Below are 452842 nucleotides of genomic sequence, written 5' to 3'. Positions count from 1 at the left end.
GCGATTCCCTGCCCGAACGGGAGGGCGTAGGTCTCGAACCCGTCGGCGTGTGAAACATGGTCAAAATACGCGGCCACCGCGCGGGTGCGCTCGTTCGGCGCTGGTTCCCCCGAGAGCTTCGCCTCCAAGCCTGCGGGGGTGAGCGGCTGTTCGGTGTCGGTGCTGAGCACGTTGTCTGCGATAATCACCCCGCCCGGTGCGACGGCGTCTCGAATCGCCTCGAATCCCTCGACGTAGTCTGCGGTGTCGTGGTCGAGGACGACGAGGTCGAACGGGCCGCGCGCTTCGCGAGCGAGGGAGATAGCATCGCCCTGTGCGAACGTCGCCTTCTGTGCGAGGCTGCCGCGCTCGAAGTACGCCTCCGCATCCGCGAGCAATCCCGCATCTCGGTCGGTCAGGTTGATCGTTCCGTCTTCGGGGAGTACGCGCGCAATCCAGTACGCAGAATACCCAAACCCAGAGCCGAGTTCGAACACGGTTTTCGCCCCACGCAGGCGAGCACACAGCGCGAGCGTCCGGCCAACTTCTGCGCCGACGATAGGAAACCCCTCGCGGGTCGCTCGCTGTTCCATCTCTGTGAGAATCTCATCCGCGTTCGGCCCGGCCAGTTCGAGGAGTACAGCCACTGCGTCCGAATGGAGTCGAGCCATAGGTGGACTACGCCGATTTCGCTCCTAAGCGTTCCTCCACCTGCACACTCGTGTCATCCAATCACCACAAAACCTACCACGTCGCCACGAGCAGGCGTCGTATGGTCAACTTCGGGCTCATCCTCGGAGGCCTCGTGTTCGCCGGACTGGGCGTCCTCGCCATCCGCGATCCGGAGTTTTTCGCCACCGTCGCCATCTCGCTTCGCTCGGGGCCGATGCAGGAGCCTGGAAGCATCGAACCGTCGGCGGGACAGACCAACTTCGCGCCGTTTGCCGGCGGTTTATTCCTTTTCATCGGCCTCGTGCTGGTCGTCATGGCGGTCTGACTCGTTCCACAACCGTTTTCACCGCCGCAGAGTCGTGTGTCAGGTATGCAAAGCCTCGAGGAAAAACGGGTGTTTGGGGAAAAGACGGGTAAGACCGTCGTCCTCGCGGCCACCGACGTTGGCGTTGCTGCCGTCTCTCTTGCGGGCGAACAGGTCGGACAAATAGAACTCTTAGCGCAGTGTACCGCCCGGGACGTAGCGACGAGCGACGACCAAGTGGCCATCGCCACGGACGAAGACGTACTGCTCCACGACGGCGACGACTTCACCGAAACCTACTTCGGCCCCGCGACCGCCGTCCGATTCAGCGACGGCGTCCTGCTCGCGGGAGCCGAAGACGGGACGCTCGCGCGCTTCGACGCAGGATGGACGACAATCGCGGAACTCGACGCCCGAATCAACGCGATTTCGAGCAACCTCGTCGCCACCGACGCGGGCGTCTGTCAGGTCACCACCGCAGACTGCATCGAAGCCGGACTCTCCTCGGTGCGCGACGTGTCCACCGACGGAACGCCACACGCCGCCACCGCAGACGGCCTCTACTACCTCGGGAACGGCTGGATGGACGCCCTCGACGGCGATTTTTACATGGTCGCCACCGCCGAAGACGGCCGAGCGCACGCCGCCACCGCAGACACATTTTACGCCCACGACGACGAGTGGGACGCCATCTCGCTCCCGGTCCCGGGGCAGGTCGCAGACGTGGCCTACGCCGACGCCACCTACGCCGCGACGGTGGACGGCACGTTCCTCCTCGACGCAGGGGAGGGCTGGCGCACCTACCCGCTTGGCCTGCGTGACGTGCACGCACTCTGCGTGCTGTAGTGGACCGAAAATGGGTTGATGCCGTGGGTGTACCGTTCGACTATGATTGTCAGTGGGTCGGCGTCGCAGGCGCTCGCAGCGGCACTCGCAGCCGAGCTGGGCGAACCACTTGCGATGACCGAAACCGAACACTTTCCGGACGGTGAACTGCTCGCGTCTGTCGGCGCGTTCGACGCTGAGCGCGCCATCATCGTCTCCTCGACCGTTTCGAGCGACGCGCACGTCGAACTGCTCCAACTCCAAGACGCCGCCCGCGAGGCCGGGGCGGAAGAAATCATCACCGTCATCCCGTACATGGGCTACGGCCGACAGGACAAGTCGTTCAAAACGGGCGAACCCGTCTCCGCCCGCGCGATGGCCCGCGCCATCTCCACCGGAACCGACCGGGTCATCACCGTCAATCCGCATGAAGAACTCCTCTGTGACTTTTTCTCCGTTCCCTGCGAGTCGGTTGACGCCGCGCCACACCTCGCAAACGCCCTCCCTGCAGACCTCGACCAACCGGTCTTCCTCGCACCCGACGAGGGGGCCATCGATCTCGCCGCGTCCGTGCGCGACGCCCACGGCGCAGGCGACACCGACTACTTCGTGAAAAAGCGCCTCTCGGGGAGCGACGTGGACATCACCCCAAGCGACACCGACGTGTCCGGGCGCGACGTGGTGCTCGTAGACGACATCATCGCCACCGGGTCGACCATGAGCGAATCCATCGAAATCCTTCAAGGGCGCTCTCCGAATCGCGTCTTTGTCACCTGCGTCCACCCGATGCTCGCCAGCAACGCCCAGACGAAACTCGCGCGCGCGGGCGTCGAAGCGATTTACGGTACGGACACAATCGAGCGCGCCGTGAGCAGCGTGACGGTGGCCCCGGCGATTGCCGAGGCGCTCGAAAACTGACGTTTCGGCGCTGTTGAACTCCTATGCGTTTGACAGTCTTGGCGTGCTGAATAGAGAGAATCTATGAAGTACCAGTTGCTGGTTGGTTTCACGCTATGAGGACTGATTCAGGCGTTCTTCCTCTTCTCGGACCTCGTCAATCCCACAGGAGAAACTCCTTCTGTCGCCGTCTTCTTCTCCGTCTACCACGTCAGGAAACGACGTTTTCTGACGAACGGTCTGCTCGCCTTCATCGTCGTCAACACCCTCTTTTTTACAGCCGTCATCATCAGTGACCGTACTGCACTAGACTACCCTGATAACGCGACCCTCGTCCGAAGATTGCTGGATTGCGTCAAGAAGTTTGTGTGCCTCCAACGCATCCTCAAAGCTGGGAGCAAACGGTTTCCCTTCTTGAATCGCCTCAGCCATGCGTACATACGCCTGTCCCACGTTCTGTGGTGGACCAAACGGTACCGATGCTGGCACTACTCGCAGTCGTTCAGGAACTGGCAGTTCAACAAGCGGTTCGTCGCCTTGCGCACCAACAAGTTTGATCGGCGTGATCTGGGGTAGCCCCTGGGCCGTTGCGATGATTGTTCCCTTACTCCCATACACAGCCATCCGCCACCCGTCTCCATGGAATGGAACAGCTGATAACTGGTACGAGAGGAGTGCGCCATTGGTGAGTACGCCGTTAATAAGAACGTTATCGGCTGCTTCTGCATCGACCATCTCACCAGTATCAGCCATCCGCAACTTCTTCACTCGTGTTGCTACTCTGGCTGAAACCTCAGCTAGTGACCCGAAACAATACGTAATGTAATCAAGCGTGTGTCCACCAATGATTGTCAGTAAATGGGCTCCTCGATGGATCTCACGCTCGTATTCCATCCGAGAGGAGCGGTCAGGGATACTCGTTCCAAGGAATGTCAGCTGAACGGAATGGATGTCGCCTAACCAACCTTCGTCACATAACTCCTTGATGTGAGTAAGGGAAGGATCGTGACGCCCTTGAAGCCCAATTGCTGTGACAACACCTTTAGCGTGTGCGAGTGCCGCCATCTCCTCTGTTTCTGTGAGACTTGCACCGAGCGGCCACTCACAGTAAACGTGCTTTCCAGCGTTTAGTGCTGGCATCACAATTTCGTAATGGCTTGGGATGTTTACAACAGCCGCAATGATGTCGATGTCTGGTTGCGATACCAGTTCATTGATATTATGATATGCACGATCTATACCAAATGCGTCTGCGGCAGCGGCAGCCGATTCGGGACGACTTGTGCAGAGTGCCGCCAACTCGATCCGTTCTATTTCACGCAATGCTGGGATATGCGCAGCTGGTCCCCAGCCTCTGCCAGCGGCATCTGCTCCCACCAATCCTAACTTTAGTTTGTTTGCCATACAGTCCCCTTCCTGAGCTACTGTTCACTCTCCTACGAGAAGAAGATATGTCGCGAACAATATTCTACGTAAAAGTGTAGTTTTCTACTATTCGCTCAGGAGGGATTGCTGGCGGTTCCGAAACAGTCGTTCGGGCGTTGTGCAATACAGAGAGCCGACAACTCACCGATTGACCGGGTTGGAACGCAAAGAGGTCCCTGTCGTATTCTCGCTCTTTATCGGTCGACGCAACCCCTCGATTTCGACCACTCGCTCGTGACCGACTTGCGCCCTCTATTCAGCACGGTCTCAGAAAAAATCAAATAATAGACTATTAAAAAGAATTTATATTTATGTTTTAGGCGTCTGCCTTTTCGATTGCGAGCGTCATCGTGACGCCTTCGACGTCCCATTCTTTGCGGTGGCCGTCTTCGACTGCGCCCACGTCGGTGGCGCGAACCTCGTTTGCGATGAGGTCTTTGTGCGCCGAGACGAGGTCTGCGACGCGCTCGTCTGCGATGTCGTAGTCGAGGCGGATGGCGGCATCTAAGTCTAAGTCGAGGTCTTTGCGCATCTCTTGGACGCGGCGGATGACCTCACGGGCGTAGCCCTCACTCTCGATGTCCTCGGTGAGCGTGGTGTCCACGTACACCGTACCCTGTGCGCCGCCTTCGAGCGAGAAGGGCGCGGCGCTCGTGCCTTCTGGCGTCTTCGTGACGAAGGTGACCATGTCGTCTTCGAGTTCGATGTCCTCGCCGAGTTGCTCGCTCACGGCGTCTTCGAGCACCGACAGCGACGACACCTCGATGCGCGCCTCGTTGAGCGCGTTCATGACCTTCCCGGCGTCGCCGCCGAAGGCGGGTCCGAGGAGGCTCATGTCGGCTTCGGCGCTGTAGTGGAGTTCGCCCCACGACTCTTCGGGGTCGATGACCTCGATGGTGCGGGCGTTGAGGCGGTCTGCGACGAGCGTCGCCTGCGAGCGAACGGCCTCCGCTACCGAATCGTCACCGGCGTCGACGACGATGCGCGTGACTGGCCAGCGGAGTTTGCGCTCTGCTTGCTGGCGGGCGTTCGACCCGGCTTCCTCGACGGCGCGGACGACCTTCATCTCCCACTCCAACGTCTCGTTGTGGAGGGCTGGGTCGTACTCCGGCCAGTCGCACATGTGGACGGTGTCGTAGCCTTCGTCGCCAGTGAGATTCTGGTAGATTTCTTCGGTGATGAACGGCGCGAACGGCGAGAGCAGCGAGACGACTTCTGAGAGGACGTGGTAGAACGTCGTGTACGCCGCCGTCTTCGAGTCTGATTCGGCTTCTTCCCACATGCGCTCGCGGACGACCTGGATGTAGAACCGGGAGACGTCTTCGACGACGAAATCGATGAGCGTCCCGACCGCGCGGTCGTAGCGGAAGTCCTCCATCGACTCGGACATAGCCTGCTTGACCGTCTGCAGGCGCGACAGCAGCCAGCGGTCTTCCTGTTCGAGGGTGAGTTCGGAGACGGTCTGGGCTTCGGGGTCGAACCCGTCCATCCGCATGTACGGCAGCGGGAAGCGGAAGACGTTCCAGAGGATGTTGAGGTGGCGCTGCATGGTCGCCATCTCATCCCACGAAAAGCGCATGTCCTCGCCCTGCGGGTTCACCGAGAGGAGGAACAGGCGCATGGCGTCAGAGCCGTGGCGGTCGATGGCCTCGTGGGGTTCGACGACGTTGCCGACGGATTTCGACATCTTGCGGCCGTCCTTGTCGTTTGCGAAGCCGTGCATGAGCACTTCTTTGTACGGAATCTCGCCGAGTGCGGCGGTGCCCATGCCGAGTTGCGACCAGAACCAGCCGCGCGTCTGGTCGTGGGCCTCGATGATGAGGTCTGCAGGCCAGAGCTCTTCGAACTGCTCGGTCTCGCCGGGATAGTCGAGCGTGCCCCACGAGGCGACCGAGGAGTCGAGCCACACGTCGAACACGTCGGGAACGCGGTGGGCGTCAGAGCCACATTCCGCACACGACATGGTGAGTGGGTCAACCGCCGGGCGGTGGAGGTCAACTTCGCTCGGGTCTACGTCCTGGTGGACGCGTTCTGCGAGTTCTTCGCGCGTGCCGACGACGTTCAGGTGGCCACAGGAAGCGTCGTCACACATCCAGATTGGGATGGGGATGCCCCAGTAGCGCTGGCGCGAAACGTTCCAGTCGCGGGCGTTTTCGACCCAGTCACGGAAGCGGTTGTCGCGCGCCCAGTCGGGGTGCCACTCCGAGTCTTCGATGTTGGCTAAGAGTTCGTCTTTGATGTCGCTGACGGTGATGAACCACTGGTCGGTGGCGAGGAAGACGATGTCCGTGTCACAGCGCCAACAATGGCCGTAGCGGTGGCGGTGCGTGCCTGAAGCAAGAAGCAAGTTTTTGGCTTCCAAGTCGGCGATGACGTCGTCGTTCGCGTCGCGGACGAACTCGCCTTCGTACTTGCCGCCGAGTTCGGTGAACGTCCCGTCACCGCCAACGGGACAGAAGATGTCGAGGCCTAGTTCTTTGCCGCGCTCGAAGTCCTCTTGCCCGTGGCCGGGTGCGGAGTGGACGAGCCCCGTGCGGTCTGCTTCGACGTAGTCTGCGGTGTACACCTGCCCCGCGCCCTCGAAGGCGGCGTGGTCTGGCACTTCCTCTGCGAGCGGGTGGTCGTACTCCCAGCCGACCATCTCCGCGCCCGTGACTTCGTCTACGACTTCAAAGTCGTCGTAGCGCCCCTCTTTGAGCGCGCCTTCGACGCACGGCTCTGCGAGGTAGAGCACCTCGCTTTCACCGTCCTTGGTCGCTTTCACCGCCTGATAGGTCATGTCTTCGCCAACCGCGACGAACGTGTTCGCCGGGATGGTCCACGGGGTGGTCGTCCAGATGACGAGGGAGCCTTCGCGGTCGCGGAGGGGGAACTTGACGTAGATGGAGGGCGATTCGATTTCGTCGTACTCCACCTCTGCGTCCGCGATGGCGGTCTCACAGCGTGGACACTGGTTGATGGAGCGTTTGCCGAGTTCGACCAGCCCGCGCTCTGCGGCCTGCTTGAAGCCCCACCACGCGGCTTCCATGTACTCGGGGGAGACGGTGCGGTACGGGTTGTCCCAGTCCATCCAGACGCCGAAGGACTTGAAATCGTTCTGGAGGCCTTCCAGATTATCGTCGGCGAACTGCTTGCACTCGTCGATGAAGTTCTCGATGCCGAACGCCTCGATGTCTTTCTTGTTCTCGAAGCCGAGTTTCTCCTCGACTTTCGTCTCGATGGGGAGCCCGTGCATGTCGTAGCCGGGGCGGTCGGTGACGTTGTAGCCGCACATCCGCTTGTAGCGAATGGTGGCGTCTTTCAGCGTCTTGTTCCACGTCGTCCCCATATGGGCCGCCCCGGAGGTGTAGGGTGGGCCATCGACGAAGAAGAACGTCTCAGCCTCCTCTCGGTGCTGTTTCGTCTGCTCGTAGGCGGAAACGTCGTCCCAGTAGGAGAACACCCGTTCCTCTACGGCGTCGGGGTCGTACTGGTCGTCGACGTCAGCAAACCTGCTCATACACTGGTGAACCCTCTCAGGCATTAAAGGAGAATCGGTTAGACTGTTCGGCCTGTGGCTGTCCGGCGCAGGGGTATCACTCGGGCAGGTGTCTGCAAAATCGACTCACAACAGGCTCAGGTATCGCTCGTTCCGAGCGCGAACAGCGCCGGAAGCAGCTTTTCGCGGCCGACTAAGGCGACGCCGAGGTAGCCAAGCACGAGGCCCATATACGCGAACCACAGCCCCATCGTGAGGTTGCCCGCCGTGATGTTTTCGATGCCCGTGAACTCTGCGGCGAGACTGAGCGTGGTGATTGCTCCTGCGCTCACAGCATAGAGCATCACCGCAAACAGCTCTGCGGCCATATCGACGATGAGTTCTTTCATATCCACACAAATTGGGCGGGGTATTATCTACTTTGCGTGCTGGTATGTCACACTCAATCGCAGAACATTTTAGCCTGAGACTGCCGAGTAGCGGATATGGGACGCTACGGGAAGATTGACTATTCCACTGTGACGAAATTCGGATTTTTGGCAAGCCTCGGCCTCTTTGCGCTCGGTGCGGGCGGCGAACTCATCGGCCACGCGCTGTACGCCTCGCTGCCCGCGTGGGAAGAAACGCTGTTTTTCGACCTCGAAGTGATTGGCGTGCTCGGCGCACTCCTCGTGCCACTGTTTTTCGGCATCATCCTGCCGCTGACCGAGTGAGCTACACAGACTGTCAGAAAGTTCATACGTTCCAGCTACTTTGATAGTCTTTCCAGTCGTCATAGTACTGGGGAAATGAACACAGAGATGGGGACTGGGGGACGTAGCGAGCGCATCGCTTCTGAATTGAATTACGCACACCACGTGAGCGTGGAGCCACTCGAACTGGTTGAATTTTTACGCCAGCGAGCGGGCAGTTCGCTGTCGTGGGTCGCCGCCTACGAGGACGGCCATGAGACGCTGTATCTGCATTCGACCGCCGAAACGGGCGAGACCGCTGTGCTGGACATTGTGTCCCAGCTTCGCGGCGACGTCCCACGGACGACGGCGTTCTCGTCGCCGTACGACGCGCTCAAAGCGACCGTCCGCGTGTTCGAAGACGCCGTCGTTGTCCACCTCCCACAGGGTGAATCCTGTGGGGTTGCCGCGGGCTTTGACCCGGACGCGGCGCGCATCCTCCGGGGCTTCATCGACGACTGTGAACGCTACCTGTAGGAGTTAACGTCCATCTGACCGTAGCACCACGCATGGTGGCGTTTCCAGACCCGGCAACGCGCAACGAACTCGCAGCGACGTGTCTGCGCTGTCCCGCGCTCGTCGAAGCGCGCGAGTGCATCTCGTGGGGCAACGGGCCGCTCGACGCCGACCTCGTTGTTGTGGGAGAAGCGCCCGCTGCGGGCGACCCTGACACACCACCGTGGAAAGGCGGCAACTGGACGGGGATGGCTTACACCTCGAAACACTCGGGCCAGAAGGTGCGCCGCCTCGTCGCAGACCTCGGCTACGCCGAGTCGTGTTACTACACAAACGCGGTGAAGTGCTACCCGAAAGACGGTGAGTCGAATCGCGCACCCACCAACACGGAACTCGAAAACTGCCGGACACACCTCGAAACCGAACTGTCACAGATTCAGCCGACCGCCGTACTCACGACTGGAAAACACGCGACAAAAACCGTCCTCGCCATGGAATCGCGCCGCCTCGACGGGTTTCTCGATGCGGTGCTCGCGCCCATCGACTGCCCGGGTCTCGGCGTTACGGTACTTCCACTCCTCCATCCGTCCTACCAAGAGGTCTGGCTCTCGCGGCTCGGCTACACCTACGAGGCGTATCTCAAGGCCATCCGCGAGCAACTCGCCGCGCGCTAAGTGCCCGCGCATTTTTCTCACCCGCGGGCGTCTCTCCGCACAATGTCCGTCGATTACGACGCGCTGGCTCGCCTCCGCGAACAGGACATCACCCACACCCGCGAGTTCACGGTCGAACCCCACCACACGACCACCGTCTTCGGCGAGCAGACAGACCCCGCCGGGAAACCCGCCGCCGCAGACGCCACGCCCGAGGAAGCCGTCCGCGTGCTCGGGTCGCCCTTTGTCGTCTCGTTTGCCGAGTTCACCGGCCGCGAATCGCTCCACGGCTTGCTTCCGAAGGGAACTGGAACCGTTGGCGAGTACGTCGGTCTCAATCATCGAAGCGCCGCGCCCGTCGGCGCGACTGTCACCGTCGAAACCCGGCTCACGGAGGTAGACGGGCCGAAGCTCTTTCTCGACGCGACGGTTTCGAGTGGGGGGCGCGTGCTCGGAGCAGTGGACCTCGTCTTTCGCGTCGTCGACCGCGAGCGATTTCGCGCCTCCCTCTGACTTTATGCGGGATGCCACCGCATCTCTCACCATGTACGACGACGAGACGCTTGCGGCGGTTCGTGCACAACTCTCTCGCGTGGCGGCGTACGAGTTCTACGCAGATACCTACGCGGAGGCGGGCATCGACCCGGAAGCCGTGTCCTCGTGGGAGGAGTTCCGAAATCTTCCCTTTACCTCGGGCGAGGACCTCGAAGCCGATTTCGAGGCACATCCACCCGAAGGCTCGTGTTACCCCGGCGACTCGATGATTTGCTTTACGCCGATGGGCGACGACCTCAAACCCGTTTTCGACACGCCCGAAGACCTGAACCACATGGCGGCGGTCAACGCCACCCTCTTCGAGCAGGCGGGTATCTCGCGGGGCGACCGCGTCCTCAACACCTTTGGCTACCACCTGTTCGGGACGGGGCTGCTCATCCATCGCGGCTTAGAACAACTCGGCGCAGAGGTCATCCCCCTTGGCCCGGGCGACTCAGAACAGGCCGCGAGCGTCATCGACGAATACGGGGTAGACGCGCTCATCGGCAATCCGAGCTACGCGCTCAAAATCGGCGCGGCAGGCGGGCAGGTCGACCACTTTATCGGCGCAGGCGAGCCGTTCACGTCGATTCCGGGCATGCGCGAGCAGGTCAAAGACGCCCTCGGCTGTGAGACGGCGTGTGACTACTTCGGGTCGCGCCAGATTCTCCCCGTCGCCGCAGAAACCGCCGCAGAAGACGGGCTGTACGTCGCTTCAGACTACGCGCTGGTCGAACTCATCGACCCGGACACGGGCGAGGTGCTCGAACCGGGCAACCGCGGCGAACTCGTCGTCACGCACGTGAAAAAGGAGGGCGCACCGCTCGTCCGGTATCGCACCGGCGACCTCGCTGACCTTGACGTGCGCGACGGGAAAGTCGTCCTCCCGAACGGCGTCATCGGGCGTACAGACGGCCGCCTGAAGGTCAAAGGCGTGAAGCTCTACCCCGAAGCCATCGGCCTCGTCCTCGCCGGTTTCGACGGCCTCACCGGGACCTACCGGCTCACCGTCTCGCGTCCCGAATCGACCGACCACCTTGCCATCGTCTGTGAGGGCGAGGCGGACACGGAGGAACTCCGCGCCGCACTCGCAGACCGCCTGCTCATCAAGCCAAACGAAGTCGAGTGTGTCGAGGAACTCGAAGACGGCCCGTCGGTGGTCGACGAACGCTACTAGTTATCCAGCCATCGTCAGGCCGCCCGATACCGAGAGCACCTGTCCGGTGACGAAACTCGCGTCGTCTGCGGCGAAGAAGGCGACCGCCGCCGCCACGTCTTCCGGCTCGGTCATCCGGCCGAGCGGAATCTGCTTTGCCATGCTTCCGAGAATCTTCTCTGCGAGGTCGGACTCCTCGCGCATGGTGCGCGTGAGCGGCGTGTCTGCGGGGCCGGGCGCGACGACGTTGCACGTGATCTGGTTGCGCGCAAGTTCGCGGGCGAGCGTTTTCGTGAACGCAATCACGCCGCCTTTCGCCCCGGCGTAGACGGCCTCACCGGAGCTTCCGACCCGCCCCGCGTCGGAGGCGATGTTGATGATTCGCCCGCCGTCGTCGCGGTCGGTCATGAGTTCGGCCGCCGCCCGCGAGCAGTAGATTTGCCCCTTCAGGTTGATGTCGATGATGCGGTCCCAGACGGCCGGGTCTTGAGTCATGAACCACTCGATGCGGTCCCAGCCAGCGTTGTTCACGAGTACGTCGAGACTGCCCGTCTGCTCGACAGTCGCTTGCATGGCCGCGCGCACGTCGTCGAGGTCGGTCACGTCCGCGACGGCGGCGAACGCCTCTCCGCCCGCGTCGGTGATTTGTTCGACCGTTTCTGTGGCCCGCTCTTCGTCAATGTCGTTGACCGCCACCGTCACCCCTTCCTCGGCCAGTCGCGTTGCAATCGCCCGTCCGATACCACCGCCGCTCCCCGTCACAAACGCCGTTTTTCCAGTGAGTCCGCGCATGCTGAAATCGACTCCCGCAGAGGAGTTATACTATTGGGGTGTGTTTGCATTTCCCATGTCTTACGAGCGAATCGTGTACGAGCTGCACGCCGACGATGACCGCCTCGCCGTCATCCGTCTCGACAACCCGGAGCGCCACAATGTCCTAGACGAGCGGATGGTCCTCGAACTGTACGACGCGTTCGACCGCGCAGATCAGGATTCGTCCGTCCAAGGGATTCTCCTCACCTCCTCAAGCGATACCTTCTGTGCCGGGGCTGACTTGGGCGAACTGAACGGCCTCACCTTCGAAGAGGGCGCGCGCTGGCTCACCACCTACTTCGAGGCCATCGACATGCTCAGAGACACGGGCAAGCCCGCCGTCGCCGCCATCGAAGGCACCTGCGTCGCGGGCGGCAACGAACTCGTGATGGGCTGTGACCTCATCGTCGCCGGGCGCTCTGCGCGCTTTGGCCAGCCGGAAGTTGGCGTCGGCTCGACTGCTGCAGGCGGCGGCGTCCAACTCTTGCCGCTCATCGTTGGCGAGAAACGCGCCCGCGAGATGCTTCTCACCGGGTCGCTCCTCTCCGCGCCGGAAGCAGAGCGAATCGGCCTCATCAACCGCGTGGTCGAAGACGGCGACGCAGAAGCGCACGCCGTGGAACTGCTCCAAACGATTGTGGATACAAAAAGCCCGCAAGCCTACCGCACCATCAAAACCATCCTCAAACCGTGGACGAACTTCGGCCTGCTCGCAGAGGAGATGGCCCGCGATATGACCGCGAACGTCTGGGCCTCAGACGAGTTCACCGAACGCGCAAACGCCTTCCTCAAACGCGAAGAACTGAAACCGCGCGAGTTCACCGGCACCCAGCCCCGGACGCGAGATTAATTTTCCCCCAAAAACCGTTCTGCCGCCCCGCGGAACAACTGCTCGAACGCTTCTGCTGAAAGGTCACGCGAGAGCAGGTGCGTCCGCTCGTCTTCGTAGGAATACGGAATGTTCGGGTAGTCAGAGCCGTACATGATCGAGCCAGCAAGGTCTTCGAACACGTCGTCGTCAATCACCGCCGGGTCGAAGTCCATGTACTCGGGTGCGGAGGCGGACATGGCGACGGTCGTGTCCAAGAACACCTGTTCGTTCTCGCGGGCGCACTCGATGAACGCCTCGTGGTCGTAGGTGCCCATGTGCGCACAGCACGCGCGTACCTCGGGGTAGGTCTCGACGAACTGGACGAACTGGTCGAAGCCAACGGCGGGGTTGTCGCGGAACATCGGTGCGGTGCCGGCGTGGAACATGATGGGCCGGTCGTATTCGGCAGCCAGTTCAAACGCCGGGTCGAGCCGGGGGTCTGCGGGGCCACAACCCTGCACCGGACACTGGAACTTGAGGCCGCGTGCGCCCTTCTCGAACGCTCTTTTGACGACTTCGCCAACCTCGTCGTCGCCGTGGACGGTGGCGAACGGCACAGCCATTTCAGAGTTCGCACACTGGGCGAGCACCCAGTCGTTTAACTCGGCCGCAATCTCAGGTTTGTGGGCGTAAGGAAGCGCGATGTATTTTGCGACGCCTTCTGCGGTGAGTTCTGCCTCCATCGTCTCGCGGTCGGTCGGGTGGTCGATTTCCCACTCGGCGGCGTCGTACAGCGCCCCGCGGATGGCGGTCATCAGGCTGTCTGGCATCAGGTGGACGTGGGCGTCGGTTGCGGGGGCGAACGTCATGTCGAGAGCTTGTACGTGCCCATCCCGGCGGCACACACCGTGTCTCCGGCGCGAATCTCGATGTCCGCGACGCCAATCGACTCGCCTTCGCGGACGCGGGTGGCGGTGCCGACGAGCGTCTCCGCTCCGGCGTGAGTGAGATAGTCGATGCGCATGTCGATGGTCGGGGTGTAGCGCCCGAGGTTTCCGACGAACAGCGCCGCGCCGGTCAGGTCGACGAGCGCGGCGAGGACGCCGCCGTGGATGGCGGGCACGTCCGGGTTGCCAACGAGGTCGTCAGAAAAGGGGATGCGCGTCGTCGCGGTGTCTTCGGTCACCTCGACGATTTCGATGCCGTGGGCTTCGTGAAACGGCAAACTATCGAGAAGAGAGCGGGCGGTTTGCGTCCGATTCATGCGCTCAGATTGTGGCCATCCGCTAATAGGCGTATGGCCACTTGCGCAGGTATTCTTTGAGTTGGCCGAGCGCAGCCAACACCCCCTTTGGCTCGACGGCGAGCACGACGATGATGATGGCTCCGAAGATGACCGGAATCAGCGACGTCGCGTCGGGTGCGTAGGTGTTGAAGAACTCCTGGAGGTTGTCGAGGAGAATCGCCACCATCGCCACGCCGAGCAGCGCGCCCCAGACGCGGCCAAGCCCCCCGAACAGGAGCATGACGTAGTGTTGGAGCGTCAGTTCGATGGTGAAGAAACTCGGGTCTAAGAAGCCAATCAAGACGGCGTAGAGGCCGCCCGAAAAGCCAATCATGAACCCGCCGATGGCGAACGCGAGCAGCTTGTTGCGGAACACGTTGATGCCGAGGACGGCCGCAGCGAGGTCGTTTTCGTGGACCGCACGGAACGACCGCCCGATACCCGTTCGACTGAAGTTGAGTGACAGCAACGCGAACACCAGCATCGAGATGAGCGCGAGGAAGTAGATGTCCGTCCGCGAGCTAATCCGAATGAAACTCCCGAGGAGGCCCACGTCTACGGGAACAGTCTGCTGGACGCCCCCGTGGATGAACGCCGCCTTGTCGTTCAGGAAGAACCACTCGGCGATGAACTGCAGGGCGAGCGTCGAGATGGCGATGTAGAAGCCTTTGACGCGAACTGCGGGGAGGCCAAAGGCCACCGACACGCCCGCGGCGATGATGCCACCGACGATCATGGCGGGCAGTAAGCCAGCGCCCGTCCCGAGCATCCGCGAGGTGCTGTACGCCCCGATTGCCATGAACGCCCCCTGTGCGAGCACGATTTCCCCGGCGTAGCCGAGAATGACGTTCAAGCCGAGGACGGCAATCGCAAAGATGTAAATCTGGGCGAACAGATTGAGCGTCCCCCCACCTATCACGAACGGGAGGAGGAACGGAATCGGCAGGCCGAACACGAGGGCGATTCGCTGGGTGCGCCAGCGAAACAGTCCCATCCGCGACCCGTAGTCCGTGAAGTACTCACCGCAGGGCATTCGACACCTCCGCGGTGGAAACGAGCGACCGATGTGTGTTGAGTTCGTACATGGGTTAGATTCTCTCGATGCGTTCGGTGCCGAACAGGCCGTACGGTTTCACGACGATGATGAACAGCAGGAAGATGAGCGGCAGGATTTCTGCGAACCCTGCGCCGACGAAATCCTCGACGTAAAAGCGCCCGAGTTCCCGCAGCAGGCCAACGACAATCGCCCCGAGGAACGCCCCCGGAACGCTGTCAAGCCCGCCAAACACCACCGCCACGAGGATGATGATGCCCGTGGTTTCGATGGCGAAGCCAGCCCCGCCGTTCGCCATGGCGAGCAGGATGCCTCCGATTGCGGTAATCGTAATCGAGAGCGTCCACGCGATGATAATCGTCCGCTCGATGGAGACGCCGAGCGCCATCGCCGCTTGCTGGTCTGAGGACGCCGCCCGGAGAATCGACCCCGTGACGGTGTACCGGAAGAACACCATGAGCGCGATGACAACGACCAGCGAGAGCACGACGCCGATGGCGAACGGCCCGCCAATCTCCGTCCCGAACGGGAGCGGCACGCTCCAGTTTGGTAATATCGCCTCCGGGTAGGCGCGGAAGTTCGGGCCGACGAGGAACTGGATGAAGCCGCTGAAGATGCCACCCAACGCGAGGGTGACGATAATCACCGACAGCACGGGTTCTCCGATGAAGAATCGGAAGATGGCCCGCTCTAACAGCACGCCAAGCAGCACGCCGACGAGGATGGTCGCGACGAGCGCGACGACGCCACCGAGCGTCGGGAGTACCCCTGCGGGGACGAACCAGATGATGCTCGGAGCGGCGAAAATCGCGACGAAGTACGCCCCGACGAGCGCGAGTTGGCCTTGGGCGAAGTTGAGCACGCCCGTCACTTTGTAGATGAGCGAAAAGCCCATCGCGACGAGCGCGTAGATTGCGCCGATGCCGACGCCCGCGACGAGCGTCGCGAACAGGGCAGGAACGTCAACCATTATTCCGTCCCTCCGTCTGCTGCAACCTCTTCCTCGTCAACTGTGTCGAGGTCGATAATCGCCATTTCGCCGTGTTCGCGCGTCTCGCGGCCGTCCTGATACGTGATGGTGATGTCGATTTCACAGTCTTCTTTGTCGCTGTAGATGTCCTCCACGAGCGAGGCGTAGCGTTCGCCAACGACCTGGCGGCGAATCTTCCCCGTCCGGGTGAGTTCGCCGTCGTCGGGGTCGAACTCCTTGAACAGGACGATGAACTTTCGAATCTCGTTGCCTTCCAAGCGGGCGTTGGTCTCCTCGACCACGCCCGTGATGAGGTCCAGTACCTCGGGTTTCTGGGTGAGGTCGCGGTAGCCAGCGTACTGGATGTCACGCTGGTCTGCCCACTCTGCGACGTTGTCAAAGCGGATGTTGAGCACCGCCGCGAGGTAGTCGCGGCCGTCACCGACGACCATCGCCTCTTTGATGTACGGGTTGAACTTGAGCTTCGTCTCGACGCTGATGGGAGCGATTGCCGTCCCGTCTGCGAGTTCGAGCACGTCGTCCATCCGGTCGAACACCTTGACGTGGCCGTCTTCGGTGATGTCGCCGAAATCGTCGGTGTGGAGCCAGCCGTCTTCGATGGCCGAGGCCGTCTTCTCTGGCTGGTTGTAGTACCCCGAGGTAACCACAGGGCCGCGAACGACGAGTTCGCCACCGGGGGTGAGTCCGACTTCGACGTTCGGGAACACTTGGCCAACGGTGTCGGCCTGAATGTCGCCGTCGCGGTGCATCGTCACGAATCCACACACCTCCGACTGGCCCCAAATCTGTTTGAGGCGTACGCCGAGGGCGTGGTAGTATTCGAAGTGCTCTTCACCGAGCGGACCGCCACCGGTGTAGACGTTTTTCGCGCGTTTCAGCCCGATTTTGTCGAGAATCGGGCGGTAGGCCAGCCAGTAGGCGAGCCAGTTTTTCGCCCGCAGCGTCGCAGGCGGTGTCTCGCCTGCCTTCTCGCCGGTGATGTATTCTGTATATTCCTGGCCAATGGCCATCGCCTTCTCGTAGGTCCAGCGCTTCAGTCGCGTGGTGTTCTCGATTTTCGCCTTGATGTCTGCGACCCACGCCTCGTAGGTGCGCGGCGACGAGAAGATGATTTCCGGGCCAATCTCGCGGAGGTCTTCGCGTTCGGTCTCCTTCTGTTCGGGGAAGTTGGCCGTCCACCCGCCGACGAACGCGGCGGCGATGAGAATCATCTGTTCGCCAACCCACGCCATCGGCAGGTACGAGAAGTAGTCCGACTCTTTGGGGAGTGGGTCGATTTCGATGGCCGCGTTCGCGAGATTCACGAAGTTGAAGTGCGACAGTTGCACCCGCTTTGGCGTGCCCGTCGTCCCACTCGTCGGCGAGAGCATTGCGGGCGTGTTTGGGTCGATAGCGCGGATGCGCTCTGCGACGTAATCGCTATCGACCTCGCCGTTTTCTAAGCGCTCGCGTCCGCGGGCTTCTACCTCCGCGTAGCTGACGATGTTCGGGTCGTCCTGCTCGTAGCGGAACATCCCGCGTTCGTCGCGGTAGATGATGGTCTCTAAGCCGGGTGCGTCGTCTGCGACCGAGAGCACCTTATCGACCATCTCCTGGTCTTCTGCGAACACGATGCGCGGGCGAAGCAGGTCAAGTTGCTTCCCGATTTCCTCGGGGAGCATGTCCTGATAGTTCGGCGCGGCCATCCCGCCGAGCGACTGTGCGCCAAGCCACGCCCACAGCTGGTGGGGGCGGTTGTAGCCAATCGTGAACAGCACGTCGCCTTCACCGAAGCCGTACTCCTCTAAGCCGAGGGCAAACCACCGGACGCGGTCGTAGTAGGCCGTCCAGTTGAACTCTTGCCAGATGCCGAACTGCTTCCAGCGAAGCGCGATATCGTCGCCGTGTTTTGCGACGTGGTCTAACAGAATTTCGGGCAGCGAGCGGTCTGAGACGATGTCGATGTCGCCTTCGGGCGCGCTCGCCACGCGGTCTACGCTCACGCCGGTCGAGAGTTCGTCTTGGGCCATCACTCAACCCCCGTGTACACTTCTGCGACGAGCGAGTCTGCGGTGACCGCCTCTGGCGGCCCACGGGCGATGACCGCACCCTCTTGGAGCACGATCATCCGGTCTGAAACGTCAGTGACGACTTCGAGGTCGTGTTCGATCATCACGACGGTCAGGCCGCGCTCTTCGTAGAGGTCGGTCAGAAAGCGCACCATGTCGTACTTCTCCTCGAAGGTGAGGCCGCTCATGGCCTCGTCTAAGAGGATCACGTCCGGGTCGAGCGCGAGCGCCCGGGCCAAATCTACCCGCCGACGAATGCCAAGCGGGAGGCTCGAAATCGGGCTGTGGCGATACTCCCAGAGTTCGAGATAGTCGATAATCTCCTCGACCTCGCGCATATTTTTCTCCTCGATGTCCCGGCCGCGCCAGTAGAACAACATCGCCTCAAGTAGGTTGGGGCGACGGCTGATTGACTTGACCGTGATGACGTTCTCGATGACGTCTTCGCTCTCGAACAGTTCGAGGCCTTGGAACGTCCGCCCGAGGCCGTGGCGCGCCCGCTGGTAGGACTTCATGTCCGTCACGTCCTGCCCATCGAGGAACACCTGTCCGCCGGGGTCTGGCTCGTAAAACCCGTTGATGACGTTGAGCAGGCTTGTCTTGCCCGCGCCGTTCGGGCCGACAATCGACACCCACTCGCCTTTCTGGATGGAGATGGTGACGTCGTCTACGGCCGTGACCGCGCCGAAGGTTTTGGTGATGCCCTTACAGCCGAGGGCGGCTTCCTCCGGGGGAACTGGTGGGCCGCCTCGCACGTCGAACGTTGAGTTGCTCACGAGTCACCTCCCATCAGGTCCACCGCTTGCGAATCTTGTAGTGGCGGATGTCCGTATACCGCCCTTCCTCACGACTCGTGCCGAGGTAGAACTCCTTGATTTCCTCGCGGTTCTTGAGGCTGTCTGCTGGGTCGTGAAGCTCGATTTGCCCGTTTTCCATAACATAGCCATAGTCTGCGATATCGAGGGTGCGTTTGGCGTTCTGGTCTGCGATGACCATCGTGATGTTCTCCTTTTCGTTGATTTCTTTGAGCGTCTCGAAGATGTCGCGCACCAGTTTCGGCGCGAGGCCGAGCGATGGCTCATCGAGCAAGAGGAGTCGCGGCCGGTGGAGCAACGCGCGTGCAATCACGAGCATCTGCTGTTCGCCACCGCTTGCGTACCCCGCTTTCAGGTTCATTATCTCCTGTAACTGCGGGAAATACGAGAACGCGAGTTCGTAGTCGTCCTCGCTGAAACGCAACCGGCGGCCCTGTCGGTAGAGGCCACAACGGAGGTTCTCTTCGACCGTCAGGTCGCGAAACGACCGTCGTCCTTCGAGGATGTGGGTCACGCCGCGGGAGACCATCTCGTTCGTCCCGAAGTTGGTCACGTCCTCGCCGTCGAAGTAGATGCCTCCGCGAGACACCTCGCCACGCTCGGAGCGGCCGATGCCGGAAATCATCTTTAAGATGGTACTCTTGCCCGCGCCGTTCGGGCCAAGGAGTGCGATGATGTCGCCTTCGTTCGCTTCCATCGAGACGCCTTGGACGGCGAGGAAGTGGCGGTCGTAGACGATTTCTGCGTTGTCGAGTTCGACGACTGGCGGTGGCCCCGTTTCTGTGGCCCGGTCTGTCGTCTCTGCCTCGCTTGCCGTCATCGTCAGAGGCCAATCCAGTCGTCGCGGCGGGGCAGTTCGGCCTTCGAGTCGAACTTCATCTCGCCGTCTTCGACTTGGTAGATGCGACCGGTCATGGTCGGGCGGCGGTCGCCCTCTTCGTAGGTGAACGGCTCTGCGAGGCCGAACACGTCCCAGTCGCTGATCTCGAACATCGCAGAGCGGATGTTCTCACCCATCGAGGGGTCTAAGTCCAGGTTGGTGGCTTCCTGAATGCCTTTGAGGGCGACCATCGCGTGGATGACGCCGCGGACGTAGTTGAGGTTCGCTACGCCCGGGTCTTCCATGTCGCGGCCTTCGCGCTCGAAGGAGGCTTCGATGGCGTCTTTACCCTGTCCGCTGCCTTCCATGACCTCGGCGAACGTCTTGAACCCACTCGCGTAGCGCACGCCTTCGAACGTCTCCGGTGACTCTTGGACGCGGAGTTCGTCTACGGTGTAGGTCAGCCCCATGACGTTGACCTCTGGGTAGACGTCCTGGCGGTCTTTGAGCAACACCTGCATCGGTGCGGCCGTGTTCTGGTGGATGAGGTAGTCGATCTGGTCGTCCTTCGCCTTACGAAGCTGCGTCGTCGCAGAGTTCGCCGTGAGCGGCAGGTCGATGTCGTCGCCGACCTCCAAGCCCAACTCTTCTGCGTATGCCTTCCCGCCTTCGACGGGTGCCTTCCCGAACGAGGTGTTAGAGAAGATGAACGCGACTTTGCCGTCGGGGTCGTTGTCCGCAATCCACTTCAGGTGGGCACGCGCCTGACTCGTGTAGTCTAAGTTGCCGAAGAAGTTGTACGGCGCTTCCTCCGTGAGCAGTTTCGCGGAGTAGGACGCCGAAATGTACACAATCTTATCGCGGGCGACTTTCGGCGCGAGCGCTTCGGTGTCTGCGGTACCCCAACCAATGATGATTGGGGGCGTCCCGTCTGAGGTAAACTCGTCGTACTGCTGATTTGCCTGCGCGACGTCGTAGGCGTAGTCGACCCCGTTGTGGTTGATCTCTTGGTCGATGATGCCCTCTTCGTTAATCCATTTGAACGCATCTCGTGAGCCGAGTGCGGTCGGGCGACCGACGTCTGAGGTCGGCCCACTCTGGTCGTAGAGGCCGGGAATCGAAAGCGTGCCTTCGCCACCACTACCACCGCCACCGCCGAGGCAGCCAGCGACCGAGAGGAGGCCTGCAGCACCCGCAGCCTGCATGAATCGTCGTCGAGACTGCGTGCTAGCAGGCTGGTCTTGTGATTTGGTACTCTGTTTCATGTGACCATTCATCATTATTACTCCTGAACAATGTTGTAATGTGCGGTGTTATATATTTCGGTCAGTTATATGCCGCTACCCTCCATGGATTTTAAATTCTGGAATCCACTCTCTCGAATTTACAAATTCACTAACTTCTTCGATAAAACGACGCGTTTCGCGATTATTTCTCAGACGGGAAACCTTCTTCAAATCCGCGCGCGACACACAACGCATGGCCGACGATTGTATTTTCTGTAAGATTATCGCTGGAGAGATTCCGAGTAGAACGGTGTACGAAGACGACAACGTGTTGGCGTTTCTCGACGTGAATCCACTCACGAAAGGCCACACGCTCGTCATCCCGAAAGCCCACCACCGGACCGTGGCAGACCTGCCCGACGCCCTCGGTGAAGCCGTCTTCGAGGCGCTGTATCACCTCACGCCCGCGGTCGAAGAAGCCGTCTCCGCGGACGGGTCGAACATCGGCGTCAACAACGGCACGGCCGCAGGTCAAGAGGTACAACACGTCCACGCTCACATCGTCCCGCGCTTCGAGGGCGACGGCGGCGGGGCCGTCCACTCCATCATCAGAACCATGCCGGAACTGACAGACGAGGAGTTTGACGCCATCGCAGACGGGATTCGCGCCGCTTCCGAGTAACGCTCCGTATCTTTTTGTACGATTAGTTGAGTAGTTCAAAATATGGATAAGAAGACGCAGTCGCTCGCCCTCTGTGGTGTCGTCGGTGGTGCGGGAACGACCCGTCTCACGCTCGAACAGCGCGGCTCGCCCGAACCGACGAATCACGACGGCATCGTGCGCACGACAGATGTTTCGGAGCGTCTGGCGGGCCGCAGTAGAGTAGGTGACGACGAGGAGCACACTACTCGGTTCAGAAATATTGATTGTTAAAATTATCGACTAGTCAGCGAGTGAGTACGATGCGATCGTCGTCTTCTGTAATCGAAACTTCGGCGTCGAACAGCGAGCGAAGCATCGCAACGGTTTGGTCGTCGTGAGCGTCCGGGCTGATGTGGAAGTGGGCAATGGCGTCTGCGGCGAACAGCTGTCCCGTGAGCACGTGTAAAAACTCGTAGGCCTTCTCGGGCTCGACGTACTGGAGCAACGCCGTGAGCGAATCGAAACAGACGACGGTTTGGGCGTCGGTTTCTGCCCACTGAGAGAGCACGTTGCTGATTGCAATCCCGAGTCCAGTCAGGTCGCCCGCGCTCGCCACCGTCTGGATTGGGCCTGGGCCGCCGCCACCAGTGGCCGCGCTGGCCGACCGCACGCTATCACCAACGTTAATAATCGAAATGTCTGCTGGTTGCGTGTTACCGTGTTGGTGCCAGTGCGTGAGGCAGTTGTCAGGTGTTCGAGAGTAGGCAACCCACAGGACGTTCACGTCCGTCTCCGTCGGTGGCGTCAGCAACTCCATGCACGAATCGTCCGCCGCTGGACTCATCGGTGGCGTACACAGGAGTATATTGGCGGTATCTGCTAGCGTACTGTGGAGTGATTGCTCCTGTGATTCCTGTTGGCTCAAACTCGTTCCTCAGTAACATGTACTGGCAAGACTAAAATCGTTGCGCCTTTTCAGAACGTCTCAAAATTCGACATTACGGCGAGTCGACGCGCTCTACGGTGAAGGTGGATGGTTGTTCACTCAACTCCAAGATGCGCTCGCGCGCCTGTGCTCTCGACGCCGCGACCACGACCAATCCATCCACGGACGTATCTCCAGATGCTCGGTAGGCGGCCCGCGCATTCTCTGTAAACTCGGTCGCATACGTGCGCAACACGCCACGGACGCGCTGTTCCATGCTGGCTAAATCCGTCTCACCCTGTTCGAAGGCGGCGAGCGCGTTCTCGATGGTTCGCAGGGCAGAAATCCGGTCTATGTCGTCCGGAGGTGGTCGGTGCGCGGTTCGTACACCTCGCCTTTCTGTTTGAGCTTCTCGATTTCGTGTTCGGCCTTCGAGTGGTCCATGCCAATCTCCTCTGCGCGGTCTAACACCACGTCGATTGGCGCGCCGTCTTCGTACTCGTTTTCGATTTCCGCGATGAGGTTCTTGATGTTCTTCACGCGGTCGCGCTGGGTCTTAGAGCGCCCCGTCTCGACTACGTCCGCGTCGAACTGGCCGGTTTCTGGGTCAACCCCAATGTCCTGTAGACACGACCGGACGAGTTCGATGACGCGCTCTGCGTCCTCTTCGTGCACCGTATCAGAGAGACGCAACCGCGCACTCGCCTCTGCGAGCCGCACTAGCCCTTCGAGTTTCCGGGCGGTCACGGGCACCGGCGCGTCTTCGTCTGCGCCTTTCGAGCGCAGGTCGACGTAGAAGTCGCGGATGGCCTCCTTCGCCTCGTCGCTCATCGTCGGGTAGCAGGTGCGCTTTGCGAACGCGATGTATTTGCGGAGCAACTCGGCGTCGATGACCGGCGCGACCTCCTCGGTCACGTCGTTCACCTGCTGTTCGGTGAAGTTAGAGGAGTTCGTGTGCGTGCGGTGGGTGTGGAGTTCGCCGGCGTAGTTGGTTCTGATGATGTGCTCTGCGAGTTCGGTGTCCTTCTCTGCATCCGGTTTGTCCGTCACCGTGAAGATGAGGTCGAACCGCGAGATGAGCGCCGGTTCGAGGTCGATTTGCTCGCCAATCGGCTCGTACGGGTCGAACCGACCGTACTTGGGGTTCGCCGCGCCGAGCAGCGAACACCGCGACTTGAGCGTCGCGTTGATGCCCGCTTTTGAGACTGAAATGCTCTGTTGTTCGAGCGCTTCGTGCATCGCAGAGCGGTCTTCCGGGCGCATCTTGTCGAGTTCGTCCACCGCCGCAATCCCCTTGTCTGCGAGGACGAGCGCTCCGGCTTCGAGCGTCCACTGCTGGCCGTCACCGAAGTCGTCGCGCACCGCCGCGGCCGTGAGACCCGCAGAGGACGACCCCTTCCCGGAGGTGTACACCGACCGCGGCGCGATGTTTCGGATGTACTGGAGCATCGCGGACTTCCCCGTCCCGGGGTCACCAATGAGGAGCATGTGCAGGTCACCGCGGATGCGAGACCCGTCTGGCAGGTGCTTGGTCACGCCCGAGAACAACTGGAGAATCATCGCTAACTTCTCCTGGTCGTAGCCGAAAATCGAGGGGGCAATCGAACCGACCATCTTCTCGTAAATCTCCGCATCTTGTGAGAGTTCGATGATGGCTTTCTTGTCCTCCTCGGTGATGTCCATGTCTTCGAACTGCTCGTCTTCGATGACGATGGAACTGCCCTCCATGTACACGTCGAACATCGGGGACTTCTCTTGATTGTTCCCCTGCTGTTCTAAGTGCAAAATCCCGGTCACGCGGACGTGGTCGCCCGCCGTAACCTTCCCCGTGATGTCGTCTTCGATGTGGATGTCGATGCTCTGGGGCGTCTCACCGCCGCGCAGTCCCTCGGGGCTTTCCTGTACCCGGAGTTTCTGGGCGTCGATGAACTCAGACTGGTCGAAGTTGATCGAAAACGGCCCTTGTCGCTCACAGCCCTGACACTCGTGGGGCTCTTGGAAATCGCCACCCGCCTGCTGGATGAACGACAACGTCCCACAGCGCAGACACTCGAAGGCGGCCTCCTGAATCTTTGGCCGCACGTCGGTTGCCTTGCGGACGATGCCCTGCACCGCGATGAGCCGGCCACGATGCCGGGCGCGAATCTTCCGGATGTCCGTCGCCTCCGGCAGATTGCGGATGCGGATGTGCGCCCGGCCGAGACCCACGTCCACCGGCAAGTCGTACATCCGAAGCGCCTCCTCTGCGTACTGCTGGAGCTGGCCCGGCTGTGACTGATAGTCGTCTGCGAGGTCGGGGTCGAAGCGGTAGAGGTCTTGATAATCCAGATACAGCGACCGCTGCTCGTTGGGGTACTTCTGTGCGAGTTCCCCGATTGCGTCGCGGTAGTAGTTCCGGTAGAACTCTTCGAATCGGTCTATGAGCTCTGCGTTTTCCGCGTGCGCCATTCAACTGAAATGTACCCCACCATCGGCTAAGTAGTTTGGCAAAGGGCGGACTGAAAGTGAATCTCACTCGGGCGAATCACTATATACGAAGCCGACCTCGCCACATGCAGTGATTCGTTGATGCCCGGCCCCGTCTTTCTCTCCGGTGACACCGTCTCGTTGCACACCGTGTCGCGCGCCGACCTCTATTTCATCCAGCAACACGCAAACGACCCGGCAGTCTGGCATTCGCTCGCCAAAGCCGCACCCGTAAACGAGTTACAGGAAGAACAGTGGTACGAATCGTGGAGCGACGGCGACGACGTGCGCCTCCTGATTTGTGCCGACGGCGAGTCCGTTGGTTTCATCAGCCTGAGCGACTTCGACACCGTCCACGGCTCTGGCACCCTCGGCTACTGGATTGCTCCCGACCACTGGGGCAACGGTTACGCCACCGAAGCCGTCTCGCTCGTCTGCGACTACGGCTTTGGCCACCGTCGTCTGCACAAACTCATCGCCTACGTTTACGACTTTAACACCGGGTCACAGCGCGTGCTTGAAAAACTCGGCTTCACCAAAGAAGGCCACCTCCGCGACGGCGGGTTCATCGACCACGAGTACGTGGACTTGTTGCTGTATGGAATTCTCGAAGACGAGTGGCGGGCGGCTCAGAGCTGACTGGACTGTTTCCCTTCTTCGATTCCGCCCCTGTATCCGGTGTACGTATAGTATCCGAAGCCGCCGACGAACAGTACCGTCAGCACCCAGACGTAGAAGTTCACCACGAACAGCATCGTGACGGTGAACAACACCACGAGAGTAGCGACCAGCGAGATGAGCACATCGAGTCGAATGAGCAGGTCTGGGTCTGTCATGCTCTATGATTGGTCTCCCACGTAGTAGTCTCTCTGCTCAGACGTTCCCAGACGTGAACCCGGACACAAACACGGTGCTCTCTACCGCAGACGTCTCTATCCCATTCTCTCTCACTCACAATGGTGGTAGCAACATTTACCCAGTAGAATGTTCTACTACTACTATGGCAACCTCGGTAAAGATGGACGACGACACCAAATCCCAGCTTGAACGGCTTCAGGCTGAGATTCGGCTGAAAACTGGGAACCGAGTCACCCAACAGGAGATTCTGGCACGGCTTGTCGAACGCGCCATCGAGTCCAAAGCAGACCTCATCGACTCATTCCGCGAGCAACGCGTTCCCCTTACCGACTCCGAACGCGAGCAGTTCCACGCGGGAATGGTCTCCTCTGGGGTCACAACGACCGAAGACGACATCGACGACGTGCTCTACGGATGAGCGTCTTTGTCGATACCGGCGTGTTCTTCGCACACCACGATACGGACGCAGACCGCCACGACAGCGCAGTCTCAGCGTTTGACGAACTGCTCGACGGAGCCTACGGACAACCGTATACGAATGACTACGTGCTCGACGAAACCGTGACACTCACGCGTGTTCGGACCGGGTCGTTTGACGCTGCAGACACCGTCGCCCGTCGTATCCTCGGCGAAGACCCGTTTCCATCCGTCTTCGACATGCTTCACGTCGAACCGGACGACGTTCAAGCGTCGCTCGAAACCTTCCGACGCTACGACGACCACGACCTGAGTTTCACCGACGCGACGATACTCGCACAGTGTGAGTCACGCGGCATTGACGCCGTGTTGAGTTTCGATACCGATTTCGACGGACTCGTAGAGCGCATCGAACCGGGTTTCTGAGTGGATTGCTCAAATCGTCGCTCTCACGCGTGTTCCCACCCGGATTTGAACACCAGTCGCTGACGCTCCTTCGTTCAAATCGGCTGTTCATCACAACAGCAGCCGCTCACGAGTTTGTTCGCGACAGAAGTTCAGTGAGACCACCCGGATTTGAACCACGGTCGCTCGCTATCACTCGCTCTCTGCTTCAAATCCGCGGCTCATCAGAAAGCTCTCGCTCGCCAATTTGCTCGCGAGAGAATTATGGGACCACCCGGATTTGAACCAGGGTCACAGCGTCCCAAACGCTGAAGGATACCAAGCTACCCCATGGTCCCGCAATACTGGCTTATCGGCAGCAGTTGTAAAGGGTTTCGTTCCGCGTCTGCCGGTTTGCTACCGACTTACACGCCCCAGATCATGTAGATGCCCACCGTCGTCACGACGGCGAACACGAGTTGGAGCGGCGTCCCGACTTTCACGTAGTCCATGAACTTGTAGCCGCCCGGGCCGTAGACGAACAGGTTGGTCTGGTAGCCAACGGGCGTCATGAACGCCGTCGAGGCGGCGAACGTCACCGCGAGGACGAACGAGAAGGCGTTCGCGCCGATGTCGCCCGCCGCCTGAATCGCCACCGGAATCATGAGCACCACGCTCGCGTTGTTGCTGATGATGTTCGTGAGCAACGCCGTCCCGATGTAGAACACCCCGAGCACGCCAATCGCGGGCAACACGTCTGCTGACATCACGATGAGGTTGGCGAGCAACTCAGCCGCACCGGTGCGCTCCATCGCAATGCCGAGCGGAATCACGCCCGCGAGCAGGAAGATGACGTCCCACTGCACCGCTTCGTACACCTCAGGCGGGCGGAGACAGCCGGTTGCGACCATCGCCACCGCCCCGCCGAGCGCCGCGACGACGATGGGAACCACGCCGAGGGCGGCGAGAGCGACGACGCCGGTCACGATGCCGACGGCAATCGGAATCTTCGACTCCCGGTAGTCAGGACGCTCGACTTCTTGGGCGATAATGAAGTTGCGATTCCGGCTGAGGCGGTTGATGCTGTCGCCCGTCGCTTGGACGAGCAGCGTGTCACCCACACGAAGCGGCGAGTTGTCCATCCGCTGGCGGATGAGCTCGCCACCCCGGCGCAGTGCGAGCACGGTCGCGTCATACCGCTGGCGGAAGTTCGCCGTCGAGAGCGACTGGCCGACGAGCGCAGACGAGGGTGCGATGACGACTTCGATGAGGTTGCGCCCCTCACCGATTTGCTCCAGCTCCTCGTCGGTGACTTTTACCTCGGGAAGGAGGTCTAACCCTTCTGCGTCAATCAGTTGGACGAGCGTCCGTCGGTCGGTACGCACCGCGAAAATATCGCCCGCCTGAATCATCTTCGGGCCGAGCGGTTCTAAGAAGACGGCGTCGTTGCGAATCAACTGAATCAAGTCAACGTCGAAATCGGTCTCTTTGAGCGCTTCTTGCACTGTCTGGCCGATGATGGGTGAGTCCTCTCGGACGACCACTTCGGTCAGGTACTCGGCCATCTCGTACTCTTCGGTGAGGTCTTCTTCCGGTTTGATGCGCTCTGGGAGCAAGAATCGCCCGATGGTGAGCAAGTAGAGCACGCCAACGACGGTCACAATCGCGCCGAGTTGCGTGAACTCGAACATCGTAAACGGGCGGTCGAGCAGTCGCGCCGACAGGTCGGAAGCGAGGATGCTTGTCGAGGTTCCAATCAGGGTTAACATCCCACCGAACATCGAGGCATACGAGAGCGGAATCAGGAGCTTTGAGGGCGAGGTGCGCCCTTTGTGGGCCAAATCCGTCACCATCGGCAGGAGAATCGCCACCGCCGCGGTGTTGTTGATGAACCCCGAGATTGGGCCGACGATGCCGACGGTCGCAAACAGTTGTCGCCCTTCGCTCTCACGGGTGAACTTCGCCACCCACGCCCCGAGCATCTGGATGACGCCAGTTCGCTGGATGCCGTAACTCAGGACGAACATCGCGAGCACGGTGACGGTTGCCGGACTCGCAAAGCCGGAAATCCCGTCTTCGGGCGTGATGCCGGTCAGCGGCCCAAGTACCATCAGCGCGACCATGATGCCGATTGCGGTGATGTCGACGGGAACCGGCTCGGTCGCAAACAGAACGAGTGCGATGAGGATGATGGTAAAAACCACCATGGCTCCCGGTGTCAACGCTGAAAGTACCACACACCTATGTCAGGTGCAACTGGGAAAAAGAGTGCGGTCGTCAGGATTCCGGGTCGCGCAACTCGATGTTCGCCACGATTTCGTACGGACTGAGCCCCTTCCGAATGCCGTCTAACATGGTGAACGCCTCGCCCGGTGAGAGGAAGTGACGCGCCACCGCACGCCCGAGGGGTGTCGGTTCGAACCCGTCGATGAAGTTGTACTGCAACAGCTTTCCAATCGCGTGTTTCGTCGGAATGTCGCCGAGCATGCGGTCGTTCAGCCGCTTTGCCCCTTTTCCGGCGACGACGAGGTTCGCCAGCGTTTCTTCGACGGCGGCGTCCTCGTCGTAGGGGGTTTCGACGGGTTCCATCTCGTCTTTCAGCAGCGTGAACGCGACTTCGTCTTCAGAGCGCTCCATGCTGCCGTGGTAGGAGCCGTCAGGTTCGACGAGGAGGTAGACGACGCCCTTGTCGTGGTAATCGGGCCGCCCGGCGCGTCCGAGCATCTGGTGGAACTCTTGGACGGAAAGCCACTCGATTCCCATGGCGAGCGAGTCGAAGATGACCTGCGAGGCAGGGAAGTCAACCCCCGCCGCGAGCGCCGCGGTCGTGACCACGGCGGCCAGTTCCTGTTCTGCGAACATTTTCTCGACTTTCTTGCGACGCTTGTAGTCTAGGCCCGCGTGGTACGGTGCGGCGTTGTAATCCAGTTTCCGCGTAATCTCGTGACAGCGTCGCCGCGAGTTGGTGAAGATAATCGTCTGCCCGCGATAGCCCTTCGAGGATTTCGTGTCGAACGCGCGGCGCACGAGTTTGTTCTCGATGCGCGGCTTTTCAGCGCCTGAGGCGAACGTGACGTGGCGCTCGATGGGAACCGGACGCTCTTCGAACTCGATGAGCGTCGCCCGAAGCTGTTTGGCGAGCCACTTCGGGTTGCCGACGGTCGCAGACAGGTAAATCCACTGTGCGCCTGAGTACGATTTCTTGCGTTTGGCGCGCTCGTCGCAGTAGTACTTGAGCCGCGAGATGAGGCCGTCGAGGCGGTGGCCCCGGCCCTCGTCTTCTAACATGTGGACTTCGTCGATGACGACCGTTCCAATGTCGCCCAAGTCCTTGCCCGTCCGCAGTGCGTGGTCGATGCCTTCGTAGGTGCCCACAATCACGTCCGCGTTCGGGTCGAAGCGATTGCCGTTGTCCTGTACCCGACTCGCACCGACGCGAATCGTGACCTTGCCGAGGTGGCCGTAGCGCTTCTTGAAGTCCTCGTGTTTCTGGTTTGCGAGCGCGACGAGGGGGACGAGAAACAGCATCTTCCCCTTGTTGTTGAGGTGGTTGTTGAGGCCCGCCATCTCCCCGATGAGCGTTTTCCCGGTTGCGGTTGCACTCACGACGAGCTGGTCGTTGCCGTCGAGGAGACCGTTTCTCACCGACAGACTCTGGACTGGCAGGAGGGTATCGAAGCGGTCGGTGAGCAGGTTCTTGATGCCCGGATGCATCTTAAGTGACTTTGTCGTCACGGGGTCTACGTCCTCGACGGTGGCCGAAATCTCGTCGAACTTCGTCAGGTCGGGGTCTAAGTTCCCCTTCAGGAGGTTCGTAATCCGCTCTAAGTTCTGTACCGACAGGAGGAGGTCTTCGAGGCGTTCGACGGCGGTCGCGGTCAATTCGCCTTGGAAGGAGAGTTCGCGCTCTAGCTCGCGTTTTGCACAGTCGGGACAGATGTGCTCGCGGTCGGTTTCGATGGCCGTCTCGCTCGTGAGCGGCGAATAGCGCCCCTCTCCGGCGCAAATGCGGCAGGTACGCACGCGTTTTGCTTCGAGTTGGTAGCCGTCAAGCATCTCGAGGAGTTCTGCTTCGGCGTGCGATGAGGTCTGCTCTGAGATGCGAATGCGGCTGGCTCGCCGGGCGATTTCGACGAACTGGTCGGGGCTGCGTGGCTCTTCGTTGGAGCCGCGAATCACCCGAAAGCGGGCGGGTCGAGGACCTGCGTTCGTCTCCTTGAGTTCGAGTCGGGCGCGAAACACCCGCTCGCCGTCGCGCATGACGGAGACGAGATAGTAGTCGCCAATCTCGTGGAGGAACAGCGTGTCGACCCGGGCGAGCTGCTGTGACACGGTCGAATGTACGCAGGCCCGGGTACTTCAGTCACTCGCTACTCGGTGAGGGAGATGGTGTCGTCGCCGTTTGGCACCGCACAGAGGAACGCACCCGGCTCGTCGCTCTCGTTTCGATACCAGTGGACCGTTCCAGCCGGAATCAACAGCGAATCGCCCGCAGTGACGGTGTACTCCTCGTCACCAATCCCGACGACGTACTCGCCCTCTAAGACGTACTGTTCGTGTTCGACCTCGTTCGTGTGCTTCGGAACGCTCGCGCCGGGGTCAAGGGTGAACCGGCGAATGGCGAAATGTGGTGCGCCCTCTTGGTCGCTGATGAGGACGCCTTTTGCCATTCCCTCCGCCGCCCCGACAGGTTCGTAGGTGATATCTTCGGCGCGGCGAACGAGTGGGGTTGGCTGGTCTGTCATACCCCATTTAGCCCCGCTGTCGGGATAAGAATTGGTCACACCGCACGCGCTCTTAAGGGGCTTGCGCGCTTACCCCCAGTCATGCGAAGCTTCCAGATCGGGCGGCTGTTTGGCATCCCGATCAAACTCGACCTGACATTCCTGCTGGTACTTCCCGTGTTCGCGTGGCTCATCGGGACGCAGGTCGGACTGTGGGCAGGGACGCTGAACAGTCTCTGGGGGACGGCCATCGACCCCGCAAACCTCGATGGGACCCAGATGCCGTGGATTCTCGGCGCGGTCAGCGCAGTTGGCCTGTTCATCGGCGTCGTCCTCCACGAACTCGGCCACTCGCTGGTCTCCATGCGATTTGGCTTCCCCATCGCCTCCATCAAACTCTGGTTGCTCGGCGGGGTTGCCCAACTCACCGAGATGCCCGAAAACTGGAAACAGGAACTCCTCATCGCCATCGCTGGCCCCATCGTCAGCATCGCACAGGGCATCATATTCTACCTCATCCTCGTCGCGGTTCCCGGCTTCAGCGACCCGGTCAAATTCGTCATTGGCTATCTCGCACTCACCAACTTCGCGCTCGCGGCGTTCAACCTCTTGCCGGGCTTTCCGATGGACGGCGGGCGCGTCCTCCGTGCTCTGCTCGCGCGCAATCGGCCGTACGCCCAAGCCACCCGCATCGCCGCCGAGGTGGGCAAGGCGTTCGCCATCTTCCTCGCCCTGATCGGCTTGTTCGGTGGCGGTGGCATCTTCATGGTCGCCATCGCGTTTTTCATCTACATCGGCGCCTCCTCAGAGAGCCAGCAGATGACGATGAAAGCCGCCTTCGAGGGCGTCCGCGTCAGCGACATCATGACGCCAAAAGACCAGGTCGATTCGGTGAGTCCCGACAACTCCGTGACCGAACTGCTCCGCCGGATGTTCGAAGAACGCCACACGGGCTACCCCGTCATGCGAAACACCGACCTCGTCGGCATGGTCACGCTCTCTGACGCCCGCGAAGTGAAGGAAGTCGAACGCGACGCCTACACGGTGTCCGATGTGATGAGCGACGAACTCCACACGATTCCGCCTGAGAGCAACGCCCTTGACGCGCTCCAGCAGATGCAACAACACGGCATCGGCCGCCTGCTCGTCGTGGACGAAATGGGCACGTTCCACGGCCTCATCTCGCGGACCGACCTCATGACCGCCTTCGACATCATCCAGTCGAGCGGACCAACGCAGGTGCGACCCGGCAAAACCGCCGTCGAGCCGCCGTCACAGATGTTCGACGACCCATCCCAGTAATCAGACCGTCTCGATTTCCTCGTGTAACCACGCCGCCGCGGCGTCGAGCGCTTTCTCATCTGTTCCCCGCAACTTCAGTCGGTTTCGCCCCTCCTCGCGATTCGGATAACACCCGACGGCGACGCCAAACTCGTCTCTGACCGTCCTGAGCACCGAGAGCAACTGCCCTTCCGGCGTCGGCGTGTAGAGCGTCCGCGTCTGCATGTCACCCGAGAACTCGGTTGCGACCTGTTCGAACATGGCCTGCATCTCCGAGGGGATGCCGGGAACGGCGTAGACATTTTTCAACACGCACCCGGGTGAGAGTCCAGCGTCGTTAATTAGCACCCGCGAACCAGCCGGAATCGACGCCTCTGCGGTCGCGTCGATGTCCAAATCCGGATATTTGTCGGCTATTGCGGCGAGACGCGCTTCGACCGCTTCAAGCGCCTCGTCGTTCACTTCGAGGTCGCGGTCGAACGCACGGGCGAGGCTCGCCATCGTCACGTCGTCTGGCGTCCCGCCGAGGCCGCCGGTCACGATGACGGCGTCGAAGGCGTCGCTGTACGCTCGAATCTGGTTTGCGATGACTTCCTCGTCGTCGGGAACCACGAGAACCCGCACGACTGAGACGCCTCGCTCGCCCAACTGCCGGGCCAGCCACGAGGCGTTCGTGTTGTCGATATCGCCGGCGAGGAGTTCGTCGCCGACGGTCAACAGTGCGACTTGCATACCCACATCTGGTCTGGCGAGCGGGTTAAGCGGTCGGGCGAACCTGCCAGTGAACCCCTTCGGTTCCAGTGGAGAATGCGGCCGAAAAAGAGCGCGTGTGGTGGTTACTGGCCTTGTTTTGCGACCGAGAGCGAGGCGAAAAAGCCGAAGTAGGCAATCACGCCGGAGAGCAGGCACAGTTGGTAGGCCCACTCTGGCCCCTGCAACACGTCGAACAGGATGGTCACGACCGTGACCCAACAGAGCGCGAACGCGAGGTCGACGACCATCCCGTCACGGTGCTCGTGGACATGATTTCGGACGGTCGCAACCAGCCCACCGCTCGCCGAAACCTCCTCGCCCATCAGTCGTCACCTCGTTCGTCAATGACGAGCACTGGGCGGTGGGTCGTTCGGAGGACGCGCTCGGTGACGCTCCCGAGGAGCGCCCGCTTGACGCCCGACCGGCCGTGGCTGCCCATCACGACGAGGTCGATGTCCTTCGAATCGGCATACTCCGCGATGACGTCGTGTGGCGCGCCGACGCGTACCTCCTCGTGAACCTCTACGTCGTGGTCAGCGGCCGCTGCGGCGACGGCTCCCGTCGCCTTGTCTGCCTTCTCTTGCAGTTCGGTCATCTCACCGAAGTTGCCCTGTGTGATGCGGTCTACCTGTTCGGTGCCGAGCCCGAAGTTCACCGCGTCGATGTCGACGACGTACAGGGCGTGCAGTCGGGCACCGTAGGTTGCAGCGAGGTCGACGGCGTGGGCAACCGCGACGTTCGCCGTGTCGCTTCCGTCAGTCGGAATGAGGATGTTCTCGTACATGGTTAGTCGTCAGCGGGCGTTTTACCGCCGCTGCTTGAGACGATGTCTTCTGCGCTCTGTTGCTGGCCCATCGGTTCTGGGCTGTGACACTGGCGAACCATCCGTTTCGTCTCAAGCGATGGTTCCGGCGTCACCAGTGAGACGGCGATGGTGACGAGGAAGACGAGCGGCGTGCCGACCAGTGCGGCCCCAATCGGGGGCACGTACTGGGCGTAAATCGGGATGAGCGCGTTTCCGGACCCACCGGCGATATCTGCAAGGAACGGAACGTAGGCCGGGAGCACGCTGTTGATAACCGACGTTATCCAGAGGAGCAGCCCGACGGTCATCCCGGCGAGTGCGCCCTCTCGGTTGGTGTTCTCCCACCAGAGACCGAGGAAGAACATCGGGAACAGCACGGTTCCGGCGAGCGAGAACGCGTAGGCGACGAGTTCACCGATGAGCGCCGGTGGGTTGAACGCGGTCACGGTCACGAGTGCGCCAATCCCGATGATGGTCGCCCGACCGATGAGCACCTGCTGGCGCTGGGTTGCGTCCTGGTTGATGAGTTCGGAATAGATGTCGTGTGCAACCGCCGACGACGCCGTGATGAACAGGCCTGCCGTGGTCGCAATCGCCGCGGCCATCGCACCGGCAGCCACGAGGCCGACGAACCAGCGCGGCAGGTTGGCGAACTGCGCGGCGAGGACGACGATGACGTCGCCTTCCGCGCCGGACATCGCCTGTGCACCACTGAAGACGGCATCAGGCGAGATGTTGTTGACTTTTGCGAAGAGGTCGACGCCGAACGCCGCCATCGCTGGCGCGGCCCAGTACAGCAGGAGGATGAAAAACAGCCCCCAGACGGTCGACCAGCGGGCGGTCCGCTCGCTTTTGACCGTGTAGAAGCGCACGAGGACGTGCGGGAGGCCACAAGTCCCGAAGATGAGCGAGAACGCCGTCGCAACCCAGATGTAGTACGAGGCGTTCTGGAACGGCGCTGAGAACTGGCGACCCAGTTCGTTGATGAGCAGGCCGTACTCGATTTGCGGGAGAATCGTCGAGTAGCCCTGCGTGAAGCCAACGACGTACACGCCCGCGAGGAACGCGACGATGAGGATGACGTACTGGACGGCCATGTTCTTCGTCGCGCCGAGCATCCCCGAGAGCGCGAGATAGCCAACCGTGATGGTCATCATCACGATAATCATCGGAATGATGTCAAGGCCGAAAACGTACTGGCCGACGAGTCCCATCCCGCGGGCCTGTCCGACCGAGTAGACGTACGCGATGAGGAGCGTCGTAAACGCCGCAAGCGCACGCGCGGTCGGTGAGTTGAATCGGTCTGCGACGAAGTCGGGTGCCGTGTATTTCCCGAACCGACGCATCTGCGCGGCGAGGAAGATGAGCAGGACGAAGTAGCCGGTCGTCCAGCCGACGATGAACGCGAGCCCGTAGAAGCCAGCCAACGCCACGAGTCCGGCGAGGCCGAGATAGGACGCAGCCGACATCCAGTTCGCGCCGATTGCCATGCCGTTCTCGATGTTGCCGATGCCACGTCCAGCGACCCACATCCCCTCAGTGTCTGCCACTTTGAAGATGTAGCCGATGACGAGGAACGACGCCATCATCAGGAAGACGATGATGGCCGGGATGAGCTTGAACGAGATGTCGAGGGCCTCTGCTTGCAGTGGCAGTATCATTTCTCGACACCGCCGTCAGTGGCCTCTACATCGCGCTGTTTGCTGCTTTTTGTCTGCTTGGTCCCGGTGGTGCCGTGCTCGATTCCGTATTTTTGGTCGAGTTTATCGCGTTGGCGGGCGTAGATGGCCGCGAGGATGAGCGCGCCCGTCGGTGCACCGAAGGCGATGAGGAAGTAGTGCAGCGGGAAGCCGATGACCGGCATCGTCACCGTCATCGCTTCAGGGGCGAGTGCCGTCGCCGTCACCGGGCCGAAGACGATGAGCGCCCAGATGGCGAAACTGGCCCAGACCACTCTGAGGTGGTCTCGCATGAAGGGCGTGCTCGGTTTGAGGAGGTTCACCTCCTCGTCTAGGTAGTCTGTGTTCCGGTGTTTCTTTGCAGCCTGCGTGAGCGTGCCGCCGTCGGGTTCGACCCGCGGTGCATCCGCCGTATCATGTGTGTGTTTTTCTTCCATAGGTCGTAGTGTGCAGTGGTCGTGTGAGCCGATTGTGTGAAAAAAGCGCGACTGGTGAGTCAGTCGTTCTTTACCTTTGCCGCGATTTCAGAGACAATTTCGGGGTTTCTGAGCGTCGAGGTGTTTCCGAGTTCGTCGCCGTTTGCGATGTCTTCGAGCAGGCGGCGCATGATTTTCCCAGAGCGCGTTTTGGGCAACTCGGGGGTGAAGACGACCTGCTCTGGGCGGGCGATTGGGCCGATGGCCGAGTTGACACCTTCGATGATGCGTTCTGCCATCGCGTCGTCGCCCTCGTAGCCGTCTTCGGTGATGACGTAGGCGTAGACGGCCTCGCCTTTCACGTCGTGGTGACCGCCGACGACTGCCGCCTCTGCGACGCCTTCAACGCCGACGATGGCCGATTCGATTTCCATCGTCCCGAGGCGGTGGCCAGAGACGTTGATGACGTCGTCGACGCGGCCGAGGACGGTGATGTAGCCGTCTTCAGAAATCTTCGCGCCGTCTTCGGGGAAGTACACCCAGTCGTCCGGGTCGTCGCTGTCTACGTCAGAATAGGTGCGCCAGTACTCGTCGATGTAGCGCTCGTCGTTGCGATACAGCGTCCGGAGCATGCCGGGCCACGGCTTGTTGACCGTGAGATAGCCCGCGCGGCCGGGTTTGACCTGTTCGCCATCGTTGTCCACGATGCGCACGTCGAGTCCGGGCAGCGGCGGTCCGGCAGACCCGGGCGACATCTCGGAGACGCCGGGCAGCGTCGTAATCATCATGCCGCCGGTCTCGGTCTGCCACCACGTATCGACGATGGGGCACTCCTCGCCGCCGATGTACTTGTAGTACCACTTCCACGCGCGTGGGTTGATGGGTTCACCGACGGTGCCGAGCAGGCGCAGCGAGGAGAGGTCGTGGCTTTCTGGGTACTGGGACCCCCACTTCATGAACGCCCGAATCGCCGTCGGCGCGGTGTAGAGTTGGTTCGCTTCGTACTCCTCTACGATCTCCCAGAGACGGTCTTTCTCGGGGTAGTCTGGCGTCCCCTCGTACATCATCGTGGTCGTCCCGAGCGCGAGTGGGCCGTAGACGATGTAGGAGTGGCCGGTAATCCAGCCGATGTCTGCGGCACAGAAGTAGGTGTCTTCGGGCTTGATGTCGAGGACGGCTTGGCCGGTCCAGGACGCCCACGAGAGGTAGCCACCCGTGGTGTGTTTGACGCCCTTTGGCTGGCCCGTCGTCCCCGAAGTGTACATGAGGAACAACATGTCCTCTGCGTCCCTGGAAACGGGGTCGACCGTCATCCCTGCTTGTGCCTCCACGAGGTCGTCGTAGTCGTGGTGATTCGCCTCCATCGGGTGGTCGTAGTCGTCATCGAGTCGGTCGACAACGACGGTTTCGACGTCGTGTTCGACGCCCGAAAGCCCCTCGTCGGCTTTCTCCTTGTGTTCGAGGGGGTCGCCCCGGCGGTAGTAGCCGTCACAGGTGACGAGGAACTCCGAGTCTGCGGCGTTCATCCTCGTGGCGAGGGCGTCCGCGGAGAAGCCGGCGAAGACGACCGAATGGGGCGCGCCGATTCTGGCACACGCGAGCATCGCAATCGGCAACTCGGGAATCATCGGCATGTAGAGGGTGACAACGTCATCCTCTGCGACACCGAGGTCTTTGAGTGCGGCGGCGAACTCGTTTACTTCGCGGTGTAACTCCCGATAGGTATAGGTGCGATTTTCCTCCTCGGTCGGTTCGCCAATCCACTCGATTGCGGCTTCATCGCCGCGTTCATCGAGGTGTCGGTCAAGGCAGTTCGCAGATGCGTTGAGCGAGCCGCCCGTGAACCACTCGAAAAACGGCGGGTTCGAATCGTCGAGCACGGTGTCGTAGGGTTCGTCCCAGTCCAGGAGCGCCGCCGCCTGCTCCCAGCACTCGGGCCAGTTCTCCTCGAACTCCTCGTAGATGCCCTCATCCGTGACGTTCGCCTGTGCGACGAACGATTCAGGCGGGCTGAATCGCTCTTGTTCTGCCAACCGAGCCTCCAGTTCGGCGTCTGTGTCGTGCGACATGGTGAGCCGAGTTAACAACCATTATGTTCCCTAATAAGTGGTGTAACTAACTATCCCAATTGTTCACACACAACCGCAAGCGGCGCTTTCGCGGTCGTTTTTGGCGTTCTGGCGCGTCACAGCCACGGACGCGCTGTCGTGCCCGCCGTCGCGTCTCTAAGTAGTTAGTGTCCGTTTCCTGTCTGCGAAAGAAAGTCTGGTTTGCGTATGTGTTCAGGCGTCGCGGACGGTGCTGTCTGTGTCCTCGATGACCGCGGTGAGCACCTTCTGTTGGGCTTTCCGCAGGTGGTTATGCAATGTCGGTGAGGAGACGCCCATCGACGCCGCGAGTTCTTCTGCGGTCGAACCACGCGGCCACTCGAAGTAGCCAGCGAAGTACGCCGCCCGGAGCACCGAGCGCTGTTTCTCGGTGAGGCTGTCTTCCATCACCTGTCGAACGCCCGCCGTGGTCTGGGTCGGCTGTTCTATCTCGCGTTTTGCGACCAGTTCTGACTCGGGGAACTCCTGTGTGAGGGTTTCGACCACCGAGCGAATATCGACGCGCCGAGAGAACACGCCCGCAATCTCCGCAACGCCGTCTTCGACGGTGAGTTTCTGAGCCGTGCCGCCTCGGTCTACGAGCGCAGAGATGAACGTCTGGTCGCGCACGACGAGTTCGAGCACCGCGCCCGTGCTGTGGTCGCCAATCAACCGGCCTTCGGTGACCCCCGACGCACTCGAAATACGGTCGAGCACCGCGCGCACGTCCGCGTTGCGGACGGTGACGAAATACAGCAGGGCGTCTGCTTCGACGGGCACTGCGCCTTCGAGCTCGAACCGACAGCCGAGGTCGTGGGAGGTCGCCACCAGAAAGTCCTCGGTATCGGTACTGCGAAACGTCAACTCGACGCCCGTATCCGCGAGCAACAGCCGTTTGCGTTCGAGCGACGTGATGGCTTCACCAACTCGTCTGCCGACGTCTGCGACGAACTCGCGGTCTCCGGATTCGACCGTCTGGTGGGCCACACAGAGCAGGCCGTGGACGCGGTCGCTCGATTTGAGTGGCGCGACGACGAGTGCACACCCGGTCAACCGCCCGCTGACGTGGGTCATGACGTTTCGCAGGACGACGGTTTCTGCCTCCTGTTCGAAGCTGTCGAACCCGCCCGCCTCGTCTACCACCTCGCGTAAGTCGACGTCGCCTTCGTCGCGGTGGTTCGCGTAGGTTCGTGGAACGCCCTGTTCGTCACACACCCACGCCGTGTGGTAGACGCCCGCGAGCGCTTCACAGGTGGCTCGTTCGACCTCCGTGCGCGTCGTCGCCTCCGTCAGAGACGCGCCAAGCGTCGCCATGCAGTCGACCAACTCTGTATCGCCCCCGGCCTGCGGTGTGGCGGGTGGGCGGTCGGGCTGGTCCCTCGATTCCGCGGTGAAGGCGTCGATAATCGCCGCCTCGCTCGGTGGTTCGAAGTAGTGATCTAAGCTTTCGAGGCTCTTCCACCCGCCGACCGCCCGCACGATTTGGGGGTGGATGCGCTCTCTTTTTAGCAAGCGATGGGCGAAGTACTGGCGTAAATCACGCGAGGAAACCGACTGCAAGCGCGCGTCGTCCGTCCGAGTGGCCACGTCCGAGACGAGCATCTGGATGCGTCGTGCGCTCACGTCGAACACCGGCTCGTCTCGGCCGATGTCGTTCACCGAGATGAACTTCCGGAGGTCGTGAGCCACGGCCGGCCGAAGGTACATCACCCGGCTCTCTTGGTCGGTTCCGACGGTCAAAAGGGCGTGTGACCCGCCGCCGCGCTCGCGCGTGGACAGGTCTCTCGGGCGAACGCAGACCACCTCGCTCGGCCTGAGTCCGGCGTCCCCCATCAGCGTGACGACGAGGTCTTCGCGGTAGGTTTCGGTCGCTCGCTTCAGCCGCTCGAACGCCTCGGGCGTGAGCACCGTCGAACGCGCTGTGCGGGACATGCTATCATTCGTCTTTTTCAAAAGAGCTGCAGTTAATTCTTTCCCTGCTTCTGTTGGAGCACAGTCGGGTATTGCGACTATTCGCGTAGCTTCTCCCGAACTCTCTCGGAAAATTCCTTCACGTTTCTCTATTTCTCCGAAACGCTCACTCGTCGACGATGGATTCGAGTTCACCGACGACTTCGGGGTTGCGAAGCGCGCTCGTGTCACCGAGTTGCTCGCCGTTGGCGATGGCTTCTAAGTGCCGACGCATGATTTTCCCCGAGCGCGTTTTCGGAAGTGCGGGCGCAAACGTAATCCGTTCTGGGATGGCAATCTCACCGATTGCGTCCGCAACGGCATCCCGCACCGCCTGCTCTAACTGTTCGTCGCCGACGACGTTCCGCTCTGGCGTGACGTAGACGTGGATGGTTCGCCCTTGTACGTCGCGTCGCCCGGCAACGGCGGCGGCCTCCGCGACACCCTCGACATCGACGATGGCCGACTCGATTTCTTTCGTCCCGATTCGATGCCCCGAGACGTTCACCACGTCGTCTTCGCGGCCGAGCAACTGGATGTAGTCGGTCTCGACGGCGCGGTCGCCGGTGATGTAGTGCCACGCGCCCGCCTCGTAGGCGTCGTGGTCGGTGACTGCCCACTCGTCATCGCAAAACCCCTGTGGCATCGCCGGCCATGGCTTCGTGATGAGCAGGCGTCCGGGTTCGCCGGGTGCGACCGTCTCGCCGCGTTCGGAAACGATGTCGGCGTCGATACCCGGCAGTGGTCGGCCCACTGCACCGGGTTTCATCCGGTCTACACCCGGCAGCGTGGTGACCATCATCCCGCCGGTTTCGGTCTGCCACCACGTATCAACGATGGGGCACGCACCACCACCGACGTGTTCGTGATACCAGTGCCACGCGTTGGCGTCGATGCGCTCACCAACGGTGCCGAGCAGGCGCAGCGAGGAGAGGTCGTGGCTTTCTGGGTACTCAGCACCCCACTTTACGAACGTCCGGATGGAGGTCGATGCGGTGTAGAAGATGTCCACCGCGTTGCGCTCGATAATCTCCCAGAGCCGGTCTTTCTCCGCTTGATTCGGCGTGCCCTCGTAGAGGACGGTCGTCGCGCCTAGGGCGAGCGGGCCGTAGACGATGTAGGAGTGGCCGGTAATCCAGCCGATGTCCGCAGAGCAAAAGTGGGTGTCTTCGGGTTTGATGTCGAGCACCGAGCGCGCGGTCCACGCGACGTGAGAGAGGTAGCCGCCGGTGGTGTGGCGCACCTCTTTTGGCTCGCCGGTCGTCCCCGAGGTGTAGATGTAAAAGAGGAGGTCGTCTGCGTCGCGGGCGACGGGTTCGACGCGCTCGCCTTCGTGGGCGTCGACGAGCGCGGAGTAGTCGTGGTGGCGGTCGAGGGTATCGTCGTTGCCGAGGCGAGTGACCACGACCTGTTCGACTGTCTGTGGGACGGCGAGGCAGGCGTTGTCCGTGGTGTTTTTCATCGTGATGGCGTTGCCTCGGCGGTAGTAGCCGTCACAGGTGACGATGAGTTCCGAGCCGGATTCTTCCATCCTCGTGGCGAGGGCGTCCGCGGAGAAGCCGGCGAAGACGACCGAATGGGGCGCGCCGATTCTGGCACACGCGAGCATCGCAATCGGTAACTCGGGAATCATCGGCATGTAGAGGGTGACAACGTCGTCCTCTTCGACACCCAACTCTCGTAGCGCCGCCGCAAAGGCGTTCACCTCGCGCGAAAGCGCTTGATAGGTGTAGGTTCGTGTCTCCCCGAGTTCGCCCTCCCAGGTGAGCGCCGCTTGATTCTTCCGACCGGCTTCGATGTGGCGGTCTACGCAGTTGTACGAGGCGTTCAGTTTTCCGCCGGGAAACCAGCGAAACCCGTCGCTGTCGTCGAGGACGCGCTCGTAGGGACGGTTCCAGTCGAGGAGTGTCGCGGCGTGCTCCCAGCACTCGGGCCAGTTCTCCTCGAACTCTTCGTAGATGCCCTCGTCTGTGACGTTCGCCTGTGCGACGAACGCGCTCGGTGGAGCGACCCACTCGCTGGGCGGTGACAAGGCTTTCTCCGACCGACTCCTGCCGTTGTCCATGTGCCTTACATCAGTGTGGAGGGTCACAAAAACTGTACTGCTAATTTATGATTAATTGATACAATCCTATCCGACCACCCTCTTCACAGTGAGGGCACAGCCTGCACTCACGCCCGACCGTGCAAGAGACTGTCACGCTTTTTCCAATTCTCAGGCACTGAGATTCAGTTTCCCCGATTAAGACCCTCTTCTTCGTAGAATAACCTGTATGAGTGACAGAATTGGAGCACCTGGAACTGGCATCTCCCGTCGAAAATTCCTCGCCGCGACCGGCAGCGCCGGACTGTTTGCGACAGCGGGCTGTACGGCGGTTTCACAGCCCACCGCGCGGACGGTTCCGCTCACGAGTTCACAAAATAGCGCGTACCCCGACCTGCCGGAGACGGGAAAGCCCGAAGTCGTGAACTTAGATGAGCGCGGCCACGAGGTCACCATCAAGTCCGTGATGGCGCGCCACCACATCCACCCCGGCGAGACGATGAACGGCCCCATCACGCTCCCTGTCACGTGGGCGTTTCAGGCAGACGACGGCGTCCCGAGCGTCCCCGGCCCGATTCTTCGGTGCACCGAGGGTGCAGAGCTGAAAATTACGCTCGACAACTCGGAGATGCAGGTTCCCCACACGCTCCACTTCCACGGCGTGCGCAAATCGTGGGAGAACGACGGCGTCCCGACGACTACGGGCGTGACGGTCATGCCCGGCGAATCGCACACCTACACCATCCCGGCGAACGTTCCGGGAACCCACCTCTATCACTGCCACTACCAGACGCCGATGCACATGGAGATGGGGATGTACGGTATCCTCCGCGTTGACCCGAAGGGGTACGAGGAGGCCGACAAGGAGTACTTCATGACGGTCAAGGAGTGGGACACCCGCCTCTCGCGCCAGCACGGCGGCGAGAACGTCCAGTACTCGCTCTCTTCGCGCCACGCGGATGCCTTCACCATCAACGGCAAGTCCGCGCCCGCGACGCTCCACCCTGAGACGGGGTCGCCGCTCATCGTCGAACCCGGTGACACCGTGCGCATCCACTGGGTGAACGCGGGCTTCATGAGCCACCCGCTGCACATCCACAACCACCGATTCAAAATCGTCGAGAAGGACGGCAGCCCGATGCCAGAGGCGCTTCAGTTCCTCCAAGACGTGGTGAACGTCGCTCCCGCAGAGCGCTACACCATCGAGTTCGAGGCCGACGCAGACCCCGGCATCTACCTCGTCCACTGCCACAAAGTCGACCACATCCGCAACGGTGACAGCTACCCCGGCGGCATGCTCACGGGCATCGTCTACACAGACGCGATGGACACGGACATCTTCCGCAGCCTGATGGAGTACGCGGGGTACGAGGGGTGAGGAAGATGGCGTCCGACAACACGCAACTGCCCGTCGCCCGACGCCGCTTTCTCGCCGCAACCGCGGGCGTCGCGGCCGGGAGCGCGCTCGGCGTGAATCTGCTCAGCCAGCCGGTCGCCGCGCAGGCTGATTCGAGCCTCGAAGCGTGGTTTGCGAACACCGACAACGTGACCGAACTCGTCGATTTGCGCGGGCAGGGAACGGTCGACATCGAGGTCGGTTCGGCCGGAAACGGCGGGTCGTTCGGCTTCGAACCGGCGGCCGTCCGCATAGACCCCGGAACCACCGTTCGCTGGACGTGGACCGGCGAGGGTGGAATGCACAACGTAGTCGCCAAAGACGGCTCGTTCGAATCTGAGTTCTACTCGACCGCGGGCGAGACGTTCGAGTTCGTCCCCGACGCCGCGGGCGTGACTCGCTACGCCTGTGCGCCCCACGAGATGATGGGGATGAAAGGCGCGCTCGTCGTTGGCGACGCAGACGCCGCACTCGGCGCGGCCGCGGGCGAGGCGGGAGGCGACGCCGCCCCGAAAGAGACCTTCGACGGGTGGCTCTCGGGGACGGACAACTACGACGAAGTGGTCGATATGCGCGGCAAAGAGCAGGTGACCGTCGAAGTTGGTGCGGACGGAAATGGCGGCGCGTTCGCCTTTGAACCCGCAGCCATCCACGTCGATCCTGGAACCACTGTCGTCTGGGAGTGGGTGGGCGACAAAGCATACGACGTGGCCGACCCCGACCTCGGGTATCACAGCGACCTCCTCACGGGCACGGGCAATCGCTTCGCCGTTGAGTTCGGCGGCCACGGCCTCAGCACCTACGAGTGTACGGCCTACGGCGAACAGGGTATGCGGGGGGTCGTCCTCGTCGGAAACGGGCCAGACCCCGTGCTCTCGCCGCTTGGGAAAGTCGTCACGGGCGGAGTCGCAACCGTCCTCGGCGCGCCGTTCCTCTACGGCCTGCGCCAGCACGTAAAAGACACCACCCGAACCGACGCCTAAGCGCGCGTCATTCCTCTGCTTTTGCTGTTTCGAAGCGTTGTGAGGGCAGTTTGAGTTCGTCGAGCCCGGGCAGGTGTTTGACGTTGAACACGACTTTAAGTTCGTCAGTACACGGCCGCCCCACACACGAGAGGCGAATGCCGTTTTCCATCATCGACGGCGAGAGGACGTGGTTTGGCGGCATCTCCATGTCGCCTTCGATGACCGCGACCGCACAGTTCGCACAGGCACCGCCCCGACACGCAAACGGCCACGAGAAGCCGACTTCTTCTGCGCTCTCTAAGAGCGAATCGCGCGGGTGAGCGAGCAGCTCGCCGTAATCCGCTGGCATGAGCGTTTCACTCGCGGCTTTCGAGAACAGTTCCGCGTCGGTAATCTCCCAGCCGAAGTCGTCGAACACCTCGTAGTTGAGAAACTCGACTTTCGTCTCTTCGCGCTCGTCTTCTGCTGGCTCTGGAGCCTGCTCGTTGTCTGGTTCGGCTGCGGGGTCGTAGCCCGCCTCAATCTGTGCGTACGCTGTCTGGACGGCTTTGAACTCGCGGACAGAGCCACCACGGTCTGGGTGGACTTCTTTGACTCGCGCTCTGTATGCTTCGACAATCTCCGCCTCGTCTGCATCCGACTCAATCCCGAGAATATCGAACGGGGACGCCACACTCGAAGTAAGCAATTCGTCGCTTAAAACCTCTCTGGCAACTGCCCGGCGCTCCCGTGTGCTGTCGCCGTCGCGCTTGGCGACTGCCGTGCTCGTTTAGAGGCCGTTCATTCAAGTTATTTTGAATTTCATATTAGTGGAAAAGTACATGTGTCAGACCGGTAACTATGAGATACGATGTCTCGCACTCCTCTCTCGGAACTTCCACACGTTACGAAAGTCCCGTATCTCATTATGGGACTTAGTGGAGGGCTTCTTCTCTCGTTTCCTGCCGAGTGGATGATTGTAAACGCGATGGGGGAAACGGAGCCGGTCTATCAACTGCTCACGAATACGGCGATTACGATGCCAATAATTCTGGGCCTGTTTTTCGGTGGCTACTGGCTCAAACGGAGTTGGTTAGACCCACAACGCTACTGGCGAATCGCGCTGTGGTGTTTTTCGGGCTTGGTTGTTATCCTCGGGATTAATATCATCGTCATGTTCGTCACCCCGCCACTTGACGAGGTCAGTGGGTACATCCAATGGGGCCGATTTATGGCGTGTCTCGGCGCTGGGGGCGGTCTCCTCATCGGCGTCATCGAGGCACGCGCCATCGAACGTGAACGCCTCGCAGAGCGGGCCGTCATTCGCGCAGAGCAACTTGAGTATCAAAACGACCAACTCGAGTTCTTCAACAGCATCCTTCGCCACGATGTGTTAAACGGCATGACCGTCGTCGGCGGGCGGGCAGAAATCCTCTATGAGGAACTGGACGACGGTGACCACCGCAAACAGGCGGAAACGATTCTCAAGTGGAGCGACGATGTCGTGACAATCGTCCAGCGCGTCCGGTCGATTCTCAACGCGCTAACCTCGGACAGCGAACCCCAACTTACCAAAATCGAGATCTCAGAGACGATTCACACAGAAGTCGACCGACTCAAATCGACGTATCCGGCCACGACCTTCGAGGTTCACGTCGAAGACGAGGTGTTCGTCAGGGCAGACGAACTGTTGAGCGAAGTGATTGGCAACCTGCTCACGAACGCCGTCGAACACAACGACCCCGACGGCCTGCACGTCACCGTCAGCGTGGAGGCTGACGACGACACGGTCACGACCCGCATCGTTGACACCGGCACGGGGGTTCCAGACGAGCGAAAGCAAGCCATCTTCCGCAGAGGCGAAACTGGCCACGTCAAATCGACAGGCAGTGGCTTTGGCCTCTTTTTCGCTGACTCGATGATGACCGTCTACAACGGCTCCATCGAAATCGAAGATACAGAGCCACACGGGGCAACGTTCATCATCGAGCTTCAGCGGGCGGCGGAGACCCGCCACGAACCACCTGCTGAACTGGTTTCTCCCGTATAGCCACGTCGACTGAATCGATTTATTCCTCTTCCTAACGAGAAATCGGTGGGATATCCGCCATTTGGATGGCTCACCCAGGTTCTGTACCCTGTCACCTTCACGCGCTATGTTCACACGTATCGTGAAATGGGCGTTAGGTGTTAGATAATCTATATCTTGTTCTGAGGCGTCACGGTCGATGTGACGCCAACTCTCACTCGACGGACGTTCCTCGCGTTCTCAGGGACCGCGTTCGCTGCAACATTCGCTGGCTGTACTGGCTTCCTCGATGACGAACCTGCAACTGTGACCGTGCAAAACGGCTTCGACCGAGAGATCGTGGTCACCGTCGAAGTGCACCACCGTACGGACGAGTCGCTCGCCTACGAGGAGACGATCAGGCTCGCCACTGGTGAGTCACAACAGATTCTAAATCCGATGGATACCGCTGGTTCCTACGAGATACACGTGATTGTCGAAGACACGTTCGACGAGACCTACTCGTGGACCGTCTCCGAAAACGGTGCCCCGAGCCTCTATCTGGACATTCGCCCACACGGGATGGAACTCTCCGACGCAGGGCGCTAGAACGCCAATCTCATTCCGTGACGCGGGTCGATTCGTTTCGGTTCCGGGGCGACGCCACGCCAGCACTCGACACCGCTCATTTCGCCCAAACTCATTTTTATCCAAGGCCTATTGATTAGAGATATAACATGAATGGTGCATCACGGCGAACGGTTCTCAAGCTCCTCGGTGCGAGCGGTGTACTCGGATTCGGCATCGGGAGCGCCAGCGCAGCGAAGCCAAAAGGCAACATCAAGAAGTTAGGCCACTCGTTGCTCTCTGACCCACCCGGAAGCTACGCCGAAGTAGACGTCCGAGGCGACGGCCACTTCGCCGTCCTCGGGAGCTTTCTTGGCGAAGGTGGTAGCTTCCTTGTCGATATTACGAATCCGACACAGCCAACCGAGGTTCATCGCGTTCCATCTTCCGAGCACACGCGAAATGCGGACGTCAAATTCGACACGCGAGACGGGCTCTACTATCGCAGTCAAGAGCCTAACGACGACGAAGGCGTTGGTGGCGTCGAAATCATTGACTACGGCTACGGAGACGCCACTCCCGAGAACCCTGCGGTAATCGGTCGGTTGGATGCAGAAGATACGCACAATATCTTCTGTCATCCGAACGCGGACATCGTTTACACGACCAACGCCCACGGCGGACACGACGACGAAGAGAACACGGGGTTCGATATCTTCGACGTGAGCGACCCGTGGAACCCAACGAAACTCGGTGAAGGAGGCCCGGCTGGTGCCCTCCACGATTTGGTCATCGACCCGGGCACGGAGTTCATGCACTGTGCGTATATCGGCGGTGGCCTCGATGGTTACGTCATCGTCGATGTGAGCACGCCGACAGAACCCACCGAAGTCGGTCGCTTCGATTACGAAGGCTTGCCAGATTACAGCGAAGAACGCCTCGAACAGGGCAAACCTGGCTTCGAGAGCTGTCACTACGCGAACTACGACCCCGAACGCGGACTCGCCGTCGTCGGCGACGAAATCGGCCACGGCTGGCCCGGTGGCAAGCACATCTTCGACATCGGGTGGGGCGACGGCTCGCGGGCGAATCCGAAACACATCGGGTTCACCTACTCACCGAACGCCGAATATCAAGGCGACGACGACCGCGAAACCTACGACTGGACGACCCACAACCACGACGTTATCTCGAAAGACGACACGACGCTCCTCGTTGACGGCGGCTACCACGAAGGCGTGGTCGTCTACGACATGAGCGACCCGACCGACCCGGTTCCGGTCGATATCTACGAAACCGACGACGAGGCAGCCGACGCAAACGGTGCAGCGTGGCTCGGCTCGGCCCCGAACGCGTGGGGTGCAAACTACAACGAAGCGCGTGACCTCGTGGTTGCAAGCGACATGACGACCGGCATCTACACGTTCAAAGTGACGCCTTCGCGCAACAACGGCAAGTAACCGGTCACGCCTCGCGGGCCGCTCATTTTTCAAACGGTTAGTTTGTCCCTTCAGGCTCACTGCTATCGAAAAAGACCGCGGACGCGCTTCATTCACTCGGCTGACTTACATACCACGCTCAAGCCCTTCGAGAAGTTCGACAAACTTCGGGTCTAAGTCTGCGTGGTGGTGGACGATTTTCCACTCGCCGTCTTCGAGGGAGTAGATGTTGGTCGCCCGGTATTCTGCGTCGAGCGACTGGCCGCCGAGCGTCATCGACGCCTGCTCGGTCGTGAGTTCGTAGGCCACGTCACCCATGACGCGGATGAACTGGTCTTTGCGCGTAACCGTCCCCTTCTCAGCAAGGCCCGCGACTGCGTTCCACGGCTCTTTGACGGCTTCCCAGCCGACTTCACGGCCGCCAATCGGATGCATGGTCGTAACATCATCTCGATGTGACCAGACCTCTGCCATCGAGTCTGCGTTACCGGCTGCCATTTGTCCTAACGCCTTGTAGAATTTGTCCGACGCCGCCCGAACCCCTGTGTCTGCTTGTTTGATTGCCATGTGTGGCACCAGTACTCCTAGATGCGTGCTGAGGGCTTAACTGTCATACTTCTTATCTGTATGGTTTTCCATCGGCCAAAAGAATGTCTTGGCAGTATCGTCCTCCGTTTTTTCTGCGTTAATTCCAGCGCTGGCGGTGATTGTTCCACATGGATATCCACTTAAACCATCTTGTAATTTGACTAACCGTTCCACGAATGGAACGAATTGGAACACACCCACGGCTCTCGAAACCCCCTCCTAACAAAGCATCGTCATAACCAACGGTAGTGTACCATGGTGCAAATGCACAATCTCACGGGCTTTCAACGCGACCTCCTGACCGTCATCGCAGGGCACACGAAGCCCTCGGGCCAAGACATCAAAACAGAACTCGAAACCCACCTCGGCGACATCAACCACGGCAGGCTCTACCCCAACCTCGATACGTTGGTCGAGATGCAGCTCGTAGAAAAGGGTGCAATCGATCGCCGCACGAACTACTACACGATTACCGACGCCGGGAAAAAAGCGCTGGTCGAATACGCAAACTGGCGTGAGAGCTACCACGCAGAAGTCACTTCACCGATGCTCTGAGCGCTCAACCGGTTGCGTCGGTTTCCGGCTGCAAAGAGGACTCCCCCTGCGTCAGCGTCTCGTTGCGACTGCGTGCTGGCACGCTGTCTGCGCCGCTTTTTACTTACTTCGGTCATCTGCAAATTCAGGCTCTCCACCCGCTAGTTACTCGCTACAACGAGCGTCAACGTCGTAGTCGTGCTGGCTCCGTGACTCTCAGAACACCGTCGAATAGAGGCGCCACACGTTCAACACGACGATAGTTCCGATGCCGGTGACTTCCATCTCTACTTTTTCGCCACCCCGTCACAGTGCTCAAGTGCTCGTCTCTGCTGGTGGAGTTCACAACGCTCGGTAGCACTATCGTCGCCAGCAGCGTAGTATCGCTATGGCTCATCCAGCACGCGCCACTGAGGGCGACCGTCTTACCCCCGCAGAGGCGTTCAGTATCATCGGCAACGAGACACGCCTCGAGATACTCCAGGTGCTTTACGAACAGCAGGCCGAGCCGCCAATGACCTTCTCTGAGCTTCGCAAGCGCATCGGCATGCGTGATGGTTCACAGTTCAACTATCATCTCAAGAAACTTGAGGGCCCATTCATCCGCAAGACCGACGACGGTTACGCGATTCGAATCGCGGGTTGTCATGTCATCTTAACCATCCTCGAAGGAACCTTCACCGCCAATCCGAAAATTGCCCCGTTTGAGACGGGAGGGACGTGCGTCGCATGTGCGGGGGCGCTCTACGCGGAGTACACCGACGAGATGGTGTACGTCTCGTGCTCGTCTTGCGAGTTGGTGCATGCCATGGGTATGTTCCCTCCCGGAGCGGTCGTCACTCGAACCGACCACGAGGTGGTCAGCGCATTTAATCACCGAAACCGACACAGTTTCGAACTGTCGGTAAAGGGGATGTGTTCGACGTGTGGAGGGACAGTGCTGAAAACTCTCATTCGAACGTTCGAGGAGATGGAGGTCTATAATCAAGAACTGGCGCCGACTGACTTCCCGGGGTTCGATTTCGGCATGAGATATCAATGTGCGCAGTGTAACGTCTGGAATTACGGCACGCCGGGAAAACACCTCCTCACCCACCCGGCTGTCGTCGCGTTCTACCACGAACACGATATTGACCTTTCTACGGTCCCGTTTTGGGAACTCGATTGGGTCATCAGCAACCAGCGGACCTCCATCCTTACCGAAGCTCCCCTCCGCGTCAGAGTAACGATTCCCCTCGCCAACGAAGCACTTCAGGTGACACTCGACGAACGGTTCGAAGTTTGCGCCATCGAGCGCACCGCAACTCTCTGATTTTGAGGATGGTCGTGCCCCTCCGAAAAGTAGACACAGTCTCCGTCGCACTCGACGCACGTCAGGGGGAGGACCTGTCCCTCAGTTTTCTACACCCGGCGTGAAACCCTGAGATGGCAAAATAACCTCTCTGCTGAATACCGGATCTCGATCCATCGTTAGGAGGTGAACACGTAAGCAATCACTCGTCGAATGGATAGGGGTCAGATGATGAGCGATTGGAGATTGGCACTTCGAAGCGGAAGGGATGGCGCGGTCCAAGACGATCGCGTGTTCCCCAGTACTCGCTGGATTGCACGCGTTATCATCCCGTTTCTGGCTGCGGCGTTTCTGGTCTTATTTGGACTCCCAGCTCGAACCGCCGAGTTTTTCGCGTGGACGATCCGGCCCGAGATGACGCCCATCATCATGGGTGCTGGCTACGGAGCAGGCGTGTACTTTTTCTATCGCGTTTCGACCGTCGATACGTGGCACGCTGTCGCTCCAGTCTTCCTCGGTATCGCTGTCTTCACGTGGCTCATGGCAATCGCCACTGTGCTCCACTGGGGAAATTTCAATCACAATCACTTCACATTCGTCCTCTGGGTAGTTCTCTACGCAGTAACACCGATACTCATTCCCGCTGTTTGGGCGCACAACCGACGGACCGATACTGGCGAACTGACGGCCGGTGAGCCCACGCTTCCTCAAGCCGTCCGCGTTCTCGGTGGTGGCCTCGGACTCGTCGTCACAGCCAGTGCCGTCGCCCTGTTCTTCGTCCCCGAACTGATGATCGATGTCTGGCCGTGGGCCGTCTCCCCGTTTACGGCTCGAATCTTGGCAGGGTGGTTCGCGCTCTTCGGTGTCGTGAACGTCGCTGTCGTCTTCGATGCGCGCTGGAGCGCTGCCCGAATCTTGCTCCAGAGCCAGGTGCTGGGATTCACGCTGGTCCTGATTGGTGTCCTCAGAGCCTGGGATAACTTCGACACGTCGAACATACTGACCTGGGGTGTCGTCGGCGGGATGGTACTGTATCTGGGTGCCACACTGGTGTTGTATCTCGGAATGGAACGTCGGTGAACGACTCTCGAAGGGTTCGGTCCCGTTGCTGACGACGCACCCTGTATGCAACACGGTCACTGAAACCTGCCCAGCACCTGTGAGCAAGTGGATGCTGCAGACGGTGGCGTTGTTGCACTTCGCAGAGCGGGACCGGTGCACGCAGTAGGCTGACCGCATAGACGCCCTCCCAGCGTCGCAGTTACCGCGATGAAGGTGATAGACTCGGGTGCTTTCTTCAGTTTTGGCGTGCTACACACGTCGTCATGACCGCGAACGCGAGGCGTGTCTCGTATGCGATGGAACCGAGACCTGTCTTTTTCAGCGCACGCGTCGAGTACCTAGCATGCACGCCCACTCCGTCATCGAAGCCGTTGGAAACACGCCGCTCATCGAACTCCCTGGACTCCGTCCCGAAGGTGGCGCACGCATTTTCGTGAAGTGGGAAGGGGGGAATCCAACGGGCAGCATGAAAGACCGGTTCGCGCTGGCGATGATTCGGGGCGCACGTCGTGACGGTCTGCTCGAACCCGGTCAGCGTGTTGTCGAGTATACTGGCGGGTCAACGGGCTCCAGTCTCGCCTTCGTCTGCGCCGTCATGGACCATCCGACGACGATGGTGACCGCAGACTGCTTCGCCCAGGAAAAGATCCGGACGATGCGAGCGTTCGGCGCAGCAGTCATCGTCCACGAAACGCCCGACGGAAGCGTTTATCCAGGTATCGTAGACGACATGATGGAATACGTTGAAGACGTGAAAACAGAAACCGGCGCGTACCACACCCATCAGTTCGAGAACCCGTATCTCCTCGAGGGCTACACCAAGATGGGCACGGAAATTCTCGAAGATTGTCCCGACGTGACCGATTTCGTGATGTCCTACGGGACGGGTGGCTGCTTGACCGGGAACGCACAGGTGCTCAAACCAGCGGGTGCTCGAATAACTGCCGTCGAACCGGCTGAATCCCCACTTCTGAGTGCGGGCCACTCTGGACCACACCACATCGAGGGAATCGCCGTTGGCGTCCATCCACCCATCTTCGAAACGGAGCCCTACGACGACGTTCGTGCGCCATCCGAGGCAGCGGCCCGTGCGATGATACAGCGAGTCGCCAAGACGGACGGACTCTTCGCGGGGCTGTCCACGGGGTTGAACCTCGCCGCGACGGTGGAAATCGCACGCGAGCGCGACCCAGACGACGTCGTCGTCACCGTTGCTTGTGATACTGGCTTGAAGTACCTACAGGGCGACCTCTTCGCGAAAACACAGTGATTCGCCTCGACTTCGAAGCGTCATGAGCGACGTTTGGTGGTGCGTGTGGAAGGCTGAATCCGAGGGTGAGTGAACCTGTGTGAAACTCGAATATTGTCGATAACGGGCGTCTGGAAGGATATTTCTCTGGACAAAATATGAGCCGACAGGTGTGCTGAGCCACACAATGTCGGCTTTCACTCGTACGTATTTTCCAAAACCGCACGACAGTCTAGCTGTGGTAGTTGTATTAGCTATCTGACGCTGGGTCGTACTCCTCGTCGGTGACGTGTTCTAGCCAGGTGACGACCTCCCCATCAAGTTCCTCGTGGATGGCGATGTGTGTCATTGCGTTTTCCGGTTTCGCGCCATGCCAGTGCTTTTCACCTGGCGGGAACCAGACGACGTCGCCTGCACGGACTTGCCTGATTTCGCCGCCTTCGCGCTGGACGAGCCCGCACCCATTCGTGATGACGAGTCGCTGTCCCAGCGGATGGGTGTGCCACGCAGTGCGAGCACCCGGCTCAAAGGTGACGCTCGCTGCGGCCGCGCGGGCTTCGTCCTGTGGGTCAAATAGCGGGTCAAACCGAACGTCGCCAGTGAAGTAGTCGTCCGGCGCAACTTTCGAATGCTGTGAACAGCTGTCAGTGATCTCCATAGATTGAACCTGTTCTGAATTTGCACGCTGTTTGTCTTAGTTTCGATGCTGTCTCAAAAGGACGTGTATGTGCTCGGCGAGTCGGACACGAGGACGCTTGAATCGATATCGTACAGGAGACGCTCCAGTATGTGTTTTGGACACCACTGGATTCAGCTGGCAGGTCGGAGCGAAGTGATTTCACTCATACTCAGTTATTGGTCCTATGGCCAGCGAGATGAGTACACTCTACCTTTTTCTCTCCGGTGTCACTCTCCTGCTCGTAACTGCACACGCGCTTGGAATCGCAGCCGACCGGCTCGGGTTCGCACCAGTCGTGGGGGAACTCCTCACGGGGTTGGTGTTGGGTCCCTCTGTCCTCGGACTCCTCTTCCCCTCGGTAACCTCCATTGTGGTGCCGATTTCAGAAGGCCTGTCTGCACTTGCCTCCATTGGCCTCATCCTCCTTCTCGTATTGGCCGGGACAGAAATCGACGTGTCAGTGATACGCCGGTACGTGCGACCGACAATCGCTCTTGCCGCGGGAGCCTCTCTTGTCCCCTTTCTTCTGGGATTCGCTCTCGGTTGGTTTCTGCCCGAAACCTATCTCGTTGCTGCAGAGCACCGTTTCTCACTCGCGTTATTTCTTGCAACAGCGCTCAGCATCTCGGCTGTTCCCGTCGCGACACGTGTACTCATCGACCTTGATGCGATGGACCGAACGGTCGGGCAGCTTACTGTGACTGCCGCAGTCATTATCGATGCCGCCGGCTGGATCGCGCTCACGGTCGTCTCAGACATCGCTCGAGTAGGACATTTCGACACCGCCCAACTTTCTCGAACAGTTGTTGTCCTCGTCGCATTCGTCGTGGCTGCCGCTGTCCTCGGCCCTCGCATCGTCAACAGGCTCTTCGTGGTGTCCGCTCATGCACGCTCACCCGTATTGACGGGATTCTCTATGGTCCTCGTCTTCGGATTCGCGTTGTCCTGGGCGGCTCTCAGAGTTGGCATGGAACCCGTTCTTGGCGCATTCCTCGCCGGACTCCTCGTCAAAGACCGGTTGGACGCAGAGACTTCGAGAGTTTTTCAGATCGCGACGCTCGGATTGTTCGCACCCATCTTCTTTGCGACAGCAGGGTTACAGGCGACGCTACGTGAATTATTCGTGCCGGAGACGCTGCTCCTCGCAGCGCTCACACTTGTCGTCGCCGTTTTCGGGAAATTTCTGGGTGTCGCGCTTGGAGCGATGGTTACAGATCTTACTCGGGCGGAAACACTCTGTATCGCAATTGGGCTCAATGCTCGCGGAGCAATGGAGATCGTCGTTGCTGCCGTCGGATTAGCCATCGGAGTCCTTACGCCAACACTCTATACTGTTATTGTTCTCGTTGCTATTGTCACTTCGATCATGACGCCTCCGCTTCTCCGGCGTGCATTATCACGTCTTTCTGATGATTCGCGTCCCCTGAAGACGTAACGGATTACTTTCAATTACCGCAACTTGCACTTCTCTCCTGCGTACCGAGCGGTCAATTACCTGAATTGAGGCGCTAAGGCCCCTTCCTCAACGAGCGAGCGGAAAAACACAGGGCTTCTCAGTTACGGGTTGCTGGATATCCGAATAGACAAGACACTGGTTCACACACTATGACAAATGACCGATCGTGGCGTGTCGAATCGAGTCGCACGAATTGAGCCCCAACAGATCCGTCGGCTGTTCGATTTAGCAGGTGAACACGACGCTGACGATCTAGTCCACCTCGAAGTCGGAGAACCGGATTTTCACACGCCGGAGCACGTCGTCGACGCAGCAGTGACGGCGGCACGCGAGGGTCGGACGAACTACACGCCCAACGCCGGTATCGGGGCGCTCAGACAGGCAATCGCCGATCGACTCCGCGGTCGCGACATCGACGCAGAGCCCGACCGCGTGGTCGTGACCACCGGCGGCGTGGAGGCGCTCTACCTGACGTTGTTGACAGTCACCGACCCTGGTGACGAAGTTGTCGTGCCCACGCCAGCGTGGCCGAACCCCCTCTCACAGGCGCGGTTGGCGAACGCCGTCCCAGTCGAGGTCCCATTGTCTTCCAGCGACGGCTTCGCGTTCGACGCTGATCGAGTCATCGACGCCATCACCGACCGAACCGGCGCCGTCGTCCTGACTTCGCCGTCGAACCCGACCGGTCGGGTATTCGATGTCTCGGCGATGGAGCGTGTCGTCGAGGCGGCCGTCAGCCACGATTCCTACGTCATCGCCGACGAGGTGTATCATGAACTCACCTACGAACGTTCCCAGCCGAGTCTTGCGGCCGTCACGAAGTATCCGGAACGGGTTGTGACCATCGACTCCTGCTCGAAGACGTACGCGATGACGGGGTGGCGTGTCGGGTGGTTGAGCGGTTCCGAATCCGTGACTGCGGCCGCAACGAAAATCCACGAGAGTACTACCTCGTGTGTGAATACACCTGCCCAGTACGCTGCGCTCGCCGCGCTCACCGGTTCTGATGGGCCGGTTCGTGAGATGAAGGCTGCCTTCGAACGGCGGCGCGACGTGGTCGTCGAGCGGATTCACGAACTTCCCACCGTCTCGATGACGCCACCCGAAGGCGCTTTCTACGCGTTCGTCGACGTGAGCGCGCTTCCGGGGTCAAGCCTCGAAGTCGCAGAGCGACTGCTCTTCGAGTACGACGTGGTCGCTGCGCCTGGAAGCGCATTCGGCGACGCCGGAGAAGGGTACCTCCGGTTCAGTTTCGCGAACGACCTCGAACGCATCGAACTCGGACTCGACCGCTTCGAGCAGATGGTTGAGACGGAGACTTAATTCGAGCTTCCAGTAAGCCTGTGACTGTGTTAGTTGAACTCCTCTTGGTTCGATACCTTCCCTACTGAAACAGCCGTTCGGTCTGTGTCAATCGCAACGTGGAAACACGCGGGTAGCCGGCCCGAAGCGCTTTGCGAACAGGGTTCGGGCTGGCGGATTGTCTGACATTAATACCGATGCTTACGCCGTATCGTGGCTTGTACGTTTGCGGGAGGGTGTCTGCAACAGCGCGATATCTCCGTCCCCTCCCTCGACTCACGGTCCCACTGTCCGTCATCCCGAAAGCGGCCATTCGGCCGTCTCGCTCGTACCAACGGTGAATCTCTTGGCGTTTTATTCCCGAACGTGCTTGCGGACTCTGACTGCTTACGGCCTCCATTCTCGTCCCCTGCAATTCATCTCTCGTATTCGCCGGCCAGGAGACTTCCCGCCGCTGTCCGAGACAAGTCCTTCGTCATCGGTGCGCTATTCTAGCGTAATGAACGACGACAGCTCACTTCGACAATCAGCGCACGGGTTTGCGTTCGTGGCCGAGGTCCTCGAATCTCGACCATTGACACCGACGAGCCACCACATCCGCACTAGCCGCCACCCCCAATTCGTGTACGAACCGGTTCAGTTCACGAGACTCTCGCTCAACACGTCTAACGGCTCAGGGCGATTCGATGACTCTCGACCCATGTCGCTGGCCAGTTCGCCAACCCGAGACTACCTCGAATACGGCGTCCGTGTTTCAGCGAGTGATTTCAAGCAAGCGTTCGTGAACCTCGAACCCGGAGACAAGGTTCTTGTCGAAGGTCCTCGTGGTCACTTCATTTTGAACCCGGAGCGAGACACCGTCCTCATCGCCGGTGGCATCGGCATCACGCCACTCAAAGGCATGGCCGAGTACGCGAGCGACACACAACTCGACATTCCCATCCGGCTCATCTACAGCAATCGGACCGCGGATGAAATCGCCTACCAAGACGAACTGGATACACTGGTCGAGTCAAACCCACAGTTCGAAGTGATGCACACACTCACCCGCGAACCCGAAGCAAGCGAGTGGATGGGTCGCAGGGGGCGTGTCGATAGGTCTCTCGTCGAAGCGGTCGCGAACGAGTTAGAGGCGCCTGTCTTCTATCTTTGTGGCACTCCTGAGATGGTTCGCGGACTGTGGGATATCCTTCAATTGATGGGCGTCCCTCCCGAGCGAATCATGTACGAGCAGTTCTGGGGCTATACCGGCTGAGTGCCTTTGCCTTGACCTATGGCGAGCTCGAAAACCCACTCAACGACCGTTTCGGGAGCGATACACAGACCGGTTCTCTGTCGGAGAACGAGTACCGATTCTCACACTCGGTTTCAAGCCCGTAACACGGCCCAACGCGCCAGTGCGGACCGCTCGACCAGCGAGGCGAGTTCCACAATCGGCCTGAAACCCCGCAAGAAGGTGTGTGGTTGGCGTTTTGGTCTGACTGTGGAACCTATTGTTGCGAGAGAAGTGGAGATCTCGATATTTCGAATTTTGACGATAGAGGTGTTCAGGTGGTGTATTTCAGGGTTTGAGAGATGATACAACTCTCCACGTCACAGACACTCTCCCCCCTCACTCGACACTATTTCCCAAAACCGCACGACTGAAACCGATTGTGTAACTTCAAACGTACGATTGACGGCTACAATTGAGTGGTCACACCTCATTTCCACACTCGGATAATCACTCGAATTTTCGTGTTTCGACGGATCTATAGCTGATTTAGGTTTCTAACTTCCTCCTCAGCAATTCCACGCTCTTTCCTCCACACTCGGCTCACTCTGTGGCTTCTTCCCTTCCGGATTTTTCGCCGATTGTGTGGCTGAAAACTCCCGAAAGCGACTGACTCAACACCCGTGACACGTCTTTACGGGATGGTGGTTTTTGCGGACTCTCCACGTTCGGTGATTCCGCTCGAAGTTGGGAAACCACCAGAGGGAAACCGATTGTGAAAATTTGAGGAGTAGGTTTGTCTCAACAGCGTTGGCTGCCCCGTTTCTGGCGTACTTTGGACGGATGGACGATTCGATTTCATAATCAGCGATACCCGTCATAATCGGGTTGTGGGTTCGCTAGTCGTTGCTCAGGGTTTCATTGCGTGTTCAAAATCGGTCGTTTTCCCCGGTAGAGGGCAGTGTGGTTTGTCGTAAAGGGAGCTAGTAAGATTTACCGTGATAATGGATGTGGCTTTTATACTCGAAATCAGTAGATGTGGGGTCTATCACGGCGGTTTTGCTGTGATTAGGTCTGTACTCATCCGTTAGGTTTCCAGCTCAATTTTTCATAATCGGTTTACGTCTGGTGGTTTTCCTGTCCAAAAGTGAGTTGCGGATCAGGCTGAATGCTCCTTAGACGGCGTGTCGCGGCGGTTTTCAAGTGTGAATTTCGTCGATTTCCGATTTGGGAATCTCTTCGCAGTGCATCTTGGTTTCGTCTGAGTACTACCATATCCATACTCAGGCGTTTCGTGTCCTGTACCACCTCAATTTAAGGTTTCTTCAGTTTCTCACACTCCGTTCCTAGTTACGTCTCGATTCTCTGCTCTCCCGTCTCTTGCGGGGAACACTCCGATTTTGAACGCTCAATGCGTGATTCAAACTCGACTAGAACGCCTCTCGAAGCGGCTCTAGCGGCGAATGCGATTATGATACATTCGTCTTACTCACACGCGGCTTTGTGGGATGGGTGACGACTCTATGGTCGTCCTCTCAAGAATTCAGTTTTTTCGTTCCTTTGAGACGAGGGAACCAGTCTTAGAACAGTTGGTCGAGCCCAACCCAGAGTATCTCTGTTGGTCGCGACAGAGCACTCCATCTGATAAGTGATGTCGCGGGTCCACACGAGACGCCGTGGGCCGAGGTCAGCTCGGCTGCACCGGGAACGTCACTCGCGAATCGGCGTCGCTCCCGTGGTAGATTCGTGCCCCGGCGGCCGTCCGCGAGGAGTAGAACCCAGCATCGGTCGCAGCAACCGTCACCCTGAGCGTGTCACCGACGGCGAGGCGGCGCTGGAGAGCCGTCATCTCCACCTCGACTGTTCGCCGTTCATCACCGGTCTGGTGAACCGGAGTGACCTGGTCGTGGACAAGTGTCTCGCCGTCAGCTGTGCGGTGGTACACCTTCACGAACAGCCGCGGATCGGTCCCGAGCGGCTCGAGGTCGAGTTCGAGGCTGGGTGCGCCAAGGAGTTCACGGGCCTCTGTGACGAGATAGTCGAAGTGGACAGCCGTCACACCGTCGAGGAGATCTTCCTCCTCGCTCGTCAATTGACTCGTCGAGCTGGGGGCGATACTGTTGTACACCACCGTCTCGTCGTCGAGTTTTGCGTCCGAGAACGTCACGGTCCACTCCTTGGTGTTCCGTGGGTCGATGTCGTTCGTCGTCGACCACGTGTCACGCTGTGTCTCGTAGTACTCCACCTGCGGGAAGCCAGACTCCTCGTCGCGCCGGAGATGCGCATCGATGAACTCGAGTGCCCGGGAGTCGAGCCGTGCGTTCATCTCCGCATCGGCGGTCTCCTCGAACGTGTGTCCACCGCGGAACAGCACCAACTTCGACTCTACGCCGTTGTCGCGGATCGCGTGGTAGTTCCAGATCGCCTCGTTCGTGATGAACAACGTATCGGTCCACGACGAGATGAGTAGCGTCGGTGTCTCGAGCAGGGCCGTCTTCGATACCGGCGAGCGGGACGCATAGAACGCCGCTGACTCACTGTCGAATTCGTTCTGTGCAGTCGATGTGACGAACGCGTCTGGCACCTCCTCGGTGACGCCGTACTCCAGGTCGTATATCGACGGTTGGCCGTCGCCGGAGGTGAGCCCCCGAGCGCCGGCAATACCCGTCGCCAGTAACAGCGAGTCCCAACCGACTTTCACGACACCACGCGGTGCGAGCGAGAACCGGAGATCGTGCCACGCCCAACGCGGGACTGCGGCGTCGAGCGGACTCCCTTCGGTGAAGTCGATGGTGTCGAACGTAGCCGAATCAGGGAGTAACGCGTCGGCTGCGTCGGGAGACGAGACAGCCATCGTGTTGAGCTGGATGCCACCGGCATATGAGAGCCCGTCCATCGCACAGACCGGGCCGTTCGTGGAGCGTTCGACGTCGACCGAGACACCGCCCACGTCACCTTCTGCGAGCTGGTCGAGCAAGGTAAGCGCGTCGGCGACTTCGTTCGGGCCGTCTACGCCGACCTCGCCACCCGATTCGCCGAATCCGCGTGAGTCGTACGCACAGAAGACGTAGCCGTTCCTCGCGAACACATCAGCCCGTCGTGCGACGGCAGGACTCCCGTGGTCGCCGCCCCACCCGTGCGTCCCGAGGACGACAGGGTGGGGACCGTCCGAATCGGGGACGTAGAGCGATCCGACGAGGTCGGTACCGTCCCAGGACGTGGTTGTGAAGTCGGTTCGCGTGTACGATGCGTCTGCGGCGACCGTACCCGCGTCGGTGACGCTCACGCCAGCCGCCACCAGACCCATCGTGGCCAGCCTGGAGAGGGCGCGTCGTCGTGTGAGGTTCTGTGTCACAGTCACACTCCCACAGTGCGACGCATAAGGTTTCTGTCCAAATGTATCTGGAATCAAAGGAACGGTTTTGAGTAGCAGGATGTGATGGTGCGTCTCTCGACGAGACGCCGTGTGAAGCGCCGTGTTTCGAGAGCCTTCCGTCCGAGGGGACGAACTGAACGACTCCCGCTTGCTCCGCTGTTCGACCTTGTTCACCTCGACCTCGAGATACTCACGGTCTGCGTCCGACAGGTCGATGTCCAGCGCCTCGACGCCTTCTGCTTCTATATGCTCGATTAGGCCCGAGAGCAACCGTATTCCCCACCTAGAGTTAGCCTTTCCACCGCTCCCAGAAGGTGGTGGACTTGCTCCTGTCCCACAACCGGCTATTGGGATAATTCTGAATTACTCTTGAGAGGCTGTCATTTTATGGTGTTCGTGGGTGTACGTGTACGGTATGTATCCAATGCGTGGTACATCGTTCGAGAAACTGAAGCCAGGCGCGATTGTCCAGACGAAAACCGCGACGGGGGAGACCGAACTCCGCGGCGAAGTGTTGGCCCCGTTCTCAGGGAACTCGGAGTTCGACCAAATGTTCACGATGACAGAGGAAGGCGACCCCGAAATCCGCATCAAACTACTGTCGGTGACACCCGAGAACTCTGCGTACAAGGGGAAAACCGAGGCGAACGTTGCGCTCAAGCATATCGCAAAAATCGAGTGAAGGATTGCCTCTAGCTTGTTCCGCTGCTTGTATTCGGACGTACAGCGGGATGTGTGCCTGGTTGGAAGTCATCTCCTTACCGACTGTCCTCAAACCGCCGCATCATCTCCTGTAGTTCACGGGCTTTCTCTGGATTTCCACGCGATTTTCGCTTGCGGGGTGATTCCAACGGAACGCCAAACCGAGTGTGTACCTCGGATGCGCCATCAAGTAACACCGTTGAGCCAGTGGAAAACGGGGTATACTTGCTGATTACTTCGTCCAAGAACCGTTCATCAACGAACCAGATCACGAGTTCCCACGAGAACGGGTTTTCAGAAAACACATCCATGACAAATGGCTTTTCTTCCGGTATCTCTATATCTGCGATGCTGAACTCATCTCGGGTGGTTAGATTCACCGCATCGTCACGCAGCCACCGTTTTCGTTCGTCGGGATGGATTAGCCAATTCACTATGTACCCCAACTCAGTGTCTCGTACGACGTTCACCTCAAACACACGGGGACGACTTGGCGGGTCATACGTGGTGAGGAGGAACTCTTCTGTTTCCTCGTCGACCAATACGTTTGGCCATTCTTCTTCATCAGTGACTGCCACCGCCTCCCAATTCCCATCGATGTAAAGGGGTGACCATCCTCTCTGAAGATAGAACTTGATTGGGAAGTGTACTCTCTCAACATCGTCTTCGATCGTAATGTAGTCTCTATTCATGGTGTATTCTCTCCTAATGTACTCTGCAGAATTCTCCTAGTTTCCTAGGAACTCCAATTCGCTCACCGTCTAGCCTGCTAGGCGGAACTGAGACACCCTACGCTTGTACTAAAAAGCTTGAGCAGCAAGGGTACAGCCGAGCATCCCATATCTCCCCAAAGTCACCCCGATACCTTAATTCCCTATTCAACCGGAGCGATAGGACATCTATCCTGAAATTCGGGCTGAAGAATATCATTCCACCGAGAGGTGAGTATGGAATACTGAGGGCGGTTGACCCTGGGTTTCGGAAGATTACTCTCGCACGGTACAATCAGCACTGCCCTATTTCAGGTGTTGACCATCCCGGACTGCTCGATGTCGCTCACGCACTCTCATGGCGTGACTACCCCGAGTATCGTGCAGACCTCTCGAACGTCATCACACTCAGCAAGACACACCATGCCGCGTTCGACCGCGAACTCTACACGATTGACGCCGACTATCGGCTGCTCGTGAACCCCACGTTTGAGACGCAGAGCGACCTACTCAAACGGACAATTCTCGATAACGCAGGTGAAAGGCTTCCACTATTGGTGGCGGGGTTCAGTTCAGATTACTTGGCTCAGCATAATGCGGGGCTTGAATGGGTGTAGCGTCTGTGTTACGGACCTATGTGAGTAGTTTGAGTGGTATCTTTCTATCCACAACATCGAATTGTAGACTCTACAACAGTAATATCACAATCCACTGAGTCTCTCATTGCATGCATCGGCCACCAGCGAACCTCGAACTCGGTGACCACCTCAATCAAGCAGAGATCGAATCACTCTTTGACACTGGATTTGGCTACCAAATCTCTGGGATAAACGTCCGAAAGGACGACCATGAGAATCGCTACATCTTGCTGTTCGCAAACGAAGATGGCCCCTATAGTGACCGCGTTCAAAGTGGAGAATTCGAATATATCGGAGAAGGTCTTTCAGGTGACCAAAAAGAGAGCTCCACAGGGAATGCCGCATTGATTAAGGCGATCTCGACGTCGACACCAATCTATTTCTTCTATAAGGGTACTGGCGCTGCCAAGTGGGAGTACCAAGGAGAAGTGGACGTACTTGACTATGACTACGAGCCACGTGACGGTCGGAATGTGTTCGTTTTTCAGATGGCACATCTCGATGAGCCTGGACCAGCGAACGATGTTGGCTTGTTCTTTGTAGCAGTCAATGATGAGTGGCTTACCAGATTCAAGACCTCCGTTGTCAACCCATTCAAACTCGCTGGTCGTGCGAACGTCCCCTCGCAGTTGGAAGGGACTGATTCTGTGCGTGTTTGGGGGACAACGGCAACAGACAGCGGGAAGAAACAGGCAGCAATTGACCGACTCAAACAGGACGACGTTGTCCTCTTCTACCATGATGGAGCGTTCATCGGAGCCGGAACTGTCGGTCGAGTGTTCGAGAGTCAGAAAGTGGGCGATTGGCTCTGGAATAGCCCTGAGAGCCGTCACATCTACACGCTCAACGACTACAGAGAGGATGTTCCAACCGTTGAAGAAGTGCGGTCGATGTTGGGGTACAAAAATGACCGATTTGTGAATAGCAGTCTCGATCCTGTCGCTGAGGAAAAGGTTGGAGAGTTAGTTCGACAGTTCGGTTCGCTTGAAGCAGCACTGTTCGGTTCTACTGTTCACGAGATTCCAGAACCTACCGAGGAAGAAATTCAAACGGAAAAATCTCGCTTGGCGAATGCGCTTGATTCGGAAGCCACAATTGTCGAAGACAAGACCCGATACACGATACAGAAGCGGAAAGCTCGTGACGCCGCATTTCGGCGGTTGGTTACGGAAGCCTACGATAATACCTGTGCCGTCTGCGGGAGCAGGCGAGAAAGCCCGGAGGGAGGGTTTGAAGTTGAAGCTGCGCACATCTACCCAAAGAGCGAGGGTGGTTCTGAGGACCCACGGAATGGAATTGCGCTTTGTCGATTACACCACTGGGCATTCGATTCTGGGTGGCTCTCTATCTCGGATGACTACGAGGTCCTCGTCCGAGACGAACCCGGGTGCGAGGGGTATCACGAGTTCAAACAGTACGAAGGAGAGACGGTGGGACTTCCTACGGACACGCGGGCAACACCCAGTGTTGAGGCGTTACAGAAGCATCGAGAAATCCATGAGCTCGTGTGATACTCATCCAGTTGGTTCTCCAGAAAACTGGCTTTTGAAGTTCGACTTAGAGGACTGAATTCCCAGTCGAGAGATGCGCAAACTCCGCGATATCAGCAACCACATCCTTCTGCGACCGCTGCATTTCAGCTGCAATCCGCTCTGGCTCTTCATCGTGTACGGCGAAGCGATACGCCGCGATATATTGTTCACCCGCTGAAGCGACTGCAGTGGGGATACTCCCTTGAGGAACGACTGGAACTCCATCCTCGTACGCTTGATCCAATTCGGCGTACGTGAGCGCCTGCTGTCGTTTGGTGGAGGTATCCTCGAATGCATCGAACGAGACTGAGTCACGGTCATCGCCGGGGACGTACCTCACGGAGCCGCTCTGCTCTACAACCGCACTTCCGTTGAGGAACTCGCGGTGCAAGATTCGCTCCGGGAAGATGGCTTCGAACACGCGGTCTGGATAGAGGAAGATTGCACCCGATGCGAGAACGAACAGCGTCCCAAGAACCTCGATTGGAATGCCAGTATTCCACGGATTTACAATGAGAACGAGGCCAGCGATAAGCCCACCTGCCGCAACCTTTCGTTGTTGGTCCTGTGTTGCGAGGAAATCCGGTAATGGAGTTTCGCGCTGTTTCTCCGATGAGCCCTGTCCGTTCAGGCTGCCTGAAATCTCGCTCAGCGTTGGAGCATACTCATCGAGCAGATCGTAACGTCGCTGGTCGAGAACCAGATTCACTAAATCGTCTCCGTCGATGAGTTTGACATTGTGTTCATTTGCCCAGTCTTTCGCTGAGCTTGTGTACGACGACGTCGTGACGACCACAGCCGCATCGACCTCCGAATCTTGCTGCTTCAACGAATGATACTGTTGGATAGCTGGCCGACCAATCTTGTTGTCCTCAGCGTACCGTTTCGCTTGAATCACGATTTTCTGGTCAACGAGGCCGTCAAATTTCCAGGCGGTGATATCAACGCCCATATCGTTCGATGCCTGTGAAACCTCTGTATCCCATCCCTGTGCTTTCCAGAGTTCAGCAACGAAGTGCTCGAACTCGTACGGATCAATATTTTGCATGCGGGTTCTGAGATTTCCCGCGCTGACCTCTACTGCCATATTCCCAAACATGGTAGCAAATTGATTTGTAACTTTCGTTGAATGAACGGAATACTTGAATGATACTGATTCACACAGAGCGACTCAACAAGCTAACTCAGTCTATAGACTGTGTAGATGACAATACTATTACTATGCCTTTCCAACTTGTTGTCGGTGACAACATCTTATCGAAACCAAATTGGCGTCAAAGATACCGTAGAGATACTGGCTCTGCTCTCAATACCTGCCTTATTGGCCGCCGTCTACTTTCTCACCCCAACCTCCTTCCAGCTATCTCTTGCCCTCGACCATACGAACCCAGTTCTCCACACGTTCTGGACGAACTCATTCGTCCACGAACATCAGCCCGATGACGCCCATCTCTTCGGCAATCTCGTAGGCTATACAATCCTTGTATTCCCCTGCTGGCTCCTGTACAAGTTCCGAGACCAAAATCGACGATTCTGGATTGGCTTTCTGCTCATTCTACTGGTTGGCCCCGTGGTCGTGAGCAGTACCAGCTACCTCGTATTCAACGAAAGTACGCATCTTCAGATTCAGTACGATCGAGGGTTCTCTGGCGTCGTCGGCGCACTTGATGGGTTCCTCATTCTGTCCATACTCCGAACATTCGAAAGCGAACAGGAAGAACCAGTCGGGTTACTCTCGATAGGAGTCTATTGCTCGTGCTTGTTTCTCGGACTCGGTGTAGTGACTGCCCGCGTATCCGTCGTCAGTATGGGTGGACTCCTCTTGGCCGGAGTGTTCGCTGCTACCAGAACGGACTACGTCGCTTCGCCTTCGAAACTCTCCAGTTGGGGAGTATCCAATCGACGGTTGAGTGGAGTTATTTTGTTTGCGGCAGTTGCGAGCGTACTTGTATTCGCTTCAGCACTCCCCGCGAACATCGTCAACGAGACGGGTGGTTGGACGAATATCGTCGCCCATGGGGCAGGTATCGTGTTTGGGATGTGTGTTGAGGTCGCCAGCCAAATACGCGATTCCTTTTTCTGAAATCTGGTAGAGTACACGTTTTTCATCTAGTTATTCAGTCAATCCTGCCTCTCAGAGGGTCATAACACCCTCCCTGATTGTATTTGGACTGCTCGTCCCTCCTTGACTTTGAGCCAGTTTTTCACGCGCCTGCAAGGGGTGCAGGCGCGTTGACTCGAGCCTGCTGATTCCTGATGGAAGTAACAAACGACAAACGAACTAGAGTACCAACTACGAACAACCACCAAACCTGGAGACGCTCGCAATGACGGACACACCGTGTCCCACTTGCGGTCGCATGTTCTCTACCTCCCGTGGTATGAAAGCACATCATGCACTAAGCCATGGAGAAAAACTGCCGAACAACACCTGCAAGCACTGCGGAACCGATTTTCATTCTCCCTACGAGAAAGCATACTGCTCGAAAGCGTGCCACGACGAGGGCGTTTCCTTCGCAGGTGAAAACAATCCGAATTACAAAGGCGGGAAATCGGAGGCCACCTGCCGACTCTGCGATGCAGCATTCACCTACTACCCCTCGATGAAGAAGGGCCTGTACTGTCCCGACTGTGTTCAAAACGGTTCGTGGCAGACGACACCCTCTCTGAGCGGTTCTGAAAATCCTCGCTGGACCGGTGGGAAGCGCACGGTCCCCTGTGACGTCTGTACTGAGACAGTCGAACGATACCCAAGCAACATCGGCGAAGTCGTCGTTTGCAGTGAGGAGTGCAGACGCCAGTGGCTTTCTCAATCCTTTCGCGGTGAGGGACACCCAAACTGGAACGGTGGTTCACTCGGGAACTACGGAACAGGGTGGAATCGTGTTCGGAAGCAGGCACTCGAACGAGATGAGTACGCCTGCAAACACTGCGGGACCGGGAAAGGGGAACTCGGGAGAAACCCCGACGTGCATCACATTGTCCCCGTTCGGTGGTTCGTAGAATCTGAAGACCACTCCAGAGCTGACGCTCACACCCTCGATAACGTGATTTCACTGTGTCCGTCATGCCATCGCAAAGCCGATTTCGGGCATATCTCGCGGGAAAAGCTCCGCTCACTCCAAGGAAGTGTGTGAATAAATAACTAACATATGTCAGCGTATCTTTTCAGGCTAATCGGAGTGTGATTGAGTGAAAATCGCATGACGTGGCGCTCTTCTCTTCTTCTTAGTTTGTATCAAAAAGCTGACAGGTCCAGGTGCGAGAATCGAACCCGCGTCTCAGCCTCCACAAGGCTGAAGGATAGTCCACTACCCCAACCCGGACACGCATCTCTTTCTAATTCTGGTTTGCTAAAATACGTTACGACTCCGGGCGGACTCCGTGTGGCTTTTTGCCTCGAACCGCCTACGGCCGACTACGCGTGGCCATCACGGACAAAATCTATCTGAAGAACCACCGCCAGATTGCCTCCCAACTGGGAACGAACATCCCAAAGAGCGCGTTTAGCGGGGCGACCCTCGACATTCTCTTCCAGGGCGAGGGGCTGATGAAACTCGATGATGCGACCCAGGAGCGCGTCCTCGACTTCGCCGAAGACTTCCTGGATTGTGGCTGTGAGACGAATCCGTACTGTGGCCATCCCGAACGCAAGTTCATCTCGTATTTACTCGAACTGCGGGCGCAGGGGCTTGGCCCGGATTCGATTGTGGACGTGATGGGAGACGATTACATGCTCTACGCCTATGCGGGTGACATTCTCTCGTTTCTGGATGACTCAGTTCGCACCCTCGAAGCGGCCGAAGAACTCGCAGGGGTTGAGAACAATCGAGAGATGGAAACAAAACTCAGTCAGGCAAAGCGTGACTTGTCGCGTTAGCTGAGGCGGAACGTTTCGCCGTGGTCGTGGTCTAAGTCGTCGTCTAAGTCGTCGAGGAGGATGACTTCCTCATCGTCTTCTTGGTTGAGTTCGTCGATTTTCTGGTGGAGCTGCGTGATGTACTGCTTGTAGTCGTCGAGCTGGTCGCGCAGGTGTTTGTTCTCGAGTTCGAGGCGTTCGTGGTCGTGGATGAGGCTCTTTGGCACTTCGACGCGTGGCGGGAACGTCGTTTTGTCTGAGGTCTTGTCTACGAGTTCGTGTTCGGGGACGACGCGCACTTGCCCATCGTGGGCGACGAGCGTCTGGACGTAGTCGCGAAACACCGCAGACAACGAGATATCGCGCTCTTCGGCTATCTCCCGAAGCGTCTCGAAGGCGTCTTCGTTGACGCGAAACGAGATGGTTTTGTTCTTGTTGCCCATTGCCCGAAGGTCAACGTCCAGACTATTTAACTATTTGTCAGACGAGGGTGCACGCGGAGCGAGAGCCGTGGTGTAAACTCCATTTCGGTCGAATTGTGGCTCGTGGTAAACCAGACTGGCTATCGCTTCTGAGCGGTCGATTCAGGTTGATTCGTGGGGCGTATCCGGTTTTTGCGCTGTAGTATCGGTTGCGTCTGTCGTCATGTAGAGCGAATACAGAATGAGTGCCATTCCGAGTGCGACGAACAGCGTTTGAATCATCCCAGCGAGAAACACCGAGAAGTGGAGCACATCGTAGAAGATGCCTTCGAGCACCGACCCGACGCTCAAGAGGAGGAAGCCAACGGCAACAAAGAGCATCCGTGCGTTAGTTTCTCGGAGATACGCACGATATCCCTGGAGCGCAATGAGGACGCCGATGAGCACAACAAGGAGTTTGGCGACGACGAGGCCAATGTGCATCAGTCTCGCCCTCCTTGCATGGCGTCCCAAATGCCACGAAATCTGTCGGGCCCATCGTCTCGGTGTTTGACTTCTACATCCAGTTTTCCATCGGTGAGGTGGACACCAAGATGCTCGAGGTTTGCTTCGTACGTTTTGTAGTGATTCCCGTTTGGGTGGACGTTCACCCGTTCGCGAACCAGTTCGAACTCTCGAAGCTCTTCGATGCGCCGGTAAATCGTCGTGAGCGACGCATCGCAGGATTGTTCGAGCATACTCGCTGACATCGGGTGTTTGTCTGTCGCGGTGAGAATTCGCTGAACAGCACGATCCCCGAGTAAGGCGAGTAATTGTTGGTCGGACGTGCCTGTTCGACTCATTGGGTTCACTGTTGTGCCATGCACGCCATTACTATTATGGGAGCGTCACGGCTAGGACCTCGGCTTTCAGTGTGGAGCGGATGGCAAAAGTCGCGTACCTCGAGATGCGACCTGTGGGTTGTACTGTCCAGTGATTGCACCTCGTCAAATCGACCCGTGAACTGCCCATCTAGCATGACTGAGCAACGGTCTTAGCAACCTCGCGGCTGCGGTCCGGGTTGATTATTGACTGGGTTTTTGCATCCGCTGAAAATCCCCTCTTTGAACTAATAGATAGCCCCGTTTGGGGTGGGATATGGCACTGAATTGGAGCCGAATCGGACGAATCCTCCTCGTCCTGTGTATCGCACTCTTGGTTGTTCCATCGGGAGTCGCCCTTGCAGACGGTGATGGACATGGCGACGACCACACTGAAACGGCGAGTCACGCTGGCGAGGACGGTCACGACTCGAGCGGGATAATGGGTAGCTGGTATGCACTGGTCGGGGGGTTGTTCCTCCTTGGCTCTGTGGTCACCGTCCCTGCATACCGACGGATGGACGCGCATGCTGCAACTAACATCTCTCGAGCACATCACGCTGGGGCGCTTCTCGCAGTCTTCAGTGCGGCCGTCCACCTGTACTTATTCCTCGAACACGGGACCCTAGTGATGCTCCTCGCGGGAGTGGGCTTTCTCGGGGGGATTGGCCTGTTCTTTGCAGGAGTCAATCGCCGCGCTCTCTATCTCGCAGGAATCGTATTTACCGCACTTCAGATCCCACTCTGGATTCTCGAAGGGATGCCACACCTCCAGAACTTTGGCCTCCTCGACAAAGTGGCGCAAGTCACACTCATCGCAGTGTTGGGCTATCTGACCATCACAGAGACTCGGTGAGCGTGTCTCGCGCACCCTGAATCCACATTTCGGCGGTGCGTTTCGTACGGACTTCAGCAGCAATTGTAGTCGCACGGTGGTGGTCGAACGGGTACGTTGTCCCATCGGATTCAACACCGTAGTTGGGACGCTATTTGTGGCCGTATTCTGCGTACCATCGAGGTTCAGGCCACTGGAAGCCGCCTTCTCGGTAGATGTCGAACACGCCTCGTTCGATATCGTCGCGGATGATGTCGGCGGTTTTCTCGTCGACGCTCACGAAGTGACACAGCGGGTGGCCCGGGTACGCGACCGCATTTTCGAGGACGCCAACGACGAGCCCGGTCGATGGCGCACGAATCGTCTCGACGCTCTGCTTGAAGTGATCAGAGATTGAAAATAGTGGCGCACCCTTCTCGACGAGTGGGTGTGGCCCCCACTCCATCTCGACGAGGCCGCCGGTTTCGGCGCGGAGCCACGTTTTCTCACTATTTCGGGCGACCACGCGGGTCCAACCGGGCCAGGAGACAGGTCTGTCCGGTAAGACCTCGTATTCGGCGAGGACGCTCGCGATGCAGTGGAGTGCCCGGTCGAGATGCGCCGTTTGGAAACGGTGTGAGCGCCCCATCTCGACGGTGACCGTCGGGATTCCGGCATTGCAGGCCACGCGTCGGAGCGTCCCACGAGACCCTTTGCCGTCGAGAATTATACTCGTGCCGAACGCCCGGGCAAGACGTTCGACGGCCGGGTCATGCATGTCTGCACGGACGTGGTACATCGTCGTGCGGTTGCGCGTCGAGGTGTGGAAGTCAAGCCCGAGATCGCACGTCGAGATGAACTCCTCGTAAATCGTATTTGCGAGCCGCTTTGCCATCGTCCCTCGGGCGTTACCGGGGAACGAGCGATTGAGGTCTTCGTCGTAGATGGGGATGTAGCGCTGCTGGGCGAGAAAGCCGGGGACGTTCAGTACGTGGAGACAGACAAGCGCCCCGTGAATGTCTGCCGGCTCGTACCGGTCTGCGACTTCTTGGATGATTTTCACACCGTTGAGTTCGTCGCCGTGGACGGCTGCGGTCAGGAAGACGCGTGGGCCCTCGGACTCGCCATTGATCACCGTCACCGGAAGTTCGAGCGTGTCGCCGTGATACGTCTCACTACACGCAAAGCGAAATGTTCGCTTTTCCCCTGCATCGATTGTGTGTCCACCGACTGAAACTGCACTGAGTGTCATGCCGTGAGGTCGACCCCCTTGAGTCGCCGGGCGTTGATGGCGACGATGATGGTCGAGAGCGACATGAACACCGCGCCGATGGCTGGCGACAGTAAAATCCCAATGGGGGCAAGAATCCCGGCAGCGAGCGGGAGCGCGAACACGTTGTAGCCGGTTGCCCACACGAGATTCTCTTGCATCTTCCGGTAGCTCGCCTTCGACAGTCGAATGAGGCGCACTACGTCCATCGGATTGTTGTCGACGAGGATGATATCGCCCGATTCGATGGCGACGTCGGTTCCCGACCCGATGGCGATGCCAACGTCGGCTCGCGTAAGCGCGGGCGCGTCGTTGACGCCGTCGCCGACCATCGCAACCAGCTTCCCCTCGGCTTGGAGTTGGGCTACTTTCGTGTCTTTCTCCTCGGGCAGCACTTCCGCGAAGTACTGGTCGATGCCGAGTTCCTCGGCAACCGCTTTCGCGACGGCTTCGGAGTCACCGGTCAGCATCGCCACCTCGATGCCCATTCCGTGCAGCGCCTCGATGGCCTGCCGACTCTCTTCGCGAATTACGTCTGCGAGGGCGAACGCTGCTACGATCTCGGACTCCTCGCGGATGAGATAGATGACCGTGTGGGCGTTCGCGCCAGCGTCGTTGGCAAATGAACTGATTTCGGCGGACCGCTTGATGCCGAGTTTTTCGATTAGATTTGGGCCGCCGAGATGGACCGTTTCACCGTCGACGGTCGCTCTGACACCGAGGCCACGGAGGTTCTCGAAGTTCGAGACGCTGGCTCGTTGGACCTCACGTTCGGCGGCGGCGTTTCGGATGGCGCGGGCAATCATGTGTTCGGAGTCACCTTCGACGCCAGCGGCCACCGCCAACGCTCGTTGTTCATCCCAGTCGCCTGCCGTCTCAACGGCGACGACGCCCTGCTCGCCTTTCGTGAGCGTGCCCGTTTTGTCGAACATGACCGTATCCAGATTCCGGGCTTCTTCCATGGCGATGCGGTCGCGGATGAGCATTCCATTCTGGGCGGCGGTGGAGGTATTAATCGCAACGACGAGCGGGACAGCGAGTCCAAGGGCGTGGGGACAGGCGATGACGAGGACGGTCACGACGCGTTCGAGAACGGTGAGGTTGAACCCAGTGGCGAGTACCCAGGCGACAGCCGTAATGGCCGCGACAGCGAGTGCGATGTAGAACAGCCAGCCTGCTGCGCGGTCGGCAAGCAACTGGGTTCGGGATTTTGATCGCTGCGCTTCGTCGACCAGCCGCATAATGCCCGCGAGGGCGGTCTCGTCACCGGTCTTCGTCACGCGAACTCGAAGACTCCCGTCCTGGTTGACTGTGCCAGCGACGACCTCTGATCCGAGTTCCTTGTCAACCGGCCGAGATTCGCCGGTGATCATCGATTCGTCTACCGATGACTCGCCCTCCACGACCTCGCCGTCCGCAGGAACGGAGGCACCGGGACGGACGAGGACGACATCGCCCGCGGACAGTTCGGAAACGGGAACGTCCTCTGTCTCACCACTCTCGGTGAGGCGTTCTGCGGTATCGGGCATGAGTTTGGCCAGTTCGTCAAGCGCACCGGAGGCTTGGCGAACCGAGCGCATTTCCATCCAGTGGCCAAGCAGCATGATGTCGATGAGGGTGACGAGTTCCCAGAAAAAGGGCGTCGTCCCCGGGAGGACGAGGCTGGCGAGCGAGTAGCCGAACGCGACGGTGATGGCCAGCGAGATCAGCAGCATCATTCCCGGCTCACGATTCTCGAATTCCGTCCGGGCCATCGAGAGGAACGGCACGCCACCGTAGGCGAAGATAATCACAGAGAGGACGGGCGTGATCCAGATACTGCCCGGGAATATCGGTGCCGTGTAGCCAAAGACATCCTGAATGAATTCGCTGAAGAAGATGACTGGAATCGAGAGAACGAGCGACACCCAGAATCGGCGGCGGAACATCCGTTCGTGGCCGGTGTGATCTGTGTGCGCCATGTGGCTCCCCTCGTCAATGTGCCCACCATGGCGTGCGTCGTGGGGGTGCTCGACTTCGTCGGTGTTCCCGTGTTCAATCTCGGTGTGGCTGTGCCCTGACTGCGCTTCGTGCGCGTGGTGCGTATTGTCGTCCGTTCGTTCCGGTTTGGTGCTGGTCTCGCCTGGCGGGTCGTGAGTCGCATGCTCGTGTGATGCGTGTCCGGAGTGCTCGTCATCTGGATGATTGCTCATAGCTTGTGTATTGGTGCCGCCCCACATCATTCTGTCCGAACCCTGACACTGAGCGGTTGAGGTAATTCGAAAGAGAACGACCGGGGTGATTGTCCGCGAACGTTCTGTGCGGTCTCAGGCGTGGGCAGTGTAGCCAGCGTCCTCGACGGCCTGTACGAGGGCTGAGACGTCGGCATCGCCATCGACGCTTGCCTGCCCAGTCTCACGGTCGGCAGTGGCATCGGTCACGCCAGAGACGCTTCGAAGCGCGTCTGTTACGGTCTGTTCACAGTGGCCACAGGACATCCCCTCTACGGTGATGGTCGTCGTCATACAGGAATACGTACGCGCCCCACTTTTATCGGCGTTTTCCCTTTGAATACGTGGTTGTAGGGTACACTAGCTTTGAAATCGAAGCCATTCCAGCCGTGATGCGTTTGCCAGCCTGCGTGTGAACGGTGGGCCGCTTTAGCCCGTGTTGAATGGGGCGATGGCACTCCCCGACTTTCCCTTGAAGGGAGTGTAGACTGCGTTCGCCATCTCCCTGAGTATTGCCCCTCCCAATCACAACTGCTACACCGCTGTCTCGCCAACGTGTAGATATGAACGAGTACCCCGGCAGATCGAGGTGGGATGGATGAACCGACGCCGTGCCGACACAGTCGTTGGACTTCTCATCGCTGCCGTTCTCCTCGTCGGTGGTGCGCTTAGCTGGCAGGCGTATCAGCAGCAACGAGCGTTCGAAGAGATGGGGTCGATGATGGGCACGTCGATGGGATTGGTTCACGGAACGAACCCGCTCTGGTACGTCCTTGGGACATTGCTCGTCACCGCTGTCATCGGTGGCCTCTATCTCACCGTCCGTGACGACCGCTCCGGAGCTGAGGCAAGTGCCCAACCGCTGAACGAGTCCCCGAACACGGCCAGCGAGGAGGGCGATGGCGCACCGCAGAGTGAGGTTCACTCGACTGGCGCGAAAAATCCAGAAGAACAACCTCGCGCTCGTGTCCTCGACCTCCTGCCGGATGACGAACGCCGGATTCTCGAACCGGTGCTCTCCTCGCCCGGTATCACACAGATTGAACTACGGGATCGTTCAGACTTCTCCAAGAGCAAGGTGAGTCAAACGGTCAGTGCCCTCGAGAAACGCGGCCTATTGTACCGTGAACGGCAGGGGCGGACGTATCGGATTTATCCGAGTGATGACCTGCAGCAATCTCAGCACACAGTCGGTGAATGACTGCATCCATCTCTGCAAAACAACTGCCACGTTGACTGTACTAACGGGTATCATTACCTGGCGTTAGTTGTATGACCACATATCTTTCCACTCGAGCAGCTTCGTCCAGCATGAAGAGCCTCCTCACTTGGCGGACGTTTCTCGCCTTCTCGGGTGCCACTCTCATCTCGGCACCCGCTGACTGTGCGGGAGTGAACGGTGACGAGCCCCGACGAGACGTTTTTGCACTGAGACGACGTGTACGAACCCCATGAACCGTATTCGTTCTCATGGAGACGTCCCCCCGGAGGTTGAGGGTCTCCTCACGGACGAACTGGTCGTCGCACACCTGGCGACGTGTGCCGACGGTCGGCCCCACTCGGCACCGCTCTGGTATCGGTACGAAAGCGGCGTCATCGAGATACTCACAACGGGGGTCAAACTCGCCAACATCCGGAAGAACCCCTACGTGTCTCTCTCCTTCGAGCAGGACCACGAGGGCATCCCCGAGTGGATGGTGACCGTGCGAGGGACGGCGACGGTCGTCGAAGATGAAGACGAAATCCGAGCGGCCAATACGCGAATCAACCAGAAGTACGGGGTCGAAGACGACGCGTGGTCGGAGAACGTCCTCGTCCGCATTGAGGTTGGCTCGGTCTCCCATCGGACGTACTGAGTCACTAGCTGCTGCATACCCAATCGGCGAAGCTGGATGACGGTGCGGGACAACGCGTCATCACGACTCACTCGCACCCTCGATCGGTGGTGTAGCGTGGAGGCGGGAGACGACTGTCGTCAGTGATAGATTCTGACGAGAGGTTCAGGTGACAGGATTGCACCGCCGCAGGCTGAAAGTAGAGGTAACCGTACGAGAGTGGGAGACATAACGTGGCGGTCACTCGGCCGACCGGCGAGGTATCGTGTGCAGGCTTTCTACCATCCCGTTGAGGGTGGCAAGTTCACCGTACTTTCTCACGACTGACGTGGTCAGTCTTCGAATGTGAGTCGCCGGTGTCGACCCCTCTTCGAAGCGGTAGAATTCGAACGTCGGCCCTGCCCGCTCCTCGCCACCATTGGATGCGGGACAGGTCGTGAGAAAGCGAGCCAGTTGCGAGAGGACGCCCGACATGACCGTATACAGGTCGTTGACCAGTTTGTCTTTCCGGTCCCGATCGGTCGTGGCGTAGATTTCGTCCATGAGGACGTACGTGTAGCTGTACGCTGCGTTGAACAGATCCAAGACGGGATGCAACGCTGGCGAGAAGTCGTCAGCTGTGGGGTTTTCAAGTACGGGACGGACGTCTCCTAACGAGAATGTACCGTCGGCGATCTTCTTGAACTTGTAGTAGTGGGTCATCTCGTGGTGGTGGGGATCCGCCCAGTGTTCGTCTCTCACCCCTTCACCTTGGTGGATGACCGTCTCGATCGCTCGACAGGCGCTGTCGAGGTCGTCGATAGGGTGGAGCCCCCCGCTCTCCACGTCGTCGAATTCGATCGGAGCGTAGTACTCTGGGTCCATCATCTGTCGCTCCACCCGCGGGTTCGCGAACAGCGACTCCCGCTCGTCGAGGTACTCGATGGCCTGCTCGACGGCGAGATAGAACTGCCCGATGGTGTCGTAGTTGTCGTCTTCTGGGAGGCTGCCGACCTCGCGAGGGTGCTCGATTGGCAAGCAAACCCGCTCAATAAAGTCTGTGGTGCACCGTTCGAGATTCATCCGTATCGGTGGGTCGTGGTGTGGGAGGTCCATCGGGTACGACGGCATCACATCCTCGTCGTAGAATCGAGGAGTCCCCCCGACTGCAACCAGGAGGTTGGCGGCGAGCGCCGCGTGGAGCATTTCCTCGACGACGACACTCCTGATGAGGATATACGGATCTGAGCCCCTGTCGTCGATGGAGTACATCGCGTAGAGGTACGTCGGGATGGTCGACAGTTCAACTTGGATGGCCCACTGGAGGTGTTCTTGCAGGCTCTGTCTCGTGTCAATCACCATGGTCAGTCAATCGATACCAACTACCATCAAGCTAGATGCAACGGGGGTCAAGAGGCTCCCCGCTGTACTCAGCGACACCGTTCTGGCTTAACCTGACATGGTGCCTCCACACCTCCGAGGGTGCGTGTCCACTATCGCTCGAAGCGGCTGAAACAGCCGATAATAGAAATAGATACCGTGTGCACCCATCCGTAGCGCATAGCGCAGCTCGCCTGGTCTTCTCAGTCAATTTCTTTGAGTGCCGTAGCCGGTGAACCATGCTTCGTAGCGTGTCGAAGATAGGGATATTTCCCGACCCGTCGTATACGCTCTATGAAATCTAACGCGTCGAATCACCCACGTGGTTCCATGGTCGACGCGTCGCTATCGATGGGTCGACACCTGAAAGAATGGATCAGCGAGAAGCATCGTACATCGGTTCCGTGGCAATCTCCGACCGTGCGTGTAGTCTTCGCAAGTACACTCCTTGCGCCACTCGGTGTCGCGCTCATCACTCCCGGGCTTCCCGTCATCCAAGAGCGATTCGCACTCACTGACGCGGAGACGAGCCTCGTCATCTCGTCTTACTTCGTGACGGGCATCCTCTTCTCGCCCCTCATCGGCCTCCTTGAGGACAGAATCGGTCGGCGGCGGGTGTTGATACCGTCACTCGTAGGTTTCAGTCTGGCTGGGGCGGCCATCGCGTTCACCCCAAGCTACTCGATCGCGCTGGTGCTTCGGGTCATCCAGGGGACGGCCGCGGCCGGTATTTTCATCACGACCGTCACGCTGATCGGTGACACCTTCGCGGGAGTTCAGCGGAGCGCGGTGCTTGGGGCGAACACGGCGGTCCTCTCCGCGGGGGCTGCCGTCTTCCCGCTTGTCGGTGGGGCACTCGCGACCAGTTCTTGGAACGCCCCTTTTTTGCTGTACCTCCTCGGACTTCCTGTGGCCCTTTTTGCGGCTCTCGCGCTGACGGAGCCGTCGGTCGAACACGTGACCCACGGCTTCGGATCCTTCCGTGAGGTTATTAGGGCGCTCTCAGCCCGGGAGGCTACCCTCCTGTATGGGTCTGCCTTCATGATTGAGCTGTTGCTCTTCGGGGCAGTGGTCACTGCGATTCCATTCCTCCTGGACAGCGCGTTTGCCGTCGGGCCCGTCGGTATTGGCGTCGTCGTCACGGCCGCGCTCGTCGCGTCGACTGTGGCCGCCTCACAGTCCGGTCGACTCGTCAAACACCTGTCGGACGACGCAATCATCGTCCTCGGATTTGCTTTCGCGAGCGTGGGGCTCGTCGCCGCGTGGCTCGCCAACTCGCCGACGAGCGTCGGTCTCGCCAGCTTCGTCTTCGGCGCCGGGTGGGGTCTCGTCCTTCCGGCGATCGACGACGACGTCAGCGAGTTCGTTCCGGTCGAGTTTCGAGCCGAGGCATTGAGCCTCCGCAACAGTACTACCTTCCTCGGACGCACGCTCGCACCGGTGCTATTCGCCAGCCTCGCACCTTTCTGGGGGTACCAGTCACTCTTGCTCGCCGCGGGCGTCCTCGGGTTTGCCAGTGGCCTGGGTGGTTGGTTACTCTCTCGGAGGACAGGTGGTATCACTGACGCTGAGGGTCTTGACTCCCTCGAAGCGTCAAGAAGAGGGTGACATGCAGTCGTGTTCCAGTCAGATGTCCTCGGTCGTGAAACCGATTTTTTCGTGGGTGTTGTCACAGAACGGTTTGTTCGCCGACCCGCCGCAGCGACACAGCCACGCGTCATCATCCGTGTAGGTTGAGCCGTCGTCCGGACCGTCAATCTTGAACCCTCCTTTTACGTGCAGTGGGCCGTTCTGCGTCAAGGTGACGTACAGTTCACCCGCAGGAGATGCCTCGGAGTCCGAGGTTCCGCTGACCGTACCCGGTGCCTCGAAGTTGATATTCAGGTGGGTGTTGTCACAGAGTGGTTTGTTCTCCGACGCACCACATCGACAGAACGCGACGCGTGTGTCCGAGAGCAACACCGTTCCGGCTTCGTCGGTCACCTTGACGTCTCCATGGAAATAGATCGGACCGTTGGTCGAGACGGTGACGGTGTTCTCCGCTGGCGTCTTCTCCTTCCAACCGCCGTCCTTCCGATCGAAGTGAAGTGCACCGGTTGGACACCGGGTAATGACCTCGGCGATTTCGTCGGCAGCAGCGTTTTCCGGCATGATCCACGGACGTCGGTCGGGATCGAACACCTCTGAAAGACCTTTGACACACTCGCGTGCGTGGATACACCGCTTCAGGTCGTAACTGACAGTGATGTCTCGGTCATCGTATTCGTAGACGTCCTCTTCCATATCCTCTTATCACGGGGATACGCGATAACTTGTGCTTCTCAGATTCGGATTACGAATCTCGATTTCTGAACGCTCTTCGCACGTCACTTGCTCCATGGTACCTTCGGTACGTTCCGGGCAGGCAACGTTCGCCCCTCCCTCTCTCGAACGGAAACCGCAGGAACGACCGGCAGAGAAATGAAAGTGGTCCGTCGCCTGTACGTACCACCATGTCCAACGAAGTTGTGTGACCGATATGCACGCTGTATGCAGCACAATCGCTAACGTATCTCACCTGCTGAGAGTTCCAACAAGGCAAGTCGACCAGTTTTGTAGGTGGGCGTCGTATCTACTCCTATGTGTAATCGCCACGTCGCCCACATGATTGCGGACTACGAAGCGGCGCGGCTCGACGCCGACGAGTCGGGAACCGAGAAATCCCACCGCAGCGACTCAGTGCAGAGGTCGAGGACGCAGCCCGGATTACTGGCGACTCTCAAGCGCCGAATCGCTCGGTAACGCCTGATTCAGGCCAACCCCGATGATTTCAGTGGGCATGAACGATTCTATTCCTAAAAAACGATTAGAACGGTCTATACACGCTCTCGGACGATTTCCTCGGTGGGTTCACACCCATCGTGATAACCCCTGAGTCGCCCTACGAGTACTCGAGGAGAAACACAATGACCAACTTCAAACTCGGCCGCTGGCTGCTCGTGGCGCTCGCACTCGTCGCACTCGCGTTCGCCGCTCCCGTGGTCAGCGCACACGGCAACGACACGACTGCAGACGACGCACCCCACTCCGACGCAACCGCTGACGGCTGGGTGGCCTGGATGGAAGCGCAGATGACCGACCACATGGGCCCTGGTGCCGTCCAGTGGATGGAATCGCACATGGGTGTGTCCGTTGACGAGATGGCACAGGGCATGACTGAAAACGGCCACGACGGCCGCATGTACGGACAGGGTCACTGCTAACCGTTCAATTCGATTCGCTCGTTTCAATCCAACACTGCAACTCACACACACAACCTAATGACGCAACTCACTGCTCACATCGGACGCACGGCTCGTCGACTGGGGATGCTCGCCGTCCCACTGCTGGTCGCGACGACTGGCACGGCGGCTGCCATGGGCGGGAGCCCCGGGGGCGGAATGATGGGTGGTGGTTGGGGAGTTTTTGGCGGGGCGATGGGTCTCTGGGGACTCCTCTGGATTGGGCTGTTGCTCGCAATTCCACTCTCCCTCGTCGTCATGCTCGGGAAGCGTCGAGAAGCTGGACGCAGCGAAGATCCGCTGTCGATTCTTCGAGAACGCTACGCCCGCGGTGACCTCTCAGACGATGAATTCGAACGGCGGCGTGAACAGCTGGAACGTGCCGGATAGTTCCGCAGGTGTCGTCTCGAATTCCATTCGGGCTAACCTCGTCGAAACCCCACAGTTAAGTCCCGCAACCGTGTTGAGTATTGTGTGGAATACACAATACAGGCATCCGTGGCCGGTGCGTTCGACCAGGTAGTCGAGACGACGATTGACGCGCTCAAAGACGAAGGATTCGGCGTCCTCTGCGATATCGACGTGCAGGCAACGTTCGAAGCAAAACTCGGCGAAGAATTTCGACAGTACCGCATCCTCGGGGCGTGCAATCCGGGGCTCGCGCTTGAGGGGCTAACCGAAGATATCGAACTCGGTGCACTTCTCCCCTGCAACGTTATCGTCTACGAAACCGACGATGGCGAGGTTGTGGTTAGCGCGGTCGATCCGCAACAGCTTGTCGGCATTGCTGACAACGAGGCGCTCGACTCGATTGCGACCGAGGTTCACGACCGGTTCAAGCGCGTCCTAGACAGTATTGCTGACGAACTCGAATCCGCGTCGGCGGTGTAAATAGCGATGTCGTCATCTAATCGACTCGACACCACGACTATCGTCCTCCTCATCCTCGGGGCAATCATTGTCCTGCCCTTGCTCATGATGGGGCTGGCATTCGGCGGGATGATGGGCTACGGCGGAATGATGGGCGGATACGGGACGACCAGCGGCTGGTGGCCACTCGTTGGAATGTTCGTCCCACTGGTCTTTCTCCTCGTTCTGCTCGGTGGGGGCTACCTCGTCTTCCGCCGCGTAACTGAATCGCAGGCGTCTCGAAATCCCGCAATGGAGGAGTTGCGCGCGGCGTACGCACGCGGTGAGCTCTCCGACGAGGAGTTCGAGGAGCGCCGCGTGAAACTCAGCCGCGAAGAGTTGTAAAAACCAGATAAATTCGGCTAGACGAGTGTCAGCGCATTCGTCTCGCACGGTCTTCGCATCGCGTGTGTCATCGTACCACGGAGTTATCCTGTCTGGTGACCATTACTACAGTCATTAATCGCCAGAGATGAGTCCCCAGATGCCCCCGGAGGAGACAGTAGGCAAGCCGCGTACCGAGTCAATGGCGCTGCGACAGGCAGCTCGCCAGCTCGGGACGTCAGTTGTCCGGTTGTGGCGAAGAATCAGCGTGCCTCCACGCGTTCACACCACCGCCACTACCCGACATGCGACGTGGCTCGAACTCTTCTTCGATCTCGTCTACGTTGCGGCCATTGCCGAACTCGGTGGACTCCTCCATGATGACCCGAGCGTCGGTGGGTTCCTCGGGTTTGCCGGCTTGTTCTTCATCGTTCTCTACACCTGGTTGGGCTTCACGCTCTACGCCGATCAGTTCGATACCGACGACCTGCTCCACCGGCTCGGGATGGCCGCGACCATGTTGGGTGTTATCATTCTCACGGCAACCATTCACGACGCCCTCCGCGGTGGCTCGGATGCCTTTGTGCTGGCGTACCTCCTGCTCAGAGTTCTCATGATCGGTATGTACCTCAGGGCATGGGTTAGTCTCCCAGATTTACGGCCGTTCACGAGAGCGGTCGTGCTCTCGACATCGGCGAGTGCCATGGTCTGGGCATCATCGCTGCTCGTTGCCGAGCCCTGGCGGTTCGTCATCTGGGGGCTCTCCTTCGTGGTCGGTCTGGCGACGACCACCGTCGTTTACGTCGGGAGTGAGGCCATACCGAAACCCACCTCTCACTACTCCGAACGGCTCGGCCTGTTCACCATCCTCGTCTTGGGGGAGACCGTCATCGCGATCGCCGTGGGAACCTCGGGTACTGACTGGGGATTCAGATCCGGGCTCGTCGCTGGATTTGGGTTCATCGTGGTCTTGACCTTGTGGTGGACCTATTTCCGTCACGTCGATGAATGGTTCCTCCACCGGGCGTTCATCGAGGACAAAGGGGCGTGGTCACGTGTCCGCGAGTACTCGCTACTACACGTCCTGAGCCACTACTTGGTCTATGTTGGAATCGTCGCTGCCGGTATCGGCATCGCGTTCACCGTCGAAGCCGCGGCGGCAGGACATGCGCTTGACTGGAACCGCGCGGCGGTGCTCGTGGCCGGCGTTGTCACCTACCTCCTCGGGACCATCGCTGTCCACCGGACGACGTTCGACCCGGTGAGAGACCGGTCGGTGGTTCTCCGGCTGGGGGTCGCGGCGCTCGTCACCCTGTCCATCGTGAATCAACCCATAGAGCCTGTCGTGTTCCTCGGGCTTGTGGCCAGCTTGCTGGTGACGCTCAACATCGTGGAAGGTGGCTGGTCACTCATCACCGGCTCAACGAGCGAGAAGTAAACAGCGCTCACGAATTCAGCGCTACCGTTGGACGGCGGCTAGGTTGCCCACCTGCAGAGTGGAGTTGAGAGCGAATAGGGCACTTCGGACACGTTTCCCAAGAGCGACTCATGGGCATACGTCCTGTATGCACGTGGAACTAATTCGAGGACAAGTCTGAGAAAATTGAAACGAATTTCGACACAGCCTCAGTGTCAGCCAAGGTGTGTCGAGAGCTTACGCGGCGTCGGCTTCGAGCGCTTCGCTCTCGTCTAAGCTCTCGAGGGCGGTGAGCACTTCTTGTTTGTAGCGGGAGACCGGCAGGTCGTACTGCTCTTTTGCCATGCGTGCGTACTCGTTGGTCTCGTCGTCGAACGCTTCGATGCGGTCCATCGTGCGTTCTGCAGTTTCGACGACCCAGCGGTCGCGCGTTTCGGCGGAGACGACGGAGATGGACTCCGGTCGGATGGAGACGTTAATCGAGCCATCGTCCGTCTCGTAGGTGCGTGGCTTGCCCGCAATCGCAACGTAGGCGGGTGCTTCCACGTCGCGGAGGACGCTCGCGGCTTCTGGCTGGTACTGCCCAGCGTAGACGAAGAACGTCCCGGTTGGGTCAACGACGCGGCCGCGCCAGTACTCGCTGTCCTCACCGACGTCTTCTTTCTCGGTGAGCGTGCCGACGATGAACACGCGGTTTGCGCGTTCGCCCGTCGGGAGCAGCAGGTAGACTGGGGCGCGTTCGTCGTCCGATTCTTTGAATGTGTAGCCAGCGTCGTTGAACTCGCGGGCGAAAACCCGTCGAGCGACTTCTCGGGTTGGTGCGGAACTCATGGTTACATCGACCTCGCTTTGATGAGGACTGCTTCGGCATCGACTGGGCCGGTCAATTCTTCGAAGTCGTTCGCTAGGACGTAGCGGCCGAGCGTCGGGCCGCTGATGCGGTAGTAGCGTCCGAGGACTTTCTCGCGCATCTCGTCTGCGACAATCGTCGTGTCGAGTGCGTCCATCGCCATCTCCTTTGCCTTCTCTAAGGTGATGCCGGTCAGTTCCTCGGTGGCTTCTTTGTTGAAGATGGTCTCGTGGACGGTCATACCGTCGTCCACGACGCCTTTGATGCGGAGGTCGAACTCGCCTTCGACCTCGCCGTGTTCTGAACAGCGTCCGTTCTGGAGGACGCGCGTGCAATCCTCCTCGGGGCATCGCTTGATGAGTCCGCTGCCGCTCTGGATGTCCACCATCGCGCCTTCGATTTCGGATTCGTTGTCGCCGACTTCGAGGTCCTCGTCGAGTTCCTCGATGCCGGTCGTCCGGTTGAGCTTGACCGAGAATCGGCCCTGGTACTCGTCGGACACCACGTTCGAAAAGCGGTAGACCTTCCCTTCTTCGAGAGCGGGGAGGTCGGATTTCGCCCACTTCGTGAACTTGATGGTGCCGGTCGGGTCACCGAGCAAGCCAACTTGCCCGATGGACTCGTGGCCCGGGTCCCAGAGGTCGACGACCTTCGCGGTCAGGTCGAGCCACTGTTCGGGTTCGTCCACCTCCGAAATCTGCATTTCTTGGTTGCCACCGGAGCCACGGAGGTCTTCGCGCTCCATGCCCGCTTCGTCAAGGTAGTGACTCGTGACGCTGCGGCGTGCCTCGTCGATGGGAACCTTGTACTCGCCGACGAGTTTTTCGAGACGTTCCTCTACGTCTTCGACCGTCAGCTCTAGTTTGTCTGAAAACTGCTCGTGTATCTCTACTGCGTGCTGGTGCACATCTGTCATGGGGTTTCACTGTCTCCGCCTGTTTTCAATGGGAGACATACGACGGTTGGTTCCCGATGGTATAAAAGGTTAGGTGAGTGGGCTGAAAGTGATTCCCTCGTGCGATTCCGTTTTGGGACTTAAGCCTCCGGTTCCCACTCAGAGGCGAGTAGGCCGTAGATGACTTGGTCGACCCACTCGCCGCCGGTGAATTCGGACTTTCGCTTGGTGCCTTCGTGAGTGAAGCCGAGCTTTTCGACGACGCGCCGAGAGCCTTCGTTCGGGGCTTCTATCCAGGCGTCGATGCGGTGGAGGCCGAGTTCGTCGAAGCCGAACTGGATGATTGCCTCGGTAGCTTCGGTGGCGTAGCCCTTCCCCCAGTACTCGGGTGCAATCCAGTAGCCGAGGTTGCCGAGTTTGTTCCGGTCGATGAAGGGCATGAGGCCAGCGTGGCCAACGCGCTCGTCGCCGTCCCAGAGGACGAGCGAGACGACGTTGTCGCCGGTGTGGAACTCCTCGTAGGAGTCTGCCTGTTCCATCTCGCTGTACGGCGTGTGGAAGATGCTGATGTGCTGGCGGATTTTCGGGTGGTTCAGGTGGGAATTGAGGAACGCCTCGTCGTCGCGGGTGACGGGTCGAAGCTCGAGGCGTTCGGTCTGCAGATACGGTGTTCGTGACATAGTGGTGGTTGTGACTCGGTCTGAAAACGGTACGTGCGCAGACGGGATGCAGCCAACTCGGCAGACCGAGCGTGAATCCAGTCAGAAACAGGTAGAAACGAGCATCGGGTACCTGTTTGACACCTCATGGAGCAGACCCAAAAGCGTTGTCCCGTGCAGCTCGAATGCTGAACGGGCACATGAAAACCTATTATCATCGAAACAGGATGTGGGAGCACTGGCCATGTTCCCCGTGATTGACATCATTCCCGCTTCCCTCGTCAAATTCCTGATAATCATCGGGTTCGCCATCATCGCGCTCCTCCTCGCGTACATCGTCGGCGGCGGGTCGATGAATCTGGACAGTTGGTCCTTCTCCGATGGGCCATGGCGATGAGCCGAAGTGCATCGCTCGAAACCGAGAGGAAGTGCACTGCACAAGTTCTCCGCCCCGTGACGCTTTGTAGCTCCGTGCCCAATCACCGACCATGAGCAATCGGCGGCGCATCGAACGACTCATCCGCCAGCAGTTTCGCAAGGCGGGCCGCCAGATGGGGCGGGCACGCCACGAGTACCGCGAAGGGCGGGGCAACCGCGGTCGATACACCGACTCATCAGAGACGGACGGTGGCCGCGAGATGAACCTCGTCTGCCGACGCTACGCCGAACGCCGCACCGTCACCCTCGACGCCGACCAGCGCCCACACTGTTTCGACGCAGAGAGCGTGGACTGTCAGGGCTGTCTTGAAGACATCCGCGAAGGCATCATCGAAACGTGGTGAGACGACACTGGTGACACCAACTACGTTTGCTACTTTTCACCGGATTGCACCCTCACGGTGAGGTACTTGTATCCCCATGCGGTGAGCGCGCCAAGCGAGACTCCCCAGACGAGATGTGCCACGAACGACCAGAACGTGAGGTTTGGAATCGGTGCCGCGATTCCGAGGAGTCGCAACCAAATCGGCGCGATAATCCCGGCGGCGACGACCCAGAGGACGAGCCCCCACACAGCTCCGATGGCAACGTAGGCAGGAACGCTGGTTCGATAGCGTTCTGGGGCCATCGAGACGAGATTGACGAAGACGAACCCGAAGACGATGCTGTGGAACTCGTGGGTGAGCCAGCCGATGACACCGTTTACGCTCCCGTAAAAGACGCCGATGCCTGCGACCGACCGGCCGAGTAGTAGCGCCGCGATGCCGAACACCACGCCCGCAGCCACCGACGCCACGAGCGTCACGAGCAGGTGCTGGATGGTCGGGCGTACGATGTCGCCGCCCGTTTTGCTTGGTTCCAGCCCCGCAGCCGCTTCGTTGGCACGGGGGAGGGCGATGGTTACCTTCGTCCCACGCGCTCCACTCTCAGTCTCTATCGTTCCTCGGTAGTTCTCGACGAGGAGGCGAACGATTTTCAGCCCGAAGCCGGTCGTCGGGTCGTCGAACTCCTCGATAGCGGCGGTCTCAAGCAATGCCTGTTGGCTTTCTGGAAGCCCAGGGCCATCGTCTCTCACGGACACCCGAACGCTGTTTCTCGTCACCGCCACCTCGACGGTGGGAGTCTCATCGTGGCCGTGGACGACTGCATTTTCGAGAAGGTGCGTGAACACCTGCGCGAGCTGTTCGTCTGCCACCACCTTCGCGTGTTCTGGAATCGACTCGATGGTAATCCTCGCCTCGGGATGACGGCTGGTTACAGCCTTGACGCTCTGCTGCAAGGATTGTTCTATGTCGATGCGTTCCATCGACCCATCGGTCTGCCCCGCTCGTCGGGTGAGATATTTCACCTCGTCTATCGTCCGCTCGATGGCAGTCAGCCGCTTTTCGATTACGTTCTGAACCCCCGAATGCTCGTCCCTGCTCATCTTCGCGTACCCGCGAATCACCGTCACCGAGTTGAGTACCTCGTGGCGAAGCAGCCGGTTGAGTATCACGAGGCGGTTGGTCTGTTGTTCTAGTTCCCCGCGCTGTCGGTGGGTTCGTGCCGCGTACAAACCGGTGAGGGTTCCCCCGACGCTCCCGCCGATGAGGAAGTTCGACAGATATGCCTGCGACCGAATCACCGTCACGCTAGGGATACCATCGGGGGACCTGCCTAACAGCGTCAGGATGACGAGAATCAACATCGTTCCCGCACCGATGACACACCAGCGCGCCGTCGTCCGAGCCAGCGCTGGTTCGATGTCGGAAACGGCCAGTGCGACGCCGAAGGCGGCCAACCCGAGGCCGAGCGTCAGTGGCAACACACCTGCGAGATAGAATTGGACGGGGTTCTCGAACAGTGCGAGCGTGACGGTGAATCGGGTGAGAAAGAAGCCAATACCGGCGACGACGAGTCCACTCGCATTCAGCTTCTGCCCCATTGTGTTGAATGCTATCACTAACCAATTAGTAAAGACTATCCATTAAAACACAATTTTTGACAAATTCCGGGGTTGGACGATTTGACACTTCTGTCATCCTCCTCCCTCAGCAAATGGCTGGAGCAGCAATCACCCCGTCTCAAGGCCGTGACACCGAATTTGATACCATGGACGTGGCGACGGTCTCGGTACGTCAAGCGAGTCTTCTTGCGGCCGTCGCGTCAGTTTGACTGAAAACGTCGCTGTTGGCGCGGACTGACGCTGTTGGCACGTTTGCGCCGCTCTGTCCGGGAAGTGTGGAGCACGAGGCTGTCTCGAAGCTACCTTCGAAACCATAAGCAAATCGTGATAAATCGCGTGCGCTGAATCTATTTGCGTATGGTATTCGATAGCAGTCTTCTGGTTTGGGTGTGTCTCTATGGCACAATTCTTGATACATCTAAACTGATAACTTCTCCTTGTGAATCGTGCTCCTTTTAAATAGGGGTGCGTGACGTTTCAGTACACCTTTTGAAACCAATGAGAGAACGTATTCACAGCATCGACACACTGCGAGCACTCGCTATTTTCTTCATTACTATCGCGCACGTGCAGCCATTTCGCGGCTTTGGAACGCACGGAAATCTCGTCTTTTTCGTGTTGGATACTATCGGCCAATTCGACGTGCCGTTCTTTTTCGTCACGTCCGGCTTCTTTCTGGGGGCGAAGTTGCACACCACCAGTGTCAACTCCATCGTCAGGGGAACCGGTCGGAAACTCGGTTCAATCTTTGTGTTTGGGAAACTCGTCTCTGTCACAGCCGCAGTTGCAGTCGCGGCCATCGTCGGTTCCTCTGTGATGAGTGAACTCAGCGATGCCCTTTTCAACTTCTCTCCAGCCTCCCTCCTGTACTACGGTGACGCACAGGCCGTCCCGCTGTGGTTCCTCTCGGCATTGTTTTTCTCCATCGTACTCGTCTCGGGATTCGTCAAATTCAACAAGATTCGCTATCTGTTGCCGGTCGCCGCACTCTTTCACGTCGTCGGCATCCTCAGCATGAACTATCCGATGGTTCTGGACGTTCCGTTCCGCATCCGAGACGCTCTCTTCTTTGGCTTCTTCTACGTCGCACTCGGATACACAATCAGAACAACGGAGTGGACACCAAAGGAGAACCACAGCCATCTGTATCTCGGCGCAGTCGGCTTCTTCCTTGGCGCCCAACTCATAGAGCAGTACGCCATTGGTTACATCATCGGTGAGAACGTGCTCACGCAGACGGTCTATCTGACGGAGTACACCATCTCCACCGTACTCCTCGTTCTCGCAATCTTCGCGTACGCGCTCTCGAACCCACAGCTGGGGAAGAATACGATTCTACCCACGGTGGGCCGACATGCGCTCGGAATTTACCTCCTTCACCTGCCGGTATTTCACTTGCTCCACGCGACGAAGCAGTTCTGGATTCCGGTGATTGGGTTTCCCCTTCCCTCGACCCTGCTCTGGCAACTGACCATCACGCCACTCGTCTACGTGCTTGCGCTTGGAACCTATCTCGCCATGGCGAGGCTGGGTGTCATAGACCCTGAGGGCGGTCACATTCCATGGCTTAGTCGCCTCCGGTCACGCGGCGGGCTTTCGGTTCGAAGCCGACTCTCGAACGAGTGAGGTCGGCAGGTGATTGAAGGTGAGCCGGTAGGACTTTTCGCCCTCCGCGTTGACGTTCTCGCATGACTCGGCCTCTCGTCGCGCTCGTCCTCGCAGGCGGCACGGGCACACGACTCTACCCCGCGAGTCGGAGCCACCGCCCCAAACAGTTTCTCGACTTCGGTGACGGTTCGCTGCTCGCCCAAACCGTCGACCGACTCTCCTTTGCCGACGAACTCTACGTCCTCACGCGCGAGGCGTTCGCAGACGAGATTCACGAGCACGCGCCCGAAGCCGCCGTGCTCACCGAACCAGAACCCAAAGACACCGGCCCCGCGCTCGTCTACGCGGCCGCACGCATCCGCGAGCAGGTCGGTGACTGCGTGCTCTTTTGCGTCCCGAGCGACCACCACATCACTGGCGACTTTGCAGAAACCGCGACCACAGCCGCCCGCGTCGCCGCCGAAACCGGGTCGCTCGTCACTATCGGCATCGAGCCAACGCGCCCGGCCACCGGCTACGGCTACATCGAACCGGGAGCGGACCACGGCGACTACTTCGACGTGGCCTCGTTTCACGAAAAACCGGATGCCGAAACCGCCACGAACTACGTCGCAGACGGCTTTCTCTGGAACGCCGGGATGTTCGCGTGGACGCCCGATGCCCTGCTCCGCGAAGCCAGAGACACGCCGCTCGCTCCGCTGGTCGAAAATCCACACGAGTTCGACGCCGTCGAACCGGTGAGCATCGACTACGCCGTACTCGAACGAACCGCTCGCGCGACGGTCGTGCCCGCAACCTTCGAGTGGGACGACTTGGGTGCGTGGGACGCGCTCGGGCGGATTCTCGACGCCGATGCGGCGGGCAACGCTGTGCTCGGGGACGTGTCGCTGGTCGATACGACGGACTCGGTCGTCGTCACGGACGACGCACACGTGAGCGTGGTCGGCGTTTCAGACCTTGTGGTCGTCGCCTTCGACAATCGCGTGCTCGTCGTGCCAAAAGCAAAGGCGCAGGCGGTGCGAGAACTCGTCTCACAGCTCAAAGCAGCCGGGCGCTTCTAACTCCGAAGTTTGCCGCCGTCGATTGGCAGCGAGACGCCGGTCACGTAGCTCGACCGCTCACTGGAGAGGAACGCCACCACGTCGCCCAATTCTCGGGGGTCACCGATGCGGTTGAGCGGGATGTCTTCGGCCCAGTTTTCGAGGCCTTCTTCGTAATCTGCAAGGTCGCCGCGTTCGACACCCTGCTCGATGAGTTCGGTAAACCGTGCCGTCTCGTGTGCGCCGGGGAGCACGGCGTTCACTCGAATCTCGGGGGCAAACTCCCGCGAGAGCGTCTTGACGAGGCCGATGACCGCCTTTCGCACCGAGTTCGAGAGCACGAGCCCTTCGACCGGCTCGCGGACGCTGAGCGAGGTGATGGCGACGAACGTGCCCGCCCCACTCTGTTCGAGGTGTGGCTGGACGGCTTTCGCCGTCCAGACGGCACTCATCACGAGCATGTCGTAGGCAACGTACCAGTCGCGTTCGAGCGTGTCGAGGAAGGGGCCAGAGGGCGGGCCGCCCGCCGATGTGACGACGTGGTCGAGGCCGCCGAACTCGGCAACGGTCTGCTCGACGAACGCCTTGACGTGGTCGGGGTCGGTGATGTCGGCTTCGACCGCAAGGACGTCTCCGCGTCCGGCTTGGTCGACTCGTTTTTCTGCCGCGGCAAGTCGAGCGTCGTCCCGACTACAGATGGCGACGTTCGCACCCTCCTCTGCGAGGGCGATGGCGCTCGCCAGTCCGAGGCCACTCGAACTCGCCGTTACAAGCGCGCTGTCTCCAGCAATTCCAAAGTCCATACTCGGCCACACGGCGGCCAGTGCCAACGCGTTTTCCCTCTATGACTGCTCGGCGCGGCGGACGCGGACGACACCCTCGTGAGTCACGCCAATCAGGAGTGGTTTGACCACCTGTCGGCCGGTCACGGCGTCGCCCGCCTCGTCTCCGACGACTTTCATGAGTTCGGGGGCGGTGTGGCCGACCTTCACGCCCGCATCGTCGCACGCACCGTACACCTGCGCGGGCACGTCGTAGAGGTCAGTTCCCGCTTCGACCGTAATCTGCACCGGCGCACGGAGCGTTTCGGCGAACGCGACAGTCTCGCGGGCTTTCTCGATGTTCGACCGCGCGCTCGATTCGATGCTTGAGACGTTCGCCCGCGACGTCCCGAGAAGATTTGCGATGGTGGCCTGGGCTTCGCCCTGTTCGCGCAGCGCGAGCACCTCCGCTTGTCGGCGGGTGAGAATGCTCTTTTCGGGGTCGAATCCAATGCGGTCGAGCAGCGCGGCAACGTTGAGTGTTGGGTCGTCGCTCATCGCTTTCAGAACTTAGCTGCCCCAGAAATTGTCGCGGCTGCCAAGACGCTCGGGACGTTTTGGCTTGCTGTATCCGCCGTCGTCGTCATCTTCTACCTCTGCTTCGTCTGCTTCTTCTTCCGGCTCCATCGGCAATCGTTCGAGTGGGTCTGCGCGAGCGTGGTTCGACCGTACCTTCGTAATCTTCACCCGAGCGCGGGCGTCGGGAAGGACGCCGTCTACGAAAATGATAAAGCCGTCTTCCGTCCGGCCCACACCGGCCCCACTCTCGTGGATGTCGGTGACGTCGACGATGACTTCCTCGCCGATTTTCACCGGCTGTGACTTCAGGTCGCGGATTGGCTGATTGTAGTGGCTACACCACTCAGCCCCGCCTTTGTCCCCGTAATGCTGGCACCCCATCCCCTGGATGTGTTCACTGAACTTGGGGCATTCATCCGCGAGTGGACAGTCGGGCATATGGCCTACGTTTAGAGTCCGCAGTCTAAACGCTTGCGTCTGTATAACTCCGGGAAGACAAGAGAGTCAGGAGAACGAGACTAGCCAGACTCCGTCAGTAGCAGCGGCTCGACAATCGCCCTCTCCCAGCTTTTTACGGCGCTCGCTTCGCTCACTTGCAAAAAGCTGGACCAAAAATCCGGTCGTTTAGGCGAGGGGGGTACGTTCGACAACCGTTCCGTCAACTGTCGGATACTGCTCGATAATCTCGCCTTTCTCCACGTCGCCTTCCTGAACCATCTCCTCTAAAAGCCACCACGCGAGTTCGACGTGACTCTCTTTTACGGTGTAGAACTCCTCGGGGACGCCGAGGGCTTCGAGTTCGGCGGGCGTAATCCACGTCTTGCCGTAGACGAGCGTGCCGTCGTCGGTCACGTCGTCGAACTCTCGGCGGAGGTTCTTGGCCATGCGCTTCAGGCGGTTGCGGTGTTGGGCGGCGTCTTTGAACACCGAGGTACAGAAGTACACCTTCGGGTGGGAGGCCATCTCTTCTAAGATGTCGTGGGAGCCTTCGACGGCGCTCATGTGGCCTTCGCGCAGTTCGTAGCCTTCCTGCTGCATGCGCTCGTAGTTACCCTCGCTCATCTCGAACTCGTTGATGTTACAGAAGTCGGCCGCGCCCTCATCTAAGAAGTCGATGAACTCGCGTTCGGCGCGGATGCCCGGAATCTCGAAGGCGGGGGTGAGGCCTTCTTCGCGGGCGATGTAGAGAATCTCCTCCCATTCGGTGCCGTGCATGTCGCCCCAGAGTTCGTACGGTGGGTGAAAGCGAATCTCGTCTAAGCCTGCTTCGGCGAGTCGGCGCATGTTCTCGCGCCCGCCAGTGATGCCGGTGTAGAGGTGGGTGTGGTGGTCCTCGCCGAACTCGTCTTTGAGCAGGCGCAGGTAGCGACACGTCTTGTCCATCGCCTCCTGTGGTTCGCCACCAGTAATCGAAGTGCCGAGGGCGTCCATCCGCTTTGCTTCGGTGATGATGTCTTCGTCGGACTCGACCTGCCGCTCGTTTGCGTACACCTGGGTCACGTTCTTGCGATTCTCCCCAAGCGGACAGTAGAAGCAGTCTCGCTGGTCACAGTATCCATAGACGAACAGCACCATTTTGCCCCCCTTGGCGCACTGTTCGCAGCCCTTCGAAATCATCCGTTATCGGCTCTCTTGCCTGTCGAGCCCTAAAAACTGTGCGACTTGCGCGGACGATTTATCAGGCTTGTTGACGTGCATCAATGTAATGGCTGCTCGCTCTCGGCGCACTATCAGTATCGTCTTCGCGGTGGTCTTTCTCGACCTGCTTGGCTTTGGCATCATCATCCCTATCCTGCCGTTTTACGTCCGCGCGTTCGGCGCAGACGAGCTCGTCATTGGCCTGCTCGCGGCCTCCTATTCGGCGATGCAGTTCATCTTCGCACCCATCCTCGGCCAGCTCTCAGATCGCCGGGGGCGTCGCCCCGTCATCCTCCTTTCGGTGCTCGGGAGCGCCATCGCATGGACGCTGTTCGGCCTCGCAGAAGGCCTCCTTCTACTGTTTGTCTCGCGCATGCTCGCGGGCGCAATGGGCGGAAACATCGCCGCTGCCCAAGCCTATGTCGCGGACGTGACCCCGCCCGAAGAGCGCGCGAAGAGCCTTGGCCTCCTCGGCGCGGCCTTCGGCCTTGGGTTCATCTTCGGCCCGGGCATCGGTGCAGTGTTCACGTTTCAGGTCGTCGTGGACTTCTTCCAGAACCTCATCCCGTGGCTCGACATCAACCAGTTCTCGCTGCCGAGTTTTGTCGCGGCGTTCCTCGCGCTCCTCAACTTCCTCGTCGCCTACCGATTCCTCCCCGAATCGCGCGCCCTCACGGACACGCCCAGTGCCTACGAATCGCAGTTCACACAGCTCAAAAGCGCCATGACCAACGAGAACGTCCGCGGGCTGCTCATCGCGTTTTTCCTCATCTCGTTTGCCTTCTCGGGTGTGCAAATCATGTTCATCCCCTTCGTCGCGGACATCTACGGCTACTCAGAGTCACAGAGCGCCCTCCTGCTCACCTACATTGGCGTCCTCGGCGTCCTCGTCCAAGGCGTGCTCATTGGTCGGCTGACCAAACGCTACACCGAGAGCCGGCTCGCGGTTGCTGGAACCGCCCTGCTCACGATTGCGCTGTTCGGGATTCCGGCGGCGCCGCTCGTCGGGGAAGCGCTGTTTCCGAGTCTCACCAGCGTCGAGCCATTCTTGACCAAGCAACTGCTCGGCCTGCTTGCCGTTCTCGCGGTGCTCTCGCTCGGTAACGGCGTCGTCAACGTCTCGCTTACGACGCTCGTCTCCCAGAACGCGAGCGCAGACCGGCAGGGGAGCGCCCTCGGACTGACCCAAGGATCGGGGAGTCTCGCGCGCACGTTCGGCCCCGTCCTGATGGGCGGTATCTACGCCGCGATTGGCTACTGGTCGCCGTTTGCCCTCGGTGGCCTCCTCTTGCTCCCGGTGCTCGTTATCGCGCTCCACCTCGCGCGAACAGACGAGAAAAACACCTCGCCGGTGACCGAACCGGACGTGACCAAATAGCGCCAGAAAACAGTTATACGGCAGTCTCTCCTAGCCTTCGATAATGCTGCTCGTCTTGTGCATCGACTTGGACGACGACCTCGGCCGAAAGACGGGGCTCCAGACCCCGGTTATCGGCAGAGACGCCGTCGAAGCCGCCGCGGTTGCACTCGCCACGGCAGACCCCGAGGACTCGGACGTGAACGTCCTGTTCGAAGGCATTCACATCCTCGACAACATCGAAGACGAGACCGTCGAAGTCGCCGCCGTCACCGGCCTCGAAGGCAGCGACATCGCCGCAAACCGGAAAGTCGGTGAGGAAGTCGATACCGTCCTCGCAAGCCTCTCGACGGGCGAGGACATCCGCGCGCTCGTCGTCACCGACGGCGCACAGGACGAGTCGGTGATTCCCGTCATCCGCTCGCGGGTGCGCATCGACGGCGTCCGCCGGGTCATCGTCCGTCAAGCCCAGGACTTAGAGTCGATGTACTACACCATCAAGCAGGTGCTGAACGACCCCGAAACCCGAGGGACGATTCTCGTCCCGCTCGGGATTCTCCTGCTCATCTATCCGCTCGCCATCCTCGCCGACTCGCTCAACCTGCCGGGGTCGGTGTTCGGCGTCACCTCCGGCCTGCTCGGCCTGTACGTCCTCTTTCGCGGCCTCGGTTTGGAGGAGGCCATCGACCGCTGGGCAGACCGCTTGCGTCGCGGCCTCTACGCCGGGCGGGTCACGCTCATCGCCTACGTCGTCGCGGGCACCCTCCTCCTCATCGGCGGCGTGAGCGGCATGGAGATGTTGAATCGCATCGAGACGGCGACGCCCGGTGGCCAGCCAAACGCCCTCTACGTCATCGCGGCGCTTCTTTACGGCGCAGTCCGGTGGTTCGCCGCCGCGGGCATCACGACGAGTCTCGGGCGCGTGACCGACGAGTACCTCGATTCGACGTTCAAGTGGCGCTATCTGAACGCGCCGTTTTACGTCCTCGCCATCGCCATCGTCCTCCACGCCGTGAGCGCCTACTTCCTCGGGCTCGTCTCACTCTCGTTTCTCGCGGCGGCGCTCACCGGCGGCACACTCCTCGCGCTCGCCTCTACGCTCGCGTTTGCGGTGGCAGAAACTCACCTCACTCGCCCCGTCGAAGCCTGAAACCCTAAGAGACTATTTACTGGTTGGCCGCCTAACACTCTCCCATGAGCATGAGACCCACTGTCTACGAAGTCGATGAGTACGAGCCACAGGAGTTCGACTGCGTTCTCGTCCAAGAGAGCGTGGTGGTGTGCCTGCGAAAAGAGCCACGCCTCGCCCGCGTCATCCCGCTTGACAAGGTGAACCACGTCGATGGCGACCCACGAATGTTGCTCTCCGGCCCGGAAATCCCCGATTCGTTCTACGGCGGCGGCATCTGTGGCTACATCGACACCTCAGAGTACCCAGAAATCGAGGCCCATCTGGCGGAAATCGAGCGCGAAGAGTACTAGACGACCTTTTACTGCCGGTCGGCTTCGCCTCCCGGGTAAAAGCTCGACCAAAACGCTGCGTGCTCCAGTCACGATGCTCCGCATCGTGGTAGTCGCACTCGCTCCTGCTCGCTCACGTCGTTCGCTCACAGTCCTTCGAGGTTACTTACGATTCGAGTACCGACTGGATGAACTCGGCCTTCCTCTCTGTGTACGTCTCTCGGTCGTCTGTGTATTGTTCTGCGAGGTCTCGTTTCAATTCCGCATACTCCTTGACCAATTCAGGGTCTGCGAGTAATGCAGCTCGAAAGTTCACGTATTCGCCGAGCGACTCGCTCCCGGCTTCGACCACGGCGAGGTGGTGGGTGCGACTCTCCTCAGGACCGCGGACGAAAAACAGGCGGCCATCGAGTGGGTCGTCGGGCTTGAACTCGTAGCCGAGGCTCTGGATTTTGGGCACTAACTTCTTGGCTCGTTCCAACTCGGTGACGACCACGACCACGTCGAGAATGGGTTTCGCGGGCAAGCCGGGAATCGCCGTGCTCCCGACGTGTTCGATGCGTTCGATTTCATCGCCAATGAGCGAGCGTAGCTCGCGGGCGGCTATCGAAAACGCCTCCAGCCACGCCGGGTCGTGGGGGTGCAATTCGACCGTTCCCCGTCGTAAACCGAGGGTCATCGCTCGCGGACGACGACGAACTCGGCTAAGTCCCGCAGATAGTCGAGGGCTTGCGAATCAGCGGCGTTCACGCGGTCGAGTGCGTCGAGGGCGGCGTCAGAGTGGGCGCGCGCCCGTTCGTTCGCTTCCTCGGGGGTGAGTTCCGTAATCTGGACGAGTGAGGGGCGGTCCATCTCGGCGTCGATGCCCGTTGGCTTGCCGAGTTCCTCTGCGTCTGCCACCGCGTCGAGCACGTCGTCGCGGATTTGGAAGGCAATCCCCACCTTCTCTGCGTACTCGCCAAACGCGGTGACCGTTTCCTCGTCGGCTTTCGCGGCGATTGCGCCCAACTCGGCGGCGGCCCGGAACAGCGACCCGGTTTTCCGACGCGCGAGTACCATGTACTCGGCTTCGTTCTCGGGTTTGGCGACGAGTTCCGTCGCCTCGCCCTCACCGAGTTCGACCATCGACTCGGAGACGGCTTCCATGGCGCGGCCATTGCTCGAAAACAGCGAAAACGCCTCGCCGAGCAAGCCGTCGGAGGCGATAATCGACGGGCCGTAGCCGAACTCAGCCCACGCGCTCGTGACCCCCCGGCGGATGTCGGAATCGTCGATGATGTCGTCGACCACGAGCGAGGCGTTGTGGACGAGTTCGATGCCGACACCGAAGTCTACGGCGTCCTCTGCCCGGCCGCCAACGGCCTCACACGACAGCACCGTCACCATCGGGCGGACGCGCTTGCCTCCAGAGAGCGTGACGTGTTGCATCTGCGCGGCGAGCGCCGGTGGCTCGATATCGTCGAGCACCTCCTCCAACCGTGACTCGACCATCTCGCGTCGGCGCTCCAGATACTCCATTACTGGGAACTGAGGGTGGACGAAAAAAGTACGTGACGGTTCTTCGGACAGCCTGGACGAACGGCTGTGCCGAACATTCGTCTCGAACACACCGTTTCTCTCCGGTGAACGAACGACTATGCTCCTCGCTCAGAAACGTTCACCTTGAAACACTATGTCCTCCGATTTCGATGTCGTTGAAACAACGATTGACGACATCCACGCCGCCTACAATGCAGACGCCCTCACCTGCCGGGAACTCGTAGAGCGCTACCTCGCTCGAATCGACGCCTACGACGCCAAGGGCCCCGCACTCAACTCGATTATCACCGTCAACCCGCACGCCACCGAACGCGCCGACGAACTCGACGCGGCGTTCGCGGAGGATGGACTCGTTGGGCCACTCCACGGCATCCCGTTCGTCGTCAAAGACCAAGTCGAGACAGCAGACATCACGACGACGTTCGGCTCGGAGGCGTTCGCAGACTACCAGCCCGCAACCAATGCCACGCTCATCACGAAACTGGAGGATGCCGGAGCCGTCATCCTCGCCAAAACCAATCTTCCTGATTGGGCAACCTCGTGGTTCGGCTACTCCTCGGTCAACGGCCGGACGAAGAACCCCTACGACGTAGCCCGCGACCCCGGCGGTTCCTCCAGTGGCACCGGCGCGGCGGTCGCCGCCAACCTCGGCGCGGTCGGTATCGGCGAGGACACGGGCGGGTCGATTCGCCTTCCATCCGCCTACAACAACCTGTTTGGCATCCGCGTGACGCCGGGCCTGCTGAGTCGCAATGGAATGTCGCCGCTCGTCGTCTCACAGGACACGCCCGGCCCGATGGCGCGAGGCGCAAAAGAACTCGCCGTCGTCTTAGACGTCGCCGTTGGCTACGACGAAACCGACGAGTACACCGCCGTCACCGAACTCACTGACGACGCTGGCTCGTACACCGACCAACTGGACACGGATGCACTGTCTGGCGCTCGAATCGGCGTCCTGCGCGATGCGTTCGGCGCGGCGGACGACCCGGACAGCGGCCCGGTCACCGCGCTCGTCGATGCAGCAATCGAAACGATGCGCGAGGCGGGCGCGACCATCGTGGACTCGGTGGCAATTCCGAACTTAGACGAGCACTTAGACGCCACGTCGCTCTACATCCTCCAGTCGAAGCGCGACCTCAACGCCTTCTTCGCCGCCCGCGACGACGCGCCCGTCGATTCGGTCGCCGAACTCTACGACTCCGGCCAGTACCACGACATCCTTGACCTGTTCATCGGTATCGCAGAAGACGGCCCCGACGACCCGGAAGCCGAACCGGGCTACTGGAAAAGCGTCGCCGCCCAACTCAAGTTCCAGCGCGACGTGCTGAACGTCTACGCCGAAAACGACCTCGACGTGCTGCTGTGCCCGGACGCACAGGTCATCCCACCGACGGCCGACGCCATCGAAGCTGGCGAACTCGACACACTGACTTTCCCGACGAACACCGTCCTCGCCTCTCAGTCTGGCCTCTGTGCGGTGTCCGTCCCCGCTGGACTGTCACCCGACGGCCACCCGGCAGGCGTGGAACTCATCGGCAAACCGTACGACGAAGCAACGCTCCTCTCGCTCGCCTACGCGTTTGAGCAGGTCGCAGACACGAGAGAACCACCGGCAACCGCGCCGCCGCTCGACGACTGAGAGCACACCTGGCGCTGTTCGCTCTTTTTGCGACGAGAAAAAACGGAAAATCGAGGGCGCTTACTCGAACTGCTCGGTCAGCGCCGGCACCACGTCGAACAGGTCGTCGACGATACCGTAGTCGGCGATGTCGAAGATTGGTGCGTTCGGGTCGGTGTTGATGGCGATGATGGTGTCAGACCCTTTCATCCCAGCAACGTGCTGGACTGCCCCGGAGATGCCGATGGCGATGTAGACGTCGGGCGTGACGACTTTGCCGGACTGGCCGACCTGCCGGTTCTTTGGCAGCCAGCCGTTGTCCACAATCGGGCGCGAGGAGGAGAGCGTCGCACCGAGGGCGTCTGCGAGCGCTTGGACGAGTTCGATGTTCTCCTCTTCTTTGATACCACGGCCAACGGAGACGAGGATGTCCGCTTCCGTGATGTCGACGTCGCCGCCGCCGACTTCTTCGAAGCCAGTGACGGTCGATTTGACGGCGGACTCGTCGATGGTCGCGTCGAAGGCGGCGATCTCTGCCTCGCCCGTGCCTTCTGCGGCTGGCCACTCGCCGGGCCGGATGGTGAGTGCGACGTGGTCTGCGTCGACTTCCACGGTCGTCTCGACCTTCGAGCCGTACTGTTCGCGGGTGACCGAAAGGGTTCCGTCCGCCGAGAAATCGATGGCGTCGGTGACCAGCGGCAGGTCTAAGCGGTTTGCGACGGCCGGGGCGTAGTCGAGGCCGTTTACGGAGTTCGGCATCACGACCGCACCGGGCTGGAGCTCGTCGTAGAGCTGCGTGATGACCTGCGTGTACACGTCGTGGTTGAACTCTTCGCCTTCGTCTACGGTGTGGATGGCGTCCACGCCGTCGCGGTTGAGCTGGTCTGCGAAGTCGGAGACCTCACCCGAGATGACGGCGAGGTGGAGGTCGCCGCCGAGGGCGTCTGCGAGCTGGCGGCCAGCCGCGATGAGTTCGTAGCTCACATCGCGGAGGTCGCCGCGGCGGTGTTCGGTGATGGCGAGTACGTCACCGCTCATGCCTGACCAACTCCTTTGTCGCGGAGGAACTCAGCAAGTTTCCCAGCGGTCTCGTCTGCGCTGCCTTCCCAGATGGTGGCGTCGCTCTCGGACTCTGGTTCGTACATGGAGGTGAGGGTAATCTCGCTCTCCGTGACCGAGGCGTCGAGGCCGAGGTCACCGAGACTTTTTGGCGCAATCTCCTTGCTCTGGGCCTGGCGGATGCCACGGAGCGAGGCGTAGCGCGGTTCGTTGATACCCGTCTGGATGGTGAGGACGGCTGGAATCTCGACGTCTGCGAGTTCCTCGATGCCGCCTTCGAGTTCGCGGCGGAGGTGGGCCACGCCGCTTTCGACGTCGAGGTCGAGGGCGTTCACGACGGCCGCCCACTCGAACCCGATGGCGTCTGCGAGCGAGACGCCGGTCGCGCCGAAGGCGTCGTCGCCAGCCTGCACACCGGACAGGATGAGGTCTGGTTGTTCTTCCTCGACCACGGCGGCGAGGATGTCGGTCTTGGTGGCGACGTCAATGAAGTCAGCCGCTTCGAGGGAGTCGTCCCAGACACGGATGGCGCGGTCTGCGCCTTTGGCGAGGGCCATTCGGATGGTCTCCTCTGCGCGTTCTGGGCCAATCGTGACGGTAACGACTTCGACATCGTCGTTTTCCTCCGCGATTTGGACACCCTCTTCGACCGCGTAGTCGTCCCACTCGTTCAAGTCGTAGTCAAGGTAGCGCTCGTCGATTTTGAGTCCGTCAATTTCGAACTCGTCTTCGACTTCTGCCACCTCCTTTACGGTGACAAGGACTTTCATGCTCACTCTAAATGGCTTCCTGCGCTGGTTAAACGTTTTCAAAACGGCATGCACATGACGTGGAATTTAATCTTCTGCGTCTGTATCCTGTTCGGGCAGGCTGATGAGGTTCTCCCGGCCAATCCGCAGCTTTTCGATTTGGCCGTCCTCATCCATCGCAGAGAGCAGTTGGGAGACCTTCGCGTTCGACCACCCGGTTTCCTTGACGATGGTCGCCTGCTTCATGCGCCCGCCTTCTGCTCGCAAGAGCCGTTCGACGCGCTCTTCGTCGCTCAGCAAGTCGAGGTCTACGTCTTCGTCCGGCTCTACAGGCTCGGTGGCTGGCTCATCGTCCGGGGTTGTCTCCACCGTCTCTAGGTCGCTATCACCGCCGTTCGCGCTCGCCGTGGGCGCTGGTGGGTCGTCTTCTCGCCGGACGTACCACATGTACACGGCAAGCGCGAGCACCGCGAGCGCGAGGACGCCGAGACCAACGAGCGCGAAATCGTTCCGCTCCGGCCCTGGCGTTTGGGTGTCTACGTCTGCGGGGCGGTAGGTCACTTCGAGGTCCTCTGCGGTGAACGTGACCGGCCCTTCCCAGCGCAGCGTCTCGTTTCGAAAGCCAATCGGCGCACTGCTCACCGCAAAGGCCTCTGGTGGCAACATCACGAGCTGTTGGTCGGCTCGAAGCTCGGGGAGCCACGTCCCGCTCGACGTGTTGAACGCATCGCCCACGCGGTAGTTATCGTCGCTGACGGTTGCGAAGTTCGTCCACGTGAAAATGAGCGTCAGCCGCCCCGTCTGATTTTCGACGCTGTGGCTGCGAGCGACGCCCTCGATGGCCATCTCACGGCCAGTGTGCTCGCTCGCTGCCTTACTCGCTCGCTTGAAGATATCGACCGAGAAACCAACGTCTGAGTTCCCGTCTTCGAACTCGGCGGCAAGCGTCTCGAACGCTTTCGTCTCGTTTTCTGAGTCGAGACTGAACTCAGTCGAGACCTCCCAGCGTGCGTCGCCGTTTGGCTGGAGGTCAATCGTCATCGTCACGCCTTCGTTCGCCGGTTCCGCTTGGAGGGCGGTGGCTCCCAGCCCAGAACTAGTGGCAACCGCTCCGGACACCGCAACACTGAGCATGACCAGGAGGGCACAGATCGCGGCGACGCGTGACCGCATACCCATTTCTGCTCAGCACGGGGGCAAAACGCTTTCTATCCAATATAAAACGTCTCAGGCCGCTTTAAACGGTCTCGGCCCTGCTCAGACGCTCGCTCTCGCCGTGACGAAGCTTCAACTGACTTTTTGTACTGCCAGCGGATAGATAGATACAGATGCGTCGCACTCTCGCGTTCACTCTCGCGCTGGTCGTTGTCGTCTCAGCCAGCGCCGTTGCCGTGCCCGCCGGCGGGCAGCATAACACTCAAATTGCGCCAATCGTTCCCGCCAACAACACCACTGCCTATCTCACGATTGCCGCAGAAGACCTCGAACGCACCGGCTACGGCACCGCCTCGCTCGACGTGGGCGCGGCGCTCGACGCGCAAAACGAGGGCCTCCACGCGCGATGGGGTGCGCTGTCGCTCGAAGAACGCCTCGCCGTCGCGAGCGGGACTGCAGAACAACGCTCGATTCTCCAGAGCGAACTCGACCAGCTCACCGCAGCCGTGTCGGCACTCGAACAGCGAAAGCATGACGCGCTCGCTGCGTACAACAGCGGCACGCTCACGACCGACGAACTCGTGCGCGAACTCGCCGCCATCGCGCTCGTTGCGGATTCGCTCGAAGACCGTCTCGATTCGCTCGAAGCCGCCGCGAACGATATCCAAGACACGCGTATTGAGAAGGGCCTTCGTGGATTACAGGTTTCACTGCTCGAACTGCGTGGCCCCGTCCGCGAGCACTCCTCGCTCGTCGTCGAGGGACGCGCCACGCCGCGGACGGTGTACGTAGAGACCTCCGATACGGGCGTCGTCTTCGCGACGATTGCGGGCGACGAGTACGTCCGCGAGGTTTCGATTCCGACCGCGAGAGACCCCGACGCCTCAGACCAGTACAGCGGTAATTTAGACCGCGTCGAAGAGCGCGCAGAAGAACTGCACCCGTGGGCGGTCAACCACAGCCGTGGCCGGAACTACGGCTCACTCGAATTCGGCTTCGTTGGCGTCTACCCCATCGAACTGCCCCACATCCACGGCACGCTCCGGAGCTATCTCGACGGCGGCACGGGCGACGTGTTCTACGAAACACAGACGAAAGACCTCGATGAGATTCCGACGAACGCGCCGATGATCAGCGGCGATGACGGGCTCACGCTCACCGTCGAAACGACCCATCCAAGCGGGCCAATGAACGTCACGCTCGTCGATGCGAGCACGGGCGATCCGGTCGACGCCACCCTCACCATCGATGGCCAGCAGATCGGAACGACCGGCGAAGACGGGACGACGTGGCTCATCCAACCGCGTAGTGGTGGCACGCTCGTCGCCTCCGTAGGCGGGAACTCTGTCCAACTCCAACTCGCGTAGGTTTATCACCGAATACGCACCCAGCGACGGTGTGTCTCGTCGTGGAACCTCACCCGTCCTCGGTGTTGTGTTGCTCTGCTTGCTCACGGTCGTGAGCGCCGGGTTCGTCGGGGCGAGTTTGCTTCACGTCCCACCCGACCCGACGCCCCAGGCGGTGCTCGACGTGCAGGTGAACACCGCTGGTGAGTTCACGCTCGTCCATCGCGGTGGCGATACGCTGTCGGTGCGGGCGCTTTCGATTCAGATTCTGGTCAACGGCACGCCACTCACACACCAGCCACCGGTTCCGTTTTTCGCGGCTCCGGGCTTCGAGAGCGGGCCGACCGGCCCGTTCAACGTCGCTTCGAACACTGCGTGGTCTGCGGGGGAGCAGGCGACGCTCACTCTCGCGGCGACGAATCGCCCAGCCATCGCTCCGGGTGATGTGGTGACGGTGCGAGTGACAAGCGAAAACGCGACGGTTGCGGTTGCGGAGGTGGTGGTCTAAGGGCTACTTCTCGGGTGCGCGCGCGACGGTGACGATGGCGATTTCGGGGCTGTACTGTGGCCCCATTAGCGTGTGCTCGATGTCGACGAAGCCGGCTTCGCTGAACATGCGGTCTGCCTCTGCCTCGTCGTAAAAGAGCATCATCGCGTCTGCGAGCTTGCCCATGACGAAGTTCTGTGGGTGGTTCGGGCCGACGATGAGCACCTTGTTACCGGGCTTGACGACGCGGCGAATTTCGCGGAGGGCTTTGACCGGCTCTGGCCAGTATTCGATAGAGCCGGACGACCACACCTTGTCGAACTGGCCGTCGCGGAACGGCAGCCGTTCTGCGTCGCCGCGATAGAACTTGACGGTCTCGTGTTTGCCGAGTTTCGCCCACGCCTTTTCGAGTTGGTGGATGCTCTGGTCTAAGCCGTGGACGTCGTCCGTGTACTGGAGGAGACCTTCGGTGGCGAAGCCGGTGCCACAGCCAACGTCGAGCACGCGGTCGCCGTCTTGGATGTCAATCAGTTCGAGGGCCTCGGCGCGCATGTCCTCGTTCCAGATGTACGGGTTCACCTGGTCGTACACCTTCGAGAGATACTTGTAAAACAGGCGGGCACGGGCCTTGTGCTCGAGGACTCCCATTGCGCGAGGCTAGGGAAGGGTGGGGCATAACTCTGCGGATTGTCTACTGACACGACACGCGTGTGGGGACGTTTCCCACGCCCCCGTGCGTACGCGAATCGTATTCGCAACTACCATATAGGCGCTTGTGCAACGTTCGGCTGATATAAGAATGGCTAGGCCAGAGGTTCTCGACCGAATCAAAGAGGCCGAGCGGGAGGCCGATGAAATTGTCGAACAGGCCGAGACCGCGCGCAAAGAGCGTATTGCAGAGGCACGCGAGCGTGCAGAAGCAATTCGCGAAGAGGCCCACGAGGAGGCCCGCGAGCTTGAAGAGCAACGACTTGCAACGGCGGAATCGGAACTCGAAGCCGAACGCAAGGAGATTCTCGCAGCAGGTGAAGCGGAACGTGAGGCCCTCGAAGAACGCGCGCAGTCGCGGGTAGACGACGTCGTTTCCTTCGTCGTCGAATCCTTCGAGGAGGCGGTTCATGCTCAGACCTAAACAGATGAGCCGTGTCTCGGTGACCGGCTCAAAGTCCGTAATGGGCGAGGTCATCGAGACAGTCCACGACCTGAACATGGTGCACCTCTCTGAGTACGATGGTGCATGGGACGGCTTTGCTCCCGGCGACCCGGTTTCGGGGGCAGACGACGCGTCGGAAAAGCTCGTCACTGTTCGGTCGATTCAGAGCATCTTAGACGTAGACGAGGCGGATGCCGGTCCGACTCGCATCGTCACCGACGATGCCCTCGAGGACGAACTCGAAGAGATTCGAACCGAAGTGAACACGCTCGACGACCGACGCGACGAACTCCGCGATGAGTTACGCGCGGTCGAAGACCGAATCAGCACGATGGCGCCCTTCGCCGCCCTCGGCATCGACTTGGACCTGCTCTCAGGCTACGACTCGGTGTCCGTTGTCGTCGGTGAAGGCAAGCGCGACGCCGTCGAACGCGCCCTCGTCGAGTCAGACGAGATTACCGCGTTCGAGCTGTACTCGAACGAGAAAGCAATCGCCGTCGTCGCGCGCCTCGAAGACGAGGCGTCGCTCGACGACATTCTCGTTGGCAACGCGTTCACGCCGCTCGACGTCCCTGACGCAGAAGGCAGTCCAGAGGAGTACGTCGAAGAACTCCGTCACCGTGCCCAACAGCTTCGCTCGAAGCTGAACGGTGTCGAGAGCGACATTGAGAGTCTGAAGCTCGAAGCGGCAGGCTTCCTGCTCGCCGCAGAAGAGCGCCTCTCGATTGACGTGCAAAAACGCGAGGCACCCCTGACGTTCGCGACCACCGAAAACGCGTTCGTCGCGGAAGGCTGGGTGCCAACCGAGCACTACTCGTCGTTCGCAAGCGCGCTCAAGAACGCCGTCGACGATCACGTCGAAATCGACGAACTCGAACGCGCAGACTACGACGAAGACGGCCACGCACACGCCTCGGAACCGGCAACGTCCGGCGCTGGTGCGGCGGCCACCGACGGTGGCACGACCATGAGCCACGGCAACCCGCCTGTCATTCAGGACAACCCTGCTGGCACGGTGAAGCCGTTCGAAGCGCTCACGGGTGTCATCAACCGGCCGAAGTACACGGAACTCGACCCAACGGTCATCCTGTTCCTGACCTTCCCGGCCTTCTTCGGCTTCATGATTGGGGACCTTGGCTACGGGCTGATCTACATGGGCCTTGGCTACCTCATTTACAGCCGCTTCGAAAACGAGGTCGTCAAAAGCCTCGGCGGCATCGCGATGTGGGCCGGTGGCTTCACGGCGCTGTTCGGTATCCTGTACGGCGAAATCTTCGGGTTACACCAACTCGGCGAGATCGTCTGGGCCGGACACCCGCCAATCCACAAGGGGCTCCAGCCACACTACGCTGAGTACGCCTCGACGTGGCTCGTCCTGAGCCTGCTGCTCGGACTTGCCCACATGACCATCGGGTACATTTTCGGCTTCATCGACTACCTCTCACACGGCGTCAAACACGCCGTCTTAGAGAAGGGGTCGTGGATTGTCCTGATGGCTGGCGTCTGGGGCTGGATTTTCAGCCACCACGCCGCCGATTCGAAACCACCGTTCATGTTCACCGTGTTCAACGGCGAACCGTTCGCGCTCGGCTTTGGCGGTTTCTCTGAGACCGTCGGCCTCGCAATGCTCGGCATCGCAGGCATCGGCCTCGTGATGCTGCTGGCTGGTGAGGGTGCCATTGGCCTCCTCGAAAGCCTGAACGTCGTCGTGAACGTCCTGTCGTACACGCGTATCGCCGCAGTGCTGCTCGCAAAGGCGGGCATGGCATTCGTGGTGAACCTGCTCGTGTTCGGCGCGTACGTCCACGAGGGCGAATTCCACCTCATCTTCTTCAGCGAACACGCGCTGTCGGAGATCCCTGCAGAAGAAGTAATGTTCGCCGGGATGCTCAACGGTTCCTCGCCAACTGAGCTATTACTCGGCGCCATCGCCGGACTTCTCATCCTCGTCATCGGGCACCTGCTCGTGCTCGTGCTTGGCATCACCAGCGCCGGTCTACAGGCCGTGCGTCTGGAGTATGTCGAGTTCTTTGGGAAGTTTTATGAAGGCGGTGGGGAGAAGTACCAACCGTTCGGCTACGAGAGAACGTACACCACTGAGGACTAAGTAAACCACAAATGTTCGAAACTATCATGACACTGATGAGCGTCGTACTGCAAGAAGGAAGCACTGAGGCTGTCGCAGCCATCCCCCCAACCGCGGCTGCTGCCCTCGCTGTCGGTCTCGCCGCATTCGGTGCAGGCTACGCAGAGCGCGGTATTGGCGCGGCTGCAGTCGGCGCCATCGCAGAAGACGACGAGATGTTCGGTCGCGGGCTGATTCTCACGGTTCTCCCTGAGACGCTCGTGATTCTCGCACTCGTTGTCGTGTTCGTGGTCTAAACACCCCTTCTCTTTCACCCATGAGTCTCGAGACAGTTGTTGAGGATATCCGGGAAGAAGCCCGCGCGCGTGCGGAAAACATACGCGCAGAGGGCGAGGAGCGTGCCGAAGAGCTTGTCTCTGAGGCCGAATCCGATGCCGCGGAGATTCTCGACGAACAAGAACGGGAAGTAGAGCGCGAAATCAAGCAGATGCGAGAGCAGAAGCTGTCGAGTGCGAAGCTTGAGGCCAAACAAAAGCGCCTCGAAGCACGCCGCAACGTCCTTGCGCAGGTTCGCACGGATGTCGAGGACGCCGTTGCCGACCTCGAAGGCGACACGCGTGAGGAGCTCACCCGCGAGCTGCTCGAAGACGCGAGCACCGAGTTCGACGACAGCGACACCGTCACGGTCTACGGCCGTGCCGACGACGCTGCCCTGCTCGAAACCCTCGCAGACGACTACGGCTACACCTACGAAGGCGAGTACGACTGCCTCGGTGGCGTCGTCCTCGAAAGCGAGGCGTCGCGCATTCGGGTCAACAACACGTTTGACTCGGTGCTCGACCGCGTCTGGGAGAACAACCTGAAAGAAACAAGCGAACGGTTATTCGACCAATGAAGGCACGGGTGACCGACACCAGTTCAAACTACGAGTACGTCACTGCACGTGTTCGGTCGCGCCGGGCATCGCTGTTCAGCGAAGAGGACTACCGCAAACTCGTCCGGATGGGACCGGGAGAGATTGCGCGCTTTATGGAGGAAACCGAGTACGAAGACGAGATGAACGCGCTCGGCTCCCGATTCAGCGGGGTCGACCTCATCGAATTCGCGCTCAACCGCAACTTAGCGAAGCACTTCAACGACCTGCTTCGCTGGGCGGACGGCAAACTCTACGACTACATCGCACGTTACCTCCGCAAGTTCGACGCCTGGAACGTCAAGACGATCATCCGCGGCATCTACTCGGACGCAGGCCGCGAAGACGTTGAGGCTGACCTTGTCCGTGCAGGAGAGTTCAGCGAGGAGTTCCTCTCGCGTCTCACCGACGCAGGCGAAATCGAGGACGTCGTTGAACTGCTTTCGGGGACGATTTTCGGCAAGCCACTCGCTGCCGCGTACGCTGAGTACGAAGAGAAAGGCGTGCTTGTCCCCCTCGAAAACGCCATCGACCGTGCGTTCTACGGGACGTTGGTGAACGCGCTGCCACCAGAACCAGACCGCGCAACGGGACTCTACGTCGAGTTCCTCCGCGCAGAGATCGACTTCCGCAACGTCCGCAACGCGCTTCGGCTCGCCCGAAGTGGTGCGGACGTAGACCCCTCTGAATACTTCATCGAGGGCGGCCGGTTGTTCTCTGGGTCGGAACTGCGCCAACTCGTCAGTAACACCGACGAACTGGTCGCGCGCATCCGCGATAGTCCGTACGGCGACGACCTTTCTGCGGCGCTCGACGACCTCGAAACCGCAGACAGCCTCATCGCGTTCGAGCACGCGCTCGACGGCGCACTTCTCGAATACTCAGACCACCTGAGCCACGCCTTCCCGCTGTCGGTGTGTCCGGTGCTCGCGTACATCCTCGCCAAAGAGCGCGAGGTCGAGAACATCCGCGCCATCTCGCGCGGCCTTGAGGCAGGACTCGAAGCAGACGAAATTGAAGACGAACTGGTGATACAATGAGCCAGGAAATTGCCGTCATTGGAAGCCCCGAGTTCACGACGGGCTTTCGGCTTGCGGGTGTCCGCAAGTTCGAGAACGTCGCAGAAGAGGACAAAGAGGCGAACCTCGACGACGCCGTCGAGCGCATCCTCGCAGACGAGGACGTCGGCATCATCGTGATGCACGACCCAGACCTTGAGCACCTCTCGCGCAACGTTCGCAACGACGTCGAAACAAGCGTTGAACCGACGCTCGTGACCCTCGGAGGTGGCGCCGGCAGTGGCGGCCTCCGCGATAAGATCAAGCGGGCTATCGGTATCGACCTGATGGAGCAAGACTAAACCATGAGCCAAGCAACCGAATCCGACACCGTCCGCGAAGATGGTGTCATCGAGAGCGTGAGTGGTCCTGTTGTGACCGCCACGGACCTCGAAGCCCGAATGAACGACGTCGTGTACGTCGGCCAGGAAGGGCTGATGGGCGAGGTCATCGAAATCGAAGGTAACCTGACAACGATTCAGGTCTACGAGGAAACGTCCAACGTCGCACCCGGCGAACCGGTCGAGAGTACCGGCGAGCCGCTCACCGTCGACCTCGGACCGGGGATGCTGTACTCCATCTACGATGGTGTCCAGCGCCCACTCGACGTCTTAGAAGAGAAGATGGGTGCGTTCCTCGACCGCGGTGTCGACGCCCCCGGTGTCGACTTAGAAAAGACGTGGGAGTTCACCCCGACCGTCGAGAAAGGCGACGAAGTCACCCCCGGTGACATCGTCGGGACGGTTCCGGAAACCGAGAGTATCGAGCACAAAGTGATGGTTCCGCCGGACTTCGAAGGCGGCGTCGTTGCCGCGGTCGAATCGGGCAACTTCAACGTCGAAGAGGCGGTCGTCGAACTCGAAAACGGCGAGGAAATCACGATGCTCCAAGAGTGGCCCGTGCGTAAGGCACGCCCGTCGGTCACCAAGAAGACCCCGCGCGAACCGCTCGTCACGGGGCAGCGCATCCAGGACGGCCTGTTCCCAATCGCGAAGGGTGGGACGGCCGCCATCCCCGGCCCGTTCGGGTCCGGGAAGACGGTTACCCAGCAGCAACTCGCCAAGTGGTCTGACGCAGACATCGTTGTCTACATCGGCTGTGGCGAGCGCGGCAACGAGATGACCGAGGTCATCGACGACTTCCCGAACCTGGAAGACCCAAAGACCGGGAAGCCGCTCATGAGTCGTACCTGCCTCATCGCAAACACGTCGAACATGCCTGTCGCCGCGCGTGAATCCTGTGTGTACACGGGAATCACTATCGCAGAGTTCTACCGCGACATGGGCTACGACGTGGCACTGATGGCAGACTCCACGTCTCGCTGGGCAGAGGCAATGCGTGAAATCTCCTCGCGTCTCGAAGAGATGCCCGGTGAGGAAGGCTACCCAGCATACCTCTCGGCGCGGCTCTCTCAGTTCTACGAGCGCGCCGGGATGTTCGAGAACCTGAACGGCACCGACGGCTCGATTTCCGTCGTGGGCGCAGTCAGCCCGCCGGGCGGTGACTTCTCAGAGCCAGTCACGCAGAACACCCTGCGTATCGTGAAAACGTTCTGGGCACTCGACGCTGACCTCGCAGAGCGTCGTCACTTCCCCTCCATCAACTGGAACGAGTCCTACTCGCTCTATCGTGAGCAGTTAGACCCATGGTTCGTCGAGAACGTCACCGAAGACTGGCCGGAGACGCGCCAGTGGGCGGTTGACGTGCTCGACGAGGAGACGGAGCTGCGCGAGATTGTCCAGCTCGTCGGGAAGGACGCCCTCCCCGCAGACCAGCAGCTGACCCTCGAAGTCGCTCGCTACCTGCGTGAGGCGTTCCTCCAGCAGAACGCGTTCCACGACGTGGACACGTTCTGCCCACCGGAGAAGACCTACCGCATCATTCAGGCAATCAAGACGTTCAACGACGAGGCGTTCAAGGCACTCGAAGCGGGGCTTCCGGTCGAGGAAATCACCGCCATCAATGCCGCGCCGCGTCTGAACCGCATCGGGACGGCCGAGGACTACAACGAGTTCGTAGACGACCTCGAGGCCGAAATCACCGAACAACTCCGGGAGCTCTACTAATGAAAGAGTACCAGACAATCACCGAAATCAGTGGCCCGCTGGTGTTCGTCGAAGTCGACGAACCGATTGGGTACGACGAAATCGTCGAAATCGAGACACCTGACGGCGAGATAAAGCGTGGGCAGGTGCTCGAATCGAGCACGGGTATCGTGGCCATCCAGGTCTTCGAGGGCACCACCGGCCTGAACCGTCAGGCCTCCGTCCGCTTCCTTGGCGAGACGATGAAGATGCCGGTCACCGAAGACCTCCTCGGGCGCGTCATGGACGGGTCGGGGAAGCCAATCGACGGCGGCCCGGACATCGTCCCCGAAGAGCGCCGCGACATCGTGGGTGAGGCAATCAACCCGTACTCGCGTGAGTACCCAGAGGAGTTCATCCAGACGGGTGTCTCCTCGGTTGACGGCATGAACACCCTCGTGCGTGGCCAGAAACTGCCGATTTTCTCGGCATCCGGGCTGCCACACAACGACCTCGCACTCCAGATTGCTCGTCAGGCAACCGTGCCTGAGGAAGCAGGCGACGAAGGCGAAGGCACCGAGTTCGCCGTCATCTTCGGTGCGATGGGTATCACCGCAGAAGAGGCAAACGAGTTCATGGAAGACTTCGAGCGCACGGGTGCACTCGAACGCTCTGTGGTCTTCATGAACCTGGCAGACGACCCCGCAGTCGAGCGGACGGTCACGCCACGCCTCGCACTCACCACCGCAGAGTACCTCGCGTTCGACAAGGGCTACCACGTCCTCGTTATCCTCACGGACATGACCAACTACTGTGAGGCACTGCGCGAAATCGGTGCGGCACGCGAAGAGGTGCCGGGCCGTCGTGGCTACCCAGGGTACATGTACACAGACCTTGCCACGCTCTATGAGCGTGCAGGCCGCATCAAGGGTCGTGAAGGCTCCGTGACGCAGATTCCGATTCTCACGATGCCGGGTGACGACGACACGCACCCAATTCCCGACCTAACTGGCTACATCACCGAAGGCCAGATTATGATGGACCGTGACCTGAACAGTCAGGGTATCGAGCCACCGGTGAACGTGCTCCCATCGCTCTCGCGGCTGATGGACGACGGGATTGGCGAGGGGCTCACCCGCGACGACCACGCCGACGTTTCAGACCAGATGTACGCGGCGTACGCAGAGGGTGAAGACCTTCGTGACCTCGTGAACATTGTGGGCCGCGAGGCACTCAGTGAGCGCGACAACAAGTACCTCGACTTCGCAGAGCGCTTCGAAAACGAGTTCATCCAGCAGGGCTACCACACCAACCGCTCGATTGAGGAAACCCTCAACGTTGGCTGGAACCTGCTGTCGATGCTGCCAAAAGACGAACTCAACCGTATCGACGAAGAGCTCATCGAAAAGTACTACGAGGAAGCAGACGCCATCGAGGCGGAGGCATAAGGGTCACACCCGGAGGAGTCTACAATGGCCACTGACGTCAAACCAACTCGGAAAAACCTGATGGCGATCGAAGATCGCATCGACCTCTCCGAGCGAGGCCACGGCACGCTCGAAAAGAAGCGTGACGGCCTCATCATGGAGTTCATGGACATCCTCGACCAGGCGCGTGACGTGCGCGCGGGCGTCGAGGACAACTACCAGCACGCACAGCGAACCATCAACATGGCCCGCGCAATGGAGGGCGACGTTGCGGTTCGTGGGGCTGCTGCTGCACTCAAAGAGCACCCGGAAATCACGACCCAATCGAAGAACATCATGGGCGTCGTGGTGCCACAAATCGAGTCGTCGCGCGTCAGAAAGACGCTCGACCAGCGTGGCTACGGTGTACTCGGAACCAGCGCTCGCATCGACGAAGCCGCAGAGGCGTACGAGGAACTGCTCGAAAGCATCATCCTCGCCGCCGAAGTGGAGACGGCGATGAAGAAGATGCTCGACGAGATCGAGACGACCAAGCGCCGTGTCAACGCCCTCGAATTCAAGCTCCTCCCGGAGCTCTACGAGGCCCAAGACTACATCGAGCAGAAACTCGAAGAACAAGAGCGCGAAGAGATCTTCCGGCTGAAGAAGATCAAAGCGAAGAAAGAAGAAGAAGAGAAGGCAGAACGCGCCGAAGCCGAAGCAGCGGCGTTGCCCGCAGACGACTAACGGCGTATCCCATTCTCTTTTATCCCACCGCGACAAGCCGTGGCTATGGATTGCCCACGCTGTGGCGCGCCGGTCGTTGCCTTCGACGTGCCCGCAGACCTCAGAGACTGCGTTGCGGGCGAAGAGCCGGTCGTCGCGCTCTGTACGTCGTGTCTCACCCTCTCTCCGGCAGACGAACCCGACGACGACCCCGATTTTTCGGCCATCAGCCGGGAGTTTCCGACGCTTCGCGGCGCGGCGATTCCGATGGCGTTGCTTCTCGGGTTGCTCTCGTCGCTCGCGGTGAATCGCGCGGAAATCGAACGGCTCGTAGAACGCGTCGAACGAACCGGCACCGACCCGCTGTTGGTGTTAGATAGGCTCGCCCGCGACCCGGATATTTCCGCAGAAACAGACCTTCGGGGCAGGCAGACGCAACTCGAACAGTTCCTCGATTAACGAAACTGGTCGGTGATGTCGATGGCCTCGTCGCGCAGTGATTCGTAGTAGCGCATGGCCCACTCGTAGGCCTCGCGGGTATCGTTCGCGATGACGCCCTCCATGCTACCGCTTTTGTTGTAGATGACGACGCTCACCTGGGTGCCGTCGTCGTGGGTCGTGATGGCGAGGCCAAAGGGGACGGTATCGACTTGGAGCACGCGGAAGTTGCCGGTTGCGACCATCCGCTCCATGTGTTCGCGGTTGTCGTTTTGGAAATAGTCGAGCAGTTCGGCCCGGTGAATCTTCTCTGCGTCCAACCCGTTTTCGATGCATTCGAGAAACCAGTTCAGCGTACTCGATTGGGAGACGGTGTGGGTCACGCCGCGATGCGTGTTCGCCTCACGGAGTTGAGCTTCGAGGTAGTTTATGGGTTTGTGGGCTGCGGGTGGGGTTGCTTCGTACACCGTACACGAAGAGAGCAGGTCGGTCGTGATAGGCACGTCTGCGGGGAGGTGTGCTAGGAGGCGTTTCACCTCGTTTATGGTCGCAGAGTCGTCGATGAACTCGGCGTAGACATCGATGGCGAGACGGCCTGCGAGCGTGGCGGTAAAGCCGTCGTCGACGCGTTCGACGAAGCCGTGGGTCATGAGTTCGCGCAGCCCGCGGTCGACCGTAGAGCGCGAGACATTGAGCGCGTCTACGAGGCCGGGTTTCTCCAATGGCTCGCCGAGTGTAACCTCCAGTAGCTCGCTCCGACGGGTCAGGACTGACACTACGGCTTCCGGGGGTTCACTTGACGCCATCTGTTCGTGGCCGATGTTACCCGTGTACGCATAACTAAGTTCTGGAACCCACCGTAGTCGGCCGAAAATCGTGAGAAAACAGGCAGGAGACGGCGCTTAGACGCCGGTCGCGTAGCGGAGAATGCCCGCGATGCCACCGAAGGCGTGGAGCAGTTGGTCGCCTTCTTCGAAGTCCGTCGAGATGAACTTGGTTTCCGTCCCGCGCTCTTCTGCGATGGACATGAGGTGTTCGATGGCGTCTTCGCGGGTTGTGGCCTCAGCTTCGCTGCCGTCGTCGCATTTGTGGGTCGGCGTGTTCTTTCGCCGGTCTAAGAGCTCGTACTCTTCTGTCCCATCACTGCACTCGTAGGTCACGACGTCTTTGCGAAGGTCTTCGCTGATGAGGAGTCGGTCGACCGACCCCATGATGAGGTTGCGCCGGGTGGCGTCGAACCCGTAGGTTGCGAGGTCGCCCTCGTGGAGTTCCTTGAAGAACTCGTCCATCTGGGACTTGTCCTTCATCACTTCGTGGTCTGCGAGCGAGTCTTGGGCGGCGTCTACGAGTTCGCGCAGGCCACTCTCGTCGGTGTACGACACGTCGAACTTGTCGATGACGATCTGTTGAATCTCGTGGTGGAGGTAGTCGCCGTCTAAGAACTCGTCTTTCGTGGGCGAGGGACCGCCGACGAGGACGCCGTCCATGTCGTGGCGGTAGGGGACGAACAGGTCGTCTGCCATGCCTGCGACTTCCTGATAGAAGTTGTCGATAGCTTCGAGGCGCAGCCGGGCGAAACGTTGGGCGGACTGGCCACCTTTGCGCTGTTTGCCGGGGACGAGCGATGAGGCTGATTTGACCGCCTCGATGCGCTTGCCCTTGAGCCAGCCAACGGTCGCTTCGCGGCGGTCTAAGACGATGAGGCCGATGAGGCCCTTGTCCACGAGCATATCACTGAGCGGCTCGGTCAAGAACGCCGAGTCACAGTGATACCGGAACGATTCGACGGGTTCTGGGGGACTTTCTAGCACTTTCGTGACCATGTCGGTCTGGCCACCACCGGCGTCGATGGCCCCTGAGAACAGCACGATGCCGTTGTCCGGCGGGTAGACATCGTAGTAGCGAAGCCGGTCTTTGATGCTGGTGAGGGCGTCTTGGACCGCAGTCCGCGTCTGCTTTGACTTGATGTTTGCCGCCTCGCTGTGCTCCTGGGTGACGTGGGCGACGACGTCACTAATCTGCTTGTCTTCTGGAACGTAGATGGTGACGAGTTGTGTCCCGGAACCAGAGTACTCGTCTAGCTCCTCGATGACCTTCTGGAACTCGTATTTTCGGCGGTCATCCATCTCTTCTCCCTGCCTGCTCATTATCTATGATAACCCTGCGGCCGCGTAAGTAACCTTTGACCCGTCACGCGGCCGCGTCGCTGCCGGTCGTGCGCCGTCTCTGTGGCAACGTGCCGAGAAAAATCGTGGGTGGTGTTCGTCGCTTTAGCGCCCCGTCACTGCTCGTCGTCTCGCCGCCGCCAGTAGACGCTGACCAGTCCGGCCACCAACAGGAGGGCAATGAGACCGATAAACAGCGGGTTTATTCCGCCGTCTTCGGCGGCTGGCGTCACGGTCGTCAACGCCTTGGCTGACTAGGTCGGTTCTGCCGTCTGCGTCTCTTGGGCTTTGACGACGACGGTTCCGACTTCCTCGTCATTGGTTGCAAAACCCGTAGTATCAACAACTGTTATATTCACCTTCGCCGTGGGTAGGTATGACACGCGACATGACAGGGGAAATATACGCAGTGGCAGGCGGCAAAGGCGGCGTTGGTAAAACAACGACGGCCGTTTTCTGTGGCCTCTTGGCCCACGACGCTGGCCACGACGTGGTCGTCGTCGACGCCGACCTCGAAATGGCAAATCTCGGACAACTCTGTGGCATCGACGTGACCGGCCCGACGCTCCACGACGTACTCGCGGGCGAGGCATCGCTTGCTGACACGATTACCGAAGGTCCGACCGGCCTTCCCATCGTCCCCGGCGACGCCGCCCTCGATGGCTATGCAGCAGCCGTCCCGAGTCGCCTCGGGGCGGTGCTCATCGACCTCGCCACGGAGTTCGACTACGTGGTCGTCGATACGGGCGCGGGACTTACCCATGAAGGGGCAATCCCCCTTCGCCTTGCGACGAAAACCGTCCTCGTCACTACGCCGCTTCCGGTCGCAGTCGGTGACACGGCGAAAACCGCAGCACTCACCGAACGCCTCGACGGCACCGTCAGTGGCGTGGTCGTCACGATGGCGGGTGACCACGGGCTTTCGACCGACGAAATCGAGGCACAACTCGGCTATCCTGTGTGTGCAGCCATCCCGAACGACCCCGCGGTCACCGCCGCACTCGGCGCGGACGAACCGCTGTCCTCGGTGTCCGGTCCGGCGAAAGACGCCTACGAGGCGTTGCTTGCCCACCTCTTCGAGACCGAGACGCAGCCTGCAGACGAGGCCAAGGAGGCAGTCGAGGCAGACGGCGGCGACGAAGCGAGCGAGGAAACGGCCGACCCACCGATTGCCGAACTGACCGCGCCTGCTGAAACCGTCATCCCCGACGCCGAGGAGGCGACTGACGATTCGTTGGACACAGACCCACTCGACGCCGAAGCGACCCCGGAACGTGACACCCCAGCCGAGTCAGACACCGACCCACTTGACGGGGAAAACCCACAGACGGCGACCGAGACTGACGCGGAGAATGACAGGTCATCCGGCCTGTTTTCGCGGCTCGCCCGGCTGTTCGGCTGAAAGAAAACATCTAAGCAACCCCTGTCCCCACAGACGCATATGGCAAAAAATGAGTCCGTCCGACTGAGTTGGATACTGCTGTTCCTGGTCATGGCCCTCGGCTTTGGGGCCCTCGTACTCCTTGGCGCGGGTGGCAGTTTCCTCGGCTGAACCGCGCTTACATCGAGGTCGGCGCGGCGATGCCGAGCACCGACAGCGCGTTTGCGATGGTCGTCCGTGACGCCGCGACCAGCGCGAGGCGCGCTGTGCGTACCGATTCGTCTTCTTCTTTGAGCACCGGGCACTCGCGGTAGAAGCGGTTGAACGCCTCTGCGAACTCGCGGGTGTAGGTGGCGACGATGTGCGGGCGGAGTTCGTCTGCCGCCTCTTCGATGACGGCCGGGAAGCGCGCAATCTGGCGGAGCAAGGCGCGTTCTGCCTCGGCGGTCAGCACGCTCGCGTCGATGGCTGTTTGCACGTCGGCTTCATCGAGGATGCCACACGTGCGCGCGTGGACGTACTGGACGTAGGGTGCGCTCTGGGCTTCGAAGTCGAGCGCCTGTTCCCACTCGAAGGTGATTCCCTTGGTTGGCTGTTTCGAGACGATGTCGTAGCGAACCGCGCCGATGCCGACCTGTTCTGCGATGCGCTGGATGTCCTCCTCGGTGAGTTCGTTGTCGCGCAGGCGGGTGTCGATGCGGGCTTCGACCTCGTCGCGGGCGCGGCTGATTGCCTCGTCGAGAAGGTCGTCTAAGTCGATGCCCGTGCCTTTGCGGGTGCTCATGCCGCCTTCGGGGAGGTTGACCCACGAGTAGTGAATCGACTGGAGTTGGCTCGTGTCGTTGCCGAGAATTTCGAGGGCACAGGCGAGCTGGTCTGCCTGCAGTTTGTGATCTTCGCCGAGCAGCGTCACCGCGCGGTCGAAGTTCTGGAACTTCCACTCGTGGTGGGCGAGGTCGCGCGTCGTGTAGAGTGAGGTGCCATCAGAGCGCAGGAAGACGAGGTTCTTCTCGATGCCAAAGTCGTCGAGTTCGAGTTGCCACGCGTCGTCTTCGAACACGGCGTATTCAGATTCTTTGAGCCGGGAGACCACGTCGTCACACGAGCCGTCGCGCATGAACTCGGTTTCCTTGACGAACCGGTCGAACTCGGCGGGGAGGCGATTGAGGGTGTTTTGCATCCCACCGAGGACGGTGTCCACGACGTACTGGACGCGCTCGTAGGTGTCTTCGTCACCCTCTTCGATGCCTTGGAGGATGGTTGCGATTTCGGCTTCCGCCTCCTCGACTTCGTCCGGGGCGGCGTCTTCTAAGAACGCATTGCCCTTGCGGTAGTAGCGAACGAGGTCGTATTCGGGGCTGTCGCGGGCCGGTTGCTCCGGTAAATCGTCTTCGTCAAACGTCTCGTAGGCCCACGTGAACACGGCCATCTGGCGGCCAGCGTCGTTCACGTAGTAGTGGGTCTCGACGTCGTTGCCGGCGAAATCGAGGATGCGCCGCAGCGAGTCACCGATGATGGGGTTGCGCGCCCGGCCGACGTGAATCGGCCCAGACGGATTGGCGCTCGTGTGCTCGACGACGACCGTGTCGCCGGTCGGTGCTAAGCGTCCGTACTCGTCGCTCTGGGCGGCATCGATGGTTCCCGCGTAGTACGCCTCGGTCGGGAGAAAGTTCACATAGGGGCCGAGGGTTTGTACCGAATCGAGATATTCGTAGGGGTCGGTGTCGATGGCGTCTGCGATGTCTTGGGCGATTTTCGGCGGCGGTGCACCCACTTCGCTTGCGAGGCGAAACGACACGCTCGATGCGAGGACGGCGTCTACGTCTTCCGGTGGCTCTTCGATGCCGAGATCGTCTGTCGGCAGGTCAAGACTGGCGAGCGCGTCGGACAGGGCCGCTTGCACGTCTGTCCGAAATGAGAGGAACATACCCAGAGTTTAGAAGCGGTCGGTATAAGAAAACGGGTTTTACGCGAGATTCGAAAGCGCTTGCTCGTTCGCAAGCTTGTCGAGAAGGTCGGGCACGCTCTCGGTGCCGCCTGGCTTCGAGCAGGGGTAGACGCCGCAAATATCGTCTCCGTCGCGCACCAACACGCACATGATGGGCAGGGTGAGTTTCTCCTGTTCGTGTTTGCGCCCCGGGCGCGTCTTGAAGAACGGTTCCATCGAGTAGTCCGTCCCTTCGAGTGTCGCCTCGATTTCTGCGACCGTTTCGAGTGTCTCTTCTGCTGAGTCGTCACCGACGCCGACGCGACTGCTCCACAGGTTCACCGACACCTCGCTGAGTGCGTCGCTTTCTGCGTGGTCGCGCAGTGTTTCGACCATCTTCCGCTGGCGCTGTTGTGCTTCCCACGGCACGAACGCCCGCATGTACACCTCCACCGTCAGTTCCCTCGTGAGCGCGAGACTCATGGTAGGCCTTACTATGTGAACCCCACATATAATGTTTTCTCGCAAATACTTTGGATAAAATTATATCCTGCTAGGAGATATTAACATCGGTGCAGTCCGGTGGTTTTCTGAGCTCCGTCAGACACACATCAAAAATATTGGTTGTTTTTGTGGCCCCTCTGTCGCTCGAATCGCACCAATTTGTTGTTTAATTGATGGGTTCTCTGGCGTCACTTCGTGGTTCTGTCGCCTCCGGCTTCTCGCATTTCCCACGTTCGCCCCTCGAGTCATGTAGTTAAATTATTGATATTACTTTGTTGTTACCACAAAGTTATTTATTGCACATTACGTGCGTTGGACAACGATATCCGTGCACCCGTCCGTCGCTCCCTCCCGAACAACCGTGCTCTGTAGAGCACAGCCACCGATGAGCCAGTGCTCGCGTGGCGCCTCCCACCCTGGACCCGCCTCGCCGGTGTTCGATGGAGTCTGTTCCTCGTGAAACTACCCCGACCCACTTCGCAGTCGCACCCACAGGAGCGTGCATGACTACTGACGCCCTCGACGACTCGAAGCTCGCTGGTGCGTCGAACGTGCTCGTGCTCTCGCCGCTCACGCCTGCTGGTAACGATGCCTTCCTCGAACTGTTGACCGCGATGAGTGCGCCCGCTGAGACGAACATCGTGGCCATCACGTACACCCAACCGCCCGAAACGTGGATTGCCGACTGGCAACGAACCGTTGGCGACCTTCCGTCGGCGCTCACGTTCATTCACGCAAACGGGGCCAACGTTGCAAACGACCCACGCGGCGACTCAGCGGCGCTTGCGGCGACATCGGTGTTGAAGGTAGACCCGTGTGACCCGATGGATATCATCGCACCGGTGACCGAACACCTCTCGCGATGGCAACACACCGACCGACAGTCGATCGTTTCCGTCCAGACGCTCAGCATCTTACTCGAGTACGTCGATTTCGACACCGCGTTTCGCTATCTCCACCTTCTCACCCACCGGGTGCAGCCTTCGGCACTCGGCTTCTACCAGATGGACCCCGAGATTCACGACGCACAGACCGTCAATACCCTGAAGTCGCTCTTTGACGCTGTTGTCGAACTCCACGACGGTCGCTGGCGCGTCGTCGAGACGTACGCGGGGGCTGGCGACGCTGCTGTCACCGACGACGATGAAGGGTTGTTCGGTGCGCTCAACCGTGTCATAACCCGGCTTTCGAGCCTTGGAGCCAGTCACGCTGCCACCGACGACACAGCAGACGCGGCCGGAGAGTCCGCGTCGACGGACGCCGCCTCGGGCGAACGGCCAATCGACGTTGACCTGATGAGCGCTTCGAGTCGTATCTGTCAGTTGCTCACCGAATCCGGTGGGCGAATGAAACAGACCGACATCGCCAACGCCACAGCGTGGTCTAAGTCCACGGTGAGCCGCAAACTCTCGAAACTGGAGGGTGAAGGAACCATCACACGCGTTCGAATCGGCCGTGAAAACGTTGTTTTCCTTGCGGGGTATGAACCCGCGAACATGCAAAACGCTCCGTGATGGCCGTTGGTAGTCCACGCTCGAGACCGCGGTTCGTCGAGAACCGTCTCACTGCATCGCACACGAACACCGTAGCTACATCCGCAGAATAATGTCCACCCAAGAGACTGTACTTATTGTTGACGACGAACGTTCCATCGTTGATGCGTTTGCCCAGTGGTTATCGGAAACGTACACGGTGCGACCCACGTACAGCGGCAAAGAAGCACTCGAACAACTCGACGAGAGCGTCGACATCGTGCTTCTCGACCGCCGAATGCCGAATATGGACGGTGAAGCCGTACTCGAAACCATCACCGACCGCGACCTCGACTGTCGCGTCGTGATGATTACCGGGGTCGAACCCGACTTCGACATCCTCGACCTCGGCTTCGATGCCTATCTCAGAAAGCCCGTGTCGTCGCCTGAGACACTCCTCGACACCGTACAAGCACTCTCACGGCGCGCTACGTACGACCAGCAGATGCAGGAGTTCCTCGCACTCGCCTCGAAAAAAGCGACGCTGGAGGCGACCAAACCTCCCGAGGAACTCGAAGCGAGCGAGGAGTACGCAGGACTCGAAGCGGAGCTGTTACAGCTTCGAAACGAGCTTTCGGACACGGCCACCACCCTCGACGACCAAGACCTTCGGGCCACGTTCAAACCCCGTCGCTGACGTTCCACTCCATTGCACCCGCCTTCGTGGAAGCGAGCACGTCAGTTCGTGTACTGGTTGGCTTGCGGTGACCTGCAAGACGTACGCGCAGCCATATACCGTGCCTGGTGGATTTATCCACCACCAAACTGAACCGTTTGCAGACGTGTTAACCAAACATACTTACAGTACTGTCTAGTATTTCCCAAAAATTTTGCTTTAAATATATACTTACCCGAACTTTGGCCAAAACGTATAACGTGGTTACTACACCATTTTACGGCAATTTGCAAATGCCTCCTCGTACCACACTCAAACACACACTCTTGTTGGCAGTCGTTCTCGTAGCCCTCGCCGCGCTACCATCGACAGCGGTTGCTAACGAACAGATTCCAACCCCTGCAGACCTCTCAGATACCTCGGACGCACTGCAGACCACCGAAACATCGCTCGTATCTCTCGACCCAACTTCGGGAACAACCGACATTGACGGGGATGGATTAAGTGGTATCGCTGAGGTACGCCTTGGCACAAACCCAAGCGAGAGCGATACCGATGGAGACGGAGTGAGTGACGGTGTCGAACGGAATCGAGGCACTGACCCGCTGAGTGCGGATTCTGATGGTGATGGACTCGGAGATGCGACTGAACTGGCGGGGTCGACCGATCCAACCGCCGCAGATAGCGATGGTGACGGACTCAGCGATGGCGAAGAAAACGAACAAGGGACGGTTCCGACGCTCCCTGACACGGACGGCGATGGGCTGACCGACAGTGCCGAAGTCAACCGAATCAACTCCAACCCGCTAGTGACCGATTCGGATGGCGATTTCTTGAGCGACCAGAGTGAATTGAGTCTCGGTGGCAATCCGAACGATTGGCTCTCCCCAATTACTGTTCCCGGAACACTTGCAGGCTTCCTCTTTGGAGTCGTCCTCTCGGTGAGTATTTCGAACCGTCGGATTGGGTTTGTTCGCATTATCGACGAGTTGGTGGCGGTTCGCTCGCTGCTTGGAGGTGTTTGGGAAAACCGCGCGAATCGTTCGGGACCAGCCACAGAAGATGTCTCAGAGGTAGCGGACAACAACTTGTCAGACCCGAAACCAGAGACAATCTACTCGGATGAGGCACGCGTTGAACAGCTCCTCGAACGCAATGAAGGGCGGATGAATCAGTCATCCATCGTCTCGAAGACTGATTGGTCTAAGTCGAAAGTGAGCCGCCTTCTTTCAACCATGGCAGACAACGGATCGGTCATCAAAATCACCATTGGACGTGAAAATCTCATCTGTCTGCCGGGCGAGGAACCATCAATCGTCCGTACCGCACCAAACAGCGGTGAACATGAACAGGAGCCGATTCCGAAACACCCGCCATCGGAACCAACTCCATTCGGTTCCTCGACAAACACTGAGTAGGCTTGAGATCACCCCCGACGCTGCGTCCGTCGAGCGAGTAACAACTCCTGTTCGCCCCTGTCGGTCACACACACGACTCGATTTCACCTGCGCGACGACGGTTGTTTTCGGTCAGCAGGCGGCACTGTTTCCGTCCACAACCGATGCAACAATTGTTCAGTTATATACGGGCGCTTATCTTCGGTTCCAATACCTCCCTCCATGCGTTCAAAACGACCACTCCGAATCTTCTTCACCGTCCTGCTCGCAGTGTCGGTTCTCACTGTTGGCTACGGAGCAGCAACGTCGTCGAACAGCGGTTCGTTCGAAAACCATCTCGATGAGTCGGGGGCACCGGATATGTCGGCACAGATTGCCCCAGAGTCCGATGGTATCACCGTTATCGCCGCCGACTCGAATCAGTGGGAAGGGAATCCAACCGAGGGCCACCGGGCAACCTCGGAACTGGTCGCGTTCAATCCAGACGGGACGACGTTGTACTACAACGGGACCCATGACAGATACTGGGACGTAGACCCAGTTCCGGAGACCGACACAACGGTCGAGTACTCCTTTTCCCACCACTTCGAAGACGGTGACTGTCCGACCGAATGGGATGCGGATAGCTATGGCGTAGACCAAGAGACGTGGGACCACTACGAGCGCGTCCACGGAACGGAGGCGTGCACCTTGAACGGTGTCGAACGAGTCAACCTTACAACCGGCGAGGTGACAACAGTTTGGACGCAGTTCACGCCTGGGAAAGAGGCGACACGCTATCACGACGTCGATCGTCTCGACGAGAACCGCCTTGTCGTCGCCGACATCTACCTCGACCGTGTGTTCGTCGTGAACACAGAGACGGACGATATTGAGTGGACGTGGAACGCGACCGAGGTTCACGAAACCAGCTCTGGTGGACCGTATCCGAAAGACTGGACCCACATCAACGACGTGGAGATTCTAGACGATGGTCGCATCATGGTCGATATGCGCAACCACGACGAGGTAATCTTCCTGAACAAAGAGGGTGCAATTGAGAATTTGACTCTTGGGTCAGACGATAACCACGACATTCTCTACGAGCAGCACAATCCGGACTACATTCCAGAAACCCGGGGTGGCCCAGCAGTAGTAGTCGCAGACTCTGAGAACAACCGTATCGTCGAGTACCAGCGCGAAAACGGCGAGTGGACGCAAACGTGGTTGTGGCAGGACGCGAGGATGCAGTGGCCACGAGACGCAGACCGCCTCCCGAACGGTAACACCCTCATTACCGACTCGAACGCAGACCGCGTCTTCGAGGTTGATGAGAACGGCAAAATCGTTTGGAGTGTGAACATCGCCTTCCCGTACGAGGCAGAACGGCTGGGAACCGGTGACGAAAGCGCCGGCGGGCAAAGCGCCTCCAAACTCGGTCTCAAATCGCACTCCTCGTCTGTGACCGGAAAGGCGCTCATTGGTCTCAAGGGATTAATTCCTGGGAAGTATCTCAACGGACTCATGTACATCACGCCAGTGTGGATGGGATTCGTCGAAATCCTCGGACTCCTCCTCGGCGTACTCGCCTGTCTCGCCTGGGTGGGTACAGAAGTCTTCTGGGTAGTTCGTGACCGTCGTGCAGAGCGCGATCACGATTCTATAACGTAACCGCTTCCGTTTTTCCTGTCAATTGGAACGATTATACCCCACAGCACTCGCTCGGCCACCTCCGTTGCTGACGCAGTCTGTGTCCCGGAACTTCCCACCAATCGTTGAGTTGGTTGACAGCCAGCGTTTCGACGGTGAAAATTGGGGGTTAGCATACATTAGAATCGGGATAATGTTCTATTTCACACACTGAATTCCTGCTCACCGCCGAATACGGCTAATTGTGGGGTTCTCAGTAGTCATTATATTCTGCGTGAGAGTTCGGGATTCTGGGTTATTTCCGCAAAGGAATCGGTTGCAACTCATGCAACAATCGTACCATGCCATTTGTATCCCATCGATACCCCATTGTACGGTTCCCGTTTCGGTAGCGAGCCAAGCACCACTGACCCCTCCACATGGCCATCCCGAATCGAAAGATCACGAACGCCTTCACCGACTCCACTGCCGAGAGTGGATACGTCTGGCTCCTGCCCGCGCTTGTGGCGGGAATCACCGTCTACCTCGTATATCTGAAAACCCACCCATACCCGGCGTTCGGAGCCGGACTGTTCTTGCTCATGGCAGAGCAAGTGAGCCAGCACGGCTACGCGCTCCCGGCAACGATTCCCCATTATGCGAGTCCGATTCCGTTCGCCTATCCGCCGTTGATGTTCTACGTTGTCGCGGCGATACGAGACCTGTTTGGAGTGAACCCGCTTCTCATTAGCCGCGTTCTCCCCGGACTCGTCACAACCCTCGCGCTCGTGCCCTGTTTCCTGTTCGTCCGCGAGCTGCTCGGCTCTGCCCGCCAGGCTGGCCTTGCGACGTTCGTCGTCGCGGTCTCGCCGCCGATTTTACAGTGGCATTTGTCGGCCGGCGGTATCGTCAGAGCACCCGCTTTCCTGTTTCTCGTCACTGGGTTGTACACTGGCCTCATGCTCTTCAAGACCCGCCGTGTCAAGTGGCTGGTCGTCTCGCTTGCATTGTTCTCGCTCACCATACTGACTCATCCCACCTACACGGTCTTTTTCGTCCTGAGCTATCTCTGTCTGTTCGCTGGATTCTCTCGCACCATCGAGGGTCTCAAAGACGGCGCAATCGTCGGCTGTGGTGGCATCGCCCTCACCTTTGTTTGGTGGGGGCAGATACTTGCCACGCACGGAACTGCAGTGTTCTCCGGTGCCGCGGGGACCCATGGCGGCCTGGCCCAGAAAGTTCCGAACGTCTTCGGCTGGGTTCGCCCTCTGTTGCTTCCGGGTGGACTCGAAGTGGCTAGTGGAACGCACTCAGGAGATCTTATCAGCCTTGGACCGTGGATAGTTGGCCTCGGCACGGTGGGACTTCTCCAGCTCATCTGTGGTGTTATGCTCGCAATTGGAGCGGTTGCCTCTTTCATCGTCGATGAGGAGTCACAATCGAAATTCGCGGCAATCGTTTCAGACCATATCGAGGAAATTCGCAAAGAGCATGCCACTCTCCCGGTGTTCAGTTCGCTCCCGTATCCTCGAGTGCTTGGCTTCCTCCTTGGTTGGCTCCTGTTGAGCGTCACCGTCATCTCACAACATCGGTTTGCCTACCTGATTCACTCGATTTTCGTCGCGGTACTCGTCTACGAATTCCTCCTTCCGACGCTTTCGGACATCACTCCTCCTCGAATCAAGCGAGGCCATCTCGAATTCGTCGTCTTGCTTGTCCTTGGAGTAGCGTGTCTGAGCGGTGGCGTCCTCTACGCTGCAAGTGAGCTCGATACCCACGGGGGGAGTTCGTCTCTCCCAGCTTTCATCGACGACAATGACGCCGCAGCGATGACGTGGGCAGCGGAGAACACGGAGCCAACGTCTCAGTTCCTCGTGATGGGGGACGCGGCCGAGTGGTTCCCGCAGTCAACCGACCGTGCAATCACCACTGGACCGTGGGGTGTCGAATGGAAGGGGCCTGAGGCGTACGACGCCCAACTGAGCCAGTTCATCGACGCTTCGACGTGTACCGACGCGGCGTGTGTGAGCCACTCCATCGAACAGGCGAACGTGCAACCGAACTACGTCTACGTACCGACCGACGACTACACCGTCCGCGGTATGGAAACCGCGCCATCGAACAGTCTTCGCGCCTCGCTCAATGAGGCGGATGGCTACACGCTGGCCTACGAGAACGAGGGTGTGGTGATTTTCCGGGTGACAGACGACGCCACCACTTCGACGACTCACCAGCAGGTTGAGTCACCCGCCTTCGCCCCTCGTATCCCGTCCGACCACCCTGCCGGAATCAAAGAACACTAACAACGTTGCCAGAGAGTAATCATGTCAGAAAAAACTAACAAAAACGTACTCATCGTCGTAATGGACACCGTTCGGAAGGACGCACTGTCCGTGTACAACGCCAACTGTTCGACGTCACCGAACCTCGAACAGTTTGCATCGAACGCAGTCGTCTTCGACCAGGCCGTTTCGCCTGCGCCGTGGACGCTTCCGGTTCACGCCTCGCTGTTCACGGGCAAGTACCCGAGTCAGCATGGCGCCAGCCAAGAGACGCCCTATCTCACGGACTCGATAACCCTCGCCGAAACGCTCTCGAACGAGGGATATTCGACCGCATGTTTCACCTCGAACGCGTGGATTACGCCCTACACGGGTCTCACTAGTGGGTTCGACGTCCAGGACAACTTCTTCGAGGTACTCCCGGGAAATCTCATGTCGGGGCCGCTCGCGAAGTGCTGGAAGGTGTTCAACGACAACTCGACGCTCCGGTCGGTTACGAACCGTCTCGTCGAACTCGGAAACGACGTCCACGAATACCTCGCAGAGGGTGAGGGCGCAGATTCGAAGACACCGGCCGTCATCGACCAGGCTATCGAGTTCATCGAGCGAACCGACGACCCCTCGTTCACCTTCGTAAACTTGATGGACGCCCACCTGCCGTATTATCCTCCAGAAAAGTACCGGAAGCAGTACGCGCCGGACGTCGACCCGACCGAGGTGTGTCAGAACTCGAAGGAGTACAACTCCGGTGCCCGCGACATTGACGACGAGGAATGGGAGGCGATACGCAGCCTCTACGCCGCAGAAATCCGCCACCTTGACGCCGAACTCGGCCGCCTGCTCGACTGGCTCCAAGAAAATGACGAAGACGATACGCTGGTTGCCATCTGCGCCGACCACGGTGAACTCCACGGCGAGCACGGACTCTACGGTCACGAGTTCGGGATTTACGACCCCCTCGTAAACGTCCCACTCATGATCTCACATCCTGACCTCGACCCGGGAACGTACGACGAACAGGTCGAACTGCTCGACCTCTACCACACCGTCCTCGATCACGCTGGTATCTCGCCCCGGGAACCGGCGATTCCACTTGATCACACACGGTCGCTTCTCTCTACTGACTACCGAACCTTCTCCCAAAGCGAGTATGCCTTTATCGAGTACGACCAGCCGGTCATCGAACTGTCACAGCTCGAAACCAAGGCCGCAAATGCGGGAGTCGAGTTAGACGAGAACTCTCGATTCTACTCGCGCATGCGCGGCGTTCGGCGCGCGGATGTGAAGTTAGTGCAGAACGAGGGACTCCCTGACGAGTTGTACAACCTCGCTGAAGACCCCGATGAGCTGCGAGACCGTGCCGGTCGTGACGTCGAACTGGAGGACGAACTCGTGAAGGCGCTCGAAGAGTTCGAAGCAACGACCGGATCGAATTGGACGGATTCAACGGCAAGCGACGGGTCGCTCGACGAGATGAGCACCGAAGCGAAATCCCGTCTCCGCGAACTTGGTTACCTCGAATAACCGTGACCAACCAAGCCGACACCACCGCAGCCGATGACGACCAACCAGAGCGGCCGCTTTCGATGCTCAGTATAGACCGGAAAACCAGCATCAAAATCGGCCTCAGTTTTTTGGTTGCCATCGCGATGCTCTATCTCGTCGGCAAAGCCGCTGGCCTCCACGCGGTTCGAGAGTCGCTCGTCTACGGAAACCACGAGTGGCTCGCCGTGGCGTGTCTCTCGACGTTCCTCGGCCTCGTCGCGTGGAGCAAGGTCTGGCAAATTGTCCTCTCTATCGTCGGCATTGACGCGAGCCTTCCCCACGTCACGAAAACATTCTTCGCAGGAACGTTTGCGAACTACATTACCCCGCTTGGGCAGGTTGGCGGCGAACCCTTCATCGCCTACATCATCTCTAAAGACCTCGATACGAACTACGAGAACAGCCTCACCAGCGTCGTCACTGCTGACCTACTGAATCTCGTTCCCTTTTTCACCTTCTCTGCGGTCGGACTGGGTATCCTTCTTACGCGAGCGGAATTCCCGCCAATCGTCCAAACCTCTGCCTACGGCCTAGCTGCTCTTGTCGTGGTGGTACCGATGACCGGTTACATCGGATGGAACCACCGGGTTGGCGTCAAACGGGCGGTTACAGCCGTCGCCAACCCCGTCGCTCGGTTGACCAGTCGGGTGGAGGTGGCGAGCATCCTCGCGCGAATCGACCGCTTTTACGAAACGCTCGATACCATTGCGACTGCGCCGCGGCGACTCGCCTACGCGCTCGTCTACTCACTCGTCGGCTGGGTGTTTTTCGTCCTGCCACTCTACTTTGCGGGCCTCGTTCTCGGAATCTCACTCGACCTTTGGCTCGTCCTCTTTATCGTCCCTGCGAGTACGCTTGCGGGGTTCGTCCCGACGCCCGGTGGTCTCGGCGGCGTGGAAGTCGCACTCGTCGCGCTCCTCGTCGGAATCGTTGGCGTTCCTGCGAGTCAGGCGTTCGCGCTCGCAGTGCTATATCGCGTCGCAAGCTACTGGTTCACCCTCGCCATCTCCGCTGTCCCGACTGTCTACGTAATCGCGAAAGCTTAAGCCATGACACTTCCCACCGCTTCAAACCGAATCGTCTTCCATGACCACAGCGCATCCGGCAATCATCGAGGTGACTGTGCATGATTGAGCTATCACTCATTCCACCAGAACTCGGGACACTCGGCCTCGAAATCATCCAGCGGTACGGGATGGTAGCACTGTTCATCCTGTTTATTCTCGAAGGGGCGATGCTCCTGTTTATCGCGCCAAGTGAGAGTCTCGTTCCGGTTGCCATCGCTTCGATGTCCACAACCCAAGAGTACGCACTCGTCATTGCCCTGTCTGTGACCGGGGCGACGATTGGACAGTACGCCCTGTTCACCCTCGCGAAGCGAGGTGGCAAAGAGTACCTCGTTGAGAACCGATGGTTCAGAATCAACGACGAACGAATCGACAAGTACGAACGCTGGTTCAGCAGGTGGGGACCAGGAATCGTCCTGCTTAGCAACACTCTCCCCTTCGTTCGTGGGCTGTTCACTGTCCCTGCAGGGGTCGCCGAACTGAGCGACCGACAGTTCGTTGTCTATTCTGCGCTCGGAACGCTGTGTTTCGAGACGCTCCTCGCGTTTGCCACGCTGGGTGTGTTGACCCACTTTGGCTAGCCACACCGGGTTCCAGGCATGCTCGACCACGCGCTCTACCTCATTTTCGCTATTGCAACGCACGGACTCGTCGGGTACGTGCTGGTTCGCACCCTCACCACAGCTCCACCAGCGGTCGGAATCCAGTTTGCAATCGTCCCGGACATCGACCTGTTCTTTTATCATGTGTGGTCATTCCCGCTCGTCCACCGCGGACTCCTCCACACTCCCGTGTTTCTCGGGCTTTTAAGTGGTGTCCTTCTCCTCGTCGGCACGCCAAGACGGATTGTTCTTGCGCTCGGTATCGCGTTCGGGTCTCACCTAGTCATCGACTCATTCACCAACGCGGGAATTCTGTGGCTCTATCCGCTAACGACAGAACACTACGCCTACGACATCAACATCCACAGTTTCGCCGGAAATCTCTCCTTTTGGACGCTCTCGTTCGTCGTTCTCGCCTGGGTGAATCGCTGAACGGGAGCTAGCCGTTTCCTTGCGCTCGGTTTGAAGCCAGAAGCGCCTGCTTTCGGGTTCAGCCAGAGTCCAGGGGAGCACGTATGAGGAAAGAGTGTTGTATGCCCGGAGTCCACACTGTTAGCAATGAGTGATTCGGACGGGCCAGGTCAGGTGGGGACGCCGAACTACCACCACGAGAACCACACGGCCGCCCAAACCTGTGGCTGGACGGCGAACGCGCTGCGCGGGGAGGGTCGGTGCTACAAAAACATCTTCTACGGCATCGAATCGCACCGCTGCATCCAGATGACGCCAGTCGTAAAGTGCAACGAGCGCTGTGTCTTTTGCTGGCGTGACCACCGCGGGCACGCCTACGAACTGGACGACGTGCAGTGGGACGACCCCGCAGCCGTCGTGGAAGCGAGTATCAAACTCCAGCGAAAACTCCTCTCCGGGTTTGGCGGCAACGACAACGTTCCCCACGAGCTGTTCGACCAAGCGATGGAGCCGCGTCACGTCGCCATCTCCTTAGACGGCGAACCGTCGCTGTATCCCTACCTCCCCGAACTCATCGACGAGTTTCACTCCCGCGACATCACGACGTTCCTCGTCTCCAACGGGACGCGCCCGGAGGTTATCGAGCGGTGTGACCCGACCCAACTCTACATTAGCGTGGACGCCGCAGACCGCAAAACGTTCGACAACACGGTTCGCTCGGTCGAGGACGATTCGTGGGAGCGACTCATCGACACGATGGACGTGCTCGCTGGGAAAACGGACACGCGTACCGTGCTCCGCACGACGCTCGTCAAGGGCGTGAACATGCAGAACCCCGATTGGTACGCCGCCTTTTACGACCGCGCCGACCCTGACTTCGTGGAACTCAAGGCGTACATGCACGTCGGCCACTCGCGGGGCCGACTTGACCGCGACTCGATGCCGAGCCACGAGGAGGTCATCGCCTTCACGGAGGACGTACAGGCGTACATGCCTGACCACACCGAGTTGAAGGACGTGCCCGCCTCGCGGGTGACCCTGCTCGCAAAAGACACGGATACGTGGGTGCCGAAACTCAAGAAAGGAAGCGAGTTTTGGGCGCGCGACCCGATTACGGGACAGTCGTAGGCACTCGATTTTCTCCACCGCCGACGAAATCCGCCGTGACCGGAGCCTTTAGGCGTCTCCTCGCCATCCGGACGGACACGACACGGCGCTCGGTGCGCCACCCATCTCATTTCTGAGATGCTTTCCACTTCCGTTATACTTATCTCTGGCGAGAGAGAATTCTCAGGTATGTCTGGAATCGCACGGCTCGAAATCGGGCACGACGCCCTCGCAACACTCAAACTCCTCGCCCTTGATGGTGCGCTTTCCGGCGAGGTGAAGGCCTCTTGTGCCAATCTCGCCGCCCGCCTCGACGCCTCGAATCAAACCGCCTCTCGTCGCCTCCAGCGTCTTGAGGAAGCGGATTTCATCGACCGCGAAATCGTGAGCGACGGCCAGTGGATTTCGATTACCGACGCCGGCGAGCGCGCGCTTCGCCGCGAATTCGCCGACTATCGACGCATCTTCGAACAGGACACCCAAATCGACCTCGCCGGTACCGTCACCGGTGGCATGGGTGAAGGTCGCCACTACATCTCCCTGCCCGGCTACCACGAGCAGTTCGTCTCTCGGCTCGGCTACGAACCGTTCCCCGGCACGCTGAACGTGAGTCTCACCGACGAGAGCGTCCGCGCGCGCTCTGGCCTCCACGCGCTCGACCCCATCGCCATCGACGGCTGGGAGGACGACGAGCGAACGTACGGCCCCGCAGTCTGCTACTCTGCGAGCATCGAAACGGCGGACGGTGAATCATACACGCCCGTCCACGTGGTCGCCCCAGAGCGCACCCACCACGACGAAGACCAACTCGAACTGATTGCGGCCACAAAGCTCCGTGACGAATTACGTCTCGAAGATGGCGATCTCGTCACCGTTCACGTCGTGGAGGACAACTGATGGCCCAAACTGCGAGCGATTTAGACCGCGTGATTGCGGCGTTCAAAGCTGGTGGCCCCGTGCTCATCCACGACGCCGCAGACCGCGAAGGCGAAACGGACCTCGTCTACCCCGCCGCGAGCGTGGCTGCGAGCGACGTGGCTCGGATGCGAAATGACGCGGGCGGCCTCGTCTGCGTGGCATTTTCCGACGCGGTGGCAGACGACTTTGCGCTGCCATTCCTCCAAGACGTGCTCGACCACCCAATCGCAGCCGCCCACGACCTCGGGTACGACGAGCGCTCGTCGTTCTCGCTCACGGTGAACCACCGCGACACGTTCACTGGGATCACCGACGAAGACCGCGCGCTCACGATTTCGGAACTCGGTCGGGCCGCCGCGGACACGGCAGCCGTCGATTTCGCCGCGGAGTTCCGCGCACCCGGTCACGTCCACCTGCTTCGCGCCGCGCCGGGCCTGCTCGCAGAGCGCAAGGGCCACACCGAACTCGGGATTGCGCTCGCGGACGCCGCGGGCGTCGCCCCCGCCGTCGTGGTCTGTGAGATGCTCGACGACGAGACGGGCAAGGCACTTTCGCCTGCGGATGCACGCGCCTACGCAGAGCGCCACGGCTTCCCGTACATCGAAGGCGCACGCCTCGTCTCAGAGCTCTAAGCGGCTCCTTTTCGCGGTTCTCAACCACGAGAAATGATGGTGAGGGTTTCTGAGTCTTTATACCGGTGGCGTCCATTTCTCGGTGTATGAGTGGCTTTGCAGACATGGACATCGATACGATTTGGATGAACGGCGAGTTCGTCGACTGGGACGACGCGAAGATTCACGTCATGTCCCACGGCCTCCACTATGGGACGGGCGTCTTCGAGGGTGTGCGCTCGTACGACACCGAGCGTGGCCCCGCGATTTTCCGCTGGGAGGAGCACTTAGACCGTCTCTACAACTCCACGAAGCCGTACAACATGGAGATCGAACACTCCCGCGAGGAACTCACGAACGCGACCATCGAACTCCTCAAACGCCAGGACCTCAAATCGTGTTACATCCGTCCGATTGCCTTCTTCGGCTACGACTCCCTCGGCGTGAGTCCGCGCAACTGCCCAACTGACGTGGCTATCGGCGCGTGGCCGTGGGGCACCTATCTCGGTGACGACGCCTTAGAAAACGGCGTCGAAGTGATGGTCTCCTCGTGGCGCAAGCACTCTTCGAGCCAGATTCCGACCAACGCGAAAACGACGGGCCTCTACGTCAACAGCCTGCTCGCGGGCGAAGAAGCCCGCCGCAACGGCTACGCCGAAGCCGTCGTTCTCAACAAAGAAGGCAACGTCGCAGAAGGGCCCGGCGAGAACATCTTCCTCGTCCGCGACGGCGAAATCTTCACGCCCGGCCTCGCAGAGAGCATCTTAGACGGAATCACGCGCAACACGCTCATCACCCTCGCGCGTGAGCAGGGCTACACCGTCCACGACAACGCGACCATCTCCCGGGGCGAACTCAACACCGCAGACGAGCTGTTCTTCACCGGCAGTGCGGCGGAAGTCACGCCTATCCGCAAGGTCGATAACGTCGTCATCGGCAACGGGTCGCGCGGCCCTGTGACCGAGGAACTCCAGAGTGCCTTCTTTGACCTCGTCGAACGCCGCACCGACTCCCACGACGACTGGTTCCTCTACGTCGACGAGCAGTAACCTCGCCCGGTACGTTCGGTTATACCCGTTGTGTCCCTTCGCCTCTTTTGCGGGCGAGAGTGTTCACAGGCTTACAGCCAAACGTACACCTTCTTTGGTTCCGCACCCCGAGTGACGACCATGCACGAGGACGCTGCCCGCGCCTTTTACGCCGCCGTAGACGAGGGAGCCTACGACCAGCTTGAAGAACTCCTTACCCCCGAGTTCGTTCACGACCGGCCAGACCAGACGCTTCGCGGCCGCGAGGCGTTCATTTCGTTCATGCGTGACGAGCGCCCGCTCACCGAAACGCGCCACGACATTGAGGCGGTGTATGTGGGGGAGTCGGAACTCGCCGTCCGAGGGACGCTCAGAGATGCAGACGACGAGAGGCTCCTCAAATTCGTAGACATCCATGAGGGCGGAGAGCGCATCAGCGCCATCACCACCTACACCACGCAGGTGGCATCTCGCCTGACTGAACAATAGGACTATTGAGCCCTCAGCTAATTATTTCCACTATTGTCTAAACTATATATTTAATAGCAACGATTATTGTATCAAACTCCGCAGTGTTCCGTGGATGCCTTCCAACTTCTCTAGACGGAACCTCATGCTCGCAAGCGCGCTTGCGGCCATGGGCAGTTACGCACAGAGTGCACAGGCTGCTCGCGGCGAGCACCACGACCACGACGATGGGCCGACGCTCAACCGGTTTGCGACCACGGTGAAAGGCGCGGAAATCACCGGCCTGTTTCTCACCGCGGGCGGACAGTTGTTCTTCAACGTCCAGCACCCATCCGAGGAAAACGACGTCCACGAAGGATACCAGCAGGGAGCCGTTGGCCACCTGCGCGGATTCAACATGCACAACCTCCCCGGGGATTTCGAGAGCGTTCAACTCCCGAAAAACGAATCGCAGCGCGAGCAGGTCAGAACCGCTCGCGGCAGCTACGAGTTCCTCGCCCACGGCGGTGAGAAGCTCTCGAACGGCGAGCTGCTCGGGATTCCAACGTCGCCCGAGGGCGAACCACTCACCGAAGGGATGAACCCCGACTTCAACGGCTTCGTCCCGGTGGCGGAACGCTCGGGCCGGGGACAGACACCGGAACGCGAGGGCTACCTGTTCACCAACTGGGAGGCCCGTCCCGGTGCGATGACCCGACTCCACCTCAAACAGCGCGGCAACCACTACGAGGTCGTCGGCCGGATGAACGTCGATTTCTCCGGCGTCGAGGGGACGTGGGTCAACTGCTTTGGCTCTGTCTCACCGTGGAACACGCCGCTCACTTCAGAGGAACTCTACTTCGACAACACCGCAGACTGGAACAACCCGGACTACGGCTATATCGCCGGCGTCGAGAACCTCGCAGTCCACCTCGGCTACTACCCGAATCCGTACCGCTACGGCTACATCACCGAGATTACGGAGCCAGAGAGCGATGACCCAACCCCCCAAAAACTGACGCCGATGGGCCGATTCTCTCACGAGAACTCCATCGTCATGCCCGACGAGCGGACGGTGTACCTGAGCGACGACGGCACAGGCACGGTGTTCTTCAAGTTCGTCGCAGACGAGCCGGGCGATCTCACCGCAGGCACCCTGTACGCAGCGAAAGCCAGTCAGGACCGTGGAAGCGACTACAACACAGTCGGCTTCGACCTCGACTGGCTCGAACTCGCCCACGCTAGCACCGAAGAAATCGAGACGTGGATTGCCGAGTACGACGGCATCACCCAAGACGACTACGTCGCCAGTGAGAACTCCTACATCACCGACGCGGAAATCGAGGCGTGGGCGCGCGGCGAGGCAGCAGACGACCGTGTTGCCTTCCTCGAATCGCGCAAGGCCGCAGAGGCCATCGGCGCAACCGCCGAGTTCCGCAAGATGGAGGGCGTGAACATCAAACGCGACGCCAAGCCCGGCGACTACCTCTACATGGCCATGTCCGCCGTCACGAAGACGATGGCAGACGACGAGGGCGAGATCCAACTCGCGGACAACGAATACGGCGCGGTCTACCGGATGCGACTCGGAGCTGACTACGACGTCTCGCGCATGGAACCCGTCGTCACCGGCGGCCCGAACGCGAACGTCTGTGGCGGCTGTCCGTACGACGCCAGCCCTGACTCTGCGAATAACGCCTGTCAAGACTGCGTGCACAACCCGAAAAACGAGGAGAACGACGGCTTCGCCACCTTCGCCGGCGAGCAAGACCCTGACAACACCATCGCCAACCCGGACAACTTGGTCGTGATGGACGACGGCCGCGTCATCATCGGCGAAGACTCCGGCCTTCACGACAACAACATGATTTGGGTCTACAACCCCGGCGAGTAGGCGCGATTCACTCTTTTTTCAAAGTGCGTCACGCGCGTAGTGAGCGAATGCGCCAGCAACCACGAAGGCGAGCGCGAAGAACAGCGCGAGGCGCGCCAGCAGTTCAGAATCGCTCGTGGCGTATTCGACGGCCACAAAGAGTACTGTGAGACCGAGGAGGAGGAATTTTAGTTCGAATACGTCACGAACGCCAGCCATCGTCGTGACGCACGTCCCGAGAAACGAAAAGCAGTGGGGTCGTCAGTCGCGCTTGCCCGCGCCGAGGGCTGCCTCGCCGACCGGTTCGTGGCCCTCGATGACTTCTTGGCCGCCCATGTACGGGCGGAGTGCTTCGGGGACGGTGACCGTGCCGTCCGGGTTCTGGTAGTATTCGAGCACCGCGACCAGCACGCGCGGGAGCGCGAGGCCGGAGGCGTTCAGCGTGTGGAGGTACTCAGCAGAGCCGTGGCGTTCTGGCCGGTAGCGCAGTCCGGCGCGGCGGGCTTGGAACTCCTCGAAGTTAGAGGCTGAAGAGACTTCGAGCCAGCGGCCGCCTTCTTCGGGACCGTCTTCCATGTCGTCGCCGGGAGCCCACACTTCGATGTCGTAGGTCTTCGCCGAGGCGAAGGTGAGGTCGCCGGTACACAGCGAGAGGATGCGGTAGGGCAGGCCGAGTTGTTTGAGGACTTCTTCTGCCTCGCCGAGCAGGCCTTCTAGGCGGTCGTAGCTCTCTTCTGGGCGGACGAAGTTCACCAACTCGACTTTGTTGAACTGGTGGACGCGGACGATGCCGCGGGTTTCCGTCCCGTGTTCACCGGCTTCCCGCCGGAAATTCGGCGTGAAGGCCTGATGTTTGAGCGGGAGGTCCTCGTCAAGGAGAATCTCGTCTCGGTACATGTTGGTGACGGGCACCTCCGCCGTCGGGCAGAGCCAGAGGTCTTCGCCTTCGAGTTTGTAGGCGTCGTCTGCGAACTTCGGGAGTTGGCCCGTACCGGTCATCGACTCACTGGAGACGGGAATCGGCGGCATCACGTCCACGTAGCCCTGCTCGCGGTGGACGTCCAGCATGAACTGGATGAGCGCGTGTTCTAAGCGCGCGCCGTCGCCTTTGAGGAAGTAGAAGCCGGAGCCAGCGACCTTCGCGCCGCGGGCTTCGTCGATAATCTCTAACTCCTCGCCGAGTTCGTAGTGCGGTTTGATGGAGGCGGGGAGGATGCGACGGTCGTCGAAGCCCCATCGGCGCTCTTCGACGTTATCTCGCTCAGTGGCCCCGACCGGGACGCTCTCGTGGGGGACGTTCGGGAACTCTAAGAGTTCTTGTTCGAGTCTCCCTTCGAGGTCATCCGCGGCAGACTCGATGCTCTCTAACTCTTCTTTGAGTTCGCTGGAGCGGTCGATGCACTCTTGGGCGGCCTTCTCTTGTCCCTCGCGCTTGAGCTGGCCAATCTGACTGGACACCTCGTTGCGCTCGTGTCGCAGGTCGTCCCCGCGGCTTTTCAGGTCGCGCCACTGCTCGTCTAAATCAAGCACGTAGTCGAGGTCCACGTCGTTCGCCATCCCGCGTGCGGCAAGGGCGTCGCTGACCTCTTTTGCGTGCTCACGAAGGTATCGCCTCCCAAGCATTCGTGGCCGAGGGTTCACGACGCCGGGGCAAAACCGTGTCGCTCTCACCCCCGAGAGCTTTTTCTTTTCCGGCCCGTGGGTCGCGTATGGGAATTGGTGACGTTTACGAAGTGACGACCGGCAACTGTTCTGACCTCTACTATATCGACACGGGGATGTACGACACACCCCAGTACGGCGCGGTCTACATCCTCGACGCCGACAATCCCGCCATCATCGACACCGGCATCGGCACGCGCTATGAGAACATCTTAGACGCCCTCGCAGAACTCGACATCGCCCGCGAGGATGTCGAATATATCCTGCCGACCCACGTCCACTTAGACCACGCGGGCGGCGCGGGCTACCTCGCAGACGCCCTCCCGAACGCGACGGTCGGCATCCACAAAATTGGCGCGCGCCACCTCGTTGACCCCTCTCGACTCGTCGAAGGCACCAAAATGGCCGTCGGTGACGCGTGGGAGTTCTACGCAGAACCGAAACCGGTTCCCGAAAACCGCATCCTCGAACTCACCGACGGCGACGTTATCGACCTCGGGAACCACACTCTCGGCGTCCATCACGCCCCCGGCCACGCCCCCCACCAGGTCGTCTTTCACGACCCACGAAACGACGCCGTGTTCACGGCCGACGCCGCAGGCATCTACCATCAGGACGCAGACTGCGTGCTCGTCACCTCGCCGCCGCCGAACTTCGACTTAGCGCAGTGTCTCGCGGACGTGAAGCTCATCGACGCCCTCCAGCCATCGACGCTGCTCTACGCCCACTTCGGTCCGGCGCCGACCGACGACCGGCTCCAGACCTACGCGAACGTCCTCACCGAGTGGGTCGATGACGTGTCCGCCGCGAAAGCCGACCTTGGCGATGATGAGGCGGTCATCGACCACTTCCTCGAAACCACCGACCTCGATGAACTCTGGGGCGAACGCAAGGCCCGCGACGAGATTTCGATGAACGTCACCGGCGTGTTGGTGGCGCTTTCGCGCGACGCGTAGGCCCGGATAACAGATGGTTCGGAAACATATCATCTGATTTTGGCGCGTGCTGAGACCAATGTAGCGGCGATGTCTGCCGATTAGTGGCCACGCGAAGAGGTGCCCTTATCACTCGTCCGTCCGTTACCGCGACTAATGGAGGAAACACTGTGGCAGAAGGCGGCTCGTTGATTCCGCTCGTCGCCGCAATCATCGGCATCGGCGTCGGCGCGCAGGTGCTCGCAGATCGATTCCGGGTGCCGAGTATCATCTTCCTCATCGCCTCGGGAATCCTCCTCGGGCCGGAGGGACTCGGCTTCGTCACCCGCGAATCGTTCGGCAGTGGCCTCTCGACGATTGTCGGCCTCTCCGTGGCCATCATCGTCTTCGAGGGGGCGTTTCACCTACGGATTAACAACCTCCGGGAGGCTCCGGCCGCGACCATTCGCCTCGTCACCGTCGGGGCGGCCATCGCCCTCGCCGGAACCGCGGCCATCGTCCACGTCGCCCTCGGCGTGTCGTGGACGGTCGCCGCACTCGTCGGCGCGCTGTTGGTCGCAACCGGGCCGACGGTCATCGCCCCAATTCTCGTCGTCGTCCCCGTCCGCGACCGCGTGGCGACGGCGCTCGAAACCGAAGGCATTGTAAACGACGTGACGGCGGCCATCATCGCGGTCGTCGTCTTCGAGATTCTCCTCGTCGGCGATGCAACGCCGTTCGAATTCGTGCAACTGTTCATCGAACGCCTCGGTGTCGGGATGATCGTCGGTGCGGTGGTCGCCGCGGTGCTCTGGTACCTGCTCCGGTACGTCGACCTCTCTCCCGCGAACGCCCCACAAAACGCCCGGCTGCTCACGCTCGCGGGGGCACTCGTGGCCTTCGCCGCCGCGGACGCCGTCCGCACAGAGGCGGGCATCGCGGCGGTCGCGACCGCGGGCATCCTCCTCGGCAACACGGACGTGCCCTACGAGGAGCAAATCTCCGAGTTCAAAGGCGACATCACGCTGCTCGTGTTGTCGTTCGTGTTCATCGCCCTCGCGGCGCTGCTCGACTTCGAGACGCTGCTCGGACTCGGGGTGCGCGGCCTCGTCGTCGTGTTCGCCGTCGCGCTCATCATCCGCCCGATACTCGTGTTCGTCTCGACGCGAGGTGACCGCTTTACGCAGGGCGAAAAGTTGTTCATGAGCTTCGTCGGCCCGCGCGGGATTATCCCCGCCTCCGTGGCGACGCTGTTCGCCGTTGAACTGCAGGCACAGGGCTTAGACGAGGCGGCGACCGTGCTTGTCGGCACGGTGTTTCTGGTCATCCTCATGACCGTTGTGTTCGAGGGTGGCTTCGCTCGGTACATCGCAGAATATCTGGACGTGATTCCAATGCGCGTAATTATCGTCGGCGGCGGAAAGGTGGGCCGCGCGCTCGCCGAACGCCTTGTCGACCGTGGCGAGAATGTAGTGATTATCGAACAAGACAGCTCGGTGCTCCAAATAGCCCGCGACGCGGGCTATACCGTCCACAACGGCGACGGCACCGACACGGACGTGTTGCGCTCTGCGGGGGCGGACAACGCCAAAACCATCGTCGCCGCCACCGGCGACGACGACGTGAACCTGCTCGTCTCGCAACTGGCGAGTTCGAAGTTCGGCATCGACCGCATCATGGCGCGGGCAAACAACCCCGACAACGTCGATGCGTTCGAGGAACTCGGCGTGCGCACCATCTCTTCGGCGCTCGCAACCGCCTACGCCCTCGACAACCTCATCGAGCGGCCCGCGCTCTCGAACTGGATGACCGAAATCGGGCGCTCTGGCGACGTCCAAGAGACCGAAGTCACGGCAGAGGACCTCGTGGGCAAGACCATCGGCGAAATCGACGTCGAACTCCCCGACGGCGTCCTCATCGCACTCGTGAGCCGTGACGGGAAAAACCAGATGCCAGATGAGGACTTCACCCTCCAAAACGGCGACCACGTCACGCTGCTCGGGCGCAAAGAGTCCGTTCGCCAGGCGCTCAAGACGTTCCACCCGCACGACTGAATCGGCGGTTTTTCTCTGCCTTTCCTCACTCCGAGAGTGCGTCGGAGAGGGCTGCGATGAGCGCGTCTTCTTTCGCGGCGAGGTCGGCAACGTCGTCGCTAATCTCACCAAACTGCTCGCGCAACTCAGCCTCGTTCTCTGCCCTGCTCGCGGTTTTGAACTTAGCGCCAACCGCCGTCCAGTCGTCGGCAATCTCGTGCATTCGCTCGCCGTGACTGGTGGAGATTTCAGGGAGTACGTCGGCCACCGAGTCGAGAAATCCGGCGTAGAGCCGTCTGAACGACCCGCCACCGGTTCCCCGGCGCTCAACCATCTGGTAGGCAAAGCGCGCCGTCCACGTGACTTCGGCCAACTCCCCGAGGGCTGTGAATTCGGGGAGTTCTGCGGCGAACTCGTGAATCCCGGCGAGTCCGTGGGTCGCGGAAACGTCACCGAGGGGCCACGGCGAGGTGTCTGGGTTTTGCATGTACGCAACCGTGGTCTGGATTGCGTGCCGCCCTGCGTCTTCCAGTGAGGCGCGTGGTTCGGGGTCGGTGACGACGATGTACCGCCGGGAGAGGGGCACCATCGCCTGCGAGGTCCACGCCTGCTCGAAATCCTCGCGGGAGACGGTTTGCACCTCGCTGAACTCACTATCGGAAATCGTCACCGACTCCTCGTCGTATCCCACGAGGAGGACGATGTGGGGCGCAAAGTGGGTGTCCGTGCCGTAATACTCGAGATAGAACAAATCGACAAACGCCATGACCGGCTTGTCGGCGTCGATGGCGGTTTCGACGGCGTCCCACGCGTCGGCTTTTTCTTGTCCCTCGCGTTCGATGTGCGGGATGTCGCAATTGGCGAAAAACGCCGACTCCATCCAGAGGGGGCGGCCGAGAAAGATGCGGTAGGGTGAGTCAGAGATGTGGAGGTAGGTAAAGCCGAGTCCCGAAGCGAGACCGAAGCTTTCGGCTTCAGAAAGGCCCCAGTCGTAGTAGGACGAGAGATTGCGAAGCGAGGTCGACCCACAGTGGCGTCCGGGTTCGTGGGCGTAGCCCGAAAGGTGCATAGCGGCGCTTCGAGAGCGCGGGCGATAACGATTGTGACGCCGGCGGTCAGACCCGCTCGCTCGCCCCCAGTAAGTCCGCCCGTGTGTCGATGTTCCAGAAGGCATCCGGTCCGGCGTGAGCGGTGGCGGTTTGCTCTGAGACCACCTCCGGGTCGAGCAGGACGATGAGGTCGTCCAGTCGCCCGTCGCGTTCGGTGAGCGCCTGTGTGCAGGCGGCTTGTGCCGCCCGGACGTGGACGACCGCAGGGAGGGGGGTGATGCGTCCGCGTACTCTGGCCACCGCCCCCGTCCGGTGGTTCGCCCGCGCGAACAGGAAGTTCAAGAATCCGGCGGCGACAAAGGGCATATCACAGGCAACGACCGCCGCGTACTTCGCCGTCGTCGCGTGCAGCCCGGTCTGCAGTCCCGCGACGGGGCCGCGGTCTGGAATCCGGTCTTCTGCAAACTGGACGGGCTGGTCGCCTATCGCCGCCGCGATCGCATCGCGTTGTGGTCGTCTGCAGTTGATGATAACCTCGTCAACTACGGGGGCAAGCGCCTCTACGACGTAGCAGACGAGCGGCGTGCCGTCGAGGGTTGCCGTCGCTTTGTCTCGCTGGTCGAACCGTTTCGATCGACCTCCTGCAAGGATGATTCCGGCACGCCCCGTGTCCGGTTTCATCACACCTGCCTCTCAGTCATCGGTCACCGTGACACCGTCACATTCACCCGGCTGGACATCGCCCCCACCCCACCCAACAGCAGGGCCGTTCACTGACCCTCACCCGCACCTTTAAGAAACATACATTTGTCAAACAAATAGGCGAATAGGTTGACGCAACGATAGTATTGCACGAAAGAGTGTGACTGACGCCAGCAGTGAACTACCCCGCCCTACGCACTACGTGCGTTGAGGACGGGGCTTCCTGCTTCTACGACACCCTTTGCAGACACCGAAGTGGTATCCACAGGGAGGGCAGTCTCCACAGGCGTTGATTCGGAGTATCCCACTCCTACTTGAGAAAGAGCCTTGTTCAGAATATTCACCGATGCATTCCAATCACGGTCAGCCGTGAACCCACAGGACGGGCATGAGTGTTCTCGAACCCAGAGCGGCTTCTTGGTTTTCACGCCACAAGCAGAACAGGCTTTGGTCGTATCTTTCGGGTCTACTTGCACGACGTGAACACCCGCTCGCTTAGCTTTGTACGCAAGCATATCGAGGAACGTCCTCCACGACGCATGGGCCGTGTTACGACTGTTGCGGTCTTGGGTCATCAACCCGGCAACGTTCAAGTCTTCGACGGCAATGAACGAATAGTTCTCCACGTAGTATCGAGACAGTTTGTGCAAGAAGTCGTGGCGTTGGCGCTTCAACCGAGAATGCATCTTCGCCACTTTCACTCGTTGTTTCTCGTAATTGTTCGAGCCGTGTTGTTTCCGAGACAACGAGCGTTGTTCTCGCTCCAATCGCTCTTGCGTCTCCGACACATCGAGACTGCTGACTGAAAGACCAGTTGTGTCGTGTGTGTACGAGAGGATGCCTACGTCGATACCTACCATTTCCTCTGCTGGAATCTCATCGACAGCAGGTTTCTCTGGTGGTTCAGCGGCTTCGTCTATCATCACGCACGCATACCACTCGTCGGCGGGCGTGTGCTTGACGGTGATTCGTTTGATTTCTCCGCTTGGAATTGGTCGGTGATACGTGATTGGGACATGCCCAATCTTCGACAACCACAGCGTCGATGGTTCGTCGTGGCCACTCGTGTGATTGAGTTCGAAGCCTGATTGGACGAAGGTCATCGAGCGATACTCTCGTGGTCGTTGCCACTTTAACCACCCAACACGGTTTCCGCTTTGCTTTGTCTTGCTGAGGTTTGAGAGGTTGCGGTAGAACCGTTCAACTGTCTCTTGCAAAACTTTCGAGTGGACGGTTTTGAGGTCAGTCCACTGTTTCTTCAAGGCGGGAAGTTGGTTTTTCTGGTCAACATCAGAGGGTTTGTCGTCATCTGGTGCGACCGTGTAGGAGTATCGGGTATGGTTGTAGAGTTGCCTACAAGTATCAAGTTGCGAGAGCAACGAGTCGGCCATCTCATCGGTGGGATGGAGCCGATACTTGTAGGTTATCACACTGTTTTCTAAGATGTAATTCTATATGAGGGTGACTATCTTTCGCATGGTAGTTGTGGAAATTGTGTACGGCTGTATCCCCACCCTACTCGCTCCCTGCGGTCGCTCCTTGAGGATGGGGTCTTAGCCTGTTACAGAATAAAACGATAATCATTTCCTATCTAAAATTATACCTTGGGTTTGCCGACGCACGTTCGGTTTACAATGGCGATGATACTGTTTTATCACATATTCTGTTCAGTTTCACCGCGCTTTTCTGGCCGAACGTGGGGATTTCGTTCGGTGGCGCGACGTGCGTGGTGGCCCGCGATACGTGAACACGCGCATGCTCGGCACACAGGTTGGCGGTGTCGAGCGCAGAAAAATATTCGAGCGCGGCGGTCGGTGTGGCTCTACCGGCTGAACTCGATGGCCGCACCCTGACCGAAGCCGACACAGAGGGTGGCGAGGCCGAGGTCTACGTCCTGTTTTATCATCTCGTGGATGAGGGTGACCGGGAGCCGTGCGCCACTCGCCCCAAGCGGGTGCCCGATGGCGATTGCGCCGCCGTTCACGTTGAGGATGTCCTGGTCGATGCCGAGTTCGTTTGCGGAGTAGACACACTGGCTTGCGAACGCTTCGTTGATTTCGACGAGGTCGTACTCGTCGATGTCGCGTCCGGAGCGTTCGAGCAGGCCGCGCGTTGCGGGGACGGGACCGATGCCCATCACGGTCGGGTCAACGCCCGCGACGTTGTTGTTGCCGACCTCCGCGAGGATGTCTAAGTCGTGTTCGTCTGCGAACGCCTTCGAAGTGATGAGCAAGGCGGACGCACCGTCTGAAATCTGGGAGGCGTTCCCCGGCGTGACCGTACCGTCTGCCTTGAACACGGTGGGGAGTCCGGCGAGCTTTTCGGCGGTCGTCCCCGGGCGGAGGCCTTCGTCTTTCGTGATCTTCTCCTCGCCGTTGTCGATGGGGACGATTTCGTCTTCGAAGCGGCCGGATTCGGTGGCTTCGACGGCCCGTTGCTGGCTGCGGGCGGCGAACTCGTCTTGCATCTCGCGGGTGATGTCGTACTCCTCTGCGACCTTCTCTGCGGTCATACCCATGTCGAGTTCTGCGACGTTGTACAGGTCGTTCATCCGCGGATGGGTGTTGTGCGTGTTGCCGCCCATCGGGACGCGGGACATGTTCTCGACGCCGCCTGCGATGATGGCATCGCGTTGGCCGGCGCGGATGGCGTCGGAGGCGGAGATGACCGCCTGCATCGAGGACGCACACCAGCGGTTGATGGTCGTCGCCGGGACGGATTCGCCGAGCTCCGAGAGCAGGGCGATGACGCGCGCCATGTTGTTGCCCTGCTCGCCGCGCTGTTGGGCACAGCCCCACATGAGGTCGTCAATCTCGTCGCCACCGAGATTCGTTCGCGCGAGAATCTCGTTTATGAGTGGAATCGAGAGGTCTTCTGCGCGGACGTCTGCGAACACGCCACCGTCTTTCCCTTGCGGGGTTCTCAGCGCCTGTACGATGACGGGAGTGGTGTCTGCCATGTGAGTACGTAGGGGCTTGGTGTTTGTTAAAGGCACGCGAACCCACAGTGCGAGTGTGCTGAGTTTATTGAGGCCGTTCGACGGTCTTATGCCACTCGCCCCCTTAATCCCCCGAGAATGAGCAGCCCGGAGCTTTCCGTCGTTGAGTTCTTGTTGACGACACATCTCTACAACCAAGACCGCGACCGCGACGAGAACGACCTGCCACCCCGCTATCGCCGGGTTTTCTGGGGTGAGGAGGGTATCGAGCGCCCGCTTCCGTCGACCCTGAAAAAGGCCGCCGCGGCCACCGGCGTCGAACACCCGTGGGAGGCGGTCTCGGGTCTGATGTTCACTGACTTTGATGACTTCAATCAGGTCATCAAGCTCACCGAAATCGACCTCGCAAAGCAGTGGTATCTCGACCGCGCCGGGCCAGAGCGCATCATGGAAGTCCCCACCCTCGCCGCCACGTTCGAAGACGAGGTCGAGGACCTCGATTACGAACACTCCCGGGCACAGAACCGTCCCCTGCGCGCAGACCGCGTCTGGATTGACAGCCTCTTAGAGGAGTACTTTGAGAGCGAGGAAGAAGAGGAGATGCTCGACCTCGTGGACATCCTCGCGCCCGAGGAAATCGACATGAGTCTCGATGACCTCGTCCTCACCGCAGACCAGGAAGGCGAGATTCTGAAGATTATGAAGGCCATCGAGCACCGCGATTACCTCGCCCAAATCGGCCTCCGCGAAATCGGAAAGCTCCTCTACGTCGGGCCACCGGGAACCGGGAAGACGACGACGGCGCGCGCGCTCGCCCACGAACTCGACCTGCCCTTTGTCGAGGTCAAACTCTCGATGATTACGAGCCAGTACCTCGGTGAGACGGCCAAAAACGTCGAGAAAACGTTCGAGGTGGCAAAGCGCCTCTCGCCGTGTGTCTTGTTCATGGACGAGTTCGACTTCGTCGCGAAAACGCGGGCGTCGGACGAGCACGCCGCCATCAAGCGTGCGGTGAACACCCTGCTCAAGTCCATCGACAACATCAGCCTGATTCAAGACGACGTGCTCCTCATTGGCGCGACGAACCACCCAGACCAACTCGACGCGGCGGCGTGGCGGCGCTTCGACGAGATTGTGAACTTCCCGAAACCAGACCGGCAGATGCGTTCTGACATCCTCTGGCTCATCACTCGCAACATGGAGATTGTGGACTTCGACCCGGACGAGGTCGCAGAACTCACCGAGGGTCTCACCGGGAGCGACCTCCGGCTCGTGATGCGCGAAGCCGTGCTCGAAGCGCTGACCGAAGAGCGAATGGTGCTTACCCAACAAGACCTCTTAGACGCCATCACCGACTTCGAGGAGCGCGACACGCTGAAAGACTTAGACATGATGAACGGCGACCACGACGCGCTCATCGCGGGCGGCAGCGACATGCCCGGCGGGTCCGATTCAGGCCACGACCACGACCACGATCACGACCACGATCACGACCACAGTCACGACTGATGCAGGTCACGCTCCTTGGCACCGGCGACACGACGGGGACGCCCACCCCGAACTGTGGCTGTGATACCTGCGAGGAGGCCCGGGAGCGCGGCGTCCACCGCAGTCGCTTTTCCGTGCACGTTTACAACGAACGCACCGACGAAACCCTGCTCGTAGACGTGAGTCCGGACTTTCGCCACCAGTTTCTCACGAACGACCTCCCGCTCCCGGACGTGGCGCTTATCACCCACATCCACTTCGACCACGTCGACGGGCTCGGGAACGCCTATCGCCTCCTCTCTGACCTGCCGGTGTACGCGGGTGCGGAGATAGACCCCGTCACCGGCGAGAGCGTCGCCGAGACGATTCGACAGAAGTTCGACTACCTGCGCGCCGTCACCGTTCACGACGTTCTGCCCTTCGAGACCCAGCGTCTCTGTGGGTTCGACGTGACGTTCGTCCCGGTTGACCACCCGCCGCTGCTCTGTTATGGTGTCGTCGTCGAAGACCCGAAGACCGGCGCGAAACTCTCGATTTCCGGTGATACGAGCTTTGATATGCCCACACAGTCCCGTGAGTTGCTCGCCGACCCCGACCTCTTACTTGCAGACGGCATCGTCCCCGGCCACCTCTCAGAACACCACCCGGCTGGCGGCGACCACCACGACGACGACGGGAATCCGCGCACCTTCGGGTCGAAACACATGACCCGCGAAGGGGCGATTGCTCTCGGCAACGAGTTGAACGCAGAACTCACCCGCCTCGTCCACATCGCCCACTACTACCCCGTCGAAGAGGCATTCGAAGACCCGCTCGCTATCGACGGCGAGCGCTATCAGCTATAGAAACCGGTCAAGGCCGCTCTGGGTGCGCGGGCCTTTTGGATTTGCGACCCACGGTGTCCGCCTGTCGCGGACGGCTTCGATGTCGATCTCCGGCGGGTCTGCGGGTTCGTAGCCCGGACACGCCGGGCCGCATTCTTCTGCCGGATTCACCACTGCCTCTTTCCACTCGCAGTAGGGGATGCCATCGGCCCCGGCGACCGTTTTTGCTACCCCATGGACGCACGGTGGCAAGTCGAAACTTCGCCAGCCCTTGCCATACGCGCGCTCGGCCATTCGGCGACGGAGTCGCGCCTTTTCACCCGCCGTCGCAACCCGCATGTCGGTTCGCCCAGCATACGCATCCACGATATCGACACCCGGTGCGGCGGGGTCGAGTGCCGTTGGCTCCTGGACGACTTCGAGGCCCCCTGTTTCGGGTCGAAACCGCCACACACCCACTTCGTCAGGGATGCGGTTCAGATGCGCGCCGGTGACGTAGGATTCGGTGGCGAGAATCACCTCGTCGAACACGCCGAGGGACACGTCTTTGCGCAACTGGAGTTCTAAGTCACCCGGCACGGCGAGGTCGGGTTTGTTCTCGATGCCGACGAGCTTGTCGAACCAGTTCTCGGGATACCGCGCCGTCTGCCGGACGTAGAGGCGCGACCCCTGGCGGACGCGCTCGAAAAACCCAATCTCGATGGCGCGTTCGGTGACGCTTCGCGCCCGGTCTGGGTGCATGTCGAAGCAGTTTCGGTAATAGCGGGCTTGCCCGACTCCCGCGCGACTCTCGATGGCCGCGTCGGGAATCTCGTGGGGCGTGATGGCCGCCCGTTTTGCGAACTCGGGGCCGGGTTCGACACAGACGATGTCCATGATGCGCCGCCCGTGGACGCTTGCGCCGAGCTGGCGGGCGATAATCTCGTCTCGCTCGCGCTCAAGGAGGGCACAGAGGGCCACCTCGAACGCGAATTCGGACATGGATGGAGAGAGGAGGTGAGTCGGGAAAAATCTCGTGCTAGAGGTGGGTTCTGAAACCGCAGACAACATTGCTTCTACAACCTTGAAAGCCCCCAGCGGTTCGGCTCCCGCGGTACGCGCTGCGCTCCTCGGCCTCCGGCCTGCGGTGCTTGCGGCACCGGGGTTCCCCGAACCGCTGGCCCCTTTCAGTCCCACCCCGTGGCGGTTGGTTGGTCGTCTAGACCCCCAGCTCCTCGGCCAGTTCGTAGAAGGTCTCAATCGTCAGGTCGGGGTCGCCGCCGAAGGTTTCGTAGGGCGTGCCCTTCCGGTCAACCCAGACGCCCTGCATCCCGGCGTGTTGTGCGCCCATCACGTCGAACCACCCAGCAGAAACGTGGGCGATTTCCTTGATTGGGGTTCCCGTCCGCCCGGCGGCGTGGCGGTAGATTTCGGCGTCGGGTTTGAACGTCTTGACTTCGTGGGCGGAAATCGTATCAGAAAGCAGGTCACCGATATCGGCGTGGGAGACCATCGAGGCGAGCATCTCGGGGTTTCCATTCGAGACGACGTAGCAGTCGTATCCGCCGTCGCGCAGGCGCTGGATGCCGTCGCGCACGTCGTCGAACACGTCGAGTTCGTGGTAGACGGCGAGAATCTCATCGCGCTCGTCGGTAGACATATCGACGCCGTGGGCGTCCAGCGCGTACTGGAGGGCGTCGCGGTTCATCTCATAGAAGGGCTGGTAGGCGTCAACGAAGTTCGCCACCATGGTGTACTCAATCGAGCGCGCTCGCCAGAGCTTCGAGACGGGTTCGGGGTCAGACACGCGGTCTGCGAGCGCCTGCTCTGCGGCGTCTACGTCGACGATGGTGCTGTACGAATCGAAGGTAACGGTCGTGACTCGGGCTGCGTCGAATGCCATGTCAGTGCATTGCAGGCCGGGCCACAGAACTGTTTTCCCTTATTGAGCGAGGAACGAGCCCACGGCCAACGGGAGTGCAAAGAGGCCAGCGACGCCGCCAACCCACAGCAACACGAACAGTGCCGGTGCAGGCAGGAGGGCTGTGGCGACCACAGCGACCGCGACGAGTGCCGCGAACGCGAGGGCCACAAGGAACAGCATGACCGCCGCGTCCACAGCAGCGTCTGCGGGCGTTCTCGGTGCAAGTCGGGTCGCGGATGACAGCTGTGGGTTGGATGCGGCCATGGGTCTTTTTCCTCAGGTGAGTAGAGGCACTCTGCGACCATATATGATTCCTGAATTACACTTCTGTAAGCGGTCGTACTGAACCCCATTTCTGTAAAAAATTTGTCTGTTCAGGCGGTAGTCCGCGAGTCTGCGGGCGTGCTCGTCGGGAACGTTTCGACGTCGGTTACCGTCAGGTTACCGTCCATGGTGACGCGCAACTCCTCGTCGTCGAGCGGAATCGTGACACGAATCGACCACGGGTCCGCAGAGAGAATGGTCGTATGCACGTCTGAAACGCACCACGCGAACTCCCAGTAGGGCGTCGCACAGAGGTCGATGCCGTGGGTGCGGTGGAAGGTGACCACGTCTGAGTGATCGAGCAGTTTGAGCCCCGCCGTCGAGTGAATCCGACCGCAGGCAGTGCAGTCGATGGTAATCTGTTCGTCGGCGTAGGCGGCTTGCAGGCCCGCGCCACACTCGGTGCAGGCACCGGAAATCCCAAACGAGGGGAGTTCCGGGTCTTCGTTGAACGAGCCTTCGAGGACGGCGCGAACCACTTTCTGTCCGGCGTGGCGGAAGTCGTAGCCGCCCTCAGCTTTCGTGATGAAGTGGCCGGTGAGCTTGCCGAGGTGGTAGTTGAACTGTGTGGAGTCGCGCATGCCTACCGACCGCCGAAGCTCAGAGAACGTGACGGGCCGTTCGGGGGCCGTCCAGAGCGCTTCTTAGATGGCGAGGCGCGTCTCGTTTGCGATGGTAGAAAACGCCTCCGCGGGCGCGAGACACTCCTCACACTCCTGAATAGGGGTTTCCTTCATTGTGTTAACAATTGTACCCCACCGCGAAAAAGGTTCAGTGAACGAATTTTTTGTAAGTTTTGTGACTATGCGTCGACCGCGCCGACGACGATCTTGACGGCGGCGAACGGCACGAGGACGAGGCCGCTTACGAGTGCGAGCATCCCGAGCACGAACACGGCGGGGGCGGGCAGCAGCGAGATGACCCCGAGGGCGAGCACGGCGAGGAGCGCGGCGAGTGCGAGGACAATCGTGCCAGTGCGGAGGAACGCGACCACCCGCTCAGTTGGCGTCCGAGTGGGTCTGCGGTAGGCGTACTGGGTGGCAGACAGGGTGCGAGTGTTGGTCTTCATGGACAGGTGAGTAAAGGACAGGGAGGGTAAAAAGAGTAATCTGAATTACATTTCTGTAAGCGATGATACTGAAGTCTACTTCTGTCGAAAAACTGGGTTATTTGCGGGTGTACTGCTTCGTCCGCTCGACGGCAACCACGCTGATGTCGTCATCGACGGTCACGCGGAGTTCTTCGTCGCCGAGGGTGATGGCGACGCGAGCGCGCCACGGGTCGTCTGCGATGACCGTCGTGTGCTCGTCACCGACGCACCACGGCAACTCCCAGTAGGGGACGTTTTCGAGGTCGATGTCGTGGTCGCGGTAGAAGCTCACCACGTCGGGTTGGTAGAGGAGATTCATCCCGATGGCGGCGGTTACGTGTGACTGACACTGTACGCATTCGTGGCCCACGGCAATCTGGAGTTCAGGGAGACACTGTTGGCCGTCTACGAGCTTCGACTTCATCTGGCTGCCACACTCGGGGCAGACACCGTCTGCGGCGAGGCTGTAGAGGTGGCGCACCCAGCGGTTGTAGCTGTCCAGCATCTCCTCGTGGGTGCGCCCTTGGACGGCCGCGGGCGGGAACGGATAGCCGCTGTGGAGGCGTTCGCAGGCGGAACACCGCACGGCCAATACCTCGTCTGCGTAGCTCGCGACGAGCGGTTCGCCACACCCGACACAGGCTCCGGGGATCGAGAAGGGGTCGATGTTGATTTGGTCGGTAAACCGCCCCGAGATGAGCGTCCGGAGGACGTGTTTCCCGGCGTAGGTCAGCTTGTAGCCGTCGTCGCTCTTGTGGACGAATCGACCGAGGAGCTGGCGCAGGTGGTAGTTGAACTGCGCAGAGTCTTTCATCCCAACCGCCCGATTGAGTTCGGTGAAGCTCACGTGGCGCGTTTCAGCCTCCCAGAGCGCTTCTAAGATGGCGAGGCGCGTCTCGTTCGAGATGGTGGCGAACACCTCTGCCGGTTCGGTTATCGGTGGGTCTGCCTGCTCGGCGGGCGCATCCTCTCGCGTGGGCTGAGATGACATACCAACGCTACGCGACGAGATAGCTAAGGTCTTGCCTGAAAATTTTTTCAGTAGATTTCGGACAAACCCACAGCAGGCGGCCGGACGACCGGAAACTCGCGAGCGCGCGTTGTAGCCCGAGAACAGTAGGTTTATGCGTCGCTCGGGGTGATTACTCTGTAAGATTACTCTCGAAATGACAGGGAAACATCAACAACCGGAGGTGAACATCGGACTCGTCGGCCACGTCGACCACGGAAAGACGACACTGGTCAGAGCGCTCTCAGGGGAGTGGACGGACCAGCACTCAGAGGAGATGAAGCGCGGAATCTCCATCCGACTCGGGTACGCGGACGCGACGTTCCGAAAGTGCCCCGGCGTCGAGGAACCGGAGTGTTACACCGTCAAGGAAGAGTGTGAAGACGGCACCGAAAGCGAACCGCTTCGCACGGTGTCGTTCGTGGACGCCCCCGGCCACGAGACACTCATGGCGACGATGCTCTCCGGTGCCGCCATCATGGACGGCGCGGTGTTGCTCGTGAGCGCCACCTCGCCCGTTCCACAGGCACAGACCGAAGAACACCTGATGGCGCTCGACATCATCGGCATCGACAACATCGTCATCGCCCAGAACAAGGTCGACCTCGTCGACGCAGACCAGGCCCGCGAGAACTACGAGCAGATAAAGGAGTTCACGAAGGGCACGGTCGCAGAAGACGCCCCGGTCGTCCCCATCAGCGCCCAACAGGAGGTCAACTTAGACCTGCTCATCCAGGCCATCGAAGAGGAAATCCCAACGCCAGAACGCGACCCGAGCGACGATGCCCGACTGCACATCGCGCGCAGTTTCGACATCAACCGCCCGGGGACGACGTGGGACAGCCTCACCGGTGGCGTCATCGGCGGCTCGCTCGTCGCGGGCGCGCTTGAGAACGGCCAAGACATCGAAATCCGCCCCGGCCGCGAGGTCGAAGAGGGCGGCCAGACCGAATGGCGGCCAATCACGACGAACGTCCGCTCGATTCAAGCGGGCGGCCAGTCGGTTGATTCGGCCACGCCCGGCGGCCTGCTCGGTGTCGGGACGGGACTCGACCCAAGCCTCACGAAAGGTGACGGTCTTGCTGGCCAAATCGCTGGCCCGCCGGGGTCACTCCCACCAACGCGTGAGGCCTTCGAGATGGACGTCGACCTCTTAGACCGCGTCGTCGGAGACGACGAGGACACGGTCGACGAAATTTCGACGGGCGAACCGCTCATGATGACGGTCGGCACGGCCACCACGGTCGGTGCCGTGACGAGCGCTCGCGCGGGCGAGTGTGAAGTTCGCCTGAAACGGCCGGTCTGTGCGGCCGCCGGTGCGAAAGTTGCCATCAACCGCCGTGTCGGCGCGCGCTGGCGACTCATCGGCGTCGGGACAATCACGGAATAGGATGACGACGGTGCTCATGGACGCAAACGCACTGATGATGCCGGTCGAACTCGACGTGCGCGTGTTCGACGAACTCGACCGGTTGCTCGGTGACGTGCGCCTCGTGACGCCCGAAGCGGTCGTCGACGAGCTAGAAAAGCTCTCGGCGGGTGCGGGCCACGAGGCGGTTGCGGCGAGCGTGGGGACAGACCTCGCGCGTGAGCGCTGTCGGCTCCTCTCACACGATGAATCGTATGCAGACGACGCCATTGTCGAACTCGCAACAGCCGGCGAGTGCGACTACGTCGTCACGAACGACGGACCTCTGAAACGGCGGTTGCTGGCCGCCTGCGTACCAGTAATTGGTATAAGGGGCCGGAACAAACTGGCAATCACTCGACCATAAGTATGTACAAACGGGTCAGACTCAAGGACACGGTTGAGGTTCCACCGCGGCATCTCGCAGACGTGTCTCCACAACTGGTAAAGCAGCTTCTGCAGGACAAGCTCGAAGGACGAATGGACGAAGACGTGGGCAGCGTCGTCAGCGTGACGAAAGTCCACGAAATCGGCGACGGGGCGGTCATTCCGAACAAGCCCGGCGTCTACTACGAGGCGGATTTCGACGCCGTCACGTACGACCCACAGATGCAGGAAGTCGTCGATGGGGAAGTCGTGGAAGTCGTCAACTTCGGGGCGTTCATCGGCATCGGCCCCGTCGATGGCCTGCTCCACGTTTCCCAGATTTCAGACGAGTACCTCGCCTTCGACGACGAGAACCAACAGCTCGCCTCGCGCGAATCGAACCGCACCCTCGGTGTTGGCGACTCCGTTCGCGCGCGCATCGTCACGAAGAGCATCGACGAACGCAACCCACGCGACAGCAAGATTGGCCTCACAGCCAAGCAGGTCGGCCTTGGCAAACACGGCTGGCTGAAAGAGGAACGCGAGAGCCGGCAGGCCGCCGCAGGTGAATAACCATGGCGAAAAAGCGGAAAGTGTGCCGTGACTGCCACCGCGTCCTCGAAGTCGCCGATGGCGACGTCTGCCCGGACTGTGGCTCTACGAGCCTCACCGAAGACTGGGCGGGCTACGTCGTCATCTCCCACCCGGAGCAAAGCGACATCGCAAAAGAGATGGGCGTCACCTCCCCCGGCGCCTACGCACTGAAGGTTCGATAGTGCCAGCAGACGCCGTCCTCACGCTCCCTGAGGAACTGCGGTCGGCGTTCAAAGACCCGCTTGGCCCGCTGTTTACTGACGCAGATGCGCTGCTCGCGGCGGCAGGAGAGCCGCTCATCGCGGTTGGCGACATCGTCACCTACCACCTCACCCAGGCCGGCGTCATCCCCGACGTGGCGGTCATCGACGGGAAGACGAAACGCGAAGCGGTGGATGCAGCCATCTCCGAGGCCATCGGTGGCTACGACTGCCGCTACGAAGTCGAGAATCCCGCAGCGACGCTCTCGCTCGACTTGCTGTCGGTGCTGCATGCGGCCATCGACGCCCCCGAGACGACGGTCATCGTGGTCGAGGGAGAAGAGGACTTAGCGACGCTCCCGGCGCTCGTCGCCGCCCCGGAGGGTGCGAGCGTGGTGTACGGCCAGCCAGACGAGGGGATGGTGCTCGTCACGGTCACGCCCGAGGTTCGCCATCGCATGCGGGGGCTGCTTTCGCAAATGACCGGTGACCACGCCGCGGCGTGGGCAGCGCTCGGCGTTGACGCCGAATAAGCCGCCAGTCCCTTCGAAATCCTTTTAGCCGGTTCGCCGCCAAATCCCTGTAACTGAGTTACCATGGATATCACAATCCTCGAAGAATCGGAAAACCCGATGCTTCACCGAACAGACGTTCGCTTCGAAATTCTCCACGATGAGGCCACGCCGTCGCGCCTCTCCGTCCGCGACAGTCTCGCGGCCAAACTGAACAAAGACGCCTCCGAAGTCGTCGTCCGCAAGATGGACACGAAGTTCGGCATGCGCAAGACGCGCGGCCTCGCAAAGGTGTACGACAGCCCCGAGTTCGCCCGCGAAGTCGAACACGAGCACATGCTCGAACGCAACAAAATCCTCGCAGGCGAGGACGACGCGGACGCCGAGGCGGAGGAAGCATAGATGTCTCGCTACGAGATTTACAACGACGACGGCACGACCGACCACGAGATGTGCCCAAGCTGTGGCGACGCATTCCTTGCAGAACACAGTGACCGCACCCACTGTGGCCGCTGTGGCTTCACCGAGTGGAAATAGGGAATGCGCGTCCTCGGTATCGAAGGCACCGCGTGGGCGGCGAGCGCGGCGGTTCACGACACCGAGACGGATTCGACGACGATTGTCTCAGACCCGTATCAACCGGCGTCGGGTGGCATTCACCCGCGCGAAGCCGCAGAACACATGGCGAGTGCCATCCCTCGCGTCGTCCGCGAGGTGCTTGCAGACGCAGGCGGGCCTGTAGACTACGTCGCCTTCTCGCGGGGCCCCGGCCTCGGCCCGTGTCTCAGAATCGTCGGCACGGCCGCTCGCTCGCTGTCACAGGCCCTTTCCGTCCCGCTCGTCGGCGTCAACCACATGGTGGCGCACTTAGAAATCGGCCGCCATCAGTCGGGCTTTGACTCGCCGGTCTGTCTCAACGCGAGCGGCGCGAACGCCCATCTACTTGGCTTCCACAACGGCCGCTATCAGGTGCTCGGGGAGACGATGGACACCGGCGTCGGCAACGCCATCGACAAGTTCTCGCGCCACGTCGGCTGGTCGCACCCCGGCGGCCCGAAGGTCGAAAAATACGCAGACGGCGGCGAGCTCATCGACCTGCCCTACGTCGTGAAGGGGATGGACTTCTCGTTTTCCGGCATCATGAGCGCCGCGAAACAGGCCTACGACGACGGTGCGCAGATAGAAGACGTGTGTTTCTCGCTGCAGGAGAACATCTTCGGGATGCTCACCGAAGTCGCAGAACGCGCGCTCTCGCTGACGGGGAGCAACGAACTCGTCCTCGGCGGTGGCGTCGCCCAGAACGCCCGCTTACAGGAGATGCTCCGGACGATGTGTGAAGCGCGCGGTGCGGATTTCTATGCGCCCGACCCACGATTCCTCCGCGACAACGCGGGCATGATTGCGGTGCTCGGCGCGACGATGGCCGCCGCGGGTGACACCATCGCAATCGAGGAGTCGGCGGTGAACTCCGACTTTCGCCCCGACCAAGTCGAGGTGACGTGGCGCGAAAACGAGAGCGTCGCCGTGGTGGGAGAAACGGGCCGCGAACTCGTCGGGGCGGAGGCGACCGTCACCGTCTCTGGCGACCGCGTCGTGAAACGCCGCCTGCCCAAATCGTATCGCCACCCCGACCTCGATGCCCACCTCCGCAAGACGCGGACGGTACAGGAAGCGCGTCTGTTCAGCGAAGCGCGCAGACACGGCGTGCCGACGCCGGTCGTTTACGACGTGGACGTGCGGGAAGGTGCGCTCACCCTCGAACACGTCGGCGAGGGTGACTTGAGCGACGACCTAACTCCCGCACGGGTCCGCGACGTTGGTGAACACCTCGCCGCGCTCCATCGGGTGGGCTTCGTCCACGGCGACCCGACGACGCGAAACGTGCGCGTTGGCGCGTACACCTACCTCATCGACTTCGGCCTCGGCTTCTACACCGACCACGTCGAGGACTACGCGATGGACCTCCACGTCTTCCACCAGAGTCTGACGGGCACGGCACGCGACCCCGCGCCGCTCCGGGAGGCCTTCGAGGCGGGCTATCGCGCGGCGGGTGACGAGCGTGTCCTCACGCAGTTGCGCGAAATCGAAGGGCGGGGACGCTATCAGCAGAGCCACTAGTTCCTTAACCCTCCCCTGCGTAGTAGACGTATGGCTGACAAACCATCGTCCGGTGAGATACTGGGGATTCCGTATAACTTCGAACGCCCGAGCGTAAAGCGCATGCTCCAGTCGTACTGGCAACCCGGCGAGGAGATGCTCGTAGAGAAGCCATTCGGCATCGGCTACACGCTGAACCTCGCGAACTGGCGCTCGTGGATTGTCCTCGCCGTCGTCGGTGGCATGCTCTATCTCGAACGCGGAAAGGGCAGCGAGAAAGACGCGAAAAAAGCAGACGACGGCCCCGTCGAAGTCATCGTCGATTAAGCGGTTTTTGCCATCATTTCCTTGCCAGCACGCGCCACCAGTCGATAGGCTATTTTCACCCCGCCGCTAGCCTTCGCGCATGCTCAGATTCGTCACCGGGAACGCGGGGAAACTCAAAGAGGCCCAACACTATCTCACCGACCCAATCGAGCAGGTCGAGTACGACTACACCGAAATCCAGAGCAACAGCCTCGCGGACATCGCCGTCCACGGCGCGAAAGAAGCGTTCGACCACCTCGACGATGATGACCCGCTCATCGTCGACGACACGGGCTTGTTCATCGACGCGCTTGGCGGCTTTCCCGGCCCGTATTCGGCCTACGTCGAGGACACGGTCGGCGTCGAACGCGTCTGGAACCTCACCGAGTTGGAGGAGAATCGCCGCGCCCGCTTTCGCACCATCGTCGCCTACTACGACGGCGAGCGCGCAGAGACCTTCGAGGGGAGCATCCGCGGGCGTATCGTCGCGCCCCGAGGCGACGACGGCTTCGGCTACGACCCTATCTTCGAACACAACGGCGTGACGCTCGCGGAGATGGACATAGACCAGAAAAACTCGATTAGCCACCGCGGGCGTGCGCTCGCCAAATTCGCAGAGTGGTTCAGCGCAGACGGCGAGTGGAATCCGGGCGTGCCTGACTAGGCGCGCGGGTCGCGGTCGGGGCCGGGATACTCCCCGCCGACCACCACCTCGTAGAGCGACTGTGGGTCGAACAGTTTGGCGAAGGCGTCGGGGTGTTTGACGCTCGTTTTCACGCGCTTTTGCATGGCCGCACCCGCCTTCGCGCTTCGCAAGCCCTCGTCGAACGAGAGGATGTGGGCGGCCTGCCCGTGGTAGGCGGAGGCGAGCGCGGGGTGGTCGTGGCCGGGTTGTTCGACCCGCACGCGAAGCGTTTCGATTTTCTCGCGCCAGTCTGTGGCCAACGCTTCGTCTGCGAGGCGGGCGATGGTGGCTTCTGCGTCGTCCAGTAGCTCGTCGGTCGCCACCAACTCGACCCACGAGTGGCGTCGAATGTGATCAAGAGCGTCGCGTGCGGAACCACCGACGAGCAGGTCGGCGGCGAGTACGTCCGCGTCTGCGACGACGCGGGCGGGATTCGGCTTACTCATCGCGTACCTCCGTGAGGGTGTCGCGCACGTCGCTTTCTGCAATGTCGTAGGATTCTGCGCGCTCGAAGAGGGACGCCCAGCTCATACCCGCTCTTACTCCCGGCGGGCGAAAACCGTTACGCGACCCTGTCGAGCAGCCACCAGCCCACGACGCCGGCGACGAAGGCGACGCCGACGCCGAAGACGAGGCCGACTACGCCCACCGCCACTGTCACGGGCAGGTGGTCTGAGTCGAGCGACACCGCGCCTAACCGGACGGCGACGACGATGAGCAACACGCCCAACAGCGCCATCGGGAAGCCAACGAGGACGCCCGCGACGAGCGCGGTGAGTCCGTAGAGAACGCCGAGTATCACGTTCGCGCCGCCGGTTCGCGCCCCGAAGGCGTACTTTCCGGCGAGGCCGCCGGAGCCGTGACACATCGGGAGGCCGCCGAGCGGGACGGCGAGCAGGTTCATAGAGCCCATGCTCGTGGCGAGGTCGTCTGCGGACACGTCGCGGTCGAACAGGTCTGAGAGCAACAGCGAGGTGGCGACGGCGGCGTTGCCAACCGTCATCGCCAGTTGGCCGGCCATCCCTTCTGTGGCCGCAAGGGAGAACGTGGGCGGGGCGACGGGAAAGAGCGAGAGCGAGGGAATCGTTACGGAAATTGGGGTTTGTGAAACCGCGAGAATGCCGCCAACGGCGAGGACGACGAGCGCGCTCGCCCGTGCGTAGCCGCCGAGGGCAACGACGCCGACGATGGCGAGTCCGACGAACGCCATGGGGAGGTCACCCCCGCCGAGGGCGAGTCCGGCTTCTGCGAGCAGGAAGGCGACGGCGAGTTGGATACCGCGGATGACGGGCAGGCCAACCACGGTTGAGAGCCGCGAGAGCAAGCCTGCCTGCCCTGCGACGAGCAAGATACCGCCTGCGAGCAGGCCCGCGGCGAGGAGTTCGCCGTGGGTGATGGCTCCGGCGATGGCGAGTCCGGCGAGTGCCTTCATCGGTTCGACCGAGAGCGGAACGCCGTAGTAGACGCCCCAGACGACCTGAAACAGGCCGAAGAACAGCAACATGTGGGCGAGTGAGGCGTCGGTGAGCATCCCGAGCGCGACGATGAGCGGGAGGGCCGTAATCGAATCTCCTAACGCGCCGGTCAGCTCACCGGTCGTGAATTTCACCGAAGACTCGGTGGTCGTTGCGTACCTAATCGCCATCCACCTAGATGATTTACTCGAACTGGCTTCATTCTTCCCAGTAAACGAAAGTCAGAACGCTCGATTGGAAAAATAACCATTTTACGTTACGTTAGCACGCCAAGGTTTAATGCGCGAGTTGCCTTCGGTACAGCCAGACACATGCAACGACGACGGTTCCTCCAAGCCGCCGGCGCGGGTGCAGTGCTCGCATTCAGTGGCTGTCTCAGCAACGACGACTCGAACGGCGGAGCGCAAACGACCACGTCCGGCGAGGGGTCGATGGGTGGTGCCACAGGCGACACCGAGTTGGTGCTCGCGACGACCACCTCGACGTACGACTCGGGCCTCTTAGACGAACTCAACCCCGCGTTCGAAGACCGCTTTGGCGTCACCATCAAGACGCTCCCGAAAGGGACGGGTGCGAGCCTGCGAACCGCCGAAGACGGCGACGCAGACCTCGTACTCGTCCACGCTCGCGGCGCGGAAGACGAGTTCTTAGAACAGGGCTATGGCGTGAACCGCCGCGACGTGATGTACAACGACTTCGTTATCGTCGGTCCGAGCGACGACCCCGCCGGTATCTCGGGAATGGGACGCGCGACCGACGCCCTCGCCACGATTGCGAGCGAGCAGGCGACGTTCGTTTCCCGGGGCGACGACTCGGGGACGCACAAGAAAGAACAGGCCCTGTGGGAACAGTCTGCGGGCGAACCCGGCGGGACGTGGTACCAGTCCATCGGGAAAGGAATGGGCGACACGCTGGTGCAGGCAGACCAGAGCGGGGCGTACACGCTCGCAGACCGCGGCACGTTCCTCTCGATGCAGGCCGATATTGGCATCGAAATCATGGTACAAGGCCCACTCAAGGGCGGCCCGGAGATTCTGAAAAATCCGTACGGCGTCATCGCGGTGAACCCGGCGAAGTACCCCGACGTGAACTACGCGATGGCGATGGCGTACATCGGGTTCATCACCGGTCCCGAAGGCCAGTCACTCATCGAGAACTACACCGCGAACGGCGAACAGTTGTTCTACCCGAACGCGCTCTCAGAAGACCCGAACTTCGGCGAGTACGTTCCCGAAAACTACGAGGGATAAATCGGGCCACTCGTGGCCTTTTAGTCGCCTCCCACCCGAGGACAGCACGTGTTAGAGAGTTTCGCTGACCTGAACTGGCGCTATCTGGTCAGCATTATCGTCGTCTCGCTGCAAGTGAGTACGACCGCCGTCGTGGTGAGCACCCTGCTCAGCCTCCCGATCGCCTTCGGCGTGAGCTTCAATCGCTTCCCCGGGCGGGGAGTGGTCACGTCGATTATCAACACCGGCATGGGTTTTCCGAGCGTCGTCGTCGGGTTGCTCGTGTTGCTCTTGCTCTCTAACTCCGGCCCGCTTGGCAGTCTCGATCTCCTGTTCACCATCGAGGCGATGGTCATCTCGCAGGTCATCCTCGCCACACCGGTCATCACGAGCGTCACGCTCTCTGCGCTCTCGGGCGTCGAGCAATCGGTCAAAGACGCCGCCTACGCGAGCGGCGGCACCCGGTTCGATGTCGCCCTCGTCGTCATCAAAGAAGCCCGCTACGGCATCGTGACGGCCATCCTCGCGGGCTACGGACGGGCCATCAGCGAAGTCGGGTCGGTGCTCATCGTCGGGGGGAACATCGTCCTTTCCGATGGAACGTCGCTCACGAGTACGCTGACGACGGCCATCACCGTCGAAGCCCGCAGGGGACGCTACGAGACCGGCATCGCACTCGGCGTCGTATTGCTCGTCCTCGTGCTCGGCGTGAACGCACTCGGCGCGTGGGTGCGCGACCGTGGACGGTGGGACGCATGATTCACGCCCGCTCGCTCTCACACGGATTCGACGGGAGCGACGTGCTCACAGAAATCTCACTCGACGTGCATCCCGGCGAGGTGCTCGCCATCGTCGGCCCCTCAGGAACGGGAAAAACCACGCTGTTGCGTCTGCTCGGACTGTTCCATCCACCACAGGCGGGCGCGGTGCTCGTCGATGACGAAAACGTCTGGTCGCTCACCCGCGAGGAGCGCCTCGCCGTCAGACGGCGCATCGGGATGGTGTTCCAAGACCGGAGCCTGTTCAGCACGACCGTTGCCAAGAACGCGGCCTACGGCCTCGAGGTGCGCCAGTCGTGGTCGACGCGGCTCAAACACGCGCTGGCTCGCGAGCGTGCGCCGCCTGCGGTGCTTGACGCGCTCGACACCGTTGGCATGCGCGACAAGGTGAGCCAGCACGCTCGCGGGCTGTCTGCGGGCGAAGCCCAGCGCGTCGCCTTCGCGCGGGCGCTCGCGGTCGAACCCGACGTGCTGTTGCTCGACGAACCAACCTCGAACCTTGACCCGCGAAACACCGCCCTGCTCGAAGAAGCGGTCACCCGGGCGCGTGACCGCGGCATCGGCGTCGTCATCGCGACCCACGACATGCAGCAAGCGCGGCGCGTCTCGGACCGAGCTGCGGTGCTGCTGGGTGGTGCGTGTATCGAGTACGGAGACACCGAAAGGGTGTTCGAGCGCCCACACGACGAGCGGGCGCGAAAATTCATCACCGGCGAACTCGTGTACTAGCTCGCAGGCGCTTTTCGGTCGGGGCCGAGCAGGACACTTTTTACGGCTTCCATGTCACCGACTTCCGCGATGATGGAGACGCGATCACCCGGCTGGATGACGGTCTGTGGCAACGGAATCGTCTGTGACTTGTGTGCCCGTCCGTGGGCGTAGAGCACGGCTCCCTCTGGCAGGTCGATTTCGCTCACGTGGAGGTCGATGATGGGCGAGTCCTCCGGCAGCGAGAAGCTGGCGAGCGAGAGGTCTGCGGTGAGGTCTGCGATGATGTTGAAATCCCCGCCAAGCAAGGCATTTTTCGCCCCGATTGCACCGAGGCGTTCGGGGTAGATGATTTCGTCTACGTCCGCGGCGTACTTCTCGTAAATCTCCTCGCGGTAGTCCTCGTCGATGCGCATGACCGTCCTACAGCCGTGGTTCGCGGCGACGATGCACGCGGCGTAGTTCACGTTCAAGTCGCCAGAGAGGCCGCCAAAGGCGTCTGCGGAGCCGAGGTCGGCTTGGTCGAGGACGGCTTCGTCCATCGCGTCACCCTCGATGACGGTAAAGCCCTCCTCGCGCGCCCGGTCACACTTTTTCGCGTCGATTTCGACAATGGTGACGTCGTGGCCCTCCTCTTTCAAGATGCGCGCCGTTCGGTGCCCCACACGCCCAAATCCTACAATCACATACCTCATCGGGGCTTCATACGTCGGCTGGCGTAAAAACGTTAGTCACTGTCTATCATGCTGCGACTGCCCGTTCGTTCGCACCTGCAGTGTGCGTCGCAGCCATTCGGCGCAAAACCGGCCGAATTCAGGTAGTTGATTAGTTAATTTCACAAAACACGACACTAGATATAAGGTCATACATCGACTATAACCTGCAGGGGGTGGGACGCGGTGACTGCGCGACGAACCTCGGTAGCCCGGTTCGTTGCACGCTGCCCTGCACTGCCGCCAGGCTCTGGGGTTCTGGCGGCGGTTCCCGCTCTTCCGTTCACGGCGACACGGCGTCCACGTCCGTCATCACAAAGGTTCGTGGGTTGCGTGTCCATTCCGGTTCCACCCCTCCGTACCACCCGACTGCGTAGCTAATGGCTCGGCCGTTAGAACGACTGGTCTTCTTCGTCCGTTGGTTCCCCAGCAGCCTCAGGGTCGCTCGTCCTACCAACGTACTCCAATGGCAGATTCGTTCGCAATGAGTTCCGGTGTTGGGCAGGCTGCGTCTGGCTTTGGTAGAAACCGAATCCAGCCACTTCGAAGATTCAACACAACAGCGTTTGGAAGGGGTCTACTGACTCGTCACTGGTCAAGTGAGAGTTTGTGAAAAAGCCTAGGCCGGGATTTGAACCCGGGCTCTCGTCCTTACCAAGGACGCGCTTTACCGCTAAGCTACCCAGGCAGGCAATACCAACTTACGCCGACCCGTCTTTAGACGTTTCGATTCGCATCAGGGGTCGGTTGCCGAGGTACGAACCCCATCATCGACTGCCGTCCCTGCGTCGTGGGCGGCGAGATGGCTCGCGAGCGACTCTGTGACGGCGTCTGAGAACAGCGTTTCCGGGTCGGGAAACACCACGGCGTCGTAGGTGGTGGTCAGGTCGCGGACGAACGCCCGGAGGGTGGGTGAGGTGGTCGCGCCGACGGCGGTGGTTCCCGCGACGAGCGCGAGGTCGAACACATCGCGCTCTAAGTTGCGGTCGAGGCTGTCGGTGTCGGCGTCGGCTTCTGCGCGCCGGGTCTGGTCGCGGCCGAACGCTTGGACGGTGGCGACGGCATTGTCCGCGGCCTCGGTTCGCGCGAGGAGATGAAAGCCCCGGGAAACGAGTACGTCCGCGGCGAGCACGTCTAAGTTCGCTTGTTCGACGTCGGTTTCCCACGAGGGGTTCTGCGTGAGCGTCCGGGTGAGCCGGAGGCCTTCGTAGATGAGTTGGACACCCGCAGCGCGGGTGCGAATCGCGTTTGGTTCGACGTTTTCTATCGCCTGCGCACAGAGAAGTGTCAGAACGCCCGGGGCCATCGACCCGGCAGAGAGTATTGCCTCAATATCGCCACGCAACCGCGCTGGCTCGATATCGCGTATCGCGTCCAGTGCGGCGTGGCGAACCGCATCGGCTTCCTCCATTGGCCCAATTTAGCGGCGGGAAGGGCAAAGACCTTTGGAAACGGACGGTCACTTCCTGCCATGATTTCGACCACGGACACCGACGGTCTGCGGGTGGTCACCCTCGACCGTCCTGACCAGCGAAATGCACTCTCTACGGACGGACTTCGCGCGCTCGAACGCGCCGTCACCGAGACGGACGCCGCCGTCATCTACATCCACGGCGCGGGCAGCGCGTTCTCTGCGGGCGCTGATTTGGCCGAAGTCCAGCAACTCGACGGGCCGGCGGCCAAGGAATTTGCCGAACTCGGACAGCGCGTGGCGACCGCTATTGAAGACGCAGCGGCCGTCACCGTCGCGGGCATCACCGGCCCGGCGCGCGGCGGCGGCGTCGAAATGGCACTCGCCTGTGATCTGCGGGTTGCCACACCCCGCGCAACCTTTGCAGAACCGGGCGTCGTGTTCGGCCTCTTTGGTGCGTGGGGCGGCACGGTTCGCCTGCCGAAAATTGTTGGCCAGGGCGAGGCGCTCGACATCGCGCTCACCGGCCGCGTCGTCGATGCCGAGGAAGCTCTTCGGATGGGTCTCATCTCCCAAATCACCGAGAACCCGCAGGCGGTCGCAGAGCGCATCGCGACGAACAATTCCGAGGCGCTCCGCGTCGTGAAACAGCGCGTCCGCGACGAGGCCCCACGCGAAGCCCAAGAGCAGGCCGAAGCCGACGCCTTCGCCCACCTCGTCGAGAACGCGGTCGATTTTGATGCGCACCGAAAAGGTTGAGTTTACGCCATGTGTGGCTAACCCATGCCCGAGTGCTCGTACTGCGGCGAGGCGTTTTCTTCTGCGGAAGCGTACCACGACCACCTCCGGAGTGCCCACGCCACAGAACTCGGGCCAATCGACCGCCGTCGCGTCGGACTGACTGGGAACGAGTCCACCGCGACCGACGTGGCTCCCTACGCCCTCGTCATCGTCATCATCGCCGTCGCGGGCGTCGTCGGCTACGTCATGTTTTTCGCGGGGGGTGGCGACATCCAGCCGACCAACCTCGGCGGGGCGCACTACCACGGCCCCATCACCGCAGAAATCGGCGGCGAGCAACTCGACTTCAGCCAGCCGCGCTTCCAGAATCAGGATTCGGCGTTCCACTTCGAAGGCGGCGACGGCTCTCAGTGGCACGGCCACGCGAATCAAATCACCCTCAAATACGCGATGGGCACGCTCAACATCTCGGTGACGGAAGCGTCTGTAACCTACGACGGAACCACCTACGCGCAGGCAAACGGCGACACGGTTCGCGTCCAGGTGAACGGTGAGTCGGTGAATCCGGCCGAATATCTGCTGAAAGAGGGAGACCGAATTACGATTGTCGCACGAAGCGGTTAGAGCGAGGAAAGCGGCGCAGGTCCCGGCGGGATGTTGCGCTTGTGTTCGCTGTTCGTGTACAGTTCGTCGATGCGATCTACGACCGACTCAGAAACGCCGAGTGCCGTCATCGTCTGGGCCTTGGTAAGCGGGCCATCGATGTAGAGCGCGAGCACCTGGTCTAAGGTGTCATACGGGACGCCCATCTCTTCTTCGTCGGTCTGGCCGACCCACATTCCCGCGGTCGCGGTTTTCGCGGCGAGGTCTTCTGGCACCCCAATGTGGCGGGCGAGTTGGCGTACCTGTCCCTTGTACAGATTCGCAATCGGGTGGCAGTCGACCGCGCCGTCGCCGTACTTCGTGAAGTAGCCAACGAGCGCCTCAGAGCGGTTGCCCGTACCGAGGACGAGCCGCGATTCGTGATTCGCCACGAGGTAGTTGAGCACCGCTCGCGTGCGCACCCTGACGTTGCCTGCGGCGAGTTGGTCGTCTTTTGCCTCGGGAACCGCAGCCAAGAACGCATCCACAATCGGGTTGATTTCGATGACGTCGTACTCGATTTCGAGCAGTTGGGCGACGCGCTCTGCGTCGCTCATGTTGTCCGCGGCATTCACCTCGCTCGGGAGCACGAGGCCGTGGACATTCTCCTTCCCGAGTGCCTCGACGGCGAGGTGGGCGGTGAGCGTCGAGTCGATGCCGCCAGAAAGGCCGAGCACGGCTCCTTCGACGCCCGCGGCGCGTACCTGGTCGCGGATGAACTGGGTGATGTGTTCGCGGTGTGCGTCAAGCTCGTTCTCGGTGAACGAGAGGTCGATACGCTTTGTGGCGTCAACCGTTTGCGTGTCGGTCATTGGCGAGAATATGGGCGGGAGTGCCAAATAGCCTTGTCACCGCGGCGATTTTGTGGACGATTGTGGAGCCGTCACCGAATCCACTCACTGATTCGATTGTTGGGAGAAGATGGCGGTTACCCTGTCACTTTGTTCGAGACAGTAATGCGTCGGCCGGGAGTTCACCGAGCGAAGCGATGTGAACGTCGGCCGACAAACGACCGCAGGGAGTGCGTCGGCCGGGAGTCGAACCCGGATTAGAGCCTTGGGAAGGCACTGTCATGCCATTAGACCACCGACGCTCGTTTCACTCGCGTCGAGTCGTACCTCACTTCGTTCGGTACGACACCGACGCCCACATTATCCACGCCGAGCCTCGCGTCACTTCGTTCCGCGAGCCACCGACACGCTCACATCGTCGTGAGCCACTGGCGTTCAGTGTGCGTCTTTCACTTCTCCGTCTTCGCACTTGAACGTAGCGTTTCTCTGAACCTCTCAGCGCGTCCCGTAGGTTCCCGGCGCGGGCAACATGGCGTAGGCAACGGCGGCGAGCACCGTCACCACCCCAAGGACAAGAAACGTCGTCTCGAAGCCGGTGTAATCGCTGAGGACGCCAACGAGCGCCGGGCCGGAGGCGCTCATCAGGAAGAACACGGTGCGCACGAGGCCCCATGCCGCGCCCTGCACCTCGTCGGGCAGCAGGCGAATGATGTAGGCGTTGGTCACGGGGTAGCCGCCGAGGCGCACACCCATCACCACCGCGAGAATGGCCAGTGGGATGAGGCCGGAGACGAACGGCAGGACAAACAGCGGGAGCGCGGCGATGGCCGCCGAGGCGACGAGGACGATGCGGTCGTTGTACGCATCGGCAACCCCGCCCGCGAGCGGCTGGGCAACCGCCGCGGCGAGGAAGATAAGACCGTAGAGGCCGGCGGCGGTGCCTTGGTCCAATCCCTTTGCCTCCGTCAAGTAGGTCGGAAAGAAGGCGGCGAACCCCTGAAAACTCGTAATCAACAGCGTGACGGCAATCACGGTGATAATGACCGGGCGGGTCAGCACGCCGCTGATGATGCCGTCCATGTCGCCTGCGACGCTCCGGCCGTCGCTGCCGACCGCCGCCGACCGGGCGTGCGGGACGACGCGCCACACGTAGAGGCCGGTGAGGAGAAACAGCGGGACGGTGAGGCCAAGCGTCGCACGCCACCCGATGGTCACGACGAGGAGACCCGCAAGAAACGGGAGGACTGCGCCGCCGATACTGCCCGCAGAGAGGGTCACGCCAATCGCCGTCCCGTCGCTTTTGTCGTACACCGCAGAGAGGAGCGTCCCGCGCGGTGGGCCATAGAGGCCCATTGCGAGGCCGAGTATTCCACTCGTGGCGACGAGTACCCCGAACACCGGCGCGCCAGCAAGCCCGACGATGGCGAGCGCGGTGAGGCCCATACTCGCGCCGAGCAGGGTTCGCTCACCGAGGCGGTCTACGAGCAATCCAGCGGGAAACTGCGACACGGCGTAGCCAACCCACAGCGCGGAGTAGGCGAGTCCTGCCGCCGCGTTGTCGAGGGCGAACGTCGTCTTTATCTGCGGGAGTAAGGCGGGAATCGCGGCACGTAGGCCGTAGACGAGAAACCAACCAAACGAAATGGAGAGTAGGATAGGCCCCCGCCCATTGCTCCAAAGGCTTCGAATGCTCGCTGCAAGCGAGCCCTGGTCTGCGAGGTCGGAGGCCATTCACCGAGTCTTTTTCGCGCTCGGTGAAAACCGTATGTGCGCCGTCAGGTGCTGCCGATTTTTAGAGACCACCTTGATTCGTGTGCGTGTTCCAGCCGTCTTGGATGCCAGACAGGCTCGTACCGTCCATGAACCGGTTGCCGCTCACGATTGCGTCTTTGACCGACGCGCGGCTGTACTGGTAGAGGGTTCCGGATTTGAACTCGTTGTTCTGGAGTCTGACGTAGTCTGCGCCGTCGTCCAGAATGAGCGAGATGCCGTCTCCGCCCTTGTTGTGATAGAACGTACATCCGGAGATGTCCACCCACGGCGCGTCGATGACGAGGCCGTGGCGCTTTTCGCCGGACGCCGGATTCAATCGAACCTCCCAGTTGCGAATCTTCACGTTCGCGCGGCTGATTCTGCCGAGCTGTGCGCGGCTTCCCTCGCCGCCGGTGTCGTTTATCGTCCAGTTCGAGCAAATAATCATCCCTTCGTCGTCGCCGTCACCCGTGAACTCACAGATGTACTGCGAGCGGTCTGAATTGACGTGGATGTTGGTGAGGTGGCAGTGTTTGGCGTCGCCATTGACGCGGATGAGTTCAGAGGGTGTACCCTGCTTTGCGTCGATGTAGATGCTGTTTGCGACGGCGTGACGGGCTTTGGCCACCCAGAGGGCGGCGTACGAATAGCCGCGGTCTTCTGCGTTGTCGTTGATGAGGTGGCACTTGTACGCGAAGTCGCCGTCACCGAGCCGGAGCATCCCCGCCCCACAGTTTTTGATTTGGGTGTTCCGGATGCTCACCTGGCCCTGGTGGCCCGCGCTGTAGATGCCGTTGTTGATGAACCCCTCGATGAACGAGTTCTCGATGACGATGTGGCCGAGATGGTCGCGTTCGAGCGAAATCCCCATCGGGTGCTCTTGTTCGTTCTGGGCGGGGTCGTAGTATCCGCCGTCTGGCATCGTGACGCTCATGTAGCCCCGTCCGGTGTCCTTGAGCAACGTCGGGTGGATGGAGTACACCTGACCGTACTCGCGGTCCATCTCACCGACGATTTTGCAGTTGTTGATGTAGAGGTATTCGTCAACTGCTGCAATAATCGACGACGCAGCCACGTTCTCCGTGGTGATGTCGAACGTGATGTTTTCGGTGAGGAACATGTCCGCGTGGTTCTGTTCCCCACTCCCGAGCTTCAGGAAGTGCGTCATCTGCGGATTGGTACACTTCACTTTCGCTTGTGGCTTGCCGATGATGCCGAACGCGTCGAATTTCTCCACAGTGACGGCTGTGTTCCACGTGTACTCGCCTTCCGGAAGCACGTAGAGCGTCGTGCTGTTCACGCCGCCATCGAAGTCGTTTTTAATGAACGCACCGAGGTCGTCGTCGGTGCCGGGTTCGACGCCGCGTTCGGTCACGTCCACAACGTTCCAACTCTCTACCGACATCGATTCGAGGACGGCACCGCCCGAGATTTTGAGGCTCCCGGGGTTCGTCACGCCTGCGTCGTCTTCCTGTGCGCCCGTGATGGGCGACTGGAACTTCACCGGGCCGGGCCCGTTTTCGTCGCCCTCGTAGGCGCGCATCGACCACGTCTGGGCTACCGAGTCGCGCAACTGAACGCTTCCCTCACCCGTGCCCGAGGTACTCCACGAAGAGAAGTCGTCTTTGGCCTCGATATCGTCGATATTGAGGATGTTGTTCCCTTCGAGGTCTAAGTTGCCATCGACAGAGAGCGCGCTCCCTTCTGGGGTCAGACTATTGAACGTCGGTTCTGGGGCAAACCTGCCGTTCGACGTGAACCCAAGACCTGCGGCACCCGCAAGCGCGAGTAGCCCGCGCCGCGTTGTGTTCATTGACTCATCCGACTCGTCAGGCTCGTTTGATTTGTTACTCATTCTAACTCTCACTCTAGAAAGACTGTAGTTCTGTACTGATTGTTATTATAGCCTGATTAAATCATGTTGTAACAAAATGGTGATTCTGGGTTTACATCTGCTGAAACCTCGAATTTTGGGGTTTTAAACCATTTCATGCATATTTCGTCTAGCTGATTTGGCACCTTAGAATTTGACACATACACTAGATAACGTGTGTCACAATTTCCTCGTTGTTTCACCGATTTTCAGGCCGCTCGATTCTCGGCAGTCACCTCCTAACGCCCGTTAAAAGCTGTGTAACAATACCCGATTGCCGTCGTAGTGGTGCTGGGGGAGAAAAGTGTACGAAACTGTGTTCGGTTATGTCTATTGTGGGGCCTGGCTGTGAAGACCGTTCCAACGGGTATCGAGATTCTCGACCGAAAGCTCGGGGGCGGAATCCCGGCTGGAAGTCTTGTTGCGCTCGTTGCGCCGCCTGCGAGTCAGTCAGAGTTAATTCTCTTTGAGCTGACCGCGACGCGCGAGACGCTGTATCTCACGACTGCACGGTCTACGGCGGCCGTCCGCGATGCCCTTACGCGTACGAACACCCGGGTTGGGTCGCCAACCATCAAGGAAGTCGAGGCAGACGCACCGATCGACCACGCCTTGCGACTGATTCGTCAGTTGCCAGAGGGCGCGAATCTCATCATCGACCCCATCGACGTGTTGGAAGAAGATGGTGGGATTCGGTATCGAAACTTCCTGAACGACGTGCAGACGCACATGATGAACATCGGCGGCATTGCCTACCTTCACTGCCTCAACGGGCGTGCCGTTCCACCGATGCGCGACACCACCGAATACATGGCTGATCTCGTGTTCACGCTCGCAATGGACGTGAAAAGCGACAGTATTGAAACCCGCCTGACGATTCCGAAATATCGTGGCGGCGTGGCGACCGGCGACGTCATCAAGCTCCAGTTGGCAAACCGGGTCGCTATCGATACGAGCCGCGACATCGCCTAACCTGCACTTTTCACCCTGTCACTACGTCCAAAAGCCGTTCTGTTGCTCGTTCTGAAAAGCGAAGCGGTCGCCGCCACCACGGGCCGTTTCCTGAGTCACTCGACCACTCGGTGACGATATGGTTTGCCGTTGCGCCCGCCTCGGGCGAACTCAGCGGCACTGCTCGCTCGTACAACTGCGAGCCTTCGGGGTCGCCACGCACCAGCACCCGAGCGTCGAACGGGTCGCGCTTCAAGTGCGCGTTCGACGAAAAGGCGGCTTGCTGTTCGGCTGGGAGGTGTGCGAACGCTTCGCCTGTCACCGGGGCTGTGGCGAGTTCGAACTGACCGATGAGATAACAGCCCCAGCGCGGCGAAATCCACGACGCGGGCTGGTCACCAACCGTCGAGAGCGTCGCGTAGAAAAACAGGTAATCGCCCGCCGAAAGCTCGGAGAGCGGTTTTGCCTTCACGCCAAACGGGTCGCCGTAGGTGTAGGCCTCACACGGGCCATAACCCGCGAACTCGGGGTCTAGGTGGACGGGCGTGTCTCGTATCTCGGCTGGAATGTCCATCGACAGCCCGAGGTCGGCGTACGTCGCAACCGGTTCGATGGTGGCTTTTTCTTCGGGAATCGGGACGTATTCGAAGCGTCCGTCGTCGTAAATCGGGCCACGAAAGCCGGGAGCGTTAGTGTTCGCACCGACGTTGATGGCGACGCTTCTCGGCATGGTCGTCACTCAGCGGGCCACGAATTTATTCTACGCGGAGAGCGGCTGGATACACTGTTTGCAGAAAATGAAGATGGGGTCTGGCTCGTTTTGGGTGCCACAGTGGGGGCAGCTTCTGAACTCGCCTGCGACCGTCCCGCTGTGGCTCCGGAAGTCCGCGCTCGCGCTCGCGGCGTCGAAGCCGGAGGCGTCGCTTGGCGAGAACTGTTCGAAGCGAGATTCGTCGCTCGTTTTGAGGTACTGATAGACCAGCAGGTGGATGATGGTAAAACCGATGATGTAGGCAACGACCCATCCCCACGCGTCGAGCATATCCTGAGATACGTTGTCAAGGTACTTTGTCTCTTCGGCGTTACACGGGGTTAGGCAGGCCGAAGTCGGATAATTCGGTCGTCGCCGGATTTCGCCGCCCCGCGGCCGTCCCGGTTGCTGGTTGTGACGTACAGGTGGCCGTCTGGTCCCGAAAATGGCGTTCGCAGGCGGCCATAGTCATCGACTAACAGCTCCTCTTGTTCGACGACATCTCGCCCATCGAAGCGGATTCGACGCAGGTGTGTCGCTTTGAGCGTCCCGAAGAAGAAGTCGCCTTGCCACTGGGTGATGGGGCCGTCGTAAAACATCGCCCCGCCCGGCGCGATAGTCGGCGTGTAGGAGGCAAGCGGGTCGGTGAACTCGCCGTCTGAGTCACCCATGACTTCGGGCCACCCATAGTTGTTCCCAGCTTCGAGGACGTTGATTTCGTCAGAGTGGTCGGGGCCGTGTTCGACCGAGAAGAGCTCGCCGTCGCGGAAGGCAAGCCCCTGTGGGTTGCGGTGGCCGTAGGTGAACACCTCGTTGTCGAACGGGTTGTCGGGGTGGGGGTCGCCCTCGAAGGTCAGGCGAAGCACCTTTCCGTTCAGCGTCTCGGTATTTTGGGGGCCTTCCTGACGGGCGTCGCCTGCGGTCGCGTAGAGTGCGCCCTCAGGCCCAATCGCAAGCCGCCCGCCGTCGTGGGTTCTCGCGCCGGGAATCCCGTCGAGAATTGGCTCGAAGGCCCAGTCGTTCGTCAGGTCGTGGCGGAGGATGCGGTTTGCGAGGCCTGCGTCTGAATTGTACGTCTGGTAGGTGTAGGCCACGTCGTCCTCGGGATGGAACACGAGACCGAGTAAGCCACCTTCGCCCTGTGCAGCAGTGGAATCGCTCATGTCGAGGACGACCTCGTGGTCGCCGTCTCGCGCCCGGACGATGCGTCCGGGGCGTTCGGTGATGAAAAGGTCGCCGTCGCGGAACGCCGCCTCCCACGGTACATGGAGGTCAGAGACGACCGACTCAACGACGATTTCTTGCTCGCCAACGGTCGTCGTCGTGTTCTCGGGGGCGGGGCCGCCAACACCGGGGAGCGTACAGCCCGCCAGTCCTGCACTCGCGGCGGCGAGGCCCGCGAGGTAGGTTCGTCTGTCCATAGACTGGGTAGCAACCACGGCGGGAAAAGCCCTCCTTTGGGAGGGTTTTCGAGGAGTTGGCGTCGTGTTTTGCGAGCGCACTGTAGTGGGCTGCACCAGCAGAAACGTCGGTACAAGCGGTTCTGTGCGGTTCCGGCTCCTCGAATGACCGACGCATGGCTCACCAACGAGGGGGGCACGAGTAGGTTACTGTCGCAGAAGTCAGTTCGGCGGCGTTCGGTCGCGCCCGAACTCGTCGAACACGTCCAGATTCTCGGGGAGGTCGTACGGAATCTTGCGGTCGTCGCGGTGGCTTTCGTATTTCTCGTCTACCGGGTGGGCAACGGACTCCCAGCCGGGTTTCACGCGGACGCTCTTTGCGGGTTGGCCGACGACGACGTGGTGGGCGGGCACGTCGTGTTGGACGACCGAGCGTGCGCCGACGACGGAATTCTCACCGACTTTGACGCCAGCACGTACCATCGCGTCGAAGGTGAGGCGCACGTCGTCTTCGACGATGGTGTGGAAGTTTTCGACCGCGGTTTGGTCGTTGATGTCGTGGTCGTGGCTGTAGACGTGGACGCCATCAGAAATCGAACAGCGGCTTCCAATCGAAAGCTTGCCGCGGTCGTCTAAGTGGACGTCGTCGTGGATGACGGTGTTGTCGCCCACAGAAATGTTGTGGCCGTAGGTCATCGTGACGCCCTTGAAGATGCGGAGGTTGTCGCCTGCGTCCTCGAACAGATGGTTTGCGAGCATCTGGCGGAAACGGAGGGCGAACTCGATGTTGTCTGCCATCGGCGTGGCGTCGAACTGCCGCCAGAGCCACTGGAGGTGTTTCGAGCGCTTGAACTGCTCTTCGTCTTTTTCGGCGTAGTATTCGCTTTCGAGCGAGGAGTTACACGGGTCGTACCCCTGCAGGCGGACGCGCTCTGCGGTCGAGATGTCCTCGCCGTTTTGCCATCGCTCGTACGCTTCTCGGTCGCCATAGAGGTCAATGAGGACGTCTTCGACGACCTCACAGGTGCTTTCATCGTCAGAAGAGAGGCGGTCGTCGACCTCGTCGATGAAAGCGCGGATACCTGCCTCGGCGCCAGCGGGCAGGTGAACGTGTCGCTTCGTCATGTCCACCGGTTCACGCTGGTGACTGATAGGGGTTTCCGTTACGGCACTCCCGGTAGCGCCCGGCACAATAACTGTACCGGCCGTTCGGCGGAAAATCCACACGGATAAGTGCCTCTCTCACCTACCCGCGCACATGCACTCTCGAACACTCGGCGACTCTGGCGTCGAGGTAAGCGAAGTCGGGTTCGGCGCGTGGGTCGTCGGCACCGACTGGTGGGGCGACAAAACCGAAGACGAGTCCGTAGAGATGGTTCAACACGCCCTCTCTGAGGGAATTACGTTCTTCGACACGGGCGACGTGTACGGCCACGGGCGCTCTGAGGAACTCATCGGGAAAGCCCTCGCAGAACACCGCGACGAGGTCACCATCGGGACGAAAATCGGCTACGACTTCTACAACCACGCACAGGCGGGTCACGGCGAGATTCCGAAGAACTTAGACCCAGCCTGGATGCGCCAGTGCGTCGAGAAAAGCATCGACCGCCTCGGCGTCGAACACATTGACTTCCTCCAACTGCACAACGCGAACGTCGCGGAAGTCACCCCCGAGGTCATGGACGTGCTCTTCGACCTGCGCGACGAAGGCCGCGTGGACGCCCTCGGCTGGGCCCTTGGCCCCTCGATTGGCTGGCTCGCAGAGGGCGACCGCGCCGTCGAACTCGACTTCGACGCCGTCCAGACCGTGTTCAACATGTTCGAGCAGGTTCCTGGCCAGCACTTCATCGACACCATCCGCCGGGAGAACGCGGACACCTCCGTCATCGCGCGGGTGCCCCACTCCTCTGGTCTCTTGAACGAGCAGGTTCGCCCCGAAACGGAACTCGAAGCCGGCGACCACCGCGGCTTCCGCCCCGACGAATGGTACGAGACGGGCTGGGAGAAACTCGAAACGGTGCGATTCCTCGAACATGACGGCGCACGAACCATGGCACAGGCGGCCATCCAGTGGCTCCTCAGCCACGACGAGGTCGCCTCCGTCACGCCGACGTTCCACTCGACCGACGACATCACCGAGTGGGCCGCCGCCTCGGAGACGCCACCGCTCACAGTCGAGGAACAAGCCCGCGTCGCAGAGCTGTACGAAACAAACTTCAAAATCGACAGAAACGACGGCATGGACAGCCTTCGCTCCTCGGTTGACGGCGAAGACATCGACGCCGCAGGCCTGAAACTTAAGAACGCTGGCGCATAATCCGAACCCCTTCGCTGCAACTCGAAAATAGCAAGGAGAAAGACGTCTGACGCAGATTTTTGTTCACTTTCACCACGGTCTACCTGTTGGGTTGCATATCACGACTCGGTGAACCGATCGAACCCCTTGATTGCGAGTCGAAACTCACAGATAGTGACTTGTCTGACGTTCGAGATGAAGCGCGAGACAGGCACGCAAACCTGTTGGCTACCCAAGATTTATCGCACGCTCCTGAGTCGATTCACATATGGGAGATGCCCTGCTCGTAAACCAGCGCATTGCACCCGGACAAACCGAGCGCGCGAAGGCGTTGCTCTCGCAGTTCGATAACCCTGAGTACGCAGAGCCGTGCTCGCCATTCTGGACGCGGAGGGGGTCCACACCGAATCCGCCTTCCTCAGAACCGACGCAGACGGCGATTTCGTTACCTACTACATCGAAGCCGAAGAGGGCGCGACGGTGTACGACGTGTTCAAGCAAGTCACCGAGAACCCCGACGAACTTTCAGATGAATTGGCCGCGTTCGTCGCCGAGTTCAACGACGTGATGGACGGCGACCCCTATCTCGTCGAGTCTGAAGTCCTCTATCACCTCGTGAATCCCGAATGCCCGACTTGAATCCTGCCCGCAGCCACACCTTCTTTGTCCCCCGCCGTGTAGCCGTGGCAATCAATGACACGAGATGACTCTGCGTGGGACTCCTCGCTGTACGACGCCCATCACTCGTTCGTCCACGAGTACGGCGCGTCGCTCGTCGACCTGCTCGCCCCCGAACCCGGCGAGCGCATCTTAGACGTGGGCTGTGGGACGGGCCACCTGACGGCGCAATTGGCGGACAGCGGCGCTGAAGTCGTCGGTCTTGACCAGTCTGCAGAGATGCTCGCAGAGGCCAGAGCGCAATACCCTGACCTCACGTTTATTGAAGGCGACGCTCGCGACATCGCGTTCGAGCGCCCGTTCGACGCCGTGTTCTCGAACGCCGCGCTTCACTGGATTCCAGAGGCAGCTGCGGTCGCAGACTCACTCGCGGCCGCCCTCAAATCCGGCGGGCGATTGGTGGTTGAACTCGGCGGAACCGGCAACATCGAAACCATCGAGACGGGCCTCATCGACGCCGCCGCGGACGCCGGGTACGATATTGCGCCCGCAAACCCGTGGTACTTCCCGTCCATTGGCGAGTACGCGACCGTGCTCGAAGGCGCGGGCTTCGAGGTGCGAGATGCGACCCTCTTCGACCGACCGACGACGCTCGACGACGGTGAGGCGGGCCTCGAAAACTGGCTGCGGATGTTCGCGGGCGCAATGCTTGACGAGATTCCCGCAGACGACCAGCAAACGGTTCTCAACGATGTCACTGCGCAACTACGACCAGTGTTGTTCGAAGAGGGAGACTGGGTGGCCGACTACCGGCGGTTGCGGGTCAGAGCGATCAAGTCGTGAAAAGGGCCGTCGGAGGAGCCACCCGTCAACGAAGAACGAACCTTAGTCAGCGGGCTGTAGCGTCGTCCCCTCAGGTGCGCTAAAGGTGTCACCTTTCCACTCGATATCGAGGCGGTGGCGCGAGACGTACGGCGCAATGTCCTCGACACTGAGCAGGCCGCGGTAGACACCATCTCCGACCACTGGCAGGTGTTTCACGCCGGTCTTTTGCATCGTATCGGCTGCGACGTGGACGCTCGTCTCCGGCGTCACGGTCACGACGGGACTCGACATGAAGCTGGAAACGGGCAAGTGCGTGCTCTCCTCTGCGACGAGTGCGACGATGTCCGCCTCCGTCACCATCCCCACCACCGTTTCCGTGTCGTCAATGACGACGAGCGCGGGCACGTCTGGTTCTCTGAGCAGGTACGCCGCTTCCATAGCGGTCGCAGTTGGTGGAACAGTCGGGAGCGCAGTTGCCGCGAGTGAGGCAACGTAAATCTGTATCATCTTATCTGTGACAACCAGCTACCACTGTTTAATAGTTCTGGACATACACCTTAATATTCTTTAGATAACTAGGTGAATGCCATCTAATCTGCACCACTCTCTGTTGTTTGTCCTCCAAACATGTTCGAAACTGTGCGTTTGCCTTCTGCAGTACTTAATCCCGTCAAAAAATGTCGCCCGTTTCAGAAAAATCGAGAAATCGCCGGTCGTCGCTTACGCGAGGAAGACGTGGCGTGGGCGGTCTGCGAGGATGTCGCGACCCCACTGGACGGTGTCGCGGAACGCCTCGCTCCGGAAGAAGGCCATCGCGGCGTCGCGGTCGCGCCACTGGCTGGCGATGAACATGTCGTTTTCGTCGTCGAGATTGGCGAGCAGCGCCGTCTCCAAGTGGCCGTCCATGTCTGCGAGAAGGCCGCCAACCGTCTCGAACTTCTCGACGAAATCGTCGCGGTACTCTGGTTTCACGGTGTAAAACATACCCATCGTCCCGAAACCGGACTCCTCGCCTGCGCGGGCAACGATGCCCGGCAGGTCTGCGAGGAACCCACCCGCAGTGTTCGCCGCACTCTGGGTTTTCCAGATGCTGACGATTGCCGTCTTGTCCGCCACCTCGGCGGTGTACACGGCGGTTTTGACGTGCGTGTCGTAGTGGTCGAACCGCTCGCGCATGCTGTCCACTTCGTCGTACACGTCCTGTGGGTCTGCCTCGGAGTAGAGCACCATTGACCACACGTCTTCGCCGTGTGGCTGTCCGGAGTAGATGTTGAGGTCTTCCAATTCGGCGCGCAAGTCTGTATCTTCGTCCGTGCCGTGGGAGGTGGACTCGTCGGTGTCCGCGTCTTCGTCAGCTGTTTCGTCACCGAGCAGTGCGCCCATCCCCGATTCGACGCCATCTAAGTCAGAGAGGAAGCCGGCGGCCGTCTCCGCGGCACGCTGGTTCTTCCAGAGGCTGATGACGCCCGCGTGCCCGGCGTCGGCGCGAACCGTGGTCATCACGTGCGTGTCGTAGTGGTCGAAGTTTTTGCGCAGCCCGCTTACCTCGGCGGCGAGGTCTTCTGCGTCGGCGGTCGACCGGAAGATGAGGCCATAACCCGCTTCGTCGTAGTCGGCAAGCGAGATACCGTGCGTTCTGAGTGTTTGTTCGAACTGTTCGCCGTCCACTTCCTCGTGGGTTGGCTCGTCGTCGTCGTCCGCGACGGGCGGGCCGCGGTGGGTGCTGTCTGCAGATTCGTGTTCGACCTCGGGGGCTGTGCCTGTCGGGACGTGTTCGCCTGCGAGGTAGGCTGCTAAGTCCGCAGGCGGGAAGCGCCGCCCGACGAAGAACGGACCGAACTCCGCGAATTTGGAGGTAGAGGGGTCAAAGCGCATCTCGTTGAGCAGTTGCTTGATGTCGGTCATGTCGTCTGCAAACAGCGTGACACCCCACTCCCAGTCGTCCATGCCAATCGAACCAGTGATGACCTGTTTTACCTTTCCGGCGTACTGTTTCCCGATTTCGCCGTGGCTCGAAAGGTGGTCTGCACGTTCGTCGAACGGCAAGTCGTACCAGTTGTTCTCGGGGCCGCGACGCTTACTCATCGGGTAGAAGGAGACGAACTCGGCGTCGGGCAGGTCGGGTTTGATGCGCGACTGGATGTACCGCGCGATGCCCGTATCAACCTCACCGTCGTCCTCGAAATACTCCTGAGACATGTAGCCCGAAACCTCCGTGACCGAGACGTACGAGGAGGTTTGTTCGGTAAATTCAGCAAATGCGGTCTGTTCGAACTGGCGTTCTGCTACGTCTAGTTGGGCCATCGTCGGGCGCAGGTGTAAGATGAGTAAATCGGCTTTGTGCCCGAGAACTGAGAACACCGCCGACGCTCCCTCAGACGTGTCTGCTAACGCCTCGTGGGCGGTGAGAAACTCAATGCCCTCCTCAGTGGCTCGCTCGCGGACGCGGCCGGACGCTTCGCGCCAAGCGTCCCAGTCTATCGTCCGAAAGTCGTGCAGTGCGTACCAACCCTCGTCGGTCTGTGGCGGTTCGCGTCGCTCCATGACAGGGTGTTAGTGGGCACCAATAAGGGCGTTGTGAGTTTCAGGCCAGCAGTTGCGGCCCGAAAATCATGAGCACGAGGCCCGCGAGCATCGTGAGCGTAATCGAAGTCGTAATCGCCCGCGTCACTTCGCGGCCGTCACGAATCGGCAACCGCGAGACGATGGCCTCCGTGCTGGTCCGCAAGATGTGGCCGCCGTCGAGCGGGAAGGCGGGGATGCAGTTGAAAAAGCCCAACTGCAAGTTCACCCAGCCACCCCAGAACAGGACGTTTGCCACGGTGAACAGGCTCCCGCCCATGAACGCGAGTGGGCCGCGGATTTCGTAGAAGTTCGTGACCATGTCAACGAATCCAGCGAAGTTGTAGTTCAGCCCCGGCGAGAGGACGCTCGCAAACGGCAGGAACAGGATGACGCCGATGCGCTGGATGAACGACACTGCGCCGAAGCCATCCTCGCCGTCACCGCCAAGCGCCGCGAGGTACTGCTCTGCGGGGTACGGGTCGACGCCGAAGTCATCGACGGTCACGCCCGAGATGCCGGGTTGGGTGAACACGCCGAGTAAGCCGCCGCCGGTTCGCGGATTTTCGTCGAGCGTCACGTCGTAGCTCACGGTCTCGCCGTCAAGCACGCCCTCTATGGTGACGCGCTGGTCGGCTTCCGTGTTCGCAAGCGCGACTTGGAGGGCCTCTTGGTCGACCGTCCGCGTGCCGTTCACGGCGGTGATGACCATCGTCTCCTCTGCGGGCGCACCCGCCGCGGCGAGCGGGCCGTCAGCGCTCACTTGCACGAGCGCCCCGGCGGCGAAGGTGGCGCTCCCTTTGTCGGTCTGGAGGGTCGCGACCGTCCGATTCTGGAGGGCGTCGCGCAATTCGCTTCGCGTGTGGACTTCTGTCCCGTTTACCGATTGTATCGTCGGCGGTGCGTCCCCGGAGAGGTCGATGCCGTCGACGACTCGCGGGACCGCGCCGGTGATAATCAGCGATCGCTCGACGGTTTTCTGCTCGCCGTCCTTGAGGGTGACCTCGACGGTTCGACTCTCGTTTGCGAGCACCGCAGGGAGGTCGCCCGCGCGCGTCACATCAACGCCGTTGATTTGGGTAATCACGTCGCCAGACTGGATGCCGGCGTTCGCGGCCGCAGAGCCGTCAGCGACGTTGCCCACGGGCGCACCCGACACGACGGCGATCGAGCCAACGACAGGGCCAAAGAGGAGCGCGAAGGCGATGAGCGCGACGGCGAAGTTGTTCGTCACACCGGCGGCGAACATGCGCGTCTGGCCGCCGCGGTCTGCTTTCTGCCTACTCTCTTCGTCGGGTTCGACAAACGCGCCGACCGGGAGGAGCGTAATCAGCGCAAGCCCCATCGAGTCGATGTCGATGTCTTCGACCCGACAGAGCAGGCCGTGGCCACCCTCGTGGACGACGAGGCCAATCAAGAGTCCGAGGACGATTTCGGGGGCCGCAGAGAGCGGGAGGAAGTCGTTGACGCCCGGGATGACGAGCACGTTTCGCGGCTCGGTGATGGCGCTTGCCGTTGGCTGGGTGAGCGTGGTGTACGCAGAAAAGAGCACGGCGAGGAACGACCCGACCATGATGACGAGCGCGATGCCGATGCCGAGATTGCCCCACGCGCGCCAGAACCGCTTTGGCCCCGCGAGCCAGTCGAGAAATGCCTTGCCGCGTTGTGTGTGAATTGTCGTGATGGGACCTTGCACCCGAACCGAGTCGGGCAGCAGTCCACGTGCTCGCAAGCCCATCGCAACCAGCGAATAGAGGGCGAGACCGGCGAGCACCCACACGAGGGTGTTTACCATTACGCTGAATCAGGTGCCTTACCGCAAAGAGGGTTTTGGGGCAGTCGTTTGAGCTTACCCTTCTCGACGGAGGCGCGTGACGACGAACTCGCGGTCGAGTTCCCCGAGGAACGTGCCGAGACGCGGCCCCTGTTCTGCGTCGAAGAACAGCCGGTAGCCAGCACTGAAGAAGTCCCCAACGCCAACGTCGTGGCGCTTTGCCGTCTCGTAGATTTCGCCCTGAATCTCCTCACCGTCGTGTCCGGCTTCGACGAAATCTGCGAGGTCCGAGAGCGCGGCTTTGGTTGCCGCATCGAAGTCCGTTTCTGGCAATTCGACCTGCAGGCGGTAGTTGTACTCGTTGTCCAGTCGCTCAGCCCAGTTGCGCGCTTTCTCAACGCGCTGGAGGGCGTCTTCGACCGCCCACGCGGGCGTCTCGTCGGTGAAATGCTCCTCGTTTCGCGCCATCTCTTCGCGCAGCTCCACGTCGTCGGTCATCCCGAGGACGGCCGCGAAGGTGTAGGGCAGGCGCACACGGTCTGCTTTCACTTCGTCTACGAGGAACGGATAGACGCGGTCTGCGAGCGGTTTCAGGTCCTCGTCTTCGATGCGGCCGAAGTAGATGCCCTCGAAGCGGTCGAAGTCATCGACCAACTGATTCAACCGCGAGACGTCGAAGTCACGCGCCTTCTTCGGCGTGAGCGAGAAGAAGTACTTGAACACTTCCGGTTCTAGCAGTTCGAGGATTTCGTGGGCGGTGACGACGTTCCCCGCGGACGACGAGAGCGCCTCGCCGTTGTAGGTGAACCACTCGTACACCATCGGGACGGGTGCGTCGATGCCGAGGACGTTCTCTGCGATGTCCTTGCCCGAGGGCCACGAGCCTGCGGCGTGGTCTTTGCCGAACGGTTCGTGGTCGACGTTGAGTACCTGCCACTGGGCGGGCCACTCGAAGCGCCACGGTAGCTTGCCTTCGCGGAACGTCGCCGTGCCCGTGTGGCCACAGCCGTCGATGACGTTGCCACCGGCTTTCAGGTCGGTGCACTCGTACTCGACGGTTCTCGCGTCTAAATCGAACGAGAGCACCGTCTCGGTGAGTTTGCCACAGTTCTCACAGACCGGGTTGAACGGGATGTAGTCCGCGTCAACCTTATCCTGATACTCGGAGAGCACGTCCGCGGCCTTCTGCTGATTTTCGAGCAGGAAGGCAACCACGTCGTCGAACTTGCCGTCTGCGTACAGTTCAGTGTTCGAGACGACTTCGATGGGCACGCCAACGGCTTTGGCGTTCTTTTCTAAGAGTTTCGTCTGGTGTTCACCGAACGACCCACAGCAGCCAAACGGGTCAGGAACCGCAGTCAGGGGCTTGCCGAGGTTGCGCCCGAGCGCGCCGGGATTTTCGAGGTCGCCGAGGTTTTTGATGGTGAAATCAAGGTCCGCGAGCCGACGGGGAATCTTGCGGAGCGGGTCTTTGTCGTCGGAGGTGAAGATTTGGCGCACCTCGTGGCCGCGTTCTCTGAGTACTTGCGCGACGAAGTAGCCGCGCAGAATCTCGTTCAGGTGGCCGATGTGCGGGATGCCGGAGGGCGAGACGCCGCCCTTGATGATGATGGGGTCTTCGGGGTCGCGTGCTTCGATTTGGTCTGCTACCTCGTCGGCCCAGAAGACGCGGTGGTCGTCTGCGTCGCTCATGGAACCCAGAACGTCGGTTCGTCCTTCGCACCTTCGGGGATGATATCCGTGCCGTCGTGTTCGCCCGTTCGCACGGCCGTCCCGATGCGCTCTGGATCGGTTCCATCGAGGACGATGGCGCGCATCGAGGAACGCTCGATGAGTTTCGCCGCGAGCAGGTCGACCGGCGCGCTCGAACCCGCGTTCATCTCGATGTTGGCAATCACGTCCACGAGTTCGTCCGCTTTCATCTCGTCAAAGCGCGTCGCATCCTCGTCCGTGCGTGGATCTGCCGAGTAGACGCCATTGACGCTCGTCGCGTAAACGAGCAGGTCTGCGTTCACGTACTCTGCGAGCGCGGCGCTCACGGCGTCGGTCGTCTGGCCGGGCGTGACCCCGCCCATCACGGCGATATCGCCGCGGCGCAGGGCTTCACCGGCGGCTTCGTAGGTGAGCGCCGGGCTTGGGGCAGCCTTCTCCCCGAGCGCGGTGAGTAACAGTCGCGCGTTGAGGCGTGTCACGTCGATGCCCAACTGGTCGAGTTGAATCTCGTTTGCGCCGTGGTTCCGCGCGGCCTTGATGTACTCTCTGGCAACGCCGCCGCCACCGACGACGATGCCGAGGTCTATACCCTCCGATGCGAGCGATTCGACGACGGTGGCGTGTGCCTTCACTCGCTCTGACCCAAGCGATGGTGCGAGCACACTCCCACCGATAGAAACGACGACCTTCATGTCTGTTCGTGGTTTCCCAGAGTTAGCCTTAAGAGTTGCCAACTGGACGGCGAAGCGTACAAGCGACTCGCGTGCGTTTGCGCGGGTATGTACGTCTTCTCAGTCTGCGGCGACGACGCAGCGGCGCTGGCCGAGCAACTGGCTGCCCGCCTCGGCTCGGACGCTCGCGTGGCCACGATTTCCCGCGTCGATGCGCTCCCTGTGGACGACCGACCGACCGGCGTGACGACCGCGTACACCCTCGCTGAGTCGGGGTGGACGGGTGCCGGCGACGACTCACTCGACCACCTCATCGACCGCCTTGCGGCGACCCACGACTACGCCATCGTCCACGGCGACCCCGGCGTTCGCCTGCCACAGGTCGTTTGTGGCGACGTGTCCCACGCGGGCGACGTACTCTATCGCGTCGCAGACGCAGCCTCGGCCGACATTGCGGCCATCGTCGACGCCATCGGAGAACTCGAGCCCTACGAGACGCTCGAATCGCTGGTCGCACAGGTCAAAGCCTCAGACAAGGCGGAGTTGTCGGGCGCGATTGCCACCTTCACCGGGCGGGTCCGCGCGAAGGAGTCGGCTGACGACGCACCCACCGAATATCTCCAGTTCGAGAAGTACGAAGGCGTCGCAGAGGAGCGTATGGCAACGATTTCGCGCGAACTCGAAGCGCGAGAGGGCGTCCTCTCCGTCGTGATGCACCACCGAACCGGCGTCATCGAGTATGGCGAGGACATCGTGTTCGTCGTGGTGCTCGCCGCCCACCGCGGGGAGGCGTTCGAGACGGTCGAAGACGGCATCAACCGGCTCAAAGACGAAGTGCCGCTGTTTAAAAAGGAAGTGACGGTCGATGAGGAGTTTTGGGTCCACGAACGACAGTAAGCTGAGCGCGCGCAGTCGGCCAAACTAGCATTTCAAGGAATATTTTGCCGGATGTTCGACCGTCTGACGCCCAACTCCGGGCGTGATTCGTGAAAGGTTTTGAATAGGGAGTTACGCATTCTCCTGCTGTTTTAAAATATTAAACGCCTTTTCAGGGCTTTGTAAAAGGTTGTCTGACCCCCTCTATTTCGCTAAAACGACTCAAATCAATCCTAAGGTTCTGCCGCTTATATGCTCTGGAAGTGGCTACGAGTAGTCGAGGTGTTAGAGATGAGCGCTACAACGGAGCAACCCTCCACTGTCAGCAAAGAAGATCGGCTCAAGAGCTACCTAAAGCAACGCGCGATGGAGAAGGGCGAATTCTTCTTCAAAGGGAAGTTCATCGCCGACGACGTTGGCCTCTCGCCAAAAGAAATCGGCGCGCTGATGGTCAAGCTCTGTGACTCCGCCACTGATCTCACCATCGAGAAGTGGTCGTACACGAGCGCCACCACCTGGCGTGTCCAACAGGCTACTGTATAACGCGTCACACTGCACCTTACACAGACAGTCACCGCGTGCCACCACACGCTGACGTTCCAAATCGGTCACTGCGTGCCACAACCGTGACCGGCACCGCGTGCCACCACACGCAACGGAAACCACTAGGTCGTTCCAGACCTTCCCGTGGTCCCCGTCACGGGATTTATCACTACTCCACTCTTACTGAGTGCCAATGGACACCCCCAGTCCACCGGCCGATGGCCCTCCGGTGGATGCGTTTTCGAACGCGTTTCATGTGTATGAAACGCGAACCGACGGCACTCGCCTTTTCTACTACGGCGTCCCCCTCGACACTGCAGACTCCGTCGAACGACAGCTCTGGCCGCTGTTCAGAGACCACGGCTACGAAGTAACGCTTACCCAACAGACGGGCGAACACGTCCTCGTCGCAGAGCCACACACGAGCGGTTCTCGGGGATTCCCGTGGACGAACGTGCTCATGGCGCTGCTCACGATTCTCTCGACGCTCTACGCCGGGACGGCGTGGTACTACATCGACATCACGCAGAACCCGCTCGACCTCGTGCAGGCGCTCCCGTTCGCGCTCGCCATTCTTGGCGTGCTCGGCGTCCACGAGTTCGGCCACTACGCCATGAGCCGGTATCACGGCGTGGACGCGAGTCTGCCCTACTTCATCCCGTTCCCGACGCTCATCGGGACGATGGGCGCGGTCATTCGCATGCGCGGGCGGATGCCAGACCGCAAGGCACTGTTCGATATCGGCGTTGCGGGCCCGCTCGCCGGACTCGTCGCCGCCGCCGTCGTGACCATTATCGGCCTGTACATGGACCCAGTCACCGCACCCGCCGCCGTCCTCAATGACCCTGGCTCCGTCCAGATTCGCTTCAACAATCCCCTCATCCTCGAACTGATTGCGACGGCGGTTGGGCGGCCACTCGAATACGCAGACCCCGCGATGTCTGTGAACCCCGTCGTGATGGGCGGGTGGGTTGGCTTCTTCGTCACGTTCCTCAACCTGCTCCCAGTTGGACAGCTTGATGGGGGCCACCTCGTCCGCTCGATGCTTGGCGAACGCCAAGAGACGCTCGCTGCGCTCGTTCCCGCCGTGCTGTTCGGGCTTGCGGGCTACCTCTACTACTTCCACGCCTCCTCGAACGCCGCGGGCATCTGGTTCTTCTGGGGGCTGTTCTCGATGGGGATTGCGTACGCAGGCCCCGCCCACCCGGTTCACGACGACCCGCTCGACACCAAACGCATCGCTATTGGCGTGTTGACGTTCGTGTTGGGACTGCTCTGTTTCACGCCCGTCCCAATCGAGTTTCTCTAACTGCCGTGGGTGTAGCCTCGGTCTGGGAGCGGGGTTCCGTCTAACTCAACCCCCTCACCAGTGACCACACCGACTTTGGTGAGCGCGTCTGGACACGCGGTGACCGCCGCGTCCCATTCGGTTTCGGGAATCGTCACGAGCAACTCGAAGTCCTCGCCGAAAAAGAGGCTCAATTCGCGGCGGTCTGTCGCGTCGGTTGCCAACTCTTCTACTGCATCAACCACCGGAATCGAGGCTTCTTCGACCGCAAAGCCACAGTCGCTGGCTTCTGCAAGCTGGTGGAGCGAGCGGGCGACGCCGTCGCTGATATCCATCATGGCGCTCGCGTGCGGGGCGAGTGCGACGCCTGCGGCCACACGTGGGGTGAACTGAAAGAGGTCGTTCGCGCGGTCGAATTCGCCCTGTTCGAACAGGCGAAGCGCCGCCGCAGACCGGCCAAGGCCGCCAGTCACTGCAACGATGTCGCCCGGATTCGCTCCCGAGCGCAGCACCGGGGTGTCGGTCTCGCCAAGCGCGGTCGTCGCTACGGTGAACTCCGCGTGCGTATCTAAGTCGCCGCCGACGTACTCTGCGCCCACGGCGTCGCACACGTCGCGTGCGCCTTCGAGATAGGCTTCGAGTTCCGCCTCGTCGAACGACGGGGCGGCGTAGGCAGACACCGCGACCGTCGCCTGTGCGCCCATCCCGGCCACATCAGAAAGCGATGCGCCGACGGCGCGCCATCCGGCGGTGTAGCGGGTGGTCCCCTCGGGAAAATCCGTCCGCTCGTGGAGCATGTCGGTGGTGATGACCTGCCCGTCTACGACAGCGGCGTCGTCACCCGCGGCTGGCAGGGTTGCTGCGATGCGTCTGAGGGCGGCCCGCTCATCCATGGCTGGTGGTTTCAGTGCCGAGGCAAAAATGCGTCCGGTTTGCCTGAACTCCCGTAGTCGGAGGGTTGAAGCGCCCCACACTCGTTCGTCTGACCAAATGGGCCTCGACGCTGACGTTCGCACCATCATCCTCGGATTTCTGAGCGCGCTCGTCGTTCTCGCCGTGGTGTTCTGGCTCGTCGGTATCGACGCCATCGTCGCTGCGCTCTCGACGTCCAATCCGGTGATTTTCCTCGGCGTGCTCGTCTCCGGGGCGGTCTGGATTGTGGCGTGGGGGCTTGCGCTCTGGACGGTCGTGAACGTGCTCAACGGCCCGATGAGTGCGGTTCGCGCCATCTTGCTCTATTCTGCGGCCATCTTCGCGAACAACATCACGCCGTTTGGGCAGGCCGGTGGCGAACCGTTCAGCGCCCTCCTCATCTCGCGGACGACGAAGACGGAGTACGAAACTGGCCTCGCCGCCATCGCCAGCGTCGATACGCTCAATTTTGTGCCCTCGATTGGCCTTGGCCTCTTTGCCGTTGGCTATTTTCTGACAACGGCAACCGTCGGCGGCCGCCTCGAAGTCGCTATCATCGCCGTTGGCGTGCTCGCGGTTGCCGTCCCCGTCGCGGGCTTTCTCCTCTGGCAGAACCGTGAGACGGTGAAAAGCTGGATTGTGAATGCACTCACTCCGACCGCGCGCCTCGTCGCGCGCGTGCTCCCGCGCGTCGAACCGCCAGAGCGAGAAGGCGTTATCCGGCGCATCGACAGTTTCTTTGGCTCCATCGAGCGCGTCGCGTCGAGTCGGTGGTCGCTCGCGCGTGCGCTTGGCTTCTCTGCGCTCGGGTGGGTCGCGCTCTCGACCTCGCTCTGGTTCGCACTGTTCTCGCTCGGTCACGCCGTCCCCTTCCCGGTGGTGTTGCTCGTCATCCCGCTCGGGAGCGTTGCGAGCATCACGCCGCTGCCCGGTGGCCTCGGCGGCGTCGAAGCAGTCTTGGTTGGGTTGCTCGTTCCGGTGACGAGCATCGACCCGGCGACGGCAGGGGCGGCGGTGGTGCTCCACCGGCTTGGCACCTACTGGTTACCAACCGCGCTTGGCGGCGGGGTAACCGCAGTCATCGCCAACCGGACGTGAAACAGTGAATTTAAACCTCGTGCGAAGGAAGGCGTAGCCATGCCAACGCTCTATGACGTGCCGGCAGATGCGCTTATCGAGGCGCTCGCCGAACGTCTTGCAGACGAAGTCGAGGAGCCCGAATGGGCCGCCGTCGCAAAGACCGGCTCGGACCGAGAACTGCCGCCAGAACAGGACAACTTCTGGCACATTCGCGCCGCGAGTCTGCTCCGCAAAGTCGCCACCGACGGCCCCGTCGGCGTCGACCGTCTCTCGACGGCCTACGGGAAGACCAAGAAGGGGTCGAACCGCTACCAAGTCGCTCCCGCCCACAAAGGCTCGGGCAGCAAGAAAATCATCCGCACCATCCTCCAGCAGCTAGAGGACGCGGGCTACGTCGGCACCGAAGGCAGCGCCGGGCGCATCGTCACCGCCGAAGGCCGCAGCCTGCTCGACTCCGTCGCGGGCGACGTTCTTTCGGACTTAGACCGTCCCGACCTCGAACGCTACGCCTAAGTCCGTCTGCCGGCGGTCTTGAGGCTTTCTGCGTTCTGAGCGCTCCGTAATTGTTTTGGCGACCAATCTATAAGTGACAGCCATGAGTGGCGCACCGAACGAAGACGACCTTGAGGAGCTTCGACGCAAGAAAATGCAGCAACTACAGGACCAACAGGGCCAGGGCGGAGCCAACGAGGCCGCCCAGGAAGCCCAGCGACAGCAGGCAGAAGCCCAGAAGACCGCCCTGCTTCGCCAGTACCTGACCGACGGCGCGCGCAAGCGGCTCAACTCTGTGCGCATGTCGAAACCAGACTTCGCAGACCAAGTCGAACAACAGATTCTCGCCCTCGCCCAGAGCGGCCGTCTCGACGGACGCATCGACGAAGACCAGATGAAAAACCTCCTGCGTGAACTGAAACCCGACGACAAGAGCTTCAACATCCGTCGTCGCTGATGGAGGTCGGCTTACTGTTCAGCGGTGGGAAAGACTCCTCGCTCACCGCGTTGCTTTTAGACGAATTTTACGACGTGACGCTCGTGAGCGCGCACTTCGAGGTGACCGGCGCGTGGAAACACGCCAGAAAGACCGCCACCGCCCTCGGCTACGACTTCGAGGAGGTGCTGCTCGATCGCGACGTTGCGAAGCGCGCGGTCGAACAGATGGTCGAAGACGGCTTTCCACGAAACGGCATCCAGCAGGTTCACCGCCACACCTTAGAGACTGTCGCAGCGATGGAGTTCGACGCCATCGCGGACGGGACGCGCCGCGACGACCGCGTCCCGAGCGTCTCGCGCGCCCAAGCCCAGAGCTTAGAGGATCGCCACGGCATCGACTACCTCGCCCCGCTGACCGGCATCGGGCGCAACGCGGTCGATAAAATGGTCGAAAAGACGCTCGAAATCGAGAGCGGGCCGAGCGAGGAGATCCCGAAAGGCGACTACGAAGTCGATTTGCGCGCGCTGATTGCCGAGCTGTACGACGACGAGACCGTCTCGCAGGTGTTCCCCGCCCACACCCAGACGCGCGTTGTCGCGCGGCGCTAGAACAAAAGGCTTCAAGCGACCCCTGCCCCAACGGGCGGGCATGTACGACCGCATCAAGGGCTTTCGGGATTTCTACCCCGACGAGATGCAGGCCTACCGCGCCACCTTCGACACGCTCGAAGCCACGGCCAAAGGCTACGGCTTCCGTGAAATCGGAACGCCCGCGCTCGAACGCACGCAGATGTACGTGGACAAATCCGGCGAGGAAATCGTCGAGGAACTGTACAGCTTCGAGGACAAGGGCGGGCGCGACATTGCGCTCACGCCCGAACTGACGCCGACCGTCGCGCGGATGGTCGTCGCCAAACAACAAGAACTCTCGAAGCCAATCAAGTGGTTCTCGACGCGCCCCTTCTGGCGCTACGAGCAGGTTCAACAGGGTCGCTTTCGCGAATTCTACCAAACCAACATCGACATCTTCGGCTCCGCAGAGCCGGAGGCGGACGCTGAGATTATCGCCACCGCCGCAGACGCGCTCACCAATCTCGGCCTCGAAAACGATGACTTCGAGTTCCGCGTATCCCACCGCGACATTTTGGGAGGACTCCTCGAATCGTTCGACGCAGACGTTGACACCGAGGAAGCCATCCGCACGGTGGACAAGAGCGACAAAATCAGCCACGCCGAGTACATGGACCTGCTCGTCGCTGCAGGCCTCTCCGCTGAGCAGGCCGAGCAGTTCGATGACCTGCTTGAGTGCGACCCCGACGAGTTAGACGACCTCATCGAGTTCGCGGGAACCGAGCGCGTCGAGAACGCGGTCACCAACCTTCAAGAAGTCCTCGCCGCCGCAGACGACTTCGGCGCGCGCGAGTACTGCACCCTCTCGCTCGAAACCGCCCGCGGGCTCGACTACTACACGGGCGTCGTCTTCGAGTGCTTCGACTCGACTGGGGAAGTCAGCCGCGCCGTGTTCGGCGGCGGGCGCTACGACGACCTCATCGAAGGCTTCGGCGGCCAGCCAACCCCCGCCGTCGGGTTCGCCGTCGGTGACGCAACGCTCTCGCTACTCCTCCAGCGCGCGGGTGTCTGGCCCGAAGAAGAACTCTCGACGGACTACTACATCCTGCAAGTCGGTGACACGCGCAAAGAGGCCGCGAACATCGCCCGCGCGCTCCGCGAGCAGGGCCACGTCGTGGAATCTGACGTGTCGAGCCGGAGCTTCGGCGCGCAGATGGGGTACGCAGACTCCATCAACGCAACAACCGTCGTCATCGTCGGCGAGCAAGACCTCGCAAACGACGAAGTCACGCTGAAGGACATGAAATCGGGCGACCAAGTGCAGGTTCCGGTCGCAGGCTTCCCCGAGGAGTACGACGAACCGCGCGTCGCTGACTTCGACTAGCCGATACAATCTAGTACGCTTTTAGTTCGCTCTCCCAACGCTGAGCCATGCGTGCGTTTCGGGTTTCCTACGACGGAAAGCAGTACCGCGGCTTCCAGCGCCAGCCACACGGACAGACCGTCGAAGATACCATTTTTCGGAATCTCAAAAAACTCGGTGCGATGCCGGAAGACGCCCGCGTTCCGCCGTACTACGCCGGCTCCGGTCGGACGGACGCAGGCGTCTCTGCGCTCGGGCAAACCGTTTCCTTCGAGTGTCCAGACTGGCTCACACCACGGGCGTTCAACGGCGAGTTGCCCGCGTCGATTCGTGCGTGGGCGATGGCGGAGGTTCCGGAGAACTTTCACGCGACCCACGACGCGACGCGGCGTCACTACACCTACCACCTCTACGCGCCCGACCGGTCTCGTGACCACGTTTCCGCGCTTCTCGCCGCACTCACGGGCGCACACGACTACCACAACTTCACGCCCGACTCGCGCAACACTGAGCGCGTCGTCGAGGCAACCGTCGAACGCGCCGGTGACTTTCTCGTGCTCGAAATATCGTCGGATGGTTTTCCACGCCAGTTCGTCCGGCGGTTCGTGACCGTGGTCGAAGAGGTTTCGACGGGCCAGCGCCCTCGCTCTTTCATCGACCGGGCGCTTTCCGCTGAGGTGCTGTCGGGTGGGGACGGCATCGGCCCGGCGGCTCCAGAACCGCTCGTGTTGCGCCATGTCGAGTACCCGATGCTCGACTTCGTGGTGGACGAGCAAGCGGCGAAAAGCGCCCGTCGCGTGTTCACCGCAGACGCCGAGTATCACCGGGCGGCAACCCGCGTCGCAGACCAGCTTCGGGCGGGCGTGTCGGGCGAAAACTGACCGAAGGCTTACTTCCCTCTCTGTATAAGAGTGAGCCATGAGTTCGGTTCCCGAACGAAGTGAAATCTCTGCTGAGCACAAGTGGGACCTCGACAGCCTCTTTGCCTCCGTCGAAACGTGGGAGGAGCGCTACGAATCGGTCGCCGCCCAAATCTCTGACTTAGAGGAGTACGAAGGGCACGTCACCGACGATGCGGAGACGCTGCTTGCGATTCTTCGACTCCGCGAAGACGTGATGCGGACGGTGTCGAACGTGGCGTCATTCGCCCGTATGCGCCGCGACGAAGACACCCGCGACCAAGACGCCCAAGCCCTCCTTGGCAAGGCACAGACGCTCATCTCACAAGCCTCCAGTGCAGCGAGCTACATCGAGCCAGAACTTCAGCAGTCCTCCATTGAGCAACTAGAGGCGTTCATGGAAGAGGAGCCGGCGCTCGCAGAGTACGACCACTACTTCGACGAAGTGCTCCGGATGAAGCCCCACACCCGCTCTGCGGAGGTCGAAAACCTGCTCGCAGAACTCGGTGAGGTGACCGGTGCGTCCGGTGAGATTTACAACATGCTCACGAACGCAGACCTCACCTTCCCCGCTGTCCAACACGACGGCGACGAGATTGCGATTACCCAGAGCAACTTCACCAAGCTCCAGCAGGAACAAGACCGCGAACTTCGGCGCAAGGTGTACGAGACGTTCTACGGCGAGTGGGAGACCATCCGCAACGCGGTTGGCTCCTCGTACAAAAACAGCGTGAAAGCCGACGTGAAACTCGCTCGGGCACACAACTACGACTCCGCACGCGAAGCGGCTCTCGACTCCTCGAACATCCCCGTCTCGGTGTACGACAACCTGCTGTCAGTGGTGCGCGACAACCTCGACTTGCTCCACCAGCACGCGGAACTCAAGCGCGATAGCCTCGGCGTCGACGAACTCCAGATGTGGGACATCTACATGCCGATGGTCGATTCAGAGACTCCTGAAATCCCGTACGACCAAGCCTGTGAGTACATCATCGACGCGGTCGCGCCACTCGGTTCGGACTACCAGTCGCGGCTCACGAAGGGACTCGATTCGCGCTGGGTTGACGTCTATGAGAACAAGGGCAAGCAGTCTGGTGCGTACTCTGGGGGCACCTACGACTCCCAGCCGTTCATCCTGATGAACTACCAAGACGACATCTCCTCGATGTTCACGCTCGCCCACGAACTCGGCCACTCGCTGCACTCTGAGTACACGAGCGACTCCCAGCCGTACGTCTACAGCGGCTACGAAATCTTCGTCGCCGAGGTGGCGAGTACAGTCAACGAGACGTTGTTGACCCACCACCTGCTCGACACCGTCGAAGACGAGAACCTGCGCCGTCACATCTTAAACGAGTACTTAGAACGGTTCCGCTCGACGCTCTATCGTCAGACGATGTTCGCTGACTTCGAACACCAGACGCACAAACTGGTCGAAGACGGCGAACCGCTCACGCCAGACCGCTTAGACGGCCTCTACCGCGACCTGAAAAAGGAGTTCTACGAACCAGCGGTCGTAGACGACCACATCGCGCGCGAGTGGATGCGCATCCCGCACTTCTACCGCGCCTTCTACGTCTACCAGTACTCGACGGGTATCAGCGCTGCGGTCGCGCTCGCAGAAGGGATTTTAGACGGCGGCGACGCCGCAGCAACCGACTACATCGACTTCCTGCGCGGTGGCTCTGCGGCGTACCCGCTCGAACTCCTGCGTGGGGCGGGCGTCGATATGGCCTCGCCAGAGCCAGTCGAAGCCGCGCTCTCGGTGTACGGCGACTATCTCGACGAGTTCGCCAGCCTGCAGTAATCACCGGCATTTTTCGAGTGCATGCGGTCGATTTTCACGTTTCCAAGCAAGTGTTGCCGAAATCAACCGCGACCCAAAAGCACTTCTAACGGTGAGTTCTTAGTCGGCGTTGTCTGATGTCACGTAGTCCCTCTCTCCCTGACAGGCCGCGGTTGGATTTGGATAGCGACCTGTCTGAAGACGAGCGCCTCGCGGTTCTCGAAGACCACTTCACCGAAATACTGCAAGTGAACCGCGAACTCGGAGAACAGATCGAGAAAACCAAAGCACACGGCCAGACGTTGCGCGATGACATTTCGCGACTCGAACGCGAAAACGAGGCGCTGAAGACGGCATCGCTGTACCTCGCCACCATCGAAGACATCACCGAGGACGGTGTCGTTATCAAGCAACACGGCAACAATCAGGAAGTGTTCGTCGAGGTTTCAGAGCAGCTCAAAGAGCGCCTCGAAGCCGGCGACCGTGTCGCTATCAACGATTCGTTTGGAATCCAGACGCGCCTCGAACAGGAAACCGACGCCCGCGCACAGGCGATGGAAGTCACCGCCAACCCGCAGGTGTCCTACGAGGACATCGGCGGCATTGACGACCAAGTCCGCGAAGTGCGCGAAACCGTCGAACTGCCGCTCGTGAACCCAGAGCAGTTCGAAGAAGTCGGGATTACGCCACCGGGCGGCGTCCTCCTCTACGGCCCACCGGGCACGGGGAAGACGATGCTCGCGAAAGCCGTCGCCAACCAGACCGACGCCACCTTCATCAAGATGGCCGGTTCGGAACTCGTCCAGAAGTTCATCGGCGAAGGCTCACGGCTCGTCCGCGACCTGTTCAAACTCGCCGCAGAGAAAGAACCCGCCGTCATCTTCATCGACGAAATCGACGCCGTCGCGAGCAAGCGCACGGACTCGAAAACGTCGGGCGACGCCGAGGTTCAGCGGACCATGATGCAGTTGCTTTCGGAGATGGACGGCTTCGACGACCGTGGCGACATCCGCATCATCGCGGCGACCAACCGCTACGACATGCTCGACACCGCCATCCTTCGGCCGGGTCGGTTCGACCGCCTCATCGAGGTTCCCGCACCGGAAGAGGAGGGTCGCCACCAGATTCTCCAGATTCACACCCGCGGGATGAATCTGGCAGAGGAGATTGACTTCGAGACGCTCGCAGCTGAAACGGAGGGATTCAGCGGCGCAGAACTCGAAAGTCTGACCACTGAAGCCGGGATGTTCGCACTACGTGACGAGCGGACGGAAGTCGAGATGGCAGATTTCGATGCCGCCCTCGAGAAACTCACGTCCGAAGAGGAGACGGTCGGCCAGCCGGTTGCGTTCTACTGAGGGAGAATCGTAACCGCTTACGTTGTTTCGCTGTTTTCCACACCTATGAGTCACATCCGCGTCGTCTGGGGGACGGCGAGCGCACCCACCCCCATGGCCTCGTTCGACGCCGCGCTCAGAGAGGCCAATATCCACAACTACAACCTTGTCACCGTCTCGTCGGTGATTCCAGACGACGTGGCCGTCGAAGCCGTCGGCACGGCACCCGACCTCGGGCCCGTCGGAAATCGCCTGACGGTGGTCGAAGGCAAGGCAACCGTCGCACCTGCTTCTGGTGACACCGCCGTCGCGGCACTCGCGTGGGCACAGACGCCCTCGGGGAAAGGCATCTTCTACGAAGCGTCGGGACACGACCCAGCGGACGTGCGCACCCGCGTCGAAGAAGGGCTGGAGGCGGGCAAGGCACTCCGCAACTGGGAGTTTGGCGAGACGAACGTGCAACTCGCGTCCGCACCGGCCGATTCGACCGAGTACGTCACCGCGCTCGTGGTGGCCGCCTACGGCGAGAGCGAGCCAATCATCTGATAGCCGACACAACCGTGCGAACCACTCGCACGCCGTCGGAGGGTTTTTACCTCAGTAGTTGCTACGAACGATAGCAATTTTATGTATGGAAACACCCCGTATGCGGGCGACGACAGCACCGACCGGGCAGCACAGGCCGTGCTGACGCCCGACCAGCGCCGTGAACTCCGGCGGGGCGTCGTCGGTGTTGCGACGCGAACGCGGGCGTTTCTGCCCGACGAGTACGTCATCGGCACGGAGCTCACCGCCGGACTCGACGGCACGCCCCACGCCCTCGTGGCAGTCCACCCGCCGATTGGCTCGCCCGTAAGCGCCGGCATCTCGCCGGACGACGACGACTTCGAGCGCGAAGGCGGCATCATCAGCGCCGAAGACCGCGAAGAAGTCGCTCGCAGCCTCGCCGCACAGGCGGCCCTGCAGGTCAAACAATCGCTCAATTCTGACGTTGACGCGACGGCCCGGTAGCCGGGTCGGGCGGATTATAAAACAAGACGTAGCCCATCGCCGCGAGCACCGGCAGTGCGCCGAGCAACACGGCGAGGTACATCGGCACCGCGAACCACCAGCCTGCAACGACACCTACAACGAGCCCGACTGGAATCACCACCAGCACGGCGTCGTACGCCGTCTCGCCGGGCCAGACGGCCACGACGAGCGAGAGCAGGCGGTGGCCCAGTCGCTTCAGTACCATTGTATCCCAGTGACCGACTGAACCCTTTTAGCAGTGGCGGCTAGCGGTCAGCTATCTCGGTGTGTGGCTCGGATTCAACTCAGCCGGACCACGCAACGATCGTTTCCCTGAATTGAGAGTCGAATACGATACTGACATCCGTTGCGTCGATACGCTCTGACACCTCAAAAACCGCGGTTCCTGACAGTTGCTCGTCTGGCTCAACCACGCTTCCTTCTGCGTTCCAGCGACCCGTGGTTGGCACGTCGTCCATCTCGCGGATTCGAATTGAGGGGTCGAACACGGGGTGTCTAACGCTGTGGGTTTCACGGCTACTCGCCTCGCCATCGAACACCGTGAACACTGGGCCAGCAATCGGACGGAGTTCGTCTGCGGTGTTGGAGAAGGTCAACGGAGCGAACAGCAATGCGTCCCCGTCGGGCATCGTGTACGTTTCTCTGTCATGGTCAAAGGTCGTCGAGATAGCTGGCGTGCCAACTGTAATTTCGAGTCCAGAAAACGCATATGAGTCGCCAAACGCTCGTGTTTCATCGGGCTTGGTAGTGGTTGGCTTGCTCGTCTCTGTCGGTGTCGATTCCGTCGTCGTTGTTGCGGGCGTTGTCGCAGTCGTTTGGCTCGTCGTCTGTATCGTGGTTTGCTCTGTCGGCTGTTGAGTTTCGTCGCTCTCTGAGAGACAACCGGCCAAGGCAACGAGACTCCCGAGCAGGAGCGTTCGTCGCGTGAGGGGCATGATAAAAACTACAAACGGTTGTCACTTAGCTCTTTTCGCGGGCCCCACTCGCAAAACCGATTTCTGAGGCTACTTCCCCCAGAACGGGTCGCGCTTGCGGTGTTTCTGGAGGTACATGCTGAGCGCCTCGCGCTCGTCTGCCGGGATGTCCTCTTTCAGCTCTTGTTCGAGAATCTTCGCGTGTTTCTCGGGGAGTTCCGCCCAGAGCGTGTCGCCTTCGTCGATTTGGCGGCCAACGGTTGGGCCGTCGATGGCGACGCTCACGCGGGTTCCGGCGCGGGCTTCGTCTACGTCTTCGCCCTGTTCTTGGATGCCCTTGACCATGCCGACGCGTTTCGGTTCTGCGCCTTCGAAGTCAACGACCGGGGTGTTGCGCTTGAGCGTTCCCGAGAGCACTTCGACGCCGACCACGGCCGGGTTCGACTGGCGGAAGACGTGGTCTTGGAGAATCTGGAAGCGTGCCGGGCGGCGAATCTTGTCGAGGACGGCCGTTTGCTGGGCGCGCTTGATCTCATCGACGTGTTCCTCGTAGTCCTCGATGAGTTGGTAGATGACGTCGGATTCGAAGATTTTCACCTCCGACTCCTCTGCGCGGCGTTCTGCGTCGTCTAAGATGCCGACGTTGAACGCGAGGATGACGCGATTCAGCTCTTCGTCTGCGGTGGAGGCGACGGAGATGTCGCGCGGGGCAACGTCACCGACTTCGGCGCGCATGATGGGCACCTCTGCCTCCTTGAGTGCGCTCGCAATCGCTTCGAGGCTGCCGAGGGTGTCGGCTTTCACGACCACACCGTCGTCTTGGGTATGGACGTCGATTTCGGAGAGCTCGGCTTCGACTTCCTCGATGACCTCCTCGATTGGGCGGTCGCGGACGACGCGCACGGGTGCACCGGCCATCGCGTCGTCTAAGTCGGGGGCGGCGATTTTGATACCCGCTGCCGCGGTCACCTCGTCGAAGCGGTCGAAGCGTTTCTCGGTGCGAATCTCGGTGAGTGGGCGCGGTTTCAGCAAGGCGCGCACGTCGGTCACGATGGGGTCGTTTTTCCCACCGACGACGATGGTGTCGCCTTCGCGGACGCTCCCGTTGTAGAGCACCACGTCGAGGGTTGCGCCGAAGCCGCGTTCTTCTTTGACTTCGAGGACCGTCCCCGCGCCGGGGCCGGTCACGTCGATTTCCATGGCCTCTTTCATGTAGCGCTGGGAGAGGCCCATCAGGACGGTCAGGAGGTCGGCCACGCCTTCGCCGGTGAGCGCGGAGACGGGGACGACACCGATGTTCTTCTGGAAGTTCTGGACGCGCCAGTAGAAGTCAGCCGAGAAGCCCGCGTCGCTCATGTTGCCGATGACTTCGTAGAGTTTCTGCTCTAGCTTCTGGCGGGCGCGGTCTGACTGCTTGTCGAACGTCGCCTGCACGGGCGCGTCTGGCTGGGCGTTCCAGCCGGGCGTGGTGTCGATTTTGTTTGCCGCGACGATGAAGGGCGTCTGGGTGCGTTTCAGGATGTCGATGGCTTCGAGCGTCTGGGGCTGGAAGCCGTCGTTTACGTCTACGACGAGCACGGCGATGTCTGCGAGCGCCCCACCGCGCGAGCGGAGCGTCGAAAACGAGTGGTGGCCCGGCGTGTCGATGAACAGCAAGCCCGGCAGGTCGAAGTCATCGGGGTTGACGAGGTCACCGGCGATGTCAGAGATGACCTCTAGGGGGACGGCCGTCGCCCCGATGTGCTGGGTAATCGCACCGGCTTCGCCTTCGATGACGGCGGAGCCGCGAATCTTATCGAGCAGACTCGTCTTGCCGTGGTCTACGTGACCGAGGACGGCGACGATGGGAGTCCGCAGTGAATGTGTATCTGGTGTGTTATTGTCCGACATGAAATCCACCCGTAACAAAGGTTCTTACCTAGACCAGCAATTCTCCGCTTAAAAGTCTTTCAAAAGGGTGTACACGTGGGTGTCGCTTCCCAAGTTCGCTCGCGGCTCTCCGACAACAGGGACGGTGAACGGCGACCGTGTCGCCGTGTTCCGGCGCTATTCGACGACTTCGAGGATGCCTTCCATTCCAAAGCTCTGGTGGGGCGCACAGTAGTACTCGTACGTGCCGGGAACGTCGAAGGTGAAACTGAACTCCTCGCCCTTACTGTACGTGGTGCCGTCACCGCCGGGAGTTCCCTCCCAATTCGCGCCATCTGGTTGCGAACGCGGGCGCACGTTGTGACCAGACGAATCCCACGTCCACGTCACCTCGCCGCCGACTTTGACCGACGCGCGGGTGGGCGAAAAGCGCAGGTTGCCGCCTTGGCCGACCGTAATGGTGATGGCCGACTGGACGGGCGTTTGTTCTGCGGTCGTCGTTTGCGTGGTCGTCGTGGCCTGCGCTGTGGTTGTTTCCTCCGTCGTCGGCTCCGTCGTTGTTGACTCGGTGGTCGCGGTCGTTGTGGTCTCTTCGTCGCCGCCGCCGGTACACCCGGCGAGAAACGAGAGCCCAGCGACCGTGACGCCGCGTTTGAGGAGGGTTCGTCTATCCATAACCCGGGCTACGGAGTGTCGATGTATCAACGTTTGCTACTGTGTTGGCCGACGGGTGTCAGACATCCCCGTGCCGTTTATATGAATTGGCTCGGAACTGGTGGGTATGCCCGAAATACTCGCCGAGAATCTGTCGGGGAAGGCCGTGATGGGCTCAGACGGGGCTGAAATCGGGATGCTCTACAACATCACGATGGACCTCAAAACGGGGTCGCTCCACGAACTCATCGTCGAACCAACAGAACAGACCAACACGCGCAACGTTGATTTCAGCGTCAACGACAGCGGGCGGTTCAAGGTGCCCGTAAACCGCGTCCAGGCAGTCAAAGACCACATCGTCATCCGTCGTTAAATGCACGTTCTCGACACGTCCGCTTTTATCCACGAGTATCATACGCAAGCGAAGAAGGCCTCTATCCCGCTCGTCCGCGAGGAGCTCGAAGCCGAACACGCCTTCCGTTTCGACGCGATGGAAGGCGCTGGGATGTACATCCACATCCCCGACGAGCAGTCGGTCGAAACCGTCGAGCGCGCCGCGCGCAAGTCGGGCGACTTAGCCGAACTCTCAGATACGGACCTCCGGCTGATTGCGGCGGCCTACGAACTCGAAGGCATTCTCGTCACCGACGACTACGCGATGCAGAACGTCGCAGAGCGCCTCGAAGTCACCGTCGAGGTCATCGCACAGGACGGCATTGACCAACAGCGCAACTGGAAGTTCCAGTGTCAGGGCTGTGGCCGCGTCTATGATGAGAACAAAGACCGCTGTCCGATTTGCGGCACTGGACTCACCCGTAAGAATCCAAGTAGTGCCTAATCGAGCGAGGAAAGCCCGGCAGAAATCAACTGCCTGAGCACCTCTTCTTCCGTGAGACCGTACTCTTGCGCCAGCCGAGCGACCTGCTCTGCAAGATGGTCCTCACAGACGAGTGAGTAGTGGCGCATGAGGGTTTGTACCACACTTTGACATATAAATTTCCGTCAGACAACCGTCAGACCGGGCTGCCAGCCAGCTGGATGTAGAGTTGGAAGAATTGGACTGCGTTGAACGTTCCGTGAATCAGAATGGGGACGACGAGGTTGCCGGTTCGCCGGTAGGTCTCACCGAGTAGCAGCGAGAGGATGAAAATCACGACGAGCGTCGTGAACGTAGAGGCGGGGTTCGTCGCGCTGTAGTACTGGGGAATGTGGATGAGCGCGAAGATACAGCTTGCGACGACGACGGCCGCGCGCTCTGAGAAGCTGTCGTAGAGCGATTTTTGGACGATGTTGCGGAACACGAGTTCCTCGCCCGGGCCGATGACGAGCCACGACAGCGGGATAAGCACGAGCAACAGCGTCGGATTCCCCTCGCGCGCTTGTTGCTCGATACTACTCTCTGCGCCCGACAGCCCGAGCGATTGGAGCAGGATGCTGATGGCGATTGCCGCGCCGTAGAGCACGACCACGCCACCAACGGCGTAGGCGAGGTCGCGTTTGCTCGGCATCCGAATGTCGATGTAGTCGAGGCCAATCTCCCGGAGTTTCAGATACGCAATCGCAGAGAGGGCGAGTCCGAGGCCGAAGAAGGTTGTGAACACGCCGAACTGGACGGCGAAGCCAACGTCTGCGACAATCGAGGTTGGGATGATAGAAAGTGCCATCCCGACGAGGAAGCTGATGAGGCCGACCGCAGACGCAATCGCCACGTCGCGAACCATCCGTGAGAGGCGCTTTGCCGAAATAGCTGCGCCGTCTGCGACCGCCGCCCCGAGGGCGAACAGCCCGGAAAACGCGGCGACTGGGAGGCCGCTGCCGAGCGCTCCAGCGGTTGCATCGGTGAGCGCCGGCGCGAGAAGCGTGTAGATGGCGGCACAGACGACGGCACCGCTTGCGAGTCCCGCGAGGGGCGCGCCCCATGCCCGGGGGAGCAGTTCGTGGCGGCGAAGGAGGAAGGCGAGCAGGGCAACGCCGGCGAGAGCGGCTCCGACAACGCTGCCAACGGTGAGGCCAGCGACGGTCGTTCCCGCGCCCATCCACGGGAGGAACGCGGCGGCGAGGGCGACGCCTGCAAGCGCGACCCCTACGCTGGCCGCAGGGCTCTGTGACATACCGGGTGGTAGGCGGGGACGGCTAAAATCGCTACGGTCTCACTGAATCCAATACGGTTCTTTGTCCTCGACGGCCTGCGCTTCTTCGAAGTCGCCACCACCGAGCAGGCCGCGGGCGGCGCGCTTGCCCCACTCGACTGCGGGCTGGGTGAACGTCTCGACGCCGTAGAGTTCGCCCGCGAGCACACACGCGGCTTCCATCTGGTAGAGCAGGTTCCCGATACCTTCCGCATCGACGCGGTCGAGTTCGATGCGGACGTTCGGCTGGTTCGCCGCCGCGAGCGAGGCTTCGGTCGCGCGGAACTCGGCGTCTAAGAGGTCGCCAAGCGAGTTCCCACTGAGGTAGGCAAGCTCTTCTGCGTCGGTCTCCGGAATCTCGCGGTCTTCGCGGTCGCGCGGGCGAACGAGCGTCACGAGCTTGTCGTTCGGCCCGGCGCGGTACAGTTGGAGTTGTGAGTGCTGGTCGGTCGCCCCGAGCGCGCGCACCGGCGTCTGGCCCATGCCGTCTTTACCCAAGCTTTCGGCCCAGAGCTGGGCGAACCACTCGGCGAACGGCTCTAACGCCTCTGCGTAGGGCACCATCGCGTTGATGCTCGCCCCGCGGAGGTCGAGCGCGTAGGCAATCGCGCCGTAGGCGTAGGCAGGCGAGTCGAACAGCGACCCAGAAAGCGACTTCATCGCCTCTCTACCGCCTTCGAGGACGCCTTCGATGTCGCCGCCCATGATGGCCGCCGGGACGAGCCCGACCGCAGAGAGCGCAGAGAACCGGCCCGGAACGCCGTCAGGAACCTTGAGCGTCGGGAGGTCGTGGGCGTTTGCGAGTTCCCGGAGCGGTCCCTCGTCACCCGTCGTCACGAGCGTCCTGCTGGCCCAATCGACGCCTGCGGTTTCCATCGCGTCGCGGACGATGAGGAAGGTGGCGAGCGTTTCGACGGTCGTGCCCGAGCGCGAGACGACGTTGACGGCGGTTTTGTCGAGCGGGAGGTTGTCGAGGACGGCGGAGGTGTGTTCGGGGTCAACGTTGTCGAGGACGTAGGCGTTCTCGATGCCGAGTGCGGTGGAGATGGTGGCCGCACCGAGGGCGCTCCCACCGATACCGACGGTGAGGACGGCCTCTGCGTCCATGAGCGAGGAGACGGCGTCATGAATCTCGGCTGCCTCCGTTCGCTGCGGGAGGTTGAGCGCTTCGTAGCCGTGTTCGTGCGCCGTGCGGCCCTGTTCGATGCGTTCGTGGGCGAGCGCGACACGCGCATCTAATCGTTCTAGGGCCGCTTCGGTCACACCGGGCTTTGCGACCGAGGCGAGTGCGTTTCCGACGTCCAGGTGCATAGGGAACCCCTCGGGTGGAAGGATAAAATGATTGGTGTATCACGGCCGTGAGAGGTATGCGACAGAAGCTGTCAGCCGCCGTCTCCTGTGGCCCGACAGAACGAGCATATCGCGTGGTTTAATCGGGTCGCTCGCCAACGTCGGGTCATGACAGCCGGTGGTACCAACGAGTCGGACGACGCCTACCGTGGCGTGCTCGGCGCGATTCCCTACGCGCTTCGGGCGAGCGACTCACTGCTGTTTCGGTCGTACGTCGTCGTTGGCTCGCTCGCCTCGGTGCTCGTCACGCTCATCATCACGTTCGCGCTTATCGTACTCATCGCCGCCACGTCGAACGTTCCCGGCGGTTCGCTCACTCTCTCGCGGTCGTTCTACGTCGTCATCGGGATTCTCGTCCTCGGCCCGCTGCTCGCACCCATCCTCTTTGTCGCCCGTCGCCACCGCCGCAACCTGCCCGTGAGCGACAACTACGACACGTTCCTCGCGGTTGCAGGCTACGTGTTTCTGTGCTCGCTCTACATCGGCCTCGTCATCTCGGTGCCAGAGTGCTTCGTCCTTGATGGCCAGTTGACGTGTCGTGACCCACCAACCGGGCTGTTTGCGCCGGTGATCTCTCTCCTCTATGCACTGCCACCACTCACGAGCCTACTGCCACCGCTTCTGGCCGCCCTCCTTATCTTTGCAGTCCATCGCCGCCTGCGTTAAAATTTGTCAACGGTTTAAGTGTGGCGCCTTCTAGCATCTACCATGGGCACAGCCTTCGACGACTTGGCGTTTCTCGCCGGGTCTGAGAATCGGCCTGCCGTTTTACTTGCCGTCACAGAGCGACCGCACACCCGCGACGAACTCGAAGCAGAGACTGGAGCATCTCGCGTGACGCTCGGCCGCATTCTCGCAGACCTCACCGACCGGGGGTGGATACGTCGTCGTGGGCGACAGTACGAGGTGACCGGGCTTGGTCGCCTCGTCGCCAACGCGTACAAGACATTTTTCGAAACCATGGAGACGGTCGCCCAGCTGCAGCCACTCGCGCCGTGGCTGCCGGTCGAAGACTTCGGCTTCGACATCGACCGACTCGAAGACGCTTCGGTGACCATCCCCACGCACTCAGACCCGCTTGCACCCTACCGTCACGCGGCTCACACTCAGCGCCAAGCGTCGTCGCTTACGGTGCTCACGAACGCAACCGCCCCCCAGAACATCGAGGTCATCTGGCGGCGCACCACTGCCGGTGACCTGACCATCGACGCCATCCTCACCCACGATGTCATCGACACCATCCAGAACGACGAGCAGATGGCGTCCATGTTCCGCGATATTTTGGCCTCCGGACAGGCGGATATCCGGCGCTACAACGGCGATATTCCGTTCATCGTCGCCGTGGCCGACGACCTGGTCGATATTGCGATTGCCGACGAAGGCGGCCTGCCTCGGGGGCTTATCCAGGTCGTAGACGAGGAGGTGCGGTCGTGGGCAGAACAGACCATCGCCCGGTATCGGGAGCAATCGATGGAGCTGTCGGTCGAGTCATTTGCTGGCTGAGGCGTACACGAAACGCAGAAAACCCGCGAGCGCCTAGCGCCGCCCATGGAACAGACGGGCACGTTTCTTTGTACGCACGCCGAGGCGGAGTCTGCGATTCTCACCGACGTTTCGACCGGGCAGGTACATACCCTCGGGTCGAATCCCGGCATCGAGGAGGGCGACGCCATCGAGGGAACCCTCGCGCCCGAACCGCCGATGGAGGTGTCGTGGGAACTCGTCTCCGTCGAACGCCGCTGGCAGATTCCAGTCGAACGCAGCGACGAGACGCCGACGCAACTCGAAAAAGACCTCGCTGCGGCACAAGAAACAGGAGAACTCACCACACGCGAACGCGCGGGCATCGGCGAGATTCACGTCCTGACCGTCGACGCTGACCGAACTGACGCGGCCGTCGAAGACGTTCTTGAAGACCAAGCGACCCGCGAGCGTGCCGCGCGCCTCGGGGTCAACCGCGTCGAAATCCGTGCGCAGGCGGGCGTCGTGGCGGTTCGTTACTTGCCCTGAGGCGCGGCCTGACTCTGGACGAGCCAGCCGCCCCGAATCCCACAGGCTTCGCGCTCTACGTACTCGATTTCGGTGGTTTTGCCGACGCGCTCGCCACCCTCTATGGCCTCTATTCTGAGCGGCACGTCGAGTGAATCGCCACAACAGCCCACGTCGAGAAACTCGTCGTATACGTCGCCAACGGCGGGTTTCCCGAGGGTTTTCGTGAGATATGCGCGGAACCACGGCGTGTCGAGTTGCCCCCGTCCCCACCCGCTCAGGTCTGCCGGGTAGGAGACGACAACGCGCGCTGCATCGCTCATGGCATCTCCTATGCGTGCCATCCACAAGCACCTTGTGGGACAGACGAATTTCGTTCACTTCACAATTTCGTATAAGAAGGCTTATTCGACGGGAATAAGGACCCACAGGTATGGTCGAGTTCGAGGTACCGGAAGTCGATTTCTCCCGGTACACCAACCGCCAGTTGGCGGCGGTGCCCCTCGGAGTGCTCGCCGTTGCGCTGCTCATCATCGCTGGGTGGACCGCGATGACGGGTGCGCCGGTCACCCCTGGCATCGCGTTCACCGGCGGCACCGAATTACAGATACAGACGACCGATTCACCGGCCCAAATCGAAGCGACGTTCGACACGCCGGTCGAGTCAATCCAACCGATTCGTTCCACGGACGATACCTACATCGTGACGTTCCAAGCGACCGATGACGGCACGTCCGCCACCGCCATCGAGCAACAGGCGCGGGATGCAGGCTACACCGTCGAGTCCTCACAGAGTCGCTCCCCGAGTTTCGGGGCTGAGACCCAGCGACTTGCGCTGCTTGGCGTGCTCATCGCGTTCCTCGGGATGAGCACCATCGTCTTCATCCTGTTTCGCTCGTTCGTCCCGTCGATTGCCGTCGTCCTCTCTGCGTTCTCGGACATCGTGATTCCGATTGCGCTGATGAACATCTTCGGCATCAAACTCTCGCTCGGGACGGTCGCTGCGCTGTTGATGCTGATTGGTTACAGCGTCGACTCTGACCTCCTGCTCAACAACCACATCCTGCGCCGAAGCGGCGACTTCTATGAATCCACGTATCGTGCGATGCGTACGGGTGTCACGATGACGCTCACGTCGCTCACCGCGATGGCTGTGATGACGGTCACAGCGTTCCTCTTTGGGATTCCGTTGCTGCCGTCGATTGGGATCGTCCTCGTCTTTGGCCTCACCGCTGACCTGATGAACACATACATGCTCAATCTGAGCCTGCTTCGCTGGTACAAATTCGAGGGGGTGGCCCGATGATTTCCGTCCGCGAAAACTGGCGGATTTACCTGTTGGTCATCCTCATCGTCCTCTCGGGGGTCGCCCTGTTCGCGCCGCCCGGCGGCGCAAGCGACGGTCAAGCCGGAACCGCTGATACGGGGCCGACCAACCTCAAGTACGGCCTCGAACTCTCCGGCGGGACGCGCATCCGCGCGCCGCTCGTCGGCTTCACCGCAGAGGACGTTGCGGTCACCGGCGACAACGACCGCGAGGTCGCAAGCACCGTCGCCTCCCAACTCAACATCTCGCGGACGGACGTTCGCGTTGCGCCCCAGACCCGGACGGTCGAGGTGTTCACGAACAACGTGACGAAAGCCGAGTTCGCAAGCGCCCTGCAAGCGGCGGGCCTCGATGCGAGCGAGGAAAGCATCCGCGATGGCGTCACCGCAGAAACCCGTCAAACGGCCGTTGCGGTGCTCACGGAGAAAATCAACCGCATCGGTCTCTCTGGCGGGACGGTCCAGCAGGTCGAGACCACAGAGGAGACGTTCATTCTGATTGAGGTGCCAAACCAGAACCGCTCTGACGTTATCAACCTCATCGGCGACCGCGGGAAGGTCGAAATCGTCGCCGAGTTCCCCGCCCAAGGCAACGGCACGACCGAATATCGACAGGTTTCGATGCTCACGCAGGGTGACTTCACCGAAATCGGCGCGCCCCAGCAGGGGCAGGGCAACGACCCGCCATCCGTACCCGTCGCGCTGAACGACGAAGCCGCCCAGAACTTCTCAGACGGGATGCAGAAGTTCGGCTTCACGAGCCAACAGGGCATCCAGAACTGTCGGTACGAATCGACGCCCGACGACCCCGGCTACTGTCTGCACACCGTCGTTGACGGCCAAGTCGTCTACTCGGCGTCGATGTCCTCCGGCCTCGCGGGCATCATCCAGAACGGCGATTTCGTCAACGACCCGTCGTTCACCATGACGACGACGAACATGTCCGAGGCGCGCGCCCTGCAGGTCAACCTGCAGGCCGGTGCGCTCCCGACGTCCCTCGACATCGAGGGTGAAGGGACGACGTACTTCCTCGAACCCGCACTCGCCTCCGAGTTCAAGCTGTTCAGCCTCATCACCGGCATCATCGCCGTCCTCGCCGTCGCCGGGATGACCTACCTTCGCTACGGCAAACTCGAAATCGCCGCGCCGATGGTCGTCACCGCGCTCGCAGAAGTCGTCATCCTGCTCGGCTTCGCCGCGGCCATCGACCTCGCGCTCGACCTCTCGCACATTGCGGGGCTCATCGCCGTGATTGGCACCGGGGTGGACGACTTGGTGATTATCGCAGACGAAATCATCCAGTCGGGAGAAATCAAGACCAGTCGCGTGTTCCGCGACCGCTTCCGCAAGGCGTTCTGGGTCATCGGTGCGGCCGCCGCGACGACTATCGTCGCCATGAGTCCGCTCGCGGTGCTCAGCCTCGGTGACCTCCAAGGATTCGCCATCATCACCATCGTTGGTGTGCTCATCGGCGTGCTCGTCACCCGCCCGGCCTACGGTGACGTGCTGCGCAACCTGATGAACATCGACTAACGCGGCTCGTTTTTAATTTTCTGCACTCGCCTCTCGCCCGTGTTCGAAGCCCACGCCCGCAGCGAACCCGAACGACGCTAATCCGAATCCGAGTGCAGCAATCCCGATAGTCATCTCGGTCGCACTCCCGTTCAGCAATGCAATACTCCCGAACGTCGTCACCCCGGCGAACGCACCGCTGACCCAGCTCGGCCCTTCAGTGCTTCGCAGCAGCTCTGCATAGCGAATCCAGAGCGCCGTTCCGACGCCGTACACTTGGGCGACGCCGAGCAAGACCAACCACGAGGTCTCAGGCGGCGGCGCAAACAGATAGACGAACCCCGTGACGCCAATGGCGACAGCGACAGATAGCGCGTAGCGAACAGCCCGTTCCATACGAACCGTTCAGCACATCATCACTTAATTCCGCGTTCAGTGGCCACCCGAGACGAGATTTAACCCAATCACCCCGACGACGATGAGGCCGATGAAGCCGAGCCGCGAGAGCGTGGCTGGTTCGTCGAACAGGTACATCCCGAGAATCGCGGTTCCAACCGCACCGATGCCCGTCCACACGGCGTAGGCCGTCCCGACGGGGAGGGTCTCGACGGCTTTCGCGAGCAGCACCATGCTGATGACGAGCGCGACGACGGTTCCGGCGGTCGGAATGGGTTTCGTGAGGCCCTCAGAGTAGCCAAGGCCAATTGCCCACGCAATCTCGAACAGCCCCGCGACGAACAGTAGATTCCACGACATTGTCGACTGCTTTGTCCGCCCGCCCGCTATATCTGCTGTTTTCGCTCTAAAACTCGCTCAGGCCCGCTTGTTCGCGGGCAGCGAGGGCATCTTTGCTCGTCTGCCACGACGCGCGCGCACAGCCGGGCAGTTCGCCGTGTTGTTCGACGAACTCCGTGAGAAACGTCTTCGTCGTCGGGTCGCTCGGATAGCCGCTGCCGACGTCGCCGTACTCCGTGACTAACTCCGCGACGTGGGCGTCGCGGGCGACTTTGGCGATGATGCTCGCCGCGCCCACGATGCGGTAATTTTCGTCTGCGCCGTGTTCCGCGCGGAGGGTGACGTTCTTATCGAGTTTGCCGGCTACGCGACGGGCGAAGCGCGCTTCGTCGGTGTCACAGGCGTCTACGATGCCTTCCATGTCGTCTGCGAGAATCTGGCGGAGAGCGTCTGCCTGCGCGCGGACGGTGAGCGTGTTCAGGTCCGTTTCGGGGTCGTCAATCTGCGAAACCGTCACCTCCGCGATGCCGATGGCGACGTTCGGCGAGGCGCGGAGGGCGTCTGCGAGTTCTTCGCGGCGGGCGGGCGTGAGAAACTTCGAGTCGGTGATGCCGTCCGGGAGTACGTCCTCGTCGGGCACGCTCACGGCGGCGGCGAACATCGACCCGAGGACGGGCCCGCGCCCGGCCTCGTCAGCACCAAAGTGCCCAGTCATCACCCGAACGTTGCAGAGCAACTAAAAAACGTTTCTGCCCGCTAGTCGAGGAAGAACTCCTCGGCTTCGAACGGTTCGTCTTCGCCTTCGACCGCGAGCACGTCGAGGGCGGTCACGACGGCGTTCACCCCGAGGATGCCGGCCAAGCTCGGTTCGGTGCGGCCGTCGTCCCCGCTCACGAGTTCTTTGATGTAGAGCCCACCCGCGCCGTGGATGGTGAGGTCTGCGTGGTATTCGTCCACCAGTTCGCCTTCGATGTCGTACACCTCGCGCACGCGGGTCAGGTTCGCCCGGCGGTGGTCGACGCGCTGGGGCGTGTACTGCTCTACGGTCGCGCCGTCGAGTTCCCCGATTGCCGCCTGTAAGTCTTCAACGGTCACCGGATGCGCGAACTTCACGTCCATGCGGTAGGTCTTCGACGCGTCGTGTTCCTTGACGCGCTCGACCATCTCGTAGGTGCACGCGCGCAAACCTTCGACCTCGATTTTCCCATCTGCCTGTTCGTTGACCGCGTCCTCAAGCGCGGCCAAATCGACGTGGCGAATCTTCGGATTCGAAATCTCCATCACGAACGGGCGGCCGGTCCCGAGCATGAGCGCGTCTACGTCCTCGCGGCCCGCGCCGTGAAACGTGGTTGCCTCGCCATCCATCGCTTCGAGCAGCGGCGGTGCCGCGAGCTGTTCGACGCTTTCGGGGTAGCGATACCCGCTTCCGGCACAGACGTGACATGGCTTGCCGCGAATCGTCCCCGTCTCGTTGCACTCAGAACACGGCCACTTCGTCTGGGGGATGTCGCGTTCGAGTTTGCGATATCGGCCGTAGACGAACGTCGAGTGGTTGCGCATCTCGACTGTATCGCCCTCTAAATCGAGCGTGAACATCACGTGCGGGCGGCCGAAGTCAACCTCCGTCTCGGTGAGCCGCCCGATGCGCTTGCCCACCTCGCGGTTGAACTCGGATTTGAACTGCTCGCCTGCGTCCTCGGGGAGGCCCGCGCTCTCGCGCAAGAGCAGTTCGTTCTCCTCGATGAGCGGTGGCGTGCGCGTGCCGACCTGATACGTGTCGAATTCGAGGCCCTCGACCGATTCGGCGGCGCGCGCTGCCCACTCGTCGAACGTCGCACAGAGGCCTTCACAGACCCAGCACTCCGAAACGTCGGTGGGTTCGTAGGGTTCGTCGTCTGCCAATGCCACGGCGGTCCGCAGCGCGTTCCCGCGCTGTTCGTTGGTGAGGCCGAAGCTCCGCTCGGCGAACACCCGGCCCAGACAGGAATCGCAGACGGGGCCGTTCTCTCCGACCGCTCGCGCATCGTCGAGAATCGTCATTATCGAATCTGTGTCCCGCTCGGATTAACAGTCTTGGTTTTACTGTAGCTTGCGCGAACGTGTTAGTTGGTTAAGATATTTGGGTGCCGCTCACGAACCGGCGTGTATGGCGTCCTCTAACCGTCCGCTTCTCACCACCGCAGCCGTCTGGTTTGGCGCATTTCTGTTGTTCACCCTTCCGACTGCGTCCGTTCTCGTCTACAGCGTCGAACTGCTCGCAGGAGCCGCAGGCGCAGCGTCGCTGCTCACCGGGACTGCAGCAAACGCGCTCCATTTCGCCGCGGTCATCGTCGGTGCGCAAGTCGCCTCCGACATCGCTGCGGTCAGACTCCACGGCTTCGCGTACTTACACCAAGGCCGTCGAGGGTTGCGCCTCGCACGTCATCTCCTCCACGTCCTCGTGGCGCTCGCAACGCTCCTCGTCGTCGGCTCACTGCTCGTTGCAATCACCCAGTGGAGTCTCGACACCGGCAACACAGTGTATTTGGTGTTCATCGGGGCGGTCGTTCTTGCGCTCTGCTGGGTTGCGCTCCGGACAGTGAGGGCGTTCAGACAGGGGCTTCACGAACCGATTGGCACGGACGGCGACTGGCTCGCGGCAACGAGCAAAAAGTGAGTGCAGGTTATACGGTCGAGAGTTCGATGGAACTCGTCTGGGTCGCACCGGTTTCGTCGGTGACCCGCAGGGTCATCTCAAGGATACCGCAGTAGTCGAGTTCGACCTCGGTGGTTTCACCCGTTCGTTCGTACTCGCCGTCTCCGTCGATGTCCCACTCGTAGGAGACAATCTCGCCGTTTGGCGAACTCGATTCATTCCCTGAGAGGGTCACCACCGCGCCCGAGTCAAAGTCAAGATTCTCCGCGTTTTCCGGGTCGGTCGTGATGACCGCCTCGACGGGTGCGGTTTCCTGATACGGCGTGTCATCGACAAGCGTGTGTTCCGGGCCGGGGGCGCTCTCGCTTGCGGCGAGCGCGTGGATGCTTCCAACCTCGCCGTTCGGTGGCACTCCTGGGCCAGTCACCTGCACATAGAGGTGGTCGTTCGCCGGGACGGCCGTTCTGACGTAACTGTCGTCTGCGTTCTCGTCTACGCCGTAGCTCCACTGTTCTGCGCCGTCAGTGGAGATGGCGAACACCACCGGGCGGGCGTAACTCGACCCGACGTACGTCGAACCGTGCTCGAAGTAGCCCAGCTCTTTTTCGTCTATGACGGAGGCTTCAGTCGGGTAGGTTCCGCCGACATATACCGTTCCGGCACTGACCGACGGAATGCTTCGCAACTCGGCTGCCGTCGTGAACTGCCACTGTTCTTCACCCGTCTCGGCGGAGAGCGCGTGGAGCGCGCCAACGCGTTCGTTGTCTTCCGGTGCGGCCGGCCCGTTTGCGGCGCGTTCGGTGCTGTCGTCGCTTGCGACGTACACCGTCCCGTCTGCCACGGCGGGCGCGCTCAGCCGATTCGGGACGCTGTCTGCGAAGTTCGCAAACACCTGCGTCTCCCAGACGACCGAGCCATCTCCAGTCGAGAGCGCCCATACCGTGTCCGAAGTCGGTGCCGCGCCGTCGCTCATCGTCAGATAGAGCTGGTCGTCGGTGGCCGCGAGGGACGCGGCGTCCGCGCCGTCTGGCAGCGGTGCTTCCCACTGGACGGTGCCGTCAAAGCCAACTGCGCCAATCGTCTGTGGCGTGGCGACGTAGAGTGCGTCCCCACCCGCCGCTTGGGCGCGAATGCTGTTGTCGGTGGCTATCTCCGCCGTCCACTGCACGTCGCCCGTCGCTGCGTCGAGGGCGTAGATTGTCGCCCCTGAGACGGCGTAGGCCGTCCCGTCGCGGACGAGTACCGCGTCATCGGGTTCTCTCGGTTCCATGCTCGTCCACAGCGTCTCGCCGGTCTCTGCGGAGAGCGCCATGACGCCGCCGTTCGGCGGGGTTTCGTCCTGTCGGTCGCCGCCCGTGTAGACGACTGCGGGTTTTGCGGCGACGAACACGCGGCCGTCAGCGACGGTCGGGGCCGCCATCACCGCGCCAATCGTGTCGTCAGAGCGAATCCACCGGACGCCGCTACTGGTGGCATTGTACGCCGCAACTTCGCCGCGACTCTCGTCGATGTCGTAGGACGCGATCGTGCCGATGTAGGCAGTTCCGGAGACCACCGTCACGTCGGTCGGGTCTCCAGAGAGGTCGTCACCGGGTGTCCAGCCGGGGGCTGCATAGGGGCGTGGCCCCTGTCCTGTAGTGTATCCCGTCCGCCCGACTGTGCCGCGGCTCACGGGCCAGTCAGGCTCCTCACCGGCCGGAGCGACTGCGAGCGCGTTCGTACCAAGCAGGCCAGTTGCGGCGGTGATGCCGATACCTTTCAGGAACGTCCGTCTGGCGGGTCGGGACATGTGTTTGACAAAAGACGAATCTCGCACCTAACTATAGGTTAGCTAACATCAACTGGGCTGACTGTTCATCTGCGTTTCTGGTGTTTCAGCGCCCGCAGACGGGCGATTTCGGGTTATTTTTCTGAACTATCCCGTCGCGTCCGCTCGCGTCTCTCGGGACGAAAAACAGCGGTCTCATCCGATTGGTGGCACGTCGTGGCAGTATCGGTGCACGGTTAGGTGGCGATTTCGTCCTCGATGGCTCCCACTCGCTCCATCTGTTCGACCATCAACACGCCGTAGATGCCGCGCTTGCTCTCGTCGAGTCGGTGCGTCTTGAGGTGGGTTCGAGCCAGTTCTTTCAACGTCGTTCGGTCTGTGGCCTCCACCCCACTCCGGACGTAGCGTTGGCCACAGACTGGACAGGTGATTATCCCGTACTTCCCCATATCCACTGTTCTGCCCGTCACAGCAAGAAACTTGCGGACGTTATCGAATAGTGTCATATGGAGACCGCTATAGGGTCGTCCTTTGAACTGTGACTATCCCAAAAACATATATTATTCGAGGCGGGTCATTCGCCGCCGTCACCGACGACGCTGTCGGGGGTGGCAACCGGCGCTGCTGGCGGCTCGTCGGCCATCGTGACCACGCGCTGTGGGAACGGGATTTTGATGCTCTCGCGGGTGAACGCCTGATAGATGCGCTTGTTCATCTCGTGGGTGGCTCGGCCGCGCAAGACGGGGTCGCCAATCCAACACAGCAGTTCAAAGTCGAGCGCTGAGTCGCCAAAGCCCCGGAATCGCACGCGTGGATGGGGCTGCTCGAGGACGAGGTTTTCAGCATCCGCCTCTGCGAGCAACACCTCCTCGACGCGGTCTATGTCAGTGCCGTAGGCAACGCCCACGGGGAGACGAATCCGGCGCTCGCGCTCGGGGGTCGATTCGTTCACGATGCGCGCGGAGTTGAGCACGGCGTTTGGCACCGTCACGAGCATGTCGTCGCGCGTGCGAATGACGGTGCTGCGAATCGAAATATCCTCGACCCGACCGCGTTCGCCCGACTCTAAGACGATGTAGTCACCCACGGCGTAGGTGCCGTCGAAGTAGAGTGCGATGCCGCCGAAGAAGTTTGCAATCGTGTCGCGGGCGGCAAGGCCAACCACGATACCGATAATCCCCGCAGACGCGAGAAACGGCGTGATGTCGATCTGCCAGAGTGTAAGCAAGAGGAAGATGGTTGCGCCGAGAATGACCGCCGTCCAGACGTTTTGGAAGATCGGGACAACCGTTTGGTCGAACTCACGTTCGTTGGTGACCACTTTCGACACCTTCCGCCCGAGGCGGGTGAGCGTGAACGCCCAGAGGACGGTGAGCGTCGAAAGCGTCCCGGCGAGCAGTGGTGCATCCACCGTCGGCGCGAGGCCGAGCGGGACGGTTGCGATGTACGCCCCGATGAGGACGACCGAGACGTAGAGCGGCGCTTGGATGGTCTTGAAAATCACGTCATCAACTTCGCCCTCGATGCGCGCGGTCAGATGCGGAATGACCGTCTTCCCGAGTAGTTCAATCCCTTTTGCGACGAGGAGCGAGACGGTAATCGTCACCAACACCCCTTGCCACGGCGGGAGCGCGAGCAGCGCCTCGCGCAGTAACAGTTCGATTTCCGCCACCGTTGTCATAGCTGACAGTTGGGCAGACGCGAGATAAAACGTGGTGTCGCCGTCACTCCATCTCGATGAAGATGCGGGCGATTTCCTCTAGGTTTCCAACGGGCGTGATGTGAGCCGTGTGGTCGGTCAGCAGTGGTGGGCCAAGGAACGAAGAGACGGCCCCAAAGTCGTCAGATTCGAGAATGAAGTAGAACGTGTGTTCGTTGGTTGCGACGTACGCGCCCTGGAGGTGGATTCCCTGTTCCTCTGCACGGGTGTGCATGGTCGAAATCCACTCGCGGGCGTCGTCGGCTCGGTCTTCGCGCGCCCAGCAATGGTCTGGGCTGTGTGTGAGCGTTGCGATGAATTGCATGATTGTGTCTGGTTTTTCACCTCTCTATTCTCCATCCCATCCGTTCACCTAGCACCCTCACCGTTCACCTCTCTATGGAGATACGGTGGCTGGGCTGAAAACCTCCCGCTCAGGAAATCCGAACTACCTTTGTACTCCCGCGAATCTGTCAGGATATGAATTCGTGGCTGCTTGCCCTCGTCGTCGGCATCTTACAGGGCATCTTCGAGTGGCTCCCCATCTCCAGCGAGGGAAACATCACCCTCTTTCTCACGGCGTTTCAGGGCGTCTCGCCGCAAGTTGCCGTCCAGTTCTCGCTGTTTCTCCACGGCGGGACGGCCGTCTCCGCGCTCGCGTACTACCGAGACGAAGTGGTCTCGGTGCTCGCCTCGCTCCCACAGTGGCGACCGCGCGAGGCCTTCGAGAGCGACACGGCAGACCTCTCGTTTCTCGCCCTCGCCACGCTCGCCTCGGGCGTAGTCGGCCTCGTCGCCTACACTGCGCTCATGGACCTCGCCTCGGCGCTCACGGGCAGTGCGTTCGTCGCGCTCATCGGCGTCTTGCTCGTCGTGACCGGCATCGTCCTCCGGAGCGCAGACCGGCTTTCGCTCGGGACTCGCGAGGAACCAACCCTGTTCGACGCCGTGCTCGTCGGCGGCCTCCAAGGCCTTGCCATCCTCCCGGGTGTGTCGCGGTCTGGAACCACCGCGAGCGCGCTGCTCCTTCGCGGCCACGACGGGCCGTCTGCACTTCGTCTCTCGTTTTTGCTCTCGATTCCGGCTGCGTTCGCCGCGGGTGCGCTCACCGTGCTCACCGAGGGCGTTCCGGCCATCGACCCCGGCCCGGCGCTGTTCGCGCTCGGTGTCGCCGCCGTCGTGGGCTATCTGACCATCGACGCGCTCATGCGAGTCGTCCACCGGGTTGCGTTCTGGGCGATCTGTGTTGGGCTTGGCTCACTCGCCATTCTTGGCGGAGTGCTTACACTCGCCTGACCTGTCGCATTATAGGTCTTTACACAGAACGTTCTTACTCCCTGATGTCAATGTAGTGTACATGGGTGTTAGAACAGCCGTCGTACTGGCGGCAGGGGAGGGGACTCGCTTACATCCGTTGACGCGCAACCGTCCGAAGCCGATGCTTCCGGCGGCGAACCGTCCGGTAATGGCCTACGTCTTTGATGCGCTCATCGACGCAGGCATCGAACAGATTCACGTGGTCGTCGGCTACAAGCGCGACCGCGTCCAGGAGTATTTCGGCCACTCCTACCGGAACGTACCACTTACGTACCACATCCAGGAAAAACAGCTCGGGAGCGGCCACGCCCTGTTACAGGTCCAGGAGGCCGTCACCGAGTCGATGATCGTCGTAAACGGCGACCGCGCGCTTGAGGCGGGCATCATCAAAGACGTGATAGATGCCTACGAACAGTACGGCACGCCCGCGCTCGCCGTCCTCGAACGCGACCACCCGAACCGCTACGGGACGGTCGTCTTAGATGGCGGACGCATCCAACAGCTCGTCGAGAAGCCGGACGTGGCCATCTCACGGCTCATCAACGCCGGGGTGTACGCCTTCGATGCGTCGATTTTCGACGCCATCGACCAGACGCCCCGCGAAGACGGCGAACTCGCGCTCACCGCGACTATCTCGCGGCTCATCGACGAGGGCACCGTGGTTCGCGGCGTGCGCACCGAAGGCATGTGGGTGGATGCAACCTACCCGTGGGACATCCTCCACATGAACCGTGAACTGCTCGCGCGTGGGCGCGTCGAGGAGCCAAGCGAAGACGGTGAGGTGTGGGTTGCAGACAGCGCGCTCGTCCACGAGGACGCAACGCTGCTCGGCCCCGTCGTCATCGGTCCCGATTGTGTGGTCGGCCCCGGGTCGGTCGTCGGCCCGAACGTCGCCCTCGGGCGTAACGTCACGATTGGTGCCAACGCGACCGTCGAGCAGTCGGTCATCGACGCGGACACCCGGGTCGGCCCCGGCAGCGTCCTCATCGATTGTGTGACCGGCCAGGACGTCCACCTCGGCGCGAGTACCATCGTGCCCGGTGGTCCGGCGGACGTGCGCATCAACGCACAGGTGTACGAAAATCAAGAACTCGGCGCGGTGTTCGCAGACCGAGTTAGAGCAGAGGGGGCAATCAGCGTCGCACCGGGCACGCTCGTGGGTTCGGGAGCCCACCTCCACACGGGGGTGCAGATTTCGGGCTACATTGTAGAAGGGGCAGAGGTGATGAGATAATGTGTGGAATTATTGGCTGCGTTGGCCGAGAGGGGGAAACGTTAGATGTACTGATGAACGGGCTGTCGAAGCTCGAATACCGCGGCTACGACTCGGCGGGTGTCGCGCTCGTAAACGATGACATCTCCGTCGTCAAGCGCCAGGGGGAACTCGTCAACTTAGAGCAGGCGGTTCAGGGAACCGGCTTGAGCGGTCGCCTCGGCATTGGCCACACCCGGTGGTCAACCCACGGCCCGCCAAACGACCGCAACTCCCACCCGCATCAAGATTGCACGGGCGATGTGGCGGTGATTCACAACGGCATCATCGAGAACTACCAGACGCTGCGTGACGAACTCACAGAGCAGGGCCACGAGTTCCAAAGCGACACTGACACGGAAGTGGTGTCCCACCTCATCGAGCGAAATCTCGACGCGGGTATGACGCAGAAAGAGGCGTTCTACGACGCCATCAAGACCATCGAGGGGAGCTACGCGATTCTCGCCGTGTTCGCGGGTCACGACACCATCTACGCGGCGCGCCAAGACTCGCCGCTCGTCCTCGGCATCGCAGAAGACGCGACGTACCTCGGCAGTGACGTTCCTGCCTTTCGCGATTACACCGACCAAGTGGTGTACGTAGAAGACGGTGAAATCGCCGTCATCAACGAGCGCGAGTGGTACGTGACCGACCACTCGGGGACACACCACGACAAAGAGGTTCACACCATCGAGTGGAACGCAGAGGAGACGGGCAAGAGTGGCTACGACCACTTCATGATAAAGGAGATTCACGAACAGCCCCGCGCGCTGCGTCAGTGTCTCCGCGGCCGGATGAACGAACTCACTGGCTCGATTACCATCGAAGAACTCGGTGAGTTACAGCCAACGGGCGTCCAGTTCGTCGCTTGTGGGACCTCGTATCACGCTGCGATGTACGGTGCAGAACTGTTCCGCGAAGCCGGGATTCCGGCCCAAGCGTTCCTCGCGAGCGAGTTCACCACCTCGCCACCGCCCGCGGGCGACGACCTCGTCATCGGTGTCACCCAGTCCGGTGAGACCGCAGACACGCTCTCTGCGCTGCGCGAGGCAAAGCGCCGTGGGGCGACCACGCTTGGGGTCACCAACGTCATCGGGAGCACTGTTTCGCGGGAGTGCGACCACGTCTTTTACATCCGCGCTGGCCCCGAGATTGGGGTCGCCGCCTCGAAGACGTTCGCCTCGCAGCTCGCCGCGATGACGCTGCTCGTCATGGCAACCGCGCCGGTCAAATCCTCGACCAAGCGCGACATCATCGAGGCGTTCCGCGACCTCCCGAGCGCGGTGCAGGCGATTCTCGACGAAGCGCCTCTCACCGAAGCCATCGCAGAGAAGTATCTCGATGCCGATGCGTACTTCTTCATCGGCCGGGGACTCAACTTCCCCGTCGCGCTTGAGGGCGCGCTCAAGATGAAGGAGATTACCTACAAGCACGCAGAGGGCTTTGCCGCGGGCGAACTCAAACACGGCCCGCTCGCGCTCGTCTCCGATAAGACGCCGGTCATCGCCATCGTCACCGGCGACGACGAGATTGCGCGAAAAACCATCGGCAACGTCAAAGAAGTCGAGGCACGCGACGCGCCGGTCATCGCCGTCACCGACGGCCAGTCGGACGTCGAACGCTACGCAGACCACGTCATTCGCATCCCTGAGAGCCACCCGCGCACCGCGCCGATTCTCGGGAACGTCCCGCTCCAGTTGCTCGCCTACTACACGGCCGCACAGCTCGGGCGGTCGATTGACAAGCCGCGCAACCTCGCAAAGAGTGTGACGGTCGAGTGACATCCTCCCGCGCCTAAAGGCGCGGGCCTCCCACCCGGTGTTGGCCGGGCAGGTCAATCTTGAGGGTTGGGAGTCTAAGGTTTGCTGGACCGTCAGCCAGTGGCTCTGCCACGAAGCCGTTACTCGTATCCCGTAGAGGGCTTCGAGTTACCTGATTGTTTAACGACGGTCGGCGTGGTCGGCTTACTTTTTGATTTCGACTGGAGGTCGCGGCAAACACCGAACCAACTGCCAGTTTTCCACGCACAGGCTCCAATACGATAATCTGTGGCTTTAATTGTTGGATTCATCCTGTGGCTAAAGCCGCAGTATTCTCCGTGAATCCGTATAATCAGTCGTCGTATTCGGGCGGAACGAACGCCGCCGAAACTGCTTTTCCGATTTTCGTTTCGCCGAGCTCGCGCCATGACAGCCCCACGCGCGTCCCAGCGAGTGCGAGGCCGAGGCAGATAGCATACGCACCCATTGCAGGCCGTGTGAGCGTCCCGGTGAGGAGCGCAGCCGCGACCAGCGTGGAGAAGGCGACCACGCCCGCGAGGCCAGCGAACCGCAGTGGCGCACGCGAGAGACGGGCTGTAAGCCGCTTCGTCGCGCGCCGCATCCTCGACGTCTCTACGGCGGGTACAACCGCTTTCGTAAACCGGTCGAGTGCGACGATAACGGGGCCAACGAACCACGACTCGCGCAGGTCGATGACGATAACCTCTGGTTCTGGCTCCGCGGTGAGCCAGCGAAAGAGGTACGACTGTTGTACCCAGTGAGAAAGCTTCTGTCCAGCGCGCGAGATGGCCGAGTTTTCGATTGCCAGCGATAGTGTGGCGCTGAACCTGCCAACTTTCGATTCGGCAATCGCCGCTCGAAGCCGCGCAGTCATGGAGTTTTGTTGACGAGAAGTGTCCGAGTTCATGGAAGTATGGGAGAACGGAAAGCGCGGAATTTCTACGTCTACGTCGTGTCTAGGCGGGGAAAAGAATTTTGTTCTTGCTTCCCGACTATTTTTCTGTGTCATTTGCTAGCGCCAGCAGTAACCTTTATTACGAATAATTTGTTCCATTAATTACTTAGCAGATATATTAGAATAATTATATATTCTCTGCCTTCATATGAGAAGTTGTAATGTCCAGCAGCTCATTCAAAGCCTACCTCGCAGAGAACCCACAGATGACCGGCGCACTGTTCATGCTGATGCTCTTGCTCAGCTCCGTCGGGAACGCGGCAGCCGGTGTGGCTGGAACGGTCAGTGGCCCGTAAATAAGAAGTTATAGTTCGTTGTGCGTCACGTCGCTCGACCACCGAAGTTGACCGTCTATTCTCACCGGGAAATCCTCAAGCACAAACAGTTGTAAGAGCTCATCGCGTGCGACTTCGAACGGTTCGATATCGCCAGCGCTCAGGAAGTACTCGTTGTTCGTCTGGATGTACGGCACCACAAGACTGCCAAGGCCGCGGTCTGCCGTGGGGAACGTTTGCATATTGATTTCGTAGGTCTCTCCTCCAGCAGTCCGGGTAATTTCCCAGAGCAACGGCGTTCCGCTGTCGGCCTGTGCAACCGCGAGGCCACCGTCGCCAATCACAGCGTACTGGCCGCCGACGATGCTCTCGCCTTTGGCAACCTTGAGCGCAGACGAAAGCGGGAAGCCGCCGTTGAGTAGGCGCGCAACCGTACCTCCGATACGAACCGCCCCGCTGTTGATGACATCAGAGAGCGTGACGATGCCGCCAATCGCGCCCTTCTCGATGAGCGCCATTCCCTGGTCGTAGGAAGAACAGGCGTTGAGGAAGAAGGCGTCTACGCCCACGTCGTCGAGCGTGGACACGTCGAGTTTCCCGTCTACGCACTCGAAGCCTTCTGCATCGATGTGGCCGATGTAGTGGAGGAACTCGGTCTGACTCGTGAGCACATCCGCGAGTTCTGCGGTCGTGAGGTCGTGTTTGATGCTCACGTCGAACAGCAACTCAGAGCGCGAGCCGTAGACGCGGTCGACGATGTCGCGCTCTTCGTCCATCTGCGGGTCGTTGCAGACGACGGTGATGTCGATGTCACCGTCCGACAGTTCGCGCGCGAGGTGGTTGTGGAACGCCTGCGTCGTCGTCTTACTCGCGCCGAGTGGCGCGCCGTCACCAACCCACGCCTGTTCGAGCGACGTGACCGCCTGTGGCTTTACGTACGATGTAGGTGCTGCAGACGCTGAAGACGCACTGCGCATGAAACTGCCGTCGCGCAGGAACTCATCGACGAGCGCCATCTGTGCGTCCGCGTGCGCGACCTGTTCTGCCTGTGGCGTGCGCACGACCGCGAGGTCGTCGACGAGGAACGGTAGCGTCTCGACGCTCGTTGGCGACAGCGAAACGTGCGAGGTGAGCTTCCACTCGGGCAAGAACGGTTCGACGGTCTCGAAGGGCACAGAGAGGTACGCTTCGAGCTGCGCGGTGAGCGGCTGGTCGTAGAGCGCGGCGAAGTCGAGCGAGACGCGTTCTTCTATCTCGTGGCGCTCGTGGAGATTCAGCTTATACAGCCCTTCCGTGCGCGTGATGCAGTCTAAGAAGAATACGTGTTTGAGCACGGCTTCGACCGTGTTTTCGAACTCCCGTGGCGTGTCGCCAAGCGGGAACGTAAAGCCCTCCTCGGTGACGAGTCGGGCGTCGAAGCCGGGGACGAGGTCGGCCCCGAGGTAGTACACCAGCGGCGCGGCACAGAAGATGTATCCCGTCTCTGGGGGCACCTCGATGGTGACGCCCGTGTCGGGGTGCACTAGATCCTCGGGGATGTGGAGTTCGTCACCGAGTTCGACCAGCGGCGGGTGACCTCTGAGCGTGGGGTATGAGCGCTCTGGCGTCGTGGTTTTGAGCGCAGAGCCGAACGTCGAGACGGCTGCCATCAAGTCGCGCGGGTCTTCGGTCGTCGTGACGGTTCCAGCCGGGTGCTTGTGGTGTGAGCGCGCTCCGACGAGCACTTCGGTCGGTTCGTCGAACTCGATGTGCAGTTGCTGTGCGTCGCCTGCGAGGGTGAGCGGCCCGCGTGCACGCAGGTAGATCTTCATCGGTGCGCACAGTTCGAGGCTGTACTCACCTTCTGGCAGCACTGCGTCAGCGAAGTGTTCTGCTTCGGCTATCATTTCGCCAGCCGCGTCGCGGACGTACACCGGCACAACGGTTGGGAGGGTAAGCCGTTCGGTGCGGATAGAGACTGCGCCGTCAATCGGAAATGCAAACTCGTCTGTGTCGATACCCGTCGGTGTGACTGGCGTTTTCGAGAGGAGTGAATACCGCCGCCGTTCGATGGCATCAGTGATCTCTAGCCCGGTTCCCCCGTCTAATTCTCGATACGTAATATACACGTGTGCGCTCACCTCGGTGATTGTCCGGCTCTCCCACACCTGACAGTCGTTGCTACCTTACTGTTGTATGAAGGTAAAAATGTATCTACTAGCTTAGAGATACTGTGCGTTGTCATGGTAGGTTATCCACCGCCTCGAATGTCAGCCACGCCGTTGTCACATCATCGTCGCGGAGATGCCATCGTTGTTGGAACGTGCCCGCTCGTTCCCGAAGTTCGACATGAGCGTCGAACAGCTCGGCAAAAAGCGCGACGACGTCCGCTGCATCGGTTTGTAAGTGGGCGTGGCCAAGCCCGCGCGCGTGGCGAACGCGCCAACACAGCGCGTGTAACGCCGTGAAGGTACGTTGTTCGCCATAGTGCTCGATGAGCGACGTAAGCGAATCGACACACACGCGCAACTCTGCGGGCGCAGCGCCCACTTCGAGTGCGGCGATGGCGTCGAACGTGGTCTCGATGAGTGCTGGCAACTCATCGTCGTAGACGTATTCAACGGTCTGGTCACTCCCCGTCGTCGCGGTGGCGACACTTCGCGTGACCGAACACTGCTCGATGATACGCATCTGGCGTGGGTCTGCAGTTCCTGGCACGCGCTCGCGGATGGCATCTGCGGTGGTGTCTGTAAGCACGAACAGCCGTCGTCGTGGTAGCGTGGAATCCCCGAGCATCTGGCGCGAGACGGCGCTAAAGGCTGCTTGAGGAACACTTCCGGTCACGAGAACCATGCTTCCAGCTTGTTTTAGCTGGGTCAGTGCTCGCCCAAACTCCAGTACGTCCGCCTCCTCCAGCGCACCGGGGCTCATGGCTGATAGCCTCTCGCAAGAAGCATAATTGTTTCTAATCTTATGATTGTCAGACAAACGGTACCATCCCTGTAATGTGTTACCATGTGCTTGTGCCGGTAACGGGAAAGTATTTAATGAAAAACTTAGTTACTCAGAACTAGAGTAACTAATGTCCATTCTCGTCACTGGCGGCGACGGCTACATCGGCTGGCCAACCGCCCTCCGCATCGCAGATCGCACCGACGACCGCGTAATTCTCGTCGACAACTTCGCCCGTCGCGGCTGGGTCGAAGAGGTCGGCGCGACGAGCGCCGTCCCCATCATGAGCATCGACCAGCGCCTCGCGGCCGCAGAGGAGTCCCTTGGCCTCTCGAACCTCTCGTTTATCGAAGGCGACCTCACCGAGAAGTCGTTCGTCGATGAACTCCTGACCGTCCACGAGCCGCGCGCGATTGTCCACACCGCGGCCCAGCCGTCTGCGCCCTACTCGCAAATCAACGGCGAGCGCGCGAACTACACCCAGCACAACAACATGCAGGCCACTCGCAACCTCGTCTGGGGCTTAGAGGAACACGGCCTGACCGACACCCACTTCATCGAGACCACGACGACGGGCGTCTACGGCGCACCGACCTTCCCGATTCCCGAAGGCGGCGCGACGATGGAGAACCAAGGCGAGCGCGACGAAGTGCCGTTCCCCGCCATGGCCGGCAGCTGGTACCACCTCACGAAAAGCCACGACGCGGCGAACCTTCGCCTCGCAAACAAGCAGTTCGGCATCCCGATTTCCGACGTGCGTACGGCCATCACCTACGGCACGGAAACTGAGGAAACCCGCGAGGACAGCCGCCTGAAGACCCGCTTTGACTTCGACTACTACTTCGGCGTCGTTTCCCACCGCTTTGCCGCACAGGCTGTCGCGGGCTACCCGCTCACGGTGTACGGCAAGGGCGAACAGCGAAAGCCGTTCATCAGCTTAGAAGACGCCGTCGAGGGCCTCGCACAACTCGCCCTCGCAGACCCAGACGACCGACCCGACGACCTCACCGTCTACAACCAGGTCACCCGCGCCATCAGCATCGTCGAGATGGCGAACACCATCTCCGACGTCGCCCAGGAGTTCGACTACGACGCCGCTGTCAAGCACTTCGAGAACCCACGCGACGAAGACGAGACGCACAAGATGGAGATTGCAAACGAGAAGTACATGGCGCTCATCGGCGAGCAGGCCCAGGACTTCGAGAGCGGCACCCGCGACATCCTCACGACGCTCGCACGCTATGAGGACACCATCACCGCCTACGAAGACCGCTTCCTTCCGAGCGTCTTAGAGGACTAAGCGATGAACGTGCTCGTCACCGGCGGGTGTGGCTACATCGGTAGCGCGCTCGTCCCCCTGCTCCAGCAGAGCCCTGAAATCGAGAACATCGTCATCCTCGACAACTACTCGCTCGGGTCGCCGCGCAACCTGATGGGGGCGAACTTAGACGATTCTATCGACTTTCGCCGGGGCGACGTCCGCGAGTACGGCGACGTCGAAAGTGCCATGCGCGACGTGCAGACGGTGATTCACCTCGCCGCCATCACGGGCGCAGACAGCACCCACGACCGCCGCGAGGAGACCTTCGACGTGAACCTTGAAGGGACGAAAAACGTCCTCACTGCCGCCCGCAAGCTCGACGTCGAAAACGTCGTCTTCGCCTCGTCGTGTAACAACTACGGCCGGGCGACGAGCATGGACCTCACCGAGGACACGCCGACCGACCCGCTCAACCCCTACGCCGAGTCGAAACAGGCCGCAGAGGAGTTGTTGCGCGACACCATCGACGAGTCGGGGATGCAAGGGGTCGCACTCCGCATGAGTACGAACTACGGCTACGCCCCCGGCGTGCGCTTCAACCTCGTCGTCAACCACTTCGTCTTTCGCGCGCTGACGCGCCGCCCGCTGACCGTCTACGGCGACGGGAGCAACTGGCGACCGTTCATCCACGTCAAAGACGCCGCGCGCGCCTACGCCCACGCCGCGCTCAACCCCGACGACTGGGACGAATTCGTCTACAACGTTGGGTCGAACGACCAGAACTTCCGCATCGCAGAAATCGCGCAGGTCGTGAGCGAGGAGGTAGGCGAGGTCAACATCACCTACTTAGAGGACAAACACCCCGGCCCGTCGTATCACGTCAACTTCGACCGGCTGGCGAACACCGGCTTCAGGACCGAATGGACGCTCCGCGAGGGCGTCCGCGAACTCGCAGACCACTTCAGACAACCATGAGCACGGACACGCCGCGCGTCGCCATCACGGGGGCCGCGGGCTACATCGGCAGTCGCGTCATTTCGAAACTACAGGAGGAACACCCCGACTGGGAACTCGTCGCCTTCGACAACTTCTATCTCGGGCAGGTGCGCTCGGTGGGCGACGTGGACATCTCCCACCTCGACATCCGCCAGCGCGACCGCTTAGAGGAAACCCTCGAAGGCGCTGACGTGGTCATCCACCTCGCCGCCGTGAGCGGCGTCAAAGACTGCGACCAGAACGCAGACCTCGCCTACGAGGTGAACGTCCAAGGGACGAACAACGTCGCGTGGTTCTGTAAGAAGACCGGCGCGGCACTCGTCTTCCCGTTCAGCATGGCCGTCCTCGGCGACCCCCAAACGTTCCCTATCACCGTAGACCAGCCGCGTGCCCCGCTCAACTGGTACGGGCGGACGAAACTGCTTGGCGAGCGCGCAATCGAGACGATGGCTGAGGGTGCGTTTCCGGCTCACCTGTTCATGATTTCGAACGTGTACGGCAAACACGAACTCGAAGGGCAGACCATCTCGAAGAATACGGTCATCAACTTCTTCGTCAACCGCGCGCTCGCAGGTGAGGACTTGACGGTGTACAAACCCGGCACGCAAGCGCGAAACTACGTCCACGTCAAAGACGTTGCCAACGCCTACGTCCGCAGCGCAGAGCGCCTCGTCGACCGGCTCGACGCGGGCGAAACCGGCGTCGAGAAGTACGAGATTGCGAGCGACGAAGACCCGAGCGTGATGGACGTCGCAGAGTTGGTTCAACACCACGCCGCCTCCCTGCTCGGCACCGACCTCGACATCAAGCTGCTCGACAATCCGCGAACTGAGACACTCGTCGATTCGTTCACGGTCGATACCTCTGGGGCCCACGAGCGCCTTGGCTGGGAGGTCAGACACTCCATCGAAGAGAGCGTGCACGACCTGCTCACAGCTTAACGTCCCTGCTTTCACCCGGTTTTCATTTGCTCGGGCGGGCGTGGAACACCGCCCCAAGCACGTACGCGTACACCAACGCGCCGAGCGCGGTCAATCCCTCACCCACGACTGTCACGGCGAGGACGTGCCCGGCGACGCCGATGAGTTGGCTGACCAACCCCCCTGCGATTGCACCGATCGCGAACAGCGCCGACCGATTCGAGACGCCAGGAAGCTGTCCGACGGCGGGCGGGTAAAACTGGTAGGCGACGCCGATAATCGAGAGGCCGAGAAAGCCGAGCACGTTCACCCGAAGGTGTACGGTGACGAGTTCGGCGGTTAGGTGTCCGAAGGCGAACGAGAGCCCGAGCAGCACGCCAAGGACGCCGGCTGCGGTACCCGCGAGGACGCCGTAGAAGCCCACGCGCCGTCGGTCAGACCGCGCGAAAAGCGTCCAAACCGCGAGTGCAAAGCCAATCACGGCGACGCTCTCTATGACCGCCCCCAGCCGAAACCAGCGCCCGCCACCCAACTGGGTTGCGAGTAGCGCCGGGCCGAGCGCACCGGCAGGGAGGACAACGGCGACGAGCCACCGAGGGGGCGACGCGACGAAAAACCGAGGCAAGAGTCGAAACCCCAGCGCGAAAAGGAGGAGGGCTGCCGTTCCGGCGGCGAGCAGGTGCGTCACGCGGGGGAAGTACCCATCAAGAAGTGTCGGGAGGACGGAGTATCGGGCCGCTGTTTCGTACGACCCGATGGCCAGATACCCGAGTGCGACCGGCACGAATCCGTTGGCCATTCGGTCGATAGGGCGACGGCTGGTATTCGTCGTCCCGGTCGCGGTTTCACGCCCTGTTAGATTACCTCGAACCGTCCAGAGAAGCGCGCTCAAAAAGAGTGCGACGCCACCCAGCCAGAGGAACGCGCCGAGGGCCGCGAGCCACTTGGGACCGACACCGAGTGACGCGAGTATGAGACTGCCGGTTCCGGTGACGGTGAGCGAAAACTGGCTACCCGGGGCCCACCGAACTGCTAACTGGCGGTTGAAGTACGACGGAACCAGCGAGTACGCCTTTCCGAACAGCATGTGGAGGGCGAATCCGAAGACACCAAGGAGCACCTCTGTGTGTCGGGGGACTCCCCAAAGCACGCTGACCTGCCACCCGACGAGGAATATGGCGCTCAAGACGACGTACCGGCGCGCCCACCGCGAAGTTGTTGCTGTCGTCATTGGGACACGTTACACGCTTCTCGTAGATTGTAGTTTGCCTAGATAACGTGAGTTACTCGGTGCCCTCGCGGAGCGACTCATTCAACCTCACTGGGTGGTGGGTTGTTCTACGTCTTCGCGCGCTGGCAACCGTGCGAGGATGGGTCCGAGGACGAAGCCGATGACAAATCCCGCCACCACCCCGAAGACGAGCCCGGCTGCGAGGTTTGCGTCGAGACTCCACGCGGTGAGGAGGCCGACGCTGGCACCCACGGGAATGCCGACTTGCACACCACTCACGACGCCGTTGGTCTGCTCGCCTCGGAGGCGGTCTCGGACGATGAACGAACCGGTGAGCAACCCGATGAGCACCCCGGTACCCGCCCCGTAGGTGAGGCCGATGGAGACCTCCACGTCTGTGAGGAGCGCAACGAGCGTGCCGACGAACCCCCCGAACCCCGCACCGAGGCCGATGCCCGCACCAGCCAGATGTTGTGTCGATTGCTGGTTCATGTCTGATAATTCGAGTTGACAGAGTATAGCGGCTCTATCGAGTCTCAGGCAGTGGGAATCGCGTCACTGTTTGGCACCCCGTCGCGGTTCCAATCACTCCAGTCGCTCGCTTCCCGAGGCGACAGTGTCCACGCCAGGACTGTAGAGATACACCGGGTCGCTCGCCGGGTCGGCAAACCCGTTCGCCCGAAACAACCCGTTTTCACCCCACTCGACGCTCGCTTCGGTGAGTGACCACGGTTCGTGGCTCACCGCCGCGTAGCGAAGTTCCCCGCTCAGGGCTTCCGTGTAGTATCGATAGCGTTCTGTGAGGAAGGCTTCGAGCGAATCCGGGTCAGCGCGGAACTGCTCGCCGGTCGGGCCATAGGTCGCGTGAAAGCGAACCGGCCGCGCGCCCGGGTGGACGCGCCGACTCGAGAACTTGATGCGGTCGGCTTCGGAAGTGAGGGAAATCCGGGCGTAGTAGTAGGGCAGGTGGTGAAAGAGGCGCGCTCCGACCACACCGAAGACGCCCTGCGCGTCGAGGCTGAAGAAATAGACGCCCGGCTCGCCGTCGTGGGTGACGTAGGTGCGCAAGTTGAGTTCTGGGAGTCGAAAGCCCATTCGTTTTGGCCCACCGGCCGGGCGCACCGCGACGTTCGTAAACGGAACCGCAGAGAGCCACGCCTGTCCGTCGAACGTGTCCACCGAAAGCGAGTCGGGGAGGTGTGCTGCGACGACTTCGGGGGCAACCGACCAGTTTGCGAATAGGACGTGTCGCCACCCCATCGAGACGGGGAATGACAGGAGGTTGTGAAAACGTGACATTGGGAGGTGCGTAGATGACTGTACGGTGTGACTCTGTACAGGCTCCATACTCAGACCACTGCCATAACCGTTGACGGCGGTGGTGGCTTCGCAGTCTCACATCCAGAGATGCATGGAGGAAGCCCACGACTTTAGTCGTGGGTCGATGACCGGCATCCTCCTCGTGAAAGGCACGACGCTCGGTTTGGCCGTCCTTGCGATGATTGCGTTCATGGTGCGTGATGGACAGCCAGTTGTCCTCCCGCAGGTTGTCATCTTCGCGGTGTTGGGCCTTCTCGGACTGGTGTTGGTCGTTCGCTTCCTTCGGGCGATTGAACCGACCAGCGTCGCACGCCGCGACACGGCTGAATCGATGACCTCTCGTGGAGACCCGCGCTGACCTTCCTCGATACAGCCGCCGGATATGCCAATGTCACAACGATTTAATCGCTGGTTCGCAATCCTCTCGTATGACCAAGAGTAGCCATGGTGCTCGCTGACGAATTCATCCGTTTGTTTGGGTCTAATCCCGTCATCCACGGGCTGATTGGCGGGATGATAATCGCCTCGTTCAACCTGCTCGGTGCGTCGCTGGTGCTCGTCTGGCGCAACCCTTCTGAGAAAGCGCTCGACGCCGCACTGGGCTTCGCTGCAGGCGTCATGCTCGCGGCGAGTTTCACGAGCCTCATCATCCCCGGCATCGAGCAGTATTCGAACGGCAATCCCGTCCCCGTCCTCGTGGGCGTCGTCCTCGGCGCGTTGTTTTTAGACCGCTCTGACATGCTCGTCCCGCACGCTCACTATTTGCTTTCGGGTCGCTCGCGCCCGGACGCCGCCCACCCTTCGACGAACCTGCCCGTGACGGACGAGCGACTGTCCGGCGTCATCCTGTTCATCCTTGCCATCACGCTTCACAACATGCCAGAGGGGCTCGCTGTCGGCGTCGGCTTCGGCAGTGGGAACATCGACACGGCCATCCCGCTCATGCTCGCCATCGGCATTCAGAACATTCCAGAGGGGCTTGCGGTGTCGGTTGCCGCCATCAACGCCGGATTAGACCGGCGCTTTTACGCCGCGTTCGCCGGGATTCGCTCGGGCGTCGTCGAAATCCCCCTCGCCGTGTTCGGCGCGTACGCCGTCCAGACTGTTTCTGCCCTCCTCCCCTACGCGATGGGCTTCGCCGCGGGTGCAATGTTGTTCGTCATCAGTGACGAAATCATCCCCGAGACGCACACGAGCGGCAACGAGCGCGTCGCCACCCTCGGCGTGATTTTCGGGGCCGTCGTGATGCTGTATCTCGACATCTCACTCGGGTAGCTACTCGTCGCTCGCCTGTCTGCGTCCACTGACCTGCTGTCTGAGTACGTTGAGGCCGGGTCGGCCGTCTGCCACCCACACGACGAGCGCCAGTGCCGTGAGGACCAGTTCGAGGGCGAAGTACGCAGACCACTGCATCGACAGGAAGTGAGCGAGGATGCTCGCCGGTTCGTGTTCGTAGGGCGCAACCGGAAGCAGCGGCCAGCCGAGATACGAGAGGAAGATAAACTCCCTTTCGAGCACGGGATAGAGGCCGTCGGCCACGAGGTGTGAGAGGTAGCCAAGCGCGAACGCCCACCCCAACCGCACCCGCGAGAGGCGTTTCCCAATGGCAACGGCGATGGCGATGACGACGAGCGTCGTGAAGAGCGAATGGGCGAGCGACCGCCCGCTCGGGAGGAGGCCGAATGTCCAGCCGAGTGGCTTGTCGATGAGGTCTGGAAACTGCGTGCCGAGGGCGACGAGGAACACGCCCGCACTGGGGATGTCCGTGCCTTTCGCGCGATAATACAACGAGTACAGCAGATACCCGACCGCGAGATGTCCCCATGGCCACATGCGAAGGAGTTCTCAACCGGGGGGCTTACGCACTTTGTTTGTCCGCTGTCGCGTCACTTCGCGTGACGGACGATGTGCACATCGTACTGCGGGTCGGCAGAAACCGGTGCGCCGACGCTCGTGAGCGGCTGGGAGACGCGCCCGGCATTCTCGCTGCCGATAAAGACGATGTCTGCATCGACCTCGGCTGCGACCTTTCGGACGGTGCGCACGATGTTCATCGTCACCGACGAGTACGGTTCGTCTTCGGGGTCGCGGGCGTGTTCGACGCGGAAGGTCGCTTCAGGGGCAATGTTCTCGACGCGTTCGCGCAGGTTTTCAGTGAAGCCCTCCGCATCGAAACTTCCACCATCCGCCCAACCGCGCTCTTGTGCGTACGTTTCGTCGTCGGGGATGACGACGAGTGCGACGACGTCTTTCGAAAACGCCTCGCCGAACAACGCGGCACGTTCGAGAGCGGTTTCGGACAGCGCAGAGCCGTCGAAAGGAACGAGGAGTACCATATGTCACCCATTGTGAGCGAGTATCTTTGTTCTTGTTGTGGCTGTGGGTGAGACGGCTCCTGTTCTTCCTGTCATTCGAGCTCTGCGCTTATTGGGTCGTTTCCGTCACGAACTCAAACCGAGCCCCACCCTCCGCTCCTTCCCTGATGTCGATTTCCCAGCCGTGTGCCAATGTAATTTCATTGATGATTGCGAGCCCGAAACCGGTTCCCTCGGAGTCGGTGGTGTACCCGTACTCGAACACGCTCTCGCGCTTGTCCGGCGGGATACCGGGGCCCGTATCCTCGATGTAGAACCCCGTGTCGTTGTCGAGCCATCCGACGCGTACGGTCAGTGCATGTTCCTGAGGCTCGTCGGCGCGGGTGTCCATCGGTTGGTCGCCGGTTGAGCCGTGCAGGACGCTGTTCCGAAACAGGTTCTCGAATACCTGCGTGAGGCGGCCCACGTCGGCGTCGACTCGTCTGTCGGTCTCCACGACAAGTGTGGCTGTGCCGGTGTCGACGGTGTCCCACGCGCGGTGGGCAACCGTATCGAGTGAAACCGACTCTGTTTCTTCGACAGCGTTGCCTTGTCGAGCCACCGCTAGAACATCTTCGATGATGCGTTTCATCCGTTCCTGGGCATTTGCAATCGCCTCGAAATGCATTGACTCACCCGTCCTTTCTGCCATCTCAAGTCGCCCCATCGCGACCGTCAGTGGATTTCGGAGGTCGTGTGTGACCACCGCAGCAAACTTTTCGAGGCGCTCGTTCTGCCGTTTCAACTCCAACTCACGCGCTTTTCGCTCTGTGATGTCACGAACCACTCCGATTGTTCCCATTGCTTTCCCATCTTCCCAGAGCACTGTGAGCGTGGCCTCTAACGGAACGCGCTCTCCGGATGCGGTCGTGATGGCCGCTTCGACCGTCTCAATGGCTGTCGACTCTGTCGTGATGAGTCGGTGAATTGCCTGCATGAACTGCTCGACAGCCGCATCGTCCAACAGAATTGAGGGGTGATTCTTGAGCAGCTCCTCCCGTTCGTACCCCGTAAGCTCAACGAATCTATCGTTTACTTTCACATATCGGCCGTCCAAATCGAGGACGTAAATTCCGTCGCCCATCACTTCGATTATCTGTTCGTAGAGTTCGATTGATTCGGACTTCATGCCTGTCCACGCTCTCTGCATACTGGCGGGACGAACGCGCTTGCGCCATCCCTCCATTGACCGTCTCGACCACCATCGTTCACTTTAACCATTAACCCTCATCCGCCCACCCGATTGCTGCGCGTCACTGACATCGTACTCGACATCATTCTGTACCACCCTGTATCTCCCTTGAGTGTGGTTCATCCGTCGACTTCGACGGGTTGTGCCGCATTGTTCAAGGCGCGAGAATCACCGTTAGGGGCGTTTTCGACGAATCTCTTGCAGTCGGGAGTGTAAATCCACCATTTAATTCATGCTAATATGACATTCAGTACTATTGACTTTTTCGCCACCATTCCATGTCGCTGGAAACCTGGAGTCACACACCTGCGGGACGAACTGGTTGGGGCGCGACTCAAGCCGATGAACGGAGTGGTTTGCACCGCATGTACGTCCAGAACCAGTCAGGTTCAGTTGCTGAGCCGATATCGAGTGCATCCTGGTCGAACTGATTTCAATCCAAACATGTGGGGTGATGGCAATTGACGTGGAAATGACAAAACAAGTTAAATAATCGCCACTGCCAGTTCTAGCATGGCTGACTACCCTCATAGACTGCATCGAGCGGTTGATTTCGACCGAATCGAAACGGAGTATCCGCCCCCAGAAGAGTTTCTCGCGGACGACGGTTTCTTTTATGCGTCGCGTGAGGAGATCCGCGAACGCAAAGAACAGCGGCTCAAATGGAAGGTCGAACAGGCGTGGGAGATTCCGTTTTACCGACGGCGCTGGGAGGCGGCGGGCATCACGCCCGACGACATAAACGGCCTTGACGATATCAACAAGATTCCAATCTATACCATCGAAGATATCAGAAAGAGCATCGACGACCACCCGCCGTACGGGGACTATCAAGGTGCTGCGCTGCACAACCCGGACGACGCACCACTCAGAATGTTCATGAGCGGTGGGACGACCGGTGCGCCGCGCCCACAGATTTTCACTGCCGACGAGCGCGTGATTCAGGCGCTCTCGATTGCTCGGGCGATGTACATGCACGGCATCCGCCCCGGCGACGTGGCGCTCAACACCTGGGCGTTTTCGACTCACAACGGCGCGTGGATCGTCGATTACGGCTTCTACCACTGGCTTGGCGTGACCGACATCACGACGAGTACGGGCACCGTCACCCCGAGCACCGAGCAGCTCGAACACGCGCGGCGTTGGGACGTAGACACCATCTACGCCTTCCCATCGTACCTGCTCAGACTCGCAGAGGTCGCAGAGCAACAGGGCTATGACCCGAAAACCGACTTCAATCTCAAGACGATTTCCACGTATGGCCCGCAGAACGAACGCGACCTCGTCGAGGAGGCGTGGGGCGTGCCGGTGTACAACAACTACGCCTTCCACGAGGTCAACACGATTTCTGCCTCGTGTGCGGAGCGAGACGGAATGCACATCTTCGAAGACCTGTTTCACATCCAAATCGTCGATTCTGAAACCGGCGAAGAAGTCGAACCGGGCGAGACCGGGGAAATCGTCGTGACCGAACTGTACAAAACCGGCGCGCCACAGGTTCGGTACAACATCAAAGACCTGTCTGCCATGGTCGAAACCCCCTGTGCCTGTGGGAGCAAGATGCACCGCCTCACGGACTTTCTGGGCCGCGGTGACAACATGGTCAAGGTTCGCGGCATCAACGTCTGGCCGGAAGCCGTGGGTCAAGTGCTCACCGACCACGACCGCGTCTCTGCTGAGTACTTCATCTTTGCCGACGCAGACGACAACCGAAACACGACGCTCACCGCACTGGTCGAACACAAACCGGGCGATTCGTCCACCATCCCCGAACTCGAAGCCGAACTCGAAGCCATGCTCAACGCAGCGTTCGACGTTTCAATCGCCGTCGAGGTGAAAGCGCCCGGCGAGTTGGCTTCCCTCACGAAAATCGGGCAGAAAACGAAAATCGATCGGTTCGAAGACCGGCGCTAAGGTCGGGACACCCTCTACAGGTCGGCCCCGTCGAACTGCCCTAAAATCTCCACGGCGTTGTCGTGATAGATGCCTTCGAGTTGCTCTCGGCTCAGGTCGAGTTCTTCCCACGCCTCGTACAGTTCGTCGTGTGAGAAGATGGGGTAGTCCGAGGCGAACATGATTTTCCCCTGGAATCCGGGGCGGTGTTCGATGCTCTGTTTGAGTTCTTCTGGCCACCACCGCGGACTCCAGCCGTGGAGTTCGTACCCGACGATGTTCTCTTTGTGGATGAACGTCGCGATGGCTTCGCTCTGCCACGGCCACGCCGGACGGCCGATGATAATCTGCATCTCCGGGAAGTCAGCAGCGAGCTTGTCGACGTGTTTCGGGTGGCAGTACTGGAGTATTCGCCCGTCGCCGCCGGGGTGGCGCGCGCCAATGCCCGTGTACCCGAGTTGGACGTGGACGGGCGCATTGTGTTCGAGACAGAGTTCGTAGAAGGGATGGTACGCCTCATCCGAGGCGGCGACGTTCGTTGATGCTCCGTTCACGGTGAACCCCACAAGTCCCATATCCAATTCCGTGAGACAGCGCTCGAACTCTTCGAGTGTGTCCTCGTTCGGGTCAATCATGATCCATTGGCCGATGAAGACATCCCGGTTCTCGCTGATGATTCGCGCGGTGTCGTCGTGGAGCGCTCGCACCTCTTCGATGGGGAGGTCGGTGGTACACCCGATGTTTATCATGACCCGCACGCCCGCCCCCCGCAGGTCTTCGAGCATCTCCGCTTCCGTGCCCAACTCGACTTCCCGGCGGAAATTGACGGTCGCTCGCTCTCGGTCTTCTTCTGTCCTGAACACGTAGGCTTCGTCCGTCGAATAGTGGCAGTGGACGTCAAGGACTTGCATCTCGTTACCTAATGTCATACCTGATAAGCCGTCCCCATTGAGAAAAATCCATACGTCGTTCCACGAGTGGCTCACGCCAATCTGTTTGCTGTGGTCACGGCACACCACTGCAGCAGGTGAGGCGCGCCGTGTGCGCAGCGTTAGTTTCGCTTCACGTAGAACGGCTGGGCCGAGTGGCGTTTCACGCGTCGATAATCGGGTCTTTGAGCGATTCTACCTTCGACATGATGTCGGTGACCGCGTCCTCCTCAACACCATTTTCCCGTAGGGCGCGTTCGAGATGTGTGCCAACGGCATCGAAGTCGGTTTCGTCGATATCGAGATGCGCGTGCGCTTCTCGCATGTCTGCCCCAGCGTATTCGACGGGGCCACCAGTGACTGAACTGATGAACTGAACCTGGTGGGCTCTGAGTGCTTGCATGTCCATCCCTTCGAAGAATTCAACGAGTCGGTCGTCTGCGAGTACGGAGGAATAAAAGTCTTCAACGACGTTCTCGATTACCTCTCGTCCGCCGATTTCTCGGTATACAGTCTGGGACATTGACTAGATGTGCCTCAGAGCCGAATGGGGATACGACCGATTGCGAAGCTATTCGGGTCTTTATAGCTCCGTGCTAAGAAAACGCATCCCACAGTCACACCTCTGACTCGGGAAGGAGCTGGTCGAGCAGTTTCTCCTGGGTGACAGCGAGGTGTTCGCTAAACGTCGCGACCGAAATACCGAGTGCTGTGGCCACGTCCGCCGAGTCAGCTTGCTTTGGCTGTTCAAAATACCCCATCTCGTGGGCGGTCTGAAGCACTTCGAACTGCCGGTTGGTGAACGCGGTTCGATCGACGAACAGGAGTGCCGTTCGGTCGTCTGCCGTCCGCTGCGTCAGTCGCTGTACGCGGACGCTTGAACAGCACGAGTGGAGGTCTGCGACGACCGATTGGACTGTCTCTATGTCCGGTGCGATGAAGGTCACGACGAGTGCCCCATCCCCAGCGCGGAGGGCTCGGATCGGACACCCGGAGTCAGGGATACGCCCACACGGGCACTCACCGCTTTCGTTCGTGTACCTGTACACCGAGCGGTCGCCGTCACGGAAGACGAGATCGGCTTGTTTCGGTTCGGTTGCAGACGCGACGGTGTGGTCTATCGTGACCTCACCGACGATTCCACCGCCTGCAGCGTCAGCTCGGCGGTCAGTGGTGATTGACTCGACCTCGAAGTCCTCGCTCAAGGAGGCAACGGGACATGCATCAACACCGCGGACAACCAGACGGACGTGGATTCCAGCGTCCATTGGCCACTCTATCGGACGCATGGATAAATGGGTCTTGGCTGCGTTCGACCACGCGTCCCCGACAAGGTCGATTGCGACTGTTCGAAGATTTGCTGACAGTTTGGCCACTTCATCCGAATGTCTGATTGGACATGTATTCTGACCTTCATTTTCATAACAACTATCTTAATTGAACTTTTCCAACCACCTCTCTAACCAGAATAGGGCGTGCAATATGACGCTCAACTAACTAGTTCCATTTATGGCATATTAATGGATCACGTCCGCGCATAACTTTCCATCAATTGGGCGAATCCCACTAGTGCGATGAGGCCTGAGAACGACGCAGTAGACGACCTGACACTCAGTGACGCAGAACTCATTACCGCATTGAAGAACCATGGAGTGAGCCGCCGGCTCCTGATGAAGGTGTTCGGTGCGGGTGCTGCCCTCTCGGTATTCGGCGGGACCGCAGCAGCACTACCGGACTCACGGCAGGGTATGAAAATCGATGACACCTATGGGGCCCCGTATTCGGCCGACGACAACGTTCCCGCAGGACTCGTTGACCACACCGTAACGCTTCACATCCACGAGGGGGCGGGCGACCACCCGGACTTCCCACTCGATGAAAATGGCGAGGAGATCCCCGTCGAGACCTTCTTCGACCCAGTTGGACTCCACGTCCGACCGGGCGAAGTCGTCAACTTCACCGACCACAACGGGCTGCACACAGTGACCTCCTTCCACCCGAAGTTTAGCGAACCACCGTTCTTCACCCTCCCAGACCGCGTGGCGACGAACTACGGATTCACGTCACCGCCGATGTCGACCGACGATTCGTGGCTCTACCGGTTCACTACCCAAGGCGTGTACGACATCCTGTGTCTACCACACCTTGAACTCGGGATGGTTGTGCGAATAGTGGTCTCCGGCGACGGAAACGTCCCCGCTGACACCTACGGACCACTCCCAATTCCGAACGCTGGGGACGTCCTCGGCGCACCGGAACTCACTCCGGAGAACATCGTGAGCGAAGGATCGGTCGCGTGGGAAGACTTGACGCTGTAAGCGCGAAATTTCCTGTTTTTACGAAGGATGAAAGAGGGAATTCGTCGGTGAATACGTGCCGCGTGGACTCAATCGAGGTCAGTTGCGCGGTCGACGGTTCGGTTCCAGTGGCTCCGGCTTGCCCCTCGCTTTGTCGTGGTTGCGTGTGCGTCTCCTTGCGAGTTAACCTCCACGATTTCGACGTTTGTGAGCCGCTCACGGAGGTAGTCGGCGACGACAATTTCGTTCCCGGTTAGCCGACTGAGTAGTTTGCGCCACGTCGGGCGTTGATTCGCGCCGACGACGACGGTGGTCGCCTCCGTTTGGGCGGCTTCTTCGAAAATCACGTCCTCGACGAGGAACCCCCGTCGGGTGAGTACCGTTGCCTCAACTCCGTCTAAGAGCGGGACAATCGATTGACTGATCTCGCTCATGCGTGCATTGTCATTCGTTTGAAAGAGGTTCACGTGTAACACTACAAGCTCAGCAGCGGTTGTTTCTTGAGCTAGCTTCGCGGCGAATCGAAGCGTGTGTGCACTCTGTTGCGTTAGCGGATATCGGATGGGGACGAGGATGGTTGTACGGTCGGTCATGGCTGTCCTCCTGAGTGGGGAATTGCTCCCTCGAGCGGAGTCTATTGATTCACAAAACGCACGTCAGGAATATAAGTATATTGAACAGTCTGTTATTGTTACTCTTAGTCGCGAGTGGCAGTCACAAGGCATGCCGGAGACGGACGCCACCGAAGGCACACATCACTGAACTCACTCTTCAGTCGACGCCCGAACGACGGTCTCTGCTCCGCACTCTGGGCACTGGTCATGCGAGGTGTGAAATCGAGCATCACACGCCCGACAGCGATACGCTGCGTTCTCTTCGGCTGTCTGTTTGGCTGTTTGCGTGAACTGTTCGACCTGCCGGCCAACGCGCTTGAAAAACCCCATGTGTCCTCTCAAGAGAGGGGGATACTGGGGATAAGCGTTCGGTGGGAGAGAGGTCGTGGCCTCACGTCTCGGAGGCGTCTTTGTGGGTCAACCAGCTTGCGCCCCTGCTCCATCCCCTCATTTTGCAAGCTATAGCCTTCCCGTTCTGGCTGCAACCCCCAAGATGCGTGCTCCAACGGTTGAGCTTCGTTGCAGGAACCGGCCGCTTCCGGTGGCTAACGGAATCGTATCAACCAGCAGGAACTGACTTTGAGGCCTATGTTTGGTAAGAAAAACTGGCCGCGTGCTCTCTGCTGTGCGATGACTTGCAACGTCACCCAGTCCGTGCGGACATCTCGATGAGCGACGGTTAGTTGGACTGGTTTGTCGCGAATCTCGAACAGACGAACTCTACCCCCTGTCTGGTCTTCATACTGATGACGAACTCACCGATTTTTGTGAGGTTTTCACAAACCAACGAGCGGGCTACTTGACCCGTCCCCTTACTCGTAATAACTGAGACGCTTTACGACCTCGGCAAAGGCAACGTTCTGTCGCACGTCGGTGATTTTGACCCTGACTCGTTCGCCTTGCTCTGTGTCGGGAACGATGACGACAAACCCACGTTCGACACGGGAGATGCCGTCGCCCTGTTCACCGAGACTCTCGATTTCGACCGTGCGCTGCTCGCCTTCTGAAACCGGTTGTTCCGCCTCGACAGACACACCCGATTCTGGGGATTGTACTGGTTCTCCTTCGCGATGTTCAGACGCAGGCTCAGTCTCGGTCGGCTCTGAGACGATTGCTACGCGGTACGTTTTGCCCGTTTCGAGGTCGCCAACGCGTAGTTCCTGTTCTGGAACTTCGATGTGGTACGCCTCTCCGTGCTTTTCGATTTGTGCAGAAAACAGACACTGAAATTGCTCTAAAAACTCCATTAGTATCGCCTCTTCTGGCAGAATTTCGAGGGGTGAGCCTTGTAGTTACCGCTTAGCATTTGTCGCTCGTCCTCAACAGCGAGGTTGATTCATCACAGCCCTCCACTGTTTTACAGAAATCACGGCAGAGTGCATCGGGGCATGGCCCGAGGAGGTTCACGCTCACGGGGTAGCTTTCGTGAGCTACCAGAGGTTACCATTTGCAACTCGAAAACAATGAGTGAGGGGTAGCTTTCGTCTGTTCACGCCATTCTTAGGCCCTCAAACAACCGAATTCAAGCGATTAGCATTCAACGTCATGGGCTCACAATTTCTACTGTCGTGCCCACCCGACCTTCAGCCCGTTCCTTGATGCCGAGCAACATCTTGCGGGTCATCAGGAACGCAGCTGGCTCAATGAGCCACATCGTCATCCGCCACCGAAGCGACCCGTTGGCACTTGCTCGATTCCGCGTCAGGAGTCGAGTCTTTCCGTCTCCGGCTGGCTCGAGGATGAACGACCAGATGAGTGCCCCCTCGGGGAGTGCTTCGGGTATTGTGACGAGCACACGCTCGGGCTCGATTCGTTTGACGATGAGGTCGCCACCCCTCCCGAGTGAGATATGGTCGCCATCGTCGAGCTGCTGGAACGCGGGGACAATCTCCGTCGCACTCGGCTTTTCGAGGTAGCCAAACAGGATGTCGAGCCAGTCGTAGCTGTAGAGGCCCCCTTTCTCATTGCCAAGTTGGACGAGCCACGGCCACACGTCCTCGGGTGGCGCATTGATCGTAATCGCTCGCGTCATCTGCGAAGCTGGCTCCGGAATGAGGTCATCACCGGGCAGGGGTTTCTCGACTTCGAGGGTCGTCGCTCCCCAATTGTTCATCCAAGGGCGTATTGCAATGTACCCAAGCAACGTGGCGAACCCACCGACGACGAGATACCGCCATCGTGCGGGCGTTCGTGGTTCTGCTGGTTGCGTTGTTGACTTCGCCATGATTTTTCTTCACCTGAAGATACGCTAGCTGTCTGGATGAACTGAGCCGCCGAGTCTCATCATGGTAGATTCGGTAGCCATGCCTTCTCGAAATCGAACACGATGTACGGAACTGCGAATCCGACCACTGACCTTTCTCGAGGAAACCGAGTGTCGTCCAGCCCGTCATTGCTGTTGAAACGCTTCCTGAAGTCTGACGTTCAATCGAATGTCTTGCACAATCGGGTGAAATCCCCGGAAGAGACGTCATTGTGGAGATTCGAACCTGAGTGTGGAACTGGGTGCTCGCGGCGCGAACGGAGTGTATTGAAAACTTGAACCTCTCGAATTCGGGTGTTTGAGGTGCCTACACGCCATGTTCTGCGGCCCACGGTCGAGTTGGAGATTCAGGCGAAGGTGGATACGAATCACCCGGATGCGGGAGTGTCGGGACTCACGCTCGAAGCAGAAGAGCGCATGAGAGCGCGGGAATGGGAGATTGCGAAGACGCGGACGCGGTGGGACGATAGACAAGAGTCAGACCGGGAGGCGCGGACGCGGCGGATGGTGAGCGACCAAAGCAGAGCGCGGCGAGTCGAGTTTCAGAGACGGGCGGGGAGCGTCGATAGAAGGTTGGAGCCGGGTCGGGCTGACCCTCGTGAGGGTCTGAGCCGGGGGGAGTTAGCGGCGGTGAATCAGCAGGCGACGCGCATTCATCAGATGGTCAAAAGCAGCATCTCTCGGGCGGTGCTCTCGAAACAGTTGGCCGAACGGCTGGTGCGTGGCGAGGAGTTGGTGAGTGCGGCAGGCGCGGTCATCGAAAACCAGTGGACGCGACCGGGTGGCATCGTGCCAATCGCGAAGGTGGGGGAAGTGCCGAGAGGCGAGGTGACGGTTGAAGGTCGGGTTACGCAGTTGTGGACGCCCTCACATCCAGCAGTTCAACAAGTTGGCCTGCTCGAAGACGATACGGGTCGAATTCGGTTCACGGTGTGGAAGAAATCCGAGCAAGCGATGGTCAGGGAGGGTGAGCGGGTGCGATTCCGGTCTGCCGAGAAAAACTGGTACGAGGGTCGGTGTTCGATTGGGTTGACGTGGTGGTCGAATACGGAGTTCCCAGAGCGGGGTGCGTGGTGGAAGTAGACTAATGCGGTCGCTGGCCGATTAGTTTGTATGGGCGCACACACTGGGACGACTGCGTTAATCGAGGCGCTCAGTGACTGGCAACGTAACGTGGCCGCACTTCTCGTCGTCGCCATCGCGTTCTTCGGTGCGAGGCTGATTGGGTCGAATGAGGCCTACTACGGCGCGTTGTTGGTCAGCTTCACCGTCTGGATGGCCTGGTTCGTTCTCATCGCCATCGAGTGGCTCAAGCGCGCCGATTTCTGACCTTTGAGGAAGACTCTCCAGTTTCGTGAGAACACCCACGAATTCAATCGTGGGTTACTGACGCATTGCGATTGGGCGCACTGTGTGCGTCGATCTCGGAAGTTGGTGCCGCTTCGGGAAGATATACGATTTTTTCGATACCGATCTGCACACGGACGATGTGCCCCTCTTCTTCTACTTCCGTGAGGAGACGACTAATCGTCGAGGGAGACCAGGAGGTGTATTCGGTGAACGCCTTTTGCTTCAGTTGTCCACCATTCTCTTCGAGTAGGTGAACGACGAACTCTGCTGGCAGCTGTCCTAGTTCAATCAACACGTCAGCAGGGGTCTCTAACTCAGCAGAGATACCCGTTAGTTCGGCTCCCTCTTCGGGCGTGTCGGTTCGTTCGACAGCCCGCTCACTCTCGGTCGATGCGTCCGCTGTGTCGCTACTTGTCGCGTCGGTGTGGGTCGGCTGCCACTTTCGCAACTGAGCCTTGAAGTGCCGTAAGTGTTCAGCGAGGCCTAACTCTGAGTGCATCATTGATATATCATATATGGGGAATCGCCAATATTCTACCACCCAATATTTTCGGATTTATTTTCTTACAGCATCTCTAACTATTGTAAAATTTGCTCTACAGGCTCCATATCGCCTTTTCTGGGTGAAATTGGCTGCATTGAAAATTCATCTGATTTCGAACCTCTCACAGTTATGTCGCCCGACGTCACACTATGTTCGTCCGGAATTGTCGAAAATTGAGCGGATGAGTTTGCGCTGACTCGTGCGGATGTGTTCGTGGAACGTAGACGGGGATACCCCCATTGACGTGGCGATATCCTCGCCTGATTTCCTGCGCGGCCAGTCGAAGAAGCCAGCGAAGTAGGCGGTTTCGAGCGCCGTTCGTTGTTTCTCGGTGAGTTGGTCGTGTAATACCTGGTGGAGATTGGGTGTTGCTTCCGTGGTGCAAACCGTCTGACGGTTGGCTATCATCTCCGCACACGGGTACTCAGCTTTGACGGCGTCAACAATCCGGCGAACATCTGCCCCCGGTTGAATGTGCACCACGATGTTGATATCTCCATCCTCGATGGTTACCGTGTTAATTCGTCCCCCGATCGCGGCTATCGAGGAGATGGCGGGCGGCGCTGAAAGCTGCAGGTCGAATCGAGATTCGTCTGCCTCGGGAGCGTCAATCGTCACGTTTCGATAGTGGGGCTGTTCGGAAACGAGGGCAGTGAGCGTCTCCATCGCGTCTTGTGTCACAGTACCATACTGCAGGAAGTTGTCCTCACCAAGCGGAATCGTCCGATCGAAGGTTATCTTTCCAGTGGACGGGGTGGGGAGGCCAAGCACGTTCTGTACCTTGAATCTGAGTTCGACCACTTCCTCGTTGAGCAACGCTTGCTTTCGCTCGATAGCGTTAATCGCGTGGCCAATCACTTTCCCAAGCCGGGCGATGACCAGCCGTTCGTTCTCATCGAACGTATTCGCAACCGCAGAATAAATGTTCAACACGCCGTAGATGGTGCCTTCGTACTCGATTGGAATGGCCGCAGACGCACACACGCCGTGTTCGCGAGCATGGTCTACCCAGGGTGCATAACTCGTCTCTTCTAAGATGTTCTGGACGACGTGTACCTCGCCGGTTCGAATCGCCTTCCCAGTTGGGCCCTGCCCTTCGTCGCTGTCGTCGATTCGAATCGTCGTCGAATCGAGATAGCCATTGACGCCGGCTTCGGCGCGAATGGTGACCGTCTCTTTGGTGGGGTTTATCTCGCCAATCCAGGCGAATTCGTACGCCTCTGCATCCGCAAGGTGTTCACAGACCAGTTGTTCGATCTGTTCGCGGGTGGTCGATTCGATCACGAGATGTGAAATCTCGTGGACGAGTTCGTTGAGCGAATTGAGCGTCGCGAGTTGGTTTCGCTGTCGCTCGAGTTCACGTTCGTGGGCTTTCCGCTCGATTGCGTGGTGCACCGACCGAATCACCATATCCGCGTTGATTTCGTCTTTGACGAGATACTCTTCGGCCCCTCTGCGGAGGGCCTCCAATCCAAGTTTCCGGTCACGAAGCCCAGTGAGCACGACGATCGGCGTGTCGTTCGCGTGCGCTCGAACCGTTTCGACCGTCGCGAGCCCATCGCTGTCTGGCAGGTTCAGATCCAGCAGAATAACATCGATTGGGCTCTCTGAGAGCCGTTCGAGACCGTCTGACAGCCGCGTTTCGTGGACGAACGCTGGCTCAGACGGGGACACCGTACGGGCCTGGTCTGTGAGTGAGGGTCCGCCCGGAGGCGACGCACGCTCAGACAGTTCTTCAACCCCGCGGAGTAACTCTCTGATGAATCGGGCATCACCGGGATTGTCTTCGATGATGAGTATCGTGAGTGCGTTGTCGAACGTGGATTCGTGTTCGGCCATGTGGAGTCAGTCCTCCTGCCGTGGCAACTGGACGAATTCAAACCAGAATTGCTCGAACGTCTGGACGAGGCTGATGAACTCATCAGGATTGATTGGCTTTGTCAGATAGGCGTTTGTGTGTAACTCGTAGCTTTTGACGATGTCCGCTTCTGCTGCCGAACTCGTCAGGACGACGATCGGAATGTGTTTCAACTTTGCATCCGATTTGAGTTGCTCTAACACTTCGAGGCCGTCGATCTTCGGTAAATTGAGGTCGAGGAGGATGAGTTGCGGTCGAATCGCCGATTCGTACTCACCACGTCGATACAGGAAATCGAGGGCTTCCACGCCGTCGGTGACGACGTGGAGTTCGTTGTTGATCTTGCCCTCGTTGAACGCCTCTTCTGTGAGTCGTACGTCGCCGGGGTTGTCTTCGACTAACAGAATGTCGATTGGCCGTGTGTCGCGGTTATTCATGGTGAGCCTCCACTCGTGGGAGAGTAAAGTAGAACGTCGACCCCTCGCCGGGTGTCGACTCCACCCAGATGCGGCCGTCGTGTCGTTCGACAATTTTCCGACAGAGGGCGAGGCCGATGCCCGTCCCTGGGTATTCTTCGCGAGAGTGAAGACGTCTGAACACTTCGAAGATGCGGTCTTGGCGGTCGGCCGCGATTCCGATTCCGTTGTCTGAGATGGCGAACAGCCAGTCGGTCTCGCGTTCTGTGACGTCGATTTCGACGCGTGGTGCCTCGTCGCTCCGATATTTGATGGCGTTTGAGAGGAGGTTCTGGAACACCTGTTCGAGTTGGTTGCGGTCTGCGATGACCGTCGGTAGCGACTCGACAGCTACCTCGATTCCAGTCTGCTCAATCTGCATCTGGAGATTCGAAAGCACTCGCTCGACGACCGCCTCGCTATCTGTCGGTTCGAACGGTTCGGTTTCCGTATCGACGCGTGAATATCTGAGCAGGTCGTTGATCATCGTCCGCATTCGCTCTGCTCCGTCCACCGCGAATTCAATGAACTCGCGACCGTCTTCATCGAGTGCCCCGCTGTATCGTCTTTCGATGAGTTGGAGATAGTTCGAGACCATCCGCAGGGGTTCTTGGAGGTCGTGTGAGGCGATGTAGGCGAACTGTTCGAGGCGTTCGTTCGACTCTTTGAGTTCTTCGATGAGGGCTTCGAGTTCGTCTTGATATCGGTGGCGTTCGATGGCTTCTGCGAGGATGTTGGCAACGCTCTGGACGAAGGAGACGTCCTCTTCAGTGAACGACCGCTGTGCTGTATCGTGGACTCCGAGGATTCCCCACGGCGACTCGATTGACCCGATGATGGAACTGACACCGCTGGTGACGCCGTGAGAGGTGAGCAAGTGGGGCCCGGAGAATCGCGTGTCGTTCGGAAGGTCGGTCACCACGACGGGTTCTCCAGAGAGAAGCGTGTACGAGGCTTGTGACTCCGGTTCGACGCTCGAAACCGAGACCGAGCCGACGACTCCGTCACGCCACCCGACTCCGTGGCGTACCTGGAGGCACTCTGCGGCGGCGTCGAGTTCGAGCACTTTGCAGTAGTCCGCATCGAGGACGTCGGCGACGAGTTGTGCCGCGTGCGTAAACAAGTCGTCAAGCTCGGGATTTTCGAGTGCTAGTTGGCCGAGTTCCGAGACGGCTCGTTGCTGGCGAGCGTACGACTTGAGGGTGCGCTCGCGTGCAACGCGGTCGCTGACGTCGCGAACGACGCCAACTCGCTCGCAACTCTCACCAACTCCGGGCAGGTGGGCAAGCGTGGCTTCTGCTCGAATTGTATCGCCCGTGGCAGTCCGCATGTCAGCTTCGAGCTTTGCGGTCTCCGTCTCGCCGCCTCCGAGTCTCTGTTGAATCTGTTGGGCTGATTCAATGGTTTCCGTATCGACGATCATCGAGGAATGCATCCCGATGAGCTCTTCGCGCGGATATTCGACCATCTGCGCGTAGGCGTCATTGACCATCGTAAATCGGTTGTTGGCATTGACCGCATACACGCCATCTTGAATAGTCTCAATAATCTTCTCGTAGCGTTCGAGTTGGCGTTCGCGCTCGACGCGCAGGCTGATGTCTCTGAAGTACACCGACAGTCCCGTCTCGGATGGATAGGCGTTCACTTCGAGCCAGGCATCGACTCGCTCAGAATACATTTCGAACGAGACGGGCTCTTGGGTGTCCATCGCTTCTCGAAGCCGCTTTGAAAACAGCCCGTCGTTGGCTTCCGGAAACTCCGACCAGATTCGCTTTCCAAGGAGGTCCGCTCCTGTGCGCCTGAGAATCTCTTCTGCGCGGCTGTTTATGTGCGTAAAGCACCACTCATCGTCGAGTGCGTAGAAGCCGTCTGAAATCCGCCCGAGAATTTCGCTCAATTCCGTCTCGAGTTCGCTCTTTCGGTGTTCGAGCTGTCGCTCTCGGCTCTTGAGTTCGGTGATATCCTCACCAGCGGAAACCACTCGGTCGAGGTTGCCGTTGGCGTCGAACATCGGAGCGGCGTTGACCGAGAACCACATCTGCTCTCCAGATGGGCGTCTGATGGCAACTTCTTCGTTAAACACCGGCTCACCGGTTTGATGGACCCGCGCTGATGGCGTGTCCTTGGGGTTCAGGACGTCGCCAGTGGCGTCGAAAATCTTCCATTCGTCGATGTCTTCGGGTTCGTCCAGGATTTCTCGTTCTGACAACCCGAGGAGATCCTGGGAGCGCTGATTCGCTAGTATCGTCTCACCGGCTGCATTCTGGACGGAAATGGCGACTGGCGCCGTCTTCAGGAGTTGTTCGGTCAGCTCGCGCTCGCGGCGGAGTTCTGCTTCCCGGTGTGTCCGATCGGCGAGGCGCCACCAGATGCGAGTGTCGCCGACGATTTTTGAGCCAAGCGTGCCCTGTTCTGTGAGTCGGGCGAGGTGTTCTTGTGCGATGTTGCGGGTACTTCCCAGTTCGTCTGCCACCTCCTGAGCGGTATGTGGCGTACACGGGTGATCCATATCGTCGAACACCCGTAGTGTGCCCTCGAGAGTGGTGGGGGATTTTTTCTCAGGAGTTTCCATACGGGTAAAACACAATATCCGATAATAAACGTGTTCCCTAGCTAACGTGACTGCTATCACTGGACACGCCAGCTCGACATGCTCTGTTTTCCAGTCTCAGCGGCGTATCGTCCCGAATTATCGTGGCAGAGTCTCACGAGACGGGTTCGGAGTCCTCTATTTTACAATCTGTTTTCATGTATGTTCACGGGTTCACGCTCGCTCGCATCGATGAGTTTCTCATCGTTGAGAGTCCCTCGCTGGGGTTCGGCCATCTCCCTACAAGGAAGGAATCCCGGCCTTCAGGCCGGGAGGGAATCCGACACCTGCTGAACTACTGCTCTTCGTCGCTCGGCTGGGACTCCAACGTGCGTTGCGCCTTCAGTAACATCCCTTTCCACGTAAACCCGTAGTGGTCTTTCGTCTCTTTCAATGACTCGTACTGCTCCTCGTTATCGAACTCGATTTTTACGTACTTCGTCATGTCTTGTGTTACGTATTAGTTACGTTTAAGTGTGCCTAAATCGTACAGGTTACTGTGTCTGCAACCGCGAACAAGACGCTGGAAGCCACGCTTGCACCCCCAACGCGGTGCAAAGAGCAACGCCTCCAGCAAACCCTCGCCGAGTACCGAGAGGCACTCCACGAGGCGTTCAACAACGGTTGCACGACGATGAACGCCACGAACGACGTGGTAACTCCATACAACCTACCGTACCAAGCGAAAGACGCCCTCAAATCCTACGTCCCAAAACTCCACAAGACGTACAACGCCAAAGAGTTGGACGACGAACACCCGCTCAGATTCGTGAATCGAGCCGGGAAGTTCGACCGAAACTCCTCGCGTGAATACGAAATCTGCTGGAACGTTCCGCAACCCGGTCGCGGAACCAACTTCTGGATACCACTTCGACTGAACCCCGAACAAGAGGAACTGTGGGGTGAGATGCTCGATGACGAGTCGAGTACGAAAGTGGGCGAACTTCGCTTGCAGAAACACCGGAAGACGTGGACACTCCACGTCACCGTCGAATACGAACTCAAGAACACCTCCGAACTGCCCGAGAATCCGACTCGGGTTGGATTCGATATTGGGGAGTCGATGCTGGTCACGGGCTGTGCCCTCCAACACAACACTCCCACCAAACCTCTGTTAATTAACGGGAAAGAGGCCAAACGAATTCGAAAAGAGATGTTCACGACGCTCAAGCGACTCCAAGAGCGAGACGCTTCTGAGTGGCGCGTCGAAGAACGCTTCTCGTACTACCAAAACCGCCTCACCGACCTCATCGAGAAAGCATCTCGGGAGTCCGTGGAGTACGCCCGTCAGTTCGAGAACCCCGTCATCGTGATGGAGGACTTAGCATACATCCGCGAGTCGCTGGACTACGGGAAGTACATGAATCGACGCCTGCACTCGTGGGCCTTCGCTCGGTTGCAGGGGCGTATCGAAGACAAGGCGAAGGACGCTGGCATCCCGGTTCGATACGTTCACCCGCAGTACACCTCGAAGACGTGTCACTCGTGCAAGCACATCGGGTATCGGCCTCGGCAAGCCGAGTTCACGTGCAAGAACCCTGAGTGTCACGTTTCGACGTTTCAAGCGGATATTAACGCGAGTGCGAATATCGCACGTCGCGTAGACCCGTGGGGAGGGAGGCTGCCGTGGAAACAGGCAGGCGATGACTCGCCACAGGACGGGAGCGGTTGTGACACCGCCACAGTCCACCGTGAGACGAGCGCACCAGCGCAAATGACCCTCACGACGTATCAGGACTGAAACCTTCAGGCCGAGTGCCTGAGTCCCCGTGTCGGGGAAGCCCCGTCGTTTACGACGGGGAGGATGTCACCGTCAGGGTGCCTCCCGCACACCGAGCGTCCGGTCGTGACCACGCTGGCAGTCGGGCGACTGGGGTCCTTGTGCAGTCGGGCGACGTGTGTATCTTGCCCGGTGTGACGAATGCCAGTTTATCTGCCCCTAAGGGGCGAGGGGCTCTCCTGAGTTCCTCGTGACTTCGAATGGCGACGAGCAACATCTACGAAAAAGCGTTCGACGAAGACGTACAGCCAACGAACACCTGCCCTGAATGTGCGGGAAGCGTTACTACAAATTCACACGAGACGGTGTGTGACGACTGTCGGTGGCTTCGATGACCCGTGTCCGTACTGTGGCCCGTCTGCCATCGCTACATATGAAATTGACTCAGTACTCAATCGTCGAAGGTAGCCATTGTGTTGACTCAAATCCGAATGCCAGTGCGCGTAGTGTGCCTGCACACTACCCTTTTGTAACTGGAATACAAACTGAGCGATATGAGTAGTGAACGGGTTGACGCTGAGAGTAAAGTCTCGGGCAATCAAGCGAACATCCCTGCTCGGATCCGTCGTGAGCTTGGGATTAATGATGGCGATCGCCTTCGGTGGCATGTTGAATCGGATGGGAGCGTCAGGATCGAAGTTGTTCAGCAGCGGACGGGGACCTTCGCCAATTTCGATGGATACGATGGGGCTGAAGAAACGGATGTCACATCGGAGCATGATGCTTGGGGAGTTGACGTCGAGTAGATGCCCCGTGCACTCATCGATACATCCGTTCTTTTTGCAGCAGCATATCGCCGGGACAACGCACACGCTGAGGCGCTTCCGATTATCCAAGGTATCGATGAAAACGCTCTGCCAGAAGGTGTCGTCCTCGACTATGTGCTGGCTGAAACGCTGAATGGCCTTACAACGCATGCGGGACATGCTGCGTCAGTTGACCTCTTGAACCGGATTGAAGAGAATCAACGGTTTCACGTCGAGTTTCTGACTGCGGATGCGTTTGCGACAGCAAAAGCGCTATTTAAACAACATGCACCTTTCTCTTTCGTTGATGCGTGTATTGTAGCCTATATGCAAACTGAAGGGTTGGGGTATCTGTATGCGTTTGACGACGATTTCGACGCTGCAGATGATGTATATCGCCTCGCTACTCCCACGAACCCGTACAGTCCCTGATATCGGAGGTGGATAAATTTTGAATTCACTAATTTAGATACACAATTCTGGGAGTTTATCCGCCCCCGAGGGGTGCGGGGCCACTCACAGGCTCCGCTGAATCCCCATGTCGAAACACCTTCTCGACCGACTGCAGTACACGAATCGCTCACTGAAACGCGCCCAGTACGAGGCCTTCGAATTCTCACTCACCGATCGCGGCGTCCTCGTCAGAAACGGCAGTTACGCAGACTCCGAGAATCACGAGTACCTCGTCACTATCACGAACGGCATCCCAGTCGACTGTACCTGTCCCGCTAATGCCCGCTTCGAGGGTGCGTGCAAGCATCGACTCGCCGTCGCGATTCGCGCTCCCATCTTGCAGGCAGCTCAGAAGGTCGAGCGTATCATGGCCGATGGTGGGGCTGTCGAACCTACATCGAGCGCAGAACCAGTTGAGTGCGAAGCGTGCCTACGTGATTTCCCCTGCTGGGAGTGCTATCGGAGTGGGAAGAAAGAACTACCCGACTAGCCTGCCGCTTGGCTCACATCTCCACCAGCTTGTATCCGGCTCCACAGCGCGGTCGAATTAGTCAACTTTCACTATGTACACCGAACATTTATATAATATTTACACACATTTCAATTTATCATCGCGTGTGCCCCTCTCACCTACCGTCTCCTCTCGGGGGACGACGTCCGCCAACGTGCACGCAATGCGTTAACCCATGTGCGAAACCTGTGTTTCAACCATCGACCTACTTCCAGCGGTCACCGTCCATATTGGATACGATGATACGCTGACAGATGAGCTCGACAAACTCCTCGACGGCGATATCGTCATCGAATCGGATACGAATTACCGCTTGTCGCAAGCCGAGTGGTTCAAACTCTGGGATACGCTCTCTCGGAGACTCCCCGATGAACACGCGATGGGGAAAGACCCCACCCAGACGATGGAGTGTGCCTACTGCAAGCGGTCACTCGTTCCCATCCCTGCGATTGACGCTGAGTGCATGGTGTGTGGGAAATCAAAAGTCGAAACCGCCCGTCGAATCGCAGACGGCGAACACCCCATTGACCGGGACGACTACGAGGAGGAGCTGGCTGACGACCCAGAAGACCCAATCGTGTTAGCCCTCAGAGCGGGGTTGATCTGTCCCGAGGGCCACTGGGTGTGTACGGACTGTTTGGTGAACCGACGAGCGATGCTCCAGCTGCAGTAATTTGCGTTCCTGTGATGGGGGAAAATTCTCAGCCATTTCCTTCTTCGATAGGGAGGATTCAGAGTTGGCTGGAGTGAGAGTACATTTCGTCTGTTCTATGAGTAGAGTGGTGTACGCAACGAAGCTTCCTCGGTGTCGTCACCTTGAATATTCTTGCTGGAATTTATAAAGTTCAAAGAGAACGTTCAGGTAATGACCGACAATCAGCCACACGTCGCCGTGACAGGTGCGGCCGGATATATTGGAAGCCGTGTGGTGTCCGACTTACAGAACGCCCATCCAGAGTGGGAGGTGACGGCGCTCGATAACTTCTACCAGGGGCAGGTTTCGCAGATTGGAGACGTTCACGTCGAGCACGTCGATATTCGAAATCGAGCTCGGCTTGCGGAGGCGCTTTCAGGTGCGGATATCGTGATGCATCTCGCGGCGATTTCAGGAGTGAAAGACTGCGACGAGAATCCCGATCTTGCCTTCGAGGTGAACGTCCAGGGGACGAACAACGTCGCGTGGTTCTGTAAGAAGACCGGCGCGGCACTCGTCTTCCCGTTCAGCATGGCCGTCCTCGGCGACCCACAGGAGTTCCCCGTTACCGTTTCCCATCCACGGGATCCGATGAATCTGTACGGCGAAACCAAACTCCTGAACGAGCGACTAATCGAGACGATGGCTGAAGATGCGTTCCCTGCACACCTGTTCTTGAAATCGAATCTCTACGGGGAACACGAAATCGATGGGACGACAGTCTCGAAGCCAACCGTGATTAACATCTTCGTCGAGAAGGCGCTTGCTGGTGAAGCGCTGACCGTTCATAAGCCCGGCACGCAGGCGCGAAACTTCGTGCACGTGAAGGACGTGGCAAAGGCGTATGTGTTGAGTGCGGAGAAGCTGTTAGAGGAACTTGAGAGCGAAGGGACCGGCGTCTCGAAGTTTGAACTCGCTGGTAAGGAAGATCCCTCTGTCGCTGACGTTGCGTCGCTCGTCAAACAACATGCGACAGCTATTCTCGGGGAGGAACCTCCTCGTCGCCTGCTCGAAAATCCGCGAACTGAGACGCTGGTGGACCGCTTCGACGTCGACACATCCCGAACAACCGCGGAGCTCGACTGGCAACCGCACTATTCAGTCGAGGATGCAATCCGAGACGGACTTTCCCGAAACGACGGTCACGAGATACGGACGTCTCTGTAGGTCGAATTTAGTCGCCAGTGTAGTTTCCAAAAAATGGGGTGTCAGTCAGAGGGACACGGCATCGCAATGCCAGCCAGGGTCGTGGCCAGTGTCGGCGATGAGGTCAGCTCGACACGCCGGACAGTAGTCGGGTGTGGCGGCTTCGGCTCGGGGAACGTACACGCCGCCGTCGCATTCTACGCACGCATCTGCAACGATGACCACACAGTCCGCACAGAGGTTGAAATCGTCTACGGTGAGGTCACGGAGGGGTTCGAGTTGTTTGTCCAAGTAGTACTCGTCGATGACCGACTGACAACTGTGGCACGGTTTCATAACGATACGTGTTGGCCCATGTGACCATGGCACAAATAGTTATTCCCTGTAAGTATGTCGAATCCAGTGGTGGTGGGTGATTCCCTTTTTTTCTGAATTCGAATCTTCACGAACTATACGATATTTTCAGCACGCCGGCTTTGAGATCCAAATACATTTTTTGTACTATTCACTTATCACTTAACGTCAAAAACGACGCTGACCATCTCTATTGGCTATCGAATTGTTTTAATTAGTACCCCGAATAGTTGCATGAGATACCGTGGCTCAATCTCACCACACTCGTCCTCTCCGTATCGTAGTGGTGATGCCTTCATTTTCAACGAAACTTTCAGGGCAACATGCAAGAATGAATGATATTCTTCGCTATGCCCGACACACTGATATCGATATTACATTTGAGGTCGTCCCACTGTTGTGGAACGATGGGCCAGCCAAGGTTTCTACACAATCTATTCACTACCGTGGCGGGAGTCGATTCTCTCGTGTAAAAGAAGTGCTTTTACAAATTCGAAAGAAACGACGATCAGCTGACCTCGTCCACATTGTTGACCTTCCACCATGGGTTGGACTTCTTTTTTCGCTCGCTGCTATCGATAAACCCATTCTTTTTGGACCAAACATAGCTGGACGGATGTTTCCAGAGGCACTTCTTGACAATCAAACACTTTCGGTTATCGAAGAGGAAAAAGCCCCACTGCTCCGCCAATGGCGATTGTATGGAGAGCGCGTGGAACGGACAAAGCTATCACTCCTTTCGTCACCGCTTTTCCAATCACAAGGATATCTCTGCTTTAGTGAGTTCATGCGGACAATTCTTGTCGAAAGAGGTCTTGATGCGGACCAAATCCATCCACTTCGCTCTGGTGTCCCTACAGATATCTTCTACCCAACCGACCAGACTGCGGATACTGCTGAGATGCCCTTCGAGTTATTGTTCGTTGGAAAGCCAACGAAACGGAAGGGATTACAGGTACTATTTAAGGCCATTTCAACACTCTCCGATGAAGGGTTTGCTGTCCGTGTCCGAATTCTTGGATCGACAGCTCCTCCAGAAAATATTACAGTCCCTCGAAGCATCCGTGAACAGATTACGTTTGCAGGTCGCGTTGAACGCAGTGCGCTTGCAGAGGAGTATCGACGCGCGGATGCGTACGTCATTCCTAGCTATTATGAACTCGAAAGTACGTCGATGATAGAAGCCCTGGCCTGTGGAACCCCGTGTGTCGCTACAGATGATGCGTCATTCCGTGAAATTGGAACCGACGCGTCTTGTCTTTTCTTTGAAAAGGGCAACGCCATATCGCTCGCTCAGGCTATCGAATCACTCTACGATGATTACGCTTCCTACCGCACTGGCGCAGTAACAAAGGCGGATAAGTACGACATCAAATACACATTCGATGACCTCATTTCGGTCTATCGGTCTGTTCTATGAGCACGCTCGACTCGATTTATGAGAAACTCATTGCCGGAGGGCTTTTGCTCTCAATCTCGGCTATCCTTGCCCAAGCACTCGGGTTCGTACACAACATTGTCTTCGCACAGGTACTCTCCGCTACTGCATTCGGTCAACTAACCATTGCACTCACAATCGTATCGGTGTTGGGAACAATTCTCCAATTTGGGTTGGGTTCTGCAACACGGCGATATCTTAACGAATATCTTGAAACTAACCAGAGTGAACGTGCATTCGGCACCATCCTCTTTTGTATAACGGTTCCAACACTTCTCGCGCTGATTTTCGGCTTGGGGCTCTATTTCGGTGCTCCGTATGTTAGTATCAATCTGTTTAATGATCCAGAACTCGAACCAGTTATCCGTGCAGGTGCACTTTTATTGCTCTCCAAGCCAATCCTTGACATTCTCGCAAGTAGCTTCCAAGGTTACGAACGGTTTGGCACATCGGTAATCGTTGGTGCGCTCGGCCAAAATTTCGTAAAGTTCGTCGGTGCGCTTGCTGTCGCAGTTGTTGGACTCTCGGTTTCCGAGGTTTTGAGTGCCATGGCTGGACTTTCAATAGTAATTGCGATTGGGGGGGTCGCTCTCATCTTCTCTGAAATTCAGCCTTCCACGTTCAGATCAGTAGATATTCCAACAGCACGGCTACTCACGTTTTCGTTACCTCTCTTTCTGTCGACGTTCGCGGGTCGTTTGCTCTCCAGTGCTGATTATTTCTTGATTGGCGGGTTACTATCAACCGAAGCTGTGGGACAATATCGACCAGCGTTCCTTATTGCGAGCGTCATCCCGATTGGTTTTCGTGCATTTAACCAAGCGATGTATCCCACGGCTGTCAGCTTACTCAGTAATGACGACCGCAGCGCTTTCGTAAATTTGCTCCAAACAATCATGTTTTGGTCATTTGCGCTTACAATCCCCATTTTTCTGTGGACTGTGCTGTTTGCAACTGAGATCTTGCTCGTTTTCTTTGGCCCAGCCTATCAAACGGGTGCGACGGCGCTTGTGATACTCGCTGTCGCAATGTTAGTTGACGTCATTCTCGGCCCAGTCGGTGCATTACTCGAATTGCTTGAGCACACAAACGTGGTATTAGTCTCGTATATCATTGCAGGGACTGTGAATATTGTGTTAAATCTCCTTCTTATTCCACGGTATCTCATCGTGGGTGCGGCGGTTGCAACTGCGGTCTCTCTGATTTTGCTCAATTCAATCCAGTATTTTGCAGTTCGTTCCCATATCCGCCTTTCTAGAGACTACTCTCGGTGGTTCCGTAGTCTGGGTATCGCAACCTTCCTCGTGACCCCATTTTTGCTGCTGTCGTTACCACCTTTGGTTGCAGTGGTTCTTTCTATCCCCTACTTCTTGGTCACGTTTGCCCTCACCGTGTGGGTTATTCCACTCATGCCCCGAGAAGAACAGCTCCTCTCGACATTTCGCTCAAAAATTATTGCTGTGTTCAAAAACGAGCGTCTCTGACTCGTTTTTCAGTCTAATTCGTGTTGAAAAACCGTTGGTAAATGTGGTATTGACCGTATCTACGTTGTTCCCAGGGTCGATTACGAACACCGATTTGAACGGTGTATTCGTTTCTGAGAACAGTATCGACGTACCTGGGCCATGGTGGCCACGAATGTCTGATTCCTCTTTGCTCACACACTGTGAGTGTTCAATTGTAAGTGATTCTGTGTAGTTCTCGGAGATCAGACCGCTCGACGGAATGACACGCCCTTCGTTCATCTCTGTGCTCGTTAGCATTGCTAACACGTCACAGTCCTTCCGATAGAAGATGCTTCGAGAAACGGACGCTGAAATTTGAGCCGCTTGTTTCTTGTACCAGTCTTTTCCGATGTGCAAAAACAGCCGCCGAGAAAGGCGTTTCCATGCTGGAACTGAGGTGTCCTCTTCGCTATACGAATCTGGCCGTCCTGTCGTTGCAGGCAGTTGCGTAAATCGTCCCGTTCCGAATAATGCAACCGTTTCTGTATCTCGCTCAACTATGGAATCCCATCGAATAGGCGAATACGGTTTTTCGTCAATTACTACGGTCGGAAGGAATGGGAGCGATGCCCAATTCCATGCATCGGCTGGAACACCCGGTAATATGGGGCAGCTCTCGTATGAGAGCGCCAATGGAACCATCCCTGCATAGCGAGGGTCTGGACGCGAGAGCGTATACTTGGTCTGACCAACTGGCGCGAGACCCATACATCCTTCACTTCCAACAATCACCTCGAACGATCTCGGTTTTTTTTCGAACTCTGATTTCTCAGTAGAATTGCGATCTGGCTTTTGGATGCCAACTAGTAACATTGCCGCGTACGCCGCGTATACTGTATCGAAAACATATCCGTCTACTGGCACTCCGGGTGCTCCACAGCGAGCAGGGACTGCATTTGCACTAGTTGGGTTGAACGATTCTCTAAGATATTTTTTGAGTCGCTCCCAGAGCGTCTCCATCCATGGGGGACATTCAACAGTCGAACAAATTGTTGAAATTGAAGCAAGTGCACATGCATACCCGAATAGGGTGTTCTCGCTCCTCCCAAAATAGTGTGCTTCGCCCGTTGGCAAGGTTGCGTTCGAGAGTGCCCAAAGTCCCAGTTTTGTACGAGCTGTCCACTCAGGATTGTATTCACCGAGTCGCGCGGCGAGATACGTCATTTTGCTGTGGTACGTGAGTGGCGTTTCTTTTTCTTCAATTGGAACTCGTGGTTGGTCTTGGAAAATGCCGTCGGCAGATTGCCAGTGTACTGCAAGCTGCGCAAGGGCTTTTCGGTGTATTTGCGCAGAAAGCGTATCTTCTACCATCTCTGCATATTTCATTCGACAGAGGAGTTGGAGCAACAGCCAATTGTTTCCATGCCCGGTTGATAGGCCCGATTCGAACTCTATTTGACTCACAAGTTGCTCGGCCGTGTACGGGATTTTGTATACTCCCGCGCGTACGTCGCTTAGCAACTCTAACAGCGCAAATGAAGTGAACTCTCCATGCCCACGAACATCGCGTGCTCTACTGAGATGTGTGGTAAGCGCTTCAACGCCACAGTCGTGCAGCTCACTATCGCCTCGTTCTGCAGCCACTCGAAGCGCAGCAACGGAGAAACAAGCTTCTGCATAGTGGCTTTTTGGAGCCGGCGTTCCTGTTTTTGGATCACAGACACGCCCATCTGAAACCGCCTCTGCGAGGCGGTCAGTGAGTGCCATTCCAAAGGAAGCGATTGAATTCATCTGACTTTTCTAATGAGATTTTGAAGTGGTGTTGGGACGATAGCCCACGTAATCATTAGAACTGGCAGAAGGCGAGTATAGAACGGCAGGTCAAGTGACGTCGCAGCTTCCCAACGCACGCTGAATGCGGTGAGTAAATATCTGAGTTGCTTCTTGCCGCTCAGTTTGAAAGCGCGCTTGTCGTGTTTCCGTATCGTTCCGAGTACCTCATCTAAAATCTGGACTCGGTAGCCTGCGCTCGCGATTTGAACCCACAATCGGTAGTCAATGCAGGAATCCATCGTTTCATCGTACCCACCGACTCGGTCAGCGACTGCCGCTCGGTACATCACAAGACTATGAGCAAAGGGATTTCGAGCCGGAAGTTCTGCGATAAGTGCCTCGTGTTCTGTCGGTGGTTTCACCATTTCTTCTGTCGGGTGACCCACCTCCCGTTCGTAGCGCCGGAAATACCATGCTCCTACCAAGGCAACTGATGGATTTGTATCCAGCACTGAAACTTGTCGTTCAAGTCGTTGTGACTCTGCTGTGTCATCTGCATCAATGACGGCGATGTACTTTCCCGTTGCTACTGACCGCCCGGTTTCTAACGCTTTTGCACGGCCGCTGTTTGCTTGGATGTGGAGGTTAATCCGTGGATCATCGTAACTTTTCAAGAGTTCGGTTGTGCCATCGGTCGAGCCATCATCGACAATAACGAACTCAAATTCGTCGAACGTTTGTGAGAGGATACTCTCAATGGCTGCTTCGACGTAGGGGAGTCCGTTGTACACTGTAAGTAACACAGAAACACGTGGATTCGAAACGGCTCCAGTATCTTTTTCTCCTGTCATTTGAACGTACCAGAGATTTTCATTGCAATGCGGTCGGTCGAACCAAGTGAGACCGTGTGGACGTACTGCGCTGGTATCCACTTCCCTGCTATATCTGTGCGTTCACGAAGATAGGTGAGGGAGTTTCTGAGTCGTGGGACTTTGTTCATCAGTGAATCAAGCCACGAATTTCGAGTCCATGGCCCACGATACAAGCGAAGAAACCCATCCCCTTCCATCGCGATCGCACGAGCATGTATGACCCATTGTCCCGTTGGCTCATCCCGTGCGTACAATACAGGGGTAAACCCGTTCGGTAACTCCACAGAATCAATTGAAAGTTGAAACTGCTCTCGCTTCCCGTTTACAACCAGCTTTTCTACCGGAAATTGGAGATACCGGTTCTGGCCTTGATGGCTGAATCGTTCACCGGCAAGACTAATCGATTCAACTTCGTTTGCGTCGAATACAAATCGAACGACGAAGTCGCCAAGCGAAAGTGATTTGTCTGTCGTCACTGTAAAACTCCGCTCTACCTTCGTTTCACTGAACTGCTCGTTTTGCTCGATGCAAAGCGATCCAGTTGCTAACGCTGCCTCGTGTCGCGCGTAATATTCTGTCGCTGTGGTTTCTGTCTCTTTGATGTGGTGAGTCGCCGTTGAATTCCCGGTCTCTGGAGACAGCATTGACAGCCAGTCCCCCACCTCAAACGAACCTCTCGGATGGATACTATTCGTTCCAGAATAGCAAATTGTCCCAACCGAACTGACCTCCCAACTGTGCACTGCTATCATGATATTCACTCACTACATATCAACTAACCTGTTCAACTACTCTAATCAAAACAGTAATCTCGCTCAATCCCAATTCCGACGATACGTTCAAAATATACTGTGCTATGACCTCCCCTCAAACTGCTTCAATTGCTTTCGTTCACAACACCGTCATGCAGTATCGCCTTCCTTTCTTTCAGGACGTCTCTGAAAAGTATGAGGCCACATTTCTCTTCCCAAAATCAGGGCAAGCCGAACCAGTTGAAGGCGTAAACCACCAATTGTTTCCTACGCGATTCGGCATCGCGTTTTCACTGCTATTCCACCTCTTACGGACTGACTACGACGTCATTGTAAACGGTGAGATGGGTGGGATGACTGGCCTTTTCCAAACCGCCTCTATCTTTCTCATTGCCCGTCTTCGTGGTATCCCACATGTAATGTGGACTGAACGCTACCAACCTCCCACTATAAATCTCAGATTCCGATTTCTCGTATTGCTGTATCGGGTTGTCCTACCTTATTCTGCAGCCTGTCTCGTTCCCGGCGTTCGTCACAAAGAATTTGCTGTTTGGTGTGGCGCTGATGACGACCGTGTCATCTGGATGCCAACAGTGAGCCAGCTTTCGGATAATCCATCTGCATTTCAGAGAGCCACCGCTCCAGACACAGGTGACGATTCTGCGCAGACAATTTTATTCGTTGGCCGATTAGAGCGGGTGAAAGGCGTTGAATATTTGGTGCGTGCAGTGGCACAATTACAACAATCCCATACCATTTCGCTCCGAATCGGTGGTACCGGAAGCGACGAACAACGGCTCCGAGAACTCGTCGCAACCTGTAACGTCGATAACGTCTCGTTTGAGGGATGGCTTTCACAAGAAGACCTTCCCTCCTACTACAAACAAGCGGACGTGCTTGTTCTCCCCTCGGTAACGCTCGACTCCTCCTTCTCGGGTGGGAGTATGGGCGACGCATTTGGATTAGTCTGTCTTGAGGCAGCGGCTTTCGGAACACCCGTCATCGTTTCTGATGCCGTTGGTGCGGCCCACGAAGTGGTCATCGACGGTGAGAATGGGTATATCGTTGAACAACGTAACTCGACTCAATTGGCAAGCGCACTCGACCGCATATTGTCTGATAGTGAAATGGCGTACACTATGAGTGAACGGTCTGCTGAAATCGCGAGTGGATTTACGTATCAAGCGATGGAAACTGGATTCAATTCAGCAATTCAACTCGCAATCACGAAGTGAGATGTACCGATTTCATAACTGTATTTACGCTCCATGACAAGCCCACAACAATGGATTCAGTGCTTCTTTTCACACCCATTTACCCTCCTTATCGCGGCGGCGGCCCGAATTACTATTCTTCGTTGATTAACGACCTTTCTGAAGATATCGAGATCGTCGTTCTCACTGCAACTCATCCTGAGAAGCCGCTTCGGACTACTGAATCTGGGGCCATAGTGTACAGAGCTCTCCCTCGAGTTCGTTTCTTTCCCCGGGTAGTCCGTGCACTTTATGAACCGCTTTTTGCCTTCATCCTCACTTTGCTACTCATCTTCTATCATCGAATTGACCTCGTTCATTCCCATTCAACGTCAATTTTCGCTGTTGGGGTCGGATTTGCAACGGCGACGACTAGCCGACCGATAGTGTATGATTGCCGTGATGAAGAGTTCCCACGGTTTCTCGTCCGTATTGGGAGGACTCCGGTGTGGTTTAGCTGTGCCCAGAACATCGAAGACCGGCTAGTTTCTGCCGGGATTCCACGACCCCGTATTATTCACACGCCAGTCGTTAATCCACCGCTTGTTTCTGTCACCCAACATAACCCTACAACCTGTGCTGAGCATTCTCTCGTTTTTGTGGGTGCGCTTCGCAAAGAAAAAGGAGTTTTCCTCACTATTGACGCCTTCGCAGAGCACATTGAACGCTTCCCAAGTGCACGACTGCGAATTGTTGGTGCAGGTCCCGAACGAGATGCAATCGAAGACCGTCTTCGCCGCCTTGCACTCACAGAACACGTCACGTTGACTGGAGAAGTAAACCATCCAGAGGCGGTCAATCACATCGCAAACGCAGATGTGTTACTCCTCCCGTCTGCGAGTGAGGGAATGCCACGAGTAGTCATTGAAGCGATGTCCGTTGGAACACCGGTTCTCGCGACGAGGGTCGGTGCTATCGATGAAATTCTTTCTCACGGGGTGAACGGTTTATTTATTGATGATTCTACCACGTCACTTCTTGATGCACTGAATCGTGTGTTTTCAGACGAAGTGTTACTAGAAACCATTACAACTGGGGCTGAAGAGACGACGAGTGATGTAGAGTGGGGCGATGTAGTTGCCAGTGTTCAAGAGGGCTACGACAGAGCGCTAACGGATCCCAAAAAATGAACCACACGAAAAACTCTCATTTGAGTGGACTGCTGGTCGCCACTTGTCTCACAGTCGCATTGCTCTCTCAGTACCTTCCAATATACTATGAGGGTGTTATCAATCTAACTCCAGAACGCGTTGCAATGGTTATTGTTGGCGTGATCGGCGGTTTCAGTGTCCTCAAGACAGATACCGTGCGATTAACGAGAGCGAACCTCGCTTTCTTGGCGCTATATGTATTTCTTTTCAGTAGTCTCACATGGTCTCAGTATCCCTTGGCCACGCTCAATCGTGTATTCGACCTGACGTTCTCGCTCCTCTTTTACTTCGGTCTCGTGGGTTATTGGCAATCTCGCCCCTTTGATATCGAACGTTGGTGGGGTCTTCTCATCTGGATTGGACTCGCCTCATTGTCCGCTACTACTCTTTATTTCGTTTCTCCTCCTGTCGAAGACATTGTTCGAACTACGAGTAACGGCATTGCTCGACATCTTGTCGTTTTCTTCCCACTTTTTTTGGGTATGATCGAACTTTCACAGAAGCGTTCAGCTACCTTCTTCTTTGCTGCAGTCTCGCTTCTTTCAGTGGGATTTCTCTTTCAAACCGATTCCCGAAGCGCGCTAATCACACTGGTACCTCTGAGCATTGGTTTGACACTTCTCTATGCATACGCTCGCGAGTACGATTTAACAACCAGTGTGGTTGTGCTGGGAATCTGTTCTCTCTTTGGTGCAGTAGTGGTGGTTGTTGGACTTCTCTTTGGGGTGGGTGTTTTCACCAGCATCTTCTCAACAATACCACTCTCCCTATCGAACGTCTCTGGGAGCGTTATTGGACACGACCGGTTCGCAATGTATTCTCTCGTGTATGAACTTCTCCCAGAATATTGGCTCACTGGTGTTGGATACGGTGCGTTCCAGCCGATGATGGCAACCGTGCACAGGAAGGGATTCGTCATTCACAACGTCTTCCTTCGAATCTGGTTAGGGGGCGGGATTCTCTCTCTTGGTATCTTCCTTTACGTGGTGGTTCAACCACTTCGTTCATTCATTGGACGCGCCACAATTCTTCGTGGAGATTCACGCTCGGTTTCAGTTATCTATCTTGCACTCGGCGTTTCCTTCGCGGGAATACTGTTAATGGGCTTATTCAACCCTATCTTGACAAACCCACTATTTATCGTACTACTTGCTCTCGGAACGACTGCGCTTGAGGAACCGACGCAATAATCACACGATGAACAACATTACCGTTGAGGAGTGCTGAACGGAATAGTGTGAAAATAGCTCAGGTCAATAAACTATACTTCCCAGCTGTTGGCGGTATCGAACAAGTGGTTCGAGACATCGCTGAAGGGGTCATCGAATATGGGCACGAATCAGACGTGTTGTGTTCTGTCCCACGTGGTGTTGGACGTTCTGAGACGCTCTCTGATGTCCGCGTTACGCGTGCTTCAAGTCTTGGTACCTCCTTGTCCGTTCCCCTTGCGCCAACGTTTCCCTATCATCTGAGGCAGGCCCACAATAGCCACGACGTAGTTCATTACCACCTCCCAAACCCACTCGCTGTAGCATCAGATTTCTTCGTAGGGAACAGTCGTGCGCCGACGGTTGTCACCTACCACAGTGATATCGTTCGGCAGGCTCGTAGCTTACAGTTTTACCGGCCTCTCTTACACGAGTTCCTCTCGAAAGCCGAACGTATTATCGTCACTTCACCGCCTTTGCTCCAAAACTCGCGTGAGCTTCAAAATCACAAATCGAAGTGTACCGTCATCCCACTTTCAATAAATATAGATGACTATCCGTCGCCTACACCGGTAAATTTCACTCTATCTGAGCGACCGACGCTGCTCTTCGTCGGCCGATTGAATTACTATAAGGGAGTTGAAGTATTGATTGAGGCGGTGAGGCCACTAAATGTAGAGTTACTCATTGTTGGTGATGGCCCACGACGCGACTCCCTCGAAGAACTAGCTCAATCAACGAACACAAACGCGCATATTCGCTTTTATGGCTATGTTTCGGACGATGAACTCGGCGAATATTATAAAAATTCAGATATTTTTGTCTTTCCGTCAATCGAACCCTCTGAGGCCTTCGGTATCGTGCAACTGGAGGCGATGGCCCACGGTTTGCCAGTGATAAACACCGCGTTGCCAACTGGTGTTCCATGGGTTAGTCCCCATGGTAAAACCGGACTTACTGTCCCTCCTGGTGAGGTAGAACCGCTTCGCCAAGCAATCTCGCAGTTAACCTCAAACGTCGATTATCAGGCTGAGCTTGGACAGAAAGCACGAGAACGCGTTGAGAAACACTTTGATAAGAAACAGATGATCGAATCGACTCTCAATGTGTACCGCTCATTGTATTAACTGCACTTTACCTAGCTAACGTATAACTGAGAGCTAGAATAGATTTTTGAACACGCTATAGAGTTGCCGGACAACGATTTTTAGGTCGAATGAAAATGATTGCTTTTGGATATATTCGACATCGTATTGGAGTTTTTCTTTCGGATTGAGTCCCGTTGCACCACTGATTTGTGCGAGACCAGTTAACCCCGGTTTCACAAACCAACGCGAGTTCCAGTGTCGTGTCGCAACCTCCATTTCACCATCCAACTCTGGACGCTCTGGGCGTGGCCCAACCACGCTCATCTCACCTTTCAAGATTGGCCACAGCTGGGGAATTTCGTCGAGATGAGTTCTTCTAAGTATCTGTCCAACTCTCGTAACTCGCGTATCGACTCTGCCAGCATCTTCGTTACTAATGGTCACCCCAGACTCTTTCTCTGCGTCTACGACCATACTCCTAAATTTGTAAATTTTGAATGTCTCGCCACGCTCAGCGGTCCGTTGTTGACTGTAGAATATTGGCCCTTTGCTGTCCCATTTTATTACGAGTGCGATGAACAGCATTACCGGTGAGAGCACAATTAGCCCGAGGAGTGAAAAGGCGATATCGAATGTTCGCTTGACCATATAATCTTGCCAATCCCACGGTTCAATATCGACATTTCTAATAATTTCGTGGCTCGTATTATGGGTTAACACGCCGTCTGCGTGGCGTTTGTGTATTTTCGCTTGTACGCCGTTTTCATAACACGTATCCAACGTCCCGAAGAACTCTGCCCGGTCCGTACTCGAAAACGCCAACAAGACGGTGTCCACGTCGTACTCGACGAGAATACTCTCCAACCGAGACAACCCACCCAGACACGGCAATTCCTCGAAGTTCACGCCGCCGTCGGCCATCGCCGTGCCCGGCGTCACCGACTGTTTGCGTGCGTGTTCCATGCCGCGGTCGGGCATCGGCGGGGCAACGTACCCGAGCACCGGCAGCTCCGTCTCGTCTAACAGCTCTATCATGCCGCGGAGGTCGTCCCCAACCAGAATCGCCCGCTCCCCGACGTCTGGAGATTTGCGAATGCCGACGAACCACGCGGGGAGCAGGCCGAACAAGAGGCCAACCACTAACAACAGCGTCGTCCGCGGGAGGCGATACGTATAGTCGAAGTAGCCAATCGCGGCGAGGGCGAGTCCCGCAATCAGGACGCGTTTGTGGGTGACGGCAATCACGTCGAGGATGCGCCGTGGCTGGGGTTTGAACAGTGGAAACATCACACCAATCACGACGAGAACCGCAGTCAGAACTGCCAACACGAGCGACCCACCGGTAAGCGTCGTCGCGGGCAGCCGCTCTAAAACAGGGAGCATCGTGAACAACTGCTGAGCAATCGGATGATTGGCCACTTGGACGGCCAAAACCGTTAACAGCAGCGTGCCCGCGACGCTCGCAGTGCGATACGCCCACCCTGATACCATTGTCAACTAAACTGCACTCATACGGCATAAATTCTCTGCAAATGATGTGACCGGTCAGGGGGTTCTAATTTTCAATGTATTCTACTAATTGATTCAGACGCCTCCCATCACGAAATGTTATCCTCGCGTGAGCCGTCCCGTGTTTTCGTGCGGCATTTTTCGCATGCTGTCCCGTGCTACCAATCTCACTTGCTGAGACTCAGCTGCCTGCTTTATCCAACGTATCATCGTCTATTCACCTGATGACAATTGACGACCTGGGGGAGTATGGGGTAGTTCAAATGGACGACGACGAGGTGGCGCGATTCCTCGCAAGCCAGCACGTGGGCGTGCTCTCGCTTCCAACCGAGGGCGCGCCGAGTATGCGCCCGCTGTCGTTCTGGTTCGACGGCGAGCGCGGGCTCTACTTCCTCTACGTTGGCGGTGAGACCGGACGTAAAGCACTGTTGAGCGACGCGGCCGACACCGCACGCTTCCTCGTGTATCGTGCAGAGGCGATGTTCAACTGGCGGAGCGTTCTCCTCACGGGCAGCATCAATCGGGTCGAGGACACCGACGACCGCGCACTCGACGAACTCCTGGCCGTCCCACAGCGTCCCGACTTGTTCAAGGAGGTTATCGACGCAGAGGAGACAGTGCTCTATCGCTTCGATATCACGGAGTCAACGGGCATCAAGCACCTCGGGCTTCCAGCAGGGTTCGAAACGGCCGACTAAATTCACTGGTCACGAACCTGTCGGGGATGACTCCAGCAGCTGGCTATGGGAGGGCGTCAGTACACTCGCTGAGTTCCGATTCGGTTTGCCATTCACACACCCGTTCTGTTCGTTGCATGCGCTCGATGTAATCCGCGATCATTCCCGAAAACTTGGCGAACTCTTCGTCACGCGTATCGTACGTTCGTTTCAGGATATGGGTCTTCTCGCGGAACGGTGCGTGGTCGATTTGGCCAGCTTCCCAGTGGTGGCCGCCGTGGCTGTCTTCGAGGACAGGAACGATGTGCGTCGCCCGTGTCGCACATATCTTGAACTTAATCGTCCAGAACTCCCACGCTTCGGGAATGTCTTTCATCAGGAACGCGGCTGCACTCGGACGGCGGTTGAGCCGAGTCGTGACGTCCATCAGGCGGCGTTCTTGGGGACCGCCATCGTACTTCCCCAGGACAAAATACGAATTCGTTGCGTGGACGAGTTGGTACAGCGTGTCACCGTTCACCGCCCGTTTGAGTCGGTCGTACTCAGCAGGCGTGAGCGACTCCTGTTCGGTCGCGTGTTTGGTGTCATCGACGAGCTGAGAGAAGGCGTCGTCCATTGATTTCATCTATACAGTACCGGTATAAAGGTGTGATTGGAGTGGTCATCACGACGGTAACCATCACAGTCACAACCATTTTGGTTCCAACCATACCGGTCACAACCACTATAGTTATGCAGGCGGAGAACCTACCCGTAGCTAATGGCCCACAGTAGCAAGTCGGTTGACTCGGATGGGTTCGACACGTGGACGGCGCTCAAACTCATCACGCAGGACACGCGCGCCAACCTCATCGCCGACATCGTTGGTCACCCAAAAGGGATGCCGAGCGTTCCCGAACTCGATTACACCAACCCGAGCATCGGCCGGAGCGCCATCGACGGCCACCTCCGCAAACTCATCGAGGCGGGTGTTATCGAGGCGGTCGAACTCCCTGCCGGTGAACGCAGTCGTGACCTCCCGTACAAGTTCTACCGAATCACGCCGGAAGCTCGGGAACTGTTCGACCGCAACAACCTCTTTGCGGAATCAGTCTGGCGAGAAACCTACGCGAAGGTGGAAAAGACGCCTGAAATCCTCGAAATGCAGTCGATGCCTCGCCCCGCAGTTGGGGAGGACGCATAGGGTTCTCACACCTACTCCAGAAAGTCTGTGAGTCGCTCTACGCACAACTCGGGCTTTTCTTGGGGGAGCCAGTGGGCGCACTCGGCTATCACGGTACACTCTGCATTCGCCAACTGCCGAGCCGCACGTTCGCTCCACGCCGCGGGAAACACCTCGTCTGCCGCGCCGTGCAGCAAGAGCGTCGGCGTGTCTACTTCGTCCAGCCGGTCGGTGTACACGGTTCTGTACCCAGAGGGAGTAACCTCGTGTTTGCGCCAGCTTCGAAACGCCGTCGCCACGCCGGGTCGCTGTAACTGTTCGTAGAAGTCGTCCACCACCTGCTCGCTCACCGTGTCGAGATCGTAGACAATCGACCCAAGACTCGCCCGCGCGAGCTTTCGACTGCGTTTCAACAGCCCAATCGAGAGCCGGTTGAACTGCGGGATTTGCGCGAGGACGTACGAGAGGCGGCCGTTTGGCAACTCGTTCCCGAGGCCGTAGCTGTCGATGAGACAGAGCCGAGAGACGCGGTCTGGTGCTCGTAGGGTGAATCCCAACACGATGCCCCCACCGAGCGAGATACCCACGAGATTCGTCTCGTCGAGGCCGACTGCATCGAGGAAGCCATCGAGCATGTCGATGTGGCGGTCGGTCGTGTACGGGCCGTCAGGGATGTCGCTTTGCCCGTAGCCAAGCAAATCGAGGGCGTACACCTGAAACTGTTCTGCGAGCGGTTCGATGACGGCTCCCCACGAGAGGTGTGCGGCGTCGATGATGCCACCGTGGAGCAAGACAACGGGCGGGCCACTCGCCCCCGCTCGCAGGTAGTGGAGTCGGTGGCCATCGACAGTCGCGTAGTGGTTTTGCGGGTCACTCATTCAGAGAGACTTGTTTCTCCACTGTCAAAGAGACTCGCCAAGACTACACCTCTCCCGACAGTTGCGAACGATTACCACTCTGTGAATCGTACTAGCTGCTAGTGCCTGCTCAGGCGCAGGCAAACGGGGTGCGGTGAGTGGTGATGAACTCTTCAGGTGCCTTTGAGACGGTAGTATCGCCGGATGGAACGCAGATTGCATACGAACGAATGGGACGTGGTCCTCCACTCGTCCTCGTTCACGGGACGAGTGCGGATCACACGAGTTGGCGCGCGATTAGTCCCTTGCTTGCAGACCACGTCACGCTGTACGCGATGATTCGCCGGGGGCGCGGGGAGAGCGGCGATGCAGCCGAGTACGCCCTTGAACGGGAGGCAGAAGACGTTGTGGCGCTCGTCGAAGCCATCGACCAACCGGTGGTGTTGTTCGGCCACTCGTTCGGCGGACTCTGTGCGCTGGAAGCGGCCGTGCAAACGAACACGCTCTGCGGGCTCATCCTCTACGAACCGGCGATTCCGATGCGCGGCCATCTCTATGACGACGAGGTGCTCGCCGAGATGCAGTCGCTTCTCACTGGCGGAGCAAACGAACAGATGCTCCACTTGTTCTTGCGGGAGATCGCGGAGCTCTCGGGTGACCAAATTGACGCGCTGTGCGCCTCTCCCGCCTGGCCGTCTCGCGTGAAGGCTGCCCACACAGTGCTCCGCGAGGCGTACGCAGAAGAGGCGTATGTGTTCGACCCACGCCGATTCGCTGCGGTGACGACGCCAACCATCTTGCTGGCGGGGGGCAACAGTCCATCTTCTTTCCGTGACGCGACGGCGGCGGTGGCTGACGCGCTCCCCAACAGTCGAATCGTCACGTTGGACGGCCAGGAACACGTCGCCTACTACACAAACCCGGAACTGTTTGTAGAGACAGTGCTGGGTTTCATCGAGCAGGTTGCGTAACGAGGTGGAGCACTATTTGAACCAACTCCAACGCTCGAAATCACCACGTTACAACGCAAACCGATTCGCGTGCGTGAGCGACGTCCACCCCAAAATCCGACGGTCGAACACTGGCCTGCCCACCGCATTGACCGCATCGAGGTAGGCATCATCGCTCCATTGCGAGTAGGCGAGTTCGTACACCGATGCACCCTCCTCTTGTTCGTCTTTGGTATAGCCGTTATCCCCAATGCCCCACTCCCAGCCGTCACTGCTTGCGACGTATCTCGCGTAGTAGGTGAACGCCCGCTTGAGGGCGCTCGTTTCTGGAACATCCGCTGTCCGATAGTCATAGAGATCTTCGTCGTAGTGGCGCGCGATTTCGGCGGTCATGGTGAGCGCTTTCAGGCCGTACATCGAGTACTGCAGGCCGTCTTCGCGCTGGCGTTCGTATTCGAGCAGTCCGTCTTCGGTAATTTGGTCGAGTGCGCCACTTCGCCAGTCGTCGAACGCCGTGTCGAGCGCGTCTCTGTCGTCCAGATACGCGGCAGCGGTCGCACGGGAGAAAATCCACCACGCGAAGATGTTGTTCTTGACCACGCCAGTATAGCGGTTCTGCTCGCGCCCGGCTTCGAGGTCTTGGCGGAACGCCTCGACCCACGCTCTGAAAGCTGCCTCGCCGCCGTGGGTCTCTGCCCACGCTTCGTGACCCGAGAGGAACGACGCGCCATAAATCATCGTGGGGATGGTGATGTAAATCTCGATCGAGAAGTACGCCTCCCCGTGATTTCGTCCGGAGGGGTACATCGCCGTCTCGGGGTCGAGACACCAGTGGTCGAGCAGCGAGATGGCCTTCTGTGCGTAGCGGTCGTCGCCGGTGAACGCATACGCCATCCCGAGGTCGCGGATGGCGTGGCTCATCTGGAGGGCGTTCGAGTAGTCGGTGCGGTCTGCGTCGGTCGCAAACCGGTTTGCCGCCACGCCGTCAGGCGCGCCATTCGTCACGACACTCGTCGGCCTCGTCCCGAGTGCCCGGTTCGCACTCCGTCTGAGTGCGAGAAAGCCGCTGTACCATGGGTCTTCGCGCGCCGCAACCTTCCGCTGAATCGCCGTGAGTTCGTCTTCGTCGAGAAAGCCCGCATAGGTGACGTACGCTGGCTCAGTGGGCGTGATTGTCGTCGTCGGCTCAAGGTCGTCTCCCGTTTGTGTTGTCGTCGGCTGTTCGGTTGGTTGCTGGACACAGCCCGCGAGCGCGACGCCCGCCCCGAGTGCGGCTGCGAGGAAAGAACGCCGGTACAGCCCTCGCGGTGTTTCATCGTCACTCCGTAACCCGTCTCCCCCATCGCGCTCATCCGCAGTTTCCACGTGAGACACCCCATACCCCTGCAGAACTCGGTACACACCGTCTGCAACGGTGAATTGTATGCAAATAGGGGGGCCACAGATTTAGCAATGCACCTTCTCACTCAATGATAGCACGACACACGGAACCAGTAGAAAACGTCCAATTCGGACAAACGGCGAACCAGCTTTCCCGCCGAATCTGCCGAGTTATTCTTCTTTGTTCTCCGCCGCTGCGCGCCGCTCGCTGAGTTTCTCCCAGATTTCGACACAGCCGGCTCCCGCTTCGATATCGGCGAGGTGTGCTCGGTCGTCAGTTTGGCAGTCAGTCATGTTACTCACAATCTTAGTAACGACTGTCTCGGCTGATAGCATAAACGTTTCTCAAACCCGAACCGCTGTTATCCCTGCATCTCGTGCGTACGACTACATGACCGACGACGACACGCGGCGCTTGCTCGAACGGCTCAATCTCAAGGAGTATGAGATGCAGTCGCTCGAACATCTGCTGTCGCTCGGGCGCACCACAGCGCCAAATCTCGCTGAGGCGACGGGCATCCCCCGGGCACGCATCTACAGCGTCCTCGATGGCCTCGGTGACCGTGGGTTCATCAAAATCATTCCCGGGCGACCAAAGCAGTACCAACCAAAAGCACCCGCTGAAATCCTCGCCCGTGCGGAGGAAAACGAGCGCCAGCAGTTCGAGTCGTATCGTGCCTCGCTCGACGACATCCGCGAGGAGTTTCTCGAAACCTTCGAGCCACGCTACAAACGCGCGAGCGAGGACATCCGCCCGACCGAAGAGCTGTTCTGGGCGGTCGACGTGGGCGACCCGAGTGAGACAGAAACCCGCCAGTTGTACCACGATGCAACAGACACCGTGTCCGTCCTCACCAAGAGCTTCGAGTACCTGCCGAGCATCGAACCCGCCCTCGTGCGAGCCCTCGACCGCGGCGTCACACTCCAAGTGCTGTTCCTCCATCCCGACCACCTCACCGAGCAAAACCGCGACATCCAACAGGCACGGGTTGACACGCTCGAAACGGCGTATCCAGACGTTTCGATTCGCTATAGCGAAGAAAAGCTGCCGTGGCGCGGCACGTTCATCGACCCGAGTATGGCCTACGATTCGGGTCGCGCCATCTTACTCGTCGAAGAGCTTAACGTCCCCCTCCACATGCGGCAGGCAGCTGTCACGGAAAACGGCTCGTTCGTCGCGGGGCTGAAGCGCTATTTCGACCTCATCTGGAACTACGAAAGCGTCAATGACGTTGGCCACTCCCGGTAAGAATAGCACGTGTGTCCCTACTGCCCGCCTCAGTCGTCACGGACTCGATTGTACACCGTGTGCCCACAGTTCGAACACTTACGTGGTGCCTTTCGGTAGGCCTTTTTGCAGTTGGCACACTCCCATTTCGCGCCGAGGAGTTTGGTCAGGATGCCCATTGTAACCTGTTATGAGGACGACTCTTATCTCCGTATCGCCGCCAACAGCTTTTTGCTCGTCCGTGTTTTAGGCTAGCCTAAAATGGGCGTGTTTACCTTCCTCTCCGCGCTTCGACCGACTCACCGGCGAGCAGACCTCTCTGTTGCGATGTACTGCTGTGCGTTCGACGTAGAAATTACCCCAGAGACACAATCAGACGCGACGCACACGTCGTAGGCGGTTTTTCTCGCACTCGTTTCACAGACAGACCGCGGTTTCTGAGATTCAACTACGTTGTTAAGACATTCATTCTTAACCTATTTCCAGCAGAATCAAGGGTGTATGTCACTTAAAGGGAACGTCCAAACTGCAGTTACGGACAGCGAGGAGTACACGATTCGGTGGTACAAACCTCGGGATAGAGCGGCGTTTATCGACCTCTATTCGCTCGCATTCGCCAGCCGCGGCGAGGAGTGGTTTCGGTGGAAATACGAGCAAAACCCGTACGCAGAGCGCGTCCCCATCATCGTCGCGGAGAAAGACGGCGAGATTGGCGCGGTTCGGCCCTTCATCCCGCTTTTGCTCCGTGTGGCAGACAACACCGTCCCCGTGATCCAACTGGCCGACCTCGTTGTCCACCCTGACCACCGCAGACAGGGGCTGATGACGACGCTTTCACGCTGGATGAAAACTAACTGCTGGGACGACTACGCCGCGACGTTCACCTACGCGACGCAAGCGGCGCGCGATGGCATTCTCAAGATGCAAGCCGAGCGGTGGACCGACCACGACCTCGGCCCGTTCGTCAAATACGAACGCCTGAACAACGTCGCTGCGTTCGTTGGAGATGACCACTCGCGTTCGGTCCGCCTCGGCGCGACCCTCGCCACGCCCGCCTACCGACTCAAACACCGCATCGGTGACCGCCTCGCCAGCGTCGACCCGACGATTCGCGTCGTTCGCCACGAGTCGGTGCCCGTCTCGTTGCTCGCGAGCCTCTACAAGACGGCCGTGCCAGAAACCGCACACATCCTGCGCGACGAAACGTTCTACAACTGGCGGTTTGCCGAACCGGGACGGGAGTTCGTTACCTACGTTGCGATGCGCGACGCGCTGCCGATCGCTGCCATCGTCGTCGGCACCGACCACCTCACCGAGTCGCCCTCGACCGCACAGCTCGTCGAGGTGTTGCCACTCGCCGGTAGCGAGGCGCGGGTCCCCGAGTTCTCCGCACTCGTTTCACACATCACGCGCGACTATGGCACGGTTGACCACCTCTGTGCGACGAACGGGACACTCTCTCGGAACGTGCTCTCAGCCCACGGCTTTTCGCCAACCGATTCCTTCCCGCTCTCGAAGCTCGCCACTCCTTCGTACCTGCTCGTTTGCCCGCTCGGCGGCTCGGCAGACGACGCCGTAGTTACTGAGGGCCTGACACGACACAACGGCTGGAACACGACCTACTGCGAACGGTTGTTGGGCTGAGGTCTTAGGGAGGCCTCGCTCTCGCGGAAATACGCTCGTTATACAACTAATAACCGCCATTCGCTCAGGGTGTATTCGGATGGAATGATGGGGTCACGGCCTTCTCGTCGCATAATTTTGCCAAACCCACAGTGGGCGTGGGGGCGTTAGTTTTTGGCTTTCCGCTGAAAGTCATGTATATGTGATTACTACTTAAGCAGGATTACACTGTATATGCGGGTGTAATGGGGCACAAAGTTCTCGTCCTTGATGGACAGGGACCAAATTCGCTGGCGTTGTGTCGGACGCTTGGGCAGAAGGGGGTTTCGGTGATTTCGGGTGGCTACACCAAATATCTGCCTGGAATGCTTTCTAAGTATACTGCTGGATCGTATATTCATCCAGACGTTTCAGAAGACGAGAGCGTATTCGTTGACCATCTGTACGAGCATTTAGCCTCGAATGACTACGCGGCGGTGTTCGCCGTAACGGACGTGATGACCACTGTTCTGTCGCGGCACAAAGAGCGGCTTGAATCGACGGGCACGAAAGTGGGGGCAGAAGACTGGGAGACCCACCTCAACGCGAACGACAAAAAGCGGTTGTTCGAGTTGGCAGACGGGTTGCCAATCCCGAGCCCGAGGACGTTCTCGCCGCAGTCGCTTGCGGATGTCGCGGAAATCGACAAAGACCGCGATTATACGGTCGTCATCAAACCGCGCCGGACGACGTTCACCACGGACAGTGGCCAGTCGACGACGAATCGGATGTCGGGGGTCAACTACGTCGGCCCCGAGGAAGACCTCGTCGAACGCTTCGAGGAGATTATCGGCAAGTGGTCGGGACGCCAATTCGAGTACCCACTCGTCCAAGAGTTCATAGACGGTGTCGAGACCATGGCGACGGTCGGTCTCGCACACGAAGGCGAGTTGGTGACGTTCTTCCAGCACAAGAAGTATCGAGTCTATCCACCTTCCGGTGGGATCGGCGCTGTCAGACAGGGGACGTGGGAGCCGCGGATGAAAGTCTACGCAGACGAAATCGTCCGGGCGCTCGACTGGAACGGGCCGGTACACGTCGAGTTCATGAAGATGCCAGACGGCGACTTCTACCTGCTCGAGGTGAACGGTCGCTACTGGGGGTCGCTCGCGCTCACCATCAACAGCGGCGTTGACGTGCCGTGGCTTCACTACAAGCAACTGACCGGCCAGTTCCCCTTCGACAAGCCGCGTGCCGAACAGCCCGTCGTGGCGACGAGTGGCGGCGTCGATATCGCCAACTGGCAGACGATTCCGGAGCCAGAGTATCGGACGGACGTCAAACAGCGAAAGCTGTTCTACACGGACATCATGTGGCTGCGAGAGCAGCTCTCGCGCAACCAATACCAGGCGCTCATCCCGTTCACGACGTCGTTTTTCACGACGCGCGATGTGTTCCTCAACCTTGACGACCCGCTGCCCTTCCTCGGGCTCATCCCGCGCTCGCTTAAGGTGCGGTCGAACCGGAAGAAAGGTATCTCCGTCTACGACCGATGAGCCGCGTTTGGCAGTTCGTCGAGGCTGCGGGGCTCGCCCCGCTCGCCCGGAAAAGCTACCTGCTGGTGCGCGCTGCCCCGAAAGGGTGGCGACATCGCGGTCAGGTTGGCGACGTCACGGCTGAGTTTGCGACCACGTCGCTGCTCGAATACCAGCGGGTGACGACGCTGTTCGGTGAAGAAGACATCCTCGCTGCGCTCCTTGCGGACTTAGACGGCGACGAGGTCGTCTGGGATATCGGCGCAAACGTCGGCATCTACGCCTGCTTCATCGCGAACAAACTCACCACTGGGATCGTCGTTGGCTTCGAACCGGAGCCAGTGAACGAAGCCCGCCTGCACGCCAACCTCGAAGCAAACGCCCCATCCGAACGGTGGCAGACCTCGTCGGTTGCGCTCACAGACGACGATGGCCCCGGCCGGATGGCGTCTGCAGACGACCGGGCGAAGGGCGCAGAGGCGGGGGCGGGCCACCACTATCTCGCTCCCGATGGCTGGCTGCCCGTCGAGTGTCGGCGCGGCGAGACGGCCATCACGGAGGGGGTTCCCGCGCCTACCGTGTTGAAAATCGACGTCCAAGGCGCGGAGATGAAGGTGTTAGAAGGGATGGGTGATGCGCTCGCAGACGTCTCGCTCATCTACGCTGAACTCCACACCGAAAAGTGCCCGCAGCGGTACGGAACGACCGTTGAGGAAGTCGAACAGTTCCTCACGGACGCCGGATTCACCCTCACGAACCTGGGTACGCCAGCCGGGAGTCGAGAGGGCGTCTACTACGTGCGGGCGGCTCGCAGTTCGTGAACTGCTCTTGATAACACGAGCGACACGCCGCCCGTCGTGTCGCTTCGTTGCCCGATTTTCGCCACACGGGTTGCTGCGGGCGATTAACCTCTACTTACCTCTCAGACCCATCAATCGTTAGGAGATTCATTCTTATTCAGGTTCCAGCAGAACCTCTCTCCATATGTCCGTCCCACGTACGGCATCGAGTCTCGACTACACCAGTGACGAATATTCAATTAGATGGTACGATGAGCGCGACCGAGAGGCGTTTCTCAACCTGTACAATCTCGCGTTCAGCGGCTGTACGCCCGAGTGGTTCGCGTGGAAGTACGAACAGCTTCCCTACGCGGATTTCGTCCCCATCATCGTCGCGGAGAAAGACGGCGAGATTGGGGGTTTCCGGCCGGTGTTGCCCCTCCCGATTCAGGTAGGCAATGAGACAGTCATGGCCCTCCAGCTCATCGACCTGATGGTACACCCAGACCACCGCCGCCAGGGGCTGATGACGAAGATGTACGAGTGGATGCGAGACGAGTGCTGGGACGACTACGCCGCGACGTTCACCTACGCAAACGAGCCCTCACGCCGAGGGATGATGAAGATGAACGACGAGCGCTGGACACACCACGACCTCGGCCAGTTCGACAAGTACGAACGGATTCACAACTTTACGGCGTTCACCACCGACGAACACCCACCAGCCCTCCAGTTCGGCGCGAAGGTCGCAAACCCGGTTGGCACGCTCAAACTCCGCGTGCAAGACATGCTCAAGCTCACGGACAACGACATCGTCGTCACGCGCCACGACTCGGTTCGGACAGACATCCTGCTCGAAATTCACGAGAGGGTACACACAGACCAGCCACACGTCCGCCGGGACGCGGAGTTCTACAACTGGCGGTTTGCCGAACCCGACACGGAGTTCGTTATGTACTCTGCCAGCCGCAACGGCGTGCGAGAGGCAGCGATCGTCGTGGGCTTCGAACAGACCAGTGAGGGGCCAATGACGGCCAACCTGACGGAGATTTTACCGCTCGCAGGCGGCTTCGAACTCGGCGCGGCGTTCTCGTGTCTCCTCTCGCGCATCACCTCGGAGTTTGACTTCGTTGACCACATCAGCGCGACTGGCAACGTCATCCCCCACCGAATCCTCGCGGCCCACGGCTTCGCCCGCTGGAACTCCTACCCGCTCTCTAAGTTCATCGAACCGACGTCATTCCTCGTCTGCCCGCTCGGCGGACTCGACCACTCACAGCCGGGTATCGAGGCGGCGCTCGTGAACCCGTTAGGATGGAACATGTCGTATTGCGAACGGCTGTTCGGCTAAGTGCAGCTGTTTTCTTCTTCATCGTCAATTCGCCCGTTTGGCGGCTGGTAACGCCCGCAACAATCGCGACGGTGGCTGGTAGCCGACGAATAACGAAATGTGGATTCGGAGTGTATCTAGCCATACAGTGCCCACACGCTACCCACCTGCCCACCGGTTCACTGGCACGGGGACGGTGTCACCTGTCAAAATATGTCTGCAAAGAATGATAACCTCTTAGCGCTCCTTGCGAGTTCGGCGCTCATCTTCCTCGGCGTCGGGCTCTCATCGGTATCCCGATTCGCAGAGCGCATCGTCATCGCTCGCACGTTCACGCCCGCGGTCTACGGCGAGGTGACCATTGGCCTCGCAATCATGTCCGTTGGCCTCACCATCGCGCTCATCGGTCTCAATCACGGCATGCCCAGATTCGTCTCGCGCTACGACGACCCCGCGGAAATCCGCGGCGTGTGGCTCGTTGGCTTCGCTGCCTCGATGATCACGAGCCTGCTCATGGCAGTCGCGCTCTACCTGAACATGGACCTGCTCACGACGTACCTGTTCGACGATGCCGTCTCGACTGACCTGCTCACCATCTTCATCCTCCTCATCCCCGTGAACGTCGGCGTCAACATCGGCGTTGGCTTCCTCCGGGGCATGGAGAACACGAAGTACAAATTCTACTCAGAAGACCTTATCCGTCCGGGCGTCCGCCTACTGTTGCTCATCGGAATTCTCACGATGGGCTTTTCCATCATCGCGGTTGGCTACGCCTACGCCATCGCCTCCGTGCTCGGACTGTTCGTGGTGCACTACTTCTCGAACCGGCTCGTCCCGTTGTACGGCCCAGTGAAGACCCACACCCGGGAAATCGTCGCCTACTCGATTCCGCTCACGCTTGCGATGTTCCTGACCATCTTGCTCACGCAGATGGACACGCTCATGGTCGGTTTCTTCCGCTCGTCTGCGGAGGTCGGCCTCTACAACGCCGCCTACCCGCTTGCGAGCAGCCTGATGCTGTTCGTTTCCGCGTTTGGCTACCTCTACTTGCCAATCGTCTCGCGGCTCGACTCTGAGGGCAACTATGAGGACATCTCCTCGATCTACCGGGTGACGACCAAGTGGGGCTTTATCGCCTCATTCCCGGCGTTCGCCGCCGTGTTCATCTTTTCGAGTGAACTGCTCACGATGTTCTTCTCGCCCGAATACGCCCCCGCGGGTCTCGCGCTCACCATCCTCTCGCTTGGCTTCCTCACGGACGCCGCGATGGGCCACAACCGTACGACGCTCGCCGCACTCGGCTACACGACCCACATGCTGTTCGCGGACGTCATCACACTCACGCTCAACTTGCTGTTGAACGTCTACCTGATCCCGCGCTACGGCTTCGTGGGCGCGGCGGTCGCTACCACGGCAGCCTACGTCGCCCGCAACACCGTCGTCTACTTCGTGTTGAAGCTGAAGTTCGGCATCACGCCGTTTTCGCGTATCACCGTCACCACCTACCTCGTGGTGCCCCTCGTCCTCGGGCCGATTGCGTACCTGCTCTCGACGGTGATGACGCTCACGCCGCTCACGTTCGTCGTATTCGTCGTCGCCATCGGCCTCGCAGAACTCGTCGTCATCACGCTCGCTGGCTGCCTCCAGCCTGAGGACGCCGTGTTCTTAGACTTCGTCGAGAAGTCGATTGGCAGGGAACTCACGTTCCTCAGAAACTACCTGCCAACGCCCGTAGAAGAGTAGCGTCGCATTTTCGCAAGAATGGAACGCTGACCGCCTCGAAGAACTCCCATCCACTTCTCACTTCGGGGGGCTAGTGGTCACGTTTTTGACGCTGAGTCCGGTTGATTCCTCGACGAGAATTGGTGTTCGCGTTACCGAAATCGTCGCATTGCGAATCACCGCATTGTCCGAACGAAGTAAATGGACGCCATCTCTATTGGCACCGGATTGGACGATACTGAGGTTCTCGAAGACGCAATTATCGCGGTCGACAATCCGAATCGCTGCATCGTTTTGTGCAGTCCCAAAAATTTTGACGTTCTCGCATTGGATATGCGCTGTTTCATCAGGTGATTTGAGTGTTTTTGCGTTGATTCCGAGGACGTTATCCGCTGTCGTGAGGATGTCCGTATTCCGTATGATCGCTGATTTCATTCGTGGTTCGATGACGATGGCACCTTCGCTGTAGGTGACGTCAATCATCTCGATGGTGCAGTCTTCGATCAGCACCGAATCGCCATTACGGAGTCGAATCCCCCGCATGTTCTGAAAGCCTTCAGGGGAGCGATCACAGCGAACATGGACACCACGAACCACGGCGGGGCTACTAACGCGGACGTTGGCGATACCATTGTTGAGATAGAACCCACCAATCACGTTTATCGGCCCAACCGACCCGGAGGCGTAGAGACCGTTTCCCGGAAAACCGGCGATATGGCAGTCGGTAATCGTCAGCTCGCCACGGTTATCTGGACTAATAAGAAGTCCCGTTGGGTAGGGTTCTTTTCCACCATCGGGAACTTGTAGGCGTTCGATGACGCCTGACCCAGTCTCATTGGTCACATCAAAGCGAACCGTTCCGGACATCCCCATAACAACTACGTCACGGACGATGAGTCCATCCGTGACCGCTACCTGTAGCGGCCGCGGTGCAGTATCTTTCGCACGAAAATCGAACTGCATATTTTCGAACAAGAAATCGGTTCCCGATTCTTCCTCTATCGATCCGATATTGAACAAGTATCTGTTGTACCCTTCGGGGGGAACGATTGTCGCTGCTTCACCGACGATACCGAAATTCGAGAACGCCGGGAATGCCCATAGATCATCCATCAAATATCTCCCGTTCGGGAAGTACAACACAGTATCATCGCTTGCATACTCCTCGAGGAGCGGTAGAATCGAGGTGTGTCCAGAGGAGTCTGCACCGGCATCTGAAACCATGTTGATGACCGTCCCGAACTGGTCGTTTGTGTACGGTGTCGGCCCCTCGGGTGATTGGGGCGTGTCCGAGGGCATTCCGGGCGTGGTTGTCGTGGTATCGGTGTTAGAAAGGGAACACCCGGCGAGTGCACTTGCCAGTGCTGCAGAGCCGAGCCGAAGCACATCGCGTCGGCTCGGTTGACACCCCGTCCTCGAGGTCATAGCGTTAGTAACGCGAGTGCTCGTATTGTTATTACGAAATTAACGGAAAAGTGAAATACTGCGGTCATTTAGCGCTCGGCAGCATTACTCGATGTAGCCGAGCCCACGGAGTCGGTTCTCTACATCGGAGAAATCCTCGTCGACGGTCGCAATGACCTCTCCTTTGGCGTACGCTTTTTCGCGTATTTCGGCCGTTGCGGGAATGGATTCGGGCGTGAAGATTTCACGGAGTACTCGTCCATCCGTATTGTCGGGAATCGCTTCGCTGAGCCCGTGGAGGACAGTCGGTGCAACGTCGTAGACGGTTGCGTCGGTTGGCCGACTGCCGGCAGCGATGTCGGAACCCCACGCGAGGAAGATCCCTTCTGGGAGGTGGTTTCCTGCCATTGGTGTCGGCGTGAATATCTCCTCTGAGAGTGCCGTTGCGATATCGTACCGCGGGAGTGGCTCAACGATGAGGTCTGGTGCGGTCGGATCCGTGGGATACTCCTCTTTACCATCGGTCACCCGCAGGACGTGCTCGCCAGTCTCAGGGTCAGTGAGTCCTTCGAACACCGACCTGAGCTGGCGCTTGACGGCCGGAATTTCGGTCGGATCGACGATTCCCTGCTCGAATCTCCGCGTGTCGTTTACATAGACGTGACCGAACGAGTAAACGAACGCTGTCGTGTTCGAGTGGTCGACATCGAACAGGAAGTGTGCGCCGGGAATCTGCTTTGCCACCTGCGCCGTCACCGACTGTGGGAGGTGGTCTACGACCATCTCGTCGTCGATGCCAAGCCGGGAGAGCACACCCATCACCCCGTCTTTGGTGATTCCAAGTTTAGAGAGCGTTCCACGGACACCTTTTTGCTTTCGCTGGGTGAGCAGCCCCTCATTTGCGAGTACGCGATTGACTGCGACTTTCTTTTCGATGGGCCCAAAGCCGTGGTCGGAGACGATGTACAGCGTCGCGTCGTGAGCCTCGACGTACGCCATGACCTCACCGAGGATGTCGTCTAAGTACCGGTAGTGTTCGAGGAGGATGTCCTCTTCCCAAATGATGTGTTGGAGGCGGTCTGGAGCCGTGTACACGAAGAAGAACAGTCGCCAGTCGTCGTCTGCCATGAGCAGGCGCATCAACTCTCTTCGATTCTGGACGAGGGCGTTTAGATCTGGCAGAAACTCGTCTTTCGAGTCCAGATACTGGCTCCAATCGAGGGCGATTTGGTAGTCCGGAATTCGGGTCGTAATTTCGTCGCTCAGAGACGGCGGATAGGTGAACCCCTCGCCAATCTGCGGCGTCATCATCCCGGCGACGATGGTTCCGTTGATTTCACGCGCCGGATAGGTCATCGGCACATTCCCGACGATGGCCGGTGAGAGCATCTCCCAGAGTGTGGGCTGTTTCACGTCGTTGCCGGTGTACACCTGATGGGTGTAGTTTTCTGTGAGCCGGCGGAACCCGTAGATACCGTGTTTATCGGGTCTGACACCCGTTGCAATCGAGGGCCACGCGAGCGGCGTCGTTGCTGGTACCGTGCTCGTGAGTGGACCTGCCGCCCCTTCTCGCATCACCGTTCCGAAGTGCTTGAGTTCTCCCTCTCCAACCCATTCTTCTATCAAATCCCACGGTACCCCGTCTAGTCCAAGAACGAATGCTCTTGAGTTCAGTTCAGTATTTGTTTTCATGATGAGTGACTGCGTTGGGTTCTGACTCTGTTTGTGGAACGTCGGAACCGTATGTCCGCGTGTTCTTGGTTTTTATACCGTCCTGTGTCATATTGTTATGCAGAAGTTACGTTGTTACCGTCGAATTCTCAGTCACGTTAGGCGCTGTATTCGGGTGCAGTAGGTAGACGCGAACCTCTCCATTGGAGTGGACTTGGTCGATTCTCGGGGTCGTCTCAAGAGCAGCAAACCCGGCCGCAGGATACCGAAGGCCTTCGTAGAGATCTAACTCTCGTTGCTCCGTCGAATCAGAGTAGATGATGTACCGGTCAGACGAATAGTATGTCGTCAGATTGCCTACTGCGAATCCAGCGTTTGGCACTTCCGCTTTTGCTCCTGGCACTATTTCTTCTTCGTTGGTGAACGGAGAGCCGTAGATTGCGTGGACGTATCGCGATGGCCCGCTGTGAATTCCCGTAAACGGAATCGACGGATCTTGGTACTCGAAGGCAGTCTCGTAGCCGTTGAATGTTGCCTCGGTCACTTGCTGTGTGGGCTGATAGATGAATGGCGAAGAGAATATCGTCATCGTGCTGAGCGGTAACATGAACACGAACGCGATGACAACACCTGCTCGCAATACACGGGTACCTGTCGTCCGCTGCGAGAGCCAGTCGAAGCCCCACGAAAGCATTACTGCACCGAGAATCGTGAGCAACACCATGACGAAACCGATGTAGCGGAAGCGTTGGGTGGATCCCTGCAGAATTGAGAACAGCAGGAACATCCCGAACAGTGGCACCATCGAAAGAGTAATGTACTTGACAATTGCGTCCCCAACGGGATACTCCCCCGCGAATTTTCTGCCGAGACTCAACAGCATGATCATCGCAGAGAGAATCCCGAACACGAGGCTGATCAAGAACAGCTTGAAGAACAGTTCTGGGAGGCTGCCACCGAGCTCCGTGAGCGTCGAGCCACGTTGGGCGATTGCACTCCCTGAAGACGCCCCGTAGAGGATAGCGTTGGTTAACGTATCAATCGTATTCGTCGTGCGAGGGTTTCGTGGCGCCCACAGCAAGAAAATCGTGATGAGGTAGATGGTGTGTCCAAAGAGCGCGCGGTGTTGACTGAGGGGGTGTTCACTGCGCAATTGACGGAATGCAAGCTGCATGAAGCTGATCGACCCAAAGATGAGAATGACGTTCCCTGTCACCTGTGGGTGAATCAGTAAGATCGCAGTGAGAACCAATGCGAGCACGATCGCCGATGGAGTTATTGGAAGTCGCCAGATTCTGAATGGCTTTGCCGGTTTGGTGAGATAGCGGAACGTCGCGTAGAGCACCAATGGCAGGAAGAAAATTCCTTCTGTGCTGGGGTGGGCCATAAGGTGGACACTGATATTGTTTATGGGCAATACGAGTAGTCCTGATAACAGCCCAAACAACAACGCATACTTGGTTTTCGCGATGAGCTGAACGGTGAGCCCGACGAACGTCACGTATACCAGGAGGTAGGCGAGCACAAGGAACTGCGTCGCCCGCTCCAGAGACATTCCGGTCACGCGCTCGATGAACACAGTGGAGGTGTGGATTCCCGGATAGAGGAAGTCCAAGGGGTTGAGGACGCCAGTTGCGATATCTTTCATCCATCCAAGGTGTGTGAGCGAGTCGCCAGCACCGAGAAAGAAGTAGCCACGAATGATGGGGAGTGCGGCGACCGCGAGGATGGAACCAACGACGAGCGCGATTGCGAGGCTCCGTAAGCTATTTTCGGGCGCTACGAACCATGCGACGAGAAGCCCGAGGACGACTGCCGTAGCGATGCCCGCCCAAAATTGATCTGGTGTTGCGGCGTAAATCGAGAGTTCGTAGGCTGTTGCGGGTGCGTTGTAGGCTGCAATGACCGCAACCCAGAAGGCAACAAATCCCACAGCCAGTGCGAGTTTACTGGCGCGCGTCTGAGTCGAAGACGCCTCTATAGTTCCTTGTGCTCGCGGCGTTCGAGTGATAAAGCTCATAGCTGTTTGTCTTGGCTTTGATTGTCTCCCTTCGCGTTTTGTTATGGGTCTCTTACCCGCATTGTCCGAACACGGAAATGCTGTGACTAACGGATCGGATAGCGCGTAATCGTTTGAACTCGACTTGGCCTGCGAGAACTGACCGTATAACAATAGGTGTGTGTGTCGCAGGACATACATGTGTAATGACGTTCGTGACTAATTCACTCTCGCTCCCTGAGCGTCCTGTCAATCCTCAGGACACAGACCCAACGTTCTGGCTCTGTCTCACCCACGACGTAGACCGGCCGTACAAGCGGTATCAATCGCTCTACTACGCGCTCAAAAACCGCGACCCGTACCACCTGCAGACGCTGGTGCCGGGGCACAACCCCTACTGGCAGTTCGAGACCATCATGGAACTCGAAGCTGATCTCGGGGTGCGCTCTGCGTTCTACTTCCTGAACGAAAAGCGGCTGTTCGGGGACAAACACCCGCGCGAGTGGATTCGCCCGAAAAGCTGGCAGCTGTACGCCGGGCGATACGCGATTACCGACCCGGCCATCGTGGACGTCATCCACCGCTTAGACGACGGCGGCTGGGAGGTCGGGATACACGGCTCGTACGATTCGCCCACCGACCTCGCGCGACTCACCTACGAGAAAGAAACGCTCGAAGCCATCCTCGGCCACGAGATTACGGGCGGTCGACAGCACTACCTCAACCTCGACGTTCCGACGACGTGGGAGTACCACGCCGCCCTCGGGCTCAAGTACGACGCCTCGCTCGGATCAAGCAGCGAGTACGGCTTCCAGCACGGCTACGACATCGTCCGGCCGTTCGACGACGATTTCGTGGTGTTCCCGCTCACGTTCATGGAAAACGCCATCCCCGACCCCGGGGTGGACTTCGAGTACGCGTGGAGTGAGTGCAAGGCGGTTCTCGACGAAGCCGCAGCAAACAACGCCGTCATGACGATTCTCTGGCACCCGATGAAGTTCGCCGCCCGCGACTTCCCCGGCCAGGGAGAACTCTACAAACGCATCATCGAATACGCCCAGGAACTCGGCGCGTGGATTGGCCCGCCACGCGACCTGTATGAACAGTTAGAAAATTCGCCGGACGCGACCACCCGGGTCACGTCCCCCTGATTTTACCGCGTTACTGCTTTGCGAGCGCGAGTTCGTACACTTCGTGGATGCGCTCGCCCATGCGCTCTGCGCTCATCTCCTTGAGCACTTTCTCACGCGCGTTTGGCTCTTTGGTGGATTCGAGCACCGAGAGCAGTCCATCGATGAGTTCCTCGTCGGTTTCACCGACGGCAGACGGCGAGATGCCACGCAGTTGGTCGCGCACGTCGCCAACCGCGGCGGAGACGACGGGCGTGTTGCACGCGAGCGCCTCTTTGGTCGCGTTTGGCGAGCCTTCGCGGTGTGAGGTGAGCAACAGCACGTCCGCGGCGTTCATGTAGAGGGGCATCTGCTCGTGGGGCACACGGAACACCGTCTGCAGGTTGAGCGTGCCGTCGTACTGCTCGCGGACGGCGTCCACCACGCGCGCTGCACGCGGATAGTTTTTCACGCTTTTCGACGCCGCGTAGGGGAACAGGACGTAGGTTTCGTCTTGTTCCCAGCCAAGCTCGGCGCGTGCGGCGGCTTTGTCCATGGGTTTGAACCGTTCTGTGTCCACGCCGTGCGGGATGATGTGGCAGTCTTGACCGAGCAACTCCGCCATCTCTGCTGACATCACGATGACTTCGTCTGCGTGTCGGGCGCAGAACTTACTCACCGGCCCGAACTTGCCCATGAGGTCAGAGCCCCACAGTGAGAGCACCACGGGAAGGTTTGGCTGGAACACTGCCGCAGGCGCAATCAACCCGGAGTTGGCGTGGATGAGGTCGTACTCACCGAACGACTCCTTGGTTGCGGTTCCAAAGAATCTGATGTAGTCGGTGACGGGACGGGTTTCGGTTTTCTCGTCCGTTTTCGGCCGCTTTGGAGAGACGGCGAGGTTCGTACACGAGACGCCGCGATCTTCGAGGGAGCGAACCTGCTGTCTGAAGAACGTCGACTCGCTGCTCGTCACGAGGTTCAGCACCCGGAGCTGTTCGTCGTCCTGTACGCTGTCTTCTTTCTGCATGAGAATCTGTTGTGTCATAGCTGCGCCTCCGGTGTGGGCGTCTGTGCGTCGGTGGCGTTCGGGCGCACTGCCTGTCCTGCCTCCCAGATGATGTCCACGAGTTGCGTGGTCACGTCGCCTTTCTCCGCGAGGAGGCGCTCGCGCTTTTCGCGCCACTCGTCGGCGGTTGCGGGCGATTCGACCAGTTCCTTTGCCTTGTCGAGTGCGGCCTGCTCGTCCGCGTACGCGAACATCAGACCATACTCGTGTTCGAGTTCGTGGAAGATGCTTTCTGTGTCGTGGCTCACCATCGAACTCGCGCGGATGGCGGGCGTGCCGAGAATCGCTGCCTCAGAGGACATCGTACCCGAGTCGCCCACGTAGAGGTCTGCAAAGGCGAGCAGGTGGTGGACGAGATGCGAGGGAAGCGGCAGGGCGTACTCCGCGAACTCCTCGGGGAGGTCACCCTCGCTCGTGATGTAGACCTTGCCGTGAGCAGAGAGATACTCAACGAGTTCGCGTTTCGTCTCCGGCGAGATGCCGCTAAAGCCCACGTCGTGGAAGGCGTCCCAACCCGCAAACCGGAGGACGAAGTAGGTGTCTTCCGGGTTCACGCCGTAGCGTTCGAGCACACTCGGGTCGGGCGTGAAGTAGTTCGGATGGAGATACGCAAGCTCTTGGAAGTCCATTAAGTGGTGGTCGATGCGGTCGGTCGGCGGCTCGATGCTCGGTGGCGTGCAGTAGACGTCGATAAACGGGTGGGTGATGACCGAGTAGATGCGGTCGATTGCCGCGGACTTGATTTCCGTGTCCATGACGATGACGTTCCGTGCGCCGAGGAGCTTCGAGACGTGGACGAGCGGCGGATTGAGTCGGCCAACGACCACATCGGGTTTGAATTTGCGGGCGACGTTCAGCATCCGGGCTTCGCGGATGGCCCACTCTGCGAACAGCCCGAGTGTCCCGGGGCGGCGACCCGAGAGCGGGACGTGCTCGATGCCGTAGGCGTCTAGCAACTCGGTGGTCATCTCTTTGTGCCGCGAAGTGACGAGCACTTCGACGCCGTTTGCTTCGAGTTCCCAGATGGCGTGTTTGAACAGGTGGACGTGTGCCGGGTGGTTCACGTCGAAGAGGACTTTCATCGTGCTCCCCGTACCGGATGACGTGGCCGGCTCCAGTGGTGTTGTATACAATCCATTTGTCGTTCAAACGCAGCACTCGCCTTTTGTTATTGATTCCCTGCCACGGTCACAGCTGGATTAACAAGCCTTGATATACGGCTCTCTCCTTCGTGTCCGGACGGTTTCAGCGAAGGACACTCCGCGGAGATTAATCGTCTGCGGGTGAACCCGTTACCGAGTGTTTTGTTGCGGTTCGCATATCGGAGACAATCGTGGTAAGTGTGAGCAGGAAATTTAGCTCTATCAGCCGGTAGGCACCGGGATTGGCTGTAACCGCTGCAATCGCGTCGGTGTCGAGCGGATCGAGGTCAGCGGTCGAAAGCTGGGCATCGATTTCTCTCGTGACTGCGCTGTTCGCTATCGAATCGTCTTTCATCCGTTTGACGACCGTGTGACGGAGTGATGGGTACCGCGAGAGGACGTCAAACACGAACCGTTTCGCCCGATATTCGAGCGAAGTAATCGGTGCGCCGAAGTTCGGATATTCGATGTCGATGAGTTCGGGAGCGAACTCCCCGAGGAACGCCTTGTAGAGCGCCTGTCCCTGTTTTTGTTCGTCTGGACAGTTCATCGCGTACTCGAACACTGGGAGCGCGTAGAACGGCGAGACGCTCCAGAAGAAGTACCGATTCCGGTCTTCGCCGTGATTGAGGAAGTTGATGCCTCGCTCACGAATGAGGAAGTGGACGTATCTCTGGGCGAACTGTCGTTCTGGGTAGCTTGCAAGCCGTTCTTTGACGCTCTCCACAATGGACTCTGGCGTGACATTGGCAATAGCAGCGGCCTCGTCGAGCGGGATGCGGCTGTTCGCTTCGATGATATACTCAACGAGGGCCTCCTCTGAGGAGAGGGATTTGACTGGTGTGAGGTCAACCAACACTTTGTCACCCCCATCGCCGGTGAGGTATGTTGCCTGTGGGAAGTCTTCGCGGAGTTGCTCGAAGAAGCTAAGGATGAATGCCATTCCGAGGTAGTTCATTCCTTGTTTCATGTCGAGCAGCCAGTCGCGCGCATCATCTGTCGTCTCAGTCTTGTAGCTGTGCCACTCTACACCAAGTCGGTCTGCAATCTCTCTCGCCACACGGGCATCGTCGCTCTCGCTTTCGTCACCGGTGTCGAACGTGGCAGTAGTAAACGGCGTCTGGGTGGCGATGCAGGCACCGCCAACTGCCCGAGAGTCGAGGCCACCACTGAGCGAGAGGACAGTCGTTGCATTGGGTCGGTGCCGGTTTCGCACAGCCGTTTTGAATAGCGACGCGAGCGCAACACCATTTTCTTCGACCGTCTTGTCTGCGTGCGTTCTCCCGTCGAAATTGTGCTGATAGGTTCGGTAAAGTTTGAAGCCGTCGGCTATCGTGAGGTGAGTTCCTGGAGGGAGACAGCGAACGTCGGTGAAGAGTGTCCGATCGCCAAGACAGTATCCAAAGGCAAGTTGCTGAGCAGCCCCAAGCTGGTTCACTACTAGAGGCGTCCCAGACTCGGTGGCAAACGTCCGGACGAACTTTAATTCGCGGGAAACGATGAGTGAGTCGCCTATCGTAGCGTAGTAGACTGGAAGGCGAGCGAATACATCGTTAATAACGTGGGTTTCTTCGCTGGCTTTGTTGTAGACGACTATAAGGAAGTCACCGTCCGTCTCTCTGACCCACTCTGAAAGCTCTTCGTGACGTTCATTAGTAATCATTCCCCCAACGTGTGTGAGAACTGACTCGATATTCCCGCTACCATAGAGCTTTCCTTCAAGGATGATAATCTCGGAGTCGGTCTCGACACGTGTGAGCGGGTAGTCTGCATAGCCCGAATAGCTAATCAAAGTCTCTTCGGTCACCCACTCAGTTCGTACTTCGTAGTTCTCGAAGAAGCGAACAGCATTCAACGCCGACTCGATGGAGTCTTCGTTAGCGCTTCCAAGAACCAAGCTAATCCCAGGCATTCTACTCTCAGTTGTGCAAATACTGACTTTGTAATGGGCTCCATACCTTGGGAGAGACGATAGGAATCTTCTACGCGTACGACTTGGCTACCGGGCGCGAACTACAGCTATCGGGATATTCAGTCAATCAATAAACGTCCAATAATCACGTTAGGACGGTGTTAATCTCACGAAATTTTCCCTTCTACTTTCATGGTTTTTCTGTATCTGAATCTCGTATTAGGAGCCTGAACGGGAGTGATACTAATAAATATCCAGGTATCTGGGAATTAAAAAAAGCCACCTGCTGCTAACATTCAATAAAATGGAACTAAAGTAGCCGGAAATATCTTTAGTTGAACGTAGATTCCCCAAAACATGGAACGACGCAGTGGTGAAAAACTCGGTGTTAATGATAAATTATTCAACAGACGTACCTACCTCAAGGCACTTGGTATGTCTGCTGCAGCCCTTGGTGCGGGGACTGCAGTAAGCGGTTCGGCAGATGCAGCAGAGTATACAGAAATCGTATTAGACGCTGGTGAGCGGCGTTCATTCCACGTTGGGAGCGGGGAAACGCTCGAAAACATCCTTATCGACGTGAGTGCTCCTGAAGCAGACGTCAGCTTCTCCGCGAGCGGTGACGATTGGACGATTCGCAACATCGGCATTAGAGGTGTCTTCGACATCGGTGGCGACACTGGTGGAATCAAGTACGTTTTCGGCGTCGAAGGCAACGGTCTCATTGAGAACGTGTACATGGGCGACGGGCACGAAGATGGCATTCGCAAGGGTGCACTCATCGTCCCACCAGACCACGCAGGACACATAGACGTCCAAAACATGTACGTTTCGCGGTGGACGGCAAACGCGTGTTACGTTGCTGGCCCGGCTCGCCTCATTGAGCCCGGTAAAACCGACGGTGAAGGCGGCTCGACCGGCTTCACGAACTGTTACTTCAGCGATAATAACATCGCACACCTACGTATCGCCTCGGACGGTTCGTTCGTTAGAGACTCTGTAATTCACAACACGAGCGACGTGCCACCCCACCCATCAACGGCGGGTGGGGACAGCGGTGTTGTGAACTCACGCGGCTTCTACACGGGATACGGTGACCCATCACAGGTCGTTATGGTTGAGAACTGTGACATCCGCATCACCGACGATAACACCAACGGTGGAGCGAGCGTCGCCTACTCCGGCGAACACAGCACCTACGGTGACTGCAGTACGATTCGTATCGTCGATTCTGAAGTCGTTGGTGAAATTCGCGGTGAGCACACTGAGACGGAAAATCTCGGCAGTAATCCTGACATCCGCGTTCCCGCGGGCGTTCCACAGAATGCAGAAGAAGCCGCGAGTGGAAGCGCACAAACCTCAGACAGCACGACGACAACGACGACCAGCGACAGTACGACGACGACCAGCGACAGTACGACGACTACGGAGACTACGACGCAAGACGACACGGTTGAGACGGACTACGAAAACATCATCTCCATCTACGGAACCGACGGGTCGGTTGCGAACTACGAGTTCAGTGTCACTGGCGCGCTCGAAAAGACCGATGCAAATGGTGCGAGCATCGATTCAGAAGACGTAATCGACGGCTCCTCAGCGACTGGCACCGTCGCTGGCGGCATCGACAGTTACGGGTTCGAAGGCGACCTCGTCCACATCTCGATTGATGGTGAAGCGAGAGTTACGGTAAACGGTGAGGAGATTAATCTCGCAGATTACGACCTCGACAACGTCATCAGCCTCACTGGTGGAAGTTCCTCAAACATCGTCGAATACAGCTTCACCGTCGATGGTGACGTAGAGAAGAGTTCTGCAAACGGCGCAACCATCGACTCCGGAGACTCGATTTCGGGCTCTACCGCCACGGGAACCCTTGGTGGTGGCGTCGATAGCTATCGATTCAGTGGCTCGGTTACTGATCTTACTCTCAGCGACGACGCAACGGTAACGGTAAACGGTGAGGAGCTTGACCCGGCAGATTACACAGAAGAGAAGACGAACGTCCTCAGTATCTCCGGCGGAAGCCCGAACAACCTCATCGAGTACGAGTTCAGCGTGACTGGTTCCCTGAGTAAGAGCGACGCAGCAGGCGCGTCTATCGACTCTGAAGACAGCATCTCTGGGTCGACTGCAACGGGTATCGTTGCGGGTGGCACCGACAGCTACGAATTTACTGGCGAGGTTGTCGACTTTACCAGCGAACGAAACGTAAGTGTCGTTCTCAACCGTGAGAAAGTCAACGAAGACGATTTCTAAGTCGAGTTAACTAATCGTTAATTCGATTCCCGGCGCTGGTTCTTTTCTTTCAGAACGTGCCAAATCCCTGAACGCACAGTTTCAGATAGAAGTTGCAGGATAACAATGTGTGAACCTGCCTATCTCTACATTAGCAAACGGTAGTATCCCGGTCGGGTGACCGTTTGGATGAATGCACTATGATGACTGACGAAACGATTTGGCGAAAAGTACTCTCGCAGGTTCACGTTCCGGGGATGGATCTAGCAGTGGGACTCGTGTATCTTCTGCTAAGTCTCTCGTTTGTTCTCTATACGGAAAACTCCCTCATGCGAACGATTATCGGTCTTCCGCTAGTGCTGTTCGTCCCTGGGTTTGTTCTATTGTTAGCGCTTTATCCACACCGTTTCAGCCTTGAAACCAACATTGACGGGTGGGTTCACAACGATTCTATTGAGGGGCCACTTCCGAGATTCATCCGTACGCGGGAGCGTGGAATCACGTTCGGTGAGCGGATTGCCCTCTCATTTGGCCTCAGCATCGCGCTCATGCCGCCGCTCGCAATCGCACTTTCGCTTGCAGGCTTCGGACTCACTATTAGCACTGTTGTCGGGAGTCTCAGCGTGTTTATCACACTGGCATTGTTTGTCGGGTCGCAACGACGGAAAGCTCTTGCACCCGAAGAACGGTTCGATATCCCAGTCAAACAGTGGGTTTCTGAGCTGTCGGTTGCGGTTTTTGATACAGAGTCAAAACTGGACCTTGCGTTGAACGCAGTTCTCATCTGTGCTGTCGTCGTAGCGACGACCGGATTCGGTTACGCACTATTCGTCCCCAACTACGCAGAGGAGTACACAGAGTTCTCGTTGCTCTCACAAACCGAAACGGGGGATTTCGTCTTCTCTGGATATCCAACCGAGTTCCAGCAAGGGGTTCCACAAGAATTCCTGATTGTCGTCGAAAACCAAGAGGGTCGATCGACGACGTACAACGTAATCGTGGAACTCCAGCGTGTCGAAACCGCTGATGGAGGACTCTCGGTCGTAGAGCGCGAAGAGTTGGACCGCTACAGTGCAACCGTTCAGGACAAAGGCAAGTGGCTGGAGTCACACGAACTCACCCCGACCATGACCGGTGAGAACCTCAGACTCAGCTACTTGCTGTATAAGGGCGACGTTCCAGCAGACCCGACCGCAGACAACGCCTACCGTCACCTCTATGTCTGGGTGGACGTCACGGCATCGAACTAATTTTTAACACAGCGTTCCGCGAAGCAACCCGCCAAGCAACGGCAGGTCACACACGAGCGACTGTGAGGTTTTCACGACCGGGCGCACGCTCCCGGCTTCGAAGGTCAGCACTTCGACCGTGTTCGCGTAGAAAAAGCCCGGTTCAGGTCCACCTGCGGTCGTAAAGATCCGATTTCCGAGCGCCGTCACGCCGAGGCCGTGGCGCGGCGTTGGCATGTCGGGGAGTCTGAGCCACTCGTCGCGTTCCGGGACGTAGAGTTCGACTTCTGCGATTGTCCCGCCAGCTCCTTCACCGCCCGCGACGACGATGGCGTTGTCGAACACGGTGGCCCCAAAGCCACTGCGTGCGGTGGGCATTCCTGCCACCGCGCGCCACTCGTTCGTCTCTGGGTCGTACACTTCGGTGGTTCTGCGATTCGTGCGCAGCCCTCCGGTTCGCCCGCCGATGGCGTAGAACTTCCCGGCGACGACCGCGGAAGCGAGGTGTTCGCGCGCGGTGGGCATCGGCGGGCCACGCGCCCACGAATCGCTCGCGGTGTCGTAGCGTTCGAACGTGGAAAGAACGCCGTCTACGCCCGCGCCACCGGTGACGTAGATGATGCCGTCGTGGGCGGCCGCCGAAAGCGCGCCGCGGACGGTCGGCATCGTCGCCCGTTCGGTCCACGCCATCCCGTCGAAGCGGTAGACCGTGTTCACGGGATCCCACTGGTTCTGGTAGCCGCCGATGACGTAGATGGCGTCGTCCACACTGACGGCCGCGGTGTGGTGGAGTCCAACGGGGAGCGAGGGCGCACGCTCCCACGAGCCGCGTTCGGGGTCGAAGCGTTCGACCGCCCGGCTTGCTTGCCTCCCGGGTTCGATGCCGCCGATGACGTAGAGCGACGTGCCGAGCGTGGTGGCCGCGACTTCGGTTCGGTCGAGCGAAAGCGACGCGCCGCGCTCCCACGAGGTCTCCGTGTCGAGCGATGGCGGCGCGATGAGCGATGAACAGCCCGCGACCGAGAGCGTCCCAAAGAGGAGTCCAGTCGTGGTCAGAAACGAGCGCCGTGTCGGGTGAGAAAACGATGGAGGGATGGTCATTCAGTCAGTTGCTGGCTCTGCCACCTGCTCCGGTGGCTGGACGTGCACCACCGATTGGACGACGCCGCTGCTGTCGGTGGCGTTGGTGTTGGCTGCCGATTTGACGATGTAGCCACTGCTACCCGGGCACGGGTAGTCCGCGCCGGGATTGTAGTGCCACGTCATGAGGCCGTAATCGTCTGAGTGTTCAGAGACGAACGTCTCGAATGCGTCGTTCCAGCCGATGTGATTTGAGACCATGAGGCCGCCCGGACGCAGGTACTGCCAGGCGAGTTCGAACTCAAATATCATGCTCGAGGCGGCGTGTGACGAGTCGTGGTGGAACAGGTCGATTTCACCGAGACGATCGAGCAGCCGCGGTAACTCGATCTGTGGCCTGCCGGGGATGAGTTCCCAGCGGTCACGCATGTCGGCTGGAATCAGCCAGCCCGGCTGTTTGCCTTTCGGGAGGACATGCGTTCCTTCCTCTGCACACGACGGTCGGCCACGGAAGTAGCTCTGTTCTGTAATCGGGTCTACCGCTGCAGACTCGTCGCTCAGGACGTGTGAGTAGTCAATCGAGTAGAGCCGTCCGAACTCGTTTGCTTCGAGCGCCGCGAGAATCGAAATCGTCGAGACACCGCTGTAGACGCCGGTTTCGACAATGACGGCTGGTTTGTACTCCCGGATGAGCGCGTACAGTCGAACGCACTCGTCTTTGTGTGCATCGAACAGCGACACCCCTTCGGGCAGGTCTTGCATCCCTTGGTAGATGGCCGGACCGATGATGCTCTCGTTGAACTCCGCTTCGTACTTTTGCATCGTCTCTTGGCAGTCAAAAAAGCGTCCGGAGAACTGAGCTGTCGTCTGGAGCGTCTTCTTTCGGTCGCGCCACGACATCTTCGGATTGAGGACGTAGTACCATTTCCGGAGGAATTCCTGATAGGCTTCCGGTGTCTGTGTATACACCTTATTAATTGATTTTTGGAACACGTGGAATCACTCTCTGGCTGTGACGACGAACCACCCGACACAGCAATCAGTTTGAATCAGCTATATGTTCGAAAACCATGAGTATAGTTACGGACTCACTATGCGCTGATGGCGGTTCCTACCGAGGGTTTTCCGTGTCGGTGCTCTTGTAGTACAATCGCACAACTATCGCCTGTAATCGGTTCCTTCTCCCGGTAGGTTCTGCGTTACAAAGAGTATCCCTCACGCATACACAGGCTGAACTCACATGCGTATAGAGCAACTTGACCTGTCGGAGTGGGAGGCAGCCCTCCCCGCGGCAGGCTTTGAGGTATTTCACACGCCAGAGGCACTCCGGGTCATCGACGACCACACCGCAGCGGAGATGCAGCTGTTTGGCGGCTTCAACGGCGAGGAACCGGTCGCGCTGTTGCCAACGTTCGTCAAAGACCGCTCGGTCGGGCGGACCATCATGTCGCCGCCACCCGCGATGGGGATTCCCCACCTCGGGCCGGTACTGATGCCAAACAGCCCGAAGCGCCGCAAACACGAACAACTGAACCAGCAGTTCACCGAGGGCGTGTTAGAAGAACTCGACGCGAACAGCCCACGGACGCTGTTGCGAATGGTGTGTTCGCCGTCGTATCACGACCCACGGCCGTATCGCTGGGACGACTTTCGGGTGTCGTCGGATTTCACCTACCACCTCACCGTCGCTGACGGATCACTCGACTCGGTCATGAGCTCCTTTAGCCGGAGTCTACGCACCGAGATTCGCCGCCTCGACGACCTCGATTTGACCTTCAGCGTCGAAGGCATCGAGTCGGCCAAAATCATCTACGACGACCAGGTCGCGCGCTACGCAGAGCAAGGCGAGACGTTCACCCTCTCGTGGGAGTACGTCCGCGACCTGCTGCTCTCGCTTGGCGACCGCTGTCGCGTCTACGTCGCCCGCGACGGCACGGGCGCGTACCTGAACGGCATCATCACGCTCTACTCGAACGACACGGCGTACTACTGGCTTGGCGGGATGCGCGCCTCTTACGAGAACGTGAGCGTCAACACGCTGTTGCACTGGGCAATCCTCAAGGACATGGCAGAAGACCCGGCGCTCTCGTCGATTACCACCTACGACATGGTCGGTGCGAACACCAAACGCCTCTGTGATTACAAGTCGAAATTCGGCGCGCACCTCGTGCCGTACTACGTCGTCGAGACCAACAATCCGCTCATGGACGTGGCGAAGACCGCCTACAACGTGGTTAAACGATAGCTGGTCTTTTCACTGCTCGATTCGGGACGGGAAATCGACGTCTACCCACCAGTAATGCGCGCTTACCCGTCGGTTGTACCACGCTACAGTAGTCCCTTTGCGCCCGCGCGAGACCCCATCGCATCGTTCAATCCAACAGGTGCATGGCAACCGAAAAGACCTGTTCGATTAGGTATGGTTTTCATTTTCAAGCTGAGACTGCTCGGTTATAGCCCGAATATAACAATCACGCTACCATTCGCTGTATTGGTATGATGATAGGCACAGCACCCACCACCGCTCCACAGCGAGTCGTGGTGGCCTACACTTCGTCGGGGGGCCACAATGCGTGACTCACCGATTTCTGGTCAGACCGTCCTCGTGACGGGGGGCGCTGGGTTCATCGGGAGCCACCTCGTGGACGCGCTTGCACCGTCGAACACGGTTCGCGTCTTAGACGATTTCTCGACGGGACGCCGCGCAAATCTACCCACGAACATCACGGTCATCGAGGGCGACGTCTGCGATGCAAGCGCGCTCACCGCGGCGATGGCGGGCGTTGACCTCGTGTTCCACGAGGCGGGCTTCGTGAGCGTCAAAGGCTCGGTCGAAGCGCCGTACTTCAGCAATCTCGTGAACGCGAACGCCACCGTCGCCGTCCTCGAAGCGGCCCGCGAGAACGACGCTCGCGTCGTGACGGCATCGAGTGCGGCCATCTACGGCGCACCCGAAACGGTGCCTATCACCGAAGACGCGCCCACCGCGCCCGACTCACCGTACGGCATCGACAAGCTCGCAGGCGACCACTACGCCCGCGCCTACAACCGGCTCTACGGGTTGGACACGGTTGCGCTACGCTACTTCAACGTCTACGGCCCGCGCCAGACTGCGGGAGATTACAGCGGCGTCATCAGTACGTTTGTCGACCGCGCCACCAACGGCAAGCCACTCGTCGTCCACGGCGATGGCTCGCAGACTCGTGATTTCGTCCACGTCGATGATGTGGTGCAGGCAAACCTGCTCGCGGCGACCACCGACCACACGGGCGAGGCGTTCAACGTTGGGACGGGCGTGGCGCTCTCGATTCTCGACCTCGCGACGCTGATTCGTGAGGCGACCGGCCTGCGGGCGGAGATTCAGTTTACCGACGCACGAACGGGCGACATTCAGCACAGTTGTGCCGACATCTCGCGGGCTCGCGACCACCTCGGATACGACCCGCAGGTCGCACTCGACGACGGACTGCGACGTCTCGTCGCAACGAACCAGCGCGAACAGCTCGCGGAGTAGGGGAACACACGCACACAGCGGAGAACTACAGATGTATAAAGGAAAATCAGTTGGCGTCGTCATACCGGCGTACAACGAACAGGGGTTTGTGGGGAAAGTTATCGAATCAGTGCCAGCGTTCGTCGACCACATCTACGTCATTGATGACGGCTCTACGGACAACACGTGGGCGGAAATTCAGGCCGCGGTCTCTGCGAGCCGGACGCCGCTCGCCCAGCCGATGACCGATGGGGGGTCGAACGCAGAACGTGTCATCGCCATCCAACACGGACAGAATCGGGGTGTCGGGGGGGCCATCAAGACGGGCTATCTCCGGGCGCGAGACGACAAGGTCGACATCGTCACCGTCCTCGGCGGCGACGGGCAAATGGACCCAGAGCTGCTGACGCTCGTCATCGACCCGATTGCCGAAGGCGACGCGGAGTACGTCAAAACCAATCGGCTCCTGCGGGCAGATCACCGCCAGTCGATGCCGAGGTTCCGCTACATTGGGAACGTCATCCTCACCTATCTCACGCGCATCGCCAGCGGGTACTGGGGCATTGGCGACCCACAGAGCGGCTACACGGCCATCTCGCTCACCGCCCTTGAGACGGTGGACATCGAGAACATGTACGAGTTCTACGGCTACTGCAACGACCTGCTCGTCCGGCTCAACGTCTACAAACTCCGCGTCGTGGACGTGCCGATGCCCGCCATCTACGGCGACGAGGTGAGCCATATCCGCTACTCGACGTACATTCCAAACGTCTCTAAGATGCTGTTTCGCAACTTCCTCTGGCGGCTCCGCGTTCGGTACCTGAACAACGGTGAGTTCTCGGTCGTTGGCTGCTACACGCTCGCCGTCGTGGTTGGCCTGTTCGCGCTGGTCTCGATTGTCCTTGGCACGACTGGCATCTCGCGGCCGTTCCAAGCCCTCGGCGGCCTCGTCCTCATCTCGACGTTCACGGCCCTTGGCATGCTTCTCGACAAGCGCGCGAACGACCACCTCGATACGGCCCTGTTGCCAGTCGAAGACGGGCGTGTTGACGCGCCCCCTGCGTCGCGGTCACAAACACCATAGAATGGGTGACTTTCCTGACTGTTTTGACTCTCCAGAAATCGGTCGTGTTGGGCGCTCGTTGTCGGTTATATCGAACTTTCACGCTCAATCACGAAAGACATTCACAAAATCTGTAATATTTGCGGACGGAAGATTTATGTAATTTTCGGTGGCTTACCCCACGTAATGGCACGCGAACTGGGAAGTGACCGACTTATACACGTAGCAGCGCCGCTGAGGGCGTCCTCGTCTGGCGCTCGTGAGTACCCGCGGAGACGTAGCTGGCGTACCTGCGCACCGGAGCCACGCCGACGTGCGGCGCAGTGCGATGGCCGTTCCGATTTCAACCAATGAGCTGGACGCAGGAGACACAATCGGTAGATGACTGGGACGAAGTCAGCTACATAATCAGCTCACAGTACCGGGTTATCGTTCTCGCACAACTCGCAGACGGCCCCTCAACACCGTCTCGACTCGCCAGTGACTCTGACAACGCGATTTCACACATCTCGCGGGCGCTTGGGCAGCTTCGTCGCCGCTCGCTCGTCGAGTTGCTCGTTTCAGAGCAACAACGAAAGGGACGCGTCTACGGCATCACCGAAGACGGCGAGAAGCTCTGGGACGTTATTGACTCAAAGGGACTGGCGTAGTCCCACCGCGCACGAAAACACCCACCGAGGCGTTTAGAGCGTCGAGAGTGTAATCTCGGTCGTATCAGTCATCCCTTCGGCGTCGGTCGCGGTGAGCACGATGGGGTACTTTTGACACTCACCGAGCGTCAGGCTCGTCTGTGCGCCCGTCGCGTCGGTCGCGCCGTCACCGGTGAGGTCCCACGCGAATTTGACGATTTCACTGCTTCCGGCTTCAGAGCCGGAGGCATCGAGTTGGACGGTCGTGTCCTCTTCGAGGGTCACGTCGGTTGCGTTCGCTGGATCAGTCGTAATTTTCGCCGTTGGGGGTTCTGGTTTCGGCTCCGGTTCGGGTGTCGGCGTCGGGGTGGATTCGTCGCCTGCGAACAGTTCTTCGCCGGTCACGCGGCGGGTAATCACGCTGTGCCACTCAATTCGAGTGTCGAGAGCGATGTCCGTAGAGAGGGTTTCGACGAGGAAGGAGTCCGCACCGGCATCGCGTGCGGCTTTGTGGACGAACAAGCCGCTCGGGTCGGTATCGGGGCTGGAGAAACCGCCGAGTTTGAAGTTGTACGTGCTGTCGTCGATGTAGTTGTTGTTCACGAAGTTGACGGCGTCTTCTGCGTCACGCGTGGCCGTCTCGCCGTCTGAGTGGAACACGGTCTGTCCCACGCCGTCTAAGTCGCTGCCGTCGTAGATTTCCTGTGACTCGTGGAGGTCGAGAACCGTGCCTGGTTCGTACTCTTCAACGACGCTCCAGATCGCGCGTGCGAGGGCTGTCGTTGGCTCTTCGCCGGTCGGGAACTGTCGGTTCAGGTCGCCGCCGTCACCGATTCGCGAGTCGTTGCTGATTGCGACCTCGTTCGCGCGGGGAATCGTCACAAGCGTTCCAGACTCGATGTCCCACTCAGCAATTTCGGCTGCTGCTTCGTAGCCTGCCGTTTCGTTCCCGTGGATGCCACCAATCACGAGGACGGTCGGGCCGTCTGCTTCACCTTGGGTGACGAACACTTCCGTCTCGTGTTCGGTGCCTTCGAGGAGTAAAAATGATTCACGAGTAGCTGCATTCGCACTTCCAGTTGCCCGGATGAGGCTCGCGCCACCAAGCGCAACCCCAGCCATCGCAAGAACTGCTCTTCGAGGATAGTTCGTATCTGACATTCCATCGGTTGCTTCGTCCGAGTAGGTGTTTATTATACTCACACTAATGTGAATGTCCACAACATTTTGTATCTCAATATCAAATAAATGTGGCTGACAGGAGTATTTTCGGAACGTTTGGCCAAAAATGCGTGAATAAAATCGAATAGTTCTATTTATTTTTTGGTTGGTATCTCTAGCGATTCTGTAGCTTTCACAACCTCTTCGGTTTGGATTTCTGTGGCTTCGGACACCATGCGCTCACACGCGATTTGCCGCTACTCTGTGCGTGTGTCCAGCGGCCGAGGGTGTCGGAGGGGACAAACACGGTGAAAGCTCGGTTTCCCGGCCGCGTCTCACCGCTGCCTGCCTCTGCGGTCGTGCGTGTGGCCCCACACCGGATGCCAATAGTTCAGCTGCATAGACTGGTCTGTCACGCTGGCAGTCTCTGTGAGTAACACGACCGGTCTCGCGCAACGGCCACCCTCACTTGCGCCACGATAACCAATCAGGACATAGATCTATTACGTCATGATGTGGTTGAATAAAATCCTGGCGCGCGCGCCGTCGGCCCTTCACCGGGGCCACCCAAGTTAACACGCTGACGCGAGAAGACCCGGCAATGACTGCTGCCGGAATCGAAGCCAGCCTCCTCTCACTGCTTGCCGTGTTCATTCTCGCGGCCGGCGTGGGCGTGTTCGTTGCGAAGGTGGGGCGTTTTCCCTACACCATTGCGCTCCTGCTCGCCGGACTCGCCGTCTCCATCCTCGGCGTCGAGATTGGTCTCGAACTCTCTCACGACATGATTCTGCTCGTTCTCCTCCCACCCCTGCTGTTCGAAGGGGCCGCGACGACTGACCTTGCGCGATTTCGTGCGAACATCGTCCCGATTCTCGTCCTCGCCGTTCCCGGCCTCATCATCTCCGTGCTCATCCTCGGTTTTGCGGGCCAGTTCGCCTTCGGATTCCCGCTGCTCATCGCTCTGCTCTTTGCGGCGACCATCCTCCCGACCGACCCCGTCTCGGTGCTCGCACTGTTCGAAGAACTCGGTGCCCCCCGGCGACTCTCCATCCTCGTCGAAGGCGAGAGCCTGCTTAACGACGGGGTCGGCGTCGTCGTCTTCTCTGCGCTGCTCGCCATCATCGTCGAGACCGGCACCGACCCGGCTGCGCTGTTCACGCCCGAAAAACTCGCTACCGTCGGGGTAGACATCGCCATCGCCAGTCTTGGCGGACTCGCCGTGGGCCTCGCGGCGGGCTACGCGGTCTTCCGCGTAATGGCGAACCTCGACGAACACATGACCGAAATCGTCCTCACGCTCATCCTCGCCTACGGCTCGTTCCTGCTTGCAGAGCACTACCTGCACGTGAGTGGGGTCATCGCCACCGTCGCCGCAGGCCTGTTCATCGGCAATCGCGGCGCGGAGTACGCGATGAGCCCGCAGACGAAGATTGCCGTCTTCAACACCTGGGAGACGGCGGCGTTCCTCGTGAACACGCTCATCTTCCTGCTCATCGGCGCGAAGACGCCCGTCATCCAACTGGTGACCCACCTCCCGCTCATCGTCGTCGCCATCGTGCTCGTCGTCGTCGTCCGCGCGCTCACCGTCTACCCGCTGCTCTCGCTTACGAACCTGCGACTCGACGTCACAGTCCCCCGCTCGTATCAGCACGTCGCTGTGTGGGGCGGGCTTCACGCCTCGATTCCGATTGCGCTCGTCCTCGGACTGCCGCCGTCGATTCCCTTCCGCGAGGAACTGCGTGCGATGGTGTTCGGCGTCGCGGCGTTCAGCCTCGTCGTTCAAGGCCTCTCGATGGAGCGCCTGCTCGACGCACTCGATATCGTCACCCGGTCTGACGAAGAGGAACTGTACGAACTGCTCGTCGGGCGCGCCCGCGCAGTGGACAACGCCCTCGAAGCCGCAGAGGAACTCCGCCGGACGGGTGCCATTCCCCCCGACGTGTACGAGCAGTTCACCACCGAGTACGAAGCCGAGAAAGACGACCTGAACCGGGCCATCTCCTCGCTGCTCACCTCACACCCCCAAATCCATCGCGAGGAGCTGCTCATCGGGGAGCGACAGGTGCTCAAACGCGAGAAAAGCGCCATCATGGACGCGATGCGCACTGGCACACTCAGCGACGACGTGGGTGAGAAACTGCTCGAAGAAGTCGACCTCAAACTCAGCCGCGTGAACGCGGGGGAGAGCACCGTGACCGCCTCACCCGACGTGGAAGGCTATGAGGAGTTCTGGCGGGCAAAGGCAGCCGAGTTCGGCCTCGATGTGGACGCACCGACCGAAAACGAATCTGACCGCGAACCGAACGGGTAAACCGCGCCATCACTGATTCCCGGTAGATGCGCTGGCCCTATCGCCGCTCGGTCCTCTTTCTCTGTACACTCGCCTTTTTCGGCACGATGGTGGCGCGTCTCGTCATCAGCCCCGTCGTTCCGGCGATTACGGCCCATTTCGACGTGACAAACAGCGCTGTTGGCGCGGCACTCACGGGGATGTGGATGGCCTACGCCCTCTCGCAGTTCCCGAGTGGCATCGTCGCAGACCGCTACGGCGAACGCCGCATCATTCTCACGGCCGTTGGTCTCACGGCCGCCGCGAGCCTCTTGCTCGCCGCTGCACCCTCGTTTCTCACATTCGTCGTGTTCGCCATTGTGCTCGGAGCGGGTGCGGGCCTCCACTACAGCCCCGCAACGATGCTCCTAACGAAGCAATTCGACAGTATCGGCCGCGCAATCGGCGTTCACGGGGTCGGCGCGCCCGTTGCCGGCCTCCTTGCCCCCGTCGTGGCCGCCTACGTCGGCTCGGTCTACGGCTGGCGGTACGCCCTCGGTCTCGGTGCCGTCGTCGCGCTCCCGGTGTTTCTCGTGTTCGCGTGGCGGGTGCACCCAACTCCGCCGTCACAGCCCGACGCCTCGATTCTGAAACGACTCTCTCCGGGACCCTTACTCTCGTTGCTCGCCCGCCCGGACATCGCGTTCATGGTGGCACTCGCGGTGCTCGGCGCATTCGCGTGGCAGGCAACGGCGTCGTTTCTCTCTGCCTTTTTCGAGCAGTACCAGGGAACCTCTCGGACGACGGCCGGACTCGTGTTCTCCGCGTACTTCGTGGTACAGGGCGTCTCCCAGCCGCTCATGGGAAGCCTCTCAGACCGCATCCCCCGCGACCTCGCCGTCGCGGTGTGTATGGGGGCTGGCGTGGTGGGCTATACCCTCCTCGTCGTCGGTGATTCGTGGCTCACCCTCGGCGGGGCCATCGTCTGTGTTGGCCTTTCGATGAGTTGGGGGGCACCCCTCCAAGCGCGGTTGATGGACGCGCTCACCAGCGCAGAGAAAGGCGCGGGCTTTGGCTTCATGCGGACAGTCTACGTGCTCCTTGGTGCACTCGGAAGCGTCGTCGTTGGCACCCTCTCTGACGTGGCTGGGTGGTCGGTTGCGTTCGCGCTTCTCGCGGGCGTGATGGCGCTTGGCATGGGTGGCGTTCTCACGAACCGACTGTTCAATCTCGGCCTCTAGTAAGAATCGCGCCGAAACCGGCTTCGCCACTCGAAAATAGACCAGTCACGACGCAGACGGGACGGTTCACACAGGTCAATCTACTGACTCGCTTATCCGCCGCGTAATAATGGTGGTCAGGGAACTAGCCCCGACTATGCGCGGCCTCTCGACTGTAACGCCCCTCGTGACCGGCAAGCGAGGCAAAGCAAACCTCATGCTCATGCTGTTGGGTGCGGCCCTGTTCGGTGCGACGGCCACCGTCGTCCTCGCCTCGCTCGGCCCGTCCGCACCGGTTGACACGCCTGTCTCGAACGAGACGACCACGGCAGCGACCACGACGGCGGTAACCACTACCGCAACGCCGACGAGCACGACCACGACGACCACCGCAACCACCACGGACGACCCGTTCGACACGACGACCACCGCGGCGACCACGACTGAGATAGACGAAGACGCCCGAAAGGAACACGAGGAGTTCGAGAAAGTGCGTGCGGAACTCGACGCAGAACACGACGAACTCGTAGACCGCCACGAGCAACTGAAACAGGAACACGAGTATCTGGTGCAAACGAACGCCTCAGAGGGCGAGTGGAAGAAACACGAGAAAGCCTACGAGGAACACAAAAAGGCGTATCTCGACCACCGCGAGAAGTTCAGAGACCACCGCCTTGAGTTCAAACAGCATCTCGAAGAGTTCGGGGATTACGACGCCCACCAAGCAGACATCCAGCACCACGAAGACCGCGAGACAGAACACAGTCAGATCCAAGACGAACACGACGCCCAAGAGCAAGCCCATGAGAACCGAGAGGATGGCGATGACGGTGGCATTCTGTTCTCTCTTACGCTGTGGGATGTCACCCCTGCACGAAACGTCTCGCTGACAAACATCTTATAGGTGCTTGCCCGTCCCACATGAAGTATGGGACTCGACGAGGACGCACTTGAATATCATCGGACCGACCCACCCGGCAAACTCGAAATTTCGACGACGAAACCAACGAACACCCAGCGCGACCTGAGCCTAGCATATTCTCCGGGTGTGGCCGCACCGTGTCTCGCAATCGCCGACGACGAAAACGACGCCTACGCCTACACCGCGAAAGGCAACCTCGTTGGCGTTGTCTCAAATGGGTCTGCTGTCCTCGGTCTCGGCGACATCGGCGCACAAGCCTCGAAACCCGTGATGGAAGGAAAAGGGGTGCTGTTCAAACGCTTTGCCGACATCGACGTCTTCGACGTGGAACTCGATACCGACGACCCGGCGAAGATGATAGAGTCGGTCGCCATGATGGAACCTACCTTTGGCGGAATTAATTTAGAGGACATCAAGGCTCCCGAGTGCTTCGAAATCGAGGAGAAACTCCGCGAGCGCATGTCGATTCCCGTGTTCCACGACGACCAACACGGCACCGCCATCATCTCCGGGGCCGCCCTGCTCAATGCCCTCGAAATCGCAGCAAAGGACATCGCAGACGTGAACATCGTCTTCTCGGGCGCGGGTGCGGCGGCCACCGCGACGGCAAAGTTCTACGTCTCGCTCGGGGCGAAGCGCGAGAACATCACGATGGTCGATATCGGCGGCATCCTCACCGAGCAGCGCGCCGAGGCGGGCGAGTTGAACCCGCACAACGAACCGTTCGCAAAAGACCTGCCTGAAGGCGGCCTTGAAAACGCCATTGACGGTGCAGACGTGTTCGTCGGCCTCTCTGTCGGCGGTATCGTGAGCCAAGAGATGGTTCAGTCGATGGCTGCAGACCCGGTCATCTTCGCCATGGCGAACCCCGACCCCGAAATCACCTACGACGAGGCGAAAGCCGCCCGCGACGACCACGTGATTATGGCGACGGGGCGCTCTGACTACCCGAATCAGGTGAACAACGTCCTCGGCTTCCCCTTTATCTTCCGCGGCGCACTCGACGTACGCGCCACCGAAATCAACGAAGCGATGAAAGTCGCCGCTGCAGAAGCCCTCGCCGCCCTCGCCAAAGAGGACGTCCCAGACGCGGTCGTCAAGGCCTACGGCGACGACCCGCTCCAGTTCGGCCCTGACTACATCATCCCGAAACCACTCGACTCGCGCGTGCTGTTCGACGTGTCGTCGGCCGTCGCTGAGGCGGCGATGGAAAGCGGCGTCGCCCGCCACCACATCGACCTCGATGCCTACCGCGAACGGCTCGAAGCGCGCCTCGGCAAATCCCGTGAGATGATGCGCGTCGTCCTTAACAAAGCCCAGAACGACCCGAAACGGGTCGTGTTCGCGGAAGGCGACGACGACAAGGTGATTCGCGCTGCCGCCCAGCTCAACGAACAGGGCATCGCAGAGCCCATCTTGATTGGGAACCGGCGACAAATCTGGGCGCGCATGGCCGAACTCGGCCTCGACTACGAAGTCGAAATCGTCGACCCCGACGGCGACTCGCTCGACGCCTACGCAGACCGGCTGTACGAACTCAGGCGGCGCAAAGGCGTCACCCGTCGTGAGGCAGCAGAACGCATCACAGACGGCGATTATCTGAGCAGCGTGATGGTCGAAATGGGCGATGCAGACGCGATGCTCACTGGCCTCACCCACCACTATCCCTCGGCCCTGCGCCCGCCTCTACAGGTTGTCGGAACCGCGGAGAACGCCGAGTACGCCGCTGGGGTGTACATGCTCACCTTCAAAGACCGCGTCATCTTCTGCGTCGATACGACGGTGAATCTCGACCCGACCGAGGAGGTGCTCGCAGAGATTACGAAACACACCGCGACCCTCGCCCGAAAGTTCAACGTCGAACCACGCGCGGCACTGCTTTCGTACTCCGATTTCGGGTCGGTGGACAACGACGGCACCCGAAAACCCCGGCGTGCGGCCCAACTCCTGCGGGCAGACTCGACCGTTGACTTCCCCGTCGACGGGGAGATGCAGGCGGACACCGCCGTCGTCGAGGAGATGCTCCACGGCACGTACGAGTTTGCGGCCTTAGACAAACCCGCCAACATCCTCGTGTTCCCGAACCTTGAGGCGGGGAACATCGCGTACAAACTCCTCCAGCGCCTCGGCGGCGCAGAGGCGATTGGGCCGATGCTCGTTGGGATGGACAAGCCCGTCCACGTCCTCCAGCGCGGCGACGAGGTCAAAGACGTGGTCAATCTGGCATCCGTCGCGGTTGTTGATGCACAAGACACCCGCTGAGGAGTCAGACGGGAGGCGGTTTCACGCTGGTAGGCACCAACTGGCCCGCCGCAGTCACTCGAAAACACCTCTGAAAAACTGTCTTTCCGGAACGACTGTAACATCCAACTAACAGTCATGTCAGGGTGTGTATCCAGTCTGTAACAATATCTTCTACTCCCGAAAGTCAGGTATGCCGACTCCATTTCGAACAATGAGCATTGTTGTAGGAGCGTTCGTGCTCCTCATCATCGTGAGTTTCACCGTCGGACTGTCGGGCTTTGGTGGCCCGGATACGTCCGACCAGGACCTCGTGTTCGATGACGTTGTGACACAGGATCCTGTCACCCCTGACCCGACGACGAGCGCACCTACGACGACTCCGCCCGTGACCACGACGACGGCCACGACGACCGAGCACACGGCATCGCCCGATACACCGACTACGACCGAAGAGCCGGTGACGACGACCGAGCGAAAACGCTCGCGTCGCTCGTCCGATGACGATTCAGAGACGACCACTGCGACGCCAGTGACCACGACTGAAACGCCGGTAACCACGACGCAGACTCCAACGACGACGGCAGAACCCACGCCGACCCCAACGCCGACGCCGGAAGAACCGACGTACTCCACGGACACGAAGACGGGTCACTACCACGCCTATCTCGTGACGGGTCGGGGGTACCAGTACTTCAACGAAACCCGTGACTGGTCGTACATCGACAACGACCAAGTCATCTACATGCTCTACGGCAACACGGTCACCGGTGATACCGAAGGCGTGCAGAACACCGGATGGCAAGACGACTACATCCAAGAGTGCGTTGACTTCACAAGCGTCGAAGTGAACGACACCGCGATTCGCATGAACTTCTACGTCCAAGAGGACTGTGGCCCACTCTTCGAAGGAGTTCACGACCCTCACAGCTGGTTTACCCTCGCGGTTTACCAGATGCCAGACGGCACGTACACTGCCCCTGAGAATCCGGAGCTGGAGATTGTCCACTCGAAAGTCCGCTACTTCAGCTCTGGGAACCACTACATCATCGTTGACCTGCCAGAAAACTAATCGACTCGCTTACTCTGTTTTCGCTTTCTTGCCTTCTTCTTCGAGAATCCGTTCCTCGGTGGCGTCTCTGTCCTCTGGATAGCCGATGTCCGCGCGCCAGCCTTCCATCCGAATCGCGTCAATGGTGCGCCCCGAGTGGATGAGTAAGTCGATTGCCTCACTCAACTCGTACTCGCCGCGATTCGACGGCTGGACGAGATGGCAGGCGTGGAAAATCGCCGGCGTGAACGTATAAAAGCCGGTCATGACCAGATTCGACTCCGGATCTGCGGGCTTTTCGACCACAGAGATAATCTCGCCGTAGGCGTTCGTCCGACAGACACCGTAGCGAGAGGCCTCTTCCCACGGGACTTCTTCGACGAGGAAGGCGGCGTCTGCGCGCTCTTCGCGCTGGCGATTTACGACATCTCCGAGGTTCGCCCTGAAGATGTTGTCACCGAGGATGAGCATGAAGTCGTCGTCGATGTGTTTCTCGACGGTCAACAGCGCGTGGGCGAGGCCGTTCTGTTCGCGCTGGTGTGAGTACGTGATTGGGATGCCTTCGAAATCGTCGCCGTAGTAGCTGATGATAGCCTCTTTCCTGTAGCCGACGACGACGTGGAACTCGGTGGCCCCGAGGTTCTTCAATTGCTCGAAACAGTGGGTCAAGATTGGTTTTCCCGCCACCTCAACCATCCCTTTCGGCTTATCGTCTGTGAGTGGTCGCAGTCGGGTTCCCTTACCCGCCGCGAGCACGACTGCTTGCATACCACCGTGTGTGCTCTCTTACAGTAAAAACCCTCTCACTGCACTGACTATTCCAAATCCTCAAGACAGATTACGGACAAGTATCTGTAATGAATCTCAGCATCGTGGGGAGCGGGTACGTTGGCACCACCATCGCCGCGTGCTTTGCAGACCTCGGCCACGACGTGACGGCCATCGACATCGATGAGACCGTCGTCTCGAAACTCAACGACGGTGTCGCGCCCATTCACGAACCCGGACTGGCCGACCTCGTGAAAACCCACGCGGGAACGTCGCTCAGAGCAACGACCGACTACAGCGCCGTCCGCGAGACGGACGTGACGTTTCTCGCGCTCACCACGCCGTCGAACCCCGACGGCTCTATCGACCTCTCGATTATGAAAGCCGGGACGCGCTCGCTCGGTGACGCGCTCGCCGACAAGGACGACTACCACCTCGTCGTCGTGAAAAGTACCGTGACACCCGGGACGACGGGCGATGTCATCCGTCCGCTGCTCGAAGAAGCTTCGGGGAAAGTCGCGGGCGAGGACTTCGGCGTTGCGATGAATCCGGAGTTCCTTCGGGAAGGCTCTGCTGTCACTGATTTCTTGAACCCGGACAAGCTCGTCTTCGGCGCGGAGGCAGCCCGCGATTACGACCTCCTCGAAGCGCTTTACCAGCCACTCATCGACCGAACCGACGCGCCGGTGGTCAAGACGGGCCTGCGCGAGGCCGAGATGATTAAGTACGCGAACAACGCCTTCCTCGCGGCGAAAATCAGCCTCATCAACGAACTCGGAAACATCTGTAAGGCCTACGACGTGGACGCCTACGAGGTTGCAGACGCGATTGGGTTAGACGAGCGCATCGGCCCCCACTTCCTCAGAAGTGGCGTCGGCTGGGGTGGGTCGTGTTTCCCGAAGGACGTGGCCGCACTCATCGCAGCCGCCCGCGACACGGGCTACGAACCGCAACTGTTGCAGGCCGCAGTGGACGTAAACGACCGCCAACCCGGCCGCATGCTCTCGCTGCTCGACGACCACGTCGATGTCAGCGGGAAGCGCGTGGCCGTTCTTGGACTCGCGTTCAAGCCCGGAACCGACGACATCCGCGAGTCGCGGGCGATTCCGACCATCGAAGGCCTGCTCGACCGCGGTGCGACGGTCGTCGCCTACGACCCCGTCGCCACCGACAACATGCGCGCTCGCTTCCCCGACATTGAGTACGCCTCCTCTGCGGCGGCCGCGCTTGCCGGCGCACACGGCGCGCTCGTCGTCACCGACTGGGACGAGTTTGCTGCGCTCGACTTGGAGTTCGACGCGATGGAAACGCCAGTCGTAATCGATGGGCGGCGCATCGTTTCCACGCGCGAGGGCATCACCTACGAAGGGTTGACGTGGTAGTTACGCAGCAACCGTTTCGCCGTTTTCGACGGCCGTCTCGTTCACGCTGACCGTCTCACCATTTATCGAATACTCGCCCGCATACGGGACGGTGACGCGGTAGGTTCCGTTCGCGTTCGCTGTGACGGTTCGTTCGTAGTCGAACGACGCGCCGTCGATGGTCACCGGCGTCGAAAGTGAGATGGTGGCATTCGGCGCGGCTTGCCCGGTAATCGTCGCGCCGGGGACGAGTCTGAACGCCTTTGTCTCGCCGCTTTCGGTGCTGTAAATCGCTTGGTAGTGGGCGACACCGGGGGCCGCTTGGCTCTCACTACCGAAGTGGTCGTGGAGCCGGTTTTGCATCGTGCCCGGTGGATAGTCTAACTCTTCGGTCACGACGAAGCCGACGCGATTCGAGAGCCGTCCGTACCAGTCGCTGCTGTTGCTCGCGCGCATGAACGGCGTGTAAGTCGATTGGGCGTAGCCGTAGGACTGTGACTCGCCGCTCACGAAGTAGTTGAACATCCGGTTTTTCCCCCATCGACTGAGCACGAAGGTCTCGGGGTACGCCATTTCCTGTTCTTCTGCATAGGTGTCGATGGCCTGTGCGGTCTCGAACAGTTCGCCGTCGGTCGTCACCTGATTCATTTTGACCGGCACTTGGACGAGGCTCAGGCTTGCGATGATGAGAAAGAGTACACAGAGCGAGGCAATCGCTCGCCCATCCGGAATCTCGATTGATTCGCGCGTCTGTGAGACGGATTCTCGAAACGGAACTGGCCTGCGGGCGAGTTCGACGCGCTCTGCGACGTGGACGAAACCGAGCGCGGCGAACACCGCGGTCATCGCCGCCATCTCGCCGACGAACCGAATCTGGAAGCCCGCGAGCACGAAGAAGTACCACGCGTACACCGCGCCGACAATCCATTGGGGCTGGTGCTTGCGATAGCTCGTGAGCGTCGCCCAGCCAATGTAGGGGAGCGCGAGTGCGAGGATGAAGCCGAACAGGAGCAGAAAGCCCATCGAGTCGCCGTTGAACAGCGATTCCGTCTCGACGATGTCCTGTGGGGAGATGAGCCGGTTTATTTGGTCAACCAAGCGCGCCCAGTACTCTGGAAGCAGCGCCCGGAAGGCGAGAACGCCGACAATCGCCCCGACTGCTTCGAGCGTGCCGAGCACCGCAGTCGAGAGCTGTGCTCGATAGCTCACCTCGCCAATCGCGAGTACGCCGAAAACGGCGATGAGGAGGAGTGCTGGAGCAGAGGCGACCTGTGTCGTGTGCCAGCCGAAACTCACGTGGAAAAAGGCGGTGAGGAGTGCCCCAAGGGCGAGTCCTGGAAGGAGTGCGAGATTCGATGTGAGCGGCGACTGACCTGCGCGCACGTCTGAGAGTGCGCGGAAGGCGACGTAGAAGCCAATCGGGACGATGAGCAGCGGTCCGGCCTCCCACGCGAGGGTTTGCCCGGCGACGCCGACGCCGAGGGCGAGGGTTGCGAGCCACGTCTTCGGGCGGGTTCTGAGGTCGCCCAACGCGCCATGGCGGGCGAGGATGACGACGGCGAGCATCGTGAGCGCAAGCCACGGGTAATCGAAGGCGTGGTGGTCTGCAAACCCGAGACTGGTGCGCAGGGCGTGGCCGGGGATGAGCGCGAGCAGAAGCACGCTTGCGAGGCCAACGCGCCGGTCGTCGGTGAGTTCCGTGGCGAGCAGGTAGACGAGCGCGCCCGTGATGACGGCGGCGACGACGGGATACAGCGCGAGGACGGGGCCGGTCGCGTCCATGCCGCCGAACAACGAAGAAACCCACCAGAGGGTTGCGACGAGGAGGGGTTCGCCCTTGGCAACCACGTCGGGGAGCGCAGAGAGTCCGGAAAAGTCGAATACGCTGTTCGTGTTCGTGACGACCTGTTCGACCCAATAGCGGTAGTAGTAGGGGTCGTTCGCGCCGAGGACGACGTGGCCGTCGCGGAACACGCTGGTAACAAATATCGAGCGGACGGCGCCGAGAAAGACGAGCGCACCGGCGAGGAGCGCGGCGGCGCGGCTGTCGAAGGCGAGGAGCGAAAACGAAACAGCCGGCGTGGTTCGCTCGGTCGTGGTCTCGCCGTTGAGGGCAGCTTTCACGGCCTTCCGATCTGCCACGCGGTAGCCGCCGTCGTGTTTTTCGACGATATTGCGGGAGACGACCTCGCCGAACGCACCGGAGTCGAGCGGGATGTCGCCAAACGTCCACGTCGCCTGCTGCGCATCGACTGCGAGCAGTTGCTCCAACGAATCGGCCATCTCGGGCCGTTTTTCGAGCAGCGCTGCGGTCTCCTCGCGCACGTCGGTCATTATCACGGAGATACTGACAAACTCGAATAAATGTGCCGGGTGCGTTCGACGGATGTATGACGGGTTCGGGCCGTTTGTGTTCCCAATGCGCCAGTTCATCATCCTCGGCCACGACGCGCCGACGACGCCCGACTTCTCCCTCGACGACCTCGCGGGCGGTGCGGGCCGCTTGGACGTGCTTTGTCGGTGTGTCAACTCTGCGTTCTTCCTCTCCCACGACATCCGCAAAGACGTTCGCGTCTACCTCGTCTTGCAGGACGAACTGACGATTCGCTTCGAGGGGAGCGAACTCCGTCGCCTCAACCCGGACGAACGCTCAACGGCCGCCCTCGTGCGAAATGCGTTAGAAGAAAAGCAAAACGCCATCGGACACATGGAAGCCGAAGCCTCGCCCGGCGTGTATCTCTCGAGGCGTGGCTTCGAGCCGATTCTCGAAACCGCTGCCCGCGACGGCACGGTCATCGAACTCCACGAAGACGGCGACCCGATTGCTTCCGTGGACGTGCCCAACAACCCGGTGTTCGTCCTCTCCGACCACCACGATTTTACCGACGAGGAAGCTGCCTTGCTCTCCGAGGCGGCAGAATTGCGCGTTCGCATCGGCCCGGAGATTCTCCATGCAGACCACACCATCACCGTCGCGCACAATTTCCTCGACACCGAAGGGTTCGAGACGTACTAACGTCCGCAACGATTAACAGGTGGGCGAGCATCAAACGTAGATGCGGGCCAGTGGGGTAGCCTGGTATCCTTCGGCCTTCGGGTGGCCGTAACCGCAGTTCGAATCTGCGCTGGCCCATTTTCCATCGCGCCGCTCACTTCGAGCGGCGCGTGTTGAAATGACACCGAGCAGTTCGAACGAGACCAGTCGCGCGCAGCGAAGCGAGCACGTCTGGGCGTGGTTCGAATCTGTATTATGGAGTAGATTCGACCAACACACAACTCATTGTGAGTGGTTTCGACTCAACCCCTACACTTCCACTCCACCCTTACCAACGCCTTTTACGCGAAAGCGCCCAACTGTCGCCAATGGACGGACTCGACGAGGAAATCACAGAGGCAGAAGATGTTGCAGCGGAGCGAGACGAACTCGTCAGTGCGGTGTACGAACACGCGGGGACGATTGCGCGGGAACTCGCCTTGCTGAAAGGCGGCGACTACGGCCAAGAGACGTTTTCGACGAGCAACGGTGACTGGACGGTCAAGTACGAAGCGGGCAACCTCGACTATCTGCGATACTCGGGCAAGAAGGGCGACATCTACGTCGTGTCGACGAAACAGCCACCCGCGCCCGACGACCTCGCGCTGGCGATGGAGGACTACGGCGCGTTCGTCCGGGCGTTCAACGACCACGTCGCGTCGTTCGAGGGCATTCTTGACGAGGTTGACACGGACTTCCCCGAGGTTGCGTCCACGGCGTCGGTCGTCGAAGAGCGCAATCGTCTCGTACGGACGATTCGAGAGACGGCGGATGCGATTTCCGCCCAGCTCCACCGATTCAACGGGACGGACTACGGCGCGTGGAAAACCACGGTTTCAGGAAAGCGCTGGGAGTTGAAGTGGGAGGGCGACCGGGCGTCGTACCTTCGCGTCGGTGGCGAAGGCGGGGTGTATCTCGTCTCACAGTACGAACCGCCGTCTGCCCCGGACGTAAAGCGCCACGCAGAGGGTTTCCGGGGGTTTATCGAGGCGTTCAATGAGTACGTAGACGAGCTTAATGCAAACCTTTCACACGTCGAACTATAATGGCGTGACTGTGGGTGAAATCGCTAGATAACGCCGGATTGACCACTCAAAATTCTGTCCTTACGTCACCCATAATAATGCCCTTTCTTTGATTGTACATATCCAATGACTCTGTTCGCCCAGAGTGGTCTTCGTCGCCCCCACGCCTCCCCCCTCCTTGTCGTACGCTCACGTGGGGTGACGAGTTAGCCATGTCAACACCGCCTCGCTCGCGCACCCGTCACTCGCTGCTTCCAGACTGGCGTCACCACACAGTGACGTGGACAGACGTAATGTGGCTAACTCTCGCTGTCTTCGCAGCGGCCACAGTCTACGTGTCCTACCTCGCGACTCACCAGTACCCGGCCTATGTCGGCGGGTTGTACATCGCCATCTCCGATGCGATTGTCGCAAACGGCTACGCGCTCCCCGAACGCATTCCGGGGTACACCGCGGCGGGGGTCCCGTTCGCGTATCCGCCGTTCATGTTCTACGTCTACGCGGTGATTCGTGACCTGTTCGGCGTCGGTGCCATCACGCTCACGCGCTTCATCCCCGGGGCGGTCGTGACGCTCCTGATGGTGCCGTACTACTTCCTCGCGCGCCACCTACTCGACTCGAAACGACAGGCTGGTCTCGCGGCCATCATCTTCGCGGGTGCGCCAGCGGTGCTCCGGTGGCACCTTTCGGCCGGCGGCATCGTCCGCGCTCCAGCGTTCACGATTGCGCTGGTTGGAGCATATACCGGGATTCGGCTGTTCCAGACGGGCGACCGTCGGTGGATTGTGCCCGGGATGGCGCTGTTCGGCATCCAAGTGCTCACCCACCCGACGTACACCGTCTTTTTCGCCTTTAGCTACCTGCTTGCCTACGCCGTGTTCGACCGGTCGTTCTACGGGCTCGTGTACGGTGCCATCGTCGCGGGCGGTGGCATCCTTATCGCCGCGCCGTGGTGGCTCCAGATTTTCGCCACCCACGGGCCAGAAATTTTCCTGCAGGCGTCTGGCACCCACCACGGTCTCGGCGGTGGCTGGCACCGCATCTACCGGCAGTTCATCATCCCGATCAAAGAGAAGGACATCATATCGGTGTTCTACCTCGCCGTGTTCGTCGCCGCGGGCTACGCGCTCTGGAAAAAGCGGTATTTCCTCGCCATCTGGGCGATTGGCGCGAGCTACCTCATCGGGAAAGACCGCTTCCTGTTCGTCGGTGGCGCGATGCTCGTTGCCTTCCTCGTCTACGATGGCGTGTTGCCCGCGGTCAAAACGTTCCTCACCGAGCGCACGTCGCGCGGCGACCTCTATCGCGGTGTGTCGCTCGCGCTCGTCGTGCTTGTCATGCTCACCGCGGTTGGGACGGGCGTCGCCTTCGCCACGAGCACGCTCCAGACGGAGTATGATCACAGCGCAGCCCAACCAGCAACGATGGACGACCACGACCGCGATGCCATGCAGTGGATGCAGTCGAACACGCCACAGGATGCCACGTTCGTCGTGATGGGCGACACCGCAGAGTGGGTACCCCTGTTCACCGAGAGGACCATCATTGTCGGGCCGTGGGGGGTTGAATGGACGACCTCACACACCTACTACTGGGAGGTCGAATATTACAAGGCCATCTCGAACTGTGGCAGCGCAAGCTGTGTCACGCAATTGCTTGCCTTCGGTGAGCGCCAGCCTGACTACCTCTACGTCCCGAAAGGCGACTACACGGTTCGCGGGAAAGAACGCCACACGGACCTCGGGATGCAAGACTCGCTGTACGAAGCTCCGCGCTACGACCTCGTTTACGAGAACGAGGGCGTGCTCATCTACAAGGTCGCACAATCCCACTCACAGACGACCGATAACTCAGACGAGTCTGCCGCGGGAACCGCGGCGTAGGGCGTGCGTTTTTACCGATTGGTGTTGTCGTGGATGACGTGACAGCTACGCCACCCGATGTAGACCGCGTGCTCTCGGTCGCCCGCGAGGCCGCGACCGCAGGCGGCAACGTTGCCCTCTCTGCGTTCCGGACGCCCCTTTCTATCACCCCAAAGGCGAGCAAGATGGACCCCGTGACGCAGGCGGACGTAGACGCCCAGAATCGCGTCGTCGAGGTCATCCGCGATTCGTTTCCCGACCACACGATTGTCGGGGAAGAAGGCGACCAACTGAAAGAGATACCTGACACAGGTCCCGCGTGGGTAATCGACCCCATCGACGGGACGAACAACTTCACCCATGGCAATCGCGTCTGGGCGACCTGCATCGCCTACGTCGAAGACGGCGACCCACAGGCCGCCATCACGCGCCTGCCCGCCCTCGGTGACGAGTACGTTGCTGGGGACACGACGCTCAGAGACAACGAGCCAGTGACGGTGAGCGACCGCGACGACCCCGAGTTGTGTACCGTCTCGCTCACCTTCGGCCTCCAGCCCCAACACCGCCCGCTGTTCGCGGAGGTGTCTCGCAACCTGCTCGAAGCCTTCGGTGACCTCCGGCGATTTGGCACCGGCCAAGTCTCGCTTGCGATGGTCGCGGCGGGCGAGTTAGACGGCGCGGTCTCCGCGGTCAGGCTCTCGCCGTGGGACACCGTCGCGGGCGTTCACCTCGTCCGGCAAGCCGGTGGGACGGTGACCGACATCGACGGCAATCCTTGGAGATGGGACTCAGAGGGAGTGGTCGCCTCGAACGGCAAGGTTCACGACACCCTCCTCTCGATTATCCCCTGATTTTTCACCGCACTCGACGAAGAGCGAGCAATGACCGACCCACTCGAATGGGAAACGCTCGCCACAGAAACCGCCTACACCTGCCCCGGCTTCGACGTCACCCACGAGGACGTACGCCTTCCTGATGGGACGGAGTCGGACTTCGACTACCTCTCAGAGCCGCCCGCCGTCGTTATCCTCCCGTTTACCCCGGACGGCGATGTGGTGCTCATCGAGGAATGGCGACAGGCGGTAAAGCGCGTGAATCGTGGGCTTCCGGCGGGTACGATGGAACCAGAAGACGATGACCCGGCGGCCGCCGCCCACCGTGAACTCGAAGAGGAGACGGGCCACGAAGCTGCCCGTGTCGACCACCTGACCACCGTCGAACCGGTAAACGGTATCGCGAACGCGGTGCATCACTACTTCGTCGCCTACGACTGTCACCCTGCGAGCGAGCAGAATCTCGACTTCAACGAGTCGATTCGCGTCGTCATCGAGTCCTACGACGACCTCCTCGCGGCCATCGAATCGGGCGAAATCCGGGACGGGCGGGCGGTGCTTGGGACGCTCTACTACGAACGCTTCGCCTGAGTCGCGCTCTGAGAACGGAATGTGTATCCCTGTTCCGTCGAAGTTTCGGACAATGCGCGACAGCTTCGAGGTCCGCGATACAGACGCCGCGGGCCGCATCGGGCGGCTTTCGGTTCCCCGGGCGGGCGTCACGGTGGAGACGCCGGCGCTCCTCCCCGTGGTGAACCCGAACCGCCAGACGGTGGCTCCGTCCCGACTCGCTTCTGAGTTCGGTGCGGAGATTCTCATCACGAACAGCTACATCATCTACAAGAGCGACGACGTGCGCGAGCAGGCCCTCGACGTGGGGCTCCACGAGCTGCTCGACTTCGACGGCGCGATTATGACCGATTCGGGGTCGTTCCAACTCGCAGAATACGGCGAAATCAGCGTCGATACTGAGGAAATCCTCCAGTTCCAACACGACATCGGCTCGGACATCGGGACGCCAGTTGACATCCCGACGCCCCCCGACGTGCCCCGCGAGCAGGCAGAAGAGGAACTCGCTACCACCCAAGCACGACTCGAATTTGCCGAGACGGTGGACGTTGGCGACATGCTCGTGAACGCGCCCGTCCAAGGCTCGACGTATCCCGACCTCCGGAAAGCCGCCGCAGAACACGCATACAGCACCTCACTCGACGTGTTCCCGGTTGGGGCGGTCGTTCCACTCATGAACGGTTATCGGTTCGACGATATGGTCGATGCCGTCGCTGCGGCGAAAGACGGCCTCGGAGCAGATGCACCAGTCCACCTCTTTGGTGCGGGCCACCCGATGATGTTCGCCCTCGCCGTCGCCCTCGGCTGTGACCTCTTCGACTCTGCGGCCTACGCGCTCTACGCCCGCGACGGCCGCTATCTCACAGTGCGGGGGACCAAGCACTTCGACGAACTCGATTACTTCCCGTGTTCGTGTCCAGTCTGTGCCGAACACACGCCTGAAGACCTTGAACAGGTTTCGAACAAGGAACGCGAACGCCTGCTCGCAGAACACAACTTGCACGTCTCCTTCGAGGAGATTCGCACCATCAAGCAGGCCATCCGCCGCGGGACGCTGATGGAACTGGTCGAGACGCGCGCCCGTTCGCATCCTGCAATGCTCGACGGCTACCGCGCCATGCTTGCCCACGAAGACCTCCTCGAAGAATCCGACCCGTCGAGCAAAGACGCCTTCTTCTACCTCTCCGGTGAGAGTGCGTACCGTCCAGAAGTCGTACGCCACCACAAGCGCCTCTCTCGGCTGTCACCTGAGGGCCACGTCCTCCTCACCGAAGCTGGTTCCTCAGACAACTACGACGAGTCGTGGCGGCTGCTCCCGCCGTTTGGTCCGTTCCCGATGGCGTTGCGCGAGACGTACCCACTCACCGCAGAAGTACCAACACGCATCGACGACGAAGCGTATCGCCAAGCCGTCGTCGGCGTTCAGAAACTCGTCGCGGCGAATCCGGAGACCGAATTCACGGTCGCCCACAAGGGCTGGCCCGCGGATATCGTCGCTGGAATCCCCGACGGTGTCGAGATTGTTGACTTAGAATCGATGGACAAAAACGCCAACGAGACCGAGGAAAACCATGACTGAGTACTTCGAGGTACACCACCGGGATGGGGCCGCCCGCGTCGGTGAACTTCGCCTCACCGAGTCGGTGACGACGCCGACGCTCGCAGACGACGTGGTGGTCGATGCGGGAAGTCGCTGGCCAAAAGAGCGCGACCTCCCCGAAGGCGACCCGTCGAAAGTGACGATTCTCCCGTACCGAGGGCTTCCCGGCGGCACCGCGCCGGAAGTCGCAGACTCCTTTGGTCCTGAGTACCCGAACGTGGACTTCCCGAGTGCAGCCGTCGTCTCCCAGTACTCGGTGGACGACTTCGGCGCTGACGTGTACGTGCTCTCTGAAGCCCAACGCGTCATCGGCCACGCCGCCGCCTTCGTGGACGCTATCATCGCGATGAAGGAAGCGACGCCCGCCGACACCGCGCTCATGCTGTCGGGAGTCGCCACACCCGCGAACGTCGCCACGCTCGTCTACGCCGGGGTTGACCTCGTGGACGCCACCCAAGCGCGCATCAAGGGCACCCAAGGGTTCTATCTTACCACCGACGGCCAGCACTTCCTTGAGGACTTAGAAGAACTCCCGTGTGCGTGTGCGGCCTGTCAGAAACCACTCTCTGAATTCACGCGCGCAGACTGTGCCGAACACAACGTGAACGCGCTTCGCGCCCAGTTGGGCATCGTCCGTCAACGCATCCGCCGCGGCCGCCTGCGCGACTACATCGAAGGCCAAGCCCGCCACGAGGCGTGGCTCACCTCTGCGTTCCGTCGATTCGACCAGGAGTACGCCTACATGGAGTCGCACACGCCACTCTTTCGGCGCACCGAACTGCTCGCGGCGACCGAAGACTCGCTGAAGCGTGTCGAAATTCAGCGGTTTGCAGACCGCGTGACGAGTCGCTATAAAAACCGCTTCGACAACCCGCTCGTGCTCGTGCCATGTTCTGCCCGCAAGCCGTACAGCGAATCCCAGAGCCACGGCCAGTACCACGACGCGATTCAGTTTCGCGCCCACCTCGTCTCGATGACCTCGCCGATTGGCGTGGTGCCCCAGGAACTCGAAACCACTTACCCCGCCCAGCACTACGATTCGGTGGTCACAGGCCACTGGTCCGAGGACGAAAAACAGTTCGTCGCAGCAGTGCTGAAGCGGTATCTCGAACGCAACGACTACCCGCGCATCATCGCCCACGTCCCGGAGAAGGGATACCGCGACATCGTCGAACGCGTCGAAGACTCACTCGACTTGGATATCGAGTACACCGTCGAAGATCACCCGACGACGCCCGAATCCATCGGCAACCTCATGCAGACGTTGGAGGGTGAATCGAAGTACCTGAAAAGCGAACGCCAGCACAACACGCTTCGCGCGCTCGCAGACTACCAGTTCGGTGACGGCGCGGGCGACGAACTGTTCCCCGACCTCTCGATTCAGGGCCGGTATCCGAAACTCCGGGCCCACACCTCTGACGGCACGCAGTTGGCCGCGATGGTGCCCCTCTACGGAACGCTCTCCTTTACCCTCGAAGGCGCACGCCACTGGCTCGAAAGCGACGTCCCGACCAAAACCGTCGAAATCGACAACTTCGTGCCCCAAGGGTCGGTGCTCGCGCCGGGCGTCGTCACCGCGAGCGACGACATCCGCGTCGGCGACGACGTAGTGGTTCAGGGGCCACAGGCGTTCGCCGTCGGCGTCGCCAAGATGAGCGGCCGCGAGATGGAGACGAGTACGCGCGGCATCGCGGTGCAGATTCGCCACGTCGAAGAAGTCTAACACCACACCAACCCGCCCACTTTTCCGTCGTCCGGGCTACGTACCCCCATGGACGACGTGTCACTCGCCCTGCCCGCACAGATCGTCGAATCGCTCCCCGAAGACGGCCAGAACGCGGCCAAAGACATGGAACGCGCCGTCGAAGGCTGGGAGTCGAGCATCAATCGCGCGATAGCCGAGGCAGAAGACGACGCAGAGGCTGCGCGCTTCGTCCTCGAAGCAATCGACCGCATGGAAGCCCGACTGGAGAAATACGACGACTTCGTCCCCGAACTCCGCGCGTGGGGCCAGTCACCCATCTACGCCATCGCGTGGCGCAACCTCCAGGCGTCGCTCATCACACAACTGTACGACCACGACGCCCTCGCCGCCGAACTTGACCGAGAGCGAAACGCCCGCATTGTCGAAGACGGGATTCGGTTCGGTGGCCGGTAGGTCCATATTTATACTGCTTGCGCCACTGTCTGTGGGTAATGCAGGTCGAACTCCGATTCTTCGCCACCTTCAGAGAAGCCGTCGGGTCGAAAATCATCGAACGCGACTTCGGCGACGACGTGACCGTCGGCGAAGTGCTCGAATCGCTCGAAGCCGAGTTTGACGGCCTCTCCGGCAGTCTCTTAGACGGCGACGGAAACATCCGCCCACAGCTCAGCGTCCTCAAAAACGGCCGGGAAGTGCTCCACATGAAGGGCATCGCCACCGAACTCGAAGCGGGCGACCGACTGAGCGTCTTCCCGCCGGTTGCAGGTGGCTGATGCAACGCGAAAAATCGTTTCGCGGTATCTCAGAACGCCTCGCCAAACACTATCTGCAGAATCTCGGCGGCGAACCCGGCGACGACGACGCGACGATCGTCGCCGCCGACTGGACCGCACACGTTTCGAGTGAGAAAGTCAGTATTGGCCCGTCGCTCGAACTGACCGAAGTGACCGTGGTTTTCTCTGGCGACGAATCCGTCCTTGAGGAGCTGATCGAGCGCTTCTCGCAGAAAGCGATGCGTGCAGGTGGGTAGATGGCAAACGGCGACCCAATCGAAGGACAGGTGTTGCTCATCGCGGGCGCGAAAGCGAGCGTCCCCGCCCACAACCTCGCCCCGCTGGTAGACCGCGTCCAGGCGCAGATTGGGCCGAAACTCGACGAGTTTCGAGACCGCTTCGAACTTGTGTTCGAGACCGAGGAGGCCTGTTTCTTTTTCGTTGGCCACGAGCAGTGGGCGGTCATCGCCCACCGCGTGGACATGAACGACCGCGAGATGGACGCCGTCCGCCGCGCGCACAACGAACAACTGCTCCGCGTCGGACGACGCGAAGACCGCCGCTTTGAGTTCGACGCTGCCCTCGACATCCGCGACTGCATCGTCATCGGAAAAGAAGCGGCTTAACACTCGGCAGAAAGCTTTTATCGCCGTTGTTTGAGCAGCAATTATGAAGCAACAAACTGCCGACGTGTTCTTTCTCATCGTCGCTACGAGCGTCGCACTCGCGGGAATTGGGCTGTTTTTCACCGTCGCAGAAACCGATTACCACGTCGAATTTGACGAGCGACACGACGCCCTCCGTCCCTCAGAGACTGCAGCGGCCTACGAGCGCCTGAACCCGACCCAGCAACAGGCGTTCGACCGGACCGTCGCCGGCGGCGTCGCAACCTACGACGAGGACATCGCCTACCCTGACATCGTGCAGTACGACGGCCAGTACTACTACTTCTCGTACTACTCGACCGCCGAATGGACGAGTCTGTACACCGCAGGGCCGGCCGCACTGGCGTTGCTTGGCTTGGGGGCGATTGTCGTGGCGGTTCGTCGCAGTATGCACAATCGAATCATCTACTGACGTTCGTCGCGGCGCTGCCACAATCGGTCGTATCGAAGAACGAATATACGCGCCACACCTGTCAGTGAGTATGAAGCAATCGACGATTAATTTCACCCTCCTCTTCGTCGGTGCCTGCGTCGCGCTCGCCGGTGTGGCGCTGTTCTTCCCGTTTGCCGATATGGATTATCACGTCGAGTACGTCGAAACACGAGACGTCCCGTCGGCACACAAGCCCACGGCCTACTACGAAGAGCTGGCTCCGGCCGAGCAGTCGATTTTCGAACGAGTGAGAGGTGGCGAAGTCGTGACGGTCGAAGACGACATCGACTACCCCGAGGTGGTAAAATATGAGGACCAGTACTACTATCTCTCGTACTACTCGACGTTTGACTGGTTGAATCCGGCGACGTTCGGCCCATCGCTCATCGCACTCGTCGGCACGGCAACGGCGCTCGGTGCAATCCGTCGGGACATGCGCCAGCGAGTCATCTACTGAGGCAGCGAGAAGTAAAAGAATGCTAGTGAGTTAGTCGTCTGCGGGTGCTGCGCCGCCAGACGAACTCACGCCCGTGCCGGGGCCGATGTCGATGCCGAGGTCTTCGAGTTTCTCGTCTGGGACAACGCCGTCGACCCAGCCACGCGCCGTGTAGTACTCTTCTTTCATCTGGTCGAGTTCACAGAGCTGGCCTTCAGAAGCACCCTGTCCGGGGATGGCGTCTGGCCCTTCGACGAAGCGTCCGGGCAGCGAGTCGTCCTCGCCTTTGAAGCCTGCGAGGTTGTTGTAGTAGCGCTCTAAGTTGTAGATGCGCTCGCCGGTTTCGAGCAACTCGTCTTCGGTCACGTCGAAGCCGGTCATCCCGTTGTACTGGAGGACGTACTCTTCGATGCCCTCCGCGAAGGCGTTGAACTTGCAGATGTCGAACGAGTCGGAGATGGCGTGGAGGTCTTGGAACGCCATCGTGAGTTCGCCTTTGCCCTCCCACGCGTACGGGTCTACCTTCTCGGGGAGGCCGAGAATTTCAGCAGACGGCGTGTAGGCGCGCAGGTGGCACGCTCCGCGGTTCGAGGTGGCGTAGGCGATACCCATGCCCTTCATGCATCGTGGGTCGTACGCCGGGATGGTCTGGCCTTTGACGGCGAGCGAGTTGCCGTGGGCGTCCATCGTCTCTGCGATGTGGTTTGCCCCGCCTGCGAGCAGGTCTGCGAGCTCGCCCTCGCGCACCGCGATGTCCTCGATGAGGTCAATCATCTCGTCTGCGTCGCCCCATTCGATGCCCTCGAATTTGCCGTCGAACTTGCCCTCCTCGGTCATCTCCATCGCCATGGCAATCATGTTGCCCGTCTCGATGGTGTCGAGTCCGAGGTTGTTACACTGGTCTATCATGACCGCAACTTTGTCGCGGTCGTCGTTCATCGAGTTCGGCCCGAGTGTGAACGCCGATTCGTACTCGAACGACTCCATGCGGACGTTCATCTCGTCGCCCTTGTGCATGACCTGCACCTCGACTTCCTTCTTACACGCGACCGGACAGGAGTGGCAGGTCGGTTCGTCGACGAGGATGTTCTCGCGGACGTTCTCACCGGACACTTTCTCTGAGTCGATGTTCGGGTCGCTTGGACTTTCGCGCGCCTCGCTCGCGGTACTCGTGTACCGCCCGTTGCGCGTTGGGAGGCCGTCCATCTCCTCGGTGAGGTTCATCAGGACGTTCGTCCCGTAGAGCGACAGACCGCCTTCGTTCGGGGCGGTCACGTCTGACTCTTGGATGACCTGCATCGCCTGTTGGTGACCCTTCTTGAACGTCTCCGGGTTTTTCGGCTTTGGCATCTTCGTCGTCGATTTGATGACGATTGCCTTCAGGTTCTTCGAGCCCATGACCGCGCCCGTGCCACCGCGGCCGCTCGCGCGGTCGTCTTCGTTGACGATGCAGGCGTAGCGCACCTGATTCTCGCCGCCGGGGCCGATGGCCATACAGCTAAAGTTCTTGCCGCGCTGGCCGTTGACCTCGTCTTCGAGTTCGTCGATGGTGTCGTGGACGCCCCAGCCCCACATGTGGGAGGCGTCTTTGAGCGTGACCTCACCGTCTTCGATGACGGCGTACACGGGGTGCTCTGCTTTCCCCTCGAACAGCAAACCGTCGAAGCCCGCCCACTTCAGGCGTGCGCCGCTCCACCCGCCGTGGTGGGAGTCGGTGACGGTGTTCGTGAGCGGTGATTTGGTGACGACCGCGATTCGGCCGCTCATCACGGTCTGTGTGCCCGTAAGCGGGCCGTTCATGAACGCCAGTAGGTTGTCCGGGCCAAGCGGGTCTACGTCCGGCCCCTGTTCAAACACGTACTTGACGCCGAGCCCGCGCGCACCGATATACTTGCGCGCATCCTCCTCGTCTATCCCCTCGTAAGCAACTGACCCAGATGACAGGTCAATCCTCGCAACATGGTCTTGAAAGCCGCCAATATCACTCATGGTAACGTCTCACACTTACATACGCACTGAGAGGTGTTGGTAGTTTTTACGAGAACGTAACGACATTCGGTTACACCTTTCGAGAAGCGTTCAGGGCGCGTGAATGCACCAGTATTTTGTCATTGGCTGTGGTTTCCCTTCTCAATGGAGCCAGTCCGTTTGGAAGTCGGCCGAGCCCGCTACGTGCTTCCGCTCACTGTGGCCGGAGTCATCCTTTTCATGTCGGTGATAAAACCGCCAAGCGGGTCTGGCCTTCACGCGTGGGGGCCACTCGGCCTCGTTCACCTCGATAAGTGGCTCCACGCCCTCGCCTACGCCGGACAGGCCGGGGTGCTCGCGATGGTACTCAACAAATATCGCCATGGCAACCTCGCCGCGTTCTGCCTCGCGCTCGGCTACGGCATCACCATCGAGTTCATCCAGTACCCGCTTCCAGCGCGGAGTTTCGACCTCACGGACATCGCCGCGAACTCCGTCGGTGCGGCCATCGGAATCCTCGCGTGGGTGCTCCTCGGGCGCAGGCTACTCCGCCTGCAGTAACCGCGAGACGGTGTCTGCAATCACGCTCGTCGCGGTGACGACCTCACGGAAATCAATCGTCTCGTCGGGGAAGTGGGCCTGGTCGATGGTTCCCGGCCCGAACAGCACGGTCGGGATTCCAGCCTCGATGTAGTGGCGCGAGTCTGCGCCGTAGGTTTCACCGATTGGCTCGCGGTTCGACAGGCCAGCCTCGGCCATCGCCGCCTGCAACGCTTGATGAATCGGTTCGTCTTCGCTAATCTCTCCGGCTTCGAACTGAATCGAGAAGCGCTCGAAGGAGGGTTGGTGTTCGCGCAGCCACTCGTTTTCTGCGACCACCTCAGCGAGGCGCTCGTCGTACTCGGCTTCGACCTCGGCGACGGTTTCGCCGGGCGCGACGCCAATCCTGACCTCCGCGGTGAGTTCTGAGGGAACCGTCGAAGCCCACGACCCGGCGTGGACAGTTCCGAACGAGGTTGGCCACGGGTTCTCGAATCGCTCGTACAGTGGATGCGTGATGCGTTCTGCGCGCTCCGTTTCGAGGTCCTCGAAGGCGCGACGGATGGCTTCGAAGTGCGGAAGAACGGACTCCCCGCGCCAGCGGCGGGCGGCGTGTGCGGAGCGTCCGGCGAGTTCGAGGCGTTTCATCACGCTGCCTTCGACGGCGAGGACGGGGCGCAACTCGGTCGGCTCTGCGATGAGCGCCATGTCGCGGGAGAAGGGGTAGGGGTTGTCGAGGGCGGCCGCGGCCGCGCCGATGCCGCCTTCTTCCTCGCCGACGACGCTTTCGACGACGACGCGCCCGTTCAGGTCGGTGTCGCGCTCGGCCAGCGTTCGCGCGGCGAAAATACATGCAGACAGGCCGGACTTCATGTCCGCGGCTCCGCGCGCGGTGAGGTGCTCGTCGTTCCACGTCGGTTCGAACGGATCTGACGACCACTCGCCTTCTGCAGGAACCACGTCGACGTGGCCGTTCAAGACGACGGTTGGGCCTGCGTCGGGGTCGCCGAATTCGAGGACGCCGCCGACGCTCGGGCGGGCTGCCACATCGAGTTCTGCGGGGTCGTCCGGGAATGAGGGGTGAGAAGCGAGGCGTTCTGCATCCGCCGTCCACGTGTAGGTCTCAAATCCCCACGAGTCGAGGGTATCTTCGACCCACTGTTGGGCGGTTTTCTCGTTCGGGGCGGTGGTGTCAAAGCGGAGGAGCCGGGAGACGAACTGGCGGAGGTCAGATTCGAGAGCCAACCGAGCGGTCATTGGGTGACATACTTGCCGCCTTTCAAAGAAAGGTTCGGAAGGGCGGTTGCAGACGAAGCCGATTTAGCCCCGGGGCCGATAGTCCGGGTAATGAGTAAGCAGGGCCCCGACGTGTACGAACAGGGGCGCGGGATGGACGCCCACAACAAGGTGATGCGCGAGATTCGCGCGAAAAAACAGCGTACCTACGACCCGCACGAACCCACGCGCGTCTGGCTTGACGAGGACAACACGCCCGACGGCGTCTACCAGTCGCTGACCATCATCCTGAACACCGGCGGGTGTCGCTGGGCGCGCGCCGGTGGCTGTACGATGTGTGGCTACGTCTCAGAATCCGTCGAAGGCGGGAGCGTCACCCACGAGCAGTTGATGGACCAGATTCAGGTGTGTCTCGACCACGAGGAAGAACGCGCAGACGAGACCGCAGACCTCATCAAAATCTACACCTCCGGCAGCTTCTTAGACGAACGCGAAGTCTCCGCAAAGAGCCGCAAGGCCATCGCAGAGACCTTTGCAGACAGAAAGCGCATCGTCTTAGAGAGTCTGCCAGACTTCGTCAAAGAAGACCGCGTGGCTGATTTCGTTGACGTGGGCCTCAACACGGACATCGCGGTGGGTCTCGAAACCGCCACCGACCGCGTGCGCCGCGACTGCGTGAACAAGTACTTCGACTTCGAGGACTTCATCGCCGCGAGCGAGGAGGCAGACCGCGCGGGTGCGGGCATCAAAGCCTACCTCCTGTTCAAGCCGCCGTTTCTCTCGGAACCAGAGGCCGTCGAAGACATGATTTCCTCCATCGAGCGGTGTGCGGAGTACGCCCACACCGTCTCGATGAACCCGACCAACGTCCAGCGCTACACGATGGTCAATGAGCTGTTTCACAACTCGGGCTACCGCCCGCCGTGGCTCTGGAGCGTCGCCCACATTCTGCGCGAAACCGCAGACGTAGACGCCATCGTCGTCTCAGACCCGGTCGGTCACGGTCAAGAGCGCGGCGCGCACAACTGCGGGGAGTGTGACGACCGCGTCCAGCTCGCCATCAAGGACTTCGATCTGCGTCAAGACCCATCGGTGTTTGACCAGGTAAGCTGTGACTGCGAGGAGACGTGGGAACTCGTGATGGCGCACGAGACGAGTTTCAATATGCCACTCACGAACTGAATAAACCATCAGTAAGGAAGTCCTACCACTTTTGTAAACAGTCGTTAGCACGGGACAGGTAGCCTATAACAAAGGCGCTCATTGTCCTCCTGTGTCATACGGCACGGCCGACAGGGTACGGTGTTGACATGGGTAGGTCGCTGTATTCGTTCGGGGTGCCGAAAGAGTGTGGGGAAATGGGACAAGCTACGACGCGGTACGAACTTCTCGTCTGGTCAAACGGCTGGATCGAGATTCGAGACGGTGAGAACTCTGACCAATGGATCGCCACGGATAGACCGATGGAGGTCCTGCCATAACGTTCCCTGGAGCACGGGTGGCTGCCCTGTGTTCCGCTTAGTTGAAACCCAACAACACGCCCTGTCCGTCCGTGTTGCCAATGTCTGGCAACGAGGCGCGTTCGGGGTGTGGCATCAGTACCGCGACTGATGGCTTGAGCCCACTAACTCCTGCCACATTCGCTTTTGAGCCGTTCGGATTCGCCTTTTCAGTAACGTTGCCATCCTCGTCACAGTATTTGAACAGAATGCGGTCGTCTGCTTCGAGCTCGGCGAGTTCCTCGTCCGTGATTTCGAAGCGGCCTTCGCCGTGCGCGATTGGCAACTCAATCACTTCGCCTTCGTCGTAGGCGCGCGTCCACGGTGTGTCCGCATTTTCGACCCGGAGATAGACGTGTTCACACTGGAAGCGGGCGCTCTTGTTCGTCGTGAACATGCCCGGCGTCAGCCCCGACTCACAGCCAATCTGTGCGCCGTTGCACACGCCGAGGACGGGCACGTCGTTTTCCGCCGCCGCCCTCACCTCGTCCATGATGGGCGAGCGCGAGGCCATCGCCCCAGCCCGGAGATAGTCACCGTACGAAAAGCCGCCGGGGAGCATGATTCCGGTCGTGTCCGCGGGGAGGCCGTCTTCGTGCCAGACGAGTTGCGCGTCCAGTCCGAGTTCGGTAAACGCGCGCAGGGCGTCGCGGTCGCAGTTGCTCCCGCCGAACTGGACAATGGCAATCACCGCTCGGTCACCTCAACCGCGTAGTCGTGGATGGTGGGGTTCGCGAGGAGGCGCTCTGCCATCTCCGCGGCCTGTGCCTCGGCACCGTCTGCGTCTGCCGTTTCGAGGTCAATCTCGTAGCGCTCGGTCGAGCGCAGCGCGGAGAGTTCGTAGCCAAGACGCTCTAAGGCGCGTTTGGTCGTCTCGGCTTCCGGGTCAAGCACACCCTGCTTGAGCCGCACAGTGACGGTCGCGGTGTAGGCAGTCATCGGTTGAGGTTGCGCGGTCATGCGCAAAAGACCTTTTGGAATGATTTGTCTATACACGTTTTTGTACACCTACTCGGGTTCGGTGACCAATACCCATATACTTCGGCGCTGTTGATTTTGTGCAATGAGCGTCTCTTATCGACGCATCGAGGTAGCTAGATGACTCGCAAACTCACCGAACTCACGGTCGTTGGCGACGACAAAACCGGGCTCATCGCCCGCGTCACGTCGTTGCTGTTCGACCACGGCATCAACATCGAAGACTTAGACCAGGCGGTCAGGAAGGGCATCTTCCGCATGACGATGCACGTCGATGCCGCGGAGATGACCACGACCAAAGACGACCTGCGCGAGAAACTCCACGCGCTTGGCGACGAACTCGGCGTGGACGTGAAAGTGCGCTTCCCCGCAGACCGCGAAACCAAGCAGATTGCCGTCCTCGCGACGAAGGAATCCCACTGCGTCGAAGCGCTTCTCCAAGCGTGGGCAAGCGGCGACCTTGGCGCGGACATCTCCGTGATTATCGCCAATCACGCCGCGCTGAAGCCGCTTGCCGACTACTACGACATCCCGTTCTACGACATCGGCGACGAGAAGGGGACGCCCGACGAGGACGCTATTCTTTCACTCCTCAACGACTACGACGCAGACCTCATCGTCCTCGCCCGATACATCCGTATCCTCTCACCGAACGTCGTCTTCCGCTATGAAGGCCGGATTATCAACGTCCACCCCTCGCTGCTGCCGTCGTTCCCCGGCGCGGCCGCCTACCGACAGGCCATCGAAGAGGGCGTCCGCGTCGCGGGTGTGACCGCCCACTACGTCACGACCGACTTAGACCAGGGGCCAATCATCACCCAGCGAGCCTTCTCGGTGCCAGACGACGCCGAAGTCGAAGACTTACAGCGCAAAGGTCAGCCGCTCGAAGCCGACGCACTCCTCGAAGCCGTCCAGTTGCACCTAAACGACGACGTGACGGTTCACTGGGGTCGCACCAACCTCCGTGATGGGGCAGAGGGCTACCAACTCGGGCTTCCAGAAGCCGCAGACGCCGCGAACCCAGACCGCCCCATAGACGGCCTCGCAAACATCCTCGCCGACGACTGACTCACTCGATCGTCGGCAGCGTCTCTCGAATCGAAAGTTTCTCTGTCGGCTCTTTTCCGGTCACGAGCACGATTCGCCCGGCCTGTGCGACTTGGACGGTGTTCACGTCCGCGAGCGAGGCGTCGGCCCACGCCTTGACCGCCTGTTCGTCCGCAACCGCTTCGCTCTCGAAGACGATGAGCCACTGGCCCGGACTCTCCGTCTTCTTGAACGTCCGAGAGAAACCCCAGCCAACCGCGCCCTCGAACTGTGCTTGCTCGGGAGCCGTCTGTTCGTGGGGCTGGTGGACTGTGCCGGTGAGAAAGTGACCGTTGTTCAGACCTTCGCTCAGCGTCCCGAACGCCTCGTTCACCGTCTGATACTGTGCGTCACTGTCACCGTGCGTCTCGACGACGGTCTCGACGATACTCTGTGGTGACCCATCGTCCGTGTTCGCGCTGATGACGGTGCCGTCTGCGACACCCACCGCGGTTTCGGCTTGCTCGCTCGTGAAGATACTGAACGAATCGACGGTTCCCTGCTCGTTGAACTGTTTGGCAGACAGATCACTTCGGATGGCGTCTTGCTCGACCGATGTCTGGCCGACGCGGAATGTCGGGCCAACAATGAGTTCGTTGATCTCGGACGCATCGAGGCCGAGTAGCTGCTCCATGCCATAGCCGTACGCCAGCAGTTTCTCGACGGCGTCTTCGGAGAGCGCCGCCTCGAACTCTAGCGTTTTCGCCGGTCGGACACGGAAAAACTGATAGGCGCGCTCACCGCCGACAGCTTCGGGTGCGGGCAGCCACGTCCGGTAGTCTCCCTCGTCGGTTCCCGGGAGGGAATCCAACCGGTCGAGACAGCCGGCGAACCCCGAGAGACCAGCCGCGATACCCCCAGCCCCCACCCGCAAAAACTCCCGACGTGAGCGGTTCATTGATGTGTGCTGTGACGGGGGAGCCACGGCAAAAGCGTTCTGGCAGATTCAGGTGTCGCGTATCGCGTGAAACGCATAGCGGGCTCGCAGTCCGTTGAGTACCTTGTTGTCGTCTGCGCCGAGTGCGTCGATACCCGCAACGGCGTCGATTTCTGCAGTCATTAACGGGACGCACAGGTCTGCGACGACGGCGTCGAACACCGTGGCGTCGGTCACCAGGTTGCCTGTGTGATACCGACCGCCCGTGCCGGTGTCGATGCGGTCGAGATACGCCTGCCACTCCATAGGTGGTGGACAAAAACCGGGCGTAAAAACGTTGGCCTCAGAGGTCGCGGACGGCGGCAACCGCTTCCGCGAGCGACGGCGCGGCGAAGAGGTCGCGGTCGATGTACGCGTTCGTGCCTGCGGCGTACATGTGCTGTGCGACGGTGAGCACGTCGGCAGAGAGCGGGGTTGGTTCTACGTCACAGAGTGACTTCCAGTCGGCAATGTCACGGCGCTTTGCCTCTGCTTTCGCCTCAGTTACGGCTTCGACCCACTCGGGTTGGGTACGCTTGTGGTACTGGCGGATGACCTCTTTCGAGAGTTGCTGGCCGTCGTAGCTAAAGCGGTTCTCGTCGAACGTGCCGACCACGTCCGCGACGCGAATCTCGCCGTCGAAATAGAGGCACTCGATTTTCCCGTCTTCGTGGGTGAGTCCGGCGCTCGCGGCCTGTTCGGTCACGAGGCGGTTTACGTCACGGGCCACGTGTGCGATTGCATCAAGGTCAGCGACGCCTGCGATTTCGGCGGCTTCCTCGGTGTCGAGATACCGGTCGCCCTTCTCGTATTTCGTAGAGAACTCGATGATTGGCTCTGCAAGGGAGACGACTTCGTCCGGCCACTCGGCGAAGTCGAGGCCATGGTCTGCGGGTTCCGTACGGTGCCTGAGGCTCGACCCAATCGGCACCGTATTTCTGAACACGATTTCGAGCGGGATGAGGTAGTTTTCACCCGCCGCGTCGTGGTAGGCGTCGTAGTCGTAGGTGCGCCCGTCGTTCGGGAGGTCTGGAACCTGCGTGAGGTCGATGGCCATTTCGCGCGGTGGCTCGGTGGCGTCTGCGAGCGCAATCGTTTCGCCGTCTTCGACGACGCCGCGGTAGTGGGTCGGTATTCCGTTGGCTTCGAGCAACTCGAAGTTGAACGCGCCCATCGCACAGAGGCTCGCGCCTTTCTCGGGAATCTGGTCTGGCATCTTCCCCCAGTCGAACACCGAATAGTCGTCGGTGAAGTAGAACGCGCCTCGGCCGAGTGAGTCGGGCGTGGCCGCCTCCGCGATACGGAACTCCTTGACGCTCGTCATACTCCTACCCGTGTGGGCGTCCGTAATGAAACTTTCACTCTCGTGTCCAACTCCTCTCGAATGGGTGGTGAAATATGCACAATCGCGCATATTCACTGCGCCCTACCGCAACCCCCTGCATTATGCTCTCGGAGAAAGACCTGTGAATATGACCGACGCCTTCCCCACGAGAACGAACGTTCCGCGCGGGCTCTTTGACTTTGAGCAGCTGCCTGAGACGGACCAGTCGTTCGAAAACGCCCTCGCCAAAGCCCGCGCTGGTGAGCGATTGGGCGTCGCCGACGGCGTCGAACTGCTGACCACGGGCACGGAAACAGACACCATCGACCTCCAACGGATGGAACTCGTCTTAGAAGCCGCAGACCACAGGCGGGCAGACGTGTGTGGCGAGGACGTGACCTTCGTCGCCAACCTCAACAACAACGTCACGACAGCGTGCAACGTCGGCTGTCTGTTCTGCAACTTCAAAGACCCGGCCGGGCAGTTCGAAGCCGACTACCAAGGCGAGATGGGCGGGTTCACGAAAACGCCCGCTGAATCGCGGGAAATCGTCCGTGACGCCCTCGAAATGGGCATCTACGAGGTGTGTTCGGTGTCGGGGCTGCACCCCGGCTTCGCGCTCAACGACGAACACCACGAGATTCTCGCAAGCGCCGAGGAGCCAGTCAACTACAAACCGCCGGAAGCCTACAACGTCTCTCCGGGCACCTACGTCGAACAGATGGCAGCGATGAGCGCAGACGGCGCACACCTCCACTCGATGACGCCGGAAGAGGCGTATCACGCCAGCCGCGGAACCGACTGGACCTACGAGAAAATCTACCGCGAGCTAAAAGACGCGGGCCTCGCAAGCGTCCCCGGAACGGCCGCAGAAATCCTCGTAGACGAAGTGCGTGAGGCAATCTGCCCCGGAAAAATCGACACGCAAGGCTGGCTCGACGCGATGGAAGCCGCCGCGAACGTCGGCCTCGACACCACGGCGACCATCATGTACGGCCACGTCGAAAACGAGATGCACCGGATTCTCCACCTCGAAAAAATCCGCGCCCTCCAAGAGAGAACCGGGAACATCACGGAGTTCGTCCCGCTCTCCTTTATCCATCAGAACACGCCGCTCAAAGAGAAGGGGATGGTCGATTCGGGCGCGAGTCGCGCAGAAGACCTGCTCATGATTGCCGTCTCTCGGCTCTACCTCGACAACATCGACAACATCCAGTCGTCGTGGGTCAAGTACGGCGACGAACACGGCCTCGCCATGTTGAACGCCGGGGCGAACGACTTCATGGGGACGATTCTCTCAGAAGAGATCACCAAGCGCGCGGGTGGTCAGTATGGCGAAGTCCGTACCTTCGACGAGTACGTGGACATGATTACGAGCATCGGGCGCGTCCCGGTCGAACGCTCGACCGATTACCGCCAAAAACGCCGCATCGACCCCGACGTGCGCCCCGCCGGACCGATGTTAGGGCCCAAGGCGGACGGCACGCCGATGTTCACAAAGAAGACGCCGACGGCTGATTGAGCACCCGCCGGTAGCGCTCACCCGCCGCGCTCTCCTCTCGAATCGCCTCCGTAATCTGTGCCGAGAGCCAATGATTCTCAGCCTCGTTTTCGGCAGGGAGGAAGCGCTCGTAAACGGGCAATCGCTCTCTGAGGGGCACACCCGCCTCTCCCGCAATGTCCTCCAGTTCGCGGAGTGCGGGCCACTTGTAATCCGGATTGATGTAGTCGTCCGTGACCGGCGAGACGCCGCCTAAATCGTCGATGCCACAGTCCAGCAACTCGCGGACGGGCGCGAGGTTCGGGGGGACTTGCACCGAAATCTCCTCGGGCAGGCAGACGCGGGCCATGGCTACCACACGGCGCATCGTATCGAGCGAGGGGCCATCCTGCCGCCAGCGTTCGTTCGGACTCACGTTCTGGACGATGACCTCTTGGATGTGCCCGTAGCGCTCGTGCATCGTGCGGATGGCGAGCAGGCTCTCGGCGCGGTCGCGCCACGTCTCACCGATGCCGACCAGAATGCCCGTCGTGAACGGGACGCCGAGTTCCCCGGCGGTTCGCAGGGTGGCGAGGCGCTGTCCTGGCGATTTCGCCCGCGGCCCGCCGTGGGCTTGCACTTCGGCGGTGGTTTCGAGCATGACACCCATGCTCGCGTTCACGTCGGCGACGAGTTCCATCTGTGCGGGCGTCTGGTCGCCCGGATTCGAGTGCGGAAGCAGGCCCTCGTCGAGGGCGATTTCGCAGGCGTCGCGTAGATAGCTGTGAATCGAGTCGTGGCCCCATTCGCCTAACTGGTCGTGAATCTCGGTGTAGCGGTCGTCCGGGTCGTCACCGAACGTAAACAGGGCTTCTGTACACCCGGCGTCCGCGCCGAGGCGACACTGCTCGCGTATCTGGTCGGGCGTCATGAGCGTCGCCTGTCCCGGCACGTCGTAGTAGGTGCAGTAGGTGCAGGTGTACCGGCAGGCGGTCGTGAGCGGGAGGAAGACGTTTTTCGCAAAGCTCAGCTCCGGGGCCGCATCGACGTCAGCCGGCGTCACGGCGAGCAGTCGCTCCACCGCACGGTCGTCGAACGCGATGTCGATGTCGTACTCGCTCGCCCCGGGAATCATCTGTCTTCGACTCTCGCGTCTGGCACAAAAAGGCTGTCACTCCCGGCAGACCGAAACGCGGCCTGAACCCGTGTCAATGCGCACACCCGCCTTGACGAGCCAGTCGTGGGCACGCCCAGAGCCGTGGAGCAACACCTCTGCGAGGTCTGCTACCTCGTCTATGTCCGCCGCGAGGCGAAAGGAGTCGAGGACGGTCAGGTCGGCTTCAATCTCTTGAATAATTTGGCGGTGGTCACGAAACGACGCGCCGTGGTAGTCGACGAAAAAGTCGGGATGGCGCGAGACGAGCGCGTTCGTCCCACCGCCGAGTCCGGGCGCGATGACCACGTCGCCCGGTGCGTCGAACAACCGCAAGAGGGCGTCGGGTGTCGCGAGCGCGAGGTCTGCCATCACCACGGCTGTGTTCGGTTCGAGGTGGGCGTTCACCGCCGCTGAGAGCGAGCGGTCATCTACGATGACGGGCACGTCACAGTCGAGCGGTTCGGGCGCGAGCACGGTTGGCTCACCACCGGCGTCTTCGATGGCAGCAAGCACGTCATCGCGCATCGCGCGCGAGAAGGCGCGGCGCTCGGTGGCTGAAAGAAGTGGAGAAAGGCGCGTTTTGGGTTCTGCTTCCGCGTAGGGCACGAGGACGCGCATTTCCTCTAGGTGTGCCCCCGGCGTACAAGCGATTATCGGAGTTTGTCGTAGGTGTCCTGCTGGGAGCGCCAGTAGAAGACGCCACCCACCACGGCGAGCAGGGCAACCGCGCCGATGCCACCGTAGAGGAGCAGTTCGTTGCGCTCATTCGACTGCTTCGTTGACGAAGCGGACTCCTCTGCGTCCGCGGCGATGTCCGCCGCGTTTTCGAAGTTGCCGTTGTTGTACGAGGATATGGCACGCGTGACTTGTTTCTCTGCGTCTTCGTCACCGCCTGCCTGCTCAATGGCGCTCTCTGCGTTCGCGATTGCCTGTCGAGCCTCCGTGCTGTCTTTCGTGTAGTGGTGGACGTCCCAGCTCTCCAGTTCCTCCGTGTTGTCGCCTTGCTGGCGTGAGAGGCTTGCGAGTTGGAACGTCTCTTTCGGGCTGTAGGTGAAGTTCTCGACGGCTGGAACCGTGCCCGTCACCGTGACTTCGACGCGCGTAACGTCGTCGTCTGCGGCGACGTCAGCCGTGAACGCAGATCCGCCGAAGGACTTCTTTTCGAGTTGGCTGTCGTCTAAGCCGAACTTTTTGACTGTCCACGAGACGTTTTCTAGCTCCGTCTCGCCCGCGAGCGTCCACTCGTTGCTCGAATCTTTGTAGAGTTCCGTGAGCGTGAACGTGGCGGTGACTTCGGAGCCGACTTCGGCTTCCTGTGGCACGCCGTTTTCTGCGACGGACACGGCGGCCGCTGGAGCCGCCACGAGCGAAACTGCGAGCGATACGACGAGGAGGAGTTTAAAAGAGTGGCTCAAGTTCATCAGAGTCATCTTCGACGAGGGATTGGAGGTTTGCTTCAGACTGTCGGCGGATATCTTCGATATTGTCCTGTGCTTCGATGGCAATCTGCTGGAGCTCTTTGATGCGTGGGACGTTCGTCACGCCAGAGAGGAGAATCACGCCTGCGACGTAGCGCGACTCAGAGACAGGGTAGTCGCCACCACGGACTTCCATGCTGCCGGTCTGCTCTTCGAGCCATTTCCGCCCGCGCTCTATCCCTTTCCGGTTCAGGTGTTGCGGTGGGCCGCTCATGACGAGCAGTGCGCGTTCGGTGCCCTCGATTTCACACGGAAGCGTGAGCCGGCCGAGGGCAGCCTTGCGGACAAGGCTCGTGATGCGGTTGGTGGTGTGGGCGGTGTCTACCTGTTCGTTGTTGCCGCCTTTGAACCGCGAGAGCAAGCCACCGGATGATTTCTTTTCGACTTCTTCTGCCGCATAGCCCACGGTGGAGACGCCACCGCCAGCGAGCGTGTTGATGATTTCACTGGAGTCAACGACGCTCTCTGCAACTTCGCCGCCGGCTTCGACTTCGCCCGCGCCAAAGAGAATTCCAAAGCGGCGGACGATTTCGTCGTTAATCTCGCTGTACCCGCTCTCGACGGACTCGCCGGTCTTGCGCCACGAGTCGTTGTCGAATACGAGGAGGTTGTCCACCTCGCGGACGAACGTCTGGAACGAGCGAGCGGCGTTCAGCGTGTAGATGCCACCCTCGTCTGCGCCCGGCAGGATGCCGAGGCCGTAGACGGGTTCGGTGTAGATGCGCTTTAGGTGCTTTGCGAGCACTGGTGCGCCACCACTGCCGGTACCGCCACCCATACCCGCGATGATGAGGAAGGCGTCTACCTCGTGGACGGGGATGTTGTCGATGGCACCTTGGATTTCGTCGATGTCCTCTTCTGCGACTTCTGCGCCGAGTTCGTTGTCGGCCCCGACGCCGTGGCCTTTGACGCGGGCTTGGCCGATGAGGACGCGCTGTTCTTGTGGAATGTTCTTGAGTCCGAGCAGGTCGGCTTTCGCCGTGTTCACAGCGACAGCGGCGCGGACGATGCCGCTCCCCGTTCGCTGGTCGTATTCCAGGAATTTGTCTACAATCTTACCTCCTGCCTGTCCGAACCCTATCATCGCGAGTTTCATAATTTGCCCATTCGTTGCAGAGAATACAGTGGCAACAATAATATAAAGTTTGTGATGCGGAAAGTACTTGTAAAAAGAATTTCATACCCAAAATGGGCCTCTGTCTGTCGATTTAGGAGTGAATTAATGCAGTCAGAATAATCCTACACTCTACTGGACACCTCTCGATTTATTGGTTTTCACTCAGATACGTTTCGAGCGTTGTTAATTCACGCTCGCTCACACCAAATGCGCTAATATCATTTTGCGAGGTTGTGTTATCGAATCGCAGGGAGCGGGCCTGATCCGGCCCAAATGGGACGAATGGGAGCGGACCTGCCATCGTCATCCCGAGCGTCGCAAGCGCCATCGGCACCGGGACAACGGCCACCGATTTGCCCTTCGCCCGGTAGATGAGTCGGGTAACATCTCCGAGCGTTAACACTTCTGGGCCGCCAATCTCGTAGATTTGTCCGACGTGCGCGTCATCCTCGACGGCGTCCGCGAGCATCGGCGTGAAATCGTCGATCCAGATGGGCTGGAATTTCGCTGAGTTGGCTCCCGGGAGGGCCGTGACGACCGGCGTCGTGAGCGATTTCGTAAACGAGATGAACTCACCGCCGTCACCGAAGATGACCGACGGCCGGAAGATGACCCAATCGAGCCCGGAGTCTTTGACGACCTGTTCTGCGCTGCCTTTCGCGCGGATGTACGCTGTCGGCCCGTTCGGGTCTGCGCCGAGCGCGCTCTGTTGGACGAGTTTTGGCACACCGTGGGCCTTCGCGGCCTTCACCACGTTCTCGGTGCCACCGAGATGGACTCGCTCGTGACTGGTCCCGCCTTTCGGCTTGAACAGCGGCGAGAGTGCGACGAGGTTGACAACCACGTCTTGGCCCTCGAACGCGCCTTCGATGGAAGCGTAGTCGGTGACGTCACCGACCGCCGTGGTGACGCCGTCGGGGAGGCCAGTATCGTCCGGCGATCGGGCGAGGGCGGTGACGTCGTGGCCGCGGGCAGCGAGTTCGGCACACAGGTGCGTTCCGACGAAGCCAGTCCCACCAGTGACGAGAACGTTCATACTCGTTGATAGGCGCGAGACAGTGAAAAGGGTGGTCCCTAACTGAGCGTGCTCCTCGGGACGCCATTCGAGAACCCTTTTCTCGCGGGCGGGCAATTGCCGCATATGCTCATCACGCTCGAAGGATTAGACGGCAGCGGGAAAACCACCGTCTGGGAGGCGCTTCACGACGCCGTCCCGGAGGCCGTCTTCACGCGCGAACCCACTGACTCGTGGTACGGCGACGCCGTCTACAAATCGATTCACGACGACGACGCAGACCCCGTCGCAGAACTCTTTCTCTACACCGCAGACCACGCAGACCACCTCTCGCGGGTGATTCGCCCCGCGCTCGAAAACGGCGACATCGTCATCTCTGATCGCTACTGCGACTCTCGCTATGCCTATCAGGGGGCGACGCTCGACGGCATCATCAAGCGTCCCGTCGAGTACATCCGCGGGGTACACCTGCCCTTTACCCGCGAGCCGGATGCGACCATCTACCTCGACGTTGACCCCGAAACGGGCGCGGAGCGAAGCGGGGCGACCAACAAGTTCGAGCAGGCGGCGTATCTCTCCAAAGTCCAGCAAAACTACGAGCGACTCATCGACGTGTCGCCGGGACGATTCTACCGCGTTGATGCCTCAAAACCGCCAGAAGACGTGCTCGACGAAGTCGAATCGATTGTCGACGACCTTCTCGCCTAACGCGCGGTATCGGGCAGTTCGACCTCGTCGGGTGCGGGCATCCAGAAGAAATCAAAGGCTACGCCGAGTGCGAACGGGAGAGCCACGGCCACGGCCATCACGGCACCGACGCTTCCGAGGTTGGGGCCAAGGCGAGCCACGCCACTCAAGACGAGCGTGATGACGACCAGCACGATGGGTATAAGGATGAGCGAATAGAGCACCGTCCCCCACGTCGTTGAGAGGCGCACGCGGAAAAACCGCGTCATGAGCGCGGCGACGAGTGCGTTGACGCCAATGATGACGAGCAGTCCAATGAGCCCCACAGTCGAGACCATAGCCGGGCTAGGCACTCAGGAGGCTTTGGCGTATCGGAACAGGGTCGCAAAACAGGTCGGCAGCTATTCGAGTGAGATGTACGTCTTCGTATCCGAGACGCCCTCCATCGCGCGCAGTCCGGACGAAACGGTGTGCATGACTTCGTACACCTCGGTGGCGTCCACCTCTGCGATGATGTCGTAATTCCCCGCGACGATGTGGGCCTCCGAGACGTGTTCCATGTCGAGGATATCTTCGAGCAGTTTCTCAGACTTCCCCGCGGCCGTTTTCATCATGATGAACGCGTGGACCATAACCGACGTGTGATACCACGGGTCAGGGTAAAAAGGTTTGTTCGAGCACAGACTGTGTTGTGAGTAACATTATTCACCCACCTCGGCGTATGGGTGCGTATGCGCTTCGTTATCATTGGTGCTGGTCGTGTTGGTCTCCGGACGGCGCGTGTGTTGCGAGAGGAAGGACACGAAGTCTCGCTCATCGAAGAAAACGAAACGGCCGTGGAGCGCGCCCGCGGGATGGGCTTTGAGGTCATTCAGGGAGACGGTTCGGTCGAGGAAAACCTCGAGGCCGCGGGTATCGAAGACGCCGACGCCCTCGGCGCGCTGTCTGGCGATTTAAACGTCAACTTCATCGCCTGCATGATTGGGAAACACCACGGCTGTCGAACCATCATGCGTATCGACGAGGACTACCGCGAAGACATCTACCGCAAGTACGCAGACGAGGTGGATGAAATCGTTTACCCCGAACGCCTCGGTGCAATCGGGGCGAAAAACGCTCTCGTCGGCGGGAACATCCGCGCCATCGCGGACATCGCCCAGAACTTGCAGGTGGTCGAGCTGACGATTACGGACGCCTCGCCGATGCTCGGCTACTCGATTAGCGAGCTTGAACTGCCGTCTCACGCCCGCCTCATCGCCTTCGGCAAAGAAGAAGGCCGCCTGCGACTGCCACTGCCCGACGACTCACTCGAACTGCACGACCGCCTCGTCGTTCTCACCGACTTCGATGTGTTAGAGGACGTGCGACGCATCATCGTGGGCGACGCCGCCCCGGCAACCCCTGGAGGAAACTAAAATGGTACGAGCATACGTGATGGTCAAAGCGACCACTGGCGAAGCAGACCGACTCAAGCAATCAATCGAAGCCATAGAGGGCGTCACAAGCGCCTCAATCGTCGCGGGTGACGTAGACCTCATCGCCAAAGTCGATGTCGAGACACCGGCACAGGTAAAAGACGTTGCCGCGACCCAAATTCAAGCCATTCGTGGCGTCGAAGACACCCAGACGTACATCGCGATGGACTAAGCTGTTTTAGCGCGGTGACCCGCCGCTCGACTGGTGGGCCCGCGACACCATCTCTGCAACCGGTGAGCGGTAGGTGTAGCCCGGAATGATGCCTTCCATGTACGTTCCTTCGACGTAGTCGATGAGCGCGTGGGCGAGTTCGGGGGCCGTGCCGGCGTTGCCGAACTCGAAGACAAAGGTCACGACGGCGTCCCCGTTGCGGGGGCGTACATCGAACTCGGAAAGCTCGATGTCTTGGACGACGGCACCGGGCGCGTCTTCGAGGCGCAATTCGAAAGTTTCGAACCAGCCCGCTTCGACGACTTCGTGCACGTCATCCTCAGTCACCGCAGACAGCATCGGCGCGCGGACGGTGACGCGATAGGCGAGCGCCCAGTCGTCGGTCTCTTCGACGGTAACGTGGGCCGGAAATTCGCTCGCCGTCGAGACGAACTGTCCGTCTTCCGCCGTGAAATCGTCGTGGGCGTCGAACGCGCGCACGGCGCGCTCTGAAACGTCGTCAGTCATGGACCACTTTAGGAAACAGAGCGAGAAAAGGGCGTTGTGTCAGTTAGCTGCTCGCGTCGGTTTCGACTTTCACCCAGTAGATGTCGAGTTCTTCGAGTTCGTAGGTGGTCGGATCGATTTCGGTGTCGCGCTCTGCGAAGGTGATGTCCGCGCCCTCAGTCGTGTCGTAGGTCGTCCCTTCGACGGTGAGCATGTGGTCGCTGCCGCTATTCTCATAAGAGATGTCCGGGATGTAGTTGAGCGCCTCCGCGAGCGTGATGTAGGACTTCTCGTTGTGCCACTCGTACTGCTTGCCATCTTCGTGGAAGTGGAACTCAAGCGGGCCGCCAAAGAACTTCTCCCGTGAGAAGTCAACTCGTTCGCCATCGATTTCGAGATACAGTGTCCCGTGTTGGTGTATCTCCTCTTCACCCTCGGCGGGCGTCTCGTGCTCATCGGGGTTGTCGCTGTCATTTTCGTGTTCGTCTTCGGTCGTCGCCTCAGTGGTCGTTTCTGCGTCCGTCGTCTCTTGGCTCGTGGTGGTCGCCGCGCTCGTTGTTTCTGTGGCCTCTTCGGTGGTGGTCGTTTCGTCACCTTCTGATTCGCCACCTTGCGACGAACAGCCAGCGAGTCCGACTGCCAGTGCGCTGCCTGCAAGCTGTACGAATCGACGGCGACTCTTGTGTGTCATTGCCCTCCCTTGTGGGTGTGGCCACTTCCTTATCCGGTGGCTAAACGCCGTGGGGTGTGTTTGCCGATACCATCCGATAAACCGTGTTCCCACTCGACTGTCCCTATGAAACTCGATAAAAAAGCCGAGATTACAGCTCTTCGACGCGCTCTGCGTACCAGCCGTTTGGTCGAATCTGAATCTCTCCGTCGCTGTAAATCGCCACTTCGTGGCCTTCGATGGTGAGATAGAGCGGCCCGGCCTTGTAGTGGTCGCGGTCAGGACGCAACTTGAACAGCCGATTGAGCGCGTCTGGGTCGACGTACTCTGCGAAGCGAGGGATGACTTCGTGGAGCTCTTTGCCGGTGACCTCGGACATCGCCTTCGTAATCGTAAACGTGAGTCCGTCTTCCTCCATATCGTGGTAAGCGTAGTAGATACCGTCCTCTAGACCGAGGGAAACAGATTCTGGGGTAGCATCGAGCGGTTTTGACATCCTCTCACCGAAACTAATCATGACATATTCCTCCACCCTCAAAAATGTATTCAATTCGAACACATGTGCTATTGAATATTGACAACACCGAATCAACCCTGAAACGAGACTCTCAATATTCTAAATAGGTTGTGTTTACTTGGCTACGCTCCCTTTCCCAAACCAAGACTGGAAATCCGCATTTCGCCCTTCTATTGCCTTCTCCCGCACCCTCATCTCGTAGAATCTGTTCAGCTAACTATGTCTAGTTAATTAAATCACACAACGCCACCACCTTATTTTCATTACATTCACGTCCATCGACTATTTTATTCTTATGACATATATTGGAAATCAACTCGTCTCTAAAACATCAAATTTTCACTATTTTCGCCGTTTTCTACAGGTCGGCTTCGCGTCGAAACTCGCTTCACTTCGCTCTCGCACCCTCTCTTGGACGTGTCCGACTTCCGATTTCCCGCCCGATTTGTGTCGGATGGCCGTAAGGTACTTCTACCGTGAGTGGGCCATCCATGCCGAGAAACTGCGAGGGAGGGGACTGAGCAAACGCAACGCGTTTGCGAAGGTCGATGCGGCTCTGCCGCATCGTAATTTGAAGCCACTCGCTCGCTCCGTTCGCTCGCTCGTTCAAATCCTCCAATCTGATTTTCGTCGCTCACCGGTTGGTTCGCGACAGAAAATGCGAGGGAGGGGATTTGAACTTCGGTCGTAAATCAAAGATTTACTCCCTATTCAAACCCCTACGGTACGATTGCTGCTGCTCACGACGATGTTCGCAGCAAGAAATGCGAGGGAGGGGATTTGAACCCCCGAACTCCTTCGAGAGCGGATCTTAAGTCCGCCGCCTTTGGCCTAGCTCAGCCACCCTCGCGCGTCTACACCCTATCTGTTGGCCAGGGTGAAAAGTGGGTTTCGGTCTGCGTCTACCAATCGACGGACAACGTTCCGTCTCCGTTGGGGTCGGGTGCGATCTCTTTGTTCGTCCGGCGGTCAACGATGTGGATGACGCCGCGGTCTTTCTTTGCGGGACACACCTCTGCCGCCTTGAGGTTGTGGTCTAACTCCTCTTCTGCGATGAAGTAGGAGACGGGCTTTGCGAGTGCGGTGACGATGTCCATGTCCCAGTTCGCAGAAACCTCGGCACACTTGCCCGCGCCGATGCACTTGTTGGCCTCGAAGATGATTTTATACGGCTTCTCTGCAATCGGCGGCGCATCGGCCTCCCCGATTGTACTCGGGTCTATCGGTCCGTCGTCGCTCATTGTAGGCAGAAAGTGGTCGGTGAATTTGCGTCTATCGGTAGACCTGCACCTGCTCTAAGACAACGTCCTCTTTTGGCTTGTCGCGCGGGCCGGTTTCGACGTTGCCGATTTCGCGGACGACGTCCATGCCGTCGGTGACCTTGCCGAACACGGCGTGGCGGTTGTCGAGGTGCGGTTGTGGGGCGAGCGTGATGAAGAACTGTGAGCCGTTCGTATTCGGGCCGCGGTTCGCCATCGAGAGCACGCCTTCTGCGTCGTGTTTGAGCTCGTCGTCGAACTCATCGTCGAACGTATAGCCGGGGCCGCCCGTGCCGTCGCCCTTTGGGTCACCGGTCTGAATCATGAAGTTGTCAATGATTCGGTGGAACAGGATGTCGTTGTAGAGTGGCTCGTCCATCTCTTCGCCCGTCTCGGGGTGGGTCCACGTTTTCGAGCCGGTGGCGAGGCCGATGAAGTTGTCAACCGTGTTCGGGACGCGGTCTTTGAACAGTTCGACTTCGATGGTGCCGTGGTTCGTCTGAATCTTGGCTGTTGGGTTGTCGCTCATGCACCCATCCTAGCAAGCGCGCGGGAAAACGGTGCCGGTGTTAGAACGCCTTGAGTTCTTCTAAGACGGCGAGCGCGCTGCCGTCGTCGAGCACTTCGCGAGCCAGATCGAGGCCGTCGTCAAGCGTTTCGACGTCGCCGCGCGCGAAGATGCGGAACGCGCCGTTCAGCGCAATCGCATCCGCGAACTGGTCGTCGCGTTCGCCCGCAAGCACCTCGCGGGTGATGGTCGCAGAGTCCGCATCGACGTTCTCGACTTCCAAGTCCTCGCTCACGAAGTCCATCCCGTAGTTCGCCGTCTCGATTTCGAAATCGGAGAAGTCGCCTTCGTCCCAGACGGCGACTTTCGTCGAACCGGGCCGGATGTCGTCGTAGCCTTCCATCCCTTGGAACATGACGACTCGCGAGAGGGATTGCGTCTCACACTCTTGGAAGGTGTCGATGATGCGCTTTGCGAACGCGAGATGGTAGAAACTCCCGAGGTGGACGTCTGCATTCGCGGGGTTTGCGAGCGTCTCGATAGTGTTCACGAACGTGCGCACGCCCATCATGTCGCGGCGCTCCCAGAGGCTCTGAATACCGGGGTTGAAGTTCGGCTGGTAGTAGAACCCGAAACCGGTGTCGTCCACCATGTCGGCGCTTTCCTGTGGCGAGAGGTCCGTTCGCACGCCCAACTCATCGAGAACGTGCTTGTAGGGCGTCGCCTTCTGCGTTGGGACACGGTCGCCGCTGTGGACGACGACGGGCGTTCCTGCCGCGGCGGCAACGAGTCCCGCGCCCACGCCGAGCAGCGCAGTCGAGTGCTTGCCGTCGTAGTTCGCTCCACAATCGACGGGGTCACACGTCGGTTCTGCGACCTCGACCGACTCTTCGACCATCACGTCGGTGAACGCGGCGAGTTCCGCTGGCGTATTGCGCTTCCAGCGGTTTGCGAGCCAGAACGCACCGAGCGTCGTGTGGTCTGGTTCATGGGCGAGAATCCGCGCGAAGGCCTCGCGCGCCTGCTCGCGGGTCATGTCGTCTGCGGACTTGTGCCCCGAGCCGACGACCTCCGTCATGAGGCGCTTGAGTGGCCAGTCGCCGAACTCCTGGGTCGTGTTCGTCATAGTCGCGGGTTGGGAATCCGCGAGCAAAAGCGTCCCGCTTGCGGTGGGGAAACGCCCTTTGTTCTACCCCACGAAGTTCTCGCATGGTTGGCCTCCACCCGCTGGTTGCCGACACGTCGGACTTTGAGGCAGCGATTGCGCTCTACTGTCACATTTTCTCGAACGATGAAACTGCGGTGCGCGACCGTTTCGAGCGGCATACGACCTATCCGGGCTACCGCGGATTTCTCGCTGTCGACGGAGACGAGGTCATCGGCTACGTCTATGGCTACACCTCAAAGCCGGGCCAGTACTACCACGAGGCGCTTCGGGCAGCGATGCCGAAAGACGTGTCTGAGACGTGGCTCACCGACTGTTTCGAATTCGTCGAACTCGGTGTTTCGCGACCGGCCAGACGACAGGGGATTGGCCGACTCCTCCACGACACGCTGCTTCGTGACCTCCCGCACGAGACGAGCGTCCTCACGACGCACGTCGGCAACGTCGCCGCCCGGCGGATGTATGAGAACCTCGGCTGGGAGGTCATCCACCGCCCGTTCGTCTTAGACGGCGGCAACGAGATGGTCGTGATGGGTAAACGACTTCGAGATTAATTGTGCGGCAGTATTTCGGGTAGGCCAGCCTGTTCTACACTCCACTCCCAGAGCCGTCGCTGGGTCTCCCTGTCGTAGGTGCTAGGCGCACTCTCTACTGCCTTCTTACGGTCGAAATACTTCCCTGTCACCGCGTCCACCTCGGGTGAGACAGCGAGATAGATGCTCGGTTGCGCTCCGCCGCGCTCCGAGGTGGTCACACCCGGAATCAATCGCAGCGCGTTGAATCCAAGTCGCGCGAACAACGAGGAGTTGCGCGTCAGTCCCGTCTGGGGAATGACGCCCGGATGCACCGCGTTCGCGGTGACGCCCGTCCCAGAAAGCCGCCGGGCGAGTTCGTAGGTGAACAGCACGTTCGCCAATTTTGATTGCCGGTAGGCCTTCATCCCCGAGTACGACCGCGAAAGTGAGAGGTCGGAAAAATCGAGGGTGGCATTGCGGTGAACGTCAGAGGAGACGACGACGATGCGCCCTTCACGTTCAACGAGTAAATCCACGAGTTCGTAGGTGAGCACCATCGGTGCGAGGTGGTTGACGGCGAGGGTTTTCTCGACACCAGCCTCCGTGAGCGTTCGTTTCCCCTCGAACGTCCCGGCGTTGTGAACGAGCACGTCGAGTCGGTCTGCGTGGTCTCGGAACTCGTTGGCGAGGCGTCGAACTTCGGTAACGGAGGAGAAATCCGCCCGCAGAAATCGGGCACTGCCGTCGGCTTCGCGTTCTATCGTCGCAACGACTTTTTCGCCGCGCGCTCGATTCCGGCCGGTGATGACCACGGACGACCCCACCTCTGCGAGGCCACGAGCCGTCTTTCGACCGATGCCGCTCGTGCCGCCAGTGACCATGATTGTCTGGCTAGAGCGGTCGGGACGGTTCATACCAGACACTTGGGCTTCACCCAGTTAACGTCATTCCAGACCGACAAAGGGTAATTTCCTGAGTCCTAACTTCGGCCAATGAGTAGGCCGGTTGACTGGCGCGCCAGCATCGACGACGTGGACGCCCGCCTTGTAGACGAGTTCCAGAGTGGCTTCCCCGTCTGCGAACGCCCCTTTCGCGTGGTCGGCGAGGAACTCGGAATCTCCGAGGAAGACGCTCTCTCTCGGGTGAAAGCCCTCGGCGAAGCAGGCGTGTTCCGGCGCTTCGGCGCAGTGCTCAACCCACCTGTCATCGGGAGTTCGACGCTCGCGGCGGTCAAAGCGCCAGACGACCGCTTCGAGGAGGTGGCCGAGATTATCAATGGCTACCAGCAGGTGAACCACAACTATCGGCGCGCCCACGAGTGGAACATGTGGTTCGTCGTGACCGCCGGTTCCTTGGAGACCCGCGACCGCATCCTCGCGGAAATCGAAGAACGAACCGGCTGTGACGTGCTGAACCTCCCGATGCTCACAGACTTCTACATCAACCTCGAGTTCCCGGTGGTGAACCAAGACCGCTTTGCGCGTGAAAGTGGAATCGCCACGGACATCGAAGCCACGAATATCTCAGAACAGGCGACGGGCAAACTCTCTCATCTCGATGCGCGCCTCCTCCTCGAAATCCAAGACGGCTTCCCGCTCACGGCAACGCCCTATGCCGACATCGCCGCGGCAATCGACGCCAGCACCGAGGAAGTCATCGACGCCATCTCGCGGCTCCAAGCCGACGGCGCAATCAAGCGCATCGGCTGTGTCGTAAACCACATCGTGACCGGGTTCGACGCAAACTGCATGGTCGTCTGGGACGTGCCCGACGACGAGTTAGACGCCCGCGGCCTCGAAGCCGGTGGCCTGCCCTACGTCACGCTGTGCTATCACCGCCCGCGCCGCCCGGAACAGGGGTGGCCGTACAACCTGTTCACCATGATTCACGGGCGCGACCCCGACGCCGTAGACGAGAAAATCGATGAGTTGGCGCGCGACGTGCTCCCGTTCGACCACGAACGGCTCTATTCGACGGAGACGCTGAAACAGACGGGCGCGCAGTACGAGGAACTAGTCGAAGGCGAGTAAATAACACATCAAGCAGTCGTCCCGCCACGACCCGTGGGAGTGGCGGCCTTTTTCGCCCACTTTTTTCGAGGAGTGGTTCGCAACGCGTACCCGACGAGGAAAAAAGCGGGAAGCAGACTGGCGCGCGGTATGAAGAGTTGGTTGAAAGCGAGTAACGCGTTGTGTGAGGGCACGGCTACGACTCCGTGCGAATCGCAGAAATCGTCGGGGTGGAATCGAAGTGTTGTTCTTATCGCTTTGCGGTTGTGAGCAGGATTGGGCCAATCAACAGCAACACGAGGCCGAGCAGCGCGAAGTGGAACGGGCCGTCGATAGCCGGGATAATCATGAACAGAACCCCGAACATGGTCGTCTGGAGCGCGAGCACCTTCTGCGATTTGAGCGGAAGGACGCCCAGCGTCGCGATAATGAACAGGAAGAGAATTGCCTGCCCCAGATTGTACTGGAGCAAGAAAGTGTCAACCACCTGCATCGGTAACGCGTACATTCTTGGTCGATACTCCCGCTGTTTAGGCCTTTAAACTTCCGTTAGCTGGTTGGCCCCGAAAAGTCGAGTGGCCGAATCCAGATGTACCAGATGACGAGTACCATCGTCGCATAGCCAATCGCCCAGACGGTGCGCCCGAGACCCGGATACCCAGCTGTCGTGAGGAAGTAGTCTGCGAGGCCTGAACCCAGGATGCCGACGATGAGAACGGCTCCGAGCTTGACCTTTTCAGAGGCCATCGCGCACCTCCAGTGGCTGCTTCATGGGTGTCCAAGGCACTCGATACGCCTGAATCACACGGTTTCGTCTCGCTTTTTATGTGAGCCATCCAACGTCTCCTATGGACTACCGCCCGATACCCGAAGCAGACGAGCGAGCTTTCTTCGACATCGGCCAGTACGCCTTCAGCCCCGAAGACCACCCGACAGACGACTCTTTCGAGGAGCGAAAACCCTACGACCGCAAGAATCGCGGGCTCTACGATGGTGACGACCTTCTCGCAATCAGCGGGTGGCACGACTTTACGCTCTCCGTGCGCGGCGAGTGGGTTCGCGTCGGCGGTGTTTCGAGCGTTGCGACCCCGCCCGAACATCGTCGGAAGGGCTACGTCCAGCAAATGCTGGCCGACATGCTCACAGAGTTCCGCGAGGAGAGCATTGACTACTCTGCGCTTTGGCCGTTCGAGTACGAGTTCTACCGGAAGTACGGCTGGGGAACGTGCAGCAAGCGCACGAAGTGGGAGTTCGCCCCCGAAGCCCTCGCGGACGCGCTCCCGGAGGCGAGTGGAACCTTCCGCAAACTCTCGACCGACGACCTCCCTGCCCTCCGCGACCTCCACGAGCAGTTCGCCGCGGGCTGGAACCTCGCCATGCGCCGCTCAGATACGTGGTGGGAGCATCGCATCTTTGACCCCGCCTGGGCCGACACCTACGTCTACGGCTGGGAACGCGACGGTGACCTCCGCGCCGCCGTTGTCTACACCGTCGAGAAAGCAGGCGACTACGAGCGCACGCTCAAGGTGTGGGACGTTGCCTACCGCGACGACGCGGCATTCACACAGCTCCTGCGCTTTTTCTACCACCATCTCTCGCAGATGAAGCAGATAGAACTCCACACCGCGGCCGATACGTCGCTGTTCGACCGCGTCACAGACCCCCGCGCACTCGATTGCGAGGTGCTGACGGGGCCGATGTTCCGGCTCACGGCTGTCGAAACCGGACTCTCGGGTCTGCCCTACCCCGAGGATGCAACCGGCAGCATCGTTCTCGACGTGAGTGACCCGATTGCGCCGTGGAACGACGGGCGGTTCGCGTTCACCGTCGAAAACGGGCAGGCAGCGTGTACACAGACGGCGGCAGAGGCGGACGTTTCCGTGGACATCGCCACACTCTCACAGCTCACAGTGGGGTATCTCACGGCCGACCAAGCCCGTCGCTACGCCGGACTCACAACCGAGTCTGACGCCGCGCTCGCGGTGCTCTCGGATGCCTTCCCGCGCGCCCAGACCTACCTGCGCGAGCACTTCTAAGTGCCGCAGGACTCTTCGACGAACGAGAGAAGTAGGTCGGTGAGGGTGTCTGCGTGAGGTGAGTCGAAAATGCGCTGGGCGTGGGCGTCGCTGTCCAGAATCACGAGGCGTTTCGGGTCGGGGGCGTTCTCGTGGAGTTGTTTTGCGGTATCGACGAAGCGCTTGTCGTCGTCTTTTCCGACAATGAACAGCTTTCGCCCTTGGAGGTCGCCTGCGACCTCGCCGCCACCGGCGGTGGAGATGCCCATCACGCCAGCGACCGCGCCGTCTTCTGCCTGTGCGTTTGCGCGAACGACCGCCTCGCCACCGGAGCTGCCGCCAATGAGCACGACGTTCGAGACGCCGACGGCTTCTTTCAGGTAGGCCATCGCGGCGAGGACGGCTGCGGGCGGCTCGTCACCTTCGTCGATGGGGAGTGCCGCGTGCCCGGTCGCGGCGAGCAACTGCGCCTGTTCTCGCCAGCTTTCACGGTCGAAGTTAGTTTGTGGGACCATGACGACGCCGCAGTCGCCGTCGCCATAGAGAGTGCCCTGAATCTCGGCGTCGCCGTCTGTGGTGAACGTCACCGACTCGCCGTCGAACGACGCGGGGTCCGGTGTCATCGTCTCTGTGGCGTTGGTCTGACTTTCTGCTGCGCTGTCGGTGTCGCTCGTGGCCGTCTGCGTGGCCGTTTGTGCATTTACCGAGGCATCGGCGACCGATTCTGTGTCGGTCGTGGTGCCGTCGCCACCTCCTTGTGACGCACACCCCGCAAGTGCGGCGGTGAGCGCCGACCCGGACGCCAACAACAGGCGTCTGCGGGTCGGATAGGTCCCGGTCATAACCAAGTTCCGTCCCCGAGTTCCCTTATTATCTGGGGCCTAAACCGGACTCATTCGCCCGAATTCGTCTCTTCAGACGGGTGGCTGCCACCCGACGACAGTCGGCTGTGTGCGAACGGTACGCAGACGCCCTGAAACCCGGGCTTAGCTGACGGATAATAATGGGGGTAGCACTGTCACTACGGAATATGACAGAGAAAAAATCCAGACGTCGAATCCTCCAGCTGACCGGTAGCGCCGCGCTGCTCAGCCTTGCAGGCTGTGCGAGCCTCACGGACAATGCACTTGACAGCCAAGAAGAACAACAGACCACGACGGCCGCCGAAAGCCAGCAGACCACAGCGACGACGACGGCCGAAAACATCGACCAGTCGCCGGACGAGGGCAACGGCGACTCCACGCAGGCAGTCACACGCAAGAGCGAGGAAATCGTGAAACCAGCCGGTGCGATCATGGATGCGCCCGTAGAAGACACCGACTCCACGTACGCGGTCATGGGGTCGAGTGACGCCGACGCGAAAATCACGTTCTACGGGAACTGGAAGTGCCCGTACACCCAGGAGTTCGCCGTTGGCGGCTTCCTCGACGAAATCGTCCGCGAGTACGTCAAACCCGGCGACCTTCAAATCGAGTACCGCGCGCTCGCGTTCCTCGGTGGCGAGCCGTTCCTCGGTGAGGACGCCCCACTCTCCGCACAGGCCGGGCTTGCGGCGTGGGACACCGACCCCGAGAACTACTGGACGTACTTCGCGTACGTGTTCAAAAACCAGCCACAGGAACGCTTCGACTGGGGTACCAAAGAACAGATGAAAGTGTTCGCAGAAGAAGCGGGCATCGCAGACGTCGAGGCGTTCACCACGGCACTCGACCAAGAGACCTACCTCGGAGATGTGGAAGCCACGACCGAAGCCGCAGCCGAAGTCAACGTCTCTACGGTGCCTCGCCTCGTCTTCGAGGACGGGACGATGGTTCGTCCGACCGTGGACGCAGAAAAGACGCGCGCCCAAATCGAAGCCGCAATCGAAAACTAAGCGCCGCGACCGCCGGCAGTAATACTTATACTGTCTCGTAATTAACTTCGGAATGCGGTTTGAAATAAACCCGCCATCCAACGCCCGTCTGGGCGCGCTTGTACCAGACGCCTTTGCCCGGGGCGTCCGCGTACATCTCTCTCGCGTCTGTGGCGTTGACGCGGGTGGTGGTTCCGAACCATGTGTTCTGCCACCTACTGCATGCGAGGCGACGTATCTGCCCGGTGCGTCGCGTTCGCCACTGCGTGGCTGTTACTTCTGTCACGTGGGCCGGTCGGACGCTCCATCCGCGAACTTTGCCCGGGTTCGCGTGTGCACCCACATTCCGGCCACCCACCTCCCACGCATCCTATCGCCACGAGCGACAGCCCGGTTTTCCGACTGATTTAGCCAACTGATAATAAAAGGGCTAGCGTCGAAGGCACTCTACATGCGAGTTGCCGAGGCATACGAGTTGAGCCGTCGCGTGACCGACACGATTGGAAATGCGGTCATCACCGAACAAGAGTTTTTAGACACCGTCCTCACCGGACTGCTCGCCCGCGGGCACGTCCTCTTAGAAGACGTTCCCGGCACCGGAAAGACCCTCACCGCCCGGAGTCTCGGGACGGCGCTTGGACTCTCGTTTTCGCGCATCCAGTTTACCCCCGACTTGCTCCCGGCCGACGTGACTGGCACGCACGTCTTCAACGAGAAAAACCGGGACTTCGAGTTCAAGAAAGGCCCCATCTTCGCGAACGTCGTCCTCGCAGACGAAATCAATCGTGCCTCGCCGAAGACCCAGGCCGCGCTGCTCGAAGCGATGGAGGAAAAACAGGTGACAGTCGACGGCCAGACCCACAAACTCCCCGACCCCTTCTTCGTTATCGCCACGCAGAACCCCGCAGAGCGAAACGAGGGGACGTTCCCGCTCCCCGAGGCGCAGAAAGACCGATTCATCATCAAGACGAGCATGGGCTACCCAAACCGCGAGGGCGAACGCGAACTGCTCGCCCGCCGTGAATCGCGCGAAGACCGGAGCCCAACCGTCAACACCGTCTGCTCGCCACAGGAGGTGCTCGACCTTCAGCGCGTCTCAGAGCAGGTGCGCGTGCAAAAAGACGTCCAAGACTACATTGTCGACCTCACGCGCGCGACGCGAGAAGACGAACGCGTCACCGTCGGGGCGTCGCCGCGTGCGACCCAGCGCCTGTTCGAGGCCGCGCGCGCTCGCGCCGTCCTCGACGGCGAGGAGTACGTCACGCCAGAACACGTAAAGCGCGTCGCCCACCCCGTCCTCGACCACCGTATCGTGCTCACCGCTGACGCGCGGGTGAACGGCGTGGAAAAATACGACGTTATCGAGGCGGTGCTGTCGTCGGTGGACGTGCCGACGATTACCTATGCAACGCGATAAGCAACACCAGCACCGCGACGAGTAATCCGAGCAACGCAGACAACGGGACGCCGGGCGTCCCGAACCCATCGACTGCTTTTGTGGCGAGATACGCGATGACTCCCGCCCCGACGGTGCCCACGAGATGCGTCACTTCGACCTGTGCGGTCTGTGCGCCTCGGCCGAGTTGCTGGCCAAGGGTGATGCTGTGGTCGCCTGCGTCCCACGCGACGACGAGCGCGATGGTCGCGAGCAGGAACGTGCCGAGGTCGCCCATCTGGACGACGCCAGCCATGACGACGCCTGCGAGCAGGAAGAAACTCCCCGCTTTGACGAGCCAACGCGACCCCTTTCGCAACGGGATGACGCCAAGCCCGAGCACCCACGCGCCGAGCAGTGTCGGACCAACGACGACCATAAACCGCGGACTCGGGGCGGCGGCGAAGCCGCGCGCGACGCCGACGAGGCCGACGAGCACGCCGATGGCGACGACACCGTGACCGAGCCAGCGATAGCCGTGGGTTCGTGCCTCGTCGCCAAGCCCGGCGACGAACAGTCCCCCGACGATGAACACGAGCGCGGTCGGAATCGCGGGCAACTCGACGATGAAAAACGCCGGGAGCGCGCCTGCGAGCACCGCCGCGACGCTTGCGATGCGGGTTGGTTTCCGCACGGGTGCGCTCATAGCCGCCACCTCCCGATGTCCTCTAAGGCGGCTTCAAGCGGCCGGTCTGGGTTCCAGTCGATGACCGGAATCTCACCGGCGCGAAGCTGTCGAATCCGCTGGACGCGTTCTATGTGGGCGACTTCTCCGCCAAGGGTGTCTCCGCCCGTGACACACGGGCTGAGCACCGTTACGCGGTGGCCGTGGGCGTCGAGGCGTTTGACCTCGCTCACGATGTCGTCATCGACCAGCGGTGAGAGGACGACCACCTGCGTCGAGGCCGTGAGTTGGGTGCGCAGCTCGGTGAACTGGGCGTCGTCGAAGGCGTCTCGCTCGGGTGGCCGCGGAGCGAGGCTGTTCGACGTTGCGAGCAGGGTTTTCCCGCGGATGCGGTGGTCGTTTCCAGCGCCCGGGGAGAGCCACGCGAACTCGCGGCCGACGACCGCGAGGCCGACCTGGTCACGCGAGGCGAGCAGCGACTCGAACAGCTGTTCTGCGGCGTAGCGCGCGTATGCGACCGCGTGTGGGTCGTCCTCCGTTGCCCGTCGGTAGGACTGTTCGCGGGCATCGACGAGGACGACGACGCGACCGGCGCGCTCTTGGCGGAACTCGATGGTCGAGAGCTTGCCCGTCCGCGCGTGGCGGTTCCAGTCGATCTGGTGGATGGAGTCGCCGGGGCGGTACTCGCGGGTCTGGTGGAACTCGACGCCGCTGCCGCCGTCTGCGGTGAGCACGCGCCCGTAGAGTTGGGTTGTCTGCTGGCGAAGTGGCATCTCAGAGACCTCTGCGTCACAGCGCAGTTCTGTCTCGCTTGCGACGTTCGTCTCCACCTCGCGTGCGCCCGCGATGTCGTTCAAGATGACCGTTGCGGGCGTGAACGGGTGTGCGCCGCGCTTTGCGGTAATCGAGTAGGTGAACGTGGTCTCTCTGCCGGGGAGCAGCGTCGCGCTGTGGCGGGGCGTTCCCGCGGTCACGGTGAGCGTCTCGGGGACGCCGTCTACAATGCGCACGTCTGGCAGGAGTGACGAGCCGGTGTTTCTGAGCGTTACCGTCACGTCGACCACTTCGTTGTGGCCGGGCGTGTCAGTGCTCAGCCGCCGATCGAGTTCGAGCGTTCCGTCTGGCGTGCCGGTCACGCGCGGGTAGACGAGGTAGACGATGCCAACGGTGGCAACGAGCAACAACAGCGGCCGGTTCGCGAGGAGTCCGCCCATCGCGGTGAGGAGACTGATTGCGGTGACGCCCCGCCAGCGTTTCGTCTCACGCAGCATGGCCGTCACCTCCGGCGCGGGCGACGAGTTCGGTCGCCGCGTGGCGGGCACCCCGTTGGGTTGGTGTCTCCAGCCTGATGGCCGTGGTCAGCCACTGTTCGGGTTCTAACGGCGGGGCCTCGCTCCCAAGGAAGCGGGCGGCGAAGGGGTCGTCGGTCCAGGTCCCGCGGGCGACCTGTTCTTTGGCCGTTGTCTGGGTACACCCGCGCTCTGCTTGCACGACTCGCACGGCCGTCGCGGTCAGTTGCTGTTTTGCGAGGTCGCACGCCTCACGGTGGGTGAGCGCCCACAGCGGCGAGTTCGAGATGAGGTCGTCGTAGATGTCACCGGCGAGCGGAACCTCCGTGACCTGTTCTGCTTCCGGCGGCGTGGTGTGGTCGCGCGCGCCGTTTCGCGCAGAAACCGTCACGAACAGGGTGATTACGGCGGCGAGGACGGCGACGACCACGAGCACGAGGTAGTCGTTCCCGAGCGCCGAAACCAACGCCTCGCCCGGAAGTGCGCCGGCGAGGTCGGGGTTGCCCGTCGCGAGGTACGCGAGCATGAAGATGCCAACGCCGAGGACGCCAAAGACGACACGACGGAAGCTCATTTCTCAGCCACCCGCTGTGCGGTGAGTTGGTCTTCTACCCGTGCGGCGAGCGCGCGGTCGTCGTCGGTCACCGGCGCACCGCCGTAGCGAATGCGTTTGAACGTCTTCGTCAGCTCCATGAGTAGCTCATCGTCGAGGTCGGTTTCGTCCCGAAGCGCGGCCGCGACTTCGTCGGGCGTCATCGCCTTGCGTTGGACGTACGGAATCGCGCTCGCGACTTCGTGCCACGCTTGATACACTTCGTTTTCGGGGCGGGCAACCACGGTCGGTTGGGTCGAAACGGGTTCGTTTCGCTCCGCGTGTTCGAGCCAGCCAGCTATCGTCTCGCGCTTTTTTACCGCGACCGCGAGGACGGCACCGATGAGCACGAACGGCAAGAGCGTCATGAGAAACGAGAGGAATTTGTCGAGCAGGCTTTCTCCGACAACCTGTGGACTCGACCCCTGTCCCGTCGCTTCTGTCTGCTGGTTTGCACCGCCGGCCTGTGGATCGCTTAGCTCCGCATCACCCTCGCCCGGTGTCGCTGTGTTCCCTTGGGTTTCTGTTTTACTCTCTGCGGTGGGCGTGCCGGTGGACTCCGGGTCTGCAGTCGTCACGTCATCGCCCTTGAACTCCTCTGCTTCCTGTGGATTTATAGGAAGTTTGTCATAGTCGATATTGATGACGTCCTCCGGTTTCGTGGTCACCGAATCGTCGAGCGTCGTCGAGGCGAAGCCAACCGAGAGGATGCAAAGCACCGCAACGACCGCAGAGAGAAGTCTATCCGTATCCATTTCTATCCAGCCCCACCGTCACGTACAACTCGCCGTCCCGGCGTTCCCATATATATCGCGAGACAAGGACAGGACACCCATTATTATGAGGCCGATAATCGGCCGCTCTTGGAGAACGTGTGGGAAACTATCATGGGTTTTGTGAACGCGGAGTACCGAACCAAAACCGCGCCTGTCAGGATGATACTCACATCATAACAACTTTGTGGTACCGGTGGTTCCGTGAGGGTGGCGAGTAATTCCCGTGCGAATTACTGTCATAGAACCAGTAAAAAAAGGTATTTCGATACTTTGCCCGGGTCGCTACTCTACTCATACCCCATACGCGAGCCGGAAATCTACCATTAGGGTTTGCAATGACCACGCGCGACACGACTCCCCCGACAGACTCGAACCGTGAATCGAATGACTCCACCAGCCTTGGCAGACGAACCTTTCTTGGGGCAGTCGGCGCAACGGCGGCAGGTGCCACACTCCTGGCGTCGGGCAAAGCCGAAGCCTCGCACGTCGATGACCAGTACGACCGCGTCATCGACATCGTCGACGACGGCGGTGCGGACAACTCGGGCAACGAGTCCATCACGCCGATTTTAGAGCAGTATGCGGCGAATGACACGCTCATCAAGTTCCCACCGGGGCGGTACTTCATGGACTCACAGTTCCGCTTTACTGACTTCCGGAACTTCGGGCTGGTAGGCGACGACGCCACGCTCGTCCCCGCGAACTACCACAACTTCGATGGGCCACAGTATCGGCTGTTCCGTTTGGGCGTCAACTACGACCCCGGCGTTGACCTGCGCGTCCAAGGGTTTGCCGTCGACCTTCGGGCCGACGACACGGGCATTCGCGTCATCGAAGCACAGGTCAGAGACGGATTGTTCGTCGACGACATCACCGTCGTCGGCCGCCACGACAGCGGCACCTACGGCCCGGGACTGTTCGACATTCTCTCCCCGGATGGCAAGGGCATGGTAAAGCGTTTTCGCGCGAACTACGGCGGCGCGTTCTCCGAGAACGCACCGGGCGACATCTGGCGTGGCCCCTCCGGGCTGATGTCCACGCGCTACCACGAAGGCCAAATCGAGTACAAAGACTGCGAACTCGACGACTGGCCGGACAACGGCCTCTACGCGCTCACCAACGGTCGAGTCATCGTAAACGGCGGGCGCTACGCCAACAGCGAGGCGGCGAGCATCCGCCTCGGCGGCCACGACTGTCTCGTTACCGACGCGACCATCGTCGTAGACCAGCAACACGACGAAAACCAGAACCAGCGGGGTATTCGGCTGGACGAAGGTCCCAACATGAACGTGGTCGACACCACGATTCGACTGGAGAAACCGAACGGCCACGCGCTCACGGTGATGAACGACTGTGACAGCGCCTTCCTCAGCCATCTCGACGTGACCGTCGGCGACAGAACCTGCCACGGCGTCGTCGTCCAGTCGAGCGCCGGGCCGACGAAAATCATCCGCTCAGACATCGAGATACAACGTGGTGGCAACGCCATCCAAATCAACGGCTCTGACGCCGGGAAAGTCCTCTGTGAGTACGTCGATATCTCCGGCGACGCAGAGGGCGACGTGTGGCGACACGCTCTGCGCTGCAACCGCAACGACTGTGAGTTCCGCGTCGTGAACTTCAACCAACAGGGCGAACACTACCGCCGGGCGATGGTGCTGAACGGCGACAACACGCTCGTATATAAGGGCAAACAGACCGCCTCGCACATCCCGTTCGTCGTAAACGGCTCCGGCATTTGGATGGAGGGCATGGACGCCCAGTCGATGACCGGCTACGAGGCTGTCAAGCTAAACGACCAGAGTTCTGACGTAACCATCAAGAAAAGCGATATCAAACGCGGTGTCTGGGACAAAGGCTGTTATGGCCTGCGAATGTACGGCAACGACACCAGCTAACACACGCCGCGCTCGGTTCCCTGTTTATGCGGCGAATAAGAAAGGTGGTAGGTTGATGAGAACCATCCATGCAGAAGTCCGCACTGACGAACCGCATCCGCCGCGGCCTGAGTGAACCGCATCTGGTCGTCCGTGAGCTGAACAAGTACTACTACCGCTCGCGTAAGAAGAAGGGGAAAAACGACGGTGTCGAGATGTTCGAAGAGGACTGGGACAACCTCATCATCCTCGATGCGTGTCGCTACGACACCTTCGCCCAGCGCCACACCCTCCCCGGGACGCTCGAACAGAAAAAATCGAAAGTGTCCTCCACCATCGAGTGGCTCGACACGTATCTCGACGGCGCAGACCTGCGCGACACGGTGTACATCACCGCGAATCCGCAGCTCTACCGAAAACGCGATCGCGTGGACGTGCAGTTTCACGCCGTCGAACACATCTGGCAGGACGACGGCTGGGACGATGAGTTCCGCACCGTCCGCCCGGAGACCGTGGCAAAGCGCATGAAGCAAGCCGCAGAGACGTACCCGAACAAGAAAATCGTCGGCCACTTCATCCAGCCCCACTACCCGTTCATCGGTGAGACCGGCCAGAAGCACATGGACTTAGACAGCCTCGACTTCTGGAATCGCGTCTTAAACGGCGAGGTGACGCTCGACGACGAAATCCTCTGGCAGGCCTACGAGGAGAACTTCGACCTCTGTATGCCAATCGTCGAAGACCTCTTAGAAACCCTGCAAGGCAAGACCGTCGTCACCGCAGACCACGCCGAGATGATCGGCGAGCGCTCCTCGCCCATTCCGATGAAGGAGTACGGCCACCCGACGGAACTCCACACGCCCGAACTCACCACCATCCCGTGGCACACCTACCAGAACGGAGAGCGAAAGGAGATAACCGTCGGTGACGACTCCGAAACTACGACGCGCGACGAAACCGCAGACGTGGTTCAAGAGCGCCTGCAAGACCTCGGCTACGCATAGCCACGCGCGTTTCTTACCGCCTAACCCAGCAACCATCCAACCTTACCCCCCGTATAATAAACACCCCGTGAACACAAGCGAGAAGCGAATGAGTCGCCGCACGTCCCGCGTCCAACAGCGTGCGCTCGCCGCCGAAGCCAAGCTAAAGGTGATAGTGTGCAACGTAGTATTCTGAGCGGTTTTCTCTCGATTTTCGGGTCGAAGGTTTTCATCCTCGTCCTTGGGCTCGCGACGACGCCCATCCTCTATCGTCTCATGGGCCCCGCCCAGTACGGTGAGTACGCCTTCGTGCTCTCGATTTTCATGATGTTCATGATTTTCGTGAGCTCCGGGGTCGCAGACGGGGTTCGCAAATACATCCCCGAAGACCGCTCCATCGACAACTGGAGTGGCTACGTCATCGGCTTTTACTTTCGCATGGGACTCGTGCTTGCCCTGTTCGGTGCGGGCGTGCTCGTCCTCCTCGCAGAAACCGGCCTCGTCGCACGCTTTTTCGGCGCGGATTTCGTTCCGTACTTCTACGTTCTCGCGGTGCTCGTCATCGTCGCGCAGTTTCGGACGTTCGTCAGACGGACGCTCATGGGATTCGGCCTCGAACGCTACTCTGAGCCGCTCAAAATTCTGTATGAAGTGACGTTCGTCGTCATCGCCATCCCCGCGGTCTACTACGGCTACGGGGTCATGGGCGCGCTCGCCGGGCAGGTACTCGGCAGTGCGCTCGTGATGTTTCTCGGCTTCATCGTAGTCCACCGCAAGAGCACGCTGGTGAACGTGGTTCGGCGCACTCCACGGGGCTTCCCGTGGCGCGAACTGGTCGCGTTCAACTCGCTTTCGATTGTGCTCATCTTCTGTCTGATGTCGCTCTATCACATCGACATCCTCTTGCTTGGGGCGCTCACCGACAGCACGCAGGTCGGCCACTACAAGGCGGCGCTCAAACTCGCTGAGTTCCTGTGGTTCGTCCCCACCTCGATTCAGATGGTGTTCGTCCACTCGACGTCGAAACTCTGGTCACAGAACCGGACGGGGCAGATTTCAGAACTCGCCGCCCGCGCGACGCGGTACACCCTTTTGCTCACCGCCGTGATGGCGCTCGGGTTGTACTCGATTGCCCACATCGCCGTGCCAGTGTACTTCGGCAAGGAAGCGACGCCCGCCGTCGAGCCACTCTTGCTCCTCCTTCCCGGTGCGCTCGGGTTCGCCGTTGCGCGCCCCATCCTCGCCATTGGTCAGGGGAAAGGCGACCTGAAACTGCCGATTATCGCCACGGCAAGCGCCGCACTCATCAACCTCGTGTTGAACATCATCCTCATCCCACGGTTCGGGATGAACGGCGCGGCGATTGCGACGAGCACCGGTTACGCGTCGATGTTCGTGTTCCATATCTGGTCTGCGCGCAAAATCGGGTTCAACCCGCTCTCTGACGCCCGACTCGGGCGTATCGCGCTCACGACTGGCCTCGCGGCCATCCCCATCCTCGCGCTGCCGAGTTACATCCCACAGAACCTCGTGCCGTTCGTCTCCGGCGACATCGTGACGCTCCTTGTCGTGCCGCCGGTCGGCCTCGTCATCTTCCTCACCTTCGCGTTCGTCACGGGCGCACTCGGCATCGGTGAGGTGCTCGACATCCTCTCGTCTGCGCTGCCCGGCAGCATCGCCGAGCCCGTCGTTCGTCTGCGCGATCGCTATGCTAGCAGTGGGTCACTGTTCGGGAACGACTCGCTTCAGTACATCCTCGTGTTCATCGGGATGGTGTTGTTCATCTCGGGAATTGCCTTCGCCGTCATGGGGCCAGACCTCGGCCCGGTCGATAGCCCCGACGTGAACGTGCCCGGGCTGAACCAGACCAACGATACGAGTACGGCGGCCACACAGACGCCGACGCAAACCGACGGCACGACCGCCACGTCAACCGCAGCGACCACGCAGGATACCACGCAAACAGACGACGGTGGCGGTACGACAGCCTCGACGACGACCGCAACCACGACAGCCACTGCTACGACCACCTCGACGACCGCAGAACCGACGGATGAACCAACGGACGAGCCAACCGACGACCCGACCACTGAAGACCCAACGACGACTGCAACCACGACTTCGACCACGACGACGACCGCGGAGCCGACCACAACGACGACCACGACAACTGCAGAGCCAACCACGACGACTTCGACCACGACTTCGACAACCTCGACGACAACCTCGACGACAACCACCACGACGAATACGACGACGGCGTCAACAACTGAATCGACGAACACGACAACCACGTCCTCTACGACGAGTTCGACGACGGAGTCAACGACGTCCAGTACGAACTCGACGGCCGGGTTTAGCGTCCCAACCGGGATTGGTCTCGCCACTTTAGGAGTGGGACTGCGTCGCATACGGCGTGGCGACGAGGCCGCTTACGGGGCCGATAATAAAGGTAGAGAGGAGTCTGTGAAGAATCAATGAGCGAGTCGAGAACGCCGTTTCCGACGGACTTGTTGCTGGTCGTGGCGCTGACGCTGTTTGCCGATGCCGCCATCCTCGTCGCGGACGTGAGTGGAACCCTCCGCATCCTCGTGGGGCTGCCGCTTATCTTGGTGCTGCCGGGCTATGCGATGATTTCTGCCCTCTATCCCGGTCGCATTCCAGAAGAAGGAACCCACGACCGCGACGACCCAAAAAAGGGACTGCGAAAGCTCCCCAGCAACTACGGAATGAGCCCGGTCGAGCGCATTGGACTGTCTATCGTCGCCAGCCTCGCGCTCGTGCCGTTCGTCGTCTTCGTCCTGAACTTCGTGTGGGCGCTCGAAGTCACGCCAATCCTCCTCGGCGTGAGCGCGCTCACGCTCCTGTTGGCAGTGGTGGCGCTCGTGCTCCGCCTTCTTTTGCCCGCAGAGCGCCAGTATCGCCCGTCGTTCGGGATGCGCACCGACTCCGCGAGCCACACCGGGTCGCTCGGTTCGAGTCGGTCGAAACTCCCGACCATCCTGCTCGCGGTCAGCCTGCTGCTGGTCGCCGCGAGCGCCGGATTTGCGGCCACCGTCCCGCCGCAGTCTGAGGAGTTCTCGGCGCTCTACTACGCCTCCGTGCCGACCGGCCAGTCAGAAGAGGCTCCCGGCCCGTTCGCCGCCGGACAGCCCGCAGACGTGCCAATCGGCATCAACAACCACGAGGGTGAAGAGGTGACCTACACCGTGGTTGGCGAACTCCAGCGCGTCGAGCAGGCCGACAACGGCGAGTTACAGGTGGTCGAAGAAGAGGAACTCGTCCGCCAAGAGATAACGGTTGCAGACGGTGAGAACGCCACCCAGAACGTCACCGTCGAGCCGACGCTGACCGGCGGGAACCTCCGGATGGCGTTCTACCTCTACAAGGGCGACGTACCCGAGAACCCATCCGCGGACAACGCCTACCGCTCTATCCACCGCTGGGTGACGGTAAACGGCGGCGGCGACATCGAGCCGCCCGCGGGCACGTCACAACAGCTATCCACGCAGACCGTTTACGCACGCCCAAGCTAATGTGGCCGTGGGAACACCTCGCCTTCGCGTACCTGTTGTACTCGCTTTTCGCCCACGCCGTCTACCGTCGCTCACCCGACGGTGCCGCGGCGTTCCTCGTCGCACTGGGTTCACAGGCACCGGACCTCGTCGATAAGCCCCTGAGCTGGACGTTCAGCCTCACGCCGACAGGCCACGGCGTCATGCACTCCATCCTCATCATGGGCCCGTTGCTCGCGGGGGCGTTGTTGCTCACGAACGGCCGGAACCGTCGGCTGGTGGCGGCGTACACCATCGCGCACCTCTCACACCTCGTGGGCGACCTCATCTACGAGCCACTGTTGCTCAACGAGCCGTTAATCGTCGGCCGCGTGCTCTGGCCGGTCGTTTCGCTGCCCGCCTACAGCACCGACCAAGGCGGGCTCATCGGGCGGGCAGCGGTGTACTTCTTCCGGTGGATACACCACCTCGCCACCCAAGGCCTGACGCCGCTGGTCGTCTTCGAACTGTCGCTCGTATTCGGCGTCATCGCCCTCTGGGTGTACGACGGTGCGCCCGTGCTCGCGGACCTGGTGCGCTACGCTCGCTCAGACTGACCTTAATCCCCCGATAATAACGGTGGGGGAGTGTCTGTGTTCTCTCACTGATGCCCACCGTAAGCGTCGTCATTCCAACCTACAATCGCAGCGAAGAGGTGACCCACGCCATCGATAGCGTCCTCGCCCAGACCTACGACGACTTCGAACTGCTCGTCGTGGACGATGGCTCGACGGACGACACGAAGGAGGTCGTCACCGGTTACGACGACGACCGCGTGAAGTTCATCGAACACGAGGAAAATCAGGGCGCACCCGCCGCGCGAAACACCGGCATCGAGCACGCAGAAGGCGAATACGTCGCCTTCCTCGACTCGGACGACGAGTGGCTCCCGCTCAAACTCGAGCGACAGGTGGACTATCTCGAATCGAAAGGCGACGGCTGGGTGGCGGTCTACTGTGACGTGGACATGAAGACGAAGGGAACGAGCGGCCCGATGCGCTCGCTCGCCGCCTCATTCCTGTCGAAATCCGACCCCGAAACCCCGACCGAAGGGGGCGACGAACTCGTAGAAGAGGTACTCGCAGACCGGCTGCACACGAGCGCGGGTTCGACGCTCATGGTTCGGACGGACGTGGCGCGGAAAATCGAGGGCTTCGACACCACCTTCCGACGCTTCCAAGACCCCGAGTTCCTGATGCGCGTCCTGCGCGAGGGGAAACTCGCCCACGTCGCAGAACCGCTCGTGGTCCGCCACGAATCGGGCGACCCGCCCGCGGACATCGTCCGCGAGGCAGACGAGAAATATCTTGAAAAATTCGCTGACGTGGTCGACGACTTAGAGGCAAAAGGCCACGACGTGCGCGGCAGCCACAACCTCGTGCTCGCCAAACTCTACCTCAACGAGGGCAACCTCATGACCGGTCTCCAGTACTTCGTCCGGTCGAACGCCCGCGCCCGCCACTACCCTGGCATTCTGTGGGCGACCCAAAACGGCATCCGCGAGAACGGACAGGGCAAGGCCGTCCTCGCCGCCGGTGTCGGCCTCGTCGCCGTCCTCGGCCTGTTGTTCGTCCTCCTCACCGGTGGGTCGAACGCAGACCCCGAAAACTAACTACCCGAACAGCCCCGCGAGCGCGGCGAGCCCTGAGAGGCCGCGCACTTCAACCGGCAGTTCTGCGCCCTCGTTTACGTAAATCGGCATGAAACCCGTCTCGACAGCCGGGCGCATATCCGCATCGCGGTCGTCGCCAACCATGACGTACGCATCCGCGCTGAGTCGCTCTTTTGCCACCTCGAACATCCTCGGGTCGGGCTTGTGTGCGTCCACGTCGTAGGAGCAGAGGATGGTATCGAAGTAGTCGTCGAGGCCGTGGTGGGCGAGTTTGCGTTTCTGGACATGGGTGACGCCGTTCGTGAGCACGCCGAGTTGGTACTCGCCTGCCAACTCCGAGAGCAAGTCGTGGGCTGCGGGCGTGGGTTCGGTTCCCGCAAGTTCAGCTTCCAGCCACGCTTCCGCGAGCGTTTCTGGCGACACGTCGAGGTTCGCGTGCTCGACCACGGCGGCCATCCCCACCTCGTAGGGGTTCGGGTCGAATGCCTCGAACGCGTCGAAGAAGGCAGTGTGTCGAATCTCGTGCCACGCGGGGTCACAACGCCCGACCACTTCCTCGAACGCTTCTTTCACGATGGCTTGGTAGTTGCCGTACCGCAGTAGCGTGCCGTCGAGGTCGAAGTAGAGGGCTTTCTCCATGTCGGGGTGTCTCTCGGGCGCGGGGAAAACAGTATCCCACAGACAGAAAACTCATTTTCAGGTGTAAACGAATTAACATTCTTGACTCCGCTCTCCCGCCGCCGGCTCTTGAAAGCCGGGGCGCTCACCCTCTCGACTGGCCTTGCAGGCTGTGCCGCCCGCGACACTGGTGACGACGACGCGGCAACGACCGTGACGCCAGCTCCCATTCCAACGGACGAACCCACCGAGACGCAACCGACGATGCCGCAAACGACGACACAAACGCAGACGCCGGAGCCTGTCTGGCTCCACATGTCGGCCACACCACGGTCTGACTCTCGTATTCTCGAATCGCTGTTTTGGCGGGTGGGTGCCTTCGACAGCAGGACACAGGCGCTGGTCACAGAGGTGCTCGAAAGCGAGACGCTCGAAGTCACGTCCACGGAGCGGTCGAGTCTCGGCCGAGTCACGTTCGTCGAAACTGACGAGACGTACTACCGCATCGACCGCGAGGAACTCGGTGACCCAAAGCCACTCGAATACGAGATTACCTTCACTGCCGTCACGACGTGTCCCGACAGCTCTGATGTAGAGCGCGAGCACGCTCGCAGCGAAGCCATCCCATTTTCCTCGCTTTCGACAATAGACCAGTCAGTTACGTCAGAATTTGATTCGATATTCGATGAAGTACGCTGTGGCTCGATGATCTTCTGGTACGAATTCGACTCGCATCAGGCAGTACGCGACTCTGTGTACACGCAATCAGGTTCGTTTCACGTCGAGTACAAAGACGAGGTATGGCGCGTCTCAAGCAAGGTGGCGAGGTACGCCACGAAATACCCACACTACCGGTATTCGGTTACGAAGAAATCATCGTCGCGCTCGGAGTTTTCTCTTCCCGAAGAGTTCGTCTCCCACATCGACACCGACTCGTTATTAAAAGAAGAACAAGTCCACCTGGCAACACTGCTCGAAGACGGCCATCTCAAAATTCAGGATACCAACGAGGCGACGCTTATCACCAGGCACCTGCTCAATAGACTCACCGAGGCGGGCCAACGCGGCCCGGAGAAACACTTCTATTTCGAAGTCAACGGTGAGTACTACGCGCTTGATTACTGGTTCACGCAGGAACCGTAGAAACGAATCTGCGGTCAGATAGCCCCGTTCGAACAGAGCACCACGTCGCCGTTCGAGTAGAGGTTATCCATGCCGACGCGACAGAGGCGGTCTTGTGGAATGTTACGGATTTTCGCCACACTCACGTTGCTGCCTTCCGGATAGTTCTGGAAGAACGTCGCTTCCTCGTTCTGGGCCGCGCGATACATCACCACGTCATGGGTGACGGGGCCGGTATCGTTCACGACGGCCGCGTCGGCCATGTAGGTATCAGACCGGAAGAACACCGTCTGGTACGGATGGTCCGTGTAGATCACCTCATTGGGTCGAATCTCCTCTGAGTCCGGACGGCCGGTCATCGCCCCAACCGTGTAGACGGCATCGAGTTCCTGTTCGGTGTAGCTGAGTCGGGCACGGTCTTGGTCGAAGACCGGGTTGTCAATCGCCCCGTGGCTCGACATAACCATCATCCCCGGGAAGATGAGGACGAAGATGAGCATGACGGCGACCACGACCTTTGGATAGAGGTTAAAGGACATGTGCCGGACGCCGATTGCGCCCATAATCGCGAGCGGCGCGTAGAGGAACGCGAACCAGCGCTGTGGGATGAAGTTACGAATCCCGAACATCGGCAGGCCGAGCACGAACACGAGCATGATGACGCTCGCGATGAGCAGGGTGAACACCGAGTGGCGAGAGCGCTCCCGGCGGAGGATGTAGAGACACCCGACGATTGCGATAAACAGCAAGAGGAGGAAGCCAATCGTGTCCACATAGAGCGCGATTTGTTCGACGAGCGTCGGGCCGGACCCTGCGCCGGCAGAGCTTCCCGCCCCACTCCCACTTGCGAGATTCAGGAATCCGGCGGTGTCTGCGAGGGTTCTCGTCAGGTAGTTCAACACCGTCTCAAGGAACGAATTCCCGCGATACGGGGTGAACGACCACATGAACGTGATGAAGCCAGCGTCGAACACGAGGAGGCCAGAGAGGTTCACCGCGGGAGTGAAGCTCACGGCATCGGGGCGGACGGCGTCGGGCTTGAACAGGTCAAGGCGCAGAATGATTTGGGCGACCACCGCAGAGCCAACGACCACCATCATGATGAACGACGACACCTGGTGGGTGAGGATGAGCGCGATGCTGAAGAACAACAGCAACACGAGGTCCTTGAGTTCGTGTTCGGTCTGCATCACCCGCACCATCGCGTAGAGCACGGCGAGGAACATCAGGAGACCGTGGCTCGTCGGAATGAGGTGAATCCCCCATTCGAGCACGTAGTCACCGACGCCGTAGATGGCGGCGGCGAACAGCGCCCACCGGGTGGCGACGAGCAGGCGCGTCGTCGAGTAGATGAGCAACACCGCAAACGGCATCGCCAGTCCGAGTGAGAGGTAGAGCGCGTCGCGTAGCGACACCTCAAGCAGGATGGCGACGCCGACTACGAGCAGGTGGAAAAACGGCGCAGCGTAGTGTTTGTCACCGGAAATCGCCGACAGACTGCGCTGTTCGTAAATCGGCCGCGCGAGCTGCTCCATGTGCGTCCAGATGTCGATGCCGATGTAGCCCGGCGAGGTGAACAGCGCCGAGAGCCGGAGGACGACGGCGAACGCAACGATTTGGGCGAGCACCCACCGTGGCCGAATGTCTTCGTCCGGCGCGAACAGTATCTGAAACAGGATGAGCACGCCGATGATGCTCGACACGTCGAAGAACACCGAGACGCGTCCGCCGCCGAGCGAGGCAATCATGATGAGTCCCGCGATGCCGGTGAAGACAATACTCGGGAGGATGCGTGACAGGCCAACCGGTAACGTCGGGTGGCCCGCCGTGTCGCCGCCTTCGAAGCGCAGCGTCAGTAGGTAGAGGATACACGCCGTCCCGAGGACGAGCGGAATCGTCTTGATATAAATCTGGGAGGCGAAAAAGCGCAGCGGGAACAGCGCAATCGCCAGCAGCAAGCCGAGGATGGCGGCGTCCCTGTCGAAGTGGCGGTAGGCCAACATTCGCTTGAGTCTACCCATGGCACACCTCCGCCATCGGGCAGGTCACGTCGTGATACACCGAGAGCAGTCGGTCGGTCATCTCGTCGATGCTGAGACAGTCGATGGTGTCGCGGCCATCAGAGCGCGTCTCAGCGCCTGAAACCGCCTCTATGCCAGCGGTGAGTTCGTCGTCAGTTCGGCCGACAACGCTGTTCGCCACCGGTTCGAGCACGTCGCGGGCGAATCCCACGTCGGTCGAGACCACGGGCACGTTACACGCCGCGGCTTCTTTCACGACCATCGGCCCGCTCTCGCGTTTCGAGGTGACGAGCACGAGGTCGCTTGCGTTGAAATAGTACGGCATCTCGTCGTAGTCAACTCCTGAAATCGGTTTGAGGGTGATGTCACCGTTCGCGGCGTCGACCACGCGCTTCGCTCGCGGGTAGTCTTTCACGTCGCGGTCGGTGTCGTACGGAAACAGCACCACGGTTTCGTCTGCGTCCCAGCCGAGGTGCTCGCGCGCTTCGGCACGGTCGATTGGCCGGAATAGGTCAGTATCGACGCCAAAGGGAATCACGGTGTGCTCGACATCAAGGCGCTCGGAGAGCGTCTTCGAGGGAACGACCACCGCGTCGGCGTAGCGGGCACACTGCTCTGAGAGTTTCTGGAGCCACGTTGGCCCCATGAGGTCGGTGCCCCAGAACGTCATCACGACGGGGCGACGCGGCTGAGCGAGTGCGAACGGGGCGGTGAGGCCGAAGTTCGCGTGCACCACGTCCGCACCGCCGAGGGAGGCTGAGAGCACGTCGGGGACGTATTCAAGCAGTTCTCGGGGACCGCGACCCCCGTCTTCGGGACGGGGCATCGTGCGAACCGGGGCAGAAACGCCCCGGGATTCTAAGCCCGCGACTTGCTGGTCGAAAAACGGGCGCGGGGTCGTGACGAGTTGGAGGGCCTTCATGCGGTCACCTCCCGTAACTGCTCGCGGATGACATCGGTCGTATCGACCTTGTCTGCGAGCAGCGTCTCGCGTTTTGCCGCCCAGTCGGTGTCGCCTTCGAGGAGCGAGACGGCCGTTTCGAGCGCCTTTTCGTGGCGATTCTCGCCGTTGCAGTTGAACAGGAGGCCGTATTCCTCGTCTAATTCGTCTGTGTAGCCCATGGTGAGGGAGTTTACGTAAACGGCGGGTGTGCCGAGCACCGCACTTTCGGCGGCCATCGTCGCGCCCTCGCCGATGAACAAGTCGGCTGCGCCGAGCAGGTGGTGGATTTCGTGGGGGGCCACCGAAATCTGCTTTGCGGCCAGCGAGTCCGGGAAGTCGCCCTCTGCGGTGATGACGACCTCTGCGCCCGTGGCTTCGAGCCGCGAGACGACTTCTTCGACGTCGTCGAAGCCACCTTTGCCCACGTCGTGAGACGCGCCCCACTCGATGAGCCGGAGGACGACCAGTTTGTCATCTGTCTCCGCAACTTCGGGCACTTTCGACTCGTCCACCTCGAAGCGGTCGGGGTGGAGGTAGGCGAGTTCGTGATAGCTCGGGTAGCGTCGCTGGTGGGGGCCAATCGTGTCGCGGTAGCAGTCGGGGGTTGCGATGCGGTGGGCGAACGGGTAGGCAAGCCCCTTGATGATGGTCGCGTGTTCCGTATCGTAGAACACGAGACTTTTCGCACCGACGAGCCGCGAGACGTGGGCCGCCGCCACCCCGCCGATTGCGGTGATGACGTCCGGCTCGATGTCGCGGGCTCGTTTGAGCAAACGCGCCTCGTAGACGGCTTGCACGCGGGCGAGCTGGGAGAGGCCGCTGCCTGTTCCGGCGAGCACCTCGTGCTCAATGTCGAAACGGTCGAGCAAGTCGAGGGCCATCTCCTTGTCGCGGGCAAACACGTGGACTTCGTGGCCTTCGTCCTCCAACTCCGCGATTGCGTGGCGGAAGAAGTGGACGTGGGCCGGGTGTTGGATGGTGACCATCACCCGCATCAGGCGGGCACCTCCAGGTGCTCGTTTGCGGCGTGGTCGAAGCTAATCGCAAGCAGGATGAACAGCGTTGCGAACACCCCCGTCACGATGGTCGTGGCAAACGCCACGAGCGCAGACCCTGCGGTGAACAGGGTCACGAGGGTGGCGAGCAGGAAGATACCCGTGAGGCCGAGGGTTCCGAGACCCGCGAGGTAAAACAGCGCAAGCGGGTGGAATCCTGTCACGAGGTACTTCTTTTTGAGCCGGGAGAGGAAGTTCCGGAACAACATGCCAGATACCTTTGGGATGTAGCTGGTGTAGTCGATGGAACTCTCCTCGTCGCCGTACTCTGCGGGCATCGCCACGTCAGCGACCCGCATGTCGTGGATGTTGAGTCGCACCAGAAGCTCGTTGCAGTAGCCGTAGTATTCGTAGAGGCTCGGAATGTCAACGGCTTCTAACGCGTCGTGGCTGATGGCGGTGTAGCCGTTCTGTGAATCGGCGATTTGCCAGTAGCCACTCGCAATTTTCGTCAGAAACGAGAGCATCACGTTTCCAACTAGCCGGAAGCGAGGCATCGCGTCCAGAAACGCGGGCTCTGCGAGCCGGTTTCCTTTCGTATAGTCTGCCTCTCCGGCAACGATGGGATCGAGAAGGTCGGTGAGTCGGTCGGGGTCCATCTGGCCGTCGGCGTCCAACGTGGAGGTCACGTCAACGCCGTCTTCCAGTGCGCGGCGGTAGCCCGTCTTGAGGGCGCCACCGGCTCCCCGATTGATCTCGTGTTGTATCGGGACGACACGACGGTCGAACGCGAGGCCGCCGTCCGCGACGCGCGCCGTATCTGCTTCGGCGCGGTTCAGGCGGGCTGCTGCCTCACGAATCTCCGTCCAGGTTCCGTCGCTGGAGGCGTCATCGACAGCGTAGATGCGGTCAACGTACGCTGGAATCTCGTCGATGACGTCACCGACGAAGCCTTCCTCATTGTACGCTGGCACGACAACGCCGACCGTGTGCCCCCGATACATGCTCAGACCCTCCGGAAGGTGAACTCCTTGTCAGCCGCATCCGCTGGGTCGAAGAAGTTGTCCACGTCCACGACCACGGGGGTGCCGGTCATCTGGCCGACCATGTCACCGAGGTCGATGTCCTTGAACGCCGTGTGACCGGTCGTGAGGAGGACACCGTCGATGTCGGTGAAGTCGAGTTCGTCCTGGATGTCGATGCCGAAGGCGTCGCGCATCGCCGCCGAGTCTGCGTGTGGGTCGAATCCGACGATGTCGATTTGGTACTCGTCTAAGGCACCGATAATTTCCGTGACCTTCGAGGTGCGGATGTCCGCGACGTCCGGCTTATAGGAGAGGCCGAGGATGAGGATGCGGCTGTCTTTGAGGACTTTGCCGCTCTCGTTTAACGCCTTGATGGTCTGGTTTGCGACGTGAGCGGGCATGCGCTCGTTGACCTCGCGGCCCGTGAGCGTCAGGTCGGGCGAGACGCCCTCCTGTTCTGCGCGGTAGGCGAGGAAGAACGGGTCAACGGGGATGCAGTGGCCGCCGACGAGGCCGGGGCGGTAGTCGTGGAAGTTCCACTTCGTCCCGGCGGCTTCGAGCACCGCGTGGGTGTCGATGCCGATCTTGTCGAAGATCATCGCCAGCTCGTTTACGAGTGCGATGTTGATGTCACGCTGGACGTTCTCGACGGCTTTTGCGGCCTCTGCGGTCTCGATGGACGGGGCCTTGTGGATGCCTGCGTCCACGACGGTGCCGTAGAGGTCTGCGAGGTCGTCACAGACGGCGTCGTTCTGGCCGGAGACGATTTTCACGACCTGCGCGAGGCCGTGTTCTTCGTCGCCGGGGGTTGCGCGCTCTGGGGAGTAGCCGACGAAGAAGTCCTCGCCGTTTCGCAGGCCGGACTCGTCTTCGAGGGCGGGAATCACGACGTCGCGGGTCGCACCGGGGTAGACGGTCGATTCGAGCACGACGGTCGTGCCGGTGGACATGTGCTTGCCAACGGTGCGCGCGGCGCTCTCGACGAAGTCCAAATTCGGATTTTTCAGGTCGTCGATTGGCGTTGGCACGGCAATCGTGACGTATTCGGCTTCGTTGATGGCCGTTGGGTCGGTCGTGAACGCGACTTCGCTCGCTGCGATGGCGGCGTCACCGAGGTCACCGGTGGTGTCCGTCCCGCCGTTCAGGGTTTCGACTTTCTGCTCGCTGATGTCGAAGCCGATGACGGAGTGGCCCGCGCGGTCGAACGCGACGGCGAGCGGGAGGCCAACGTAGCCAAGACCGACGACGGCGATGGTCGCTCCCTCTGTGACGTCCGCACTTTGGGTTGCGGCCGACTGTTGAATCTCGAGGTCGTCAATTGTGGAGTTCATGCTGCGGCCTCCGTGGTTGGCTCTTCGGACGAGCTGAGGCGTTTCATCGCGAGTACGATTCCGACCACACCGACAATGGCCAGGAGTTTTTGTTTTGCTTTCATGGTTCTCGATCTCCCGTGCCGGGTTGTCCCCAGCAATCGGGCTCTGTACTTCGCTCAACTGGCTAACCTCCTTATTATACGGCAGCTAAGTCGCTGACCGTGTGAGAGGATGCCGCGGCTTTGCCCCTCCGTAAGCCATCCCTGCGCACGATAAATGCAATATTTGCCGGTTAAAAACAGGCAATGTCGAATTCTGGGGTTTTGAACGCTTAACAACGGTTTTACAACCGAATTAAACGCTTGAAACACGACGTAACCTACTGCAAACACCGACCCCCTTTATCTTGGAACCGCTGATAGAGTGGAGTAACCATGAGCACCCAACCCCAGAACTCTGACGCCGCTCTCTCTCCGGAATTCGGCGGCGACCCCACAGAGACCGTTGCTCCCCTCTCGAAAGACAACACGTTCCACCTCCTCCAGAACGAACGTCGACGGATGGCCCTTGCGTACCTGAACGAGCAGACGGGCACCGTCGAGATGCGAGACGTGGCAGAGCAGGTCGCAGCATGGGAAAACGACACCACGGTCGAACAACTCCACTCTGACGAGCGCCAGCGCGTCTACATCGCCCTCTACCAGACCCACCTCCCAAAGCTCGACGACGACGGCGTCATCAACTACAACCAGAGTCGCGGCCTCATCGAGACGACGCCCCACGTCGCAGACCTCTGTGAGTACATTGACATCCCCCAGCTCGCAGCCGAAGCCGAGGCAGACACCGCCCCGGTCGAAACGACGTCGTCCGCCGCACCGTTCGGTGACTACGAGTTCGAGTGGAGTGATTACTACCTCGGCCTCTCAGGGCTGAGCACGCTCACGCTGCTCGCCTCCTCTGCAGGCCTCATTCCGGCTTCGATTATTCCTCAGTTTGCGATAGTTGTCCTCGTCGTTGCCGCGTTCGCCCTGAGTGCGGCGGGGCAGGCGGTTATGGCCCGAATCGCGTAACTGCTCTCTGTTTTCGCGCCGACTTTCTTCGTTTTCATATCTACTAATCATTACATTCGTGTTTCCTTATATTTTCCAAAAGACTAATACGAGAAACAGACCATCTGTAATCTGTGACGGTTGGGGCTTCCAGACGAAATATATTAACCTCTCACCACCTTTGAACCAGTAATAAACGGTTCCGCCGTGGGGACGGTACATTTAGGGGCCAAAAATCACCGTTGCGTGGACGAGATTACAAACACAATGAACCACTATTCACGGCACTCTGGAACGGGTCTGACGTTCGCCAAGAGCGCCGGGTTTTCGTTGGTGACGCCGCGTCGAGACGGCCTGCGGGCAGGCTGTTTCGCTGGAGGGCAGCCCGGGTATGAAAACTGAGTCAGTGCGATACGTAGTGCTGCTTTTTGTGGCCTGTGCTGTTCTGTTCTCTAGCGTTGCCGGGAGTGCGGTTGCCACGACCAACCAACAAGACGCTGCCGCTGGCATCACGGACGTAACGCACACTGGCGCGGGAATCGTCGAAACGAAAAACGGCACGACGTACGTCTGGCAAGCGGATGCACAGACGATTAACGTGACCTTTACACCGAGCCAGGACATCCAGAGCTATCGAGTCTGTCTGTCACAAGTCGAATCTACCAACGGCACGACGACCGAACTCGCCTGCAAAGACAAATCAACACAGAACGCTGCGGGAAGCGTGTCGCTGTCGGTGGCGAACCTCAATGGCCAGAAGACGGGGCCGTACGACCTGAAAATCGACCTCTACAACATCCAGTCGTTCGATCGCAAACTCATCGACAGCAAATCCATCTCGATTTACGTGATGCAGAGAGGTGGCGATGAGGACGACGACGGCCTGACCAACGAAAAAGAGGTCACGCTCGGGCTCGACTACACCGCCTCTGACACGGACCAAGACGGCCTCACTGACGGCGAGGAGGTCACGCAGTACCAGACCATCGCCAACAAAGACGATTCAGACGACGACGGTGCCCGCGACGGCATCGAACTCCAGCGCGGAACGGACCCGCTCAACCCCGACACTGACGGGGATGGTGTCACCGACGGCGAGGAGTTAGAGGTCACCGACCCGCTTGACCCAGATACTGACAATGACGGGCTGACCGACGGCGAAGAGCAGTCGCTCGGCACCGACCCGACGCGGGTTGACACCGACAGTGACGGGCTTGACGACGCCACTGAAGCCAAGACCGATTCAGACCCACTCAACGCAGACACCGACAGCGATGGACTCACCGACGGCGTGGAAGCGAAACTCGGGACGAACCTGCTCATCGCCGATACCGACGGCGACGGGCTGTCAGACCGCACCGAGGTTGACTGGGGGACGGACCCACTCAACGGCCTCACAGTCTGGTTGCTCGGAACCGGCACGCTGCTTGGCCTTGGCGGCATCGCTGGCCTCGCATGGTGGCAACGCGAAGAAGTGATTCCGGTCGGCGCGTCCAAAGACGCGTTCAGTCGGGCAGTTCCAACAGAAGCCGCAGACACCGGTTCCGACCCAGAGCCTGTGGAGGCGACCGAACCGTCCATCCCGGATGCAGACCTTGTGCCGCCGGATACGTTCATCAATCAGCTGCTCACCCAGCGTGGCGGGCAGATGAAACAGACGGACATCGTCGACGAGTCTGGCTGGTCGAAGGCAAAAGTCAGCCGCGAACTCTCGAAGATGGAAGAAAACGGCGCTATCAGCCGCTTCCGCATCGGGCGGGGCAACATCGTCACGCTCTCGGGCCACGAACCCGATGCGGCAAAATCACAGCTTGAAGACTGACTGTTTTTGGAGACTGTTTGCGGTCTGAATACCATCGTTGTTCATGTATAGCCTCTTTCACGCCCGCGAGTGGTAAGCTTAGATGATAAATAAACGGCCGCTTAGCCGGTGTATAGTAAGGGAGGCATAGTCGGAAGGGTAGTTCAAGGGTCGCCCACTGGCCCCACCCAACCATGCAAATGAACTCATCCAATTCATCCATGAATCGACAGCCAACCTCCGCCACGACTGCGGTCGATGTCTCACCGCAGCTTCTGACAGCCCAGTCGAGACAGCCACGTGTCCGAGCCCATGATGGGAGGGTCGGATAATGTGTGGCATTATTGCCCGCATCGGCAGCGACGATGCATTCGACGACATCCTGACCGGCCTCGAAAACTTAGAGTATCGCGGGTACGATTCGGCCGGGATTGCCATCCAGAACGGCACGGGCATCAAAATCCGCAAAGAAGCTGGTGAGATTTCGGAACTGAAGAACCTCATCGGGAACAACGCCCCGAACGGCAACGTCGGCATTGGCCACACCCGCTGGTCGACTCACGGCGAGCCAACCCAAGACAACGCCCACCCCCACGAAGACTGCACGGGCGACATCGCCGTTGTCCACAACGGCATCATCGAGAACTACGAAGCCCTGCGTAACGAGCTGAAGGCGAAGGGGCACACGTTCACGAGCCAGACGGACACGGAAGTCATCCCGCACCTCATCGAGGAGTTCAAAGCAGACGGTCTCACGACGGACGAAGCGTTCCGCCAGACCATCCGGAAACTCGAAGGCAGCTACGCCATCGCCATGCTCCCCGAGGGCGAAAAGAAGATTTACACCGCCCGACAGGGTTCGCCGCTCGTCGTCGGCCTCAACGACGGCGAGTACTACATCGCGAGCGACGTTCCGGCGTTCCTCGACTTCACGGACAAGGTCATGTTCGTCGAAGAGGGCGACGTGGTCATCGTAAACGAAGCCGGCGTCGAAGTAACCGACCTCGCAGGCAACCCGATCGAGCGCGACGTAGAAGAGGTCGACTGGGACGCAGAGGACGCAGAGAAAGATGGCTACGACCACTACATGCAAAAGGAGATTTTCACGCAGCCTGAGGCCCTCTCGAAGACCATCAAAGGCCGCGTGGACGTCGAAAACGAGCAGGTCACGCTCGAAGACTTCCCCGCAGGCGCGTTCTCGGACGTAGACCACATCCAGTTCGTCGCGTGTGGCACGTCGTATCACGCTGCGATGTACGGTGCACACCAGCTCTCAGAGGGCGGCGTCCACGCCCAGCCGTTCCTCGGCAGCGAGTACAACGGGCAGTCAGAACTCCTCACGGAGGACTCGCTCGTCATCGCCGTCACCCAGAGTGGTGAGACGGCAGACACGATGAGCGCGCTGCGCCTCGCCAAAGAGCGCGGTGCCCGCACGCTCGCGGTGACGAACGTCGTCGGCTCGTCGGCCGCCCGCGAGGCAGACGACGCGCTGTTCATCCGCGCTGGCCCCGAGATTGGGGTCGCCGCGACCAAGACGTTCTCCTCGCAGGCCGTCACGCTCACACTCCTCGCAGAGCGCATCCTCGAAGACGTAGACGGCGGCGAGCCAACCGCAGACCGCAAGGAGCTGCTTCGCGGCATCGAAGAACTCCCACGTCACCTCGACCAGGTGTTAGAGACCACCCGCGCAGAACAGCTCATGGCGGACTACGTCGACGACGAGTCGTTCTTCTTCATCGGCCGTGGCCTTGGTCACCCGACGGCGTTAGAAGGCGCGCTCAAGTTCAAGGAGATCACCTACGAGCACGCAGAGGGCTTCGCCGCAGGCGAACTCAAACACGGCCCGCTCGCGCTCGTCACAGACAAAACGCCTGTGTTCGCCATCCTTACCGGTGAGAAAGACGAGAAGACGATTCAGAACGCAGAAGAGGCAGCCGCCCGAGGCGCGCCGGTCATCACCGTCGGAAAGGAGCCAAGCGCCGAAATCGAGGTCGCAGACGCCCACCTCGCCGTACCTGACACCCATCCGAAACTCTCGGCGCTCCTCTCTAACGTCCATCTCCAACTGCTGTCCTACCACATGGCCGCAACGTTAGACCGGTCTATCGACAAGCCACGGAACCTAGCAAAGAGCGTCACGGTCGAGTAATCAGCAAAAGCTCTCAGGAGGGACTACAATGAAAAAAGAACTATTCGGTGTGTTCGGTGACCGGGACGACTTCACGCGCTATCGCTCGGAATACGAGTTCGACCGCGTGCTGAGTGGCGACGTCGTCACCGTCGGTGTCAGAGACATCGGCCTCGGCATCGACGGCCGGACATCCATCTACAACGGTGACGACGGCCTCTGTGTCATCTGGGGGGAAGTGTTCCCACCAAACCCGGTTACGAAGCCGCCAGCCGAGTGGCTGTTCGAGCGGTACAAGGAAGACGGCGACGAGGCCTTCGGCGAGAACAACGGCTCGTCGGTCATTCTCATCGAACACGACGGCGAGGCGAAAATCGCCGTTGACACCATTCGCTCGTGGGAAGTGTTCTACACGGACGCCCCCGGCAAGCGCGTGTTCGGCACCGACGCCTCGCAGGTCGCCCGCCCCATCCAGACGCCCGAAGTCACCCAGAAATCCCTCTATGAGTTCCTCCACCTCGGCTTCGTCTTAGACGGTCGCACCGTCTTCGACCAGCTCCGGCGGGTGCCCTTCGATGGCTACCTCACCGAGACGGGCACCGACACCCTGCGTCGATTCGTCTACGAGCCAGAGGAGTTCGACTACGCAGAGGAACTCGCCCGCCGCCTCCAGCGCGCGATTCGGCGGCGCTCGCACCTGCCCGGCCGCAAGGGCCTCCTGTTGAGTGCGGGCTACGACTCGCGGTGTATCCTCTCGCAACTGCCCGAAATCGACGAGACGTTCACCATCGGTACGACGGGGACGCCCGAAGTCGAGGTGGCAAAACGCCTCGCAGACCAGTACGACGCGTCTCACTCGGTGCTCGAAACCGACGACAAGTACCTGAACACCGGCGACGAGGTCATCAAGCACACCAACGGCGTCAAAGAGTCGCTCCACATCCACCACGGCGGCTACGACGACGAGATGCAGGTCGATACGCTGTTCCACGGCCTGTTGTTCGACACCCTCCTGCGCGGGCACTTCCTGCCCCGCGACGGTATCGAAATCCTCGGGAAAACCGTCCCACGCGAGCGCCTCGACCCCGACCCAGACCCCATCGAGCACCTCGCCACGACGCTCGGGATGTTCAGCAGCAACGAGAGCTTAGACCTCACAAGCGCGTCGGTGGACGCAAACGATGCTTCGACGTTCATCCGCGAGCAGATTCGCTCCGAGTTCGGCCGCTTTACCGACCGCTGTGAGTCGGTGTACGACGCCATCGAACTGTTCACCGTCCGCGCGATGCCGACTCAGGCGTTCCACACGCACCTCGCGTCGAACTATCTGGACGCCTTCATCGCCGCCGACAAGGAACTCATCGAGTGGCACTTGAAGACGCCGCCGGAACACCGCAACGAGCAGACCTACCTGAAGGCGCTGCGAAAGCTTGACCCGGACATGCTGAACCACCGGCCACCAGACCGCCCACACGACTCCTCGCAGTTGAACGAAGTCGAGACGTTCCTCCGGCGGGTCGTCCCCGGTCTCGAAGCCGCAGGCAACCCGTGGCCAGACCGCCGCGTCGTCTACGACCGGTACAACTTAGACCAGAAGCTGTTCCCCGGCTACACGTCGGTGCACTCGCTGCCCGTACGGATGAAACTCCGCATCAACGACATCAGCCGGTGGATGCGGCTTTCGACCAGTGAATCCCAGATGACCCCAGAAGAGGTCATCGCCCCGCCGCGCGTCTGATTTTCGGTCAGTTCCTTCGCTCGTCTCGCATTGTGTTCGGCATCGTCAGAGCGATTCGCTCGAGTGGCGTGTCCGTGTCTTTCTGTGTCTCTCTGCCTCACTCCGGCGTCTGCGTGCTCTCCCCATCCGTCGCTATTCGTTCAACTCTGACGCGGAGGATGCGGTTGTTTTCGACTGCCCCAACCGTCACTCGGAGGCCGTCGTAGGTGAGTATCTCACCCGATTCTGCGGGTCTACCCAGCTCGTTGTAGATGAACGCCGCAATCGTCTCTAACCCGTCTTCGGTCGGAAGCTGTGCGTCGAGAGCGTGATTTACGTCTTCGATTTTCGCGTCGCCACGTGCCGTGACCGACCCGCGGTGAAGGGTGGCGATTGCTTGCTCTTCGTCTGCGTCGAAGATTTCACCGACGATTTCTTCAACGATATCCTCTGCGGTGAGCAAGCCCGCCGTCGTCCCGAACTCGTCGATGACGACGGCCAACTCCAGTCGCTCGTCTTGGAGGTCGGTGAGCACTTCGTCTATCTCTCGCGCCTCGAAGACGTGCAGAACGGGTCTGACGAAGGTCGAAAGCGGCGTTCCCTCGTCTTGGTTTCCGACCACGTCGCGGAGGTCAACGTAGCCGGTGATGTGGTCGATGGTGTCCGCGTACACGGGCACGCGCGTCACCCGCTCGGTCGCACAGAGCGAAACGACGTCCGCACACGAGGTGTCGAGCGGGACGCTCAAGACCTCGACACGCGGCACCATCACCTCGCGGGCCGTGATGCTCGAAAACCGGAAAATTCGCTGAATCATCTGTTGTTCATCGCTGTCGAGAACGCCCGCACGACCGGCAGACCGGACGAGTGCAGTGATTTCTTCTCGCGTCACTGCGGGCGATTCGTACTCCGTACTCCCGCCGACGAGGGTGGCGATAGCGCTCGTAAGCATTTCGAGGCTGACGACGACGGGGTAGAGCAGTTTTTGCAGTGTGGCAAGCGGACGAGACACCCGGAGCGACCACGATTCGGCGTTCGTGATGGCGTAGGACTTCGGCGTAATCTCCCCGAACACGAGGACGACGAAGCTCACGAGGATGGTGGAGACGGTAATCGCAGACCCCGCCGGGAGAAACGTGACCAACAGCCCCGTCGCCACGCTCGCAGTGGCGATGTTGACGACGTTGTTTCCGACGAGAATCGTCACAAGGAGCCGGTGTGGATTGTCTCGCAACTGCTTGAGTGTGCGTTTTCGGGTATCCTCGTCGCCGGGAGGCGCTCCGTCCTCGGCTTCGACCTTGTGGTCTTCGAGCGAAAAGATAGCAATCTCCGCAGACGAAAAGAATGCGCTTGCAAGCACCAACACAACAATTGCGAAGAGGCCTGCGAGTGTGAGCGCAGTAATGACGACCATAGTTCGGGTTCGTCCGGAGCAGGTAAAAACACAGTTCACCTACTTGTTTTCTATCTGACTCGATGCGCAGTCGATTTCACGTCGAGTTCTCCGACTGTGCGTCCACTGCATCGGCCATGCGCTCGCTGTAGTCCCACGAATAGAGTTTTTCCGGGACGATTTCGATGCGCACCTCCTCGCGGGCTGCGCTGAGTAACTTCCGGGCGAGTGACGACTCGGTGCCGCCGAGATACCGCACTAAGAGGTCGGTGAGCAGTGATTTTTCTGTATCCGGCGTAATCGTCGCCACGCCCCGGCCGCGCACGCCGCGATAGGGTGGGTCGTTCGTGGACACCTCGAAGGCGACCTCGGGCGACGAGTTGAGGTAGCGAACCACGTCTGCGTCTTTCCCGGTCGCACACCAGAAGATCCCTTCCTCATACTGAAACCACAGCGAGAGCATCCACAGTGTGCCGCCGGGCGTGGTACACGCGAGCCGGACGGGCACGACCGTCTCAGCGAGGAAGGCCGCAATCTCAGCTTCCGACCACGCCCCCGAAATCGTGGTCACCTGACGACCACCACGGGTGTTGGCGACCGCCGGGTGACTGTCTCTGCGACGCTGCCGAGGAGGATGCGCGACACGCCCGTGCGCCCGTGGCTGCCCATCACCACGAGGTCGAAGTCGTGGGTTTCGACGTAGTCGAGAATCGCTCGCGTCGTCTGGCCGACCATCGAATCCGTCTCGATGTCGTGGTCGTACTCCGCGGCAACCGCCTGCACCTGCTCGAACAGCGCCTGCTCCTCCTCGCGGGCGTGCTCCAGCCACTCCTCCCACGTCCCGGGTGCTTCACCCCAGCCGCCGGGATAGCTGTCGCTCCCGCGGAAATCGAGGACGTGAAACGCGGTGATTGCGGCGTCGGGATACTCCTCTACCGCGTGTCGAAGCGCCCGTTCGGCCATGGGCGAGCCGTCCGTCGGGACGAGAATTGAGTTGATTGCCATACGTCATGTACGACGCCGACCACTATAGCCGTCGCCCAGGCTATCGGCGCTTTACCGGGCGGGGCATCTCGCGGAGCAACACGAACAACAACCCGAGGCTCACGAGGCCCACGAGGAAAAATTCGATTCCGGGGAGGGTGCCCTGCCGTAGCCACACGACCGCATCTTCCCAGATGAACGCCACAGAGAGGACGAGAAGCAGTGCCCAGACCACCCAGCCAAACGTTCCTGAAGCCATACGTGAGTGTAAGTTGGGTTGGTATTCGTACGTTTTGGTCAGACGTAGTCCTCGCGGGGCGGCGAAAACACGTCGATGACGATACCCGATTCGAGCACCTCGTAGGTGTGCTCGACGTTGCCGGGAATCGAGTAGCTGTCACCGGCTTCGAGTACCTCGTCGTACTCACCGAACGTGAGGCGGTACTTTCCAGAAACGACGTAGCCGCTCTGCTCGCTCTCGTGGCTGTGGGTCGGTACGTCCGTCCCCTTCTCGAAGTGCATCTTCGTGACCATCGAGTTCTCGCCAACCGCGAGCACCTCGAAGTTGGTTCCCCGGAACGATTCGGCTCTCGCGTCTTCGGCTTTGACGATTGTCATGTGTCCTAGAAAACTACGGCTGGAGGTGCGATAAAGCGGGCTTGAGACGACCTTGCACACACAAGCCAAATAGGGATGGCGCTGGCGACACTTGACGGCCTATGTCGTATCAAACGACGATTGGCTGGTCGCTCATCTCTTCGGGCATTGTGACGCTCCTTCTCGTGGTACTTCCGGGTGACTCGCTCTGGTGGGGAATAGGGTTGTTACTGGTGGGACTTGCGGTGTTTTTCTCGCGGAGATAGGTGTTCAGAATAGACGGGATTGTCGCACTCTGTCGTCCGATTTGACGACGTCTTCACTCACCGAAGTTGTAGTATCCGAAAGTTAGGTGGCTGGGGAGTTTGCGGCCCAACCACCATGGCGACGAATGTCGCCCGTAGTGGGCCAACGCGGATTTGAACCGCGGACCTCCCGGTTATCAGCCGAGCGCTCAACCTGACTGAGCTATTGGCCCAGGTTGGCGCATTTTATCGTTGCGCGGTGTTGTGTTTAAGCGTTTCTTTTCTCCAGCCCTATGGGGCGTCGTGACTTCCCGAGGAACGCCGGTCATCGTCGTCCTCGCGCTCGACGGTGAACCCATCTACGTCCACGGTGTCGTCGTCGGACCCGTCGAAGTCGTCTTCGTTCGGGAAGCCAGCGGTGTAGACGTTCCCGGTGACGAAGCCGTCCATGCGCTTGTCGAGGTACGGCGTCACGAACCAGCGTTTGACGGCCATCCGAATCGGGATGCGCGTAATCGGGATGATGAAGATGAAGCCCACGAGGTCGGTGACGATGCCGGGGGTGAGCAACAGCGCGCCCGCGACGAGCAGGAGGCCGCCGTCTAACAGCTCGTTTGTCGGCGGTTCGCCGCGTTCGAGCTTGGTGGTTATCTTTCTGAGCGTGTGGCGGCCCTCGGCGCGCACAAGGAGCATCCCGATGAGCGCGGTGAGGACGACCAGCGCGACGGTTGCGACGCCACCGATTTCTCCGGCGAGAACCACCAGTAGCATCGCGTCGAGCACGGGAATCAGCAGCAAGACGGCTGCAATCCGCAGCAACATGGGTTGGCATAACGGTGGCAGCGTGAAATACTTGCGGATGAGAACCCCTTTGCCCAACCCTTCCCAAGGCCCGCGCATGGACGACCCTGCAGTCGAGACGCTGGTCGAGTGGCGCGAGTGGGGCGACGCGGCCTTCACAGAGGCCAAGGAGGAGAAAAAGCCCCTCCTGCTCGCGCTCTCTGCGACGTGGTGTGACTGGTGTCACGAGATGGACGCAGAGACCTACGCAGAGCCGCGCATCGCCGCCCACCTGAACGACGGCTTCGTGCCGATGCGCGTGGACGTAGACCGCCACCCGCGTATCCGCGACCGCTACAACATGGGCGGCTTTCCCTCGACCGTGTTCCTCACCCCGGAGGGCAAACTCATCTCTGGAGCCGGATTCCTCGCCCAAGGCGGCATGCGCCAAGTGCTCGACAGCGTTCGCCGCGCGTGGGACAGCAAGGGCACCTCGGCCGGTCGCGTCCCGCGGGCGCTACAGGACGCAGACACGCCGCAGGCACCGCTTTCGCCGACCATCGAAGGCGAACTGTTCGCCCAACTCGCGGGCGAGTTCGACACCGAACACGGCGGCTGGGGCGACGCGCCCAAATTCCCGCTCGCGCGCACCATCGAGTTCGCGTTAAAGCGCGAACAACAGCAGGCCATCCGCACCTTAGACGCCATCCAGTCGCACCTCTACGACGATTTCGATGGCGGCTTCTTCCGCTTTGCAGAGGACGTAGACTGGAGCAACCCACACCGCGAGAAAGTCCTCGACGTGAACGCTGCGCTCGTGCGCACTTTCGCCACTGCCTACCGCTATACCGGCCACGAGGAGTACAAGGAGACGGCCGAAACCTCGGCTGAGTTCCTCACGACGACGCTCTGGAACGGCGAGGCGTTTGCGGGGAGCCAGCGCCCGGACGACGAGTACTACGGCCTGCCACTCGAAGACCGCGCGAACGCCGACGAGCCACAGGTTGACGAGACCGCGTTCGCCGACTGGAACGGCCTCGCCATCGACGCCCTGCTCACGCTCTACGCCGCGACGGGCCACGAGCAGTCGAAGGCGTTTGCCGAGCGCGCGCTTCGCTACCTCTCTGACACCCTCATCGCAGACGACGGCGCAGTCGCTCATTTCGACGGCGAGGAAAGCGAGAGTGGCCTGCTCGCAGACCAGGCGCGTGTCCTCGACGCACTCACCACAGCGATGCAGGTGCTCGGCGAGTACGAATCGCTCGCCCGCACCGTCGCCGACTACACCATCGAACACCGCCGCGACGGTACCTCGTTCCTCGATGGGCCGACGGACGGACTTGGCTTGCTCTCGCTGCCGCTTCGCCCGCTCGACGCGAACGCCGAGTTCGCAGACGCGCTGCTCGACCTCGCACTCCTCACCGACAACGACACCTACCGAACCGTCGCTCGGGAAGCCATCGAATCGTTCGCGGGGGCGGCAGACCGCATGAACGTGCAGGTCGCGGGCTACGCGACGACGGCTGCTCGGCTCACCGACGCACCGCTCACCGTCTCCGTCGGCGCAGTTGGTTCGCCACTGCACCTCGCCGCACTCCAACTCCCCGACCACGAAAAAATCGTTATCCCCGAGAGTGATGTTGCACCGGGGACGGCGCGTGTGACCATCGACGGCGAGAGCCACACCGTCGAAACCCCCGATGAGTTGCTAGCCACCGTGACGGCTACTGATCAGACTGACGAAGAGTAAACTGCCCCTTCGTTTATACCCCCTCCCGCCAAAACAGGGTGTATATGGCGAGCCTGAGAGATTTGGGGCTGTCTGAGTACGAAGCGCGGGCGTATCGCGCGCTCTTGCAGACCGGTCCGACCACGGCAAAGGAACTGTCGCGGGCGAGTGATGTGCCGATGGGTCGCATCTACGACATTCTGAACAGCATCGAGACGTACAACCTCGTGCGCAGCCAGAGCGCGAGTCGCCCGAAAAAGTATGTCGCCGTCGAACCGACCACCGCGCTCGACCGACTCCTCGATGACAAAAAGCGCGAACTCGACCAGAAAAAAGACCAGTACGAGGACATTGTCGACGAACTCGCCCACGAACTCGATGCCGCAGAACCCGTCGAAGAAACGTTCTGGACGGCGGCGGTCGGGCCGACGCAGACGATTGACCTGCTTCTCGAACGCCTCGCGGCCGCAGACGACACCATCGTCATCGTCGCCTCAACGCTCGGCCAGCAGTTCGACATCGGCGAAATCGGGGCACTCGTTGCAGAACAACTCCAAAACGCCCTCGACCGCGGCGTTTCGGTCAAGGTGTTGATGCGCCCCGAGCTGGTCGACCTCCTGCCGGAATCCGTTGGCGACCACTATGCAGCCACGCTCTCTTCGCACCCCGACTTCGAGGTGCGGACGAGCGACGACGTGAGCGGGACGTTCAACGTCATCGACGGCACGGAAGTCGTCATCGAGGTTCCCCATCCGCTCGACACCGAAGAAATCTTTGCGATGATAGATTTAAAAGACCGGAGCTTCGCAACCGGTATCACGAATGAGTTCTCCCCCCGTTGGGAGACTGCGCGTCCCCTCTCGTTTTGAGGCGACGAGACTCAGCACATCTCGCTCAGGTCGACGTACGACCCTTCGCTCGCCGTAATCCACGTCGTGTACACGTCTGCCTCGCTTCTGTCCCGCGGAAACACGGTCAGTTCGTCCGGTGCGTGCTGGTACCGCACGAGCACGGATTGTAGGTCGAATTCGATGCCGGTCGCCGGTAACAGCGCACCCTCCCCTGCAGCGTGCGTGTTCTCTTTCGGTTGTGATTTCGTCATTGTCTTCCCCCGTGTCCTCCGGAACTGCTCGCATCTGCGGCCCTCCGAATGACAACTATATTGATAGTCACTCTCTGAGACCGTAACTGTTTACCCGTATTCTTACGGCCTGAGAATCGTCTTCTTGTGTTTTGTCCGCTGCCTGCTTCTCTGTGAGTGTGATGTACGACCGAATTCTCGTTCCCACAGACGGCAGCCCACTCACGACTCGGGTTGTCGAATACGCCCTCGACCTTGCGGTGCTCAGCGGCGGCGAACTCTACACCTGCTTTGTCGTAGACGATGCGGACATTCCAGCGCGCAACGTAGAACAGGTGCTCTCGTCGCTTGAAGACGAAGCCGAGGCCGCGACCGAGCGCGTCGCCGGGCTCGCCGCAGAGCGAGACGTTGCGGTCACAACGGCGGTCCTTCGCGGGGCACCGCACGCAGAAATCCTCGCCTACGCGGACAAAATTAACGCCGACCTCATCGTCATGGGGACCCACGGACGGCGCGGGTTCGACCGCTATCTCCTAGGCAGCGTGACCGAGCGCGTCATCCGCACCGGAAACACGCCCGTGTTGACCGTGAAACTCATGCGTCCGAACAAGGCCGTGACCACCGACGACGAGGCCATCGAGGTGGCGCGAGACGCCCTCGAACGCGAAGGAATCGCCCTCACCACGGTCCCCGAGACACCCTACCAAGAGAGCAGCACGTGGATTGTGCGGGCCGAAAGCGATGGCGATACGTTCAACGTCCACATCGACGCCACCTCGGGCAACGCCAGAGTCGCAAAAATTCGCTAACTTAGTCGCCGTTTACTTCTGCGCGGAGGCTGCCCATCTCTGCGACCCGTTCTGCGTGGGCGTTGTGCTGGTGGATGGACTCGTCGTTCGACTGTTTCATCGTGACGACCGTCGTGTCGGGGAGTTGGTCGAACCGTTCGACCACGTCCTCTGCCATTGCCCGCACGCAGTCTTCGACGAACTTCGCGTTCGCGTGTGCCTCGTAGGTCATGTGGTCTTCGTCCGGGCGCTTTGCGAGGTTATAGATGCGCGCGCTCATCGAATCGCGCGCCACCTCGACGATATCCATGAGGTCTACTTTCGGCGCGTCGCGGCATTTGACGGTCAGCGTGGCGTGCCCGCGCTGGGAGTGGCCCGGTTGTGGAACTTTTTCGAGGAAGGCGTCGATGGTGTCCTTGTCCACGGCAAGCTGTTCGAGTGTGTCGCGGGCGCGCGATTCCGACATGCCTTGTGAGCACGGACACACCGTCATGCCGACAACGCGCGCGCCGATTTCTTCGAAGGTACCTTCTTCTGTCGCCTCCGCCGACGCGATGATGTCGATGGTGCTCTGGGTCTCTAAGTCGCTCGCGGGCGTGCGGTCACGGATGACGAGCTCGGCCTCCATATGCACCTCGGCGCGACTCGTGTACTTATGTTTCTTGAGCAGGCGCTCTGCGGCGTCGCCGCACACGTCTTCGACGCGGTAGGCCGGTTCGCTCACGGCCTGTTCTAGCACCTCGTCTATCACCTCCATGTTGCGAGACATATCCGCGCCTTTCCGCCAGCTCGGGAGGTCTACGAACACGGAGAAATCGGCCGTCAGGACGATTGGCCGCTTGTCTTTCCGAGCGAGTTTGACGAGTTTCTCGACGCCAGTAACGCCAACGCGATTCAGCCCCACGGTGACGTCCGGGCTTGTCGCCTGTACGTCAGGCAGTTGATGGGCCATTGTCCGCAGTAAGAACCCGCGCGCGATTATGGGTTACGATAGGTGACATCTCAGTCGAGCTTGCCGAGTGCCGTGAAGAAATCGAGTGGCGGCCCTGCGACGTGCATCGGACTCTCCGCCACCGACACCCGAATCTCTGCGGGCGGCGTGACGTACTCTTTCGTCCGACCGTCGCTGATGACGACGGCGGTGTCCGCATCCGCGACGCGAATCACGACCTCGCTTTCGACGTCCGCCACGAGCGGCGGCATCGACTCGGTCGCACACATCTCGGTCACGACGAGGCTCCGAACAGACGGATGGACGAGCGGGCCACCCTCGCTCAGATTGTACGCCGTAGACCCCGTTGGCGTGGCGATGAGCACGCCGTCTGCGTGCCCGCCCGAGTACAGCGCGCCATCGACTCGAACTTCGATGCTGAGGCCTTGTCCGTGGCCGCGTTGGTCGCCTTGGACGACGATTTCGTTGAGCGCGGGCGGGAGCGACCACCCCTCTCCCTCGGCTTGCAGGCGGGGAATCGACCGGGTGCGTATCTCGCCTGCTTCGCGCAGGTGGGCGACTTCTTTCGAGACAGCCTCAACTGCTTCCTCTGGCGAAACTGCGTTGAGAAAGCCCACCTCTCCGAGGTTCACGCCCATGACAGGCGTGGCTTCGGCACCGCGGGCGGCGAACAGGAACGTGCCATCACCGCCGATGCTCACGACGAGGTCACACTCGTTCATCGACGGAATGTCGTGACCCTCTATGTCGAGGGCTGTGGCCATCTCCTTGTCAACCCAAACGCCGACGCCCTCAGCGAGGAGGCTCTCTCGAATCTCGTCGGTGAGCGACGCTGCCCGTGGGTTTCCGCGCTGGCCGACGATACCGACTCTCATGTGAGGCGATTCGTCTGGCGGTGTAAAAATCTGCCCACGTTCGGGCAACATTAATCAGGCATCGGCGCGAGGTCAGCGTATGTCTCAGCGGCCAGTCATGAGGTGGTGTTCGTGAGCGACGACGAACAGCCTGAGTCTGCGGATGACGACTGGTTCGAACGCGGTCTCTCTGCTGATGCAGCCGACACAGACGCGAACGAAGCCACCGAATCGACCACCACAGACGATACACCCGACGAACAAGACGACCCGTCACCCGAAGACGCCCCTCCCGCAACCGACTCGTTTGGGGTGGACGACGCAGACGGCTTAAACTTGACCGAGAGCGCAGACGGCCAGTTCGGGTTGGATAGCGATGACTTCGGGATGGGCAGCGACGCCGACTTCGGCATGGGCGGTGACGATTCGTTCGGGCTTGGCGACGACTCGCTGTTCGACGACGACTTTGCGAGCGCCTTCGGAACCGCTCCCGGTCCCGGTGGCTCAGGTGGCACAGATTTCGAAGACGACGCCATCGACTCGGACATCCCGCGCATCGACATCGGGATTCTCGGCTTAGACGACATGATTCAAGGCGGGGTTCCCGAAAGCTCGCTGATGGTCGCCATCGGGAGCGCCGGGACGGGTAAAACCACCTTCGCCCTCCAGTTTCTCCACCACGGCCTCGAAAACGACGAAAAGGCCATCTACATCACCTTAGAAGAAAGCCGCGAGCAGGTGATCAACACCGCCGTCGAGAAGGGCTACGACTTCGATTCGTACGTCGATAACGGCCAACTCGCCGTCATCGACTTAGACCCCGTCGAGATGGCAAACAGCCTCGACAACATCCGGTCTGAACTCCCCGAACTCATCTCCGAGTTCGGTGCCTCGCGGTTCGTCCTTGACTCCGTCTCTCTGCTCGAAATGATGTACGACCAGCAGGCAAAGCGCCGCACCGAGATTTTCAACTTCACCCGCGCGCTCAAGCACGCCGGTATCACGACGATGCTCACGAGCGAAGCCAGCGACGACAACCCCTACGCCTCGCGCCACGGCATCGTCGAATACCTCACCGACGCCGTGTTCATCCTCCAGTACGTCCGGCCCTCCGACTTCCGTGAAACCAGACTGGCCGTCGAAATCCAGAAAATCCGCAATGCGAACCACTCCCGGGAGACCAAACCCTACGAGATTACGGGCACCGGTCTTAGCGTGTACCAGCAGGCGAATATCTTCTAGGAACTTTTTGCTGCGGGGGGTCGCATCCGCGACCCCCGCTGGCAAAAACTTCCATGAAAAAGGCCGGAAACGCCGTCGGCGTTTCCGGGTGCGCTGGTGGAGGGAGACTGCAACCGCACAGCGAAAACTCCCTCCAGTTTTTAGTATCCATACTGCTTGTGTGACTAGCTATTTATTAACACACCGACAATTCTCTGTATGCTCACTGTCCTGTGTGGATCGTCCGAAAATCGGCGGTTCATCGAAGTTGCAGGAATCGTTGGGTTTCTCCACGCCATCGGTGTCCTCTGGATTCGGTCAGCCCTTGGCATCTACACGCCCGTGTTCGACCTGTTCATTCTGTGGACACTCCCCGGTTTGACGCTCGTCGGTGGTTTTGCAACGTACACCCTCCTCGTGCACCGACTCTACACGCCCACGTTGGGCATTGCGACGATTTTTACGTGGGCGACGGTCCGGCAATGGCAGTACATTCTCTCACTGGGTGATACTGCATGGGGGACAGCGCCGCAACCCCTCTATTTCTACATCACGCTCTGGCCGCTTCCATTGGTTGTGGGTATTTTGCTTGCCCGGCTCGAACTGGCGGGCCAGAGCCGACTATTCGAACGAAATTCTTCGACACTTGAGTGACGACACATCCGTCCTCAAGAATCGCTTGCGACAACCGCTGTGACCCTCCCAAACCCCTGAATTACGGCTATCGTCTCAGCCGACGAACTCTCCTATACGTCTCTGCGGATGTGGCACGCCGTGGAGACGGTCGGAGGGACAATATGGCAATTTCAACAGCCGCACAAAACAAACAAATCGTAGAGCGCACGCTCAAAGAGTGCTGGAACGAGGGGAACTTCGAGTCGCTTTCACAACTCGCCCACGACGACATCCGCGTCCTCGATGACGACGGCAACACGGTCGCTACCGGGCCGGACGGTTTCAGGAAACACATCGAAGCGTGGCGGACGGCCTTCCCCGACTTCACCGTCGAAGCCAAAGAACTCATCGCAGAAGACGACGTCGTCGTCCTTCGATTCATGGAAGAGGGAACCTTTAACGGCGAACTCACCCGTGGCGAACTCGCGGGCATCGACCCGACCGGCAAGCACTACCGCTCGTCTGGCGTGGCGTTCCACCGCATCAAAGACGGCAAGCTCGCGGAGTTCTGGGTCATCGACGACAGCTTGAACTACGCCCAACAGCTCGGCGTCCTCCCGGACGACCTGCAGAAAATCGGGATGTAACTCCTCTTTTTAGCGAACCACAGTCACCGGAATCGGCGACCGCTTGACGACGCTCTCTGCGACGCTCCCGAGAAGGATGCGCGAGACACCTGTCCGTCCGTGGCTGCCCATGACGATTTGGTCGATGTCGTGTTCTTTCGCGTAGGTGACGATTTCGCGGGCGGGCCGCCCGACGACCTGTTCGGCATCGACCCCGCGGTCGAACTCGGCGGCGATGTCGTCTGCCTCCGCGAATATCTCGTCTGCGGTCTCTTCTGCTTGTTTGTACCACTCCTCTGCGTAGCCGGGGAGCGACGCCTGTGGGCTAAAGCCGGTGTCCATCGGGTTGATGACGTGGAGGATGGTGATGTCCGAACTCGGGAACTCTTTGAGCCCGAATTGCAGCGCGTGGACGGCTTGCTCTGAGCCGTCCATCGGAATCAGCAGGCGCTTTCCCATAGCATCTGATACGTCCCCAGCCGTCAAAAAGACTCGTTACCCCTACGCGCCCCGGCCGTGCCGGGTGAGACACTTAGAGAGGCCAATCAACTCGACCGGCTCTGAGTTGTCCGGCGAGTAAATCACCATCTGGCCTTTCTCCATGTAGGGCACTTTCTTCTCTAAGTTCGCGGGGATGTTCACGCTCTTGATGGCGTCTACGTCACCGAGATTCAGCACTATTTTCGTGTTCACCTGCTTGAACACCGGTTCGGCGATGTCCTGTGGGTCTTGGGTGATGAGAAACAGCCCAAGGCGCTCTTTGCGCCCCTGTTTTGCGGCTTCGGTGAACTTGCCTATCACCTTGCGCGCTTGGGCACTCTCTGCGTCCGCGAGGAAGTTGTGCGCCTCGTCCATTCCAACGACGAGCGGCGTCTCCTTTATGCGGTCGAACATCGGGTCGTTCGAGAGCTTTTGGTCGATGAGCAGGCTCGCCACAGCGAGGACGATGACCTCAGTCGCCCGGCTGTTGGTGACGTGGTAGGTCGGAATCACCGTGAGGCCGCCCGGTCGGACGAGGCGGTGAATCTGCTCGGTAATCGGTTCTGCATCCTGATCGAACACGCTGTTGAACGCAGACGAGCGCACCCGGCGATGGACGGCGTCGAAGGTTGCCTCGTGGACGCGCCCGCTTTCGTCTAACTCCTCGCGCAGCGCCGGGTCGTCGAGGAACGAGAGGAAGCCGCGATAGGTGTGCGTAGAGCCGGTTCGGAAGTAACGGTCTAAGAGGAAGTCGAGGGCGTTGTACTGGTTGTCGTTCAAACTCCCACCCGCGACGAGCCAGCGGTTGTTGCGCACGAGCGAGAAGGGGATGGTGAACTCGACTTGCTCTGCGCGGTGGTGGTCTGCGGCGTAACTCGACCCTTCGACTTTCGGGATGAACGCGATGGTGTCCTCGTGGCCGCCGTGGGCAATGTTCTCGCGTTCACACCGCCGGGCGAACTCCGTCGTCATCTCTGGGTTGTCGTCATGCATCTGGGCGTACTCGTCTTGCGGGTCGAACTGGACGACGGCCATCCGGCGTTCCTGTGCACTTCCGGCTTCGACCGGGTAGGTGCGCGCCTCGCTCAGATACTGACGGAGCACGTTTTTCGCGCTGTGGGTCTTCCCCGACCCTGTCCCACCCGCAATCAGCGTGTGGCGGAACACGAGCGGGTCACCCGACTCGTAGTTGTCCTTGACGCGGTAGTCGATAGTCGGCGGCTGTGCGCCCGTCCGGACCTTCTCGCCACCGACCGAGAGGTGGCCGAGGAAAACACCCTCTTCCGGGATTTTGAGTCCCGTCTTGATTTCGGTCTGGTCGGTGGCCTCGCGCACGACGGTTTCCGGCTTCGGCACGCGGTCGGTCATTCGCCGCTTTAATTCGCCGTCGTCCTCGTAGAGCACGGCGATGGGTTCGAGCGAGGCCATGAACTTGTAGTCGTGTTCGTCGATGCCAGAAGAGCGCATCGCGCGGCGGGCGTGAATCTCGGTGGCGTCGTCGGTGTAGTACTCCTGGGCGTATTCGAGGGTCGTAATCCGACAAAAGAGGCTCTCGCCGTCGGGGTAGGAGATGAGGAGATACTTCCCGATGCGCACGTCAGAGCGGTTTTTCGCCGTCACGTAGGCTCTGAGACACGTCTCGTCGCGGTCTTCGCCAATCGAGAGGCCAGCAGAGACGGCGAGCGTGCCGATGCCACGGTCTGCCCCCACGCCGTCTACGGTCACGGCCTCAAAATCGCTCTCCGTCGCGGTCGTTGCTTCAACGTCCCCGTCGTCGGGGTCAAACTCGTTGAAGTCACCGAGGTCGGTCATATGCCCCCATCACACCATTCCCACAAATCCGTTTCCCACCGTGTCCCGACTGTGAGCCGTGGTAACGATTCAAAAATCCAATTCATTATTTCCTAGAGGTACAGCCAATCGTATATGTTCCGAGAACTTATCATATCTAATGCTTCTCATTCGCGGCCACGCAGGCGGGACGACGCTGACCGGCACGCTGTACGAGCGCGGCGAGCGTCCGCCGACCTACCGCGGTGCGCCGGACGATGGTGCGCCCTACGTCTGGGTGTGTGATTCCTTCTACGAGGTCGAAAGCGGCGGACAGGTCCAAACCATCAACAACGAAGAGCGCCGGGTCGCCTTCGAAGCGCCCTCGCCACACGGTTTTGAGACGCGCGAGCAAGCCATCCGCGATGCTTACGACCACATCCGCACGCAGTTCGCGCGAGTCGGTCTCTCCTCTAGCGACGTGGACTTCGAACTGTCGAAAGTCCGCCCGGAAACTTAGTAATCGAGTCCCCAGCGCACGTCGTCGTAGGTGCGCTCGCGGTCTGCGTGAAACGTCTGTTCAAGTTTCTGTTTGAGCGACTCTTTTTCCTGTTGGCTGATGCGTGCGAGCTCGTCTGCCTTCCCGATGACCTTTGGCGGCCCACGATTGCGCGCCACGTCACAGAGCAACTGCATGGTGAGTCGCTCGCGTAGTTCTTCGTCTTTCGTGAACGCGTACGGTGCTTCCACCTTGTAGACGATGTCTTGGCGAGGGTCGTAGATGATGAAGAATGTCACTTCGTAGTCCTCGTCCGGGCGGTCGCGGTCGATGCCGAGGGCGTCGCCTTTCACCGAAAACGTCTCGTCTGCACCGCCGCGGGAGACGAACCAGTTCGTGAACGTCAGGCAATCGGTCAGGCGCTCGCCGTCTGCGAGGCGTTCGAGCACCTTTGCGAAGAAGGCGGCGTCGTTGACCCACGGAGCTTCTGCCTTTCCGCGGACGGCGTTCGTGATGGCCTTTGTCGAGGAGTTTTTCACGAAGCCGATGAGCGGTATTTCGCGGTTTGCAAAGCGCTCGACCAATCGGACGTAGTTTTCGACCACGTCGCGCGGGCGTTTGTCCTCTACGAGCAACTCACGCAGTTCGGGGTCGCGGTTCTCCCAGTTCAACAGGCCTTTCGGGTAGATGGGACCATCGAGGACGAGTAAGTCTTCGACGACCTCTGCTTGCAACAGAGCGTGTTTGCTCTCTGCGAGATAGAGCGCGAGGGCGTGGACGACGGCTCCCTCGTAGCGATTGACGCGGGGGACTTTGAACAGGCGGGCGCGGCTGTAGCCGTCATCGAACATCGACCAGTCTTCGTCGAAGGTGCCTGCCGTGTCGTTCGTGTGGACGGTGGCGACCATCGTCCGCGAGCGGTGCAGTTCCAAATCCGAGGGAACCGCACTCATCGCGGCTTGGGCCACGTCGATGACCAGCCCGTTTTTGAACGTCGTCGGGTTGATGGTGCCAGAGTCGATGCCGTGGCAGGTGGGAAAGCGGTCGTCACAGAGGGCAACGTCCGCGATGTCTACGCGCTTTCTGGCCACCTCGTCGAGCGGTTCGAGGACTTTGGTGTTGCCGTCCCAGAGCGGGTCTAAAAACTCGTTCCAGACGGTCTCTGCGAACGCGCGGTGGTCGCTCGCATCCACGTCCTGCTCGATCCGGCGGGCCAGGTCGGCGATGCCGTCGAAGTGGACCGGGTCGAGTGTCATATCCCGTTCATCTGCGGCCCGCGAGAAAAACACCGGGGTAATCGCTCAGGAAAAGAGGAGGCTCGCGGGGTAGAGCAGAATACAGACAATCGCCTCCCACCGCCCGAGACCGCGCCGCCAGTACATGAGCGCGAGGACGAGAATCGAGACGCCGAGCATGTAGATGAGCGAGGCCGAGATGGCAGTTGTGTCCACAACTACATCCGCGACGAGCGCGCCGACGCCGAGCGAGAACACGGGGTCGGTGATGTTGCTCCCGAGCAGTGCACCCACCGAAATCCCGCCGTTCCCGCGGTAGGCGGCGATGCCCGCGACGGCGATTTCTGGCGCGGTCGTGCCGAGGCCGGTGAGCAGGCCAATCAGGTACTCGGAGATGCCAACGAGTCGGGCGAGCGAGATGGCGTTCGAGACCATTAGCTGCCCGCCCACGACGACGAAAATGAGGCCGAGGACAATCCACGGAATAGTCTCGCGGGGTGACTGGCGTTCGACGGTTTCTTCTGCAATCTCCTCGCCGCCTGCGTTCGTATAGAGGATGTAGATGAACTCGACGTAGGCGAGCATCATCAGGACGCCTTCTGAGAAGGTGAGCGCCCCGTCGTCGAGCGCGAGCAGCATGATGACCATCGCGAGCACCATTCCGCCGCCGTACACGAGCACCTCGCGGCGGGTGGCGAGGACGGGCGCAATCAGCGCGACGATGCCGATGGCGAGGGTTATCTGGGCGATTTCGGAGCCGACGATGTTTCCGACGACGATGTCGCCCGCCCCGAGTCGCGCCCCGAGGACGGACGTGACCATCTCCGGCACCGAGGTTCCAATCGAGATGACCGTGACGCCGATGAAAAACGGCGACACCCCGTAGTAGAGCGCGAGGTTGCTCGCCTCCGCGACGGCTCGCGACGCGCCGTAAACGAGCAGCGCGAGGCCACCGAGAAACAGCAGTATCTCGACTAACACCCACGAGCCTCCAGCATAGGACTGGCTACGATAGCCGACAGGTTAGTCCTTCGCCGACCAGCACGCTATTTACCGTGGCCGAAAATTCCACGCACATGAAAGCGGCGCTCATCATTTTAGACGGCTGGGGCATCGGCAGCCACGACCGGCTGGATGCGGTGAAAGGCGCGGACACGCCGAACTTCGACCGCCTCAAGCAAGCCGGCGCGTACGGCGAACTGACCGTCTCCGGCCGTCGGGTTGGCCTCCCCGAAGGCCAGATGGGGAACAGCGAAGTCGGCCACCTCAACATCGGCGCGGGCCGGGTCGTCATGCAGGAGTTCACCCGCATCGAAGACGCCATCGCGGACGGCTCGTTCGCCACCAACGACGCGATTCAGGACGCGTTCGACCACGCCGAGGCGTCGGGCGGCCGCGTCCATCTCATGGGCCTCGTCTCCGACGGCGGCGTCCACTCAGCCCAGAGCCACCTCCACGCCCTCATCGACATCGCCGCAGACCGAGAACTGGAGGCCGTGACCCATGCGTTCACCGACGGGCGCGACACCGCGCCGAAGGGTGGCAAAGGATTCCTCGCAGACCTCGACGCCCACGCCGAGAAAGCCGGAACCGGCGACGTCGCCAGCGTCACGGGGCGCTACTACGCGATGGACCGCGATCAGAACTGGGTGCGCACCCGCCGCGCCTACGACGCCATTGTGAACCGAGACGCGCCCTACACCGCCGCCTCCCCCGTCGAAGCAGTCGAAGCCTCCTACGAACGCGGGGATACCGACGAGTTCGTCGAGCCAACCCTCATCGAGGGTGGCCCCGCCCTTGAAGACGGCGACGCGGTTATCTTCTTCAACTTCCGCTCAGACCGCGGCCGCCAGCTCACCCGGCTGCTCGCGGATATCCGCCCCGAATGGGACTTTGCGACCACGCCACCAGAAACGTATCTCGTCACGATGACGCAGTACGACAAGACGTTCCCCGTCCCCGTGGCGTTCCCGCCAAACCAGCCCGATGACACGCTCGGAGAAGTCGTTTCTGCGGCGGGACTCACCCAACTTCGCCTCGCCGAGTCAGAAAAGTACGCCCACGTCACCTACTTCCTGAACGGCGGGCGTGAAGTCGAGTTCGACGGCGAGATTCGGAAAATCATCCAGAGTCCGGACGTGCCGACCTACGACCGAAAACCCGAAATGAGCGCGAAAGAAGTCACTGATACGGCCCTCTCGGTCATCGAGAGCGACGACCCTGACGTGCTCGTCTGCAACTACGCCAACCCCGACATGGTCGGGCACACCGGCGACTACGACGCCGCCGTGAAAGCAGTCGAAGCCGTCGATGCCCAACTCGGCCGCCTCGTGGAAGCCGTCCAGCAGGCGGGTGGTCATGTCCTCATCACCGCAGACCACGGCAACGCAGACGACATGGGAACCTCCGAGAACCCGGACACGGCACACACGCTGAACCCGGTGCCGCTCATCTACCTCACGCCCGAGAACACCGACGGCGGCCGCACCGTCATCGCGGACGGCACGCTTGCGAACATCGCGCCGACGCTGCTCTCGCTCATCGGCATCGAGAAACCCGCAAAGATGACCGGCGAGTCGCTGTTGGCGTAATCCTACCGACCGTCGTACACCACTTCGCCGTCGACGAGCGTCATCGTCACGTCGATGTCCTCGATTGCGTCTGCGTGCTCCCATGGTGAGCGGTCGAGCACGACGAGGTCTGCCTGTTTTCCTTTTTCTATGGTTCCACGTCGGTCTTCGGCAAACCCGGCGTAGGCCGCGCCCGACGTGTAAGCGCGCAGCGCATCCGTGACCGAGAGGCGCTGGGCAGCGTCTGGCGCGTTCACGGCGTGGTGGATGCCAAACAGTGGGTCGAGGGGCATACAGTCAGAGCCGAAGGCCAGTGGCACGCCCGCGTCCAGTAAGTCCGCGTAGCGGTTGGACTGGCGGCGACGTTCTTCGCCAAGCCGGTCGTCGTAGAGACCGTCTTCGTCGGCCCAGCGCAGGAAGTTCGGCTGGACGGAGGTGACGACACCGAGCTCGGCAAATCGCTCGATGTGCTCGTCGGTGAGCAGTTCTGCGTGTTCGACGCGGTGTCGGGCGGCTTCCGGGTCTGCTGACTGTTCTTCGTAGGCGTCCAACACTGCCGTAATCGCCTCGTCACCAATTGCGTGGGCACAGGCTTGGAAGCCAGCGCGGTCTGCGATGCCGACGACGGTGGCGAGTTCGTCGGGTGTGACGACCCACTGGCCGGTCGTGTCGGCGTCGGCGTAGGCTTCTGTGAGTTTCGCGGTGCGCCCGCCGAAACTCCCGTCGGTGTAGGACTTGATGGCTCCCGTTTCGACCATCTCGGAGCCGTGATTCGTCCGGAGGCCGGTCTCGATGGCCGCATCGAGGTGGTCAGACCAGTAGTTGAGCCGGACTCGCAAGGTGAGTTCGTCTTCTAAATCGAGGTCGCGGAACACCTCGGGAGCGGTCGACTTTCGAACCATGTCGTGGACGCCCGTGACGCCGCGAGCGTTCGCGTGGCGCTGGGCTGCTTCGAGGAGGTCGCGCATTTCCGCGGCGTCCGGTTCCGTGGCCTCGAAAATCACGTCGAGTGCGGATTCGACGACGACACCGGTCGGTTCGCCACCCTCTGCGAGAACGTCTTCTGCGGGCATGGCGTCGAGGAACTGGTCTACGGCGACGGAGTTGAGCGACGCGACGTGTAAGTCTTCGCGGAAGGCGGCGACGGGGCGCTCTGTGCTCACCGCGTCTAAGTCTTCGCGGGTGAGATAGCGCGATTCCGACCACTCGCTTTCGTCATAGCCGTAGCCAAGAATCCACCCCGATTCACGGGCGGATTCTGCGAGCAGTGAAATACAGTCTGCGGGGCTGTTTGCGCCCGCTAAATCGGCGTGGACGAGGCGGCGGCCCACCATGTTCAGATGGGTGTGTGCGTCGATGAAGCCGGGGAGGAGGACGCCGCCGTTGAGGTCGATGACCTCTGTTTCCGCACCAGCTAAAAAATCGAGTTCGTAGGCGCGGTCGACACGGATGATGCGTCCATCGCGGATGGCGACGCCGTCTGTCGTTTCGTCCGGGTCGGTAAGCGTGTGAACCTCCGCGTTTATCAGAATGCGGTCGGCTGCCTCGGTCATACCTCCTGTTCCGTGGCCGTGGCGATAAAAAGTCGGGCTAGTCGAGGGCCGTTGCGTACACGACAATTCCCACTACCTGCCCCGTAAACAAGTCAGTCTCCTTCTCCCCGACGCGCTCGAAACCGCGCGCCTCGTAGAACGCGCGTCCCACGTCGTTTTCTGCGAACACTTCGAGGCGCAGTTTCGACAGACCCTGTTCGCGGAGGGCGGCTTCGATGGTCGAGAGCAGTTGTGTACCAACGCCCTTTCCCCACCAGTCGGGGTGGACGTAGATGCTGTAGAGTTCGCCCGTTGCGACTTCGCTTGCGTCGCCTCCAGAAGCATAACCGACCACCTCGTCGGCTTCGGCGACGACGTAGACCGTCTCCGGATTTACAATCGCATCGCGCACCTTCTCGCGGTTGTACCACGCGTCCATCGCCGCTTCGAGTTCTTCCTGCCCAATAATCTCCAGATAGGCGGCTTCGTAGGACGCGCGGGCCACACGCTGGATGGCGGCGACGTCTTCCGGTTCGGCGGCCCGGATGGTGACGGGTGAGGACATAGACTGAGTGACAGGTTTCGGTGACAAAAATCTACGGGCGAAGCGCAATCGTTACGCGCCCGGCCCGTCATGGCAGGAACATGACCGAGCCTGCCGACCTCGTCGCCCGCGTCCGCGACGGAGACATTCGGCTTCACGAACTCGAACAGCACGCAGACGCGGACACCGCCGCCGCCGCCCGCCGCCTGTACGTCGAAGAAGAAACCGGCGCAGACCTCACGATGGCTGGAGAGTACGCCTTCGACGCCGAAGACGCCGAATCGGCCATCGAGAACATGGTCGGCGCAATCCAGGTCCCACTCGGCGTCGCCGGCCCCGTGCCCATCAACGGCGGCGCAGCCGAGGGAACCTACTACCTCCCGCTTGCGACGACCGAAGGCGCACTCCTCGCGAGCGTCAATCGCGGGCTGTCCGCCATCCGCGCCGCAGGCGGCTCGACCGCCCGCGTTATCAAGTCGAAGATGACCCGTGCGCCCGTGTTTCGGGTGCAGGACGTAGCAGAATCCGTCGAAGTCGTCAAGTGGGTTCGCGCGAACAAGAACAAACTGAAAGACGCCGCAGAGGAGACGACGAGCCACGGCGAACTCGTTGACGTGACGCCCTACGTCGTTGGTGACAACGTCTTCTTGCGCTTTGGCTACGACACGAAAGACGCGATGGGGATGAACATGGCGACCATCGCCACCGAAGCCGCGAGCGCCATCGTCGAAGAAGAAACGCCCGCCTCGCTCGTCGCACTCTCTGGCAACCTCTGTACGGACAAGAAACCCGCCGCCATCAACGCCATCGAGGGCCGTGGGCGCACCGTCGTCGCCGACGTGCGCATCCCGCGCGAATCGGTCGAAGAGCGATTCAAAACAACGCCGGAGGCCATCGCCGAGGTCAACACGCGGAAGAATCTCGTGGGCAGCGCGAAAGCCGGAAGCCTCGGGTTCAACGCCCACGCCGCGAACACGGTTGCCGCGATGTTCCTCGCAACCGGCCAAGACGCCGCACAGGTGGTCGAAGGCTCCAATGCGATTGTCACCGCAGAAGCCCGCGAAGACGAACTGTACGCGAGTATCAGCCTCGCCAGCCTCGAAGTCGGCACCGTCGGCGGCGGGACAAAGCTCCCGACGCAGGCAGAGGGCCTCTCCGTGCTCGGCCTCCGCGGCGGTGGCGACCCGGCGGGCGCAAACGCCGACGCGTTGGCGGAAGTGATTGCCACTGGCGCACTGGCTGGCGAACTTTCACTTCTGTCGGCACTGGCGTCGAGACACCTGTCTTCGGCACATGCCGAGTTAGGCAGATAACCAGTTTCACTTTCACCCTGCTTACGGCTCTCGTTTATTGTACCACAGTCGAAATTGGAATAATAGCGCCTGCTGGCGAGCACCAGCGGGCGTTTCCACAGAGGTACGAACCATGTCCGAATCATGTCCCGACCAGCCAGCGGCATCGCGCGCCTACCGCCTGTTGCGCTTGTTGAAGCTCCTGCTTGGCATCATCGCAACGGCCGTCACCATCTGGCAGGCGGTTGGCCAGCTATAACAACCGGTACACTCCACGATTTTCACTCACTTCTCCGGCCTGTACGAGTCGGGTGAGCGCCGTCTCGACGTAGCCCCGTGAGACGCCGTGCTGTTCGGCAAACTCGACAACGTCGGCTTCGGTGGGCGCGTCGAGTTCCGAGAGCGCCGCGAGCACGGTGTCTTTCTTGCTCATCGTCTCGCGTTTCGCGGTCGCTTGCTCGCCTGCTGCGGTGATTTCTGCGGCGTCAAGTCCCGAGCCTTCGAGGTACTCCTCATCGGAGACCACCGCCTCGTTCGTGTAAGTCTCCATCTCGCCAAAGGAATCGACGTTGGCGAACGCCTCTGATTCGCCTTGGCGGTTTGCGAGCATCTGGGCGCGGTGTTGGCGCGCCTCGTTCGCGTCGTCGGTCGTAATAAACTTCTTCAACTTCTTGTACTGGAGGCGTTTGCCACAGCTCGTGCAGTTCGTCGTCTTCGGGCGTCCCTCGACGACTTTCAGCGCGCCACAGTTGCTACAGCCGACGACCGCATACATATGAACACACACTCGGTGCGGGCAGTTGAATCCACCGCCCGGGGCCACGCTTTTGGTGGTTGCTACCGTCTCACGCACATGGACGCAGTCTCCCTCTCAGACAGCGATGTAGTCGAAGCAATCGACGGCGTGCACCTCGCACAACTCGCCGCGGGCGAGAAAATGAGCATTCAGCACTTCCACATCGAACCCGGCGCAAAAGTTCCAGAACACAGCCACCCCCACGAGCAGACCGGCTACGTAACGAAAGGGACGCTCACCTTCCTCATTGACGGCGAAGAAATCTCGGTTTCTGCGGGTGAATCCTACGTGGTTCCCGGCGACGAACCCCACGCCGCAGAGAATCGCGGTGACGTGCCGGTCGATGGCCTCGACATCTTCAGTCCGCCACGCCTCGACGTGCCGTGGATGGAAGACTAGTTGAGCGTCACGACGGTTCGAAGGCTCGGTGGCAGCCGCCGCTGTGCGAACCTACACAGATCCCTCAGAGTTGTCGGCATCCGTTTTCGATTCCCCACATTAGACGTTCTGAATGCCACACTACCGGCTCAGCGGTGAAATAAAAAGAAAACGTGAGTCTGTGAGCTTACGCGAGCTTCTCTATTTCTTCGACGATGACGTCAGCGAACTCGCTCGTTGCGAGCTTCTGGCCACCCTCGATCTGGCGGTGTAGGTCGTAGGTGACCCGACCGGTGGAGACGGCTTCTTCGACGGCGTCGCGGACGAGTTGTGCGGCGTCCTTCCAGCCCATGTATTCGAGCATCAGGCGGCCCGAGAGGATGAGCGCGGTTGGGTTGACCTTGTCCATGCCGGCGTATTTTGGTGCCGAGCCGTGGACGGGTTCTGCGAGACAGAGTTTGTCACCGAAGTTTGCACCGGGGGCGATGCCGAGGCCGCCGATCTGTGCACCGGCGGAGTCGGACATGTAGTCGCCGTTCAGGTTCATCGTCGCAACGACGTCGTACTCGTCGGTGCGGGTCAGAATCTGCTGGAGCATGTTGTCTGCGATGCGGTCTTTGATGACGATTTTGTCCTCTGGAGCTTCGCCGTCGTACTCCTCCCAGAGTTCGTCCTCGGTGATGGTGACGTCACCGAACTCCTCGGCTGCGAGTTCGTAGCCCCAGTCACGGAAGGCACCCTCGGTGAACTTCATGATGTTGCCCTTGTGGACGAGGGTGACGGAGTCGCGGTCGTCCTCGATGGCGTACTCGATTGCTTCGCGGACGAGGCGTTTGGTTCCGAACTCGGTGATTGGCTTGATGCCAATGCCGACGGGGCCGTCGTGGATGATGCCCGTCTTGCCCATGTCGTTCTCGATGAACTCTTTGACCTCTTCGACTTCGTCGGTGCCCGCTTCCCATTCGATGCCGGCGTAGACGTCCTCCGTGTTCTCACGGAAGGTAACCATGTCCATCTTCTCTGGGTGCTTGACCGGTGATGGGACGCCCTTGATGTAGTAGGTTGGGCGAACGTTTGCGTAGAGGTCGAGCTTCTTGCGGAGCGCGACGTTCAGCGAGCGGAAGCCTGCGCCAACAGGGGTGGTGAGTGGCCCCTTGATTGCGACGCGGAACTCTTTGATTGCTTCGACGGTGTCGTCTGGAAGGTTCTCGTCGTACTTTTCGCGTGCACTCTCACCGGCGTAGACGCGCATCCAGTTAATTTCGCGACCGGTTGCCTGTGCGGCAGCCTGCAGCACTTTCTGCGCGGCTGGCCCGACGTCAGACCCAATCCCGTCGCCGTGGATAATTGGGATAATTGGGTTGTCAGGTACCTCCAGTTTGCCGTCCGAGACGGTGATTTTCTCCCCGTCTTCGGGAACGTCGACCTTCTCGTAGCTCATAACACATAAGCCTCAGGTTAGTACAGTAAAAGCCCTGCTGTTCTCGCCTCGCCGCGAGAGCCAAGGAGATTTTGTCGCCGGGTGCGTGTTTTGGGTATGCGAATCGTTGTCCATGGTGGTGCTGGCAGCCCCCCAGAAGCACCCGACCGCCGCCAACAAGTTCTCGATGAAGCGGCCGCTGCAGGCGCAGCCGAAGTAGACCCGATTTCGGCCGTTGTCGCCGCCGTCAACATCCTCGAATCATCGCCCCGATTCAACGCGGGCGTCGGCGGCGCTATCCAGTCAGACGGCATCGTCCGGACGGACGCAGGTCTCATGACGGACACGCTCGATGCCGGGGCCGCAGCGGCCATGCCCGGCGTCTGCCACGCCATCGACGTGGCTCGTGTGGTGATGGAAGAAACGCCACACGTCCTCGTCTCGGGCGTCCACGCCGTCGACCTCGCGGCGGCCTTTGGTATCGAGACTGCGGTTGATCTCCGCAGCGACAGAACACGCGAGAAGTGGGCCGAGCTCGAACACGTCCCCGAAGCCACTGACGTTCGCGGACAACTCGACTGGAGTAAAGAAAAATTCGGTGGCCACGACACTGTGGGCGCGGTCGCCGTAGCAGACGGCCGCGTAGCCGCCGCAACCTCGACGGGCGGGCGCTGGCTCGCACTCGCTGGACGGGTTGGCGATGTCCCCCAGATTGGCAGCGGCTTTTACGCCTCACCCGCAGGCGGCGCGAGCGCGACGGGCGCGGGCGAAGACATTGCGAAGGTCACCCTCACTCGGCGGGCCGTTGGACTGCTCGAAGCGGGTGAGACAGCGCAAAATGCAGCCGAACTGGCCCTCGAGGGACTCGAAGAACGCACGGGTTCGGAAGCGGGCGTCATCGTCCTCGGTGCGGACGGTTCGGCCGGAAGCGCGTACAACACAGACGCGATGCAGGTGAGCGAAGCAGGCGAGTAATCAGTCGCGTGTCTTTGCCTCGCCGCCGGGCTCTGATTCGACTGACAGATATTCTGAGACGACTTCCGTCCACCGTAACCCTACGGTCTCTCATCATTTATTTCGACACTCATCCACCTGTGATTGACTATCGACAATCGTCGTGGGTCAGTTTTAATATCGACGAATCTCATACCTCCTCTCATGGCACAACTAACAGTGAAACGAGGGGAACAGCGGACAGCATGTCCAGATTGCGGGAGTGGACTCGTAAACGTACAGGGGCTCATGACGTGCCACGAGTGTTCGTGGGTCGAGACCAAGTAGTCGCAAACCCTTTGGACCGCTCCGGCGAAAAGCCGGTATGAGCGATATCGACCTTTCTTCGGAATCGTACGAGAAGAACCGAGAGGCAGGCCGCATCCTCGCGCAGGTCCGCGAAGAGGCTGCCGATAAAGTCGAAGTTGGCGTCAAACATTTAGAGGTCGCAACGTTCGCAGAAAATCGCATCCGCGAACTCGGCGGCGAGCCTGCCTTCCCGGTGAACATCAGCATCGATGAGGAAGCCGCACACGCCACGCCGAAAATCGGCGACGAGTCGGTGTTCGGCGAGGAGATGATTAACTTAGACATCGGCGTCCACATCGATGGCTGGCTCGCAGACACGGCGATTACTGTTGACCTTTCGGGTCACACTGACCTCAAAGAAGCCCCAGAGCAGGCGCTCGAAGCCGCTCTCGACCTCGTCGAGCCGGGCGTCAGCACGGGCGAACTCGGCGCGGAGATTGAAGACGTCATCACGAGCTACGGGTTCAACCCCGTCGTGAATCTCACGGGTCACGGTCTCGACCACTGGCAACAGCACACCCAGCCGACCATTCCGAATCGGGCCGTTTCGACGGGCGTCGAACTCGAAGTTGGTGACGTGGTCGCCATCGAACCGTTCGCCACCGACGGCAGCGGCAAGGTGCGCGAAGGGAGCAAAGAGGAGATTTTCGCGCTCGAACACGAGCGCCCGATTCGCAACCGGCAGGCTCGCCAAGCACTCGACCAGATTACAGAAGAGTTTCGCACGCTTCCCTTTGCCATCCGCTGGCTCGACACCGACCGCGCGGAGATGGCGCTCCGCCGCCTGAAGCGCAACGGCATCGTCCACGGCTACCCGGTGCTCAAGGAAGCAGACGGTCACCTCGTGAGTCAAAAAGAGCACACCATCATCGTCACCGAAGATGGGTGTGAGATTACGACGGCGTAATCTCGAAAGATGTAGAACGGTTGGAGGACCGTTCGTCAGCGAGGAATCGATTTTTATGCGTTGTTCATCCGAAGCGTGGTCTCGTGACCACAGTTCATGCACGTGCTCACGCGGTAGGGCTCGCGCGAGAATTTCGCGTTCTCCGGTTTGTCGCTCTCTGTGAGGAGCTTCAGGGCGACTTTGTGGGGCGTGTCACGACCGCACGCGTTGCAATCTTCGGTCATGTCGCCTGGGGTTCGGTTCTGGGTTGACATCGTATCTTGTACTGGCACCGGGGAGAGCATAAAAACCCCAATCTGTTGCACCTTGTTTCAGACGGTTTTCGCCATACGGGGGGCGAATGGGGCAAATGACTGTTCCATAGGCCTTTAGAGCGTTTACAACCTGAGCTAAGAGTGTTTTGGGGGTGGTTAAACACCATATGGTCGTAATATTTATATAGGCGTTTTGCCGCCAGTGTGCTACACTATCGCAATCAATCGACAGAGCCCACTCTGCCGGGGATTTAACCCGGTTGCGCCACCACGAGCGGCATGGAACAGCTGTTTGCCCCCTGGCGCATCGAGTGGATCAAACGCGAGGACAAGCGCGACACTGGAGATGGCTGTGTCTTTTGTGACCTCCCGACCCGTGAGAACGCCCGCGAGAATCTGGTCGTCGCGGCGAGCGAACACACGTTCGTCCTCTGTAACAACTACCCCTACAACCCGGGGCACGTGATGGTGATTCCCCGCACACACACCGGCGACTACGGCGACCTCACCGACGCAGAACTCCTCGACCACGCCAAACTCAAACAGCGCACGTTCGACGCACTCGAAACCGCGATGGGCGGCGTCCAAGGGTTCAACGCCGGGCTCAACCTCGGCCCCGCCGCGGGCGGGTCGATTGGCGACCACCTCCACACCCACGTCGTGCCGCGATGGAACGGTGATACGAACTTTATGCCGCTCGTGAGCGACACGAAAGTCATCGTCGAAGCTCTCTCCGAGACCTACGACCATCTCCACGACGCGTTCGCCGCACAGGACGGGACACGTGTCGAGCGCGAAAACGGCCCCGTCGTCATCGAATAAGGTCACAATCGCACGCCGAAGCCACTATACGCTCGGGTCGCCAACCACGACTCCATGTCGCGCGCCGCCGCAATCCGCCGGGTTGGCCTCGTTATTCTGGGGGCGAACCTGCTGCTCATGGCGACGAAGGCGGCGGTGTGGTACTCGACTGGCTCGCTGGCCGTCGGCTCCGAAGCCGTAAACAGTCTCGCAGACGCGGTGTACTCGGCGGTTGTTCTCGGCGGGCTCTATCTCACCACCCAACCGCCTGACTTCGAACACCCCCACGGCCACGAGCGAATCGAACCGTTCGTCTCGCTCGTCATCGCCATCGGCATCTTCGTCGCAGGTGTGCTCATTCTCGTCCAGTCGGTGTCGTCGGTGTTGATGGGCACCGTTTCACCGCCCGCAGGCCCCTACGCTATCGCGGTGCTCGCTGGGGCGGCGGTCATCAAGTTCGGCCTCTACCGCTACTGCCTCGACGTGGGCAGTCGGTATCATTCGCCCGCCGTCACCGCAACCGCGCTCGACAACCGAAACGACATTCTCACGGCGAGCGCCGCACTCGTGGGCGTGGTCGGCGCGTCGATTGGTTTCCCCATCTTAGACCCGCTCGCCGCTGGCCTCGTCTCGATTGGCATTCTGTACACCGGCATCGAAATCGTCCGTGACAACGTCGCCTACCTCGTCGGCGCGGCTCCCCCTGAAGAACTGCGCATCGAAATCCTCCGCCGGGCGCTCGCCCACCCGAAAGTATCTGGTGCACACGAGGTCGTCGCCCACTACGTCGGCCCGGAGATCGACGTGAGCCTGCACATCGAAGTCGAAGGCGACCTGACGCTGCTTGAAGCCCACGACATCGAGACTGCCGTCGTCTCTTCAATCAGAGACATTGCTCAGGTTGACGACGTGTTCGTCCACATCGACCCGAAAGAGTTGGGGGAATGGAAGGAAGACGAGGAAACCAACCGACTGCTCCGGCGGTTTGACGATTGAAACGGTCTGTTAAGCAAAACTTACAGCGGTTTTCCGAAGGCGTACACCGTCTGGTGTCCGGTAACTTCCACGTCCACGAAGTCGCCGGGTTCGATACCGTGGTCTGTGGCATTCTGGACGATAATCTGGCGATAGGCTCCGTCTCGGCACTTCACGGAGTCGGCCGTCCCCTGCTCTACGACGAGGCAATCACGTTGGACGGTCCCAACCATCTCCTCGTAGGCTTCGCCCACGATTTCGTGCTTCGCCGTGGACATCTCCTTCGAGCGTTCTTTCTTGAGCGTCCCGCCGAGGCCCTTCATTTTCGCGGCGTCCGTGCCGGGACGCTTCGAGAAGCGCGTGATGTTCACCTTCTCGGGGCGCGTTTCGCGCAGGAGCGCCATGCTCATCTGGTGGTCTGCGTCCGTCTCCGTCGGGAAGCCGACGATAAAGTCGGTTGAGAGCGTCCAGTAATCAAGGGCATCGTCGAACGTCTCAACGACTTCGACGTACTCCTCGACTTGATGCTGGCGGCGCATGTCCCCAAGCACGTCGTTCGACCCGCTCTGGACGGGCGCGTGCAGGAAGTTGTAGAGCTTGTCGTGTTTGGCGAACACGGCTGCGAGCTCCTCTTGGATGCCGTGGACGCCCTTCGGGTTCGCCATCCCAACGCGCACGCGAAAGTCACCCTCAATCTGGCAGATTTCGTCTAACAGGGTGTGGAGCTGACGTTCGCCCTTGTCCCAGCCGTAGACGCCCGTGTCCTGACCCGTGATGCGGATCTCTTTTGCACCGGCGTGGACGAGCGCACGAGCCTTGCGGACGTTCTCCTCGACAGAAGGCGAGTCGATTTTGCCCGTCGCGAACTTCGTGATGCAGTACGAGCAGTTGCTCATACAGCCGCGGGCGATGGGGAGGATGCCAATCGTCCCATCGAGAATCGGCTTCGAGTCGGGCGTCGGCGTCGGGCACTCCCCGTTGAGCACGGCGTTTGGCACCTCGTCCCAGTGGAGAATCTGGGCGTCGATACCGGCGTCTTCGAACTCCTCGCCCTGTGCGAGCGCCATACACCCGGTGACGATGAGGTCGCTCGTCGTAGATTGGAGTTCTTCCGCCCGCCGAATCATGTTGCGTTCGGTCTTTTCGATGACGGTACAGGTGTTCAAAATGGCGACGTCGGCGTCCTCGGGGCCCTCTGCGCGGTAGTGTCCCCCGTCGCGGAGCGCCTGCTCGATGTAGCGACTCTCGCCTTGATTCGAGGTACACCCGTACGTCTCGATGTGATAGCGGGCCATTCGCTTGGCGACGCTAACGGCCGGGGAGGCAAAAACGCGACGGATTGCGTGGCTACTCCTGTGCGGCGAGGTAGCTCTTCATGATGGCCACGCCCGAGGACGCCCCGATGCGCTCTGCGCCCGCTTCTATCATCGCTTTGGCCTCTTCCCAGTTGCCGACGCCGCCGCTCGCCTTGACGGGGAGGTACTCGGCCATCAGTTCCACGTCAGCGACCGTCGCACCGCCATCTGCGAAGCCAGTCGAGGTCTTGACGTAGGCGGCGTCTGCCTCTTTGGCCAACTCGCAGGCTTTGTGTTTTTCATCGTCGGTGAGTAGCGCCGTCTCGATGATGACCTTCACCGGCAGGGGGACGGCGGCGACGACTTCTGCGATGTCGGCGCGAACGGCGTCGTACTCGCCGGCTTTCAGCCGGCCGATGTTGATGACCATGTCAATCTCGTCTGCGCCGTCGTCCCACACGTCTTCGGCTTCGTCGCGCTTTGCGACGGTCGTGTTCTGACCGTGGGGGAATCCTACCACCGTGGCGAGCGTCACGTCGGGGGCGTACTCATTCGCTTCTTTGACGTAGCACGGCGGGATGCAGGCGTTCATACCGAACTCGCGCGCGTCGTCGAGGACGGCGAGTACGTCGTCGAAGGTCGTCTCCGGACCAAGTACCGTGTGGTCGAGCATCGAGGCGAGGCGGTCTGCGTTCATAGTGCACCAAAAAAGCCCTCGGAGTAAAAATTGCCCCATCGACTTTTCCCCGCCGGATACCAATTAGATGTCATGACCACGCCCGATACGCTCCACACCGAGGTGACCGAAACGGCCACCGCCATCGCGGAGATGGAGATTCGCGGCGCAGCGACCATCGCAGACGCCGCCGCGCGCGCCCTCGGCGCACAGGCAGAAGCGAGCACCGCGACCACCCCCGACGCGTTTCGCGCCGAACTCCGCGCCGCGGCACGCGTGCTCCACGACACCCGCCCAACCGCCGTCAGCCTCCCGAACGCGCTTCGCTACGTCCTGCTCGGAATGGAGGGAACCACGGTCGAGGAACTCAAAGCCTCAGTAGAGCGGCGCGTCGCCGCCTTCTGCGGACAACTCGAACGCGCCCAAGACGACCTCGGGCGCTTTGGCGGCAACCGGCTGCGCGACGGCGACACTATCATGACTCACTGTCACTCGACGGACGTCATCGCCTGTGTGCGCGCGGCCGTCGAAGACGGCAAAGAACTCACCGCCTACGTCAGAGAGACGCGTCCCCGAAATCAGGGCCACATCACCGCCCGCCAACTGGCCGAGTTGGGTGTCGACGTCACGCTCATCGTGGATAACGCCGCCCGCCACTACCTGAACGACGTCGACCACGTTCTCGTCGGCGCGGACAGCATCGCCGCGGATGGCTCTGTCATCAACAAAATCGGCACGAGCGGCCTCGCTGTGAACGCCCGCGACATGGGGACGCAGGTGATGGTCGCCGCCCAGACCATCAAACTCCACCCGGCGACGATGACCGGCCACACCGTCGAAATCGAAGAGCGCGACGCGACCGAAGTGCTCGCAGACGACGTACGCGCGGAGATTGGTGATATTCATATCAACAACCCGGCCTTCGATGTGACACCGCCGCGCTACGTCGATGCCATCGTCACCGAACGCGGCCAGTTCCCGCCCGAAAGCATCGTCATCCTGATGCGCGAACTGTTTGGCGAGCGTGTCATCAACCCATGGGAAGCACCCTGAGAGGGGTCTCGTCTTTCCTCTGGGACCTCTCGTCTCTTTCCTAACGCGGCCACCTGGAATCCAGAACACTTGGTAACTGCTGGCTGAACAGGGACGACACTCCATCTAAAAGACCGCAACGCGTTTACTGCTCCCGGCCACGAGTGTGGCTATGGTACTTCCGGACGGGTTTTCGATTCCGCCGCTCCCTGTGCTGTTGGTTCTTTTCGTCGCCCTCGCCATCGTCGGCGGTGCGCTCTATCGGCGCAAGCCACCGGTCACGCGCCACCTCGTCGTCGCCTTCGCGCCGTGGATGGTCGTGGGGTCCAGTCTGTACGTCCTCTATCAGATTGAGGGCCTGCCTTCAGCAATCGCGCCGCTGTTTAGCTCACCGACCGTTTACGGTTCGACGTTCATCATCGCGGGTGCTATCTGGGCCGTCTCGGCTGACCGCCCCGCAGACGAGTGGTCGCTGCGCTCGACTCCGGGCATCCTCGCGGCAACCGGACAACTCGGCATTGTCCTCGTCGCGGGAACGACCCTCGCTATTGGCGGGAGTGAGGGTGGGCTGATGCTCTTTTGGCCAGCCGTTGGCCTCCTCATCACCTGCATCCTCGCCGCGCTCGTCTGGGCGGGCATTCGCGTGGGGCTTCCCGACATCGCCACGACCACCGGGAGCGCGGGGGCGCTCGTCGTGTTCGGCCACACGCTCGACGGCGTTTCGACGGCCGTTGGCATCGACGCGCTCGGCTTTGGCGAGCAGACGCCGCTTTCGCGGGCCATCATCGAGTTCGCCGCCGCGCTGCCCACGGCCGACCTGTTCGGCACGGTGTGGCTGTTCGTCCTCGTGAAGGTCGCGCTCGCCACCGTCGTCGTCGCGTTCCTTGCAGAGACGGTGCGCGAAAGCCCGCGTGAGGGCTATCTGTTGCTCGCGCTCATCGCCGCCGTCGGTCTCGGCCCAGGCGCGCACAACCTACTCCTGTTCACCGTCCTCGGGTAAGCAGGTTTTTTGTCTCACCGTCCGAAGTGGCGGTGTTAATGCCCCGCGTCATCTGTGCTGGCCACGTAAACTGGGACCTGACTCTGCGCGTAGACCGCCTCCCCGAACCCGACGGCGAGGCGCTCATCGAGTCCCAACAAAAGGCAGGCGGCGGGAGCGCGGCCAACACCGCAGTCGCCCTCGCCGGGCTTGGCACGGACGCTGGACTCATCGGCAGCGTTGGCACCGACGAAAATGGTGTGGCTGCCCGCGAGGAACTGTCTGCGGTCGGTCTCGATCTCTCACACCTCCTTTCAGTCGAGGGTGACACGGCCGTGAAATATCTCGTCGTCGACCGAACAGGCGAGGTGATGGTACTCGGCAACAAGGGCGCGAACGAAGCCGTCACGCCTGAAAACGTGGATGCCGAGTACGTCAGGAGCGCAGACCACCTCCACCTGACGAGCCAGCGCCCGGACACCGCAGCCCACCTCGCTGAACTCGCGGCTGATGCGGACGTTCCCGTCAGCTTCGACCCGGGTCGGCGCGTCGCCTCTCGTGACTTCTCCGCGACGTTTCCGCACGTCGATTACCTCTTTCTCAACCGGCACGAAGCGGAGCAAGCCTCTGAAAAATTCGATCTCAACGTCCCCGACCGAGTGGTCGTCACCAAGTTCGGAGAGGGCGGGGCACAGCTCATCTCGGAGGGGAAACTCGCCTCACATCCCGGCTTCGACATCGAAACCACCGACTCGACCGGCGCAGGCGACGCGTTCGCCGCGGGGTTCATCCACTCGCAACTGGCTGCCTCCTCGCTCCCCGACTCGCTCGAATTCGCCGCGGCGTGTGGCGCGCTTGCGAGCCAGCAGGTCGGCGCACGCATCTCGCTCACGCCAGCCCGCGTCAGAGCATTCCTCGCCGCGCACTGAGCGCGAACCCGCCGTATTTTTTGCCGCGCCACAAAAACTGCGCGTATGGCAAAACAGCCCCACCTCCTCGTTTCCGAAGGCGACGTGACCGACATCGCACTCATCCCGGGCGACCCGGGCCGCGTAGACCGGATTGCAAAGCAGTGTGAGAACGTGGAAGTCGTCGCGGAAAATCGTGAGTACAAGGTCGTAAACGCCGAGTTCGAAGGCCGCGAACTCACCATCTGTTCGACGGGTATCGGCTGTCCCTCCGCCGCAATCGCCGTCGAAGAACTCTCTCGCGTCGGCGTCGAGACGTTCATCCGCGTCGGCACGACGGGCGCATTGCAACAGGGAATCGAAATCGGGGACATGGTCGTCGCAACCGGTGCGGCGAAAAACGAAGGCACCTCAAAGCGCTACGAGGACGTTGAGTTCCCCGCCGTCCCCGACTACGACGTGCTCACGGAGCTCGTCAACGCTGCCGAAGCCAACGACGAAGACGTGCACGTCGGTCCCATCGCCTCCGACGACGCGTTCTACGCAGAAACCGACGAGTTCGTCGAGGCGTGGGAAGCCGCGAACCTCCTCTCGGTCGAGATGGAAGCCGCCGCCGTGTTCACCCTCGCCCGTCGCAAGGGCCTGCGCGCCGGAGCCATCTGTACGGTGGACGGCAACCTCGTCGAAGGCACGCAGAAGGGCGAAACCGAGGGCGAAGAACTGCCTGACAAGGCGAAAAACAACGTCGAACGCGCCATCCGCATCGCGCTCACCGCGACGACTTCGCTGTAGAGAAAGGCCTTTCAAGGCCACTTTCGAACGTCTGGCAATGCTCGATACGGTGCGGAAACGCGCTGCCACCTACTACGCTCGGTTTCGGCGGTTAGAGCGCCGCCGGATTCGAGACCTCAGACGCTGGGTCGAGAGTACGCGCAACCTGATTCACCTCACGGTTGTCGTCCTCGTCCCGTTACTCATTGCCACCGTTACCGCCATCTCGAACTCGCTCGAACAACTCTCGTTCCTCCTGTTCCCCCCACTCGCCGCTGGCACCTACACGCTGTTTGCAGACCCCGAAGGAAAGTACTCGAAGCCCGGGAAGTTCGTCGCCGGACTCACCATCGGCGCGCTCTGTGGCTGGGGCGCGTTCGAACTCGTCGCCATCAGCCCGTTCACGCCAGCGCCGACTGGCCAGTCGGTCAGTGCGATAAGCGCCGGGCTTGGCATCTTTCTCACGGCGCTTTCGACGTGGGTGTTCGACATCGAAGAACCCTCTGCGTTCTCGACTGCGCTGCTCACCCTCGTCGCTGGTTCGACCCAGTTCGATTACGTCCTCTCGGTTGCCGCCTCCAGTGCAATCGTCGCCCTCGCGTTCGTCTTCTGGAAACAGCAGTTCTACGAGCGCAGAGCCCGATTCCTGTATCAATCGACGAAAGGCGACGACCACGTTCTCGTCCCGATGCGGGGTGCACAGCCGGAGACCTCTGCCATGTTCGGCGCGCGCCTCGCTGCGGCCCACGACGCGGGGAAGGTCGTTCTCCTCGATATCGTGGACGACGAAGCCATCGCGGCGGCCGAAGCCGAACTGCTCGACCACGACGCACAGGTGCTCACCGACGGCGGCGAAGAACAGAGCCTCGAAGAACAGGCGGAGACGAAAGCCGCAACCGATGCCGCGGCCGACTTGGAGGCGTGGGCGAATCGCCTCCGGACGAAAGTTGGGGTTCCCGTGGAAGTCGTCGTCGCAGTGGATGGCAACTCGCCCGCACAGACGGTCATCCAGACGGCACAATCGACCAACTGCGACCTGATTGTCACGCCCTACGAAGAGCGACACGGCGCGCTGTCGCCGTTCGTCCGCACACTGTTTCGCAGCGAGGTTGACGTGGCCGTCCACCGCTCTGTTGGTGGGCGAACCCGGTGGAAGCACATTCTCGTCCCCATCCGCCAGCCAAGCGACGTGGCCCACGCGATGATTGACTTCGGCCTTCGGTTGGCCGGGCGCACGGGTCGGGTGAGTGTGGCTAACTGTATCACTGCGCCCAACCAACGCCGCGCCGCAGAGAACATGCTCGCAGACCTCGTCGATGCCTTCGAAGGCAACCTCGAAACGCGGGTCTCGCGGGCGACCATCGAAACCTTCCTTGCGGCGAACGCCCCGCAGTACGACGCGATTTTCCTCGGCGCGAGCACCGACCGCTCTGCGGCCTCGCGGCTCATCTCACCGCCGACGTTCGAGCGGATTCACGAACTCGAAAGTGACGTCGTCATCGTCGACCGCGGCAAGCACCCGTTGCCAGCCCTCGATTAGACGGCGTCTGTGTGCTCTTCGTCCACGTCCAGAATGCGGTCTGCGAAGTCCTCCATGCCGCGCTGGCCAAGCGCTGACTGGACGAGTAAGTGCCCGCCGATGACCGCCGGGCTGATGACGGTGTTTGCTCCGGCGCGTTTTAGCTTCCGGATGTTCTCGCGTTCGGTTGCTGCGGCGACGATTCTGATGTTCGGATTGAGTTGGCGCGCAGTGAGAATCGAGAGGGCGTCTTCTGCGTCTGAGTTGGTCGCGGCGACCACCGCTCGCGCGCGGTCGATGCCGACGCGTTCGAGGACGTCTTCGTCTGATGGCTCGCCGGTGATGACTTTGTAGTCGCGCTCTGCGAGTTCTGTGGTGTGTTCTTTGTCGGGGACGATGACGACGAACGCGGTCGTCTCCTGTAATTCTTCTAAAATCGGTTCGGTCAGTTCGCCGTAGCCGAGGACGATGACGTGGTCTTCTAAGGTTGCGAGTTGTGATTCGTTCATGATACCAAGTGCTCTGCTGAAGCGTGCTTCGATTGCGGGGCCGAGCACCGACCCGAGCGCGATGGCGAAGCTGGCGGTGCCGATGACGATGACGCTCATCCCGAACAGGCGGGCGACCTGCGTGGTCGGTGACGCATCGCCGTAGCCGACCGTACTCGCGGTGACGAGCGTGTAGTAGAAGGCGTCGGTGAGGTTGTTGACGCCGCCGAACTGCTCGCGCAGGGCGTAGGTGCCGACGGTGCCGTAAATCTGTGCGCCGATAATCGCCGTGAGCGCACCCAGTTGGGTCGTGCTCAGCGAGATGTCCTGCGTGAAGCGCTTTCGATTGAACCCCACGACCGGCAGCGCGAGCAACGAGAGCGCGACGAGTGGCAAAGAAAGCGAGTTCGACTGGAGGAGCCCCTGTGCTGCGGTGAGTGGGAGAAACACCATCGTCGAAAGCCACGCGGCTCTGAGTCCACGACGCAGGCCAACGGCGCTGAGAACCAGTAAAAACCCGGTGAGCGCGCCCGTAAATCCGGTCGTTTGCTGGACGGTGTCGGGGACGTAGGGGCTGAGTGGCCCGGGAACGACGGTCGGCGTCGCGATGTTCGCCACGCCCGTCGCAAACGACAGCAACGCCACTGCGAGGGTCAGCAAAATCGCAAGACGAATGCTGTACCACGAGCGCCTCCGGTTCATGTACCGTTGTTTGTTTCGTGATAGTATATAAACCTCGACTTGTGTTTCGGTGCAGTGTTCCGGTAATGGTAAAGTGACACGATGAGTGGGACACGTATGGTTCAGGCCCTTCCACTTCAGGTGCTGTTTGGCATCTACCTCGGGCTCTTGACGGGACTGCTTCCCGGTCTCATTGCCTTCACGCTCGGGTTTCTGTTCAAATACTTCACCGGCGTCACCCTCCCCGGCTTCGGTGTCGTCACCCTCGGGGTTGCTATCGCCGGTATCAACGGTGGCCTGCTCGGGCTTATCGACCCGGCAGTCCAGAGTTCGCCAATGTTGCTCGTCGCCGCCATCGTCGTGATGATGATTACGCTCTACACCCACTCGATGGGCGACAAACTCGGCGCGGAGTTCCCAAAGCGCCTCTCGCTTAAACGCCTGCGCGAGCAGAAACTCTCGCGCGACGTGCTCAATCGCGTCGGCGTTCGCGGCGAAATCCAACTCGATATCGTCGGCCCCGTTGGCGACATGGAGGGGTATCCGCCGCTGTCTGCAGACCTCAGAAAGACAATCAAAGAGTCGAAACTCACCGTTCCGCCAGACCTCCCGCTCTCGGAACTCGAAACCCGTCTCGCAGACCGGCTGCGAAACGACCACGACCTCGCGGACGTCTCGGTGACCGTCGACGCGAATGCAAAAGCAAGCGTGAACGCCGCCCCACCGAGTGGCCGACTCTCCCGCCGGGTGCCAAAGGGCAAGCGTGCCATCTCGATCGAGGCGCTGCTTCCGACCGGCGTCGCCCGCGGCGACGAAGTGGTGTTACAGACGACCGCTGGCTCGGTCACCGGGCCAGTCGTCGCCGCCCAGTCCGACGGGGGTAGCGACCAGCCACCGGGTGAAACGCCCGCAGAAGACGACGAAACCCCGATTCCCGCGCCACACGCGCCGACAACGACCGGCGGTGAGGGCCGTATCACCGTCGCGGTAGACCGCACGGACGCAAAACAACTGCTCGGCATCGAAACCGGGCGCGTCGTCACGCAAGCGCGCGGCACCCGCCGGGAGTACGAACTCGTCTCCCTGCTCCGCCGGGCGGGCAAGCGTTTCAAGAAACTCACTGTCAGAACCGGTGGTGACCTCGACGGCCGGACGCTTGGCGACATTGCGGTCAGAAGCACCTACGACGTAGCGGTGCTCGCGGTCAAGCGCTCTCCGAAGGCGGACACCAACGGCTCCGCACGCGGGTGGGTGTTCGCTCCACGCGGCGAGACGATGCTCGCCGCCGGTGACGAACTGTTCGTCGTCGGTACCCGCGACGCGCTCGCCGGGTTCGCGGAGGTGGCCGCGTGACGGTCATCTCAGAGCTGTTGGAGGTGCTGTTTGACCTCAGTGCGCTCTTATCGGTCGTCGGAATGGGGCTGCTTGCCCTCACGAGTGCGCTCGCGCTCACGTTTGTCTACCGCTGGTACTCCCGCCAGAAACCCCCCATCAACGTCGCCATTCTCGTTGGCCTCGCTGCGGTGTCGCTTTGGCTCAACACCGACTTGGCGCTGAAGCAAGTCATCACCGCGGGCAACTTAGACGGCCTCGAAACGAACGCCATCGTCACGATTGCGTCGTTCGTCGTCGGCGGCTTCGGCGCGTCGCTTGGCCACCAGATTGGCGACGACCTTGCCGTGCGATTTTTCGCCATCTCGGGGGTCAAAGACCTGAACCGCGAGATGAGCCAACTCGTCCAATCGGTCGGCCGGACGATTACGGTCACGTTGCCGGACGACATCCAAGATATCGAGGGCTACGACCCGGTAGACGACGCGACCAAGGAGAAACTCGCGGGTATCTCACTTGTCTTCCCGCGTCGGCTCACCGTTGGTGAACTGAAAACCCGTCTCGTCTCCCGGCTGAAAGAAGATTACAACGTCGGCCACGTCGACATTGAGTTGGACGAAAGCGGAGCGGTCACGTTCTTCGCCATCGGGAGTCGAGCGGCCGGACTCGGGCCAACCTTACCGCCGGGGAAAGCCGCCGTCGCCATCCGCGCAGACCCGGCCCACGGCGCGAGCGCGGGCGACCTCGTCCAAATCTGGAAGTCAGGCCCAGAACCGGAACTCGTGACGGCCGCAGAACTCAGGGCCGCCGTCGAGGATGTCGTCACTGTCGTCGTCGACGCGGCGGACACAGACCGGCTCTCGGCCGAGGAGTCCTATCGCCTCATCACGATGCCATCCGAACCGTTGCCAGACCGCGAGTTCGCCTCCCTGCTTCGCGTGGCAGACGAGACGATGGGGGCGGTCACCGTCCACGAGTCGAGTGCGCTCGTCGGGACGACCCTCGGCACCCTCGACACCACCGTCGTCGCCGTCAAACCACAGTCCGGTGGCGTCACGGCGATTCCCGCCCGCGGTCACGTTCTCGAAGCCGGTGACACCATCTACGCGATCGTCCGGCCCGACGAACTCCGGCGACTCGAAGCGGTCACGGGCCCGTCGAAACAACCCTCCCAGTGAACGCCCTGACGGCGAGCCTTTTTGCTGTCGCGTCCGGTAGACACCCGCATGCAGTGGAAGCTCTTTGCGAATCTTGCAGAAGCCGCCGGGGAAAAGGAGGTCAGCGTGGCCACCGAACCCGGCGACACGCTCGGTGACGCCCTCACCGCCCTCATCGAACAGCACCCGGCGCTCCGCGCGGAGGTGTACGACGAAGACGGCACGCTCCACGAACACATTCGGCTGTTGCGAAACGGGCGGAGTCCGTTCGCAGAAAGTGAAGGGCTCGACACCGTGCTCGAAGCCGGTGACGAACTCGCGCTGTTCCCGCCGGTCAGCGGCGGGTAGTCAGGTCTGCTTCGAGGACGAAATCAGGTTCACTGCTCACCGGGACCCGAGCGGTCGCCACGTCGCTTACGTGACGGACGGTTTCAGGGATGAGGACGCGCGCGTTGTCCGCGCCCTGTCGGGCAGCGTCTCGGCTAAGTGCGGCGAACAGCGAGCGCGCGGCTTGTGCGTCCTCCCACGCGCCGACGCCGTACTCGGCGTAACTCCGGGTTTCGCCCTCGTCGGTCGTGTGCTCGAACGTGCGATTGCGGTAGGCCATCGCCCGCGTGCCCTCTTCTTTGACCGCGAAGACGGCGTCGTCGGACGCGAGCGTGCGCAGCTTTTCGAGCGTGAGTTCCGAGACCGCCCACGATTCGGTCAAATCGAGACCGAGGCCGACGAGGTGCGTGCGCGCCTCAGAGCGGTTCCAGTAGCTCCACGCCGCCGCCGGGTCGGCTTCGACGGTGAGGTCGGGTTGTGCGTCTGCGTCGGGTTCGGGTTTCGCCCATCGGAACTCGGTGGCGGGGGAAAAGCCCGTGGCGCGCGACTGGCCGAGGCCGCCGATGTTCCACGAGTACACCATGTTCCGCGCGACAGTCGCGCCTTGCTGTGCGGCCCAGTCGAACAGCGCGTTCGTGAGCGTGCGGCTCACGCCGTTTCCGCGAAATTCGGGATTCACGCGCATGCCCTGTGCCCACGCTTCGTGGTCCGAGAGCAGCACGCCTTGACAGAGACCCGCGATGTCGTCGCCCGCGTCTAAGACGAACGTTTTCTGGGTGTCGCCCTCGGTGTCAATCCAGTCTTCGAGCACGCGCGGGATGTGGTCGCCGACCTCGCGGTCTGCCCACGTCTCTTGGGTGAATGCGACGATGGCGTCCACGTCGGTGTCGCGGATTCCTCTGACCGTCAGTTCCATGGCACAGACCGCGGCGTAATCTCGCCTGCGAGCGGCGTCTGCATCGTGCCCGCCACGTCGTCTGCGTTGGCGAGCGCCCACATCAGCTTGACTTTGGCCGTGCCGGGGAGCATGTCTTCGCCTTCGACGACGCCCGCATCCAGCAGGTCGCGACCGGTGTCATAGACGCGGTCACAGACGCGCCCGGCGAGACACTGGCTGGTCATGACGACGACGGTGCCGTCGGAGACGAGAGACTCGATGCTGTCGATCCAGTCAGTGTGAACGTGGCCGAGGCCCGTGCCCTCGATGACGACGCCTGCTTTGCCTTCTAACACATCGAGGAAGGCAGTGTCCATGCCCGGTGTGAACTTGATGAGTTCGACGTCGGTTTCGATGTCGGGCGCGATGTCGAGGTCGCGCTCGCCGCGTTTCGTGTACTCGCGGCGGAAGGTGAGTTCTTCTGTGTCGTAGTCGATTTCGCCGAGCGGGGCCGCGCCGATGGTCTCGAAGGCGTTGCGCCGGGAGGTGTGATTCTTCCGGACGCGCGTGCCCTCGTGGAGCGCGCAGGTCGTGTCGCTCTCGGTCGCGTGCATACAGAGGAGCACTTCCGCGCAGTCGCTTTTCGCGGCTTCGACCGCGCAGACGGCGTTCATCACGTTATCAGAAGATGGGCGGTCTGCAGAGCGCTGGCTCCCGGTGAAGACGATGGGGACGGGCGTTTCGAGCATGAACGCCATCGCGCTCGCGGTGAACTGCATCGTGTCGGTGCCGTGCATGACGACGACGCCGTCTGCGCCGTTTTCGATTTCCTCGTAGATGGCGTGGGCGAGGTCTTGCCACACGTCGGGCGTCATGTTCTCAGAGAGGATGTTTGCGACGACGCGCCCGCGGTAGTTTGCCCGGCCTGCGAGGTCGGGGACGGCGCGAAGCACGTCTTCTGCGTCGAATTGGGCGGTCACCGCGCCGGTGCGATAATCCACCGTCGAGGCGATGGTGCCACCGGTCGAGATGAGCGCGATGGTCGGCAGGTCCTCATCAAATTCGACTTCGGACACGTCGCTCGTTTGGCCCGGTTCGATTTGATACACGTCAGATTCGAGTACTTCGACTTCGGCGTCTGCGCGGTTGATACCGACGTTGTACCCGCCGTCTAGCTTGACGACGAGCGTCTCGTGGGTGGTCGATGGCAGCAACACACCGTCGTAGGTCTGGCCGCCGCGTTCGACACGGACGCGGTCCCCTGGGTTCATACGCCCCGCTACCGCGTGACTGGACTTGAACCCTGCCATCTTCACATGATGGCTGGACAGAAACGACCGAAAAACGCCGCTGGTTCGGTTAGTTGACGCCCGGATTCGCCCTTGCGTTGCTTCCCATCTCCGCGGGTTCGTTCTCGACGCTTATCTCGAACGAGGTCTCCGAGACGGAGACACACGGGTTGCTCCCGGCGATGTTTCGAAGGCGTTCGTAGGTGTAGCCAGCAGAACCGCTGTACGCCGGATATTCAGCCTGCATCAGCGACTCAGACGCGCCGTCGAGGAGAACGGTCGAGAACCGGAGCCAGATGGTCGTCGTCTTCGAGTCGCCGTCTGTGTCTTGGTCGAGCATGTCCGTATTGCCGATAACGCCGTAGTTGCCGTTGGCGTAGTCGCCTGAGTCACTGCCGAGACTCGCCCCCGTCCAGTGGTCCATCCCGGATCCACCGGTGTGCCCGTCGTAGTCGGTCGGTTCGTCGTAGTACGCGCCCTCCCCTTCTTTGTAGAGGACGATTTTCGGTGGGACGATGACGCTCCCGTCGTCAGGCGAGACGAAGTCGCCGTTGCCGTTGATGTTGTAAAACGCAGAGTTCCCCGTTGCGAGCGGCACGCGGCCTGCGTCCGGGAATCGGTCGGTGGTGCTGTGGGTCGCGGTGCCGAGTTTGTCATTGTTATCCGTAAACAGCCACGGCGTCTCGCGATATACGGGCGAGTAGCCCTGCCCGTCGATGCCTGCTTCTAGGATGTACCGGAGCTTCAGTGGCACTTCGTCGAAGTTGCGCCACTCCGTGTACACCTTTGGAACCACGTATACCTCGGTAATGTTCCCGTCATCATTGCGAACTACGCCGGGATTCGATGCCGTTATCTCGCTTGTCATCGCTGCTGCTGCAGAGCCGCTCAGTGCGAATGCACTTACGCCGCCCACAATCCCTGCCATCCCGATACCCTTGAGTGCCTGCCGTCGAGTGAAATTCATTGTTGTTCTCCAGTTCCCCCCTATCCGTCCCAACATATTCTCTCGGCCCGGCAGGAGCCTTCCAAACCGGCTCTGTCCGGTCAAAGCTCCCATTAACGCCGTCATCTTCGTGGATTCCGGAGCGGAACTATCCGCAACTCCCACGACTGCTCCATTAGTTAATTACAAACTTCCAACTAGTAGGCAGCCGAGAACCAGCGGTTATGCGACTACTACTATGGACGCCTCGCGTCAAGCGTCCGCCGCACAAGGCCCTTATTCTCGGCGCGCGAACCACCCGCTATGGCAGAGCGTACAGACGAACTCACGCGAACGCGCCCGACAAGCGCGAGCCAGCAAGAAGAGTCGGACACGAGTCGACTCTCACGCTTTCGCCCGCGCGCACCCCGGCTCACGCGGCTGTTCGACCCGAAATTCTTCCTCCTCGCACTCGTCGGCACGCTCGTTGGGCTGTTCGTCGGCGGCGCCGTCCTCCCGTTTGGCCCGCTTGGAAGCCTCGCCGGACTCACAGTCGTCGCGTTCGTGCTCGGCCTTCTCGCAGACGGTCGTCGCTACCTCGAAATCGGTGCGGCGGGGGCACTCGTCTCCGGCGTGAGTGCGCTTCTCGGAAACCTACTCCTGACCGCGGTGGGCCTTGGCGTCCCGCTCGCGGTGTTCAGCGCTGGCGCGGGCTTCGGCCTCGCTATCGCTGGCTTCTACGTCGGACGCGACCTGAAAGACGGCTTCACAAGAGAGCTTTAATCCGCGATTTTCCACACGCCGTTGTCGAAGTACACGAGGCCGCGCTCGTTGAGCTGATAGAGCGAATCTTCGACGATGGGGTAGGGGGCTTCGATGACGGTCGAGATTTTGGCGACCGTGTCCGCACCGCCCGCCATCGCTCGTAGAATGTCGGTAAACAGCCGGGCGTTCGCATCGCCGACGTACTCAGAGAGCCGGTCCATCACGTCGGTGAGGCGGCCCTGTACCCAGCGTTGGGCCATCGACAGCTCGCTTTCTAATTGCTCTAAGCTGGCGAGTTCCGAGACGACTTCTTCGACCGAGGTGTCGCTGTTCGTGCTCGCGGTTTTCACGTCGAGGGTGAGGTGGCGACACGTCGTCGTCATGTCGAGGCTCGAACTCGCTGGATAGGCGCTTTTCGTGCCGAAACTGTAGGGTGAGACGTTCACTTCGAGCCGGAGGTTCCGGGCGATGTGGAAGTATTTGCGTCGCTGGTCGTCGGTGCGACTTTCGACGAGCCCGGCGTCTTCGAGTTTGCGGAGGTGGTCGATGACCGCCTTTGGGCTGACCCCGAGGTACTCGCTGATTTCGGTCACGTAGCACGGTTTGCGTGCGAGCAATCGCAGGATGCGCCGGCGATTTTCGTTTCCGAGTAAGTCAAGCAGGGCGGCCGAGTCCATTAGTAACTCTTTGGTAGCCTGTGGGGAAAAGCATACCTCACCGCCGAAGTCGGTCCGGCGAGTAGAACCGCTCTGCGTAGCAGTCGCAAACTCATTGACGTATTGACGAATTACACGCCCACCGATTCACTCGAATCGACCATCTGATGATCGCACGGCGTGAATCAGTGGACAAGCAGTGGACCCCGTGTCTCCCCCTGCTCCGAAGCGAATACCCTTCTTTAACCCCCTCTGCTCCGAAGCGAATCCCCCTCTTCGACCCCACGTCGAAGATGCGCACCTGTGACGGAGTACGCAATGGATCATTGCAGCCCCACGTTATAGGGGTTTGTTTCACCCAAATCCGGATTTTACGCAACTCAGTGACAGTCACACTAATCTTGCTGGTACTGCAAAGGAGATAAGCGAGCTCTCAGACATCCCTCGAACGCGAGTGTACGACGCGATTCGGGTGTTGGAGGCAGAGGGGTTGGTATCCGTCCAACACGGCAATCCTCGCCGCTTTCGAGCCGTCTCCGTTGTGGAGGCAACCGAAACCCTTCGACTGCAGTATCTGGACCGAATCGACACGCTCCAACAGTCGTTGAGCACTCTCAGCAAACCAGTCACGAAATCGGACTCGGAACCTGCGGAAGTGTGGACGCTAAACAATCGGAATGCAATCGAATCTCGGACAATCGAACTCATCGACAGTGCGGACGCCGAAATCGTCCTCGTGCTCGCTGACGAAGCGATGCTCTCCCACAGGCTGTTCGAACGCCTCGAATCGGCACAAGACCGTGGTGTCATGGTCATCGTTGGGGGATCCTCACCGTCGGTTATCGCGAAACTCTCAGAAGAGTTTCCCTCGATACGCGTGTTCGAATCCGGGTTGGACTGGCTGACAGGCCCACATATAGAGGGCGAAGCAGCGGTTGGGCGTCTCCTTCTCACAGAGATTCAAGGAGGAATCCGACAGAGATTCAAGGAGGAAGCCCACTCCTTTAGGAGTGGGAGGAATCCGACAATCCATTTTACCAACCACGAGCGATAGCAAGCCGACACCCCCACGTTAACCCGCACAATTACAAAAGACAGCACAATATGTGAAGTGACGATGGAGGTGATTCGTACCGTCAAAGTCAAACTCGACGTACCCAACGAGCGGTGCGACGACCTCCATCAGACCAAAAATCAGTTCCTCCACTGTGCGAACACCACCGCAGAGTGGGCGTGGAGACACCCAAACGACTACTGCGTGACCTCGAAACAGAAAGCCGAGAAAGCCCTCTACGAGCGACTTCGAACCGAGACGGAGTTGACTGCAAACCTCTTCCAGAAAGGGATTCGGCGTGCTATCGAGGCCACCAAAAGCGGTGTCGCCCGCCTCAAGAAAGGCGACAACACCAGCCAACCACACTTCGATGCGTGGAGCGTCGTCTACGACAAGCGAAGTGCGACGTTCCACCGCGACCACGTTTCCCTCTCAACGGTAAACGGTCGCGTTGAGTGCGACTACGTGATTCCCGACAACCCCGAAGGAACACCGATTGGCGAATATCTGCTGAACGAAGATTACGAGTTTCGTATGTCCACGTTGCAGTACGACCGCCCCACAGAGTCGTTCTACCTCCACGCACGGATGCGCCGAACCACAGACGAGCAGTCCACTGCTGATTCTTCTGACGTTCATCAGACAGCGTCTGATGCAGCCCATCAGAACGCTTCGCGTTCTGAGGACGCCAAGCACAGAACAGTCCTTGGTGTTGACCTGAACGTGGACGGCTCGCTTGCTGTGACTTCCACTGGCGCGTTCATCGGGAACGCCGACGAGATGAATCATCGACGCCGAGAGTTTGAGAAGACTCGCGGGTCGATGCAACAGACAGGTACGCGGTCCGCACACCTGTCGATTCAGTCGATGAACGACCGTGAACACCGTTGGATGCAAGACGAGTTACACCGAGCGTCGACTCAGATTCTCGAAGAAGCCCGCGACCACGGCTGTACGCACATCGCGTTCGAGAACCTGACTGATATTCGCAAACGGATGGTTGGTGCAAAGCGATTCCACGCGTGGGCGTTCCGACGCCTCTACCAGTACGTCGAATACAAAACCGAGATGCTCGGTGTCGTGGTCATACAAGTGAGTCCTGCGTACACGTCTCAGCGGTGTTCTTCGTGTGGGTTTACGCATGAATCGAATCGGCGGTCAAAACACCAGTTCGTGTGTCAGAAGTGCGAGTACGAACTGAACGCGGATTACAACGCGAGCAAGAACATCGCTCACAAACTTTTCAAGAAACTCCACTCGGGGCAGAAGTCTTCGGGTGGAGGCGCACCCTGTCAGTGTGCGCTAGCGTCAGGGACACTGAACCTGAATGGCGATTTCCACGCCTACTCCGTTACGGAGTCAGAAGGGGAGTCCACTGACAAGCCCACGACTTCAGTCGTGGGTTACTGACCGATAAATCGAACCTCTTCGTGAGTTCCATCCAGCCGGATGGAGAAACGGGGGTGGACGCGACCGAAGAGCACGCGGTTTACGCGAGCGGTCTGAGAAATGGATTAGTCGTTATCGCCCACCGTCTCATTTCGACAGAGCGACTACCACAAGAGTGAGTGACGAGACGACGGCGTCAGTGCTGGGTTGCGGTCGCGTCGTACCGGTCGAACGCCCGCGAGGCGAGCCAGACCGTGAGCACGGACAGTATCACGGTCAACACGGGCAACGCAAGCCCGGGTTCGTAGCGAAGCGGCGGGTGGAGGCCAAGCCCGTAGTCGATGAAGTCGTTTACGAACATCAGCCCGAGGGCGGCGGCGAGCGCCCCGCGGGTGGTTTTCCCGTAGTGGGGCATGAGGTAGGCCTCACCGACGAATCCGAGGTGGGTGAGAATGATGCCAAAGTACGCCCACACCTCGGGGAAGTATTGGGAGAAGCCGAGATTCAGTGCGAGCGCCGTCCAGATGCCATACTTGACGAGCCAGACGAACGCAATCGTGTGCAGATAGCACAGTGCGAGGTTTTGGGGTGCCTCGTCGAGTCGTTTGCCGAGGTTCGGGACGAGCGCCATGAGCGAGAGGGTGGCGAAGAACACGGCGACCGGCGAATCGGTGTAAAACGGCCAGAGGAAGGTCGAAACGTCGGGCATCGTCTCGACGTAAAATCGGATGCCGACGAGGATGGCAACGGAGTTGGCGAAGATGAGCCATGTGAGGCTCGGCGCGTTTTCGAGGTAGTAACGCGCGTAGCGCTCCGGAATCATACTCAAAGTGGTGGGCCGCGCCGTCAAAGGCGTGTCGTGTGCCGTGTTTGCACGGCAACATAAACGTGCCGGCAAACACTTATCAGCCAAACTATGGTATGATTACACATACCAGTATGTTTGAGCGATTCTCAAGTGGCTACTACGTCGGCCAGCTCTACGTCGAACCGTACGACGGCGACGTTGCACTGATGCACCACTCCCAACACGAGCAGGTGAACGAACAGGTCTACGCGACGGCGGGGGTCGCCCGCACAGACTACCCGCTCGTCATGAAACTCGGCACCTGCCACTTTTCGGTTCACGGAGACGCGGGGGTCCCGGAGTACACCCTCGCCGTGCCCGCATCGCTGAACGAGGCACTCAGACTCGATAATCCACCAGAGCGCCGCGAGGTGTGGCTCGCTCACGGCGAGCGCGCCCAGCAACTGCTCAGAATCGCCGGCACAGTCGCCTGATTTTAAGGGGATTCGTCCCCGAGTTCGACCGATGTTTGACGACCTGCTCGGCCGCACGGAGCTAAAGGAGCGAATCGAGGCACTCGAATCGGAAAAACGCCACCTCGAACGCCAGCTTTCGGCCGAACAGGAACGCCGCGCCGACGCTTCCCACGCCCGCCAGCAAGCAGAAGAGCGCGTAAACCGCCTCGAAGACCAGATTGCGGGCCTCGAAGGCAAACTCGGCCAACCCGACGGCGAGCAGTCGCTCTCGGTTCGCACAGCGGAGCGCCTCCGCGGCGACCGTCTCTCAGAGGTGCTCACTCGACTCGAATCGGTCGAGACTGGGCCGGAGGGCGCGCTCTCTGCAGTGGTGACAGACGACTTGCCCACTGAACTCACCGACCTGCTCGGCGACCGCGCCGCACTCGTCTCGCGGGCGGCTCCCTGCGTCTTTTTCGGCGACGATGCAGGCCTCGTGAGCGTCGTCCTCGAACCGCCGCTTTCACCCGATGAACGCACATCGTGGGACGACCACTTCGCGTTCGACCGCGGATGGTTCGAGCCGACGGGAACCTTCGCGTTCGCGCTCGTCCGGTCTGACCTGTTCGCCCTCGGTGAGTACGAGGGCCGCGAGCGCGTCTCGCTCACCGGCTTCGAGACCGACGTAAAGAGCAACCACTCGAAGGGTGGCTTCTCGCAGGGACGGTTCGAGCGCATCCGCGAGGGGCAGATTGCAGACCACGTCGAACGCTGTTTGGAGGCGGTCGAACAGACCGATGCAGACCGCCTCATCGTCGTCGGCGAGCGAACTGTGTTGGGAAAATTCAAGCCCCACGCAGACGCGACGCGGACGGTCGACGCCACGGGCGAGCCCGAAGAGGCGCTCGCGGACGCGTTCCGCGACTTTTGGACGACCAGACTGTCGAGTGTCTGACCGCGCTCGCCTGTCTCCGTCTCCGCGAGAATTAAGGAACCCCTCGTACGAACAGTCGGTATGGACATTGCCCTACTCGCACACGAGAAGTTCCCCGACGAGGCGAAAACTGCACTCGGCATCCTGCGGTACTCGGATGACACCGTCGTGGCCGTCCTCGACCGAGACAGCCCCGGCACGCGCGTCCACGACACGGTGCCGGACGTGCAAGACGCGCCCGTCGTCGCCAGCATCGACGATGTGGATTCTTACGACGCGCTCGTCATCGGCATCGCGCCCATCGGCGGCGGCTTCGACGACACGTGGCGCGACGACGTGCGCACTGCGCTCAAAGCGGGCAAGGACGTCATCTCCGGCCTGCACTACTTCTTAGAAGACGACGAGGAGTTCGCCCAACTCGCCGCAGAACACGGCGCGGACATCTGGGACGTGCGCAAACCCCACGACGACCTGACCGTCGCACAGGGAATCGCAGACTCCGTGGATGCGGAAGTCATCCTCACCGTCGGCACCGACTGTTCGGTGGGGAAAATGACCGTCTCGCTCGAACTCGCCCGTGCGGCGCAAGACCGCGGCATCGACGCCGAGTTCATCCCGACGGGCCAGACCGGCATCATGATCGAAGGCTGGGGCAACCCCGTCGACCGCGTCGTCTCTGATTTCACCGCGGGCGCAGTCGAGGAGATGATTCTCGAAAAGGGCAACGACCACGACTACCTGTTCGTCGAAGGGCAGGGTACCATCATCCACCCCGCCTACTCCGCGGTCACCTGCGGCATCCTCCACGGCTCGATGGCGGACAAACTCGTCCTCTGTCACGCTGCCGGGCGCGAGGCCATCCACGGCTACGAATCCTTTGCCCTCCCCGACTTCAGCACCTACCGACAGCTCTACGAAGACCTCGCGCGCCCGGTTCACGAGACCGAGGTCGTCGCCGGGGCGCTCAACACGCGCTCTGTCGAGGGAGACGAAGACGCACAGGCCGCCGTCGATGACTTCGCAGACGCCATCGACGCACCCGCGACCGACCCCGTCCGCTTCGACCCGGACACCATCTTAGACGAGGTCCTATGAGCCTCGACGCTTCCTTCGAGCGCGTTTCGCTCCCGCTCGAAAATCCGTTCACCATCGCCCGGGGCACCCAAGAGGTGGCAGAGAACGTCATCGTCCGCATCGAAGACGACGAGGGGAACGTCGGCGTTGGAGGGGCTGCGCCGTCCGAACACTACGGCGAGACTGCAGCCACCGTCGAAGCCGTCCTCCCGACGCTGCTCGAAGTAGTCGAGGAGGTGGGCGACCCCCACGCCCTCGATGAAATCGAGCGAAAAATGCAGGCGCGCGTGAACCTGAACCCGGCCGCCCGCGTCGCGGTGAGCATCGCGCTCCACGACCTCGCCGCAAAACGCGCAGACTTGCCGCTGTACCGGTACTGGGGGCTCGACGCGTCTTCCGCGCCGGACACGTCGTTCACCATCGGCATCGACACGAAAGAGCGAATGCACGAGAAGACCCGCGAGGCCGTCGATTCGGGCTACGATATCCTGAAGGTCAAAGTCGGCACCGACCGCGACGAGGAGATCATCGAGACGGTCAGAGAGGCCGCCCCGGACGCGACGATTCGCGTCGACGCAAACGAGGGTTGGACACCCCGTGAAGCCGTCGAGATGACCTACGTGCTCAACAACTACGACGTCGAGTTCGTCGAACAGCCGGTTCCCGCAGAAGACCCCGAAGGCCTGAAATTCGTCTACGAACGTTCGCCGCTCCCCATCGCCGCAGACGAGTCCTGTATCACCCTCGCGGACATCCCGCAGATTGCAGACCGCGTGGACATTGCGAATCTGAAATTGATGAAGTGTGGTAGCCTCCGCGAAGCGAAGCGGATGATTCACACTGCGCGCGCCCACGGCCTCGAAGTGATGCTCGGGTGTATGATTGAGTCGAACGCTTCGATCGCGGCGGCGGCGCAGTTGGCTCCGTTGCTCGATTACGCCGACATAGACGGCTCGCTGCTCCTTGCAGAAGATAGATATGACGGGATTTCGATGCCCGCGGGTACACTCGAACTTGACCCCACACGGCCTGGAACAGGCGCACGCCCCCACTAATCACGACCGTTCTCTCGGTTTCCTGCGTCTCTTTCAGGTGTTGTTACACACTGCTGTCACTATGGCTGTAACTTAATGATAACAACATACTGTGTCAGACAACACATCTATTAACTCGAATTAGCACCTCTAGCTGGACATTTCAGGTAGTTCGAGAAATGTGTGCGTTTTTATAATTGTAGCACAATTCACGTGTATGCACGTCTTCGTTGCTGGGGCGACCGGAGTCCTTGGCCGGAGACTCGTCTCTGAACTGGCCCGCGAGGGCCACGAGGTCGTTGGCCTCAGTCGGTCTGCGCGAAACGATGCGGTGATTCGTGACGCCGGCGGTGACCCACGACGTGGAGACGTCCTTGATTTTGATTCGCTGCTCACCGCCGCAGACGGCGCGGACGTGGTGGTGAACGCGGCCTCTGCAGTTCCAAAGACGCGCTCACCGACGAAACAGGACTGGGCGCGCAACGACAAGATTCGACGCCAAGGCACGAAACACCTCACCGCAGCGGCCGGACACATCGGCGCAGACCAGTACGTCCAACAGAGCCTCGTCTGGGTTGCTCGCCGACCGGATGGCGGGGAATTCTCGGAGGAAGACGACTGGAATCCAACCGCGATTACCCAATCAGAGGTCGATGCAGAGCGCCTCGCCATCGATGCGCGCATGGAGTACGCATACGACGTGAGCATTCTGCGCTGTGGCTGGCTGTACGCCCCCGATGCTGCCCACACCCAACTCATCGCCCAAGGGCTGCTCGAAGGCGAACTCCCGATAATCGGTGGGGGCCTCCTCGGTCGGAAAGACGCAACGCTCTCGTGTCTGCACGCAGACGACGCCGCCCGCGCGTTCACGACGGCTATCGATCGCAGAACCAACGGCCTCTGGCACGTCACCGACGACAACCCGGTCACGACTGCTGCGTACCTCAGTGAGTTCGCGCGCTTGCTCGGCGCAGCGGAACCACGGCGCGTCCCCGCGTGGTTTGCTCGCTTTTTCACCCTGAAAGAGGCTGTTGACTTCTTCAGCCACCCGATGCCGACGACGAACGAACCGTTCTGCGAGGAAACGGGCTGGCGTCCCCACTTTGGTGATTACCGCGACGGCCTCTCCCACATCATAGAGGAGTGGGAACAAAAGGGCCGGCTCACCAACCGGCGGGGGAAGCCAACATGGACCGGCGAGCATTCTGAATCCGTCATCTGGCGCACCGTCTGAGCGTCGTCGCTTACGCACCCGTAAAGTGCGGGTGAGCGCTTACGTGCGCCGGAAGATAACGCGGCCGTCGCGGCCGGTCACCGATTTCTGCATCGACTGCCTCACGGAGCGCCGCGAACGACTGGCGCACCTCGTCGCCCGCTGCGCGGCGGTTCACTTTGAACTCGCCTGATTCGAGTTCTTGGTCGCCAACGACGACGTAGTAGGGAACCCAGTCGCGTTCGGCTTTTGCGATGCGCTTGCCGACGGTTTCGGCGCGCTCGTCTACGTCGGCACGAATCTTCGCCGCCGCCAGTTTTTCGACCAGCTCGTCGCAGGAGGCGACGTGGTCGTCGCTCACGGGAATGAACCTGACCTGCGTCGGTGAGAGCCACGTCGGCAGGCGCGGCACCTTCTCGGTCGCGGCGTGTTCGAGCAGGGCGGCCATCACTCGCTCGATGCTCCCGCTTGGCGAGTAGTGCAGGATGTTCGGGTGGTGGGTTTGCTGGCCGTCGCTGTACTCGATGTCGAAGCGTGCTGCGCTTTCGACGTCTATCTGCACCGTCGGATTCTCGATGGGGCGGCCAAGGCCGTCGATGACGGCGAAGTCGATTTTCGCAGACCAGTAGTGGTGGCGCTCGGGCAGGAGTTCGAGCAACACGGGTTTGCCGAGGTCTGCGACCACGCCCTCGACCCACGCGCGGTTCTCGTCGTAGAACGCGCGGGTCATGCGGAAGACACCCTCGTAGAAGACGCCCAAGTCCTCACCCGTCGCGTAGCCGAGTTTCGCCTGCTTTTCGAACTCGGATTTGGCCTGCTCCATGTCCTTCGTCGCGGTGTGCATGTCGGGCATCGTGAACGCCCGCTGGCGCTTGAGGCCGAGCACCTCGCCGCGCTGTTCGCGACGGAACGAGTAGGTGCTCATCTCGTAGATTCGCAGCGGCAGGTCGTTCGCTGCGATGTGCATGTCGCGCATAATTGAAAACTGGCCGAAGCAGGCGGCAAAGCGGAGCATCATGCGGCGGTCACCCGACTCGAAGCGGTACTGTCGCTCGCCGAACTTTGCTGCGTGATCGCTAATCGAGCGCGCCCCGAGGTCGTACATAATTGGCGTCTCGACGGGCATCCCACCGTAGTCGATAACAAGGTCAGACACGTACTGCATCAGCGAATCGCGCACGAGTTTCCCGCGCGGATACCACCGCAGGTTGCCAACATCTGAAAGCTCGTCGTAGCCGACGAACTCCTTCTCGGCCATCAGCGCGAGGTGGGGCGGTTCCTGTCCCTTGCTCGCGGTGACGCCCTCGACTTCGGCGGCGATGAGCGCCCGCAAGTCCTCGCTGAACTGGGCCTTTTCCCCTACGGGGTCCCGCAGTTCGCCATCAGGCGTGAGCACGCGCCACTCGCTCGGTTCGCGCGGTTCGGCGTCTTCTTCTTCGTCTCGGTGGGCACTCACGTGTCTGGAGAGTTCAGAGAGCGGGTGGCCCTTACACGAGATTTCGAACGCCTTGTACCAGCCAAAGGGTGCGCGCAGCAGGTCGTAGTCGTCTTTCAGTTCGGCTTCGAGTGCTTGCATGACGCGCTTTGCGACGTCCGGTGGCGCGAGGTCGTTGCTCAAGTGGGCGTAGGGATAGAGGACGACCTTGTCCGCGTTCAGTTGCTGGGTCACGTCGCGGAGTTCTGCGGCGGCGTTTTCGACGACGCCGTCTACGCTTGCGGCGTCGCCGGATTCGACGCTGATGAACACGGTGACGCAGTCGTCCATGCGCCCCTCCATGGGGACGCCGTCGGTTTCCGCGATGTCGCGGCCGGCTTCTTTTTTCGCCTCGAACGAGAGGTGGTCTGCGTGGATGAACAGGAGTTTCATTAGTGGTTTGGGTTGGATACGTGGATGTGGGCAGTCGTGGCAAACGGCGAGCCAGCGGCGCAGCTACTTAGAAGGAGGCGAGTCCACGTGTTGTCCCGAACAACACACTCATAGCTAGGCAAACTTGACCGTCCGGCATAAACCTGTCGTGGTTGACAGCTTTTCGCACGCTTTGGGCGTGGCCGCGTCTCAACACACTTATTTTCCGTCTCTTTCTTACCTCGGCCATGAGCGAAATCGTCGTCACGTTACCCGACGGTTCCGAACTCCACATGGAGTCGGGGTCGACGGTCGAAGACGTGGCATTCGAAATTGGGCCCGGACTCGGCCGAGACACGGTCGCTGGCGTCGTTGACGGGGACCTCGTTGACAAAGAAACGCCACTCACCGAAGACTGCCGGCTCGTCATCGTCACACCCCAGAGCGACGAGTACCTCTCCGTCCTGCGCCACTCTGCGGCCCACGTCTTCGCCCAAGCCCTCCAGCGCATCCACCCCGATGCCAAACTCACTATCGGGCCGTGGACCGACGACGGTTTCTACTACGACATCACCGGCGTTGACATCGATAGCGACGACCTGCGCGCCATCGAGGCGGAAGCCGACTCCATCATCGTAGACGACCTCGACATAGAGCGCGTCGAACTCTCCCGGGAAGAAGCCCTCTCGCTGTACGAGGACAACCCGTACAAACGCGATATTTTGGAGACCGAGGCCGCGGGCGACGACCCACTCTCCTTTTACGAGCAAGGCGAGTTCAAAGACCTCTGTAAAGGCCCGCACCTCGAATCGACCGGCGAAATCGGCGCGTTCAAACTCCTCAACATCTCTTCGGCCTACTGGCGCGGCGACGAAGAAAACGACACTCTCACCCGCGTCTATGGGACGGCGTTCAAGTCTGAAAAAGACCTCACGAAATTCTTAGAACAGCGCGAAGAGGCAAAAGAGCGCGACCACCGCAAACTCGGCCAGGAACTCGACCTCTTTTCGATTCCGGAAGTCACCGGCCCTGGCCTCCCGCTCTATCACCCGAACGGGAAGAAAATTCTGCAACAACTCGAAGGCTACGGCCAGTCGCTGAACGAGAGCTTCGGCTACGACTACGTTGAGACGCCCCACCTGTTCCGCACGGAACTCTGGAAGCAGTCGGGTCACTACGACAACTACGTGGACGACATGTTCCTCCTCGATGTGAACGACGAGGAGTACGGCCTGAAGCCGATGAACTGCCCCGGCCACGCGACCATCTTCAAGCAGGGGTCGTGGAGCTACCGTGACCTGCCCGTTCGCTACGCAGAAAACGGAAAGGTGTACCGCAAAGAACAACGCGGCGAACTCTCCGGGCTCTCGCGCGTCTGGGCGTTCACCATCGACGACGGCCACCTGTTCGTCCGCCCCGACCAGATTAAATCCGAAGTCGAAGACACGATGGACCTCATCTTCGAAGTCTTAGAAACGTTCGACTTAGAGTACAAGGTCGCCCTCGCCACCCGCCCCGAGAAATCGGTCGGCAGCGACGAAATTTGGGAGCAAGCAGAGACGCAACTCGAAAGCGTGCTCGACGAGTCGGGCATCGACTACCGCGTCGAAGCCGGAGATGGCGCGTTCTACGGGCCGAAAATCGACTTCTCGTTCGAGGACGCCCTCGGCCGGGTGTGGGACGGACCGACGGTGCAACTCGACTTCAACATGCCAGAGCGCTTCGACCTCACCTACACCGGCGAGGACAACGAAGACCACCGGCCGGTCATGATTCACCGCGCGCTCTACGGCTCCTTCGAGCGCTTCTTCATGGTGCTCATCGAGCACTACAACGGCAAGTTCCCGTTCTGGCTCGCCCCAGAGCAGGTGCGCATCCTCCCGGTCAGCGACGACAACATCCCGTACGCGAAAGAACTCAAACACCGCCTCGGTGACTTCCGCGTCACCATCGAAGACCGCTCGTGGACGGTCGGGCGCAAGATTCAGCAGGCCCACACCGACCGCGTGCCGTACCAAATCATCATCGGCGGCAACGAGGAAGAAGACCGCACCATCTCCGTGCGCGACCGCAAAGAGCGCGACCGCAATGGTGTGGAACTCGCAGAATTCCAAGCCCACCTCGAATCTGAACAGGAAGAAAAACGCCTCGAACCTGATTTCCTCGCGTAAGTCCGAATCGCAGGCACGTTTATCCTGTTTCCCCGCAAATCTTCACCTGTCTGGCACCCCCGCCACGACGTGTATTGCGTTGCAATTTCCAACCGTAACCGGATCAACTGAAGCAGGCAAGGAGTTTCGACTGCCGGCAGATTTCGCGGGCGACCTGAACCTCGTGTTCGTCGTGTTCAGCCGCGATCAGCAGGCAGACGTGGACTCTTGGGAACCGTTCGTCGAAAATCTCCGTGCGACCCACGAGAGGTTCCAGTCCTACGAACTCTCCGTGTTGAGTCGCAGCTATCGCCTCGTCCGCCCATTTTTCGGCGGCGGCCTGCGCGCAGACACCGACGACGAAACGATGCGCGAACGCACGATTACGGCGTTCATCGACAAACGACCGTTTCGCTGGGAGTTAGAGATTCTCTCAGAACACTCGATGCACGCCTTCCTCGTCGCGCGTGACGGCGAGGTGCGGTGGCACGCCCCCGGCCCGCTCACGGCCGGTCGAGCGGACGAACTCGAAAAACTGCTTCGAGAACCCGTCGCCGCCTAGTTGCCACCCGTTTTGTGACTGCCCTCGGTGTCTCTGAGGATGAACGAGCCAATCGAGAGCGTATGCTTTGCCACCGTCGCAATTCGCATGATGAACGCGAGCAGGATGACGAACGGCACGACCGAGATGGCCGCCGCCGCGCTCACGACCCAGATGAGATTGTCGAGGCCGAGGAACGTCCCCAGCACGGCGTTCGCATCGAGATAGATAATCGACGCTGTGGCGACGATGAGCGCGGGGACGGCCGCGTACAGCATCGCGCGAGAGAGGTTGATGAGTTCCCACTGAAAGTAGAGCGTCTTGAAGTGTTCACGCGCAGGGCCGAAGAAGGTGAGCGCCTCGCGGAGCTGGTCAAGCGCGTCGTTTGCGTCCTCGCCGAGCTGCTCGTCGTACGTGTTCTGGATGCGTCGGGCCTCGTACACCTTCCACGAGTAGTTGAAGTCGAGCGCCGCAGAGAGCACGTCGAACGTCCCGAACTGGGCGTCGTCGAGGCGGTCTGCTACCTCGTCTGCGTTTTCAGTCACACTGTCGGTAAAGCGGGTAATCTCCTCGCGTTCGTCATCCGTGAGGTCGCCGCTGAGTCCGTCCGCGAGTCTGTGTGCCCGCTCGCCGGTCGCTTCGATAATCGACTGGAGGAAGCGGGCGGGTTCTGCGGGACTCACCGGCGTATCGAGCGTGTCCTCGACGTCGGCTTGAAACTGCATCGCCCCTTCCATGCGCTCGCGCTGGTCACCAATCGGGCCGAGTTCCTGTGAGAGCACGAGCTGGTTCAGCGTCACCACGAGCGTCACGCCGGTGATGATGGCCGTAACAAAGGCCTGAAACAGCGTCTCGGTCGGGTCTTTGTTCGCCATCGTCCCGCGAATCAGGCTCGGGTCGAGCGCGCCGAGCACCACGAGGGCGAAAAAGAAGATGGCGAGCAACATGCCCGCCACCAGCCAGCGATTCGCCTCCATGAGAAACCAGAGTTTGGCGCGGTTTTCGGGGACGCGGGCTCGCATCGTGTCGCTCGGCTCGCCGCTTCCATTGCTCATCTAACCGAGAAACTCCGTGCGCCTCAAAAGGGTTGGTGGCCGCTCAGTTGTCTTCTTCTTTGATGTCTTCGAGTTCGGCTTCGACTTCGGGGTCTACTGCTTCAGTTTCGGTCTCTGCTTCGGCGTCCGTCTCGGATTCTGCGCTCGTCGTTCCCTTCCCGGCTTCAGCTTTGAGCGTCTCTAACTCGGCTTCGACTTCGTTGTCGGTGGAAAGCGATTCGAGTTCGCGGTCGATGGAGTCCTTATCGGAGAGTGCGTCCTCGAACGCGCCCGAATCTTGGAGTTCGTCGAGCGCCTCAGAGCGGGCTTCCATGTCGTCGGTGCGCTCGCGGGCGCGCTCGATGGCGCGGGACACGTCTTCCATCTCCTTGCCCGCGCCCGTCATCGCCTCGGAGACGCGCGTGCTCGCCTCTGCGGCCTCGTAGCGGGCTTTGATGGTCTCTTTCTGGGTGCGGAACTCCTCGATGCGATTCTGAAGTTCGTTCTTCTTCGAAACGAGGTTGTCCTGAGTGTTCTGCAAACTCGCAATCTGGCCTTCGAGTTCCTCAATTTGGGTCATCTTCTGTTTTTTCTTCTCTAAGGCCTGTCGGGCGAGGTCGTCGCGGTCTTGGTTGACGGCTTCACGCGCCTGTCGGTTGTGCTTCTCGACGTTCTCCTCTAGGCGGCGTTTCTGGATTTCGAGGCGCTTTTTCTGTGTGGTGAGGTCTGCGATTCCTCGTTTTACGTCCTGTAGCTCGTCACGCATCTGCTCGTAGGAGTAATCGAGCGTCTCGGTCGGGTCTTCGGCCCGGTTGAGCAGCGCGTTCAGTTTCGAGCGGATGACGTACGACATGCGCGAGAAGATTCCCATGGGTGCTATTGGCCATGCGCGGCCTTAAAAACTCTCACCTCACTAACAGTCAGTAATGACAGCAGACCCCGTTCTCGTTCCGGGTGGCCGCGACGTGCGCGCGAGCCACGACGCCGTCCCAGATGCGACGAGCGTCGTCGTCGCGTGCCCGCCACATCCCCAACACGGTGGCCGTCGAACCGACTCCCGCCTCACTACCGTCTCAGACACACTCGGAGACCACGGCATCGCCACCCTGCGCTTTGACTACGGCGCGTGGGACGAAGGCCGTGGCGAACGCGAAGACGCTCGCAACGCCATCGCGTGGGCGCACGACCACTACGAGACCGTGGGACTCTTCGGTTTCTCGTTTGGCGGCGCTATCGCGTTACTCACGGCGGCAAACCGCGACGACCTCGCGGCGGTAAGCGCGCTCGCGCCGGCTGGGTCCCTGCCCGCGGGCTTCGACACGGCCACCGCGCTCGAAAACATTTCAGCACCGACGCAGGTGGTGTACGCCACGCGCGACACGACGGCGAACTGGCAGCCAGTTGTCGACCGAGCGCGCGCCCTCGGCTATCGTGTTGATGAGTTGAGTGCTGACCACTTTTTCGTCGGGCAAACCCAGAAAGTTTCCCGTTGCGTCTGTGACTTTTTGGTTCCACACCTGTAGTGTGTGACTCCCTCTCGGTGGCTCCGTCGCTCCGAAATGGTTTTGAAGAACGCTTGCGGACAGTCAGTATGCCGACGGAACCCGAAACGGATTACGACCCGACACTCGGGAACAAGTTCATTTTCGTTACCGGGGGTGTGATGTCCGGACTCGGGAAGGGTATCACCGCCGCCAGCACTGGCCGACTGCTTTCGAACGCTGGGTTCGACGTGACTGCGGTCAAGATTGACCCGTACTTAAACGTCGATGCCGGGACGATGAATCCCTACCAGCACGGCGAAGTGTACGTCTTAGAAGACGGTGGCGAAGTGGACTTAGACCTGGGCAACTACGAACGTTTCCTCGATATCGACATGACGTTCGACCACAACATCACTACGGGGAAAACCTACCAGCACGTCATCGAAAAAGAGCGCGCTGGGGACTATCTCGGAAAGACGGTCCAGATCATCCCGCACATCACCGACGACATCAAACGGCGCATCCGCGAGGCCGCAGACGGCCACGACGTGTGCATCGTCGAAGTGGGCGGCACGATTGGCGACATCGAGGGCATGCCGTATTTAGAAGCCCTCCGCCAGTTCGTCCACGAAGAGGACGAAGACGACGTCCTTCTCACCCACGTCACGCTCATCCCGTACTCGAAAAACGGCGAGCAGAAGACGAAGCCAACCCAGCACAGCGTCAAAGAACTGCGCTCGATTGGCCTGCAGCCGGACATCCTCGTTGGCCGGTGTGAGACCGAACTCGAACCCGAAACCAAGGAGAAAATCGCACTCTTTTGCGACGTTCCGACGGAAGCCGTCTTCTCTAACGCCGACGTCGAAGACATCTACCACGTCCCGCTGATGGTCGAAGAGCAAGGCCTTGACGAGTACGTCATGGAGCACCTCGCCCTCGCAGACGACGCCCTCCCAAAAGCAGAGCGCAACAACGAGTGGCGCGACCTCGTTACTCAGGAAACCGACGGTTCCGTCAAAATCGCGCTCGTCGGCAAGTACGCTCTCGAAGACGCCTACATGTCGATTCACGAGTCGCTCAAACACGCCGGACTCGACCAGGGCGTCGACGTGGATATCCTCTGGGTTGACTCAGACGAGATGGCCGACAACCACATGGAACGCCTCCGCGACGCGGACGGCATCGTCGTCCCCGGCGGCTTCGGGTCGCGCGGCACCCTCGGCAAGATCGAGGCCATCCGCTACGCCCGCGAGAACGATATCCCGTTCCTCGGCCTCTGTCTTGGCTTCCAACTCGCCGTCATCGAGTACGCGCGTAACGTCCTTGACTTAGAAGGCGCAGACTCGACGGAGATGGAGCCGGAGACGCCCCACCCAGTCATCGACCTGCTCCCAGAGCAGTACGACTTAGAAGACCTCGGAGGAACGATGCGCCTTGGCGCACACGAAACCCAGATTTCCCCGAACACACTCGCAAGCGAGGTGTACGGCGGCACGTCCTGTGTCGAACGCCACCGCCACCGCTACGAAGTGAATCCGAAGTACATCGACCAGCTCGAAGCCGACGACCTCGTCTTTTCGGGCAAGGCGAAAAACCGGATGGAAATCGTCGAACTCGCGAACCATCCGTACTTCTTCGGCACGCAGTTCCACCCCGAGTTCAAGTCCCGCCCCGGGCGGGCGAGTCCGCCGTTCGTCGGCCTCGTGAAAGCAGTGCTCGAAGCGCAGCAAACGGAGGTTGAAGCCTAATGGTAACCGTAGACGAATTCATCCCAGAAGCCGAGGCAGAGATTCGAGACGAAGTTGGCGACGGCCACGCCATCATTGCCCTTTCGGGCGGCGTGGACTCTTCGGTCGCCGCCACGCTCGCCCACCGCGCTATCGGTGGCCAACTCACGCCCGTGTACGTCGACACCGGCCTGATGCGCAAGGGCGAAACCGAGCAAATCCGCGAGACGTTCTCGTTCATGGAGAACCTCCGCGTGGTCGAAGCCCAAGACCGCTTCCTCGACGCGCTTTCGGGCGTCACCGACCCCGAAGAGAAGCGCGAGATCATCGGCGCACAGTTCATCCGCGAGTTCGAAACCGTCGCAAACGAAGTCGATGCGGACTATCTGGTGCAGGGTACCATCTACCCCGACCGCATCGAATCCGACGGGGAAATCAAGTCCCACCACAACGTCGGCGGCCTCCCCGACGTGGTGGACTTCGAGGGCATCGTCGAACCCGTCCGTGACCTCTACAAAGACGAAGTCCGCGAGGTCGCCCGCGACCTCGGCCTCGAATCGATTATCGCAGAACGCATGCCGTTCCCCGGTCCCGGCCTCGCCGTGCGCATCATCGGTGAAGTCACCGAGGAGAAGGTGCGCGTCGCGCGCGAATCGACGTTCATCGTCGAAGAGGAGTTAGAAGAGTACGAGCCATGGCAGGCGCTCGCCGCCGTCATCGGCAAGGCAACCGGCGTCAAAGGCGACAACCGCGTTCACGGCTGGATTGTGGCCGTCCGCTCGGTCGAGAGCCGCGACGGCATGACCGCCCGGGCACAGGAACTCGACTGGGAGACGCTCCAGCGCATCCAATCGCGCATCACGGGCACGCTCGACAACGTCTCGCGCGTGGTCTATGACGTAACCCACAAACCGCCTGCTACCATCGAATACGAATAATGAATGCAATCGTCGTCGGCGAAGACGAGTACGCACTTGGCGACGCCCTCGAAGGAAGGGGTGTCTCCGTCACCTATCTCGATGGTATCGCAAACCGCCCCGCGCTCGAAGACGCGGGCATCACCGACTGTGACCTGCTCGTCCTCACGGACGTGTCACAGGCCACGTCGATTCCGGTCGCAAAAGACCTGAACGAGTCGCTTCGCGTCGTCGTCTACGCGGACGATTCGGTGCCGGAGTTCGTCCGCGGACAGGCCGGTCTCATCATCGACCCAGCCCTGCTCGCCGTCGAAACGGTCGCAGAAGAACTGGTCTAATTCTCAAAGGGTCGCCGCCAGCAGGTCGAGGCGGGCCGCACCCTTCGTCACAAAGGGCACGCCGTGGCCCATTGCGGCGATTTCGAACTCGAAGTCGTGCGCCGCGAGTGCCTTGATACTCTGTTCGACTGCCACGTCGTCGTAGCTGAGCATGTACGGCGAGGGTTCGAGCCGACCGTTCCGCTCCATGACGAGGTCGCCAAGGAAGCAGGCCGAGAGGTCCTCGCTCACGTAGGCGACGTGTCCCGGCGTGTGGCCGGGCGTGTGGTAGGCGGTGAAACTGCCGATTTCGTCGCCGTCTTCGATGCGTTCGACCGTCGTGACTGGTTTGACCATCGCTCCGGCGAGGCGCTGGAGGGCGGCCTTTCGATTGCGCCACGTCGGTCGGTCCTCACCTTGGAGGTAGGGGGCGTCGTCCGCGCCGATGTAGATGGGTGCGTCGAGTTCGGTGAGTCGAGCGAGCGTGCCGACGTGGTCAAGGTCGTAGTGGGTGAGCAGGACGCGGTCTACGTCGCGCACAGTGTGGCCCGTCGCTTCAATTTCTGCGCGGAGGGTGTCTGCGTCCCACGGGTTGCCTGCGTCGATGAGCGTGAGTGCGTCGCCGTCTTTGACGAGATAGGCGTTGACGCCGCGGAGGTCGAACCACCATCCAATCGTTCCGAGTCGATTGACCATTACGTGAGAAAACGCGCTCTAGCCCCGTGGCAGTTTCGCCCGAGATATTCGTTTAACCGCTCTGCGCTCCAATGTACTGTCAGGTACGACGATGTCAACAGAGGATTTCACCGAACAGGGGGGCGTGATGCAGGAGACAGAAATCGACTTTTTTCTCAGAAGTCAGGGCTACGGCACGCTGTCGCTCGCTGCAGACGGCGACGCCTACGGCGTGCCCGTCTCGTTTGGCTACGACGGTGACCACCTCTATTTCCTGTTTCTCCAACTCGGCGTTGCGTCACAGAAACGCGATTTCGTGGACACGACGGACACGGCCAGCTTTCTCGCCTATCAGGTCAACTCCAAGTTCGACTGGCAGAGTGTCATCGTGACGGGTCGATTGCGCGAGGTGCGCGACGACGAAGTCGCCCACGCCCGCGACACGATGGCCGACAACGCGTGGCATCCGAGTCTGTTCTCCGAAGCCGACCCGATGGGCGACATCAAGGGATACGTCCTCGACATCGAAGCGAAAACTGGCCGGAAAGGAAGCGGCACTTAGGTCAGAAACCCTCGAATCGTGCCGGAAATCGTTTTGGCGGCAGAGGGGCGGCCGATACGCGCCATCTCCTCTGCGGTGAGCGAGAAATCGAACACCTCGATATTCTGTTTCAGGTGTGGGTACGACGACGCCTTCGGAATGGCGACGACGTTCTCTTGTTGAATCAGCCAGCGTAACGCGACCTGTGCGGCCGACTTCTCGTAGCGAAGCCCGATGCCAGAGAGCGTGCTATCTCTGAGAATCCCACCGTGTAAAAACGGGCTGTATGCGGTCAACACCACGTCGTGAATCTGGCAGTATTCGACCAGCGCCTGTTTCCGGTCGAACGGTGAGTAGCGCACCTGATTGGTCAGAATCGGTTCGAGCGACTGCTCGCGGGCTTCCATGAGCTGTGACTGGCTGAAGTTACTCACGCCGATGTGATGGACGACGCCTTCTTCGACGAGGTCGTTCATGGCATCGAGCGTTTCGCGCACGGGAATCAGCGGGTTCGGCCGATGGATGAGTAGGCAGTCAATGTACTCAACGCCGAGGCGCGCGAGGCTTTCTTTGGTCGTCTCAGCCACTCGTTTTTCGCCCAGATTGCGCGGAGAGAGCTTCGTGACCAGAAAAATCTCGTCTCTGTCAACCCCCGACGCCGCAATCGCGGAGCCGACCTGTCGCTCGTTGCCGTAGTTCTGTGCCGTGTCGATGTGTCGATAGCCGAGGTCGAGAGCGTCTTCGACCACGCGCCGACAGGTCGTCCCGCGCAGTTGCCACGTCCCCAGTCCGATTTTCGGAACCGCTGCCCCCTGTGCGACCACGTACTCCATGCAGAGATAAACGCGCTCAGAGGGCCTAACCGCTTTTTCGTCTCGTGAGACTGTCCGGCTTTCTTGACTCAGTTCCACGGCCAAACGCTAAGGGCGACCCGCGCGTGGGTTCTGCCATGTCGCTCAATCGCTTTACCACACCCGACCCTGAAGAGGGGGAAATCATCACCGAAGAGTTAGTCGTCTCCGATGACGCGCTCGTCAAACTGTTCGCCCTCGGCCCCGGTGCGGTGTTGAAACCCCACCCTCACGACAGCTCTTCGAACGTGTTTCACGTCGTCAAGGGGACGGTGACGGTGATTCAAGACGACGAAGAAGAGCGCGTCAAAGCCCCGGGCGTCGTGTTCCACGACCGCGGCGTCCTCCACGGCGCACGAAACGATACCGAGGACGTGGTGTACTTCACCGCGACGCTCGCGCCGTTCCCGAGCTAACGAAACCGCTTGAGAACGGGGATTTCTGCGATTCGTTCCTCGTCCAGTAGCGCCCAATCGATACCCGCAGGTTTCTGCCCGCCAGTGGGACGAATCACGCGCTCCGGGGTCACGATACAGTCCATCGGCACGTCGTGGGCCTCGATTTCCACTGCGTCGTCTACGACCTGTCGCTCGTGGACCGTCGTCACCACGGGCGTCTCGTCGTCTACCAGTTCGAGTTCGCGCAACACGGCGTACTCCAAATCACTGTAGCCTTCGCCCTTTCCGATACGCGCGCCTTCCTCTGTGACGGCGACGCTTCCGGACACGATGAGGTCGACGCTATCTATCTCGTCCGGACCGGTTTGCTCGCCGTACTCGTCCATGTGCGAGATGGCGGCGGCACGGTCGGTGTTGTCGATGGTCGCCGGGTCTAACCGGACGAAACATCGCTCGTCGCGTAGGCGCGGGACGGCTATGTACACCGTCTTCCCCGCCGCGAGCGCCTGGCGGCGGACGGGGAGTTGTGGCGAATCGGGATTCGCCTTGATGGTCGTCGCCTCCTGCCACTCGGGAGTTACAGCCAGCCTCTCTGCGGCGTCGCGCGCGCCATCGAAGTTCGGTATCCGACCGTGTGGCGGAAACGGAAACCGAGCGATGCTCTCGGCTTCGAGGGCGTCCCAGACGCGCTCGCGGATGCGTTGCTTGTCCATGCTCACACTACCGGAACCGCGCAAAAACGATTGGCGCTTGCAGTCAGGTCACCGACCGCTTCGACTCGGCTTCGTACTCGCGCTCTGCAATCCGTTTGACGTTCCCCACGGTGTCGTCGAGGCCGCGTTGCATCGTTCGTTTGACGAACAGCGCTTCGAGCAGTCGTCCGACCGGGCGAACCCGCGGCAGCAGCTCGAAGTCGAGTGCCTGAAACAGCCGCGTCTCCTCGCCCATCGGCGTTAACTCGATGGTCAGTATGGGTTGCATCACGCCGAGGTCGCCTTCGTGTACCTGTCGCGTCGGCTCCGTGAACTCGGTTATCACCCACTCGCTTTCGGCTTTCATCGGCCCGACGCCACCGTATTCGCGGTAGACGGTTCCCTTCCCGACCGGCCCGTCGCTCACGTAGGTCACGCGCTCTGTGAACGCAGACGAAATCTCTGGATAGCGTCTCACGTCGCACACGAGTTCCCAGACGTACTCTTGCGGTGCCCGAATCGTGGTCGATGCTTCTACCCGTGCCATACCAGCACCTACGCTGACTGAGAGAATGACTGTTTCCGTGAAATACCGCGAGTAATATCCGAACCTCGCGAAAATTCACGCTTTTCTGGCTGTTCGTGTTGGCGTCCATTAGCTTTTTACGCGATACCCAACGTTGTCCAGCTATGGCATCCATCGGGATCGTCCAAGGGGGTATCGAACAACGGGGTGGGGCCCGTGCGGTTCGGACGCAGTATGCTGGGGCCACATTCGAGTCGCGTCGCGCATACGCAGAGGAGACCTGCGATGCGTGGGTCGTCGTCTCACCCAAGTACGACATTGTCAGCCCAGAGCGGGAAATCGAGAGCTACGACCTCACGCACGAGGCGTTTGGCCCGTTCGAGGAGATGCAGTGGGTCAAACGGCTCCAACAGCAGTTGCGGGCGGTGCTCTTTGACGACGAGAACCCAGAGTATTCGCGGGTCGTCGTTCTCACCGACGACTACTGCAAGGCGGCGCTTGAACCGGTGTATCGACAGGCAGAAAATGCGGGCGTTACCGTCGTGCAACCTGATTCGGACGCGATTGAGTCGGACGAAACACGGCTCGTAACGCCGCCTTAGGCGTCGGGTTCGCTTCGTTTTGCAAGCCCGGCCAGATGGCTCACTTCGGGGACGATGACCTCGTGGGAGCCGAGTCGTGCGGCGTTCTCACTTCCGGGGAGGGCGAACACGGGCACTCCGTCTGCGATACCGCCAGTCGCCCGCGTGCCGACGACACGGGTGCCGATTTCACCGAACGAAAGCTGGCGAAACAGTTCGCCAAAGCCGGGGAGTTCTTTCTCGAACAGCGGCGTGATTGCCTCGATGGTCACGTCGTCGGGGGTGACGCCCGTGCCGCCGGTGGTGACGACGATATCCACGTCGTCGCGGCCGACGAGGCGGTCTACCGTCTGCTGAATCCCATCGAACTTGTCACCGATGAGTTCGCGGGTTGCGACCGAGTGCCCGGCGTGAGAGAACGCTTCTGCAATCGCGTCTCCGGCGGGGTCATCATCGAGCGACCGTGACGTCGAAATCGTGACGATGGCGACACTCACCGACTTCAGGTCGTGGTCGTGGTGTCCGTGGTCATGTTCGTGGGTGTCGTGGCCGTGGTCGTGATGCCCGTGGTCGTCGTCGTGTACGTGCCCGTCGTGGTCCGTTTCCTTCTCGTGGCCATGTGCTGTGTCGGGGTTTTTCTTCTCGGTCATTGGCGTCACTACTCGCGGAATGACAAAAACTGTCCGGGAAAAACGGAGGGTTACGCTCCCATTTCGTCGGGGATTGCACCGAGTTGACGCATGAGGCCAAGGACGTCGAAGTTCGACCACGCTTCTACGAGCATGCCGTCTTCGTAGCGCTCGATTTCGAGGCCCGTCACGCTGATAGGCTTGTCCGTCGGTGCGATGCCCAGCAACTCACCCTTGTGGGTGCCGGTTCCAGACCAGCGGGTCACCACCTTGTCGTCCTCTTCGATGAGGTCTTCCATGGTCATCACCATGTCCGGGAAGGCGGCGAAGTACTGTTCGATGTTCTGTCTGAACCCCTCGCGGCCGCGAATCTCCTCGGGTGCGTTCGGGTCGTGTTCGACGTAGTCTTCTGAAACGTACTTGTCTACGACGCTGAAGTCCCCATCGTTGATGCTCGTCCAGAGTTCTCGCGCAATCTCACCGTTCGATGCTGCCGGGCGTGTCGCTTTACTAGCCATTGCTCTCACCCAGTTGAATCTACGCCGCCGCACACGATATGCTACTCTGCTCGCGGCCGAGACTCTCCAGTTTCGAGGATTCTCAACGTTTTCCGCAGACCGTACTGTTTTGCCCTCCCACGGGAGTCTGTGACGTATGAAGGCGGTCTATTTCGAGGAACACGGCGACCGTGATGTGTTACAGTACGACGAACTCCAAGACCCCGAACCCGACCGCGACGAGGTTGTGGTCGAAATGCGGGCAGGGGCGCTCAACTTTCTCGACGTGTGGACGCGCCGCGGGCTGCCCGGCCTCGACCTTCCGCTTCCCCACATCCCCGGGAGCGACGGTGCGGGCGTCGTCCACGCGGTTGGCGAGGACGTAACGCGCTTTGCACCCGGTGACCGCGTCGCGGTCACCGCCGGACTCTCGTGTGGCGTCTGTGAGTTCTGCCGTGACGGCGACCCGTCGTTCTGTGTGGACTTTCGCGTCCTTGGCGAGCACACCCGCGGCGTCCACAGCGAACTCGCCGCCGTCCCTGAAACCAACCTCGTCCCGGTTCCAGACCACGTCTCGTGGGAAGTGGCGGCGGCTGCACCGCTCGTCTTCCAGACGGCGTGGCGCATGCTCATCACCCGCGCTGAGTTGGAACCCGGCGAGAAAGTGCTCGTCCTCGGCGCGAGCGGCGGGGTTGGCCACGCCGCCGTCCAGATCGCCAAATACGCCGGTGCGGAGGTGTACGCGACGGCGTCCAGCCCCGAAAAGCTCGAACTCGCCGCCGAGTGTGGTGCAGACCACGTCATCAACTACGAGAAAACCGACTACGCGAGCGAAATCTACGAGATGACGGACAAACGCGGCGTGGACGTCATCGTCGACCACGTCGGCGGCCCGACGTGGCAAGATTCGATAAAGAGTCTCGCGAAAAACGGCCGGCTGGTCACGTGCGGAGCCACACTTGGGCGACATCCAGAAACCGACTTGAACCGCATCTTCTGGCACCAGCTCCAGATTCTCGGCTCCTCGATGGGGACGCCCGGCGAGGCAGACGACGTGCTCCCGCTCGTCTGGGACGGCACCTTCCGCCCGCACGTCCGCGATGTGCTTCCGATGAGCGACATCAAACGCGCCCACAAGCTGCTCGAAACCCGAAACGGATTTGGGAAGGTTGTAGTCGTTCCAGACGCCCACTACGAGTAATGGCCGACGACCGATACGTCCACGACCCGGCCGCCTTCGAGGAAAGTGGCGACGCGAACGCGACCCAACAGCCCACAGACGACCGCGAGTTCGGCTGGCGAGGCTGGATTCTCGTGGGCGTTATCATCGTCTCCTTCCTCGTCATCCCGGGTGCGATTTTACTCCTGCCGATGGCCCAAGACTTCGTCGTGGGCCTCGGCCTCTCGTATCGAGACACCTACCTGTTTCTGCCGCTCATTCCAGCGTTCTTGCTCGGGTCGCTTGCGGTGTGGGCGACGACGCGTCCCTAACTCCGTGAGTAGGGCACTTCGACCAGCGCCATCTCGTCTGCGGGGACGACTGTTTGTAACACGGTTTCGAGTTCGTCCCACGAGTCGGGGCGGTAGGCGTCGATGCCGAAGCTCTCTGCGAACGTGACGAAATCGGGGTTCGTGAGGTGGGTTCCAAACGATTCGCCGGTGTGGTCGCGCTGTTTTTTCGAGATGAGGCCGTAATCGTCGTCGTTGAACACGATGATGGTGAACCCACAGCCGAGTCGGGTTGCGGTTTCGATTTCCGCGGCATTCATCAGGAAGCCGCCGTCGCCCGTTGCCGCAACGACGTTCGCGTCCACCGCGAGGTCTGCGGCAACGGCTCCCGGGACCGCAATTCCCATCGTCGCAAGTCCGTTCGAGATGATGGTTGTGTTCGGTTCGTAGGCCGGGAAGTTCTGAGCGATGACCATCTTGTGGTGGCCCACGTCGGAGATGAGCACGTCGTCGTCGGCCATGGCTTCGCGGAGATATGGGAGGGTGCCAGCCACGCTGAACTCGGCGTCCGCGTCGGGTTTCGTCTCGACTTCCGTCACGAGCGTCTCCCGCTCGGTGGCGTACCAGTCGTCGTCCGTCGAACAGCCGTCGAGGTGGGCGTCCAAGGCTCGAAGCCCCGCCGTGATGTCACAGACCAACTCCACGTCGGGGTTGTAGTGTTCATACACTTCTGCTGGCTCGTGGTCGAGGTGGACGACTTCCTTGTCGAGGTCGGGGTTCCAGTTCGCTGGATCGTGTTCTGCGATGTCGTAGCCAATGGCGAGCACCGCGTCCGCGCGCTCGATGACGGCGTGGGCTTCGTCGTTCGCACCCGAATCGAGCGTCATCAGCGAGTGGTCGTCCGCGTCAGAAATCGCGCCTTTGCCCATGTACGTGGCGACGACGGGCATGTTCGTCTGCTCGACAATCCGTTCGAGCAGGTCGCCAGCGTGGGTTCGCACCGCACCGTTGCCAGCGAGAATGAGCGGTTTCTCGGCTCCACAGAGCAGCTCTGTCGCGCGCTCGACCGACGCTTCGTCGGGGTTTGGCCGGCGAACCCGGCCGCGCTGTTCGAGCGGTTCCGCGTTCGTCTCCTCTCCCGCCACGTCTTCGGGGAACTCTAGGTGGGTCGCGCCGGGCTTTTGGTACTCTGCGAGTTTGAACGCCTTCCTGACCGATTCGCCCACGACTTCGGGTTCGCTAATCTGCGTGTTCCACTTCACGACTGGCTCGAACATGTGGACGATATCGAGCGCCTGATGGCTCTCTTTGTGCAGGCGTTCTCGGCCACCCTGTCCCGTAATCGCAACGAGCGGGCTTTTATCGAGGTGTGCGTCCGCGACACCCGTGAGCAGGTTGGTCGCGCCGGGACCGAGCGTACTCAGGCAGACGCCCGCCTCGCCGGTCAACCGGCCGTGGACATCCGCCATGAACGCTGCCCCCTGCTCGTGGCGCGTCGGAATGAACTCGATTGACGACGCTTCGAGCGAAAACAGCACGTCTTCGAGTTCCTCCCCTGGCAGGCCGAAAATGTACTCCACCCCTTCCAGCGTGAGACACTCGACGAGTAAGTCAGACGCTTTCATACCGCACGTTTGTCCCACCGAGCCATCATTCCACCGGCCCAGAGAGTCAGGCAGACCCCGCCAAATAGTTAATATCACAAAGTGTGTTATGTTATCATATGACACAAACGTTCGAGTGTATGGACTGTGGGCATCGTATGGAGGCCACAGCCGGAACCGCCTGCCCCGAGTGTGGCGGCGTGATGCAGAACATTACCGTTCGCCGCGAGTGAATCTTTCCGTGGGCTACTCGGAGAGTGACAACTCCGCGTCGCCGTCTGCGTCCTGAATCCACATCGTTTTCTGATTCACGAATTCGAGCATCCCTTCACGGGCGAGTTCGCGTCCGTAGCCCGAGTCTTTGATGCCGCCAAACGGCAGGCGTGGGTCGGATTTCACGAGTTCGTTTACGAACACACAGCCCGCCTCGATGCGGTGGCCCACGCGCTCGCCGCGCGCGAGGTCAGCAGTCCAGACGCTCGCGCCGAGGCCGAGATTGGTGTCGTTGGCTACGCGAATCGCCTCGGCTTCGTCTGCGACCTTGAACACCGAAGCGACGGGACCGAAAATCTCCTCTTCGGCTGCGGGTGACCCGTCCGGAACGTCCGTGAGCACCGTCGGTGGATAGTAATACCCGTCTCGGTCCATCGGTTCCCCGCCGAGTTCGACGATCGCACCCGCTTCGACGCTCGCGGTCACTTGCTCGTGGAGGTCCTCCATCAGGCCCTTGCGGGCTTGTGGGCCGATGTCCGTCTCCTCGTCGGTCGGGTCACCTACGGTCAAGGCTTCGAGTTCCGTGAGGAACTGCGAAAGGAACTCGTCGTAGACGGCCTCGTGGACGATAAAGCGCTTTGCGGCGATACACGACTGCCCTGAGTTGATGGTTCGCGCGCGTGCGCCGACCTTCGCGGCGGTCGCCACGTCCGCGTCGTCAAAGACGACGAACGGGTCGCTCCCGCCGAGTTCGAGCACGGTCTTCTTGAGGTTCTTACCT

464 protein-coding genes, 7 tRNA genes and 2 pseudogenes (2 of these 473 only partly in view) are annotated in these 452842 nt (G+C 60.2%); 249 read left to right on the top strand and 224 right to left on the bottom strand.

The window, feature by feature from the left end; genetic code table 11:
- A protein-coding gene (locus V5N13_RS08145) for an O-methyltransferase (RefSeq protein ID WP_336360361.1) crosses the window boundary here: on the bottom strand, positions 1-650 show its 5' portion. 19 nt of this gene lie to the left of the window's left edge; 650 of the gene's 669 nt are visible here — the first part of the coding sequence; its start codon is at positions 648-650; its stop codon lies off the left edge, out of view.
- A 101-nt stretch (positions 651-751) separates the two neighbouring features.
- Between V5N13_RS08145 and V5N13_RS08140 the strand changes: the two genes are divergently transcribed.
- From V5N13_RS08140 to V5N13_RS08130, 3 genes are read left to right on the top strand one after another with little or no spacing between them, the layout of a single operon-like run.
- A complete protein-coding gene (locus V5N13_RS08140; RefSeq protein WP_336360360.1) occupies positions 752-976 on the top strand; it encodes a hypothetical protein in 225 nt (74 codons plus the stop codon).
- Positions 977-1021: 45 nt separating this feature from the next.
- Complete coding sequence (locus tag V5N13_RS08135) at positions 1022-1801, top strand: HVO_0234 family beta-propeller protein (protein ID WP_336360359.1); 780 nt, start codon at positions 1022-1024, stop codon at positions 1799-1801.
- A 42-nt stretch (positions 1802-1843) separates the two neighbouring features.
- A complete protein-coding gene (locus V5N13_RS08130) occupies positions 1844-2698 on the top strand; it encodes a ribose-phosphate diphosphokinase (protein WP_336360358.1) in 855 nt (284 codons plus the stop codon).
- Between the two features lie 285 nt (positions 2699-2983).
- Here the strand turns inward: V5N13_RS08130 and V5N13_RS08125 are convergent, their stop codons facing one another.
- The 3 genes from V5N13_RS08125 to V5N13_RS08115 form a co-directional block, all read right to left on the bottom strand.
- Positions 2984-4081: a Gfo/Idh/MocA family protein gene (locus tag V5N13_RS08125; RefSeq protein ID WP_336360357.1), complete on the bottom strand. Its 1098-nt coding sequence runs from the start codon at positions 4079-4081 to the stop codon at positions 2984-2986.
- A 337-nt stretch (positions 4082-4418) separates the two neighbouring features.
- Complete coding sequence (gene ileS / locus V5N13_RS08120) at positions 4419-7601, bottom strand: isoleucine--tRNA ligase (RefSeq protein ID WP_336360356.1); 3183 nt, start codon at positions 7599-7601, stop codon at positions 4419-4421.
- Positions 7602-7717: 116 nt separating this feature from the next.
- Entirely contained in the window at positions 7718-7969 is a 252-nt protein-coding gene (locus V5N13_RS08115; protein WP_336360355.1) for a hypothetical protein, read from the bottom strand.
- 96 nt (positions 7970-8065) lie between these two features.
- On the opposite strand from V5N13_RS08115, the gene V5N13_RS08110 reads away from it, so the two are divergent.
- From V5N13_RS08110 to V5N13_RS08090, 5 genes are all read left to right on the top strand, one after another.
- Entirely contained in the window at positions 8066-8293 is a 228-nt protein-coding gene (locus V5N13_RS08110) for a DUF7860 family protein (RefSeq protein WP_332897400.1), read from the top strand.
- 75 nt (positions 8294-8368) lie between these two features.
- Positions 8369-8788: a hypothetical protein gene (locus tag V5N13_RS08105; protein ID WP_336360354.1), complete on the top strand. Its 420-nt coding sequence runs from the start codon at positions 8369-8371 to the stop codon at positions 8786-8788.
- 32 nt (positions 8789-8820) lie between these two features.
- Positions 8821-9441, top strand: coding sequence for a uracil-DNA glycosylase (locus V5N13_RS08100; protein WP_336360353.1), 621 nt, complete (start codon positions 8821-8823; stop codon positions 9439-9441).
- A 42-nt stretch (positions 9442-9483) separates the two neighbouring features.
- A complete protein-coding gene (locus V5N13_RS08095) occupies positions 9484-9933 on the top strand; it encodes a thioesterase family protein (protein ID WP_336360352.1) in 450 nt (149 codons plus the stop codon).
- Between the two features lie 31 nt (positions 9934-9964).
- Positions 9965-11131, top strand: a complete 1167-nt coding sequence (locus tag V5N13_RS08090; RefSeq protein WP_332897396.1) for a phenylacetate--CoA ligase family protein — start codon at positions 9965-9967, stop codon at positions 11129-11131.
- On the opposite strand, the gene V5N13_RS08085 is transcribed toward V5N13_RS08090, so the two are convergent.
- Positions 11132-11902, bottom strand: coding sequence for an SDR family NAD(P)-dependent oxidoreductase (locus V5N13_RS08085; protein WP_336360351.1), 771 nt, complete (start codon positions 11900-11902; stop codon positions 11132-11134).
- 55 nt (positions 11903-11957) lie between these two features.
- Between V5N13_RS08085 and V5N13_RS08080 the strand changes: the two genes are divergently transcribed.
- Positions 11958-12773, top strand: coding sequence for an enoyl-CoA hydratase/isomerase family protein (locus V5N13_RS08080; protein ID WP_336360350.1), 816 nt, complete (start codon positions 11958-11960; stop codon positions 12771-12773).
- Here V5N13_RS08080 and V5N13_RS08075 read toward each other — a convergent pair.
- The 8 genes from V5N13_RS08075 to V5N13_RS08040 are packed head-to-tail and all read right to left on the bottom strand — an operon-like array spanning position 12770 to position 21012.
- A complete protein-coding gene (locus V5N13_RS08075) occupies positions 12770-13603 on the bottom strand; it encodes an amidohydrolase family protein (RefSeq protein ID WP_336360349.1) in 834 nt (277 codons plus the stop codon). The genes V5N13_RS08080 and V5N13_RS08075 overlap by 4 nt on opposite strands.
- Complete coding sequence (locus tag V5N13_RS08070; RefSeq protein WP_332897392.1) at positions 13600-13998, bottom strand: PaaI family thioesterase; 399 nt, start codon at positions 13996-13998, stop codon at positions 13600-13602. Before V5N13_RS08070 ends, V5N13_RS08075 begins: the two co-directional genes overlap by 4 nt.
- A gap of 22 nt (positions 13999-14020) precedes the next feature.
- Positions 14021-15052: a branched-chain amino acid ABC transporter permease gene (locus V5N13_RS08065; protein ID WP_336360348.1), complete on the bottom strand. Its 1032-nt coding sequence runs from the start codon at positions 15050-15052 to the stop codon at positions 14021-14023.
- Positions 15053-15107: 55 nt separating this feature from the next.
- Positions 15108-16043 (bottom strand): branched-chain amino acid ABC transporter permease, encoded by a 936-nt coding sequence (locus V5N13_RS08060; RefSeq protein ID WP_332897390.1) that lies wholly within the window; start codon positions 16041-16043, stop codon positions 15108-15110.
- Complete coding sequence (locus V5N13_RS08055) at positions 16043-18073, bottom strand: AMP-binding protein (protein ID WP_336360347.1); 2031 nt, start codon at positions 18071-18073, stop codon at positions 16043-16045. Before V5N13_RS08055 ends, V5N13_RS08060 begins: the two co-directional genes overlap by 1 nt.
- Positions 18073-18888: an ABC transporter ATP-binding protein gene (locus tag V5N13_RS08050; protein ID WP_336360346.1), complete on the bottom strand. Its 816-nt coding sequence runs from the start codon at positions 18886-18888 to the stop codon at positions 18073-18075. The genes V5N13_RS08055 and V5N13_RS08050 overlap by 1 nt, the downstream gene beginning before the upstream one ends.
- Before the next feature lie 13 nt (positions 18889-18901).
- Positions 18902-19747 (bottom strand): ABC transporter ATP-binding protein, encoded by an 846-nt coding sequence (locus V5N13_RS08045; RefSeq protein ID WP_336360345.1) that lies wholly within the window; start codon positions 19745-19747, stop codon positions 18902-18904.
- Positions 19748-19749: 2 nt separating this feature from the next.
- Positions 19750-21012, bottom strand: coding sequence for an ABC transporter substrate-binding protein (locus V5N13_RS08040; RefSeq protein WP_336360344.1), 1263 nt, complete (start codon positions 21010-21012; stop codon positions 19750-19752).
- Positions 21013-21226: 214 nt separating this feature from the next.
- On the opposite strand from V5N13_RS08040, the gene V5N13_RS08035 reads away from it, so the two are divergent.
- Positions 21227-21655 carry an HIT family protein gene (locus tag V5N13_RS08035; RefSeq protein ID WP_336360343.1) on the top strand — a complete coding sequence of 143 codons (429 nt, stop codon included), beginning with the start codon at positions 21227-21229 and terminating at the stop codon, positions 21653-21655.
- A 111-nt stretch (positions 21656-21766) separates the two neighbouring features.
- On the opposite strand, the pseudogene V5N13_RS17150 reads toward V5N13_RS08035, so the two are convergent.
- The 4 genes and pseudogenes from V5N13_RS17150 to V5N13_RS08015 all read right to left on the bottom strand — a co-directional run.
- A pseudogene (locus V5N13_RS17150) lies at positions 21767-21877 on the bottom strand (DUF7855 family protein); the annotation flags it as partial.
- Between the two features lie 43 nt (positions 21878-21920).
- Positions 21921-22541 (bottom strand): DUF7504 family protein, encoded by a 621-nt coding sequence (locus V5N13_RS08025; protein WP_442905065.1) that lies wholly within the window; start codon positions 22539-22541, stop codon positions 21921-21923.
- Between the two features lie 73 nt (positions 22542-22614).
- Entirely contained in the window at positions 22615-22869 is a 255-nt protein-coding gene (locus V5N13_RS08020) for a DUF7854 family protein (RefSeq protein ID WP_442905093.1), read from the bottom strand.
- Positions 22870-22892: 23 nt separating this feature from the next.
- Complete coding sequence (locus V5N13_RS08015; protein WP_336360340.1) at positions 22893-24989, bottom strand: minichromosome maintenance protein MCM; 2097 nt, start codon at positions 24987-24989, stop codon at positions 22893-22895.
- A gap of 120 nt (positions 24990-25109) precedes the next feature.
- Between V5N13_RS08015 and V5N13_RS08010 the strand changes: the two genes are divergently transcribed.
- Positions 25110-25646, top strand: coding sequence for a GNAT family N-acetyltransferase (locus V5N13_RS08010; protein WP_336360339.1), 537 nt, complete (start codon positions 25110-25112; stop codon positions 25644-25646).
- Here V5N13_RS08010 and V5N13_RS08005 read toward each other — a convergent pair.
- Complete coding sequence (locus V5N13_RS08005; RefSeq protein ID WP_332897373.1) at positions 25637-25843, bottom strand: hypothetical protein; 207 nt, start codon at positions 25841-25843, stop codon at positions 25637-25639. The genes V5N13_RS08010 and V5N13_RS08005 overlap by 10 nt on opposite strands.
- A gap of 164 nt (positions 25844-26007) precedes the next feature.
- Here V5N13_RS08005 and V5N13_RS08000 point away from each other — a divergent pair, with 164 nt between their 5' ends.
- Entirely contained in the window at positions 26008-26283 is a 276-nt protein-coding gene (locus V5N13_RS08000; protein ID WP_332897372.1) for a hypothetical protein, read from the top strand.
- Entirely contained in the window at positions 26280-26708 is a 429-nt protein-coding gene (locus V5N13_RS07995; RefSeq protein WP_336360338.1) for a type II toxin-antitoxin system VapC family toxin, read from the top strand. The genes V5N13_RS08000 and V5N13_RS07995 overlap by 4 nt, the downstream gene beginning before the upstream one ends.
- A 244-nt stretch (positions 26709-26952) precedes the next feature.
- On the opposite strand, the gene V5N13_RS07990 is transcribed toward V5N13_RS07995, so the two are convergent.
- The 4 genes from V5N13_RS07990 to V5N13_RS07975 form a co-directional block, all read right to left on the bottom strand.
- Positions 26953-27025, bottom strand: a tRNA-Pro gene (locus V5N13_RS07990).
- Positions 27026-27091: 66 nt separating this feature from the next.
- The gene (locus V5N13_RS07985) at positions 27092-28873 is read right to left on the bottom strand and encodes an SLC13 family permease (protein ID WP_336361423.1); all 1782 of its coding nucleotides are present in this window, start codon (positions 28871-28873) and stop codon (positions 27092-27094) included.
- Between the two features lie 70 nt (positions 28874-28943).
- Positions 28944-30998, bottom strand: coding sequence for a DEAD/DEAH box helicase (locus V5N13_RS07980; RefSeq protein ID WP_336360337.1), 2055 nt, complete (start codon positions 30996-30998; stop codon positions 28944-28946).
- 38 nt (positions 30999-31036) lie between these two features.
- The gene (locus V5N13_RS07975; RefSeq protein WP_336360336.1) at positions 31037-31411 is read right to left on the bottom strand and encodes a cupin domain-containing protein; all 375 of its coding nucleotides are present in this window, start codon (positions 31409-31411) and stop codon (positions 31037-31039) included.
- Positions 31412-31492: 81 nt separating this feature from the next.
- On the opposite strand from V5N13_RS07975, the gene V5N13_RS07970 reads away from it, so the two are divergent.
- A complete protein-coding gene (locus V5N13_RS07970; protein ID WP_336360335.1) occupies positions 31493-32692 on the top strand; it encodes a CBS domain-containing protein in 1200 nt (399 codons plus the stop codon).
- Here V5N13_RS07970 and V5N13_RS07965 read toward each other — a convergent pair whose 3' ends face one another.
- The 8 genes from V5N13_RS07965 to acs (V5N13_RS07930) form a co-directional block, all read right to left on the bottom strand.
- A complete protein-coding gene (locus tag V5N13_RS07965) occupies positions 32693-33403 on the bottom strand; it encodes a competence/damage-inducible protein A (protein WP_336360334.1) in 711 nt (236 codons plus the stop codon).
- 104 nt (positions 33404-33507) lie between these two features.
- Positions 33508-33747: a hypothetical protein gene (locus V5N13_RS07960; RefSeq protein WP_336360333.1), complete on the bottom strand. Its 240-nt coding sequence runs from the start codon at positions 33745-33747 to the stop codon at positions 33508-33510.
- Positions 33747-34208, bottom strand: a complete 462-nt coding sequence (locus tag V5N13_RS07955) for a universal stress protein (RefSeq protein WP_336360332.1) — start codon at positions 34206-34208, stop codon at positions 33747-33749. Before V5N13_RS07955 ends, V5N13_RS07960 begins: the two co-directional genes overlap by 1 nt.
- Positions 34209-34210: 2 nt before the next feature.
- Positions 34211-35890 (bottom strand): sodium:solute symporter family transporter, encoded by a 1680-nt coding sequence (locus V5N13_RS07950; RefSeq protein WP_336360331.1) that lies wholly within the window; start codon positions 35888-35890, stop codon positions 34211-34213.
- Complete coding sequence (locus V5N13_RS07945; RefSeq protein WP_336360330.1) at positions 35887-36345, bottom strand: DUF4212 domain-containing protein; 459 nt, start codon at positions 36343-36345, stop codon at positions 35887-35889. Before V5N13_RS07945 ends, V5N13_RS07950 begins: the two co-directional genes overlap by 4 nt.
- A 59-nt stretch (positions 36346-36404) precedes the next feature.
- Positions 36405-38393 carry an acetate--CoA ligase gene (gene acs, locus V5N13_RS07940; RefSeq protein ID WP_336360329.1) on the bottom strand — a complete coding sequence of 663 codons (1989 nt, stop codon included), beginning with the start codon at positions 38391-38393 and terminating at the stop codon, positions 36405-36407.
- A 213-nt stretch (positions 38394-38606) separates the two neighbouring features.
- Positions 38607-40343 carry a bacterio-opsin activator domain-containing protein gene (locus V5N13_RS07935; RefSeq protein ID WP_336360328.1) on the bottom strand — a complete coding sequence of 579 codons (1737 nt, stop codon included), beginning with the start codon at positions 40341-40343 and terminating at the stop codon, positions 38607-38609.
- Between the two features lie 145 nt (positions 40344-40488).
- A complete protein-coding gene (acs, locus tag V5N13_RS07930) occupies positions 40489-42426 on the bottom strand; it encodes an acetate--CoA ligase (protein WP_336360327.1) in 1938 nt (645 codons plus the stop codon).
- Between the two features lie 208 nt (positions 42427-42634).
- Between acs (V5N13_RS07930) and V5N13_RS07925 the strand changes: the two genes are divergently transcribed.
- Together V5N13_RS07925 and V5N13_RS07920 are read left to right on the top strand one after the other, a co-directional pair.
- Complete coding sequence (locus V5N13_RS07925) at positions 42635-43783, top strand: multicopper oxidase domain-containing protein (RefSeq protein ID WP_336360326.1); 1149 nt, start codon at positions 42635-42637, stop codon at positions 43781-43783.
- A 5-nt stretch (positions 43784-43788) separates the two neighbouring features.
- The gene (locus V5N13_RS07920; protein ID WP_336360325.1) at positions 43789-44784 is read left to right on the top strand and encodes a halocyanin domain-containing protein; all 996 of its coding nucleotides are present in this window, start codon (positions 43789-43791) and stop codon (positions 44782-44784) included.
- A 7-nt stretch (positions 44785-44791) separates the two neighbouring features.
- Here the strand turns inward: V5N13_RS07920 and fer are convergent, their stop codons facing one another.
- Complete coding sequence (gene fer / locus V5N13_RS07915; protein ID WP_336360324.1) at positions 44792-45439, bottom strand: ferredoxin Fer; 648 nt, start codon at positions 45437-45439, stop codon at positions 44792-44794.
- A gap of 234 nt (positions 45440-45673) precedes the next feature.
- Between fer and V5N13_RS07910 the strand changes: the two genes are divergently transcribed.
- From V5N13_RS07910 to V5N13_RS07900, 3 genes are all read left to right on the top strand, one after another.
- Positions 45674-46795, top strand: coding sequence for a HAMP domain-containing sensor histidine kinase (locus V5N13_RS07910; protein ID WP_336360323.1), 1122 nt, complete (start codon positions 45674-45676; stop codon positions 46793-46795).
- Between the two features lie 180 nt (positions 46796-46975).
- On the top strand, positions 46976-47362 hold the full coding sequence (locus V5N13_RS07905) for a hypothetical protein (protein ID WP_336360322.1): 387 nt from the start codon (positions 46976-46978) through the stop codon (positions 47360-47362).
- A gap of 128 nt (positions 47363-47490) precedes the next feature.
- Positions 47491-48780 carry an LVIVD repeat-containing protein gene (locus tag V5N13_RS07900; RefSeq protein WP_336360321.1) on the top strand — a complete coding sequence of 430 codons (1290 nt, stop codon included), beginning with the start codon at positions 47491-47493 and terminating at the stop codon, positions 48778-48780.
- Between the two features lie 105 nt (positions 48781-48885).
- Here the strand turns inward: V5N13_RS07900 and V5N13_RS07895 are convergent, their stop codons facing one another.
- Positions 48886-49326: a YybH family protein gene (locus tag V5N13_RS07895; RefSeq protein WP_336360320.1), complete on the bottom strand. Its 441-nt coding sequence runs from the start codon at positions 49324-49326 to the stop codon at positions 48886-48888.
- Between the two features lie 285 nt (positions 49327-49611).
- On the opposite strand from V5N13_RS07895, the gene V5N13_RS07890 reads away from it, so the two are divergent.
- From V5N13_RS07890 to V5N13_RS07875, 4 genes are all read left to right on the top strand, one after another.
- Complete coding sequence (locus V5N13_RS07890) at positions 49612-49902, top strand: PadR family transcriptional regulator (RefSeq protein ID WP_336360319.1); 291 nt, start codon at positions 49612-49614, stop codon at positions 49900-49902.
- 367 nt (positions 49903-50269) lie between these two features.
- Positions 50270-51193 (top strand): ArsR/SmtB family transcription factor, encoded by a 924-nt coding sequence (locus V5N13_RS07885; protein WP_336360318.1) that lies wholly within the window; start codon positions 50270-50272, stop codon positions 51191-51193.
- 393 nt (positions 51194-51586) lie between these two features.
- The gene (locus V5N13_RS07880) at positions 51587-52252 is read left to right on the top strand and encodes a hypothetical protein (protein WP_336360317.1); all 666 of its coding nucleotides are present in this window, start codon (positions 51587-51589) and stop codon (positions 52250-52252) included.
- Positions 52253-52577: 325 nt separating this feature from the next.
- Positions 52578-53504, top strand: coding sequence for a PLP-dependent cysteine synthase family protein (locus tag V5N13_RS07875; protein WP_336360316.1), 927 nt, complete (start codon positions 52578-52580; stop codon positions 53502-53504).
- Between the two features lie 229 nt (positions 53505-53733).
- On the opposite strand, the gene V5N13_RS07870 is transcribed toward V5N13_RS07875, so the two are convergent.
- On the bottom strand, positions 53734-54141 hold the full coding sequence (locus V5N13_RS07870) for a (R)-mandelonitrile lyase (RefSeq protein ID WP_336360315.1): 408 nt from the start codon (positions 54139-54141) through the stop codon (positions 53734-53736).
- 205 nt (positions 54142-54346) lie between these two features.
- On the opposite strand from V5N13_RS07870, the gene V5N13_RS07865 reads away from it, so the two are divergent.
- From V5N13_RS07865 to V5N13_RS07855, 3 genes are all read left to right on the top strand, one after another.
- The gene (locus V5N13_RS07865) at positions 54347-55597 is read left to right on the top strand and encodes a cation:proton antiporter (protein ID WP_336360314.1); all 1251 of its coding nucleotides are present in this window, start codon (positions 54347-54349) and stop codon (positions 55595-55597) included.
- Positions 55598-55774: 177 nt separating this feature from the next.
- On the top strand, positions 55775-56941 hold the full coding sequence (locus tag V5N13_RS07860; protein ID WP_336360313.1) for a pyridoxal phosphate-dependent aminotransferase: 1167 nt from the start codon (positions 55775-55777) through the stop codon (positions 56939-56941).
- A 679-nt stretch (positions 56942-57620) separates the two neighbouring features.
- Positions 57621-58175 carry a ferredoxin--NADP reductase gene (locus V5N13_RS07855; protein WP_336360312.1) on the top strand — a complete coding sequence of 185 codons (555 nt, stop codon included), beginning with the start codon at positions 57621-57623 and terminating at the stop codon, positions 58173-58175.
- Between the two features lie 1645 nt (positions 58176-59820).
- Here the strand turns inward: V5N13_RS07855 and V5N13_RS07850 are convergent.
- Positions 59821-61488 carry a CocE/NonD family hydrolase gene (locus V5N13_RS07850; RefSeq protein ID WP_336360311.1) on the bottom strand — a complete coding sequence of 556 codons (1668 nt, stop codon included), beginning with the start codon at positions 61486-61488 and terminating at the stop codon, positions 59821-59823.
- Positions 61489-61924: 436 nt separating this feature from the next.
- Here V5N13_RS07850 and V5N13_RS07845 point away from each other — a divergent pair, with 436 nt between their 5' ends.
- Positions 61925-62191 (top strand): hypothetical protein, encoded by a 267-nt coding sequence (locus V5N13_RS07845; protein ID WP_336360310.1) that lies wholly within the window; start codon positions 61925-61927, stop codon positions 62189-62191.
- A gap of 76 nt (positions 62192-62267) precedes the next feature.
- Here the strand turns inward: V5N13_RS07845 and V5N13_RS07840 are convergent, their stop codons facing one another.
- Complete coding sequence (locus tag V5N13_RS07840; protein WP_336360309.1) at positions 62268-62903, bottom strand: hypothetical protein; 636 nt, start codon at positions 62901-62903, stop codon at positions 62268-62270.
- 23 nt (positions 62904-62926) lie between these two features.
- Here V5N13_RS07840 and V5N13_RS07835 point away from each other — a divergent pair, with 23 nt between their 5' ends.
- Together V5N13_RS07835 and V5N13_RS07830 are read left to right on the top strand one after the other, a co-directional pair.
- Positions 62927-63538 (top strand): HNH endonuclease, encoded by a 612-nt coding sequence (locus tag V5N13_RS07835; protein ID WP_336361422.1) that lies wholly within the window; start codon positions 62927-62929, stop codon positions 63536-63538.
- Between the two features lie 110 nt (positions 63539-63648).
- The gene (locus V5N13_RS07830; protein ID WP_336360308.1) at positions 63649-65070 is read left to right on the top strand and encodes an HNH endonuclease; all 1422 of its coding nucleotides are present in this window, start codon (positions 63649-63651) and stop codon (positions 65068-65070) included.
- Positions 65071-65116: 46 nt separating this feature from the next.
- Here V5N13_RS07830 and V5N13_RS07825 read toward each other — a convergent pair whose 3' ends face one another.
- The gene (locus tag V5N13_RS07825; protein WP_336360307.1) at positions 65117-66178 is read right to left on the bottom strand and encodes a restriction endonuclease; all 1062 of its coding nucleotides are present in this window, start codon (positions 66176-66178) and stop codon (positions 65117-65119) included.
- Between the two features lie 156 nt (positions 66179-66334).
- Between V5N13_RS07825 and V5N13_RS07820 the strand changes: the two genes are divergently transcribed.
- Together V5N13_RS07820 and V5N13_RS07815 are read left to right on the top strand one after the other, a co-directional pair.
- Entirely contained in the window at positions 66335-67174 is an 840-nt protein-coding gene (locus tag V5N13_RS07820; RefSeq protein WP_336360306.1) for a hypothetical protein, read from the top strand.
- 244 nt (positions 67175-67418) lie between these two features.
- Positions 67419-68228 carry an HNH endonuclease gene (locus tag V5N13_RS07815; protein WP_336360305.1) on the top strand — a complete coding sequence of 270 codons (810 nt, stop codon included), beginning with the start codon at positions 67419-67421 and terminating at the stop codon, positions 68226-68228.
- A gap of 116 nt (positions 68229-68344) precedes the next feature.
- On the opposite strand, the gene V5N13_RS07810 is transcribed toward V5N13_RS07815, so the two are convergent.
- Positions 68345-68417 (bottom strand) — tRNA-His (locus V5N13_RS07810).
- A 98-nt stretch (positions 68418-68515) separates the two neighbouring features.
- On the opposite strand from V5N13_RS07810, the gene V5N13_RS07805 reads away from it, so the two are divergent.
- The gene (locus V5N13_RS07805; RefSeq protein WP_332897340.1) at positions 68516-68971 is read left to right on the top strand and encodes a DUF5814 domain-containing protein; all 456 of its coding nucleotides are present in this window, start codon (positions 68516-68518) and stop codon (positions 68969-68971) included.
- Here the strand turns inward: V5N13_RS07805 and V5N13_RS07800 are convergent.
- The 3 genes from V5N13_RS07800 to V5N13_RS07790 form a co-directional block, all read right to left on the bottom strand.
- A complete protein-coding gene (locus V5N13_RS07800; RefSeq protein WP_336360304.1) occupies positions 68968-69393 on the bottom strand; it encodes a ribbon-helix-helix protein, CopG family in 426 nt (141 codons plus the stop codon). The two genes, V5N13_RS07805 and V5N13_RS07800, sit on opposite strands and share 4 nt — an antisense overlap.
- Positions 69394-69534: 141 nt before the next feature.
- Positions 69535-69855: a DUF7521 family protein gene (locus tag V5N13_RS07795; protein WP_336360303.1), complete on the bottom strand. Its 321-nt coding sequence runs from the start codon at positions 69853-69855 to the stop codon at positions 69535-69537.
- A complete protein-coding gene (locus V5N13_RS07790; RefSeq protein ID WP_336360302.1) occupies positions 69855-70109 on the bottom strand; it encodes an ArsR family transcriptional regulator in 255 nt (84 codons plus the stop codon). Before V5N13_RS07790 ends, V5N13_RS07795 begins: the two co-directional genes overlap by 1 nt.
- A gap of 400 nt (positions 70110-70509) precedes the next feature.
- Here V5N13_RS07790 and V5N13_RS07785 point away from each other — a divergent pair, with 400 nt between their 5' ends.
- Positions 70510-71088 carry a hypothetical protein gene (locus tag V5N13_RS07785; protein WP_336360301.1) on the top strand — a complete coding sequence of 193 codons (579 nt, stop codon included), beginning with the start codon at positions 70510-70512 and terminating at the stop codon, positions 71086-71088.
- 130 nt (positions 71089-71218) lie between these two features.
- On the opposite strand, the gene V5N13_RS07780 is transcribed toward V5N13_RS07785, so the two are convergent.
- From V5N13_RS07780 to V5N13_RS07770, 3 genes are all read right to left on the bottom strand, one after another.
- Complete coding sequence (locus tag V5N13_RS07780; protein ID WP_336360300.1) at positions 71219-72298, bottom strand: succinylglutamate desuccinylase/aspartoacylase family protein; 1080 nt, start codon at positions 72296-72298, stop codon at positions 71219-71221.
- Complete coding sequence (locus V5N13_RS07775) at positions 72295-74508, bottom strand: copper-translocating P-type ATPase (RefSeq protein ID WP_442905064.1); 2214 nt, start codon at positions 74506-74508, stop codon at positions 72295-72297. Before V5N13_RS07775 ends, V5N13_RS07780 begins: the two co-directional genes overlap by 4 nt.
- A 114-nt stretch (positions 74509-74622) precedes the next feature.
- Positions 74623-74820 carry a heavy-metal-associated domain-containing protein gene (locus V5N13_RS07770; protein ID WP_336360299.1) on the bottom strand — a complete coding sequence of 66 codons (198 nt, stop codon included), beginning with the start codon at positions 74818-74820 and terminating at the stop codon, positions 74623-74625.
- A gap of 304 nt (positions 74821-75124) precedes the next feature.
- Here V5N13_RS07770 and V5N13_RS07765 point away from each other — a divergent pair, with 304 nt between their 5' ends.
- Complete coding sequence (locus V5N13_RS07765) at positions 75125-75727, top strand: helix-turn-helix transcriptional regulator (protein WP_336360298.1); 603 nt, start codon at positions 75125-75127, stop codon at positions 75725-75727.
- A gap of 250 nt (positions 75728-75977) precedes the next feature.
- On the top strand, positions 75978-76382 hold the full coding sequence (locus V5N13_RS07760) for a pyridoxamine 5'-phosphate oxidase family protein (protein ID WP_336360297.1): 405 nt from the start codon (positions 75978-75980) through the stop codon (positions 76380-76382).
- A gap of 219 nt (positions 76383-76601) precedes the next feature.
- Here the strand turns inward: V5N13_RS07760 and V5N13_RS07755 are convergent, their stop codons facing one another.
- The gene (locus tag V5N13_RS07755) at positions 76602-77702 is read right to left on the bottom strand and encodes a ferritin-like domain-containing protein (protein ID WP_336360296.1); all 1101 of its coding nucleotides are present in this window, start codon (positions 77700-77702) and stop codon (positions 76602-76604) included.
- Between the two features lie 438 nt (positions 77703-78140).
- Here V5N13_RS07755 and V5N13_RS07750 point away from each other — a divergent pair, with 438 nt between their 5' ends.
- The gene (locus V5N13_RS07750; RefSeq protein ID WP_336360295.1) at positions 78141-79328 is read left to right on the top strand and encodes an MFS transporter; all 1188 of its coding nucleotides are present in this window, start codon (positions 78141-78143) and stop codon (positions 79326-79328) included.
- Positions 79329-79346: 18 nt separating this feature from the next.
- On the opposite strand, the gene V5N13_RS07745 is transcribed toward V5N13_RS07750, so the two are convergent.
- Positions 79347-80003: a CDGSH iron-sulfur domain-containing protein gene (locus tag V5N13_RS07745; RefSeq protein WP_336360294.1), complete on the bottom strand. Its 657-nt coding sequence runs from the start codon at positions 80001-80003 to the stop codon at positions 79347-79349.
- 662 nt (positions 80004-80665) lie between these two features.
- On the opposite strand from V5N13_RS07745, the gene V5N13_RS07740 reads away from it, so the two are divergent.
- The 5 genes from V5N13_RS07740 to V5N13_RS07720 all read left to right on the top strand — a co-directional run bounded on the left by V5N13_RS07740 (position 80666) and on the right by V5N13_RS07720 (position 83651).
- Complete coding sequence (locus tag V5N13_RS07740) at positions 80666-80962, top strand: hypothetical protein (RefSeq protein WP_336360293.1); 297 nt, start codon at positions 80666-80668, stop codon at positions 80960-80962.
- 57 nt (positions 80963-81019) lie between these two features.
- A complete protein-coding gene (locus tag V5N13_RS07735; RefSeq protein WP_336360292.1) occupies positions 81020-81370 on the top strand; it encodes an SHOCT domain-containing protein in 351 nt (116 codons plus the stop codon).
- 84 nt (positions 81371-81454) lie between these two features.
- Complete coding sequence (locus tag V5N13_RS07730) at positions 81455-81871, top strand: DUF302 domain-containing protein (RefSeq protein WP_336360291.1); 417 nt, start codon at positions 81455-81457, stop codon at positions 81869-81871.
- Positions 81872-81877: 6 nt separating this feature from the next.
- A complete protein-coding gene (locus tag V5N13_RS07725; protein ID WP_336360290.1) occupies positions 81878-82234 on the top strand; it encodes an SHOCT domain-containing protein in 357 nt (118 codons plus the stop codon).
- A gap of 139 nt (positions 82235-82373) precedes the next feature.
- Positions 82374-83651 (top strand): low temperature requirement protein A, encoded by a 1278-nt coding sequence (locus V5N13_RS07720; RefSeq protein WP_336360289.1) that lies wholly within the window; start codon positions 82374-82376, stop codon positions 83649-83651.
- Positions 83652-83867: 216 nt separating this feature from the next.
- On the opposite strand, the gene V5N13_RS07715 is transcribed toward V5N13_RS07720, so the two are convergent.
- From V5N13_RS07715 to V5N13_RS07705, 3 genes are all read right to left on the bottom strand, one after another.
- The gene (locus V5N13_RS07715) at positions 83868-84461 is read right to left on the bottom strand and encodes an RPA family protein (protein WP_332897327.1); all 594 of its coding nucleotides are present in this window, start codon (positions 84459-84461) and stop codon (positions 83868-83870) included.
- A gap of 2 nt (positions 84462-84463) precedes the next feature.
- The gene (locus V5N13_RS07710; RefSeq protein WP_336360288.1) at positions 84464-85396 is read right to left on the bottom strand and encodes a replication factor A; all 933 of its coding nucleotides are present in this window, start codon (positions 85394-85396) and stop codon (positions 84464-84466) included.
- Between the two features lie 119 nt (positions 85397-85515).
- Positions 85516-86055, bottom strand: coding sequence for a GNAT family N-acetyltransferase (locus tag V5N13_RS07705; protein ID WP_336360287.1), 540 nt, complete (start codon positions 86053-86055; stop codon positions 85516-85518).
- A 223-nt stretch (positions 86056-86278) separates the two neighbouring features.
- On the opposite strand from V5N13_RS07705, the gene V5N13_RS07700 reads away from it, so the two are divergent.
- Both V5N13_RS07700 and V5N13_RS07695 read left to right on the top strand, forming a co-directional pair.
- The gene (locus V5N13_RS07700) at positions 86279-86431 is read left to right on the top strand and encodes a hypothetical protein (protein ID WP_336360286.1); all 153 of its coding nucleotides are present in this window, start codon (positions 86279-86281) and stop codon (positions 86429-86431) included.
- A gap of 91 nt (positions 86432-86522) precedes the next feature.
- Positions 86523-86816 (top strand): DUF7091 family protein, encoded by a 294-nt coding sequence (locus V5N13_RS07695; RefSeq protein WP_336360285.1) that lies wholly within the window; start codon positions 86523-86525, stop codon positions 86814-86816.
- A gap of 29 nt (positions 86817-86845) precedes the next feature.
- On the opposite strand, the gene V5N13_RS07690 is transcribed toward V5N13_RS07695, so the two are convergent.
- Positions 86846-88396 (bottom strand): ATP-binding protein, encoded by a 1551-nt coding sequence (locus V5N13_RS07690; RefSeq protein ID WP_336360284.1) that lies wholly within the window; start codon positions 88394-88396, stop codon positions 86846-86848.
- 519 nt (positions 88397-88915) lie between these two features.
- Between V5N13_RS07690 and V5N13_RS07685 the strand changes: the two genes are divergently transcribed.
- Positions 88916-90043 carry an acyltransferase gene (locus V5N13_RS07685; RefSeq protein WP_336360283.1) on the top strand — a complete coding sequence of 376 codons (1128 nt, stop codon included), beginning with the start codon at positions 88916-88918 and terminating at the stop codon, positions 90041-90043.
- Between the two features lie 62 nt (positions 90044-90105).
- A complete protein-coding gene (locus V5N13_RS07680; protein ID WP_336360282.1) occupies positions 90106-91086 on the top strand; it encodes a mannose-1-phosphate guanylyltransferase in 981 nt (326 codons plus the stop codon).
- Here the strand turns inward: V5N13_RS07680 and V5N13_RS07675 are convergent.
- From V5N13_RS07675 to V5N13_RS07660, 4 genes are all read right to left on the bottom strand, one after another.
- Positions 91083-91868: an SDR family oxidoreductase gene (locus V5N13_RS07675; protein ID WP_336360281.1), complete on the bottom strand. Its 786-nt coding sequence runs from the start codon at positions 91866-91868 to the stop codon at positions 91083-91085. The genes V5N13_RS07680 and V5N13_RS07675 overlap by 4 nt on opposite strands.
- A gap of 39 nt (positions 91869-91907) precedes the next feature.
- Positions 91908-92384 carry a Tfx family DNA-binding protein gene (locus V5N13_RS07670; RefSeq protein WP_336360280.1) on the bottom strand — a complete coding sequence of 159 codons (477 nt, stop codon included), beginning with the start codon at positions 92382-92384 and terminating at the stop codon, positions 91908-91910.
- A 12-nt stretch (positions 92385-92396) separates the two neighbouring features.
- On the bottom strand, positions 92397-92843 hold the full coding sequence (locus V5N13_RS07665; RefSeq protein ID WP_336360279.1) for a TRAM domain-containing protein: 447 nt from the start codon (positions 92841-92843) through the stop codon (positions 92397-92399).
- A 186-nt stretch (positions 92844-93029) separates the two neighbouring features.
- Positions 93030-94022: a radical SAM protein gene (locus tag V5N13_RS07660; RefSeq protein WP_336360278.1), complete on the bottom strand. Its 993-nt coding sequence runs from the start codon at positions 94020-94022 to the stop codon at positions 93030-93032.
- An 88-nt stretch (positions 94023-94110) separates the two neighbouring features.
- Between V5N13_RS07660 and V5N13_RS07655 the strand changes: the two genes are divergently transcribed.
- The 3 genes from V5N13_RS07655 to V5N13_RS07645 are packed head-to-tail and all read left to right on the top strand — an operon-like array spanning position 94111 to position 96882.
- Positions 94111-95421, top strand: a complete 1311-nt coding sequence (locus V5N13_RS07655) for an MFS transporter (RefSeq protein ID WP_336360277.1) — start codon at positions 94111-94113, stop codon at positions 95419-95421.
- 43 nt (positions 95422-95464) lie between these two features.
- Positions 95465-96550, top strand: a complete 1086-nt coding sequence (locus V5N13_RS07650) for a DUF373 family protein (protein WP_332897313.1) — start codon at positions 95465-95467, stop codon at positions 96548-96550.
- Positions 96551-96594: 44 nt separating this feature from the next.
- On the top strand, positions 96595-96882 hold the full coding sequence (locus tag V5N13_RS07645) for a hypothetical protein (protein WP_336360276.1): 288 nt from the start codon (positions 96595-96597) through the stop codon (positions 96880-96882).
- Positions 96883-97027: 145 nt separating this feature from the next.
- Here V5N13_RS07645 and V5N13_RS07640 read toward each other — a convergent pair whose 3' ends face one another.
- Positions 97028-97540, bottom strand: coding sequence for a GrpB family protein (locus tag V5N13_RS07640; protein ID WP_336360275.1), 513 nt, complete (start codon positions 97538-97540; stop codon positions 97028-97030).
- On the bottom strand, positions 97537-98379 hold the full coding sequence (locus tag V5N13_RS07635; protein WP_336360274.1) for a polyprenyl synthetase family protein: 843 nt from the start codon (positions 98377-98379) through the stop codon (positions 97537-97539). The genes V5N13_RS07640 and V5N13_RS07635 overlap by 4 nt, the downstream gene beginning before the upstream one ends.
- 154 nt (positions 98380-98533) lie before the next feature.
- Between V5N13_RS07635 and V5N13_RS07630 the strand changes: the two genes are divergently transcribed.
- Positions 98534-100039 (top strand): amidase, encoded by a 1506-nt coding sequence (locus tag V5N13_RS07630; RefSeq protein ID WP_336360273.1) that lies wholly within the window; start codon positions 98534-98536, stop codon positions 100037-100039.
- A 60-nt stretch (positions 100040-100099) separates the two neighbouring features.
- Here V5N13_RS07630 and V5N13_RS07625 read toward each other — a convergent pair whose 3' ends face one another.
- The 3 genes from V5N13_RS07625 to V5N13_RS07615 all read right to left on the bottom strand — a co-directional run bounded on the left by V5N13_RS07625 (position 100100) and on the right by V5N13_RS07615 (position 102999).
- The gene (locus V5N13_RS07625) at positions 100100-101056 is read right to left on the bottom strand and encodes an electron transfer flavoprotein subunit alpha/FixB family protein (protein WP_336360272.1); all 957 of its coding nucleotides are present in this window, start codon (positions 101054-101056) and stop codon (positions 100100-100102) included.
- Positions 101053-101847: an electron transfer flavoprotein subunit beta/FixA family protein gene (locus V5N13_RS07620; RefSeq protein WP_332897307.1), complete on the bottom strand. Its 795-nt coding sequence runs from the start codon at positions 101845-101847 to the stop codon at positions 101053-101055. Before V5N13_RS07620 ends, V5N13_RS07625 begins: the two co-directional genes overlap by 4 nt.
- Positions 101848-101913: 66 nt before the next feature.
- Positions 101914-102999, bottom strand: a complete 1086-nt coding sequence (locus tag V5N13_RS07615; RefSeq protein WP_336360271.1) for a helix-turn-helix transcriptional regulator — start codon at positions 102997-102999, stop codon at positions 101914-101916.
- A 155-nt stretch (positions 103000-103154) separates the two neighbouring features.
- Here V5N13_RS07615 and V5N13_RS07610 point away from each other — a divergent pair, with 155 nt between their 5' ends.
- Together V5N13_RS07610 and V5N13_RS07605 are read left to right on the top strand one after the other, a co-directional pair.
- Positions 103155-104348, top strand: coding sequence for a DUF7096 domain-containing protein (locus V5N13_RS07610; RefSeq protein ID WP_336360270.1), 1194 nt, complete (start codon positions 103155-103157; stop codon positions 104346-104348).
- Positions 104349-104379: 31 nt separating this feature from the next.
- The gene (locus V5N13_RS07605) at positions 104380-104835 is read left to right on the top strand and encodes a type IV pilin (protein WP_336360269.1); all 456 of its coding nucleotides are present in this window, start codon (positions 104380-104382) and stop codon (positions 104833-104835) included.
- Between the two features lie 3 nt (positions 104836-104838).
- On the opposite strand, the gene V5N13_RS07600 is transcribed toward V5N13_RS07605, so the two are convergent.
- A complete protein-coding gene (locus tag V5N13_RS07600; RefSeq protein WP_336360268.1) occupies positions 104839-105462 on the bottom strand; it encodes a methyltransferase domain-containing protein in 624 nt (207 codons plus the stop codon).
- A gap of 151 nt (positions 105463-105613) precedes the next feature.
- Here V5N13_RS07600 and ahaH point away from each other — a divergent pair, with 151 nt between their 5' ends.
- Genes ahaH through V5N13_RS07550 form a run of 10 tightly spaced genes read left to right on the top strand, consistent with a single transcriptional unit; the run spans position 105614 to position 114639 of the window.
- Positions 105614-105946 (top strand): ATP synthase archaeal subunit H, encoded by a 333-nt coding sequence (ahaH, locus tag V5N13_RS07595; RefSeq protein WP_332897302.1) that lies wholly within the window; start codon positions 105614-105616, stop codon positions 105944-105946.
- Positions 105933-108074, top strand: coding sequence for a V-type ATP synthase subunit I (locus V5N13_RS07590; RefSeq protein ID WP_336360267.1), 2142 nt, complete (start codon positions 105933-105935; stop codon positions 108072-108074). The genes ahaH and V5N13_RS07590 overlap by 14 nt, the downstream gene beginning before the upstream one ends.
- 11 nt (positions 108075-108085) lie before the next feature.
- Complete coding sequence (locus V5N13_RS07585; protein ID WP_276246214.1) at positions 108086-108349, top strand: F0F1 ATP synthase subunit C; 264 nt, start codon at positions 108086-108088, stop codon at positions 108347-108349.
- Between the two features lie 20 nt (positions 108350-108369).
- Positions 108370-108948 carry a V-type ATP synthase subunit E gene (locus V5N13_RS07580; RefSeq protein ID WP_332897300.1) on the top strand — a complete coding sequence of 193 codons (579 nt, stop codon included), beginning with the start codon at positions 108370-108372 and terminating at the stop codon, positions 108946-108948.
- Positions 108945-110006, top strand: a complete 1062-nt coding sequence (locus V5N13_RS07575; RefSeq protein WP_336360266.1) for a V-type ATP synthase subunit C — start codon at positions 108945-108947, stop codon at positions 110004-110006. The genes V5N13_RS07580 and V5N13_RS07575 overlap by 4 nt, the downstream gene beginning before the upstream one ends.
- Entirely contained in the window at positions 110003-110326 is a 324-nt protein-coding gene (locus V5N13_RS07570) for a V-type ATP synthase subunit F (RefSeq protein ID WP_332897298.1), read from the top strand. The genes V5N13_RS07575 and V5N13_RS07570 overlap by 4 nt, the downstream gene beginning before the upstream one ends.
- A gap of 3 nt (positions 110327-110329) precedes the next feature.
- Complete coding sequence (locus tag V5N13_RS07565) at positions 110330-112090, top strand: ATP synthase subunit A (RefSeq protein WP_336360265.1); 1761 nt, start codon at positions 110330-110332, stop codon at positions 112088-112090.
- Entirely contained in the window at positions 112090-113496 is a 1407-nt protein-coding gene (locus V5N13_RS07560) for an ATP synthase subunit B (RefSeq protein ID WP_336360264.1), read from the top strand. The genes V5N13_RS07565 and V5N13_RS07560 overlap by 1 nt, the downstream gene beginning before the upstream one ends.
- A gap of 24 nt (positions 113497-113520) precedes the next feature.
- The gene (locus V5N13_RS07555) at positions 113521-114201 is read left to right on the top strand and encodes a V-type ATP synthase subunit D (RefSeq protein WP_336360263.1); all 681 of its coding nucleotides are present in this window, start codon (positions 113521-113523) and stop codon (positions 114199-114201) included.
- A gap of 45 nt (positions 114202-114246) precedes the next feature.
- Positions 114247-114639, top strand: a complete 393-nt coding sequence (locus tag V5N13_RS07550) for a DUF6276 family protein (RefSeq protein WP_332897294.1) — start codon at positions 114247-114249, stop codon at positions 114637-114639.
- On the opposite strand, the gene V5N13_RS07545 is transcribed toward V5N13_RS07550, so the two are convergent.
- The 3 genes from V5N13_RS07545 to V5N13_RS07535 form a co-directional block, all read right to left on the bottom strand.
- The gene (locus V5N13_RS07545) at positions 114636-115394 is read right to left on the bottom strand and encodes a helix-turn-helix transcriptional regulator (protein ID WP_336360262.1); all 759 of its coding nucleotides are present in this window, start codon (positions 115392-115394) and stop codon (positions 114636-114638) included. The genes V5N13_RS07550 and V5N13_RS07545 overlap by 4 nt on opposite strands.
- A gap of 126 nt (positions 115395-115520) precedes the next feature.
- Positions 115521-116765, bottom strand: a complete 1245-nt coding sequence (prf1, locus tag V5N13_RS07540) for a peptide chain release factor aRF-1 (RefSeq protein ID WP_442904917.1) — start codon at positions 116763-116765, stop codon at positions 115521-115523.
- A gap of 134 nt (positions 116766-116899) precedes the next feature.
- A complete protein-coding gene (locus V5N13_RS07535) occupies positions 116900-117016 on the bottom strand; it encodes an LPXTG cell wall anchor domain-containing protein (RefSeq protein WP_336360261.1) in 117 nt (38 codons plus the stop codon).
- Positions 117017-117171: 155 nt separating this feature from the next.
- Here V5N13_RS07535 and V5N13_RS07530 point away from each other — a divergent pair, with 155 nt between their 5' ends.
- The gene (locus V5N13_RS07530; RefSeq protein WP_336360260.1) at positions 117172-118185 is read left to right on the top strand and encodes a nucleotide-binding protein; all 1014 of its coding nucleotides are present in this window, start codon (positions 117172-117174) and stop codon (positions 118183-118185) included.
- A gap of 157 nt (positions 118186-118342) precedes the next feature.
- On the opposite strand, the gene argS is transcribed toward V5N13_RS07530, so the two are convergent.
- Together argS and V5N13_RS07520 are read right to left on the bottom strand one after the other, a co-directional pair.
- Positions 118343-120091, bottom strand: a complete 1749-nt coding sequence (gene argS / locus V5N13_RS07525; RefSeq protein ID WP_336360259.1) for an arginine--tRNA ligase — start codon at positions 120089-120091, stop codon at positions 118343-118345.
- 39 nt (positions 120092-120130) lie between these two features.
- Positions 120131-120574: an HTH domain-containing protein gene (locus V5N13_RS07520; RefSeq protein WP_336360258.1), complete on the bottom strand. Its 444-nt coding sequence runs from the start codon at positions 120572-120574 to the stop codon at positions 120131-120133.
- A gap of 524 nt (positions 120575-121098) precedes the next feature.
- Here V5N13_RS07520 and V5N13_RS07515 point away from each other — a divergent pair.
- The 15 genes from V5N13_RS07515 to V5N13_RS07445 all read left to right on the top strand — a co-directional run bounded on the left by V5N13_RS07515 (position 121099) and on the right by V5N13_RS07445 (position 137660).
- Complete coding sequence (locus V5N13_RS07515) at positions 121099-122109, top strand: helix-turn-helix transcriptional regulator (RefSeq protein ID WP_336360257.1); 1011 nt, start codon at positions 121099-121101, stop codon at positions 122107-122109.
- A gap of 91 nt (positions 122110-122200) precedes the next feature.
- Entirely contained in the window at positions 122201-122764 is a 564-nt protein-coding gene (locus tag V5N13_RS07510; RefSeq protein ID WP_336360256.1) for a HalX domain-containing protein, read from the top strand.
- A 272-nt stretch (positions 122765-123036) separates the two neighbouring features.
- Positions 123037-124161, top strand: coding sequence for a helix-turn-helix transcriptional regulator (locus V5N13_RS07505; RefSeq protein WP_336360255.1), 1125 nt, complete (start codon positions 123037-123039; stop codon positions 124159-124161).
- A gap of 201 nt (positions 124162-124362) precedes the next feature.
- The gene (locus tag V5N13_RS07500; RefSeq protein WP_332897286.1) at positions 124363-125790 is read left to right on the top strand and encodes an arylsulfotransferase family protein; all 1428 of its coding nucleotides are present in this window, start codon (positions 124363-124365) and stop codon (positions 125788-125790) included.
- Between the two features lie 398 nt (positions 125791-126188).
- Entirely contained in the window at positions 126189-128051 is a 1863-nt protein-coding gene (locus tag V5N13_RS07495; protein ID WP_336360254.1) for an ArnT family glycosyltransferase, read from the top strand.
- 21 nt (positions 128052-128072) lie between these two features.
- Positions 128073-129554, top strand: a complete 1482-nt coding sequence (locus tag V5N13_RS07490; protein WP_332897284.1) for a sulfatase — start codon at positions 128073-128075, stop codon at positions 129552-129554.
- Positions 129555-129556: 2 nt separating this feature from the next.
- On the top strand, positions 129557-130621 hold the full coding sequence (locus V5N13_RS07485) for a lysylphosphatidylglycerol synthase transmembrane domain-containing protein (RefSeq protein WP_336360253.1): 1065 nt from the start codon (positions 129557-129559) through the stop codon (positions 130619-130621).
- 80 nt (positions 130622-130701) lie between these two features.
- Positions 130702-131223 carry a DedA family protein gene (locus tag V5N13_RS07480; RefSeq protein WP_332897282.1) on the top strand — a complete coding sequence of 174 codons (522 nt, stop codon included), beginning with the start codon at positions 130702-130704 and terminating at the stop codon, positions 131221-131223.
- Positions 131224-131241: 18 nt separating this feature from the next.
- Positions 131242-131676, top strand: coding sequence for a metal-dependent hydrolase (locus V5N13_RS07475; protein ID WP_332897281.1), 435 nt, complete (start codon positions 131242-131244; stop codon positions 131674-131676).
- Between the two features lie 126 nt (positions 131677-131802).
- Entirely contained in the window at positions 131803-132783 is a 981-nt protein-coding gene (gene twy1, locus V5N13_RS07470; protein WP_336360252.1) for a 4-demethylwyosine synthase TYW1, read from the top strand.
- A gap of 168 nt (positions 132784-132951) precedes the next feature.
- On the top strand, positions 132952-133659 hold the full coding sequence (locus tag V5N13_RS07465; RefSeq protein WP_336360251.1) for a DUF120 domain-containing protein: 708 nt from the start codon (positions 132952-132954) through the stop codon (positions 133657-133659).
- On the top strand, positions 133659-134312 hold the full coding sequence (gene ribB / locus V5N13_RS07460) for a 3,4-dihydroxy-2-butanone-4-phosphate synthase (protein WP_336360250.1): 654 nt from the start codon (positions 133659-133661) through the stop codon (positions 134310-134312). Before V5N13_RS07465 ends, ribB begins: the two co-directional genes overlap by 1 nt.
- A gap of 86 nt (positions 134313-134398) precedes the next feature.
- Positions 134399-135340 carry a branched-chain amino acid transaminase gene (locus tag V5N13_RS07455; protein ID WP_336360249.1) on the top strand — a complete coding sequence of 314 codons (942 nt, stop codon included), beginning with the start codon at positions 134399-134401 and terminating at the stop codon, positions 135338-135340.
- Positions 135341-135460: 120 nt separating this feature from the next.
- On the top strand, positions 135461-135808 hold the full coding sequence (locus V5N13_RS07450) for a nuclear transport factor 2 family protein (RefSeq protein ID WP_336360248.1): 348 nt from the start codon (positions 135461-135463) through the stop codon (positions 135806-135808).
- Between the two features lie 94 nt (positions 135809-135902).
- Complete coding sequence (locus V5N13_RS07445) at positions 135903-137660, top strand: alkaline phosphatase PhoX (protein ID WP_336360247.1); 1758 nt, start codon at positions 135903-135905, stop codon at positions 137658-137660.
- An 18-nt stretch (positions 137661-137678) separates the two neighbouring features.
- Here the strand turns inward: V5N13_RS07445 and V5N13_RS07440 are convergent, their stop codons facing one another.
- The gene (locus V5N13_RS07440) at positions 137679-137858 is read right to left on the bottom strand and encodes a hypothetical protein (protein WP_336360246.1); all 180 of its coding nucleotides are present in this window, start codon (positions 137856-137858) and stop codon (positions 137679-137681) included.
- Positions 137859-137900: 42 nt separating this feature from the next.
- Positions 137901-139262, bottom strand: a complete 1362-nt coding sequence (serS, locus tag V5N13_RS07435) for a serine--tRNA ligase (protein ID WP_336360245.1) — start codon at positions 139260-139262, stop codon at positions 137901-137903.
- Between the two features lie 86 nt (positions 139263-139348).
- Here serS and V5N13_RS07430 point away from each other — a divergent pair, with 86 nt between their 5' ends.
- On the top strand, positions 139349-140257 hold the full coding sequence (locus V5N13_RS07430; protein ID WP_336360244.1) for an MBL fold metallo-hydrolase: 909 nt from the start codon (positions 139349-139351) through the stop codon (positions 140255-140257).
- 149 nt (positions 140258-140406) lie between these two features.
- Positions 140407-142269: a cation:proton antiporter domain-containing protein gene (locus V5N13_RS07425; RefSeq protein WP_332897271.1), complete on the top strand. Its 1863-nt coding sequence runs from the start codon at positions 140407-140409 to the stop codon at positions 142267-142269.
- A gap of 25 nt (positions 142270-142294) precedes the next feature.
- Here the strand turns inward: V5N13_RS07425 and V5N13_RS07420 are convergent, their stop codons facing one another.
- The 4 genes from V5N13_RS07420 to V5N13_RS07405 all read right to left on the bottom strand — a co-directional run bounded on the left by V5N13_RS07420 (position 142295) and on the right by V5N13_RS07405 (position 146958).
- On the bottom strand, positions 142295-143317 hold the full coding sequence (locus V5N13_RS07420) for a BtrH N-terminal domain-containing protein (protein ID WP_336360243.1): 1023 nt from the start codon (positions 143315-143317) through the stop codon (positions 142295-142297).
- A 46-nt stretch (positions 143318-143363) separates the two neighbouring features.
- Positions 143364-143978 carry a molybdenum cofactor guanylyltransferase gene (locus V5N13_RS07415; RefSeq protein ID WP_336360242.1) on the bottom strand — a complete coding sequence of 205 codons (615 nt, stop codon included), beginning with the start codon at positions 143976-143978 and terminating at the stop codon, positions 143364-143366.
- 212 nt (positions 143979-144190) lie between these two features.
- Positions 144191-145429, bottom strand: a complete 1239-nt coding sequence (locus V5N13_RS07410) for an RNA-guided endonuclease InsQ/TnpB family protein (protein ID WP_336360241.1) — start codon at positions 145427-145429, stop codon at positions 144191-144193.
- A gap of 392 nt (positions 145430-145821) precedes the next feature.
- Complete coding sequence (locus tag V5N13_RS07405; protein WP_336360240.1) at positions 145822-146958, bottom strand: thiolase family protein; 1137 nt, start codon at positions 146956-146958, stop codon at positions 145822-145824.
- A 117-nt stretch (positions 146959-147075) separates the two neighbouring features.
- On the opposite strand from V5N13_RS07405, the gene V5N13_RS07400 reads away from it, so the two are divergent.
- Together V5N13_RS07400 and V5N13_RS07395 are read left to right on the top strand one after the other, a co-directional pair.
- Positions 147076-148446: an ATP-binding protein gene (locus V5N13_RS07400; RefSeq protein ID WP_336360239.1), complete on the top strand. Its 1371-nt coding sequence runs from the start codon at positions 147076-147078 to the stop codon at positions 148444-148446.
- Positions 148446-149270: an MBL fold metallo-hydrolase gene (locus V5N13_RS07395; RefSeq protein WP_336360238.1), complete on the top strand. Its 825-nt coding sequence runs from the start codon at positions 148446-148448 to the stop codon at positions 149268-149270. The genes V5N13_RS07400 and V5N13_RS07395 overlap by 1 nt, the downstream gene beginning before the upstream one ends.
- Here the strand turns inward: V5N13_RS07395 and V5N13_RS07390 are convergent.
- The 6 genes and pseudogenes from V5N13_RS07390 to V5N13_RS07365 form a co-directional block, all read right to left on the bottom strand.
- Complete coding sequence (locus V5N13_RS07390) at positions 149265-150230, bottom strand: DUF5787 family protein (RefSeq protein WP_336360237.1); 966 nt, start codon at positions 150228-150230, stop codon at positions 149265-149267. The two genes, V5N13_RS07395 and V5N13_RS07390, sit on opposite strands and share 6 nt — an antisense overlap.
- Positions 150231-150447: 217 nt before the next feature.
- Positions 150448-151131, bottom strand: a complete 684-nt coding sequence (locus V5N13_RS07385) for a haloacid dehalogenase type II (protein ID WP_336360236.1) — start codon at positions 151129-151131, stop codon at positions 150448-150450.
- Between the two features lie 39 nt (positions 151132-151170).
- Positions 151171-151416: a hypothetical protein gene (locus tag V5N13_RS07380; protein ID WP_336360235.1), complete on the bottom strand. Its 246-nt coding sequence runs from the start codon at positions 151414-151416 to the stop codon at positions 151171-151173.
- A 110-nt stretch (positions 151417-151526) separates the two neighbouring features.
- A pseudogene (locus V5N13_RS07375) lies at positions 151527-152213 on the bottom strand (winged helix-turn-helix domain-containing protein).
- A gap of 65 nt (positions 152214-152278) precedes the next feature.
- A complete protein-coding gene (locus tag V5N13_RS07370) occupies positions 152279-152545 on the bottom strand; it encodes a hypothetical protein (RefSeq protein ID WP_336360233.1) in 267 nt (88 codons plus the stop codon).
- Positions 152546-152642: 97 nt separating this feature from the next.
- Positions 152643-153557, bottom strand: a complete 915-nt coding sequence (locus tag V5N13_RS07365; protein ID WP_336360232.1) for an ArsR/SmtB family transcription factor — start codon at positions 153555-153557, stop codon at positions 152643-152645.
- A gap of 175 nt (positions 153558-153732) precedes the next feature.
- Between V5N13_RS07365 and V5N13_RS07360 the strand changes: the two genes are divergently transcribed.
- The 10 genes from V5N13_RS07360 (at position 153733) to rdgB (ending at position 159722) form a co-directional block, all read left to right on the top strand.
- Complete coding sequence (locus V5N13_RS07360; protein ID WP_336360231.1) at positions 153733-154965, top strand: translation initiation factor IF-2 subunit gamma; 1233 nt, start codon at positions 153733-153735, stop codon at positions 154963-154965.
- Between the two features lie 16 nt (positions 154966-154981).
- Positions 154982-155350, top strand: a complete 369-nt coding sequence (locus V5N13_RS07355) for a twitching motility protein PilT (protein ID WP_442905092.1) — start codon at positions 154982-154984, stop codon at positions 155348-155350.
- 2 nt (positions 155351-155352) lie between these two features.
- Positions 155353-155922, top strand: a complete 570-nt coding sequence (locus V5N13_RS07350; RefSeq protein ID WP_332897257.1) for a DNA-directed RNA polymerase — start codon at positions 155353-155355, stop codon at positions 155920-155922.
- 2 nt (positions 155923-155924) lie between these two features.
- Positions 155925-156125 carry a transcription elongation factor subunit Spt4 gene (gene spt4 / locus V5N13_RS07345; RefSeq protein ID WP_332897256.1) on the top strand — a complete coding sequence of 67 codons (201 nt, stop codon included), beginning with the start codon at positions 155925-155927 and terminating at the stop codon, positions 156123-156125.
- On the top strand, positions 156125-156676 hold the full coding sequence (locus V5N13_RS07340; protein WP_336360229.1) for a GTP-dependent dephospho-CoA kinase family protein: 552 nt from the start codon (positions 156125-156127) through the stop codon (positions 156674-156676). The genes spt4 and V5N13_RS07340 overlap by 1 nt, the downstream gene beginning before the upstream one ends.
- Before the next feature lie 63 nt (positions 156677-156739).
- Positions 156740-157057 (top strand): 30S ribosomal protein S24e, encoded by a 318-nt coding sequence (locus V5N13_RS07335; protein ID WP_332897254.1) that lies wholly within the window; start codon positions 156740-156742, stop codon positions 157055-157057.
- Positions 157058-157192, top strand: a complete 135-nt coding sequence (locus V5N13_RS07330) for a 30S ribosomal protein S27ae (protein ID WP_332897253.1) — start codon at positions 157058-157060, stop codon at positions 157190-157192.
- 3 nt (positions 157193-157195) lie between these two features.
- Positions 157196-158773: a bifunctional N(6)-L-threonylcarbamoyladenine synthase/serine/threonine protein kinase gene (locus V5N13_RS07325; protein ID WP_336360228.1), complete on the top strand. Its 1578-nt coding sequence runs from the start codon at positions 157196-157198 to the stop codon at positions 158771-158773.
- Between the two features lie 30 nt (positions 158774-158803).
- Positions 158804-159079: a DUF5808 domain-containing protein gene (locus V5N13_RS07320; protein ID WP_332897251.1), complete on the top strand. Its 276-nt coding sequence runs from the start codon at positions 158804-158806 to the stop codon at positions 159077-159079.
- A gap of 79 nt (positions 159080-159158) precedes the next feature.
- Positions 159159-159722: an RdgB/HAM1 family non-canonical purine NTP pyrophosphatase gene (rdgB, locus tag V5N13_RS07315; RefSeq protein WP_336360227.1), complete on the top strand. Its 564-nt coding sequence runs from the start codon at positions 159159-159161 to the stop codon at positions 159720-159722.
- Here rdgB and V5N13_RS07310 read toward each other — a convergent pair.
- Together V5N13_RS07310 and V5N13_RS07305 are read right to left on the bottom strand one after the other, a co-directional pair.
- Positions 159719-160189: a DUF7384 family protein gene (locus V5N13_RS07310; RefSeq protein ID WP_336360226.1), complete on the bottom strand. Its 471-nt coding sequence runs from the start codon at positions 160187-160189 to the stop codon at positions 159719-159721. The two genes, rdgB and V5N13_RS07310, sit on opposite strands and share 4 nt — an antisense overlap.
- A 116-nt stretch (positions 160190-160305) precedes the next feature.
- The gene (locus V5N13_RS07305) at positions 160306-161388 is read right to left on the bottom strand and encodes a putative sulfate/molybdate transporter (RefSeq protein WP_336360225.1); all 1083 of its coding nucleotides are present in this window, start codon (positions 161386-161388) and stop codon (positions 160306-160308) included.
- A 141-nt stretch (positions 161389-161529) separates the two neighbouring features.
- On the opposite strand from V5N13_RS07305, the gene V5N13_RS07300 reads away from it, so the two are divergent.
- The 3 genes from V5N13_RS07300 to V5N13_RS07290 are packed head-to-tail and all read left to right on the top strand — an operon-like array spanning position 161530 to position 163955.
- The gene (locus V5N13_RS07300; RefSeq protein ID WP_336360224.1) at positions 161530-162468 is read left to right on the top strand and encodes a substrate-binding domain-containing protein; all 939 of its coding nucleotides are present in this window, start codon (positions 161530-161532) and stop codon (positions 162466-162468) included.
- A gap of 48 nt (positions 162469-162516) precedes the next feature.
- On the top strand, positions 162517-163206 hold the full coding sequence (locus tag V5N13_RS07295; RefSeq protein WP_332897246.1) for an ABC transporter permease: 690 nt from the start codon (positions 162517-162519) through the stop codon (positions 163204-163206).
- Positions 163203-163955, top strand: a complete 753-nt coding sequence (locus tag V5N13_RS07290; RefSeq protein ID WP_336360223.1) for an amino acid ABC transporter ATP-binding protein — start codon at positions 163203-163205, stop codon at positions 163953-163955. Before V5N13_RS07295 ends, V5N13_RS07290 begins: the two co-directional genes overlap by 4 nt.
- Here the strand turns inward: V5N13_RS07290 and V5N13_RS07285 are convergent.
- The 3 genes from V5N13_RS07285 to V5N13_RS07275 all read right to left on the bottom strand — a co-directional run bounded on the left by V5N13_RS07285 (position 163952) and on the right by V5N13_RS07275 (position 166058).
- Positions 163952-164629: a potassium channel family protein gene (locus V5N13_RS07285; protein WP_332897244.1), complete on the bottom strand. Its 678-nt coding sequence runs from the start codon at positions 164627-164629 to the stop codon at positions 163952-163954. The two genes, V5N13_RS07290 and V5N13_RS07285, sit on opposite strands and share 4 nt — an antisense overlap.
- A gap of 634 nt (positions 164630-165263) precedes the next feature.
- Positions 165264-165335, bottom strand: a tRNA-Thr gene (locus tag V5N13_RS07280).
- A gap of 48 nt (positions 165336-165383) precedes the next feature.
- Positions 165384-166058, bottom strand: coding sequence for a DUF7114 family protein (locus V5N13_RS07275; protein WP_332897239.1), 675 nt, complete (start codon positions 166056-166058; stop codon positions 165384-165386).
- A gap of 60 nt (positions 166059-166118) precedes the next feature.
- Between V5N13_RS07275 and V5N13_RS07270 the strand changes: the two genes are divergently transcribed.
- Both V5N13_RS07270 and V5N13_RS07265 read left to right on the top strand, forming a co-directional pair.
- The gene (locus V5N13_RS07270; protein WP_336360222.1) at positions 166119-166817 is read left to right on the top strand and encodes an enoyl-CoA hydratase/isomerase family protein; all 699 of its coding nucleotides are present in this window, start codon (positions 166119-166121) and stop codon (positions 166815-166817) included.
- A gap of 24 nt (positions 166818-166841) precedes the next feature.
- A complete protein-coding gene (locus V5N13_RS07265) occupies positions 166842-167423 on the top strand; it encodes a hypothetical protein (RefSeq protein WP_336360221.1) in 582 nt (193 codons plus the stop codon).
- On the opposite strand, the gene V5N13_RS07260 is transcribed toward V5N13_RS07265, so the two are convergent.
- The 4 genes from V5N13_RS07260 to V5N13_RS07245 all read right to left on the bottom strand — a co-directional run bounded on the left by V5N13_RS07260 (position 167420) and on the right by V5N13_RS07245 (position 171839).
- A complete protein-coding gene (locus V5N13_RS07260) occupies positions 167420-168253 on the bottom strand; it encodes an NAD+ synthase (protein ID WP_336360220.1) in 834 nt (277 codons plus the stop codon). The two genes, V5N13_RS07265 and V5N13_RS07260, sit on opposite strands and share 4 nt — an antisense overlap.
- Positions 168254-168463: 210 nt before the next feature.
- Positions 168464-168534: transfer RNA gene (locus tag V5N13_RS07255), tRNA-Gly, on the bottom strand.
- A 193-nt stretch (positions 168535-168727) separates the two neighbouring features.
- On the bottom strand, positions 168728-169963 hold the full coding sequence (locus V5N13_RS07250; RefSeq protein ID WP_336360219.1) for an MFS transporter: 1236 nt from the start codon (positions 169961-169963) through the stop codon (positions 168728-168730).
- A 61-nt stretch (positions 169964-170024) separates the two neighbouring features.
- On the bottom strand, positions 170025-171839 hold the full coding sequence (locus tag V5N13_RS07245; RefSeq protein ID WP_336360218.1) for a hypothetical protein: 1815 nt from the start codon (positions 171837-171839) through the stop codon (positions 170025-170027).
- A 366-nt stretch (positions 171840-172205) separates the two neighbouring features.
- On the opposite strand from V5N13_RS07245, the gene V5N13_RS07240 reads away from it, so the two are divergent.
- Positions 172206-172829, top strand: a complete 624-nt coding sequence (locus V5N13_RS07240; protein ID WP_336360217.1) for an RAD55 family ATPase — start codon at positions 172206-172208, stop codon at positions 172827-172829.
- A 10-nt stretch (positions 172830-172839) separates the two neighbouring features.
- Here V5N13_RS07240 and V5N13_RS07235 read toward each other — a convergent pair whose 3' ends face one another.
- From V5N13_RS07235 to V5N13_RS07220, 4 genes are all read right to left on the bottom strand, one after another.
- A complete protein-coding gene (locus tag V5N13_RS07235) occupies positions 172840-173538 on the bottom strand; it encodes a hypothetical protein (protein WP_336360216.1) in 699 nt (232 codons plus the stop codon).
- 30 nt (positions 173539-173568) lie between these two features.
- Positions 173569-173850, bottom strand: a complete 282-nt coding sequence (locus V5N13_RS07230) for a DUF7577 domain-containing protein (RefSeq protein WP_332897230.1) — start codon at positions 173848-173850, stop codon at positions 173569-173571.
- Between the two features lie 50 nt (positions 173851-173900).
- Entirely contained in the window at positions 173901-174980 is a 1080-nt protein-coding gene (locus tag V5N13_RS07225) for a PQQ-dependent sugar dehydrogenase (protein WP_336360215.1), read from the bottom strand.
- A 201-nt stretch (positions 174981-175181) separates the two neighbouring features.
- A complete protein-coding gene (locus tag V5N13_RS07220; RefSeq protein WP_336360214.1) occupies positions 175182-176084 on the bottom strand; it encodes an acyltransferase in 903 nt (300 codons plus the stop codon).
- A gap of 133 nt (positions 176085-176217) precedes the next feature.
- Here V5N13_RS07220 and V5N13_RS07215 point away from each other — a divergent pair, with 133 nt between their 5' ends.
- The 3 genes from V5N13_RS07215 (at position 176218) to V5N13_RS07205 (ending at position 178716) form a co-directional block, all read left to right on the top strand.
- A complete protein-coding gene (locus V5N13_RS07215; RefSeq protein WP_336360213.1) occupies positions 176218-177276 on the top strand; it encodes an aldo/keto reductase in 1059 nt (352 codons plus the stop codon).
- 348 nt (positions 177277-177624) lie between these two features.
- Positions 177625-177894, top strand: coding sequence for a hypothetical protein (locus tag V5N13_RS07210; RefSeq protein WP_336360212.1), 270 nt, complete (start codon positions 177625-177627; stop codon positions 177892-177894).
- Between the two features lie 54 nt (positions 177895-177948).
- The gene (locus V5N13_RS07205) at positions 177949-178716 is read left to right on the top strand and encodes a class I SAM-dependent methyltransferase (protein ID WP_336360211.1); all 768 of its coding nucleotides are present in this window, start codon (positions 177949-177951) and stop codon (positions 178714-178716) included.
- A gap of 42 nt (positions 178717-178758) precedes the next feature.
- Here the strand turns inward: V5N13_RS07205 and V5N13_RS07200 are convergent, their stop codons facing one another.
- From V5N13_RS07200 to pyrH, 5 genes are all read right to left on the bottom strand, one after another.
- On the bottom strand, positions 178759-179205 hold the full coding sequence (locus tag V5N13_RS07200; protein ID WP_336360210.1) for a CBS domain-containing protein: 447 nt from the start codon (positions 179203-179205) through the stop codon (positions 178759-178761).
- 213 nt (positions 179206-179418) lie between these two features.
- Positions 179419-181242 (bottom strand): heme-binding protein, encoded by a 1824-nt coding sequence (locus V5N13_RS07195; protein WP_336360209.1) that lies wholly within the window; start codon positions 181240-181242, stop codon positions 179419-179421.
- A gap of 40 nt (positions 181243-181282) precedes the next feature.
- On the bottom strand, positions 181283-183055 hold the full coding sequence (locus V5N13_RS07190) for a site-2 protease family protein (protein WP_336360208.1): 1773 nt from the start codon (positions 183053-183055) through the stop codon (positions 181283-181285).
- Between the two features lie 54 nt (positions 183056-183109).
- Positions 183110-184726, bottom strand: coding sequence for a lysine--tRNA ligase (lysS, locus tag V5N13_RS07185; protein ID WP_336360207.1), 1617 nt, complete (start codon positions 184724-184726; stop codon positions 183110-183112).
- Positions 184723-185439, bottom strand: coding sequence for a UMP kinase (gene pyrH / locus V5N13_RS07180; RefSeq protein ID WP_332897220.1), 717 nt, complete (start codon positions 185437-185439; stop codon positions 184723-184725). Before pyrH ends, lysS begins: the two co-directional genes overlap by 4 nt.
- Before the next feature lie 87 nt (positions 185440-185526).
- On the opposite strand from pyrH, the gene V5N13_RS07175 reads away from it, so the two are divergent.
- The 3 genes from V5N13_RS07175 to V5N13_RS07165 all read left to right on the top strand — a co-directional run bounded on the left by V5N13_RS07175 (position 185527) and on the right by V5N13_RS07165 (position 188146).
- A complete protein-coding gene (locus tag V5N13_RS07175; protein WP_336360206.1) occupies positions 185527-186315 on the top strand; it encodes a molybdopterin synthase in 789 nt (262 codons plus the stop codon).
- Positions 186316-186585: 270 nt separating this feature from the next.
- A complete protein-coding gene (locus V5N13_RS07170; protein WP_336360205.1) occupies positions 186586-186837 on the top strand; it encodes a DUF7123 family protein in 252 nt (83 codons plus the stop codon).
- A 193-nt stretch (positions 186838-187030) separates the two neighbouring features.
- Complete coding sequence (locus V5N13_RS07165) at positions 187031-188146, top strand: site-2 protease family protein (protein ID WP_336360204.1); 1116 nt, start codon at positions 187031-187033, stop codon at positions 188144-188146.
- Here the strand turns inward: V5N13_RS07165 and thiL are convergent.
- Positions 188143-189018 (bottom strand): thiamine-phosphate kinase, encoded by an 876-nt coding sequence (thiL, locus tag V5N13_RS07160; RefSeq protein ID WP_336360203.1) that lies wholly within the window; start codon positions 189016-189018, stop codon positions 188143-188145. The genes V5N13_RS07165 and thiL overlap by 4 nt on opposite strands.
- Positions 189019-189115: 97 nt before the next feature.
- On the opposite strand from thiL, the gene V5N13_RS07155 reads away from it, so the two are divergent.
- The 10 genes from V5N13_RS07155 (at position 189116) to V5N13_RS07110 (ending at position 198013) form a co-directional block, all read left to right on the top strand.
- Entirely contained in the window at positions 189116-190135 is a 1020-nt protein-coding gene (locus tag V5N13_RS07155) for a lysylphosphatidylglycerol synthase transmembrane domain-containing protein (protein ID WP_336360202.1), read from the top strand.
- A gap of 39 nt (positions 190136-190174) precedes the next feature.
- Positions 190175-190630 carry a 30S ribosomal protein S19e gene (locus V5N13_RS07150; protein ID WP_332897214.1) on the top strand — a complete coding sequence of 152 codons (456 nt, stop codon included), beginning with the start codon at positions 190175-190177 and terminating at the stop codon, positions 190628-190630.
- Between the two features lie 82 nt (positions 190631-190712).
- On the top strand, positions 190713-191066 hold the full coding sequence (locus V5N13_RS07145) for a DNA-binding protein (protein ID WP_336360201.1): 354 nt from the start codon (positions 190713-190715) through the stop codon (positions 191064-191066).
- Complete coding sequence (locus tag V5N13_RS07140) at positions 191066-191656, top strand: DUF7411 family protein (RefSeq protein ID WP_336360200.1); 591 nt, start codon at positions 191066-191068, stop codon at positions 191654-191656. Before V5N13_RS07145 ends, V5N13_RS07140 begins: the two co-directional genes overlap by 1 nt.
- A 40-nt stretch (positions 191657-191696) precedes the next feature.
- A complete protein-coding gene (gene hisS, locus V5N13_RS07135) occupies positions 191697-193001 on the top strand; it encodes a histidine--tRNA ligase (protein ID WP_336360199.1) in 1305 nt (434 codons plus the stop codon).
- Between the two features lie 47 nt (positions 193002-193048).
- A complete protein-coding gene (truA, locus tag V5N13_RS07130) occupies positions 193049-193861 on the top strand; it encodes a tRNA pseudouridine(38-40) synthase TruA (RefSeq protein WP_336360198.1) in 813 nt (270 codons plus the stop codon).
- 37 nt (positions 193862-193898) lie between these two features.
- Positions 193899-195686, top strand: coding sequence for an oligoendopeptidase F (pepF, locus tag V5N13_RS07125; RefSeq protein ID WP_336360197.1), 1788 nt, complete (start codon positions 193899-193901; stop codon positions 195684-195686).
- A 116-nt stretch (positions 195687-195802) separates the two neighbouring features.
- Positions 195803-197023 carry a proteasome-activating nucleotidase Pan2 gene (gene pan2, locus V5N13_RS07120; protein WP_332897208.1) on the top strand — a complete coding sequence of 407 codons (1221 nt, stop codon included), beginning with the start codon at positions 195803-195805 and terminating at the stop codon, positions 197021-197023.
- A gap of 45 nt (positions 197024-197068) precedes the next feature.
- Positions 197069-197548: a pyruvoyl-dependent arginine decarboxylase gene (locus V5N13_RS07115; RefSeq protein WP_336360196.1), complete on the top strand. Its 480-nt coding sequence runs from the start codon at positions 197069-197071 to the stop codon at positions 197546-197548.
- A gap of 81 nt (positions 197549-197629) precedes the next feature.
- On the top strand, positions 197630-198013 hold the full coding sequence (locus V5N13_RS07110) for a DUF5811 family protein (RefSeq protein WP_332897206.1): 384 nt from the start codon (positions 197630-197632) through the stop codon (positions 198011-198013).
- On the opposite strand, the gene V5N13_RS07105 is transcribed toward V5N13_RS07110, so the two are convergent.
- The 4 genes from V5N13_RS07105 to V5N13_RS07090 all read right to left on the bottom strand — a co-directional run bounded on the left by V5N13_RS07105 (position 197982) and on the right by V5N13_RS07090 (position 201492).
- Entirely contained in the window at positions 197982-198239 is a 258-nt protein-coding gene (locus V5N13_RS07105; protein WP_332897205.1) for a hypothetical protein, read from the bottom strand. The two genes, V5N13_RS07110 and V5N13_RS07105, sit on opposite strands and share 32 nt — an antisense overlap.
- Before the next feature lie 79 nt (positions 198240-198318).
- A complete protein-coding gene (locus V5N13_RS07100; protein ID WP_336360195.1) occupies positions 198319-198969 on the bottom strand; it encodes a hypothetical protein in 651 nt (216 codons plus the stop codon).
- 69 nt (positions 198970-199038) lie between these two features.
- Positions 199039-200838 (bottom strand): translation initiation factor IF-2, encoded by a 1800-nt coding sequence (gene infB, locus V5N13_RS07095; RefSeq protein ID WP_332897203.1) that lies wholly within the window; start codon positions 200836-200838, stop codon positions 199039-199041.
- 156 nt (positions 200839-200994) lie between these two features.
- Positions 200995-201492, bottom strand: a complete 498-nt coding sequence (locus V5N13_RS07090) for a cupredoxin domain-containing protein (RefSeq protein WP_336360194.1) — start codon at positions 201490-201492, stop codon at positions 200995-200997.
- 106 nt (positions 201493-201598) lie between these two features.
- Here V5N13_RS07090 and V5N13_RS07085 point away from each other — a divergent pair, with 106 nt between their 5' ends.
- Positions 201599-201844 (top strand): PRC-barrel domain-containing protein, encoded by a 246-nt coding sequence (locus V5N13_RS07085; protein ID WP_332897201.1) that lies wholly within the window; start codon positions 201599-201601, stop codon positions 201842-201844.
- Positions 201845-202309, top strand: a complete 465-nt coding sequence (locus V5N13_RS07080; RefSeq protein WP_336360193.1) for an NOB1 family endonuclease — start codon at positions 201845-201847, stop codon at positions 202307-202309. It begins immediately after the preceding gene.
- Here V5N13_RS07080 and V5N13_RS07075 read toward each other — a convergent pair.
- From V5N13_RS07075 to V5N13_RS07065, 3 genes are read right to left on the bottom strand one after another with little or no spacing between them, the layout of a single operon-like run.
- Positions 202306-202452: a CopG family transcriptional regulator gene (locus tag V5N13_RS07075; protein ID WP_332897199.1), complete on the bottom strand. Its 147-nt coding sequence runs from the start codon at positions 202450-202452 to the stop codon at positions 202306-202308. The genes V5N13_RS07080 and V5N13_RS07075 overlap by 4 nt on opposite strands.
- A 32-nt stretch (positions 202453-202484) precedes the next feature.
- On the bottom strand, positions 202485-203582 hold the full coding sequence (locus V5N13_RS07070) for a CPBP family intramembrane glutamic endopeptidase (protein WP_336360192.1): 1098 nt from the start codon (positions 203580-203582) through the stop codon (positions 202485-202487).
- Positions 203583-203621: 39 nt separating this feature from the next.
- Positions 203622-204911 (bottom strand): glucose-6-phosphate isomerase, encoded by a 1290-nt coding sequence (locus V5N13_RS07065; RefSeq protein WP_336360191.1) that lies wholly within the window; start codon positions 204909-204911, stop codon positions 203622-203624.
- 147 nt (positions 204912-205058) lie between these two features.
- Between V5N13_RS07065 and V5N13_RS07060 the strand changes: the two genes are divergently transcribed.
- The 3 genes from V5N13_RS07060 to V5N13_RS07050 are packed head-to-tail and all read left to right on the top strand — an operon-like array spanning position 205059 to position 206960.
- Positions 205059-205616 (top strand): hypothetical protein, encoded by a 558-nt coding sequence (locus V5N13_RS07060; protein ID WP_332897196.1) that lies wholly within the window; start codon positions 205059-205061, stop codon positions 205614-205616.
- A 42-nt stretch (positions 205617-205658) separates the two neighbouring features.
- The gene (locus V5N13_RS07055) at positions 205659-206453 is read left to right on the top strand and encodes a helix-turn-helix transcriptional regulator (protein ID WP_336360190.1); all 795 of its coding nucleotides are present in this window, start codon (positions 205659-205661) and stop codon (positions 206451-206453) included.
- A gap of 45 nt (positions 206454-206498) precedes the next feature.
- Positions 206499-206960, top strand: coding sequence for a DUF5812 family protein (locus V5N13_RS07050; RefSeq protein ID WP_332897194.1), 462 nt, complete (start codon positions 206499-206501; stop codon positions 206958-206960).
- On the opposite strand, the gene V5N13_RS07045 is transcribed toward V5N13_RS07050, so the two are convergent.
- Positions 206948-207262, bottom strand: coding sequence for a hypothetical protein (locus V5N13_RS07045; protein WP_332897193.1), 315 nt, complete (start codon positions 207260-207262; stop codon positions 206948-206950). The genes V5N13_RS07050 and V5N13_RS07045 overlap by 13 nt on opposite strands.
- A gap of 110 nt (positions 207263-207372) precedes the next feature.
- Here V5N13_RS07045 and secF point away from each other — a divergent pair, with 110 nt between their 5' ends.
- Both secF and V5N13_RS07035 read left to right on the top strand, forming a co-directional pair.
- A complete protein-coding gene (gene secF, locus V5N13_RS07040) occupies positions 207373-208245 on the top strand; it encodes a protein translocase subunit SecF (protein WP_332897192.1) in 873 nt (290 codons plus the stop codon).
- Positions 208242-209798 (top strand): preprotein translocase subunit SecD, encoded by a 1557-nt coding sequence (locus tag V5N13_RS07035; RefSeq protein WP_336360189.1) that lies wholly within the window; start codon positions 208242-208244, stop codon positions 209796-209798. Before secF ends, V5N13_RS07035 begins: the two co-directional genes overlap by 4 nt.
- A gap of 12 nt (positions 209799-209810) precedes the next feature.
- On the opposite strand, the gene V5N13_RS07030 is transcribed toward V5N13_RS07035, so the two are convergent.
- The 4 genes from V5N13_RS07030 to V5N13_RS07015 are packed head-to-tail and all read right to left on the bottom strand — an operon-like array spanning position 209811 to position 212552.
- Positions 209811-210173: a hypothetical protein gene (locus tag V5N13_RS07030; protein WP_336360188.1), complete on the bottom strand. Its 363-nt coding sequence runs from the start codon at positions 210171-210173 to the stop codon at positions 209811-209813.
- A 36-nt stretch (positions 210174-210209) separates the two neighbouring features.
- Entirely contained in the window at positions 210210-210533 is a 324-nt protein-coding gene (locus V5N13_RS07025; protein WP_336360187.1) for a DMT family transporter, read from the bottom strand.
- Between the two features lie 46 nt (positions 210534-210579).
- On the bottom strand, positions 210580-211227 hold the full coding sequence (gene rnhB, locus V5N13_RS07020) for a ribonuclease HII (protein WP_336360186.1): 648 nt from the start codon (positions 211225-211227) through the stop codon (positions 210580-210582).
- A gap of 41 nt (positions 211228-211268) precedes the next feature.
- Positions 211269-212552, bottom strand: a complete 1284-nt coding sequence (locus V5N13_RS07015; protein ID WP_336360185.1) for a tRNA pseudouridine(54/55) synthase Pus10 — start codon at positions 212550-212552, stop codon at positions 211269-211271.
- 106 nt (positions 212553-212658) lie between these two features.
- Here V5N13_RS07015 and V5N13_RS07010 point away from each other — a divergent pair, with 106 nt between their 5' ends.
- Positions 212659-213168: a hypothetical protein gene (locus tag V5N13_RS07010; RefSeq protein WP_336360184.1), complete on the top strand. Its 510-nt coding sequence runs from the start codon at positions 212659-212661 to the stop codon at positions 213166-213168.
- 7 nt (positions 213169-213175) lie between these two features.
- Here the strand turns inward: V5N13_RS07010 and V5N13_RS07005 are convergent, their stop codons facing one another.
- The 4 genes from V5N13_RS07005 to V5N13_RS06990 form a co-directional block, all read right to left on the bottom strand.
- Complete coding sequence (locus V5N13_RS07005) at positions 213176-214936, bottom strand: outer membrane protein assembly factor BamB family protein (protein WP_336360183.1); 1761 nt, start codon at positions 214934-214936, stop codon at positions 213176-213178.
- A 215-nt stretch (positions 214937-215151) separates the two neighbouring features.
- The gene (locus V5N13_RS07000; protein WP_336360182.1) at positions 215152-215421 is read right to left on the bottom strand and encodes a hypothetical protein; all 270 of its coding nucleotides are present in this window, start codon (positions 215419-215421) and stop codon (positions 215152-215154) included.
- 68 nt (positions 215422-215489) lie between these two features.
- Complete coding sequence (locus tag V5N13_RS06995; protein WP_336360181.1) at positions 215490-216596, bottom strand: mechanosensitive ion channel family protein; 1107 nt, start codon at positions 216594-216596, stop codon at positions 215490-215492.
- A 43-nt stretch (positions 216597-216639) separates the two neighbouring features.
- On the bottom strand, positions 216640-216939 hold the full coding sequence (locus V5N13_RS06990) for a DUF3303 family protein (RefSeq protein ID WP_332897181.1): 300 nt from the start codon (positions 216937-216939) through the stop codon (positions 216640-216642).
- Between the two features lie 155 nt (positions 216940-217094).
- Between V5N13_RS06990 and V5N13_RS06985 the strand changes: the two genes are divergently transcribed.
- The 3 genes from V5N13_RS06985 (at position 217095) to glmS (V5N13_RS06975) (ending at position 220964) form a co-directional block, all read left to right on the top strand.
- The gene (locus V5N13_RS06985; RefSeq protein ID WP_336360180.1) at positions 217095-217910 is read left to right on the top strand and encodes an undecaprenyl-diphosphate phosphatase; all 816 of its coding nucleotides are present in this window, start codon (positions 217095-217097) and stop codon (positions 217908-217910) included.
- Positions 217911-217971: 61 nt separating this feature from the next.
- Positions 217972-219165, top strand: coding sequence for a bifunctional sugar-1-phosphate nucleotidylyltransferase/acetyltransferase (gene glmU / locus V5N13_RS06980; RefSeq protein WP_336360179.1), 1194 nt, complete (start codon positions 217972-217974; stop codon positions 219163-219165).
- On the top strand, positions 219165-220964 hold the full coding sequence (gene glmS / locus V5N13_RS06975; RefSeq protein ID WP_336360178.1) for a glutamine--fructose-6-phosphate transaminase (isomerizing): 1800 nt from the start codon (positions 219165-219167) through the stop codon (positions 220962-220964). Before glmU ends, glmS (V5N13_RS06975) begins: the two co-directional genes overlap by 1 nt.
- Positions 220965-221295: 331 nt before the next feature.
- Here glmS (V5N13_RS06975) and V5N13_RS06970 read toward each other — a convergent pair whose 3' ends face one another.
- Positions 221296-221838 carry a hypothetical protein gene (locus V5N13_RS06970; RefSeq protein ID WP_336360177.1) on the bottom strand — a complete coding sequence of 181 codons (543 nt, stop codon included), beginning with the start codon at positions 221836-221838 and terminating at the stop codon, positions 221296-221298.
- 242 nt (positions 221839-222080) lie between these two features.
- Between V5N13_RS06970 and V5N13_RS06965 the strand changes: the two genes are divergently transcribed.
- On the top strand, positions 222081-222215 hold the full coding sequence (locus V5N13_RS06965; protein WP_336360176.1) for a DUF7503 family protein: 135 nt from the start codon (positions 222081-222083) through the stop codon (positions 222213-222215).
- 8 nt (positions 222216-222223) lie between these two features.
- Here V5N13_RS06965 and V5N13_RS06960 read toward each other — a convergent pair whose 3' ends face one another.
- Together V5N13_RS06960 and V5N13_RS06955 are read right to left on the bottom strand one after the other, a co-directional pair.
- On the bottom strand, positions 222224-224314 hold the full coding sequence (locus V5N13_RS06960) for a hypothetical protein (RefSeq protein WP_336360175.1): 2091 nt from the start codon (positions 224312-224314) through the stop codon (positions 222224-222226).
- A gap of 100 nt (positions 224315-224414) precedes the next feature.
- Positions 224415-225104, bottom strand: a complete 690-nt coding sequence (locus tag V5N13_RS06955) for a DUF7504 family protein (protein WP_336360174.1) — start codon at positions 225102-225104, stop codon at positions 224415-224417.
- Positions 225105-225255: 151 nt separating this feature from the next.
- Between V5N13_RS06955 and V5N13_RS06950 the strand changes: the two genes are divergently transcribed.
- From V5N13_RS06950 to V5N13_RS06940, 3 genes are read left to right on the top strand one after another with little or no spacing between them, the layout of a single operon-like run.
- A complete protein-coding gene (locus V5N13_RS06950; protein WP_336360173.1) occupies positions 225256-226425 on the top strand; it encodes an NAD-dependent epimerase/dehydratase family protein in 1170 nt (389 codons plus the stop codon).
- A 3-nt stretch (positions 226426-226428) separates the two neighbouring features.
- The gene (locus V5N13_RS06945; protein ID WP_336360172.1) at positions 226429-227361 is read left to right on the top strand and encodes an NAD-dependent epimerase/dehydratase family protein; all 933 of its coding nucleotides are present in this window, start codon (positions 226429-226431) and stop codon (positions 227359-227361) included.
- Positions 227358-228323 (top strand): NAD-dependent epimerase/dehydratase family protein, encoded by a 966-nt coding sequence (locus V5N13_RS06940; protein ID WP_336360171.1) that lies wholly within the window; start codon positions 227358-227360, stop codon positions 228321-228323. Before V5N13_RS06945 ends, V5N13_RS06940 begins: the two co-directional genes overlap by 4 nt.
- A gap of 22 nt (positions 228324-228345) precedes the next feature.
- Here V5N13_RS06940 and V5N13_RS06935 read toward each other — a convergent pair whose 3' ends face one another.
- From V5N13_RS06935 to V5N13_RS06925, 3 genes are all read right to left on the bottom strand, one after another.
- The gene (locus V5N13_RS06935; protein WP_336360170.1) at positions 228346-229533 is read right to left on the bottom strand and encodes a hypothetical protein; all 1188 of its coding nucleotides are present in this window, start codon (positions 229531-229533) and stop codon (positions 228346-228348) included.
- Positions 229534-229620: 87 nt separating this feature from the next.
- Positions 229621-230025, bottom strand: coding sequence for a hypothetical protein (locus tag V5N13_RS06930; RefSeq protein WP_336360169.1), 405 nt, complete (start codon positions 230023-230025; stop codon positions 229621-229623).
- A gap of 93 nt (positions 230026-230118) precedes the next feature.
- The gene (locus V5N13_RS06925; protein WP_336360168.1) at positions 230119-230832 is read right to left on the bottom strand and encodes a YqjF family protein; all 714 of its coding nucleotides are present in this window, start codon (positions 230830-230832) and stop codon (positions 230119-230121) included.
- 82 nt (positions 230833-230914) lie between these two features.
- On the opposite strand from V5N13_RS06925, the gene V5N13_RS06920 reads away from it, so the two are divergent.
- Together V5N13_RS06920 and V5N13_RS06915 are read left to right on the top strand one after the other, a co-directional pair.
- Complete coding sequence (locus V5N13_RS06920) at positions 230915-231211, top strand: hypothetical protein (protein ID WP_336360167.1); 297 nt, start codon at positions 230915-230917, stop codon at positions 231209-231211.
- 86 nt (positions 231212-231297) lie between these two features.
- Positions 231298-232128 (top strand): ZIP family metal transporter, encoded by an 831-nt coding sequence (locus V5N13_RS06915; RefSeq protein WP_336360166.1) that lies wholly within the window; start codon positions 231298-231300, stop codon positions 232126-232128.
- Here V5N13_RS06915 and V5N13_RS06910 read toward each other — a convergent pair whose 3' ends face one another.
- The 3 genes from V5N13_RS06910 to V5N13_RS06900 form a co-directional block, all read right to left on the bottom strand.
- Positions 232129-232686 (bottom strand): metal-dependent hydrolase, encoded by a 558-nt coding sequence (locus V5N13_RS06910; RefSeq protein WP_336360165.1) that lies wholly within the window; start codon positions 232684-232686, stop codon positions 232129-232131.
- A gap of 53 nt (positions 232687-232739) precedes the next feature.
- Complete coding sequence (locus V5N13_RS06905) at positions 232740-233189, bottom strand: universal stress protein (protein ID WP_336360164.1); 450 nt, start codon at positions 233187-233189, stop codon at positions 232740-232742.
- An 88-nt stretch (positions 233190-233277) separates the two neighbouring features.
- On the bottom strand, positions 233278-234336 hold the full coding sequence (locus V5N13_RS06900; protein ID WP_336360163.1) for a two-component system sensor histidine kinase NtrB: 1059 nt from the start codon (positions 234334-234336) through the stop codon (positions 233278-233280).
- A 576-nt stretch (positions 234337-234912) separates the two neighbouring features.
- Between V5N13_RS06900 and V5N13_RS06895 the strand changes: the two genes are divergently transcribed.
- Entirely contained in the window at positions 234913-236313 is a 1401-nt protein-coding gene (locus tag V5N13_RS06895; protein ID WP_336360162.1) for a phenylacetate--CoA ligase family protein, read from the top strand.
- 14 nt (positions 236314-236327) lie between these two features.
- On the opposite strand, the gene V5N13_RS06890 is transcribed toward V5N13_RS06895, so the two are convergent.
- The 3 genes from V5N13_RS06890 to V5N13_RS06880 all read right to left on the bottom strand — a co-directional run bounded on the left by V5N13_RS06890 (position 236328) and on the right by V5N13_RS06880 (position 238489).
- Positions 236328-237221, bottom strand: coding sequence for an amidohydrolase family protein (locus V5N13_RS06890; RefSeq protein ID WP_336360161.1), 894 nt, complete (start codon positions 237219-237221; stop codon positions 236328-236330).
- 163 nt (positions 237222-237384) lie between these two features.
- The gene (locus tag V5N13_RS06885; protein ID WP_336360160.1) at positions 237385-237744 is read right to left on the bottom strand and encodes a group I truncated hemoglobin; all 360 of its coding nucleotides are present in this window, start codon (positions 237742-237744) and stop codon (positions 237385-237387) included.
- 94 nt (positions 237745-237838) lie between these two features.
- Positions 237839-238489: a helix-turn-helix domain-containing protein gene (locus tag V5N13_RS06880; protein ID WP_336360159.1), complete on the bottom strand. Its 651-nt coding sequence runs from the start codon at positions 238487-238489 to the stop codon at positions 237839-237841.
- A gap of 306 nt (positions 238490-238795) precedes the next feature.
- Between V5N13_RS06880 and V5N13_RS06875 the strand changes: the two genes are divergently transcribed.
- Positions 238796-239539 carry a hypothetical protein gene (locus V5N13_RS06875; RefSeq protein WP_336360158.1) on the top strand — a complete coding sequence of 248 codons (744 nt, stop codon included), beginning with the start codon at positions 238796-238798 and terminating at the stop codon, positions 239537-239539.
- A gap of 68 nt (positions 239540-239607) precedes the next feature.
- On the opposite strand, the gene V5N13_RS06870 is transcribed toward V5N13_RS06875, so the two are convergent.
- The 3 genes from V5N13_RS06870 to V5N13_RS06860 all read right to left on the bottom strand — a co-directional run bounded on the left by V5N13_RS06870 (position 239608) and on the right by V5N13_RS06860 (position 242356).
- Positions 239608-239952 (bottom strand): hypothetical protein, encoded by a 345-nt coding sequence (locus tag V5N13_RS06870; RefSeq protein WP_336360157.1) that lies wholly within the window; start codon positions 239950-239952, stop codon positions 239608-239610.
- 992 nt (positions 239953-240944) lie between these two features.
- Positions 240945-241379 carry a TRAM domain-containing protein gene (locus V5N13_RS06865; RefSeq protein WP_336360156.1) on the bottom strand — a complete coding sequence of 145 codons (435 nt, stop codon included), beginning with the start codon at positions 241377-241379 and terminating at the stop codon, positions 240945-240947.
- A 296-nt stretch (positions 241380-241675) separates the two neighbouring features.
- A complete protein-coding gene (locus tag V5N13_RS06860) occupies positions 241676-242356 on the bottom strand; it encodes an SRPBCC family protein (protein WP_336360155.1) in 681 nt (226 codons plus the stop codon).
- Positions 242357-242698: 342 nt separating this feature from the next.
- Between V5N13_RS06860 and V5N13_RS06855 the strand changes: the two genes are divergently transcribed.
- Both V5N13_RS06855 and V5N13_RS06850 read left to right on the top strand, forming a co-directional pair.
- Positions 242699-243478: a DNA-binding protein gene (locus tag V5N13_RS06855; protein WP_336360154.1), complete on the top strand. Its 780-nt coding sequence runs from the start codon at positions 242699-242701 to the stop codon at positions 243476-243478.
- 30 nt (positions 243479-243508) lie between these two features.
- Positions 243509-243724: a hypothetical protein gene (locus V5N13_RS06850; RefSeq protein WP_332897154.1), complete on the top strand. Its 216-nt coding sequence runs from the start codon at positions 243509-243511 to the stop codon at positions 243722-243724.
- Between the two features lie 43 nt (positions 243725-243767).
- On the opposite strand, the gene V5N13_RS06845 is transcribed toward V5N13_RS06850, so the two are convergent.
- From V5N13_RS06845 to V5N13_RS06825, 5 genes are all read right to left on the bottom strand, one after another.
- Complete coding sequence (locus V5N13_RS06845) at positions 243768-244247, bottom strand: helix-turn-helix transcriptional regulator (RefSeq protein WP_336360153.1); 480 nt, start codon at positions 244245-244247, stop codon at positions 243768-243770.
- A gap of 189 nt (positions 244248-244436) precedes the next feature.
- The gene (locus V5N13_RS06840) at positions 244437-246128 is read right to left on the bottom strand and encodes a bacterio-opsin activator domain-containing protein (RefSeq protein ID WP_336360152.1); all 1692 of its coding nucleotides are present in this window, start codon (positions 246126-246128) and stop codon (positions 244437-244439) included.
- Positions 246129-246134: 6 nt separating this feature from the next.
- A complete protein-coding gene (locus V5N13_RS06835) occupies positions 246135-246584 on the bottom strand; it encodes a response regulator (protein WP_336360151.1) in 450 nt (149 codons plus the stop codon).
- Positions 246577-249111 carry a PAS domain S-box protein gene (locus V5N13_RS06830; RefSeq protein WP_336360150.1) on the bottom strand — a complete coding sequence of 845 codons (2535 nt, stop codon included), beginning with the start codon at positions 249109-249111 and terminating at the stop codon, positions 246577-246579. The genes V5N13_RS06835 and V5N13_RS06830 overlap by 8 nt, the downstream gene beginning before the upstream one ends.
- A 376-nt stretch (positions 249112-249487) precedes the next feature.
- On the bottom strand, positions 249488-249637 hold the full coding sequence (locus V5N13_RS06825) for a hypothetical protein (protein ID WP_276248383.1): 150 nt from the start codon (positions 249635-249637) through the stop codon (positions 249488-249490).
- A 54-nt stretch (positions 249638-249691) separates the two neighbouring features.
- On the opposite strand from V5N13_RS06825, the gene V5N13_RS06820 reads away from it, so the two are divergent.
- From V5N13_RS06820 to V5N13_RS06790, 6 genes are all read left to right on the top strand, one after another.
- Positions 249692-250933 (top strand): transposase, encoded by a 1242-nt coding sequence (locus V5N13_RS06820; RefSeq protein ID WP_336360149.1) that lies wholly within the window; start codon positions 249692-249694, stop codon positions 250931-250933.
- A 533-nt stretch (positions 250934-251466) separates the two neighbouring features.
- Positions 251467-251718, top strand: coding sequence for an AbrB/MazE/SpoVT family DNA-binding domain-containing protein (locus tag V5N13_RS06810; protein ID WP_332897149.1), 252 nt, complete (start codon positions 251467-251469; stop codon positions 251716-251718).
- Complete coding sequence (locus tag V5N13_RS06805; protein ID WP_336360148.1) at positions 251719-252150, top strand: PIN domain-containing protein; 432 nt, start codon at positions 251719-251721, stop codon at positions 252148-252150.
- 106 nt (positions 252151-252256) lie between these two features.
- Positions 252257-252661: an SWIM zinc finger family protein gene (locus V5N13_RS06800; protein WP_336360147.1), complete on the top strand. Its 405-nt coding sequence runs from the start codon at positions 252257-252259 to the stop codon at positions 252659-252661.
- A gap of 196 nt (positions 252662-252857) precedes the next feature.
- Positions 252858-253355 carry a hypothetical protein gene (locus V5N13_RS06795; RefSeq protein WP_336360146.1) on the top strand — a complete coding sequence of 166 codons (498 nt, stop codon included), beginning with the start codon at positions 252858-252860 and terminating at the stop codon, positions 253353-253355.
- Between the two features lie 192 nt (positions 253356-253547).
- A complete protein-coding gene (locus tag V5N13_RS06790; RefSeq protein ID WP_336360145.1) occupies positions 253548-254543 on the top strand; it encodes an NAD-dependent epimerase/dehydratase family protein in 996 nt (331 codons plus the stop codon).
- A gap of 45 nt (positions 254544-254588) precedes the next feature.
- On the opposite strand, the gene V5N13_RS06785 is transcribed toward V5N13_RS06790, so the two are convergent.
- Positions 254589-254858: a DUF7571 family protein gene (locus tag V5N13_RS06785; RefSeq protein ID WP_332897144.1), complete on the bottom strand. Its 270-nt coding sequence runs from the start codon at positions 254856-254858 to the stop codon at positions 254589-254591.
- Positions 254859-255207: 349 nt separating this feature from the next.
- Here V5N13_RS06785 and V5N13_RS06780 point away from each other — a divergent pair, with 349 nt between their 5' ends.
- Positions 255208-256296, top strand: a complete 1089-nt coding sequence (locus tag V5N13_RS06780) for a glycosyltransferase family 4 protein (protein WP_336360144.1) — start codon at positions 255208-255210, stop codon at positions 256294-256296.
- Positions 256293-257798, top strand: a complete 1506-nt coding sequence (locus V5N13_RS06775; protein ID WP_336360143.1) for a flippase — start codon at positions 256293-256295, stop codon at positions 257796-257798. Before V5N13_RS06780 ends, V5N13_RS06775 begins: the two co-directional genes overlap by 4 nt.
- On the opposite strand, the gene V5N13_RS06770 is transcribed toward V5N13_RS06775, so the two are convergent.
- The 3 genes from V5N13_RS06770 to V5N13_RS06760 are packed head-to-tail and all read right to left on the bottom strand — an operon-like array spanning position 257760 to position 261156.
- Positions 257760-259526: a hypothetical protein gene (locus V5N13_RS06770; RefSeq protein WP_336360142.1), complete on the bottom strand. Its 1767-nt coding sequence runs from the start codon at positions 259524-259526 to the stop codon at positions 257760-257762. The genes V5N13_RS06775 and V5N13_RS06770 overlap by 39 nt on opposite strands.
- Before the next feature lie 20 nt (positions 259527-259546).
- The gene (locus V5N13_RS06765; RefSeq protein WP_336360141.1) at positions 259547-260383 is read right to left on the bottom strand and encodes a glycosyltransferase family 2 protein; all 837 of its coding nucleotides are present in this window, start codon (positions 260381-260383) and stop codon (positions 259547-259549) included.
- Complete coding sequence (locus V5N13_RS06760; RefSeq protein WP_336360140.1) at positions 260380-261156, bottom strand: hypothetical protein; 777 nt, start codon at positions 261154-261156, stop codon at positions 260380-260382. Before V5N13_RS06760 ends, V5N13_RS06765 begins: the two co-directional genes overlap by 4 nt.
- A gap of 152 nt (positions 261157-261308) precedes the next feature.
- Between V5N13_RS06760 and V5N13_RS06755 the strand changes: the two genes are divergently transcribed.
- From V5N13_RS06755 to V5N13_RS06740, 4 genes are all read left to right on the top strand, one after another.
- On the top strand, positions 261309-262391 hold the full coding sequence (locus V5N13_RS06755) for a glycosyltransferase (protein ID WP_336360139.1): 1083 nt from the start codon (positions 261309-261311) through the stop codon (positions 262389-262391).
- A 50-nt stretch (positions 262392-262441) separates the two neighbouring features.
- A complete protein-coding gene (locus V5N13_RS06750; RefSeq protein WP_336360138.1) occupies positions 262442-263539 on the top strand; it encodes a glycosyltransferase family 4 protein in 1098 nt (365 codons plus the stop codon).
- Positions 263540-263664: 125 nt separating this feature from the next.
- Positions 263665-264750, top strand: coding sequence for an O-antigen ligase family protein (locus V5N13_RS06745; protein ID WP_336360137.1), 1086 nt, complete (start codon positions 263665-263667; stop codon positions 264748-264750).
- A 47-nt stretch (positions 264751-264797) separates the two neighbouring features.
- A complete protein-coding gene (locus V5N13_RS06740; RefSeq protein WP_336360136.1) occupies positions 264798-265895 on the top strand; it encodes a glycosyltransferase in 1098 nt (365 codons plus the stop codon).
- Between the two features lie 33 nt (positions 265896-265928).
- On the opposite strand, the gene V5N13_RS06735 is transcribed toward V5N13_RS06740, so the two are convergent.
- The gene (locus tag V5N13_RS06735; RefSeq protein ID WP_336360135.1) at positions 265929-267347 is read right to left on the bottom strand and encodes a sugar transferase; all 1419 of its coding nucleotides are present in this window, start codon (positions 267345-267347) and stop codon (positions 265929-265931) included.
- 242 nt (positions 267348-267589) lie between these two features.
- On the opposite strand from V5N13_RS06735, the gene V5N13_RS06730 reads away from it, so the two are divergent.
- A complete protein-coding gene (locus tag V5N13_RS06730; RefSeq protein WP_336360134.1) occupies positions 267590-268063 on the top strand; it encodes a pyridoxamine 5'-phosphate oxidase family protein in 474 nt (157 codons plus the stop codon).
- 43 nt (positions 268064-268106) lie between these two features.
- Here the strand turns inward: V5N13_RS06730 and V5N13_RS06725 are convergent, their stop codons facing one another.
- Positions 268107-268658 (bottom strand): hypothetical protein, encoded by a 552-nt coding sequence (locus V5N13_RS06725; RefSeq protein ID WP_336360133.1) that lies wholly within the window; start codon positions 268656-268658, stop codon positions 268107-268109.
- 144 nt (positions 268659-268802) lie between these two features.
- Between V5N13_RS06725 and V5N13_RS06720 the strand changes: the two genes are divergently transcribed.
- Positions 268803-269225: an ArsR family transcriptional regulator gene (locus tag V5N13_RS06720; RefSeq protein WP_336360132.1), complete on the top strand. Its 423-nt coding sequence runs from the start codon at positions 268803-268805 to the stop codon at positions 269223-269225.
- A gap of 11 nt (positions 269226-269236) precedes the next feature.
- On the opposite strand, the gene V5N13_RS06715 is transcribed toward V5N13_RS06720, so the two are convergent.
- Positions 269237-270082: an alpha/beta fold hydrolase gene (locus V5N13_RS06715; protein ID WP_336360131.1), complete on the bottom strand. Its 846-nt coding sequence runs from the start codon at positions 270080-270082 to the stop codon at positions 269237-269239.
- 209 nt (positions 270083-270291) lie between these two features.
- Here V5N13_RS06715 and V5N13_RS06710 point away from each other — a divergent pair, with 209 nt between their 5' ends.
- On the top strand, positions 270292-271032 hold the full coding sequence (locus V5N13_RS06710; protein ID WP_336360130.1) for an alpha/beta fold hydrolase: 741 nt from the start codon (positions 270292-270294) through the stop codon (positions 271030-271032).
- A 48-nt stretch (positions 271033-271080) separates the two neighbouring features.
- Here the strand turns inward: V5N13_RS06710 and V5N13_RS06705 are convergent, their stop codons facing one another.
- Both V5N13_RS06705 and V5N13_RS06700 read right to left on the bottom strand, forming a co-directional pair.
- Positions 271081-272376, bottom strand: coding sequence for an alginate lyase family protein (locus V5N13_RS06705; RefSeq protein ID WP_336360129.1), 1296 nt, complete (start codon positions 272374-272376; stop codon positions 271081-271083).
- Between the two features lie 186 nt (positions 272377-272562).
- Positions 272563-272694: a hypothetical protein gene (locus V5N13_RS06700; RefSeq protein WP_336361444.1), complete on the bottom strand. Its 132-nt coding sequence runs from the start codon at positions 272692-272694 to the stop codon at positions 272563-272565.
- Between the two features lie 88 nt (positions 272695-272782).
- Between V5N13_RS06700 and V5N13_RS06695 the strand changes: the two genes are divergently transcribed.
- From V5N13_RS06695 to V5N13_RS06665, 7 genes are all read left to right on the top strand, one after another.
- Positions 272783-273640, top strand: a complete 858-nt coding sequence (locus V5N13_RS06695) for a TrmB family transcriptional regulator (RefSeq protein WP_336360128.1) — start codon at positions 272783-272785, stop codon at positions 273638-273640.
- A gap of 240 nt (positions 273641-273880) precedes the next feature.
- A complete protein-coding gene (locus V5N13_RS06690; protein WP_336360127.1) occupies positions 273881-274015 on the top strand; it encodes a hypothetical protein in 135 nt (44 codons plus the stop codon).
- Positions 274016-274120: 105 nt separating this feature from the next.
- Entirely contained in the window at positions 274121-275263 is a 1143-nt protein-coding gene (locus tag V5N13_RS06685) for a GNAT family N-acetyltransferase (protein ID WP_336360126.1), read from the top strand.
- 224 nt (positions 275264-275487) lie between these two features.
- A complete protein-coding gene (locus tag V5N13_RS06680; RefSeq protein WP_336360125.1) occupies positions 275488-276777 on the top strand; it encodes a carboxylate--amine ligase in 1290 nt (429 codons plus the stop codon).
- On the top strand, positions 276774-277577 hold the full coding sequence (locus tag V5N13_RS06675; protein WP_336360124.1) for an FkbM family methyltransferase: 804 nt from the start codon (positions 276774-276776) through the stop codon (positions 277575-277577). The genes V5N13_RS06680 and V5N13_RS06675 overlap by 4 nt, the downstream gene beginning before the upstream one ends.
- Positions 277578-277740: 163 nt before the next feature.
- Complete coding sequence (locus V5N13_RS06670) at positions 277741-278886, top strand: GNAT family N-acetyltransferase (RefSeq protein WP_336360123.1); 1146 nt, start codon at positions 277741-277743, stop codon at positions 278884-278886.
- A gap of 192 nt (positions 278887-279078) precedes the next feature.
- Positions 279079-280608 (top strand): flippase, encoded by a 1530-nt coding sequence (locus V5N13_RS06665; protein WP_336360122.1) that lies wholly within the window; start codon positions 279079-279081, stop codon positions 280606-280608.
- Between the two features lie 57 nt (positions 280609-280665).
- On the opposite strand, the gene V5N13_RS06660 is transcribed toward V5N13_RS06665, so the two are convergent.
- From V5N13_RS06660 to V5N13_RS06650, 3 genes are all read right to left on the bottom strand, one after another.
- The gene (locus V5N13_RS06660; RefSeq protein ID WP_336360121.1) at positions 280666-281811 is read right to left on the bottom strand and encodes a hypothetical protein; all 1146 of its coding nucleotides are present in this window, start codon (positions 281809-281811) and stop codon (positions 280666-280668) included.
- A 285-nt stretch (positions 281812-282096) separates the two neighbouring features.
- Positions 282097-283683, bottom strand: a complete 1587-nt coding sequence (locus tag V5N13_RS06655; protein WP_336360120.1) for an alkaline phosphatase family protein — start codon at positions 283681-283683, stop codon at positions 282097-282099.
- A 106-nt stretch (positions 283684-283789) separates the two neighbouring features.
- On the bottom strand, positions 283790-285682 hold the full coding sequence (locus tag V5N13_RS06650) for a hypothetical protein (protein ID WP_336360119.1): 1893 nt from the start codon (positions 285680-285682) through the stop codon (positions 283790-283792).
- A 185-nt stretch (positions 285683-285867) separates the two neighbouring features.
- Here V5N13_RS06650 and V5N13_RS06645 point away from each other — a divergent pair, with 185 nt between their 5' ends.
- A complete protein-coding gene (locus tag V5N13_RS06645; RefSeq protein WP_336360118.1) occupies positions 285868-286812 on the top strand; it encodes a polysaccharide deacetylase family protein in 945 nt (314 codons plus the stop codon).
- A 10-nt stretch (positions 286813-286822) separates the two neighbouring features.
- On the opposite strand, the gene V5N13_RS06640 is transcribed toward V5N13_RS06645, so the two are convergent.
- The 3 genes from V5N13_RS06640 to V5N13_RS06630 form a co-directional block, all read right to left on the bottom strand.
- The gene (locus V5N13_RS06640) at positions 286823-287818 is read right to left on the bottom strand and encodes a glycosyltransferase (RefSeq protein ID WP_332897111.1); all 996 of its coding nucleotides are present in this window, start codon (positions 287816-287818) and stop codon (positions 286823-286825) included.
- A complete protein-coding gene (locus V5N13_RS06635) occupies positions 287815-288921 on the bottom strand; it encodes a DUF354 domain-containing protein (protein ID WP_336360117.1) in 1107 nt (368 codons plus the stop codon). The genes V5N13_RS06640 and V5N13_RS06635 overlap by 4 nt, the downstream gene beginning before the upstream one ends.
- A gap of 187 nt (positions 288922-289108) precedes the next feature.
- Positions 289109-290788, bottom strand: coding sequence for an asparagine synthase-related protein (locus tag V5N13_RS06630; protein ID WP_336360116.1), 1680 nt, complete (start codon positions 290786-290788; stop codon positions 289109-289111).
- A 540-nt stretch (positions 290789-291328) separates the two neighbouring features.
- On the opposite strand from V5N13_RS06630, the gene V5N13_RS06625 reads away from it, so the two are divergent.
- Positions 291329-293152 (top strand): hypothetical protein, encoded by a 1824-nt coding sequence (locus V5N13_RS06625; RefSeq protein ID WP_336360115.1) that lies wholly within the window; start codon positions 291329-291331, stop codon positions 293150-293152.
- 179 nt (positions 293153-293331) lie between these two features.
- Positions 293332-294381 carry a DUF1616 domain-containing protein gene (locus V5N13_RS06620; RefSeq protein WP_336360114.1) on the top strand — a complete coding sequence of 350 codons (1050 nt, stop codon included), beginning with the start codon at positions 293332-293334 and terminating at the stop codon, positions 294379-294381.
- Between the two features lie 3 nt (positions 294382-294384).
- Here V5N13_RS06620 and V5N13_RS06615 read toward each other — a convergent pair whose 3' ends face one another.
- Together V5N13_RS06615 and V5N13_RS06610 are read right to left on the bottom strand one after the other, a co-directional pair.
- Positions 294385-295461: a Kelch repeat-containing protein gene (locus V5N13_RS06615; RefSeq protein ID WP_336360113.1), complete on the bottom strand. Its 1077-nt coding sequence runs from the start codon at positions 295459-295461 to the stop codon at positions 294385-294387.
- Positions 295462-296409, bottom strand: a complete 948-nt coding sequence (locus V5N13_RS06610) for a class I SAM-dependent methyltransferase (protein WP_336360112.1) — start codon at positions 296407-296409, stop codon at positions 295462-295464.
- A 271-nt stretch (positions 296410-296680) separates the two neighbouring features.
- On the opposite strand from V5N13_RS06610, the gene V5N13_RS06605 reads away from it, so the two are divergent.
- From V5N13_RS06605 to V5N13_RS06590, 4 genes are all read left to right on the top strand, one after another.
- On the top strand, positions 296681-297685 hold the full coding sequence (locus V5N13_RS06605) for a GNAT family N-acetyltransferase (RefSeq protein WP_336360111.1): 1005 nt from the start codon (positions 296681-296683) through the stop codon (positions 297683-297685).
- A 324-nt stretch (positions 297686-298009) separates the two neighbouring features.
- Positions 298010-298954, top strand: coding sequence for an NAD-dependent epimerase/dehydratase family protein (locus V5N13_RS06600; RefSeq protein ID WP_336360110.1), 945 nt, complete (start codon positions 298010-298012; stop codon positions 298952-298954).
- Between the two features lie 31 nt (positions 298955-298985).
- Entirely contained in the window at positions 298986-300017 is a 1032-nt protein-coding gene (locus V5N13_RS06595; protein ID WP_336360109.1) for a glycosyltransferase family 2 protein, read from the top strand.
- Positions 300018-300346: 329 nt separating this feature from the next.
- A complete protein-coding gene (locus V5N13_RS06590) occupies positions 300347-300646 on the top strand; it encodes a winged helix-turn-helix domain-containing protein (protein WP_332897102.1) in 300 nt (99 codons plus the stop codon).
- A gap of 33 nt (positions 300647-300679) precedes the next feature.
- On the opposite strand, the gene V5N13_RS06585 is transcribed toward V5N13_RS06590, so the two are convergent.
- The gene (locus V5N13_RS06585) at positions 300680-301747 is read right to left on the bottom strand and encodes a PKD domain-containing protein (RefSeq protein ID WP_336360108.1); all 1068 of its coding nucleotides are present in this window, start codon (positions 301745-301747) and stop codon (positions 300680-300682) included.
- 640 nt (positions 301748-302387) lie between these two features.
- Here V5N13_RS06585 and V5N13_RS06580 point away from each other — a divergent pair.
- The 5 genes from V5N13_RS06580 (at position 302388) to V5N13_RS06560 (ending at position 309510) form a co-directional block, all read left to right on the top strand.
- Positions 302388-304097 carry a Na+/H+ antiporter gene (locus V5N13_RS06580; RefSeq protein WP_336360107.1) on the top strand — a complete coding sequence of 570 codons (1710 nt, stop codon included), beginning with the start codon at positions 302388-302390 and terminating at the stop codon, positions 304095-304097.
- A gap of 26 nt (positions 304098-304123) precedes the next feature.
- Positions 304124-305296 (top strand): MFS transporter, encoded by a 1173-nt coding sequence (locus V5N13_RS06575; protein ID WP_336360106.1) that lies wholly within the window; start codon positions 304124-304126, stop codon positions 305294-305296.
- A gap of 136 nt (positions 305297-305432) precedes the next feature.
- Positions 305433-306179 (top strand): hypothetical protein, encoded by a 747-nt coding sequence (locus V5N13_RS06570; protein WP_336360105.1) that lies wholly within the window; start codon positions 305433-305435, stop codon positions 306177-306179.
- A 24-nt stretch (positions 306180-306203) separates the two neighbouring features.
- Positions 306204-308459, top strand: coding sequence for an NADP-dependent malic enzyme (locus tag V5N13_RS06565; protein ID WP_336360104.1), 2256 nt, complete (start codon positions 306204-306206; stop codon positions 308457-308459).
- A gap of 193 nt (positions 308460-308652) precedes the next feature.
- Positions 308653-309510 (top strand): hypothetical protein, encoded by an 858-nt coding sequence (locus V5N13_RS06560; RefSeq protein ID WP_336360103.1) that lies wholly within the window; start codon positions 308653-308655, stop codon positions 309508-309510.
- A 9-nt stretch (positions 309511-309519) separates the two neighbouring features.
- Here V5N13_RS06560 and aglF read toward each other — a convergent pair whose 3' ends face one another.
- Positions 309520-310257, bottom strand: coding sequence for a UTP--glucose-1-phosphate uridylyltransferase AglF (aglF, locus tag V5N13_RS06555; protein ID WP_336360102.1), 738 nt, complete (start codon positions 310255-310257; stop codon positions 309520-309522).
- Positions 310258-310346: 89 nt separating this feature from the next.
- On the opposite strand from aglF, the gene aglM reads away from it, so the two are divergent.
- On the top strand, positions 310347-311639 hold the full coding sequence (aglM, locus tag V5N13_RS06550; protein WP_336360101.1) for a UDP-glucose 6-dehydrogenase AglM: 1293 nt from the start codon (positions 310347-310349) through the stop codon (positions 311637-311639).
- Here the strand turns inward: aglM and V5N13_RS06545 are convergent, their stop codons facing one another.
- Positions 311640-313952, bottom strand: coding sequence for a hypothetical protein (locus V5N13_RS06545; protein WP_336360100.1), 2313 nt, complete (start codon positions 313950-313952; stop codon positions 311640-311642). It abuts the gene before it with no gap.
- An 85-nt stretch (positions 313953-314037) separates the two neighbouring features.
- On the opposite strand from V5N13_RS06545, the gene trmY reads away from it, so the two are divergent.
- The 14 genes from trmY (at position 314038) to V5N13_RS06475 (ending at position 324575) form a co-directional block, all read left to right on the top strand.
- Positions 314038-314634: a tRNA (pseudouridine(54)-N(1))-methyltransferase TrmY gene (gene trmY / locus V5N13_RS06540; protein ID WP_336361420.1), complete on the top strand. Its 597-nt coding sequence runs from the start codon at positions 314038-314040 to the stop codon at positions 314632-314634.
- Between the two features lie 44 nt (positions 314635-314678).
- A tRNA-Pro gene (locus V5N13_RS06535) sits at positions 314679-314751 on the top strand.
- Between the two features lie 230 nt (positions 314752-314981).
- Entirely contained in the window at positions 314982-315698 is a 717-nt protein-coding gene (locus tag V5N13_RS06530; protein ID WP_336360099.1) for a hypothetical protein, read from the top strand.
- Between the two features lie 191 nt (positions 315699-315889).
- Positions 315890-317560: an ArnT family glycosyltransferase gene (locus V5N13_RS06525; RefSeq protein WP_336360098.1), complete on the top strand. Its 1671-nt coding sequence runs from the start codon at positions 315890-315892 to the stop codon at positions 317558-317560.
- Between the two features lie 38 nt (positions 317561-317598).
- Entirely contained in the window at positions 317599-318390 is a 792-nt protein-coding gene (locus V5N13_RS06520; RefSeq protein WP_336360097.1) for an inositol monophosphatase family protein, read from the top strand.
- 30 nt (positions 318391-318420) lie between these two features.
- Complete coding sequence (locus V5N13_RS06515) at positions 318421-318963, top strand: NUDIX hydrolase (protein ID WP_336360096.1); 543 nt, start codon at positions 318421-318423, stop codon at positions 318961-318963.
- Between the two features lie 52 nt (positions 318964-319015).
- Entirely contained in the window at positions 319016-320521 is a 1506-nt protein-coding gene (tgtA, locus tag V5N13_RS06510; RefSeq protein ID WP_336360095.1) for a tRNA guanosine(15) transglycosylase TgtA, read from the top strand.
- Positions 320514-322265: an archaeosine synthase subunit alpha gene (arcS, locus tag V5N13_RS06505; RefSeq protein ID WP_336360094.1), complete on the top strand. Its 1752-nt coding sequence runs from the start codon at positions 320514-320516 to the stop codon at positions 322263-322265. The genes tgtA and arcS overlap by 8 nt, the downstream gene beginning before the upstream one ends.
- A 48-nt stretch (positions 322266-322313) precedes the next feature.
- Positions 322314-322700: a hypothetical protein gene (locus V5N13_RS06500; protein ID WP_332900046.1), complete on the top strand. Its 387-nt coding sequence runs from the start codon at positions 322314-322316 to the stop codon at positions 322698-322700.
- Positions 322701-322738: 38 nt separating this feature from the next.
- Positions 322739-323020 (top strand): ubiquitin-like small modifier protein 1, encoded by a 282-nt coding sequence (locus tag V5N13_RS06495; protein ID WP_336360093.1) that lies wholly within the window; start codon positions 322739-322741, stop codon positions 323018-323020.
- Positions 323020-323277: a hypothetical protein gene (locus V5N13_RS06490; RefSeq protein WP_336360092.1), complete on the top strand. Its 258-nt coding sequence runs from the start codon at positions 323020-323022 to the stop codon at positions 323275-323277. The genes V5N13_RS06495 and V5N13_RS06490 overlap by 1 nt, the downstream gene beginning before the upstream one ends.
- Positions 323278-323646, top strand: a complete 369-nt coding sequence (locus V5N13_RS06485; RefSeq protein ID WP_336360091.1) for a hypothetical protein — start codon at positions 323278-323280, stop codon at positions 323644-323646.
- 43 nt (positions 323647-323689) lie between these two features.
- A complete protein-coding gene (locus V5N13_RS06480) occupies positions 323690-324097 on the top strand; it encodes a hypothetical protein (RefSeq protein ID WP_336360090.1) in 408 nt (135 codons plus the stop codon).
- 70 nt (positions 324098-324167) lie between these two features.
- Positions 324168-324575 carry a hypothetical protein gene (locus tag V5N13_RS06475; protein ID WP_336360089.1) on the top strand — a complete coding sequence of 136 codons (408 nt, stop codon included), beginning with the start codon at positions 324168-324170 and terminating at the stop codon, positions 324573-324575.
- A gap of 30 nt (positions 324576-324605) precedes the next feature.
- Here the strand turns inward: V5N13_RS06475 and V5N13_RS06470 are convergent, their stop codons facing one another.
- Complete coding sequence (locus V5N13_RS06470) at positions 324606-326543, bottom strand: aldehyde ferredoxin oxidoreductase family protein (RefSeq protein ID WP_336360088.1); 1938 nt, start codon at positions 326541-326543, stop codon at positions 324606-324608.
- A gap of 144 nt (positions 326544-326687) precedes the next feature.
- Here V5N13_RS06470 and V5N13_RS06465 point away from each other — a divergent pair, with 144 nt between their 5' ends.
- Positions 326688-327083, top strand: a complete 396-nt coding sequence (locus V5N13_RS06465) for a VanZ family protein (protein WP_332900040.1) — start codon at positions 326688-326690, stop codon at positions 327081-327083.
- On the opposite strand, the gene V5N13_RS06460 is transcribed toward V5N13_RS06465, so the two are convergent.
- Positions 327066-328319 carry an ArgE/DapE family deacylase gene (locus V5N13_RS06460; RefSeq protein ID WP_336360087.1) on the bottom strand — a complete coding sequence of 418 codons (1254 nt, stop codon included), beginning with the start codon at positions 328317-328319 and terminating at the stop codon, positions 327066-327068. The genes V5N13_RS06465 and V5N13_RS06460 overlap by 18 nt on opposite strands.
- A 90-nt stretch (positions 328320-328409) precedes the next feature.
- Here V5N13_RS06460 and V5N13_RS06455 point away from each other — a divergent pair, with 90 nt between their 5' ends.
- Complete coding sequence (locus tag V5N13_RS06455; protein WP_336360086.1) at positions 328410-329480, top strand: archaeosine biosynthesis radical SAM protein RaSEA; 1071 nt, start codon at positions 328410-328412, stop codon at positions 329478-329480.
- Positions 329481-329816: 336 nt separating this feature from the next.
- On the opposite strand, the gene purQ is transcribed toward V5N13_RS06455, so the two are convergent.
- Positions 329817-330488, bottom strand: a complete 672-nt coding sequence (gene purQ / locus V5N13_RS06450) for a phosphoribosylformylglycinamidine synthase I (protein ID WP_332900037.1) — start codon at positions 330486-330488, stop codon at positions 329817-329819.
- Entirely contained in the window at positions 330485-330736 is a 252-nt protein-coding gene (purS, locus tag V5N13_RS06445) for a phosphoribosylformylglycinamidine synthase subunit PurS (protein ID WP_332900036.1), read from the bottom strand. Before purS ends, purQ begins: the two co-directional genes overlap by 4 nt.
- 159 nt (positions 330737-330895) lie before the next feature.
- Between purS and V5N13_RS06440 the strand changes: the two genes are divergently transcribed.
- Complete coding sequence (locus V5N13_RS06440) at positions 330896-331843, top strand: formyltetrahydrofolate deformylase (protein ID WP_336360085.1); 948 nt, start codon at positions 330896-330898, stop codon at positions 331841-331843.
- 1 nt (position 331844) lies between these two features.
- Here the strand turns inward: V5N13_RS06440 and V5N13_RS06435 are convergent, their stop codons facing one another.
- From V5N13_RS06435 to V5N13_RS06425, 3 genes are read right to left on the bottom strand one after another with little or no spacing between them, the layout of a single operon-like run.
- Positions 331845-332759 (bottom strand): hypothetical protein, encoded by a 915-nt coding sequence (locus V5N13_RS06435; RefSeq protein ID WP_336360084.1) that lies wholly within the window; start codon positions 332757-332759, stop codon positions 331845-331847.
- 48 nt (positions 332760-332807) lie between these two features.
- Positions 332808-333044, bottom strand: coding sequence for a hypothetical protein (locus V5N13_RS06430; protein ID WP_336360083.1), 237 nt, complete (start codon positions 333042-333044; stop codon positions 332808-332810).
- 37 nt (positions 333045-333081) lie between these two features.
- On the bottom strand, positions 333082-334101 hold the full coding sequence (locus tag V5N13_RS06425) for a phosphoribosylaminoimidazolesuccinocarboxamide synthase (protein WP_336360082.1): 1020 nt from the start codon (positions 334099-334101) through the stop codon (positions 333082-333084).
- A 148-nt stretch (positions 334102-334249) separates the two neighbouring features.
- On the opposite strand from V5N13_RS06425, the gene cofH reads away from it, so the two are divergent.
- A complete protein-coding gene (gene cofH / locus V5N13_RS06420) occupies positions 334250-335623 on the top strand; it encodes a 7,8-didemethyl-8-hydroxy-5-deazariboflavin synthase subunit CofH (RefSeq protein WP_336360081.1) in 1374 nt (457 codons plus the stop codon).
- On the opposite strand, the gene cofG is transcribed toward cofH, so the two are convergent.
- The 5 genes from cofG to V5N13_RS06395 form a co-directional block, all read right to left on the bottom strand.
- Entirely contained in the window at positions 335595-336716 is a 1122-nt protein-coding gene (gene cofG, locus V5N13_RS06415) for a 7,8-didemethyl-8-hydroxy-5-deazariboflavin synthase subunit CofG (RefSeq protein WP_336360080.1), read from the bottom strand. The genes cofH and cofG overlap by 29 nt on opposite strands.
- A gap of 36 nt (positions 336717-336752) precedes the next feature.
- Positions 336753-337355 carry a 2-phospho-L-lactate guanylyltransferase gene (gene cofC / locus V5N13_RS06410; protein ID WP_336360079.1) on the bottom strand — a complete coding sequence of 201 codons (603 nt, stop codon included), beginning with the start codon at positions 337353-337355 and terminating at the stop codon, positions 336753-336755.
- Positions 337356-337387: 32 nt separating this feature from the next.
- Positions 337388-338167 (bottom strand): hypothetical protein, encoded by a 780-nt coding sequence (locus V5N13_RS06405; protein WP_336360078.1) that lies wholly within the window; start codon positions 338165-338167, stop codon positions 337388-337390.
- Positions 338136-339311 (bottom strand): tubulin/FtsZ family protein, encoded by a 1176-nt coding sequence (locus V5N13_RS06400; RefSeq protein ID WP_332900027.1) that lies wholly within the window; start codon positions 339309-339311, stop codon positions 338136-338138. Before V5N13_RS06400 ends, V5N13_RS06405 begins: the two co-directional genes overlap by 32 nt.
- A 169-nt stretch (positions 339312-339480) precedes the next feature.
- Positions 339481-340368, bottom strand: coding sequence for a complex I NDUFA9 subunit family protein (locus V5N13_RS06395; protein WP_336360077.1), 888 nt, complete (start codon positions 340366-340368; stop codon positions 339481-339483).
- A gap of 105 nt (positions 340369-340473) precedes the next feature.
- Between V5N13_RS06395 and tmk the strand changes: the two genes are divergently transcribed.
- The gene (gene tmk, locus V5N13_RS06390) at positions 340474-341055 is read left to right on the top strand and encodes a dTMP kinase (RefSeq protein ID WP_332900025.1); all 582 of its coding nucleotides are present in this window, start codon (positions 340474-340476) and stop codon (positions 341053-341055) included.
- Here the strand turns inward: tmk and V5N13_RS06385 are convergent.
- Both V5N13_RS06385 and V5N13_RS06380 read right to left on the bottom strand, forming a co-directional pair.
- On the bottom strand, positions 341052-341372 hold the full coding sequence (locus V5N13_RS06385; RefSeq protein ID WP_332900024.1) for a hypothetical protein: 321 nt from the start codon (positions 341370-341372) through the stop codon (positions 341052-341054). The two genes, tmk and V5N13_RS06385, sit on opposite strands and share 4 nt — an antisense overlap.
- Positions 341373-341435: 63 nt before the next feature.
- Complete coding sequence (locus tag V5N13_RS06380; RefSeq protein ID WP_332900023.1) at positions 341436-341666, bottom strand: Lrp/AsnC family transcriptional regulator; 231 nt, start codon at positions 341664-341666, stop codon at positions 341436-341438.
- 99 nt (positions 341667-341765) lie between these two features.
- Between V5N13_RS06380 and V5N13_RS06375 the strand changes: the two genes are divergently transcribed.
- Both V5N13_RS06375 and V5N13_RS06370 read left to right on the top strand, forming a co-directional pair.
- Positions 341766-342449 carry a potassium channel family protein gene (locus V5N13_RS06375; RefSeq protein ID WP_332900022.1) on the top strand — a complete coding sequence of 228 codons (684 nt, stop codon included), beginning with the start codon at positions 341766-341768 and terminating at the stop codon, positions 342447-342449.
- Between the two features lies 1 nt (position 342450).
- A complete protein-coding gene (locus tag V5N13_RS06370; protein WP_332900021.1) occupies positions 342451-342681 on the top strand; it encodes an Lrp/AsnC family transcriptional regulator in 231 nt (76 codons plus the stop codon).
- Positions 342682-342687: 6 nt separating this feature from the next.
- Here the strand turns inward: V5N13_RS06370 and V5N13_RS06365 are convergent, their stop codons facing one another.
- From V5N13_RS06365 to V5N13_RS06335, 7 genes are all read right to left on the bottom strand, one after another.
- Positions 342688-343188: a DUF5813 family protein gene (locus tag V5N13_RS06365; protein WP_332900020.1), complete on the bottom strand. Its 501-nt coding sequence runs from the start codon at positions 343186-343188 to the stop codon at positions 342688-342690.
- A gap of 43 nt (positions 343189-343231) precedes the next feature.
- Positions 343232-343858, bottom strand: a complete 627-nt coding sequence (locus tag V5N13_RS06360) for a hypothetical protein (RefSeq protein WP_336360076.1) — start codon at positions 343856-343858, stop codon at positions 343232-343234.
- A 130-nt stretch (positions 343859-343988) separates the two neighbouring features.
- Positions 343989-344333: a HalOD1 output domain-containing protein gene (locus V5N13_RS06355; protein ID WP_336360075.1), complete on the bottom strand. Its 345-nt coding sequence runs from the start codon at positions 344331-344333 to the stop codon at positions 343989-343991.
- Between the two features lie 786 nt (positions 344334-345119).
- Positions 345120-345204, bottom strand: a tRNA-Leu gene (locus tag V5N13_RS06350).
- 52 nt (positions 345205-345256) lie between these two features.
- Entirely contained in the window at positions 345257-345595 is a 339-nt protein-coding gene (locus V5N13_RS06345; protein ID WP_336360074.1) for a ferredoxin, read from the bottom strand.
- A gap of 31 nt (positions 345596-345626) precedes the next feature.
- Positions 345627-346142: a peptidylprolyl isomerase gene (locus V5N13_RS06340; RefSeq protein ID WP_336360073.1), complete on the bottom strand. Its 516-nt coding sequence runs from the start codon at positions 346140-346142 to the stop codon at positions 345627-345629.
- Between the two features lie 40 nt (positions 346143-346182).
- On the bottom strand, positions 346183-347247 hold the full coding sequence (locus V5N13_RS06335; protein ID WP_336360072.1) for an anthranilate phosphoribosyltransferase: 1065 nt from the start codon (positions 347245-347247) through the stop codon (positions 346183-346185).
- 83 nt (positions 347248-347330) lie between these two features.
- Here V5N13_RS06335 and V5N13_RS06330 point away from each other — a divergent pair, with 83 nt between their 5' ends.
- Positions 347331-347840: a GNAT family N-acetyltransferase gene (locus tag V5N13_RS06330; protein ID WP_336360071.1), complete on the top strand. Its 510-nt coding sequence runs from the start codon at positions 347331-347333 to the stop codon at positions 347838-347840.
- Here V5N13_RS06330 and V5N13_RS06325 read toward each other — a convergent pair.
- Entirely contained in the window at positions 347837-348715 is an 879-nt protein-coding gene (locus V5N13_RS06325) for an SDR family oxidoreductase (protein WP_336360070.1), read from the bottom strand. The two genes, V5N13_RS06330 and V5N13_RS06325, sit on opposite strands and share 4 nt — an antisense overlap.
- Positions 348716-348793: 78 nt before the next feature.
- On the opposite strand from V5N13_RS06325, the gene ahbB reads away from it, so the two are divergent.
- Positions 348794-349831, top strand: a complete 1038-nt coding sequence (gene ahbB / locus V5N13_RS06320) for a siroheme decarboxylase subunit beta (RefSeq protein ID WP_336360069.1) — start codon at positions 348794-348796, stop codon at positions 349829-349831.
- 229 nt (positions 349832-350060) lie between these two features.
- On the opposite strand, the gene V5N13_RS06315 is transcribed toward ahbB, so the two are convergent.
- Together V5N13_RS06315 and V5N13_RS06310 are read right to left on the bottom strand one after the other, a co-directional pair.
- Positions 350061-350318 (bottom strand): hypothetical protein, encoded by a 258-nt coding sequence (locus tag V5N13_RS06315; RefSeq protein WP_336360068.1) that lies wholly within the window; start codon positions 350316-350318, stop codon positions 350061-350063.
- Between the two features lie 41 nt (positions 350319-350359).
- Positions 350360-350557 (bottom strand): hypothetical protein, encoded by a 198-nt coding sequence (locus V5N13_RS06310; protein WP_336360067.1) that lies wholly within the window; start codon positions 350555-350557, stop codon positions 350360-350362.
- A gap of 101 nt (positions 350558-350658) precedes the next feature.
- Here V5N13_RS06310 and V5N13_RS06305 point away from each other — a divergent pair, with 101 nt between their 5' ends.
- The gene (locus tag V5N13_RS06305; RefSeq protein WP_336360066.1) at positions 350659-351846 is read left to right on the top strand and encodes a GNAT family N-acetyltransferase; all 1188 of its coding nucleotides are present in this window, start codon (positions 350659-350661) and stop codon (positions 351844-351846) included.
- On the opposite strand, the gene V5N13_RS06300 is transcribed toward V5N13_RS06305, so the two are convergent.
- The gene (locus V5N13_RS06300; RefSeq protein ID WP_336360065.1) at positions 351843-352667 is read right to left on the bottom strand and encodes an alpha/beta hydrolase family protein; all 825 of its coding nucleotides are present in this window, start codon (positions 352665-352667) and stop codon (positions 351843-351845) included. The two genes, V5N13_RS06305 and V5N13_RS06300, sit on opposite strands and share 4 nt — an antisense overlap.
- A 188-nt stretch (positions 352668-352855) precedes the next feature.
- Here V5N13_RS06300 and V5N13_RS06295 point away from each other — a divergent pair, with 188 nt between their 5' ends.
- Together V5N13_RS06295 and V5N13_RS06290 are read left to right on the top strand one after the other, a co-directional pair.
- Positions 352856-353698, top strand: a complete 843-nt coding sequence (locus V5N13_RS06295; RefSeq protein WP_336360064.1) for a DsbA family protein — start codon at positions 352856-352858, stop codon at positions 353696-353698.
- Between the two features lie 430 nt (positions 353699-354128).
- Entirely contained in the window at positions 354129-355094 is a 966-nt protein-coding gene (locus V5N13_RS06290; protein ID WP_332900005.1) for an AAA family ATPase, read from the top strand.
- Here V5N13_RS06290 and V5N13_RS06285 read toward each other — a convergent pair.
- Genes V5N13_RS06285 through V5N13_RS06270 form a run of 4 tightly spaced genes read right to left on the bottom strand, consistent with a single transcriptional unit; the run spans position 355075 to position 358373 of the window.
- On the bottom strand, positions 355075-355758 hold the full coding sequence (locus tag V5N13_RS06285) for a DUF7519 family protein (protein ID WP_332900004.1): 684 nt from the start codon (positions 355756-355758) through the stop codon (positions 355075-355077). The two genes, V5N13_RS06290 and V5N13_RS06285, sit on opposite strands and share 20 nt — an antisense overlap.
- Positions 355755-357008 (bottom strand): DUF58 domain-containing protein, encoded by a 1254-nt coding sequence (locus V5N13_RS06280; RefSeq protein WP_336360063.1) that lies wholly within the window; start codon positions 357006-357008, stop codon positions 355755-355757. Before V5N13_RS06280 ends, V5N13_RS06285 begins: the two co-directional genes overlap by 4 nt.
- Positions 356998-357600 (bottom strand): DUF7269 family protein, encoded by a 603-nt coding sequence (locus V5N13_RS06275; RefSeq protein ID WP_336360062.1) that lies wholly within the window; start codon positions 357598-357600, stop codon positions 356998-357000. The genes V5N13_RS06280 and V5N13_RS06275 overlap by 11 nt, the downstream gene beginning before the upstream one ends.
- Positions 357597-358373, bottom strand: coding sequence for a DUF4129 domain-containing protein (locus V5N13_RS06270; RefSeq protein ID WP_336360061.1), 777 nt, complete (start codon positions 358371-358373; stop codon positions 357597-357599). The genes V5N13_RS06275 and V5N13_RS06270 overlap by 4 nt, the downstream gene beginning before the upstream one ends.
- A gap of 356 nt (positions 358374-358729) precedes the next feature.
- Between V5N13_RS06270 and V5N13_RS06265 the strand changes: the two genes are divergently transcribed.
- The 6 genes from V5N13_RS06265 to V5N13_RS06240 all read left to right on the top strand — a co-directional run bounded on the left by V5N13_RS06265 (position 358730) and on the right by V5N13_RS06240 (position 366420).
- Complete coding sequence (locus tag V5N13_RS06265) at positions 358730-360292, top strand: hypothetical protein (RefSeq protein WP_336360060.1); 1563 nt, start codon at positions 358730-358732, stop codon at positions 360290-360292.
- Between the two features lie 68 nt (positions 360293-360360).
- Positions 360361-361275, top strand: coding sequence for a hypothetical protein (locus V5N13_RS06260; protein ID WP_332899999.1), 915 nt, complete (start codon positions 360361-360363; stop codon positions 361273-361275).
- A 156-nt stretch (positions 361276-361431) separates the two neighbouring features.
- Entirely contained in the window at positions 361432-363735 is a 2304-nt protein-coding gene (locus V5N13_RS06255) for an oligosaccharide flippase family protein (protein WP_336360059.1), read from the top strand.
- Positions 363732-364790 (top strand): DUF1616 domain-containing protein, encoded by a 1059-nt coding sequence (locus V5N13_RS06250; RefSeq protein ID WP_336360058.1) that lies wholly within the window; start codon positions 363732-363734, stop codon positions 364788-364790. Before V5N13_RS06255 ends, V5N13_RS06250 begins: the two co-directional genes overlap by 4 nt.
- Positions 364790-365365, top strand: a complete 576-nt coding sequence (locus tag V5N13_RS06245; RefSeq protein WP_336360057.1) for a metal-dependent hydrolase — start codon at positions 364790-364792, stop codon at positions 365363-365365. Before V5N13_RS06250 ends, V5N13_RS06245 begins: the two co-directional genes overlap by 1 nt.
- Before the next feature lie 50 nt (positions 365366-365415).
- Positions 365416-366420, top strand: a complete 1005-nt coding sequence (locus V5N13_RS06240; RefSeq protein WP_336360056.1) for a glycosyltransferase family 2 protein — start codon at positions 365416-365418, stop codon at positions 366418-366420.
- Here V5N13_RS06240 and V5N13_RS06235 read toward each other — a convergent pair whose 3' ends face one another.
- The gene (locus V5N13_RS06235; protein ID WP_336360055.1) at positions 366421-367059 is read right to left on the bottom strand and encodes an HAD family hydrolase; all 639 of its coding nucleotides are present in this window, start codon (positions 367057-367059) and stop codon (positions 366421-366423) included.
- An 81-nt stretch (positions 367060-367140) separates the two neighbouring features.
- On the opposite strand from V5N13_RS06235, the gene V5N13_RS06230 reads away from it, so the two are divergent.
- The gene (locus V5N13_RS06230; RefSeq protein ID WP_336360054.1) at positions 367141-368181 is read left to right on the top strand and encodes a hypothetical protein; all 1041 of its coding nucleotides are present in this window, start codon (positions 367141-367143) and stop codon (positions 368179-368181) included.
- A gap of 14 nt (positions 368182-368195) precedes the next feature.
- Here V5N13_RS06230 and V5N13_RS06225 read toward each other — a convergent pair whose 3' ends face one another.
- From V5N13_RS06225 to V5N13_RS06205, 5 genes are read right to left on the bottom strand one after another with little or no spacing between them, the layout of a single operon-like run.
- Positions 368196-370181 carry a DUF2206 domain-containing protein gene (locus V5N13_RS06225; RefSeq protein WP_336360053.1) on the bottom strand — a complete coding sequence of 662 codons (1986 nt, stop codon included), beginning with the start codon at positions 370179-370181 and terminating at the stop codon, positions 368196-368198.
- Positions 370174-371103: a glycosyltransferase gene (locus V5N13_RS06220; protein WP_336360052.1), complete on the bottom strand. Its 930-nt coding sequence runs from the start codon at positions 371101-371103 to the stop codon at positions 370174-370176. The genes V5N13_RS06225 and V5N13_RS06220 overlap by 8 nt, the downstream gene beginning before the upstream one ends.
- A complete protein-coding gene (locus V5N13_RS06215) occupies positions 371100-372119 on the bottom strand; it encodes a DUF354 domain-containing protein (RefSeq protein WP_336360051.1) in 1020 nt (339 codons plus the stop codon). The genes V5N13_RS06220 and V5N13_RS06215 overlap by 4 nt, the downstream gene beginning before the upstream one ends.
- The gene (locus V5N13_RS06210; protein WP_336360050.1) at positions 372119-373123 is read right to left on the bottom strand and encodes a glycosyltransferase family 2 protein; all 1005 of its coding nucleotides are present in this window, start codon (positions 373121-373123) and stop codon (positions 372119-372121) included. Before V5N13_RS06210 ends, V5N13_RS06215 begins: the two co-directional genes overlap by 1 nt.
- Positions 373124-373125: 2 nt before the next feature.
- On the bottom strand, positions 373126-374475 hold the full coding sequence (locus V5N13_RS06205) for a nucleotide sugar dehydrogenase (protein WP_332899988.1): 1350 nt from the start codon (positions 374473-374475) through the stop codon (positions 373126-373128).
- 416 nt (positions 374476-374891) lie between these two features.
- Between V5N13_RS06205 and V5N13_RS06200 the strand changes: the two genes are divergently transcribed.
- The 4 genes from V5N13_RS06200 to V5N13_RS06185 all read left to right on the top strand — a co-directional run bounded on the left by V5N13_RS06200 (position 374892) and on the right by V5N13_RS06185 (position 381173).
- Positions 374892-375527, top strand: coding sequence for a DUF7344 domain-containing protein (locus V5N13_RS06200; protein WP_336360049.1), 636 nt, complete (start codon positions 374892-374894; stop codon positions 375525-375527).
- Positions 375528-375924: 397 nt separating this feature from the next.
- Positions 375925-377328 (top strand): helix-turn-helix transcriptional regulator, encoded by a 1404-nt coding sequence (locus V5N13_RS06195; protein ID WP_336360048.1) that lies wholly within the window; start codon positions 375925-375927, stop codon positions 377326-377328.
- 310 nt (positions 377329-377638) lie between these two features.
- Entirely contained in the window at positions 377639-379456 is a 1818-nt protein-coding gene (gene glmS / locus V5N13_RS06190) for a glutamine--fructose-6-phosphate transaminase (isomerizing) (protein WP_336360047.1), read from the top strand.
- Positions 379457-379484: 28 nt separating this feature from the next.
- Positions 379485-381173, top strand: coding sequence for an asparagine synthase-related protein (locus V5N13_RS06185; protein ID WP_336360046.1), 1689 nt, complete (start codon positions 379485-379487; stop codon positions 381171-381173).
- 97 nt (positions 381174-381270) lie between these two features.
- Here V5N13_RS06185 and V5N13_RS06180 read toward each other — a convergent pair whose 3' ends face one another.
- The 7 genes from V5N13_RS06180 to V5N13_RS06150 form a co-directional block, all read right to left on the bottom strand.
- The gene (locus tag V5N13_RS06180; RefSeq protein WP_336360045.1) at positions 381271-382566 is read right to left on the bottom strand and encodes a hemolysin family protein; all 1296 of its coding nucleotides are present in this window, start codon (positions 382564-382566) and stop codon (positions 381271-381273) included.
- A 76-nt stretch (positions 382567-382642) separates the two neighbouring features.
- On the bottom strand, positions 382643-383116 hold the full coding sequence (locus V5N13_RS06175) for a pyridoxamine 5'-phosphate oxidase family protein (protein WP_336360044.1): 474 nt from the start codon (positions 383114-383116) through the stop codon (positions 382643-382645).
- The gene (locus V5N13_RS06170; protein ID WP_336360043.1) at positions 383113-383550 is read right to left on the bottom strand and encodes a universal stress protein; all 438 of its coding nucleotides are present in this window, start codon (positions 383548-383550) and stop codon (positions 383113-383115) included. The genes V5N13_RS06175 and V5N13_RS06170 overlap by 4 nt, the downstream gene beginning before the upstream one ends.
- Positions 383551-383590: 40 nt before the next feature.
- Positions 383591-383788 (bottom strand): hypothetical protein, encoded by a 198-nt coding sequence (locus V5N13_RS06165; protein WP_336360042.1) that lies wholly within the window; start codon positions 383786-383788, stop codon positions 383591-383593.
- 38 nt (positions 383789-383826) lie between these two features.
- The gene (locus V5N13_RS06160; RefSeq protein WP_336360041.1) at positions 383827-384147 is read right to left on the bottom strand and encodes a cupin domain-containing protein; all 321 of its coding nucleotides are present in this window, start codon (positions 384145-384147) and stop codon (positions 383827-383829) included.
- A gap of 383 nt (positions 384148-384530) precedes the next feature.
- Positions 384531-384604 (bottom strand) — tRNA-Ile (locus V5N13_RS06155).
- A 58-nt stretch (positions 384605-384662) separates the two neighbouring features.
- Positions 384663-385193: an FxsA family protein gene (locus V5N13_RS06150; RefSeq protein ID WP_332899978.1), complete on the bottom strand. Its 531-nt coding sequence runs from the start codon at positions 385191-385193 to the stop codon at positions 384663-384665.
- A gap of 76 nt (positions 385194-385269) precedes the next feature.
- Between V5N13_RS06150 and V5N13_RS06145 the strand changes: the two genes are divergently transcribed.
- Together V5N13_RS06145 and V5N13_RS06140 are read left to right on the top strand one after the other, a co-directional pair.
- Complete coding sequence (locus V5N13_RS06145) at positions 385270-386901, top strand: DUF255 domain-containing protein (protein WP_336360040.1); 1632 nt, start codon at positions 385270-385272, stop codon at positions 386899-386901.
- 44 nt (positions 386902-386945) lie between these two features.
- Positions 386946-387749 carry a TrmB family transcriptional regulator gene (locus tag V5N13_RS06140; RefSeq protein WP_336360039.1) on the top strand — a complete coding sequence of 268 codons (804 nt, stop codon included), beginning with the start codon at positions 386946-386948 and terminating at the stop codon, positions 387747-387749.
- A gap of 11 nt (positions 387750-387760) precedes the next feature.
- Here V5N13_RS06140 and V5N13_RS06135 read toward each other — a convergent pair whose 3' ends face one another.
- The gene (locus V5N13_RS06135) at positions 387761-387982 is read right to left on the bottom strand and encodes a DUF7511 domain-containing protein (RefSeq protein ID WP_336360038.1); all 222 of its coding nucleotides are present in this window, start codon (positions 387980-387982) and stop codon (positions 387761-387763) included.
- 161 nt (positions 387983-388143) lie between these two features.
- On the opposite strand from V5N13_RS06135, the gene V5N13_RS06130 reads away from it, so the two are divergent.
- On the top strand, positions 388144-388770 hold the full coding sequence (locus V5N13_RS06130) for a universal stress protein (protein WP_336360037.1): 627 nt from the start codon (positions 388144-388146) through the stop codon (positions 388768-388770).
- Between the two features lies 1 nt (position 388771).
- On the opposite strand, the gene mptA is transcribed toward V5N13_RS06130, so the two are convergent.
- Both mptA and V5N13_RS06120 read right to left on the bottom strand, forming a co-directional pair.
- Positions 388772-389701, bottom strand: coding sequence for a GTP cyclohydrolase MptA (gene mptA, locus V5N13_RS06125; RefSeq protein ID WP_336360036.1), 930 nt, complete (start codon positions 389699-389701; stop codon positions 388772-388774).
- A gap of 50 nt (positions 389702-389751) precedes the next feature.
- Positions 389752-390576, bottom strand: a complete 825-nt coding sequence (locus V5N13_RS06120; protein ID WP_336360035.1) for an NAD(+)/NADH kinase — start codon at positions 390574-390576, stop codon at positions 389752-389754.
- A 111-nt stretch (positions 390577-390687) separates the two neighbouring features.
- Here V5N13_RS06120 and V5N13_RS06115 point away from each other — a divergent pair, with 111 nt between their 5' ends.
- The 3 genes from V5N13_RS06115 to V5N13_RS06105 all read left to right on the top strand — a co-directional run bounded on the left by V5N13_RS06115 (position 390688) and on the right by V5N13_RS06105 (position 393038).
- Entirely contained in the window at positions 390688-391797 is a 1110-nt protein-coding gene (locus V5N13_RS06115; protein WP_336360034.1) for a KaiC domain-containing protein, read from the top strand.
- 198 nt (positions 391798-391995) lie between these two features.
- On the top strand, positions 391996-392430 hold the full coding sequence (locus V5N13_RS06110) for a hypothetical protein (protein WP_336360033.1): 435 nt from the start codon (positions 391996-391998) through the stop codon (positions 392428-392430).
- A gap of 143 nt (positions 392431-392573) precedes the next feature.
- The gene (locus tag V5N13_RS06105; protein WP_336360032.1) at positions 392574-393038 is read left to right on the top strand and encodes an ester cyclase; all 465 of its coding nucleotides are present in this window, start codon (positions 392574-392576) and stop codon (positions 393036-393038) included.
- Positions 393039-393047: 9 nt separating this feature from the next.
- On the opposite strand, the gene V5N13_RS06100 is transcribed toward V5N13_RS06105, so the two are convergent.
- Positions 393048-393476 (bottom strand): universal stress protein, encoded by a 429-nt coding sequence (locus V5N13_RS06100; RefSeq protein WP_336360031.1) that lies wholly within the window; start codon positions 393474-393476, stop codon positions 393048-393050.
- A 42-nt stretch (positions 393477-393518) separates the two neighbouring features.
- On the bottom strand, positions 393519-395309 hold the full coding sequence (locus V5N13_RS06095) for an ATP-binding protein (RefSeq protein ID WP_336360030.1): 1791 nt from the start codon (positions 395307-395309) through the stop codon (positions 393519-393521).
- Between the two features lie 139 nt (positions 395310-395448).
- Between V5N13_RS06095 and V5N13_RS06090 the strand changes: the two genes are divergently transcribed.
- Positions 395449-395787, top strand: coding sequence for a DUF7113 family protein (locus V5N13_RS06090; protein ID WP_332899966.1), 339 nt, complete (start codon positions 395449-395451; stop codon positions 395785-395787).
- On the opposite strand, the gene V5N13_RS06085 is transcribed toward V5N13_RS06090, so the two are convergent.
- Both V5N13_RS06085 and V5N13_RS06080 read right to left on the bottom strand, forming a co-directional pair.
- Positions 395784-397022, bottom strand: a complete 1239-nt coding sequence (locus V5N13_RS06085) for a DNA double-strand break repair nuclease NurA (protein ID WP_336360029.1) — start codon at positions 397020-397022, stop codon at positions 395784-395786. The two genes, V5N13_RS06090 and V5N13_RS06085, sit on opposite strands and share 4 nt — an antisense overlap.
- A gap of 45 nt (positions 397023-397067) precedes the next feature.
- Positions 397068-397982, bottom strand: a complete 915-nt coding sequence (locus V5N13_RS06080; protein WP_336360028.1) for a sodium:calcium antiporter — start codon at positions 397980-397982, stop codon at positions 397068-397070.
- Between the two features lie 95 nt (positions 397983-398077).
- Here V5N13_RS06080 and gpmI point away from each other — a divergent pair, with 95 nt between their 5' ends.
- Positions 398078-399592, top strand: coding sequence for a 2,3-bisphosphoglycerate-independent phosphoglycerate mutase (gpmI, locus tag V5N13_RS06075; RefSeq protein WP_336361419.1), 1515 nt, complete (start codon positions 398078-398080; stop codon positions 399590-399592).
- A gap of 2 nt (positions 399593-399594) precedes the next feature.
- Here gpmI and V5N13_RS06070 read toward each other — a convergent pair whose 3' ends face one another.
- Together V5N13_RS06070 and V5N13_RS06065 are read right to left on the bottom strand one after the other, a co-directional pair.
- The gene (locus V5N13_RS06070) at positions 399595-401124 is read right to left on the bottom strand and encodes an amidohydrolase (RefSeq protein WP_336360027.1); all 1530 of its coding nucleotides are present in this window, start codon (positions 401122-401124) and stop codon (positions 399595-399597) included.
- A gap of 37 nt (positions 401125-401161) precedes the next feature.
- On the bottom strand, positions 401162-401668 hold the full coding sequence (locus V5N13_RS06065) for a GNAT family N-acetyltransferase (RefSeq protein WP_336360026.1): 507 nt from the start codon (positions 401666-401668) through the stop codon (positions 401162-401164).
- Positions 401669-401748: 80 nt separating this feature from the next.
- Here V5N13_RS06065 and hmgA point away from each other — a divergent pair, with 80 nt between their 5' ends.
- Both hmgA and V5N13_RS06055 read left to right on the top strand, forming a co-directional pair.
- Positions 401749-402960, top strand: a complete 1212-nt coding sequence (gene hmgA, locus V5N13_RS06060; protein WP_336360025.1) for a hydroxymethylglutaryl-CoA reductase (NADPH) — start codon at positions 401749-401751, stop codon at positions 402958-402960.
- Positions 402961-403072: 112 nt separating this feature from the next.
- Complete coding sequence (locus tag V5N13_RS06055) at positions 403073-403198, top strand: hypothetical protein (RefSeq protein ID WP_332899959.1); 126 nt, start codon at positions 403073-403075, stop codon at positions 403196-403198.
- Here V5N13_RS06055 and V5N13_RS06050 read toward each other — a convergent pair.
- Positions 403193-403714, bottom strand: a complete 522-nt coding sequence (locus V5N13_RS06050) for a DUF5817 domain-containing protein (RefSeq protein ID WP_332899958.1) — start codon at positions 403712-403714, stop codon at positions 403193-403195. The two genes, V5N13_RS06055 and V5N13_RS06050, sit on opposite strands and share 6 nt — an antisense overlap.
- 78 nt (positions 403715-403792) lie before the next feature.
- Here V5N13_RS06050 and V5N13_RS06045 point away from each other — a divergent pair, with 78 nt between their 5' ends.
- Positions 403793-404134 (top strand): cupin domain-containing protein, encoded by a 342-nt coding sequence (locus V5N13_RS06045; protein WP_336360024.1) that lies wholly within the window; start codon positions 403793-403795, stop codon positions 404132-404134.
- A 166-nt stretch (positions 404135-404300) separates the two neighbouring features.
- On the opposite strand, the gene icd is transcribed toward V5N13_RS06045, so the two are convergent.
- Positions 404301-405554 carry an isocitrate dehydrogenase (NADP(+)) gene (gene icd / locus V5N13_RS06040; RefSeq protein WP_332899955.1) on the bottom strand — a complete coding sequence of 418 codons (1254 nt, stop codon included), beginning with the start codon at positions 405552-405554 and terminating at the stop codon, positions 404301-404303.
- Between the two features lie 96 nt (positions 405555-405650).
- Between icd and V5N13_RS06035 the strand changes: the two genes are divergently transcribed.
- Together V5N13_RS06035 and map are read left to right on the top strand one after the other, a co-directional pair.
- The gene (locus tag V5N13_RS06035; protein ID WP_336360023.1) at positions 405651-406508 is read left to right on the top strand and encodes an isoaspartyl peptidase/L-asparaginase; all 858 of its coding nucleotides are present in this window, start codon (positions 405651-405653) and stop codon (positions 406506-406508) included.
- 343 nt (positions 406509-406851) lie between these two features.
- Positions 406852-407742, top strand: a complete 891-nt coding sequence (gene map, locus V5N13_RS06030) for a type II methionyl aminopeptidase (RefSeq protein ID WP_336360022.1) — start codon at positions 406852-406854, stop codon at positions 407740-407742.
- 53 nt (positions 407743-407795) lie between these two features.
- Here the strand turns inward: map and V5N13_RS06025 are convergent, their stop codons facing one another.
- Positions 407796-407996 carry a DUF7835 family putative zinc beta-ribbon protein gene (locus V5N13_RS06025; protein WP_336360021.1) on the bottom strand — a complete coding sequence of 67 codons (201 nt, stop codon included), beginning with the start codon at positions 407994-407996 and terminating at the stop codon, positions 407796-407798.
- Positions 407997-408275: 279 nt separating this feature from the next.
- Between V5N13_RS06025 and V5N13_RS06020 the strand changes: the two genes are divergently transcribed.
- A complete protein-coding gene (locus tag V5N13_RS06020) occupies positions 408276-408818 on the top strand; it encodes an HIT family protein (RefSeq protein WP_336360020.1) in 543 nt (180 codons plus the stop codon).
- A gap of 54 nt (positions 408819-408872) precedes the next feature.
- Complete coding sequence (locus V5N13_RS06015) at positions 408873-409793, top strand: cation diffusion facilitator family transporter (protein ID WP_332899950.1); 921 nt, start codon at positions 408873-408875, stop codon at positions 409791-409793.
- A 20-nt stretch (positions 409794-409813) separates the two neighbouring features.
- Here V5N13_RS06015 and V5N13_RS06010 read toward each other — a convergent pair whose 3' ends face one another.
- Positions 409814-411067 (bottom strand): tRNA (N(6)-L-threonylcarbamoyladenosine(37)-C(2))-methylthiotransferase, encoded by a 1254-nt coding sequence (locus V5N13_RS06010; RefSeq protein ID WP_332899949.1) that lies wholly within the window; start codon positions 411065-411067, stop codon positions 409814-409816.
- A gap of 52 nt (positions 411068-411119) precedes the next feature.
- A complete protein-coding gene (gene deoC / locus V5N13_RS06005; protein WP_336360019.1) occupies positions 411120-411764 on the bottom strand; it encodes a deoxyribose-phosphate aldolase in 645 nt (214 codons plus the stop codon).
- Positions 411765-411836: 72 nt separating this feature from the next.
- Here deoC and V5N13_RS06000 point away from each other — a divergent pair, with 72 nt between their 5' ends.
- The 5 genes from V5N13_RS06000 (at position 411837) to V5N13_RS05980 (ending at position 416973) form a co-directional block, all read left to right on the top strand.
- A complete protein-coding gene (locus tag V5N13_RS06000; protein ID WP_336360018.1) occupies positions 411837-412796 on the top strand; it encodes a ribose 1,5-bisphosphate isomerase in 960 nt (319 codons plus the stop codon).
- A 151-nt stretch (positions 412797-412947) separates the two neighbouring features.
- Entirely contained in the window at positions 412948-413775 is an 828-nt protein-coding gene (locus tag V5N13_RS05995; protein WP_336360017.1) for a DUF63 family protein, read from the top strand.
- 38 nt (positions 413776-413813) lie between these two features.
- Positions 413814-414683, top strand: coding sequence for a carbohydrate kinase family protein (locus tag V5N13_RS05990; RefSeq protein WP_336360016.1), 870 nt, complete (start codon positions 413814-413816; stop codon positions 414681-414683).
- Positions 414684-414728: 45 nt separating this feature from the next.
- On the top strand, positions 414729-415454 hold the full coding sequence (locus V5N13_RS05985; protein ID WP_336360015.1) for a nucleoside phosphorylase: 726 nt from the start codon (positions 414729-414731) through the stop codon (positions 415452-415454).
- 37 nt (positions 415455-415491) lie between these two features.
- Positions 415492-416973 (top strand): HPP family protein, encoded by a 1482-nt coding sequence (locus tag V5N13_RS05980; RefSeq protein ID WP_332899943.1) that lies wholly within the window; start codon positions 415492-415494, stop codon positions 416971-416973.
- Here V5N13_RS05980 and V5N13_RS05975 read toward each other — a convergent pair.
- Positions 416970-418142, bottom strand: a complete 1173-nt coding sequence (locus tag V5N13_RS05975; RefSeq protein ID WP_336360014.1) for an NAD-binding protein — start codon at positions 418140-418142, stop codon at positions 416970-416972. The two genes, V5N13_RS05980 and V5N13_RS05975, sit on opposite strands and share 4 nt — an antisense overlap.
- Positions 418143-418238: 96 nt before the next feature.
- On the opposite strand from V5N13_RS05975, the gene V5N13_RS05970 reads away from it, so the two are divergent.
- The 3 genes from V5N13_RS05970 to V5N13_RS05960 are packed head-to-tail and all read left to right on the top strand — an operon-like array spanning position 418239 to position 420958.
- Positions 418239-419474 (top strand): potassium channel family protein, encoded by a 1236-nt coding sequence (locus tag V5N13_RS05970; protein WP_336360013.1) that lies wholly within the window; start codon positions 418239-418241, stop codon positions 419472-419474.
- Entirely contained in the window at positions 419471-420631 is a 1161-nt protein-coding gene (locus V5N13_RS05965; protein WP_336360012.1) for a TrkA C-terminal domain-containing protein, read from the top strand. The genes V5N13_RS05970 and V5N13_RS05965 overlap by 4 nt, the downstream gene beginning before the upstream one ends.
- Before the next feature lie 48 nt (positions 420632-420679).
- Positions 420680-420958, top strand: coding sequence for a ubiquitin-like small modifier protein 1 (locus V5N13_RS05960; protein WP_336360011.1), 279 nt, complete (start codon positions 420680-420682; stop codon positions 420956-420958).
- On the opposite strand, the gene V5N13_RS05955 is transcribed toward V5N13_RS05960, so the two are convergent.
- From V5N13_RS05955 to V5N13_RS05945, 3 genes are all read right to left on the bottom strand, one after another.
- Entirely contained in the window at positions 420945-421853 is a 909-nt protein-coding gene (locus tag V5N13_RS05955; RefSeq protein ID WP_336360010.1) for a GNAT family N-acetyltransferase, read from the bottom strand. The two genes, V5N13_RS05960 and V5N13_RS05955, sit on opposite strands and share 14 nt — an antisense overlap.
- Positions 421844-423085 (bottom strand): Glu-tRNA(Gln) amidotransferase subunit GatD, encoded by a 1242-nt coding sequence (gene gatD, locus V5N13_RS05950; protein ID WP_332899937.1) that lies wholly within the window; start codon positions 423083-423085, stop codon positions 421844-421846. Before gatD ends, V5N13_RS05955 begins: the two co-directional genes overlap by 10 nt.
- An 88-nt stretch (positions 423086-423173) precedes the next feature.
- A complete protein-coding gene (locus V5N13_RS05945) occupies positions 423174-424070 on the bottom strand; it encodes a hypothetical protein (protein WP_336360009.1) in 897 nt (298 codons plus the stop codon).
- Positions 424071-424352: 282 nt separating this feature from the next.
- Between V5N13_RS05945 and V5N13_RS05940 the strand changes: the two genes are divergently transcribed.
- Positions 424353-424811 (top strand): hypothetical protein, encoded by a 459-nt coding sequence (locus tag V5N13_RS05940; protein ID WP_336360008.1) that lies wholly within the window; start codon positions 424353-424355, stop codon positions 424809-424811.
- Here V5N13_RS05940 and V5N13_RS05935 read toward each other — a convergent pair.
- Positions 424808-425470 (bottom strand): ArsR/SmtB family transcription factor, encoded by a 663-nt coding sequence (locus tag V5N13_RS05935; protein WP_332899934.1) that lies wholly within the window; start codon positions 425468-425470, stop codon positions 424808-424810. The genes V5N13_RS05940 and V5N13_RS05935 overlap by 4 nt on opposite strands.
- Before the next feature lie 328 nt (positions 425471-425798).
- Between V5N13_RS05935 and V5N13_RS05930 the strand changes: the two genes are divergently transcribed.
- Positions 425799-426503: a TrmB family transcriptional regulator gene (locus V5N13_RS05930; protein ID WP_336360007.1), complete on the top strand. Its 705-nt coding sequence runs from the start codon at positions 425799-425801 to the stop codon at positions 426501-426503.
- A gap of 63 nt (positions 426504-426566) precedes the next feature.
- Positions 426567-427913, top strand: a complete 1347-nt coding sequence (locus V5N13_RS05925; protein WP_336360006.1) for an RNA-guided endonuclease InsQ/TnpB family protein — start codon at positions 426567-426569, stop codon at positions 427911-427913.
- A 175-nt stretch (positions 427914-428088) separates the two neighbouring features.
- On the opposite strand, the gene V5N13_RS05920 is transcribed toward V5N13_RS05925, so the two are convergent.
- On the bottom strand, positions 428089-428715 hold the full coding sequence (locus tag V5N13_RS05920; protein ID WP_336360005.1) for a DUF1405 domain-containing protein: 627 nt from the start codon (positions 428713-428715) through the stop codon (positions 428089-428091).
- Positions 428716-428813: 98 nt separating this feature from the next.
- Between V5N13_RS05920 and V5N13_RS05915 the strand changes: the two genes are divergently transcribed.
- From V5N13_RS05915 to V5N13_RS05895, 5 genes are all read left to right on the top strand, one after another.
- Positions 428814-429173: a DUF5802 family protein gene (locus tag V5N13_RS05915; protein WP_442904947.1), complete on the top strand. Its 360-nt coding sequence runs from the start codon at positions 428814-428816 to the stop codon at positions 429171-429173.
- 31 nt (positions 429174-429204) lie between these two features.
- Positions 429205-430089: a Vms1/Ankzf1 family peptidyl-tRNA hydrolase gene (locus V5N13_RS05910; protein WP_336360004.1), complete on the top strand. Its 885-nt coding sequence runs from the start codon at positions 429205-429207 to the stop codon at positions 430087-430089.
- 60 nt (positions 430090-430149) lie between these two features.
- Entirely contained in the window at positions 430150-431163 is a 1014-nt protein-coding gene (locus V5N13_RS05905; protein WP_332899930.1) for a DUF1611 domain-containing protein, read from the top strand.
- Complete coding sequence (locus tag V5N13_RS05900) at positions 431160-432197, top strand: dipeptide epimerase (RefSeq protein ID WP_336360003.1); 1038 nt, start codon at positions 431160-431162, stop codon at positions 432195-432197. Before V5N13_RS05905 ends, V5N13_RS05900 begins: the two co-directional genes overlap by 4 nt.
- A gap of 196 nt (positions 432198-432393) precedes the next feature.
- Positions 432394-433410, top strand: a complete 1017-nt coding sequence (locus tag V5N13_RS05895; protein WP_336360002.1) for an NAD-dependent epimerase/dehydratase family protein — start codon at positions 432394-432396, stop codon at positions 433408-433410.
- A 10-nt stretch (positions 433411-433420) separates the two neighbouring features.
- Here V5N13_RS05895 and V5N13_RS05890 read toward each other — a convergent pair whose 3' ends face one another.
- Positions 433421-435256 carry a threonine--tRNA ligase gene (locus V5N13_RS05890; protein WP_336360001.1) on the bottom strand — a complete coding sequence of 612 codons (1836 nt, stop codon included), beginning with the start codon at positions 435254-435256 and terminating at the stop codon, positions 433421-433423.
- Positions 435257-435483: 227 nt separating this feature from the next.
- Between V5N13_RS05890 and thrS the strand changes: the two genes are divergently transcribed.
- Both thrS and V5N13_RS05880 read left to right on the top strand, forming a co-directional pair.
- A complete protein-coding gene (gene thrS, locus V5N13_RS05885; RefSeq protein ID WP_336360000.1) occupies positions 435484-437406 on the top strand; it encodes a threonine--tRNA ligase in 1923 nt (640 codons plus the stop codon).
- A gap of 79 nt (positions 437407-437485) precedes the next feature.
- Positions 437486-437947: a hypothetical protein gene (locus V5N13_RS05880; protein ID WP_336359999.1), complete on the top strand. Its 462-nt coding sequence runs from the start codon at positions 437486-437488 to the stop codon at positions 437945-437947.
- Here the strand turns inward: V5N13_RS05880 and V5N13_RS05875 are convergent.
- Positions 437944-438981 (bottom strand): hypothetical protein, encoded by a 1038-nt coding sequence (locus V5N13_RS05875; protein ID WP_336359998.1) that lies wholly within the window; start codon positions 438979-438981, stop codon positions 437944-437946. The genes V5N13_RS05880 and V5N13_RS05875 overlap by 4 nt on opposite strands.
- A 43-nt stretch (positions 438982-439024) precedes the next feature.
- The gene (locus V5N13_RS05870; RefSeq protein WP_332899923.1) at positions 439025-439831 is read right to left on the bottom strand and encodes a PspA/IM30 family protein; all 807 of its coding nucleotides are present in this window, start codon (positions 439829-439831) and stop codon (positions 439025-439027) included.
- A 55-nt stretch (positions 439832-439886) separates the two neighbouring features.
- Here V5N13_RS05870 and V5N13_RS05865 point away from each other — a divergent pair, with 55 nt between their 5' ends.
- From V5N13_RS05865 to V5N13_RS05850, 4 genes are all read left to right on the top strand, one after another.
- The gene (locus tag V5N13_RS05865) at positions 439887-440483 is read left to right on the top strand and encodes an alpha/beta hydrolase (RefSeq protein WP_336359997.1); all 597 of its coding nucleotides are present in this window, start codon (positions 439887-439889) and stop codon (positions 440481-440483) included.
- Positions 440484-440551: 68 nt separating this feature from the next.
- Positions 440552-442192, top strand: a complete 1641-nt coding sequence (locus tag V5N13_RS05860; RefSeq protein ID WP_332899921.1) for a CTP synthase — start codon at positions 440552-440554, stop codon at positions 442190-442192.
- On the top strand, positions 442192-443109 hold the full coding sequence (gene guaA, locus V5N13_RS05855) for a glutamine-hydrolyzing GMP synthase (protein ID WP_336359996.1): 918 nt from the start codon (positions 442192-442194) through the stop codon (positions 443107-443109). The genes V5N13_RS05860 and guaA overlap by 1 nt, the downstream gene beginning before the upstream one ends.
- Positions 443109-443426, top strand: coding sequence for a DUF7126 family protein (locus V5N13_RS05850; RefSeq protein WP_332899919.1), 318 nt, complete (start codon positions 443109-443111; stop codon positions 443424-443426). The genes guaA and V5N13_RS05850 overlap by 1 nt, the downstream gene beginning before the upstream one ends.
- Positions 443427-443429: 3 nt before the next feature.
- On the opposite strand, the gene V5N13_RS05845 is transcribed toward V5N13_RS05850, so the two are convergent.
- The gene (locus V5N13_RS05845) at positions 443430-444101 is read right to left on the bottom strand and encodes an MBL fold metallo-hydrolase (protein ID WP_336359995.1); all 672 of its coding nucleotides are present in this window, start codon (positions 444099-444101) and stop codon (positions 443430-443432) included.
- A gap of 91 nt (positions 444102-444192) precedes the next feature.
- Between V5N13_RS05845 and V5N13_RS05840 the strand changes: the two genes are divergently transcribed.
- Complete coding sequence (locus V5N13_RS05840; protein WP_336359994.1) at positions 444193-444642, top strand: pyridoxamine 5'-phosphate oxidase family protein; 450 nt, start codon at positions 444193-444195, stop codon at positions 444640-444642.
- Here V5N13_RS05840 and V5N13_RS05835 read toward each other — a convergent pair.
- Positions 444639-445454 carry an aldo/keto reductase gene (locus V5N13_RS05835; protein ID WP_336359993.1) on the bottom strand — a complete coding sequence of 272 codons (816 nt, stop codon included), beginning with the start codon at positions 445452-445454 and terminating at the stop codon, positions 444639-444641. The genes V5N13_RS05840 and V5N13_RS05835 overlap by 4 nt on opposite strands.
- A 116-nt stretch (positions 445455-445570) precedes the next feature.
- Between V5N13_RS05835 and V5N13_RS05830 the strand changes: the two genes are divergently transcribed.
- Complete coding sequence (locus tag V5N13_RS05830; protein WP_336359992.1) at positions 445571-445888, top strand: cupin domain-containing protein; 318 nt, start codon at positions 445571-445573, stop codon at positions 445886-445888.
- On the opposite strand, the gene V5N13_RS05825 is transcribed toward V5N13_RS05830, so the two are convergent.
- Together V5N13_RS05825 and V5N13_RS05820 are read right to left on the bottom strand one after the other, a co-directional pair.
- Positions 445885-446583 carry a 5-formyltetrahydrofolate cyclo-ligase gene (locus V5N13_RS05825; protein ID WP_336359991.1) on the bottom strand — a complete coding sequence of 233 codons (699 nt, stop codon included), beginning with the start codon at positions 446581-446583 and terminating at the stop codon, positions 445885-445887. The genes V5N13_RS05830 and V5N13_RS05825 overlap by 4 nt on opposite strands.
- A gap of 43 nt (positions 446584-446626) precedes the next feature.
- A complete protein-coding gene (locus tag V5N13_RS05820) occupies positions 446627-447109 on the bottom strand; it encodes an SRPBCC family protein (protein ID WP_336359990.1) in 483 nt (160 codons plus the stop codon).
- Positions 447110-447252: 143 nt separating this feature from the next.
- Between V5N13_RS05820 and V5N13_RS05815 the strand changes: the two genes are divergently transcribed.
- A complete protein-coding gene (locus V5N13_RS05815) occupies positions 447253-447690 on the top strand; it encodes a DUF6884 domain-containing protein (RefSeq protein WP_336359989.1) in 438 nt (145 codons plus the stop codon).
- Here the strand turns inward: V5N13_RS05815 and V5N13_RS05810 are convergent.
- Positions 447687-448319: a MogA/MoaB family molybdenum cofactor biosynthesis protein gene (locus V5N13_RS05810; RefSeq protein ID WP_336359988.1), complete on the bottom strand. Its 633-nt coding sequence runs from the start codon at positions 448317-448319 to the stop codon at positions 447687-447689. The genes V5N13_RS05815 and V5N13_RS05810 overlap by 4 nt on opposite strands.
- Before the next feature lie 50 nt (positions 448320-448369).
- The gene (locus V5N13_RS05805; protein WP_336359987.1) at positions 448370-448816 is read right to left on the bottom strand and encodes an ester cyclase; all 447 of its coding nucleotides are present in this window, start codon (positions 448814-448816) and stop codon (positions 448370-448372) included.
- A 136-nt stretch (positions 448817-448952) separates the two neighbouring features.
- On the opposite strand from V5N13_RS05805, the gene V5N13_RS05800 reads away from it, so the two are divergent.
- The gene (locus tag V5N13_RS05800; protein WP_332899909.1) at positions 448953-449996 is read left to right on the top strand and encodes a zinc-binding dehydrogenase; all 1044 of its coding nucleotides are present in this window, start codon (positions 448953-448955) and stop codon (positions 449994-449996) included.
- Entirely contained in the window at positions 449996-450286 is a 291-nt protein-coding gene (locus V5N13_RS05795) for a hypothetical protein (protein ID WP_332899908.1), read from the top strand. Before V5N13_RS05800 ends, V5N13_RS05795 begins: the two co-directional genes overlap by 1 nt.
- Here V5N13_RS05795 and V5N13_RS05790 read toward each other — a convergent pair.
- A complete protein-coding gene (locus V5N13_RS05790; protein WP_336359986.1) occupies positions 450283-451869 on the bottom strand; it encodes an acetolactate synthase large subunit in 1587 nt (528 codons plus the stop codon). The genes V5N13_RS05795 and V5N13_RS05790 overlap by 4 nt on opposite strands.
- A gap of 98 nt (positions 451870-451967) precedes the next feature.
- Here V5N13_RS05790 and V5N13_RS05785 point away from each other — a divergent pair, with 98 nt between their 5' ends.
- Positions 451968-452081, top strand: coding sequence for a rubrerythrin-like domain-containing protein (locus tag V5N13_RS05785; protein WP_332899906.1), 114 nt, complete (start codon positions 451968-451970; stop codon positions 452079-452081).
- A 13-nt stretch (positions 452082-452094) separates the two neighbouring features.
- Here the strand turns inward: V5N13_RS05785 and V5N13_RS05780 are convergent, their stop codons facing one another.
- Positions 452095-452842 carry the 3' portion of an NAD-dependent succinate-semialdehyde dehydrogenase gene (locus V5N13_RS05780; RefSeq protein WP_336359985.1) on the bottom strand. It continues 650 nt past the right edge of the window, so the window shows 748 of its 1398 coding nt (coding positions 651-1398); the start codon falls outside the window, past its right edge; it ends in the stop codon at positions 452095-452097.

The sequence above is a fragment of the Haladaptatus sp. ZSTT2 genome (assembly GCF_037081775.1).
In the GTDB taxonomy this organism is placed as follows: Archaea; Halobacteriota; Halobacteria; order Halobacteriales; family Halococcaceae; genus QDMS2.
The sequence above is the reverse complement of the archived record's forward strand: the minus strand, read 5'-3'. Positions and strand labels throughout refer to the sequence as shown.

Bases quoted from the DNA above. Each gene is read 5' to 3' on its own strand.
- V5N13_RS07920 (WP_336360325.1), top strand. From the start codon at position 43,789: ATGGCGTCCGACAACACGCAACTGCCCGTCGCCCGACGCCGCTTTCTC.
- V5N13_RS07565 (WP_336360265.1), top strand. From the start codon at position 110,330: ATGAGCCAAGCAACCGAATCCGACACCGTCCGCGAAGATGGTGTCATC.
- V5N13_RS07395 (WP_336360238.1), top strand. From the start codon at position 148,446: ATGCAGGTCACGCTCCTTGGCACCGGCGACACGACGGGGACGCCCACC.
- V5N13_RS06280 (WP_336360063.1), bottom strand. From the start codon at position 357,008: ATGCTGCGTGAGACGAAACGCTGGCGGGGCGTCACCGCAATCAGTCTC.
- V5N13_RS06930 (WP_336360169.1), bottom strand. From the start codon at position 230,025: ATGAACCAGCAATCGACACAACATCTGGCTGGTGCGGGCATCGGCCTC.
- V5N13_RS07400 (WP_336360239.1), top strand. From the start codon at position 147,076: ATGAGCAGCCCGGAGCTTTCCGTCGTTGAGTTCTTGTTGACGACACAT.
- V5N13_RS06180 (WP_336360045.1), bottom strand. From the start codon at position 382,566: ATGGTCGTCATTACTGCGCTCACACTCGCAGGCCTCTTCGCAATTGTT.
- V5N13_RS06935 (WP_336360170.1), bottom strand. From the start codon at position 229,533: ATGACGACAGCAACAACTTCGCGGTGGGCGCGCCGGTACGTCGTCTTG.
- V5N13_RS06715 (WP_336360131.1), bottom strand. From the start codon at position 270,082: ATGAGTGACCCGCAAAACCACTACGCGACTGTCGATGGCCACCGACTC.
- V5N13_RS06785 (WP_332897144.1), bottom strand. From the start codon at position 254,858: ATGAAACCGTGCCACAGTTGTCAGTCGGTCATCGACGAGTACTACTTG.
- V5N13_RS08010 (WP_336360339.1), top strand. From the start codon at position 25,110: ATGCCCGGCCCCGTCTTTCTCTCCGGTGACACCGTCTCGTTGCACACC.
- V5N13_RS07320 (WP_332897251.1), top strand. From the start codon at position 158,804: ATGGCTGACAAACCATCGTCCGGTGAGATACTGGGGATTCCGTATAAC.
- V5N13_RS07570 (WP_332897298.1), top strand. From the start codon at position 110,003: ATGAGCCAGGAAATTGCCGTCATTGGAAGCCCCGAGTTCACGACGGGC.
- V5N13_RS07865 (WP_336360314.1), top strand. From the start codon at position 54,347: ATGGCCAGCGAGATGAGTACACTCTACCTTTTTCTCTCCGGTGTCACT.
- V5N13_RS06755 (WP_336360139.1), top strand. From the start codon at position 261,309: ATGCAGTATCGCCTTCCTTTCTTTCAGGACGTCTCTGAAAAGTATGAG.
- V5N13_RS07910 (WP_336360323.1), top strand. From the start codon at position 45,674: ATGGGACTTAGTGGAGGGCTTCTTCTCTCGTTTCCTGCCGAGTGGATG.
- V5N13_RS06875 (WP_336360158.1), top strand. From the start codon at position 238,796: ATGAGGCCTGAGAACGACGCAGTAGACGACCTGACACTCAGTGACGCA.
- V5N13_RS06440 (WP_336360085.1), top strand. From the start codon at position 330,896: ATGACTCGCAAACTCACCGAACTCACGGTCGTTGGCGACGACAAAACC.
- V5N13_RS07290 (WP_336360223.1), top strand. From the start codon at position 163,203: ATGATTCACGCCCGCTCGCTCTCACACGGATTCGACGGGAGCGACGTG.
- V5N13_RS07270 (WP_336360222.1), top strand. From the start codon at position 166,119: ATGATTTCGACCACGGACACCGACGGTCTGCGGGTGGTCACCCTCGAC.
- V5N13_RS05945 (WP_336360009.1), bottom strand. From the start codon at position 424,070: ATGAATTTCACTCGACGGCAGGCACTCAAGGGTATCGGGATGGCAGGG.
- V5N13_RS07195 (WP_336360209.1), bottom strand. From the start codon at position 181,242: ATGGAGCGACGCGAACCGCCACAGACCGACGAGGGTTGGTACGCACTG.
- V5N13_RS07520 (WP_336360258.1), bottom strand. From the start codon at position 120,574: ATGAGTCTCGCGCTCACGAGGGAACTGACGGTGGAGGTGTACATGCGG.
- V5N13_RS07325 (WP_336360228.1), top strand. From the start codon at position 157,196: ATGCGCGTCCTCGGTATCGAAGGCACCGCGTGGGCGGCGAGCGCGGCG.
- V5N13_RS06240 (WP_336360056.1), top strand. From the start codon at position 365,416: ATGCCCACCGTAAGCGTCGTCATTCCAACCTACAATCGCAGCGAAGAG.
- ileS (WP_336360356.1), bottom strand. From the start codon at position 7,601: ATGAGCAGGTTTGCTGACGTCGACGACCAGTACGACCCCGACGCCGTA.
- V5N13_RS06055 (WP_332899959.1), top strand. From the start codon at position 403,073: ATGTCCGAATCATGTCCCGACCAGCCAGCGGCATCGCGCGCCTACCGC.
- V5N13_RS08075 (WP_336360349.1), bottom strand. From the start codon at position 13,603: ATGACGTTCGCCCCCGCAACCGACGCCCACGTCCACCTGATGCCAGAC.
- V5N13_RS06845 (WP_336360153.1), bottom strand. From the start codon at position 244,247: ATGATGCACTCAGAGTTAGGCCTCGCTGAACACTTACGGCACTTCAAG.
- V5N13_RS07440 (WP_336360246.1), bottom strand. From the start codon at position 137,858: ATGGCTGGCGTTCGTGACGTATTCGAACTAAAATTCCTCCTCCTCGGT.
- V5N13_RS07650 (WP_332897313.1), top strand. From the start codon at position 95,465: ATGCTGCTCGTCTTGTGCATCGACTTGGACGACGACCTCGGCCGAAAG.
- V5N13_RS06300 (WP_336360065.1), bottom strand. From the start codon at position 352,667: ATGACCGGGACCTATCCGACCCGCAGACGCCTGTTGTTGGCGTCCGGG.
- V5N13_RS08100 (WP_336360353.1), top strand. From the start codon at position 8,821: ATGGTGGCGTTTCCAGACCCGGCAACGCGCAACGAACTCGCAGCGACG.
- V5N13_RS06235 (WP_336360055.1), bottom strand. From the start codon at position 367,059: ATGGAGAAAGCCCTCTACTTCGACCTCGACGGCACGCTACTGCGGTAC.
- tmk (WP_332900025.1), top strand. From the start codon at position 340,474: ATGCTCATCACGCTCGAAGGATTAGACGGCAGCGGGAAAACCACCGTC.
- secF (WP_332897192.1), top strand. From the start codon at position 207,373: ATGGTCGAGTTCGAGGTACCGGAAGTCGATTTCTCCCGGTACACCAAC.
- V5N13_RS07145 (WP_336360201.1), top strand. From the start codon at position 190,713: ATGAGTGGCGCACCGAACGAAGACGACCTTGAGGAGCTTCGACGCAAG.
- V5N13_RS06385 (WP_332900024.1), bottom strand. From the start codon at position 341,372: ATGGTCTCGACTGTGGGGCTCATTGGACTGCTCGTCATCATTGGCGTC.
- ribB (WP_336360250.1), top strand. From the start codon at position 133,659: ATGGCCCAAACTGCGAGCGATTTAGACCGCGTGATTGCGGCGTTCAAA.
- V5N13_RS07630 (WP_336360273.1), top strand. From the start codon at position 98,534: ATGTCCTCCGATTTCGATGTCGTTGAAACAACGATTGACGACATCCAC.
- glmS (WP_336360178.1), top strand. From the start codon at position 219,165: ATGTGTGGAATTATTGGCTGCGTTGGCCGAGAGGGGGAAACGTTAGAT.
- V5N13_RS07875 (WP_336360316.1), top strand. From the start codon at position 52,578: ATGCACGCCCACTCCGTCATCGAAGCCGTTGGAAACACGCCGCTCATC.
- V5N13_RS06305 (WP_336360066.1), top strand. From the start codon at position 350,659: ATGGACTACCGCCCGATACCCGAAGCAGACGAGCGAGCTTTCTTCGAC.
- V5N13_RS05915 (WP_442904947.1), top strand. From the start codon at position 428,814: ATGATTACACATACCAGTATGTTTGAGCGATTCTCAAGTGGCTACTAC.
- V5N13_RS07285 (WP_332897244.1), bottom strand. From the start codon at position 164,629: ATGAGGTATGTGATTGTAGGATTTGGGCGTGTGGGGCACCGAACGGCG.
- V5N13_RS06485 (WP_336360091.1), top strand. From the start codon at position 323,278: ATGGCAAACGGCGACCCAATCGAAGGACAGGTGTTGCTCATCGCGGGC.
- V5N13_RS07215 (WP_336360213.1), top strand. From the start codon at position 176,218: ATGCACTCTCGAACACTCGGCGACTCTGGCGTCGAGGTAAGCGAAGTC.
- hmgA (WP_336360025.1), top strand. From the start codon at position 401,749: ATGACCGAGCCTGCCGACCTCGTCGCCCGCGTCCGCGACGGAGACATT.
- V5N13_RS07960 (WP_336360333.1), bottom strand. From the start codon at position 33,747: ATGGGCGAGGAGGTTTCGGCGAGCGGTGGGCTGGTTGCGACCGTCCGA.
- prf1 (WP_442904917.1), bottom strand. From the start codon at position 116,765: ATGAGCAGGCAGGGAGAAGAGATGGATGACCGCCGAAAATACGAGTTC.
- V5N13_RS07220 (WP_336360214.1), bottom strand. From the start codon at position 176,084: ATGACGAAGCGACACGTTCACCTGCCCGCTGGCGCCGAGGCAGGTATC.
- V5N13_RS06210 (WP_336360050.1), bottom strand. From the start codon at position 373,123: ATGTATCGGGGGCACACGGTCGGCGTTGTCGTGCCAGCGTACAATGAG.
- V5N13_RS06735 (WP_336360135.1), bottom strand. From the start codon at position 267,347: ATGGTATCAGGGTGGGCGTATCGCACTGCGAGCGTCGCGGGCACGCTG.
- V5N13_RS05860 (WP_332899921.1), top strand. From the start codon at position 440,552: ATGCCGACGGAACCCGAAACGGATTACGACCCGACACTCGGGAACAAG.
- V5N13_RS07840 (WP_336360309.1), bottom strand. From the start codon at position 62,903: ATGAATAGAGACTACATTACGATCGAAGACGATGTTGAGAGAGTACAC.
- V5N13_RS07700 (WP_336360286.1), top strand. From the start codon at position 86,279: ATGTTCCCCGTGATTGACATCATTCCCGCTTCCCTCGTCAAATTCCTG.
- V5N13_RS06955 (WP_336360174.1), bottom strand. From the start codon at position 225,104: ATGAGCCCCGGTGCGCTGGAGGAGGCGGACGTACTGGAGTTTGGGCGA.
- V5N13_RS06135 (WP_336360038.1), bottom strand. From the start codon at position 387,982: ATGACGAAATCACAACCGAAAGAGAACACGCACGCTGCAGGGGAGGGT.
- V5N13_RS06595 (WP_336360109.1), top strand. From the start codon at position 298,986: ATGTATAAAGGAAAATCAGTTGGCGTCGTCATACCGGCGTACAACGAA.
- V5N13_RS07685 (WP_336360283.1), top strand. From the start codon at position 88,916: ATGAGAGAACGTATTCACAGCATCGACACACTGCGAGCACTCGCTATT.
- V5N13_RS07675 (WP_336360281.1), bottom strand. From the start codon at position 91,868: ATGGACTTTGGAATTGCTGGAGACAGCGCGCTTGTAACGGCGAGTTCG.
- V5N13_RS07845 (WP_336360310.1), top strand. From the start codon at position 61,925: ATGTATCCAATGCGTGGTACATCGTTCGAGAAACTGAAGCCAGGCGCG.
- V5N13_RS07740 (WP_336360293.1), top strand. From the start codon at position 80,666: ATGACCAACTTCAAACTCGGCCGCTGGCTGCTCGTGGCGCTCGCACTC.
- V5N13_RS07450 (WP_336360248.1), top strand. From the start codon at position 135,461: ATGCACGAGGACGCTGCCCGCGCCTTTTACGCCGCCGTAGACGAGGGA.
- V5N13_RS07515 (WP_336360257.1), top strand. From the start codon at position 121,099: ATGACTACTGACGCCCTCGACGACTCGAAGCTCGCTGGTGCGTCGAAC.
- V5N13_RS05895 (WP_336360002.1), top strand. From the start codon at position 432,394: ATGCACGTCTTCGTTGCTGGGGCGACCGGAGTCCTTGGCCGGAGACTC.
- V5N13_RS07795 (WP_336360303.1), bottom strand. From the start codon at position 69,855: ATGCACATTGGCCTCGTCGTCGCCAAACTCCTTGTTGTGCTCATCGGC.
- V5N13_RS07030 (WP_336360188.1), bottom strand. From the start codon at position 210,173: ATGGAACGGGCTGTTCGCTACGCGCTATCTGTCGCTGTCGCCATTGGC.
- V5N13_RS05820 (WP_336359990.1), bottom strand. From the start codon at position 447,109: ATGGCACGGGTAGAAGCATCGACCACGATTCGGGCACCGCAAGAGTAC.
- V5N13_RS07780 (WP_336360300.1), bottom strand. From the start codon at position 72,298: ATGACACTCAGTGCAGTTTCAGTCGGTGGACACACAATCGATGCAGGG.
- V5N13_RS06370 (WP_332900021.1), top strand. From the start codon at position 342,451: ATGGTACGAGCATACGTGATGGTCAAAGCGACCACTGGCGAAGCAGAC.
- V5N13_RS05815 (WP_336359989.1), top strand. From the start codon at position 447,253: ATGGCATCCATCGGGATCGTCCAAGGGGGTATCGAACAACGGGGTGGG.
- V5N13_RS07490 (WP_332897284.1), top strand. From the start codon at position 128,073: ATGTCAGAAAAAACTAACAAAAACGTACTCATCGTCGTAATGGACACC.
- V5N13_RS07175 (WP_336360206.1), top strand. From the start codon at position 185,527: ATGTACGTCTTCTCAGTCTGCGGCGACGACGCAGCGGCGCTGGCCGAG.
- V5N13_RS07935 (WP_336360328.1), bottom strand. From the start codon at position 40,343: ATGTCCCGCACAGCGCGTTCGACGGTGCTCACGCCCGAGGCGTTCGAG.
- V5N13_RS06295 (WP_336360064.1), top strand. From the start codon at position 352,856: ATGACAGAGAAAAAATCCAGACGTCGAATCCTCCAGCTGACCGGTAGC.
- V5N13_RS06565 (WP_336360104.1), top strand. From the start codon at position 306,204: ATGGGACTCGACGAGGACGCACTTGAATATCATCGGACCGACCCACCC.
- V5N13_RS05970 (WP_336360013.1), top strand. From the start codon at position 418,239: ATGGTTCAGGCCCTTCCACTTCAGGTGCTGTTTGGCATCTACCTCGGG.
- V5N13_RS05920 (WP_336360005.1), bottom strand. From the start codon at position 428,715: ATGATTCCGGAGCGCTACGCGCGTTACTACCTCGAAAACGCGCCGAGC.
- V5N13_RS07035 (WP_336360189.1), top strand. From the start codon at position 208,242: ATGATTTCCGTCCGCGAAAACTGGCGGATTTACCTGTTGGTCATCCTC.
- V5N13_RS06245 (WP_336360057.1), top strand. From the start codon at position 364,790: ATGTGGCCGTGGGAACACCTCGCCTTCGCGTACCTGTTGTACTCGCTT.
- V5N13_RS07475 (WP_332897281.1), top strand. From the start codon at position 131,242: ATGCTCGACCACGCGCTCTACCTCATTTTCGCTATTGCAACGCACGGA.
- V5N13_RS07550 (WP_332897294.1), top strand. From the start codon at position 114,247: ATGGATTGCCCACGCTGTGGCGCGCCGGTCGTTGCCTTCGACGTGCCC.
- V5N13_RS05905 (WP_332899930.1), top strand. From the start codon at position 430,150: ATGGACATTGCCCTACTCGCACACGAGAAGTTCCCCGACGAGGCGAAA.
- V5N13_RS06375 (WP_332900022.1), top strand. From the start codon at position 341,766: ATGCGCTTCGTTATCATTGGTGCTGGTCGTGTTGGTCTCCGGACGGCG.
- V5N13_RS05975 (WP_336360014.1), bottom strand. From the start codon at position 418,142: ATGAACCGGAGGCGCTCGTGGTACAGCATTCGTCTTGCGATTTTGCTG.
- V5N13_RS08045 (WP_336360345.1), bottom strand. From the start codon at position 19,747: ATGACGGCAAGCGAGGCAGAGACGACAGACCGGGCCACAGAAACGGGG.
- V5N13_RS06635 (WP_336360117.1), bottom strand. From the start codon at position 288,921: ATGAAAGTCCTCTTCGACGTGAACCACCCGGCACACGTCCACCTGTTC.
- V5N13_RS06910 (WP_336360165.1), bottom strand. From the start codon at position 232,686: ATGTGGCCATGGGGACATCTCGCGGTCGGGTATCTGCTGTACTCGTTG.
- V5N13_RS06470 (WP_336360088.1), bottom strand. From the start codon at position 326,543: ATGAGTGATATTGGCGGCTTTCAAGACCATGTTGCGAGGATTGACCTG.
- V5N13_RS07690 (WP_336360284.1), bottom strand. From the start codon at position 88,396: ATGGGGCAGAAGCTGAATGCGAGTGGACTCGTCGTCGCCGGTATTGGC.
- V5N13_RS07800 (WP_336360304.1), bottom strand. From the start codon at position 69,393: ATGGGCAACAAGAACAAAACCATCTCGTTTCGCGTCAACGAAGACGCC.
- V5N13_RS07855 (WP_336360312.1), top strand. From the start codon at position 57,621: ATGTCGCTGGCCAGTTCGCCAACCCGAGACTACCTCGAATACGGCGTC.
- V5N13_RS07725 (WP_336360290.1), top strand. From the start codon at position 81,878: ATGTCGTCATCTAATCGACTCGACACCACGACTATCGTCCTCCTCATC.
- spt4 (WP_332897256.1), top strand. From the start codon at position 155,925: ATGGCGAAAAAGCGGAAAGTGTGCCGTGACTGCCACCGCGTCCTCGAA.
- V5N13_RS06495 (WP_336360093.1), top strand. From the start codon at position 322,739: ATGCAGGTCGAACTCCGATTCTTCGCCACCTTCAGAGAAGCCGTCGGG.
- V5N13_RS07085 (WP_332897201.1), top strand. From the start codon at position 201,599: ATGCCCGAAATACTCGCCGAGAATCTGTCGGGGAAGGCCGTGATGGGC.
- V5N13_RS06225 (WP_336360053.1), bottom strand. From the start codon at position 370,181: ATGGGTAGACTCAAGCGAATGTTGGCCTACCGCCACTTCGACAGGGAC.
- V5N13_RS06720 (WP_336360132.1), top strand. From the start codon at position 268,803: ATGGCCCACAGTAGCAAGTCGGTTGACTCGGATGGGTTCGACACGTGG.
- V5N13_RS07165 (WP_336360204.1), top strand. From the start codon at position 187,031: ATGGACACCCCCAGTCCACCGGCCGATGGCCCTCCGGTGGATGCGTTT.
- V5N13_RS06655 (WP_336360120.1), bottom strand. From the start codon at position 283,683: ATGAAAACAAATACTGAACTGAACTCAAGAGCATTCGTTCTTGGACTA.
- glmS (WP_336360047.1), top strand. From the start codon at position 377,639: ATGTGTGGCATTATTGCCCGCATCGGCAGCGACGATGCATTCGACGAC.
- V5N13_RS07380 (WP_336360235.1), bottom strand. From the start codon at position 151,416: ATGGCCGCATCCAACCCACAGCTGTCATCCGCGACCCGACTTGCACCG.
- V5N13_RS07245 (WP_336360218.1), bottom strand. From the start codon at position 171,839: ATGAGTAACAAATCAAACGAGCCTGACGAGTCGGATGAGTCAATGAAC.
- V5N13_RS06695 (WP_336360128.1), top strand. From the start codon at position 272,783: ATGACCGACGACGACACGCGGCGCTTGCTCGAACGGCTCAATCTCAAG.
- V5N13_RS05805 (WP_336359987.1), bottom strand. From the start codon at position 448,816: ATGGCTAGTAAAGCGACACGCCCGGCAGCATCGAACGGTGAGATTGCG.
- V5N13_RS07645 (WP_336360276.1), top strand. From the start codon at position 96,595: ATGAGCATGAGACCCACTGTCTACGAAGTCGATGAGTACGAGCCACAG.
- V5N13_RS07745 (WP_336360294.1), bottom strand. From the start codon at position 80,003: ATGGAAGAGGACGTCTACGAATACGATGACCGAGACATCACTGTCAGT.
- V5N13_RS07670 (WP_336360280.1), bottom strand. From the start codon at position 92,384: ATGAGCGACGACCCAACACTCAACGTTGCCGCGCTGCTCGACCGCATT.
- V5N13_RS06275 (WP_336360062.1), bottom strand. From the start codon at position 357,600: ATGAGCTTCCGTCGTGTCGTCTTTGGCGTCCTCGGCGTTGGCATCTTC.
- V5N13_RS07225 (WP_336360215.1), bottom strand. From the start codon at position 174,980: ATGGACAGACGAACCTACCTCGCGGGCCTCGCCGCCGCGAGTGCAGGA.
- serS (WP_336360245.1), bottom strand. From the start codon at position 139,262: ATGCTTGGGAGGCGATACCTTCGTGAGCACGCAAAAGAGGTCAGCGAC.
- V5N13_RS05870 (WP_332899923.1), bottom strand. From the start codon at position 439,831: ATGGGAATCTTCTCGCGCATGTCGTACGTCATCCGCTCGAAACTGAAC.
- V5N13_RS06810 (WP_332897149.1), top strand. From the start codon at position 251,467: ATGAGTAGTGAACGGGTTGACGCTGAGAGTAAAGTCTCGGGCAATCAA.
- V5N13_RS06270 (WP_336360061.1), bottom strand. From the start codon at position 358,373: ATGGATACGGATAGACTTCTCTCTGCGGTCGTTGCGGTGCTTTGCATC.
- V5N13_RS07880 (WP_336360317.1), top strand. From the start codon at position 51,587: ATGACGCCCATCATCATGGGTGCTGGCTACGGAGCAGGCGTGTACTTT.
- V5N13_RS06675 (WP_336360124.1), top strand. From the start codon at position 276,774: ATGAGCCGCGTTTGGCAGTTCGTCGAGGCTGCGGGGCTCGCCCCGCTC.
- V5N13_RS08095 (WP_336360352.1), top strand. From the start codon at position 9,484: ATGTCCGTCGATTACGACGCGCTGGCTCGCCTCCGCGAACAGGACATC.
- V5N13_RS06070 (WP_336360027.1), bottom strand. From the start codon at position 401,124: ATGACCGAGGCAGCCGACCGCATTCTGATAAACGCGGAGGTTCACACG.
- V5N13_RS06605 (WP_336360111.1), top strand. From the start codon at position 296,681: ATGCGTATAGAGCAACTTGACCTGTCGGAGTGGGAGGCAGCCCTCCCC.
- V5N13_RS07640 (WP_336360275.1), bottom strand. From the start codon at position 97,540: ATGACCCTCGGTTTACGACGGGGAACGGTCGAATTGCACCCCCACGAC.
- V5N13_RS07600 (WP_336360268.1), bottom strand. From the start codon at position 105,462: ATGGGAGTCCTCGAGCACAAGGCCCGTGCCCGCCTGTTTTACAAGTAT.
- V5N13_RS07415 (WP_336360242.1), bottom strand. From the start codon at position 143,978: ATGAAACCGGACACGGGGCGTGCCGGAATCATCCTTGCAGGAGGTCGA.
- V5N13_RS07610 (WP_336360270.1), top strand. From the start codon at position 103,155: ATGCGTCGCACTCTCGCGTTCACTCTCGCGCTGGTCGTTGTCGTCTCA.
- V5N13_RS05790 (WP_336359986.1), bottom strand. From the start codon at position 451,869: ATGAAAGCGTCTGACTTACTCGTCGAGTGTCTCACGCTGGAAGGGGTG.
- V5N13_RS08140 (WP_336360360.1), top strand. From the start codon at position 752: ATGGTCAACTTCGGGCTCATCCTCGGAGGCCTCGTGTTCGCCGGACTG.
- mptA (WP_336360036.1), bottom strand. From the start codon at position 389,701: ATGGCCCATCAACTGCCTGACGTACAGGCGACAAGCCCGGACGTCACC.
- rnhB (WP_336360186.1), bottom strand. From the start codon at position 211,227: ATGACTGGGCACTTTGGTGCTGACGAGGCCGGGCGCGGGCCCGTCCTC.
- V5N13_RS08080 (WP_336360350.1), top strand. From the start codon at position 11,958: ATGTCTTACGAGCGAATCGTGTACGAGCTGCACGCCGACGATGACCGC.
- V5N13_RS06340 (WP_336360073.1), bottom strand. From the start codon at position 346,142: ATGAGCGACAACCCAACAGCCAAGATTCAGACGAACCACGGCACCATC.
- V5N13_RS06900 (WP_336360163.1), bottom strand. From the start codon at position 234,336: ATGAAGTCCGAATCAATCGAACTCTACGAACAGATAATCGAAGTGATG.
- rdgB (WP_336360227.1), top strand. From the start codon at position 159,159: ATGCTCAGATTCGTCACCGGGAACGCGGGGAAACTCAAAGAGGCCCAA.
- V5N13_RS06050 (WP_332899958.1), bottom strand. From the start codon at position 403,714: ATGTATGCGGTCGTCGGCTGTAGCAACTGTGGCGCGCTGAAAGTCGTC.
- V5N13_RS06120 (WP_336360035.1), bottom strand. From the start codon at position 390,576: ATGAGAGTCGGTATCGTCGGCCAGCGCGGAAACCCACGGGCAGCGTCG.
- V5N13_RS08105 (WP_336360354.1), top strand. From the start codon at position 8,369: ATGAACACAGAGATGGGGACTGGGGGACGTAGCGAGCGCATCGCTTCT.
- arcS (WP_336360094.1), top strand. From the start codon at position 320,514: ATGACTGAGTACTTCGAGGTACACCACCGGGATGGGGCCGCCCGCGTC.
- V5N13_RS07025 (WP_336360187.1), bottom strand. From the start codon at position 210,533: ATGTCGTGGAATCTACTGTTCGTCGCGGGGCTGTTCGAGATTGCGTGG.
- V5N13_RS06835 (WP_336360151.1), bottom strand. From the start codon at position 246,584: ATGAATAACCGCGACACACGGCCAATCGACATTCTGTTAGTCGAAGAC.
- V5N13_RS06025 (WP_336360021.1), bottom strand. From the start codon at position 407,996: ATGTCAACCCAGAACCGAACCCCAGGCGACATGACCGAAGATTGCAAC.
- V5N13_RS07190 (WP_336360208.1), bottom strand. From the start codon at position 183,055: ATGGTAAACACCCTCGTGTGGGTGCTCGCCGGTCTCGCCCTCTATTCG.
- aglF (WP_336360102.1), bottom strand. From the start codon at position 310,257: ATGCAAGCAGTCGTGCTCGCGGCGGGTAAGGGAACCCGACTGCGACCA.
- V5N13_RS05835 (WP_336359993.1), bottom strand. From the start codon at position 445,454: ATGGAGTACGTGGTCGCACAGGGGGCAGCGGTTCCGAAAATCGGACTG.
- V5N13_RS07045 (WP_332897193.1), bottom strand. From the start codon at position 207,262: ATGAGCGATGCAGCGCGCGTTGTCGTCTCCTACCCGGCAGACCTGAGC.
- V5N13_RS07080 (WP_336360193.1), top strand. From the start codon at position 201,845: ATGCACGTTCTCGACACGTCCGCTTTTATCCACGAGTATCATACGCAA.
- V5N13_RS07955 (WP_336360332.1), bottom strand. From the start codon at position 34,208: ATGTACGAGAACATCCTCATTCCGACTGACGGAAGCGACACGGCGAAC.
- V5N13_RS08110 (WP_332897400.1), top strand. From the start codon at position 8,066: ATGGGACGCTACGGGAAGATTGACTATTCCACTGTGACGAAATTCGGA.
- V5N13_RS06580 (WP_336360107.1), top strand. From the start codon at position 302,388: ATGACTGCTGCCGGAATCGAAGCCAGCCTCCTCTCACTGCTTGCCGTG.
- V5N13_RS06455 (WP_336360086.1), top strand. From the start codon at position 328,410: ATGAGTAAGCAGGGCCCCGACGTGTACGAACAGGGGCGCGGGATGGAC.
- V5N13_RS07950 (WP_336360331.1), bottom strand. From the start codon at position 35,890: ATGATACTGCCACTGCAAGCAGAGGCCCTCGACATCTCGTTCAAGCTC.
- V5N13_RS07010 (WP_336360184.1), top strand. From the start codon at position 212,659: ATGGCGTCCTCTAACCGTCCGCTTCTCACCACCGCAGCCGTCTGGTTT.
- V5N13_RS07005 (WP_336360183.1), bottom strand. From the start codon at position 214,936: ATGTCCCGACCCGCCAGACGGACGTTCCTGAAAGGTATCGGCATCACC.
- V5N13_RS07065 (WP_336360191.1), bottom strand. From the start codon at position 204,911: ATGCACCTGGACGTCGGAAACGCACTCGCCTCGGTCGCAAAGCCCGGT.
- V5N13_RS07305 (WP_336360225.1), bottom strand. From the start codon at position 161,388: ATGGCGATTAGGTACGCAACGACCACCGAGTCTTCGGTGAAATTCACG.
- V5N13_RS07200 (WP_336360210.1), bottom strand. From the start codon at position 179,205: ATGATACAGATTTACGTTGCCTCACTCGCGGCAACTGCGCTCCCGACT.
- V5N13_RS06660 (WP_336360121.1), bottom strand. From the start codon at position 281,811: ATGGTTTCAGATGCCGGTGCAGACTCCTCTGGACACACCTCGATTCTA.
- V5N13_RS07760 (WP_336360297.1), top strand. From the start codon at position 75,978: ATGAACCGTATTCGTTCTCATGGAGACGTCCCCCCGGAGGTTGAGGGT.
- V5N13_RS07390 (WP_336360237.1), bottom strand. From the start codon at position 150,230: ATGTCCGAATTCGCGTTCGAGGTGGCCCTCTGTGCCCTCCTTGAGCGC.
- V5N13_RS07275 (WP_332897239.1), bottom strand. From the start codon at position 166,058: ATGGAGGAAGCCGATGCGGTTCGCCACGCCGCACTGGACGCGATACGC.
- V5N13_RS07755 (WP_336360296.1), bottom strand. From the start codon at position 77,702: ATGGTGATTGACACGAGACAGAGCCTGCAAGAACACCTCCAGTGGGCC.
- V5N13_RS08035 (WP_336360343.1), top strand. From the start codon at position 21,227: ATGGCCGACGATTGTATTTTCTGTAAGATTATCGCTGGAGAGATTCCG.
- V5N13_RS06335 (WP_336360072.1), bottom strand. From the start codon at position 347,247: ATGACGAACACGACCCAGGAGTTCGGCGACTGGCCACTCAAGCGCCTC.
- V5N13_RS08090 (WP_332897396.1), top strand. From the start codon at position 9,965: ATGTACGACGACGAGACGCTTGCGGCGGTTCGTGCACAACTCTCTCGC.
- V5N13_RS07735 (WP_336360292.1), top strand. From the start codon at position 81,020: ATGACGCAACTCACTGCTCACATCGGACGCACGGCTCGTCGACTGGGG.
- V5N13_RS06365 (WP_332900020.1), bottom strand. From the start codon at position 343,188: ATGACTGACGACGTTTCAGAGCGCGCCGTGCGCGCGTTCGACGCCCAC.
- V5N13_RS08060 (WP_332897390.1), bottom strand. From the start codon at position 16,043: ATGGTTGACGTTCCTGCCCTGTTCGCGACGCTCGTCGCGGGCGTCGGC.
- V5N13_RS05800 (WP_332899909.1), top strand. From the start codon at position 448,953: ATGAAGGCGGTCTATTTCGAGGAACACGGCGACCGTGATGTGTTACAG.
- V5N13_RS06690 (WP_336360127.1), top strand. From the start codon at position 273,881: ATGGGCGTGTTTACCTTCCTCTCCGCGCTTCGACCGACTCACCGGCGA.
- V5N13_RS07560 (WP_336360264.1), top strand. From the start codon at position 112,090: ATGAAAGAGTACCAGACAATCACCGAAATCAGTGGCCCGCTGGTGTTC.
- V5N13_RS07995 (WP_336360338.1), top strand. From the start codon at position 26,280: ATGAGCGTCTTTGTCGATACCGGCGTGTTCTTCGCACACCACGATACG.
- V5N13_RS07985 (WP_336361423.1), bottom strand. From the start codon at position 28,873: ATGGTGGTTTTTACCATCATCCTCATCGCACTCGTTCTGTTTGCGACC.
- V5N13_RS06160 (WP_336360041.1), bottom strand. From the start codon at position 384,147: ATGACAATCGTCAAAGCCGAAGACGCGAGAGCCGAATCGTTCCGGGGA.
- V5N13_RS05900 (WP_336360003.1), top strand. From the start codon at position 431,160: ATGAGCCTCGACGCTTCCTTCGAGCGCGTTTCGCTCCCGCTCGAAAAT.
- V5N13_RS06575 (WP_336360106.1), top strand. From the start codon at position 304,124: ATGCGCTGGCCCTATCGCCGCTCGGTCCTCTTTCTCTGTACACTCGCC.
- V5N13_RS07455 (WP_336360249.1), top strand. From the start codon at position 134,399: ATGAGTGGCTTTGCAGACATGGACATCGATACGATTTGGATGAACGGC.
- V5N13_RS05940 (WP_336360008.1), top strand. From the start codon at position 424,353: ATGGCAGAGCGTACAGACGAACTCACGCGAACGCGCCCGACAAGCGCG.
- V5N13_RS07530 (WP_336360260.1), top strand. From the start codon at position 117,172: ATGACAGGGGAAATATACGCAGTGGCAGGCGGCAAAGGCGGCGTTGGT.
- V5N13_RS06425 (WP_336360082.1), bottom strand. From the start codon at position 334,101: ATGACGAGCGTCAAGGAGTTCCGTATCGCGGAGGCGGCCACGCCCGAC.
- V5N13_RS05960 (WP_336360011.1), top strand. From the start codon at position 420,680: ATGCAGTGGAAGCTCTTTGCGAATCTTGCAGAAGCCGCCGGGGAAAAG.
- V5N13_RS07925 (WP_336360326.1), top strand. From the start codon at position 42,635: ATGAGTGACAGAATTGGAGCACCTGGAACTGGCATCTCCCGTCGAAAA.
- aglM (WP_336360101.1), top strand. From the start codon at position 310,347: ATGAATCTCAGCATCGTGGGGAGCGGGTACGTTGGCACCACCATCGCC.
- V5N13_RS07360 (WP_336360231.1), top strand. From the start codon at position 153,733: ATGACAGGGAAACATCAACAACCGGAGGTGAACATCGGACTCGTCGGC.
- V5N13_RS06685 (WP_336360126.1), top strand. From the start codon at position 274,121: ATGTCACTTAAAGGGAACGTCCAAACTGCAGTTACGGACAGCGAGGAG.
- V5N13_RS08040 (WP_336360344.1), bottom strand. From the start codon at position 21,012: ATGAAACAGAGTACCAAATCACAAGACCAGCCTGCTAGCACGCAGTCT.
- V5N13_RS07575 (WP_336360266.1), top strand. From the start codon at position 108,945: ATGAAGGCACGGGTGACCGACACCAGTTCAAACTACGAGTACGTCACT.
- V5N13_RS05850 (WP_332899919.1), top strand. From the start codon at position 443,109: ATGAATGCAATCGTCGTCGGCGAAGACGAGTACGCACTTGGCGACGCC.
- V5N13_RS06570 (WP_336360105.1), top strand. From the start codon at position 305,433: ATGCGCGGCCTCTCGACTGTAACGCCCCTCGTGACCGGCAAGCGAGGC.
- V5N13_RS06895 (WP_336360162.1), top strand. From the start codon at position 234,913: ATGGCTGACTACCCTCATAGACTGCATCGAGCGGTTGATTTCGACCGA.
- V5N13_RS06170 (WP_336360043.1), bottom strand. From the start codon at position 383,550: ATGGCAATCAACTCAATTCTCGTCCCGACGGACGGCTCGCCCATGGCC.
- V5N13_RS05830 (WP_336359992.1), top strand. From the start codon at position 445,571: ATGTCGCTCAATCGCTTTACCACACCCGACCCTGAAGAGGGGGAAATC.
- V5N13_RS06880 (WP_336360159.1), bottom strand. From the start codon at position 238,489: ATGGACGCTGGAATCCACGTCCGTCTGGTTGTCCGCGGTGTTGATGCA.
- V5N13_RS07335 (WP_332897254.1), top strand. From the start codon at position 156,740: ATGGATATCACAATCCTCGAAGAATCGGAAAACCCGATGCTTCACCGA.
- V5N13_RS07580 (WP_332897300.1), top strand. From the start codon at position 108,370: ATGAGTCTCGAGACAGTTGTTGAGGATATCCGGGAAGAAGCCCGCGCG.
- V5N13_RS05910 (WP_336360004.1), top strand. From the start codon at position 429,205: ATGTTTGACGACCTGCTCGGCCGCACGGAGCTAAAGGAGCGAATCGAG.
- V5N13_RS06105 (WP_336360032.1), top strand. From the start codon at position 392,574: ATGGCAATTTCAACAGCCGCACAAAACAAACAAATCGTAGAGCGCACG.
- V5N13_RS08005 (WP_332897373.1), bottom strand. From the start codon at position 25,843: ATGACAGACCCAGACCTGCTCATTCGACTCGATGTGCTCATCTCGCTG.
- V5N13_RS07620 (WP_332897307.1), bottom strand. From the start codon at position 101,847: ATGAAAGTCCTTGTCACCGTAAAGGAGGTGGCAGAAGTCGAAGACGAG.
- V5N13_RS06585 (WP_336360108.1), bottom strand. From the start codon at position 301,747: ATGGCTGGGGTTGCGCTTGGTGGCGCGAGCCTCATCCGGGCAACTGGA.
- gpmI (WP_336361419.1), top strand. From the start codon at position 398,078: ATGAAAGCGGCGCTCATCATTTTAGACGGCTGGGGCATCGGCAGCCAC.
- lysS (WP_336360207.1), bottom strand. From the start codon at position 184,726: ATGAGCGACGCAGACGACCACCGCGTCTTCTGGGCCGACGAGGTAGCA.
- V5N13_RS05995 (WP_336360017.1), top strand. From the start codon at position 412,948: ATGGTACTTCCGGACGGGTTTTCGATTCCGCCGCTCCCTGTGCTGTTG.
- V5N13_RS06355 (WP_336360075.1), bottom strand. From the start codon at position 344,333: ATGTCAAAACCGCTCGATGCTACCCCAGAATCTGTTTCCCTCGGTCTA.
- ahaH (WP_332897302.1), top strand. From the start codon at position 105,614: ATGGCTAGGCCAGAGGTTCTCGACCGAATCAAAGAGGCCGAGCGGGAG.
- V5N13_RS07060 (WP_332897196.1), top strand. From the start codon at position 205,059: ATGACAGCCGGTGGTACCAACGAGTCGGACGACGCCTACCGTGGCGTG.
- V5N13_RS05990 (WP_336360016.1), top strand. From the start codon at position 413,814: ATGCCCCGCGTCATCTGTGCTGGCCACGTAAACTGGGACCTGACTCTG.
- V5N13_RS06035 (WP_336360023.1), top strand. From the start codon at position 405,651: ATGCGAATCGTTGTCCATGGTGGTGCTGGCAGCCCCCCAGAAGCACCC.
- V5N13_RS06260 (WP_332899999.1), top strand. From the start codon at position 360,361: ATGCAGAAGTCCGCACTGACGAACCGCATCCGCCGCGGCCTGAGTGAA.
- V5N13_RS06770 (WP_336360142.1), bottom strand. From the start codon at position 259,526: ATGGCACTCACTGACCGCCTCGCAGAGGCGGTTTCAGATGGGCGTGTC.
- V5N13_RS07720 (WP_336360289.1), top strand. From the start codon at position 82,374: ATGCCCCCGGAGGAGACAGTAGGCAAGCCGCGTACCGAGTCAATGGCG.
- V5N13_RS07890 (WP_336360319.1), top strand. From the start codon at position 49,612: ATGCACAATCTCACGGGCTTTCAACGCGACCTCCTGACCGTCATCGCA.
- V5N13_RS08135 (WP_336360359.1), top strand. From the start codon at position 1,022: ATGCAAAGCCTCGAGGAAAAACGGGTGTTTGGGGAAAAGACGGGTAAG.
- V5N13_RS06085 (WP_336360029.1), bottom strand. From the start codon at position 397,022: ATGACACTCGACCCGGTCCACTTCGACGGCATCGCCGACCTGGCCCGC.
- V5N13_RS06600 (WP_336360110.1), top strand. From the start codon at position 298,010: ATGCGTGACTCACCGATTTCTGGTCAGACCGTCCTCGTGACGGGGGGC.
- V5N13_RS07500 (WP_332897286.1), top strand. From the start codon at position 124,363: ATGCGTTCAAAACGACCACTCCGAATCTTCTTCACCGTCCTGCTCGCA.
- V5N13_RS07250 (WP_336360219.1), bottom strand. From the start codon at position 169,963: ATGGCCTCCGACCTCGCAGACCAGGGCTCGCTTGCAGCGAGCATTCGA.
- V5N13_RS06090 (WP_332899966.1), top strand. From the start codon at position 395,449: ATGCTTCTCATTCGCGGCCACGCAGGCGGGACGACGCTGACCGGCACG.
- V5N13_RS06800 (WP_336360147.1), top strand. From the start codon at position 252,257: ATGTCGAAACACCTTCTCGACCGACTGCAGTACACGAATCGCTCACTG.
- V5N13_RS07170 (WP_336360205.1), top strand. From the start codon at position 186,586: ATGAGCGCTACAACGGAGCAACCCTCCACTGTCAGCAAAGAAGATCGG.
- V5N13_RS07590 (WP_336360267.1), top strand. From the start codon at position 105,933: ATGCTCAGACCTAAACAGATGAGCCGTGTCTCGGTGACCGGCTCAAAG.
- V5N13_RS07615 (WP_336360271.1), bottom strand. From the start codon at position 102,999: ATGCGGTCACGCGTCGCCGCGATCTGTGCCCTCCTGGTCATGCTCAGT.
- V5N13_RS06640 (WP_332897111.1), bottom strand. From the start codon at position 287,818: ATGACACAACAGATTCTCATGCAGAAAGAAGACAGCGTACAGGACGAC.
- V5N13_RS06500 (WP_332900046.1), top strand. From the start codon at position 322,314: ATGGACGACGTGTCACTCGCCCTGCCCGCACAGATCGTCGAATCGCTC.
- V5N13_RS07660 (WP_336360278.1), bottom strand. From the start codon at position 94,022: ATGATTTCGAAGGGCTGCGAACAGTGCGCCAAGGGGGGCAAAATGGTG.
- V5N13_RS07350 (WP_332897257.1), top strand. From the start codon at position 155,353: ATGTACAAACGGGTCAGACTCAAGGACACGGTTGAGGTTCCACCGCGG.
- V5N13_RS06345 (WP_336360074.1), bottom strand. From the start codon at position 345,595: ATGAGCGACGACGGACCGATAGACCCGAGTACAATCGGGGAGGCCGAT.
- V5N13_RS05985 (WP_336360015.1), top strand. From the start codon at position 414,729: ATGGCAAAACAGCCCCACCTCCTCGTTTCCGAAGGCGACGTGACCGAC.
- V5N13_RS08015 (WP_336360340.1), bottom strand. From the start codon at position 24,989: ATGGCGCACGCGGAAAACGCAGAGCTCATAGACCGATTCGAAGAGTTC.
- V5N13_RS06400 (WP_332900027.1), bottom strand. From the start codon at position 339,311: ATGAAACTCGCGATGATAGGGTTCGGACAGGCAGGAGGTAAGATTGTA.
- V5N13_RS07365 (WP_336360232.1), bottom strand. From the start codon at position 153,557: ATGTCATCTCAGCCCACGCGAGAGGATGCGCCCGCCGAGCAGGCAGAC.
- V5N13_RS07695 (WP_336360285.1), top strand. From the start codon at position 86,523: ATGAGCAATCGGCGGCGCATCGAACGACTCATCCGCCAGCAGTTTCGC.
- V5N13_RS07055 (WP_336360190.1), top strand. From the start codon at position 205,659: ATGGGCACAGCCTTCGACGACTTGGCGTTTCTCGCCGGGTCTGAGAAT.
- V5N13_RS06990 (WP_332897181.1), bottom strand. From the start codon at position 216,939: ATGCAATTCATCGCAACGCTCACACACAGCCCAGACCATTGCTGGGCG.
- V5N13_RS06590 (WP_332897102.1), top strand. From the start codon at position 300,347: ATGAGCTGGACGCAGGAGACACAATCGGTAGATGACTGGGACGAAGTC.
- V5N13_RS07330 (WP_332897253.1), top strand. From the start codon at position 157,058: ATGTCTCGCTACGAGATTTACAACGACGACGGCACGACCGACCACGAG.
- V5N13_RS07000 (WP_336360182.1), bottom strand. From the start codon at position 215,421: ATGACACTATTCGATAACGTCCGCAAGTTTCTTGCTGTGACGGGCAGA.
- glmU (WP_336360179.1), top strand. From the start codon at position 217,972: ATGGGTGTTAGAACAGCCGTCGTACTGGCGGCAGGGGAGGGGACTCGC.
- V5N13_RS06515 (WP_336360096.1), top strand. From the start codon at position 318,421: ATGACCGACCCACTCGAATGGGAAACGCTCGCCACAGAAACCGCCTAC.
- V5N13_RS07945 (WP_336360330.1), bottom strand. From the start codon at position 36,345: ATGGAAGAAAAACACACACATGATACGGCGGATGCACCGCGGGTCGAA.
- acs (WP_336360329.1), bottom strand. From the start codon at position 38,393: ATGTCGCACGACACAGACGCCGAACTGGAGGCTCGGTTGGCAGAACAA.
- thrS (WP_336360000.1), top strand. From the start codon at position 435,484: ATGAGCGAAATCGTCGTCACGTTACCCGACGGTTCCGAACTCCACATG.
- V5N13_RS06780 (WP_336360144.1), top strand. From the start codon at position 255,208: ATGAATGATATTCTTCGCTATGCCCGACACACTGATATCGATATTACA.
- V5N13_RS06140 (WP_336360039.1), top strand. From the start codon at position 386,946: ATGGCGAGCCTGAGAGATTTGGGGCTGTCTGAGTACGAAGCGCGGGCG.
- V5N13_RS06860 (WP_336360155.1), bottom strand. From the start codon at position 242,356: ATGGCGAAGTCAACAACGCAACCAGCAGAACCACGAACGCCCGCACGA.
- V5N13_RS06010 (WP_332899949.1), bottom strand. From the start codon at position 411,067: ATGGCCCGCTATCACATCGAGACGTACGGGTGTACCTCGAATCAAGGC.
- V5N13_RS07830 (WP_336360308.1), top strand. From the start codon at position 63,649: ATGCATCGGCCACCAGCGAACCTCGAACTCGGTGACCACCTCAATCAA.
- V5N13_RS06870 (WP_336360157.1), bottom strand. From the start codon at position 239,952: ATGAGCGAGATCAGTCAATCGATTGTCCCGCTCTTAGACGGAGTTGAG.
- V5N13_RS06380 (WP_332900023.1), bottom strand. From the start codon at position 341,666: ATGGTCCACGCGTTCATCATGATGAAAACGGCCGCGGGGAAGTCTGAG.
- V5N13_RS05840 (WP_336359994.1), top strand. From the start codon at position 444,193: ATGTCAACAGAGGATTTCACCGAACAGGGGGGCGTGATGCAGGAGACA.
- V5N13_RS06795 (WP_336360146.1), top strand. From the start codon at position 252,858: ATGTGCGAAACCTGTGTTTCAACCATCGACCTACTTCCAGCGGTCACC.
- V5N13_RS06095 (WP_336360030.1), bottom strand. From the start codon at position 395,309: ATGACCGACCTCGGTGACTTCAACGAGTTTGACCCCGACGACGGGGAC.
- V5N13_RS08125 (WP_336360357.1), bottom strand. From the start codon at position 4,081: ATGGCAAACAAACTAAAGTTAGGATTGGTGGGAGCAGATGCCGCTGGC.
- V5N13_RS06430 (WP_336360083.1), bottom strand. From the start codon at position 333,044: ATGGAGTGGCAGGCGTATCTCGACCGCATCGACACCGGCACGGGCGGT.
- V5N13_RS06465 (WP_332900040.1), top strand. From the start codon at position 326,688: ATGGAGCCAGTCCGTTTGGAAGTCGGCCGAGCCCGCTACGTGCTTCCG.
- V5N13_RS05865 (WP_336359997.1), top strand. From the start codon at position 439,887: ATGACAGCAGACCCCGTTCTCGTTCCGGGTGGCCGCGACGTGCGCGCG.
- V5N13_RS07770 (WP_336360299.1), bottom strand. From the start codon at position 74,820: ATGACGACGACCATCACCGTAGAGGGGATGTCCTGTGGCCACTGTGAA.
- deoC (WP_336360019.1), bottom strand. From the start codon at position 411,764: ATGAACGCAGACCGCCTCGCCTCGATGCTCGACCACACGGTACTTGGT.
- V5N13_RS08070 (WP_332897392.1), bottom strand. From the start codon at position 13,998: ATGAATCGGACGCAAACCGCCCGCTCTCTTCTCGATAGTTTGCCGTTT.
- V5N13_RS08000 (WP_332897372.1), top strand. From the start codon at position 26,008: ATGGCAACCTCGGTAAAGATGGACGACGACACCAAATCCCAGCTTGAA.
- V5N13_RS07665 (WP_336360279.1), bottom strand. From the start codon at position 92,843: ATGCCCGACTGTCCACTCGCGGATGAATGCCCCAAGTTCAGTGAACAC.
- V5N13_RS06825 (WP_276248383.1), bottom strand. From the start codon at position 249,637: ATGACGAAGTACGTAAAAATCGAGTTCGATAACGAGGAGCAGTACGAG.
- thiL (WP_336360203.1), bottom strand. From the start codon at position 189,018: ATGGATGAGCGGGCCGCCCTCAGACGCATCGCAGCAACCCTGCCAGCC.
- V5N13_RS06940 (WP_336360171.1), top strand. From the start codon at position 227,358: ATGAGCACGGACACGCCGCGCGTCGCCATCACGGGGGCCGCGGGCTAC.
- V5N13_RS07235 (WP_336360216.1), bottom strand. From the start codon at position 173,538: ATGCCGAGAAGCGTCGCCATCAACGTCGGTGCGAACACTAACGCTCCC.
- gatD (WP_332899937.1), bottom strand. From the start codon at position 423,085: ATGAACCCAGGGGACCGCGTCCGTGTCGAACGCGGCGGCCAGACCTAC.
- V5N13_RS06650 (WP_336360119.1), bottom strand. From the start codon at position 285,682: ATGAGCTTTATCACTCGAACGCCGCGAGCACAAGGAACTATAGAGGCG.
- V5N13_RS06625 (WP_336360115.1), top strand. From the start codon at position 291,329: ATGTCTGCTGCAGCCCTTGGTGCGGGGACTGCAGTAAGCGGTTCGGCA.
- V5N13_RS07635 (WP_336360274.1), bottom strand. From the start codon at position 98,379: ATGGAGTATCTGGAGCGCCGACGCGAGATGGTCGAGTCACGGTTGGAG.
- V5N13_RS06805 (WP_336360148.1), top strand. From the start codon at position 251,719: ATGCCCCGTGCACTCATCGATACATCCGTTCTTTTTGCAGCAGCATAT.
- V5N13_RS05810 (WP_336359988.1), bottom strand. From the start codon at position 448,319: ATGACCGAGAAGAAAAACCCCGACACAGCACATGGCCACGAGAAGGAA.
- V5N13_RS06725 (WP_336360133.1), bottom strand. From the start codon at position 268,658: ATGGACGACGCCTTCTCTCAGCTCGTCGATGACACCAAACACGCGACC.
- V5N13_RS07975 (WP_336360336.1), bottom strand. From the start codon at position 31,411: ATGACAGACCAGCCAACCCCACTCGTTCGCCGCGCCGAAGATATCACC.
- V5N13_RS06890 (WP_336360161.1), bottom strand. From the start codon at position 237,221: ATGACATTAGGTAACGAGATGCAAGTCCTTGACGTCCACTGCCACTAT.
- V5N13_RS07445 (WP_336360247.1), top strand. From the start codon at position 135,903: ATGCCTTCCAACTTCTCTAGACGGAACCTCATGCTCGCAAGCGCGCTT.
- V5N13_RS06020 (WP_336360020.1), top strand. From the start codon at position 408,276: ATGGAACAGCTGTTTGCCCCCTGGCGCATCGAGTGGATCAAACGCGAG.
- V5N13_RS07150 (WP_332897214.1), top strand. From the start codon at position 190,175: ATGCCAACGCTCTATGACGTGCCGGCAGATGCGCTTATCGAGGCGCTC.
- V5N13_RS07480 (WP_332897282.1), top strand. From the start codon at position 130,702: ATGATTGAGCTATCACTCATTCCACCAGAACTCGGGACACTCGGCCTC.
- V5N13_RS05980 (WP_332899943.1), top strand. From the start codon at position 415,492: ATGCTCGATACGGTGCGGAAACGCGCTGCCACCTACTACGCTCGGTTT.
- V5N13_RS06015 (WP_332899950.1), top strand. From the start codon at position 408,873: ATGTCGCGCGCCGCCGCAATCCGCCGGGTTGGCCTCGTTATTCTGGGG.
- V5N13_RS06915 (WP_336360166.1), top strand. From the start codon at position 231,298: ATGGTGCTCGCTGACGAATTCATCCGTTTGTTTGGGTCTAATCCCGTC.
- V5N13_RS07070 (WP_336360192.1), bottom strand. From the start codon at position 203,582: ATGTCACAGAGCCCTGCGGCCAGCGTAGGGGTCGCGCTTGCAGGCGTC.
- V5N13_RS07265 (WP_336360221.1), top strand. From the start codon at position 166,842: ATGCCCGAGTGCTCGTACTGCGGCGAGGCGTTTTCTTCTGCGGAAGCG.
- V5N13_RS05875 (WP_336359998.1), bottom strand. From the start codon at position 438,981: ATGAGCAATGGAAGCGGCGAGCCGAGCGACACGATGCGAGCCCGCGTC.
- V5N13_RS07105 (WP_332897205.1), bottom strand. From the start codon at position 198,239: ATGGTACTGAAGCGACTGGGCCACCGCCTGCTCTCGCTCGTCGTGGCC.
- V5N13_RS07205 (WP_336360211.1), top strand. From the start codon at position 177,949: ATGACACGAGATGACTCTGCGTGGGACTCCTCGCTGTACGACGCCCAT.
- V5N13_RS07585 (WP_276246214.1), top strand. From the start codon at position 108,086: ATGTTCGAAACTATCATGACACTGATGAGCGTCGTACTGCAAGAAGGA.
- V5N13_RS06000 (WP_336360018.1), top strand. From the start codon at position 411,837: ATGACCACGCCCGATACGCTCCACACCGAGGTGACCGAAACGGCCACC.
- V5N13_RS06150 (WP_332899978.1), bottom strand. From the start codon at position 385,193: ATGTTGCTGCGGATTGCAGCCGTCTTGCTGCTGATTCCCGTGCTCGAC.
- V5N13_RS07825 (WP_336360307.1), bottom strand. From the start codon at position 66,178: ATGGCAGTAGAGGTCAGCGCGGGAAATCTCAGAACCCGCATGCAAAAT.
- V5N13_RS07300 (WP_336360224.1), top strand. From the start codon at position 161,530: ATGCAACGACGACGGTTCCTCCAAGCCGCCGGCGCGGGTGCAGTGCTC.
- V5N13_RS06460 (WP_336360087.1), bottom strand. From the start codon at position 328,319: ATGACCGCTCGGTTGGCTCTCGAATCTGACCTCCGCCAGTTCGTCTCC.
- V5N13_RS07710 (WP_336360288.1), bottom strand. From the start codon at position 85,396: ATGACAGATGTGCACCAGCACGCAGTAGAGATACACGAGCAGTTTTCA.
- V5N13_RS08055 (WP_336360347.1), bottom strand. From the start codon at position 18,073: ATGGCCCAAGACGAACTCTCGACCGGCGTGAGCGTAGACCGCGTGGCG.
- V5N13_RS07815 (WP_336360305.1), top strand. From the start codon at position 67,419: ATGACGGACACACCGTGTCCCACTTGCGGTCGCATGTTCTCTACCTCC.
- cofG (WP_336360080.1), bottom strand. From the start codon at position 336,716: ATGATTCCCGGGGCGAGCGAGTACGACATCGACATCGCGTTCGACGAC.
- V5N13_RS07680 (WP_336360282.1), top strand. From the start codon at position 90,106: ATGACTCGGCCTCTCGTCGCGCTCGTCCTCGCAGGCGGCACGGGCACA.
- V5N13_RS06530 (WP_336360099.1), top strand. From the start codon at position 314,982: ATGGACGGACTCGACGAGGAAATCACAGAGGCAGAAGATGTTGCAGCG.
- V5N13_RS06325 (WP_336360070.1), bottom strand. From the start codon at position 348,715: ATGAACCGTCCCGACCGCTCTAGCCAGACAATCATGGTCACTGGCGGC.
- V5N13_RS07050 (WP_332897194.1), top strand. From the start codon at position 206,499: ATGGAACAGACGGGCACGTTTCTTTGTACGCACGCCGAGGCGGAGTCT.
- V5N13_RS06925 (WP_336360168.1), bottom strand. From the start codon at position 230,832: ATGTCACGTTTTCACAACCTCCTGTCATTCCCCGTCTCGATGGGGTGG.
- V5N13_RS06435 (WP_336360084.1), bottom strand. From the start codon at position 332,759: ATGAACCGCTCACGTCGGGAGTTTTTGCGGGTGGGGGCTGGGGGTATC.
- V5N13_RS06790 (WP_336360145.1), top strand. From the start codon at position 253,548: ATGACCGACAATCAGCCACACGTCGCCGTGACAGGTGCGGCCGGATAT.
- trmY (WP_336361420.1), top strand. From the start codon at position 314,038: ATGCGCCAGTTCATCATCCTCGGCCACGACGCGCCGACGACGCCCGAC.
- V5N13_RS07775 (WP_442905064.1), bottom strand. From the start codon at position 74,508: ATGAGCAATCATCCAGATGACGAGCACTCCGGACACGCATCACACGAG.
- V5N13_RS06310 (WP_336360067.1), bottom strand. From the start codon at position 350,557: ATGGCCTCTGAAAAGGTCAAGCTCGGAGCCGTTCTCATCGTCGGCATC.
- V5N13_RS07260 (WP_336360220.1), bottom strand. From the start codon at position 168,253: ATGACCGACACGCAAACGGTTGACGCCACAAAGCGTATCGACCTCTCG.
- V5N13_RS07555 (WP_336360263.1), top strand. From the start codon at position 113,521: ATGGCCACTGACGTCAAACCAACTCGGAAAAACCTGATGGCGATCGAA.
- V5N13_RS06285 (WP_332900004.1), bottom strand. From the start codon at position 355,758: ATGAGCGCACCCGTGCGGAAACCAACCCGCATCGCAAGCGTCGCGGCG.
- V5N13_RS06950 (WP_336360173.1), top strand. From the start codon at position 225,256: ATGTCCATTCTCGTCACTGGCGGCGACGGCTACATCGGCTGGCCAACC.
- V5N13_RS06220 (WP_336360052.1), bottom strand. From the start codon at position 371,103: ATGAAGGCCCTCCAACTCGTCACGACCCCGCGCCCGTTTTTCGACCAG.
- pyrH (WP_332897220.1), bottom strand. From the start codon at position 185,439: ATGAAGGTCGTCGTTTCTATCGGTGGGAGTGTGCTCGCACCATCGCTT.
- V5N13_RS07090 (WP_336360194.1), bottom strand. From the start codon at position 201,492: ATGGATAGACGAACCCTCCTCAAACGCGGCGTCACGGTCGCTGGGCTC.
- V5N13_RS06750 (WP_336360138.1), top strand. From the start codon at position 262,442: ATGGATTCAGTGCTTCTTTTCACACCCATTTACCCTCCTTATCGCGGC.
- V5N13_RS05925 (WP_336360006.1), top strand. From the start codon at position 426,567: ATGGAGGTGATTCGTACCGTCAAAGTCAAACTCGACGTACCCAACGAG.
- V5N13_RS06265 (WP_336360060.1), top strand. From the start codon at position 358,730: ATGACCACGCGCGACACGACTCCCCCGACAGACTCGAACCGTGAATCG.
- V5N13_RS07625 (WP_336360272.1), bottom strand. From the start codon at position 101,056: ATGAGCGGTGACGTACTCGCCATCACCGAACACCGCCGCGGCGACCTC.
- V5N13_RS07420 (WP_336360243.1), bottom strand. From the start codon at position 143,317: ATGCACCTTTCGGGCTACGCCCACGAACCCGGACGCCACTGTGGGTCG.
- V5N13_RS06205 (WP_332899988.1), bottom strand. From the start codon at position 374,475: ATGAACTCCACAATTGACGACCTCGAGATTCAACAGTCGGCCGCAACC.
- pepF (WP_336360197.1), top strand. From the start codon at position 193,899: ATGAGTTCGGTTCCCGAACGAAGTGAAATCTCTGCTGAGCACAAGTGG.
- V5N13_RS05795 (WP_332899908.1), top strand. From the start codon at position 449,996: ATGGCCGACGACCGATACGTCCACGACCCGGCCGCCTTCGAGGAAAGT.
- acs (WP_336360327.1), bottom strand. From the start codon at position 42,426: ATGGACAACGGCAGGAGTCGGTCGGAGAAAGCCTTGTCACCGCCCAGC.
- twy1 (WP_336360252.1), top strand. From the start codon at position 131,803: ATGAGTGATTCGGACGGGCCAGGTCAGGTGGGGACGCCGAACTACCAC.
- guaA (WP_336359996.1), top strand. From the start codon at position 442,192: ATGGTAACCGTAGACGAATTCATCCCAGAAGCCGAGGCAGAGATTCGA.
- V5N13_RS06670 (WP_336360123.1), top strand. From the start codon at position 277,741: ATGTCCGTCCCACGTACGGCATCGAGTCTCGACTACACCAGTGACGAA.
- V5N13_RS06970 (WP_336360177.1), bottom strand. From the start codon at position 221,838: ATGACTGCGCGGCTTCGAGCGGCGATTGCCGAATCGAAAGTTGGCAGG.
- V5N13_RS05845 (WP_336359995.1), bottom strand. From the start codon at position 444,101: ATGGTCAATCGACTCGGAACGATTGGATGGTGGTTCGACCTCCGCGGC.
- V5N13_RS06620 (WP_336360114.1), top strand. From the start codon at position 293,332: ATGATGACTGACGAAACGATTTGGCGAAAAGTACTCTCGCAGGTTCAC.
- V5N13_RS07140 (WP_336360200.1), top strand. From the start codon at position 191,066: ATGGAGGTCGGCTTACTGTTCAGCGGTGGGAAAGACTCCTCGCTCACC.
- V5N13_RS05825 (WP_336359991.1), bottom strand. From the start codon at position 446,583: ATGGACAAGCAACGCATCCGCGAGCGCGTCTGGGACGCCCTCGAAGCC.
- ahbB (WP_336360069.1), top strand. From the start codon at position 348,794: ATGAGTAGGCCGGTTGACTGGCGCGCCAGCATCGACGACGTGGACGCC.
- V5N13_RS06395 (WP_336360077.1), bottom strand. From the start codon at position 340,368: ATGAACGTTCTCGTCACTGGTGGGACTGGCTTCGTCGGAACGCACCTG.
- V5N13_RS06200 (WP_336360049.1), top strand. From the start codon at position 374,892: ATGAGCACCCAACCCCAGAACTCTGACGCCGCTCTCTCTCCGGAATTC.
- tgtA (WP_336360095.1), top strand. From the start codon at position 319,016: ATGCGCGACAGCTTCGAGGTCCGCGATACAGACGCCGCGGGCCGCATC.
- V5N13_RS06965 (WP_336360176.1), top strand. From the start codon at position 222,081: ATGTCCAGCAGCTCATTCAAAGCCTACCTCGCAGAGAACCCACAGATG.
- V5N13_RS07705 (WP_336360287.1), bottom strand. From the start codon at position 86,055: ATGTCACGAACACCGTATCTGCAGACCGAACGCCTCGAGCTTCGACCC.
- V5N13_RS06545 (WP_336360100.1), bottom strand. From the start codon at position 313,952: ATGACCGACGTGCGCGAGGAGACCGCAGCGCTGCTCGAAAAACGGCCC.
- V5N13_RS07385 (WP_336360236.1), bottom strand. From the start codon at position 151,131: ATGGCATTCGACGCAGCCCGAGTCACGACCGTTACCTTCGATTCGTAC.
- V5N13_RS08130 (WP_336360358.1), top strand. From the start codon at position 1,844: ATGATTGTCAGTGGGTCGGCGTCGCAGGCGCTCGCAGCGGCACTCGCA.
- V5N13_RS06760 (WP_336360140.1), bottom strand. From the start codon at position 261,156: ATGATAGCAGTGCACAGTTGGGAGGTCAGTTCGGTTGGGACAATTTGC.
- V5N13_RS07355 (WP_442905092.1), top strand. From the start codon at position 154,982: ATGGACGCAAACGCACTGATGATGCCGGTCGAACTCGACGTGCGCGTG.
- V5N13_RS05935 (WP_332899934.1), bottom strand. From the start codon at position 425,470: ATGGACTCGGCCGCCCTGCTTGACTTACTCGGAAACGAAAATCGCCGG.
- V5N13_RS07110 (WP_332897206.1), top strand. From the start codon at position 197,630: ATGTATGGAAACACCCCGTATGCGGGCGACGACAGCACCGACCGGGCA.
- V5N13_RS07900 (WP_336360321.1), top strand. From the start codon at position 47,491: ATGAATGGTGCATCACGGCGAACGGTTCTCAAGCTCCTCGGTGCGAGC.
- V5N13_RS06130 (WP_336360037.1), top strand. From the start codon at position 388,144: ATGTACGACCGAATTCTCGTTCCCACAGACGGCAGCCCACTCACGACT.
- V5N13_RS06645 (WP_336360118.1), top strand. From the start codon at position 285,868: ATGACGTTCGTGACTAATTCACTCTCGCTCCCTGAGCGTCCTGTCAAT.
- hisS (WP_336360199.1), top strand. From the start codon at position 191,697: ATGTACGACCGCATCAAGGGCTTTCGGGATTTCTACCCCGACGAGATG.
- V5N13_RS07715 (WP_332897327.1), bottom strand. From the start codon at position 84,461: ATGAGTTCCGCACCAACCCGAGAAGTCGCTCGACGGGTTTTCGCCCGC.
- V5N13_RS05785 (WP_332899906.1), top strand. From the start codon at position 451,968: ATGACACAAACGTTCGAGTGTATGGACTGTGGGCATCGTATGGAGGCC.
- V5N13_RS06775 (WP_336360143.1), top strand. From the start codon at position 256,293: ATGAGCACGCTCGACTCGATTTATGAGAAACTCATTGCCGGAGGGCTT.
- V5N13_RS07785 (WP_336360301.1), top strand. From the start codon at position 70,510: ATGGCACTGAATTGGAGCCGAATCGGACGAATCCTCCTCGTCCTGTGT.
- V5N13_RS05890 (WP_336360001.1), bottom strand. From the start codon at position 435,256: ATGAAACTCCTGTTCATCCACGCAGACCACCTCTCGTTCGAGGCGAAA.
- V5N13_RS07765 (WP_336360298.1), top strand. From the start codon at position 75,125: ATGAACCGACGCCGTGCCGACACAGTCGTTGGACTTCTCATCGCTGCC.
- V5N13_RS07310 (WP_336360226.1), bottom strand. From the start codon at position 160,189: ATGAGTAAGCCGAATCCCGCCCGCGTCGTCGCAGACGCGGACGTACTC.
- V5N13_RS08065 (WP_336360348.1), bottom strand. From the start codon at position 15,052: ATGCCCTGCGGTGAGTACTTCACGGACTACGGGTCGCGGATGGGACTG.
- V5N13_RS07965 (WP_336360334.1), bottom strand. From the start codon at position 33,403: ATGCAAGTCGCACTGTTGACCGTCGGCGACGAACTCCTCGCCGGCGAT.
- V5N13_RS07860 (WP_336360313.1), top strand. From the start codon at position 55,775: ATGACCGATCGTGGCGTGTCGAATCGAGTCGCACGAATTGAGCCCCAA.
- V5N13_RS07430 (WP_336360244.1), top strand. From the start codon at position 139,349: ATGGGAATTGGTGACGTTTACGAAGTGACGACCGGCAACTGTTCTGAC.
- V5N13_RS06730 (WP_336360134.1), top strand. From the start codon at position 267,590: ATGACAATTGACGACCTGGGGGAGTATGGGGTAGTTCAAATGGACGAC.
- V5N13_RS06765 (WP_336360141.1), bottom strand. From the start codon at position 260,383: ATGACAGGAGAAAAAGATACTGGAGCCGTTTCGAATCCACGTGTTTCT.
- V5N13_RS06615 (WP_336360113.1), bottom strand. From the start codon at position 295,461: ATGACCATCCCTCCATCGTTTTCTCACCCGACACGGCGCTCGTTTCTG.
- V5N13_RS07155 (WP_336360202.1), top strand. From the start codon at position 189,116: ATGGGCCTCGACGCTGACGTTCGCACCATCATCCTCGGATTTCTGAGC.
- V5N13_RS05955 (WP_336360010.1), bottom strand. From the start codon at position 421,853: ATGGAACTGACGGTCAGAGGAATCCGCGACACCGACGTGGACGCCATC.
- V5N13_RS06995 (WP_336360181.1), bottom strand. From the start codon at position 216,596: ATGACAACGGTGGCGGAAATCGAACTGTTACTGCGCGAGGCGCTGCTC.
- V5N13_RS06315 (WP_336360068.1), bottom strand. From the start codon at position 350,318: ATGTACGCGTTACCGATGCAGGTGGTTGACACTTTCTTGCTCCAGTAC.
- V5N13_RS06665 (WP_336360122.1), top strand. From the start codon at position 279,079: ATGTCTGCAAAGAATGATAACCTCTTAGCGCTCCTTGCGAGTTCGGCG.
- V5N13_RS06185 (WP_336360046.1), top strand. From the start codon at position 379,485: ATGAAAAAAGAACTATTCGGTGTGTTCGGTGACCGGGACGACTTCACG.
- V5N13_RS06165 (WP_336360042.1), bottom strand. From the start codon at position 383,788: ATGGCTTCAGGAACGTTTGGCTGGGTGGTCTGGGCACTGCTTCTCGTC.
- V5N13_RS07015 (WP_336360185.1), bottom strand. From the start codon at position 212,552: ATGACGATTCTCGACGATGCGCGAGCGGTCGGAGAGAACGGCCCCGTC.
- V5N13_RS07505 (WP_336360255.1), top strand. From the start codon at position 123,037: ATGCCTCCTCGTACCACACTCAAACACACACTCTTGTTGGCAGTCGTT.
- V5N13_RS06065 (WP_336360026.1), bottom strand. From the start codon at position 401,668: ATGTCCTCACCCGTCACCATCCGGGCCGCCGAACCGGAAGACGTCGCC.
- V5N13_RS06745 (WP_336360137.1), top strand. From the start codon at position 263,665: ATGGTTATTGTTGGCGTGATCGGCGGTTTCAGTGTCCTCAAGACAGAT.
- V5N13_RS06840 (WP_336360152.1), bottom strand. From the start codon at position 246,128: ATGGCCGAACACGAATCCACGTTCGACAACGCACTCACGATACTCATC.
- V5N13_RS06145 (WP_336360040.1), top strand. From the start codon at position 385,270: ATGGACGACCCTGCAGTCGAGACGCTGGTCGAGTGGCGCGAGTGGGGC.
- V5N13_RS06480 (WP_336360090.1), top strand. From the start codon at position 323,690: ATGAAGCAACAAACTGCCGACGTGTTCTTTCTCATCGTCGCTACGAGC.
- V5N13_RS06100 (WP_336360031.1), bottom strand. From the start codon at position 393,476: ATGGGAAAGCGCCTGCTGATTCCGATGGACGGCTCAGAGCAAGCCGTC.
- V5N13_RS07495 (WP_336360254.1), top strand. From the start codon at position 126,189: ATGGCCATCCCGAATCGAAAGATCACGAACGCCTTCACCGACTCCACT.
- cofH (WP_336360081.1), top strand. From the start codon at position 334,250: ATGACCGACGCCTTCCCCACGAGAACGAACGTTCCGCGCGGGCTCTTT.
- cofC (WP_336360079.1), bottom strand. From the start codon at position 337,355: ATGCGCGTCCTCGTGCCCTACGCGGAAGCAGAACCCAAAACGCGCCTT.
- V5N13_RS07465 (WP_336360251.1), top strand. From the start codon at position 132,952: ATGTCTGGAATCGCACGGCTCGAAATCGGGCACGACGCCCTCGCAACA.
- V5N13_RS06490 (WP_336360092.1), top strand. From the start codon at position 323,020: ATGCAACGCGAAAAATCGTTTCGCGGTATCTCAGAACGCCTCGCCAAA.
- V5N13_RS06475 (WP_336360089.1), top strand. From the start codon at position 324,168: ATGAAGCAATCGACGATTAATTTCACCCTCCTCTTCGTCGGTGCCTGC.
- V5N13_RS06830 (WP_336360150.1), bottom strand. From the start codon at position 249,111: ATGGATCACCCGTGTACGCCACATACCGCTCAGGAGGTGGCAGACGAA.
- V5N13_RS06680 (WP_336360125.1), top strand. From the start codon at position 275,488: ATGGGGCACAAAGTTCTCGTCCTTGATGGACAGGGACCAAATTCGCTG.
- infB (WP_332897203.1), bottom strand. From the start codon at position 200,838: ATGTCGGACAATAACACACCAGATACACATTCACTGCGGACTCCCATC.
- V5N13_RS08085 (WP_336360351.1), bottom strand. From the start codon at position 11,902: ATGCGCGGACTCACTGGAAAAACGGCGTTTGTGACGGGGAGCGGCGGT.
- V5N13_RS08115 (WP_336360355.1), bottom strand. From the start codon at position 7,969: ATGAAAGAACTCATCGTCGATATGGCCGCAGAGCTGTTTGCGGTGATG.
- pan2 (WP_332897208.1), top strand. From the start codon at position 195,803: ATGTCACGTAGTCCCTCTCTCCCTGACAGGCCGCGGTTGGATTTGGAT.
- V5N13_RS06945 (WP_336360172.1), top strand. From the start codon at position 226,429: ATGAACGTGCTCGTCACCGGCGGGTGTGGCTACATCGGTAGCGCGCTC.
- V5N13_RS06215 (WP_336360051.1), bottom strand. From the start codon at position 372,119: ATGCGGGTGATGGTCACCATCCAACACCCGGCCCACGTCCACTTCTTC.
- map (WP_336360022.1), top strand. From the start codon at position 406,852: ATGAGCGATATCGACCTTTCTTCGGAATCGTACGAGAAGAACCGAGAG.
- V5N13_RS06850 (WP_332897154.1), top strand. From the start codon at position 243,509: ATGGGCGCACACACTGGGACGACTGCGTTAATCGAGGCGCTCAGTGAC.
- V5N13_RS07790 (WP_336360302.1), bottom strand. From the start codon at position 70,109: ATGCTCGAACAATCCTGCGATGCGTCGCTCACGACGATTTACCGGCGC.
- V5N13_RS07405 (WP_336360240.1), bottom strand. From the start codon at position 146,958: ATGGCAGACACCACTCCCGTCATCGTACAGGCGCTGAGAACCCCGCAA.
- argS (WP_336360259.1), bottom strand. From the start codon at position 120,091: ATGTTCCTCTCATTTCGGACAGACGTGCAAGCGGCCCTGTCCGACGCG.
- V5N13_RS07870 (WP_336360315.1), bottom strand. From the start codon at position 54,141: ATGGAGATCACTGACAGCTGTTCACAGCATTCGAAAGTTGCGCCGGAC.
- V5N13_RS07655 (WP_336360277.1), top strand. From the start codon at position 94,111: ATGGCTGCTCGCTCTCGGCGCACTATCAGTATCGTCTTCGCGGTGGTC.
- V5N13_RS06405 (WP_336360078.1), bottom strand. From the start codon at position 338,167: ATGACTCTGATGAACTTGAGCCACTCTTTTAAACTCCTCCTCGTCGTA.
- V5N13_RS06045 (WP_336360024.1), top strand. From the start codon at position 403,793: ATGGACGCAGTCTCCCTCTCAGACAGCGATGTAGTCGAAGCAATCGAC.
- V5N13_RS07895 (WP_336360320.1), bottom strand. From the start codon at position 49,326: ATGGCAATCAAACAAGCAGACACAGGGGTTCGGGCGGCGTCGGACAAA.
- V5N13_RS07510 (WP_336360256.1), top strand. From the start codon at position 122,201: ATGTCCACCCAAGAGACTGTACTTATTGTTGACGACGAACGTTCCATC.
- V5N13_RS06330 (WP_336360071.1), top strand. From the start codon at position 347,331: ATGGTTGGCCTCCACCCGCTGGTTGCCGACACGTCGGACTTTGAGGCA.
- V5N13_RS06525 (WP_336360098.1), top strand. From the start codon at position 315,890: ATGTCAACACCGCCTCGCTCGCGCACCCGTCACTCGCTGCTTCCAGAC.
- V5N13_RS07230 (WP_332897230.1), bottom strand. From the start codon at position 173,850: ATGCTCGACGCGTGGGGATGGGTCGTTGCCTACATCATCGGTTTTACC.
- V5N13_RS06290 (WP_332900005.1), top strand. From the start codon at position 354,129: ATGCGAGTTGCCGAGGCATACGAGTTGAGCCGTCGCGTGACCGACACG.
- V5N13_RS07115 (WP_336360196.1), top strand. From the start codon at position 197,069: ATGAGTCACATCCGCGTCGTCTGGGGGACGGCGAGCGCACCCACCCCC.
- icd (WP_332899955.1), bottom strand. From the start codon at position 405,554: ATGAGCTACGAGAAGGTCGACGTTCCCGAAGACGGGGAGAAAATCACC.
- V5N13_RS06360 (WP_336360076.1), bottom strand. From the start codon at position 343,858: ATGACACACAAGAGTCGCCGTCGATTCGTACAGCTTGCAGGCAGCGCA.
- V5N13_RS07370 (WP_336360233.1), bottom strand. From the start codon at position 152,545: ATGAAGACCAACACTCGCACCCTGTCTGCCACCCAGTACGCCTACCGC.
- V5N13_RS06865 (WP_336360156.1), bottom strand. From the start codon at position 241,379: ATGGAGTTTTTAGAGCAATTTCAGTGTCTGTTTTCTGCACAAATCGAA.
- V5N13_RS06250 (WP_336360058.1), top strand. From the start codon at position 363,732: ATGAGCGAGTCGAGAACGCCGTTTCCGACGGACTTGTTGCTGGTCGTG.
- truA (WP_336360198.1), top strand. From the start codon at position 193,049: ATGCGTGCGTTTCGGGTTTCCTACGACGGAAAGCAGTACCGCGGCTTC.
- V5N13_RS06885 (WP_336360160.1), bottom strand. From the start codon at position 237,744: ATGTCCCAGACTGTATACCGAGAAATCGGCGGACGAGAGGTAATCGAG.
- V5N13_RS06110 (WP_336360033.1), top strand. From the start codon at position 391,996: ATGCTCACTGTCCTGTGTGGATCGTCCGAAAATCGGCGGTTCATCGAA.
- V5N13_RS06710 (WP_336360130.1), top strand. From the start codon at position 270,292: ATGGGACGTGGTCCTCCACTCGTCCTCGTTCACGGGACGAGTGCGGAT.
- V5N13_RS06905 (WP_336360164.1), bottom strand. From the start codon at position 233,189: ATGGTACTCCTCGTTCCTTTCGACGGCTCTGCGCTGTCCGAAACCGCT.
- V5N13_RS06560 (WP_336360103.1), top strand. From the start codon at position 308,653: ATGAGCATTGTTGTAGGAGCGTTCGTGCTCCTCATCATCGTGAGTTTC.
- V5N13_RS06985 (WP_336360180.1), top strand. From the start codon at position 217,095: ATGAATTCGTGGCTGCTTGCCCTCGTCGTCGGCATCTTACAGGGCATC.
- purS (WP_332900036.1), bottom strand. From the start codon at position 330,736: ATGACTGCCTACACCGCGACCGTCACTGTGCGGCTCAAGCAGGGTGTG.
- V5N13_RS07970 (WP_336360335.1), top strand. From the start codon at position 31,493: ATGCGAAGCTTCCAGATCGGGCGGCTGTTTGGCATCCCGATCAAACTC.
- V5N13_RS07885 (WP_336360318.1), top strand. From the start codon at position 50,270: ATGGCTCATCCAGCACGCGCCACTGAGGGCGACCGTCTTACCCCCGCA.
- V5N13_RS07100 (WP_336360195.1), bottom strand. From the start codon at position 198,969: ATGCCCCTCACGCGACGAACGCTCCTGCTCGGGAGTCTCGTTGCCTTG.